This is a genomic window from Desulfovibrio gilichinskyi, from assembly GCF_900177375.1.
In the GTDB taxonomy this organism is placed as follows: Bacteria; Desulfobacterota; Desulfovibrionia; order Desulfovibrionales; family Desulfovibrionaceae; genus Maridesulfovibrio; species Maridesulfovibrio gilichinskyi.
This window is the reverse complement of sequence record NZ_FWZU01000001.1, coordinates 1-461373: the sequence shown is the minus strand read 5'-3', so window position 1 is coordinate 461373 and position 461373 is coordinate 1. Positions and strand designations below refer to the sequence as shown.

The window sequence follows — 461373 nt, the reverse complement described above, 5'->3', positions numbered from 1 at the left end:
CGGTTTTTACAACAACTCCGGATCAGTTGATTGAAAGTATGGAACTGGCGGAAAAACTTGATGTGCTGTGGCAGATTCACTGCGCTGAATCCGTTGCAGAGACAGAGCTGACTTCAAAAAAATTCGACAAAAGACCTCTTGAAGTTTTATGCGATAACGGCTTACTGACTCCACGAACCAGAATTCATCACTGCGTTGATGTGACGGAACAGGAAATTAAGCAGATAAGCGCAAGCGGAGCAATGATATCGCACAACCCTCAGAGCAATCTTAAACTTGGATCAGGTATTTGCCCTTTGACGAAGTTGCTCAGTTCCGGCATCACTGTCGGGCTCGGCACAGACGGAGCAGCCAGCAATAATGATCTGAACATGTTTGAAGAAATGCGAACAGCTTCATTGCTTCAAAAAGGTATCCTTCAAGATCCTACGGCAATACCGGCCCAGACGGCTCTTGATCTGGCAACTGTTAATGGAGCTAAATTTCTGGGATTAACCGACACCGGAATCATTAAAGCCGGAATGAGGGCGGATATTATAGCCATTGATATGGACAAATTGCACCTAAAACCAGTATACAATCCCCTTTCCCACATTGTATACTCCGCCGGAGCTCAGGATGTGAACCTCACAATCTGTGACGGAAAGGTCCTTTATCAAAACGGGAAACATTTTACGTGTGATGTCGAAACAATCTCTCATGAAGCTGAAAAGGCCGTGAAATGGGCCTTAAGCAGACTTAAAAAACATTAGTTGATGATGCTACAGCCAATTTTAAGCAGTTTTTTCCTTGACAACATAGGGTAACACTGCATAGGGAATTGTGCTTTTCAATATAAATATTACATAAAAACGCTTGTACGCAAGCGACTTGCCAAACAGGAGGCGCTACATGTCTAAAAAGAATGTTAAATTTCACGTGCTTGACGGTGCTGAAATGACTGCAGAAGGTCTGTTATTCAAAGGAACCATCTTGGAACCTGTTGTCGAACAGTGTGAAGGATGCGAACGTGCTGTTGATTTTGACAGCAAAAACTACTGCCCATGCTACGCTCAGCCTGCAAAAAAATGGGGACACGGCGTATGTAACTTCGCAACTCATGCTCGCGCAGGAGTTGACAAAGAAGGTAAAGTTAAGGTTAACCCACTTAAAGCTTCCAAGCGTGCAGCACGCGGCCGGTAGTAATCAGCCAGCTCTGCCTTTCTAGGCAAGTCGTTAATCTTACCTACCTAAGAAACAATCCCAAATTGTTTCTCACGATGGTATATTCGTGTATTAAGGGAGCCGGACTCGTTCCGGCTCTTTTTATTAGCATGTCCGTATAGAAATTATCCGGACTTTTTCACTTTTTAATAATAACCGTAAATTCAGATTAAAAACTGGAGAAACTAATGCCCGGTCAACTTCTATCTAAAATCGATTCATTGAAAGATGACGCTCTTGAACTCCACACAAAATTGGTTTCAATTCCTGCAATCGGCCCTGCAAATAACGGGAAGGGAGAAAAGGATAAAGCTGATTATCTCACCTCCTATCTCAAAGAGCACGGTTTTGACGAAGTTAAATCTTACAATTCTCCTGACGACAGGGTTGAATGCGGCTACAGGCCGAATCTTGTAACGATTATTCCCGGACAGAACAGCTCCAAAACACTCTGGATTATTTCGCACATGGACGTTGTTCCGGTCGGAGATTTAAGTCTTTGGAACACTGATCCGTTTACACTTGTTCAGGATGGAGATGCCATATATGGACGCGGAACCGAAGATAATCACCAAGGTTTAGTAAGCTCCATTATTGCAGCTCGAGCTTTAAAAGAATGCGGAGTGACTCCGGGTTGTAACGTCGGTTTAATCTTTGTTTCAGACGAAGAAACCGGAAGCGAACACGGTCTTGATTTCATGCTCAAAGAACATGAAAATTTGTTTAAGAAAAAAGACCTTTTCCTTGTTCCTGATTTCGGCGAACCGGATTCAAGCATGGTAGAAATTTCTGAAAAAAGTACTTTATGGCTGAAAGTTACCGTAGAAGGTAAACAGTGCCACGCATCTACACCTGAATATGGCGTAAACTCCCTTGTCGCAGCAGCTGCAATGATTGTTGAAATTCCTGAACTTCATTTCCAGTTTGATGATCAGGATGAACTTTTCTCTCCTCCATTCTCAACTTTCGTTCCTACGAAAAAAGAAGCAAACGTTGAAAATGTTAACACGCTGCCCGGAAAAGACGTTTTCTACATCGATTGCAGAGTGCTCCCGACCTACGACTTGGAAGATGTTATTGAACAGGTTGAAGGGATGGGTAACTATGTAGCAGAAGAATTCGGCGTGAAGGTCACTGTTGAAATAGACAACAAACACCAAGCAGTACCGCAGACCCCCGTCGACGCTGAAATTGTAGAAAAAACAATATTCGCAATCAAAGAAGTATATGGAGTCGACGCGACCCCTCGCGGAATCGGCGGCGGAACGGTTGCAGCACATTTACGTGAACGCGGTTATCAGGCCGTTGTATGGTCAACCCTTCTCAATCAGGCTCATCAGCCTAATGAAAAAGGATCTCTGTCCAATACTCTCGGCGACGCAAAAGTTATGGTTCTCCTCCCCTTTTAATTGCATTAAGCAGTAGAAATCAGAATGATTAGAAAACAGCCCACACCGGATGTATTCGACCTTATAGTAGCAGGAGCCGGTCATGCCGGTTGTGAAGCAGCCATGGCAGCTTCCACTCTCGGCCTCAAAACTCTTTTGCTCACTATCAACGTTGATAGAATCGGGCATCTATCCTGCAATCCGGCTATCGGCGGACTGGCCAAAGGACATATGGTCAAAGAAATCGATGCCCTCGGTGGATATATGGGGCTGTGGTCTGATAAAGCAGGTATTCAGTTTCGTACGCTTAACACACGCAAAGGTCCGGCAGTAAGAGCCAGCCGAGCCCAAATGGACCGCAATGAATATATGCGGGTTGTTCAAAAAGATATTTTTGCGCAAGAAAACTTATGGGTGAGACAGGACACTGCTGAAACCTTGATTATTGAAGACGGCAAAGCCGGCGGAGTCGTGACTAAAATCGGCGAAAGATTTAAATCAAAAGCTGTACTGCTGACCACCGGAACTTTTTTGCAAGGACTTATTCATATCGGCCTTGAACATTTCAGCGGCGGAAGAATGGGTGACCCAGCCGCCGAAGGCATGTCAGCATCACTTAAAGAAGCAGGTTTAACTCTGGGCCGTCTTAAAACCGGAACGACTCCAAGACTGCTCAAAGATTCAATCGACTTTGACAAACTTGAAGTTCAATACGGAGACAACCCGCCGCTTCCGTTCAGCTTTAGAACTGAAAAAATAAATCTTGCGCAGGTCCCCTGCCACATAACTTACACCAACGAGCAGACTCACGAAGCTATTCGCAGCGGTTTTGAAAGATCTCCCATGTTTACGGGTATAATCAAAGGAACCGGAGCTCGTTACTGCCCTTCAATTGAAGATAAAGTTGCCAGATTTCCCGAAAAAGGGAGACATCAGATTTTCCTTGAACCGGAAGGACTTGAAAGCCCGGAAATTTATCCGAGCGGTATTCCTACCAGCTTGCCTCTGGATATACAAAAAAGAATGATCAATTCTATTGTAGGTCTCGAGCAGGCTCAGATTGTCAGACCGGGGTATGCCATTGAATACGATTTTGTTCCGCCTACACAGCTTCTACCTACGCTTGAAACAAAAACTCTGCCCGGACTGTTTCTAGCCGGACAGATTAACGGTACATCCGGTTATGAAGAAGCTGCTGCACAGGGTATCTGGGCCGCCATTAACGCATTCTGTTCGCTGACAGGCCGTCCTCCTTTCGTGCTTTCACGCGATCAGGCATACATTGCGGTCCTTATTGATGATCTGGTCACAAAAGGGACTCAAGAACCATACCGCATGTTCACCTCCCGCGCTGAATACAGACTTCTCCTTAGAGAAGGAAATGCTGACCAAAGACTCACCGCAATCGGCAGAGAACTCGGACTTGTCGGCGATGCGCAGTGGGAAATGTACAGTTGTAAAAAGAAAGGTCTTGATGATGCGATAAAAGGTTTAAACTCCATCCGCATAAAACCGGACACAGCAACATGCGAGATAATTAATAAAATCGGCGGAACAGCTCCCGGGAAATCCGTTCCCCTCGCAACACTGCTTCGCCAGCCGGAACTGACTATTCATGACATAACAGAACTTTGGCCTGCGATAGAGACCTTCTCTGAAGAAATTCTTCTAGAAGCTGAAACACAGGTTAAATATGAAGGATACCTTGTCAGGCAGCAGGAACTTGTTGATAAATTCCGCAAAAAAGAGTCAATAACAATACCAAATAATGTAAATTATTCTGAAGTTGCAGGGCTGACGCGAGAAGGAGTAGAGAAACTTACTGCAATTCGTCCCCTAACCCTTGGGCAAGCCAGCAGAATTTCAGGGATAACTCCTGCGGCGATATCTTCTATAGAAATTCACCTGAAAAAAATCGGAGCAATCTAAAAAAGATTCAATCTTATACTGCCAGAAAATGAGTTCTCACTACTTTCCAAATGGTTTAAAAAAAAGTATAAGTAATAAAAATCTCTAGTCATCTTTAATCTAAAGGCCGAGAATGCAAGCCGCAGTCGATCAAGAATATCTATACAAAGTTCTCCGTGGATTCGGAGAAACAGGTCTTCCGCAGCAGACAATCAACACGCTCCTCTTTGTGAGTTTTTGCATGGCGTTGCTTGCCGGAGCTGTACTTTGGTATAATAATCAACAGCTGAAAAAAAGACTCAATCCGATTCCTCCAAGCTGGGTGATCGATAAAAAAAAGATATCCAAAATTTTTGAAACCGCACTGGTATACCGTTCTAAAATCGAAGTAAGCTTTCATTCAAAATCGGAAAAAAGAAAAACAATTCCATGCGCTATTTCTGAGATTACTAATGAACTTATGCTGGAATTGCCGAGTCATGATGGAATCGGTAAATCTTGGATAGGACGTCAAGTAGACGGCTTCTTTCACGTTCCTACCAAGCAAGCCGGTTTGGTTATTTTTTATCGATTTACTTCGGTTGTCACCGACATCAGCTCAAAAGGTTCTTCCTACACTTATATCCACCTTGAATATCCTAAGTTTCTTGAACAGACTCAAAAAAGAGAATTCTTAAGAGTCTCGCCTCCTTCCAGATATTATGACTATGTAAATATTATTCCCGACTCTACTCAGGGCATGAAAGCCGGACTTAAATTTATTCTCACCAGCGGTGAGTATTCCCCGGGTTACATGGGAGGAAAAAATTCCAGCACTAACCTTATAGATATTTCAGGTGGCGGAGTTTCTTTAGAAATCACTCATATGAATGCCAAAAGAGCCATCAATCTTAAGCTAGCCAAGGGACAAAGTTTTCTTTTACTTCTAGGAATTATAGACACCGGAAACAAAGGAATAATCCGTTACTTATTCACAACACGAATACGACGAATTTTCATTGACCCGACTCAAGGCAAAGCCCAGATCGGCCTTTCATTTGAAAGTCAGTTTACCGGATTCGATGAAAAAACTCATAACCCTAAGTGGGCCACACTCAAAAATAAGGGAAGCTCTGAAATTGATGACTGGGCTTACAACCTTTATCTGGAGCTGTATAGAGAAGGTAACGAACAATTGTAACAATTGCATATGATTGTTGACACAAACCCCACATAATAATTAGTTAAAGAAATAAACACTTATTTTAAACACTTTAACTCTGATTTTTAAACTGCAAACAGGAGAATTCACTTGGACGATGGTTCTGAGGGCCGATTATGGGCCAAATTAATTAATATCTTTAGAAAAGCAGACTCACCTCTCGAAGAACATATCCTCGAAGCTCGAGAAGACGGCGAAATAAAAAGCGAAGTTGTTTCGATGTTACTCAATGTTCTTGAACTCAAAGATACCACTGCAAGTGAAATAATGATTCCCCGCACTGATATAATCGGTGCTGAAATCAGTGGTGGTCTCACTGAAGTTGCTGAGCAAATAATAGAGCACTGTCATTCAAGAATCCCCGTGTATATGGACTCCAAAGATCATATTATCGGAATTGTTCACGCCAAAGACATTATTGCCCCGCTTTTAGCTTGCAAAAGAGATGAGTCACTGGAAAATTTATTACGCGAACCATTTATTGTTTCCGAAAATATCCAGATCAAAACTCTTCTTAAAGAATTTCAATCCGGCAGAGTTCACATGGCTATATTGCAAGATGAATATGGCGGAACATCAGGTCTTATAACAATGGAAGACATTCTGGAAGAAATTGTAGGCGATATTGCTGATGAGTATGACGCTGTGCGCCCCTCAGATTTCTATGAGCGCGATGATGGAAGTTTCATGATTTCCGGCAGAGTTTCTTTATATGAAGTCTCTGAAAAGTTGCATCTTGAACTTGACTCAGAACACGTGGATTCCATCGGAGGATATCTGTCTGAATTAATGGGCAGAATACCCAATGTCGGCGAATTTCTCGATTTCGCCGGATACAAATTTACTATCCATGAAAGTGATGCCAAGCAAATAATCTCTATTCTTGTTGAACCTCCAAAAGGCGTTTAGATGTATCTGATTCTCCCAATTTTAATTGCTACGTTTTGTGCAGGTATAGGATATGCGAACCCTTTTTTACATTTTCCTGCCGCCGCTTTAGGATTCCCGCTGGCTCTCGGAATAATTGCTTTTTCCAAGTGCTCACCGCGTGAAGCTCTTAAAAGAGGATGGATCACAGGAACCTTCGCCTGCCTTGCCTGCCTTTACTGGCTTGCCTATCCTATAGGCGTTTACGGCAACATTTCATGGTTCCTCGCAGTTCCATGCCCGATTCTTATGGCTATGGCTGTCGGTGCTTATTATGGAGTTTACACTCTCATATTGAACATTGCCTCCCGCAAACTGCCGCCTTTATTTCTTTGTATTTTCAGCGCAGTTTTATGGTCGACTATGGAGCTTGCGCAGGGATATTTTTTTACAGGTTTTCCGTGGATGACCTTTTCATCCGCATTTTCATACTGGCCGCAGTCAATTCAAGGTGCGGCTTTTGTCGGAGCTTACGGACTTTCAGGACTTCTGATCTCCGTCACAACCGGAATCTTGATATGGAAAACGTCCCACCTTGCAAAAGCATGGTCTGTAGGAATTCTGGCAATTCTTGTAATGCTGGGTGTTCTTAGGACAGTTCCTGAAACATTCTCAACTCTTCACAGTACCGGCAATGCTACTATTGGAATTGTTCAAGGAAATATTAATCAAGGCTTAAAGTGGGATGCAAAATATCAGGTTGCCACTCTTAATAAGTACATCAGGCTAAGCAAAAGCCTGCCTGCAAAGCCGGACTTAATTATCTGGCCTGAAACGGCTATGCCCTTCCAGATACAAGACCCAAACGAATTGCGGGCGACACTGGTTAATTTTACGAAAGAGTCGGATACACCCCTTTTAACAGGAGCTCCGGGCTATATTCTGCATCCAAAGACCAGATCTTTTTCGCTATATAACAGAGCTTTCCTTATTGATCCGCACAAAACAACTCTTGACTGGTATGATAAGTCACATCTGGTTCCATTCGGTGAGTACATACCGCTTAAAAAATATTTGCCGATTGATAAATTAGTTCAAGGTGTTGGTGACTTTATCCCTGGGGATGACACCAGCCCTCTTATAAGCAGAAACCTTGCTATGGGGATACTCATCTGCTATGAAGGAATCTTCCCTGAACTTGCTCAGGAAAGAGTTGCACAAGGTGCAAACCTGCTGATTAATATAAGTAATGACGCTTGGTACGGCAAAACTTCTGCCCCGTATCAACATTTGGGACTAGTCTCCCTTAGAGCTGTAGAACAAGGGCGATATCTCATCCGGTGTACTAACACTGGAATTTCAGCGTGTATCGACCCACTCGGAAATATTACCGATTCTACAGGATTGTTTGTTAATGCAGCAGTATTGACAAATCCTGAACTGATCACCGGAAAGACTTTTTTCAGTGCTAACTATGAATTGATTACATACGGACCGCTAGTCCTGACATTTTTATTCATTATTTGGATAGCTATCGCGCCTGTCAGTTCAACTAATAAAAAAAACCGCAAAAGGATTATACAGTAAGACCATGCTTCAATTTTCGGACTTAAAATCCATGGCAGTAAACTGCAACAGTAAATTCTCCAGCCTTTGGGGGAGACTTTGACCACGCTCAATGCAAAGAGCGACTTGAAGAAATTGAGCACGACCTGAGCAAGCCTGGAGCTTGGGACAAGCCTGATGACCTTACTCCTATTCTGCGAGAAAAAAGTATTCTCGAAGAAAAAGTAACCTCATACGAAAATCTTTCCTCGGTTCATAACGATGTAGAAGAATGGCTGACCCTTGCCAGTGAAGATCCTGATCAGGAAATTCTGGAAGCTTTGTCGGAAAATCTTATAAAACTTTCTAATATGGTCGAGCAGACAGAACTTGCCACACTTCTATCTGCACCTGAAGATAAAAGTACCGCCATCTTGGAAATTCATCCCGGAGCCGGAGGAACTGAAGCTCAGGACTGGGCTGAAATGCTTCTTAGAATGTACATGCGCTGGTGCGAAAAAAGGAATTGGGAAGTCAGTTATCTTGATCTTCAGCCCGGAGATGAGGCAGGAATTAAAAGCGTAACTCTGCAGGTAAAAGGACTTTACGCGTATGGCTTTCTCAAAGGGGAAGCAGGAATTCATCGCCTTATCCGCATATCTCCCTATGATTCATCCGGCAGAAGACATACCTCTTTCGCTTCAGTTGATGTATATCCTGAAATTTCTCACGATATTGAAATTGAAGTTAAAGACGAAGATATCCGTTTAGATGTCTTCCGCGCCAGCGGACCCGGCGGGCAGCATGTCAACAAAACGAACTCAGCTGTGCGTATAACACATCTGCCGACCAATATCGTTGTGCAATGCCAGAATGAAAAGTCTCAGCTCAAAAACAAAGAAACTGCTATGAAAGTTTTGAAATCCCGCCTTTACGAGCGAGAGCTTAAAAAGCAGGAAGAAAGTAAAAAAGCTGACTATTCCACCAAGGATTCAATTGCTTGGGGAAGTCAGATTAAAACTTATACAATGCAGCCTTATAGACTGGTTAAGGACCATCGTTGCGGCGCAGAAGACGGAAACGTTGAAGCTGTTCTGGACGGTGAACTTGATGATTTGGTCAGAAATTACCTGCTTCATGCATACGGCGGATAATATGAACGCTGAATATATAGCTGAAAACGAAGCTGAACTTTTAGAGGAACTCCTTTCAGTAAGAGAGCGATTCTGCAATGAGACCAACGTCTGCTTCGGTAAAAACTGTCTGGACGGGCTTGCCGTGCTCAGATTTTGCCCCGGCATGACTCTTAATGCTTGGAAAATTCTTGCAGAAACACATGATCTTAATGACTGGATGACAATTCCACTTGAAGAGAACAGTTTACCGCATCTTAAGCATATCCAAGGTGTATTACAGACTCTTTCGTATAAAACTGAACATGATCCCCTGACCGGTATTTCAAATCGAAGAGCATTTGAAAAAACTTTAGATCAGGAAATTGAACGGTCAAGCAGGGACAAGACTCCTGTCAGTCTGGCGATACTGGATCTTGATAACTTCAAAGCCGTCAATGATACCTACGGGCATCTTAAAGGAGATGAAGTTCTGATTGATCTGGCCGATATGATCTCCAGCAACTCTCGCAGATATGACCTAGTTGCCAGAATCGGAGGCGAAGAATTTGCTATTATTCTTTCAGGAGCCGGTCAGCATAAAGCTGAGCAGTTAGTTGAACGCTTGCTTGAAAAAACAAGAGAGTTGACCTTTAAAAAGCCTAACAGCACAGAAAAATTTTCTGTTACTTGTTCTGTGGGGTTAGCAACTTACAAAGGGTTGATGAATTTAAGAATGCATGAATTCATTGAGAAAGCTGATAAAGCTCTTTATAAAGCTAAAAATACGGGTAAAGACCGCATTTGCACTGCAGATATTTTAGATTATGAATCGGTGACCAGAGAAACTCTTGTTCATGCCGACGAAAAGAAATTCTTATTCACTGGAAAATAAAGGGACAGGACTAACAATGATCAACGCCAACAAAACATTAAGTATGGCAATAATGAGTGGAAAAGGCGGAGTTGGAAAAACCAACCTATCCCTTAATCTGTCTTATGCTCTAAATGCCGGTGGAAACAGCCTCCTTCTTATGGATTGCGATTTAGGTTTGGCAAACCTTGATGTTCTCTTAGGGATTTCTCCAGAAAACAACATGCAGGATCTGCTTCGCAGCAACGCAAAACCCTCAGAGATTGTTATCCCTATTGAAAAAGGCAAAAATTTTGACATTCTTCCCGCCGCTTCAGGCGTTCCGGAACTGGTCGAGATGGATGAGGATATGCAGGAAATACTTTTCAGCAAATTATCCAAATTAGTAGGACGTTATCAATATTTAGTCATGGACCTTGGCGCAGGAATAAGCGGTACAGTTCTTTCTTTTGCAACAATTGCGCAAATGAGATTTGTAGTGATTACACCTGAACCGACCTCTTTGACTGATAGTTACGCTTTGATTAAAGTTCTTCACACTCAGCATAAAGTTAGTGATTTCAATGTAATAGTTAATCAAGTAACAAGCGAAAAAGAAGCTAAAGATACTTTTGACAGATTAAATATGGCCTGTGAAAAATTTCTTAATATTAAGTTGAAAAATATAGGCTTTGTGCGCTATGATCCTTCAGTAACTGAAGCAGTTAGAAGGCAGATACCCTTTATCAAATATGCTCCGAAATCCGAAGCAAGCCGTGATATTTTAAATATCGCTGTCAAGATCCAAAAGATCAGGATGGAGAATATGGGTAAATTAGGTGACAGGCCAGTTATTAAAAAATTCCCGGCTCTATCAGCCTAATAAATAACTTGACGAAAAGGACAACTTTTCGGCATAGTTGTGTTAATAATTTTTTTAAACTGCTTGTCACACTCAACACGACTTGGGAGAGGACAATGAACAAAAGTGAATTGATCAAGAATCTGGCCGAAGAAAAAGGACTCCATGTAGACGAGTCCTCCGAAATTGTTGATGCATTTGTAGATGCTATCAAAGAAGCTCTTGTCCGTGGTGACAGAGTTGAAATCAGAGGCTTCGGTAGTTTTAAAATGAAAGAATATCAAGGCTATACCGGTAGAAATCCTAAAACCGGTTCTGTTGTCAGCGTTACACCTAAAAAACTACCGTTCTTCCGTCCAGGTAAAGAGCTTAAAGAATTTTTAAACGGATAATGCGCCCCTACATATTTGTGCTATTCCTCCTTGCCAGCATCGGGTTTCCTTTTCAAGCTCATGCTGGCAAGGATGCGGTATTGTCTATTGCATACACTGCCAACACTTTCGGAACAGTAAATCCCTGTCCGTCATGAGGCGGGAAAACACTTGGTGGACTGGCCCGGCGGGCTGGTTATTTACAAGATCTTCGAGACTCTAAGAGTCCCGAAAGTTTTCTTATTGGCGGTGCCTTCGAATTTTTACCGACATCCGGCGTTGCTATCCCCGACAATAAACGGGATGCTCTTTCTAAATCGTTCCAATTCATGAATTATGATTTGGGAATCCTCAGCCCCGCTGAGGCTGATTTATTAAAGGGATCAGCAAATGGTATCCCCAAAAACTGGATCAACTGTAAAAAAGCTTCTGTAAAAATTTTAACGTTAGCTCACGGTAAAAAAGCCGGATTCATAATATTGCCTTACCTTGAAAAAGGAACTAGTGATCTCTCAGGCGAATTAATTACCGAATTAGCAGAACTTTTTAAAAAATACAAAAGTCAAACTGATGTTCTTATCGGGCTTAGCCCATGGGGATATTTTAGAGAAAAAGCACTTCTTGCTTCACCGGTTTTTGCAGAGTCCCCTCTCGATATTCTTCTTGGAAGCGGAGATGGCCCTGGAATGACCGGAACTGTTGACAATAATGGTAAAACATTATGGGTCCGCAGCTACCCAACAGGAAAAGCTGTAAATAGAATTGATATTTTTCAGTGGCCGTCTCGGGATGCTGACTTCAAATGGACTTCTGGCCAGAATATTCGGTGGTTTCTACAAAGCCTACGCGATGACGTTCGTGAAGAACCAACTGTGCTGAAGCTAATTGAAGGTATTTCGGACGATAAATAGATGACCTTCAGGAGGCAACAATGACTTTCCAAGGAGCATTCACTGCTCTGGTGACTCCGTTCAAGGACGGAGCAATTGATCAGGACGCGTATCGCGAACTGATCGAATGGCAGATTGAACAAGGTATCGACGGTTTAGTTCCATGCGGAACAACCGGCGAAGCGGCAACTATGACTCACGACGAACAAGGTGAGGTTATAAGAATCTGTGTTGAGCAGACCAAGGGACGTGTCCCGGTCATAGCCGGCGCGGGTTCTAACAATACTAAAGAAGCTGTAAACCTTACAATCCTTGCCAAAAAAGCAGGAGCTGATGCCACCCTCCAGATCACTCCTTATTACAATAAACCTACTCCTCAGGGACTGGTTGAACACTTCAAAGCTCTTTCCAATGAGGCGTCAATGCCTTTTATTCTTTACAATGTACCGGGAAGAACAGGTCTTAACGCCATGCCCGAAACAATTGCAAGAATAGCTAAAGAAGTTCCCGATGTAATTGGTGTAAAAGAAGCTACCGGCAACCTGACACAGTGTTCGAATCTTATTGAACAATGCCCGGAAGGATTCATAGTTTTCTCAGGTGATGATTTTACTGTGCTCCCGCTGCTTGCCCTCGGCGGACATGGAGCAATTTCCGTTGTATCAAACATCGCTCCTAAGATGATGGCAGACATGTGCGCGGCCTATCGCGCCGGAGATACGGCAAAAGCAAAGGATCTTCATTATAAACTGCAACCCCTGAGCAGGGCCATGTTTATTGAAACGAACCCTATTCCGGTTAAAACATCTCTCGGTATGATGGGTAAGCTTAAAACTTCGTTCAGACTCCCTCTTGTTCCTCTACTTGCTGAACACGAACAGGAGCTTAGAACAGCTCTTAAAAAGAACAAAATTATCTAAGAAATTAGATTATTGTCTTATATTAAATAAATCCCCCGAATTGAGTACATCTCAATTCGGGGGATTTCACTTTTTAAAAGAACAAAAAAACTGATATTTATTCAGTCAAATTTTCTTTAAGCCAGTTATCAAACAATTCAATAGCTCTTTTCGCGTAGAGTTCTTTACGCGCTTTTTTGGGAGCACGTTTATTTAATGCCGGCATCAAGCCGAATTGCACATTTGAAGGCTGAAAGTTTTTCTTCTGCTCGCGCAAATGTCCGAGCAAGGCTCCCATAGATGTTTCAAGAGGAGGAGCAGGAACAGTATGCCCTTTCATCTGGTGAGCTAACAGAAGCCCCACCCAGAGCCCGCAAGCAGCAGATTCAAGATACCCTTCAACTCCGGTGATCTGTCCGGCGAGATAAACACGGGGATCACTCTTAAGGGCGAGATTCTCATCAAGCACTTCCGGCGCATTTACATATGTATTGCGGTGAATGCTGCCAAGTCTTAAAAATTCAACATCTTCAAGCCCGGGAATCATTTTAAAAATTCTTTTCTGCTCAGGATATTTGAGCTTGGTCTGAAAACCGACAAGGTTGAATGAAGTTTTTTCTTTGTTTTCAGCACGCAGCTGCACAACGGCATAAGCCATTTCTCCGGTACGCGGATCAATCAGTCCGACAGGTTTAAGAGGACCGAATGTCAAAGTTTTATCACCGCGGTCAGCCATTTCTTCTATAGGTAAACACCCTTCAAAGTGGATTTCTTTTTCAAAATCACGCGGAACAACTCTTTCACCCTTTTTAAGCTCATCTAAAAAGGCCGCATACTGTTCCTCACTCATAGGACAATTCAAATAATCGTCATCTTCCGGCTTGTACCTTGAACCGAAGAACGCAATATCCATATTAATGGAATCCTTGCTTACTATAGGCGCAATCGCATCATAAAAATAAAGTCGTCCGCCGCCGATCTTTGCAATTAAACTTTCAGTTAACGATTCGGAAGCCAGAGGCCCCGCCGCAATAACTATTTTAGAAAATTCTGCAAGTTCAGGGTCATCAAGTGAAGTTATTTCTTTGCGGACAATAGTAATAAATTTTTCGTCTTCAATGGCCTTGGTTACAAGACCGGAAAAGATATCACGGTCTACGGCAACAGCGGACCCTGCGGGGACTCTGGCCTGCATAGCCGCTTTCATTATTACTGAATCTAAAGATTCCATTTCTTTTTTAAGTATGCCGACAGCTGTGCTTAAATCACCGGAACGAAGTGAGTTTGAACAAACCAGTTCAGCTAAACTCGGAATATGATGAGCTTCGGAGTATTTATCCGGTTTCATTTCAAAAAGAACAACTGGAATTTCCGCTTTTGCAAGCTGCATTGCACACTCACATCCGGCCAAACCACCACCGATAACTGCTATTTTTTCCACGAAGTCTACTCCAAAGTCGATTGAATTTTTTAGATATCTCAATTAGTACTATGCTGAAAACCATAGATATCTTATTAAGAAAAGAATTTAAGACTGGCAAACAAATTTCACAAGCATATGGACTAGATTTGACTTATGACTGCACCAATTTTAAAAATCAAGAATTTAACAACATCTTTTGCTACTCCTAACGGAATCATCAGGGCTGTGGATAATGCCAGTCTGGAGTTAGGGCAAGGAGAAACTTTAGCAGTTGTAGGTGAATCAGGCTGTGGTAAAACAGTTCTATCACTTTCAATAATGGGGCTTATACCAGATCCTCCGGGCAGAATTACAGATGGACAGGTAATTTATAAAAATCAGGATTTAGTCCTGCTGACTGATAAACAGATGCAAAAGATTCGGGGAAATCATCTTTCTATGATTTTTCAAGAACCGATGACTTCGCTCAATCCGGTCTTCAAAATCGGTGATCAGATAGGTGAAGCTCTTAGACTTCATAAAGGGCTCGATCAGCAAGAGGCCGAGCAAGCCGCCATAGAAGCTCTGGCTCTTGTCGGCATGCCTAACCCGCAAACGCGAGTTAAAAGCTTTCCTCATGAATTAAGCGGCGGAATGAGACAACGCGTAATGATTGCCATGGCCCTTGCCTGTAATCCAGAAATACTCATTGCCGACGAACCGACTACAGCTTTAGACGTAACCATTCAAGCACAGATATTAAGGCTGCTTGATGACATGAAAAAGAAAATCAACGGCTCCATAATGCTCATAACGCATGACCTTGGAGTTGTAGCCAGAGTAGCTACCCGTGTTGCTGTCATGTACGCAGGACAATTGGTTGAATGCTCAAATATTAATGATTTATTTAAAGAACCGCTTCATCCATATACTAAGGGACTCCTTGCCTCTGTCCCTAAACTTGGCAGCCGCGCTGATCTCACGCCTATTCCCGGTAACGTCCCGCCGTTGAATGATCTACCCGACGGATGCAGATTTCACCCCAGATGCCAATATGCCTTTGATAAATGCAAAAAGCTGCCACCACAATTGACCGTCAAAGAAGGAAGAGAAATTCGCTGCTGGCTGCATGCGTAATTCTTATGGAACCCAAATGACATCTAATATACTTGAAATTAAAAATATCAAACGTCACTACCCCGTCAGCGGCGGAATACTTTCGTTATCAAAAGCGACTATAAAAGCAGTCAACGACATTTCACTTGAGGTAAAAAGCGGTGAAACGCTCGGCCTTGTCGGGGAATCAGGATGCGGAAAATCCACCCTTGCACGGTTGCTTACAGGTCTGGAAGCTCCGGATTCAGGCACGATTTTTTTTAACGGGAAGCCTTTTCAAGAATGGGATTCTTCCAAAATAGGCACAATGATCCAGATGGTTTTTCAAGATCCATATTCATCGCTTAACCCGAGACAGAAAGTTGGAAATATAATTTCAGAAGGAATGAGAATACATAAAACAGGCTCGCGTAAAGAAATTTCTATGAGGGTCGAAGAATTACTTGTGCAGGTCGGAATGCGCCCTGAACATGCCAAACGCTACCCTCACGAATTTTCAGGCGGACAAAGACAACGCATCGCCATAGCACGAGCCATTGCAATGAACCCCGACCTCATAGTCTGTGACGAACCTGTTTCCGCACTGGATGTTTCCGTTCAAGCTCAGGTTCTTAATTTACTTAAAAAAATTCAAAAAGAATTTTCGCTCAGCTATGTTTTCATTTCACACGATTTATCGGTTGTCAGTCATATAAGTGATCGCGTTGCTGTAATGTATTTAGGTAAACTTATGGAAATTGCACCTACTGAAGAACTTTACCACAATCCGCTTCATCCATATACTCAGATTTTGCTTGAAGCTGTTCCTATTCCGGACCCGACCATTCAGACAGCTGATATTGCAATTATGGGCGATATTCCAAGCCCCATAGCTCCACCCTCCGGTTGTCCTTTTCACACTCGCTGCCCGAAAGCTATGGATGTATGCAAAAACAATCAGCCTGTTCGTAACGAAGTTAAAGAAGGCCATACGGTCTTCTGTCACTTATATTAATTTTTTATTTTTTATTGTTTAATTTCAAACAAAAAGAGAAAGGAGACCTACATGATATCCAGAGATGACGCCTTTGACCTGCTGAATATAAACACCCACGAAGAGAATCTTATTCACCATGCGCTTGAATCTGAAGCTGTTCTGAAAGCGATTGCGGTTAAACTTGGTAAAAATCAGGATAAGTGGGCTCTTACCGGACTTCTGCATGATCTTGATTACAGCAAGACTTGCACAGATCCAGAAAATCACGGACTGATTTCAGCGCAAATCCTCGAAGACCATCTGCCACCAGATTCAATCAAAGCAATCAGAGCACACAATTCAGAAATGAACGGAGTAAAGCCTGATACCGACCTTGACTTCGCACTGCGCTGCGGGGAAACTGTTACTGGTCTCATACATGCGAATGCTCTGATCCGCCCTGAAAGGATGAAAGGAATGACTCCTAAAAGCCTTGTAAAGAAGATGAAAGCAAAAGCCTTTGCTGCCAGTGTTAACCGGGAAATTATAAAAGAATGTACACATATCGGTTTAGACCTGAACGACTTTCTGGCTCTTTCGATAGCTGCAATTGAAGAAATAGCTCCGGAAGTCGGCCTTGGATAACCATCCTCAAAAAAACTCATGAAAAAAGGGGAAGCATGACAGCTTCCCCTTTTATTTTAATATTAATATCTAGGCAAGTTAGCCTTTCAATTTTCTTTCTTCATCTTCATCAAAAGAAGCTATTTTCCATGGAAATGATTTCCGTGCAGTCATTACGGCAAAATTTTCAACTTCTTTTGTCCACTGGCGATATTCTTCAAGAACGCGTTCTCCAAGCGGCGTCAGACTGCATCCTCCACGCCCTCTGGTCTTAAGTACCAATGAATCTCCAAGAACCTCTTCTGTATTTTTAATTCTTCCCCACGCTGCCCTATATGACATACCAAGTTCTTTTGCAGCTTTATTAAGTGACCCCAACTCTTCAATTTTTTCAAGAAGCTGAGATCGTCCAAGACCGAACAGCATACCTTCATCCGTTTCCAGCCAAAGGTTCAACCTGACTCTCGGACAAAATTTATCATTATCTGACATGTAGTTTCCTCCTGAAAAACAAAACCATAGCACATATATATTTTTTTTAACATAAATTAACGCGTCTGAAAACAACCCCTTGCTTTTCCAAAAAGTATAACTAAGTTTATGGTCTTAGCAAAATGAATTCATCAACTAAATTAATGAAAATAATATTTTAATTGATATATCAGAATATTATGACACAACGGAGCTTAATCTCTCAATGAATATGACCACTGCGGATATGACCAACTCTCCATATAAGACTATATGGAACCTTTCCTGGCCTCAAATTCTGATGATGTTTTTCCATCTGACGATAGGACTTGTAGATGTCTGGGTGGCAGGAAAACTCGGCCGTGAAATACAGGCTTCAATGGGCATGGTCAGCCAATCACTTTTCTTTTTCCTCGTCATCGGTATGGCTGTTGCGAACGGATCTGTCGCAGCAATAAGCCAGTCAATCGGTGCAGGGAGAATGCTCAGAGCTAAAAGGTATATAGGGCTTTGCTTTCAACTCGGTGCGGTACTGGGAATTATCATTTTTGCAGTAGGCTACCCGCTTAGGGACGGAATGCTGACCATTTTGCGAGTCCCGCCTGAAATGCGCCATGTAATGCAATATTTTATAAAAATATTTCTCTACCTGCTTCCACTTTATTATCTCCTGATAATAACTAATGCTATTTTCAGAGCACAAAAAAAAGTTCTGCTGCCACTCTACAGCATGGTCATTGTAACTATTCTTAATACAATTTTAGACCTCGGGCTTGGACTTGGACTATGGGGCTTACCCGATATGGGGTATAGAGGAGTTGCCCTTGCAACCTTTTACTCCATTTCAGCCGGCGCAATATTCAATGTGTTTCTGCTCTATAAATTAGGCGCGCTTCGCAAAAAATCTTTTGCTCCGCTTAAGTGGTGCCGCAAGGCTTTTCCGTATTTATTTAAGGTTGCATGGCCGAGCGGACTTATGCAGCTTGTCTGGCACTCCGGATATCTGGTATTGTATTCCATTACAGCCAGCCTTTCGACTGATAATGTTATAGCTCTTGCAGGTATGGCGGCAGGTATTAAGATAGAATCTATTATCTTCCTCCCTGCGTTTGCCTTTAATATGACAGCTTCGATTATTATCGGACATTACCTGGGAGACGGTAAGCCGGAAGAAGCAAAAAAATTCGGTTACAGAATACTTGGTCTAGGAATCCTCTTCTTAAGCCTTCTGGCATTGGGAATATGGCCTTACATAAGGCCGATAACAGCTCTCATTGCACCTGATAAAGTTGTGCTTGATGAAGCTGTAAACTACTTGTTCTACAATGTACTGGCTATTCCGTTCACACTGACCTCCATGATTATGGCCGGTGCGCTTAACGGAGCCGGAGCTACTTTATACAACTTATTTATTTTTTCTTTTACAATATGGGGACTCAGACTCCCGCTTGCATATTATCTCGGCCACCAAGTCATGCATTCTGCAACAGGTATCTGGATAGCAATGCTTATTTCCCAGATTGTTCAAGCCTCAATAATATTTTACGTTTTTTCACGCTGTGACTGGCAGAGATTCAGTATGAGCAGCAATAAAAAAAGGATTAAACATGGATAACAAATTCAACCCGATAACTCTCTGTTGCCAAGAAAAATTTGATAAAGTTCTAAAAGAATGCGGTCAGCTTACATCTGATTATACTTTTGCCAACATCTGGGGATGGACAGATTACTACGGTCTTGAACTGAACTGCTCCGACGATCTTGTGTGGATCAGGCAGACTAAGCCGGAACTGATTCACTGGGCTCCTCTCGGTAACTGGGAAAGCGTTGACTGGGAGAAGTGCAAACTTATGAACACCCCCGGAACCAAGTTCACCCGAATCCCTGAAAAACTTGCTATGCACTTACAAGCAATATTCGGGGATAAAATCGTACTGGAAGAAAACCGCGACCACTTTGACTATGTATATTCAGTCGAAGAATTAATAGAACTTCGCGGCAAAAAATTTCATAAGAAAAAGAATCTGCTTCATCAATTTATTAAGAACTATAACTTCGAATATAGAGAAATTACTCCTGACTGCGTAGAAGAAGTACTTGAAATGCAATTCGACTGGTATCGCTGGCAGGAAGAGAACAACAGTTCCCCCGCACTTGTTGCTGAAAATGAAGCCATTTCAAAAGTCCTGAAAGAAATGGATACCATAACGCATCTCACAGGTGGAACTTTGCGCATTGATGGACGTATAATTGCCTACACGATAGCGGAACCATTAGGCGAAGATACAATCGTCATCCATTTTGAAAAAGGAAACACCTATTTTAAAGGTGTATATCAGGCTATCAACCAGATGTTCCTTGAAAATTCAGCAGGTAACAAAAAATTTGTCAACCGCGAACAGGATCTTGGAGAGCCAGGCTTGAGAAAAGCCAAACTTTCATACAATCAAGTTGATTTTATGAAAAAATACGAAATTACTGTCCGCTAGGTTTATAAATTCCAGCTTTTAATTGCAGCCTGATAAGGTAAATTAAATGATTCTGACATCAACAGAACGCAAGAGGTTCGTTGTTCTGGGTCTTGACGGACTTCCGGCATCTCTTGCTGTTAAAATGGCTGCCAAGCTGCCAAATCTTAGTAGAATTGCGGGTAAAAATACGCCTCTGACAGCAGAAGTGCCGGACCTGTCCCCTGTAAACTGGACTTCCTTCTTCACTGCGGATGGCCCTGAAGCTCACGGTATTTACGGTTTTACTAAATTAGATAGAAGCTCATACACGTTATCCATAAACAACTTCGATAACGTATACGGTGCTACTATTTTCGATCAGATCGGTAAAAAAGGGTTCGTCAGCAAAGTGATTAACCTTCCAAATACCTATCCTGCTCGTCCGCTGAGAGGAATGCTTATTTCAGGATTTGTGGCTGATTCACTTGAAAAAGCCGTTTACCCGCCGTTTCTGCTGGGGCCGCTTAAGAGTTCAGGGTTTATATTAGAAGCTGACACAACCAAAGGTTTAATGGCCCCAGAGTATCTGATTGATCAAGTTAGCAGAACACTCGAATGCCGACTGAAGGCATTCGAAATGCTCTGGAACGATCTTGCATGGGATCTGTTTGTGATTGTGTTTACCGAAACAGACAGGCTCTTCCATTTTCTATACCCTGCTTTTGAAGACGCAGCTCACCCCTTGCACTCCATTTGTATGGACTTCATGGTTAAATGGGACGCCGCAATCGGGCGTGTTCTTGATAGATTTGAAGCTCTACCCGGCAAGAAAAAACTTATCTCTTTTGCGGATCATGGATTCACATCACTGGAAACCGAGGTTGACCTCAACGCATTCCTCATTCAAAAAGGACTTCTAAGTTTTAGACATACTCCGGATGATCAATGGGACTCCACAGCTGTCAGTGACGAAAGCAAAGCTTTTGCGCTTGATCCGGGCAGAATTTATATTCACACTGCTGAGAACTTTGACAGAGGACAAGTAAACAAGTGCGATGCGGAGTCTATAGCCGAAACAATTGCTTCTGATCTAATGAAGCTTGAGTTTAACGGACAGCAAGTAATGGAATCCGTTCACACAGGAACAAAGCTATACGGTGACAATGCAATTGGTAATCCACCTGATTTGATTTGCACAGCAAAGCCCGGATTCGACCTTAAAGCCAAATTCGACCGAAATGATATTTACGGATTCTTCGGAAGAACAGGAACGCACACCCGCAAAGATGCTTTTTTCTATAGCTCTGACGGAGAACAGGCAGACTTGATGCGCGACACAGGGAAAATGGTCTTAAACTGGTTTGAAGACTAACCTTTGAACGGATTTCCGGTTCTTGCCGATATCAGCTGACAAAACGCTTTTTTAATAAATATCTTTACTAAAAACCCCTCCCCTTAACAGGGTTTTCTGAGGGGATTATCCCCTTTGACAGGGGAGCATAGGGCAAATCCCCATGCCCGCCGGAGACACACAAAATAATGATCGATTTCAAAAAAGAACTGAACCCGGCACAATATGAAGCCGCTACAAATCCACATGGTCCGGTACTTGTTATCGCCGGAGCCGGCAGTGGAAAAACCAGAACCATTGTTTACAGACTTGCATGGCTTGTTGAACAAGGCATCCCGCCGGAATCAATACTGTTGATGACCTTCACCCGTAAAGCCGCTCAGGAAATGTTAACTAGAACCGAACAGATTCTAGGCAGACCGCTGACCGGAACCAACGGCGGAACGTTCCATTCTTTTGCATTCTCTATCCTGCGCCAGAATGCCGCTGAAATAGGTTTTCCAAACGGTTTTACGCTTATGGACCGTGGCGATTGTGAAGATGTAATACGGGAAGTGAAAAGTAATTTCGGATTCGGACAGAAAGATCGTTCTTACCCCAAGAAAGCTACCCTTCTGGACATGGTCACCAAATCCAGAAACAAAGAGGTCTCCATCGATTTTCTGCTGAATTCTGAAGCTTTCCATCTAGCCTGTTACGGGCAGGAAATGCAGCAGATTGCTGAAGGGTATACCATCTACAAAAAGCAGCACGGCTTAATGGATTATGACGATCTTCTTTTTTATCTCGAAGAACTGTTGGCGAAAGACGAATTTTTAAGAAATTCATTACGCAGCCGTTTCCAATATATCATGGTGGACGAATATCAGGATACCAATCTTGTTCAGGCCCGCATTGTGCAGCATCTGGCAGGTAAAGACGGCAATATCATGGCTGTAGGTGATGATGCTCAGTCCATTTATTCATTCAGAGGAGCAGACGTAACTAATATCCTCAAGTTTCCTGATATTTTTGACAATGTAAAAATAGTTCGCCTTGAACAGAATTACCGCTCAACTCAGCCTATACTTGATATTACCAATGCAATTCTGGACGGGGCGGCGAATAAATTTGACAAGAAACTGTTCACTGAAAAGACTTGGGGTAAAAAACCGCAGTTAATGATCCCGTTAAGTGACTTCAGCCAGTCTACAAGAATTCTGGACCGCATTATAGAATTGCAGAAAAAACACGGACCTGAAGAAGTTGCGGTGCTTTTCAGAGCCGGATACCAAAGTTACGGACTGGAAGTTGCGCTTAAAAGACTGGGCGTAAGTTATAAAAAATATGGCGGACTTAAATTTAACGAAGCCGCGCATATTAAAGATGTGCTGTCATTTTTAAGACTTATCGAGAATCCTGCGGATATTATCGCATGGCAACGCTGCCTCGGGCATATCAAAGGAGTCGGCCCTAAAACGGCCCAGAAAATTGCAAACACTGTTATTTCCGGCGATATTAAAGCCATTGAAAAATATATAAAAAAATATTCTCTGCTGAAGGATATTCTTGCTGACATTGATGGATTGCGGGAAAAGAGATCATCCCCTTCGACATCACTTGAAGTTATTATACCTCTTTATACGCCTATACTTGTTGCGACGTATCCTGACGATTATCCCAGACGCGAAGCCGGGATTGACCAGCTTTTACAAATCGCGAACAACTACACAGATCTTGATAATTTCCTTGCAGATATGTGCCTTGATCCTGATCAGCATCAAGAAGAAAAAACACAGGAAAATCTCGTAACTCTTTCCACCATTCATTCGGCAAAAGGTCTTGAATGGAAAGCTGTAATAATTATCGATTTGGTGGAAGACAGATTCCCTTCGAGAAAATCAATGCACAAGCCTCTTGAATATGAAGAAGAACGCAGACTGCTTTACGTTGCCTGCACCAGAGCAAAAGAAGAGCTGATTCTTTCTGCTCCGGCATCACTTTACCGCAAAAACTCCGACTTTAATGAACCGGCAGTTCCAAGTCCGTTTATACGTGAACTTGATAATTATTTATTTGATGAGTTGCATGAATCGTATTCCGGAGGGATGAATAAACAACAGGTTGCGGCTGTTCCGTCTTTTGAAGCAGAACCAAGTTATACGGCTTCCTCTGGGCCGAGAAAAATCACCAATCCGCAGAAATTAGGACATTGCAATCATAAAATTTTCGGACGCGGCAAAATAATCGAAAAAGTTGACCCCAATAAACTTAAAATCAATTTCCCAGGATTTGGTGTTAAGGTAATTGTCGAAGACTTTGTTGAGCTTCTATAGGCTAAAAAAATGAAAAAATTAAACTCCGAACAAGATTTTCTAGCTATCATCGACAAATACTTTCCTGCTGTGAACGGGCATGTAACTTTGGGCCGCGGAGACGATTGCTCAATTTTGCAGACTAACGGTCAACTTTGTATGAGCAAAGATCTCTTTCTCGAAGATGTTCATTTCCGTCGTTCATACTTCTCACCGGCAGACATCGGATACAAAGCTCTGGCAGTGAACATAAGTGATATTGCTGCAATGGGCGGAGTTCCTGAAGGTTTTGCTTTGGGCCTAATTATCCCGCCGGAACTAGATGAAAATTATTGGGACGCGCTCCTGAAAGAAATGGCAACGCTGGCAAACACTCACGGGCTGATTCTTGTCGGCGGCGACCTGTGCAAAGGGTCTTCGCTCGGAATATCAGTCACGGTATGGGGCTCTCCATATCAGGACCGGAAACTTTCTTCAAAATCTAAAGGTAAATTTTTAACCCGCGGCAATGCTGAACCTGGCGATATTCTTTTCATACACGGCTCATTGGGCCTTGCACGCACTGGGATGCAACTTCTGGAGCGAAACGACGTGACTGCTGCCGGCAAAAGCCCCGCGAGCACACAGGCGCATTTACGGCCTAATGTAAAAATTAAAATCGGCAACGCACTTTCAACTTACTCTGCCGTAAAAGGTCTAATGGATTTATCTGATGGACTGGCTCGTGACCTGCCCCGCTTTATCGATTGCTGCGAAACATCCTTTGGAGCTGAAATTTCCTTAACGGGAGAGCTTCTGCATGAGGAAGTTATAAATTTTGCTAAGTCAGAAGGAATAGTTCCGGAAGAACAGGCTTTCTTAGGCGGAGAAGATTACGCCCTATTAGGAGCTGCATCAGCTGATAAATTTCAGGAAATAGCAGATAACATCGCAGGATTAATCCCCATAGGCGTGCTAACGGAGAAGGCTGAAATTTTACTGAACGGTAAAAAATATTCCCAAAAAGGATTTGACCATTTTTCTGATTAATTGTTAAAAATAAATTTTAAGATCAGCAGATATTTTGTTCTTCTAATCTTTTATCAGCTAAATCTTTGGGTGAATCTTAAATACTTTTAAATACATTTTAAATAAAAAATTTAAGCAACCACGGATTTGTAAGGATCAGATATGGATACTGAACTGAAAATAATCGGCTTTATAAAATCGGACTTTAAAGAAAGAAAAGAAACGCCTAAGCAGGGAAATGAAGGCGGGATTGAAGCTGTTATCCAGATTAAAGAAGAATTTTCTGACGCAATGGGCGGCCTGAAACCGGGTATGGAAATAGTTCTGCTTACATGGCTGCATAAAGCAGACAGAAATTGTTTAAAAGTCCACCCTCGCGGAAATACATCAAATCCAAAGCGCGGAGTTTTTTCTACACGCTCCCCGGATCGCCCAAATCCAATTGGAATTCATCCGGTGACAGTCAGCAGTATAAATGGACTAGAAATCAAAGTTCATCCGCTTGAGGCAATCGACGGAACGCCCCTGCTGGACATTAAAAATTCATAAGACAGGCTCACAGCTTTTCCCGCGGGGCCGATCTAACTGACCGACCCCGCGTGTGGAAAGATTTTAGCGAGATATTAACAGCTAAAACCTGCCGACTGGAATTTAGCGGGGACGATAAGTAATTCTGCCGCGAGTCAAGTCATATGGAGAAAGTTCAACTGTGACTTTATCGCCGGGCATAACTCTGATACGGAATTTGCGCATTTTCCCAGAAATATGTGCCAGAACGACATGACCATTTTCAAGCTCGACTTTAAACATAGCATTAGGGAGAGCTTCCTCAACGGTTCCATTAACTGCAATTCCTTCTTCTTTTGCCAAAATAATCTCTCGATTTTTAAAAATTGAATTAGAAAAGCCCGCTAACGCTTAAGCGACAGCAGGCTTTATTTGATATTCCCGATATCGGAAATTTATAACAAGACTGTCTTTAGGTATAATTTGAATTGATGAAACTCTAAAATCTCATCAGCCCAAAGGGGCTCTATACCAAATCGGAACGAATTACCAGCGTTTTGGACGCTCTTCCCGTGGGCGGGCCTCATTTACTTTAAGATTACGTCCACCAAAATCGGCTCCATCAAGAGATTCAATCGCTTTCAGTGCGCCCTGATCTTCCATTTCAACAAAACCGAATCCACGAGGCCGGCCTGTTTCACGATCAGTAATCAACTTAACAGAAATAACTTCACCAAACTCTTCAAAAGCAACTTTGACATCTTCTTCGGAAGAATTCCAAGGAAGATTACCCACGTAAATGTTTTTAGACATCTCTCAAAACTCCATAAAACGTTGCATCTTTAAACACTAGACCAGACAGCCTTCCCGATTCAGTTTGCTCGATCCGACCCACTGATTACAGCCTTTGGAACATCCCAAGACCTTAAATCAATTCAACTAAATACCTATAAAAACAATCTATGATATTATGCTGAAATCTGGCATCCTCATTAGCCCCTTTATACCCTTATAACAAAAAAAGCAATAGCCCGCATAAAAAAGACGAACAAGTCATCCTTTTCATGCGGGCTATATATATAATAATCTAAAAAGAACTAAGCTATTTTCTTGAGCCAGCTCATCATCTTACGAAGATCTGCACCGACTGTTTCGACCTGATGCTCTGCGTTTAGACGACGCATTGCATTGAAATGAGCTTTCCCAGACATATTTTCAACGATAAATTCTTTAGCGAATTCACCCTGCTGAATTTCAGAAAGGATTTTCTTCATTTCTTTACGGCTTTCAGCGTTGATAACTCTAGGTCCGCGAGTGAGATCACCATATTCAGCGGTATCACTGATTGAATAACGCATGTTGGAAAGACCACCTTCATAAATGAGGTCAACGGTCAATTTAAGTTCATGCAGACATTCAAAATATGCCATTTCAGGCTGATATCCAGCTTCAACCAGTGTTTCAAAACCGGCTTTGATAAGTTCACTTACACCACCGCAAAGCACAGCCTGCTCACCGAAAAGGTCAGTTTCTGTTTCTTCACGGAAGTTTGTTTCGATAACACCTGAACGTGTTGCTCCGATACCTTTTGCATAAGCAAGAGCGAGATCAAGAGCTTTACCGGAAACATTCTGATGAACTGCAACCAAAGATGGAACAGCTCCGCCTTCAGTAAAAGTACGACGAACGAGGTGACCCGGTCCTTTTGGAGCGATCATGATGACATCATTATCAGCATTAGGAACAATCTGGTCGAAATGGATATTGAAACCATGACCGAAAGCAAGAATATTTCCGGGCTTAAGGTTCGGAAGGATATCACTTTTGTAAACTGCTGCCTGAACCTGATCAGGTAGAAGAATCATGATTATGTCTGCAGCGGCTGCAGCTTCTGCTGCGCTTACAGGCTCAAAGCCGTGTTCTTTAGCGAGGTCGTAGTTACGGCCTCCGGGACGCTGTCCAACAACAACCTTAACACCGGAATCACGTAGATTCTGAGCATGAGCATGGCCCTGGCTACCATAACCGATGATGGCTACGGTTTTGTCTTTCAAAAGTCCCAAATCTGCATCTTTTTCATAATAAACTTTCATTATTTTCTCCTGATTTTCACTTTCATCGGACACGAAAACATTATATTTTTCCGACAGATTAAATACGTGTTAAAACTTGTCGGGAGGCTTTCTATGCCGAAAATTTGATTGAAATTTGATTAGTTTTGCAATGCCCGTTTCATGGCTACAGTACCTGTGCGGGCAATCTCCTTAATACCGAATCTGGCCAGCAGATTGATCAAAGCCTCTATTTTACCATGGTCACCGGTAACTTCAAGGGTCAGCTCGTCTACACTGACATCAATAACTTTACATCTGAAAATATCTACAATACGTAAAATTTCAGCACGCTTAGCATCTTCAGCATTAACCTTAAGAATGACCATCTCTCTCTCAACAGCTTTAAGTGCCGTGAGATCAACAACTTTAATGACCGTAACCAATTTTCGCAGTTGCTTAACAATCTGCTCAATTATCTGTTCATCACCTATAGTCGTTATGGTCATCAGCGATACGCCTTCTTCCAAAGTAGGAGCAACATTAAGGGATTCAATATTAAATCCGCGTCCGCTGAACAAACCTACAACTCTGGAAAGAACTCCGGGCTCATTTTCAACCATGACGGATAGAGTATGTCTCATTATTCCATCCTCCTAAACGAGCAACATGTCGGATAAAGACGCTCCGGCAGGAACCATAGGATAAACATTCTCCTCTGGATCAACCCGAACATCGATAATACAAACCTTAGGGAGAGCAAAAGCTTCCGTAAGTACCGGTACGACATCTTTCTCTTCGGTTACTCTGAACCCGACAGCACCGTATGCTTCAGCTAATTTTACAAAATCAGGCTGAGCATCCATACAGGTTTCACAATAATTACGGTTATAAAAAAGTTCCTGCCACTGACGAACCATACCGAGATAGCCGTTATTTAAAATAACAATCTTGACCGGAAGGTTATTGCAGACAGCCGTCATCAATTCCTGAATATTCATCTGAATAGAACCGTCACCGGCAATATCCACAACAAGTCTGTCCGGAAAAGCCATTTGTGCGCCGATGGCAGCAGGAAGTCCATACCCCATCGTACCCAAACCGCCTGATGACAGAAAAGATTTTGACTTTTTAAATTTATAAAACTGAGCGGCCCACATCTGATTCTGACCGACCTCAGTAGCTATAATCGCGTCCCCTTTGCTGATTTCGTAGACTTTTTCAACAACATATTGAGGCTTAATAAACTTTCCGCCTTTATTATAGCGCAAAGGATGAACCTCGGACCATTGTTGAACCTGCTGTACCCATACAGCGTGAGAATCTTCGGAATAAGTTTGTTCGAGGGTAGGTTCAATAACATCTTTCAGGGCTGACAATGCACTTTTGCAATCGGCAACAAGGGGCACGTGGACAGCTACATTCTTTTGGATTGAAGTTGGGTCTATATCGATATGGACGAGAGTGGCTTTAGCGGCAAATGTGTCTACTTTTCCAGTCACACGGTCATCGAACCTCGCTCCGATTGCCAGAACGAGGTCCGCATTGTTTATGGCCATGTTTGCGGCATAGGTGCCATGCATTCCAAGCATCCCAAGCCATAAGGGATCATTGCCGGGAAAGGCTCCTAGCCCCATGAGAGTGGCTGTCACCGGAATATTCAGGTTCTTGGCAAGCCAAGTAAGTTCTTCCTCAGCACCGGCACTAACAACCCCGCCGCCAGCATAAATGACAGGCCTTTCGGCATTGGCAATAAGCTTGGCAACTTTTTTAATCTGACGGATATGAGGCGACAGATTAGGTTGATAGCTTCGCAGGGACACATCTTCAGGCCAGATGAATTCAGTTTTGGCCTGCATAATATCTTTAGGCAGGTCAACAACTACAGGCCCCGGCCTTCCTGAGCGGGCAAGATAAAAAGCCTGCCTTACTGTAAAAGCTAAGGCTTTAATATCCTTGACCAGGTAGTTATGCTTCGTACACGGTCTGGTAATTCCGACGATATCAACTTCTTGAAAAGCGTCATTACCTATTAAAGGCGTCGGTACCTGTCCTGTAAAGATAACTACTGGAATTGAATCCATATATGCAGTTGCAATACCGGTAACAGCGTTTGTTGCTCCTGGGCCTGAGGTAACCAGACTTACGCCTACTTTACCTGTTGCCCGGGCATAACCGTCAGCAGAATGGACTGCCCCTTGCTCGTGCCTAACCAATATGTGCTTAAAAGGATAATTTGGAAGTTGATCATATATATCGATTATCGCGCCGCCGGGATATCCGAAAACAACTTCAACTCCCTCTTTTCTCAGACATTCAAGAAATATCTGAGCTCCGGTGAGCTCCATGGCTCTCTCCCTATTATTTGTATTTTTCAAGTAACAAATGCAATTTCGTTTTACCGGCCAATTTTTTCTTCTTAAGTTCTTTTAATTCAAGAGTTTCAGTTTCATTTAGGAAGCCTTTTTTCTCAAATTTATCAATAATTTTTTTTAGCTCTTTATGCTGATCCCAAAGCCCGCTAATTTCCGCATCCTGACCAACTAGGGTTTTAATCAAATCGATGTCTTTAGCTTCCATTTGAAACTCCTTTGCAGAGGTTTGCATTTTTCAAGCGTCAGTGGGGAATTCCATCTGACGCGGTACAACTTAGGACAAATACCAAAGTTCTATCACTCGAAATTTTATTTTGCTTTTTTGAAAAACTTAAGTTTGGCTTCAATCGCTTCAACTTTTTCAAGTTCAGGATTACTGATCTCCAGTGTCTTTAAATGAGACTCAAGAACAGCTTTAAGCTCTACTTCAAACCTTGTTCTCTGTCGTTTAAGTTCGTTGATATCTTCATGAATCTGAGCCAACCGATTATGGGCCTGCTGCAAAATAACTTCCGCTCTGGAATGGGCTTCGTTTATTATAAGTTCAGCTTCCTTTCTGGCAGTTGCTTTAAGATCATCAATCATTCTTTGAGTTGTCATCAAAGTATCACGAAGAGTTTCTTCGCGCTGACGAAATTCCCCGATCGAAGTATCACGTCGCTCAATCTTCTTCATAAGCTGTTTCTTGTCATCGGCGATTGTGCCGAGAACATCCGCAAGCTCGTTCATAAGCTGATCTACTTCACTTTTTGAATACCCGAAAAGAGATTTAGAAAACTTCTTATTTAGCAAATCAATCTTTGAAAGGGTCATCAGTTACCTCCGGAGACTACATTCCGAGTCCATATGCCAATCTTGTAAGATTGCCCACCAAGACAATATCAAGCATCTGAATAACCAGAATAACCACAATAGGTGACAGATCAATACCGCTGATATTGAGGAATGGGAGATACTGACGAACCTTTGCAAAAACAGGCTCAGTTACTCCGCGCAGAAAGCGCACAACGGGGTTGTAAGGATCCGGGTTCACCCAGGTGATAAGAGCGGAAATAATAACCACCCACATATAAAGATTAAGAACGATCGAAAGAACTTTAGCTACAGCAAGAATCACGTAATCCATTTATTGTACTCCTAACGGACATAGAACGGAAAAGTTAAGATATTGTTCCGTTCTTGATTACAAATTGTCACAGCAAGCCCTAAGAATCAACACTTTTTAGGGTTTAATAACAAAATGTATTTATTATTTAAATTCGAATTCACAAACGTGAACATATTCCTACTTGGACCAAACATTCCTCGTAACTTTTTCAAGTGAATTTCTAAGAACCCAGTAATCTGGAATATGCAACGAAGCATTAAGTTTCGGGCTGCAAAATGACCAGAATTCGACGCCAGATCTGGACGCACAGACTTCATCAACCCACGTATCGCCTATATAAACAACATCTTCCGCTTTCATTCCCCACTCGCCTAGAATATAAAATACTCCATCAGGATGCGGCTTTGCATTAGGTAAAAGCGTAGATGTAACCGTAGGTGAAAAGAATTCTTCAATATCCAGATTTTGCAAAACTGTAGATAACGAATCAGTTCTATTCGTATTAACGGCCATGCGGATATTATTATCTCTGAGCCATACAAGAAGTTCACGAAGACCGTCTTGTATTTTTATGTAAGACAAAGCTTCATTAAGTTCCGGCAAATCTCTAAGTTCAAGAGCTTCCTGATAATTTTCATTAGGCAAAATATGCTTCAACGATTCAAAAACAGTATGTGCGAAAACATATTGCTCTTCATCCTTATCCATATCAGGAAGCCCGAATCTGGTTTTGAACCAATTATAGTACCACATATTAGATTCGAATGAACTGATCAAAACACCGTCACAATCAAAAATAACTCCCTTAATTTTTTTAATAACGTTTGGTGGAGTTATGTCGCTTAAAAATATTCCCTGCATGTATAAAACCTCATTTATTCTGCATCCGGCACAGCAAGAACTACAAGGAGTTCCCGATCAAGCCACGGCTTTTCATCAGGCACACCTGAAAGTCCTAAAAGCTTCCAGACTTTGTCTCTTACAACTGTCGCTTTCTCAGGCAAAACATCTTCTTTTTCATAAAAATCAAGTTCCAAATCACGCCAGAATGAAACGGCATCGATATCACTTGTGACCAGTGCTGAATTTTCAGGTAAAAACGCAGCCATGCTTTCAAGGACCTTTTGCCACGGCAGAACGACTCTTGTACCGCTCTGAACAGGGGCATTAGAAATCAAGCCTCCAAGAGTTCTAATCTGATGATCCGTGCTCTCATCTTCATCCAGCCCCAGGCTTTCCCCGAATCCGGCCCACTTATCATTCAAGTTGCTCTCAATTTTAACAAGCTCAAGATGTTTTTCTTCGTAAGCGTACACCAGAGCCAGTATTAACTGGTTCTGAATAAGATGAGTATCCGTTTCCTTTTCAGCCGGAGTTTCACGAATAAGATTATTAAGCTCACTTTCAATAGCGGAAGATCTTTCACCGAATTGATCCTTTTGATTGGACACAGACGTAGACAGCATCTTCAACATTTTGCCGAGGCTCTCACCGTAACTGACAAAATCAACTATCATTTTACGGCAAACGTCAGTTGCAACCGGAAGATTCTCAGGCCGAAATGTAAGAATATCCTCTGTCTGCACCCTATCCACTCCTGGATCAAAAATAAGTGCGCCTTCAACCTTTTTAGCAATCAACTCTGCGTGCAACTGCGGAAAGTATATCAACATGGCAATTCTCCCTAGGTTAAAGATGAAACTTTAAAAAATTAAAACAAAAGTAAAAATTTTATTTAACCCTAAGATGAAGTTTTCCCTTCTAAATTCACAAAATTATGACAAACACCTTCACAGCAAGGAAGTTCCAGCAAACAGATATCTTCATAACCGTCAGAACACAAAGGATAAGTATCCACACCTTTAAAGGCAGCCTTATAGCATCCGCCTGTAGAAGCTCGGTGCTCAGCAATTCGCACATTCCATAATTCTGAAACGACTTCCGCGCTCAACTTAAAGGCTTCAGCCTGTCGCAACAGTTTATCATACTCATCCTCAAGACCGGAAAGCATTTTGCAGCGCCATTTATTATTGTAACCGGGGTTCAATAATTCTTCATAAAGACATCTGCCTTTTTTATAAAAACGGCACATATGTCCCGGCATTCTGGAGATAATTGCCAAAGAGAGACTCCTAAACAAAAATTATATTTTTAGCATAACATAATGCGCATGCTTCACTAAAGTACTATTTAGCCATTTTAACTTTGTAAAGTCTAATAAAGACTGTTTTTACAAGAGCTTTCAATAATAAAAGTCATTCTTGACCTTACTGCTTAGCAAGTGTAAAAGTTCAATACCGTCTAGCATTGGAGGAAAAAATGTTTGGATTAGGAATAACAGAAATTCTCTTGATTTTGGGTATTATTATCCTGATATTCGGTGCCAAAAAACTTCCTGAGGTGGGAAGTGGGCTAGGCCGTGCAATTCAAAATTTCAAAAAGGCCAGTAGTGAGTCTGAAGAAATTGACGTAACTCCGTCAAAAGACAAAGACAAGGATAAGGACGCTTAACAGCAACCTTTGATCTGCCTGAAAGAACCCCGGTTTACCTTGTGTAATCCGGGGTTTTTACTTTTTTTACCTATCTTATTTATCGCCGCTAAGACCATCAAGATTAAAGGATAACCCACGGGAAGGCAGATAATCATTCAGATAGCTTTTCAAAACCCACTGATCAGAAACTTCCAGAGACCAGCTTGCAGAGACTGCTGTCGGCTTCATTTCTACATCAAGCAGTTTTACTTCCTGCACGGCTGAATCCCATGACTTCAGCATTCTGTCGAATTCCTGAACGCCGTCAGGATTAAACCACCCGTTAACAACCAGAACAATCTTTGGATTCATAGTGCTTTGAACATTTTCAGAATTAAAATATTTAGCCCACAAACTATTCCAGACTGTTTCAACGGTACGACCGGATGCATTCCATTTTCCATGAGCGGAAACAAGGTCACCGTTCCACCTGTTCTTTGAAACTTGAGTGAGATTTAATTTAGGGATAGACGGTTCTGTTGAAACTACTTTTTGAATCCCGAATAAAACCATAAGCTTTTGCAGATCTGCATCAAGCCCAGCCTGCTCCGATTCACTAAGCTTAACTTTACCGCTTGAAACGGAGATATCCGCTTTAACGCTTTTGTTAGTATCTGAAAAAAGACCCATTCGTTTTAATGCAGCCCGCAGCTCGCTCCGGTTGACATTAACATCAATACGGACCGCAACTCCGTCCGATTGAAATTTTACGTCCATGTCGCGATATCCTGTGATAAATTCCTCATAATGCGTAGTAAACATATCTTTTAAAGCATTACTGCGTTCAGCAGACAAGGTCGCAGGGATCATACGCACTGATTCAGACATAAGAGCCTGAGCAAAAGCCTGTGAAACAGCTTCTGCACGCAGATCTTTGCTGGAAACTCCTTCTTCCAGAGCCTTAAAAATTTGAACATTGACGGCAAAAGCAGGAAGAGATGAAGCCGTTGTTATCATCAACACACACAAGACAAAAAAACTTTTTTTAATATATTCTGAAAAGATCAAGTGAATACTCCGATCTATAAATTATTACTGCAAAGCAGGGGATGAACCTTCATCAACTATCGGTGCTTCCTGTAATTTAGAACCGATTACAGGAGACTTTTTTTGTGCAGAAACAGTACCGACATCATATGCGCCTTCACTCTCTACACTTTGTTCTCTAATACCGCTTTCGGGTCTGTCCATGACAATAACCACAGCACAATTATCAATAACAGACTTTCTTTTGAGAGCAGCTCTGAATTTAATTGAATCATCAAGTGACAAGATAAGGTTTCCGCGAACAGTTCCTTGAGTGCTGACAGGCTTTACAATAAGAGGAAAGTTTCCTACCCGTTCCCTGAAACTTCCTAAAGAGGAATCAAATACATACGAAACCAGACCATTTTTTAAAACAGAGTCTCTGCTGACTTTGAAAGGTCCGTATATTCCCACCCCTTTACCGTCATAAATCACCGGCAACAACATAGGAATCAAATTAAGACCTCTGGCATCGATGACAACTCCACTGTATGAAGCAGCATCCAATCCGCTTTCGCCTGTCACAGCCTGCTCTATTTCCCCGCCTCTGCCCTCGGATAAAGTCGGCGCAATGCCGGAAAGAAATGGCAATGTAGGAGGAATAATTATAGAAGCAAGGTCACCTATAATATTCAAAGATGCTGTAACTTTGACTTTCCCGTCCGGAGTATCTTCTGTCCGCAAAAGTGAATTCTGAACAACCCCGCGAAGCGTTGTAGCTGTTTTAATGTCATCATTAAAAGCCTGTGCTACTGTTTCTGAACTGCTCAGTGATAGTCCAAGGATTGAATCCAGCAAATTTTTACGAGCTTTAACGCCGCTTTCCCTGACCGCAATAGCTTTTGTCCTCATTGAATCAAGAGTATCCTGCATAGGTAGAATTTCCGCTGAAGCAGAAATAAGCCCGCTGCCCCAGTTAATTGAACTACCTGAAGTTTCAACAACATAACCCTGCTCATTAGAAATTCCGCCTGCATAAAGAGCATGCGGAGCAAGAAGCAAAAAAAGAAAAGCTAAAAATGAATATAATCTCATAATTCTTCCAATTTAAATTTTACGGATCAATCGTTTCAGCCGTGCATACGGAACTTACCCTTCCGCATTACTTTCCGCAAGCCACGCTGCTGCAAACTCAACAATCTTGCCGGAATCATCTGGAGAAAACCAGTGAATATCTTTTTCCCGATTAAACCATGTTAACTGCCGTTTTGCGTAAGCTCTGGTATTCTTCGCCCACAATAGTCTGGCCTCATCAAGATCAATATCACCTTTGATAAAGGAAAGCAGTTCACTGCACCCTATTCCGGTCCACCCCGGTCCATTTTCATCAGGACAAATTTCCCATGCTCTGCGGGCTTCATCCACTGCTCCGTTTGCAATCATCTGATCAATCCGGCGGTTAAGCAGCGGCGTCAAAGTATCAAGATCAACTTTTATCCCGATCTTAAGAAAACGGTACGGCGAAGGAGGAACTTCCCGATTGTGCCACCATGTAAATTTTTTACCGGTCCCCTCATAAACTTCGATTGCGCGGGAATTGCGTTGTTTATTATTAGGATGCGTACACTTGGCATATTCCGGATCAACCTTTTCAAGTTCCGCAAACAGAGCTGCAGAACCTTCTTCTTCCACTCTTTTACGGACTCTTGTCCGTACTTCTTCCGGGATATCAGGAATAGGAGCAAGTCCTGAAGTAAGTGCTCTTAAATAAAGACCTGTACCACCGACGAGTATAGGCAAATCGCCAGCAGCCTGCTCAATTTTTTCATGAGCAAGTTCAACAAAATCTGCCACAGTAATCACATCTGTGGTCGGCATGAATCCATAAAGATCATGCGGGCAGACAGCTCTTTCACACGGGCTGGGCTGAGCGGTAATTACCGGAAAATCTCTATAAACCTGACGTGAATCAAAGTTAATAATGCGCGCGGGGAAACGTTTTGCCATGCCTAAAGATGTTGCGGTCTTACCTGCTCCTGTCGGTCCTAATATACAGACAACGGATTTACGATTATCCATAATTTATTTACCGGACGGCGCAAGTCTTTCCACAACTTCTTCATAAATTTGTTTTGGAATCAATCCCTTGATATCGCCGCCATTTACAGCGACATCTTTTATAATAGTAGAACTGAGATACATCCATTTATAATCGGTCATAAGAAAAACCGTCTGAATATCATTATCAAGGCGTCTGTTCATCAGAGCCATCTGGAATTCATACTCAAAATCAGAAACAGCGCGTAAACCGCGCATAATAACATTTGCCGGACTTTTTTGCACATAATGCACAAGTAAACCGTCAAACGACTGAACTTCTACGCGAGGTTCAGCCTCAAAAATTCTCGAAACCATATCCACACGTTCATCAAGTGAAAAACAGCATTTTTTGGAAGTACTTCCGGCAACTGCGACAATAACTTTATGAAAAGTTTTAAGTCCTCTTGTTACAAGACTGAAATGCCCGCGGGTAAACGGATCAAATGTTCCGGGAAAAACTGCTGTAAGTTGTTTTACTTCCGCCATAATAATATCCTCGTCTGACCATAGAGCTTGTCTGAAAGAAGACTAAGCTCATCAATTAATACTGAATGCGGCGGCTCAACTTGCGCCTCAACCTCTGCAAGAACAAATCCTCCGTCAGCCAGCCATCCGTTTTCCAAGGCAGAATCAAGAGCTTTAGGTAACAAATCATAACCATAAGGAGGATCTATAAAAATCAAATCAAACGGTTTCTCCGGCGGCCTTGAAAGCACATTAAATAAATCCGCCGTTAAAACTTTATACTCTGATGCGGGTACGCCTAGATCTTTTAAATTGGTTTTAATCAGAGCCGCAGCCCTTCCGTTTTTCTCAACAAAGAAAGAGAACTCACCGCCGCGGCTGAGTGCTTCTATAGCCAAACTACCGCTTCCGGCAAACATATCCGCAGCACGCAAGCCATCCCACTCAATGCCGCGAGATTCCAGCATTGAAAAAACAGCCTGCCTGACTTTTGATGTCGCCGGACGATATCCGGGACCGCTGGCGGTTTTGATAACTCTCCCGCCGTATTTACCGCTTACTAATCTCATTATCCTATAATTCCGATATCAGTTCAATGACCTGACGGTTAATTTCAAGTAATCTATCCCTAAGTTCAGTCTGACCGATAAATGTCTGAGACTTAACTTTATCAAGTCTCCCCCTGAACTCTCCAAACAATTTCTCTGAATCCTTGAGCAGGAATTCCCAATCAATTTCCTGAATAGCCTGTCCCTTAACAATCGGTTCCATTTCACCGCGCGGAGTAAGCATCAATTCTTCGCGGTACTCCGCAATGTGCACTTCATAACCAAGTTCCTTAGAAATTCTGTCTGACAGAACCTTCTGACTTTTTATTTCGCCGTGAGTCAAAATTATTTTCATGGACGGTTTATCGAAATGCTTAAGCCAATCAATCATTTCATCCTGACCGGCATGTCCTGAAAAACCGTTAATGGTGAAAATTTTAGCTTCAACTTTGAGTTTTTCGCCGAAAATAGTGATGTCTTCAGCACCGTTTACTATTCTACGCCCCGGTGTTCCAACTCCTTGATATCCTACAAAAACGATGCTTGCACCTTTTTTCCAGATATTATGCCTTAAGTGATGCTTAATGCGTCCGGCATTTGCCATGCCGCTTGCAGAAATTACAATAGCAGGTCCGGATGTATTGTTAATAGCCTGTGAAGATTCTGTATCAAGTGTAAATTTCAAATTCGGCAGCGAAAGAGGGTTTTCCCCGTTTTGCAGCAATTCCTTTGTATCAAGGTCAAAATATTCAGGGTGATTTCTAAAAATTTCAGTTGCTTTGATAGCAAGTGGGCTATCAAGGTACACCGGCATATCATCTGGAAGTTTTCCGGCTTTATACAGTAAAAAAAGTGAATAAATAAGCTGCTGAGAACGCTCAACCGCAAAAGCAGGGATAACCACTTTTTCACCGTTGGAATAACTCCATGCAATAGCCTCGGCAAGTTCATCCAAACTGTTTGAGGAATCCTTGTGATTACGATCTCCGTAAGTAGATTCCATCAAAAGGTAATCGGCTTTTTCAACAATGGACGGATTGCGGACAATCAGCTGATCTTTATGTCCAAGGTCGCCGGAGAAAACAACTTTTATAGTTTCACCATTCTCTTTTGCCCAAAGTTCAATAAAGGCAGAACCTAGGATATGTCCGGCATCTTTGAAATTAACTGTCAGCCCTTCAGCAGGCTCAAAAGTAGATCCATACTGAATGGTTCTCATCAGCGGAGTTGTCGCTATGGCGTCTTTCTGCTCATAAATAGGGCTTATCGGTGCAAGCCCCTTGCGAAGTCTCTTTCTATTCGCCCACTCGGCTTCCATTTCCTGAATATGGGCACTGTCGAGGAGCATAATATCCAGAAGGTCGCGCGTAGGCTGAGTCATATAAATAGGACCATTAAAACCGGCCCTGACAGCAGCAGGTAAAAGTCCGGTATGATCAATATGGGCATGAGTAATAAGTATAAAATCCAGATCTTTAACTCTGTAATCACTTATTCCGCGGTTCCGCTTTTCAATTTCCGCATTACCTTGATGCAACCCGCAATCAACTGCAAATCTGGCATTTTCAGTCTCAATAATGTAGCAGGAACCGGTTACAGTTCTAGCTGCGCCCATAAAAGTAATTTTCATAAATCCTCCAGTATGATCACACCGTTAATTTCGCCTTTTATACTATCATTATCATTCTTTTTTTGGTAGTTCGAATGCACTGCTACATGCACCAATATTGGATTTCAGGCAATAGTTAGCAACTATCTGATCATATTTTATAACATAGCTACGAGGTCAAAATGCATAAATCAAGACAATATGTTATCGACGATCTCTCCATGCAGGAGTCTTGGAGACTTTTTAAAATAATGGCTGAACTGGTCGACGGATTCGATACGATGAGTGACATCGGACCGGCTGTTTCAATATTCGGTTCCGCGCGCGTAGCACCGGATCAACCACTCTACGAGCAAACAGAACGCTTGGCAAAACTCCTTGCTGAATCTGGATATTCAGTCATAACAGGCGGTGGTCCTGGGCTTATGGAAGCAGGAAACAAAGGCTGTTTTGAAGCTGGCGGAGAATCAATAGGTCTGCACATTCACCTTCCTTTTGAACAGAAGTCAAACCCTTACCTGTCGTTAAAAAGTGACTATAATTACTTTTTTATCCGTAAATTAATGTTTGTAAAATATGCCTTAGCCTACATTGCCATGCCTGGCGGTTACGGAACACTTGATGAATTAAGTGAAGCTCTGGTCCTTATTCAGACAAAAAGGATTAAACCTTTCCCGATCATCCTTATGGGTACTAAATTCTGGGGCGGACTTATAGACTGGTTCAAAACAAGTTTAGTTGCTGACGGCTTCTGCAGTGAAGAAAACCTTGATCTTTTCATGGTGACAGATTCACCGGAAGAAGCTGTTGCACATATCAAGAAGCATGTAATAATTTAGCAAGCCGCAGTGAACTGGCAGATCATGGAAACAAAAGATCAGAAAAAGGCATATCTGTACGGACTGGCCGCAGTACTGATCTGGTCTACGGTTGCTTCTGCTTTTAAAATTGCACTTTCATATATGGAACCGCTGCAACTGCTTTTTTATGCAGTGGCCTTTTCTACATTGACCCTGCTGATTATTCTTATTGTTCAAAAAAAAATCGGGCAGATTGCACAAATGAGTATATCAAACATACTCAAATGTGCCCTGCCCGGAATATTAAATCCTTTTCTATACTATATAGTACTCTTCAAAGCTTACTCCCTGCTGCCTGCGCAAGAGGCGCAACCGCTCAACTACACATGGGCGATAACTCTGTCGCTACTTTCTATCCCATTATTAGGACAAAAACTAAGCACGCGCGAACTTGCAGCCATATTCACAAGCTATCTCGGCGTAGTAGTGATATCCACACATGGGAATCTGTTAAATATCCAGTTCAGCAACGGATTCGGGGTATTTCTTGCTCTCCTCAGCACCGTACTTTGGGCCTTATACTGGATTTACAATACCAAAAGTAAAAGTGACCCATTAATTGAGCTTTTCCTACACTTCTGTCTGGGATTACCTCTAGTCACGATTGCAATGCTTATTTTTACCGGCCCGCCGCCTATTGAACTGCCTGCCGTACTTTCGGCTGCTTATGTAGGGCTCTTTGAAATGGGAATTACTTTTGCGCTATGGCTTAAAGCTCTAAAGCTCACCGAAAAAACAGCCAGAATCAGTAATCTGATATTCCTTTCACCGTTCCTGTCTCTCGTACTTATTCACTTTATTTTAGGGGAAGAAATTTTGCCATCCACTTTAATAGGGCTTCTTTTCATAGTCGGCGGGAATATCATTCAGCAGACAGGCAGGAAATAATCATCACACGCCGTGTTCTTCATTTTTTTAAAATAAAGTGTAAAAAGCTCTAAACGCACGAAAGGCCGGGATGGAGGGGTCCCGACCTTACGTGCTTAAGGAGTGATGATAAGGAATGAAGACTGTATGTTTAACTGAGCTTTAGACAACCAACTTGGGGGGTGAAGTTTGTCTCACTCAGGTTACTAAGCATATAGCATCAAGCGTGCCAAAAAAATTATCCTTTAAATTAAGTATATTACATAAATGCAGTTTTATGTGCACATTTTTTGCACACAATAATTGCACTTTTGTGCAAAAGATTTCATCCAAAGCTGCACAAGCGTTCAACCTTCTTTCAAATATAAGCTTCAACTATGCAACATATGAGTTAAGATCGTGATATCTACTAGATTTTTTCCATATAAGGACTATATAAAAGCCATATGGAATATTTGCGTAGTTGAACAGTTATTCAGTATCATAAAAAATTTAAACAAATCAAAACTGATTAGGAGCAAAATGCACAAAACACTTTCAGAAGTTTACTTACATCCGGATATCATAGAAAAAGTAGAAACAGCATGTGCAAAACTGGATGTCAGCAAAAGCTTATTCTTTAATGTTCTTCTAAAAGAACTCTTTGCAAAGGCAACCCCTGAAGACTTATTCTATAACAGGGTCAACTTAACAGATTTAAACCAGCCGATAAATAAAGTGTCAAAGAAAGCTGATAGAATCACTCAATAGATAATCCTTAATTAAAAATTAGAATTCTTCGCTTACTTTGATGCAGCAGTTATCTGCTGCTTTTTTTTATTCCTCAAAGACCTTCATTAAATATTATACGGCTAAATTCTAAAACAATAATATACTTACTTCTTCCCACTAATCTAAACTATTTAAAAATAGAGTGTGGAGTAAGAGACCTGCTCCGGTTAAAACCGCTTGAAATAGAGAACCGTCAATTAAAAAATCAGGTTGTTGACAGACTTAAAATGGCTTCCTATTCTTTAAAGCCTAAAAGAGATGCGAATCCAAGTGGCTAACGACAGTGAATTTATTCCTAAACTCTTGATAAATGAACGTATGAAAATGAAATAACTCTGTTTTTTTCAAGACCGTAAAACCGACGGATAATCCATTCATCGAGTCCTTTAACGGATTTTTTTGGGATGAATGTTTGAATACGAACTGGTTTTTATTTGTTACAGGCGCAAGGAATATAACGAGTTCGTCCGCACTCCTCTCTGGGAGATCAGATGCCAAACGATTTCGTTCTTGCCTAACTCTAAAAGTCAGAAGGCCAAATTTATCTAGATTTGACCGGTACAGAATAAGGGAAGGCCTCAATATGCAGAATCTAAATCCCCAAAAATGCAAATACCCCCAAATATTACCTATATCCGCATTGGCAAAATTATTACTTCCAATTCTAAAGTTAGCAGGGATACTCACTCAAAGATATGGATACAGAGGAATCGGCAGGATATGTCTGATCTTTGAAAAAATATTCCCACCGTTAATAGTTAAGATAGTCTTATCTGCAAAACTCGTTTTTGAGATTGATCTGCGAGACTACTACTGGTCTAGAATGATTTTTAAAGATTTTAAGTACGAGCCTGAGATTTTATCATTTGTCAAAAGTGTCTTACCTAAAGATTTTGCGTGGATCGATTGTGGGGCCAACATGGGCTATTGGAGCGTGATTATTTCATCAATGTTGCCACCTGACCGCGTGTTTGCAGTTGAAGCATCACCAGATTCATTCAAAAAACTCAAGCGCAATTGGGAACTGAACGGTTCACGCTTTCAAATTTTTCACAATGCAATCTCAGACACTGATGAAAAAATTCTATTATTTGACCTCAGGCGTAGGCATGCCGCAGCGCGTATAATCAAATCAGAAAAAGAAGCTCAAGGACGGATAGTAGAAACAAAGTCTATAACAATAGATAAGTTAATCCGCGAAACCCCTTTAAATAATTATAACGGACCCATTGTCCTGAAACTTGACATTGAAGGCGCAGAATATGCTGCAATAAATGGAGCGGCTAAAACATTTGCTAAAAAAAATATAATTATAATTTATGAATGCCATGGATCAGATCAAGAATGTATATCAACATCTTTTCTATTAGCCCAAGGTCATCACAAAATATTTTCATTGACATCCGGATTTCCGGAAATTCATTCTATATCAGATGCACAGGCTATAAAATCCATTAAATGCAAAGGATATAATTTTGTGGCGGTACCAGCTCAGTTTAACTTTTCAAAAATTAAAACAGAATCATTTCTAAAAGATCTTCAAGAAATCAATTAAAAATAATGTAATCATTTAGGTAAATTATCTCCGGACAGCTTTGCCAACCAAGTTGAACGCACCACATTTGATACGAAATAAGCTCCGAGAATCATATAAAGTGAAACCAACGGACCACATTTAAAGAAAAACGGACCTACCAATAAGACGGCAAACAAAATGGACGCTCCGATATTTACCGTAAGCATTATTGTACTAAGCTCCCTGACCATTAATGAGTTAGCCTCGGGAATGACAACCTGATCAACAGCCAAAGCTAAAAGCATTACGTAAAAAACAATAGACGCTCCCGGCATATCGACTCTTGCCGCATAAGGTGTGTACCCTAGAACCGCCCAGGCTATGATAGAGAGAAGACATATTCCGCTAATAGAAAAATATATCTGCTTCCTAAATAACGAAAGATGAGCTCTAAAAGAGGCATAATCCGCGTTCTGAATAAAACGAGCTAAGTCTGGAAAATGATACTGTGAAAGCGTTCGAGGGAAAAGAACCATAATCCCGAGTAAACTGCTGAGCAATCCTAACAAACCGCCGTAATTTTCTCCTGCGAGATGGACCACTAAAGGTGTTAGAGCAAGAGTTTTACCACCACCTACAAAGTTGTTTAAACCAAATTCAAAACCTGTCCGAGCTATACCTTGCACGTGATTAGAAAACACTTTTCCACCTTTACGAACAATTACAAAAGCAACAATTCCACCCAAAAACGACATTACAAGACAAGGAATAGCAAAAGCAAGATACGGAACAATTTCTGGAATATTTTTAAAAACAATTAAAGTAACTACCGTGCAAGTCAGGAGAATAATTTCAGCAAGAAGTAAAAAATCGTATTTCTTAATTGCAATAAAAAATTTTCTGAAAAGCATAAAAAAGGTCCATCCAACAAGCAGAACTGAGGATAAAAGCGGATTATAAATAATATCCAATTTATCAAGCAGGAAAATGAGAGGAATTGAAGGAAGAAGCCACAGAAAACTAAAGCGGCCTATTGAAAAAAGTATTCTCAGCTTTGCAATTCCTGAATTTTGCGGAACTCTGATCATGACCATGCCAGCCCATCCGACAGCTGTAAAAAAACCAATCAAAGAAACTATTGAAACGTCATTTGCAAATCTGCCAAGTTCTGCCATTCCAAACAAATTTTCAACAACGACAAAGAGAATAAGACGATAAACTCCCGGCATTGCCACAGCTGCAAGAACAGTACATCCTTTTATGGCTGAAGAAACTTGTTTACAGTTCACTCCAGCCATCCTTCACTACTCCTGCCGATTTGCTCATGTCGCAACCGTCATAATAGTTACACATTAAATTTTCTCAACACTCAAAGTAGAAAAATTAATCCTATACTTACCTGACTTACAAACAATCACAGCACTGTCTTTTGCTCTATTAAAAGATTCTATCATTTTATTCTCCGCGCAGTTTCCAGTCGGTTTGCCTAGAATAGTAAGCATAGAAAACAGATTTGAAGTAGTTCGTGTAGAAGAATAGAGCATCCCGCCCCGGGGAATACTTTTGCCCATAGGCCTTGTCAGTATGGAATACCTTCTCAAAGACAATTCGCTATCGGCTCCATCAAAATTAAGTGCAAAACCCTGCCCGTAATCAAGGCAAATACCACCGCCCATCTGCCTTGCTTTGCGGGTTAAATGCAGTGGATAATAAACCTCGGTTTTACCTGATGGGATAACCTTGTCGCGAATAATCATATCTGTACCGTTTAAAACAATAATACATCTTTTCCATGACTTCGGCCGGATACTTACAGGGTAATAACCGGATAATTCTACTTCAACAGCTTGAAAATTCTTACCGAAATTTACGTTCGGTTTACTGACATTTACATTGCCCTTTTTATAATCGGCAAGTTGAAACCAAGTTCCACCCTCACCAAGCTGCCCCAATTTATCAAAAGTTAAAATATTATGACTCGTTGACAACTTTTTTAAAACATAACCATCATCCATGGCTAAAGGATTTCTTCCGGACCAAAAACCAAAATGCCCTTCATCTGGATGAATGTGAGAGCCTGAGTAAAAACCCTTTGAATGTGCAAGTAATCCTTGCGGGGGACCGGCTTTAAAAAAAGCAAGAGAAGCATCATCTTTCCATGAAGAACGCGAAAGTAAAATTCCCAGATTATCAAACCACTCAAAAGTGGGGAGAGTATCAGGAGATATAGGGGTTATATCAGGATTATTCCAAAGGTAATCCTGCCAAAGTATAGACCTCCCTCGCTTCTCTTCCTCCACTCTCTGTGCAAGCCACTGAGCATGCCCGTCGTTAAAAATAGACGCAAGGCAACGCAGAATAGCCCCAGGACCTTTATAGTCTACCAATGGAGAATCTGCGTAATCAATATTGTAATGAAAACCTGGCAAGGATGCGTAAAGCCTGAACTTTGCAGTATTTTTAAAAAATGGATTTAATTTAACTTTCTCAAGACCTTGAGCCGGCTCTAATGCCATATAATAATTCAGCAACCACAACGTTCCATAGCTCCAATACCCTACGCCTTCATGAGACGCTCCATCAGGAGACAACAACGAACTAACAGTATCAAAATTCTTTTCGGCAGTCTTAAGCCACTTTTCAGCTCTTGGATCTTGGCCGTACAGCGCAATACCGGCAATGGCGAGAGCGGCAGAGTTCACATAATTATGATTCTGCATAAACCCTCGAGGCTGTGCCCACCAGATATCTCTAGTGTTAAGGCATTTATAAAGAATCTCGGCATGTTCTGCTATGGAATCTTTGGCCATCAAGCGTAATGCAGAAGAAAGATCATCATACAACCAGTCATACGCAACGGAGAGTGCAAACAAAGTATGCGCCGCTCCAAGGTCATTATTACCTGCCCAATTTGAATCAGAACAAAAAGTCCTAATCAAATCAAAGGCTGTGCTTAAACTTATTTTATCTTCAGAAACGGTACAATAGAAGGCTAAATTCGTTAGCCCGTCGGCTGGCCGTCTAAGCGAGTTCATGTCAAAGCGTATCAAATTGTTTGGAACACGGGCTCCGACTAACGCTTTTGATCTGATTCTGACATTATTTAAAATTGTTGAATAAAGAGGGTCGTTTTTTAAAGCTCGAAGTGATGCCAACTTGGACTTGTTGAAATAAAGACGAGGGTGTCCCTTAAAAACAGTGTAGTCTGCCGCACTCGAAACAACAGGAAACAACAGTAAGGCAATAAAACAATAAGCAGCGACAATCAGAGACTTAGACCGCATACCCCCTCCTCATTTTATTTCGACAGGGTGAACCGCTTTATAGTCTTAATGATCCTGATTAAAGTACGTTTCACTATATCCTGAGATTTTTCAAGGCTTGCAACGCGTCGCTGAATATCTTCAATGTACTCAGCCGTAATATCACTGTCATATGTATCCACGGTTGAGGGCAGAATAAGAAGTCCCTCCTCAATCCGTTCCTTTGAAAAATTTTCAACGACTTCGGCTGTAATAGGCTTAATATCATCCGCAAAACCGTAAATCAGAGCCCCTTCACATATAACATTAATATTTCTTGGTACGCCATGAGAATATTCGTAAACTTTCTTTACGGCTTCATCTGTAAAAATTGTAGAGGGATCATCAACTCCGCCTTGACGCAGCCGGTAATAAATATATTCGTTTACTTCCTGTTCTCTAAGTCGTCCCAAGTGAGCACTGACTACGATTCTCTGTACGATTTGACTATAGCGGGCACGCCTGAGTCTAGAACGAAAACCGGATTGTCCGACCATCAAAATGGAAATCAGATTTTCCTTACCGGCCTGAAGATTTGAAATCATACGAACTTGTTCTAAAGCTTCATCACTAAGAGTCTGAGCTTCATCAAGCACCAGCAGAACTTTCTTTTCTTCCGCCGCATAAATACCCAATAAAAACTTCTGCAATGCAGCCATGCATGATGCAGGAGTTGGATTTTCAGGAATAGGACCTTGAAGTTCTCTTAAAATCATTTCAACAATAGCATCACCGGCGACAGCAGTGTTGAAAACAACACCGACAATAGTATCCTCGCTCATATCTACAATAAGCTTGTAAATAATAGAGGTTTTACCGGTACCGGCATCACCTGTAAGCAAAATAAGACTGTCACCGTTCATCAAACCATACTCAATATGAGTAATAGCCTGCTGATGCCACGGGCTTAAATAAAAGAAATCCGGGTCTGGAAGAATATTAAAGGGCTTTTCTTTCAAGCCGTAAAATTTACGATACATATAGACTACACCTACTTAACATCAAGACTTTCTTTGTCTGTTTTATTCAGGACAACACCGACTACATTACGACCTTCTAAAAGATTCATGGCCTTTTGAACATTCTCTCGTGAAGTTTTACCAGCTTCTACAACAAAAATAATCCCGTCAACATAACTTGAAAAGACAAGGGCATCCGGTGCATGCAATAGATCAGGACAATCAAAAATTACATATCGGTCAGGATACCTTTCTTTCATTTCAATAATTAAATCCTGCAGCTTAGGCGAACCGAGAATTTCAGTTGAACCTCTGATAGGATCTCCGGCAGGAAGAAATGATAATTTATTAATCCCCGGCTTTATCAAGAGATCAGGGACTGGAATATCGTGTAAAAGATGATCTGTCAGTCCACGCTCAACTTCAATACCAAGATATTTGTGAATTGAAGGATCTCGCATATCAGTATCGACCAGAAGAGCGAACTGATCAACTTCACGCGCTAAACTGATGGCAAGATTAATGGAAGTGATAGTTTTACCTTCGCCGGGCATAGCACTGGTAACCATAAGAACATTATGCCCTTTCTTCTTCGTCCTATGTAAAATCTGAGTCCTGAGAAGGTTGTAAATATCCGTAAACATAGGACTGCTGTTTCTTGTTAAAATTCTATTTTTAGCAAGATTAAGTTCATCAAGAACAAGGTCGTCTTTAAAAAAAGAACTTGGAACCATGCACGAGGTTCCATCTTTTTCGTTATCTTTAGTAACATTACAATATGGCCCAGCAACGCAAGTTTTAGCATTAGCCTTAGGCATTTGCTTGCTAACCGGAATTGCCTCTATGATTGAATCTTCCACTTCAAGAGGCTCTACATGAGAATCTCCCTTTGCAATCCAACTCTCATTTTCTTCAATTCTTTTATTCCGTTTGGCTTTCTCAACAGCTTTGAGCAACTTGCTCATGGCGACTCCATATTACTATTAAAAATTCAAAACAACCTTGCGAATTACCTTAACTGCAATAATATCAAGTGGCATATAAAAAAGATGAATACCCACAAGAACAAGTACAATTGCAGAAAAAACAGACAATATTATTAACCATTTTCGGTTGGTAATTGCCTTGGCTTCGGTATAACTCTCCCAATATGGAATAATTGCAAGAATTGGTAATTTAACAATATCTGACAGCTCTTCAGAACGTCTGATGGAACGATCCATAAACTCAAGAAAAGTTCCAACGCCGACCCCGATCCCGAGAGCAAGAACAAAACCCACCAGAACCAGCGCAATTCGATTAGGACGAATCGGTTTTTCAGGAACAATAGGTGGATCAATTAAAGTGAACCTTTCCGCAAGCTGACTTTGTTCAAGCCCTTTTGCTTCACGGGCGGACATCAACCTTGAATTGGTTTCCTGATACTTTCTCTGAGCATTATCATAATCACGTAAAAGGATTTTGTACCCCTGCTCAACCTGAGGAGTATCCACAACCCGCTTCTGATAACCTGAATAGTCATGAGCTAAACCGGCATAAACTCTTTCAGCTTCCGCAATCTCAAGTTCAGTTGAAGCTATCTGAGTTTGAATCTGAATATACCCGGGGTTATCCGGTACAGACCCTGCTGATTCAAAAAGATGGTCCTGCATAGATTCATCTTCAAGCCGTTCATTAAGTGCATCAATCTGTTTTCTTAGTATAATAATTTCTGGATGCTTATCGGAATATTTCTTACTCAACACACTAAGATCTTGTTCTTTATCTTTTATCTGACGCTGAATACCATCAAGATTTCCAACGGTATCCACTTTTTTCTCAAGTGAGGTAATTTGACGTTTGAGAGCAACAACATCTGGATAAAGTTCAGAATACTTAGAGGTAAGAGTAATATATTCCCTGCGAAGTCTCTCTAATTCTTCTTTAGATGTTGCAAACCGTTTACCTTCATTGGATATAATTCTTAAGTTCGGATCAATACTGGCTAACTGCCCCTGAAGATAAACTTTGCGGTTTTTAAGAGATGCAACCTGCTCCTGAACTTTATCCATATCACGCTGCAACCGCTCCATGCTGTTCATATTGTGAACAAGCAACTCTGGCAATTCATTAACGTGACTTTCTTTGAATTTAGCAATCTTAGATTCTAATTCAAGAATTTCAGAGCGCAGCTCTGCAAGCTGAAGCTCAAGAAAATCAAAAGTCGACTTTGCTTTCTTTTCACGCTCTTTGAGATTTTCTTTTAAAAAAAGTGAAGTAAGAATATTTGCAACCTGTGCAACTTTCTGAGGATGCCGCCCTTCATACGATAAAGTAAAAGCGACAGTGGCACTTGAAGGACGACCGGAATACTGATTTGTAACTTCAGCAGTAATCGGTTCAAGCTTAATATCATCACGCATTTTAAAAATAATCTCTTCAGTAGTATATTTACCTACTAAATCAGAATATAGATCAAATTCTTTAATAATATTAAGCAGATTACCATGGCTCAAAACAACCTGAGAAATTGACTGCAACCGTTCTTCTACAAAACCGGTAACTGTTGTCTGTACCAAGTCTTGTGGAATTTCCTGATCCTCAATAAGAATTGTAGCCGTTGATTTATAAACGGGTGCCAAAATAAAAGCTAAAAGAACAACCAGAGAAAAAACAATCGCTGCAGGAACAAGAAACTGTAATTTCCTACGTTTCACTACGTCTAAATAATATGCAATATCTGAACTTTGTTGCATTCTGACTATAACCCCTTAATTTATCTCTGTAGGAAAAGAATATGTAAATCCAATCCAGGACTTGAATCTATCATTTGTCTTGTGCGAAATTTCGTTTTGACCGAAGTTATAACTGAGCCCGCAAGTTGCTTTCCAATCTTCTTTAAACTCCCAGGTAAAAACTGATTGTGTAAAAAAACCGGTCGACTTGTGTTTACGTCCACCCTGCACCCCATCCGCGTCTATCTGCCATAAGGTGTTAACTATGTTGTAGTTCAAAGTTTCAGAAAAAAGATACCGATAGTAAAGTTCAAACTGATCTAATATTTCGTTCTCTCCATAACGCCCAGGCCTGACAACACGCTCCAAAGCCGGAACAATCGAAAACGTAGGTTCGCGGTACCCTAACTCCGCTCTGAACTGATACATAATGGCAGTCCCGTCATCATGTCCAGCATCATTGGAATAGTTAGATATAGTAACACCCGGTCCACCTTTCAAAGAAAGTTTAAGTGCCGGTGTAAATTGATGGTCTACACCTATAACATTCTGAAAAGTAACTTGATCACCATCCAGGTTGTCAATTTCCCGACTATAATGTGTATACGTTGTCATAGCTCCGAGAAAGAATGTAGTCAGTTCATCGTCTAAAGCATGTCCCCATACCAGATTAAGAACATTGCTTAAATAATCTGAATCAGCTTTTCGTTCGTAATCGGTCTTATCAATATTAAAGACTACATTGAGATTGTCTTTTTCACTTACTCTCCAGTTTAATTGCGGGGTAGCTGTGGTTGTGAGGATAATTGACGGATCTAATTCTACACCGCCTGAATCATAAGTATTCTGGTCAAGATTGTGGCGGCGGTTATGCATCAAATCAAGTGAAGCATCTAATTTAGGGCTGAATCTGTATTTTCCGGAAAGATTAAGATTGTAGTCATACCTGTTTAATTCGTCATGTTCTAAATAAGTACGGTAAATAAAATCTCCACGAAACTTAACAAGGGAATCCTGACCAATAATATCCAATGTTAACGCAGGCTTAATTCTCGTTACAAAATCGCTTATTTTTGCATAATCGACATTACTGTCATAAGTCTCAACAACAGTCACAGACGGTTTTACTTTTATGACCGTCCCTGACAACCCAAGAGCTCTTTTCGGTGTTGTATAAAAACTGACATCCTGAGCAATTCGCTGCTGTTTTACTGCGGCATTTCCATTCGGCAAAATAGATACTGATGGAGCAACAAGCGGATTTTCAGAAATACCAGTGGAAAATGCAGCTTTATTCTCAGCTGAAGTGTCATTCTCAGCATTATAAGTTGATTCTTTTTTACCTTCAACAGCAGCATCTGCCTGAGCGACTTGAGAATATCCATTTGCACTTCCGGTTGAATCTTTTTTGACTTTTTCTTTATAGAAAGCAACTCTGTAGAGAGGGCCATCGTCTACAACATAATCTAAAGATTCAGTGCGTAGCACAGCATGTGAAACAGGTCGTTTAAAATCAGAAATATGTTTATAATCAGAAGATTTAGCAACAACTTCTAGGGGCTGAATTACAGGCATCCTGACTCGCCAAGAAGATCCATACTGATCAGCAAGCACACAACATACCGGAATCAGCAAAATGCTGATGCCCAATACGCGTATTACTTGCCGAACAAAATTGATCATCTCCACCCCTATAAAAAGTTAAAAAAACAAAATTCATCGCATCAGATATGGTCATAACACTCCTGACTACGGCACTACTACTGTATCACCGGGTTTTAACAGCACATTCTGTGCAAGATTCGCACCATCTGCAAATTGATCATAATCAAAATTAACAACCTTTTGAGTTCCATCAGGAAATCTGCTGATAACTTTAATACTTCCGGAAGCTGCAAACGGACTCAAGCCGCCGGACATGGCTAAAGCCTGAACAACTGAAATATCCTGTCCTAAAATCAAAACTTTTGGGTTGTTAACTTTGCCCATAACATAAACTTTAGGGCTTTCAACTTTACGAAGAATAACTGTTACCGGAGCATCCGGAACAAACGCAATAATACGCTTTTGAACCTCCTTACGAAGTTCATCAACTGTCAACCCGCCGGCTTTAAGGTCGCCGGTCAGAGGAAACGACACTCCTCCATCAGGGCGGACAACAACTTCACGAACAAGCTCTTTATCGCCCCATACAGAAATTTCTATGACATCCTCCGGCCCTAACCGATAGCCGTCTTTAGCATAAGTTTGGGCAAAAGAATCATGACTACTTATCAGGACAAAAAACACGACCAGTAAAATGAGTAATAAATTTTTTACGTTTTTCACATATCCTCCTATGACAATTTAAATTAATCTTAACCGTTAAATATAATTATTTTCTTTAAGATAATCCATAACGATTGCTACCGATTCTTCGAGACTTTCATGATCGGTACGAACAACAACTTCCGGCTGTGTAGGGAGTTCATATGGGTCTGATATTCCGGTGAAATTCTTAATAAGTCCTTTTTCAGCTTTTCCATATAAACCCTTTGTATCTCTTTTTTTCAACACATCCAAAGGGCACTCAACAAAAACTTCTATATAGTTTCCTATTGTCTGGCGATTTTGCTCTCTGACCTCAGCATAAGGTGAAATCATGGCAACAATTGAAATAACACCGTGTTTATTGAGCAGCTTTGAAATAAAACCGATCCTTTTTACATTAATATCCCGGTGTTCTTTTGAAAAGGTAAGATCCTGAGCAAAATTAGTCCTGATTATATCACCATCAAGTAATTCCACTGCAAAATTACACTTTATCATTTCTTCGTACACGCGTGCCGAAATCGATGATTTCCCAGCTCCTGAAAGACCTGTAAACCATAAAGTAAAACTCATTTGAACCTCACCGGCTATTGCCGCCACGCAAACTTAAAAATTGTTTTAACAATAATTTCCAAATCTAAAAATACAGACCAGTTTTGCAAGTATTCAATATCATATGAAATTCTTTTCTTCATATCTTCATCATTATGAACTTCACCTTTGTATCCGTTTATCTGAGCAAGACCTGTAATCCCTGGCTTTGAAATATGCCGGAGCATATATCCGGAAACAAGTCTTCTGTATTCCTCATTCATTTTTACAGCATGAGGACGAGGCCCTACTACCGACATATTCCCTTTCAACACATTCAAAAACTGTGGCAATTCATCAAGGCTGTTTTTACGCAGAAATGAGCCGAAACGTGTAATACGCGCGTCATTTTCAGTTGCCGGAACAAAATCATAGCCATCTTCCAGAACTTTCATCGTTCTGAATTTAAAAATTTGAAAAGGCTCCCCTTCAAGGCCGTAACGCCATTGCTTGAAAAAAACAGGCCCCTTTGAAGTAAGTTTCAAACCAAGCGCAATCAGCAGCATAACCGGAAAGATTGCGAGCAGAATTAAAAAACCCAATATCAAATCTTCACTCCGCTTAAGAACCCCACTGACTCCTGCAAAAGGGGAAGATCTCAAGACAATGGCTGTTTGACCGGCAACGCGGGCAACATCACCACCCATAAGATGCTTAAACAGAGACATATCCGGGAAAAAAAAGACTTGTGCGGTAGAATCTTCAAGACCATGCAGAAGCTTATTTAAAAGAGGTTCTTCCCTCATTGGTAAAGCCAGATACACAAGTTGAATATTATTGTTTTTAACATATTTCGGCAGTTCATCTATACTTCCAAGGCAAAAAGAAGATCCTCCGCAATGACTGTCTTCTGGATCGAAAAAACCTTCAACACGCATTCCAGCCCAAGGATTATCTGAAATCCAATCTGCCAAAGACGCGCCTATTTTACCTGTTCCGGCAATAACAACACTCGTACTGCCGCCATTATCCAAAAGCCATTTAAAGAAAATTTTCTTAACTAAAAACCGTTCTGAACATATTACTGCCGGCCAAATGAACAGCCAGAGCAGTATGACACGTCGTGAATACAGGCTGGAAACTTTAAAGAAGTAACCAAGCATAAGCATGGTTGCAAAAACAAAGAAGACACCAAGGATTATCCGGTTGCATTCAGAAACAATATCTGAACTGGCCCAGTCTTTATAGACCCCAACCATCTGAAAATTTGATAATATCAGAACAGTCGTCGTAACAATAAGCAAAGCAATCTGAGGAGATTTACCGGCAAACGGCTGAGGCCAGAAATAAAAATATAAAACAAGCAGAACACCGACACCAAAAGCGGCATCCAAAATTCTATGAACAGGTTTCAACATCCCAGCAGGAACTCTGAATTTTCTATTCACATTTCCTCCTGAATACAAAAAATTCACTCGTTAAAGGTTGCAATCGAATTATTTGAGCCGAACTTACTGTATTCTTATGAAAATCATATTATTTTTAACAAAAAAAGGGAAGATCGTTTATAACGACCTTCCCTTGACATAACACAATAAAATAAACGCCTATAATCTTGCAAGAAGGCTCTTAACTTCTTCCTTTTCAGGAAAATCATCCTGAGTTTTAAGCAAGTTCGTTAATATTTTCTTAGCTTCATCTTTTTTACCATTCCGAGAAAAGACCAAAGCCTTATGATACAAGGCTGCAGAAAACTCAGGAGCAATTTGCAAAGCAGTATTTAATACATGGAGAGATTCTTCATATTCCCCTTTTAAGTACAGCACATATCCTAAAGTATCGAGAGATTCAGGATTTTGGCTGCTTGCTGCTATTTTAGCAAATTTTAATGCCTGCGCCATATCTGCACCATTATCTGAGAAATGCGCGGCCAACAGATAAGCAAGATTATTGGCAGCAAGTTTGAATCCAGGGAATTTAACTAATAAGCGCGAATAAGTCTCTTTCGCTTTTTTATAATTATCTTCCTGCTCATAAAGTAAACCGAGAATAAACAATGGAGCCGGATTTGTTTCATCTGTTTTTACAACATCCTCAAACTTTGCAAGTCCCTTCTTGATTTCATGCTGTGCGACATAAAGGTCGCCGATTCTCATGTAGGGAACTAACCAGTTCGGAGCAAATTCAACAGCTTTAGAATAACTTTCCTCAGCCTCATCAAAGTTGCCTCTGCGGCTCTGCACTTTTCCAAGCATCTCATATAATCTTGCGTTATCTGGATACTGCTTCAGCATTTTGTCACAAAACTGAATAGCAGCAGTATATTTATTCTGATCAAGTAAAATATCAATCTTGCCTTGGATTGCAGCCAGTGAATCAGGAGCGATATTAAGAGCATCGTTGTAGTATTGTTCAGCTAAGGATTTTTTCCCTTCTTTTTGTGCAAGTTCGGCTAACTTCAACGAACCAACTGATGACTTTGGGAAACGGGTTACAATGTCAGTAAATGACCTATGAGCAAGATTGTAATCTCCTTTTATTGTGTACACATCTCCTATAGCAGCGAGAATATTAATATCATCAGGACGTTTTTCTTTTAAGCGTTGAAGTTCCAAGATAGCCTGCTGCCAGTCCTTGCGATCAAGATACGCATTTATCAACGCTTCACGGGCCGGAGCGTATCCAGGATCAAGCGAGATAGCATCCTTTAAATTTTCAATTGCTATTCCTACGTCATCATTTGCAAGATGTGCTTTTGCAAGCAGAACAAAGGCCGGAGCACTTTGAGGATTATCCCTCAACACCTGCCTGAATTCTGAAACAGCCTCCTGCCCTTTCCCCTCAAGAAGATAGATCTGGCCTCTTAAGTAATGAGCTTCACCATCTTTAGGATTGCGTTCAACAACAAGGTTCAGCTGTTCCAAAGACTTTCCTGCTTCATTCATATCAAGATATAAAGTCGCAAGTTTTTTGCGATAAACAACATTATCCGCACTTTCCGGATCAATTACTGCTCCAGATTCAAGTACGGCTACAGCTTCAGTCTGATTTCCCTGATTCAAATAAACATTGGATAAAGCAGAACGAAGCTTTAAAGAGGCATTATTCAGGCTCAAACCGTCTTTAATAGTTGCTATAGCCAAATCATACTTTTTACCTGCAGACAGCAGTCGTGCATATAAGACTCTATAATCATCTTTTTCGGGATATTTACCGACAAGACCTGCCATCAACTCTTCAGCGTGTTTTGTCATACCTATCGACGAATAATACTCGGATGCGAAAAGAACCAAGCGCGGTTCTTCGTTCCCAGCTTTAAGCATTTGTTCCACAAATTTTTCAGATTTCTGCGGTTCTTTAATATCTCTGTAAAAAGCAGAAATATTCATAAGCAATGCAGTGCTGGAAGGAATTGTAGAAACGCCTTTAATTAAAACGGCTTCAGCCTTATCAAAATTATTCTGCTGGTAATAAAGTTTACTGAGCGCAAGATAGATATCAGCATTTCCAGGATCTTCATTTAAAACAACAGTCAACATTTTCTCAGCTTCATCATACTTTTTATACTCTGCAAGAACAGAAGATAAAACTAAACGTGCTTTAACATTAGACGAGTCAACATTCAGAACCTTACGGGCCATATCTTCGGCATTATCATAATCTTTCGCCAGCAGATAAAGACTGCTGAGCTCAACTTTCGCTTCAATCAAGTTGGGATCAAACTCCGTTGCATATTTGAAATTAATAAAGGCACTTTGAAAATCACCGTCTTCCAAAGCAAGCTTGCCAAAAAGCAGCCGGCACTCACCGCACTCCGGATCAATAGCTAATGCATTTTTTAATTCCAACCGGGCTTCGGTAAACTTTTTTTGTTGGTAATATTCTACGGCTTTATTATAAAATTCTTCACGTCGCTTCTCGCACCCGGCAAAAAGAGATAAAATTACAACCATTAAAATCCATAGAATTAAGTGTTTACGCATTTTAGCCTTCTGATTTAATTTTTCGTTAAGAATTAAGTATAAATAACTCAATTTATTTTGGGATATATTTGTCTAATATTACCGAGAAGTTACCAATAAATGAATTAAGCACCTGCTGCCCGTGCTGGACAGTTTCTCCATCTTTTAAAAGCAGTTCTATACGGATCAAAGCTCCGTCTGTGCGATGTTTTTGAATAGAATCAAGCGCAAGATATGCTTTGTTCAAATATTCATTTGTAATAATTCTACCTCGCTGCTGAAACCAATACAAGGCTAGCAGCCTTGACCCCGGCTTTTCAAGCAATAAACTCCTGACGCGGAACGGCCTTCCGTCTTCCGGGTCAGGTGGAAGATCTTTTGAAGATGACAACCCCCAACCGCCTCCGCCTAAGAGACAACTGACAGGATTATGTGCAGCCCGCTGAGGTTCTTGGAAATTGTAATAAGAGGCCAGAACAAGAATATTTCTACCTGTGATTTTATTTTGGTAAACCCCTGTGAAATAGTCATCTGCCCCTAATGACTCAAGTATTTCATCGCTGAAATACTGTCTTTCACCTGTGTATTTCCCGATATTCATTGGAAAATTATCGAACGACATGCGCTCAGGGATAACTCTTGCAGATAGCAGCGTTCCATTGAACATAAAAATTCCAGCTAAAAAAAGAGCCGTAACCGTAACATGTATTGTCGAGTTCGGTCTATCTTTGCGGTACAAGGAAGAAGCTTGAACCCGTTTTACAGGCTCATCCGAGCCGAAGAGATTCAAAACTAAACTGAGCATTACTAAAAAGGAAATTGAAAGAAGATAAATTATTATTCCGGAAGCTTCGTGAAAAAAGTTATCCGCAGTCTCAACTGATATATTGCGCGCTATGTATCCGACTATCGCAATGCGTAAAGCATTAGTGGCAATAGCAGTCGGAACCGTCGCAGCAAAAACAACAAATCGTTGCCAAGGTTTCTTGTTAAACCAATAACCCATAAGAATACCCAACAAAATAGTCGGGAAAACATAGCGAAGTCCACTGCAGGCGTCTACTACGTGGAGCTTTATCATACCTAAATCTATTACGTTGCCTTCCCTGTATACCGGAATATCAATAAACTGCATGATTCTTACTGACAGGTCAGAAGAAATGAGCCGCAATTTAAAAGTAAGCATTCTGTTGATAAAAGGCGGTGGCGGGATAAAAAAAGCAAGAACCACTAAAGGGAAAAACAATGCTTTCATTGATTTTAGGCCGAAAATAAAAAGCACCACAGCAACAATAGACAGCCACATTGAAACGAAGACTAACGCATCAACAGAGGCTGCTTTCCCTATCAAGTAAAAAAAAGCAACTGCAAGCAAAGCCCCATAGCCTGATTTTAATGAAGGAATTAAAATCCTAGGAAGCATGTCTCTTCGCTGCCACGCGAGATAAAGAGCCAGCGGAACAACAATCCAGCAATAGGAATAATCATCGTTGTTCCAACGCCTGATGAGGGCTGGAAATGAGTCAAAATAAAGCACAATCCATGCAGCAACGACACTTAAAAAAGCGAGAATAGCAGCCACGAATACTTTACTCCTCGGTTCCGGACCTTGTTATATAAATTTTTAAAGTTCAAAAAATGATGTTTCAAATACCTGAATAACGTATAACAAAAAAAAGTATAATCAGAAACAGTAAATACTTAGAATTTTTACCATCATTCTGAATAAAGTATTTTTGTAATTAAAGAAGAATCACCACCGATTTGCACTTCTGAAACAACTGTTACGCTTGGAACTTTCACTCCAAAACTACGCGAAACCCATCCTGAAGGAATTTCAGAATCTCCACAGACTATTCGCACTGCAGCTGATTCTCCGAAATGCAATTCCAGCTTTACACCATTATTTGAAGCAATAATTCTATGCGGTCCATCAAATACAACTTCACACTTTTCACTGAAATGCCAAAATGTTTCCACAAAATGAGCTTCTTTACAATGTATATGATCCTGAACAACAATTTGCTGACCAGCTTTATTAAGCGATACCACTCTTTCATGCGTCACAGAATCTTTTAACCGCTCATAACCGTTATGTCTGCCGCGAAAAGTCTCAATACCTTGATCAAAATGGATTTCACCTTCCGAACGGGCATGAGTTTTCCATAAAAAATCTCCTCCCTGCTCGCTTTGATCACACCTGTCTATCCGCACTGTATTATGCGCAGCGGTTCCGCGAAAATATTTGCGCCATGCTGGTTTCCCATTATAAACATATGTCCCGGGGTCAATTAAAAATTCGCGGTTTTTGTAGGTCAAATATATGGATAAAGCATCTGCATGTCCGTGCGCAGCAAGAGTTCCATAGCCAAGCGGACCGGAGTAAACAACAATAAAAAGTTCTGACTTTGAAGAAAAGTTGTCACCTAAAATATAATAACCGCCATTTTCAAAACTACGCTTAAGAGGAATATTTTCCGCAGAGATACAAGGTAAAACAGCATTACTGTCCACCCCTGTTAAACACACGGTTTTAAGATCATATTTCCCGGATCGACTTAAAAAATCATCACGTGAAAACAAATACCCAGCAGTTGCAAGGATGGATTCATACGTATCAAATTCAGAATATAATCCGAGACCGGTCACATTTCCATCGTCAGCATCCCCGATCATCGGCAACTGTCCGGTTCCATTCATCATAGACGCAATGAAACTGACCATCTTCTCTATAGTATTGATGTAAGACTCAGAAAATGATTTTTTGTCTGCCAGATAGGAAACCATGAAAAAATCAATAACAAATTGCTGATATGAAATGGCCTGTTCCCTATCAACTCCATCCGAAAAGACCTGATTGTCTGCTTCATGTTCAAGTATTTTTAATGCTCTGGATTTCCACTTTTTACAATTCTTCCAAAACGGCCAAGTTGTGCATGCTGCAAAAACTCCGGCAGCTTCACCTATCAGGTGATTATTGGCTGACGATCCTTTTGAATACCATGCGTCAATGAAATGTATATGCTGAAAAATAGAATCAAGCCATCGCGTGCGGAATTTCTGCCCCTCAACGCCTTCAAACAAAGGAGAATTAATCCCTCCGATATACTGCCATGCAATGCTCCAGTTTATGAGCCTGACTCCTATCTCCAGCGAACTGCTCCAATTTACTCCCAGCATATACGGGCACTGGTCAAGCCATGACTCAACCATCAAATGAACTGATTTAATGTATTTTTCATCACCCGTAACATGCCACGCTCGGGATAAAGGAACTATTTGAAGGAATCTAGAAATTTCCCAAAGATATTTGACGTCGCCGCAAAGTGATTGATTTTTAAAATCTAATTTCTTGCCAAATATAAGTGGACAAGTCACCCCCGTCAGCGGATCAGTGTTCCACTCAGGAGTAATGCAGGGGAATTTTTCATCAAGAGCAAAAAAAGACATCCCTTCATATAAAACCAAATCTGCCGAAGAGATAATGACTTGCTGAACAGACTTCAGCCCATTCATCGGAAGCCAGATTTTACCATCACTATTCAAATCAGTGTAAGGAATTTTAGAAGCCGTCAAGAAGCCTACAGATTCTAAGTACGCTCTGCCTTCATTGCGTAAGCGATATAAAATTTCCATAGGCCCCATAGCCTTAAGCCTGTTTACAAACCAGACAAACTTATCAAATTTCATCTGTACCTGTTGTAAAATAGTAAGCGTTAATAACGAATCTTTTTTTCCGTCTCTTTCTCGACAATATCCTTACTGTAATCATAAATCGGCAATTCAATATACGAAAGGACCGCATAAAAAAGCTGCCCTAGACCAAATCTTGTAATATAACTGTTACTCGCAAAATTCATAAAATTAACCGCGATAAAAAGAGCCAGAAAAACGTATCGTTCTTTATCCTTAAGTTGCCTGATTTTCTTGAGAATACATAACTGCATCCCTAAGTAAATCAACAGCCCTACTATACCCGTCTGCATCATAACTTCAAGAAAGTCATTATGACTGTTCCAAATATCTTCACTGGAAGAACTAACACCGATCCCTTTTCTGTTCCCTTCTCCTACTCCTGCTAATTGGCGGTCCAGTGACAGGTTGGAAAATTCTTCCAGGTTATGCATCCATATGCGAGGCCGACCGGAACCAAACGATTCAGCTTTGGATCGCCCGCTTGCAGAATCAACCATATCAAAGAAAATCGTGTACAGAATCGTTGCGAATATAACCCCTAAAATTGCCAATATACCTGTAAGAACAAGTAATAATTTTTTATTTTTCTTAAAAAGATAATAATAAACAAAAATCATCAATCCTATAAGGGCCGTACGCACATAACTCTTATATAAACAATATGTAGCAAGCGTTCCCAGCACCAGAAAAAACAAAAACAACATTTTTCTTTGACGTAAAGGCTTTATGTCAGGGTCTTTAGAGCAAACCACGGTGTATATGATCATAAGCATAATGACAAAAGCCATACAGTGACCGAAATTGTGAGAGTTGACATACACGCCTAGAAAACGACGCAGACCATTCCAGTATAAAACTCTATCAACACCTTTACCTTGTAAAACAAGAAATGCACTCAAAGAAACCGGAATAAAAAAACCATATATCATTAACAGTATTAGACGAGTATATTGCCTTCGCTCAGTAATAACGTTTTTCATTACTATGTATGTAAAAAAAGGAAGAGTAAATTTGGCTGTATCTTTTATGTTCGATTTATCAATATACAGCACGTATATAAAAAAACACCATATAATAAAAAACATAATAAAAAGATCAACTACAGAGATATTTAATTTTTTTGAAACAACAACACGAAGGATGAAAGCTCCTATGAGAATAAATGTCGCAAAAACGGCAAAAAATTCGGTTATATTCAAACCGAAAATCAGCCAACCGACATCGATAAACATTATGGGGCGGAAAAAGAAGAAGAGTGACAATAAAAAAGTCATAAATTCCTGCCAAGCTTTATCAAAATTACTGTAAGAGCAAAGATATCGTCTACCGGATCTAACAGAAACAGTGCACGGACTTCAGCAGAAGCTGTTTACTCCATACACCTACATTAAAAGGCATTAACACTCCAGCGGCTTATTCTATCTAAACAGCAGCATTTCTTAAACCAATTGTAACCCGTCGGTAACAAAATAATATATTATAGATGTAATGTCCTCTCATCCCGCGCGAGGGATAAGATTGCAAAGGTACTTAAAGTTTATATTTGAGACATTGATATATATAATGGAGCTTATGTTACCATGTTACAGCTTATCAAAAAAAAATCTAACTCGACAAACTTTCCATCAACCAAAAAAACGAGCTTCATTGATGGCCCGGGAATTGGAAGTTTAATTCAAAATGTATGCAGGCTTAATATTTTATACTTCGCAATTCAAGACTTTCCTATCTTAACTGAAATGTATGGAACGGAATGGGCTGAGAATCTTGAAATCCAAATCCGGACTGAAATTGAAAACGAAGGCTATAACCATTTACAACATGATGAGTTTCATATTTTTTCGTTCAACTCCGGAGAATTCTTTTTACTTGATCCAACTGAATGCAAAGCAGAGCTGTCCCTTGAAGAATTAGCTTATCAATTCAAGGTAAACATCGAAAACAAAGTAAAAAGTGAACAGATCGGGCGGACAGGGAATACTATCACCATAAACAGTGGACATTCTTTTTTTCATGCAGCCCATACTGATAATAAATCATGGTCCGATTTTCTATCGGCAATAGGTGAAGCCAGACTTGAGGCACAAAACTGTACAGACATTTCAAATATGGAATTAAGTAAAGAATTTTGTGAAATTATTTCTCTAGGCAAAGTTAGCAGCCATTATCAACCGATAATAAACTTGGCTGACAAAAAAATTCATGCGTGGGAAGCCCTTGCAAGAGGACCTTTAAACTCGCCCTTCCGCTCTCCTTTGACCTTGTTTGATATGGCTGAAAAACTCGGCAAACTCTTCCAGTTGGAAAAAATATGTCGAGAAGCCGCAATAAGCTCTTTCGGTACAATAAATCCTCAACAAAAACTATTCCTGAACATTCATCCCCGTACAATTGTCGACCCGAATTTTTCATCCGGTGAAACCAGAATTCTGCTTGATCGCTGGAATCTCAAGCCTGAAAATATAGTTTTTGAAATAACAGAACGACATAGTGTCAAAGATTTTAAAACATTTCGTAAAACGCTTGAGCACTACAGAAACCAAGGTTACATGGTCGCAATTGACGATGCGGGAACAGGATATTCCGGCCTTTCCTCCATTGCGGAGATCAAGCCTGATTATATCAAACTGGATCAGTCATTTGTTAATAACATTGAAACAAGCATGGTAAATCGCGCTATTGTAGAAACTTTTACAGATTTTGCTGAGAAAATCGGCGGCAAGTTAATTGTTGAAGGGATCGAAACACAATCTCAGGCAGTAGCGATGATAGACATGGGCGTTCACATGGGGCAGGGGTACTTCTTTGCGAAACCGGCAAAAATAAAACCGGAATTAACGATTGAAGCTCTTAACATCAAAAAATCTCCAGACTTAAAAATTGACCATAATATCTGCGGAACACCTGTAAAAAATCTGGCCATACCTGTTGATTCCGTTGAACTCGATACTCCTGTACCGGTCGTTCAAGGCTTTTTTGAGCAAGGCAGATCAATCAGCAGCGTTATTGTTGTAAAAAACAGTATCCCATGCGGATTGATCATGGAATATAATCTGAACAAACACCTTTCCGGGAAATTCGGAGTTGCACTTTATTGCAACAAACCGATTACCTCGGTCATGGATGATTCTCCGCTTTCAGTTGATTTAGAGACCCCCGTAGAAAACGTTTCAAAGCTGGCAATGGCGAGAGAAAGAAAGAAGGCATATGATGATATCATCGTAACGAAAAATGATAAATTATACGGGATTGTTTCCGTCCAGAGACTCTTGGATAACCTTGCTCATGCTCAGGTTGAAATGGCAAAAGGAACTAATCCGCTGACAGGTTTGCCCGGTAATCTCGGAATTGAAAGAGAAATTGAACGCCGCATGAAAGAAGGCAAACAATACAGTATAATTTATGCGGACCTAGACAATTTCAAAGTTTATAATGATACATACGGTTTTAAAAGCGGTGACAAAATAATTCTACTCATCAGCCGTGTAATTACCTGGGCTACAGCAAAACATGGATCAGATACGGATTTTATCGGTCATATCGGCGGTGACGACTTTGTTCAGATAATCTCACCGGAAAAAGCTGAAAGAATCTGTCTTGCTATTACCCGCTGCTTCAAAAGATTAGTTAAGACCAGCTACAATGCAAAAGACAGAACCAACGGCTGGATGGAAGGAAAAGGACGCGACGGAACCGTTTCAACATTCCCTCTGGTCTCTGTTTCGCTGGCGATTCTAGACTGCACTCCCGAACAATCACTTTTTGAAATAGGCGAACAAGCCGCATCACTCAAAAAATGGGCAAAATCCATCGAAGGAAATTGCTGGGTGCGCGAAAGACGCAAAATATAAGAGTGAATAAATCCCTGAACTTCAGCTGCTACAATAAATTTTCATCAAAGATCTGCTTGATCCGGTAACGCAGATTGGTGAATCTTTTCCCTGCGGTAATATTATTTAAACCGATGTGAAAAGCTCTTTTACTACCGACCAGCACTGCTAAAGTCCGTGCTCGCGTAAGTGCTGTATAAAGAAGATTGCGTTGCAACAAAAGGTAATGCTGTGAAACAATCGGCATAACTATGGCAGGATATTCACTGCCCTGAGATTTATGCACACTTACAGCGTACGCAAGAGACAGCTCATCAAGATCTGACATCTCATAATGAACGATGTTTCCGTCAAATTCAGCTGTAAGCTCGTTTGCATCGGTATCAATATACATTACCCGCCCTAGATCACCGTTAAAAACCTCTTTTTCATAATTATTTCGCAGTTGCAGAATTCGATCGCCGACTCTGTATTCAACAAATCCCCTTTTAAGAGATTTGCCTTTTGAAGGATTAAGTCGTTCCTGCAGCAACGCATTGAGTTTCTGAGTGCCGACATCCCCTTTATGCATAGGTGTAAGCACCTGAATATCTGTCATCGGGTCAAGATCATATCTCTCCGGAATCCTTTCGCAAACTGTCTGCGCTATCATTTCCTGCACTTTCAGCGGAGACTCCTGCGGAATCCAGAAAAAATCAGCTTCTGGCGCATCTGCCGGATGGTCCAGAGGAAATAATCCATCATTTATTCTATGCGCATTTACAACAATATAGCTTTCTTGCGCCTGCCTGAAAATATGACTTAGAACTGCGCTCGGAACTTCTCCGCTTTGCAGTAAATCGGAGAGGACATTACCGGGCCCAACTGAAGGGAGCTGATTAACGTCACCTACAAAGATAACCCTGCATGTCAAGGGAACAGCCCTAAGTACTGAAAGACACAGCTGTGAATCCAGCATAGAAGCTTCATCAACAACTAAAACATCAGCCTTCAGCTTCTGATCTTCATTGTAATAAAAACCGCCGTTATCCGGGGTATATTGCAACATTCTGTGAATAGTGGATGCAGAACGTCCTGTCGCTTCCGAAAGTCTCTTTGCGGCTCGACCGGTGGGTGCTGCAAGCTTAACTTTAAGACCCAGTTCACTAAGAGTCAGTACAACAGCGCGGGTTATTGTAGTCTTACCTGTCCCCGGTCCGCCGGTAATAATAAAAAATTTGTTCACGCAGGCATCAAAGACAGCTTCCCGTTGTTCTGCGGAAAGAGTGAACCCCAGTTCCTTTTCAACTTCCGGCAAAGCTTTTTCAACTTTTTCTTTGCTGACAGGTGACGGATGGCTGACAAGCCCGTGCAACCGTTTACATATTTCGCTTTCAAATCTGTAAAAGTGCATCAGAAAAACAGCCTGATCAATATCCTGCTCAGGAAGGTTTTCTACTCTGATCCGTTTCCTATCTTCAAGAGCACTGATTCCGTACGCAATCAGAGACGGATCTACTCCGCCTAGCATTTTGGAAACATCTTCCTCCAGCTTCTCACGCGGACTGAACATATGACCGCCCCGTTCACTGACGGAAAAAAGGGAATAAATGATTGCAGCTTCGATTCGCTGCGGAGAATCTTCTGCAAAGCCGAGTTTAAGGGCCATGGTATCGGCAGTTTTAAAACCAATACCGCGAATATCGTAAGCCAGTTCGTACGGATTTTCGCTGATTCGTTTGACTGATTGTGCGCCGTAAAGATTAAATATCCGCGTGGCATATGTCGGAGGAACTTCATGTGTATGAAGAAAAATAATCAGATTTTTTATTTCGCGCTGCGATTGCCATGACTCGACAATCCCATCAAGTTTCTTTTGGGAAATGCCTTTTATCTTCAAAAGTTTTTCAGGTTCTTCATCAAGAATATCAAGAACTCCAACTCCGAATTCGCTTACCATTTCAGTTGCAATGGCTTCCCCTATACCTTTAAGGGATGAAGACTTAAGGAATCTGATCACACCGGCTTCAGTCGCCGGACGAATGCGTTCATAAATGTCCGCTTCAAACTGACGTCCGAATTTAGCATGCTGTTTCCAATGCCCCTGAAATTCTGCGGAATCTCCGGGCGTAAGTTGTCCTAAACAGCCAACAACAGTAATCTGTGAAGGCTCATCTTTTGAAGAAATACGTGCTACAACATAACCGTTCTCTTCATTGTGATAGACAACTGTTCGCACTTCACCAATCAGAGTGTCCGACATCAGATTTCCTTATCAAAGTTATTCTTATAAAAAATTTTCATATTAAATTGATGCAGGTCACCTGATATTCTCAGGATGAAGAGTATCGAAACTGTTAATTCAGCAGTCAAGAAAATTAACTATCTATAATTTCTGACGATATTCAAGAGACTGCCGAAGAGTCTCTTTATCTGTGTGTTTCACTTCGGTACCAATAGGAATTCCCTGAGCAAGACGGCTCAGTTCTACCTGAGGAAAACGATTTTGAACCATATTTTTAATGTATGAAGCCGTTCCTTCAGCTTCCACCGTCGCACCGAGGGCTAGAATAAGCTCTTTTACTTCGCCTTTAGCAAGGCGTGCTTCAAGCTTATTAAACTCTAAATGCTGGGGAGAAATACCATCAAGTGGTGACAATAGTCCGCCGAGAACTAAATAGTACCCCCGGTAGAGTCCCATTTCTTCAATCGACAGCAGTGAATCCCATTCGGAAACTAAGCAAAGCTTATCACTTTCCCTACCTGGATCAGAACAAATGTGACAGGGACATGTTTCAGTAATACTTGCACATTGTTCGCATATGCAAAGCTTATCGCGTAGCTCAATTATACTCTGCCCGATTGCGGAAACCTTTTCCTTAGGCATTTTGAGCATAGTAAGGGCAATACGCAATGCTGATTTTGGACCGAGACCAGGAAGTTTGGCCAACTCTTGAGCCACAACCCGCAAAGGGGCCGGCAAATTATCCACAGGAACCTCTATATATCGTTATACATCAGTGGCATTAAAAACTTTTTGAAAAGGCCAGAGAGAAACTTTTAAAAATTTCTCTCTGACCGAAAAAGAAATCAAATTTTATTAAAACATACCCGGAATATTCATGCCGCCGGTGATCTTCGACATTTCTGTTTCCATCATGGCTTTAGCTTTTTTATTAGCATCGTTGACTGCGGATAAAACAAGATCCTGAATCATTTCTACATCACCTGATTCAACAACAGCAGGATCGATGGTAATAGCCAGAACTTCAGAAGAACCGTTAACTTTAACGGTTACCATTCCGCCGCCGGCAGAACTTTCAACTTCGCGGTCTTTAAGTTCTTCCTGAAGCTGAGTCATTTTACGCTGCATTATCTGAGCCTGACGCATTAAGTCATTCATACCTTTCATTATATTTCTCCTTATGAAATGAGATTTAATTTAAAACACTGCGCAGAGATTTAGACATCCCTGCGTGGTTCAACTGAAATAATTGATGCGCTAAACGCATCCACCACACGTATAACATCCGGATGTTCTTCAACTTCAGCGCGGAGTTGCTGTCTGCTTTTACGAACGCCCTTGCTGCTAACTACAATTTCAACTTCCGTAATCTCTCCATAATATTCAGCAGCCAGCTTACCGACAACAGCCTTACATTCACGGGAGCCCACTTGACTCTGATGAAACGGATTCGCACAGGTGAGCACAAGCTTGCCGTCAGCAACCTTCCCTTTACAATTAGAAAGCCCCGCAACGGTTCCGTTTACACCGCTTTCGCTCACGTACTTTAGAAATCCTTCAAAGTCACGCGGACCGTTTACAGCAGAAAAAGATGCAGATTCTGTCTCAAGATGAGGATCATAGACTGCTTCTGGCTGAGCTTCATATTCGGATTCATAAAAATCGTTAGTATCAGTCTTAGTATTTTGGAGATGAACATCGTCAGGAACAGATGAATCTTCCGATCCCGCTTCGCTTGAGCTGCTATGTCCTGCAGGGCTTCCAGACTCGCTGCGGCCCATAGGACGACCAGAAGCAGGAATATTGCTACTTTGCGACGCGGCTCTTCCCTGCATGCCATTATTATTATGGACAGACGGGCCACCCTGTAAAGACCCCTGAGATTGTCTGGGCGGAACTGATTTCGTCTGCTGTTGCGAAGAATTCTGCGGAGAGTTTTCCCACGGAGGTGTTTCACCCGAGCCGGACCCGGTGCGCACAGCCGTGTCTGCTGCTGGTGTTGAAGCCGAACTGGGAACTTGTGGTGCCTGACTTTGTATCGGATTTGAAGGTTGATTTGATACTGGAGCTGCCGAAAACAAAGCCCCAGCTCGTTCAACAGAAATAAGATCAGACAAACTCGCCATGTTGAGCAATAAAAGTTCAAGAGCCATTGCAGGTTCTAAACTGTTCATAACCTTACGCTGACCGTCAACGGTCATCTGCCAGCAGGCATGTACAAAAGAACGATCAAATGTCGTTGCCCAATACATAAATTCTTTTGCTTCCTCAGAAGAAAGATCAAGCAGCGGAATAGCTCTTTCACCGGACTGCCCGAGCAAAAACATATTTCGCCAGCAAGAACCCAGCTCACGGATGAAAAAGCCTAAATCCAGTCCACGATCAAGCACCTGCTTAACAACTTCGCCGACTGAAACAAGGTCATGTGAATGAATAGCCTGCATAAGCGAGAAAAAGACATCGCGTCCGGCAAGTCCAAGGATTGAACGGACATCCGATTCCAGCAGTTTTTCACTGCCGAGAGCTAGTACCTGCCCAAGCAGGGACATGGAATCACGGACACTGCCGGCCCCTCTTTTGGCTATGAGGTCAACCGCTCCGCTTTCAAATTCAATCTTTTCCTGCTGTAAAATCTTTGCTAGATGCGCTGTAAGCTCAGAGCTTGAAAGCATCTTAAAAGCATAATGCTGACAGCGGCTTATGATGGTTGCTGGAAACTTATGAGTCTCCGTTGTTGCCATGATAAACGTCGCGTGAGCCGGAGGCTCTTCCAAAGTTTTAAGAAGCGCATTGAATGCCTGAGTTGTCAGCATATGCGCTTCATCTATGATGAAAACTTTATACCGGAACTCAATCGGAGCATAACCGATATCTTCTTTAAGACGTCTGGCATCATCTACTTTACCATGGGAGGCAGCATCGATTTCAACAACATCAACACCTATGCCGGCGGTGATCTGACGGCAGTTTTCGCATACGTTGCAAGGCTCTGCTGTCGGTCCGTTGACACAGTTAAGTGCCTTGGCGAAAATTCTGGCAATAGTAGTCTTGCCGACCCCGCGCGTTCCGCTGAAAAGATAGGCAGGGGCAATCTTATCCTGCGCGGCAGCGCGGGAAAGAATAGTTTTGACTGCGTGCTGCCCTGCAACCTCCGCAAAGGTTTGAGGGCGATATTTTGCTGTCAGATTAGATGTACTCATTATGCAGGCAAGTCCGTATGTGGTCCCCATATATTATCAGATGTCCGGAGCTTGGAACCGACAGCTCCGGACATCAAAAAGACCCTAAATCTCGTAGTAATCAAGCCAGCCGGAATACTTTTCGTTTCCACCTTTGACTACATTAAAATAATCTTTTTGAAGCTTTTTAGTCACGAGGCCGCATTTGCCTTCGCCTATTATTCTATTATCCACTTCACGAATAGGTGTCACTTCCGCAGCTGTGCCGCAGAAGAAAGCTTCATCTGCAATATATAACTCGTCACGTGTGAATAGCTGTTCAACTACCTCATAACCGAGATCGCGGGCAACCTTCATCAGACTTGCACGGGTTATGCCGGGGAGAACAGATGTGAGCGGTGTTGTTTTAATAATATTATCTTTAACAATAAAAATATTTTCACCTGTAGCTTCGGAAACAAAGCCCTGAGTATCAAGCATAAGAGCTTCATCATACCCGTCAGTGACAGCTTCTACCTTGGCTAAAATAGAATTCACGTAGTTACCGCAGGCTTTCGCCTTGGTCATCATTGCATTTACATGGTGTCTATTAAATGAAGATGTTTTTACCCTGATTCCCTTTTCAAGAGCTTCTTCCCCTAGATAAGCACCCCACGGCCAAGTTGCAATAGCAACTCTAATAGGATTCGAACCGGGATGTACTCCCATGACGCCATCTCCGATAAAGACCAAAGGACGGATGTATCCTTCCTTAAGGCCGTTTACTTTCAAAGTCTCAATAATGGCGTCAACAATTTCATCTATGGTAAAAGGGATTTTAATACCGATAATTTTAGCAGAGTCAAAAAGTCTTACGACATGATCTTTTAATCTGAATACTGCGGATTTTCCATCAACGCAACAATATGCCCTGATGCCTTCAAAAACGCCTGCACCGTAATGCAAAGTATGAGTCAGCACATGTACCTGGGCATCATCCCAGTTGACAAGTTTACCATCAAACCAGATTTTCTCAGCTTTCTGTACCATATATCCCCCTCTTTTTTTTCTTCATTATGCTTCCCGACTATAAACCTTAACTCCCTGGAAGAAATAATTAATCACTTTAGGAGTAGCGGGAAGAATGAAGCTAAAAAAAAGAGGGTCCAAGGTCAAGGAGGATAAATCAATTAGTTGATTATGCGAACATATAACTTAATTGCATTTCCCCCCTTAAAAGAAAATCTGGAAATAAAGTTTAAACACTTAGTATTGAATTTTCACCATCACCGTAAGGGGTGGATTCAAAACCATCTGCTTCTGAATCATTAAACCAGATGTTCTCTCCCGCTAAGTAACGGAATTTATAATCACGCCCTACTTCCAAATCGACGGTAACAGCATAATTCCCGCTCTTAAGTTTCTTCATCGGTATTGAGCTTATATCCCAATCGTTGAAATCACCGACCAGATATATAGTCTCACCGTTTTCAATCTGAGTTTTAGGAACTTCAAAGCGGACCTTGCATACAGGCTTACTTTTCAAGAACTTTTTTGAGATAGCCACAGAAACCTCCCTGGATTTACCCAGACGCCAGTTAAAGTTAATAGTGTTAAAAATCATTTTTAAACTTAATAATAATTATAGTTTAATTAATCCTGATTTTTTTTCTATGTCAACACTCATAAAATAAAATTCATGTAAATATCACATTTTCCAACAGTCAAAAGTTCAGCAATAATAGAGATTAACACACAAATATTCGTCCACTTTTACTTTTTACGAAAAATATGCTCTTGATTTTTTGATAAAATCAACATTTAGTATGTTATCATTCCAATAAAAACCGGCACATATTAGCTTTGACAGCAGTAAGTGGCACGGTTACAAATACTTTTCGGGTTTTATATATCATTTTTAGGAGTAATGACCATGGATAAATTTCCAAGAGTTCACAGGCTGCCCCCTTACGTATTTGCCAAAGTGAACGAACTGAAGATGCAACTCCGCCACCAAGGCGAAGATATTATTGATCTGGGTATGGGTAACCCGGACCTTCCTACTCCCCAGCATATTGTCGACAAATTGGTTGAGGCGGCGCAGAAGCCTGTCAACCATAGATATAGCGCGTCAAAGGGAATTAAGGGTCTTCGCAATGAAATGGGCAAGTGGTACAAAAGAAGATACGATGTTGATCTTGATGTCGATCAGGAAATCGTAGTTACCATGGGCGCCAAAGAAGGGCTGGCGCATTTAGCACTGGTCATGCTTTCCCCTGGTGATGTCGTTTTCGCCCCGGACCCGTCATACCCGATTCATCCTTACGCCAGTATTATTGCAGGTGCGGATGTAAGAACAGTGCCTATGGCTCATGACAGGGACTTCTTTGAAGACCTTGAACTGGCAATGCGTCAGACTTGGCCTAAACCTAAAGTATTGATCATCAATTTCCCGCACAACCCTACAGGTATAACGGCAGAAATTCCTTTCTTTGAAAAGATCGTTGATTTTGCAAAAGAAAATGATCTGCTGGTTATACATGACTTGGCATATGCGGACTTTACTTTTGACGGATATAAAGCTCCAAGCTTTCTACAGGCACGCGGAGCAAAAGATATCGGCGTTGAATTTTTCTCATTATCTAAAAGCTACTCAATGCCAGGTTGGCGCGTAGGATTCTGCTGCGGTAACAGAGAAATGGTACAGGCTTTAACACGCATAAAAAGTTATCTGGATTACGGTCTTTTCCAGCCTATTCAAATTGCAGCATGCGCCGCGCTCAGCGGACCGCAGGAATGCGTTCGTGAAATGATGGATATCTATCAAGATCGCCGCGATGCTCTTTGTGAAGGTATGCAGCGCATCGGCTGGGACGTGACTCCCCCGAAAGCTACACAGTTCATTTGGGCTAAAATTCCTGAACAGTTCAGACATTTAGGCTCAGTTGAATTTTCAAAACTACTTCTGCGTGAATGTAAAGTTGCTGTGGCTCCCGGCCTTGGTTTCGGAAGTTATGGTGATGATCATGTGCGTATGGCCTTAGTAGAAAACAGACAGAGAATTAATCAGGCTATTCGCGGCATGAAAGATTTGTTCGGCTGTTCTTCCTAACTAAATAATTATTCAAAATATTTCCGGTTATTTTAATGAATAGCCGGAAATATTGTTTTAATTCCAGTGAACTTTTGAAGGGGTAGTAATGCAAACAGTCAAATTAGCCATCGCCGGTTTCGGCACCGTCGGAACAGGTCTTGCCCGTATTATCGAAGAAAACGGTGATGTTATTCTCGCGCGCTGTGGAAAAAAGTTTCAAATAGTATCCGTTTTAGTTCGCGATATTAAAAAACGCAGAGACTATCTCCCCGGACCCGGAGTAACACTTACAGATAATATTGAAGAATTCACTTCATGCCCTGATGTAGACATAGTTGTAGAGCTGATGGGCGGAACGACTGCGGCTTTTGACATTGTCAAAAAAGCACTTGAATCAGGCAAGCATGTTGTAACTGCAAACAAACACCTCTTAGCTGAACGCGGAATCGAATTATTTGAGATTGCAAAAGAAAACGGTGTCGGACTCTATTATGAAGCAAGTGTTGCCGGAGGAATTCCAATTGTTCAGGCTATAAAAGAAAGCCTTGCCGCCAACCGCATAAAATCAATAGTCGGAATTCTGAACGGAACTGCAAACTACATTCTTTCAGAAATGAGCACCAACGGCCTTGAATTCGAAACAGCCTTATCACAGGCGAAAGAACTGGGATACGCTGAAGCTGATCCTACTTTTGACATTGAAGGTATAGACACGGCTCACAAAATGGTCGTACTCATCCGCCTTGCGTATGGGAAAGACTACCCTCTTTCAAAGCTTCCGGTAGAAGGAATCAGCCGCGTCGAAGGGCAGGACATTCTTTTTGCCAGAGACTTAGGTTATCGAATCAAATTAATCGGACAGGTTCGCGATGTGGGCGGTAAACTTGAAGCCGGAGTATTCCCCGCACTGGTAAAATATACTCTGCTGCTTGCACGGGTCGGCGGAAACTATAACGCTGTAAGAGTTGAAGGTAACGCAGTAGGACCATCATTTTTTCACGGACAGGGAGCTGGCTCTCTTCCAACCGGAAGTGCTGTCATGGCGGACATTATGGCTCTGGCCGGTTCCAGAACTCCTGACAATACCGGATTTAATAACACTCCGATTACGAAAGCAGATATTCTGGACCCTGAACTGGCAACATCTGAATACTATTTCAGATTCACTGTTGCGGACAAAGCCGGAGTAATGGCTTCACTCTCTAAGATTCTAGCTGAACATAATATTTCAATTGCTCAGGCAGTGCAGAAAGGCGCAGCTTCTGAAACGAATGTCCCAATAGTTTTCACTACTCACAAAGCCAGCACAAAAGACGTAAATGCAGCGTTGAGAGAAATTGATAGCATGTCTTTCATTACCAGAGAAACAGTAAGTATGAGAATTCTTTAAAGTTAATGGTGGATAAAATGAAACTTGTTTTTCTGATTGCTGACGGCATGGGCGGATGGCCTCTCAAAGAACTCGGTAACAAAACAACTCTGGAAGCTGCACATACTCCGAATATGGATATGCTTGCAAACAAAGGAATTGTAGGATGTTGCAGGACTGTTCCACCAAGTATGCCTCCGGGATCAGATGTTGCAAACATGTCTCTGCTGGGGTTTGATCCATCCAAATATCATACCGGAAGAGGCCCGATTGAAGCGGCGGCTCAAGGGCTGAAACTTGACCCGGATGATTTAGTATGGCGCATGAATCTGGTTAATCTTTCTGAGTTATCAAGTGACGGAATCATGTATGATTATTCATCAGGACATATTTCTACTGATAAATCCGTACCTTTGGTTGAATTGCTTCAGAAAGAACTTGGAGATGATGAATTTACTTTCTACCCCGGTATTCAGTACAGACATCTGCTTGTACACAAAGGCGGCGGCAAAAAATTAGAAAACAAGCTTTCAATAAGACCGCCGCATGACATAACGGATCAATCAATTGCCCTGGACATTGAAGAATTCGGCAAAAGCCCTTTGATGAACAAACTTTTGCGCAGAGCAGCCGAAGTACTTAAAGACAACGGGACTAAAGCTGTCAGCATATGGCCGTGGGGGCAAGGTAATCCCCTTCTCCTGCCTGACTTCCACGAAAAGTATTCTATGAAAGGAGCAGTTGTTTCTGCGGTTGACCTGATCAAAGGGCTGGGCAGAGCCTCCGGACTGGAAGTAATTGATGTTGCAGGAGCTACGGGACTTGTAGACACAAATTACGCCGGAAAAGTTGAAGCGGCACTGAAGTTTCTGGAGCATGGCGATTTCGTATTTGTCCATCTGGAAGGAGCTGATGAGTCTGGACATATGGGATCCATCAAAGACAAAATTACTTCAATAGAAAGGTTTGATGCTCAAATTGTCGGACCGATACTTAAGAAATATCCTATAGGCACTGCATCCTACTTAGTAACATGCGACCATTTTACGCCAATTGAAATAAAGACTCATGACGCTGAGCCGGTTCCATTCATTTTAGTAAGTGACAAATGCGAAGCATCAGGCGTAAAATTATTTTCTGAAAAGAATGCTAAAGCGACAGGTTTGATGCTGGATAAAGGACATGAACTGATGCAATGGGTACTTAACCTTACCAATTAATTATTACAATGATCATAAATAAAGATTTTCCAACTCCTGACGCATGGCTTAATCACAGTGTTTCTTACGGCGAAACAGATGCAATGGGAGTCGTTTATTACGCTGAATATCTCCACTTTTTCGAAAGATCACGAAGCCATTATATTCGTGAACGGGGAATGAGTTATTCGGTAGTTGAAGAAAAAGGAATTTTCCTGCCTGTACGTGAAGCCTCGTGCAGATATCGCGCCCCTGCCCGTTATGACGACATGCTCAATATTCACGTCGGGATCAGCGAATGGAAAAAAGCCTCTATCAAGTTCATTTATGATATTTACAAAGCAGATCGTACCGTTCATATTGCCAGCGGGTTCACTGTTCATGCCTGTGTAAATACTGAAGGCCGCCCAGTTAAAATTCCGGAATGGCTTAGAGAGATTTTCTAAAAAAATCAAAAATAATAAAGTCTTTGACGAAAGCACTTATTCAGCATGGTAAGATTCTTAAACATGCTATGAATAATTTTTCAAAAAAACTTAAATAATACTGTTATAGATATAACAATAAGAAGATTCTAGAAATGTATTACGATGTTCACACTCATGCTTTTCATCCTAAAATATCTGAAAAAGTTCTATCACAACTAAACAGCCATTATGGAATAAAGCCTACAGGCACAGGTCTAATTGAAGATCTGCTCGCACGGGCCGATAAAGCAGGACTGGATAAAGTTATAGTTCATACCGCTGCAACAGACCCTGCGCAGGTTATTCCGGCCAACAATTGGTCAATCAGTCTGCAAAACAGCGATCCGCGCATTATTGCATTCGGCACTATGCACCCCGGCTATGAAGACCCTGAAAAAGAATTTGCACGTCTTGAACGGAACGGCATAAAAGGACTGAAATTCCATCCTGATTTTCAATCTTTTTTTATGGATGACCCCAAATTCTATGAAATACTTGAAATGTTCGAAGGCAGATTTATTGCGATGTTCCACATCGGCGATAAACTTCCACCGGAGCAAAATCCGTCATGCCCGATTAAACTTAAGAAAATTCTGCAGAATTTCCCTAAACTCACTGCCATAGCAGCCCACATGGGTGGATTATATCATTGGAAATGGGTGGTGGAATACTTAGCAGGAAGCAACGTATACATGGACACCTCAAGCGCACTCCCGTTCATGGACAGAAACCTGCTTGATGAAATTATGAAGAAACACCCGCGCGAAAAAATACTTTTCGGTAGCGACTACCCGCTTTATGACCCGGGTGAATCCATAAAAGAACTTCAGCGCAAACTTAAACTGACAGACAGTGAGCTTGAAGTTCACTTAAGCTCGGCTGATAATTTGTTAAACTGATAGGAAAAGTGTTGAACACACTCTCAAGTTTTTGCTGCATATTTGCCCATGCAATGCATAATAAGATGATGGAATGGACGAATTAGATTGAAATACAACGGCCCCATCCAGTTGCAGAAATTAACAATTGTAAACATATGGTACCTAGTTTCACCAGACTCAAGAGGCTCTGAAACAACGCCAATATACCCGCTTAAATGCTTATCACTTGCCGTACCTATCCAATATTGCTCCGATTTATAATCTACGGAGGTAAAGAAATCGACTTTGCCTCCGGCCTCAAAATCAAAATTCTCTATTTTAACATTTTTATTGCTAGTTACGTCATGCTGAAGCCCCATTATTTTTGCGAACACTCCCCTTACCTTATAAAGCACACCTAACCATGCAGGTTGGTATGTTAACATTCGCACCAAGAATTCATTCATGGTGCATTTACTGACAAATGACTTTGAATCAACATAGTCAGCACCATTAATAAGTTCATGCAAGACAGCTACAGCGTACAAATTATCCATAGGACTGCGATTTGCGTTCATCTTTCCTAACTCAACAGGTTCAACACGAATCACTTTGAATTCACGCACCATGCTCATATCTTTCCACAGCAGACTATGTCCTTTTAAATGGCGGAACATGCTAACTTTGGACAGCCAAGCTTCCACCTCTTCAAATGTAGCCTTACGCCTACCCCCGGCCTCACACACAAGGCGAATAGCAGGCTGACTTTGAAATTTTCCATGCCACAAAGCACCAAACCAGAAACCAAAACGGGGAGCCACTGCCATAATAGTCATCCGCGGATCACGATCCAAATTTGACCGCATACTTTTAGGAAATTTTTCAAAGTAATATCCACGTCCTTCTCCGCTGAAAAGGATTGATCCGATAGGAGTAATTCTTGGATAACCGTCAGCATCAACCGTCGCAACTGAAGCATATTGAACCTTATTGAATAGAGCGATTACTTCAGGCCAAGATATTTCAGATTTCATAATATCCTCGTTTAATCATTTTTAACGTTACCAATGCCGTACACCTCGTTTTTCATTAATTCAATTACTGCATCACGTTCATCACCTGTAATTGCCGGAGCAACCATTCTCGTCCCTACAAAAAGTGAATAGCTGATTCGTGACAAAAGCAATGCGCGATCGGGGTCACCAGACAACTCATTAAATATTTCAAACAAATATTTCATTCGAATCGAGTCAACTTTTTCAAGGTAAAGCTGCGCCAATGGATCGGTCAGTGCCCACGCCCGAATACTTGTTTCAGGACCATGAGGCAGATCATTCGACTTCTCTACAATTACATCAAAACGCTGCGCAGCACTTTTCCCAGCTAAAGAAGCAGAATTCATGCTTTTGATTGTCCATTTGGTCACCCAATGTTCAAGCATGCGTTCAAGATAATCTTCGCGACCATTAAAATGATGATAAAACGATCCCTTCGTTACGCACAATTGCTTGCATAAGGCATCAATAGTAAGTTGCTGAATGCTATGTTTTGCTAGTAAATGGAGCCCTGCATCAAGCAAATCAACTGCGCTACGCCGCACTTTTTTCTTCCCTTCAACTTCTGATAAGATCAATTTTGCACCTCTTGCTTTACAGTACCATACGGTATGGTATTGTAAATATATAAATAAAGTCAAACTTAAAATAGCTTACCACTAATAAAGAAAATGCCTGCCGGAATAACCGACAGGCATTTTCTTTTCAAAATCACATTCACAAAACCAAATCTACCGGAACTTACTTTTTAGCTTTAGTCCTTGGCTCAACTACGTGGCAGGCGTTGTTAGCACATGGAGCAAGTTTCAATTCTTTTTTACCGGCCTTATTCATAGTTGAATGGCAACCACGGCAACTGCGATCGCTATGCAAAGTATGGAACGCTCTGAAATAAGATTCTGTTTCACCTTTGGCTCTCAGCTCACTATGGCAACCTTCAGTTGCACAGCTCTGTATAGGACTTCTGCCGTCCCAAGTGTGATGGCACTTTACGCAGGCAACATCCTGATGTGCAAAGTGAGAAAATTTAACCTGTGAAAAACGGGTCTTGTTCAATTCTGCAGGACGTTTGAACTGAAAATTAATCGGAAAGCTGACAGTCAATGTAGGGTTAGTGACAACAACTTTATCGGTAGAAATGCTGGCGATCTCCTCACTAAGATGGCTTGTAGTTGTAGCATAAATAACAACCAGAATGGCAAAAACAGCTGCCACTCCCACATAAAAAAAATTACTCTTCATACTATTCCTCCTCAAGAAAGTCGTAACTTTCTACTCAAAATGAATTATTATTTCAATTAGAATAAGAAAATTAAGTCCTTATGCAACGCCGCAACACGACAAGAATACTGACTGCACAAAAACATTTGAGAAAAAATTCACATATTTTAAGAGGCAATGAATGAACAAGTTTAAAAGCAAAACAAACATCGTGAATAAAAAAAACATAATAATTATGTTATCAGTACTAAAATGTTATATAGTAACGTCGCATAATTTTGAATTATACATTAAATGTTATGTATAATAATTAGTTAATAACATTTAATTATATTTTTTTAATGTTTTTTGTTAATATTTTTTTTGCTAAAATATTTTTTAAAAAATAAATCAGTGAAATTATCCAACACAAAACTATTTTAAAGAATATAAATACATATTTGTAGTTAATACAAAACAAAAAGCCTCTTTTTACATTGTAAAAAGAGGCTTGGATATCATTCGTGTTACAATTTTATTCTCTGACACCCGCCATCAACAAGCCGATGTTATCAAGCTTATCCGTATCAGATACATGAAATTCATCCATAATCTGCCCGCAATACATTACGACGATACGATCCGCCAACTGAACAGCTTCGCCGAGATCTCCTGTTACAAGCAGTATTCCAGCCATCTTACGCGCTTCCAAAAGTTTATTCCAAACTTCCTCGGTAGCAGAAATATCAAGCCCCTGAGTAGGCTGTTCTGCGACAATAAGATGAGGCTGCCTGTAAAGCTCACGGGCCAAGACCATTTTTTGCAAATTACCGCCGGAAAGCTGCCAAGCCAGAGCCTGAAGTCTTCCGGGCCGCACATCATATTCTTTTACCAGTTCAGCTGCGATTGAGGCTGCTTTATCGCGCTTAAGAATAGAACCTGTAGTGAACCCCTGACGAGTTGTAAGAAGTAAATTATCAACCAGATCAAGATTTCTGGCTGTTGCCAGGTCAAGCCTGTCTTCAGGAATATAAGACATGGAATGATTCCAAGTCATTTCAGCAAAAAATTTACGCCACGGCTTATTCATTATAAAAATTGTATCTTCTGGAGGCTTGCGAAGTCCGCTGACCCCTTCTACAAGCTCCTGCTGGCCGTTACCCGCAACACCTACGATAGCGACAATCTCACCCTTATGTACATCAAGATTAATGCCCCGAAGTCCCATACCGGTCATGTTCTTAACTTCAAGAACCCTTTCACCGATCTCTACTTCTTCTTTGTCGACTTCAAGCAAAACTTCTTTACCTACCATCCGGCAGGCAAGATCAGCTTTAGATAAAATTTTATCTCTGGGAACTTCCGCGTCTATTTTACCGCGGCGTAAAATAGCTACTTCATCAGCAATTGCCAGAACTTCTTCAAGCTTGTGACTGATAAAGACAACGGACTTACCAAGTCTGGTCATAGCCCATAAGGCTTCAAAAAGACGAAATGCTTCACGAGGAGTAAGTACCGCAGTCGGTTCATCAAAAATAAGAACGCGACTTTCACGATAAAGCAGCTTTAAAATTTCAACACGCTGCTTCTCCCCCATAGAAAGATCAGAAATCCGTGCAGCAGGATCAATTTCAAGTTCATAATCTGAAGCCAGTTTACGAACCCTCTCATTCATTTCACGGCGATTAATAAAAAAAGAACCTTCCTGACCAAGCAGAACATTTTCCGCAACAGTCATGGTCTCTACCAGCATAAAATGCTGATAAACCATACCTATTCCGGCTTTAATCGCATCTTTGGATGAGTTAAAATCAGCTCGTACGCCGTCCACTTCAATATACCCTTCGTCAGGCTTAAAGCGTCCGGCAAGCATGCTCATCAAAGTACTTTTTCCGGCTCCGTTTTCACCAAGCAAAGCCTTGATACGACCCGGATACAGATCAAGAGAAATATTATTATTTGCTACAACTTTGCCGAATCGCTTAGTTATCCCTTTCAAAGAGATTAACGGAGGAGCTCCGGCAAAACCTGTTGCTTTCTGCGATTCAGGACGGGTTAAATCTTGTCCGTTCATGTCGATTATACCTATCCTTCAGGTTCAATATTGACTCCGAGATGGGCCGGAGCATTCCCTCCGTGTCCTCGGAGAGCGGAAAAAATCAACACTAAAATGGTCAGCGCGTACGGAAGCATCAACAGGAGGGAAGAAGGAATATTTGTACCGACGGCTTGGAGTCTAAGCTGAAAAGCCATAACGCCGCCGAAAAGATATGCTCCGAAAACGGCTCTGCCGGGTCTCCAGAATGCAAAAATAACCAATGCAACAGCAATCCAGCCGCGACCACCGGAAAGACCGTTGGCCCAGAGATGCGTGTATGCGAGTGAAAGATACGCCCCGCCTAGACCTATTAAGAAGCCACCGCCGAGAAGTGCGGTCCAGCGCAGTTTCAGGGCCTTAAGTCCGGCCGCAGCCGCCGCAGCAGGGTTTTCTCCGACAGCGGTTATAGCCAGTCCAAGACTTGTTCTATTAATGAAAAACATAAATAAAAATGGAATTAAATAAGAGACATATACCAGAGCATCCTGCTTAAAAAATATATCACCGATATACGGAATCGAAGAAAGAAGCGGAATAGTAAATTTATCGAACCCTGCTCCGGACATCCCTATATAAGGTGTTCCGAGAAAATGGCATAGTCCTGTGCCGAGTATGGTTAAAGCAAGACCGGATACAACTTGATTACCAAGACAGGTGATACAAACAAAACCATGCAGCATAGCCATTATGGTTCCGGCAAGCCCGCCGCATATAAATCCAATCCACGGATTTCCGGTTGCATAGCTGGCAACAAATGCAACAAACGCAGCCATACTCATCATCCCTTCAACCCCGAGATTAAGCACGCCGCCTTTCTCGGTAAGAATCTCACCCAGAGTTGCGTACAAAATAGGAGTACCGGACTGAACAGTCGCAGCCAGCAGCGGAACAATAAAACTTTCCAGCATTTATATCACCTGATTAGATTTCAAACTGAGTTAATGCTCAGCCATCTATTTCTTGCGTGTTATCTTATATGTAACCAGCATTTGCCCTGCGAGCACAGACATGAGAATGAGTCCTTCCATAATCGAACCGAACGCGGCAGGAACCTGAAGTTCAAGCTGCAAATTTTCTACTCCGACTCTTAGCGCAGCAAGAAGATATGCAGAAACAGCAATATAGAGAGGCTCCAGTCTGGCAAGCCACGCAACAACAATTGCAGTATAACCGTACCCGACCATGATACTTGGCTGAAGCCTGTTGACTACAGCGGAGGTTTCAATACATCCGGCCCATCCGGCAAGTCCGCCGGAAACAGCCATAGCAAGAATGGTAAGTTTACCGTACGGAAGACGTGAATACATTGAAACACGCTCACCTTCCCCTGCGATCTTTATTTCAAAGCCTAAGCGGGTAAAACGCATGAAAGCCCACATACCGATACCGGAAACAACACACACGACGAATCCCCAATGCAGGCGGGTGTCTCCGATCTGTCCGATAACAGCGTTTGAAGTAAATTCAGGGGTAATAGGAAAACCGAAACTTTTAGGATCTTTCCATACTCCGAAGACAAGATATTCCAAAAGAAGTATGGCGATATAGTTAAGCATCAGTGTTGAAATAATTTCATTAACCTTTAATCTGAGGCGCAAAATCGCTGGGATAAAGGCCCATAAGCCACCGCAAACGGCAGCCATGATGAACATTAAAGGCATGAGCAGGTAACCGGGGAGATCAGGAAAAGTCAGGGCCGCCCATGTTGCACCGATGGCCCCCAAAGCGAATTGACCTTCTGCTCCGATATTCCAGACCTGCATTCTGAACGCAGTGGCAACGCCAAGTGCGCAAAGAAAAATCGGAATAGATTTTAAAAGGGCATCTTCCAAAGCCCAAGACGCACCAAAAGACCCCTGCCAGAGCACTAGAAGTCCTTCCACAGCTGATTTACCCTGCAATTCCAGCAGGAGTGCACTTACCCCGAGAGAAAGAACCAGAGCGCCCACGACAATAAACGGGGCGCCCCAGTTCCAGGGTTCATCGCGCTTTTGTAACCGATAACCCAACATAAATTATATTACTCTGTGTTTCCGACTACGCCTTCGACAAACCAGGTCATGCCGAGAAGCTTAGAATCGTCAATGGTCTGGCCTGCAGGAACAACCACTTTACCGGACTGATCTTTAATAGGACCTGCAAAAACAATTAGTTTATCGGCAACAATCTCAGCTTTAACAGCGTTAACTTTGTCCTGAACATTTTTCGGAACAAGAGAAGAAAAAGGAGCGATGTCTACTACGCCTTTATCCATGCCCCACCACATCGATTCACCACCTTTCCACTTTCCGTCACGGACCTGTTCAACAACCTGTGTGAAGAGTGGTGTCCAGTTCCAGATTGCGGCAGTAAGGTGAGATTTAGGAGCAAGCTTACTCATATCGGAGTTGTAACCGATGGAGTATTTTCCGCGTTCCTGTGCAGCTTCCTGAGGTCCGGGGGAATCCTGATGCTGAGTAATAATATCAGCTCCCATATCAAGAAGACTGATAGCCGCATCTTTTTCAAGAGCAGGATCATACCATGTTTTAGTCCAGACGACACGAACAGTAGCTTCAGGATTCACAGACCGCGCACCGAGAGTGAATGCGTTAATTCCGCGGATAACTTCTGGAATCGGGAAAGCTGCAACGTAACCGATGATGTTGCTTTTGGTCATCATAGCGGCAACAATACCTGTCAGATAACGAGCCTGATACATGCGGCCGAAGTAGTTACTCATATTCGGAGTAGTCTTGAATCCTGAACAATGCATAAATGCTACTTTAGGGAACTTTTTGGAAACTTTGACCATAGGGTCCATGTAACCGAAACTTGTTCCGAAAATAACATCATAACCTTTACGGGCAAAGTTAAGAACTACACGTTCAGAGTCTGTTCCTTCAGGTACGGACTCAACAAAGGATGTTTCAACATAAGGAAGTTTATCAATAGCAAGACGTCCCTGATCCTGAGCGTATGAATAGCCAGCATCAGCAACAGGTGAAATGTAAACAAAACCGACTTTAACTTTTTTCTTGGCATCAGCAAAAGCAACAGTTGCCATCATTACAGACATTGCTGCAACAATGACCATGATCATTAATTTACGCATTCTCTACTCCTTAAAAAAGACAATACCATTTTTGATCCTGAAAGCCAGTTTTTAACGGCTCCATCCCTCCAACAACAAAAAAACATTTATGCACCATAGTGACACACAATAAAAACAAAAAGCCAAAACAAACAAAAAAGAAATACATAACGACTTCTAAGCATTTCATGCCCGGAAGCTGATAAGTATTATTTAATAGGCTTGTTACGACCTTTAAATATAATTAAGACTTATTAAAAACAAATCTTAATAAAATTATTCGCCCTTTTCACTCTTAACAATAGGCGGAACAAACTGAGTTTCACTATCCCAGGGAAACAAGATCCATGTATCCTGACTGACTTCAGTTATGAATGTATCAACAAGAGAGCGTCCTTCAGGTTTTGCATAAAGAGTGGCAAAATGAGCTTTAGGCACCATTTCCCGAACAATTTTAGCCGTCTTTCCGGTATCGACAAGGTCATCGACCAGAAGCCAGCCTTCGCCGTCCCCTTCAAAACTTTTAAGAATAGTGGTTTTCTTTTCCTGAATTTTCCAATCATAAGTGGAAATACAGATCGTGTCGATATGTCTTATATCCATTTCGCGGGCTAAAATTGCAGCCGGAACAAGTCCGCCACGAGTAATAGCTAAAATACCTTTGAATGGTCCAAGCTTAAGGAGCCGTCTCGACAATTCTCTGGAATCTCTTTGCAACTTGTCCCATGAAATCAGAAATGTTTTTTTATAATTGTCTGCCATGGCAGTTCACCCTTTAATTTACGATAAATAAATACTTGAATTAATACCTTTCAGTAGGCTCAATAGCTTTTACATCTGCCTCGCGGCTTTCCTAGCTCATGGAATGACTCAGGGCAACATAAAAAAATACGTTTTAATTTATTATATAAATCCTGCAACTAATCTACTATAATTTAAAAACTGCTATCGGGCCAAAAAAAATCATTTTAATTTTACATAATACCGATGCAAGGTTAAAAGAGACGATGACTGTTAAATAGATCATCCTGAAAAGCTACAACAAGGTAATACTAAAAAATGAAAAACAACCTCAATATAGGTTTACACCGGCTCATAATTCTCCCCATTCTTTTTATACTTGCGGTTTCTGCGGTATTTATGTTTCATACTATTGTAATCGAGAAGCAACGTTTAAGCGACATTAATCAATGCTTGGAAGACATCCGTGCGGACGCGCTTAGAATAGTAAGCAAACAAAGTTCAAAACAAACTTCTTACGAAACACAACGCTTATCAAACCTTATTACAAAACTTAAAAACATAAAAAAAGACAATTCATTTTACCAAGTTATTAATGGCAATGATGCAAACCTTACCAGCTTAGCCGAAAAATTACTGCAAACCTCAGAGTCGCAGGATACTGATACAACACAAGATATTTCTGAAATAGTTAACGCTTTAGATGAAACTGTAAGCAGCACACTGATTACAATTGATAAAACATTCAATTCATCTCTTCGCAATAAAATAAAGATTGAATACTGCCTGACAGTTCTAGTCTACGTTCTTATTATTCTTCAATATTTCATGGCTGATTCTTATATGAGAAAAAGATTAATACGGCAGGAATTGGAACATCAAGAATCCAAAAACATCATCAAGAAGTTATCTGAAAGAGATACGCTTACCAATCTGCCGGGCAGAAAAAAATTCTACGAGGAAGCTGACAGAGAAATTGCAACAGCAACCAGATACAGTTCCGAACTAACACTCATCAAAATGGATATTCACGACTTCAAAGGAATCAATCAAAAGTTCGGGCAACAAACAGGTGATAAAATTCTAGCCAGATTTTCGAGAATGGTACGCAAAAATTTAAGAAGACCTGACAGTTTTTTCCGCGTAGGCGGCGATAAATTTGTAATACTTGCGCCCCACACTACGGTAGAAAACGCTGAAAACCTTGCTTCAAAAATTAACCAACTGGTTAAAAATGATAAGACAACCAGCACTATTCCGCTTAAAATAAATACAGGAATTGCAACATGCGTCAAAGGTGATTCATCTGAAATACTGATGAAAAAGGTAGCAACTGCTTTAAATTTGTCTAAAAAACAAGGAGCCGGAGAGGTTGCTGTTTACAAAAATTCAGCGGACTAACCCTTCGAGATATTTTTTCATGACCAAATACAAATCATTATACACTTTCATTGTTGTCACGACCCTGCTTATATCTTTAGCAGCATGTGCTAAAACACAAGTTGAAGTCCGCTCTAAAGGTGAAGTCAGCGGTGGACGAGTCGATAAAACAGAACTTATTCCACTGCGAGATTTCTTTAAAAATCCTGCTGCCAGTGCGTTCAGCATTTCGCCGGACGGAAGTAAAGTTGCGTGGAAATCTCCATGGAAAGAGCGCATGAATATTTTCGTCAAGGACCTGTCGTCAGGCAAAGAAACCCGCATAACCGCGAGCACTGCTCGCGATATATCCGGATATTACTGGATTGGAAATGAACACATCATATATGGTCAGGACCTCGGAGGAGATGAAAATTTTCACACCTATTCAGCTCCTGTGGATGGAAGCGGTTCTGTCGATTTAACTCCTTTTGAAAACACCAGAACAGATCTGATTGACGATCTTGAAAATGATAACGAACATGTTTTGATTACCATGAACAAACGGGACCCTCGTTTTTTTGATGTATTCAAACTTAACGTCATTACCGGAGAACTTGAACTTGTAGCTGAAAACCCCGGGAATATTACAGGCTGGATGACAGATAACGCAGGAAATCTAAGGATCGCCATAGCTAGCCAAAGCGGTAAAAACATAATTCTCTACCGGAAAAATATTCAAGATAAATTTACCCCGCTCAAGACTCTAGACTTCCGCACAACTTTTTCTCCACTTTTTTTTGATTTCGATAATAATAAAATTTATGTCACCACAAATATCGGCCGCGACAAGGCCGCAGTTTATCTTTACAATCCTGAAAGCGACAACCTTGAACAACTAGTTTTCGAACACCCGGATGTGGACGCCGAAACTCTTATCAGATCCAAAAAACGCAAAATTATCACAGGCGCAGGATACTACTCTGATAAACCGCATTATGTGTTTTTTGATGACCAGAGAGAAGAAATTCAAAACGATCTAGAATCCAAACTACCCGGATATTCGGTAGTGGTTACCGGAATAAGTAAAGATGAAACGAAAATGATCATCAGAACATATTCTGACCGAAGCCTTGGAGCGGGATATATATATGATGTTCCCAATAAAAAGCTCGAGAAAGTAGCAGATGTCAGCCCGTGGATTAATGAATCCCAAATGGCCGAAACAAAACCGATTACATTTACCGCGCGCGATGGACTAACAATTCACGGATATCTCAGTTTGCCTGTCGGAATATCTCCTGTGAATCTTCCTTTGGTACTTAATCCGCACGGGGGTCCGTGGTCCAGAAACTATTGGGGATTTAATCCTGAAACACAATTTTTAAACAATAGAGGAATTGCAGTTCTGCAAGTTAATTATCGCGGTTCAACAGGATACGGAAAAGAATTCTGGGAAAAAGGATTCAAACAATGGGGACTTGCAATGCAGGACGATTTAACTGACGCTGTAAAATGGGCTGTGAATCAAGGCATTGCTGACCCGAAAAAGATAGCCATATACGGAGCATCTTACGGAGGATACGCAACACTTGCAGGACTGACTTTTACTCCGGATTTGTATTCGTGCGGCATTGATTATGTCGGACCGTCCAATCTTTTTACTTTACTGAACTCACTGCCACCATACTGGGAAGCTGAAAGAGACCGCTTCTATACAATGGTAGGTGATCCGATACGCGACAAAAAACTGCTTACAAAAGTTTCTCCTGTTTTCCATGTTGACCAAATAACCGCGCCGCTTTTTGTAGCACAGGGCGCAAATGATCCTCGCGTAAAAAAAGCTGAATCAGACCAGATAGTTGATGCCCTTAAGAAGCGCGGAGTTGCCGTGGAATACATGGTAAAAGATAATGAAGGGCACGGTTTTATGAATCAGGAAAACAGATTTGAATTCTATGAAGCAATGGAAAAGTTTCTGGATAAACATTTATTGCAGTAAACTTACCCCCTATATGAAAAAAACATCTTAAGAATTTTCCTGACTCTGTCGGAAAATATTTTTTCGCCTAGGAGTTTACCAGCAACTTTCTTATTTATTTCTATCAGTGTCGGATATGGATGAATTGCGCCGGCGAGCGTTGCCAGTCCGACACTGCCATTAACTGCCGCCACCCATTCTCCAAGCAGTTCTCCTCCATGTACTGCGGCAATTTGAACACCAAGCGGCTTACCTTTGTGATCAAGAAGTAATTTGATCCGCCCGCGCCCTTCTCCCTCAGCCAAGGCTCTATCGTTTCCTGAAAAGTCTTCCACAACTGTGCTGTATTTAATTCCAAGCCTCTTAGCTCTGGATTCGTTAAGCCCAACACTCGCAAGTTCAGGATCGGAATAAGTACACCACGGAAGCCATTTATAATTTGCTTTACGCGGCAGATGCAGCACCGCGTTGGTAACAATTATCCCGCCCTCGTAACCAGCGGCATGTGTAAAACGGTACTTTCCGGTAGCATCACCGGCCGCATAAATATTTTTAACCGAGGTCCGCATTCTGGAATCAACATCAATACCATTAGAGTTATGAATTATACCGATCTTATCAAGATTCAGAGTAGTAAGATTTGCTTTACGCCCTAACGCAACAAGAAGCTTCTGCCCGCTAACAATATTTCGACTGGATGCCCCTTTCTGATCGCTTTCTAAAATTACTTCGATCCCGCCGGCCCTTTCGCGAACCTGTTCCACCTTCGCACCTAATATAAATTTTACGCCATCCTGAATCATACCATCCATCACATATTGAGCCATATCAGGATCTTCCCTGCTCAAAATATGATCACCGCGCTGAATAACAGTAACTTCGCATCCTAACCTTTGAAAGGCTTGCGCCATCTCTATTGCAATGGGTCCGCCTCCCAATATTAAAAGAGAAGAAGGAAGATTCTGTAATGAAAAAATATCCATATTAGTTAGATAAGGGACATCTTTCAAACCTGGAATAGGTGGTACTGAAGGTGACGAACCAGTAGCAATCACCCATGAGCGGGCGGAAACAGCTTTGCAATCCATCAATACGGAATGATTATCTATAAACGATGGAGAACCGAATTTAACCTCTACTCCAAGAGAATTAAAACGTTCGACTGAATCATGTTTTTGAATTTCAGATATAACCGATGAAATGCGCTCCGCAACTTTGGAATAGTCGACAGGAAGAAGTTTCACTGGTGGCAGTCCAAAATTTTGAGCTTTACCCATTAAATGACGCACTCTGGCAGTTCGAATCAAAGTTTTACTCGGTACACATCCGTAATGAAGGCAGTCACCGCCTAGACGGTTTTCTTTTTCAATAAGTAAAACTTTTACTCCGAGCTGCCCAGCTCCGGCGGCAACAGTCAGGCCGGCAGCTCCACCGCCGATTATACCTAAATCGTAATCGTAAATCGGCATATCAAACCATCCTGTTAATCGTTACCATTACATGGCAAGCGCACCGAGCAAGGCCGCGCCATACAGCCCGCTATCTTGATTGTCGTTCAAAAATACAGGAATACGGCTAAGGAGCTCTTTCATTGAACTGGAATCTCTGAATTCATTCATAAAATCAGGATGTTCAACAATAAAAGGATTTTTAGCCACAATTCCTCCGGAAATATACAATCCGCCCGTGGCAAGAATACTTAAAGCGTAATTCCTGCAACATCTCGCGGTAAATTTTCTATACCACTCAAGCGTGAGTCCGCCCGAAGCCATACTTTTTGCAACTTCGCGAGGTGCTATATCCTCACCAGTTAAGTATAAATGCAGAATATTCAGTCCCCTACCCGTCATAATTTCATCGCCATAGCAATACGAAATTCCAATGCGTTCTTTAACAAAAGCGCAAAATTCCAATTCTTCTGAATTTTCAAAAGGAAATGTAATATGCCCAGCTTCCGAAGGAACAGGAACAAAACCAACAGATGGAACCGGAACCAACGCGCAATGTCCAAACCCTGTTCCCGCGCCGATTACCCCTATAGTTCCATGCGGGGATACGGTGCCCTGTTGCAAAACGGCGCAGTCTGCAACCACAGGGGTTCTACAGGCATATGCCTGAGCTACAAAATCATTAATGAGAGATGCTTTTTTAAATCCGTAAACGCTGGCTCCTTTCGTAATATCAACCGCCCACTTCAAATTGGTAGGTTTACAATAAACTCCTCCGACAATCGGCCCTGCCAGAGCCATAACCGCAACATCAAAATCCTGCGGAGAATATGGGAAGTCACTTTCCTGTAATAATTCGAGAAGATGGTCAAAACTATCCGCAGAATTACTTGGGATCCATACTTTCTCTTTCATAACAAGACTTCCGTCAGGCCGAACCTGAAAAGCAGCAAAGCGACTATTTGTTCCACCTATATCAACAGCAAGAATTAAACTCATTTTGAAGCACCCTCTTATAAATTTGAGCCTGTAAAAACATCATTATATGTAAACCCAATACCTGACTCTAATACACTCAATTGAAAAAAGTAAATCAAGATAATAGCTTTTTTAAGATTCTAAACAAAATGTGTCAAAATTCGGGCATTAAAAAGCCCGAATCATATACTCAATGTGAGTTACAATCCGGGCTTAAATTATTCAATAAAATATAATGTAATCAGGAAGCTTTTACTAAAGGAATTTCATGGAGAATTTTCTTTTTACCATCCTTCTCATCCTTGCGCATCTTAATGTACTTTCTGGTTATATTTCTAAGGGCTTCGGTCTTTCCTTCTCTATCATCAGGACAAAGGAACGCAACCAGCTTTCTTTCAAGTTTATAAGGATTCTGCTCATTCTTGATGGCAATAATCCCGTCCATAATCATTTTCTGATTAATCAACTCATTTCTAGTTCTGCACCGAACTGTTTCTGCCATAGGAGCAAAAATCATATTACTGAGTACTACTCCGTAAAGAGTTGAAATAAATGCTACCGGAATATGTTTTAGAATAACAGCCGGATTATCAATCCCCATTAAAAGCCCTATCAAACCTATTACAGACCCTGCAACTCCGAATGCAGGAGCAAAACGTGCCATAGATTGAAACACACGTTCCGATTCATTTCTGCGCATATTAAAAAATGACATTTCAGTCCTGAGGCAATCTTTAATTTCTGCTTCGTCAAAATTATCAACTAAAAGCATGAGTCCGTTTTTCAAAAAAGACATGGTTGTCTGCTCGCCGGCTTTTTCGAGCGAAAGCATGCCGTCCATGCGTGAACGGACGCTCAGATCAAGCAGAGTATCGACAATCTCTTCATGAGTAGTAAGCCTGTTTGAGTAAGTGGAACGAACAACCCTGAAAGCTTCAAGTAACTGTTCAACAGGATAACTGAGCATAACAGCTACAGCTAAACCGGAAATGACAATAGCAAAAGCGGCTGCATTCCAGTAAAGAGCTAACCCTCCACTAAACCAGAAGCTTGCTAAAAAAATTAATCCGGCTAACAAAACACCCACAAGATTCCTTCTGTTCATGACATTACCTCCCTTACTCTCCATTAAGATCAGTGTTGATGACAACGATTTCAACACGGCGATTGTTCCCTGATACCTTTTGCATGGAATCAGGAAGTTCAGGTACTGTTCCACCGCGTCCGCTGACAAGAATGCGAGCGGGATCGATAGACTTCTCACTGATAAAATATTGTGCAACCTGAGCAGCTCGATCGGCAGAAAGGGCAAAAGCGGATTCCTTTCCGGATTTAGAGGCATCGCTCTGGTCGGTATGACCGATAATATGTATGGCGTGATTATTAGTTTTCAAAACTTCAGCGACTTCAGCAAGATATTGTAGAGTCTTCGGTTCAAAACCGCTTTTACCGGCAGCAAAGAAGGCATCCCCGCGCATAACGATTTTTATCTGACCATTATCTTCATTATCCATACTTATTGCGCCGTCATCACTGCGATAAAGTTCATCTTGAGGTGTTAAAACAACTCTGGAGTTTCCGCTCATTGCGTCGCGATGAACTGAAAGCATATCAATCAATCCGTCCACGGGACTCAGAGCAACTTGCGATTTGGCATTTCCGCTGAAGATAACTTTAATATTCTCTTTGGATTGACTATAAATAAAGAGCACTACGAAAAGAACAAACATTACCATCATCAGATCAGACCACGCAACAGACCAACTGTTCATATCAGATGACTCAGAATCATGAGATCCGTAGTCCCCTAAATCTAAATCATATTTGAATTCGTCGTTTCTCATTTCATTGCTCCATGATCGAAAGATACGGGACAACCCCGATCGTTACATCAACCATACAGCAAAGCTTATGCCAAACCTATTAACGTTGTGTTTGCAGGAGATTAAGATCTATTAAAATTGGATTTGAAAATTGTAAGGGCAAGAAGTGTCAAAAAAGGAACAGTTATGAACTTATCATAAAATTTAAAGCTCAATGCAAAGACCATCTTGAGCCATTATGATCTTATCAGGTTTCCGCTCAACCAGTTCAGCATATGTTCTTGTATCTTCGAGGAATTTTTCCAATTCAAAATCATCAAGAACCGGCTCCTGATGAAACAGGCATAAAGTCTTAACTCCGGCAAACCCTGACATCTCAACAGCTATAATATTGTTTGAATGTCCCCAGTCTTCTTTAATTGAATTAGCCTCAGCAAAAGAGTACTGAGCATCCATAATCAACAGGTCTGCATTTTTAAAAAATTCAACAAATTTTTCATCTGATAAAGCTGTCGCACTTTTGTGCTCACAATCTGTGGAATATACGGCTATTTTCCCATCCTGCTCAAAACGATAACCGAATGACCCGCCAGGATGATACTGTGCTTTAACTTTAATTTTTATTCCTGCAATTTCAAATTCCTGCCCGCTTGAAAGACGTGTAAAATTAAATTCCGCTGAAAGGTCATCGAATTTTACAGGAAAAAAAGGTTCACTCTGCTGCGTGCGGAACACTTTTTCAATATCAGGATGCCCGCCATAAAAAGAGATTTTATTCCCCTTCAAATAGGCCGGGATGAAAAAAGGAAATCCTTGCAAGTGATCCCAATGGAGATGTGAAATAAGAAAATGAAAATGCGCACCCGGTTTTCCGAATCTCTCAGCCATGATAGCATTTCCCAAATCACGAAGCCCGGTACCGCAATCACATATCAGGTAGTCATCACCTGTTGTACCGATTTGAATACATGGAGTATTTGTACCGTAAGAACCGCGAACAGCGAAAGGAAGCTCGTTATCGATAAATGAATCTAAATCCGTAGTAGAATCAATACCGCGTGCTACCGCAATTTCCAAAGCTGCTTTAACTTTTGCCCTGGCTCTCTCTGCGTTATACGTTGCAGGCAAAGACCCTCTCGCTCCCCAGATGCATACTTTCATTCAACGACTCCTAATCTAATATTCCTTAATCCATTACCTTCAGACTTTAAAAAGAGCAACATACTTGGCTGACAAAACTTACTTCATTTTTTAATTATATCGTGTTGTGTTATTTCAATTAATATTTTTGTTATTATCCAACTAAAAAAACATCCACTTGACAGATATCTGTTATTCACTAACAGATTTGTTTCTGTTTTTAATATTATTTTTTAAAATATCCGAGTATAAAAATACAATTCATGAAAATATATAACACATTAAAATATCTAGTACTAGGTTCAGGTTCACCCAGACGAAAAGAGCTTCTATCCTCAGTCGGACTTCAATTTGAGACTAAGCCTGCGACCTGTGAGGAACCTCCTGCCCGCAAAGGACAATTGCCGGAAGATTACGCGATTGAAATGGCGTTAATGAAAGCAAGAAACGTTGCGTCCTTAACACCACAGGCAATAGTGATTGGAGCTGATACTATTGTCGCACGGGATATGGATATTTTAGGCAAACCACATAGTAATACAGATGCCTTTGAAACACTAAAAAGCCTATGCGGAAGATCACATAAAGTGATTACAGGCTGTGCTATCGTATCAGAAAACGGCAAAGAAATAAGCTTTGCGGTTACAACTGAGGTTGAGTTTATAAATTGCGATGAAGCGGCAATAAAAGCATATGTAGCAACCGGGGAACCGGATGATAAAGCCGGGTCCTACGCGATTCAAGGACAAGGAGCTTTTTTAGTTAAAGGAATATGCGGGTCATATACCAATGTTGTCGGTCTGCCTTTGGCGAGGGTAATAGAAGTGCTGATTAAGATGGGAGTTGTAGTGCCGATGGGCGGGCAAGACCTATCACGTAGTTAAAATTCAAAAACTGCACTTATCAGACTTGTTAAGTCGTCTGCCGAACAACAAAAGTTCATATGATTTTCCTTTCCGCCCTAAGCACCAATTACAGGTTCTTGGGAGGGGCACTTTCAAACAGTTTATTGCTGCAAAAGAATTACCATGCTAAAGTAAAGTGGAAAACTTCAAAAAGGCAAGCATGTTGCGATTACTTATACATTTCTTATCATCTCGAGAGACTTGCATTAATCAACTTAGTTTACTCAGGCCTTAAATTAAATAACATCGAGAACTGCTTATCAATTATACCATGTTTGTAGCGATGCTTGATCGAAGGGGGAAAAATGAGCTGTCAATGGAAGATAAAATCATTCAAAGTTTTAATAATCATTCTATTGCTAGGAATAGTGGGAAACGCCCAAGCTCATGAACTTACTATTTTTGTAGAGAACTGGCCTCCATATCATTTTGAACAGAATAATAAGATTGTTGGGATCAGCACGGAATTGATAGAAGCAGCGTTACAAAAGGCTAAAATTAGATACAAACTTGTGATATATCCTTTTAAAAGAGCCCTAATTACTGTGCAAAAAAAACCAAATACTATGCTCTTTACAGTGGCACGTATTCCGCAACGCGAAGATATGTTCGCATGGATTGGCCCTCTCCATCCCAGAAGAGTATATCTTTATAAATTAAAAAATAGAACTGATATACAAATTGATGATTTAGAAGATATTAAGAAATATTATACAGGAGTCCTCTCGGGGGGATCCATTGAACAGTTTTTTACAACCAATGGCTTTCATAAGTATAATTATCATTTAGTAAGTAAATCTGAGCAATTATTGAAAATGTTATTTAAACAACGAGTCGATCTTATCCCGGGAGACCCCTTGGATTTGGCCTATCAAATTAATAGGTTAGGATACAAGTATTCAGAGCTTGAAATTGCATACCTACTATCTGAGGAAGGCGGTTACTACATGATAGCAAACAAAGATACTCCTGATAAGATTATCGTAAAGATACAGGAATCTTTAGAAGAAGTCTTGGCAACAGGTGCCAGAGATCGAATTATAAAAAAATATGTGAAATAAGTCTGGTATCATCATGAACAGAGCCATAAGTACTTTTGAGTAAAGCATGACACCGAATGCTACCACACAAATCCCCACACAGGCTAAACTATGACAATAATTAAAGCCAGTTAAGGTGAAAATATGATTATAAGTGTTGTAGGATTACCACTGGCACGCATAATGGTATCATCAATTTCAATTAAGGCCGTATCACCTCTTAAGGCAGACTAATTCCACAACATTATTGCGGATGATTCATATCAATGTTATCCTGATTAAGACTTAATATATCAACTGAGATCACCATAAAAATAATGAAAAATAAAATTCACAAAGCTGCCGAGTGCATTAAAAACGAAACTGACGGTGATACTGCTAATCTTTTAGAGCAGTCTAACCTCATTCAGTTATTTTTGAACAGTGCAGACCATACTGCAATTATCAAAGACACATCCTTCAGATACATCGCTGTCAACAAAGCTTTTTTAGAACAATCCGGAATATTAAATGAAGACAAAATTATTGGAAAAACTATTTACGAAGTGTTTGCAGATAGGTCCACCAAAGAAGAACTTGATGAGATTACTAAATACGACCGAATCGCCCTTGCGCTTCCAAAGGGAGACAATCTCGCGATTGAATTGAATCTGCCCAATAAAGATGGGGATGAACGCATTTACAGTTCAAAACGATTTGCAATTTATGACGAGCAGGACCAAGTAATCGGCATCGGCAGTCTGTCGATGAACATCACTGACAGAAAAATAACCGAGCAAGATCTCGCCAAAGTTCGTAAAGAACTCAAAGAGCATATAGTAATCCAAGAACAGACATTACATGATGCCAACGAAAACCTTCAGTTTATGAGCCACCTTTTTGAAAATACACTGGACGGGGTTATAATCACAGATGCGAAAGGAATAGCACAGCAGATCAACCCAGCTTTCACTGAAATAACAGGGTACACGCTGGACGATATCAAAGGGAAAAATCCACGAATATTAAAATCTGACAATCATAACAAGAAATTCTACAAAGAAATGTGGGAGTCTTTGACTAAAACAGGGAAATGGGACGGCGAACTGTGGAACCGTCGTAAAAACGGTGAAATATACCCTCAACGGCTCAGCATCACTGCAATTTATGACTCAAACAACAAGATTACTCACTATCTGGGTATTAACAACGATGTGAGCGAACTTAAGCGTAAAGATGATAAAATTAATTTTTATGCCTATCATGATGCTCTCACCAATCTGCCGAACCGCAGGTTATTTTCCGATAGGTTGCGCACAGAAATCAACCGATCACTAAAAAGAAGCGCTCAAATTGCTCTCCTTTATATCGATTTTGACGATTTTAAAAAAGTAAATGACTCACTGGGATATCATGTAGGAGATGAACTACTAAAAAAATTTGCTGCCGGAATAAAAGGAATTATTAAAGAGACAGACATTTTTGCGCGAATCGGTAGTGATGAATTTGCCATAGCGGTGGTTGATTTCGGAAACATCAATTCACTCATGGTTTTTGCGAAAAAAATTAGAAAGTTACTTCAAGATCCATTTAAAATTGATGGGCATGACATTTTCATAACAGTGAGCATAGGAATTTCAACCTATCCGGATGATTCTGAAACGGCTGAAACGCTGTTGCAGCATGCAGATACGGCCATGCACCAAATGAAAGGTGAAAACGGAGCAGGAAGCGAAGTAAGATTCTATACTTCTCAGATGCTGACACGCGCTCAAAATAAAATAGACATGGAGTCGGCTATCAGAAAAGGCTTGGCTTCCAATGAATTTATTCCTTTCTATCAGGCTAAAGTAGATTCCGAAACCGGAAAAGTTGTTGGAATGGAAGCTCTTGCCCGTTGGGTAAAATCAAACGGAGAGATCATTCCTCCTGGAGAATTTATTGAATTTGCCGAGATTCTTAATCTTATCGGCGACATCGATAATCAAATCCTCAATATTTCCATAAAAGATATGGCTGAATGGAAAAAAACAGGCCATAACGACCTAATTGTTTCCGTAAACGTTTCCTCTAAAGAACTTGAAGATCCTCTTTTTTCGAACAAAGTTATCGAGACATTAGGCAGATACGAGCTGAATAATAATCAGCTTGAAATCGAAATTACCGAGTCTTTGATTATGAAAAATGTTGAAGAAAAAATTAAACTTCTGGAAACATTAAGCGCAACGGGCATCAGAATCTCTATTGATGATTTCGGAACAGGTTATTCGTCACTCAGCTACCTGAAAAAGCTCCCGATCAACACTCTTAAAATTGACAGATCGTTTGTTAATGACATTTTATCAGATCCGAACGACATGGCAATTGTGTCCGCTATAATAAGTATGGCCGGTAAAATGGGACTTAATGTCATTGCAGAAGGCGTTGAACATGCCGAACAGATTGAGCTGCTCCGAGCTGAAGGATGCACTATAATTCAAGGTTTTTATTATTCTAAACCATTGCCGAAGGCAGAATTTCTTAAATTTTTAAATAAGCGCAATTAAGAGTCTATTGTTTTACGTGTGTAAAAACCCCACTCACCCCCCTACCAATAACTGAAAACCCTACCATTAAATACTACCTTATCAATTAAAAATACATATTTTCACCCGTTTACAGTTTTTATACTTCATACAATAATACTTACAACAGCTTAATAATTTTGCTTTTGTATTATTATTTAATGGAGGAGAATCGCAATGCCTGAATCTATCACCAAGATGACACAAGACATAGTACTTGAAGGCAACAGTCCAGCTAAAGAAGTAGCGAAGAAAATAGGGAAACCATACTCTACATTACTTAGAGAAATTAACCCGTTTGATAATAATGCTAAACTCGGGGCTAGAACATTGCTTGATATACTAAAAGTGACAAACGATGTTAAACTCCTTGAGCAAATTGCAAACAGCGTTGGCTATACAATCAAGCCACGCGGTGAACAGACAGCCTAATTTATAACAACCAAAATGAGCCTGACCAGTAAATACTGATCAGGCTCTTCTCATTCTGGACTTTTGATCATTTTAAGCCGATAATTTACGAATGAAAAAACTTCACAGCCAAATACTCGTCAACATTGCCACCCTGGGTCCAGTAGGCTTTTTACCGAAAGCCCCTGGGACATGGGGCTCAGCGGCGGCGGCAATTGCTGCTCCGTTCTTATTTTATCCATTTTCTTTTTCAATCAAAATTTTTATCTTAATTCTACTTTTTATATTTGGTGCAATGGCCTGCTCCGAAGCGGAAATTCAATTAGGAAAAAAAGATCCGGGCTGTGTCGTAATTGATGAAGTACTCGGACAATGGATAACATTCCTTCCTTTTGGATTAATGACAGGATGGCAGTTTATCGCCGGATTTATTTTTTTCAGATTATTCGACATTTTAAAACCTTGGCCTGTCAGACAATCTGAAAATTGGTTAAAAGATGGATGGGGTGTAATGATTGATGATCTTTTAGCCGGACTATACGCAGCGACGGCGCTGTGGCTTTTCAGAATGATTTAATTTTTAAATTTATGAAGATAAGTATTAAAACTCCATTCCGGCTCTTACAATCCCAATTTCCATTAAAATATACTAATAAAAAAACCCCTTCGCTTTCAGATGAAAGCGAAGGGGTTTTTAATAGAATTATTTAAAAAACTGTAATTAATAAGCTGTCTTAAACTGAACTCTGCGGTTCATTTCCCACGCAGTTTCATTTTGAGCAGGGTCAATTGGATTTTCTTCTCCAAAACTTACAATGCTAAGCCTTTCTGGAGCCACTCCAAGCAAGATCAAAAATTCATAAGCAGCACGGGCACGACGTTCACCCAGTGCAAGGTTATATTCTTCAGTACCGCGGTCATCACAGAATCCTTCAATAACGATTGTTACATTAGGATATTTTTTAAGAAGTTCAGCCTTTGTCTGTAAAAGCGGACGATACTCAGGTTTGATTTCGAATGAATCGAAATCAAAATGAATTATATTCCCCAATTCAGCAACACTGGCTTCAAATTCTTTATTTACTTCAGAAGATCTGCGCTCTTCTTCAAGAGCCTGTTCCTGAAGTTCTTTTTCTCTTTGCTGTCTAGCAAGTTCTTCCTGTCTCGCTCTTTCGCTTTCCTGCTGATTATTCATTCTTTCTTCAACCGCAGGAGAAGCGGTAGAAGATTCAACACGTTTTTTAGAACAACCGACACTAAAACTGGCGATCAACATGAACATCACACATAAAATTATAGCTCTAGCTTTCATTTGCCCTCCTGAAAAGGAATTTTAAAGGACAGGAGTATTGCCCACATAAAGTGGAAAACGCTCAATTATTTTAACTTACAATGTTACTACATTAAAGTGTTTTACAAAAAAATCAAGTTATCACGAAACAGAACTGTTAAAATCTATAACAAAATTATAATTATTTCATCAAATAAAAAGCTCAATATCTAAAAAACTAATCTTGAGCTTTGCCCCATGCAGGTGCTGTGGCACTTCCAGCTCCTGTAGGTACGGCCATAGCAGCATCTCCATGCCGAGTTGTTAAATAAATTTTGTACTCTCCGCTTCTGCTTGATGAAAAAGCAATAAAGTACCCATCAGGCCCAAATGCCGGGTCTTCGTCACTTCCGGGTCCGAAAGTTAATTGCCGCTCAACGCCTGAACTCATATCATGAACAAAAATTCTGTGCCCAGCGGGAGTTTGACGGGAAAACGCTACAAATCGACCATCAGGACTTATTGTCGGGTTTGTATTATATTTACCATCATACGTCACGCGATCAACCTGCCCTGTCGCCATATTAAGAATAAAGATATGAGGATTACCAAATCTTCCTGAAGTAAAAACCATCTTACTGGCTGTACGGTCAAAATCAGGAGAAACTTCAATCGCCCAGCTTTTACCTAATGCTTTTACCGGCTTAAACTTGCTGTCAATCAAGAAAATATCCGAAGCACCATTCATGGTTAAAGTTGCGGCAATATTTCCGTCCGGTAAAAAAGCAGGCCCGATAACAGTATTTCCCGGGAAAGCTTTTTGCTCAATTTTCCCTGTATGTTTATCCCATATACAAAGTAGATGCTGTTTCACGCCGAGCCGTGTGAAAACGAGCTTACTGCCATCAGGAGACCAGTTAGGACTGAGATTTAAACCGGCTGACGAACTTACCTGATGTAAATTCCTACCTTGCGGACTTATCGTAAAAATTTCTTTGTTTTTCCCGTTCTTTCTTACGAAAGCTATTGATGATTCAAAGAAACCGTCACGCCCGGCTAAAGTTTTCATCAAATAGGAGCAAAATCTGTCCGCAATTAACGGAAGCATATCAGCCGTAACTCTCGAATATTGTTTTCCTAAAATTGTACGGCCGTTATATGTTCCAATGACGCGTAGTTTCAGAATTTTCTCGCCATTGGCCTGAATTTCCCATCCAGTTGTTAAAACTAGGTCCACCTTTGAAAGGCGTAAAGGTTTCAGGTCAACATCTTCCGGAGTTACTCCGCGCGATGGATCTCCGCCCAAGATGCTGGAAATAGGAACAAAATTTAAAAAAGGAAGATATAAAAGGTCCTGCTTAATCTCTTTTTCAAAGACATTAGCTTCATCAGGTAACGGTAAATCCTTATTTTGTGACCCCTTATATTTACCGTCAGGTAATGTCTTAGGAGTTAACAAAATAATATTAATTTTACGCTGTCCGGGGCCGTAGATATCAACAGCAAGTGTATCTGAGGCTTTGGAACTGCCCGCAGCAAGTGTAAAAATCATAACTGCCGCAATAAGAACTACAACACATTGCAATAAAGAGTATTTTTTTTTGCTCATAATATAAAACCGAACCTACTGATCAAGGTCATGCAGGTTAAAGTTAACAATAATTGTTCGAATTGAACTTCCGGGAGGTTCAGGCAGAACCTCTGTATCTTTTAAAGCCGACAGCACAGAATCATCAAAATCAACATTTCCAGATGATTCAAGAAGTTTTAGCTCAGTAATTTCACCGGATGCTTTAACAGAAACTTGTACGCGAGCAGCCAAATTATCTTTTTGTCCGAATACAGGATAACGCCAATGCTTTTTAACTTCCTGCATTACAATAGCCCCGTACACTTGAACAAGCCCGGAAGTACCCGAACCTTCAGCAGATCCCTGTACAGCAGTTGACTTTGCCGTTCCGGTAAGGGAAGCGAGGTCTTTGGCAACGTCACTCTGCTTAGCTTTTTCTTTATTCTCCACCAAATTACCAATTGAGGCAAGGTCTGCAGCCAAAGCTTCTTCAGCTGTCATTTCAGGTTTAGCAGGCTTTTTAGGAGCCTCTTTCTTTTGAGGAGCTTTTTTAGACTCGGGCTTTTTAATCTCTGCCTTTTTAACCTCTGATTTCTCAGGTTCTTTTTTAGGAGGGTGAGTTGTCTTTACTTTTTTAGGGGAAATTTTCTCAACCTCAGGTTCAGGTTTGGGCGCAGGCTTTGGTATAGGTTTAGCAACAGGTTTAACTTCAGGAGCTTTCACCGGATTTTCAGGAGCCTTAGGTATCTTTTTAGGCGCAGCGTCTTCAGGAAGAGGAATCGCGTCAGGTTTTGCCATCGGCGGTGAAGGAGTGCTGGCCGGAACAGTTGTTGCTTCAGGAGCCTGTGGAGATGGAGCGAGCGAAACTAAATCAACTTGGTATACAGGCATATCAAGCGAAATTTTCACAGGTGAAGAAACCGACCATGTCATAGCCAGTATAATTAAGCCTGCGTGTAGCAATAATGAGATTAAGAGACCGATAATTCTCATCAGTAAATACACCCTGCAAAAGAGTTCCCGATCATCTTAGATATATGTGACAAACCTTCAGTACCCGTTTATTTTATACTTTTCTGCTCTACAGGTTCAGCCACAACTCCCATCCTATCGATGCCCGCGGCTTTAATCTCACCCATAACGCGGACAACATCACCGTAAGGAACGCTTTTATCCGCTCTTAAAAAAAGCATTTTATTCTGCTTTTTAACCAGTTTTTCAAGGTGTCCCTGCAATTCGTTAAATTCTACTTTATACTCATCAAGATATATCTCGCCCTTATCATTAATTGATAAAACAAGATGCTCATTATCCTGCGGGAGTGAGCGGACAGTTCTGGTTTGCGGCAAATCAACTTCAACGCCCTGAGTCATGAGCGGAGCTGTAACCATAAAAATGATCAAAAGAACCAGCATGACATCAACAAATGGAGTAACGTTTATTTCCGCCAGCATTCCACGATTGTTAGTGGACATTCCCATGATTTACACCTCTGCGGAAGAATAGTCATCGCTATCGCCGCCGTTCTTGGATGCAGATTCCACCCAGGAGACTTCACGCTCTATCCTGTTAAGGAACACCCCTGCGAAATTAACCATTTCTGTTTCAATTCCACCGAGAACGCCTAAGAAAAAGTTGTAGGCGATTGTAGCCGGTATCGCCACGGAAAGACCTATCGCAGTTGCGACAAGAGCTTCAGAAATACCGGGAGCAACAGCGGAAAGAGCCGCAGATTTAGCCGTTCCGATAGCATGGAAGGAATTCATAATCCCCCACACAGTTCCGAAAAGGCCGATAAACGGAGCACCGTTTGCGCAAGTAGCCAGAAAAGAAAGTGAAGATGAAAGTTTTTTCATTTCTGAACTTACTCTCTGCCTTAGAATTCTACGCAAAGTATCCTTAATCAACCTGCGCTTGTGGCTCGGGCTGACAGCTGATTTTTCAAGGACACGATATTCTTTAACCGCAGCGGAACCGATGCGGTTCAGCGGAGAAGTTTTTGTTCTATTGATTGCAGTCAAACCGGCAGATAATGAATCCGCCTCTTCCATAATCTGGTTCCCTTTAAGGACAAGAGATCTAGCCTTGCCGAGCGAAATAAGTTTCCAAAAAATAATTGTCCAGCTTCCGATAGACATGGCTGCAAGTAAACACAGCACACCTTTTACCACTATAGTGGCAGACTCGAGCATGGAGAAAATTCCGCCGTTAGATAAAAAATCCATATAGCACCGAACCTTTTTTTTAGCGTCACCGTTTAGTTTAAGGAATCCGCATTAAAAGAAAAAATACCTTTATTTAATAATATTTCGCACTAACTCAGGCAAAATATCTTCAACAGCACCTTTAATAGAAACATCACTCATAGAAGAATAAGCCGACGAGACCTTATTAATCTCTATTATTTTCCCACCGTTATTTTTAACTCGCGGCGGAATCAAACTGGCCGGAACAACTTCACCGGAAGTTCCGATAACAAGCACAAGGTCAGCTTGATCAACTAATTCAAACGCATCTGTGTAAGCTTGCGCTGGAATCTGCTCACCGAAAAAAACAATATCAGGACGCACAATTCCTGAGCAACGGGAACATCTGACCGGAAGTTTCTTATCATCAAATATAATTACATCTTCAATTTCATATTCATCAAAACACTCGGAGCAGAAAAAACGGCTGCAATTGCCATGAAATTCTATAACATTATCAGACCCTGCGCGTTGATGCAGTCCATCTATATTTTGTGTAATAACGCCCTGAATCATTCCTGCGGCTTCAAGCTCAGATAGGGCAAAGTGTGCAGAGTTAGGTTCACACTTGTGAACCATGCGAACCAGTTCCAAAAGGAACTTCCAAACCGTAACAGAATCAGATTTCAAAGCCTTTACAGATGCAACTTTTTCAGGATCATACTTAGACCAAACTCCGCCGGGACTGCGAAAATCAGGTATTCCGCTTGCAACTGAAAAGCCTGCTCCGGTCATGACTACAGCGCATCTGGCATCTCTAATCAGCTTAGCAGCCTTATCCAACGCATCTCTGTCATATTTATTTCGGTCAGACGCCATATCGTTATATTACTTATTGTAAAAAATTTCCTTAACTTAAGCGTTTCATTATCTTCTGTGCAAGCTGTCGCGAATTTTCCTCAGACTGCTCATATTCCTTAGGAGTCATACCTGCTCCAAGTGCTATCTTGCGGCGCATTTCCCTGCTGACCAAATCCCCCGGCGCGTGAGCATCATTATTTATTACAAGCTTTGCACCGAACTTGCGAGCAAGCGATACAACGTGGCCATTAGTCAGGCTGTGCCCTTTGCGTGTAGTAATTTCAAGATGAACACCATACTCTGCCGCAAGTTTCACTTCAACCTCAGTAATCAAACCGGGATGAGCAAGAACGTCGACCTTGGCTTCAATCGCTGAAAGATTAGTTCCTTCTGCAACAGGCTCAACAATTGTTTCACCATGCACAACAACAATCTGCGCACCGAGTTCTCGTGCCTGCACAACCATTTCACCGATTAATCCCGGAGGAACGTGAGTAAGTTCCACACCGCTGAAGATATCAATATCAAAAAAATGACCGTGCTTCTTGGCAAAACGGTGAACATTTTCAAGAATGATTTCAATATTACTGGAATCAGCATGGTCAGTCATTGCCATGGCGCGATACCCGGCAATCCGTGCTCTGCGAGCCAACTCGGCCGGAATCAATTCACCGTCACTGAATACGGTATGTGTATGAAAATCTATCATTTAATATACTCGTGTATTATCGGAAAAACTACATTTTATATTTAAAGTCATCTGGTGAAAGCTCTTCAAACTCATCACTTATACCGTCACCTTCACGAATTTTTGCTTCACCGTCTGTTGTTGCAGCAATATCGATTACTTTCTGCGCTGCCCGTACAGGACACTTTGCCCTTACCGCCAGCGCGACAGCGTCGGATGGGCGGGAATCAATTGCTTTGACATCACCATTGCAATCAATAATGACTTCCGCATAAAAAGTGCCATTCTCAACATCTACTATATCAACAGAAAGGACCTTGCCACCAAGTGCTGTAATTGTATCCAAAAGCAAATCATGAGTCATAGGTCTGGGGAAAGCCACTTCATCAAGCACAAGAGAAATAGCCATAGCTTCAATTGCACCTATCCAGATAGGTAGAACGATTTCCAGTTCTTCATTCTTAAGAACCAGCACCGGAGCGTCGGAGTCATTATCAACCGCCAATCCGTAAATCTTCATTTCTACCATGGATCCCCCACTTTAGAACCGACAAGAGAGTGATTTTTAGATTGCGTAATCTTGACTTTAATCAGCTTGCCCCCAAGCTGAAGAGTTTCATCACTTCCTTCAAAAAAGATATTCACAACTCGTCCGCCGGAATCTTTTCCGCGCCATGAAACTCCGCCTGCTTCTTGTCTTTTGCTTGGTCTTTCCAGCAAAACGACCATATCTTTTCCTGTCAACTCTTCTAGACATTCTCTAGTAATCTGCTTTTGTCTTTCCTGCAAGTGAGTAAGTCTTTTTTGAGCAACTTCTTCAGAAACTTTAGGATTCATCTTAACAGCGGCTACGCCTGGACGGTCGGAATACTTGAAAGAAAAGCTGCTTTCGTACCGAACACGCTCCATAATATCCATTGTCTGCTCAAAGTCTTCATCCGTTTCACCGGGGAAACCGACAATGATATCAGTTGTCAAAACAATATCAGGACATGCTTCTTTCAGCCTTTCAACGATCCCTAAATAGCGGGCGCGATCATATTTACGGCCCATTTTCTTTAATATGTTATCGGAACCGGACTGTACAGGCAGGTGCAATTGCGGGCATAGGTTCGGCAGCTCTCCAAAAGCCTTAACCACTTCAGGGGCAATATCTTTAGGATGAGAAGTAGTAAATCTGATCCGTTCCATTCCTTCAATTTCAGAAATCTTATATAACAGCTGTGAAAAGCTTAAGTCACTGCCGTTTTTATCCAGTCCAAAACTGTTTACATTCTGCCCCAGCAAGGTAATTTCGCGGATTCCAGCTTTAACTAAAGCACGGCACTCATCAATAATTGCCGATGACAAACGCGATTTCTGACGCCCCCTAGTGTAAGGGACAATGCAATAAGCACAAAAATTATCACAGCCCTGCATAATGTTGACAAAAGCCTGTCCGGGAATTGTACCTATTCCGGGAGGCAGAAGTTCTTCATTCGGATCTGCAAGTCCGCCTTCACGCTCAGGATATTGCGCTAAGAAATCGTTTACAACCAGCCTTTTTTCATGATCAACAGCCAATTCCTCCAAGTATTGAGGAGCCTTGGCAATGCCGTCACTTCCAAAAACCAGTCTAACATAGGGAAACTTTTCTAAAAAACCTTCACCTATCTGCTGAGCAACACATCCGCCAACTGCTACAAAATCACCGGGAGATGTGCATAAATGCCCAAGCCGCCTTAGAATATTGTATACTTTCTGTTCAGGTTTATCCCTGACAGAGCAAGTATTCACAATAAATATATTTGCTTCCGATTCATCCACAGCCTTCCAACCTCGACTTTCCATAGCGCGGATAAGCCAATCGGAATCGTGAACGTTCATCTGACAACCGAATGTTAATACGTTAAACTTCATGAGCCGGACATACTCTATATGCTGATGAGGGTAAACATGTTAAAAATTCAAACAAAACAAATAGATAGATAAATTATTAAAAACAAGATGAATACTAAATCCTATCACATTAAAAAAAATCAATCTTTACAAATAGATAAAGCCGGAAAGGTTTAAAAAAACAATCCCGGCTTAACCTCAAAATTTTCTAAAAAAAGTTAAGAAGGATTACGCCCGTATACTTCTTTGGCAATTTTCCACTGCTTTCCCTGAAGTTCGAATTCGAAAGTCGGAGTAAATTTGCCGCGTTCACTGGTGTCGCCGTAATCCCATAAAACTCTGGCTGTACATTTTTTACCGGAGGATTCAAAAGAAGTAATTTTAAATAATCTAAGCTTGAATGCTTTCTCAATCCAATATGAAGAGCAACGTGGTAGAGATTCGCTAAACTGATTAAGAGACATATCTTCTTTATAATCACATGGAAAAGACATTATGGTAGCGTCTTTGGTATAAAGGGCTTTAATTGCAGAAAAATCTCTAAGATTATATGCGTCTTTGTATGCAAAAAGCACATCTTTAATTTTGTCCCGTACAGATTCATTCTGGTCTGCGGCAAAGGCTGAAGCAGCTACGGACACTATCAATAACACAGAAATAAATAGAAATGAAAGTTTCTTCACGTGATCACCTGTAGCTAATGTTTAATTAAAATTTAAATATCTATAGAACATATTAAATAAAAAATCAGCATATGCCGTTAAGGTTTCGCCATTTTTTTAGGCAGATAATAACTTCCCTTAAAACATCCTCCAGAGTTTTTTCTGCAGTATCAACGCAGCACTCTGCATCTGGATCAGCTTCAAACTTCACATCAACACCGATAACTTCCCCAAGATCCTTGAATACTTTCCCTGTCTTCTGACGTTCCAAAGCTTTTGCATAAAGACCGGACATAACAAGTCCCTGCTGCCTGCCGGACTCACGCTTCATAGCCATGTTGACCGGACATTTCAGATGGACCTCGGCAAAAAATTCTATTTTATCTCTGGCTTCCCTGCGAAAACACAGCTTATGCCCTGTGCCGTCCATAATAACGCTTCGACCTGATTGCATAATAGCAACAGCATCCTGCACAAACAGATGGTATACCCGTCTGCGCTCATCATGCGTATATTCTGGATTAGGAATATATAATTTACGCCTTTCATCGAGTCTCAGCAGAACAGGGTCAAGGCCGTCTTTGCGCATTTCATTTAATAAACCGTCCGCTATGGTGCTTTTTCCGCACCCCGGAAGCCCTGTGAACCATACCGCCCAATTTTTATTAACGCATATACCTTTCGAATCCGGCATAGTCAAAAACCTCCTCCTCAAGCACATTTTCAATAAACCTTAAAAGTGAAGATCGGACTGTTTCGGGATGATCGGGATACCACACAGGAGAAGCTATAACGAGTCCTCTGAAAACAAAGAAAGGTGCAATAACCTGTAAGATTTCCATATCTCCGGTTTTTTCGAGATATCGCTCAAAGTAAGTCATATACATCTTTCTAAAATACTCAGAAAAAGAGCCGCCTTTATACAAACCGAAAAGAATATAATTTGCGGCCATGCAACTTAAATCTCCGGCAGCTTCCCCCCATTCCCCGCGGCTTCTATCTAAAACACTGAAACCGCCCGGACTTCCGACAAGCACATTCCATGGATGGAAATCTCCATGCACAGCGCAAAGTCTGTGCGTATAATGTGCAAGCTTCCATCTCCAATCGATAAGACGCTTTTCAAGCTTTATAAATCTGTCCCGCGAAAAATGTTCACATGGATGACTGTATGCCTCATCGACCAGTCCCATAATACACTCACTGCTTCCGATGAGATCTCTTACTCTGCGCATATAAAGCGCTGGATCATCTTTTTTAAGGGAATGAATATCGGCCAGCCAGTCTGCAAGTTCTCCGGCACATTCATTATCAGTATCTAAAAATTCACCCTTACGGATACGATCGAGATCATTAAAGTAATCGTACCCTTCAAGCTTTTCATTTAAAATAAAAAACTCTTCCGGTTCGCTGAGCGGGATCATTTTTCCGGATTTATTGACGTACCCTAACCCCATAGGCTTTACATGCCGCTTGAGACTACCTGAAGTTTCGTACTGAAACATCAAAACAGCCGCGCGGTCCCAATAAAACTGATGCCCGTAATTATCCCCTTTCATAACGGAGATTACAGTTTCCCGAATTTTCCCCTTAACTTTAAAACGGACAAGAAGAGGCTTCCCGTAGCCGATTTTTTTCATCCCCTGTTTATCAAGTGATCCTATGTCACCATAATCAACAAGGGCTGTTTCGGTACCGAAAGCCTCTTTAAGATATTTTTCAATCATGCCGGCAGTTAATTCAACCACTTCAAAATCCTCCCACTTAATGAAATTAAGTAAGCCAGACGCAGAAAGTTGATAGCCGACAGATTATTCGCAATAAAAGTTATCCGTTCGCGCTATAATTCCCCGAAGCTGGATTTGTAACGGGCCCAGAATTCATCTTCCGTATAAGAATGTTCCTGAGTACCGAGCTTTTCAACACAATAAACAGCACTGACAGCTCCGATATGAGCAGATTCAACCAAAGTTTTTCCAAGAGAAATACCTTTAATAAGTCCGGCTCTGAAAGCGTCTCCGGCTCCGGTGGGGTCTTTAACAACGCTAGCTTTGGCAGCAGGCACGGCAGTTTCACCGTCTTTTTCAACAACAAGACAGCCGTTTTCACCCAGAGTAACGATAATAGAATCACAAATTCCCATTAACTCATCTCTGGTTTTTCCGGTAGATTTCATGATCATTTCAAGCTCATAGTCATTGGCTACAAGAATTTTACAACCTTTAATCATACCGAGTAGCTGTTCACCGCTGAATGCAGGAATATTCTGGCCCGGATCAAAAATGTAAGAAATACCTTTTTGTCTGTATATTTCAGGAAAATTCTGCATATCATCAAGGTTGCCGGGAGAAACAATTGCCAGAGTATTTTCAGGATCAACAGAGGAAAAATCGTAATCGCAGGAAAATTTCATGGCTCCAAGATTAAACCATGTGATCTGGTTATTGGACTTATCTGTAGTAATATAAGCACTTGCGGTAAAATCAGAATCAACGACTTTAAGACCGTCAAGGGCAATACCATGTTTGGTCAGCCACTGGTTATAAGCATCAAAATCTTTACCTACAGTTCCGAGGATCGAAGGCTTTTCACTGAACAGAGACAATGCATAAGCGATGTTCCCGGCTGTTCCTCCAAACCTTTCATCAAGTCCGTCTACGAGCAGGCTTATATTCAGCATGTGAATTTTATCTGGAATAATGTGGTCAGAAAAACTACCCGGAAAGCTCATAATTCTGTCATAGGCCATGGATCCTGAAACTAAAATCTGCATTAATAAATCTCCTTAACTGTTTTAAAAGAGGATAAGTTCATAAGTAGAACTGAGTTCTATATTTTTACAATCGGCTTTATCTATCAGGCAAGCCGTTCCAAAAGCATCAGGTGATATAAGCAACACGCTTTAAACGTTATGCAAAGCCGGACATTATGCTTTCTCATCCGATAAAGTCAATAAACAGCTCGCGCTGTCTGACTTTCCACCCATTCAAAGAACTCTGAATTCCCTTCTTTTGATTCAACAGCGACAATGCAGGGACAATCATAACTATGCATATTTTTAACAGTCTCAGTTACTTTGCCCACAAGAGACGGAACTGTTTTAACAAGCAATATTGCTTCCGTGGAACTCTCAAGCCGACCTTCCCACCAATACATAGATTCCATTTTATCAATAACATTCACACACGCGACAAAGTGACGCGTAAGAAGCTCGCAACCTATTTTGCGAGCTTCCTCTGCGTCACTTGCGGTAATATATATCAGTGTTATATGCAGGTTCTCATCCACGAACTCTTCCTACTGACACAGAACATCATTTCCAGGTTTTGCATCTACCAAATATTGGTTGATAGTAGCTAACTGTGCATCAGTTACGGTCATTCCTTTTTTAACCATTCTTTCATTCGTTTTCTGCCACGCAGCAAGATCCTTCTTACCGAGAGAACGGCATACTCTTTTGAGAGTATGACATGATGAACACTTTGTAACAGTCAAACCGGAACCGTCATTAGACTGAGCTGAAGCCATCAAAGCTCCGGATACCAAAAAAGTCCCTGCGACAAGTAAACTTACTAACAATTTCATATTTTCTCCTCCTACAATTTTATGATTTAATAATACATGATTTACCATACCCTGCAACTATTATAACTTTTGCATACCCCCTATGATGATTGTAAGTTATACAAAGAAATGGTAGCTCGTCCCGATATGAATATAAAGTATAATTCACCGAAAAAAGATGTCGCCAAAAGAGCGGAAGAAATATATTCACGCCTGCTTAAGCGATATCCTGACCCAAAACCGGAACTTGATTGGAAAAACGCATGGGAACTCTTAGTTTCGACCGTTCTTGCCGCGCAATGTACCGATGTCAGGGTCAACAAAGTAACTCCGGCGCTGTTTGCCAAATGGCCAGGGCCGGCAGAACTTTGCAAAGCGGATGTTAACGATATTGAAGAAGTAATCCGCTCAACAGGATTATTCAGAAATAAAGCCAAAAATCTAAAGGCTGCCGCAACCCTTTTGATGGAAGAATTTGACGGTGAACTGCCGCGCACCATGAAGGAAATGACAACCCTTCCCGGGGTGGCCCGTAAAACTGCTAACATAGTGCTCTCAAACGCAATGGACGTGCACGAAGGCGTAGCTGTTGATACTCATGTGAAACGCCTCTCATTTAGAATGGGATTTACAGTAAGCACGAACCCTATTGTGATAGAAAAAGATCTGATGCCTTTATTCAAAAGAGAAAACTGGGGAATTGCTAATCATCTGCTGGTACTGTTCGGGCGCGATATATGCCCAGCCAGAAGCCCTAAATGTGATATCTGCCCACTAAACGATATATGCCCAAAAAACGGAATAGAGAAAAAATAATGACTGAAAACACTAAAAAGCCCGGAACTTTTAAAATTCATGCAACCGACGGCAACGCCCGCCTCGGAACACTTACCACCGCGCACGGGGATATTGAAACTCCGGTTTACATGCCGGTTGGAACACAGGGAACCGTAAAAGGTGTATCGCCACGTGATTTAAAAGAAATTAAATCACAAATTATTTTAGGTAATACTTATCATCTTTACCTCAGACCGGGTGACGAACTCATTGCCCGCAGAGGCGGCCTGCATAAATTTGCAAACTGGGATCGCCCCATTCTTACAGACAGCGGAGGTTTTCAGGTTTTCAGCCTTGAATCAATCCGTAAAATATCCGAACAAGGAGTCGAATTCCGTTCGTACTTAGACGGATCAAAGCATTTCTTTTCGCCTGAAAAAGTTATTTCCATCCAAAATAATATCGGTTCAGATATTATGATGGTTCTTGACGAATGCGTAGGTTACGGAAATGACCGTGAATATACCGACCGCTCACTTGAAATGACAACCCGCTGGGCTAAGCGGTGCCGTGACGCTTACCCTGTAGGGTCTGGAGATCAGCTGATGTTCGGAATTGTGCAGGGCGGATTTCACAAAGATCTGCGCGAAAAAAGCCTCGAACAGCTCGCGGAAATTCCATTCGAAGGATATGCAATCGGCGGTTTAAGCGTCGGCGAACCTATTCCTGACATGTATGATATTCTCAGGCACATCGCACCTAAACTTCCGCAGGATAAGCCTAGATACCTGATGGGCGTGGGAACTCCGCTTGATATTCTTGAAGGAATTGCCAACGGAGTTGATATGTTCGACTGCGTATTGCCTACAAGAAATGCACGCAACGGAACCCTTTACACCAGTCAGGGCAAAGTCAACATCAAGCGCGCCCAGTACCGCGAAGATGATACTCCGCTTGATCCTAATTGTGATTGCTACACATGCAGAACTTTCAGCAAAGCATATCTGCGCCATATATACACATCAAAGGAACTGCTTTCCGCTCAGCTTAACTCAATTCACAACCTGAGATTTTTCTTAAATCTTACAGAGCAGGCACGCGAAGCTATTAAAAACGGTACTTTTGCCAACCTGCGTAAAAAATACGAGGCAGTATACGCTCCTGTGGAATAAGAGTATAAAAAATATGCCTCCGGCGGCTTAACCCCTTTTAGTAAAAGGGGTTAAGAATCCTAAAACTTTTTAGTTGGGTTGGTTATTGGTGTCTGGTTATTAGCTGGGAGTGATTAAACTTTTACGCAAAGGTTTGTATTTTGAAGCTGATACGCAACTTGCTTACTCTGCTTGGGGCAATCACCTTTTTAGGGATTATGGCTTCAGCAGTTCTTTTTTTCTATGCACCGGAAATTTTACACCGAGTTGATAATCTGGAAAAAGCTGATGCAATAGTTGTTTTGGGCGGACAGTATTTCCGCCCAATTTATGCAGCAGACCTTTATAACGAAGGTTACGCCCCTTTAGTTTTAGTCAGTAAACCTGTCGCATATGACGAAGTAAAAGCTATCCGCCGTTTAGGGATACCCCGCAAGCTTCAGTGGGAAATTTATCGGGAAATTTTACTTAAAAAGGGCGTGCCGGAAAGCAACATTAAATACTTCGGCGGCAAGAATATGAGCACGATTGATGAAGCCGAACAGCTAAAAAAAGAACTCACTGAACACAAGTTACCCACTGATATAAAAAAAATTATTCTTGTTACATCTCCGCTTCATACAGGACGTGCAGGCAAAATATTTCGTGATGCGCTTCCAGACAAAGACTTTATTGTTGTCGGAGATCCTTATGAGCCTGTTCTAAAAAAATGGTGGACCAACTTTCACACAGCTCCATATATAATTTTAGAAGCAACTAAAAATGTTTTTTATTATTTAGGTGGAGCTTTCAGAAGTTCTACGCAGAATTAAAAAAACGACCTTCCAAAAAATTGATTTATCTCAATATTTCGGAAGGTCGCAGTATAACGAATTAATTTATCCGGGATTATTTTTTCTAAAGTCCCAGTTGTTTCACAACCTGCTCAAGAATTCCATCAATCTCACCTGACTCAGGAAGATTTAACACATTACCGTCCGTCATTTGCCGTTCAATAAGCCCTTGCAAAGGTGGAATTGTTATATACCATTTGGGAAGATGCGGAAGGTCTGGAGGATTTCCGCCCGTAAAGCGATTTACAACCATAACCTGATTATCCAGTCCCAATTCCTTTCCCATGCGTGCTACATCAGATGCCGTCTGAAAACTGCGCATACTCGGCTCAGACACAATAACAAGGCCGTCAACATGCATTACTGTCCCTCTGCCCAAATGCTCGACTCCTGCTTCCAGATCAACAAGGACGCAATCCTGACTGTCCATCACAACATGTGCCAGAAGAGCCTTGAGTAAGGCATTAGCATCACACGCACATCCTCCGCCTGCATTGGTAAGTCCTCCCATAATAAGCATTCGCTTACGTCCGGGCGTTATACCGGGCAAAGGTGTAGATGTCAGCGGAACATCGACAGCAAGTTCATCCGGCAAATCGCCTACATCAGGATTAAGGTTCAGAAAACCTCCTTCATGAATACGATCATGCACGAGGTCTTTTCTGCTGATTATAGGCTGTGGCAAAGAATCAGGATCAAGCCCTGATGCCTGCCCCAGTGACAAAGCAGTATCCGCGTCAATCATCCAGACATTATGACCTTGTCTGGCCAGCCAATCCGCCATCCATGCTGTAACCGAAGTCTTCCCCACTCCGCCTTTTCCTGCAAATGCCAGTTTCATACCATACTCCGTCGATTTCTATTCGCTGAGTCCAAGTCCCTTGCGCTTAGCTTTGATACGTATATCAAAAAGCTCTGCAGCCTTAACAGGATCAGGTTCAATAACAAACGAAGCCCCGACAAGATCTTGAAGGCCGGAAACAGCAAGGTTGGTAACTGTTTCAGAACCGAGAATATTCGGTGGATGTCCAAGATGAGTATAAATGCCGCTGGCCACAGCGTAAAGACCGATCGCTGCGGCTTTTTCAGAATACCACTCGGGAGAAGAAGCTCCGACCGGAAGATCACTGATATCTACATTCAAAGCATTGGCAAGTGCTGCACAAAGCTGAAGGATGCGCGCGTTATCAACGCATGAACCGTAATGCAGCACAGGAGGAATTCCAAGCGCGCCGCAAACTTTTTTAAGACCGGGACCAGCCATTTCAATAGCTTCCGGCACTAGAAGTCCGGCTTTACCTGCAGCAGTTGTTACGCACCCTGTTACCAGAACAAGAATATCTTTCTTGATTAGCTCCTTAGCAAGACCAACATTCATAGAATCCTGTTTGAACTTTGGGTTGTTACAGCCGACAATCCCGACTGCGCCGCGTACATCTCCGGCAATAATCGCTTGAACCAGTGGATCAAGAGTTCCACCGAGTGCAGAAATTACTGCTTCGTTTGAAAAACCTGTCATAATTTTTACTGGTTCACAGGGAATATCAACACGTGAGGCATCACGTTCAGCGTAAGCTTTAACTGCAAGCCGTACTATTTCGCGAGCTTGCTCAAGTGCGTTGTGTGGATGAATATCAAAATGAATAGCTCCCGAGAATCTAGCTTTTTGCGCAGTATCAATGAATCTGGTGTGATAACAGCCGGAAACCTGAACAAGACTCGGCATAATACACTGATAATCGACAACCACTGCTTCAACAGCTCCGGTAATGATAGCCAGCTCAGTCATCAGATGATTTCCTGCCATAGGAATTCCCTGACGCATAAGCAATTCATTGCCAGTACAGCAAAGTCCCGCAACATTAATTCCGCTAGCACCGAGAGCCTTTGCTTCAGCAATGATCTCTGGATCACGGGCTGCGGCAAGGATCATTTCGGAAACAACCGGATTATGTCCATGAACAAGAATATTTACTTTGTCTTCTTTGATAACGCCTAAATTGGCCTCAGACATGGAAGGTGAAGGCGTTCCGAAAATAACATCTGAAAGCTCGGTTCCGATCATAGAACCGCCCCAACCGTCAGAAAGAGATGTCCTTGCCGCATGAATCATCGTATTCGGAGCATCATTGTCACATCCCATATGGGTGCGATGCATCATTTCTGCAATTTCTCGGTCGACACCGCGAGGAGTCATACCAAGCTTATTCCAGATATCTTTACGTTTTTGAGGAACGCGTGAGAGAAATGATATTTCTTTTTTGCGACTTCCGAAGTCACCGAAAAAGACTTCCAAAAGATCAGTAGCAACGTCTTTGATATCACGCTCTGTAACAGCGATTCCGACTTCTTCGGCTATTCGCCTGAGCTTAGGCTCGTCAGTGATCTTATAGTCAGTAGTTTCACCCTCTACAACAGCTTCAAGAACTTCAATCAAGTCTCGCCCATGGTCAGAATGTCCTGCGGAGCCACCTGCAATAAACCGCCCGAAATTTCTGGCAACAATAACATCTGCATCCGCCCCGCAAACTCCACGAGGAGCTTTGGGAGTAATTTTACACGGCCCCATAGTGCAGTTACGGCAGCTGACCCCAAGTTCACAAAATTTACAATGGGGAGTTTGTTGCTGAAGCCTTTCGTGAACAGTCTCTATCCCCTCAGCCCTCGCCTTGGTTATCATAGCCTGCGCATCATCCCAAATCGACAACTCTTCTACCGGAAGCGGTTGCTTTGCCATACTAGTACTCTCCCTGTTTTAAACGAACAAAAATGAACTGCTTGCCTTGAAAACACCCCTGTATTCAGGACCTCAACTACAAGATAAACAATTCATAATTATTTGTTTGTCGGATATCCGACAAAACAGGTATAAAATACATATATAAGTTAACAATTAACAATCAGCTAAGAAAGTATACACTCATAACGCTATGAATTAACAACATTTTCAAGAGATTTTAAATCTGGAATAAACCATTTTGAGCGTCCGCGTTTTACAACGAGACCTTCGCGAACCATGTTGTTAAGCAAGGTTGAGACAGTTTGACGGGTGGCACCGAGAATTTGAGAAAGTTGTTCAATTGTTAAATCAAGCTCCAGCTCAATTCCGCCATCAACAGGAACACCTGCGCTATGTGCTTCTTTATAAAGGTATCCACTCAAACGGGCATAAATATCTTTAAAAGCAAGCCCTCCGATAACTGAAAATGAATTCTGAAGAATTTTCCCAAGTACACGAACCATTGTCCTATTAAACAAAGGGACTTCGGTCATACAACGCTTCACAGACTGGACATCAGTTGTCAAAAGTGAGCCGTCTTCAAGTGCCTGCACAAAACATCCTGCATGAGTTGAATACAGATCACCAGGTTGTAAAATACCAAGTGTAAATTCTTTATCCTCATATCCAAGATAAATCCGCACCTTTCCGCTTTCAACAATAAAAACTAAATCCTCTTCCTGATCAGGACTGAAAACAATCGCACCTTTCTTAACTTGGCGTGAATTGAACACATCTCGAAGATCTGCAAGTTCTATCCGCTTCAATTCATCAAGAAGATTAATACCGGAGAATTTCATAAGGATCCTCTTTAATTACAAAACTAATTTAAAACTACATGGCAACTTAAAAGGATCGTTAAAACAAATCATAAGATTTTTTTATAAAATTAAATTTTCTAAGCGGGTTCAGACAATTTTTTCCCTCCATCCGCGCATGAAGTGGCCTGCACCATTTGGTCAGCGCACAGTGCAAGAGAAATATCCTTACCGCTATCTACAAGGACTTGCTCCATCTCATCAATAAGATCTGAAACATATACCATACAAGAGCTGTTAATCCGTTCTGTAACGCCATTACCATGACCTGAAAGAATTGATAGAATTTGTAGCAAAGTAATTTTTTCAGGAGATACTGCAAAAGTATAAATATCTTTTTCTGCTTCCTCGTCGCTTCCTTTTACCAAAAGGCCACTGACAACAAATTTATCAAGCATCGGGGTTAAAAAGCTGACAGGAACGCCCATATCATTTGCAAGGTCTTCAACATAATAGGCTTGCTGTGCACTATTAAACCGCACGCTCATTAAGCTCAAAGCCAGCAAAGATACTTTTTGTAAATCTTCCATACTGGCATCAGGCATAAAACGCTGCTGCCGATATAGCATTACATTTTGCACCGCATAACTGATTTCAGAACCAAGCAGAACTATAACCCAGCTCAGATAAAGCCACATTAAAAAGATCGGTAACTGTGCAAAGCTTCCATAAATTGCATTATATTTGCTAACCCCTATCTGCCAGTTAATGTATGCCCACTGCGCCAGTTGCCAAACTGTTCCGGCTACAATCCCGCCAACACCGGCACTGAAAAGGCGGACTCGCGTGTTCGGCATAAAGGCATAAATAAACGTAAATGCAACCCAGATTAAAACCATCGGAGCAAGTTTAATGAAAAAATTTTCCATAGTTGAGACTCCGTAAATGTCCTGCAAAGAAGCAAGAACCGCATGTTTCTGTATTGAAACACTAACGCTTGTTGCGGCAATAACGGCTACCGGGCAAATAAAGATGACTGAAAAAAAATCTGTAAATTTCCGCCAGAACGTCCTGCCTTTTTTAACTTTCCAAATTACATTAAAAGCTTTCTCGACAGTTCCGACTGTAGATAAAACAGTAAAAAGTAAGGTCGCAATACCTACTGTTCCTAACGTCTTAACGTTTGTATTATCTACATATTCAAGCATCTTAGCCACGACTTCTTCTTTTCCTGCCGAAACTTTAAGAAGCATTTCGTGAATATATGAAGAATCCTGAAAGCCGATTCCTTTTAAGATAGAAAAAGCAACAGCTATAAAGGGGACAATTGAAAGCATAGTTGTAAAAGTTAAAGCGGAAGCCCTGATCATACATTGATCTTTCCAAAATCCATAAAAAACAAGATATAGTACACGCGAACATGTGTAAAAAAGTCTGCGTAAAAAAATTGCATTATTAGAATCCCAGTTCCAAATTTCATTTGTAAAAAATTCTGAAATTATGTCTCCAATTTTTCCAACAGTCATCGAGAACCTCCTTAAAAACCTAAAATTGGAACAATGCTAAATTTCAATATCAGCTAACGTTAACACTTTTAAATCTTGTCAGAATAGCAATTTGCTAAAAAAGCTGAAAGACTGTTCCGGTAACCCCAATATATCGCTGAAAACTTCATTCCAACGTTGAAGACCTAAAACGTTCACCTGCGGATCACTAAGCCGGCCGGAAACATGGACATCTACGCCTGAAATAGCACCTAAAAAGGCATTTACAATTTTTAAATATAAATTCGGTAACTTAATAATATCGGCATTAACGTGCACATTAATAGAATCTGCGGGAATACTAAATCCGCCTTTAGCTGTAGCACGCATATAAGCAGTATTCAGTAAGAATTTTTTGACGGTGAAAACACCTTTATCACCATCAATTACGCCTTTTAAAACTGAAAAATAAGTCGGATTGAGTTTTTTCGAGTCATCACTTTTCGGATCTACTTTTTTAGCAAAAAGGTATGAACCGTTAACAACTTTAAATGCATAATGCCCGCTCAAAGTATCAATAAAATCTATATTGGCACTGGAATGACCGCTGAGTTTAACAGAGGAGTCCGCAATTCCCTTAACATATTCCCTGCCTGCATAATCAGCAAAAAACAACCCGGCTTGAAATCCCCGAGCTTCCAGGTCCGTTTTTAAAGCAACCGTACTGTTTTTAAAACCTATAGAAAGCTTACCGGCAATGTTCCCCTGATGGAAAATACCTTTAATATTTTTTATATTGATTACGGAGTGCGTCATATCAACATCTGCACTTAATTTCTCCCCTGCAAAATCATAAATACGGAATGCATCGCAATTCACTTTTCCTGTTGCATTTACAGACTCCAAGAAGGCTTCCGGAAACTGCCATTCAGCAACTTTAGGAGCTCCGACTTTTCTAAATCCAACAGGTCTTTCTTTGGCGGCAGGCTCATCAGGGGGCAAAAACTTATCCACATCAACATCGTCAGCTTCTAAAACAAAATTAAGAACAGGCTTCTTAAAATTACTAATCTCAAAAGTACCTTTTGCAGTTGAATTATCAAGACTGCAGCTATTAACACGCAAAATAAGATTATCGCCGTTAATCTGGTAAGCACTATCCAGAGCAAACGAGTTAAAAGCTTTGGGGTCTTGGGTAGCAGGTTTACTTATACCGAACACGTTGAATATATCTAAGCAATTTGTCTTATTCAGTAAAAGATGGCCAGTAACCGCGGCAGTTTCTTCAAATAACCTTTCAGAGCTCAGATCGCCCTTAATATTGACTTTGCCGCTGCTTACGACAAAATTATTAAGCTTGATGCTTTGATTTTTTAAAGCAGCTTCACCTTGGCAGGCAAACGTGACTTTTTGTTTAATAACAGGAAGCGATTTGCCATCAAGTGATAAAGACAATTCCCCGTTTTTAACCATCAAACTGTTTGTAGAATTTCGCGCGGCAATAACATTTCCTGAAAAAGCACCGTGAACGTTTGCCGTGGGATTGAGTAATTCACATGAAAGGTTTAATTTCAAATTACGCCCTGTCATTCCCTCTAATGAATCGATTGTAAGAGGAGCAACAGTCACGCCCATATGAACATTCCGTCCGCTTATCTGTCTAAATTCGGCTGGAATATCTTTAGAACTTAGAGAAGCTTTGACATTAGTCCCATCCATTGAGATCTCAGCTTTAAAATTCTTAATAATTTCGCTAAGAGTCCTGCCGCTTGATTCTAAAGACCCGAGAGCAACTCGCCCTTTTCCTGAAGTAAGTTTTAATCCGTCAATTTTAACAGGAAGTAAGGATAATGAAATAGGCGAAACTAAGCCATCTCCGGACAGGAACAACGTGTCTTTATCTTTTTGATTATCAAATGCAAGATTCGCTTTAACAGCAAAATTTCCATCCAGATAAGTACCGTTTTCCACACTGACGCTGGCAATTCTAGGTCCGGGAGAAAGAAATAAACGGCAATTATCCATACGTAAACCGCCATAAGCCAGTTTACCTATTTCAACTTTTCCATTGCATGGAATACGCCGCACCAAATCGGCAATAACAAGATTTTTAAATTTGCTCGTAGCAGTTGATTCAGAAGAACTGGTTGATTCAGATGACTTCTTCAGCGCAAAAAGTTTAGTATAATCATCGAGAATAAGACTATCGGCGGTAACATTAAACTCTACCCACGGATTTGCATAATCCTTTACAGAAAATTCACCTCGAAAAACAGTATCATCAATTGCCAGCACTAAATTCTTAAACTCTGTTTTTTCCAAGGTGGAATTAAACGCAACAGAAAAGGATGCGGAATTTAGCACCTTATCCATTTCAGGCGGGACCTTTTCGGGAATGAATCTGGAAAAAAGAGCTTTAGGCTCAAATTTGGTAGATTTTAATTCGCCTGCAAAATCAGGGGCTCCATAAATATTATTACATACAGCAGAACCTGTAAGGCGAACACCGAGACCTTGCAAAACAAGATTCAGGACATCAATCTTCCCTTTAACTAAATCAAAATCAAGTGACGCGATGCCTTCAATAGATCCGCCGGAACCTAAAAGTTTGTCACTCGCGACATGCAATGAAAGAGATGTGTCCGAAAGATCAACGTTTTCATCATTAAACGAAGCATTGAGCAATCCTTTAACTTCGGCTTCAGCGTCGATATTCAGTAAATCTGTATTTAGATTTGCACTGGCGGTGAAAGCAACAGGACTACCTTTTATGAGAGGTCCGGTCCTTATACTTACCCCGGAAACATTAAACTCGTTTCCGGTTAAAGCGTCACTGTATACACAAGTGGCATTCTCTACACTTACTCCGCGGACAGATATGGATTTAAATAGAACCGCACCAGCTCCGCTTGCGCCGTGCTGATCATTTGATGAAATATGTTCTAACGGTAAATTAAGTTTTCCGTCTTTTCCCCGGTAAATTCTGAGCACAGGTGAGTCGACTATTACAGTATCAAGTTCAATTTTACCTATAAGAAGAGGTAAAAGACGAACCTTAAAATCAATATCTTTAACAGTAGCCATGGGGAGTGAATTATCCGCAGAAATGTCGTTTACAGAAACAGCTCCTGTCTGAAACCCAAGCCATGGGTAAAATACAAAATCTAAATTTTCCTCAAAAACGACTTGGCGACCGGTTATTTTCCCGAGATAAGCTTCAAGTTCATTTCGCGGACTTTCCGATTCAATATAATAAATACCGCCCATTACCCCGGCAAGCAGGCATAGATCGAACAGTAGAAAAATAATCCAAAATATTTTTTTTACTCTGAGCAGCACACACAACACTCTATTTTTATTTAACAGAATTAATAATTTTTCAACTCAGATAAAGCAAAATCATAGACAAGGTAAAGAGTTCCTTAAAAAACGTACGGATACCGTAACCGACTAAAGATAATGATTCAATATATCCATCAAATAGATATGAAAACATATATTTTTATCGATTATAGCCACAATTAATTTTCTATGCAAAATAGGGATGTTTTCATGGGGTGCCCGGTAATATTAGCTACAACAGGGCATTTTACTTTAAAAGCGTAGTAAACATCATCCATTACGCCCCAAAGAGATTCAAAATTGCCCTGCCCTTTGCTTAAAACAACAGGCGATTTTTTTAACCTTTCTTTAAATTCCGGGCTGCATCTATCAAGCACTGTACCCGGTGTATCCACGCCGGAAGTAATAACTTCGCATATATCAGACATACCTACAATCTTTGCATCTTCAAAGGTAGCATCATTGAGAATATTAGTTCCTCTGACAGCGTAAGTCACTTTGACCCCATCTGCCTGCAATAATCCGGTAAGAATTGTATCTAAACCTATTTCTCCGGCATTATCACCAAGAATCAAAAGAGATTTTTGAACTTTGACCTTATCTATAAAAGATGCAAATAATGATTTGTCTAAGCCTTTTTCAAGATGTCCTAATTCAGCTTCCCAGTCGAATTGTTCTATCAAGGCGCAATCCATATAATTCCCGATAATTGAGACTCCCATTGCGGCAAGCAGCGGATCTGTGCTTCCATGTACAGTCGCGGTAATATTGGGAAGTAATTCCAGCACCCGTTTATTTGATGCGTCTTTCTGAGCTTTAAAAATATCCACATTACCGATATGTTTTGAAGTCATCCTAAATAATCTTCCGGCAATTGATGGAGGTGATTCATTAAAATCTGCCTCGGCAAACCCTTTCGCCCATTCACGTATAACGGCTTCATGAACATCTTCCTGCCCCGGGCAAGCCTTTCTGATTCCATTTAAAGCCATATTCAGAAAACACGGTAAACAGTCAAGCTGAGTTTTCATTTATAAAGACCTTTTACTATTTAGGACTATTTTTGATTCTTATATTATTAAAAACAGGCTAATAATGCGCCTATAAAATTTTAAACGCTCACGCAAACTTAAGCAACTGACTGTTTTTTAAGTTCTTTCAATAAAGGCACAACTGTTGCTATGCCTGAAGTATCAATAACCAAATTAAAGGAGCAAAACAATGCCCGCAATAAACAGAAATCAAAATGGCTCCAATTCAAGTGGACAGGGTCGTGGACCATGTAAAGCCGGAAATAGACAAGGTCAATCCGGCGGCAAAGGTTTAGGCCAAGGTCAAGGAATGGGTCAAGGTCGCGGAATGGGACGGGGACTCCGAGACGGGTCATGCCGTAACACAACCCAGAATAATCAAGATGCAGGACAGCAACCTGATACAAATCTGGAAAAACGCATTGCCGAACTTGAAGCCGAAAATGAAAAGCTGAAAGCAGCACAAGAAAAGTAGATTAGCTTTTAAGACAAGGCGCGAAAACATCGCGCCTTAAATTTATAAAAGTAAACAGGATATACATATATGCGGATAGCTATTGCAAGCGGAAAAGGCGGCACAGGAAAAACCACTGTTGCTGTTAACTTTGCCGCCTATCTGGATTCGATCGGAACTAAAGTAAGTTTTACTGATTGCGACGTAGAAGAGCCGAATGCTCATTTTTTTCTAAAACCGGAATTAGGTCCGGAGAAAGAAGAATTCATTCCCGTTCCGGTTGTTGATGAAGACAAGTGTATCGGTGAATCATGTAGAAAATGTATTCAGCTTTGCCGTTTCAAATCTCTGATTTGGATGGTGGACTCAGTTATGGTCTTCGCTGAACTGTGCCATGGTTGCGGACTATGCGATTTAGCCTGCCCGGCGGATGCAATAGGAGAAGGACGAAGAACGATCGGAACGACCTCCTTCGGAAAATCAGGAAACATTGATTTTACAAGCGGGCTGCTCCGTATAGGGGAAGCAATGTCCCCACCGCTTATTAAAGCTGTTAAAAAAATATCGCCAAAAGCTGAAATAAATATTTATGACTGCCCTCCCGGAACATCATGCCCTGTTGTTACGTCGATTGAAGACGCAGATTTTGTAGTACTTGTCACCGAACCAACACCTTTCGGACTTCATGATCTTGATCTGGCGGTACAGCTTCTGGACACTCTGAAACAACCATACGGTGTTATTATCAATCGCTCCGGCATGGGCGATGACAGAGTTGAGAAGTATTTGGCTGAAAAAGAAATACCGCTACTTGGAACATTACCGCACAGTCGTGAAGCAGCAGCGATATATTCAGGCGGAGGGCTTCTTTATGAAGCCATACCGGGATTCAAAGATGAATTCGCTAAGATTTGGTCATCTATTCAAATTCTTTCAAACGGGGCCAGATAAATGAAACAATTAGTTGTAATAAGCGGAAAAGGCGGCACAGGTAAAACCAGCGTTGTTTCAGCTCTAGCTTCAGTCGGTCCCAAAAAAGTTTTAGCTGACTGTGATGTGGATGCGGCAGACCTTCACTTAATTCTGAGCCCGACAATCCTTGAGACTCATGAATTTGTAAGCGGAGAACGTCCATCGATTAATCCTGAACTCTGCACACAGTGCGGCATGTGTATTGAAAACTGCAAATTCGGAGCTATTTCAAAAAATTTTTCTATTATTCCGGAAAAATGTGAGGGGTGCGGAGTCTGTTCCTTTATCTGTCCTGTCGGAGCGGTTACGGAACAGCCCCGCAATTGTGGTCAATGGTTCAAATCAGACACTAGATTCGGTACAATGATTCATGCGGCGTTAGGAATCGGTGAAGAAAACTCAGGTAAACTGGTAACAACCGTGCGTAACGCTTCCACAGCTGCGGCAGAAGAAAACGGAGCGGAATTAGTACTGGTTGACGGTTCGCCAGGAGTTGGCTGTCCTGTTATTGCATCACTGACAAATGCCGATCTGGCTGTTTTTGTAGCTGAACCGACAATATCAGCAGTGCATGACCTAAAAAGAGTCCATAAGCTGACGGAACATTTTAGAATTCCATCAATGACCATCATCAACAAGTGCGGTATCAACGCTGATCAGGAAAATGAAATCAAAAATTTCTGTTCTGAAAAAGAAATCCTTATTGTCGGTGAACTTGGGTATGATACAATATTTACAAAAGCACAGTTGGCAGGTCTTTCAGTTGTTGAATTCGACCCGAATGGAATGGGTAAGGAAATAAAGAAAATTTGGGAAAAAATGGAAAGAAACTTTTAAGGTTCGCTGAACATCTAAGTTATTAAAAGTTAACATCCTTTATTACCTTAATTTATTAGTTATTATCTGGTAATACGTTTGCGCAAGGAGACACAAAATGCCCATTTATGAATACATATGTCTAGAATGTGGAAAAATTTATGAGGAACTATCCGTCAATAGTGACGCAGAGGGAGAATGTCCTTCATGCGGTAAAAAAAGTAGAGAAAAGCTGATTTCCTCGCCTTCAACACTGACGGGAAAAGAAACTCCGACAACCACTCCGCATGGAGGAAGAGGTTGCTGCGGATCAAGTCCTTCATCAAAAGGATGCGTTCCGGGATCGTGCTGCGGAAAAGCTTAATCTGGAATCCTAATAAAAAAGCTCTGGCAAAACGGATCAATTCCATTTTGCCGGAGCTGAAATTTTTAAAATCTAAAAGCTGTTAGCTCTGTACCCAGTCAGAAGTTAAACCGACAATACATATCTTATTCTTATCAGCAAATTCTAATGATTTATCCAGATCAAAGAAAAGACTTTTTCCGGCTTCCACCCCTAAGCATGTAGCCCCAAGTTCTTTCATTTCTTGAACTGTTTTTAAGCCTATTGAGGGCATATCAACACGGTCTTCCTGCCCGGGCTTAAAGACCTTCACAATAGAACAACCTTTTCCGCCAAGAGTGCAACCACGCTTAACGGCTGCATCGGTACCTTCGATCGCTTCGACCGCCGTAATAACGCCTTCTCGTACAACAACACATTGTCCGATATCCATACGCCCTAACTCGTGAGCAATTTTCCATCCGAAAGCTAAATCTTTTTGCTCAATTTCAGAAGGTGCTCGTTTAGTCAGTAAACCAGCTGGAGTAAGAAGTTGCGGAACATAAACATGAGGACCTACAACCTTAAATCCTTCGGACTCAAACTCGTCAGTAGCAGCTCTGAGAAGAACATCGTCACCCTTGGTAGCGAGCTTAAAAAGCAACTTTGCAGCTCTAAAATCAGGACGAATATCAAAAGCTTTAGGCTTATTGATTGTCCCTGCCATGACAACTTTTGTAACCCCGTTTTCGTGAAAAAAATCAATCAGCTTCGAAAGCTGTCCCAGCTTGAGTTCCTTCCACGCATCAACGACACTATGAACGTCATCATTAGAATGCCCTTTAAAAGAAACAACCACAACATGGTTTCCCTGTGCTGCGGCTCCTTTAGCAACCAGGAGGGGGAACTGTCCCCCTCCTGCTATAAGTCCAATTGTTTCAGTTTCACTGACCATAAAATTATTCTGGCCCGCGGTCAGCAGGACAAACTCCACGCTCACTTTCTCTTACAAAAGTTATGAGCTTCATGACCTCAGGAAAATCTGACAATTCCTTTTCAGCCATTTCCAGAGATTCATCTTTGGTAAGTCCTGATCTGAAAATAATTCTATATGCTTTCTTAATCGCCATACAGGTTTTTGAATCAAATCCATGTCTTCTCAGTCCTATTGAGTTAGGACCATGCAATACTCCGCGAATACCGGTAGCAAGCATATAAGGAGGTAAATCCTTCGTAAAACCGGCCATGCCGCCGATAAAAGCATATTCACCAATGCGGACAAACTGATGAATTCCGGACATACCGCTTATTGTTACATGATCTCCAACGTGAACATGACCTGCTAAGTTAGATGAATTGGCAATGATTACATTATTTCCAAGCTGGCAGTCATGTGCAACATGTACATATGCCATAAGCATGCAATCATTTCCTATACAGGTACGTCCGCCGGCTTCAACAGTACCTCTGTTAACAGTGACGAATTCACGGAAAATATTATTATCGCCAATCTCTAATGTTGTCTCATCACCTTTGAAACCGAGGTACTGAGGCGCATCACCGAGAACAGCATTAGAATGAATAGAGTTACCTTTCCCCATACGGGTAAAAGACTTGATTTGAACGAATGAATCAAGTGAGCAATTGTCACCGATTACAGTATTACCTTCAACCACGCAAAATGGTCCGATGGTAACATTGGCACCTAAAACCGCACCTGGATCAACAATAGCGGTAGGATGAATGCCTGTCGACATTATAAAGACTCCTTGTCTACAATAGCGGCGGAAACTTCGCCTTGCGCAGCAATTTCACCATCAACGGTAGCTACGCATTTCATTTTCCAAATATTCATTTTATTACGAATTTTAGTAACATTCAATTCCAGTTTATCACCCGGAACAACAGGTCTACGAAATTTAACCTTATCGATACCAGTGAATAGAAAGACCTTGTTATCAACATCTATGCCGTCAACACTCAGGACGATCATCCCTCCGGCTTGCGCGAGAGCTTCTATAATCAAAACGCCCGGCATTACGGGCAAATCTGGAAAATGTCCCTGAAAAAAAGGTTCATTCATAGTGACATTTTTATATGCTTTGACATGCTCACCGGGTATCAATTCTTCCACTCTATCGACAAGAAGAAAAGGGTAACGGTGAGGAAGCATCAACATAATTTTCTGTATATTGAGATAACTAATTTCTGTTTTACTCATCTTATTTTCCTTTTGCCAGCTCAACCTCAAGGGCTTCAATACGCTTTTCAAGAGTGGAAAGTTTTCTTCCCATATCCGGCAACTTCTTAAGTGATATAGAACTTCTCAAATATTTATTTTTTTCGAGAAGCGGTGAACCAGCTCCGACAAAACCGTCCGGAACATCGTTCGTAACTCCGGATTGCGCTCCGATAATTGCACCGTTTCCGATTTTAATATTATCTACCAATCCAGCCTGAGCAGCCAAAATGACACTATTACCAAGTTTAGTGCTTCCAGCTATGCCGGATTGAGAAATAATTAAACAATCATCGCCGGTAATAACATTATGAGCAATCTGAACAAGGTTATCTATCTTAGTACCTGAACCGATTCTTGTTACATCAAGAGCAGCTCTATCAATAGTAGTATTAGACCCTATCTCAACATGATCACAGATTTTGACAGTACCGATTTGAGGAATTTTCATATGCTTTCCTGAAACCTGTGCATAACCGAATCCGTCACCGCCGATAACTGCTCCAGGCTGAATAATAACACCGGAACCGATAATTATGCCGGCCATGATAGAGCAATTGGGGTAAAGACAGCATCCTGATCCTATTTCACAATCTTCGCCGATGTAAACTCCGGCAAAAATCTTTGAGTTCGGACCGATCTTTGCCCCTTTGCCAACAAAAGCAAACGGATAAACCGTAGCTGTTTCATCAACTTCAGCATCTGGATGAATAAAGGCAAGTTCATGAATACCTTCGATACATCCCTGAGGCTTTGAAAAAACATGCATTGCTTTAGCTAAATCCATATACGGATTTTCGCTGAGTATAGCAGACTCAACCTGATCAGCATATTTTGCATCAAGTACTACGGCTGCAGCTTTTGATGTCGCAAGTTGAACTTCGTATTTAGGATTAGCTAAAAAAGAAAGCTCACTTGGTCCTGCATTTTCCAGAGTATTAACTCCGGTAATGTTAACATCTTTACCGGATATAGTTAGCCCGAGTAAGGCTGCAAGTTCTGATAAAAGCATAAATCCCTACTTTTTACCTGCTCTGAAAGCACGGTTCATTTCAAGAAGAACTTCATTTGTTACATCAACAGTATCGTCTACATAAAGAAATCCAGAAGATCTTTTATCAAATACAGCAGTTACTGTGTTTTTCTTGGCGTATGAATCGACAGCTTCTTTAACAGCTTCCATTACAGGAGTTCCAAGCTTTTGCTGTTCAGCTTGCATTTTTCTCTGGGTTGCTTGTGCAAGGTCCTGATAATCGCGAACTTTACGTTTGAATTCTAACTCTTTATCTTGCTTAGCTTCTAATGAAAGTACAAGGCTCTGCTTCTGCAAAGACTGTTTTAAACTTTCAAGTTCTTTTTGCTGAACTTCCATTTTAGCTTTAGCAGACTTAAATTTTTCTTCTAATTGCTTATAAGCAACCTGACCTATTTCAGAATCTTTAAGCAATTTGTCGAGAGAAACAACGGCCATTTTCTGAGTATCAGCGAAAGCCTGTGCCTGAAAAGCCAATACCAAAATCAAAACTAAAAATAGAATTTTACGCATTACTAAAAACTCCTTTATTGTCTAACGACTACATTCAGTGGAAAAGGCATGCCAGGTATTCCAGACATGCCCTTGCTAATCAATTAATTCTATCAAACTCTGTTAAAAGAACTGCCCCATTGAGAATTCAATCTTATGACGGTTGCTATCTTGAAGTTTATCAAGGCCGTAACCGTATTCAACTCTGATCGGTCCCATTGGGGAGAACCACCTTATACCAGCACCGATACTCTTGTACAGTCCGAGTGTGAGATCGCTTCCGTCAGCCTGTTTAGTATCAGAAAAGAAATCTTGTCCGTCATCCCATGAGTTACCTATATCAAAGAAAGCAACACCAACTAGACCGAATTCCTCATTAATCGGAAATAACAGCTCGAAGTTCATGAACATCATCTTATTACCACCGATACGATCACCGGAAGAACTGTCACGAGGAGAAATTCCTCTTGAAGAGTAACCACGGACATCATTAATTCCACCTAAATAGAATCTTTCAAAAACAGGGATATCACCGCTGCCGAAGTTATCATGAATAAATCCAACTTTACCTCTCCAATGGAAGATCAAATCCCAGAATACTGGAGTAAAGTAGTTGGAATCGAGTGTATATTTAACGTATGAGTCATCACCCATCAATATACCGCCGCCCATTTCAACCTTTGCAGTGTTCAAAGTACCGGTTGAAGGATTAAAGGCTTTGTTCGTTGTATCTCTTTTAAAACCTGCAGTTACAACACTGGACCAGTTAGTGCCTTCAATATCCTTAATTTCCTGAGCTGCATCATCTGAAATATCGTCAATATAATAGTTATCTAAACGATAATTACTGAAGAAGTTTGTATACTCGCCGAGCGGGTATGTAGCTTCAATAACTCCACCGATTGTCTGCTTATCGTAATCATCATAATCTTCATTACGCCAGTAAGTCTGAGCTCCTGAGCCCCACAAGGTATCGCCGACGCGTGGGTTATAGAAGTTAATACCATAACTGATACTCTTTGAACTCCATCCGCCATTAAGACCGAAATCCCAACCGCGACCGAACAAATTTCGTTCGGTAATTTTGGCTGAAACGAAAACACTGTCTGATGTTGAGTACCCGATACCACCACTGACCATACCGGTATTTTTATCTTTAACCTTAACCTTTAAATCCATTTCACTGGGATCACCGGTCGGAACCGGCTCAATATCCACTTCACTGAAAAAGTCTAACTTATTCAATCTGACAATTGAACGCTGCAACTTTGTTCCACTGAACAAATCGCCATCTGCAAGACGCATTTCACGTAATATTACGTTATTACGGGTTTTTGCGTTCCCTTCAATAATAACTCTGCGGATATGAACTTTCTGACGTTTAGTAATCATAAAAGTAATTCCGACAGTTTTATCCTCGGAGTTTTGATCAAACTGAATATTGGCTTCTGCGTATGCATAGCCGAAGTTGGCATAAAAATCTGAAATAGCTTTCATATCTTCACGAAGAACAGATCTGTCGAGGTATTCTCCACCGTCGGCCATGTCATCCGAAGCAATAATTTCTTTCAATTTTGCCTTGCTGACAATGAGGTCTCCTCTCAGTTCAACACTGCCAACCTTATAGCGATCACCTTCAGAAACTTGAAAAGTCACATATATACCGTCATCTTTTATTTCGACTTCAGGCTCACCGACTTTTGCATCAATAAATCCGCGGTTTCCATAATATGCTAAAATAGCTGAAGCATCACGCTCAAGAAGCTCTTCTTTAAGTACTCCGGTTTTAGTAAACCAGGAAAGCCACCCTCTCTCAGTTAATGCAAGCTGAGCTTTGACTTCATCAGCATTAAGCTGTTTAGCTCCCTGTATAATGATACCTTCAATGTAAAGTTTTTTACCTTCATCTATATTAAGATTAAGGCGGGCTTGGGCTCCCTCACCGTCTACGCTGTAATCGACTTTGGCTTTATAATAACCTTCCTTACGGTACATTTCACGTACAGTATTAAGGTCATCGGAAAGTACTTTCGGGTTGAGAACTGCGCCAGTTTTAGTATTAACGGCGGCAAGAATATCATCAGAACTGATTGCATCAGCACCCTGAACAGAAATAGCTTGAATTCGAGGTTTTTCAACAACTTCAAAAACAACTTTCTTTCCGCCTGGAACGTCACTTACTTTAACTTTGACGTCATCGAAATAACCGAGGGCGTAAATATTTTTAAGGTCCGCGTTAATTTTGTAAGGAGTATAAATATCACCGATTTTAATATTAGTACGCATCATGACAACGTCTTTATCAAGGACTCTGGTTCCCACGACTTCGACATCTGCAATTTTATCCTGACTCAGCAATTCAAGCTTAACCTTTGCGACAAGCTCATCAACAGCCGGCAAAAGATTAATCAACCCTTTTTTACTTACAAATAATGGAATGGCAGATTTCATGCCAAAAGCATCGACTAAACGGACATCAAGACTTAGGTCTTCGCCTATCTGGCTGAAACTACCATATATAGAATAGCCGGCCCCTGAAAGGAGCGCCATATCTTTTGCCGACTGCAAATTCAAAAATTCATAACCCTGCTCATCAACAAGTTGCATCACTTTTTTCTGATCAACGACTCTAAATCCAGCCGCACGCAATCTATCTGAAATAAGTGTAGGCAGACTATCCTTTAGATATTGAGTATCTGCATTGGCATTTACTTCAAAAGGAAGCACTGAAAGTACAATGCTGGAGGCTTCGTCGGCTTGCGCTTTTTCCGCTCCTGAATTGAGCAAAAAAGCTAGAGTTGCCGCTATCAGCAAAAACATGATTTTAATTCTGGACATAAAGTTCTCCGGAACGCAACTCAAGCCGGCGTTTCATAATACCGGCCAATTCTATATTATGGGTCACAACTATAAGAGTCATTCCTAATTCTTCATTGAGAGAAACCAGCATTTCACCAACCATCTTCCCTGTTTTCTCATCCAAATTACCGGTAGGTTCATCTGCAAGCAGAACTTTCGGCTTAAGCAGAACAGCCCTGGCAATTGCGGCCCGCTGCCTCTCGCCACCGGAAAGAGTGGTCACTCTATGATCCAGCCTGTTTTCCAATCCGACAAGTATCAGAGCCTCGCGCGCCATAGCAGAAGCATCTTTCCGACTTATACCTGCTATCATAGCAGGCAGGGCAACATTTTCCAAAGTAGTAAACTCCGGAAGCAAATGATGGAACTGGAAAATAAAACCTATCTCCCGATTCCTGACCTGCGCTCTCTTCTCAGCAGGCATATCATTAAAATTCATTCCTGCAAAATCAATATTACCCCGTGAGGCGGTATCAAGTGTCCCTAAAATATGGAGAAGAGTTGTTTTACCTGAACCGGATGACCCCATTATAGCAAGGGACTCACCTGACTCAACATCCAAATTAACATCGTTCAGAACCTGAACAATCTCAGTGGGGCCTTCAAATTCTTTCCCGATACCAGTAAGTTTATAAAGTAAACTACTCATATCTCAGAGCCTTCGCAGGTTCAAGCGCTGCAGCTTGTTTTGCCGGATACAGAGTAGCCAGAAAACAAAGCAAAAAGGCAGAAACACCTATTATTGTCAAATCCATCATATCCATTTTTATAGGTAAATAATCAACAGGATAAACATTACTTGGCAATTTGATAAACTGATATTTCTTAAGAAGCAACGCAATAGGCACACCTATCAGATACCCCATGCTTGTACCGATCAGTCCTATCAACGTTCCCTGCCACATAAAAATCCGCCGGATGCTGCCGGATGTTGCTCCCATGGACATAAGAACAGCAATATCTCTGGTTTTCTGCATAACAAGCATTACTAAAGTAGTTATTATGCTAAATGAACCGACAAGAATAATCATCGCCAAAATGATAAACATTGCCGTTTTTTCAAGTTTCAATGCTGCAAACAAGTTAGCATTCATCTGCTTCCAGGTTCTTATCTGCACCGGATATCCTTCAAGCAGCTTTTCTAAATGCTGAGCGATTTGATCAACGGCATAAACATCATCAACGTGAATTTCAAGACCGGATACGAAATCTCTTTTAAAACCGAGTAAATTCTGTGCAGCTTTGTTACTGATGTAGGCTAATGAAGAATCGTATTCAAACATTCCGGTTCTAAAAACACCGCCTACATTAAAGATACGGACTTTCGGAGTAAATCCGGCTGCACTCTTCTGCCCTGTAGGAGACAGCAGATTGACTGAGTCACCTATTACAAGTCCGAGTCTCTTAGCCAGCTGTGTACCTATAATAATTTCAGGGATTGTACTATTTGACGATAACGAATCAACACTGCCGGAAGTAATATCTCCGGGCAGACTCAAAACCCCTTTGGCAGAAGAAGCATCAAGACCACGCAAGACAACTCCTTTAACTCCACCACGACTGGAAAGCATTACTTCAGAATAGATAAAAGGCGTTACACCTGTAACGCCTTTTAATTTTTCAATTTTATCAACGATGTGATGGTAATTATCCAGAGCTCCATCATACGCCGATACTACGATATGCGCATTGACTCCAAGAATCTTGTCTCTCAAGTCAGTAGAAAACCCGTTCATAACACCCATAACAACAATCAGTGCCGCAACACCGATTGCTACACCGCAAACTGCAAAAAGAGAAATCACTGAGATGAAAGAATTCTTCCTCAGAGTAAATAAATATCTTAATGCAACGAATAATTCAAATTTCATGCGCCACCAGTGCCGGAAGGAGCTTCACTTTTCAGAAGCGGGAACAAAATAACTTCACGGATAGAAACACTGTCAGTAAGCAGCATTACAAGTCTATCTATACCTATACCCTGACCTGCGGCCGGAGGCATTCCGTACTCAAGAGCACGAACGTAATCCTCATCCATATTATGAGCTTCATCATCGCCTGCTTCTTTTTCCGCAACCTGCTCCATAAATCTGCAACGCTGATCAACAGGGTCGTTTAATTCAGAAAAAGCATTGGAAAGCTCACGGCCGCACACAAAAAGTTCAAAACGGTCAGTTAAATCGGGATTTTCTTCATTTCTTCTAGAAAGAGGAGAAATTTCCGTAGGATAATGATAAATAAAATGAGGCTGAATCAGCTTAGGTTCAACAAGCAGGTCGAACAGTTTAGCTTGAAGCTTACCGAGTTTTTCACCGTCAGTGGCTTTTTCGCCAAGGTTCTTAACCAGTTCCTTACATTTATCATAATCTGAATAGATTTCAGGAGAAACATCACCGATTTTCTCCAGAGAATCATGGAACGATACACGCTTCCATTCACCCGGGGTCAAATCAATAACTTCACCCTGATAGGTAACTTTAGTATCACCGTTAACGGCTTTACATATCTTCGAAATCATATCTTCAGTAAGGTCCATGAGGTCCACATAGTTTGCATATGCCCAGTAGAATTCAAGCATTGTGAATTCCGGGTTATGACGAGTGGAAATTCCCTCATTTCTGAAACTGCGGTTAATCTCATAAACTTTTTCAAAACCACCAACCAGCAAACGTTTAAGATAAAGCTCCGGTGCAATGCGCAAGTAAAGCTTCATATCGAGTGCATTATGATGTGTTTCAAATGGTTTTGCCGCAGCTCCGCCAGGAATTGACTGCATCATGGGAGTTTCCACTTCCATGAAGCCCAAATTATCAAGGTAATTCCTTATAGAGCGGACAATCAGCGTCCTCTTCTGGAAAATCTCACGAGCTTTAGGAGTAACGATCAGGTCAACATAACGCTGACGATATCTGGTCTCAACATCCTTAAGTCCGTGATACTTTTCAGGAAGCGGACGCATAGATTTAGTGATAAGAGTAACGGCAGTAGCTTTAAGAGTTAACTCATCAGTTTTAGTTCTGAAAAGTTCTCCTTCAACTCCGACAATGTCACCGATATCAAATTTTTTAAAAATTTTATACAGATCCGCACCAAGGTCGTCCTTTGCAGCATAAACCTGAATCCTACCGCTAGGATCCTGAAGGTGAAAAAATGCGACTTTACCGAAGGAACGCAGAGTTAAAACTCTACCTGCCATCTTAAACGTCTTGCCGAGATTATCAATCTCTTCAGCAGGAGTTTTGTCGTAATTGTCCCAAATAAATGAAACATCTGTATCTTTACTGAAGTCGTTAGGGTAAAGTTTCACACCCTCATCAAGAAGGGTACAAGCCTTTTCTACACGATTCTTCAGAACCTGATTAAGTTCATTCTGAGCTTGCAGAGCCTCAAGCAGGGGCATAAATGATGCCACATGCTCTGATTTGGTTGCCAGCTTTATTTGCTTCTTTTTGTTGCCGCTCAACTTATTAATTCTCCATAACCGAATAAAGTCTAGAAAAATACGAGATCCGTTGTCTGCCTAAGCTAATTACCCTTTGTCGTCAAGAAAGTACATGTTTTATACAGACCTACCCCTCACAAACTTTTTTTTAAAAAAAGTTTGACAAGTTTAAACCGAATGCGTAGAACCCATTCTCGTTGCTGCAGTGAACTGCACAGCACTTATATTCCTCGGTGGCTCAATCGGCAGAGCGGGTGACTGTTAATCACTAGGTTGGGGGTTCAAGTCCCTCCCGGGGAGCCAGATTATTACAAGGCTGTTTTCGAAAGAAAACAGCCTTTTCTGTTTGTGCTTACATTCATTTTTTTTATTCTTTCTATTTTTTAATTACTATCATTATATATAGATGTGCTAAAATAAATTTAACTTTTTTTAAATTAACTACAGATAATGTTTGACATCTTCGGCCCAAGTCCGTAGATATCTTTTCGTCGCGACGGGAAACGGTCGCAGTGAATATTCCTCGGTGGCTCAATCGGCAGAGCGGGTGACTGTTAATCACTAGGTTGGGGGTTCAAGTCCCTCCCGGGGAGCCAGATTATTACAAGGCTGTTTTCGAAAGAAAACAGCCTTTTCTGTTTTTTATTCCATACTTACAAGCTAAAATTACATAAAAAAAGCCGCCCCGAACAAAATATGCTCGGAGCGGCTTTGATTTCAATTTGTAATTACTGATTTTGATAAAATCTATTTGTAATACAATTTAATTTCATTTGTTTTTGACTCAGTCTGTCCAGGTGTCGGCTGACCTGAAACAAGAATATACCCTTCTCCTCTTGGAAAATCTTTATTTTCTTCAAGATATTTTTCGAGGCGGGCTCTATGCTCTGGAATTTTTGCATCGGTTAAGACGGGAATTGTGCCCCAGAAAAAATTCAAATATGCGGGAACACTTTTATCTGGAGTCAGACAGTGAATAGGCTGTCCGGGACGACGGCTGCAAAGCACTTTGGCAGACGCTCCACTGGTTGAGTGGCAAAGGATTGCAGGACTATTAATATTATCTGCAAGTAAACAGGCAGAGTAACTTAAGTATTTAATTGGATTAGTCTCTTTTGCCGGTAGATAAGGACCAGCTGCTCTTTCAAGATAATACGGCTCGGTTGCCTCTGCAATCTCACGGATAAAACCTACAGCCTCAGCAGGATAATCACCTACAGCGGTTTCTTCGGAAAGCATGCAGCAGTCAGCTCCGTCCATAATAGCGTTTGCCACATCATTAGCTTCTGCGCGGGTAGGAATCGGATTCTTAACCATCGAGAGAAGCATCTGAGTTGCAACAATAACGGGTTTCTGAGCATGGCGGCATGCCCTGATAAGCTTTTTCTGAATAACAGGTACAGACGACAACTTACATTCAAGACCTAAGTCTCCGCGTGCAACCATGATAACGTCAGCAACTTTTAAAATTTCTTCAATGTTATCGACAGCGTTCTGACGTTCAATTTTAGCAACAACAGGGAGCCATGCTCCATGCTTCTGCATTTCCGCTTTAACATCTTCAACATCTTTAGGAGTCTGAACAAATGACATCGCGATTGCATCAAGACCTATCTCAATTGCACCGATAAGATCGACTTTGTCTTTTTCCGTAAAGGCAGCTAATGCCAGATTTTTACCGGGAAATGCGATTCCCTTGCGAGAGGATAAAATACCTGCATTCTGAGCCTGAAGTTTATAAAGTTTATCTTTAATAATTGTTTCGGTAACGATAAACTGTAAAACTCCATCACTTAACGAAACAAGCATCCCATCTTCAAGGCCGTGAAGTAAAACAGGTTGATCAAGGGGGATGAACGGACAGTCAGTATATTTTTCACTTTCCTCGGGCAGTCCAAGATAGACACTTGCATCCTGTCCGATTTCAAGAGGCGCCCCTGCAATTACACCGACTCTGATTTTAGGTCCGCATAAATCGCCCATAATGGTAAGAGGTATTCCAAGCTCTGATTCCACTTCCCGGATCATTTTAACAACAGGCCGGAAACTTTCAGAGTCAGAATGAGAAAAATTTAAACGCAAAATTCTTACTCCGTTAAGAACCATTTTACGTATAACCTCAACGCTCCCAGAAGCCGGGCCTAATGTAGCGATAACTTTTGTTCTCATATTCCTACTCCTCACTGGTTTATATATTTCAAAAGAAAGCCTGCTTGTAGACAGATATATTTTATTTTTCCAAAACAGACAATAAGACATTGATTTAGTCAACACTAATACTTAGTATCTTAAACCATAATAAAAAAATGTCTACTATGTTAATTTATTGCTTCGATTTCTTGCCAAGGACACTTTCTTTAGTTTAAAGGAGCTCTTGCCTGTTCATGCAGAGCATAAAAATTAAAATCTAACAGTGGAGAATTTGATGTTTAAGAAAACACTAACATTTGTCGCACTTATTGTTATCTCAGCTTTTCTTGTCGGCTGTCAACAGCAGGACTCAAAAGGAGCTAAAGTAGGCTTCGTAGATACTGGAAAAGTATTCAAAGAATGCAAAGCCGGCGTTGAAGGAATGGCTTACCTCAAAAAAGAAAGCGAAGACTTCCAGTCCACTTTCAAAGATATGCAGAAAGAACTTGCAGGGAACCAGACTGAAGCTAATTCTGCAAAATTCCAGGCAGCTCTCAGCGAATATCAGACCAAAATGGGTGCTGAACAGAACCGCATAGTAGGCGCACTTAACGGCGCATTTACTAAAGCCGTTGACGAATATCGCAAAGAAAATGGCCTTGACGCAGTATTCTCCGTTGAATCAGCAGTAAGCTTTGATGAGAAATCTGAAATCAGCTCTGCAATTATTGACTCAATGAACAAAATGGACATTAAAATCAAAGCTGAGTAGTTTAATTGACTGCCTCCTTTATTTGATCAAAAAGAATCCTCTTCGCTTTTTTGGGCAAAGAGGATTCTTTTTTTTGAACTATTCTGTTACTTTTCAGGTCTACCACTTGCTTTTTAAACTGTCTCGGACAATTATCTTTCAGAATATAATTACTTAAAATCAATCTTATACAGCCGCAGCCCTATCAACCTCTCTTGCAAAGAGTAAAAAAAGATATTCAGCTTCACAGGTAAAAGACCGGAGAAATACTAATGAAAAATTTCAAACTTCCTATTATCATCTTCGCAATTGTGTTTGTCATTTCCACCGCAGCATTAATTTTTTTTATAAACCGGGACTCGGGGAAAAATATAACAGACAAGGTTGATGCCCCCTCATGGATCCATGAAAACGGATCAAGCGGCAGATTGCCCATTACTGCAAAAGTTGTAACCCCGCCTGTCTCGGCGGAACTGAATGCAACTGCAAACAATACCGGTTCAGCGTCTATTGCCGAAAAGAATTCCATTACCGGATCACAAAACGCTACAAAATCTGCGACATCTGACCTAGCTGAAAAGGCAACCCAAATTAAAGACAGCATAATCACAAATGTTTTTCTTGAAAATCTTGCCGGATATGTAGCTGACAACTACCAGCCTGCTAACTCCCTCCCTTATACTCCTGCACAGGGATATAGTTCCGCATCTTTCAAAGGAATCAACACCTATTTCGGCTTGAATTTAATGGGCCTCATGCCTGAAGCCGATAATATTATTTCTGCAAGAAAATCCATATGGGAAAATATCCTTTCTCAAGGAATGCTTTTAAAGGCATATGAGAACTACCAAGAATCTTTTCTGGATTTGATTGAAGAAAAAGGAATTACTGCTGAAAAAAAATTCGCTTTAGAAGGAGGAGGGTCTGAAATCCGCTCACTCACAGCTAAAGAACGGGCTGAGATGTTCAGTGTCAGCGCGGCTCCTTTGCGTCACGCAGCAGCAGTTCTCACTTCAATCGCCGAAAACCCTGATATTATTCAGGCTATGGACGGATACATTAAAGCAGAAAAAAGAGTCGAAAGTGCTAATGCTATATTTCAGGGTGAATTGGCAAAATCAAATAATTCGCAAACGGTTGTAGCAAAGAATAAAGCTTCCCACGCAGGTGAAATTTTAAAGGACGCTATTACTGTCAGAGAAAAAATTAAAAATGGTATTTCTAGCAAAATAAAGAGTTTCTGCAAAGGTCCATGTGACACTCCTGAGGATTCTTTCTATATTGCCAAGTGGGTTTTCAGAAGGGTAAAAGCGAATCAAAATAGGATTGAATCAATTTTATCAGGAAGCAAGCTGTTATCTAAACTTGCAAATCAAATGGAAGCCAGGGCTGAAGCAATCAAAAACAACATGTAAGAAACTAACCCAGCCCGAGACACTGATTGGCAACAGGAAATTTAATTATAATTTTTGTTCCCAACATCGGGCTGGTTTCAATAACAAAGCTGCCTTTATGTTTTTGGGTAATAATAAAGTACGAAACAAATAAACCGAGACCAGTTCCTTCTCCGATTCCTTTTGTTGTAAAAAAAGGTTCCAAGGCTTTCTTTTTGGTATCTGCATCCATACCGGGGCCGTTATCCTCAATCTCAAGCCTTACATGACTCCCTTCTCTTTTAATTCTTACATAAATTTTGCCTATTTTACTTTCGCTTTCTTTTACTGCGGAAGTTATTGCCTGTGCTGAATTTTTAACCAGATTGATTAGAACTTGCTCAATCTCAGACGGAGCACAGTAGATATCAGGAACAGATTCATCAAATTCACGAATTATCTGCACTCCCTTGTGCCCTTTTGTTTGGTATAACTCGTAACCGCTGGAAGAAAGTTCAATTGCTGTATTAACAATATCTGTAAGACTTGTGCAGTCCTGCTTGCCACCGGTCTGCCTGCTGAACTGAAGCATATTAGCAACTATCTTGGCTGAACGCTCGCCTAACTGCTGAATAGATTCAATTTTAGAGATAATTCCACGCTTATTACAATATGCATAAATAGCATCAAAAGTTGTACCGCATTCAAGAGCAACCTGCTGATTTATTTCCAGATCTGAAGAAAGTCGGCGTAATACATTCTGACTTGCCTGAAGAATTCCTCCCAAAGGATTGTTTATTTCATGAGCCATACCGGCAGCCAACCCGCCAACGGTCATCATTTTCTCAGTTTGAACCATAACTTCTTCCATTCTGGTTCTATCTGTAATGTTATCAATACGGATAACAGCTCCAGCCTCCCCTTCGCCTTTAAAAGGAAAAACTACTATCTCAAAAATGACCGTCCCGCCAATATGTTCAACTGTAAAAATTTCTGTTTCTCCAGTTTTCTCATTTTGAATTGTCCGAGAAATAAGCTGTTCAAATTTTCTCAGCTCAGGCATCAGATTAAAAATATAACTTCCTAAAGCATCTTTCTTTGCAACTCCTGTCTCTTCCACCGCTGAAGCATTCCAGAGAACAACCTTTAATTCTTCATTTATTCCAACAAGAATCGACTGCATAGAATCAATTACATTTCCAAGGTAATTACGAGTATTCTGCAACTCCCGTTGATCCGCAAGTTTACGCGTTACATCACGGGCAACCATTACAAGATAAGGAATACCGCCTACCAGATGAACCCGCACAGTTATCTCAACAGGGACACGGATACCGTTTTTACCCAAAAGTTCCGTCAGAGAAATATCTTCATTTCGATGAAATGCAGATGATTCACTGTCAGAACTGACAGCTCGCATAAGTTCACATGTTTCTTTTGGGAATATAGAGTCAGGCGATCTTGTTAACATTTCTTCACGGGAAAAATTAGTCTTTTTCAAAGCTGTTGCATTCACGTCGGCAAAACACCATGACGAAACATCCAAAACAAAAAAAGCATCGTTAGCATGCTCAACCAAAGCTCTGAATCGTTCAAGTTCATAAATCCGGTCCCGCAGTTCCGGATAATAACTTTTACGCATTGAATTCTCACCAAGCCCGATAAGCTTGTTGCGAACTATTTCAGCCCCCTCTGGATTAGAACGCCGCTTCATAAATATTCTCGAGGTCTTTTTGTGTTAAGGCTACAGGATTAGTGATCATACATGCATCTTTCAAAGCCAAACTGGCCAGCTTTGGTATATCTTCTTTTTTCAGGTCAAAATCTTTAAGGCTCTTCACCATACCGGCATCCTTTCTAAGTTTGATGACGGTTTCCACAAGAGCTTCACATATCTGATCATCAGTTTTGCCATCCACATCAACGGACATAGCTTTTGCTATGTCAATATATCGTTCTACAGCGAAAGGGAAATTAATCTTGATAACATAAGGCAGGAGTATTGCATTACATTCGCCGTGGGGAAGGTTTAAATGACCGCCAAGGCTGTGAGCCATAGCATGCACAGCTCCTAGTATGGCATTTGAAAAGGCAAGCCCGGCTTCCATACTCCCAAGCATTACAAAACCTCGCAATTTTACATTTTGAGGATCTTTAATGACTCCGACGATATTTTCACTGACTAATTTTATGGAATCAAGAGCAAGCAGATCCGTTAATGCGGAATTTGCGTTTGATACATAAGCCTCGATGCCATGAGTTAAAGCATCCAAACCGGTAGCAGCGGTTAATTGAGAATCCATTGTAGTTGTAAGCGTCGGGTCAACAAGAGCTGCATCCGGAACCATTGCCTTGCTGACAATACTGATTTTAACGTGACGCACCGTGTCAGTTATTATTGCAAACTGGGAAACATCCGCAGAACTACCGGCAGTTGTAGGAATACATATCAATGGCGGACCTGGAGCATGAACCATGTCCACTCCCTCAAATGAAAGGATATGAGCATTATTTGTTGTAACGATACCGATACCTTTGGCACAATCCATTGAGCTTCCCCCTCCAACAGCAACAATGCAATCGCAATTGTTTTTCTTGTAGAATTCAGCCCCTTTCATGACTTCAACATCTTGTGGATTTTCTGAAACATCACTGAAAACAAAAGTTTCAATATTAGCTTTGATCAGACTCTCTTTAACTGCAGTAGTCCAGCTACACTCCAAGACCCCTGGATCGCTAACGATCAAAACTCTTCTAGCTCCAAAATTTTCAGCATACTGTCCGACAAGTAATGAAGATCCAGCACCAAAAACCAGTTCAGGAGCTACAAATTTCCGCATTTCCATAACTTCTTTCATTGTGGACTCCACATAGGGTTAAACATAAATCACATAATAATATCTAAGATAACCCCGGTAATTAAAAAGATACCTCAACATTATCCATATTTTGCAACCCTGAAAACAATTATATTCATTTATTAAAACGAAAAGCCCATCAGGAACCTGACAGGCTTTTCTATTATAGATAGTACAAATGCTTTCTTGACTAAAATATCTACGAAACAGATATTGTCAGTCGCAAGTACGATCATAGCCATAAGCATTTGTACATTGACCATCCGGGCACAAATTATCAACTAAGCTTGATGCTCGTCCTTTAAAAGATCGTTAACAGCTTTTACAGGTGAAAAAGTGCTGAGCGGGACTTCAACAAAAATCGTCAACCAATCCGCCATTGATCCATTCCAAAGACCAGGTAATTCAAGAGCCTTAAGCGCACGCCCCTGTTCGGATTTATGAGAAATAAACCCAGTTTCGGGGTCAGTATAATTCATCAGATTAAACTGTTTGCCGCGGTAATCGCGCAGCCCGCAAACGATATCAACAGGATTAAAATGGGTAGAAGATTTAAGAATCTCAGCCTGTTTAGGGTTATTCATATCAACCTGATTTTTTTCAACAATCTGCGGTGAGATTGTCCCGTCTGAACCTACAACCCAAAATGGACCTCCCCCCGGGTCGCCCTGATTTTTCACCATACCGCAAACACGAATCGGTTTGTTAAGCTTAGTTATTAAGATATCCGCCTTTGCAGCCAGATCCATTATAAAAAAAGTTTTCGGCAAAGTCAGATGCAAACGAGTCACAACAAAAAGAGAAGTTACGGCTAATTCAAATTCTGTGAGCGAGGGCTTCTTAAGCATTTTAATACAATCAAACACCTGACTCTGAAGCAGAATTAAAAGCCCGCCAAGCAGTTTTTTATATTCAATTGTGTCATCTTTAAGCCTGTCTGGAACTACGTTATCAATATTTTTAAGGAAAACTATATCACCGTTTAATTCATTTAAATTAACAAGTAACGCTCCATGTCCAGCCGGCCTGAATAAAACTTTATTGTCATCCGTCCTGAAAATTTCATTCTTTAAATCAACCGCAATTGTATCTGTAGCGCGACTCTGTTCCGAATAAGAAATATCAAAATCATATTCAGGGAATTTCTTAATAACTTCCGAAAGATACGCTTTTGTCTGGTCTCTATGAGCCGGAGCGACAGTAAAATGCAGACGAACCTTACCTTCCTCATCTTTTGCATATTCAATCGCTTCTAAAACATGCTCTTCCAACGGTGTCCGCGGTCCATCTGCATGAACATGAAACGGGATCAACCCTTTAGGAAACTGCGAGTAGTTAAGCCCTTTCGGGGTAAGCAAATATTCCAGAATTGTGCGGCAATCATTTTCTGCAAGGCATTCATCTAAATCATCCCCGCCAATTTTCATTGCTGTTTTAAGGTCGTCATAAAAAGCAAACTTAGGGAGCGACGCAATAAATACACGAGCCATTTCAAGTGACGATTCCTCACTCTCTAAATCAGCATCAAAATTTTTATGACCTGTTTTCATGAATTCTAGCAAAAATTTAAACATGCGGGTAGCTGCGCCGGAAGCAGGCACAAACTTTGTTATACGCCCGAGCTCAAGAGCGGCATTAAAAACACTAAGTAAGCCTATTTTATCTTCTTGGGGGATAATTGAAATACCATCTTTTACGGTGCATGAACGATCAAGTTTTGTTGGCGTAAACCCTTTCTTAAGGCGCATAAACTGATCAGCCAGAACCTTAGCCGAAACGCTGTCACCAATAATATCCTGCAATTTGTTCTCCACTTCGCGGAAATCTTTTTCAGTTGACATATCCAGCTCCACTTAACTTTTTTAATAGGAAAGGCACCGTGCTTACACAGGTTGACCAGCCACGCAAAAATTTAACTCTTGCGACGAAGACGACTTTATCTTCCCATAACACACATTTTTGTCTGTGTTTAGATAAAAATGATAAATATGCAAAAAATAATAACCGGGTGAGGATAGAGGGAGAATCAGAAAACTTTACACACTAAAATTTCAGGCTTTATTAATAATCATTTTATATGTGGGAGGTTTTGATACATGCGCTAGAATCAGATATTTCTTTTTTTCAATTTAGGCCAAACCGAAGTAATCAGTTCTTGAGGATTAAACTTTGCTGAAACATTATTTGCAACTATTAAAATTTTAGCTGCGGAAAAATGAAATATGAATGAATATATAATAAATGAAATTTAACGGAGTCAGAAAGAGTTTTATTGGGAAAATTTTTTAGAGTGATTCTTTGAAAACAGACAACGAAGGGATGAAATGATCTATACGAGGTGAAGTCTATGCGCTACAATCATAAAAAATTATCTAAAAATTTTGTGCAAAAAAGAACAAAAATGAAGAGCAAAAAAAAAGAGGTCTAGACTATTAGTCTAAACCTCTGTACTTGCTGGTAGGCCACGAAGGACTTGAACCTTCAACCAACGGATTAAGAGTCTCTTGCGCCTAAAGTTAAACTGCTAAAAAGATTAGCATTAATAAGAATAAGCAAGGCTTATGTTTATTAAAAAGGTGAACAAAGGTGAACAAAATAACAAAAAACCCCCCACCTGAAACTATGCTCAGATAGGGGATAATTAACAACAAAGAACACGCTCGTTTTTTGTATCAGGTTATCTATTTTAGAATTGCATCAACGACTTTGCTTCGCATGATTGAATTAAAAACATGCCGGAAGTCTTCCTTTGTTGGGTTATCTGTCAGACATACCGCTTTCCATGCTGCTCTACTTTCAACACTCATCTGCGATACATCAAAGTCGCTAGTGTCACGCACTGCCGGAACTTCGCTGTGTACCGCCCCTGCTTTTTGCTGATTAACTTTATGATTAACCTCGCCCATTATGGTTTCTCCTGAATATAAATTTTACCGTCAGTAAAGCGCATATCTTCCGGTGACCGTACAGACATAGCCAATTGTTTTAATTCTGGATTATCTGGGAACTCTATTTTATCCACAGTTAGCTTAAGTTTACCGTCAGAGAGTTCAGAGATATAGCCTGCAGGTGTTAAGCTATAACAGTCTGGAATTGCGACTTTAGCTGGAACCTTGTCCAGTGGTGTTTCCAGATTAACGATTGTTTTAGTCATTTTTTTTGATTCAGTACCAAATAAACGAACTCGCCCAAGCCCTGAATATCCATGCTGTGCAGTATTACCGCAGTTAAGTTTGAAGTAGTTAGCCGTGTGCGACGCACCTAGATCAAAGTTTAGTGTCTGTGTCCCACCTCCAGTGGATGACCACGTAAAAGCAGCCGCCTGTTGATGTAACAAAGTCCACGGACCTGTTAAGGAAGCCCCTTTGTACAAAGCCCAAGTTTGCGAGTTTTGAACATATGAAAAGGCTGATATTAAGGAATATTTACTAATCGTTTTAGGTGAATCAAATGCAATAACTAGATCAGTTGGATATCCATTTGCCTGCCAATAATCTGAGTTTGAAGGTTGATTAGCTTTACCAACCTTCCAGCAGGCATAAGCTGGACCGTAATCAGATCTACTTGCGGTTATAGTACATCCGTCTGTGGTTTCACCCGTCATGTCTGGTATTATCTGCTTAACCGGGCTTATACCATCCACGATTTCTTCACTAACGCTTGCAACCGCAACATCCTGTCCATCACATAAAATATTATTATTCAGTCCGCCTTCAACAAATATTTTTGCGGCTATTGATCCGGCGGAAGTTAAAACGAGCTTAGATGCTGTAGACCCCTCACCCTGTTCCACCACAATTTCCGGGCCTATATACTCGTTGGCATTACCCACCCCAATTGCAAAAATATTTTCTATCTTTCGTGAGGCATATTGGGGGGGCGTGGTCAAGCCGAAAGAAGTTATATCTACCGAAAAGTTGCCTCTTTTCTTAAAAGCCAATTCAAGTACGTTCATGTAATAATCAAGTTTCGTATTGTTAGACACAGCCCAATGAGTGAATTTGTCGGTTGATGCTACAGGGTAGCTATGTTCTGCATAAACTGAATTGTCTGTTTGTATTGTTGTCCAAGTTACTCCGTCATTTGAAGCTCGTAGATTAATAGTAGCCCCTAAATTTCTAGGATCAGCTAATGGAGTTAAGCTATACTCTTCTAAAGAAATAGGTTCCTTAAACTTCCACCCAATCCATGAACCATTTATTGCAAGATCTGCGGCAGTGCTTAAACCTGCCCAACGATTGGCAATATCCCCATCAAAGGCATTAGCTGAAATCCAGCCTGTAACATTTGCGGACTCTATAGGAGTCCCTAACTCAGACGTATATGGTTTATTAGGATACTCCCCAAGTTCGCCACTGGTAGCTCCTGCAACACCCTCAACCCCGTCTAAGAAAAGACTTTCACCTTCTTTAACTAGCTGATTGGTTTCAAGACTCGTTGCGGTAGAACGTGTGCTGACAACTAAAGTCTCACCCTGTAATGGGTTTTTAAATACTTTTGCCGGAGCGGCAGGAAGATTAATTATGCAGGAATAAGCTTTTTGCCCTTCTTCATAAATCTTATCAACATCATCTTGAGTTAATGTTCTGTTAAATACTCTCAGTTGATCCATAGATTGAGCATCATTGGCTCCGTGTGCCAAATCAGTTAAAGCTCCTGATCCGGTAAGACTTATATTAGTGATTGTCTTTACGAGCGTTTTATCAATATATAAATATCCATTTTTACCGTCTGAAGTTATACATATATTGATAAACTTGTTTAGATTTTTCCATGCGGAGGTATCCAGAGCCACATTTTGACCAAAAATAGTTACAGAGCCACGACCAAAATCGACACCGCAAATTCCCCCCATCATCAACCACATGATTCGATAACTTCCGCTCGTATGACTATTTAAAGAAGGGTTAGTCCACACAGACACGCCAGCGTGTTGGATATCATCAACTGGTACATTACATGGAGCTGTTCCATTATTTATAGACACAGCTTGACCAACTTTTCCTGTAATGTAGCTAACCGAACTTTTTGGAACTATAGAACTTGCAGCCTCACCTGAACCATTTAATGACCCGTTAAAATTGTAAAGTGCAACGCATGATCCATCATCAAGAAGATCTACTATATCGGCTGAAGATACTGTTGACGACTCTACACTTTCAACGAACACATTGCCCTTGTCAGTGACTAAAAGCATACCTGCATAAAGCTCTTCAAGAACTTTAAGAAAAGTTGCAGTGGTTCCGTCTAAAACCGTTTTTTGTCCGCTCGTCACCTCAACTTCCATCTGTGCGGTTACAATCTGATTTTCATTAACAAGCCCACCTGAATAAGCTGGAGGCTGGATGCCGTCACCGTCAATTGTAGCACCGGGCCAACCGTCAACAGTGTTGGCAAATGCCATTGTCGGTCCTTCCTGAATCGGAACATATTTAACCAACACTGTATGAGTAGCTGCTTTCGATTCCTGATAACCATCCTTTGAAGCAAAAACAGTCATGTTGTAGCTGGTATCAATATCAACATTTGGCAAAATCCATGAAATAATACCGCCAACAATTGTAAACGTTCCACCTGAAACAGAAACCAAGTATTTATTTACTGCTTCATGGTTTGTAATCTCAACAGTTAGTGTTTCCCCTTCATTTTTAGTTGCCAAGCCTGAAAGAATTGGAGTGTCAGAGATTTTCAAGAATGCAGCAGCATCAACAGCAATGTCTCGTGCTGCAACGGCTTCATTTCTCGCAACCACCGCCTCATCCCTTGCAACACCTGCCTGAGTAACAGCAAGATTACTTTGCCCTTCCACATATGCCCTTGTGACAGGCGCATTTAATGCGGGTTCCCCTGCGTATGATACTATCGGGTCAGCCAGAGTCTTGTTGCTCAAAATCTGCGTGTCTTCTGTGCCTACAATTGCAGAAACAACGCCATGTGTTGCCGTCCTGTTCTTGTGAGTATTCAAGTGGGTTATTATCTGTTCAACTCTCGCCTGATTCTTTTCAAGAATAGAGCTTTTTACAGAATCACCGCCCGGTGACGCATCAATATTAGGTGCACTATATGTATAATCGTTTTCAGCCATAAGTTCACATCCTGTGAATTAGTTCACTTCTTGTGAACTATTTGAGAGAATTTAAATAATCGTTGATTTCTGTTTCAATTTCAGGATTCAACTTTGCAATAATGGGCAATTTTGCAAGCTGGCTCTGATAACTACCCGGCAATACTTTCGCCAGCTTTGCGCCATCGGTCAGCCATTTTACAAAATTCGGGTTGGTTATAAGCTTTGCTCCAGCGTAAGGAGATAGGGCAACGGCTGTTCCGGATACTGCCCCGCCAACGCCTCCAGAAGCAAAGCCCGTTAATGGCATCATGTAAGTTGCCATTGTACCGATAGCCTGACCTGTCCTTGAGGTATTCGCCATGGCTGCAACATCTTTCTGAGAACCGACAACCCGTAATAGCTTATCAAGTTCAGGCTCTAAAGAACTGTACCGGCTGCCCCCGAACAGGGCTTGTTTTGATTCAGGAGCTATTTTATTCCAATTAGTCAAAAACGAGTTAACGCTAAAAGCTTGCCCTGCAATGTCCTGTTGACCGGGGGATGATTTTCCAAGCCTTCCAAGCACTGTACCCGCTACCGTGTCCCACTCTTCCGGCTGAAAGTTTCTACGCAAAACCGCAAGCCGTGAACCGCCGTCCTGCGCTCCAGATATTGCCAGCTTAAAAGCCGCCTCATCTGTTTTAGTCTGCAAAACTTTTTCAAGTGTCGGAATATTATGCGCCATCTGTTGCTTGTAATATCTATTAGCCAACGCATAAGCCTTATGAGCATTGCCACCTTTTGCAACGGCTGCTGCCTCAAGGTCATTGGTCAAAGCTCCGTAAAGCTGCTTTAACTGCGCTCTGTTAACATCTTCTACAGCGTTAAACTTATCACCAAGGGCTGTACCAACTTCTGTACGCAGACGTTTAAGAGTTTGAAAATCAAGCACTCCGTCTGGAGCATCCTTTGCAACTCGGCTACCTATATCTTTCAACCCCTTCGTGAACCTTGCGCCAAGTTCAGGAGCATCAGAAAAGGCGTTTGTAGCCTCTTTTAAATATGATGTTGTATTTTCAATCGGAACGACTTCCCCTTTTGGGAAATACTCATCAACAGCATCATACAAATTCCTTGAGCGACTTTTAAACCGACCAACTGCGTTTTCTGCGGCCCCTTTAATTTGTTCCCCTGCGCCTTGAGGAGTAAGAATAGAGCCGTATTGATTAGCAAGCTGATTAGCGGCCTTGGCAGTATCGTCAACTGTCTGCGTTGCCGCCTCTTGCATAGTCCTTGCTGATGCTGGAAGTTGAGAAAATGCCTGTTCTGTTGCCTGAATCCCTTTATTGCCTGTAATCGCTCCTGCTGACGGTGTGACCCCTAAATCTGCATAATCCTGTGCAAGTTGTTTAGCTCCTGCCCCTGCAAGTTTGTTCTTTATCGGCCCCATCATGCCCTTGATAACAGGTCTTGCAACATCAATAGCCGTATCAAACGCTTTCGGGACAAGTGCGCCTGTTGTTGCATCAACTGCCGATTCTGTCATACGATCTTGAAAAGACTTGCCTTCGCCTCCGAAAAAGTATTCTTTTGCAAGATCATATCCTTGCCCGGCAATGGCATCACCAAGCCCCATACCAACATATGTACCACCGGGGAGCGGAGAGGCTAAACCAATAGCCCCGCCAACGGTTCCCCCGATCATCTGCGCCCCGACTCTACCCCAATCAGTACTTTTTTCTCTTGCCCCGATTGGATCGGAGTTAACACCTATTTTTTTTGCAAAGTCGTCAAAGGGCATATCTGAATAGAATTTCTTGTGAAAACCCTGTGCAAGTTCAAGGTCGCCTACGTCTTTATATTGTGGGAATTTCTCCCGGATTGAATTAATATCCATTATCTAATCCCCAAAGGATCGGCTTTCGAACTGGTTGCAGGGGTTGCTTGTGAATCTGTCACACCGAGATTAGCAAGATGTTGTTTCTTTTTCCTTTCTAGGAATTTACGAACTTCGGCATAAGATGATTTTATAGCTTTTTTACGGTCAGCCCACTTAAGCGGATTGGTGGGAACATCTGTAGGACTAATTAGCATCTGATCCATTAAATCTAAATCCGGCCCGTTAAGTACGCCAAGATTTAAAAGTTCTTTCATTTCCATCTGAACACTACGGTGTGCTGAATCTAATGTTGCAACGGTGTCAGTATTAAAACCTGTTGAAGGTTCCCAACCGTATTTATCAACTAGACTTTCTAAACGGTCTAAAGATTTGCTCACACCTTCTGCAGCATTTAAAGCTTTGCGATTGTCTCTAACCTCTGTTGCTGAAAGATTTACGCCACCGGGTCCAACAATTGCCCCTCCATTATTAATATTAACAGAAGCAGGTTTTGAAACTCTCCAACCGTTAGGAATTTGTGAGCCTTTAGTTATATACTTTTGAACCCCTTGAGCGTCTTCAATTACGTCATACTTTGGTTCTTTACCTAAAGCCTTATACCGTGCGTTAAGTTCAACAAGTGCGGCCTGTTTATTAAACGTTTGTTGCGGAGTCTGATAATTCAAAGCCCCCGGTGAAACATAATTCAGAGGGTTAAAGCCGTATTTGCTTTCTACTTCCTGCGGAGTCCTCCCAAACGCCCCCATATCACCTTGAAGCTGCCCACCAAATGCCAACCCGTTTGCTTGTCGGGTTAAATCCTGTATACCGTTCTGTCTGTTAATCTGGTCATGCTGGAAAGCTGTTTGCTGCTCTCTGAATGCTCTGTTCTCGTCCATTTCTTTTTCTCTCAAAGAACGGTTTTTCTGTGAGTTAAAAGCATCCATAAAGCCACGAGCGGCCCTATCCATTCCCACGCCTACGCCTTGGTCAAAGAATCCTGCCATAATTAACTCCACCAGCTTGAGATTGCATCACCGAACCAACTTCCAGCTGAGCTTAAGCCGGAACCGATTGCATTTGTGGCGTCCTTATTACCAAGCAGCCCACCAGCAATTGTTCCTGCTGCGCCAAGCCAACCGGAAGTGTTATCCGCACTTGCCTTTTTGTTGGCAGCATATACATCTGCACCTGCTTGCAACTGGCTAGAAGCAGTTGAGCCGGAACCAGCCGCAAGGTTCAAGGCATTATCAAACAACCTTTGCTGCCCTGCCATGTTCCATTGATTTTTTGCGTTATCGTAAGCAAACTTATTATCAATCTGGCTGTTATCCCATCCTCGTTGAGCTTCCTGCTGTCCGTAATCCCATGCCATTTTATTAGCGTTGTATTCATCCTGACGCTGAGCATCCATCATGCCGAACTTGTAGGTGTTCTCGTTTTCGGCCCTCATCCGGTCCATGTCTGTTTCCTGCATCTTGTAGCGTTGATCAACAGCATTAGATAATCCGGTATTAAGTTGCTGCTGATTGTAGCCCATTGCATCAGACATAAGATTATTGCCCACGCTGCCATACATGCCGTTATTGCCGTAGACATTTTGGGTGTTGGCTGTAGCCTTGCTATAGGCATCGTATGCGGGTTGCTCGTAAGCTTTTTGCAACGCATTATAATCAGCGTCCATCAATCCGCCTTGGGACTGGTAAGGATTGGTGGCGGTCTGGTTATAATAGTTCATCTGAGTAGGGCCAGTTTTTTGGTCGCCAGTATAGGCGGCATAGGCCGGAGTGGTCTGTCCATTAAGGGCCGTCTGAGCTTTAGTCAGCGCACCGTTAACAACATTTTGCGCAGTGGTATTGTTACTCCCGTAAGGAGTATAGGTAGTATCTGCCATTGTTCACATCCTGTGAGTTTTTGCACGTCCTGTGCATTTGGCGTTATTGATTGAATTAGAGAGTTAGGTTAATATTTAGGAAGACTATCAGTTGCCTTGTTGTTTTTATCAAAAGCGAAAATACTTCCTTTATAGGTGTGGTCGTCACCAGTGGCTGAAGTTGTCACTTCATTTGTCCCAAGTGTTAAACGGGATAATCCATTATACACAAAGCTCAAGCTAGGTTCCCGTTTATTAACACCCATAACAATCCGCCCATCCCCGTCTACGTCTTTTAAAGAAATTACACATCCCTCAGAGCCTGATCCAATTGCAAGCATTGTTTTAAATTGCTTTTGCTTCTTATCATGACTCCCTAAGAAAATAGATGCACCTCCTTGTCCATTGTCTTGGATCGTTCCAACCGAATTAAAATCTTTATCAAGAATATCCACAGAACTTGTAAAAATTTGATGAACAACCAACGCATCAGCTGTAAGTTGCCTAAAAACACCATCCTGATTTACATTCAATTCCTGCGCCTGCCCATCACTCAAATAAGTCTGCGAAAGGCCACCGCCCACGATTCCACCAAGGAATGAAAATAAAGCAATAACAACCACCGCACTAAATTTATTCAGCTTAGACATTTACAAAACTCCTCACTTTATTTGGAAGGCTCTATATATTCACCCAAAACAACATTATTAGAAGCCCTTTTCTTAAAATCTGCTCGGCGTTGCTCTATGGGTTTATTTAGCTCTTCTTTAGGTAACACCTCTGCATAAGTTATAATAATGGCTTTGTCAGAGTCGATAGTGCTTGCACAGAGCTGTCTAGCTGTCCCGTTGCCTGAATACATATCAATACCACAATTATACTCAAGTCCTCCAATATTAAAAGTATCAATATCATATGATCCTATTTCATTTCTTAGCTTTTCTTTCCCGTAACTAATATAGAGCAACTTGCTACTCTCTGAGAATACTTCAATTCTTACTATTTTATCGACAGACCTGAAATCATATATGTCAATACTATTAGCGCTGATCGATGTAAGATCACCAAAATAAGGAATACTTCTATCAACTTTCACAGTTAGACTAGGACGCCTTTTCATATAAAAAGTATTATCAACAACGAAGCCCTTGCAACACCCCGAAAAACACAGCATCGCCACCAATAATATCAGCATATTTATTCTTTTCATAACCCCTCCTTTTTATGCAGGGTTATCGTATGAAATAACAAATCTCAACAACTATTATAACCTTGACTTTTTGATTGACATTCCCCCCAATCTATGGCGTTTTAGACATACGGAGCGTCGAAACTCCATTCTAAGGCGGACACCGCCACCGACACTTGCGGCTTTTTTATGCCCTTTTTTTACTTGCTTCCTGTTTAGGGCATGATATTCTTGCATTCATAGTTGCCGGGAGTGGTGAAATGTCCAAGGCTTTGTCCTAAAATAGCCAGCCTCGCCTTAGAGAGGTTCGAACTCCCGGTTTCTTTTATATTGAGAGAGACCAATTCGAAAATTCTAAGGAGGTAGACCATGTCTACTGCAAAACTCTCACCCGTCCAATTCCACGGACACACGCTTTTCATTCTCTCCCACAATGACGAACCGTACACACCTATGAAGCCCATAGTTGAAAGCATGGGCATGGATTGGAAAACACAGTACAGAAAAATCCTAACCAACCAAGATCGTTGGACCGTGGTCAAAATGACCATGGTTGCCAAAGATGGAAGAAATAGGGACACCCTTTGTCTCCCCCTCCGTATGCTCCCCGCTTTCTTTGCCACGGTTCAGCCTAATAGAATCAAAGACCTTGCCACTCGTCAAAAGATCATCCTGTTTCAAAAAGAATGCGACAACGCCCTATGGGATTACTGGAACAACGGTATTGCTATCAATCCTCGTCTGGCTCTGACTCCTGCTCAAAAGAACGAGATACAGACTCTTGTTAAATCCAAAGTTGCCGCCCTGCCGGATACGGTGAACAGTCAAAAAACTTATATGGAAATATGGGGCCGGGTTAAGAACAAGTTCAAAGTTGGAACTTACAAGGAAATTGATTCTAATAAGTTTGACGAACTAGTTACCTACGTCAAAGCCATGCAATTAAACATTGCTGAAAATCTGCCCTTGCCAATTGAACCGGACCCGACAAGTTTGTTTATCGATTTTCTTTTACAATCTCAGGACAAACTTAGTACCCCCATCAATCAAACTGCCGAAAAGCTTCGTCAGGGCATTGTCCATAAACTCAAGTTTCCTACTTCGCTTAATCCTGCGCCTAATGAGCTTGCTATTTTCAACAACCTTGTTCACTCCGTTGACCGCAGTGTACGGGATGTTGAGGATGCCTTGTTGAATGTTCAAGCTGGATTACGAGACATGGAATCCTTTGTTCGCATGATTTCAAAGAGCTAATTAAACTATAAATATTTTGGAGTTACCATGCATATCATAATTGATAATGAAACATCGGCCTTGGATGATATTCACACCCTTGCAAGTGCGATTGAGGATATTTGTATATTTATTCCAGAAGCCCCTACCCCTGAACCTCTTTGCAGGATTGTTGCTTTGCTTGCCAGAGGCATAGACGATTTTGCGGCTGGTTTAAAAGAATAATTTAAATCATCTTCCTATTTAGGGTGTAGACATTGTTAACCACTTATGTCTGCACCCTTTTTTTATTTGCCAAACTTCCATTTTTGAGATTATTATTTACTTCATAGGGGAAACATTATGAAAAAGTTGTTAATATTATTAGTGTTCATGCTGTTAGTTGGTTGTGCGACTGGCAAACAGGCTGCACCGGGTTATACTATTGTTGAAACTACAAAAGAATATACTGTTTACAAGTCAGATAAAACCGGAGAACTTCATAAGGTTGATAACTCTGTTATGAATTGTAAGTATGAAGGAACCTCCGCTAGTCAAAAAAATCAAAACGGAATTAAAGCAGCCGCTAACCTTACGGGTGAAGCTCTATTTTGGGCTATAATTGAATCAACTCCAAAACCTTAACGAAAATAATTATTCCATTGTTCCCAACTCCAAGGCTGGTTTTGATATGGTTGTTGTTGGATATTTTCAAATGTAGGCCAATTAGAAGGAGTTGAAAAATTTGTATTAGTTGGATAACTTTCTGACAGTTCATTTGGAGTTGCCCGGTTCTCAGCTCTATCAAGCATCCCGTCTAGTACATCTTGATTTACACTTTCAACTCTGCCCGTGTACGGATCATGATTAGCATATTGACCGCCACCTCCGGGAGCCTCCCCTATAAAGTCCGCATCAACTGCAGTTGAATAAACATCCATCATTCCACCAACGGCAGGGGCAGCATTGTAAATAGCCTTAGCAAGGTTCAACCCTATTGAGGGAGCTGCTAACGCTGCAAATGGTTGTGCGGTTGCTCCTGCTCTAGTGTATGGTGCATCTACTTTGGTTTTTAAATTACCAAAGTCTAAATTAGCTAAATCAAAACCAGCATCAATAACTGATGGAGCATATCCCATCCCTGGCATAATACTAAAACCTTTCGCAACGTTTACCCATCCCCCCTTATTTGTGTATACTAATCCCTTATCCTTATCATACTCCATTAAACCTTGATCAATTTGATCCTGGATTACTCCTGCATATGTTTTTACTTTGTCAGGCTTTCCACCCATCCATGAGGAAATTGTATCCATGAAACCAGACGGGGAAAAAGATTTTTCCATATCATCTGTATTATATCCAAGTCCACGGAGCGACTCAAGATCGCCTGTCACAATAGATTTATGCTGAGACATATAATCGGTAGGATCGGTTAGCCCCTTGTTTACCCGATCAGTCAATTCCCCAAGCTTTCCAGCAATTACATCGGCTTGTTTATTCTGCCGTGCCATCCTTTGTTCATGATGAAACTGCCCCAACTCCCTTGCATACTGTCCGGGATGCCTCGCCCCCCATGCGGTAGCCATAAATCCACCATTATAACTTGGAGTCCCGGCTCTAGTTGATACATCATGCCAACCGTCAACAGCCGTCCATGTTTGGGGTTTGCCGTTAGGTCCGGTTCTATCTGGTCCTTCTCTGTAAGACGGTCCTTCACCTCCTATTCCATTTGATCCTCCAACATTATTATAGCTACCTCCTTTTCTTCCATTTACAGAAGTGCTTTTACTCCCTGAACTTCTCCCGCCAAGTCCTTGCCCCTCTGATCCGACACCATGCCCCATACTCATATTTATACCTCCCGAACCATTGCATTGATTGAGTTAATCGCTACCCGGCAACCGCTGTGTGTTCTAATCTGAAACATCAACCCTTTCCCTCTGAATTTTGAGCGGCAAACGTCCTGCCCGGTGGTTGAAGAATCAAGACCGTAAGTAGCATCAACAATATCAGTATCGGCATCGTATAGCTCTTGCTGTCCTGACCCTGAAACTGTGTTGAAGGTTTGCAGCAGCACTTTATTTTCTGCGTTCCCTGCGTACACTTCAAAGTTATATTGACCGCTTGTAACGTAATCGACATTCACTTTTGAACCGGACTCTAAAAACAAATCCTTCCCGGTAGCCGATTCGTAAAGTTTAAACCGGGCAACGCCCCATAATGGCAACACGTTATCCGGTTCAACTTCATCTGTTCCGGCTGTGTGCATTTCGTACAAATAGCCGGATACACCACCAAGATAGATTTTACCGTCAAGCTCACATACACAATTCAGAGCCTTGAAGTCTGAGGATTCCCATTGCGTAAAGCCATGTCGGGGATTAAACAGGTGAAACTCTTTTAATCCATTACCAGTGAAGATAATCGCCAAGGCTCCAAGCGAAGCAACCCAAGTCAGAGACACGTTGCTTGCATTCTTGCTGAACCTGCGAAAGTCTGAACCCATCATAAAGCCTACTTCGCTATCAACAGCAACGTCACCGTAGGTGTCAGTAGGATTAAGTTTTGCAAATCCGTCTGTGTCGATATAACAAACAGAACTCCCAAGGCTTTTAATAGCATGAGGCCCAAGGGCTGCATTTTCACTGGAAAGAGCAATTGTTGACCATGCAGACGCATCACCTTCCATGTTTACGCCATAAAGCCGCTTCTCATTGCTGGAAAGCTTGGAGACAACCAGCTTATTATGAAGTGATGCAAACCCGTTAACACTTAGTCCGTCACCGTATCCGGCAGGGATTTTATAGCCACCATCAGCGGCAGACCATTTATCAAACTGCTCTGCTGCTGAAAGAAAAATATAATCAGGGGTTGTGGTTGAATTAGCGACAAGTCTGTTGCTCACTTCTTTAACTGCGGTAGGATTTGCAGGAGATTCAAGGATAGTCGTGACAGCCGTACCGTCATAACTTTTTAAGCCGTCGTCTGCGCCATCAGCAATTATCAGCTTTGAATTAAATGTGACCATTTGCGGAATAATATCCGCACTGTTTAAGGTTGCCACTTCCTCCCAAGCAATGCCGTTTAATTTCCATAACTTCCCATAAGACACGCACATTAAAAAACTGAACGGTGTTGTGCCTATCATTCCACCAAAATGATGTAACGCATCAATTCCACCTGTCAGGGGTGTAGCCGTAGCGCATTTAAAGCCGGGTCTGGTTGTGAGCTTGGATGTTCCGGGGTCATAATATACGTTATATCCACGACTGAGGGCCGCATCAGCTATATTTGCAGCCGATGCAGATTTATCAACCCCTAATGTCGGGGTGAGAGTTAAAGAAACCGCCATTTGCCACCTCATTTTACTTGAAATCAGATTTCACTATGATATTATTAGTTCAAAGCTAACGGAGAGAATATGCAGTCAATACCAATTAAGACACCTTGGAAGAACCAGAAGAGAATCTTTTTTAGAAGATTCAAAAAGGGTGAGCCGTATTATTTTCTACACGAATGGTACAATTCTAAAGATGAAGCATGCAGCGCATATGAACGGACCGAAGCCCATTGTAACGAGTGGTACGCTGTCGTTTACTTAGGAATTAATGAACTTGATGAGCATGCATTTTACTCTGTTCTGGGTTGGAGACCTTACGGCTCGAAAAAAGATACTGCAAAAAAGATTGATGAATATAATGCTCTACAAAAGCACCTTGGAACAGAAAACGTTCCACCATATCACACGCCCGAAGAGTTTGAAAAAGCGATAAAAGCTAAGTTTGCCGCCTAAATCATCCCGAAAGGGTTGTACTGTTCATCATATTGCAAATCCTCCGGCTTAAGCGGAGTGGTATAAGGGTTTTCTTCTTGAAACATGGACGGCAATGCTGGAATTTCGCCTCTCATAAAATTACCAGTTTCCCCGTACTCTCCGCTATTCCAAATCGACTTAAATTGATTAGGGTTTTTGATTGCAATCACATTTCCCACATCGGTATTTCCGTACATTCCGTCCCTAACATTTTTCACAAATAGCGCATCATATTCCGGTTTTCTTGCCTCCGCTGCTATTTGGTCAAAGAGTCCTTTTTCATATTCCTTAAATCCAGCGTCATAAACAAAAGGATTTTCAGCCCTGACATGTCCCGGAATGACTCTTGGAAACATCCTCTCAGGAACCGTCCCGTCTCTAATCATCTTCTCAAACTGTACACGAGGCATTCCATTGGCATACGAACTTGACATCATGCCATGGTCACTGAGCCATGCAGCAAAATCCAAGGCATCAGCATTACCAGTATTAGAACCTGAAAACCGAACATCAAAAGCATCAAACAGTGGCTTATTCGTTCCACTCATAAAAAAGGACTGCAAATCTCCAGTTCCAGCACCGGGAACAACTGCCCCCCTGCCCCACTTCTCAAAATTAGCGGTTCTATCTGGATGGTCCAGTGGCAACCAGTAATCAAGTGGTCCAAACTCTGCATTTTTAGCCACTTTCCCTAATTTGCCGCCAAACATTCCAAGGCTTCCCGCTGGCATCAAAGCGGAGCTTGCCGGACTAGACAACATTCCAACATCCATCAATGCCGCTGTTACTTCGTCAGGATTATAACCCTTGCCGTCATATACTCCCTGCATAGAACTGCCGAGAGTTTGTAAGCTTTCAATCGGAGACATTGCGTAACGGCCCAGTATCCCCGCCAAACTTCCCGACACACCGCCAGCGGTAAATGGTGCGCCTCCTTCTATTTCATTATAACCAGCTTTTGCACCTGTTGCGGCATCGTCGAAATATCCCATTAAATCAACCACCCTCTTGACCTAACAACATTCACTGATTGAGAACCAAGAGTGTTGAGAATATTGTTTTCTAAGTCCTGCAACAGTTCAAAGTCAGCTTGTGTGCTGTCCCGGTCAACGTTTCTTGCTCTGAGTGCTGCATACCCTTCAATTATCGAATCAAGTTGACCAGACCACGGCATATCAGCAGCATCTAATAAAAGTGATGCCAGACTGCACCCTTTGAAGAAACGAAGCCTTAAGGTTGTATCTGCGGTAGGCACTCCCTGAATTACAAGGTTTGCGCCTTCAATCATGTATTGGCTGGCCTCATTGGGTGAGGTTGAATTTTCCCACGTTTCTTCATCTACTTTTGCCAATGATGTACCCGGCAAGCCGAGATTCCACACGCCTATATCAACCATAAAATCATTAGGGAGAGGCTTAGAACTTTCACCAGCCAGAAAAACAAAGTCCTCCTTATCCTTAAGGAACTGGAGGTTGTTGCGTCTGCCTACATGCTGCGATCTGGTAACGGCTTGCTGGATGAACCTGATTAACTGAGCATCAGACCAACGGGTTGACTGTTCGTCTGATAGCTCTTGCCTGATATTATCAATTACCTCTGCAACTTTGGACATATGACCTACTTGATAATAATTTTACCGGATGCGCCTGTATCAAGGCCGTTCACAGTCATGTAGCCGGGGTTCTGCCTGAGAAATTCTTTAAGCTGTGTACCTGTTAGCGGCTCGTCCCTTTCGTTTGCGACTCTCTGCATTTCCAGATATTCAGCGAGAGGAATCTCACCGATTACCCTTTGAGTCCGTCCCTTTGAAAATCCGTTGTTGCCGTTGATCTTTTCAAAGTGGGCTTCGGTCATTAACGGAACGGCATCATAAGTTGTGATCCGGGAAACGGTGCGTGTCTTCTCGTCAATCGAAATACGATCTTTAAACATATATGTACCTCAAAGGCAGGAGCCGAAGCCCCCGCCAGTAAATGAAGGAAGGTTATGCCGCTACTTTGGTGCGGGTCAGGTTTTCAATTACGCCAACAGCCTTTTTGCTGTGACATTTAAGGGTCTTTTCAGTGATGATATGGAATTTCTCACCGTCACCAGTTTTAGCAAGAGCTTCACGCTTAAGCCCACGGCCTTTCAACGTCTGGAGTTTAAACAGTGCTTTGTCGTAGATCAAAACACGGTCATAAAGGATTCCGGCTGCATCAGTAGGCTTAATTGTGCGGGTAGGGATAACCGCAACGACTCCGAAGTCAGTTTCAATCAAACGTACAGCCATTGTGAGTTTCTTTTCAGAAGCATTGGAATTGAAGGTCAGGCGACCGCCATCAGTAAAGTTACTGATCTTCCTTTTCTGAGCCGGAGGAGCAAGAACAGTTGTCGGCTCTGCGCCCTGTTCCCACATTGACTGCAACACATCAGTCATAATTTCTTCGGTAATGTGATTTGTTTCTGCGGTATTTCCCGCAAAATTGAAGTAGTTACCAGTTGCAGGATCAACCCACCCGAACGCCCCAAGCATTTTACGTGGTGTAACGGTATCCCCTGCAACCTTTGTTGCGTTATTTAAAGCAGCAAATTCGGTATCCTTTGCAAGCTCTTTTGTCTTCTTGCCAGTCTGGTACTCAAGTTCCTTTTTACGTCCATGAAGCTTGGAAGCCTTGAGAGTGCCGGAGACAAACAGAGTCTTTTTAAGAATCTGAGTTACGTTACTGAGTCGTTCAGGAGGGGTACAAGCTTCGGCTTCGGAATCGGACCCCTCAATGTGTGCGTTTTCCCCTGCATCATCAAGGGTATCTTCAAGCCAGTCAGGGGTTGTGGTTTCACAAGTTCCTTTACCGATTGAAGAAATAAACGCTGTCTGTGTCGGTGTAAGATTGGTAATTAATTCATCGACTTCATCAACAATAGATTTGTCGTAATTTGTGGAATAGGTAAGAGTTTTAATTTCAGCCATCTGTTTTTTACGTCCTGTAAGTACGTCTCACTTCCTGTGAAACGGTTTAGTTTATTAATCGTCAACAAGATCAAATAATTGACCTGCTGACCTTAAGTCTCCCCCGGCTGCTTTTTCCCGCAAAGCCCTTGCACGTTCCTTTTTAGTCGGACCGTTTGCAGGTGCTTCACTTCCGCCACTTTCAAGAATCGGGGCAACCCTTACGACCTTCGACCCGTTCGGCCCTCCTGCCGGAACAGCCGGAGCTTGCGGGGCTGGTCCCTTAGGAGCGTTTGCCAACCTCTGCCTTGTTTCCATATAGGTAGGGAAAAACAAGTCAGGGTCATTATTCAATCTTGCTCTAAGCGCAGAACCTGCCGGAGCAACCTTGCTCATTTCAGCCATTACATTCTCTCGCAGTTCATCTGCACTGATAGCATGCATTGCCCGGCTGATCTGAGTTGTACGTTCGGTGGCCTGCCTAGCCTGAACTTGTTCATGCTGTTGTGCTTCAATCCTTGCCATAGCTTCCCGCACAGCTTCCTCTTTCAAGGCTTCAATGGGGTCTTCCGGCAAAGGCTGAACTTTCTGCTGTTCCTGCTGCCTTTGATATTCCATGACATGCTGACGAAATGCAGGGTCATTTTGCCAAGCATTGGCAAGTGGCTGAACAGATTCAAGACGCAGACGCTCGTTATTAAGTCGCTGCATCTTAAGGCTGTAGTCCTCGCCCTGCTGAGCAAGCCTTGTCATTTCGTCTGCGGTTACTTCTCTTTCAACGCCCTGCACCTTTATTTTAAAAGTGGGTGCTGGCGTGACTTCCTGATTAACTTCCGGCTGTGCATCAACGTTGGTTTCCTCAGAATTGGCTTCCGGTGCTTCCAGCTTTCCGTCTGCGTCCTGTTCAACCTTGTCAAAGAGTGAGCCGATCTCGTTTTCAGGAGTTTCAAAAACTTCTACTTCCTGCACGTCCTGTGCTTCGTCATTTGATTCAGGGGCAGTGCCTTCAATCGGGTTGCCGTTTTCATCAAATTCCATATTCTACCTTCCTTGGTATACAGGCTTACTTGTTAGCAGTGGCCTTTTTTGTTTTGTCTGCTGCTTTGGGCTTCTTGCTGAGCATTCCTACTTTTGTTTTAAGACTGTGATTGTCCTTTTTGAGCTGGTCTATCTCAGCTTTCAAAGATTCACATTCACAAGGAGTGGATGGTTCAGCTTCTGCCGCTTCCTTAAATTCGTTGTGGTTCTCTAGTTCTTCTATTCGCTTCAAAGCTGCATCAAGCTGTTGCTTATAAACCCCCCGTTCATATTCAGCTTTGCTAAGCTTGGCCTTTAAACTTGTAATCACCCTGCAATCCTCCCTTTGGGTTTTGTTTCTTCCCCTGCAAGTTTAGCCAGAGCTTCCTTGCCTCTTTGAATATCAAGATCAATTGTGGCCCGGATATCTCCCAAGAGTTGCCGCTGTGACTGCCTGTAACTAAATTCGTCCTTATCCATTGGGCCGAGGTTGAGGACTTGGCCCTGCAACTCCCGGTCTACCCTGTCCCATAGGGCCGAAAGGTACGGGCTGTCCTTGACTCGCTCCGCCTGTTCCCCCGTTTCCACCAGTTGGCGCAATGCCTCGGCCTGTGACTGCGGCAAGTTGCTGTTTTGCACTCTGTAATTCTCCCGCCAATTGCTGGCATTGCTGTTTAATCTTTTTAAGTTCGTCAAACTCATCAACGGAACACTGGAGGCCATCAACCGGAGTATCAAGCAGTTTTCCTATTGCCTCCTCAATGGCGAGAAGGTGTTCAGGTTTAGCTAGTCCCTGCGGCAAGAATACTTGCACAACTTTCTGAAAGTGCTTTTCAAGAATAGCCGCTTGGTTCTGCCTGTCCTGTGGCCCGACTCCAATATTCACCGTAATGTCAAAGTCGTCTAAAATATCAAAGTCGTTCTGCTGAATCTGATCTTTTTCAGAAGCATGAGGATTGTGCATTTCCTGTGGAGGAAAGAGGTGGTTAATCTCAACAAAATCCCTGAAAACCTCTTCCATCGTATCGGCCAGAACATCAGCGTTAAATTTCTGGCGTTGCATCCCTGCGCTTTGCAGAGCCATAACACCCGTTGCGGTCTTGCCGTAGGAATTATCATCAATGCCCTGATTAACAGAACTCACGCCCGTCTTGCGTTCCGAACCAACACGAATAGTTTCTTTTGCATCAAGCAAAATGCCGCCCGGTTGTTTAGGCCGGACTTCTTTAAACTTGTCGAAAGCTTGGGAGAGAATCACGTCACCGATCTGACGATTTGCCCATTGCTTGGCAAATTCAGGATCACTTGTGATGATATTGCCGTAAGCTGAATCAGCCGCAGCATCCACAAGGATTCTCTGTAAGTTCGTCAGCTCCATTTGATCATCACGAAGGACCAAAGGCAGGGGCTTTGCTTCAAACCTATGCGCTATCTCGTAAAGCCTTCCGACTCTAAAAGGAGGCCGCTTATAAGGATTCTCTTCAAGCTGCAGCACAACATCACCGCAGATAGTAGCGATTACAGGCTCAAGCAATCCATCTTGGTCAATGTCCATTCTTAGATAGCATTCCCACACAAATACTTCTGAGTTCGGGGAAATGGCCTGATCTTCCTTGGAGGTTGAAATTTCAATACCACCAAGCTCATCAACATCTAAATTGTCAGCTTCATAAGTTGCCCGGTACTCGTCCATCACTTCGGGCGATTCATTACTTTCTAAGTGGTCCTGTAACTTTTTATGACTACCTTTAACGTACTGCCCGGTTAATTCGCCCCGCTTAATATCGTGCAAGGTTTTCTTTTTTCTGTGAGCAACAAAAGGACTTGAATCAAGGTCTTTACAACCCGGAGTAGTATAAAATTCCCAAGGCGGTATGCACTCCATTGAAGGGCCAGCGTACTTAACCTTGCGCCTGACAGCTTTCACTTTTTCATAATGAATTTCAGTTGTAACTTTATCCCCGCCATTCATCAGCCATTCAAGCGGAGGTACAGGAACCTCTGTCTCAACTTCGTCATATTTTGAAATTTGAATGTCAACTTCGTTTACAAGCTGTTCCATTTCTTCAAGACTGAGCTTGTCATGCTTAAGCGTTTCAAGGTCAAAATCAGTCTTATGAAATACTTTGATTACACCGTAGTGATACAGCAAAGTGTCATGCAGCCACGAACGGATTTCACGTTTACCTTTGTTCTTCCTGAACATCTGGTAACGGATTGCTTTTTTAATGCGCTTGGCTCTTGCCGTATCAACCATTTTAATCTCTGCAAAATCAGGGTGTGCAAAGATCGAAGACAGACCCGGCTTTAACCACTCGACAGCATCCCAAACCGTAGAGGCTACAGCTTGTGACCAACCTTTTTGCTCGTTGCCTAGCTTGTCCATATTGTAGAGGGCCAGACACGCCTTGCGCTCAGTAGATAGGTTTTCCTGCCAGCGTTCAGACTTGGCTTGATACGGAGCTATCATTCTGATTACTTCGGTATCTTTAATTTTAATATCTTTCGCCATTAGGAAGCCACCCTTGAATGTTTATTAATCTGTGTGAAGGACTGGTTCATTGCAGTAGCACTGCCGTAAATTGAGAGGCCGAGAGCATCCGCAAGGTTAGGAGACTTGCCGCCATTCTCTACCTTTTTCATTTCACGTTTCCCCATCACTTTAATTTTGCTGGACGGGGTAAAGTCATATTTTACGTTGGAAATTTCAGCACGCAGTTTGTCAGTTAATGCAAGGTTTGAAGGGATTGAGCATTGCTTTTCCTCAAACCATTCACGGACCTGCCACCAAACTTCATCACGGAGCCGGGCAAAGCGATCATCTGCAGAAGCCTTTTCCGCTACGTTGACGGACTGAACAGTCAGTGAAGGGTACAAACGCCGTAAGGATTGAAAAGCCCCTTGCCCCCAACCTATGCCATCAACAAGAACCGTGAAACATTTGTGAATCATAAGGTGACGGTATGCCCAACCTGCAATTTCGTCATAATCATCAAGCCTTACTTCTTCGATAGCGATTACCTTGCCGCCTTTTCTGATAACCAAAGCGGTAGGGTCGCCAGTCAGGGACAGACCAACATCAAGGCCGGCAACTGCCGGAGCATTTTTATATGAAATGTCACGGTCAATAGCTGAATCAATCAGCGATAAAGGTATTAATATGTCGTCAGAACTGGCCTGAAAATCAACAAAGTATTCTTGCTTAACAAGTGAAGGGGAACGCCCGTCCGACAGCTCTTTGTCTATCTGGTCAGGGGTCAAAACGCCTGTAGCACCCACGCCCCCGCCAACGGGATTGTATTCAGGATGATAACAAGCTGCTAATCGTTCACAGAACCAATCCGGTGACTTCATAGCCATCTGGAAAATGTCCCAACCGTGATTCATTCCACGAGGGGTAAAATTGAAAGCCGCCCAACCATCATTCTCAAGTAAGATCGGTGAGATATAATCCCAAGCTCTAGGGTCTTGGAGTGAGTATTCAGAGAAGATGCAACCAACGGGGTTGGTTCCCATAACGCTATCAATATTATCTGTACCGATGATCTGAATAATCGAGCCGTTGATAAGCTTGATTTTCATTTCGGTACTGTTCGGCTTTCCGTCTAAGACCTGTTTAGGGATGTATGAAAGGAAGGTTCGACCATTGCCGTCTATACCATCCCAAATAATTTTCTTACCCTGCTGATAATAAGGTAAAAAGTAATAGTATGCGCCAACCCGTTTGAAGGCTTCGCAAATTAAAAGGTTCCATTCTGTGAGGTCTTTACCAGCCCTGCGATGCCACACTGAAACGGCCCTTTTCCCGCCATTTGCAATATAGTTCCACTTAGGTATCTGGTAATCACGAGGAATGAACCCGTAAGGTATCGTGATTTCTTGTTTTGCCAAGGCTACAATTCCTTTGTATTAGGGACATACTGTCCCGCCCGGTTAAATATGGTTTAGATGTTTGAGAAATATGGAGGAAGGTAGAGGAATCGAACCCCTACGACTCATCACCGCAGCCCGGTTTTCAAGACCAGTTGTTCACCATTGAACGCTACCTTCCTTATGGCGGTGGATAAGGGAATTGAACCCCTGCTACTTTTTGAGTAGGCTACACTTTAGCAAAGTGACGCATTCCCGCTCTGCCAATCCACCTAATAAAATGGTTCCGAGAGGAGGATTCGAACCCCCGACAAACAGCTTAGAAGGCTGTTGCTCTATCCAGCTGAGCTATCCCGGAACATGGAGCCGGAAGCAGGACTTGAACCCGCAACCCTTTGAATACAAAACAGGTGCTCTACCATTGAGCTATTCCGGCTTAAAAACTATTCTACAGCTTCGTAAGTCTGTTCAAAAATATCAAGCTTGCAGGGGTAGAGTTCGCCCTGAACACCTTTAATAATGTAGTCACCGAAGGAACACCTCATGTGACCCTTAAGGGTGGTAATAAAAAGCTCATCTGTCCCGTCTGAATTTGAGAAATCTTGACCGCCAACAAATCCAATTTCACCGAGTTCTTTGTTCCAAGCTTTATTCAACCACTCGGGCCACTCGGAATTATCTTGTCTGCGCTCTTTGGTCATTTGAAAAGCTTCAATCACTACAGGCTTCTTTCTGAACTTCATGTTGTTCCCTCTCTGCTTATCTTCTTCTCTCATCAATTCTCGAACCACTTCAAAATCTGTTGCAAAATTTAAGAATCGCCAGATCCTTTTTATTTTTCTGAAAAATATTTTCAATCGGCCCACCCATAGGTCAAATCTCTTACCCGTTCAGGCGCATGCTCAATATCTGCCCTGATCAACTGGCGTCTAAGTTTAGCGATCTGACGCTTATGCCAACGCCTCGTTTTAGAGTTCCACTTAATATAGTGAACAGACTTGCAAGCACTTTTACATAGACCCAAAGAGACCCCCCTTTTGTTTATGCGAAAAATTTAGAGAACCCTTTTTGTTGAATAAGATGTGTGTGCAACAGGTATAGATAAACTTGGACGGCATGGGACCCTTGGGCGGTGGTCGGACTTATAACCAGCCCCCCCCCTACCTCCACCGCACCCCCTCGAATAAAACCTTCCCGCTCTGCCAATTGGTGTATAAAGTGGTGAACAGATTACTCGTCACTCTCGTAAACACCTGCCACCTTTACACTTTCAATAGCAACCGCACTGGACTGAGTATCCACTGGCATAGTATTACCTGCTATTTGAGCTGGCCCGAATGCTGCGATTGTAACAGATATACCGCCTGTATTCTCGACCTCGGTCTTATCTTTCCACCCGTAATTGTTCTTTAATGTGAATATCTTACCAATGGGATTAGACTTACCAAGTACAAGCTCTTCCTCCGTCTGCATCTCAACAAGGGACTTCGCTTTTTTGATCGTGTGTCGATACTCGGCTTTGATCTCGTCTGTCTCTTCAATCTCGCCTTTCTCATATCTCAACAAACCGTTTCTGGTGGCAAAGCCTAGAGCAAGAGCTAATCCTGTAACTGTATAGGGTTTCTTTCTCTCGTTGCAGTCGTCAAAGTAGGCATCAATAGCTACCTGCATATCTTCAACGTTGCTGTACTTAAGTGGTCTTCCCATCTTTGCCCCTATTCTCTCGTTTGTGTTGGTGTTACATCAGGTAAATAGCTTTCTATTCCATTCACTGACATTCAGGTCGCCTTTCATTGGATGAAGCTTATAGTCATGCTTCTTGTGTGTGCTGTTCTTAACTTCCGCAATCAGCTTTAATAAGTCGTCTGACCAGTGTGTAAAATTAGTGCCTTTCTTCTTATATGGTTCAGGTGACAAAATGGCACTATCTCGAAATTTGTTTGGAAATGGATATAATTCATACTGAGTGCTGACGTTTGGTTTTCCTGAGTATGAAATTATACTTACTTCCTTAAGGTCTGATAAAATCCTGAAAGCGTTCCTCTTTGAAAGTCCGGCTCTCTCTGAGATTGATTCTACTGAGGGATTACACTGGCCCGTATTGCTGTTTCTGAATGAGACTAAGGCATGTAATAAAGCTTTGTGCGGAGCTTTAAGCCTAGTGTCTAAGTTGATAGCATTGATCAATTTTATATTTGTATTCACAATGCGTATTTAATGGGGCGGTGAATATAGAGAATACCCACCAGCCCCGAGAGGAGGGAGGAGAAAAAACTATTTCTCTAATGCTTGTTTAATCCATGCAACGTTTGCTTTAATTGTAGCCAGCTCTTCGAGAACATGCTCATATCGGGCTTGCTCATTTTCGACTGATTCAAGTCTTGCTGAGAGATCACTAGCCCACCAAATGACCCCGCCAAATTGAATGAAAACGCCTAAAATTATTGCAAGACCTATTTTTTTATCAATCTGCCAACAACTGGCTCTGAATGCGTCTTTTGCTGCCATGTTGCCGCCTATGGTGCTGTAAGGTCCGGCAATCCTTCGATAGCTTTTGCTTTCTTCTGGAGTGCTGAAAGACCCTGAACCTTGTACCCTGCATTTGTCAGCTTAAGTCCCTGCGCTACAGCTAAGCCGATAAATGGGGCTAAAGGAGCAATAGGAGTTCCCGCAGCAATAAGCCCTGCGAGTGATCCAACAACATCACCGATAGCAACCGCTGATTCTTCTGAGATTTCTATATCTTCGATATTAAATTCAATCATTCTTCATCCCCGTTTAATTTAGCCCAAAGGTCCATAGCCTTGTCGAGAATGTCAGCGGCAATAAGTCTCTGTTGTCGGTAAACAAGTTCAGCCTTTGCCGAGTCGTCTACCGTTGCCGTTTTCCATGATTCAGCCGCATAAGAGAGGGCTAAAACGGCAGGTTTGGCATTATTCATAGCCTTCACAAAGGAGACGGCTGTGGCATTCTGTTCTGCGGGGATTGTATGCTTAATCTCGTTGTACTTATGATAAGTAGCGTTGTACGAGTCTAAAACGAAATTTGCATATTCAACGGCCTGATCTTCTGCAGGAAGGTCTGAAATTGTTTTGAATGCACAACCTGACGCAGCAAAAGCAACAATGAAAAATAGTAAGAGAATTTTACGCATTACTTGCCGCCTTTGTTTTTGGCCTGACCGACATTACAGCCAAGAATGTTAATAAGCGTTACGAGAGGCTTAAAGAATGCATCATCTTTAGGCGTTGGGGTAATAGCGGCAATTGCAGCGCATGCGCCAATCACCAGCCCCGCTGTTTGGATAATCTGAACTACATCCATGTTTGTTCATTCTCCGAGGTTTAAGGTTAGACGGTCACAAAACCGCCTTATAAATCTTTTCATACAACACACAAAAATAATTCACAGCATCATACAATCTACACTTTACATGCAGAGGGTTTAAATAATGCCGTAGTTTATCTTTGAGGGTAGGTTTCAATAGTCATACCTTCAAGGGAGTCTGCATCTTCTGTATATAAATTCTGTTCATCAGACCAACTACGGTATGCCTCTGAATCAAAGCCGCCTTCTATTGCGTCACAAACAGATATTGTTTTGTCGTTGCTCATGTAGTGTGTATAGTGATTGCTTGTAGAATTGGTGAAGTAAAAAATATTCACAACTTCACATTACGAGAAAAGCCCCACCTTCTACATTGAGAAAGCGGGGCTTTGTTTTAGTCACTACTACTAATTATATAGTTAATCCATCGTCTTGTTAACCCGTACCTTTTAGATATCACCGTTTGTGTTAATCCATCTTTAAAGTACAGGTCACGGATCGTCTTGTTGCGTACCTGCCTTGGCTTGGGTGGAGGTTCCGGCAAAATTTGCCCTTTGTATTCCTCACAAAGTTCACGAGCTTTCGGTTCCCCAATGAGCAAGGCTAAGTCGATGAACTCTACACCGATTTTATCACTATCCGAGCCTTGTCCGACCATCCTGTCATAGCCTCCATAAACTTATTAAAGGCTTGGGTGCTGCTTAGTACTGCCCTTTTACCGTTTAGTTTTCCGGGAAATGATCCAGTAAGTGGGCATCCCTCAGTATCATCAACGGTATTGCCGATATGAATACGGACATATGAACGGAGCGGGACTCCTTTAATTGTCCAGAGCTTCCGTCCCTTGCTTGGAGAATGTTCTAACTTAAACTCATACTCACCTGCAGGAATACAAGAAACGTCTTCTTGATTGTCTTTCCACGGCTCTTCAAGAGTCCAGCATATGACCTGACCTTCAACCTTAAGGACTCCAATCGTTGCCTTGTCGGTTTGTTCCACTCGAATAAGTTCAACTAATGGCATCTAACTTCCCTCCAGTCTTTGCCGTAACATTCAATAGCGAAACCACCATTCGCCATGATCATATCACCGCCCTCGACTTCAAGCGCAAGGTCATGCTTTTGGCAGTAAGCAATATCAGGATCAACTAAGCCGTGTTTACATTTCTTGCACCTGTCGACCTGAGTTTCAGGTTTTGGCGGTGGAGTGTATCCGGCTATTGCAAAAAGATCAGGCTGTGTATTCATCAAGAACCCCCTCAAGCCTTTTCAGCTTAAAAGCTTTCCGTTTAAAAACAGCTTCCTCAAAATCATCCCGACCTGTCGGATAGAGCATAGACAATCGTTCTGTTGTAATCTCAACATCTGCCATTTCGTCAACGACTCCTGCCCATTCGTCAGTGCAAGGCCCGTCAGCACATCCAAGCTTTGCGATAGCTGCCGCCAGCTCTGCAGATTCTTCACTTGCTTTGATGATAGTCTTTACAGGTCCGAACACTTCGTTTGCTCTTTTCAGTATTTTAGACATGGCTCATGTCTCCCGCTATCCCTGCGTACCCGGCAAGATCAACAAGGTTATCTAATTTTTCTTGTTGGGATTCTCTGCCAATCTTAAGCAGGACCATCAACATTGCTACGTCTTTAGGTGTTAGCTCCCTGTCTTCTTTCAACAATCCCCTTGACCGAAGGTAAGGAGTCCAAAAAGCAGCAATAGTTTTAAACGAATCTTCGGGGTTGCCGTATTGGTCTTGACGCTCCCCGTTAATAATTACTTTTGCTTTATCAAGAATGGAGCCACGGCCTATTTTTTTATCAAGGAATTCATCCAATTTTTGTTTAAAGTCCTGCTGAGTTTCAGGGCTTTCCTGTCTGACTGACTGGGCTGCAACCCTTCTATATGAATCGCTAAACCATCTTTCTATGACTTCACCTTCACAATAATCGTGTCCCCCTTCAATTTTTTGCCAGAGTTCACCACGTTTAAGCCAGAAAGGATGTTTTGAAAGAGTTTTATAGCCGACTTTTATTTGCCATCCATTATGTGCCCAAAATGGTAATTCGGAACATTGAATCACATATCCATTTCCGCTCATTGCAAGCCAAGAATATTTACTCACATTCACCCCCTACCCAATCCTCAAAGCATCCACCGTCATGAACGTAGTCGGGATTTTCTTCGATATAGTCATAATATGCTTTAATCATGCTCTTTGGATGAGTGTTGCCGTACAATTTGAACAACACTTCAAGTTTTGATGCACTCATTTTTTACCTTTACTTTTACGCTCTCGCCTTGTTATGCGAAAGGCATTGAGTTTTTACGAATAAGGTCCAGGAACATCCTTTGCTTGGCGGCTGTGGTGTTTCTGGCCTTTCTATTTTGTTGAGACATAACCTGCCCCAATCTGCCGAGTTTCTAACAGTGCTCCAATTAATGCATAGTAATCTGTGGGGATATGCAAGAAGTCGCCAGTATCATCAATGAATACAATTTCATCGTCTTGAACTTCTATGCAGCAAGCAACGGGGCTGATATAAGCACCGCCACCACCTTTACATATTGCGTCATACTCCCAGCCATTTGCTTTTAAGAACCGTTTACACCTTTTTTTACTGAATACGATTTGCCCCCGTCCGGGTTCTATTCCTCCGGCTTCTGCCATCGATATTCCCCCTTTTTATGCAAGTTAATTCCAAGCTCTTCCTCTGCCTCCCTGATCATTTCAGGCGTGATATCCTCATCGTTCATTATCTCTCCGCATGCTTCACGGCCTTGGCTTGACACTTGCCGCAGATATCAACTTTAGCCTCGACATACTGATTCTTATGTCCATCAAATGATGTTCCCGAAGCAATTACAGAGAGAACGCCAACATTATTTTCAATTGGCGACTCGCAAAAATCGCAACATCGGACTTCTTTAGTTATGGTTATTTCTTTCATAGACATGTTTGTTATTCCTCCGCTTTAGCGGCTTTTCTTTTGACTATTTTTAAAAGCCTGTACCTGTTTCCACATTCTGAGCATTTACCGATCATGGAGCCGGAACGAGTTTGTTTCAAATTGCCACCGCATTTACATTTAAATTTAACGACAGCTTGCAACATAGCTTCATTAATTTTTATTGAATTGTTATACCTCTTACGCTTGGGGACGATTCCTAGAGCTTTAACAATTTTACCGTATTCCTTTTCAATCCACTTACCGCCCGGTTCCAAATGCAACCCGTCTCCCATCATGTCGCCCAATCTAATTAATTGGTTATGAAGGAGGTCATTATTAGCCATTGTCCTCAACCTTTTGACTTACTGCCCCGCCCTTTAGGATCATATCCAACTGGCAATATACGCCTTCTGCGCTTTCAACTTCGGAGTCGATTGCAGCATTCCTTTCGTTAAGCCCGGCCACTTCTGCTTCGTTCTTTTGCTTTTCTTGTCTGAGGATATTCATACCTTCTTCAAGTTCTTTCATCATGCTTGAAAACTTACCAAGAACCCCACGAATTTTCTGCATTCCTTTGTCTCTTCCAATCATTTTAATTCCTTTTTTTATTTGTTTATAGAACAGTTAAATTAACCCTAACAGTCTAAATCAATTATCATTTGTTTCATTTACCAGTGCTTGAAATAAGCTTTCATCCCTGCCTAATAGTTCCCTTGCAGCTCCTACCAATTCCTTTGCAAGGTCTCGTTCGCTCCTTGGAGAGAAGCGGAACTCTGCCGTCACGGTGTCGGAATTGATTGCAAGGGCGTTGTTTTTTACTTCAATGATCAATTGACCTCCTCTGCTAAGAATTGTTTAATCAACCCACTTTTTTTGATTATCAGTCATTTTATTACTTCCTCATAAGCCTTGCTGTTTTTAACTTTCCACATTGCAACCCGAACAATGAGCCACAATTTATACGTTGATAGATTTATGCTGTAGTTGCATGTAGCTCTGTGAGCTAAAACGCTACCCTTTAGCCTTTCTTGCTTCCTTCAATCTGGCTGAACGTTTCTTTTTCTCTGCGTCTGACAGATTGCGCCCACCTTTCCCGAATCTCAGATGATAAAGCGGGCAGTTTTTCAACTTACAAAGCTTAATATCATTTGAGCTGTTCAGTTCTCCGCAACTCAAACAATAGGCTCGTATGGTTTTGAGTGGCGACTTGTCGTACCCTTCTTTCGGTCTTGTTCCAGCTCTAAATTTCCACAAAATGCAGTCCTGTGAAGGGCAAGACTTGATTTCAATTGCTTGATCTCCGCAGCAATCCCGGCACTTAGCCCTGATAGCCTTGAGCGGAGTTAACGGTTTTTCCATCTTTTCATTTACTCCTTGACTGTTATATGCAATGTCTTTTGTAATAGGTTTAATGTTTGCCATTGAAATAGCCATTTCGTGAAAGGATGCCCCAATGCGAAACATTTCTTCCATTAAGTCTGAATCAGTTGGATTCTCCATAAAGGTTCATATCTCCAACATAAGCAGGGACATTTGACGGACCTGCGGAACCACCTGTTTTATTTTCCCATGATGCGTAGATGTTCTGCATTTTAGTCAAATCGTTGTTCTTACTCTTTTTCCTTAAAGAACCTAATGAAAGAACATTTTTTGACCAGAAGTCATCAGTTACAGCCCATCTAAGGGAATCCCTAATTTGATCTAACTTGAAACCATCAAGTCTGATCAGTTTATCAACTACATCTTGACCGCTGTTCAAAAGGCTTTCAGTTATTTTAGGGGCTTTAATCCCATGAATAGAAAGAACATGCTTTTGAAACTTAGATACAAATTCCTTTATTTCAGGAGATATTTTTGTTTCTTTTTGATTCCCTTCTCCATTATCTGGTTTATCAACTGAGTAATGAACTGTGTTATTAACTGGTATAGGTTGGTGATTTCCGACACTTCCATTGGTGGAATTTGAACAATGCATTGGTGAATTTTGAACAATGGAACTTTCATTTTTCACAAATCCATTTGCGGTTACCGCATACCACTTAGTCCTATCGTATTTAACCTGGTTATAATTACCTGAAAGTATTAACTTTGCCTCCTCAAGAACCTCCATAGCCTTCCGAACCTTATGCCGGGTTAAATATGGAAACAATTCTTGAAAAGCTACGCTGCTGTTGTAAGTCCACGCCACGCCATCATGCATATGCTTTTCATTGGCCTGATTTTTCATACACCAGAAGCATAGGAAGTGCAGAATCACAGCAGCTTCGAAGCCGTGTTCTTTGGCAACCTCGACATTAAAACTATGAATCATCTTTATTCCTCCAGCGCAGTAAACTCAGGCAAGAAGTTGAGCGGAACGGTTCCAACTGGCCCGGCTCTGTGTTTCCTTGTTATAATATCAGTTACCGACTTAACCCCCGTTTTATATGTTTTATCGTTTGCGTAATAACTACCATTGTAGAGCATAATCACAACGTCAGCGTCCTGTTCCAGACTTCCTGAATCTCGGAGGTCGGACAAAACAGGTCTTTTGTCTGTTCGCTCTTCAACCTTCCGGTTCAACTGAGAGAGTAGAATCACGGGAACGTTAAGCTCTCTAGCTAATGCTTTAAGCTGCCACGAGATATGACCTATTTGCTGCTCTCGTGAATCTCTTAAAGAAGTCGGCTTGACTAATCCTACATGGTCAACGGCTATAATTTTACAACCATGTTTTTTAACAGCAACTCTTGCCCTGACCTTAATTTCTTCAACCGTAATAATGACAGAATCATCAATTTTGATACCGGACTCGTTAACAGCTTCACAGCCTTTTCCGAATCTACTGAACTGATCCTCATTAAGCCGGGCATCACGCAAAGCCAAAGTGTTGATGTGCTGATCTAAACAAATCAACCTCCCTACGAGTTCCTTATCATCCATTTCAATACTGAATATCTGACAAGGAATCCGGCTCCGATACATGGAATTTAGCATAAATGCTGTTTTGCCCATCCCCGGACGACCAGCCAAGATATACAGTTTTTTAGGCATCCAACCACCAAGAAGGCGGTCAAGTTGCTGGTAACCAGTTGGATAACCAGCGGTTGCCGTTGGTCCTTCCATCCGGCTTGTAGTTTCGTTCCAAACTTGCTGAATGACTTCCCCAATAGACCTTGATTCGTTTGACGTATCAGCTATTGCAATTTCAGATAATGCGGCCGTAGCCTGTTCAATCATCTGAGCTGTTTCAATTCCCGACTTTGCCGCCCTGATCAACTGTTCACCCTGCGCTGCAACAACACGCCGTATTGCCGAATCCTTAACTTGTCTGGCATGGTGCAAGGCACTCTGTTTGCTAGTCATGCCACCTGACAATTCAGCAAGTATACATACGTCAAACTTAGTTCCGGCTGCGGCATGTATAGTCACTACATCTGTAGGCTGACTTTTTTCATGTAATGTTTTTATTATTTCAAAGACCGTTTTATAAATCCCTACCGAAAAGTCAGACGGTTGGACTATCTCAAGAACGTCTTCAACCTCGGTTGTTCTGTTCAGGATACCTTCAAGAACAGTTCTTTCAGACTCAGGAACGGAAAGCATTGGTTGTCCTGCGTATATGTTCGGCAAGTAGTAAAGCGTCTGCCCTGCCGTCATGTTTTTTCAATTTAAGTGGTGCACTCGGGAACATCTGCCGGGCAACAGTCAATGAGGGTTTATCGTTTGGCCCTTTCTTGACGATTGAATAACTTTTCATCCAAGATTGCGGGGTGACAGTTTCAAAGGCCAACATATGAGCCAATAAAAGCCCCTGATATATTCCGAAGTTTTCCCCGAACTTAAAAGTCGATGCAACGCCCTGCTTCGGCATAGAGTGAACACGCTCAAGTCCAACGCCTTTGATTTGATAATCCTGAGTCCATCCCAACAGCTTACTTGCCACGATTGGCCCGTCCTCCCAATCCTGAATATCAACGGTTCCGTCTGCAGCTATCAAAGCCATTGCGCCAGATTTGCCGGGATCAATCCCAATTACTGCTACTGTTTTCATCGTTTACCCTCCATCAAGGCTTCTTTTGCAATCATTCTTGTGCTTAAATTATCAACGCTTAAAAGCCTGTTAAGTGCGCTTTTATAAATATTTACTTCACATTTAGCTTCTCGCAGCTCTTCCTCAATTGCAGCCAATTCATTCACTTCTGAATATTCCATAAGGTTTCCTTGTAGCGGGGCCACCGAAGCAGCCCCGATAATGGTTACTGAACAGGATTTACGTCAGTATCATCAGTCGGCAACGGGATATTAAGTTCATCCCCTTCCATTTTCCGGCTTTTGTAAATTTCATCCGTATCAGTTCGGATAAATTCAACCATACCGTTGTCGTAGTTCATGCGTTTGATACATGTGACATTCTTCATCATCCACTTGTCACGGTAATGCTTAGCCGCCAGATTTAGATCAGCGTCACATTTATCAATCTGAGCTTTAAAGTCAGACATAACCGCTTTTTTCTGATCCTCCAGTTCAGCCTTAAGCGTGGACTGTTCAGACATAATCTGTGCTTTTTCTGCCAACTCTTCCGCAGTGAAAGAATATTGCAGGTTGTCGAGGTATTTGCTTTCCTTCACATTCAGTGCTTTTTCGCTCATATATTTTACCTTCCCTTTACTGTTTTAAGACTGCGCCATCTTCGATAATTACGCTGCACTCTGCGCCCTTACTGACTCTTTCAATCCAAACCTGTGCATCTGCTTCTTTAGCGGCCTGAACAACCATTGCAAGGCTCTTATCATCAAGCAAAGAACCGTCACGAATAAGCAGCACCTTAAGCTTGGGATTCATTGCAATCCCCATATGAAGAGATACAAGCAACCGTTCTGCAGAAGAGCAACTTGAGAATGGAACCCCATTGAATAAGATTCCAGTTGCATCAAATGACAATCCTTTTACCGGGAACTTAGCTGCAGCCATTGCGTCAGCCTTGGACTTGTCAGCATCCTTGATCACGTCAGACAGTCGCTGGCTTTCTTCGCGGAGTTTTTCAAGCTGTAATTCTGTTTCTTTATAGGAAGCATTAGCCCGAACCATTGCGTTCAGAGTGTCAGCCTGTGCGATCTTGTCACGATATGCTGCAGTGTCAGCAATATTTTCAATTTTAGTGACGTTGGCCTGAATAGCTTGCAGCTCATCAAGTTCTTGCTGTGCTTTTTCAATCTCAATTATCTTACGGCTGATTTCATCAGCTCTTACATCTATTTCGTTGTTGTGACGCTCTGCTTCTGCGTTGCTTGCTTCGGCTTCATTCAGTTGGCCCATAAGTTCAGCAACAGAGATTGTTTCAGTTGGGGCTTCCGGATAAAACGACATAGTATTTAACTTTGCCGCAAGGCTTTTCCCATCACGATTTATATCAGTACGGTTGTTGTATGCCTCCTGCCGTTTCTGATCTATTTCCGTGAAGTCCAGACCGACAAGACCTTTCAAAGTTTCAAGCTGGCAACCGGGTTTTTCATTTGCAAACGCCAAAGGGTCAAAAGTAAGCTTAGAGGAAAGAGCATCCAGTATAGATTGCGGACTTGAGAAAGCTGCGCCTTCTGCATTCTGCACTTTCACCTTTGAACTTCCGTCAGGTGAAATGGTACGAGTTACAACCAGCTCACCAAGATCACATTTAATAACCGCTTTCGGTTCGCCATTCCTTACCGGATTTTGTCCTTGAGCGGTCTTGCCACCAAGAGCCATAAAGATGCTGTCTAAAACGCTAGACTTGCCCTGTGCATTGTCACCGCCAATGATAACGCTATTATCTTTAGGAGTGATTGAAACAGCCGTTAGACGTTTGACGTTTGCAGTATCGAGTTGAATTATGTGCATATATTCTCCTTAAAATGCTGGCCCGTTATATTCTTCCTGCTGTCCTGCATCATCCTGCTTATCAAGAGCCTGAACATTACTGGTCTGAATTTTAGTAGTGTACCGATCCTGCCCGTTCTTATCCTGCCATTTTTCAGTTTGCAGCTTACCTTCAACCATTACCAAGCGGCCCTTGCCAAGATACTTACTTACAAATTCTGCAGTACCACGCCATGCAACTACATTATGCCATTCAGTTTTTTCGACTTTCTGACCGCTATCCTTGTCTTTATATCCTTCGTCAGTAGCAACAGAGAAATTGGCTACAGCTTGACCGGAAGGAGTATATTTTATTTCAGGGTCTTGCCCGATTCGACCAATGATAATTACCTTGTTCATGCTTCCAGCCATTAAAAAGTACCTTCCATTTTTCTATACATTTCTCTCGCACTCTCAACATCATCACCACAATAACTGGCAATTTCACTGAGTTTACCTTGCTGCCAGAGTCCGAAAACTTTTGAGCCATCCATGCCCTCAGTTTTCCTTTTAACGCCCAAGAACTCGGCTATTTCGTCCGCAGTACCTTTTGCCTGATAGTCTGCCCCGTTCCATACTTCCCGAATGTCAACTATGCTGTCGCAATAACGTTTACGGGAAATTTGAGCGGCTAAGTCTTTCATACCGAACTTGACGGCACGATGATAAAGCCAGTTCATATCAAACGGTTTGATGTTAAAGCCGACCCATCTGATTTCATCCTGAAACTTGTTTTGCTCCTGAACCTTCGCCCACATAGTTTTGAGCAAATCTTCTTCATTTTCCCAACAAAGAGATTCAACAGGATTGTCACCAACTGCGAACCCGGTGCAAATGATACGGCCCTTCAGAGATATAAGGCTCTGCTTTTTCCAAAGCTCATCAAGTGCAGATTCTTTGTTTTCAGCAAGCCACGCTTTGATGGTTTCGGCCTTTTTCATCTGACCGGGTGCTTTTACTTCCGAGGCTTTAGGTTTTCCAGCTCCGGGAATAGTTTCAATGTCTATAAATAGTTCAATCATTATTAATTTTCTCCGAATGCTCTAATAAAGGTTAATGCCGCTTGTTCCGTTAGTTGCTTGGACGACTCAATGACTGCATGTTTCGGGAACATTGTTTTGAGCCAACCGTTCAACCTGTGGAGCTTTTCAGCACGGTCTTTAATTTTAAAGAGATTAGTACAAATGATGTTTACACCTTTGACCTGTTCCGCATTAGCCAACTGTTCAGAGCCTTGCTCTTTTGCGTCAAACTCCTTCTTGATCTTATCAACGGGGTTTGACTGTTGTTTAGATTCTGATGCGGACTTGTTAGAGTTGGATTTATCGCCTTCCGGCAAAGCCCATCCCGGCAAATCTGGCGGAGTCCATCTAAAAGCAGGGGTTCCCTTTTTGGAGTTGGCCCCTTGGTAGTTCTTGCCGTCTGCACTGATCTTGGCGAAATCCTCGCTTAAACCGTACAAATAGCGACCAATGCCCCACTGAACCCCTGCTCTTTTCATTGCCCCAGATAAGCCGCCCTTTACAGCTTCAACCTGTGTGTTTTCTGCTCCGTCCCATTTTGTGACCCATTCATCACCGACCTTGATAGATATGCCGCAAAGGATTCCCCCATCTGGAGCCGTGTGATATTCATTGCGCCAATTCTCAGGACCACAAACAGAATCAAGCCTGTCCATAATTGCCCGGTTAGTGACGTAAGCAAGAACCTTAGCCCAAGGATTGCCATTGCCAGCCTTGCCAACGCTTTGAACTCTCCACTCAATATCAGCCGCAGCAAATGGAGTTTTTAGTTTTGATAAATCCATCATGCCGCCCTTTCGCCCACTTCTGCCCACTGTTCATAAATTCCTGAAACGGGGTGTTTGAAGTTTTTTACTTTGTTCATACTTCCTGTTCCCTCCCAAAAAAATTGTTCTTGACACTTACCAACACTTTGATGTTGGTAATAAGTGACAGGTCCAAATAGTTTGGCGACCCTCTGGACCTGTCGATACCAATTTGTACAAAGTCGAATTCAGCCACTTCCCCGGTAGGGGTTTATGGTTTGGATCGATTTCGTGTTTCAAAGGCTAGATTGATTTGGACTAGCTGTCAATTCTAAAAATAGATTTAATTGGACTAGGAGAAAGACATCATGAAAGACGAAGAATTATTCCCATCAACAGACAGAGCAACAAACTTTGAAAGATGCCTCGTTACAATTATAGCCGAAGCAATAAACTCCAAAAATTTGAAACACGTTTTAGTAGCAGATCAGGCTTTCCCAGAGCGAAAAGGAGCTGGACCGGGCTGGAGAAGAGTTAGAAACGGAGCAAAAGAAGAAGCCCCAAGAAAAATGCCAGTGCGTGATATGTTCGCTATGGCAGAAGTCTTGGGGCTAAACTTTATCCAGCTTTGTGCGGAAGCTGAATTTAAAATAAAAAACGGTTGGCATTACACAAAAGATGACACTTCATTAAAGCACTAAGTCTCTATACTTTCAGCAGCTTCTCTTATTCCCTGTAGTACCATTCCCAGCAATTCTGCAAGTTCTTCTGGGTGCTTTGCTGTGGGCAAAATAGTACATATATCCTCTCCCGCTGCTGCTAAGGTTGCAATTACATCTGCCTGGTCTGCGCCATTAATATCTACCTGCAAGACTTTACTCCCGACATCTAAAAGTTAATAAAAACAAAACACCCCAACCAACACCTTAAAGTCGTTATTTTAAATAGATACAGTAGCAAAAGTCTTGAAGTGGCGAATCAAGACCCCAAAAAAATATCACCGTGTATATTAAAAGTAAACACAAATTATTAAAAAAATTACCTCTTCATTAGTATATATTCACATCTTCATCTTTCGTTAAAATCAACCACAAAAAACCATTTTTAACGTTGACAGCTAGTCCAAATCAATCTAGCATTTTTACAACGAGTCAGGGAAAAGCAGACCGAACAACCCCGGATACAATTTCCGAAAAGTAGGAAAGCCCCCATAAGACAAGTTACCCCGCAGTCGGCAGGGAGGTTTAGTACTCCAGCTTTCAATAATGGGACGGAACGCCACTCATAGAGAGGAACCCCCAAGAAAGTAACGGATGAACAACCTAGAACGAGGACATACGCAGGGTTTTAAAAGATTTTATTATACTCTCTCACTCCTTATCTGACCGAAAGCCTTCGGCAGTGCTAGTTGAGCCTCGAAACGAGAGAGTTATAGCATGGGACCATTTGGCAAGGCTCAGAAAGGCCGTGGAGGGGCGCACGTAAACAGCCCCTTAACGCAAACGTCATTAAAACAAAATTGGAGCCGCAATGCCGTACTTACTTATCGGAAAGGGTCACAAAGATATCACTTTATCAGAAGAAGAAGCAGCTTACCTTCTCAGGTCAAATGATATGAACAGCTCGAAACTTACAGCAATGCGGGAATTTGGAGAAAACGCACACCTCCACTCTGGCGCAGTCATGAAGTGGGGTAAAAATGTCGCTTGAGCTTAGAAGATTTAGAGATACTAAGTTTTCTGTGGACTCAAAGGGAAGACTTAAGAACACCGAAACAGGAAACTATATCCAACCTGCACGTGCAGGGAGGCATTTAGTTTACAACCAGCTTGGAGGGCTTGGGGTAAAAACTCTTATGTCTGAGGTTTGGAAAAATCATTTCTTTACCGCAAATAAAGCATGGCTTGCTGAAACGGTTCAGTTTGTAGCTGTCAAAGAAGTAGAGAAAAAAAAAGCTTTGAAGGAATCTATTGAGAAACGGAAACATAGTCTGGAATGGGTGATCATTGAAAAATGCCCCACTTATGAAATGTCTGAACGTGGGACCATTAGGAGAATTGGCGAACCTGCCACCGAAAGAGGTCCGCAGATCAACCAAAAGGGATATGCCTATTTCCACGTTAAAGCTAACAGGAAACGGATATTTATAGCTCAAAGCAAAGCATACTTAAAAGCGTTCGGGAAAGACTTACCGGGTACTGTTCAGATCGGTTACATAAACCCTAACGAGTTTAATTTTAAATGTCCCTATGAACGGGGAATAATAGAAACAGGCTATGGAAACGGTAAACCTGACGCACAGTTCAGCCCTTTAGATTGGTATCATCAGGAATTGCCAGAAGCCGTGATGATACAACAGGAGAAATAATGTCAGCAAAGCCTTGTGAAACCACATAGAACTACCGCCTAACAGCTTTAGCTATTGTTTGTTAGACATTGGCAAGGGACACGCTTATAATGTGTTTACGAGCGTGTTCTTTGACAACTGAGAGAGAAAATACCATGCCAGTGAAACGGAGAGGAAAATGGTACGGGAGAAAGTCCGTAAATGGGATGAGGAAGGAAAAGCAGTTCCCGACAAAGAAGGATGCCCTAGCTTGGGAACTTATGATGCAGAGCGCATTATCAACACAAAAAGAAGATGGCATTGTGCTGAGTGTGTTTTTGGGGAATTACCTGACTTCATGCGAGACTAGGGGCCAAAGTGAGAAACACGTAAAGGAAAAGGAAAGAGCCTATACAACCTTTATGAAAAACACGAAAACGGGCCTTACTCCAGTCACAGATATAACTTATGATTTAGTTGAAAGAGCTTTGAACCACATAGCTAAAACAGTATCACCGCATCGTGCTAATGTTCATAGAAAGTTACTTGTAGCGGCTTGGAATTGGGGCATTAAAGCTCACGATTTACCGCCCAAGAATCCCTTTTCAGTGGATAGCTACAAAGTTGATAAGACTGAAAAGTATATTCCACCGATAGATGATTTTTGGACACTTGTTGATTCTGTGAAGCCGCACGAACAAAGATTGCTTTTAACTTTCCTTTATACAGGAAGCAGAAGAAACGAAATTCTGTCTCTTAAGTGGAAAGATGTGGATTTCAATAAAAATATAGTTTGGCTTGAAACGAGAAAAAGACGTGGCGGCGGTGTTCATCGTGATGCCGTGCCGATGGTTGACGCATTGAAAGAAGCCTTGCAGGAACAAAGATTAGAAACAGGCTTACAGGGCTTTGTTTTTATCAACCCCTCAACTTCTCAGCCATATAGTCCATTTACCAAATTAATGAACGGGTGGTGTTCAGAGGCCCAAATAAAGCCTTTTAACTTCCATGCTATCCGGCACTTGTCAGCATCGATACTCGCTGATAAAGGCTACTCATTACCTGATATTCAAAAACTTCTACGACATAAAGCAGTCACGACAACAGCGCACTATTTGCACTCATTAGGAATGACAAGTCTTGATTTAGAAGGAGCTTTTGACAGGCCAGTAAAAAAACAAAAGGTGAGTGAAATGGTGAACAGAACAGAAAAAAGGGTGAACGAGATAGCCTGTGATTAGACTATTCTATCTCGTAACACCCTTATTTTATTCTGGTAGGCCACGAAGGACTTGAACCTTCAACCAACGGATTAAGAGTCCGGTGCTCTACCAATTGAGCCAGTGACCCGTGCGTGAAAAGTGGTTTAGAGTGGATCGCGTTACTTGTCAACAATATTTTTATATTTTTCATTAAAAAAGGTCAATTAATGAGTTTAAAGACATATTTAGCAATATTTATCAGTATATTATTCCTGACAGCCGCTGCCTTCCCCAATCAGGCTTACAGTGCTCAAAATCAAAATCAGAACCTCAGCACTAAGTGGAAACTGTATAAACTAAGCCCTGAAGACCAAGCGAAAACAGGACTTCAAACGGATATTTTAGCCGCCCTTATTCTTGAAACCAAGAACGGCTGGTACACATACTCTCATAACCCCGGGAAAATGGGGCAACCTACGACATTAAAGGTAACTCTGCTCCCGCGTAAAACAATGCTTTTACCTATTTACCTTGCCGGGAAGCTGAAAGACGACCCTTTCAATCCGGGTAGTAAAATAGAAGTCTACCCTTCCCCTACTCCCATACTTATACCAATTCCTTCCGGGTTGAAATCTTTCACCCTGCAGGCAAAGCTCTCTCTACTCATGTGCTCAAAAACTGCGTGCATGCCGTTCAAGACTGACTTAAGCTTCCTCGGCATGGGAGTTCTTCCTGAAAAGCTTTCTCCTGCCAGTTCACAGGAATGGTGGCCCCATTTTTTAGAAGCTTCTCAAAAAGCTGATAAGAGCAAAATTTCTCTTAAAAATATTTCTGCACAAATAAATAAAACTGAACAGATCTTAAAAACTGAAATCAAGCCGGTCCCTGCCGCTGCTGACAATAACACTGCAACGGAATCAGAACTGATCCCCGTTCCGCCTAAAGCGAAAACAACCGCTGCATTTTCACTTGAATCTTTAAAACCGCAATCTTTTACCCCCGGCCTTGAAGTTTCAAACCTTACGACAGCTGTTCTTTTCGGGATTCTGGCAGGATTACTGCTGAATTTTATGCCGTGCGTCCTTCCGGTTATCAGCTTGAAACTTTCCGCCCTGCTGGCAGGATCTCAGCACGAAGAGGAGAAAGAACGCAGAAGACGCTTTAGAGAACACAATCTGTTTTTTGCCATCGGTATAATACTTTACTTCGGAGTCCTGAGCGGGATTTTAGGATTTACAGGACTGGCATGGGGACAGATTTTTCAAAAGCCGCCAGTTGTCATCATACTGACCGGAATAGTCTTTGCGCTGAGTTTAAGTTTATTCGGAATTTACAATCTGCCGATAGTGGACCTTAAAATAAGTACCGCAAGTTCAGGACCGCGCAGACAGGCTTTGTTCACAGGCGTGCTTGCAACTCTTCTGGCAACACCTTGCAGCGGTCCGTTTTTAGGCGGGGTTCTCGGATGGGCCATGATTCAGCCTCCTTATGTAATCGGCAGTGTGTTTATAAGTGTCGGGGCGGGGATGGCTCTACCGTATATTGCAATGGCAATATTTCCGGGTCTCGTAAAAAAATTCCCGAAGCCCGGAGCATGGACTCTCTGGGTTGAACGCGCCGCAGGTTTTTTCCTTGCAGCAACGTGCATATATCTGATCAGCATTCTGCCTGAAAATATGCTCATACCCACACTTATTTTCTTATGGTTCACAGGAGTTGCGGCGTGGATGTGGGGACTTTCCTCCGGCTGTAACACCAAATCAAGTATGATAATTTTAAGAACTGCAGCACTTGCCATCTGTATTGCCGCCGGATTCTGGGCCAAGACTCCGCCTGTACATACTGCCCAGTGGATAAGTTTTAAGCAGGATGACTTTGCGGAGAGAATCGGCAAAGAAGCCATGCTTGTAGAATTCACGGCAGACTGGTGCCCATCCTGCAAAATTCTTGAGCAAACAGTTCTCACATCAGGCAACCTTAATCGCTGGCAGGAAAAATATAATCTCAGTTATATAAAAGTGGATCTCACCGCTCCTGACAAAACTGCTGACGCTTTTCTACGTGCTATGGGTAGCAGATCAATCCCGCTTGCTGCCATTTTTAAAAAAGGCAGTAACAGTACGGCTCCGACAGTTATTCGGGACCTATACACTACAGGTCAATTGGATGAAGCTTTAAGAGAAGCACTTAGCGGAGATTAAACTTATTTTTTTAACATGAATCGATTTTATTATTGCTCTCTGCCCCTTTACGGGAGGGACTGTGTCAGTTAAATACATTGGCTGAGCAAACAGGCTTATAATTTCAGAATGATAATAATTAAGGATCAATATGCTTAACTTTCAATTTTTCATCCCTACCAGACTTATTTTCGGCCCCGGCAAACTTGCGGAACTGGGTACTACTCCTAATCTTCCTAAAGGGAATAAGGCTCTCATCGTAATCGGTGAATCCGGCGCAATGATAACCAACGGCTACCTTGATAAAGTTCAGGCCGCACTCGGCAGGCAAAATATTGCGACAATAGTTTTTGATAATATTTCTCCAAATCCGAAGTCAGATCAGATTGACGAAGCAGCTAAATTCGCCCGCGAAAAAAATATCGATTTTATTGTTGCACTCGGCGGCGGCTCCACAATCGACGCAGCAAAAGCAATTGCCCTGCTGACCGCTAACGTCGGTAAATGCTGGGACTTCATTCAAGCCGGATCAGGCGGAGGAATTACTGCTGAAAATCCTTCCATCCCGCTGATTGCTATCCCGACCACAGCAGGAACAGGAACAGAAGCCGATCCTTGGGCGGTTATCAGCAAAAGCGGCGGCACTGAAAAAATCAGTCTCGGCAACGATTCAACTTTCCCGTACATGTCAATTGTCGACCCCGAATTGATGCTCAGCGTACCGCCGCGCACTACGGCATATACCGGAATTGATGCATTCTTCCACGCTGTCGAAACTTTTGTTTCAACAGAGCATCAGCCGATGAGTGATATGCTGGCCCTTGAGTCAGTTCATCTCATCACAAATTATCTGCCGATGGCGATTGAGCAGGGAGACAACATTGAAGCACGCACTGTTATGGCATGGGCCAGCACCGCGGCCGGTATGTGTGAAACTCTTTCCCGCTGTATCTCCCAGCATTCTCTGGAACACGCTTTAAGCGCAATGTATCCTGATCTTCCGCATGGACTGGGGCTTGCTAAACTTTCACTTCCATACTTTAAACGCCTTGTGCCCGGCAGCCCTGACCGCTTTGAAGATCTTGCTATGGCAATGGGGTACGACACTTCAGAATTTGATGAGAATCAGCGTGCATCAGTGTTTCTGGAAGGATTACGCGTCCTGCTCGACCGTACCGGTCTAGCTGAGGAATCACTTAAAACCTACGGCGCAAAAGAAGAAGATGTTCCTAAACTCGTTGAAATTGCAATGACCACAATGGGCAAACTTTTCGCATTCACTCCGACAGAAATGGATCAAGACGACCTTGAATGTATTATGTCTGAAGCTATTGCAGGGTAATAAATCTATTTCTGAATAATTCACCGATTCCGCTTGGCAAAAGGTGTTTATTTCGCATAGTCTTGAAGTTGTTTAAAGTAACCGAAACTATAGTGCAGTATGCCCGTCAAAAATAAAAAAATTATTCAGTGCCCGTTTTGCAACAGCAACCGTCTCTATCTTAGACGCGGATTGGTTTCTGATGCATTTATTTCGCTGCTGACATCAGTAAGATCATTTACATGCGGTTCGTGCAGTAGAAGTTTTCGAAAATATAACAACTATTTTACCAGCAAACAGGCTCTTGTTCACATTCTGATAATACTTGCAATAGTTGCCATTGCTAATCCTGACCTGATCAACCCTAAAAATTGGTTGATGCAGGAACAGGTGGCAGCAGTGCAGGAAACACCTGCAACAGGTCAGCTGAGCTCTGAAGCAGATCCTGAAGAATTACTCGTGAACAATGAAACCATCGCAATTGCCACGGCTGTAAACGGAACAAGTGAACTTAATGCCACTTCGACCTACCAGCCGGAAATAATAGACAATGCTACGGAAATTGAAGTTGTAAACGGAACAGCAAACGGAACGGCCGGCGCGAGTCAAGAAAACGCGACAGTTACGGAAGTAGGTTTCAATGCAACAGAAATAAATGTAGCGGCAGTAAAAAATCCTGTCAAAACAGGCCTTCAGGGTGGAAGGCTTAATTCCATATACTTTAAGAACATAGATAAGAAAACGAGGATAAACCTTGATATGGGAGGCTCGCCGCTTTCTTATACATCCTTTTTCCTGCGTAATCCTGACAGGCTTGTAGTAGATGTTATAGGTAAATGGGAATACTTCGGACCAACAACGTTGAGACCTGAAAATCCTATTTTTTCCAGGTTCAGAATCGGAATTTATGAAAACAAATTACGCATGGTTATGGACCTGAAGGGGAACACTCCTGCTCCTACAATTTCTAAGACTGACACAGGTCTGAATATTGATGTAAAGTAGCTGATAAAGTTGAAACACGATTTAATGAAAAATCCCCTGAAACGGACATAAACGTCTGTTTCAGGGGATTTTATTTGAATAGTAAAACTTAAGTTCACAAATCAATCTATAAAAATCATATCGAAATTATTTCCGGTGATGGATTTTGCGCCGTCCTTTGTAATTTCAAAAGTATTTTCCACTCCGACCATTCCGACACCGGGGATTCCAAGTTTAGGCTCCAGCGCGAAGACCATTCCTTCTTCAATAGGCACATCAAACCCTTTAGCTATTGGTGGATATCCATCAATAGTCAGTCCAATTCCATGTCCTAAAAAAGGCACTTTACTCTCACCAAGCCCCATGAACCCTTCGAGATATCCGCTCTTTTCAGCTTCGCTCATGACCAATGCGTAAATATCACTAGGCAGTGCGCCGGGTTTTAAATTCTCTGCGGCCAAATCCTGCATATCTTTACAAAATGACTGCGCGTTCATAACCTCGGATGGAACTGAGTCTTTTGAACCGGACCAGTAAACTTGTGTTTTATCGGTATGGTATCCTTCCATGACAAACCCTACGTCAGTGGAAAGCAAACTTCCTTTTTCCCACTTTTTTGTGGAGCTGCCCATAAAAGGAGATGCCGGATGCTCACCGCGCATCCCTAAAGGGCCATTAAATGAGTTCGGATATACACCTGATTCTCCGGCGGAAACCACCCCCAAAAATACTTCTTCCCCGAAAGCCTGCATCCGCATATGGCCTTGATGACCGAGCTCAAAAAAGATGTTCCAGATAAAGTGCGCTATTTCAAGTTCTGTCATTCCGGGCAGTAAAACTTCCGGCACAATATCAACAAGAGCCATGTTGTGAAGCTCTCCGGCCTTGCGCATTATTGCAAGTTCCCATTCAGATTTCAGCGAGCGTGAAAAAGCAAGAACTTCATCGCAAGGAACAAATTTAGTCTCGTATATTCTGGAAGTAAGCATCTCGCCGAGCTGCCATGTAAGTCCGGCAGTTTCAGCACCGATAACTCTCGATAAAGGCTGACATGCATTTTTTGCAAGTGGAGCAAGATCTTTAAAGGATTTGAATGCACATATATTTTTAATTGAACTTTCAATATGCGCCCTTTCAACAGACCTGCGAACGAAAAGAACAGGTTCACCTTCAATTGGCAGCCAAAGAACTCCGTTAACAATTGTTCCTGATAAATAAAAAATCTGTAATTTAGAAAATGCTAATAATCCGCCAGCTTCAGGAGCTGTTTGAGCTAAAAATTTTCTTGCCTTAGCCCAGCGCAATTCAAGTTCTTCTCTAGGAACGGCTATATTTTTTACAATATTGCTCACGTCTTTAGATCTCCTTATCAGGATTAAGTTAATTCTGAATTACTTATAAAATATATACTTTTTTAAGCTGAATGAGTAACCTGAATAAAATGTTAATCATATTTTAAGTTACCGTAAAAGTGCTCTTTGCAAGGCAGACCTCTTTACTGTAGCATGCACGAGCTTATCCTTCATAAGGAGAAAAGTTATATGTTGTTACTTGATGAAAAAAAGTTAGCCTCGCTTCTAAGTGAGGTCAAGGTCATAGCCGTGATCGGGGCAGTAGATAAACCTGGCAGACCTGTTGATATGGTTGGCCGCTACTTGATTGAATCCGGATATACAGTTATTCCCGTTCATCCTAAAAGACAGGATGTCTGGGGTTTAAAAACCTATAAATCCATTCTTGATATTCCGGAAAGAATTGATCTGGTAGACGTTTTCAGGGCACCGGACTTCTGCCCGGAACATGCTGAAGAATGTTTAAAACTAAATACGCTTCCAAAAGTTTTCTGGATGCAGCAAGGCATACACAGCCCGGCCGCACGGGAACTATTAAGCGCGAAAGATATTACTGTGATTGAAGACAGATGCATAATGGTTGACCATAAAAGGCTTGTAGGCAAGAAATTATGATTGAAGCGTTTGATTGCAAAAGATGCGGCCACTGCTGTCAGGGCGAAGGCGGTATCATCATGACCCCAAAAGACCGCTCAAGACTGGCTGATCACCTTGGTCTGTCAGAAGAAGAAATGGTTTTAAAATACAGCGAAACCGTAAACGGTAAAATCCGTCTGAAAAGCAAAGAAGACGGGTATTGCATTTTTTTTGCTGAAGGTTGCGGAATTCACCCCGGCAGACCGGATATTTGCAGAGCATGGCCTTTTTTCAGAGGAAATCTGATTGACAAAACAAGCTGGGAAATGATTCAGGATTACTGTCCGGGTGTTAATAAAGATGCAGGACATGAACAATTTGTTATTCAAGGCAAAGAATACATTCGCGCCGAAGGGTTACGCCAGCACGACCCTGAAGTAGCACCAAACGCACTTATTACTGAAGACGATTAATCATATGAATTTTCTGGAAGCACGGAGAATATTAGGAATTGATTCAGATGCAAAAATTGCAGACGTAAAAAAAGCGTTTCGCAAACTGGCATTTACAATGCATCCTGACCTTAATCCAAGCCCTGATGCGGCGCAAAAATTTCGAGAAGTTAACGAAGCTTACGTTTTTCTTAGAAACGAAATGCGCGGAGACTCCGAAAAGCCGTCTTCTGCCGGAAGAGCTTCACGCAACGAACAAAAGTCAACTTTCACATCCAGAGCTGATCAGAAAACAGCTTCACCCGGTGCAGGAGCAAAGGCTTACCAGCAACAGCAGCGAACCGCACGTGCTGATGCTCAAAACAATAACCGTTCAACTTCCGCCCAAAGAAGCAGATCTTTTTATCAGAAAGAAGAAGATGTTCTCAAAGACATCCTCAATGACCCGTTTGCGAAACAGGTTTTCGAGGATATTTACCGCCAGATAGGCAAAGACAAACCGTTTAGACATGGACCGGGCACAGCTAAAGAACGTAAGCTGAACATGAACTGGGGTGACAAATCTGTATCAGTTGATGTTTCGCGCGGTATTTTAGGCGGAATCAAGTCGTGGGTACGCGGACAAATGGATGATGAACAAACAGTTTTCTTTCCCGCATCAACTCTTATCCCCGGCCGAAGTATCCGTATAACCATTCAGCAGGGTTTCCGGAAGACACCGAAAACTCTTGAAATAACACTGCCGCGAGATTTCATCATCGGCAGGCCCATCCGTCTGAAAGGCCAAGGCAGGCAACTCGGCCCTGTTAAGGGTGACCTTTATTTACGTATTCTTGCAAAATAAAACTCACGTAAAATCAAACTTACAGCTTAACACCCCTTCTCCGTTTAAAATAAATATATTCTATTCATCTTTTCTCTTGTTTTCCTCCGTTTTTTTTACTAGCCCCTTATAAAGAGAAGGACCAAATCCTTACTTTATGATGTTTTCGCAATCAGCTATTTTGACTGTGATTTTTTAGCGGACCAATAGATACATAAAAAAATGGGAGTCCAACTCATGCTGGCCATTCTTGACTACAAGGCTGGAAATCAAACCAGTGTTCAGCGCGCTCTGAACAAATTAGGCATTCCAAACGTAATTACTTCCGATCCGGACGTTCTCTCCAATGCTACCGGAATAATCTTTCCGGGAGTCGGAGCAGCCGGTCAGGCGATGGACGAACTTACCTCCGGCGGCCTAGATGAACGTTTGAAAGATTTAGTTGCGCAGAACAAGCCGCTCCTCGGCATCTGCGTTGGATGTCAGATTCTGCTGGACTACAGCGAAGAAAACGACACCAAAGCTCTTTCAGTAATCCCCGGAGAATGCAGACTCTTCAACCCTTCATGGGTGGATTACGAAGGAATTCCCATCCGTGTACCGCATATGGGCTGGAACCAGATTGAACTGAAGCAGGATTGCATTCTTTTTAAGGATATCGACCCTGATGCATATTTTTACTTTGTTCACAGCTATTATCCGGCTCCTGAAGAAAAATTTATTATCGGCGAAACAACTTACGGACGCCCTTTCTGTTCCCTGCACGGACGCGAAGGATTATGGGCTGTGCAGTTCCATCCTGAAAAAAGCGGAACACCCGGCCTGAAACTTCTTTCCAATTTCTACGAATACTGCAAGGAGGCTTCCGATGCTTAGCAAAAGAGTCATACCCTGTCTGGACGTGCGCAACGGAATCCTTACCAAGGGCGTTAAGTTCAAAGATAATGTTGATATCGGCGATCCAGTTGCAACAGCTAAAATGTATTATGAGCAGGGAGCTGACGAAATCGTATTTTACGACATCACCGCTTCTTCTGAAGGACGCGGAATATTCCTTGATGTTGTAGAACGCGTTGCCTCTGAAATATTCATTCCCTTCTCTGTCGGCGGCGGAATTAACTCTGTCGAAGATATGCGAGCAGTACTTTTGGCCGGAGCAGAAAAAGTATCAGTTAACTCCGGCGCTGTAAAAAACCCCGACATTATCAGTCAGGGCGCAGCCGCTTTCGGATCACAATGCATCGTTTTGGGAATGGATGTTAAAAGAGTTCCTAAATCAGAACTTATTCCTTCAGGATTTGAAATCGTCATCAACGGCGGACGTAAATTCATGGGCATAGATGCTCTTGACTGGGCCAAGACCTGCGAAGCTCTCGGAGCCGGAGAAATCTGCCTGAACTCAATTGACGCGGATGGAACAAAAGACGGATACGATCTTGAACTTACCAAACTTATATCTGAAAGTGTAACGGTTCCAGTAATCGCATCAGGCGGCGCAGGACACCCCCAGCATATGGTCGACGCCGTGACTGAAGGCCGCGCATCAGCTGCCCTGATCGCTTCCATCGTCCATTACGGTGAGTACACTCTGCCTCAGCTGAAAGAATACATGGCCTCAAAAGGTGTTAAGACTCGCAGCACTTGGTAGCAGTTTATAAAATTTGATAATAAAAATGCCCCCTGCCAAACGACTTAGTTTGATAGGGGGCATAATTTTTGAGAAATATAAAATCAATTTATACACCGTTTATGAAGGCATTATTTTTTAAGCATTTCCTTCACCATTTTCAAATAAGGCTCAATTCCGCATGGAATTTCTTCGGGCCATTCAAACGGAACATCATCCCTTTCTGCTACAGCCGTTACGATCATATCTTTAATTTTGATAAAATCTGACGGATCATCAAAAACTCTATCAGGCGGTAAAAAATAACTGCTGCCGTTGTCACGAGAGCTTAAAACAGGAAGTCCGCAGGCAAGAGCTTCAAGGACAGAATTTGAGCAGGCATCATAATATGAAGGAAGAACAAAAATATCTGAACTTCCGTAGAATTTCGGCATATCAGTGATTTTACCTAAAAACCTGACACGCTTTGCAACTCCGAGAGTTTCGGCAAGCGTCTGATACTTTGCAGGATTACGCCCGCCCGCCACGTGCAGATAATAATTTTCAGGTAACTGCGCCAATGCTTTAATCAAACTGGATACGCCTTTAAGCGCAAAATTTGTGGTGGCAGTTGATATTACAATCTCTTTATCAGTCAAAGAAAATTCAGCTCTGCTCTCTGCTCTAGCCTTCTTGCTCGGTCTGGAGAAAAGCGAAAGGTCAGGCTTGTTGTAAACAACCTCTATTTCACGCTCCATAAGGTCTGGGTGCGATTGGATCATCCAATCCTTAACTCTATGCGAAACACAGACCATGCGACAACCTGAGCCAATCTGACGCTTTTCAATATATTTAATAAGCAGGTTTACAAGAGCAGTGCGTCTGCGAAACATTTTAAATGAACGGGCAAGTCCTGACGGCCATGCGCGACGTGAAAGCTTCCAGAAAGATTCAAGAGGACCGCCGCCTATGCGAAGAATATCCTGATTAAGTGATTTGCCAAGGCTAATGCAAAGATCATAGTTTCCTTTTTTACGAGCCACTTCAGCCGCTACAACAAACCACAACAACTTTCCTGCGCGGCATAAACCGTAACGTCCGACATTAATAACCTGTACACTCTGCGGAGGATTTTCCTCAGCTCTGGAACAAATAAAATCAACACTGTACCCTTGCTCAGCCAGAGCCTTACTGAGATTATATCCAAAACGTTCTACTCCGCCATAGCGGCTGAAGCGCGGAAGCATGATCGCAATTTTATTCATTTTTAATTTTTAACCTTATAGAATATCAGAAAAAAAATTTAATTTATCAACATCATGCTTGGTCAGCAATACAATTGCACCCTTGCGGGCTGTCATTTAAATTGATACCTGCCAATTGAAGAAATTATCGCGACTACTGTACCGCGCGCGAATGTTAGTCGGAAACTGCCGACTTGCCAAGAGGAACAGTAAATCAGGAGAAATACGTGATTTTTATAACACAGCCTTGGGATATGAAACTATTAGTTATCGTCAACCAGATAATGAGAAAAAACTGGCTTGATATTGTAATGCCGCTGATTTCATCCGCCGCTCTTTTATGGGTGATAATTATTGCAGCTACGGCTTACGGTTTTCAAAAAAAAGGACCAAAATTTCTGGTTATAATGCTGGTTATTATCAGCTCCATGGGAATAGCCGATTTTTCAACAGGAATAATTAAAAGCACAATAGGTAGAGTTCGTCCTGTTAATTCTGTTCCGCTCACATATTTTCGGGAAGATGGAAAGTGGCAACGCAGACCGCTTGATTTTAAACCGCTGAAAGAAAAAGGTAATTCCTACCCTTCAGCTCACGCCGCCAATTCGATGGCTTTTGCGCTGATGTGCATGTTCTTTTTCCGCAAGCTGAGGCCCTGGATGATTTTTCTGCCGCTGGCTGTAGGCTACTCCCGGCTGTATTTAGGAAAACACTTTCCGACTGACGTGCTGGCTGGATGGGTTGTTGGAACATGTGTCGCAATTTCAGTCTGGCTAGTCTGGAAATATCTTATTAAAAATAAAATCCCTGACAAACTGCGACCCTAAATTTTACAACAAACTACAACAGCACTACAAAAATAAACCCCGCCAGCAATTGACGGGGTTTATTTTTTTTATTCAAAATCAATCTCTACTCAACCACAGCTTCAGCCTGATTGCGATATTTCCTGTAAATTTTAAATCCTAATAAAGTTGAAGCAATAAATAAAATTACAGCCACAGCCATTTGCGAAGTTGAAGAAACGTTCACTCCGCTTCCGAAAAGGGCAAAAACAATATTTTGCGGCAGATATCCTACTGCCGAACCGAGAATAAACGGCATAGCCGGAATGCTGGTAACTCCGGCAAGAAGGCTGGATATAAGGTTGCTTCCAAGCGGAAAAAACCGAATAGTCAACGCCATATTAAACGGACTTCTACTCAAAAAATTATCAACTTTTTGAATACGGGCACCGAATTTATTTTGAATAAACGAACGTCCGACCAGCCGTGCATAGGTAAAGGCAAGCGCACAGCCGATACCGGTCCCGATAGAACCGAGCAAAGACCCCAGTGCGACGCCATAGGCATAACCGCCCATGAAGCAAATTATCTGCCGTGGAAATCCGATAGCGGAAAAAAACGATGCAAGCCCGACATAGGTTAATACGCCGATTATTCCGCGCGAACGCACATGTGCGTCTATCCACTTTGTATCAAGAGCATCGCCAAGTCCCGCGTATCTTATCAGATAAACAGATAATGCCAGCACTCCGAGCATCACAAGCCCTTTAACAAGGGCTTTGATACTTACTTTTGAATCACTTCGGGAAGATGTCATGAATTTTCTTTTTCGCTGCTGCGCTCTTTAACAGAGTAAGAGAAATGGCGACTCTGCAACCAGCGCACGCCTAAAAGATCATATCCTCCGGCAATGGCCCGATCCAAAGTTCCATACTTGGACTCACCTAAATGACGCGAACGATGATTCACTTTAATCTCGGCAACACCTGCTCCCTGCATCTTCATTAGAGTAGGCAGAAAACGGTGCATTCCGTTAAAACGGGGAATATTGCGGACCATATCGGTACGCATTATTTTAAGAGAACAACCGGTATCTTTAACCGATTCGTGGGTTAATTTGTTTCTTATTGCATTGGCAATCTTGGAGCCGATCCGTTTAATCCACACATCCTTACGCTTTCTGCGCCATCCTATAACCATGTCATACCCCTCATCATAAAGGGAGAGCATAGCTGGAAGATCTGCGGGATCATTTTGAAGATCTGCATCCATAGTGGCGACTCTAGGTGCAAGGGCTTCATCGAAACCTGCACAAAAAGCAGCTGACTGACCTCTGTTCTCTGCAAATGAAATGTATCTGGCTTTAGGATAAGTAGTACAGATTTCATTCAAAACAGAGAGACTTGCGTCTTTACTGCCGTCATCCACAAACACAACTTCATATTGGATATTAACAGGCTCGAGGGCCGAGTCAATTTCCTGCATTAGTTTTCGTAAATTATCCTGCTCATTATAAACAGGGATTACGAGGGAGAGGTCATAGTTTTTTATCATAACGAAAGAGGAGATAAGAAAATTTAATAATTTTGTAAATAGCTGTTGACAATGAAGGGGTCGAACTGTAGACATGCTTTCAGTGACGCGGGGTGGAGCAGCTTGGTAGCTCGTCGGGCTCATAACCCGAAGGTCGTTGGTTCAAATCCGGCCCCCGCAACCACTAAATTTTGATGAACCTCTCTTCTGACGGGTTCTTTTTTTTCGGGGTTATGTCCATCCATGAAATGGACGTTATTATTTAAGGCCCTGATAATATTTGAAATATTTTTGCAAAAATCATTTTTTTGGTTGACAGCAAATACCAGAATGTGTAGAAACATTCTCAGTGACGCGGGGTGGAGCAGCTTGGTAGCTCGTCGGGCTCATAACCCGAAGGTCGTTGGTTCAAATCCGGCCCCCGCAACCACATCGCTCTAAATAAAAGGCTTAATCGAAAGATTAAGCCTTTTTTGTTATCCTGCAATATTCCTTCAAACAATCTTATTGTCTTAAAACATTGCTCAAAGCTTCTACTACTTCTTCATTTTCATGACTGTCGCAATTCTAGATCTAACCGGAATATTGCTGGAATTCAGTCCCGGAACCTGACCATGCAAATCGAACTCAAGCTTTACACCAGGCCTGAAAATAAGAGTATGGGTGGAACCTCCGAAATGAAACATTCCTAACTGGTCGCCCTTATTAACGTGCTGTCCTTCGTAAACGGTTATTTCATTTGATGAAACTTCCGCCATACCGATAAACATTATTCCCATCAAACCGATGTCCGGATTATCAGCTTGTATTAGAATCAATCCTCTTGCTGCGACTTGCGTGATATATCCCTGTGAATTATTAGGACCGGACGGATCAAACCCCATACTTTGAGCCTCGGCGTAATATGAACCGTCTATAATTTTAGTTTTCACAATAGTTCCGCTCACCGGACTGTGCCAGCGATGATAGCTGAGAGCACTTAAGAAAGCCTGATAAACTGTTCCTCCTTCAAAAACTTTAGCCAACTCTTCATCATCTAACATATGCGCAAGTGAATAAGGCTGCGCTTTAATCCAGAACTTATCCCGCAGCTTCACATTTTGAGCCAGCCTAAACGGTGCAGATTCACAGGCATTGCTAATGACGGAATCATCTTCAGGAGAAGCTACAGGACGACGACCTTCACGGAAAACACGGGTAAAAAAATCGTCCCATGAAGTAAATCCGTAATATTTTTTCTTCGGATAGCAGACAAAATCCTTTGCAAAAGTCGGCATTGCTTCTTTTGCGTCATGTCCGAACCAGCCGTGTTTCGGATCATCACTCAAAACATAACGGGAGTCCGGTGAATCTAGATAAACGGCCCACTGAGTTAAAATTTTCTTAAGCTGCCTGTTCACCTTTTCATTTAAAAAAGCACTGACTCCGGCAGGAGTACCCATAGGCCAATCTAAAATAGCATTAATAGGAAACCCTACCAGCCCTGTTTTATTGAATTCAGGAGCACGTGTCATAAGGGTATTCATAAGTTGCAGCATATGCTTGTAATTTCTTACCTGCGGTTTACCTGTTGGATCTTTATCATAAGGCGGTTTGCGCGGAACCTGATTAAACATTTCCGTGAAAAGCATAAAAAGCTCAGGGTCACTCTCGATCAAGTCTTTAAATTCCTGAATAACCGGAAGCAAAGGAACATTACCGGACGCATCCGTCTCTTTAATCAGATCAGTGCGCCAATCATTTAAAACCTGCTGATCCGACGGCAGCCACTTCCCTACTTTATAAGGCGTGGTTTGCGTTGTTGCATCAGCAGATGCAGGCTGCTGTGCTGCAAGGAAGAAAAAAACAGCAATAAAAACCGCAAAAAATCCGACTTTTGACAAGTATTTTTTCATACGCACTCCTTTTTCAGTTAACCATCAATAACAGGGTAACCCCCTACTGTTAACACAATTTTGTTTTAACTTATTTTGATAAACTGGGAAACGAAAGATTTCTAGTTTGCATAGTAAATTACGTATTACAGATATAACCGTTCGCAATTTTACTTTTTATAGACGGATTCTGAATTTAATATTAAACTAATGAAGATTTGATTTTAGGTTTGAAACTGTCAAAATCCGTTCAATTATTTTTCGTAAATGAAAATTTATTCGAAATTATTGAATACATAAAAACACATTTAATAACATTCCGGTTCACATATCGACATTTTTATTTTTTTATTTTATTTTAGGTCATGTATGGACAACCATAACCAAGGGGATATTAGATGAAAAAACTGATCAATGATGTGGAAAATGTGGTTAAGGAACAGTTAGAAGGGATGGCTCTTGCTCACCCTGAACTGACCGTTAAGTTTGAACCCTACTACGTTTACAGATCTGACGCTCCGGTTAAAGGGAAAGTTGCTATCATATCCGGAGGAGGCTCCGGCCATGAACCTATGCATGGCGGCTTTGTCGGAAAAGGGATGCTGGACGGAGCCTGTCCCGGTGAAGTCTTCACTTCTCCTACCCCGGACCAAATGTACGAATGCGCTAAAGCAGTCGACAGCGGCGAAGGAGTTCTCTTCATAGTAAAGAACTATACCGGCGATGTAATGAATTTTGAGGCTGCAGCTGAACTGGTTGCAAGCGAAGGTATTAAAGTCCAAAACATTTTGATTGATGATGACGTTGCAGTTAAAGACAGTTTATACACTGCCGGCAGACGCGGAGTCGGAACCACTGTTCTTGCTGAAAAAATTGTCGGCGCTGCAGCTGAAGCCGGATACAATCTGGAAAAATGCTCAGACCTTTGCCGCAAGGTAAACCAGTATGGACGCTCTTTCGGCGTAGCTCTCACCTCCTGCACCGTTCCGGCAGCAGGCAAGCCGACTTTTGAACTCGCTGAAGATGAAGTTGAAATGGGAATCGGTATCCACGGCGAACCGGGAACTCATCGCATGCCCATCAAACCGATTGATGAAATGACTGAATACTCAGCTTTACAGATTATTGATGACCCTGCCTATACCCGCACAGTTCGCGAATGGGATGGAAGTGACTGGGCTGAAAAAAAACTTGTCGATGTTCCTTTTGCTAAAGGGGACAAAGTTATCGCATTTGTAAACAGCATGGGCGGAACTCCTGTTTCCGAGCTTTACACAATTTACAAAAAACTTGATGAAGTATGTAAAGACAAAGGGATCACCATTGTCCGCAACCTTATCGGACCTTACATCACCTCACTTGAAATGCAGGGTTTTTCAATCACCCTGCTCAAAGCTGATGATGAAATCCTGAAATTCTGGGACGCTCCGGTTAAAACCCCCGGTTTAACCTGGTAAACGACCATACTTGAATAATAAAAAAGCAGGCGTGGATTTTTTCTGCGCCTGCTCCTTACTTTTGGAGAATAAAAAATGCCCATAAATAAAACTCAACTGATTTCCTGGCTTAAGAAGCTGAATACAGTTTACACTGACAAAAAAGAATACCTTACCGAACTGGATGCTGCAATCGGTGACGCGGACCACGGCATTAACATGAACCGCGGATTCTCAAAAGTAATTGAAAAACTCCCTGCTGTGGAATCGAAAGATATCGGGACCATCCTTAAAACTGTCGGCATGACGCTTATGTCCAGCGTCGGCGGTGCCAGCGGTCCTCTTTACGGCACATTCTGGATGAAAGGCGGCATGGTACTTGCCGATAAAGAAGAAATAAACTCTGAAGATTTTTTTAAATTTATTGAAGCCGGAGTCGGCGGAATTCTACTGCGCGGCAGACCGAATTTAGGCGACAAAACTATGTATGACCTATGGGCTCCAGTGCTGGAAAAAATTAAAGAATGCGCCGATAACGGTGATGATGTTTCTGCCATTGTAGATACCATTCTCCCTGTTGGTGAAAAAGCTTTAGCCGACACCATCCCGTTGCAGGCCAAAAAAGGACGCGCAAGCTACCTTGGAGAAAGAAGCATAGGTCATCAGGACCCGGGCGCGACTTCATCTTTTTACATGCTTGAAACCCTGAAAGAAGTACTTGCCAGCTAGAAATTAAGGTTTACGCTTCTGGAATTTACCGGAAGTTGATTGCCTTGAGCTACTTTGGAGCTTGATTGAAATGATCGGAATAGTAATAGTTTCTCACAGTCAGAAATTGGCTGAAGGTGTGCTTGAACTGGCCTCGCAGATGGTTCAGGGGTCCGTGGTGATTAAAGCCACCGGCGGAATTGATGACCCTGATAATCCTATAGGTACAGACCCCATGAAGGTTATGGAAGCCATTGAATCTGTAGCTGCGTCTGCAAAAGACGGAGTACTGGTTCTCATGGATCTTGGAAGTGCGCTTATGAGTGCGGAAACTGCGCTGGACTTTTTACCAGATGAGATAAGAGAAAAAGTTCTGCTATGCTCTGCCCCCATTGTGGAAGGAACTATGGCTGCGGCGGTTCAAGCTTCTGTAGGAGCCTCATTGCAGGAAGCAAGCGCGGAAGCGGCTACGGCCTTAGATGTTAAAATCCAGCAGCTAGCTCCGATCACAGGAGAAACTCTCACAACTCGTGATTGTGTACCGGAAATCGAACCTTCTGAAAATGAACTGAGCACTGAGCTGGTTATCATAAATAAAATGGGATTACATGCCCGCCCGGCAGCCAATCTTGTTTCAACTGCCGGTAAATTTAAATCCAGCATCAAGGTTCGCAAAGGCGAAAAAACTGCGTCTGCAAAAAGCATTAACCAAGTAGCTCTGCTCTCTGTCAAAAACGGTGATACTATTGAAATAACCGCATCCGGCCCGGATGCGCAAGAAGCTCTTGAAGCTCTTATTAAATTACATGCAGATAATTTCGGTGAAAGAGATGAAGATGTCACCGAGATCGTTCAAGAAACACGGCCCAGTGTTCAGCATACAGACGGAACTATCTGCGGAGCCCCCGCTTCCGCCGGATACGCTGTCGGCGTTGCTTATGTGCATCAGGCCAGTCTGCCGGATGTTGAACGCACAACCGTTACGGACAGCGCGGCAGAAATTAAAAGACTTGATCAGGCTATTTCTTCAGCTCTTTCTGATCTGAAACAATTACAGCTCGAAACCGAAAAAACAGCCGGAAAATCCAGTGCGGCTATTTTCAAAGTTCATGCACTGATTCTTAGCGATCAGGACATGCGCGATAAAGCTGCATCTGCAATTTCAGAACAAAATATTAACGCAGACTTTGCATGGTTTGAAGTCATGGACAGCATGGCGGCTGATTTTCGCAGTCTTGATGATCCATATATGCAGGCCCGCGCGGCAGATGTTATTGACTGCGGAGGGAGAGTTTTGCGTATTCTGACAGGTGTAACCGAACAGGCGATTCACCTTAAAGAAGAATCCATCATAGTGGCTGAAGACCTTTCTCCTTCTGATGTTGCAGGTCTTGATCTTAAAAAAGTTTTAGGGGTGATCACTGCAATCGGAGGTATAACCTCCCATGCGGCTATTTTATCCCGTTCCATGGGTATTCCTGCTGTAATCGGCGCAGGAGAATCCATTCAGCAGATTACAAACGGAAAAATCATCGCTCTTGATGGTTTTGAAGGTAAAGTCTGGATTGATCCGGACCAGTCTGTTAAAGATGAAACTGCAAAGAAAAGAGCTACATGGCTGGCAGAATGTGAAGAAGCCAAGACCAAAGGAGCCGCTCCGGCAAAAACTTTGGATGGAACTGAGATTATGGTTATGGGGAACATTGGAATCCCTTCCGACGCTCCCCGAGTTCTGGAATACGGAGCTGAAGGTGTCGGTCTTTTCCGTACCGAGTTTCTATTTCAAGACAGAACAGCTGCTCCTGACGAAGAAGAACAGTTTGCAGCATATGTTGAAGCTGCCAAAGCCATGCAGGACCGCCCCGTTATTATCCGCACACTGGACATCGGCGGGGACAAACCTGTTAAATATCTAGATACTCCGAAAGAAGACAACCCGTTCCTTGGTGAACGCGGCGTACGTTTTTGTATGGCACGCCCTGAACTGTTCCGCACCCAGCTACGCGCCCTTCTTAGAGCCGCAACCACCGAAAATATCTGGATTATGTATCCTATGATTTCAGATGTGGACGAGCTTACATCTGTTCTGGATTTTCAAGCGAAGGTCCGTGATGAACTTATCAGCGAAGGATTGACGATTGCTGATAAAGTTAAGACAGGAATCATGATTGAAGTTCCATCTGCCGTTGCAATGGCTGACAAGCTGGCTGCCATTTGCGACTTTTTCAGCATAGGAACAAATGACCTGACTCAGTATGTAATGGCTGCGGATCGCGGTAACGGTTCAGTTTCGAAACTGTGTGACAATCTTAATCCGGCGGTGCTGCGCATGGTAGCAATGACCTGCAACGCCGCTAAAGCTGCCGGAATTGAAGTAGGCATGTGCGGAGAGCTGGCAGGAAACAGCAAGGCTGCGCCGTTACTGTTAGGACTCGGCCTTGATGAACTTAGCATGAACGGTCCGGCTATCCCCAGTGTGAAAGAAGCTATCCGCAACGTTCACATGAATGATTGCCGTGCTCTGGCTGAAAAAGCTCTTACAGCTAAATCAAGCGATGAAGTAAAAGCTCTTTTGGTTTAATTCATCGCGGGCTTTACATGATCATATACTCATAGCTTTATGGGCAAGATTGAAGGCGATAAGCCACATGGTTACGCCAACAATGCTATCCAGTACTCGCCATGTAACAGGCTTTTTAAATAGGGGCGCCAATGCGCGCCCCCCGAAGCCCAGAGTATAAAACCAGATAAATGATGCTGTAATAGCTCCGAATCCGAAGAAATAACGACCATCACCTGAATACTGTCCGCTCATAGAGCCAAGCATTACGACTGTGTCCAAATACACATGCGGGTTCAGCAAAGTCATGGCAAGAGTCAATAAAAGAATTGAGCGTAGCCCTGAAACTGCTCCTTCTTCAGTTTCAAGCTTACCGCCTTTAATTGCAGACCTGAAAGAACCGATCCCATACCAAGCAAGAAATACAGCTCCACCCCATGCGGCAGGTTTGAGAAGCATTGGATTTGATGCCACAAGATCTCCTACGCCAAACACGCCAAGCATAATAAGCACAGCATCACACAGCGCGCACACCAAACATATTTTTAAGTGATGATTCTTTTTAATGCTCTGCGTCAACACAAAGGCATTCTGAGAACCGATCGCAACAATCAACCCTGCCCCGGTTCCGAATCCCTGCATATATGGAAGTATCATAGACATATGTAATCTCCTTTGTTCAAGTTAAGAAGACCTTATGCATCAGGTCTAAATTAGTAAAATTAAATATTTTCATTTATTATTAATTTTGCTTATACTCAGTACATGCTCGATTACAAATTTTTAGAAGCACTCACCGCGGTAATAGAAGAAGGCGGATTCGATAAAGCGTCTGCCAAGCTGAATCTCACTCAATCGGCAGTATCTCAGCGCATACGGGCTCTTGAGGAACAAACTGGCCAAATACTGATAGTTCGCTCTGTACCGCCGGAACCTACGCAGGCCGGACGCAAACTTATTAAACATCTGCGGCAAGTACGGCTCATGGAAGATAGTCTGGCGGAAGAAACGGGGCTTAATGATCCAGATGATTTTATCAGCATACCGCTTGGGGTGAACGCTGATACTCTGGCAACTTGGCTGTTTGATGCACTAGGTGATTTTCTACGGGAAAACAGTGTCCTGCTTGATCTCTATGTTGACGATGAAACACAGACACATGAACTGCTTAAACGCGGGGAAGTTGTCGGATGCATTGGAACAAGTTCCAAGACATTAAAAAGCTGTAAAAAAGAATACCTCGCAACCATAGATTATTTATGCGTTTGTACGCCGAATTTTCGGGATAAATGGTTTAAAAGCGGCTTTACGCAGGAGGCCGCCTCAAAAGCTCCAGCCGTCATATTCAATCGTAAAGATGTAGCCCATAAACGGATGCTAAATATTGTTTTCCCTAGAAAAACAATCACACATCCAATGTTTTACGTTCCTTCATCAGAGCCATTTGTAGAAGTTATTCGCCGTGAATTTGCCTATGGAATGGTAGCAGAATCTCAAATCGGCGATGATTTTGAAACCGGAAAACTCATTGATCTTCTTCCAGAAGTGCGGGTTTCTGTTCCGATGTATTGGCAGTCTTGGAGTGTGGATACGCCATTGTTAAATGGGCTTAGCAAGGCTTTGGTCGGGTATTTTAAGGGGTAAAATATAAATAATTTTTGATCACAAAGTTTAAACAATCTTAAAGCTTTACAGTTCTACCCAGATAATATTTCACGCCAAATTAAGCATATTTAAAGTTTATTATTATCTTTATTTTGACACCTTTTTAAAATTCGTATACACATATTCTTAATTTGAAAGCAATATTTCAGTTCTCACTTAAAAACAATCATTCATGGTAATTTATATATTTCTAAAAAAGGGTCCCACCTTTTATGAAAACCGAAGAAACTAGTTCTACCTCCCCCGGCAATGTACATTATTGCTGCAGACTTGGTCTCTTCCTCCCCCTGTAAAAGAGAATCTGGAGACGCACCCCGCTGACAAGCGTCTCCTTCTTCTCTTTGCTTCCACCTAGGGCATAAACAAATCTCACCGCAAAAATAAAATTTATTCCTCTTGTAAAGCAACCCTATTTTAAATAGTGTTCAGACCTGTTGGCTATCCGGTAAAAGCGTAAGAAATCGCACTTGCTTTACCCCCTCAGTCTTAATGAATATTTACTCATCACATAAATTTTAAAAAAAATAAAACTAACGCTTAGTTAGTAGAAGGGATTTATCATGGCAAAAGATTACCAGCCAAGAATGCACTCGGCAGAACATATGCTAAACGCAGCAATGGATCGCAAATTCAAATGTGGACGTTGTTTCAGCGCGCACATCAACAAGAAAAAATCTAAATGCGATTACAAATACAAACGCGGCATGACCGACGAAGAAGCGCGTGAAATTGAAATGACTCTTAACGCTGCAATTTCCGCAAATCTTGCAGTAACCGAAGATCTCATCACTCTGGAAGAAGCTGAAGAAAGATTCAATCTGGAAAGACTTCCTGAAGAAGTGGACAGCGTAAGAATCATTAAAATAGGTGATTTTGATGCATGTCCCTGCATAGGCGAACACGTTGATAGCACCAGCGAAATAGGTGAATTCAATATGGTTTCACATAGTTATGAAGATGGCATTTTACGCATTAGATATAAATTAGGCGCAGTCTAAAAATTTGCAGGCCTAAAAACTGTTTACAAGAATAATTTCTGTTGATAGTTCTTAGGCCTGCTGTTTTAAAAAATCATTCCGTGCAACTGGCGAACTTAAGTGGATAACCACGAGGAAACACGGAATCAGCTTCCTGCCGCTCGCCTGGGCCGCGTCATACGACGTGCATCCTTTCCTCTTAACAAGGGGAACAAACAAGGAGTTGCCCATGAATTCATATCGCGACCTTCTCCAAAAATCAGACCCCGACATTTTTGCTGCTCTCGAAGGCGAAGAGCACAGACAGCGCGCCGGCATCGAACTTATCCCGTCCGAAAATTATACCTACCCTGAAGTACTTGGCGTGCTAGGCAGTGTTTTCACCAATAAATATTCTGAAGGTTATCCCGGCAGACGCTACTATGGCGGTCAAAAATACACTGATATAGTCGAAGAAATTGCCCGCGAAAGAGCCAAAGAAGTATTTAGATGTGAACACGCAAACGTTCAGCCGCTCTCAGGTTCACCAATGAATCAGGCTGTATACCTCGGCCTGCTTGAACCGGGTGATACAATTTTAGCAATGGACCTTTCACATGGCGGTCATCTCACCCACGGCGCGCCTGTTTCCTTTATGGGCAAGCTATTTAATTTCATCCGCTATAAAACTGATCCCGTAGACGGCAGCATAAATTTTGATGAACTTCGCAAAACAGCACTTGAGCATAAACCAAAAATGATTCTGTGCGGTTACACATCGTATCCACGTGATCTGGATTATGCTGCATTTAAAAAAATTGCAGATGAAGTCGGAGCTATAACCATGACAGATGCCTCGCACTATGGCGGGCTTGTTGCCGCCGACGTAATGCTGAATCCTTTTGACTTCGGGTTTGATATTGTTACCACAACTTCGCATAAATCGCTCCGGGGACCGCGCGGCGGTATGATTCTATGTAAAAAAGAATTTTCGCAAAAAATTGACAAAGCAGTCTTCCCCGGTTTGCAAGGCGGTCCGCACATGAATACTATTGCAGGTATCGCCATCACTTTAAAAAAAGCAGCTGAACTTGATTTCCACAAATACGGATTGCAGGTTCTGAACAATGCAAAAACACTTGCCGCCGAATTAACTAAATCAGGTGCCAGTCTCGTGACCGGCGGAACTGATAATCACATGATGGTTGTTGATACACAAAAAAGTTTCGGTATTGACGGGAAACTGGCAGAAGAGCTGCTGGATTCAGTCTCTATCACTACTAATAAACAGATTATTCCAGATGATCCTAACCCGCCGCTGAAACCTAGCGGAATCAGAATCGGAACTCCGGCAGCAACAACACGCGGCATGAAAGAAGAAGACATGTCTCAACTTGCCGGATGGATAATTAAGACTCTGAAAAATCCGGACAAGTCTGATCTTGCAAAACAGACTAAGCACGAAATTGAATCTTTCTGTTCAAAATTTCCTGTCCCTGGGATTTAATTAACAGCTTGCAATCAGCCCGGAACAAGATATTTTAACCTTGTTCCGGGCTTTTTTTAAATTTATTTCCAGTTTTTTCCATTAGTTTTTACTTAACAAAACAGCATATGCCGGATAGATATCCCTGCTCTTGATAAATCAACTCGAATGAATAAACTTAGGAAAAAGTCAGCATGTCTTTTTATGAAATAATTATCATATCCATAGCTCTTGCAATGGATGCTTTTACAATTGCCGTTGCATGCGGACTTTGCATGCCGGAAGTCAGCAAACGACAGACTTTCAGGCTCGCGTTTCACTTCGGACTTTTTCAAGCACTCATGCCGCTGATAGGCTGGGCCGCCGGACTTGCTGTAAAAACATTAGTCGAGACATACGCGCCGTGGATTTCATTTATTCTGCTTTCCTTTATAGGCGGGAAAATGATTCTTGAGTCTTTTCAACATGAAGACTCGTGCGATGTAAAAAAAGATCCGACCAAAGGATTATCATTAATTTTTCTATCTGTTGCTACAAGCCTTGACGCTCTTGCGGTTGGTCTCTCCTTTTCCATCATGGACTATCCCATTGTAATACCGTCTGTTTTAATTGGTATTACCGCATTGGTATTAACCGCAACAGGTATTCAGTTAGGAAAGAAATTTTCCAAAGCTTCGCGGTACAGCCATGCGGCAGAACTCGTCGGTGGTATTGTCCTGATACTCATCGGGCTGAAATTGCTGTTTCTGTAAAATAGTACATGACAAATAATCAAAATTTCTTCATTTCTACTTTTGACAGCGACCAATCCTAGGTATAGTCTTTATACATAGATTCCGTTTTCACTTTACCTAACATTAAAATCAGGTTTGCAGCGGCAAGCCAAGGATGGATATTTTTACCAAATGCCCTTATTGCAGCCCCCTCCCTTTAAACCTAAATTTCCTCTCCAGTCAGGCCACCTTCAAACTATTTTTCCGCGACTTTTCAGAAAAGTAAGCCTGCCACCTGTTATAAGAAGAAGAATCGACACTCCCGACGGGGATTTTTTAGACATAGACTGGCATTTGGCAGGCAGCACCAGACTGGCAGTAATAGCCCATGGACTCGAAGGCAACTCACGTAGACACTACGTGCTTGGAATGGCCAGGGCCATGGTTCTCTCCGGCTGGGATTGCATTACCTACAATTTTCGCGGGTGCAGTTACGAAATGAACAGAAAGCCGCAGATGTATCACAGTGGTGATACAAAGGATCTTCACACTGTTCTTGAGTACGGGCTTAATCACGGAATCTATGATGATGCAGCTCTTATCGGGTTTAGCATGGGCGGAAATCAGGTGTTAAAATACTTAGGTGAAAACCCTGATCTGATCCCTGAAAATGTTACACGTGCAATCGGAATATCTGTTCCTTGTGACCTGCTTACAGCTGCCAGGCAGCTTTGCAAGAAATCGAACTTTATTTACAGCCAATACTTTTTGCGATCACTCAAAAAAAAGGTCCTTAGTAAACACAGACAATTTCCAGATCTTTTCCCGCTCAATGCATTGCCTTCCGTTAAAAACCTCATTGATTTCGACAATAGTTACACAGCTCCGCTTAATGGATTTAAAGACGCTGCCGACTACTATAATAAATCGTCATGCAAACAGTTTTTAAATAAAATTAAAGTCCCTACTCTTATTTTAAACGCACAGGACGACCCGTTTCTTTCTCCTGAATGCTACCCGATTTCGGAAGCCAGAAACAACAACTATCTGTCGCTTCAAATTCCTCAATATGGAGGACATGTAGGTTTTACGGACCTGCCGCAGGAAAAACAGCTATGGTCTGAAAGCCGCGTTGTAAGATTTTTGAACGCATAATAAATAAATGCCCTGCCGAAATATCAGCAGGGCATTTATTTATTAATATAACCCATTCTGAAATAAGCATAACAGTTCTTTTCTAAGCCACATAAAATGGCAACCCAGATATACCGGAGCCGTGCCTTTAGCGTCTTTCTCAATACAATCTGCAAGCATACTCATCTCTATAAGTCCTAAATTACCGAGACTTTCCTTAAGGGTATGAGCATGGACAATTATAGATTCAAAATCTCCATCATCAATTGCTTCATCAAGACTATCCAGCTGCAAGTGTAAAGAATCAACAATTTCTTTCATGAAATCATCTAAATTTTCCGATTGCAAATTCAACTCCTTTGAAAGGAACTCCCGAGCGATTAATAATTGGTCACAACTCATAAGCACCTCCTTCGGGGTAGGTTGAATTTATAAAAAATTTCGATCAAATTATAGACTGAGCAATTAATCAGAGCGTGCTAATCCCCACGCTTTAATTCTTCAACAAGGTCAAGTAATTCTCTAACATCTTCAGACAGATGTTGTGTTCCTGACGATGCAACTTGACTGTTTTTCGCATTCTCTTCAGTCATCGCGTCAATTTCTCCGACACTTCGATTTATTTCTTCAGACGTTGCGGATTGTTCTTCAGCTGCGGTTGCAATTGACCGAATCTGGTCAGCAGAGTTTTTCGCGAGCTCAACAATTTCAGCAAGCATAGTTCCTGAATTTCTTGAAAGCTCCGTAGCTTCTTCTACAGCAGTAACTGTTTCATCTATACCCTTAACATTTTCACGCGCTAATCGCTGAATAGAATTTATACTGCTCTCAACTTCATCTGTTGCACCGATTGTCTTTTCAGCTAGTTTACGGACTTCATCGGCAACAACTGCAAACCCTCTTCCAGCATCCCCTGCTCGCGCCGCTTCAATAGCAGCATTAAGTGCGAGAAGATTTGTCTGGTCGGCAATATCATTGATAACACCAAGCACATTTCCTATTTCTACAGATTGCTTGTCTAGTTGCTCCATTGTTTCCTTCAGTCTTGAAGTTCTGCCCTGAATATCTGTCATAGCAACAATGGTATCTTGAACCATTCCAGCACCTTCACTTGCTCTTTTCATTGATTTCTCAGAGCTCTGACTTGTCTCGGAAGCATTTCTGGCAACTTCAAGAACTGTCGCATTCATTTCTTCCATTGCGGTGGCAGTCTCGGCGACTCTCTGCTTTTGAAACTCACTCCCGCGCAAAATTTCGTCTGCGCTACAGGTGACTTCATCAGTAATTGTTGAAACACGATCAATAACAGCCTGCAATTTTTCTGCGGCGGCCAGCATCCCTTCCTTCTTTGCTCCTTCGGCCCGTTTAGTGGCTTCCTGAGCTTCAGCCGCGGCCTTTTGTGCAATCGCAGTCTGCTCCTGCGCCTCAGCTTCCTTAAATTTAATGCTGTTAATATTCTCTGACAAAGTTAAAACCATCGAATTTAATGCCAGTTGCAAAGTTGATATTTCATTTCTACCCTGCGGATTTAGACTTACTTCAAGATTACCGTCTGCTACTGCAGTTGCCGCATCTGTTGATTCACGCAGCGGTGCAACGATAGTTCTGATAAGGTAGAGACTTAATGGTAATATTAATAATAAAAAAACCACGCTGGCCCCTATTACGATTTTCATGGTAATAGAATTAGCGCTTTCATTCATCACGCCGCTAATGCGCGCCTTTTCAATATCAATGTTATCTAAGTACACTCCTGTCCCGATCCACATGTCTGTTCCTGGAATCATCTGTGCATAACTGATCTTCGGTTGAACTCCAGATCCCGGCTTTTCAAAATAATAAGTAACAAAGCCTCCTCCATTTTGAGCAGCATCGGCTAACTCCCGAATAAGGAAAAGTCCGTTCTGATCCTTTAATCCGCTTAAATCCTTACCTTGCAAGGATTTATTGGGGGGCATTGCCATATTTACAGTACCCTTATATACAAAAAAGTAGCCGGAATTATCTTTTTCATACCTGACAGGATCTACTGCGGAACGGATGAACTCCAACTGTTCATCTTCACTCTTAAGAACCTTTAATTCTTGCCCCATTGATAAGGCCATACTTTCAATTGCAACGTGAAGCTTCTCTTTCTGGTCTTCAAGCATGACATTTTGAGTCTCACTTACTCCGTATGCTGTGATCTCGCGGATAGCTCCTAGAAAAAGAACTCCGGTGACAATCACAAACACTACCATCAATGAAAGCAATAGAAAAAACCGGGATCCGATAGAAAGATTTTTCAGCATAGGATCCTCCCCTATAAAAAATTACATTACCATAACCAATCTGATTAAATTACAGACCTTACACCAATACGTACTATAACTATACACGACAGTATTGCTTTGTCATAGTTATTTAAAAAAAATATACAAAAAAAAGAGCTGGAAGTTATTTAACTCCCAGCTCTTAAAAATCAAATTTATAATTACTTAAATCACATAATCTATAACATTTCTTGATGCGACAACCTGCTTTATGAAAGCAACACATGCCTGATGAAGCGGATGTACCTGATAAGCATCAAGATCATCTTTTGTTTCAAATTCTGAATAAAGAACTACGTTGCAGTCAGGAATCGCTGCAAAAACATCTACACTAACTTCAATATGTTTTAATTCATCTATTTTGCCAGACAGATTTTCAAGAATTTGTTTCATCTTGATTCCATTTTCAGCGGAAGTTCCGCCTTCAGCCTCATCCTTCAAGGTCCACATAACAATATGCTTAATCACTGAATTCTCCCTTAATTGATTACTACGTCAGTACTAAAAACAACCGCTCACCTATTTGCCCTTGCTCTTTTGAGTGCCAATACACTCAAAAAAAATATTTCATAATTACTTACGTAATTCTTCAACAAGAGCAACTAGTGCGTCAACTTCACCGGAAAGATCCTTTGCGGCCTCTGCTGCACGCATACTGTTTTTAGCATTATCCTCAGTCATAGAGTCAATCTCAGCTATACTTCGGTTAATTTCTTCGGACGTTGCAGACTGCTCTTCCGCTGCTGTGGCTATAGACTGGACCTGTCCAGCAGCGTTACCGGCAAGTTTAACAATTTCTGCAAGAACGGTCCCTGAAGCCCTTGAATGGTCTGTGGCTCCGCTGATTGCTTCAACTGCGCTTTGCATACCTAAAATATTCTGCTTAGCCAGTTGCTGAATCAAAGCGATACTTTTCTCAACTTCGTCTGTTGCGCCAATAGTTTTTTCCGCCAGCTTACGAACTTCGTCAGCTACGACCGCGAAACCGCGCCCGGCTTCTCCGGCTCTTGCAGCCTCAATTGCAGCATTGAGAGCCAGCAAATTGGTCTGGTCGGCAATATCGTTAATTACACCGATAACATTTCCAATATCAGTTGATTGAGTATTAAGTTTATCCATCAACTCACCAAGGTCATTTGTCTGCTGTTGAATACCGACCATGGACTCGATGGTCCCTTGAACAACCTGCTGTCCTTCAGATGCTTTATTTTTTGTATCTTCAGTGTCTTTATTCGTTTCAGAAGCATTTCTGGCAACTTCAAGAACAGTAGCTGTCATCTCTTCCATTGCTGCGGCTGTTTCCGCAATACACTGCTTTTGAAAATCACTTCCGGTCATTATTTCATGAGTGCTCTTTTCAACATTTTTTGAAATATCTACAATATTATGCAAAACAGATTCAAGCTTGGTAGCAGCGGCAAGCATCCCTTCTTTCTTCGCACCTTCAGCTGCAGCACGAGCTTCGTTCGCTTCCTTGGCTGCCAACTTGGCGACACGGGTCTGCTCTGCAGCTTCTGCGCTCTTCGCTTCAATATCTTTAAGATTAGATGAAAGAGTAACAACCATAGAATTTAACGCATTCTGTAAAGTAGAAATTTCATTTCTACCTTTAGGACTCAGTTTTACGCCAAGATCACCGGAAGCAACTTTAGTTGCGGCATCGGTTGCTTCATTAAGCGGGTGAACAACAGAACGAGTCATGAACAAACAAAGTGGTAAAACAAAAAAGACTAAAACAGCCCCGATGACAAGCGCAATTCTAATAGTACCAGATTCAGCCTGGCTTATCATCACACCACTGATACTGGCTTTAGCTTCTTCAATGTTATCAATGTAGACACCTGTTCCAATCCACATATCAGTGCCCGGAATCATTTCTGCATAGCCTAATTTAGGCTGAATACCTTTTCCTGGTTTATCAAAAACATATGTTACAAACCCGCCTCCGCCCTGAGCGGCACGGTTTAATTCCTGAACAAATAATACTCCGTTTTTGTCTTTAACTTTTCCTAAATCCTTTCCTTGCGCTTCCTTTTTTGTTGGCAAAGCGACATTAACTGTTCCTTTGTAAACAAAGAAATATCCTGATTTATCTTTTTCAAATCTTATTTTATCAATTGCTTTTCTTATAAATTCTATTTTTTCATCAAGAGAGGGAACACCTTGCAACTCTTCTCCAAGCGATAATGCAATGGTTTTAGTTGCAACCTCAATTTTAGCTTTCTCCTCAGTGAGCATAACCTTTTGAATCTCATCAACTCCGTATTCAGAAATATCCTGAGTCTGAATAAAAAACATTGCACCACTCAAGATTATAAATAAAAACATAATTACTAGCAGTACAAGAAATCTGCCACCGATTGATAAATTTTTTAACATGTCATTCTCCTTATACTATCTAACTTTAGAACAGAGCCATATTAAATTGAAAATGTAGATAATACGTTAGCTAATTTTATAGTAATAATCCAAAAAAAAATAGTTCTTAAAAAGATTATGGAGTAGCAAAATAAATCTTAAAATAATGTCCATAATATAATTACAATTATATAATAAATATTCCCTAGTTTTTATTTAAAAAAAGGCTTTTCCATCGGGCGAGCGAATGGAAAAGCCTGAGCAGTGCGACAGGTAACCGATTTATTTCAGTTGCGAGGTGAAAGTACCGGATAAGGAGGCAATGTTATTTACATGCCGCAACTATAAAATTTTTATAAAATCAGCTGCCACGCTTTTAGCGTGGCAGCTGATTTGTTGTATTAACTATTTTCTACGTTCAGATATCAGTTCAGATATGTGGTGAACTTCAACATTAAGTCCATTCTTCTTAGCACCACCACGAAGCTGCATAACGCAACCTGGACAGTCAGTAAGCAGAATATCTGCGCCGGTTTCTTTGATATTATTCATTTTCTTAGCAAGCAGCTGTGCAGAAACTTTAGGGAACTTAACTGAATATGTTCCGCCAAATCCACAACAGACTTCTTCTTCAGCACATTCGATGTAGTCTAGTCCGGCTTTAACCATCAACTCACGAGGAGCGTCTTTTACTTCAAGCCCTCTGCAAAGGTGACAAGGTGCATGATAAGTGACTTTTTTACCTTTTGAATCAAGGAAGTCATCTTCACTGACACCGACAACATCATTCATAAAGGAACTGTAATCGATAACTTTATCAGCAAATTCCTGAACGCGAATCGCGTATTTAGGATCATGTCCAAGCATTTTAGGATAGTTGTGCTTGAGGTGCGATGCACAGGAAGCACACATGGTCAAAATGTATTCACAGTCAGAATTTTCGAAAGCTTCCATATTCTGAATTGCGACATCTTTACATGCTTCTTTTTCACCCATCATCTGCAAAGGAAGTCCACAGCAGGATTGATCCATAGGGAACTCAAGAGCGATATCCTTTCCTCTCATACTTTCAACTGTGGCTACAGACTGCTCAGGATAAACGAAATCCTGCACACAGCCGGAGAAGATAGCTACTTTATGCTTAGGATTAGCAACCTTTGCAGGTTTAACTTTATCCCACATATCGCGGAAAGGAACCTTAGCAACGGTCGGGAGAGCTCTGAAGTCATGATTAGGAGCAAATATCATTGGAAGGTGACGGATGAATCCATCTTTACCTGCCACAGGTTTCTGAGCATGTTTTGCAATGCGCAGGAATTTGTGGAACAGTTTACGATTTTTCATCATCTTACCGAGCAATGCAGAAGTAAGAGGATGGCCTTCTTCGTCCTGAATTCTAGCGTGAATTTCTTTGATCAGGCCTGGAAGATCTATTCCGCCTGCGCAAATTTCTTTACAGGCTCCGCAGTTAATACAGTTCTGAACAAGGTTTTTAGCTTTATCAGTTCCATGGAAGAAGTACGTGAGAATGAGGCCGATAGCTCCGATATAGATATGACCCATCTTATGTCCACCGACCATGCGATAAACCGGACAGACATTGGCACATGCACCGCAACGTACGCAGCGCAGAACCTGAGAAAATAGAGGATCTTTTGCAAGAGCGCGTCTGCCATTGTCAAGGAAGACAAAGTGAACTTTCTTTGTGCTGTCTTCAGCAGTTGCACACTCGTTAGCACCGGTTACCCAGGTAACATAAGATGTGATAGCCTGACCTGTTGCATTACGAGGCAGAGCTTTCAGAACACGCAAAGCGTCATGCAAATTAGGTGTGAGTTTATCAAGTCCCATCAGAGCAACATGAACACGAGGTAATGTTGTAACGAGCCTTGCGTTACCTTCATTAGTAACGATACCTACTGTTCCTGATTTGGCAATTGCGAAGTTACCGCCGGAAATACCCATATCAGCTTCCGTGAATTTCTGGCGAAGTTCACGGCGAGCAACTTTTACAAGCTTCTGAATGTCGTCATCCTGTTTTTTACCGGTAACATCAGTAAATAAATCACTTACTTGATGGCGGGAAAGATGAATAGCAGGCATAACCATGTGGCTTGGGCCTTCATGACGAAGCTGAATAATCCATTCACCAAGGTCAGTCTCAATAACCTGAAGATTGAGATCTTCCAGATGATGGTTGAGAAGAGTTTCCTCAGCAGTCATAGATTTAGACTTAACTATAGTCTTACATTTTTCTGCAAGAGCAATACGTCCGATTATTTCATTTGCTTCTTGGGCATCTTTAGCTAAATGAACGACAGCACCTTTCTTTTCAGCTTCTTCTTTGAACTGAGCATAAAGTGCATCAATATTCTGAGCAGCACAATCCTTTGCATCAGCGATTTCTTTTATTAATGCCTTATCGTCGATACTTGCAAAAGCATTGGCTCTGCCGGTGCGGTAAGCAATGGCAAATTTATCCATTGCGGTGCGCAAAAAGTCATTCCCTAAAGCCTCATCGATCTGATCTTTGTACTCTTTAAAGCTAGTCGCGTCCTGCATTATACGCCCTCCAGAAGAAGAATATGAAGTTCCAGCGGTCCATGTACACCTATAGCAAGAACACGTTCAATATCCGCTGTACGGCTTGGTCCGGTAATAAAAGATGTGTAATCAGCCTTTTTCATGCATTCTTCCATAAAAGATTCCAAGTCATAAGAATCAGCTACAATCTTAGATTTAGGAAGAACGACAACATGAATTTCACTGACCATAGTTGCAATTCTCAATTCTTCACTGCGGCAGTTAAGCACAAGAGTACCTGTTTCAGCGATACCGTGATCGACAAAGGAAAAACCGATGTCAATTCCACCAAGGTGTTTACGCATTCCGTCTTTTAATAGAACAAAACCATTCTCTGAACAGAGTTTTTCCAGAGAAGAAAACTGTTTTTTGCTTAAAGCAGGCGCGGCTATGGTTTTTCCGATTTTTGCTTCGCAAAGTTCACCGGCTTTAGAAGAAAGACCTTCTTCGCAGCCTGAGACAAGAAGTTTACAAGCTTCTTTCTTGCCACAAAGATCAATTGTATACTGAAACGCCTCTTCAAGAGAGGACACTTCTGAAACAACGGCAGACGCTATTCCAGCTTTTTCAGTGAAAAGTTTGACATTTCCATTATCGACTGTCATTTTTTCTCCACGGTCAAAGGGTACACTACTTTGTAATATCCATTGGCAATCCCAGAGTAATACAGCGTCGATTCCACTCGATTGCAGCACTCAGCCCTTCCACAGTCTGATCTGGGGTATGTTAATCGGGTCGTTCCACAAGCGGAACGGCCCGAACCTTACAACTACTCCGGTGCGCAGATTCACTCCACACACCGGATTTATTCTAATATTATCTGCTACAATCCAAGAACTGCAACAGTATCGTTAGCAATTTCGAGCTCTTCATTTGTTGCAATGACTAAAACTTTAACAGGACTGCTATCGGCACTGATTGCAGATGGGGTTCTATCCCAGTTCAAGTTTTTGTCAGAATCCATGACAATTCCGAAGTTTTCGAGATCTGAACAGGATTTAGCTCTGTAAACAGGATCATTTTCACCGATTCCGGCTGTGAAGATGATTGCATCTACTTTGCCGAGTTCGAAGAAGTAAGAGCCTATGAACTGACGAACTCTATGAGTTGCCATATCAAGAGCCAATTCTGCGCGTTCGTCACCCTTTTCAATGCGGGCATGAATATCGCGAAGATCGTTAGAACCGCAAATACCTTTAAGTCCGCTTTCGTTGGTAAGCATTTTAACAACGTCAGCCGCACTCATGCCTTTTTTCTCAGAGATAAAACCGACAACGGCTGGGTCGATATCGCCGCAGCGTGTTCCCATGATGATACCGCCAAGAGGAGTGAGTCCCATGGAAGTATCTATGCATTTTCCGTTTTTAACAGCGGAAAGCGAAGCTCCGTTACCAAGGTGAACAGTAACAAGATTGCACTCTTCAAGAGGTTTACCGAGAACTTTAGCGGCTTCACGAGCAACATATTTATGAGAAGTTCCATGTGCGCCGTAACGACGAAGACCGAACTCTTCGTAATATTCGTAAGGAATACCGTACATGAATGCTTTAGGTTCCATTGTCTGATGGAAAGCAGTGTCAAAAACGACAACCTGTCTTACACCTGGAAAAAGTTCCGTTGCAACTTCAATCCCGATAACATGACCGGGGTTGTGCAATGGAGCCAAAGGAATAACATCTCTGATTCCCTGAAGAACTTCTGCAGTAACTTCAACAGGAGTTGAGAAAAGTTCGCCACCGTGAACGATTCTATGACCGATTCCGGCAATTTCAGAACTATCTTTGATAACACCTTTTTCAGGGTCGGTAAGAAGTCTGACAACTTCGTGCATTCCTTCTTTATGAGTAGGGAATGGGCATTCAATAGATTCTTTGAACTCTTTAGGAGTTCCCATAAATGCTTTGTGAGTAAGGCTACCCATATCGTCGCCGATACGTTCTACAATACCTGAAGCAAGAGGTTTTCCAGCTTCCATATCAAGAAGCTGATATTTGATGGATGAACTGCCTGCGTTAATTACTAATATCTTCATTAAATAAGTCCTTTTTCTGCCTGAGCTTGAATTGCGGTGATAGCAACAGTGTTAACGATATCAGGGACAGTACATCCTCTGGAAAGATCGTTAACCGGCTTGTTAAGCCCCTGTAAAATAGGCCCGATTGCTACCGACTGTTCAGCTGAACGCTGTACAGCTTTGTATGTGTTGTTTCCGGTGTTAAGATCAGGGAAGATGAACACTGTTGCGCGTCCTGCTACCTGACTGTCCGGAAGTTTTGTTTTTGCAACAGTTGGATCAATTGCGGCGTCGTACTGTAAAGGTCCTTCAATCAGAAGTTCAGGAGCACGTTCTTTCGCAATGCGTACGGCTTCTTTAACTTTATCAACATCAGCACCTTTACCGGACTGACCTGTTGAGTATGAAAGCAGAGCAACTCTAGGTTCAACACCGAAAATACGTGCAGTCTGAGCGGAACTGAGAGCGATCTCAGCCAGCTGTTCAGCATTAGGATTGGGGTTGACAGCGCAGTCTCCGAAAACAAGAACGCGGTCTTTCAAACACATCAGGAAAACACTGGAGACAATGGATGCTCCCGGTTTTGTTTTGATGAACTCAAAAGCAGGACGGATTGTCTGCGCAGTTGTTGTGATAGAACCTGAAACCATTCCGTCTGCATCACCCATATGGACCATCATGGAACCGAAATAGGTAGGATCAAGCATTCTGTCTTTAGCATCCGACATACGGATACCTTTATGCTCGCGAAGTTTAAAATAAGTTTCGCAATAACTTGCAAACTGAGGAGAAGATTCAGGGTCAAGGATTCTGACATTATTCATATCAAGACCGAGAGCAGAAATCTTAGAACCGACTTCATCAGCTTTACCGATAAGAACGATATCAGCTACGCCGCGACGGGTAAGAATATCCGCTGCGCGCAGAACCCTTTCAGCAGTACCTTCAGGTAGAACAATACACTGCTTGTGTGCTTTTGCTTTCTGAACCAGTTTGTACTCGAACATTTTAGGAGTAACTTTATCTGATTTTGTAGAAACAAGGCGATGTCTGAGTTCATTTGAATCAACATGTGCTTCAAATGTTCCAAGTGCAGAAGCTGTTTTACGCTGGTCTTCAGGATCAATACGTCCGTAAAGTTCGCTCAGAATCTGAGTAGTGCGGTAAGTATTAGAATTTACGGAAAGGATAGGAATCGGTACTCCGGTCCACCCTTCAATCAACCTGTGCACGCTAGGGCTGGGCTGCAAACCTCCGGTAAGAAGAATACCGGAAATATCTGGAAATGAAGTAGAAAGTCTTGATGCAAGACTGCTCAAAATGATATCGGAACGGTCACCGGGTGTAATAATCAGGCTTCCGGCTTCGATATATTCCAGAAAGTTACCGATACGCATAGCAGCGATAACGTAGTCGTCTACGAGAGTATCAAGTCTGCCGTGACCGTAAAGAACAGAAGCGTCGAGCCATTTACGGACATCATTCATGCTCGGGTTACCGAGACTTTCGTCTTCAGCAATACCGTAAACAAGCAGGTCCTGAGCACATCTTGTATTACTCTTGATGCCGGAAACGATTTCAGTCATTTCTGTCGTAGTTGCTGAAATTCTGTTGATTATAGCAGCAACGGTATCTACGCCCTTGTCTTCCAAAGCATCAATAACAAGCTGGGTTGAAGCAATGATATCTTCTGTGGTTTTTCCTCTGCCGTTTGCAACAAGCAAAACCGGACAACTGAGGTTAGCGGCTATTTCCGCGTTGATATCAAACTCAAAGTTCTGGTCTTTTCCCTGAAAATCGGTTCCTTCACAAAGGACAAAATCGAATTTTTCTTCAAGCTTACTGTATTTATTCAGAATGTTTTCGAGCAACAGTGAATGTTTACCACTGTTTATCAGCTCTCTAGCCTCTTTAAGAGTGTAAGCGTAGGTGTCCTCATAATTGATATCAAGATTAAAATAACTCATCAAAAGATTGATATCATGGTCGCGAGAGCCAGTCTGATTATCATTGATAATAGGCCTGAAAATAGCGACATTTTGTATGTCTCTAAGTAGCAATTGCATTACGCCCAAAGCGATAGCAGATTTACCGCTTTTCTCTTCGGTGGCAGTAATATACAAATTATTAGACACTGGAAAACTCCTGTGTGTCGTGCGGGGGGTTGGGTATCTGTTTTCCGGATCAGACAATACCCGCACTGTTCAACATGATAGCCAAACGGGCCGGAAGTAACTTTACTTTCCTACATACCCGATAAAATCCAACCACTCCATAAAAGCGGTTTTTTGTTAAGTAGTCCAGACCGTTTTTCAGATCTGGACTACTTTAAACTATTTTTTCAATGCATCTGCATAAATTTCAATAACATGCTTAACTTCAATTCCACCACCGGACTGCGACAGCATATCACCGAGCTGCATCATACATGCAGGACATGAAGTTGTGACAACGTCTGCGCCGACAGCTCTTACATTTGCAGCTTTACGCTGACCAATGCTTTTAGACAGGTCGTAATGATAAAGAGTAAAACTACCACCGCTACCACAACAGCGATTGGCTTCGTTCATTTCTTTAAACTCATATTTGCCGTTCGTTTTAAGCAGTGAACGTGGCTGAGCAGTAACTTTAAGAGATTTGGCAAGATGACAAGGGTCATGATATGTCACGACTTTATCACCACTGCCCTGCTCTGCTGTTAAGCTTACTCCGACAACATCAACTAAAAACGCACTTATATCCATAGCTTTATCAGCAAGATCCTTAACTTTTTCTTTGAAAATAGGATCTTCATCGTCTACCATTTTAAGCCATGTTTCTTTTATAGTCGAAGTACAAGTTGCGCATGGAGTAACGAGATAATCAAATGTGCCGTCTTCAAAAGCTTGAACATTCTGCTTCATCAGCGTCACAAAAGATTCCTGATCTCCGGAAGCCAAAGTAGGAATTCCGCAGCAGGACTGTCCTTTAGGCAGGAAAACTCCAACGCCATGATATTTGAGGACGTCCATTACTGCATGTCCCACATGAGGGAACATTTTATCAACAACACATCCGGGGAAGAAAGCAACCTTAAGGCCGCTGGCTCCGCGTGGTGTATCAACACTTGGGTAATCTTTTCTGAAAGGACGCTTGGAAAGCGGCATAAAATGACGCTCACCGATAATAGGGTTTAAAAGAGCACAGCTCGAGGTTCCGGCTGCTTTGTCAGCAACTTTTTCAAATGGTCCCTGAAACTTCGCGCTCATATCGGTCAGGAAATTGAACAACTTAGGACGGGTCAAGAGTCCTTTAAATATCAACTTTTTAGTTGAGGACAAACCTTTATAAGTTGTTACAATAACGCGTGCTTTAATAAAGATGTCCATGATCTTAACACCGCTTGGACAGTTCGCAGCGCATGATCCGCAAAGCAGACATCTGTTAAGTTTTTCATTAACCTGATCAGGGTCAGTAATCAATTCATGTGCAAGTTTCTCTAGAAGAGCAATCTTACCACGTGTTACGTCAGCTTCCTGCATGGTTTCGGCAAAAACAGGGCAAACAGCCTGACACATACCACACTTCATACAGGCGACCATCTGGTCGTCCAACTCCATGAGTTGTTTAGCTAATTTTTGAACGTCAGACATTTAGCTAACCTCGATGATTTTGCCGGGATTAAGAATTCCCTTAGGATCGATGGCTCTCTTCATACGCAAAGAGTAATCAAGAGTAGCCTGTGAAGTTTCCTTCACCATCCATTTGGATTTAGCCATTCCGATTCCGTGCTCACCTGAGAGGGTTCCTTTAAGTGAAAGTGCTACTTCGAAGATTTCATTAACAGCTTCTTCTACGCGATGGAATTCTTCCTTATCTCTCTTATCACAAAGGATTGTAGGATGAAGATTACCGTCACCGGCATGACCGAAGGTTCCGATAGCAATATTATATTTTTCAGCAATTTTGTTCACGCCGCGGATCATTGCAGGGATCTGGCTGCGTGGAACAGTTGCATCTTCAAGTACAGTTGTAGGCCGTGCACGTGCAAGAGCAGGAAGTGCATTACGACGAGCAAACCAGAGGCTTTCACGTTCTTCTGCGGTTTCAGCAGCATGAACTGAAGTAGCTCCGATTTTATTACAGATATTAACAACCTTTTCAGCATCATCAGCAACTTCAGCAGGATGACCGTCAACTTCAATCAAAAGAATGGCCTGAGCTTCAGTTGGAAGACCTGCTTTAGTGAAAGCTTCAACATATTTGATACTTACGTGGTCAAGAAGTTCAAGAGTACAAGGAACAATATGGTTTGCAATAATTGCTGCAACAGTTTCGGAAGCTTTATCAATATCGTCGAAAACAGCCATCATAGCTTTAGAAGCTTTTGGAGGAGGAACTAGTTTAAAGATAATGTTGCTGAAAACTCCGAGAGTTCCTTCAGAAGCGACCATAAGTCCGCCGAGATTGTAACCTGTTACGCATTTGACTGTGCGTGATCCTGATTTAATGAGGTCACCGTTAACATCGAAGAAATCAATTCCCATAACGTAATCTTTAGTAACGCCGTATTTAAGGCCGCGAAGACCGCCAGCATTTTCTGCAACGTTACCACCGAGAGTTGAAACAGCCTGACTACCTGGATCTGGAGGGTAAAAAAGACCGCGTTTTGCGACTTCTGCTGCAAATTGTGCAGTAACAACACCTGGTTCAACAACTGCGTATAGATCTTCTTCGTTGATTTCCAGAATTTTATTAAGGCCGTTGGTAAGAACTACTACTCCGCCAGGGTGAGGAATAGTTCCACCGGAAAGATTGGTTCCAGCGCCGCGAACAGTCATAGGAAGGCCATGTTCGTTACAAAGTCTCGTAACTGGTCCAAGCTGTGCTGTTGTAGTCGGCTTAATAACAAGTGAAGGAACAGCAGGATTAAGGACCGCTGAATCGTAAGAATATGAATGCAGGTCTGATTCTGTATGCAGAACGCCTCCAGCTCCGACTATTTTTTCAAATTCTTTTGCCAGTTTTGCATTGGACATTAAGTTAGCTCCTGTCTTAAAATCTTTATAAGTATATAATTAACCTTTTCTATTTGTTTTTTTAACCCGGCCGGAGATATCTCCGGCCGGGTATTAAAACAAATTAGAACAGGTGAGGTAAGAAGACGAAGGTCATGAGAGATGCGACAACACCTACAATCAGACCATAAAGAAGGAAAGGCCATACAGTACGCTTGAGGATAGCACCTTCCATACCTGAAAGTCCAACAACAGCACAACCTGCAACAATGTTGTGAATACAGATCATGTTACCCATAGCTCCACCAACGGCCTGAGCAGAAACAATAATCTGATGAGACATATTAAGGCTTGAAGCTACGCCCCACTGGAATTCAGCAAACAGAAGGTCGGAAACAGTGTTTGAACCAGTGATAAATGAACCGAGTCCACCGACAAATGATGCGAACATAGGCCATGTCTGACCGGCAAGACCGGAAACAGCGTCTGCCAATGCAAGAGGCATAGACAAGTAGTTGTGAGGGTTAAGTGCTGCATCAGCAATACCGGAACCACGGAAAATGGAAACCAGAGCAACGGAGAAGAACAACGCAATTGTTGGGTTCTTCATCTTTGCGATAGCTTCTTTCCATGCTTTTGCGGCTTTGTCGCTAGGCATCTTGTGAATGAAGATAGTAAGAATAGCAACAAGAGCAAAAGGAATAGTACCTGGAAGGTAAAGATACTGAATGGAAGCATTAACACTTGAAAAACCGAGAATGTTTTTGAAAGGAATAGATACACCTGCAAGCAGACCTTTAAGTCCGAGGTCAGGAATACGAGTAATAACGAGAATGATACCGATAAGGATATAAGGAGCCCAAGCACGAGCCTGACTCATATGAGCCTTGAATTCAGTAGAGTTTTCAGCTGAAACAGTACCAGTCCATTCGGCATCCCAAGTGGAGGAAGGACCGAAATCCCATATTTTTTCAGGAACACAGAAACCTTTTTTAGCACCTACAATCGCAAGACCGAGACCTACAAGACCACCGATGAGTGATGGGAATTCAGGTCCGACAAACCATGCGGTGAAAAGGTAAGGAACTGCGAAAACAGTTGAAACGAATAATGAAAATTTCCAAGCTGCAAAGCCTTCGCTCCAGCTCTTGTTCTGACCGAAGAAACGAGTCATGAAACCGAGCATGAACAAAGGAAGAATGTAAATCATAGGAAGATGCATGATAGTTGACCACTGACCAACGATTTTATCAAACATCTCCATTGAATGGAAGTTTACACCAGGAGCAGAAGCAAGAACAGCTGCGTCAACAAGTGTGGTCAGATATTTCATACCCAGAATAACAGGAGTACCAACAGCACCGAATGTTACCGGGAATGAGTTGAAAACCAGACACATAACAACTGCAGCAAGAGGAGGGAAACCTAGGCTTAAGAGCAAAGGAGCTGCCAAAGCTGCTGGTGTACCGAAACCAGCGGCACCTTCAATAAATGCAGCGAACAAGTAACCGATAATCAAAACCTGAATACGACGGTCACGGCTGATGTTTTGAAAACCGTGCTGAATGGTTTCCATACCGCCACTGTACTGAAGTGTGTACAAAATAAGAATTGCACCGAATACGATAATAAGAATACCGATAGCGGTAATAAGGCCCTGAACAGTAAGTGCTGCGACATAAGCGGCAGGCAGATTCCATACAGCAACAGCACCGACAACAGCAGACAACCAAGCAACTGGCATTGCTTTAGTCGCAGGCCAGCGCATTCCTACCATCAAGATCAAAGCGAGAGCAATCGGGACGAGTGCTACGAGAGCGAGAATTCCTACAGACATGTTTTCTCCTTAAGCAGAAAAAATCCAAGTTTGTTATTACGCTTCGATGAAACAATTTCATCGGACCACATTTGCGCAATAAGATTTCAATTTTTAAAGTCTTTTGACTGACTCCTCCCTTATAATCCTGCGAAGCACCTTCAACTTCACAGAAAAAAAGGAGCTTGCGGGCGGACTGAGGTCCACCCGCAAGCAATGAGGCTTTTATTTGCTTTCGCTGGAACCAGCGGCAGCCATATATTTAAAATATTCGTAGCGATCATTGTAATCTTTTTCAATTTTCGCACGATATTTTTTTGAGACTTCTGGGTTAGTACGTTCAAGCAAGCCATAGCGGTTTTCGCCGGCCATGAATTCCTGAATTGTTCCGTCAGGGTCCTTGGATTCAAGGATGAACGGATTTTTACCTTCTTCAGCAAGAAGTGGGTTGTAGCGATAGAGAGGCCAGTAGCCGCTGTCTACAGCCAACTTCATTTCGAGCTGAGTTTTGCCCATACCCTTTTTGATTCCCTGGTTGATACATGGAGCGTAAGCGATGATCAAAGAAGGACCGGGATATGCTTCAGCTTCCTGAATTGCTTTCAGGAACTGCTGTTTGTTAGCACCCATGGAAACACTGGCAACATAAACATAACCGTAGGTCATTGCGATACGACCGAGGTCTTTTTTACCTGTGCTTTTACCGGAAGCTGCAAACTTAGCGATAGATCCGAGTGGTGTTGCTTTAGAAGCCTGACCACCGGTATTTGAGTATACTTCGGTATCCATTACGAAGACATTGATGTCTTCACCGGAAGCAAGAACGTGGTCTACGCCGCCGAAACCGATGTCGTATGCCCAACCGTCACCACCGAAGACCCAGAAGGACTTCTTAGTGAACAGATCTTCCATTTCAGCAATTTCATAAAGAAGATCAGTCTGAGGTGCAGAATAAAGACCCTGCATAACCTTCTGACCGAATTCTTCGGAAAGAGCAGCATTATTGCGGTTTTCAAGCCAGCCTTTCATTGCTTCTTCCAGCTCGGCAGGAACGCCTTCACTGATAGCTTCAGTTACGAGGTCAGCAAGTTTTGCACGACGATGGGAAATACCCATTTCAATACCGAAACCGAACTCAGCAGCATCTTCGAACAGTGAGTTGCCCCATGAAGGACCATGACCGTTCTTGTTTGTGCAGTAAGGAGTGGTAGGAGCAGAAGCACCCCAGATTGAAGAACAACCTGTTGCGTTTGCAATGATCATGCGTTCGCCGAACAGCTGGGTGAGGGTTTTGACGTAGGGAGTCTCACCACAACCGGCACATGCACCGGAGAACTCTAAGAGAGGACGCTGGAACTGGCTGCCTTTGACAGAAGTTCTAGCTGCAAGGTCATCTTTTTCAGGAAGAGTCTGTGCAAAAGTCAGGTTAGGAATTTCAGTAGGAGTCTGAGTTGCAATAGGTTTCATAACAAGAGCTGTTTCCTTTGCAGGACAGATATCAGCACAGTTACCGCAACCCATACAATCCTGAGAGTAAACCTGCATGCGATATTTAAGACCGCTGAATTCTTTACCCTTAGCATCGACAGTTACGAAGCTTTCAGGTGCGTCTTTCAGTTCTTCATCATCTACGAGAACAGGACGGATAGCAGCGTGAGGACATACAAATGCACACTGGTTACACTGAATACAGTTTTCTGGAAGCCACTCAGGAACATTCACAGCTACGCCGCGTTTTTCAAACTGAGAAGTAGCCAGAGGGAATATTCCGTCAGGTTCAAAAGCGGAAACCGGAAGTTTATCACCTTTCTGAGCCAAGATAGGGCGAACGACATCTGATACGAATTCTGGATCGTCATTGAGAGCGACTTCAGCATCAGCAAGGTCTTTCCAAGACTCTGGGTAATTAACTGCAACGAGGTTTGCAACAGCCTGATCAACTGCAGCAGTATTCATATTGACGATTTTGTCGCCTTTTTTACCGTAAGCTTTTTTGATGGAATCCTTAAGCAATGCAACAGCCTGCTCAAAAGGAATTACGCTGGAAAGCTTAAAGAATGCAGTCTGCATGATCATATTAATACGACCACCAAGACCTACACCTGCTGCAATTTTGATAGCATCAATGGTGTAAAATTTAAGTTTCTTTTCAGCGATAGTGCGGCGCATGGAAGCAGGAAGTTCTTTTTCCATGTCTTCTGCTGACCAAGGTGAGTTGATCAGGAAGGTTCCGCCTTCTTTGATTCCGTCCAACAGGTCATAAAGATGAACGTAGCTTGGGTTGTGACAAGCAATAAAGTCAGCACTTGTTACCAAGTATGTGGACTGAATAGGTTTGTGACCGAAGCGCAGGTGAGACATGGTGATACCACCGGACTTCTTAGAGTCGTAAGCGAAGTATCCCTGTGCGTACATATCAGTGTTATCACCGATAATTTTAATAGCCTGCTTGTTAGCACCGACGGTTCCGTCAGCTCCAAGGCCCCAGAATTTACACTGAACAGTTCCTTCAGGAGTTGTATCGATATGAGCACTAACTTCAAGTGAAGTATTTGTTACATCGTCGTCAATACCAACATTGAAATGATTTTTAGGACCGGTTGCTTTCATGTTGTCGAAAACAGCCTTGACCATGCTAGGAGTAAATTCTTTAGAACCTAGACCGTAGCGACCTGAAGTAATAACAGGGGCTTCGCCGCGTTCCATGAATGCAGTACAAATATCCTGGTACAAAGGATCACCAAGAGCACCAGGCTCTTTTGTGCGATCAAGAACAGTAATATTTGTAGTAGTAGCAGGAAGAACCTGCATGAAGTATTCAGTGATGAAAGGACGATACAAACGAACTTTGATAAGTCCGACTCTTTCGCCCTGAGCGATCAGGAGGTTTACAACTTCTTCGATTGCTTCACAACCGGAACCCATTGCAACGATAACTCTTTCAGCTTCAGGATGTCCAACATAGTCAAAAGGTTTGTATTTACGGCCGGTAAGATCTCCGACTTTCTTCATACATTTAATGACAACCGAAGGAACCTGATCGTAGAAAGGATTACATGCTTCACGAGTCTGATAGTAAATATCAGGGTTCTGAGCAGTACCACGAATAGAAGGATTTTCAGGATTCATGCCTCTTGCACGGAAATTTGCAACAGCATCCCAATCAAGCAAAGAAGCCATGTCATCATAATCAATAACTTCAATTTTCTGAATTTCGTGAGAAGTACGGAATCCGTCAAAGAAGTGCATGAAAGGAACACTGGATTCAATTGCTGCGAGATGAGTAATCAATGCGATATCCATACATTCCTGAACGGAACTGGATGCGAGCATTGCAAAACCTGTCTGACGACAAGCCATAACGTCCTGATGATCACCAAAAATAGAAAGAGCCTGCGCTGCAAGAGCACGAGCAGAAACATGAAAAACACCGGGGAGAAGTTCACCGGAGATTTTGTACATGTTAGGGATCATGAGCAGGAGGCCCTGCGATGCAGTGTAAGTTGAAGTAAGAGCTCCGGCTGCAAGTGCTCCATGGACTGCTCCGGCTGCACCTGCTTCAGACTGAAGCTGTTTAACATTCAAAACCTGACCGAAAATGTTCTTGCGACCCTGCGCAGCCCATTCTTCAGCAACTTCACCCATAGTGGATGAAGGGGTAATGGGGTAAATAGCTGCAGTATCACTCATAGCATATGCTACATGTGCAGTCGCTGTATTACCGTCCATTGTTTTCATAATTTTAGCCATTAATTTCGCTCCTTAGAGATTTAATTAAACAACCTCATCGAGTTTAGACTTTGTTTTGAGCCTGAATGCAGGCATAAGATTGAATACTCAACCAAAGCTATACTCAAGTTTTGTGCCAAACCTGTAACATCTATTAAAAGTGTTACAAATCAAATAGTTACATACAATTTACTCTTAAAACAGTAATAACTCATCAACAACTGTCCTAAAAAACAGACTGAGAGCTGATTTTCACAAAATAAAACTCCCCGAATAATGCAGAAATGACATAAAACATTATTATTTGATTTTGTAAACAGCTATAAAAAAACATAAAAACCCCTGTCCTAAAAACAAGACAGGGGCAAATCCTAAAAAACAGACAGCTAAGAATCTAATTATATTTCACAATTAACAATTAATAACTGATTTCATATTTTTTGAGCAAAGCATAGAAATGTGAGCGCGAAAGCCCTGAAACATCCAAGATTACAGAAATTTCACCATGATACCTGCGTAACAGTTCTTCAAGGTATTTCTTTTCCGCAAGACCTTTAAATATTTTCAGTGAGGGCAATTCACTTGAAAAAAGATCTGAAGCCGCTGCTGAAACTGTGGATTCAATAGATCCATCATTTTTTCCAGCCTCTTGTGCTAGATTCTCGTCAAGACTATCAGAACCTGCACTTAGAGAGGATTCAGTTTTTTTAAGGTTAGATTTTGCCATTTTGATTCGCAAATTATCTGATAGATGCATAGCATAAATGGTATTCCCGCTACCGCTTGCAACAAAAGCCTGCTCTACGACATTGAACAGCTGGCGAACGTTACCCGGCCATTCATAATTATCTAAAACATCATAAAAATCAGAATTTGCAACTTTAGGCGGTACTCCATACTGAGTGCGAAGCCTCCGCAGATAAAAATCAGTAAGCTCACGGATATCTCCGCTTCTTGATCTAAGCGGCGGTAAAATTATATGAATAGTCTGAATGCGGTATAAAAGATCCTGACGAAATTCTCCTTTGGCAACCATTGCTTCGAGATCTCTATTCGTAGCAGCTATTAATCTGAAATCACTTTTGAATTCTTTATTTTCACCGACCGGACGATAAGTTCTTTCCTGTAACACACGCAAAAAAGATTTTTGCACCGAAAGGGACATCTCCCCTACTTCATCAAGTACCAGCGTGCCCTTATCCGCTAAATGAATAAGCCCCTTGTGATCCGCCTGCGCACCTGTAAATGATCCTTTCTTATGCCCGAATAAAGTACTTTCGACCAGATTTTCAGTTAGAGAGGCACAATCCACCACAACAAAATTATTTTTGGCACGTCTTGAATTATCATGAATTGTACGTGCAAAAAGTTCCTTACCTGTCCCGGTTTCGCCCGTGATCAACACGTTTGCATCAGATCCGGACGCATGGGCTATAAGATCATAACAGCTTTTTATTTCGGGGCTTTTACCGACAATATCATCTAAATTAAGCGCAACTAACTGAGCTCTGTTTTTCTTTTCAGCATGAAAAGCCAGTGCCCTGCTCATAGAAAGCGATATCTGTTTAATAGAAGACGGCTTTACAAGAAAATCCCATGCTCCGCCCTGAATCGCGAGCTCTGCTCCATCATCATCCCCCTTACCGGTAAGAATAATGACTTCAGGCTGCCCGGACGATTCCTTTATGCGTGACAGAAAATCTAAACCATTACCGTCAGGCAAAGATATATCTAAAAAAACGAGATCAAAAATTCCGGTTTCAACTTTATCCATTCCGCGAGATAATGTTTGCGCGTAATCTCCTTCATGGCCCGACCTAACGATAAGACTTTGAATTGTTTCACAAACCTGTACATCATCGTCTATTATAAGAATTCTACCCATCAATTTTCTCCGTGGACAACAGAACTTCTCTAATAGCGTCTGCAATTATATTTTTACTATATGGTTTCATCAGAACTTTCCTGACATTTTTAACTTCAGAAGCAACATTTAAAAAATTTCGTCTACCTGATACAATGAGAACAGGTATTGTCGGTGCAATATTTTGAATATCTTTGGCAAGATCCAAACCGTTTGTTTCCGGCATATCATAGTCAGTTATAATTAAATCAAATTTATCAGGGGCGACACTAACCTGCCTGAATGCCTCAGCAGGTGATGAAAGTGCAGTAACAGTATATCCGAGACTTTCTAAGATTCTAGGAGTTGTTTCAAGCTGATCTTCATCATCCTCAACAAAAAGTATACTTTCCTGACCAAGATGCAAGGGACCATAGCTCGTATTATCCACATTTCTAAGCTGTCCCGTAACAGGCAGATATATTTCAAAACTTGTTTTAACGTCTGGCAGACTGTTTACAGTCACACCGCCGCCATGTCCTTTGATTAAACCATGCACAACAGCAAGTCCAAGACCGGTTCCCTCTGCTTTACCCTTGGTTGTAAAAAATGGATCAAAAATCTTATCCAATATTTCAACAGGAATTCCAGGCCCGTTATCAGAAATTTCTAACTCTATATATTTCCCGGGCTTAACACGCATAAACTGACCTTGTTCATCTTCAACATCTACGGTTCTAAGAGAAACTTCAATTTGCCCGCCGCTATCCCTCAACGATTGAAAGGAGTTGGTGCACAGATTCATTATGACCTGATGAATCTGAGTAGGGTCAGCCATGATCAAAGGTGCATCTTCAGGTATATTCGCAGTGACCATGATATTTCTTGGTAATGAAGCCTTAATAAAATCGACCGTTTCACGAACAACATCACTAATATCAGTTGGCTTGATACCTTCCTGTGAAGGACGGCTGAAGGTCAGAATCTGTTTAACGACACGGCTTCCGCGTTGAGCGGCTTTTACCGCGCGGTCCAGATCCTTCCACGTTAGGGTTCCTTCTTTCACGTCATTCATCGCAAGTTCAATGGAATTGATGATGGAAGTAAGAATATTGTTGAAATCATGCGCAATACCACCCGCAAGTGTTCCTATTGCTTCCATTTTTTGCGACTGAAGAAGCTGCTTTTCAAGGTTGACTCTGCGTGTGACATCCTGAGCGGTAGAAAGAGTACCGACAACATCACCTTTTTCGTTATAAAGCGGAACTCTATTGATTTCCAGCCAGACAGGGTCACCACCTTCACGAGACATTGCCCAGCTGATACGCAACCGCTGATTGCCAGTTTCGATAACTTGTTGATCCCATTTGGCTGATTCCTTTGCAAATTCCTCGTCAGGCTTAAGTATAAAATCATCCAATCCGATAATTGCCGACGGCGAACCCATTTCAAAGAAATCTGTAAATGATCTGTTTGCTCCTAAATACCGCTGCTTTTTGTCTTTCCAGCAAATTTGCAGAGGTATGGTATCCATAAGAATTTCCTGAAAAGACAATTGAGCCGTTATTCTTTTTTCAACTTTTCTGCGCTGCAAAATAGAAATAACTAAAAAGATTAGAGTAATACTAAGTGCAAACAACGAAACAATGATAGTCCAAAAAACCTGTTTGTTCAGCTTATAAAAGTAATCCGGGCCATTTATAAGAACACTGTCTTCAGGCAACAGACTTTCTTTAATGTGAAATTTTTTTAGTACCTTATAATCAAACATAAAGTACTCACTTGTGCCCATAATTACTCTTTCTTTTGGTATCTTACCTGTTTTTAAAACTTCAACAGCCATTTTAGCTGCCTGCCGTCCCTGATCTTGGCCGGAAAGAAGCTTACCTCCAACTATCCCATGCCCGAGAAGAAACTCCCATACGCTGAAAACCATGACAGGAGAATTGTCCGATATTATCTGAAGTACTTCTTCTGCGGAATAAAGTTCGCCGTGAGCTCCTTTGTAAAAAGGCGTAAAGAGGAGGATATTATCACGGCCCATTGCCCTAGATTTTCTAAGCAGTTCAGACAACGTAAGATCATTCCAATATTCAAAAGTCAGCCGCCCGGCAAATAATGGTGCAGCGTTTTCAATCTGATGAACGATTGCTCGCGAAGTAACAGAATTATCTCCGACAACAGTAATCTTTTTAACATCTGGATTAAATTTAAGTGCAAGATTGACATTGGCAGCAATATCAGGATTTTCAAGAACTCCGCCGTAATTGTCTAAGCCAGCAATAAGTTCCGGCTTAAAATCATTAATACCACAGAAAATCACCGGAACTTCAGGGAAAAAACTATCCTTATATTTCAGCATAAAATTCAGCGCAGCGTTATCTGAAACAACAATGGCTGACAACTTGTAATTTTTATACTTAAATGCGTAATACGAATGAAGAATTTCCGTAAATTCGTCCCCTTTAAAACGTTTCGTATCCATATATTCAATATGCAGATCGATATTAATATTACTATCGCGAAAAACTTCTCTGATTCCGGCTAAAATATCATCTGACCATGCGTAGCCGTTTTGATATGAATTAAGAAAAAGGACATTTTTCTTCTCGATTTCCGCCATAGAAAATGTTGACGAAAATATTATGATTATTAGTGCAAATGCAGAGACGAAATATCTCACTTGTTTTGCTCTCCAGTTTATCTGTATATTAAAAACAGCTATTTTTGGTTTAAAATTAAAATTTAAAGCATCAAACCCAACTTTTCCTACTATACAAGAACTATACCGCAATTACCATCCTATACATTCGCATCATTTGCATGATAACGATTGAGCCATCTCAATTACAGGAGAACCAATGAAGAAAACAATAATATTTCTAATAATAACAGCCTGCATGCTAATATCACTGACTTTTGGAGTTTCTGCAAAACTTAATAAGCCGGAGCAGCCAAAGAGCAATCCGATTGATATAAAACTCACTTCAAAGCAAGTTGGCCCCCATGAGACAGATCATGTCGATTTAAACGTTGCAGGCTTAAAATATAAAGGGGCAATAATTCTGGAATGCGTTCACCCTGCTTTTGGAGGGCTGTCCGATATGCTGGTCAGCAAAGATCGAAAATCTTTTTTAGCTGTTTCAGATATGGGATTTTGGGTGAAAGGGGAAATGATATACAATAATAATGAATTTTTAATCGGGATTAAACCTGAGGCACAACTTGGGCAACTTTTAAGCATCGAAGGAAAAACTCTCAGCTCAAAATATAATGCCGACGCAGAAGCATTAAGCAGAGCCCCGGGATCCGGATTTCTGGTAGCTTTTGAACGCAGGCACAGGATCAACAAATACAAATCTTCAAATCTATTTGAGCTTTCAGGCACACCTTCCAGAATGAGTCAGCCTGAACATATGAAAGAACTGCCTAAAAATGGTGGGATTGAATCCATAACATTACTACCTGACGGCAGAATTTTATTAATAGCTGAAGGTGAAACAGACTATGAAAAACCATCATATGCGGCTGTGGGAATTGATAAGGACTGGATAGAAATGGAGTACCAGAGACAACCGGACTATAGACCGACTTCAGTTGCGACTCTTCCTGGAGGCGACATTCTTACACTTGAACGCAGCTTTATAAAACCTGTTTCATTAAAAATAAGGCTTTGTATTATTAAAAAACCAGAATTTAAATCCGGAACAAAGCTCCTCCCGAAACAACTTATTGAGCTTCACGGCTTGCTGCCATTGGACAACTTTGAAGGTTTGGACACCATAACAACAGACGATGGCAGGACTTTTATCTATATAATTTCAGATGACAACTACTCACCGATGCAACGTACAATTCTGATGATGTTTGAGATGGGAAAAAGTAATAAAAAGTAATAGTTAAAACTGACTGTAATTATTAATTTTTATTTTACTTTATACTTTGTATAGTTATTTTATCCAGTTATACAAAATATGATTATTTACTTATATATTACAATCAGATCCTGATTTCATTCAAATTTAAATAAAATAGATGTTGTTCTGCCCTCTCTGAAGAGTTATATTGTAACTGCATCTAACTAACCATCCAACAAATGAGGGTAGTATGAAAAAGAGCAAAACAACCTCGTATCCAAAACCCAAAATCATCATTAAAAAGGATCAGAAGATCAAAGAAGTACCAAAAAATTGTGAACTATTTACACTTAACAGTGAAAACTGGAATGTTCATCAAGATGACCGTGCAAATATTATGGGAGCTGATTTTCATCAAATGGAATCAGCAAGGAGCAGTAAATAGATATGGATGAAATTCGACAACAAATTACCTGTGAACTATCTCAATTAAGAGAAAATCCCCCCTTTTGACAATTAAATTCAAAAGGGGGGATTTTTTTAATCTTTGTTGTATTTATAAAAATTCAGAGAAGCTAAAAATTACTGTTTATTGCAGATAGAATTTTAGCTGAAGCCTGTTCATCTCCCAGCATACCATACCTGACTGAAACATTCGTAGTCTTGGATGAGACACTTTCCAAACTTATGTATACAGTTGTATCAACATCACGGGCCTTGATCGAGGCATCACTTAACCTTTTTTTATTACTTTCAATCTTTAAACCAAGTCCCTTGCACGCTTTAATTGTTGCGGTATAAGTAGAGCTTAAGCTTGAATTATATTGACGTTTAGCCTGACCGGCCACATATACGTATGTTCCTCCCGCTGCTGCTCCGCCGAGTAAAACGGCGGCACATCCTGAAAGTGACAAAACCATTACTGCACATATAAAGAACGTGGTAATCTTTTTTGCTGACATTACTAATCTCCTAATCAGAAAAACACATTTTAGCTCAATCAATAATGGGAATGAACATGTACCCATTACTGCTTCAATTGACAGCTCACACAAAGCGAACTGACCATCTTAATAAATCGATATATTCAGCACAAAAAAAGTGCACACGTAATATCCGGATGCACTTTCAAAATCTTAATACTCTTTCAAGCTATAGAATATTATTTTCGCGAAGTTCATTTAGCACCCTGACCTTGCTGAAAGGCTTCACTATATAACAGCTTGCGTAACCTCTAAAAAAAGCCTGACTCACGTTTTTAGTATCATTCAGAGAAGTGATCATGACTAGCTTAAACTCATCAGGACCTTGAATCCCCAATTCATTTTCAAGGTCACGAAGCTTTTTCGTAGCAGCGTGTCCATCCATTTCCGGCATCAGGATATCCATAAAAACAGTATCAAAAGGATCATTGTCCTTAACAGCCTTCTTAAAAGCTTCTATAGCCTCTGTACCGTTAAAAACAGTTTCACAGCGAGCATATGGTTCTAACAGCTGCGTCAGGTACATGTGGACGGTTTCGTCGTCATCAATAATTAGAAACCTCATAATCCCTCTCTTCAACCGTTCATGATTAAAACTAAATTAGAAAAAACTAAACCAGCAGTATTGTTTATACATTATACCAAATAGAAATGCATAGCAATAATGAATGCATAATAAACAGCTACTAAGTGTCATCAAATTACTGATAATGAAAACGCATAAATTATAGCAAAAAAAGGTTCAAGATCTAAACTTTTTTTGCAAATCAGATCTTGAACCTTAATAGTAACTGAGGGATGATCTCATCCTGAAATTAACACATCCGCAATGCGGATATTGCTAAATATCAACACCCCAAGCTTTAATTACAGCCATTCCGCCCTGAGTGTTGAGCACCTGATCAAAGCCTAAACCGTCAAGCATTACCTGCGCTTCATAAGAGCGTCCACCTGTATTGCAGACAAGAACAATTTTTTTATCTTTAGGAAGTTCTTCAAAACGAGCAGGTATTTCACCCTGCGGAATGTTATGCCAATGCTCAGGATATTTTTCCAGGAACGGCTCAGCATCAGCATGTTCGCGGACATCAAGGAAGCAATAATCACCGCATTCACGGTCCGCCCAGTACTGCGCAAAAGTATCAGGACCATGCCCGTGATTCAGCCCTGCGAGGGCATTATCAGCCATATTTGCTATAGCATTTAGAACGTCCATTGCGGAAGCAAACGGTGGTGAGTATGCAACCTCAAGATTACTGATATCTTCAACTGTAGGTTTAAATTTCATCAAACCGGCTACGGCATTGATACGGCCGACCATTGCATCGCCGCTTGAAGCAAAACCTTGCAGTCCGAGCACACGACGGGTGGCTTTATCAACGATCATTTCAAGAGTCATCATATCCTTAACAGGATAAAAGTGTGCTCTGTCTGCCATAATAAGCATTACGCTGATAGCATCAAATCCGGCCTGTTTAGCAGAGCCGAGACTGAAACCGGTTCCTGCAATAGACTTTTCAAATAATTTAACGACAAATGAACCTGCTGCGGCTGGGAATTTATCATTACGCCCGGCAAGATTGCTGCCGATAATGCGGCCCTGCCTATTTGCCATAGACCCCATGGGCAGGAAGAACGGAGAATCATCTACAGCATTTTTGATTACAACGCAGTCACCGCCTGAAAAAATATCAGGATCAGAAGTGCGCATGGTTTCATCAACAAGAATTCCACCGCGTTCACTGCAATCAAGTCCGCATTCGCGTGCAAGCTTGTCATTAGGAATAACACCTGCTGAAATGATTACTAGATCAGCTTCTATTGTGCCGTCAGAGGTTACAACCCGTTCAACTTTACCGTTACCTTCAATACGGGTAACCGTCTGACCGAGTTTAAATGCAACACCCTGCTCTGTCATATGATTCTGCCCCATCTTCGCAATTACGGGGCTTACTACGCGGGGTAAAATCTGATTAAATATTTCAACAACAGTTGTTTCAATTCCCCACATATCAGAAAAAGCTTCCGCCATTTCAAGGCCGATAAACCCGGCTCCCACAACGACTGCTTTATTAAACTTGCCTTCGGTGATGCCTTGTTTAATTTTTTCAGCATCATGCATATTGCCTACACAATACACATTTTCCAGTTCTTCGCCGGGAAGGTTTAATTTTCGTGGGGTAGCTCCGGTTCCGATTACGAGTTTATCGTAATCAAGCACACTCTTTTCGCCGGTCTTCAAGTTCGTAATATGAACCTGTTTTTTATCACGGTCTATTTTGGTGGCTTCCGTGCTGGAAAGGACATCAACACCTTTGATATCTTTAAAAAATGGTTCATCCCTTACCATGTGAAAAGCGGTGGTACGAAGAGCACTTGATTCAGAAACATCACCGGAAACAAAATAAGGTATTCCGCAACCGCCGTAAGAAAATACATCATCTCTATCGATGAGAATGACCTTAGCATCCTGTCTGAGTCGTTTAAAACGGCAAGCCGCTTTAGGCCCAAGCGCAACAGCACCTATGACAACTACATGTTCTGACATGATCGATCCTCTGGTTTATGATTAACATAACTTCTAAAACGATATTATTAGAAGGGGTTTGTCTTTGGCTTAGGAATTAATCACTTTAAGACATAAATGCAAGAGGAGGTGCAGATTAAGTAACCTGCACCTCCTCAAAAAAAAACATTATCACCTGAATATTAAGCCTTGGCGATGAAGTTCTTTAAGCCTGTTCCCAAGCGTTTAATCCCTTCGACAATGCGTTCTTCGTCTGAGTTTGAAAAATTGAGACGAAGAGTATTTTCACCGCTTCCATCAACATAGAAAGGACGTCCGGGAACAAAAGCAACTTTATTTTTTATTGCTTCATCGAAAAAGTCCATGGCAGATGAAGATTCCGGAAGAGTCACCCACAAAAACATTCCGCCTTCAGGTTCAGTAACTTTAACTTCGGCCGGGAAATATTTTTTAATACTCTCAACCATAACATCTCTTTGTTTACCATAACGAGCCCTGATTTTTTCGATATGATCATCCAGAACATTATCCGTAACATATCTGTAAACGAGATGCTGATTAAAAGTACTTGTATGAAGGTCTGAAGCCTGCTTGGCTATAATAAGTTTATCGCGGGTTTCGCCGCCGCAAACTATCCAGCCGAGCCTGAACCCCGGGGCCGCAACCTTGGAGAATGAACCCAGCAGAATACCTCCTTCATCAAGATATCCTCTGACTACAGGAGGATGAGATTCACCCTTAAAGCGAAGTTCTCCATAAGGATCATCTTCAACAAAAATTGTATCACGTCCCTTCATAAGTTTAGCTACAGCAGCTCTCTTTGCATCGCTATAGGTAAGACCTGAAGGATTTTGGAAATTTGTAACAGCATAAAACATTTTAACATTGTCTTGGTCTAAAGCGGCTTCAAGCTCTTTAAGATCAGGACCGTCATCTTCAAGACCTACAGTTATAAATTCAGCCTGAAACATTGAAAAAGATTGAATTGCTCCAAGATAGCCTGGGCGTTCAATTATAACTTTATCTCCGGCATCAATGAAAACTTTACCCAGCAGATCAAGGCACTGCTGTGATCCGGTAGTAATGATGATTTCATCAGCATCAACTTCAATTCCTTTCTTTTCCTTATAGCGGGCAGCAATGTACTTACGCAAAGGAAGATAACCTTCTGTAGTTGAATACTGTAAAGACTGAGGACCTGCTTCTTGTAAAACAGCCACAGCCGCAGCTTCTAATTCTGAAACAGGGAACAGTTCAGGATTCGGCAAACCGCCAGCAAAAGAAATAATAGATGTATCTTCTGTTACTTTAAGTATTTCGCGAATGAAAGATCTGTGGACAGTAGACATCCGATCGGCAAATTTAACAGGCATCCGAGCCTCCTTAAAAATCATAACGCCGCAATCTAAAGCATGTATTCCAGAACCCCAGCTCATGCCTTTCAGAAACTGCTCCCGAAAGAATTGTCAGCAATTTTATGTAGTTAAATAAATATTTAGATTCAATAATCAATCGAATAAATATCCTACTTATTTTTTTTAGGAACACAAGCGACAAAATGCACCTATATATAAAATACAGGTGCATTTTGCTTTTCTATTACTGACTATAAGTAGTTTAAACTGCTAAATACGTTTCTTGCTAATCGTGTTCGGTAATAAATTAACCCTGATACGGAAGTGATGAATGGTGCAGAACAATTTTCAAAGCACCGTTGGCATCCTTTATATATCCGAATGTATATTCAACCTTTGCCATATTACCTTTTGCATCGGTAAAAAAGTATTCACCCATCGCTATAGCCATATCGCCGTGCATATACATTTCATCATTTTTAAACTTTATATCAACCCATGGAGCTAAAGCGAAACCTGTGTCTTCACTGAATTCTGGATTTTCACCTACGAAATAAGAAAGAGCTCCTTCAACTGTCTTACGATATGGATGAATTTTTGCCTTGGTCGGCTTGAATAAAACTACACCTTTTTCATAATTATATGCATAAAGTTGATTGATCAGATTTTGAGCGGCAGCTTTATAATCTCCCTTTTCAGAATGAATCTTTCCAACTTCAATAAGCATATCAGCCCACTGTTTCTGCGCATTTTCTACTTCAGCAACTGTAATTGTAGCTTTAAGCGGAACATTTTTTTTAGCGCAGCCGGAAACAAAAAAAGCAAACAAAATAACAGTAACTAAAATAAACCTGCTGCAATACTTGGTTCTTTCACATTTCATAAGGTTTCTCCTTTAAGTAAAAAGTATTTTTTAGTTTATAAAGTCCACTATTAAAGTATTAGCACATAGAGAAGATGTTTTGCCAGACAATTCTAAGAATATATATGCCATTTTAAGTGAAAGGGAGAGCGGCGTAACCGCTCTCCCTTTCTGAGGCGAGGTAATAAGGAGATGGGAGCTAATTATTCATTTGATTTTCAATCCATTCTCTGACTTCTGCATTAATAGGATAATTACCCTTTAGTCCGCTGACAGACTTTCTGAATCTTTCTGCAATATCCTTAGGCAGATCAATACTTAAAAGCTCGCGGGCTTCTTCCGAATTTCTGCGGACAAAAAGGACTCTCGGCCTGTCATCCCACATATAAACGGTGAAATAGTTTGTATAGTCATTCTTAGACGTTACCGGGGTAAACTTACTATCCCAAGGATGGTTACCCCACTCCAAATATAACATCACGGCATCTTCCGGAGTCATTTCCCAATCTATGTCCCAGTTTCTATATTCGCTTAGGCTTCCCATGACTTTCTCCTTATTATCAATTTAGCTCGTTTTCCATCTACCTTGATTAAATAGTAACTATTACTATTAATAAGTCAAGTCAAAAATAGCTTTAAATTAAAAGAGTCTTAAAGTATCAGCGAAGAATCAGTTAAAACTTAGTTTTATTCATACACTAAATAAATCAATATTATATTACGCCATGGAAAATAAAGCTTACCCTGTGCCTGAAGCTCCTCAGCGCACAGAAGAAATAATTAAAAAAAGCAGATTTATTTGCGACATCCGCCGCGTGCAAAGCCGTGATGAAGCTAAAGAATTTATTGCATTGATTAAAAAAGAATTTCCTGATGCACGGCACCACTGCTCCGCGTTTATTGCCGGACCTTCGCAAACAGGTGATATGGGAATGAGTGATGACGGAGAACCGCAAGGAACGGCAGGAAAGCCGATGCTGCAAGTGCTGCAAGGAAGCGGAATCGGGGATATTGCAGCGGTTGTAACAAGATATTTCGGAGGGATACTGCTTGGCACAGGTGGATTGGTCCGGGCGTATTCAGGGGCGGTACAGCAAGGGCTAGAGTCTCTTAAAGTTGTAATGAAAGTACCGATGCGCATTGTAACACTTGATATAAGCTACGCGCAGGAAGGATTGCTCCGCCGTATGCTTGATGAATTTTCCGCCGAAATTGAAGATCAAACCTTCGGTAGCGGCATTACTTTTACACTGGTCATGCCATCTGATCAGGTGGAAAACTTTACAAAGACTGTGATTGAAGAAACTAACGGTACAGCAGAAATCATGATCGATGAAAATGATATCTGGCTTTGAGCTATACAGAAAGAGTTATAAAATGAAATCAAAAAACAATACTGCTTATTGTGGAATATTTTGTCCTGACTGTATTCACTACAAAAACAAATATAGTGTATATGCTAAATCGTTGAAAGATCATCTTACAAGTATTGAGTTTGACAAGTACGCAAAGATCAAAAGTCCATTTGGTGAACAGTTCAAGAAGTATGAAGAATTTGAAACAGTATTAACGGCCTTAGCTGAAACTGAGTGTAATCAGACTTGTCGCACAGGCGGTGGCTGTTCGGGCGTACCCTGCAAAATCATGGAATGCTGTATTTCTAAAAATTATGAAGGGTGCTGGGATTGCTCCGAGGTAGACGAATGCGATAAATTTGCTCTTTTGGAACCGCGTTGCGGTGAAATGCCGAAAAATAATATCAGAAAAATCAAAAAGAACGGAATTGATAAGGCAATGGAGAAACGGGGCAATTTTTACATCTGGCAGAAATAGTCATTTAATTATTATGACCTCTTAAATAATACTCAGTTTTCCAAATAAAAATCCCGACAGGAGCAACCTGTCGGGATTTTTACTATTCAAGTTGTAGCACTTACTTTTACTTAGTGAACATCTGCTTAATTGCTACAATTCCCATCTTGCGACGTAAGTAGCTAAGCTGATTCATGAGCGGCAGATTTTTCGGGCAGACATCTTCACAGGCAAGCAGCCCCATGCATCCGAAAATTCCTTCGTCAGAACCGATAACCTCAAAATACTCTCTATCCGAACGTTTATCGCGAGGATCGATTATAAACCGACCTAAACGGTTAAGAGCTGTAGCCCCCATAAAGTCATCCCGCAAACGCGCTGTTCCGCAAGCAGCAACGCAGCATCCGCACTCAATGCAACGGTCAAGTTCATAAATACTTTCCGCAACATCATTTTCCATAGGATCTTCAATTGCGCCTTGATCAAACTCTTTATCTGTATGAATCCATGACTCGACTTTGTTGTACATTGCTCTGAACCATGTTCCGGTATCAACCGACAAATCCCCTACCAGCTTAAAAACAGGAAGAGGAGTTAAGGTAATCTCAGGATCAAGATCTTTAGTCTTTGTATGACAGGCAAGCCCGGGCCTACCGTTAATCACCATTGCGCAGGAACCGCAAATTCCCGCGCGGCAACAGAAGTCAAACTGCAATGAGCCGTCCTGTTCTTCACGGATACGGTTCAAAGCAATAAAAAGCGTCATGCTGTCAGTCTCATCCAAAGAAAAAGATTCCATATGAGGTACAGATTCAGGATTCTGAGGATTAAATCTGAATATATTAAACTTGAGTTGTCTTCCCACGGCTAACTGTCCTCCTTACTGTCTGCACTGATAATCTGCATCTTACCGTAGCCGCGGTCTCCCGGAGGGATTTCGTAGCTTGGTGTTGCATCTTCATATTTAAGAGTAGGAAGATCATCATCAGGGTTCTTCCAGTAAGCAAGAGTTCTGGTAAGCCAATCACGGTCATTACGGGCCGGATAATCTTCGCGGTTGTGACTTCCGCGTGATTCCTTCCGCTGTAAAGCTCCGTAAGCAACACACAGAGCAAGTTTAACCTGCCCTTCTATTTTCAGCGCAGCAGAAAGTTCAGGACTTGCGCCGCATCCATCGGTTTGAAGACCGACTTTTCTGGCACGCTGCAAGGTTTCCTGAAGCGTAGTTACGCATTTTGTAAGACCTTCTTCAGTGCGGAAGACGTGCGCGCCTTTATCAAGTGCGTCCTGCATTGCTTCACGAATTCTGTATACGTTTTCGTTGCCGTTTTTACCGCTGATTATATCACTTATGCGCTGCTGCTGTTTAGCGGCAGTCTGCGAGATTGCGGCAGTAGGGATGGAACATTCATAAGTTTCTAAGAATTCAACAATTTTACGTCCGACAATTCCTCCGGCAACAACGGTTTCAGCAAGAGAATTACCGCCAAGGCGGTTAAACCCGTGCATATCCCAACAGGAAGCTTCCCCCGCCGCGAACAGACCTTTAAGTCCGTATGCCGCTCCATCTTTATTGGTACGCACTCCGCCCATGCTGTAATGCTGAGTAGGACGAACCGGAATAAGCTGATGAATCGGATCAACTCCCAGAAACGAGGTACATATTTCGTACACTTCGCGGAGTTTACCTGTGATATGCTTTTCACCGAGATGACGGATATCAAGCCAGAGATGTTCACCGTAAGGCGACTTAACACCCTTACCTTCGCGCATGTGATAAGTCATCCAGCGGGCGACAACATCACGTGAAGCAAGTTCCGCCTTATCAGGTTCATAAATGTGCATGAACCTTTCTTCGTTAACATCAAGCAGAGTTCCGCCGTCACCGCGACACCCTTCGGTAACAAGGATATCAGTCGGCACAATCCCTGTAGGATGAAACTGTACCGCTTCCATATTTCCAAGAGGTACAACGCCGGTATCCAGCACCGCGCCATGTACCCCTCCATCACAGATGACAGCATTTGTGGAAGCTTTATATATTTTACCGAAGCCGCCTGACGCAACCATGGTAGCTTTAGAAACATAAGCTATAAGTTCACCGGTACGAAGAGAACGGGCAATTGCGCCGTAACAGGTTTCGCCGTCCTGAATCAGTGCGATGGCTTCAACCTTATCATGAACTTCCACGCCGAGCTGGGCGCAGCGATTGTCCATAGTGTAAAGAACAGAATGACCTGTCCCGTCAGAAACGTAGCAGGTGCGCCATTTGGCAGTACCTCCGAAGTTTCTGGCTGTAATCAGGCCGCGCTTTTCTTCTTTCTCTTCTTTATCAAACTGTTTACCGCCCTTAAAATATTTGGATTTACCGGGAACAACTCGGTTCCACGGCACACCCCAATCACACAGGCGGCGCATTTCAACAGGAGCAGTATCAGCAAACAGACGGGCTACTTCCTGATCACATCCCCAGTCAGAACCTTTAACAGTATCTGCAAAGTGGACATCAGTGCTGTCACCCTCACCCATTACGCTATTAGCAAGAGCCGCCTGCATGCCGCCCATTGCCGCTGCGGAGTGAGAACGTCTGGCAGGGACGATGCTAAGGCATACCGCAGTAAGTCCGGCTCCCGCGGCTTCCGCAGCAGCACGTTCACCCGCAAGACCTGCCCCAATAATCAGTACATCTTTATAGATAGTCTGCATCAAGCCCCCTTACGCATTCAGGGTCATGAAACGGACAATCGTAGCCAGACCTATACAGATAAAAAATACCGCAAGACCTGTCGCAAACCTGTTGAGCTTACCGCGCTGAGCATTTCTGATAAATCCCCACTTTACAGCTATGCGGTAAAGTCCGGCAACAACATGCACAATAACCAGCGGTGCAAGCACCAGATAAAAATACAACCAGGGACCGGACTGAACTCTGGCGGCAGAACGAGCCGCGGTGATAGGAAGATCACTTAAAACAGCCCACATATGAATTGAACCCATAACAAGGATAAGCATTGCGGAAACAACCTGAACAATCCAAAGCCATGTGTCCCTGTGCTTCATCATTTTTGCATGAGCCCATATTGTTTTCTGGCCGTCGAGCCTGAAAGGGATTTTACGGGCAGCTAAATAAAAATGAAAAAGGAAAAGCAGGAAAAGAATCGGACCGCCGATCTGAGCCATATAATTTTTTTCGTAAGTGCTTGCAATCTTATCCATAACATCAGGATTAATGATTACACTTGAAACAAGACTCATATGCATAAAAACAAAAATTATCAGAGCCACACCGGAAAACATCTGGAGCCAATCCAAAATGGCATCGCTTTTGCCACCCTTCCTCATTGATCCATTAGAATTTAAAGACATCAGTACCTCCGTTTAAGTGGGTAAAAAACACCTCGCAACTGGTATTTTAGGAGCGCGATGATGTCTCTCATCGATTGTTTTGTCAATCAGTCCGACCTGACAACCTATGGACTTTCGGACATTTTTTAATTTTATGAACCATATATTTTTTTGCGTTTATCGAAAACATACGGCAGAACGTCCATTCATTACTCAGAAACAAACTTCTCAAATGCTAAATAAGTAATAACTGCATTTTATTAAATTATATGATTAAAATGAAAATATGTTAAAACTCAATAAATTCATGATCAGGCGTATTAATTTTTTACATTTAAGATATCACTCAAAGAAACTTCCGTTGACCTATCTCACTCTCATGCTTACTTACTGTTTCACAAATTACTACAAAACAGGGCTGCCCCGATATCAGGACACCTTGCACTGCTAAACGAATTGACACACGGGAGTTTAAGAGACATGTTCCCACATCAAAAAAAAGCGGTGAAAACAACCGCAAAAGGATTCAGATTTGACAAGCTACCCATCATTCTCCTTCTTCTCGGAGCACTGCTAATGGTTGCCGGATGCAAGATTGAGAAAACCGACAGAAGCTCTAAACAAGAAGCTTTACAGGCACCCGCTGCCGTAAAGATGTCTCAGGAAACGTCTTCATCACCAAAATCGGCTGAAGATTCCGCTGTTAAAGAACTTAAAAAAGAAATTTCTGACGCTTTGTCATCAGGTGAAGGTCCGCACGTTATCAAACTCAAAAACGGAATGACTCTCCTTATTAAAGAAGACACCAGATTTCCTTTGGTGAATGTCCGTTTGTTTGTACATGCAGGTTCTTCATATGAAACTCCGGATCAGGCAGGTATAAGCCATCTTCTGGAACATATGGTTTTTAAAGGAACCGACAAACGCGCGCCGGGGCAGACAGCCCTTGAAATCGAATCTGTCGGCGGAGACATGAACGCCGCTACAAGCTTCGATTACACAGTTTTCTACGTTGAAGTGCCTGAGAAAGAGTGGAAACTCGGCATGGATATCGTAACGGACATGGCGTTCAACGCGAAAATAGACCCCAACGAACTTAAGTCTGAACGCGAAGTAGTCCTTTCCGAGCTTGAAAGAGGCGAAGACAATCCGGGAAGCAGAATATTCAAAACGCTGCAATCAATTGTCTGGCAAGGCAACAGCTATCAGTGGCCTATCATAGGTTACCGTAAAACGGTTGAAAAGATTACTTCCAAAGATATTCATGCTTACATAGACAGACTCTATCAGCCTCAGTCAATGTTACTTAGTGTAGTCGGTAAAATTGATCCGCAAAAGGTAGCAATTGAAGCTGAAAGACTTTGCGGTTCTTTAAAATCGACACAACAGGTAGTGCCTCCTGTAGAATTTGCAATTCCTGCAACAGGAAAAACTACTGTTAAGCTGATCCCCGGCAAATGGAACAAAGCGTACATCGGCGTAGCATTCCCTATTCCCGGTCTGAGTTCAGCTAAAGTTGCAGGACTCGAAACTCTTTGTGAACTGCTTGGCGGCGGAGAAACTTCTAAACTCTACCGCGAATTTAAATATGAAAAAAGAATGGTCGACAACATTTCCGTATCTTCTCTGACTCTTGAGCGGTCCGGTATGCTGTATATTTTTGCAACACTTGATGCCGATAAAGTAGAAGAGTTCTGGAAAGAGCTCATGACCGAAATGTCAACTATGGATTTCAGCCAGTTTACTGACCGCGAAATGGAACGTGTTTCCTTAAATCTTGAAGACTCGCTATTCCTGACCAAAGAGACCCTTTCCGGACTTGCTTCAAAGCTTGGCTACTTCCAATTCTTTGAAGGCGGACAGCAGGCAGAAGAAAACTACCTTTATGACGCAAAAAATATTACCAGATCTCAGCTTCAAAAACTTTATACTGAATACTTTGTTCCTGAAAATATGGCCGCATGTATGCTTTTGCCGGAAGGATTCAAAGCAACAGAAAAAGATTTTGAAAAAGTAGTAGCTAAAAGCTGGCCGAAAAAGAAAGAAGCGGCAAGTATAAGTACTAGTTCAGGCCCGGGTGAAGCCTCTACCATTGAACTTTCAAACGGTAGCAAACTGGTATTCATTCCGGATACGACATTGCCCTACACGGCTATGTCCATATATTGGAATGGCGGTGATGCCGATCTGACAGCTGAAGATCAGGGTTTATCCGCACTGGTTTCTCAAAGTTTGACCCGCGGAACCGAAAGCATGAATGCAACAGAACTTGAAGATTACATTTCTGACAGAGCCGCTTCGGTCGGGGCTGCCGCCGGACGCGATGTTTTCTCCATAACTTCCAAGTTCCCTTCACGCTTCACGGCGGACATGCTGCCGCTTATCAAAGAAATTATGACTGCGCCAAGATTTGCAGCTATAGAAATCGACCGTGCAAAACAGGATCAGGTTTCCTCAATTAAACGCAAAGAAGACCGCCCTGTAAGCTTAGCTTTCAGAAATATCTTCCCGTTCCTGTTTAAGAAAGGAAACTACTCATATTACCATCTCGGTGTACCTGCGAAAATAATGAGTTTTACCGAGCAGAATATACGCGACTTCTGGGCTAAGCAATCGTCCCGCCCATTCGTCATTGCAATATGCGGAGATTATGACCGAGACGCTCTCATGGCTTTTGCTCATGAGCTTGACGCAACGCTTGTTCATAAAAACAAGTTGGTAACTGTCCCGGTTCCGGAATGGGGAAGTGAATACAAACTTGAACTGACTCTGCCGGACCGTAATCAGGCGCATCTTATGGCCATCTTCCCGATTCCGGGAATGGAAGATGAAGACGCAACAGCAGGACTATCTCTACTGAGAGCTGCGCTTGCAGGGCAAAGCGGCTTGTTATTCCGTGATCTGCGTGACAAACAAGGGCTCGGCTATACTGTGACAGCTTTCCTCTGGCAGGCACCCAAAACCGGATTCATGGCCTTCTATATCGGGACCAAGCCGGAACAGGTAAAACAGGCAATGGACGGATTCGAAAAGACCGTTACGATGCTGCGCAAGGAAGATCTGCCGGAAAAAGAAATTCAAAGGGCTAAGAATATCCTTAACGGTGAATATTATCAGGAGCACCAGAGTCTGCTTTCACGAAGCAGTGAATCTGCGAGCCTGATAGTTAAAGGATTCGCACCTGATCTTGATATTAAAATCATTGAAAAAGCTAAAAAAATGAACGCGGCTGATATCAGATTGCTTATCAATAAGTATCTGGACTGGAGCAAGAAATATATTCTTACTGTTCAACCATAGTTTAAGTACTGTTTATCAGCGACTAAGTTAATCTTAAATCCCCCGCAGATTTTTTTCTGCGGGGGATTTTTTTACGTACAGCTTCATCCGATTACTATAATATTTTTTATTTATAATGCTTATTCAAATAAAACATGCTATATTATAAAACAGTAAAAGGACCTTCAGATCTCAGTAGTCTCTAATGATTGGATTACTTCGCATCCCCACTCCTTTTCGCGCATCTATACCGCGCCCACCAGGACCCTACTCTGTTACTTTCCCCTCTGTAACTCTCTAATACGAGATCAACGACAGAAAATTTATATTGTTTTGTAAGAAAATTGTTTTTGAGGTCTCGCGCCGTCAAAGAGCCATCAACTCTGGATGTGCGAAGAACGTTAGACCACAATGGATCAAAGTTTCGTATGGATTTTCTAACCAGTAAGGATTTATTATGAAAAAAGCACTGTATCTTCTAAGCCTGATCGTGATGGTTTTGATGTTTTTTGTCACCGCAAACCTCTATGCCTCCACAACGGATGACCGTATCGAGTCTTCCGCCAAACAGACCTATGTGTTTAAAACCTTTCTCAAGAATGACAACATTAAAGTGTCATCCAGTGATGGTGACGTTAAACTGACAGGAACAGTTGTAGAAAAATCACACATGTCTCTGGCCAAAGATACTGTTGAGGGACTGCCAGGAGTGAAAAGCGTAGATAACCAACTGACAACGAAAGAGGAAAAATCCTCAGCCGGCATGGACGCATGGCTCATCACAAAGGTCAAGCTCACTCTTTTATTCCACGAGAGCGTGAACACCGTCGAGACTAATGTAACTGCTGACCGTGGGGTCATCACCTTGCGCGGCGAAGCAAAAAGCCTCGCCCAGAAGGACCTGACGGGAGAGTATGCCAAAGATGTCGAAGGTGTCAAAAGTGTCAACAATATGATGACGGTTCCGGCTTCCTCACAGAACAAGGACTCATCCATAATTGAGTCTGTCGGCGAAGCCGTTGACGATGCATCCATCACTGCCATGGCCAAGGGGACTCTATTATATAACCGCTCGACTAGCGGACTGAAAACAAACGTCGTGACCAAGGACGGAGTCGTTACTCTGAACGGCGAAGCTAAAAACAATGCAGAGAAGGATCTGGCTGAAAAACTCGTTAATGACGTGCATGGCGTAAAAAAGGTGATCAACAACATCACCATTAGTTAAAACATTTCACAAAACGGAATCAGATCGAAAGCTCGCACTCTGTTTGCAGCAACTCTTTAACAACGGAGAATAATAATGTCTCTTGGCGCAATCATAATAATCGTTTTAGTGCTTATGTTTCTGGGAGTTATTCCAGTCTGGCCGCACAGCCGCGCGTGGGGTTATGCTCCGGGAAGTATCTTGGGGATAATCACAATTGTCCTCGTTATCATGCTTCTTACCGGCCGATTGTGACCGATTAGAAAATCGTAACCTCTAACACCAAGGAGTGACGTTATGAAATCGAGCACAGTTAATAAGGTCAAAGGGAAACTGCATCAGGCTTCAGGAAAGGTAAAGGAAGTTATTGGCGCAGCTATTGATAACAGCGAAATGCAGGCCAAAGGAAAAGCCGAGATTCTTGAAGGAAAGGTTCAGGAGAAAACCGGCGAGATCGAACAAGTCGCAGGAAAATAAATTAAGGTCCACATAAAAATAGTTTCCTCACAACGCGATTACACAAGTGTACGTTATGAGGAAACTATAATAAGTTACTGTTTAAAAGATATTAATGTTATAATTAAATAACACTACACATTCAGCCTTATTAAAAGGAGAGATCATTATGAGTAATTTAACACGCCGTAACTTTTTAAAAAGTAGTTTAGGTGCAAGCGGAGCCTTGTTGCTTTCTTCTACTGCATTTGCCGGGAATAAAGAAAAAAATGAGGAAAATAAAAAAGTAGGTAAAAATCAGGTCAAAGCTTTAAAAGAGATCGATGACCTTATAAATAAGCTGGAAAAAGAAGGCATTAAATTTAAAGCTGATCAATTGGATGCGGACAATGAAGCTCAATGGGATCGACTGGTTGAATATTACTTTGATCGCGATGACTATAGCTGTCTTTCAGTCAATGCAGCAAACCTTTGCCCCTCTATGAAACCGGTTAGTCAAATGGAAGATCTTGTCCGCGATATGTTAAAAAAGGACATTTCCTTTCCTATGAGAGGAGAGCTTGCAGAAGCGAGCCTCAGCAAGGGGCTTGATGGTATCAAAAATTGGCTTGGGCTGGGTAAACAGGAATATGAAGCAGATTATCTGATGGCTTTGGTTGCAAATTCTACTCAGGGTAATAACTTTGTTAATAATGGTTTAATGGCTTCAAAATTTTTTAATCCTGAAAAAGATAATGTAGTTGTCTGGGATGTAAATCATCCTACCAACTATCAAGCATGGGAATACCGCAAAGCTACCAAGGGCTGGAGTGATGATTCAATTCGAATCATGAGAACTAAAATGTTCACCAACTCCGTATCAGCTGAAGAACTTAAAAAAGGAATATTGCCATCCGATCCGAAATCAGAAGATGATATTATAAGTGCATTAAAACAGACGGTAGATAAAAATACAAAAATTGTTACTTTATCATGGCAGTCAAATGAATGTGGTATGCTTTTGCCTATGGAACGCATCGTTCATGAACTTAGAGCCATTAATAAAAATATGCATATTCATGCAGATTGTGCACAAACATTTGGAGTATTAGATCTAAAGCTGGGAGACTTAGACGTGGACAGCATAACCGGAAGTTTCCATAAATGGCCCTGTGGCCCTAAAATGGTCGGCCTGCTGTACATGAACAATAAGTCAAATGCCGCTGAGCGTTTCACTCCGAGTGAATGGGGATATGATGAACATATCAAAACTCCGGAAGAGTATGGATTTATGGCAAAAGATGGAGTTATTGACCCTAATGCCAAGCGTTTTTCATACTTAGGACAGCAAAATGATGCTACTCTTGTGGCTACATGGATGACAGCTTTATTTCACACCGGAAAGCTGCACCCTAATGTTACCCCAGCCAAAATTGAAAAAAGAATTCATTACTTGGGAACTAAAACCAAAGAAGCTCTGTTCAAAAATCTACCTAAAATTTATCCAGATTTTACTGAAAAAGAAGCTTACAAATGGATTAGCACACCTACGACAGATGATAATTTGCGTAGCTCTGTCTTTTTATTTAAATGTCCACAGGGTGTACAGGCTGGAAATGTGATCAACAATGTATATGAAAAGCATCAACTGGCCATTGCGAACTTGAAAGTGCTAGGACATGATTTAATCAGAATATCTCCAACATTTTGCAATACAGCTAATGACGTAACTCAAGTCGTTGAAGCTACAATTGATGTTATTTCCAACATGCAAAAAGGTAAATTAGCAAATAATACTATTTATCGCACTTATGCATAACAATATTTAAAATAATGAATCTCATTCTAATAAGAATTTCCTCATATTTATTTATGAGGAAATTCTTTTTTCATATTTTTTCTGAATATGTTCGTGGTCTGGTCACCTAACTGCGAGAATATTTGACAATATCCTCCTTGAATTCTTTTATCATGCTTTCAGTCAAAGAGGGTTTAAATGTTGCAATGGTCTGAACTATAAAATCCGTTGTTACCAGAAAATTACTTCTGGTATCGCACTCTTCTTCAAAGGCATGCTGAGCTACAATCTGGAAAAGGTATTCGATATCAGCAGGAGTATATTTCTCCGTCAAGGCTATGATTTGCTTCAAATCGATAACCCCCGGGTTCATCTTTGCCAAATAATATTTCAAAATAGTTTCTCGTCCACTCTCATCAAGAGCTCCAACCGGAATGACACAATCAAAACGTCCGGGCCGCAACAAAGCGGTATCCAGTTGACGGATGTAATTAGTAGCGCATACCAGCAAGACCTTATTGGTATTGCTCTTAATGAGTGGAACCTGCTTGAGAAACTCATTGGTAATCGACCTGTCAATCCGACTTGCATCATCTCGCTCTGTGGCAAGCTCTTCGAATTCGTCAATAAAAATTACAACTTCTTCCAAATTACGGGCCTTTTCCATAACGTCACGCAAATGCGCTCCGATTTTGTCAATACCGGCTATCATGAGCATGCTCGGCACTATTTCCAAGTACTTCCACGCCAGCCTTCCGGCAATCGCCTTGGCAAAATATGTTTTACCAGTGCCCGGGGGGCCAAAGAAAATGATGGTTTTAGGCGGAATGACACCATGTTTCTGAGATAATTCCTCCTCAACCAAAGGGAGAATGACTTTCCTTTGTATTAATTTCTTAGGCGGCTGGGTGTCAGATATGGTGTCCCAGATGTCTGGAGCGATGGTGCGCGCGCCCAGCTGCAATAAAAGTTTTTCATGATTATGCGTGGCGATCTCGTCGCCCGTCCCTATATTATCGAGAAAATCGTTGCATGCAATCTTGAATCCAACATCACGGTTAAGTTTTTCGGACATAATCCACTGATGTCGCATGATTTTTTGCCAGAGATCAAGAACTACATCTTCATCAAATTTTGCGCCGCTGACTTCAAAAATTTTACTTGCGCAAACCTCAGGTGCTGGCGATTCGAATGTTCTATCTTCCATTTTGGGGCTCCTATTACAATAACTCTCTATAATTTTTTAAAATTTACGAGCATATCATATTTGATGTGCTCCTCTTATGGATGCCGGGACTTCTATCGCTCCGAACTTAATGAACTGTATTAGATTTCACAGACGTCAACAGCAACGCTGTATCTAAGAAAAATAATCTGCTGCCGCTTCAGGGTAAAAGTGTTCAAATTGTTTTATGAATGGAGTAGCAACAGTGAATTCTTCAAGCATCAAGGATTTGATAAATGATCCATTAATAGCGTGATTAGTTAGTCCTTACGTGTGGCGAGAATTCCTATTTACTTAGCACAAATACCCTTTTGTAAAAAGAAATATCTCAATTGTGATTTTCTCATTTTTTTCAGACTTCGCATATTGATTGATTATCGAAACAATGTTATTGGTCTGACCAATTGACAAACACTTAAATTGGTAGGACCGCTTATGGAGAATAAACATGCAAAATCCGGTTTATGAATCTGTGGCAAAACAGATCATGGAATTGATTAAGTCCGGTGAATTGCAGCAAGGGGACAAGCTTCCTTCTGAAAGAAGCTTGGCTGAAAAGTTCAAAGTTTCGCGCAGTTCAGTTCGTGAAGCTATAAAAGTTCTGACGCATAAGAACTTAGTTGAAAGTAAGCGCGGCGATGGAACATATATTTGCGACCGGATCGACGCGGATATTATTGAAGCCTTTACTGAAGTGTTTGCAGATCAAAAAAAACGACTGAGTGATATTTTTGAGTTCAGAAAAGTAATTGAACCTCAAATTGCGGCTTTAGCGGCCATTTCGATTGATGATGAAACACTGAACCGGATGAAAGTGATTGTCTGCAATCAGGAAATACTTATCAGATCCGGCAAGGATACCAGTAAACTGGATGAACAGTTCCATCACGAGATTGCAGTAGCAAGTGGCAACAGCATTTTCCCGGATATGATGGAAGCTTTAAGTAAAATAATGAAAGAAAGCCGCTCGCAGCCTTTGCAAAACAAAAAACGAGTGAAAAAATCCATGACAGCACATTTTGATCTTTTAAAAGCGTTCGAAAGGCATGATTCAGAATCAGCAGCTAAAATAATGAGACAACATATTAAAGATGTTGAATCTGCTGCGACAGACTCTGACTCATTCAAAGAAGACTAAAAAGAGGAATTAAACATGATTACAACATTATTGGTTTTTGTAATTCTTGGCGCTATTGCCGGAATACTTGCCGGACTTCTGGGTATTGGCGGTGGACTTGTCATCGTTCCGATTTTATATTTTGCCCTTCCGCCACTTGGTGTACCGGAAGCTCAGCTTATGCATGTAGCTCTTGGAACATCTCTTGCGACGATTATCTTTACATCCATCTCAAGCATGCGTGCACACAACGCACGCGGAGCCATCCGCTGGGATATTTTTAAAACAATCACCCCCGGCATTTTAATCGGTACTTTTCTAGGCTCATGTTTCGCTTCATATTTGAATACAAACGTTCTTAAGGTGATCTTTGTTATCTTTCTTTATTACGTGGCTTCACAGATGCTTTTAGGTCTCAAACCAAAAGCTTCACGCCAAGTTCCTGAAAAATGGGGAATGCTAGGAGCCGGAAGTGCAATCGGAGCAATGTCCAGCCTTGTAGGAATCGGCGGTGGAACACTTTCAGTACCGTTTCTGACCATGTGCAATATCCAGATTCACACTGCAATCGGAACCGCGGCGGCAATAGGACTTCCGCTTGCACTGGCAGGAACCGCCGGATATATTTGGACAGGAATCGGAGCGCAGGGATTACCAGGCTGGTCCATAGGATACGTATACCTTCCAGCCCTGATCGGAATTGTATCTACAAGCATGCTCACCGCTCCTTATGGCGCAAAGCTTGCACACAGCCTGCCTGTTGCAAAACTTAAAATGATCTTTGCCATTCTTCTTTTATTAGTTGCAACCAAAATGTTGATAAGTCTTTTTTAAATTTTATTAATCAATCCAGCACACTTAAACTCAGGAGAAAGTACTATGAAATCAGTTCGCGATAATGCCAGAGAATTAATGAAAGGGTTTTGCAAGGTCTGTCCGGTATGCAACGGTAATGCCTGCGTAGGCGAAGTGCCCGGAATGGGCGGATTAGGTACAGCTTCAAGCTTTAAAAACAATGTTAAAGCCCTTGCTGATCTTAAACTTAACATGCGCACCATTCACGATGCCAGTGAACCTGATACCAGCGTTACAGTTATGGGAATGAAGCTTGATATTCCTGTAATCGCTGCGCCTATCGGCGGAATTTCATTCAATATGGGTGGAAAAATAGAAGAACTCGATTACATTTCTGCAAAGCTGAAAGCTTGCGCAGCCAAAGGAATCATCGGCTGTACTGGCGACGGCGTACCGGACTTCATTCACCAAAGCGGATTCGCTGCTATTGAAGCAGTTAAAGGACATGGAATTCCTTTCATTAAACCTTGGGAAGATGAAGAACTGTTTATGAAGCTTGAAAAAGCTGAAAAGACCGGTGCTAAAATCATCGGTATGGATATCGATGCAGCCGGACTCATCACTCTGAGAAAAATGGGCCGCCCTGTTACTCCTAAATCTGTTAAAAAACTTCGTACTATAATTGAATCCGTCAATGCTGATTTCATTCTTAAAGGAATAATGACTCCTGATGAAGCTAAAATGGCTATTGATGCCGGAGCAAAAGGAATCGTCGTATCCAATCACGGTGGACGCGTCCTTGACTGCTGCCCCGGATCTGCCGAAGTTTTACATGAAATATCAAAAGCTGTTGCCGGCCAGTGCTGCGTTTTGGCAGACGGCGGAGTAAGAACAGGAATCGATGTATTCAAAATGCTCGCACTCGGCGCAGATGCCGTCATGATAGGCCGCCCTTTCTCAATAGCGACTATTGGCGGATTACAGGAAGGAGCAGAAAAATATATTGATCAATTAAAGTCAGAACTGACTCAGGCTATGGTGCTTACCGGAACGCAGAAAGCTGATTCCGTAGCATTTTCAGCATTATATTGTTAACAACTACATCGCTTAAATCATTAAAAAAAAGTGCATAACAAAACAGTAGAATATATTGACGCAGCTTTTTACGAAGTGTATATTTGAATCAAAGGTAAAGGTAGCCACTAAAAATGGCTTTTATCTAACCCCAACGGGAGTGAACTTAGCGTTGATATCAAATTCCCATAACGAGCCTGACGTAGAGGCTCAACTTGAGGGGTAAGCCAAACGCGAGAGTTCTATTAGTCTCTCCTTTGTGGGCCCTAGGAGAGATGAGAACAGCCGGGATATCCGGCCGGCAAAAGACGGAACCCCTCTAAAACGGTTAAAACGTGTCTTTTTAAGTCAACTCGAAAAATCAGTTTTAAACACCCCGATCAGAATGAAATATTCTGGTCGGGGTTTATTTTTTGAATTATTTTTTGTTTTTTAAAGTTAAAAATTAACTCAGATAGATTCTTCTTAAGCATCACACAGCATAACTCTGTAATATTATTAATTTTTAAATTTAATTTAAAAATGTTATAAAATTTTGCAAAATTCCAGTTAATTGATTGACAACTCGCCTCAACATGTGTATTTTAAAGTCAACGATGGAAGTCTACCTTAAAGAAGGAGTTGTCATTTAACCCCAACGGGAGTGAACCTAGCGTTGAAATCACATTCCCAAAACGAGCTTCAAGAAGCTCAAGCCGAGGGGTAATCCTACTGCGAGAGTTCTGTTAGAATCTCCTCTTCGGGCCCACGGAGAGACTGGAAACGGCCGGGCAATCCGGCAAAGCTATTGAGATGGAACCCCTCAAAGCGGTTGATGCGCGTATCTGGATAACTTGCTAACATCAGATTTAAACAGTTTAAGTGGTGAAAATCGGATTCGGATTCTGAATTAACTCGGAAAACAACAGATTTTAACCGATTTAAGAGTTTAAAGCGCGTAACTAAGTAACTCGAAAAAAAATTATATTTACCCCCGGTCAGACCCATTCGTCTGATCGGGGTTTCTTTTTTGCTTAAAGAAACCCGGTCCCTAAAACTATTATTTTCTGCGAGGCATTGCGGCGGTGCAAACCCAGTCGAGAACTAATGCCGGATTTACATTGTAATTCAGATTTTCCTGAGCCTTGCCGAGAACCAGATCAAGTCTTCGTAACCCTTTGGGATCGAAAAGTCCGGAAAGGGCATTGGCGGCAGGCGTCAATTGAGGATCTTTGAGGGCATTGCGGAGCTCACGCTGACAGCCGATGATGACTTTGAGAGCCTGCTCTTTATCAAGAGCCCCCTTTGCGGAAGTTCGTGCAAACCAACCTTGACCGGAACGCCAGAATCCTAGCATGCCGTTTACCCAGTCGGAAACTTCGGGGCTGTTCTGAGTTTCAGTAGGCCACGCAAGAGTAATGACCCAACTGCGCGAGACTAAAGTTCCAAGCAGTCTCTCCCGCTGAGGAGCGGTAAGTACAAAGACATTTCCGGGGCGTGGTTCTTCGAGAGTTTTGAGAAGAGCATTGGCGGAATTACCGTTTAAGTGCTGAGCTTCCTCAACTACGGTAACGCGAGTTCCCCGGCCGTGGGGCGGTTGGCCCCAGACCGGGAAATACTTGCGAACATTATCTACTGGAATATCCTGCTTTTCAACACCGTCTTCATCGAAGCGGTCAATAAGCAGAAAATCATTAAAAGCGTTATCAGCTATTTGCAGACATGGTTTGCAATTGCCGCAGGGAGTTCCCCCGCTTTCACAATTTAACAGACAGGCCCAATAACGAGCCATATCATGCCTGTCTTCAGCTGAACCGCCTTCAATAAGCAGGCATTGAGGAGGCTGCAAAGCCAACTTGGCAAATCTTGGCAGAACTATTTTCTGCCGTGAAGCAGTCTCTTGAATACCTGTAAACATAATTATCGTACTATAGTCTGTTCTCTGTCCGGACCGACAGAAACGATTCCGACTTTAACGCCGGAAATTTCTTCAATACGTCCAATATATTTTTTAGCAGCTTCAGGAAGTTCATCATAAGTGCGTGCACCTGTGATATCTTCATCCCAGCCGGGCATGGTTTCGTAAACGGGTTTGACATATGCCATTCCGTTCTGTTCCTGAGGAGGATAAGAAATCACTTCACCGCGATATTCATAACCTACACATATTTTAATTTCTTTAAGACCGGACAAAACATCCAGTTTAGTAAGAGCAAATTCAGTTAGATCACAGAGACGCGCTGTTTCACGGATGATGACAAGATCAATCCAACCGCAACGACGTTTTCTACCGGTGGTTGCACCGAATTCATGTCCGTTTGTCTGCAAAGTGTTGCCGGTTTCATCAAGAAGTTCTGTAGCAAAAGGACCGCTGCCGACTCTTGTTGTGTAAGCTTTGAGAATACCTACGATGCGCTCAAGGCAGCGAGGCCCGCAACCGGAACCGGCGGCAGCATTACCTGCAACAGTGTTGGATGAAGTAACAAAAGGATATGTTCCGTGATCGATATCCAGATGAATTCCCTGCGCGCCTTCAAAAAGAACAGTTCCACCGTCTTTGTTGACTTCCTGAATAACGGAGGAAACATCTCCAAGGTAAGGTTTGATTCTTTCTGCGACTGGGAGAATTTCCTGAAATACTTTTTCAGGATCAAGAGGTTCTGCATTGAAAAGTTTTTCGAATAAAACATTCTTTTCAACAAGACCGTCTACAATTTTCGAACGCAGAAGTTCTGGATCGGCCAAATCAGCAGCGCGAATACCTATACGATTCATTTTGTCTTCGTAGCAAGGACCGATACCACGACCTGTCGTTCCGATTTTGCTTTCATCAGACTTGAAAGATTCTCTGCAATTATCAATCTGCTTATGGTAAGACATGATAATCTGAGTTTTTTTACTGATCATCAAACGATCAGGAGAAACATCAATACCCTTAGCGCTAAGGCCGTCGATTTCTTCAAGGAAAACTTCGGGGTCTAAAACGACTCCGTTCCCGATGAGACATTTCTTTCCGGGATGTAAAATTCCGGAAGGGATAAGATGCAGGATACATTGTTCGCCGGCGACTACGAGAGTGTGCCCCGCGTTGTTTCCGCCCTGAAAGCGAACAATCGCGCCAGCTTCTTTTGCAAGCATGTCAACGATTTTACCCTTGCCTTCATCGCCCCATTGGGTTCCAATAATTACCGTGTTCGACATTCCTAAAGTACTCCTTGGGCAGTTTTCTCAAACGGAAATCCGACCCGTGAGAATTTTTCTGCAATTTGATGACTTGATAGTAACACTGTGTCTGACGTATAGATAAAAAAACGATTCGTTTTGCCGTCTTTTTATTTCCCCCTGAAAGAGAGAATAAAATATTTTGCACGGCAGACGGGTTTTTTGCGTAAAAAATCTTTTAGGATAATGTCAATACACTTAAGCAAATTAAATCGCCTCAAAAAAGGCACACGCACTCTCTATTTACAACATATATTCAATATTGTTGCGTATTTAGCGTGCTTTTTAATCGTAGCAACTTTATATTTATTTAAATATGACATTTCTCTTCCAACCTTCATCCGCGTTGCTGCAGTAGACATTGAACGAAACTTCCCACAGCTTTCGCCTTGGGGACCGGGGTTTGACCGGGAGCTCCTTGACGGATTCAGTGATTATGCCAATGTAACGCTTTTAATAACACCCTACCCCACGCACAACAAGGCTTTTGAAGCTCTAGAAAACGGAAAAGCTGATCTGATGCTTGCAAGCGGTTTTAATCCCGAAGATTTCGACAAATATAATCCGATTAAAGCCGGACCTGTCTATGAATCCAGCCCTGCATTACTGTTGCACAATATCCGAAGATTCGAACTCAGAACACCTTTCGAATTATGCGATCAAGCGGTTTTTGCCCCTAACAATCCTGATCTTATAAAAACTTTCAAAAGACTTTCAAAAGATATTCTCTGCGCACCGACCCTTGTTACCAGCGACACATCCAATCACCTAACACCGCTGCTTGAACTGGCAAATGATAAAAGTTTCAGATTTCATCTGGTTGAAGCAGGAGCGTTTAAACCTCTGCAACCGTTTTTACATCAACTCAGAGTGACTGACAGCTTCGGAGACGACCTTGAATACAGATGGTATTGGCGTGACGATGTTGAAGGTTTAACCGATAAATGTGAAGATTATTGGAATCTTATTACAACAAATGGAACTCTTGAAAATAAGCGGGAACTCTACTTCGGCTTTATTCCTGATGAAACGGACTTTTATACCCTTTACTCATTACGCAATGACATCAAAGAAAGGCTCCCTTACTATCAAAAATATATAATCGCTGCCGCAAAACAATATGAAATGGACCCACTGCTGTTAGCGGCAGTAATGTATCAGGAATCACGATTTAATCCGCTTGCCAGAAGCAGAACAGGTGTTGAAGGATTAATGCAGTTAACTCAAGATACGGTTAGTCTCATGGGGATAAGCAGTAGGCTTGACCCCAAACAGTCAATTACTGCCGGGGCCAAGTACTTAAAATACCTGTGGGATAAACTGGACAACCGCAATGTTCATGGATGGGACCGCTGGTTCTTCGCGCTCGCAGCTTATAATCAGGGCTTAGGGCACGTTTATGATGCGATTGATATCGCCGGTTATGTGGGAAAACAGCCCGGGACATGGAGATCTTTAAAACAGATATTCCCGCTGCTGACCATGCCGAAGTATAATTCCCTGACCCGTTATGGTTACACCCGCGGGTACGAGGCCGTCGATTATGTAGACAGCATCCGCTACTATTATTATATAATGAAAGGGCTAGCTGTCCTTTCTGGGCCCGAAGCTAAGTACCTTGCGCCTTTTACTGTCGGAGTCTCTGGCGTCAACCCCTGATTCAGGCTTTTGTCCTTTGTTGCTCATAAGATCGTCTTCCTGCTTCATAGGGATAAAGTCAGGTCTTGGAGACATGGCTTCAGGACCGCACGAATCTGCCCAGTGGTAATTAAAAAGCTGATTTTTGAGCCTGATAGCCTGTATCATGCCGAAAACAACTGCTGATTCCTCCCATTTTTTAGTGGGTTCAAATTCAGCAACAATGGCTTCATATTTGTTCCAAAGCTCGGTTAACGAAGCTTCATCATAAGCGTTAAGCTGCTTTGCAAGCTTCAGCAGAGCTTTTTCCATATAACCTTCAGACATATTTTCTCCAGATTAAAGTAGTAAGCTAAATTATTAAAAATATATAAAATTTTAATCCCTTGCAACGGGATCAGTCTAACAAAAAGCGGGGTAGTACCGCAATTCAAAATTGCCCGTCGGTTAAGGCTGTGCTATTAGCGTTCATCCACAAGGCAATTACTTAGGAGAATACCCATGAGCGATCTTAAAAAAATGTACAATACCCTCTCACAGGACCCTTTTCCAGCGGACATGACTGTTCGTTTAGGCAAACAGGAATTGACCTTCAAAAAAAGGACCTGGGAAATCGAAGGGGAAACGAAAGGACTGCGTTACGGTGAAAACCCCGACCAGCCTGCAGCGTTATATGAACTGGTTTCCGGCGGATTAGAATTCGACGGTGTTAAATTTCGCGGCGAAGGACAGGGACTCGTTTCTGCTCTGACCGAAGAACACATGCTACAGGCCGGCAAGCATCCGGGAAAAACAAATCTTACAGACGTTGATAATGCACTGAATATTCTTCAATATCTTACTGCTAAGCCTGCAGCGATTATTTTAAAACATAATAATCCCTGCGGCGCATCTTGGTCTGAAAAAGGCGTAGGAACCGCGCTTAGAAATGCATTTCAGTCTGACCGCATCGCAGCTTTCGGCGGAGCAATTATTGTTAACCGCCCACTTACAATGGAAGCTGTAGAAATAATCGACGGCGCATATTTTGAAGTTGTCGCCGCTCCGGCTTTTGAAGAAGGTACTCTCGAAATTTTAAAGAAGCGCAAGAACCTGCGCATCCTGCAAATTCCAGGAATCATGGACCTTGACAAGCTAGTCGGCCAGCCATTCCTAGACATCAAATCTCTGATGGACGGCGGTATGGTTTTACAATTCTCATTCCGCAACAGAATCCTAAGTGCAGAAGACTTCATTCCTGCTGTGGCAGAAAAAGACGGTTCAAGTTACACAGCTCGTACTCCCACAAAAGGAGAAGCTGACGATCTGCTTTTCGCATGGGCTGTTGAGTCAGGCGTAACTTCAAACTCTGTTATTTTTGCACGCGACGGCGTTACAACCGCCATCGGCACAGGCGAGCAGGATCGCGTTGGCTGCGTTGAACTGGCTGTAAACAAAGCACGCACAAAATATGCTGACCTTTTAGCATTTGAAAAATTCAAAATGTCTATTTTTGAACTTAAATTAAAAGCTATGAAAGACGAACAGGCAGCAGCAGATCTTGCAGAAATAGAAAAGAAAGCAGCTGAAGCGAAAGGCGGACTAATAGGATCTGTACTCGTTTCCGACGGCTTCTTCCCCTTCCGCGACGGTGTGGACCTCTGCATGGCACAGGGCATAACCGCAATAGCTCAGCCAGGCGGTTCCATTAGAGACCATGAAGTGATTCAGGCTGTTAACGAATCCACCCCTCAGGTTGCAATGGTATTTACCGGACAACGCTCCTTCAAACACTAAAAAACAGACTTTACTAAATATCCCGGATACCTTTCTACATGTATCCGGGATATTCAATTTAATTTATAAATTACAACAAAGATGTCACATTCCAAGACCGCTGAAATCTGGCTGAGACGGGAATTTTAAAGAAGGAATTACATGTCCCTATTCACTGACGGGCGTTATGTCGCACCCGGAAATATTGTAGAGTTTATGCACGGCAACCAGCCCCAGCTTGCATTTGTAATGGAAGAACAGTCCGGCAAACTGAAACTCTACACTATTAATAAAAGAGAAACTAAAATGCCTGCGGCCCGGGTTCTGCCATGGACCGGACCTCAGTATTCTGCCGACTCAACTCGTCAGGAAATGCTTGATTTGATGCTCAGCCATCAAGAAAAACGCGGCGAAATCCAAGCCGGACTTGATGTTATGGAGATCTGGGACCTTGCGCAAGGCGAGCTTGAAAAAGCACCTCTTTCATGGTTTGCGGGTTTATTATGGGAAGCACCTGATTCTGATCAAATTTCCGCTATAGGGCGCGCAATGCTTGCGGCAAAAACTCATTTCAAATTTCAACCGCCTGAATTTATTATTTATACTGAAGAAAAAGTTGAAAACCGTTTGCAGCAACAGTCAGAAGAGCAGCGATACGAAGAAGCCATGACGGCCGGACAGGAGCTTTTCAAAAAAATCTGGACTGCACGTGAATCCGGCAGCACTGTCAGCAAAGACCAAATTCCGGATATGTCTGATGAAACAGCTGAATATTTAAAGAATTTTCTTCATGAGCGCATAGCCGGAATTGACGACGAAAAATCTCACAAAATGTGGATTGCATTAAAAAAAGGACTCCCTGACCATCCTCATTTGGCCTTAGTACTGGCCCAAGGCTGGGGAATTGTATATCCACATCATAACTTCCTGTTTGATGAAGCAGACTATACTCCTGATGACAGCTGGTCAGCCAACCATACTGAAGAAATAGCCAGACTGGTCAAAGCTGTAGAAACAAAAGCCGCAGAGCCATACCCTATGCTTATGCGCAGCATTGATTCTGCAACAACGCGCGACATTGACGATGCTTTTAATCTTAAGAAGAATTGCGACGGCGGATACACTCTGACAATAGCTCTGGCCCGCCCGTGCATGGACTGGGATTTCGGAGGTAAACTCGATCTGGCCGTTCTTAACAGAGGCACCAGTATATATCTTCCTGAAGGAACCAGTCACATGCTCCCTGAGGAGCTTGGTATCGGTGCTTTCAGCCTGTTTTCAGGCGAAGTACGCCCTGCTCTGATTACAACTTTTGAACTGGACTCCACGGGGGATTTAATATCCGTTTCTCCTAAAACAGGATGGATAAAAATAGCTGACAACAGCACGTATGTTGCTGTGGAGCAAATGCTTGAAGACGGCACAGATGAAGAAATGGCCTTGGCTTTTGAGCTGTCTGAAAAACTTATTACCCGCAGAATTAAAAACGGCGCAGTGGTAATCCGTAAACCTGAGCCTGACATTTCACTCACAGGCTGGCCTGAAAAAGTTTCTGTAAACATAAGCTCAAAGGATGATACTCCGAAAGCAGATCAGATCATCAGCGAATTCATGATTCTGGCAAACTCAGGCCTTGGAAGATTTGCAGAAGAAAATGAATTCCCGCTTCTCTATAGAACTCAAGACATAGTGCTCCCTTCTGATTTAAGCGGAATTGTAACGCAGCCGCACGAAATTTTTCAAAGAGTCAGACACATGGCCCCTCCGCAGATGGAGACTACACCCAAAAAACATGCTACGCTTGCTGTCAAAGGATACAGTCCCATTTCATCACCGCTCAGAAGATATGCTGACTTCATAAATATGGCGCAGCTGTGCACTTATTTACAGACAGAACACCCTCTTTGGACCGGTGATGAGCTGACGGCTCTGGCTGATACGCTGCAAAACAGACTGCAGGCCGTGGTCAAAATTCAGAGATTCAGACCAAGGTACTGGAAACTTCTTTACCTCGCACAAAACAAAAAGAAATGGCAGTCAGCCGCTGTTGTTGATGATAACGGTCCCCTGACATCTCTTGCTATGCCTGAAATTCAGATTAATGTAAGAGTTCCGCGGCCCATGCTTGGTGATAAGCTCTATCCCGGACAATTATTTCAAATCAGATTCAACAAGATTGATCCGCTTACAAATGAGATCAGAGTAGTTGAAGCTTTGGAAGAATAGTTTTTAATGAACAACTAAAACTAAAGGAGTTTGTACATGCTCTGGATATTCTGGTTAGTCTTCGCTTATTTTCTGGGTTCTCTCCCCTTCGGACTTTTGGTTGCAAAAATAAGCTGCGGCATCGACCCCCGCACGCACGGCAGCAAAAATACAGGGGCGACAAACGTAGCTCGTTTATGCGGATTTAAATACGGGGTCGCTGCTCTGATATTAGATATTTCTAAAGGATTTATCCCTGTTCTCATGGCATCGCAGTACAGCCACAACTGGATGTTTTTATCTCTGGTTGCCTTGTCAGCAGTTATCGGTCACGTTTTCTCTATCTTTTTGGATATGCGTGGCGGTAAAGCAGTTGCTACAACAATCGGCGCCTTCTTAGTTCTTGCTCCGGCAGCAACGCTTTGGTCAGTAGTTTTCTGCATAATCGTAATTATGCTTTCCGGCTACGTTTCAATGGGATCATTGACCCTTGCAGTCTCATTACCTGTTATGGCCTTACTTACCGGAAACTTCGGCGCAATCCTGCTGGGATGTATTCTTACAGTGCTCCTGTTCTGGACTCACAGAGAAAACATTCGCCGCCTTGCTACAGGTGAAGAAAATTCATGGAAGAAAAAATAGCCTGACGAACGAACGTTAGTCTATATCTGAAAAAACTAAAGCCCGAAGTCATGAACTATATTTGTACATGATTTCGGGCTTTCTCTTTGATTTAATTTCAGTAGGGTCTAATATAAATACTTAATCCTGATATTTCTTCTGCACTTCCAAAACGGCATCAATATTTTCAAAGAACAAATCAACCAATGCCGGATCAAACATCTTTCCCCGATTCTTTTTTAAAAAATCGGTAGCTTTTTCTATATCCCATGCATCCTTATAAACACGCTTACTGCAGAGAGCATCATACACATCGGTTATGCAGGTAATTCTTCCGGCAATATCTATCTCTTCACCTTTAAGCCCTCTTGGATACCCGGAACCGTCCCAGTATTCATGATGCTCATATGCTATAATAGCTGCTGTTTTCAAAAGTTTTCGTTTGCTTGATTTAAGTATGCTGTATCCGATTTCTGTATGAGTTTTCATAATCTTTATTTCATCAGGAGTGAGACTTCCCGGCTTCAATAAAATTGAATCAGGTATCCCGATTTTACCGACATCATGCATAGGCGAAGCGTAATACAATTCATCGACGCATGTTGGATCAAGCCCCAAAGCCGTTGCTAGAATGCGGGTAACTTCCGACACCCTGATAACATGATATGCTGTCTCTTTAGAACGAAATTCAACAACTTCACCAAGCACACGAACAATTTCTTTCTGGGTATCTAACACCTCTTGATTCAGATAGATATTGTCAAAAGCAACTCCCACATTGTCAGAATAGATTCTCAATAAATCTTCATCCTGTTCACTACGCTCTTTCCCGCAACCTTCAACAAACAGTAAGTGGGATCCCTGTTGTGACGTAGGAAGATAACCTACATAATCTTCTCCGATAAATTTCCCATGGCCGATTTTACATATATTATCAAATTTTTGTCTGGTTTCTTCAGTTATTTCCTGACAATTTTCAACAGAATCGCGGCATACGGCGTACCGTCCAGTTGAAGCGATAATGCGCATATTCCCAGAGTCGGAATCGGAACTGGAAACCGCCATACCACTTCCATCCATGTAGACAGAATCATGAAGCCCTAAAAGCGAAATAACCTGCGTAAGAACGCCCTGTGCAAGGCGTCCTATGGATTGCTGTTTAAAAAGACTTCCAGAAGCTTCAATTATATACTTTAAGCCTTTTCTGTTCTGGTCAATTACAAGAATATCTCTATACGAACGCAGGGCTGCGAGAACAGAAGTAAACAGCCGTTGCGCTGTCAACTCTCCTTTATGCTTATAATCATTGATGTCGTATTCAATAATAACTTTACGCTCTGGAGCTTGACCTGGTTGACCTGTCCGCAGAATAATCCGGACCATTTTATTCTGCATTTCTTCACGTATGATACGGACAACATCAAGCCCCGCATGACTTGTTTCCATCACAACATCAAGTAGAATAACCGCAATATCAGAGTGCTCACGCATTATCTCAAGGGCTTCATCACCGGTATAAGCACTAATAAACTCTAAGCGTCCACCTTCGAATATAACATCATCTAATACAAGACGAGTGGTACTGTGCACATCTTTTTCATCATCAACTATAAGTATCTTCCATTTTCTATCCAGTTTAAAAACAGGGTCCTTATGCTCTTCAGTTGATTCATCCGCAAAGAAGATTTCATCATCCTTTACGGGATCCTTACCTGCACCCATTTTACCCTCTCTTATGAATTATAGTATAAGTCAAATAGGTATTATCAAAGAAAAAACGGTCTGCTGATCATCAGTCTTCGAAAATTCGAGAGTCCAATTATAACCGTCTATAATCCTGCGAACAATGCTTAAGCCCATCCCCACAGAGTCAGGTCGTTTAGTAAAAAAAGGATCATAAATATATGGAAGGTCCACATCCGCAATTCCTGACCCGTTGTCGGTAATTTTGATATGACACAATTCTGAATCAACCTGAATAACAAGTTCCACTTGAGGTGAAGATTCATCACTGAATGAAACCGCATTCTTAAGCAATTCTTTAATCGCTTTTTTAAACAGATCTGGGCGACCGTCTATTACAGCATGTTTAAGTATGATATTAAATTCTATATTTTTATTAAGGCTGGCTGCATATTTTTTAATATCAACGACAACCTCTTCCAGAAGCGGAAAAATTTCAGAATTCTGATGGTCACAATTATTAATGGAAGCATAGTCGGAGACACTATCCACAACTTCTTCAAGTCTTCCTGACTCCTCAGAGATAGTGTCTAAATATTTTATGATTTCAGACCCTTGCTCAAGTTTACGTGTAGCCAGATTAGCAAAACCGGTGATGGTCATTGTTCTGTTTCTGATCTGATGCGCTACAGACATTGCAAGTTGTGCAAGGCTTACACGGTTTTGCTCAATCTTACATAAATCGCGATATGATCTCAAAGCAGTTGTAACCGAAGTTGTTAAACGCTGCGAGGTAAGTTCTGCTTTCTGCCAGTAGTCATTGATATCAAGTTCAGTAATAACCTTATGCTCAGGTGCGACACCAGGTTGCCCGGTTCTTAAAATTATTCTTACAAAAGGATTGTTTACAAAAGTCCGTATACGTCTGGCTACGTCCAACCCGGCGGTACTTGTTTCCATTACAACATCTAAAAGAACAACTGCTATTTCGAAATCTTTTTTTAAGATATTTAAAGAGTCTTCCCCGGTAAAAGCACTGATGAATTCAAGCTTGCGACTCTCAAAGGAAAAATCCCCAAGGACCATTTGGGTCATCGTATGTATATCCGGTTCATCATCAACAATCAGGACGCGCCACGGCTTCACCTTTTTAACAGGACGTTCTTCAACTTCTTCCCCTGTGAAAAGAAGTTCGTCATCAGTAAATAGCTCTGTGTCCGTCATCCTAAACCTCATAAACAACAATGATATTTTTAGTCTTTCATATTTTATAACTCACTTCATACAAAATTTAAATGGTTTGTTGCAAAATATCAGGATTTACTATTAAAAAAACTATTTAATATGGCCTGTATTCTGACAAGTTAAAAACAATTAATCCTTGTAAATTTAAGGCATATGTTCTATCCTTCACAAAGTTTATTACCTGTAAGGATACACCGAATGGAACTGCTTATAATTCTTATTGCCACCATAATTTATGCTTTCACTTGCTACTCTGTATATGCTGGACGTACAGCGAAATATGATCAACGGAAAAAGGCTTTCGAATTAAAAAAAGCTCACATGACCAGATCCATGGATCGTTTAAAATATGAAATATCCTTACTTGAAGATGAAATTAACAAAACTGAATCTTCCATAACAGAACCCAAGTATATAATTGACGATAAAGCTGATATTAAAGATGAAAAACCGCTTACACCAAGCGATTATAAGATGTCATTTTGATGATTATTACCACCGTATTTCTCATATTCGCAACTCTGATTACAATATCATTATGTAAAAAAATTTCCGGCAACTTTGATATAAAAAATGAATTACTGGTTGAAAAAGAGAAATTACTTTATTCTGAGCAAGAAGATCTTAGAACACAAAGACGCGATCTTAAACGAAAACTTGAAGAATTAAAGAGAGATGCAATAGAGCAATCTCCAGAAATAGAAGAACCGACAAAAAAATCAGCTACACAAGATTTAAAAACATGGCTTGAGAAAAAACAAAACATAGACCCTAACCAGTATTCAGCAGCTTCACAATTTGCAAATGAAAAGAACATGAACCTATTATCAGCACTGCTGACCTTAAATATGATAAATGTGCAAACCTATGAAGAAGCTCAAAAATTAAAATTAAAATTGTAATTTTTTCAGTTCATACTCGTATACTAAAAAAACTATTTTATCTGCATAACGGTAATCATCTGTAGATTATGTAGAAAAGTTCACTTGTTTTATCATAAAACTACCCATCAAAGCAGATTACCAATAAGTCTTTTTTCCCAGTATTATAAAAAACAAAGCCGACCTTAGGAAAGATCGGCTTTGCAAAAAACTTTAAACATAAAACATTAAAACTCAATTTTAAATGTCTCACCTTTATGCACGTAGTATCTTAAATCATACGTTTTTTTCAAATGCACAACTAAAGAATCTACTGTCGCATCGTCAAGTCGCTGAACCCAGATAAAGACCTGCCTGCGCCCGTGCTCAACCCCTTCATAAGAGGTAATAACAGTCGAAAGCCTGACACCTCTTGCCCACAAGTCACTCAAAACGTCTTCCAGAGCTAAAGCTGAATCTTCCAGCAAAAAAGCAAATTGAGAACTACCGCGATTAACGCCGGTTACTGTTGTCAAAAATTTATAGATATCAACTTCGGTGATAATCCCGACAAGTCCGAACTCATCAACAACCGGAAGCCCTCCAATTTTATTATCAAGCAGAATACCGGCTGCAACTTCCATGCACGTATCAGGAGCAACAACAAAAGGATCATGAGTCATAATATCTTTAATCTTAAGCCCCTTCAACCCTTCACCTTCAATAGAAGCTCTATCTCCGGCTAAATACTTTGAAGGCATCGCATCACGGATATCCCTGTCTGAAACTATTCCAACAACAAGGCCGGAGGCTTCAGTAACCGGAATCTGCCTGATTCCGACTTCTCTCATCATTTCAACGGCGCTCTCTATGGGCGCACCAGGAACGAGGGTTAAAACCTCTTTGGTCATCCAATCCCCTACTAGCATATATAACTCCTAAAAATTCATTAATCCAAAACTTGATGAATACTCATCCGAAGCAGTCTAAAAGTCAAAAAGAAACAACATACGACTCGTTACTGCTAAAAAGCTTCCCCCGAAGCAAATAGAACTTCGTATGAAGCTCTTATCCCCTGCTCTCCACCGTAAAATTTTTCATATTCTTCAATAAAATGTAAATATTTCGATTTTCCCCATGAAATACTCCCGCTTGAGGCGACTGCGCCAGTTCGTTTATGATTCCGTAAAAAATCTACAACTGAAGGAAAATATACTTCGTGCCGAGCTCTACTAAAACTGACCCTGATATTTGAAATGCCGGAAATAACATCCATATAAAATTCAGCATCTTTTAAATTCTTTACAGACCCGAACCCCGTTTTTAAACTGATATCTGCAAGCTCGCAAAGCGTTCCTTTGACAAAAATAGCGATGGCAAACCGTCCGCCCCGCTTCAACATTTTAAAACTTTCAGGGATGGATTCTTCTGGATTTGAATACCATTGCATAGCAGAAGAACTAACAAGCAAATCAAATTGTTCTTCTCGTAAAGGGATATTTTCACCATCCGCCGCGACTAATAACGGTACTGATAATTTTTTCTGTTCCATGAGCATTGAGTGTACCAGATCCAGCGATACATAAGAATCAAATACAATTCGATCTTTCAGCTCACTAAAGAGAAACCCCACACCTGAGCCCACATCTAAAACTTTTTTAAACTGTCCTTCAGGGCAATACTGAGCGCATTGAAAAGCCACTTTCTTTTGAACAGATGCCGCGTCACCATAGCAGGCTGCGGCCTTGCTGAAACATTGCTTAATCCTCTTTTTCACGCTCTTAAAGCCCCTTAATCAAATTTATTATTTCACTTTCAGGTATTTTATGCCCACTTTCAGATTTATAAATCTTCGCTTGTGGAAGAATCTTCACAACAGAATCAAAAGCTGACTCTTTGACAATTTTATCATTATTCCCATGGACAAGTATTAAATTCGCTGAAAAAGGACCTTCTGCAAAGTCGATTCGAGAACAGATAAGATATTCAAGTCCTTCTATAAGCGCATTGACATTCTCTCTGACCAAAGAAAGATCTGATTCCTCACCACAATTATTATGAAAAGAATTTACAACTGTAGTCGGATTCTTATGTAAGCCTGCAATCATACGCCTTAAGATTCTTTCCGGAAAGGAATCGATAAAAGACAAAAACGGAGCTATTAAAATCACCTGATCATACATAGAAAATAAATGGGAACATTCTTTCAATAAAATATGCGCCCCTGTGGACCATCCTACAATGATTTTACCCCCGGTAAGATAATCAGGCAGCTCTTCCGGACTGAAACCTACGAAAGGAATTAAGAAATCACCCGATTCGGCTAAAGCAGGATATTGCTCTTTTGCTGTTGCCCATCCGCCGATAAAAGTTAAACTCACGATAAAATCTCTTTTCTAAGGGCGACAAAAGCATACTTAACTTTTTCAATGTCGGCTTTGGTTAAATCTGCGCGGAGTGAAAGTCTGAGGCGTGCAGTATTCATAGGAACCGTCGGAGGGCGGATTGCCGCAGTATAAATACCCTCTTCCAGAAGAAAAGCCTGAGCCTGCAATGCCAGTGCATTTGACCCTAAAATAACCGGAACAATCTGGCTTTCAGAGTTCCCGCAATCAAAACCTTCGCTTTCAAGAAATTTTTTCAAATCACGACTATTCTCAAGAACTCTTTCCCCCATAGAAGGATCTGCCGAAACCAATCGAAGTGAAGCGAGATTGGCCCCGACAACAGCAGGGGGAAGAGCTGTTGAAAAAACAAACGAACGCCCTTTATTTCTGAGAAAAGATATTAAATCAGAATTCCCTGAAACCATCCCGCCATGCGAGCCGAATGCTTTTGAAAAAGCTCCCATATGTAAATCAACAAGAGCTGAAACCTTGCGTTCAAAGCAAAGTCCTTTCCCCTCACCGAATACACCCTCAGCGTGGGCTTCATCAACTACAAGCATCACGTTATAGAATTTGCAAATTTGAGCGATTTCCTCAATATGGGCAAGGTCACCGTCCATGCTGAAAATGGTATCAGTAATTAAAATTTTAGCTAATGAATCTTTAAACGATTCAAGACGTTTTTTTAAATGTTCAATATCATTATGCTGATAACGAGCGTGCTTGGCTCCTGACATTTTAATCCCGTCTAGAATGCTGGCATGATTAAGCTTATCTGAGAAGACGACTGTTTGACGGTCAGCAAATGAGTCTATGATCGCCAGATTCGCGGCATACCCAGAGGAAAAAAGCATAGCCTCATCCTGCTCCTTGAACTGTGCGAATTCCTGCTCCAAAGTTTCGTACAATTTAAAATTACCGGTTACCAAACGTGAAGCGGCAGCCCCCGTTCCATAATCACGTATTGCTTGAATAGAAGCAGATTTGAGACGATCATCACAGGCAAGTCCGAGATAATCGTTAGAGGCAAGGTTCAAAAGTTTACGTCCTTTAAAGGAAAGCTCTTTCTCCGCTCCGTTATCAACGGAAGGAATCTTCCTGAGAAGAGAAGCTTCTTCAAGTTCAGCAAGCTTTGTCTCAATAGATAAGTTAAACCATTTTGATATCATATAAAACCGAACTCCGCTTACTCGGATGAGTGGTATGAAATATGTTGACTCACTTAAAAAAAACGAACCGGGAAAAGAAAAATATATTTCATAGCGCAGAATGGCAACCCCGTTTTTATCATAAAAAAACGGGACACTTAAATAAGTGTCCCGTAATCTGAAGTTATTGTATTATTTCAAAATATTTTCGACGACGCTGCTGCCCATAATGGAAGCAAACACATGCTTGTAATCTTCAACAGTCGCGTTTCCATCAACGCAGACTTTTTTCCATGCAGCACGAGTCCTTTCGCTTATTTGGCTGGTATCAAAATCTTTTGAACCTCGCATTTCCGGAATTTCGCGGTGAATTGAAACACCGCTCTGTTGTTCAACTTTATGTACTACTTTGCTCATTATGGTTTCTCCTGAATATAAATTTTACCGTCAGTAAAGCGCATATCTTCCGGTGACCGTACAGACATTGCAAGCTGCTTGAGATTAGCATTATTAGGGAACTCTATTTTATCCACAGTTAGCTTAAGTTTACCGTCAGAGAGTTCAGAGATATAGCCTGCAGGTGTTAAGCTATAACAGTCTGGAATTGCGACTTTAGCTGGAACCTTGTCCAGTGGTGTTTCCAGATTAACGATTGTTTTAGTCATTTTTTTTGATTCAGTACCAAATAAACGAACTCGCCCAAGCCCTGAATATCCATGCTGTGCAGTATTACCGCAGTTAAGTTTGAAGTAGTTAGCCGTGTGTGACGCACCTAGATCAAAGTTTAGTGTCTGTGTCCCACCTCCAGTGGATGACCACGTAAAAGCAGCCGCCTGTTGATGTAACAAAGTCCACGGACCTGTTAAGGAAGCCCCTTTGTACAAAGCCCAAGTTTGCGAGTTTTGAACATATGAAAAGGCTGATATTAAGGAATATTTACTAATCGTTTTAGGTGAATCAAATGCAATAACTAGATCAGTTGGATATCCATTTGCCTGCCAATAATCTGAGTTTGAAGGTTGATTAGCTTTACCAACCTTCCAGCAGGCATAAGCTGGACCGTAATCAGATCTACTTGCGGTTATAGTACATCCGTCTGTGGTTTCACCCGTCATGTCTGGTATTATCTGCTTAACCGGGCTTATACCATCCACGATTTCTTCACTAACGCTTGCAACCGCAACATCCTGTCCATCACATAAAATATTATTATTCAGTCCGCCTTCAACAAATATTTTTGCGGCTATTGATCCGGCGGAAGTTAAAACGAGCTTAGATGCTGTAGACCCCTCACCCTGTTCCACCACAATTTCCGGGCCTATATACTCGTTGGCATTACCCACCCCAATTGCAAAAATATTTTCTATCTTTCGTGAGGCATATTGGGGGGGCGTGGTCAAGCCGAAAGAAGTTATATCTACCGAAAAGTTGCCTCTTTTCTTAAAAGCCAATTCAAGTACGTTCATGTAATAATCAAGTTTCGTATTGTTAGACACAGCCCAATGAGTGAATTTGTCGGTTGATGCTACAGGGTAGCTATGTTCTGCATAAACTGAATTGTCTGTTTGTATTGTTGTCCAAGTTACTCCGTCATTTGAAGCTCGTAGATTAATAGTAGCCCCTAAATTTCTAGGATCAGCTAATGGAGTTAAGCTATACTCTTCTAAAGAAATAGGTTCCTTAAACTTCCACCCAATCCATGAACCATTTATTGCAAGATCTGCGGCAGTGCTTAAACCTGCCCAACGATTGGCAATATCCCCATCAAAGGCATTAGCTGAAATCCAGCCTGTAACATTTGCGGACTCTATAGGAGTCCCTAACTCAGACGTATATGGTTTATTAGGATACTCCCCAAGTTCGCCACTGGTAGCTCCTGCAACACCCTCAACCCCGTCTAAGAAAAGACTTTCACCTTCTTTAACTAGCTGATTGGTTTCAAGACTCGTTGCGGTAGAACGTGTGCTGACAACTAAAGTCTCACCCTGTAATGGGTTTTTAAATACTTTTGCCGGAGCGGCAGGAAGATTAATTATGCAGGAATAAGCTTTTTGCCCTTCTTCATAAATCTTATCAACATCATCTTGAGTTAATGTTCTGTTAAATACTCTCAGTTGATCCATAGATTGAGCATCATTGGCTCCGTGTGCCAAATCAGTTAAAGCTCCTGATCCGGTAAGACTTATATTAGTGATTGTCTTTACGAGCGTTTTATCAATATATAAATATCCATTTTTACCGTCTGAAGTTATACATATATTGATAAACTTGTTTAGATTTTTCCATGCGGAGGTATCCAGAGCCACATTTTGACCAAAAATAGTTACAGAGCCACGACCAAAATCGACACCGCAAATTCCCCCCATCATCAACCACATGATTCGATAACTTCCGCTCGTATGACTATTTAAAGAAGGGTTAGTCCACACAGACACGCCAGCGTGTTGGATATCATCAACTGGTACATTACATGGAGCTGTTCCATTATTTATAGACACAGCTTGACCAACTTTTCCTGTAATGTAGCTAACAGAACTTTTTGGAACTATAGAACTTGCAGCCTTCCCCGAACCGTTTAATGCCCCGTTAAAATTGTAAAGGGCAATGCATGATCCATCATCAAGAAGATCTACTATATCGGCTGAAGATACTGTTGACGACTCTACACTTTCAACGAACACATTGCCCTTGTCAGTGACTAAAAGCATACCTGCATAAAGCTCTTCAAGAACTTTAAGAAAAGTACCAGTTGTTCCGTCTAAAACCGTTTTTTGTCCGCTCGTCACCTCAACTTCCATTTTACCGCTGACAATCTGTTTTTCATTAACTGCACCGACAGAAAAGGCTGGAGGTTGTATATTCTCAGCGTCAATAGCCGCGCCGGGCCACCCCTTAGAATCATTCGCAAAAACCATTGTCGGGCCGTCATTAATCAAAACATTCTTAACTAAAATACGATAATTAGCAGTTTCAGAATAAATTTCCCCGCGCCTGCGCTTCACTACTTTCAGAGAATGTTCGGTATCTACATCCACGTTTCCTAAAGTCCATTTAATAACAGACCCAACAAGCACAGCCGATCCGAACTCCGAAACATCAAGATCATAACTGGCTAAAGAATCCTCCACGTAACCAACGATACCTACTTCTACGGTAGTTCCTTCATTCGCACTTTGCGGTCCGGAAAGGACCGGCGTACGACTGCGAAGATGTTCAATACCGTCCCATGCTATAGCTTCTGCTTCACTTTTAGCATATTCGGCTGCGGCCTGCGCGTTTTCGGCTCCTGATTTTGCGTATTCAGCTGCAAGTTGTGCGACCTCGGATTTGCTACAAGCCGATTCTGCGCCAGCACGGGAAGTGGCGGAAGCATCACGAGCCGCAATTATATTACGCATAAATTCTTGCGGCATAAGCTGATCTTCTTGCGGAGTTGAAATATCGTATTTTAATGCTCGTGCAACCTGTTCCTGTAACTGCTGATCACGCATAACACCTCGATCAAAAGCTTCGTTGAGCAATCCTGCAGAAAAAGGATCATTATCTACAAGTTCAAGTTCTTGAGAATAAGCAATTTCCCTGTAAAAAGTTATGCTGTCACCTTGTTGCAATGGAAATCCGGAAACAGGGTACATAACCCTGCCGCCTGAGTCATTTCCAGTTTCTGATATGAGTTTGAAGTCACTGCTTACAGCCAGTTCTCTTTCAACCCCGGAACTGTCGCGAACAACTGCCGCAAGATCCTCTTCTTTGAAAATCTTGAAATTAAAATCAAACAACGTTTGAACACCGTCACCAGCAAAAGTGATGTTGTTACTGCTTGAAACCACTGTCATAAAGTTTCTCCTCAAAAAGTTACTGATATATAAAACCACTGCCTTATACTTTCAGTCTATTTTGAAGTCCGGACATGAAACAGCCGACTCAGGTCCGGGGGCAAAAAAATGCGGACAAACTCATTAGAATTTGTCCGCATTTTAAAACCTACGAAAATTAATAAAATTATCAGCCAATCAAGGTGGTAATATGATCGGTTGCTTTATCTAGAAGCGAAGCCCCGATACTATCAACTTTATTCCCATACTCATGATCAGATTGATTTTTATCAAGGGCAGCATTGTTGGTTGCAGACCACACTGACATATTTCCTTGATCACCATATCTACTTGCCGAAATGTCCGCCTGGTATTTCACGATTTCAGCATCATATCGTGCTTGTCTGATTGTATCTTCTTTGACATCCACAATTGATCCTGAATCAAGCCGCACACCTTTATATCCGCTTAGCGAATGTTCACGACGGTATAACTCACGACGCAAAGTCGCTAATTTTATTTCTGCATCCTGCCTGACAAGCTGTGCTTCCTTATAATTACTGTCGCGGCTATACACTCCACGCTGAATATTATTAGTTCTTTGCAATTCAGCCATCTGTGAATTATATGCTGCTTCGCTTTGAGCATTACTACTGTTAAAAACCGATTTTCCGAAATCAGTCATCATGCCTATTCCGGCGCTTGCATCAAACCCTCCCCAAGTTCCAGAGCCTGCACTTTGAGCAGCAGCTGTTCCCCCGCCACCTCCGCCACTACCGCTAAGAGCTCCACCGACAACACTTGCCGCCATAGAGCCGACAGCTATCATTGTTCCTGTTGCCATTATTTATCTCCCTGTTTATTTAATTTCACGTTTGCAATTCTAGTTGCCCGGTAATAAAAATCACGACCAATTTTCAGCTTTTCATCATTAAATTTAAACCCGCACCATTTATGCCAATGAATACTTTTAGAGTTTTGAGTGCATACAAATGTATCAAAGACGGGAAAAAATTTTTGCAACATTTCTATAAGAGGTAATGATGCCCTTACAAACGGCAACGCATTCCTATCAACACTCTTTGCTCCTACTACCCATGGAGTTCCGACTCCTGAGACAGCTGCGGGAACTACGCCGAATACAGCATAGGGAACATCTTCAAGATAAAGACCGTAAACAAGTTTTGATTTCTCAACGTCCCTCATTATAACCTCAAAAATAGCCATATCCGGCCATAGACCTGAAATATCCTGCCTGTCGCTCTGCCGAATATTCTCTGCTACAAATTCAATATCTTGTACCGTAGGAACTCCGAGAGCTAATTTTGAGGCTGTAGATTTTCTACTCATGAATACACCGAGACTTGAGGAATAAGAGCCAATACGCTAAGTGGCAATGGTTGATCCTGTCTGATATAAATCTGCCCGTCACGATCATAACCACGGTTGAATTTAACTTCATAATCACCATTAAACAGTGATGGGGGACCGCCTACTTTATCAGCAGAAGTTCGGAAAGGCGCACGTTCAAGATTGTCTTTATCGTAACCGACCTGCAATCCGAGAGACTGAAATAAACGCACAGTTACGTGAGAAATCCTTTTCATACTCCCCTGTGCTGTTCCGTTCATAGATCCGCCCTCGATACGCAAGGTTTTCAAATTTGATGTATATTGAAGCCCCGCGTGGACGACCTTTGCCGGAGAAGCCAGCGTAATACACCCGTTTTTAACCACAACATCAGGGCGAACAGCCCCATCAGCCAAGATAGAAACTTTCATCCCTTCAAGGTGCTCAAGCCCCGTAAACACAGTATCAAGAGCATCCTGATTGTAGCTTAAACCTGAATCTACAAAGAATGCTCCCACAGAATCGTCACCATTAAACTGCTCTTCCATTCGTTCCACGTAGCTGCGTGTTACACCGTTAATCTCACGCGTAACCACGCACCACAATTCCTCCTGCGAAATACCGGGAATTACGCACGCTGAGCGAAACTTTCCTGCGGTTACATGCCTGTGGAACCCCACAACTTCCTGCTCGCGTTGATATGTGAGTCCTAAAAGGACACCGTCATCACGAATCATCCAGATTATGGAATCAGGTGATTGTTGGTATGCCCACTCGGTAATTGTGTTGGAACGGGTCATATGCTCAGCCAGAATTGTCAGATCCGGCGCGACGTAACCGTCAGCTTCAAATGAATATGAAAGTTCACGGATTGTTTTTCCTTCTCTCTGCAGAAAAACCATGATGCCGCCGACAACTACCGGGGGAATAGATGCTGAACCGTGAGTCGTTTCACGCCGGACAATTACAGAATTCGGAGTTACAGAATCCGAACTTCCACCTCCTGCAAGCCACCATTCTCCGCCAGATGTTCCCATAATAAGTTTCTTGGAACTGACCATCCAGCGAATCGCATTAACCTGATCCGCGGAGAGTGTGTAAGTACAGGCATCATCATCCACAATCGGAGATGACACGCCGAAATCCTCATATGAACCGCTCTTACTCATCCAGATAGTTTGCGGATTCGCAGGACTTGCGGCAAAGCACAGACGTTCTTCAAAAAACGTAACGCATGAAGGAAAACCTTTAGTACTATTCCACTCAGATGGAGGGGAAGAGAAAGGAACAAGTTTTACAGTCCAGTCGACATGAGATGTTCTGGATAGTTTATAAGGTTGCACCTCAGGGTGTACCAAATACATAACGTCAGCAGACTGGGTAAAACGAATCTTCGCTAAATCATTCTCAGTGTATGGAGTCGGAACCTCAACAGGTTCACCATCTGCACCTACAACAATACCGCCGTCTTTATAAATTCTGATATTTTTATCGGTAAACTCAAGAACATATGCCTGCTCTGTGGAGAATTCGAAGGGAATTAATCGAGCTTTCGGCCCTATTTGCCGCACATAAACAGAATCAATTTGCCCTTTGAAATCGGCATCTGCGCTAATACTGATTAGTCCAGAATCTCCAGCTTCAAGACGAGATACAAATTCCCCGCTAGCAGAAGCGGACTCGCTAACTCCAGCACCAGCAGAAACAATTTGCACGGAGCCACCAGTATAATTTGAAATTTTAAATCCAAATTCATACGTGCGCCCTGCGATTAACCCTACTTCCCGACTTAGAACAGACGCTCCTTTTTGGGTTCCACCGCAAGTTGCAGAACCGCCTGCAACAGTCCACCCGGCACCGACAGTCCAGCCTGTTGCGGAATTCAAACTGTTTTTCGGCATTAAATCACGCCCGACAATTTCTCGAATAAAACGAAATCCGGTTCGACGCGATGCTCCTCCATGCGGATGAGTGTACATATTTTCAAGAACAGAAAGTCCGTTTGAATATTTTGCGAGATCAACCCTACCACCGAGACGAGGTGAAAGTTCACCTGCGCTGAAGTTGGTCATTATTAATGAAACTGACACAACTAAGCCCTCCACACCGGCGAATCAATACCGCTTATTCCGCGGGCCTCAAGCCACGGGTCATTCAAAATTTCATCCTCACGCCCTTCGGCAGAATCTGCCAATCTGGCGGACTGCATTGCATTAAGATAAAGCGTCCACATTTCTCTGGCCTTAGTAGATGAACCTGTAATGTCATCAGCTATTTCTGCCGCGAGACGTGCGGCAAAAGCCATTACAAACGATGAATCAAATAAGACCGGATTAGTCACTTTGCCGGTGTAAATGGCAAAAGCACTATCCACATTAGTGAGGATTTTATCACCTTCAACAACAAATTCGTCATCAGAACGATTAAGCTGGCGCAAGTGAATACAATCCACCGGAACCTGATATTGAAATGAAAAACCAAATGCCGGAGCTTGCGCAAGCTTTGCAAGCCTGCACCGGGATGCCGCAAAATTCCACGGGTGATCACGAAGAACCGCGTCACGCACCTGCTCATAAAAAAGATTGCAAGTGACCGCTTCCTGCGAGCTGTCACTAAGCGACTCAATGAGCCTTGCACCAAGTTTTCTAAGCGCAAGGTTACAAATCTTAACTTCTGAAATTGCCACGTAAATTCTCCTGTCTTTGTTATGGTTACAATTCAAATGAATGAATCCCTTACAAAGTCAGGATAAAAGGCAGGCCGGACATGAATAAGCCGAGTCATGTCCGGAGGTGAAATTTTAATAAAAAAAAGCCCCGACCGAAGTCGGGGCTGATAATAAATTACTATTTGGTCTCTTTTATTGAGGTATCAATTTCAGCTTCTTTTAATTCTGGATGCCTTTTATAAAATCCTTCAAGTTGTTCAAGAGAACAGTTGCACTTGTGGCACATTTGGTCTTCAGGTGCTTTTTTAGGCATAAACACTTGTTGGCATTTAGGACAAATAGATTCTTCAAGTTTAGTGAAATGCTTTCCCCCCCATAGGGCGTTTGTAAAAAATACCGCACCAAAAAATTAGTAGCCCAAAGGCAAACATCGCCCACTTCCCCCAAAGGCCTATTTCATGCCCTTTATAATAGTAAGGTAGTTCATTTGGCCATGCCCCACACATAGTAAATAAACCGTAGGCAACTGCAATTATCCTCATTACTAAAGGATAGTCCCCTTTATTTCCCTTTAATATTCTTTTTTGTTTTTGATTCATCAATTTTGTTTTTTATTTCTTTATAAGCTTCTTTAGCATTTTTAACGGCTAGCTTCGTACCAAAAAAAGCGGTAACTGGACCATTTATTGGTCCATTTGATGGAGGTAATCCGTCAACAAAACTTGTTGCTCCATCTGTAATATCATTTAGATTTACTTCATATTTTTTATTTGATGTAAAATTACGTACTGTTACATCAGCTTCGTTATAAGCGTCTTTAGCTGTAGCTATTCCTCGCTTAGCAATCTTACTAACCTTATCCAACCCTTTTTCTACATATGGAGCGGATCGTCGTGCTGTGGCAAGCCCCGTCCGATCATGAAAATTAATAGGATCATCCAAACAATCCCCGTAAACATCTACGTCTCCGCCAGCGAATCCTAACGGATCGGGTGTGATGAATCTTCCGATTGCGGGATCGTAAACGTTTTAGTCTGATATGCTTCCATGACTGAAACATCGACAGCATCTCTTTGCTGTTCATCATGAATATTCGCACCCGTGCCAGTTTCCGACTGTCGCGGCTGATCTTTAGTAACTTCGGCAAGCAATTCTTGCCCATATTGTGTTTTAATCAAGTCTTTAACAAGAGGCAGATCTGGATTTTCAATAATAAATTTTGCGTGAAGTTTGCGCTGTGTTTCCTTTAAATATTTCTTTTCGTATTCTATTTCCCTTAATTTACGTTCAAATAAAGCCTTGCGTTCTGGGGACATCATGCTTGGATACATGCGTTCATGGGCAGGAAAATCATTAAGAGCATAATAGGGGCTGTCCATTTCTTCCGGCCCTTCGAGAATGGAATTCGGTACCACATCGTACATCATTTCCAGAATATCTTCCGGTGGTATTGAGTTTTTATACAACCGAACGTTAATGGGGATGTCCTTGCCTTCTTTTTCTCGTAATTTGTATCCGCCTGGATAAATCATAAAGACCTCTGCTTATTTTCTGATAGCCGGATTAAACACAGACCTGTTCTGAATTTAATTAAGCTATCCTTAACTGAATAAGCATAGGATATAGGGCAGGGCGGACATGAATAAGCCGAGTCAGGTCCGGGTGGTGAAATTATAAAAAAAAAACTATAAAATATACATACAACCACATAACCATTGGAACAAACAGACAAAATTACACAAATAATCACAAAGCTTTACATGATAATAATATAGCAGTATGTAACAAAACACGAAAAAATATCGTGCTATGTATTCTATAATGAGAGGTTTTTATGAATATGATTAAAAAGGGGCACTTAATCCTCTTTATCGGTACAGGACTTATTATTCTAATGACGGCTTTGGCATTGATCTTAGATATTGGGAATATGTTCTGTATGACAGGGATTGCGCTTGTCGCCGTTATAGTTATGCTTTCAGTCGCCTTTATTCTGCAAAAACAAATAATATATATTGATTCTGTAGCAGACTTTGCAAATGCTCTGGCAGATGACAATAAGTTGACATCTCCAGTAGAACCAATTTCAGATGACAATATTTTATGGCCGGCAATAAAAAATCTCTCAGAAGCTTTTCTGCGCGAAGCCGGCATGAAAAAAGGTATTATTGAAGGGTTGCCTACTCCGTTTCTGCTTGTTGACACCAAAGAACGCACCATGTTCACCAACCAGGCTTGTATGGACATGGTTGAAATTAATAGCACGCCAAAAAGTCAATATGGGAAAACCCTTTCAGAAATATTCTACAACGACCCTACACGTAAATCAGCAGTCGGGCAGTCCATCCAAACAGGCAAAATATTCAAAAACCTTGAAGTAAGTATCACCGGTCACAAAGGTGGAGTTCGCCACGTTCTGGCAAATGTATATCCACTGTACGATATAAACCAAAAATGTATAGGTGGTTTCTGTCTGTACATTGACATGACAGACCTGAAAGAAAAAGAAGCACAACTTAGTGCACATAATGAAAAAGTAGCCAAATCAGCAATGCATGCAACTGAAATATCCGACAGACTCGCATCTGCTACTGAAGAACTTTCAGCACAGATAGAACAATCCTCTGCAACTTCAACTGCTCAGCGAAACAGCACCCGTGAAGTTTCAGTTGCCATTGAACAAATGAATGAAACTGTTATTGAAGTAGCAAGAGGAGCCGGAAATGCGGCCGAACTAGCAGATTCTGCTAAGAAGAAAGCTCTTGAAGGTGAAAATGCCGTAGGCCAATCAACTCTTTTGATTTCAAATGTATATGAAAATGCTTTGCACCTTAAAAATGAAATGCATGTTTTGGGTGAACAAGTGGAGAGTATCGGAAGCGTCATAAATGTAATTAATGACATCGCAGATCAAACTAATCTTCTAGCACTTAATGCTGCCATTGAAGCAGCCCGTGCAGGTGAAGCAGGTAGAGGTTTTGCTGTTGTCGCTGACGAAGTTCGCAAATTAGCGGAAAAGACAATGCAAGCAACCAATGAAGTAACTTCCGCCATTAACAACATTCAGCAGAGTACTCAAAAAAGTATGACCTCATCAGAAAAAACTGCGCTGGAAATTAATGAGAATAAAAAACTGGCAGAAATATCTGAAAAAATACTTAAAGAAATTGTTAAACTTGTTGATCAAACAGCCGACAATGTCCGCAGTATAGCCGCGGCTGCGGAAGAACAATCGGCAGCAAGTGATGAAATTTCTTCATCAACAGAACATATTGCAAATTCTGCTGAGGAAAATGCCAACTCCATGCAGGAATCAGCTATTGCTGTCAGTGACCTTGCAAAAATGGCAGATGAACTGAAAACAATCATTAACGACATGCAATAATAAAGTAAATGAAGCCCCCCGGAATTAATTCCGGGGGGCAGGTCAGATATGAATTAGCCGTGGTTACAAATAAGTTATTTAGTTTTAATTTTACTCAGATTCAGCCTCCTTTAAAATTTTACGTAATTTAGGCATACTGTCTTTAGGCGAAAAAGCCGCTCCGAGATTTTTAAGAGTATCAAGAAGATCCTCTCTTTCACTCTTAATCTTACCTTCACCAGATTCATTGAAACCGCAATCTGCTTCTTCAAAATGCTCAACCACCGCAACATTTTCCTCAAAATCAGCACTATCTCCACGGTTAAAACGTTGAAACACGCCTTGCGAGTTCCGTACATAACAATTCTGTTTACAAATATATTTCAAAATAATTCCTTACAGCTAAACGTTGGTCTGATCATCAATGATCACATAACCGCTTATTTTTCCGGCAGTTGCATCACTTCCGCCAACGGTCAAAGACAATCTTACAAACGCTTTGTGCTTCACAGGCAGAGACGGCAACGGGAAATTATACCCTTTAGTCAGGCTGGCAACAGGAATTGCGCCTGATTCAAAAATGGTATCATACAATCCGAAAGAATCATCCTCAGAACCCTGCAACGCCACTCTTAGATCTGTGAGTCCCGCACAAGCTTCACCGTCCACAAAAACTTTAAGTTTAACAGTATTTCCGCTACCGCAATCTTCACCGACATAGATAACATTTTCAGAAATTGCGTTTCCGACAATTGATTGCTTTTCACAAAAACAAAGCTCTTTATCCAAATACATATTAGTCTCCTTTAAATTAGATCTGTTTAAAACATGGCCGAATCAATAATTAAGCAGTGATTGCAGACTCAGTATTGAGAATGGAATCAACCCTGCGAATCGGGCATCCCCAGAAGGTTGTTACAGGCTTACCTTCCCAGTTTTCAGTTTTAAGCATGACGTTATTTTTGTCGGAGGCTTCAATATCAAGCTGAGTTTTGATGGTTTGATTACAATAAATTACCGTTTTACCCATGTTTGTGTTGGGTATTTTGTTCAAAGCCTGAATCAGGGCATGACGCAAAGATTCTGTGCCGAAATTGGTGGTATCGATGGAAGCAATACGCATTACATAACGCCAATCACGGACAACAAGACCTGGCGTCCATTTAAAATGGGTACGAAGTCCCTGATATTTACCGCCGTTTGCGTCTTCCAAAGTAACTTCACCAAGATCTTTATGAGTCAAGCCGCCAGTGCTTCCTTTAGGGAAAGTGAAATGCACAGTCTGATCTGACCAGCAGACAATCCAAATAGATGTACAATTATTCCCAGTTCCACCGAAATTGACTACATTCTCATGTTCGAGGCTGCTGAAACGAGGCGAAAGACCCAAATATTTTTCAGGTTCAAGTGCAGTATCACCGTAAACAAAAGTATCAGCAAATTCCTGATTCATTGCTTCAAGGAACGCACGCTCTTCTGAAACACGGAAGGTTGAAGTATGCCCGTTAAGCTCAGACAACGCTTTATCCATTTCCGCATAAGATTCCAGCATTCCGCAGGTATCATCAACCTGCTTTGTGCGCGATTTACTGGGCTTGATACCGTAGTTGAGTTTACGCCAGCTTACTGTCGGCAAATCAGTGCGGACGGTGGTTCTATGACCTGTCGGCAGGTTACCTTCAACCCATGCGGCATCTTCAAGAATCTCGTTTGTCTGTGAAAGTGTTTCAACAACAGCAGCGACATCACCGCTAGGATCGACACGTTTAGACCATTCTGCAAGAGTAAGAGCGTTGTTACCAAGAGTTCCCATAAAAAATCTCCTTGAATTTCGGCCTTCTTGCGGCTCTAATTTAAGGACGCTTTAAGCGTTCATAATATATAACTAATCGCTTCAAACGAAAAATTATCAATAAAAGTTAAACAGGCTGATTAGGGTAAAGGATTTCTCCGATTGTTTTCTTCCTTCCAGTCGGTCTAGGGCTGTCCACATAAGAATCTTCAGACATACGCATCCCTATTCCATGAAAAGCTTTAACCACCTCAGGATGATTGTTATAGCCTGAATCTTTGATCAGCTTTACCAGCTCAGGTGAAGCAAAAGCTTTCATAGCCTTATTGGCTATGCTTACATTTTGTCTGAAAGCAGCACCATGCCAGCCGGGTAAGGAACTTATTTCATCCGCCCACTTATTGACCTGCTGTTCATGATCCTGATGTCTTGCACTTTCAAGTTTGTTATTAAAATCAACCAATTTCTGTGCAAGCTCGGCCGTTACACCGTTTTCACGAGCAAAATCTCTGAAATGCTGATCAATATGAGATGGAACTTCTATTCCTTCTCCATAATTTATTTCATAGTCTGCCGGATCAACCTGCGAGGCAGAGCGAAGGTCAGGCTTAACATCACTTTCCCCACCTGCTCCACGAAGCTGATTCCCAGCCGACTTTTGATGATCTTCTTGGTCTGAACCATGTTCATACTCCCCGTCATCATTGCCTAGAATAGACAGTCGCCCGTTCGGTTGTTCGATACCACCGGCAGCTGTTACCCCCGCCTGCGTATCTTCAGGAGCAACGTAATCACTCATTTTTTATCCTCCTCTTTCCTAAGTTTTTCAGCGCGCTCACGAATAATTGAAAGGTAGATTTCCTCATCTGCCGTAACAACAGGCGCAAGAACATTTTCTACTACAAAATCATGAACAGCCACATTCCGGTAAATATCTGTTTCTTTGGAATACAGAACCGCATTAACTCCTCCCTGCTCAAGCAGAAATGTAAAGATCCGCCTGCCGTGAGGAGAACCGAAAGTAGCTTTCACATCTGCCAGAAACAGCTCTGTTAATCTGCGATGTTCTTTTTTAATACTTTCAGCTTCCAACTGTTCATCTTCCAAAAATTCAGCATCCATTGTCATTAGCGTTATTCCTCCTTTGAGGGTAAACTTGTTGTTCCTCCCCCCTACAAGACATAGAATATGTAATAGCCCGGACATGAAACAGCCGACTCATGTCCGGGGGACAACTTTTTTTAAATTATTGTAATGAAAAATGACTTGAATAAATTAAGAATCTGTACAACGAGGAGGTTAAACTAGAGGAAAAGACATAACGTAAAGCAGCAAGTACAATCTATCATATAAGATGATTTACTGTTTAATTACACATAGTAAAGAGATATTTGTGAATACGCAGAAATAATGAACGGAGGAGGAAAACTATAAGTTAACCGGTAAAATTCAGGAAGGTAATCTAAACATTAAGTCAAATTTTAAAACTTTAAAAAGATGTGTGAAAAGGATTATTACAACAAAGAAAAAGAACAAACCATATTGCGCCCACTTTCTTTTGCCTTATAAAGGGCTTTATCGGCATTGCACACAACCTGATCTACATCCTTATCACATAGCTTAGCCGTTTGCCCTTGACCTTTATACTCATAAACACCGATACTTATTGCAATATTAACTTCGCAAGGACCGATAGGAATCTTAGTATTGCTGAGCGATTCACGCATTCTCTCAGCAACATGAACAGCCTCTTTTTCAGAAGTATCAGGAAGAATCACCACAAACTCCTCGCCGCCGTAACGAGCCAAAAGATCCTCTTCACGAATAGAATCTGAAATAAAAAGCCCTAAAGCACGCAATACAATGTCTCCACAGGCATGACCGTGAGCATCATTAATATTTTTAAAATGATCTGCATCGATCATAAGAAAGGAAACACTCCCTCCCCTGCGCTCTGTTCGGTTCAATTCTTTTCTTGCGGAATCAAAAAACGATCTTCGGTTAAAAAGACCGGTAAGCGGGTCAGTCACCGCCAGTAAACGATATTTTTGTTCACTCTCAAGAAGCTTAGTTCTCGTTTCTTCGAGTTGGACCACCATCGCATTAAACGCTTCAGAAAATTCACCCAAGAAATCCATTTGTTGACTGTAATCACCTTCAGTCACCTGCTTTGTCTGCCAAGTCATATGACGCAAATGAGAACGAAGCGTCTTTAACGCTCCGGCCATAAATCCTTTGACTCTGAGTTCCTTTGAGGTATCTCCGTTTGCAAGAGACAATGCAAAAAGACTGATATCTTTAAGGTCATTTAGCAAAGAAGTCAGATCCGCATTTTCTCTAAGTGAGGATGGAAGAATAATATCTTTGTCAGGATATGTTAAAGCATGACGGAAAATATCGGCAATTTCAGAAACTATAGCATAATTTCCATTATTTCCAGCTGATTCTAAGGGAGCAGTTTCTTTATTCTCCGTGTATAATCCGTGCTCAAACGGAAACTGGTGATGCATAGTCTAATCCTTCACGGCTTCTGCTAAAAATCTACAGGTTCTATCTCCTGTACACCAGCAATCTACTTCTTTTACCTTAAATTTAATCCCTGTAAAGCTCTCCATCAAACCAGCTATAAATCCTTCATCATAAGCACAAATCTCATAATCAAGTTCCGGTAAACCTGAGCAATCCAGATCTTCAGAAACGGTTAACACAAACCTCCCAACTTCAAGATCAGCTTCTTCCACTTTAAGAATTCCTACACCCATTTCACGCAAAGCAGTTTGCAAAACTTTTACGTACTCATTAAAATTAGTCAATTCTGAAAAAAACTTCTTAAACATTTCTTCGCCGGCAAGTTTACCGGATTCATAAAACAATGCATCAGCTTTTTCAGTACCGTAATTCTTTTCCAAAATATCTCGAAAGGAAAATTGCATTAAACGATAAACTTCAAGTCTGGCATAAGGACCTAAATTAGGACGCCCCAGTTCAAGATCACCTATAAGATCCCACGTAAATTTATACTTCCTGTCTTTCATACTATCCCTACTCAATTGTTTCTCTCACTAAAATGATTCAAAAAATATCGTTTACAAACCATTTTTTTGCTGACCGCAAATAATTAATATTTAGCAAAAAATTTTAACCTATCATTATAACAAGTACAAGAGCAGTTAAACAGATTTCTACGATTAAACAGCTTACATGATAACTGAAATATACTTATAAATAGCCCAAAAGTGGCAAAAGCTACCAGCCATTACAAATATATGAAAAATTTCATGAAAACCAAGAAATCCAGGCCAAGGGTCTGGACGTTTAAGAGCATAAATTACAGCACCGATAGAATAGAAAATGCCCCCGGCTAAAAGCCAGAGTAATGCTCCGATCTGCAAAGCTTCTACAAGAGGCCAAATAGCGACAATAGCCGCCCAGCCCATTGCGAGATAAAAACCTGTCGAAAGCCAGCGCGGTGCATCCATCCAGAAAAATTTAGTGATAATTCCGCCGACAGCCATCGCCCACACGCATCCGAAGATTGACCAACCCCAGACACCCTTCAACCCGACAAGACAAATAGGAGTGTAAGTTGCCGCAATAAAAATAAAAATCATGGTGTGATCAATTTTACGTAAGAACCGTGTCCCTTTTTCTGAAAGAGGAAGCCAGTGATAAAGAGTACTTGTTAAATACAATAGAATCATACCAATTCCGAAAACTGAAAAAGTAACAACATGCATTATATTGGTAGGATTGATTGAAATATTGATAAGCATTCTGAGGCCGACAATAGCAAGGCAAAACCCGATAAAATGAGTTAAGCCGTTCATAGGATCGCGAATATATTGAAGCATAAATTACCTGCTGACTTTCTTTAAAAACTCTCAAACATAGCTCATGTTATGAATATACACTTTAAAATAACAAGCAATATTAATTGCACAAGATTAAAAATAGATCATATATATGACAAATTGCTGAATTCATTTTTTATTATCACAAAATTTTATATTTAAAAATAAGACTTTTTTGTAGCAAGATTGCCTTTGCAACAAATATCTTGTAATTACTACTCCGCTGTTTTTACGAAATAGCAATAAATTTCACAGGGGAAATCTTGTATGCGTTATTTTAGAACTGTTTTTTTAGTTTTTGCCTTTATTCTGATATTTTGTAATCCCGCACTTGCCGCGGACTCCAGTTTAGCTCCTATCAATGCCGCAAAATTCGGAATACTCACCCTAATCCCACCTTTGGTTGCTATTGTTCTTGCTTTCATTACTAAAAATGTCGTCCTTTCACTTCTTTTGGGTGTTTTTTCGGGAGCATTTATGCTCGAATTAAAAGGATTTCATATCTACGATGCTTTTATTGCCGGCTTCCTACGGCTATCCAATGAAATACTTACTTCACTTGCCAGCCCTTGGAATGCAGGTATCATTCTACAATGCCTTGCCATAGGCGGCCTTATTGCCCTTGTTTCCAAAATGGGCGGTGCGAAAGCAATTGCGGATGCTCTTGCTAAAAAAGCAAGAAGTCCTAAAAGTTCTCAGCTTGTAACATGGTTTCTCGGTCTGCTTATTTTCTTTGATGACTATGCAAACTCGCTGACGATCGGCCCGATAATGCGCCCGGTCACCGATAAAATGAAAGTATCCAGAGAAAAACTCGCTTTCATCATTGATGCAACAGCCGCTCCTATCGCCGGAATAGCTCTGATTTCAACATGGGTTGCATATGAAGTCGGACTGATTCGCGATGGTCTTCAGGGTATCGGTTACACTATGAATGCTTACGGTGTGTTTGTAGAAACTATCCCCTACAGATTCTACAATATTTTAATTCTGGTCTTCATTCTCGGAACGATCTGGTTCATGAGAGAATTCGGTCCCATGTACACAGCTGAGCAGCGTGCCCGTACAACAGGGAAAGTACTAAGTGACACAGCTAAACCTATGATCTCAGATGAAGCTACTGAATTGCAACCTAATCCAGACATTACTCCAAGTATTTGGTATGCAATTATCCCTATCGGAACTCTTATCGCTGCCGCTTTTTTAGGTTTCTATTTCAACGGCTACAATGCAATCATGGGCGGCGACAACGCTCAACTGATTAAATTATTCAACGATTCTCCAATGTCTTTCAGGGCCATCCGCGAGGCTTTCGGAGCATCGGATGCATCTGTTGTTTTATTTCAGGCAGCTCTGATCGCCGGAATTGTGGCTCTTGCAATTGCTATCGGTAAAAGAATTCTAAAAGTTGATGAAGCAATTTCCACATGGATTCAAGGTGTAAAGTCTCTAAATATAACAGCAGTTATTTTACTTCTGGCATGGTCCCTTTCCGGAATCATTAAAGAACTCGGAACAGCTGCATATTTGGTAAATATTTTATCTGATACTATCCCCATATTCCTGTTACCTTCAATCATTTTCATAATGGGTTCCATCATCTCATTTGCAACAGGAACTTCTTACGGAACAATGGGAATCCTGATGCCGCTGTGTATTCCACTTGCATTCGCACTTAACCCCGACCAAGGATACGTGATCTTAAACATAGGTTCTGTTCTCACCGGAGCTATCTTCGGAGACCATTGCTCTCCTATTTCAGATACAACTATCCTGTCATCAATGGGAGCTGCTTGCGACCATATAGATCACACCAAAACCCAGTTGTTTTATGCACTTCCGGTCGCACTTATATCTATCCTGTTCGGTTATATTCCAGCAGGACTCGGAATGCCGGTAGCCATAATACTTCCTGTAGCTATTTTGGCCGTGCTCGCAACAATACGCTTTTTAGGTAAGCCGGTAGCAAACTGATCTCCCACCTAAAATTTAAGCTTAAACGCCCCTTGCTCTTCTGAGCAAGGGGCGTTTTTATTTGAACCAATATAATACATTTCAATTGACGAATTTTATTTTCTAATGTTAAAGTGAATTCACTTTCACATATTAGGAGAATATTTTGAAAAAAAGAATGGACCGTGATTCACGTCGTGAACAAATCGCCGAAGCTGCTCTGAAACTTGCAGCTAAAAACATTTCCGCCATCACTGTAGAAAATGTTGCAAAGGCGTGTAAAATTGTTCCATCCGCTTTATATCGACACTATAAAAATAAAGATGAAATATTCGACGGGTTACGAGATCTTGTAAACAACAAACTAAGAGAAAATGCTACTATTGCAGCAAAAGAAGAAACTAGTCCTCTTGCTATTCTAAAGAACCTTGCGCTCAAACATGGAGATTTGATTTATAAATATCCCGGAATTCCAAGGCTTCTTTTCTCAGACCAGGTAGCAAACAGCGACTCTTTAAAGCGCAAAGGATTTCTCGCTATCATGGATGAATATCGTAAGGTTCTGGCAATGATTGCAAAAAAAGGTCAACAAACTGATGAAATAAGAACGGACATAAAATCTGAGGATGTGGTTTTTATGTTTTTAGGAACAGTGGTCCCTCCTTCGTTTCTGTTTCACCTTTCCGACGGAGAGTTCGACCCACGTCCTCAAATACAACGGAATCTTATTTTGTTTGAAGATGCAGTGAAAAATAGAAACATTTCGGAGGAATCCTGAAATGAAAAAAACTGAAACCCGCGTTCTGCTACTAATCTTTACCATAACAATATGCCTGCTACTTTCAGCTTGTACTGATGATGAAAATTTCCTTTGGCAAGGTTATGTTGAGGGTGATTTTGTTTATGTATCATCCCCTCTCGGCGGACAGCTTGAGGAAGTGAATGTAAAAAAGGGACAACAAGTAACCGCAAATCAAACCCTGTTCACACTTGAAAGAAAGTATGAAAAAGCCGGAGTTGATGAAGCCTCTGAAAATTTGGATAAATCGCTAAGCGATCTTGCGAACAAACGCAAAGGAAGCAGACCTTCTGAAATTGCTTCAATCAAAGCTAGGCTTAAAAAAGCAAAAGCGGCAGAGTCCCTAGCCGCCACCGATTACAAACGTAGAGCAGACCTTTATAGATCAAGGACAATATCCGAAGAAGAACGTGATACATCACTATCAACTTATCAGCAGGCAACTCAGCAGGTAAATCAAATTACATCAGAACTTGTTACCGCTACTCTCGGGTCGCGCTCTGACGAAATAAATGCTGCAGAATCAGCAGTTGATGCAGCAAAAGCGAGACTTGTCCAAGCCCGTTGGAATTACGATCAAAAGGAACAGACCGCTCCGCGCTCAGGTTTAGTCTTCGACACCATCCGGTATAAAGGTGAATGGGTTCCGGCTGGAAATCCGGTTCTTTCCATATTGCCTCCTGAAAACCGCAAGGTAAAATTCTATGTTCCTGAACCGATTGTAGGAGAATTTAGAATCGGAGAAGAATTATTTCTTAACTATGACGGATTAAACGAACCCGTAAAAATTAAACTGACTTATATTTCACCTAAATCAGAATACACTCCGCCGGTTATTTATTCCAGCCAGAGCAGAGCAAAACTGGTCTTCATGCTGGAAGCTTACCCAGAGTTAAAGGATGCGCTGTGCCTTAAACCGGGACAACCTGTAGATGTCAGCAGGAATATAAAATATTTTGATCATAAAGTAGGGATCATCGACACCGTAAAGTCTTTCTTCCGAGGTAGAAATGGATGATCAGACTGTCATAAATGTAACGGGCGTGACCAAAATTTTCGGGGAAAAAACTGTTGTGAATGCGCTGGATATGAACGTCAAAAAAGGCGAGATATTCGGTTTCCTAGGCCCGAACGGATCAGGTAAAACAACGTTTATTCGCATGCTTTGCGGCCTGCTTCAGCCTGATGCAGGTTCCGGCACATGCCTTGGGTATGACATTTTAACAGAGTCCGATCTTATAAAGCCCAAGGTCGGATACATGGCTCAAAAATTCAGCCTGTACGGCGATCTGACTGTACGTGAAAACCTTGATTTTCTGGCAAGAGCTTATCAACTACCAAACCGCAGGAAACTGATTGATGAAGCGATAGAACGCATGGGACTCGGCAGATTCGCAGGTCAACTTGCGGACAGTCTATCCGGTGGCTGGAAACAGCGACTTGCTTTAACCGGATGCACATTGCACAGCCCACAGCTGTTACTTCTTGACGAACCAACCGCTGGAGTCGACCCTTCTGCGCGGCGGGATTTCTGGGATGAAGTCCACAACTTGGCCGCGCATGGAATCACAGCTTTGATAAGCACTCATTATATGGACGAAGCTGAACGTTGCCACAGACTTGCCTACATTGCGTATGGAAACCTCTTAGTTAAAGGCACGCTTGAAGAACTCATTGCCAATTCCGGCCTGCATACTTGGACGCTCAAAGGTCCGCGGCTTGCCGAAATGACTCCCCTTCTGCGAGCTACAGACGGGATAGATCAGGTTGTCGCCTTCGGGAACACCCTGCACATAAGCGGAAGGGATAAAGCAAAAATAGAAAACGGTATTAAAACTGTAGCAGGACCGGATAACAGTTTCAGCTCGTCTGAAACAAGCTTAGAAGAAGTCTTCATAGATCTTATGAAAGGAAAAATGCCATGAGCACCCTAAAATTGTTTTCTTTCAAAAGGTTCATGGCAATTACGGGAAAAGAATTCATACAAATGCGTCGTGACAGGCTGACCTTTGCCATGATGATCGGCATTCCGATCATTCAATTGATTCTTTTCGGATACGCAATAAATTCTGATCCGAGGCATTTGCCTTTAGCCATACTCTCCGGTGATAACTCTCAATATTCACGCGCCATAGTCTCCGACATGCAGACAAGTACATATTTTGATGTTGATCGGTTCATAAGCTCCAGAGCCGAAGCAAATAAATTACTTGAGCTTGGCGAAGTGCAATTCGTGCTGACCATCCCTGAACAATTCGGACAGAAAATTGAACGGGGGGAACGACCGACACTCCTGCTTGAAGCCGATGCAACAGACCCGATGGCCACGGGTAATGCGGTAAATTCCATGAAAGAAATAGTAAATCGGGCGATGGAACAAGAGCTGAAAGGTTCACTGAGCTATCTTCTGCCCAAAGATCCGCCCGTAAACATGCTGATTCATGCGGACTACAACCCCGAAGCCATCAGCCAATATAACATTGTCCCGGGCCTCATGGGAGTAATTCTTACCATGACTCTTTCTATGATAACATCACTTGCAATAACAAGAGAACGGGAACGCGGAACAATGGAAAATCTGCTGACGACCCCCGTCCGCCCGCTTGAAGTAATGCTTGGAAAAATTATTCCATATGTTTTAGTCGGGTATATTCAGGTAATGCTGATTATGCTTGCTTCGATCTTTCTGTTTAATGTCCCGATCAACGGCAATCCTGTGATCATTTTTTTGTATTCATCATTCTTCATTGCCGCGAACCTGACGGTAGGTGTTACAATATCAACTATTGCTAAAAATCAGCTTCAAGCCGTGCAGATGTCCATATTCTTTTTTCTGCCGTCACTATTGCTGTCAGGATTTATGTTTCCGTTCAGGGGTATGCCGCAATGGGCGCAGACACTGGGATCATTTCTACCGCTCACACACTATTTAAGATTAGTACGCGGGGTTCTGCTTAAAGGCAGTGGATGGATGGAATCAACACACCACCTGTGGCCTATAATCATTTTCTGGCTGGTAATTCTTGCGGTGGGACTTAAGAGGTATAAAAAGACTCTTGATTAAATGCAGCACCCTTCAACCCAAAAACAGCCCGGAAAACAGTATATTCCGTTTGCCTGCATCCAGTATCCCTGTTTGCCGTTTTTGCCTGTATAAGCTCTGCTTAAACCTACACGCATGAACACTTCTTCGCCGCCGGCAAGAGCTGTATTAAAGTCTTCAAGCCTATCCTGTTGAACATATTTCAAAGCACAGGAATGAAAATTTAAATCCGCAATAGGGGTATGCCGAAAAGTTTCGCCGGTTTTATCCGTAAAACTGAGTCGCAATTTTTTTTCATCAGTTCCGACCACAGAAAGTGACAACGACAAAGGGGCTATTCTTACGGTTCTAATCGAAAAATCAGTAGGCGAATCCAAAGGAACATATCTGTTTTTAGGCGTAATCATGCCGCTGAAAGCTTCTTTAACAGAATCTACAGCGCTTCGCTCCAGTAAATCTTTAAAAGAAACTTCGCCCATCCTTTCGAACCATAAATCATTAACAAAAAGACAATCTTCAACATGAGGGCGGACTGCGGCTTCATTCGGAATAACAGTAGCATCAACAATCATGCCCGGAGAAATCCCTTTCTGATCAATAATAGCCTTAGTTGCATAGGGCAAAGGCCGATGGCATTTGCACGATTCAACATCAAGTAAGGCCATGCAAACATTATCATTATCTTTAAATCTAGTTATATCCGTCACAACCAGCTTCATAAAACCCTCTTTATTCTCTGGATAAGAACCGCCCATCCCTGCAATTAAGCAGATGTTATAATATACATCTTTATAACTAATATATCAATATACAAGATACAACAACCTAATATAACATATGAAATAAGATAGAATGTGCACATTAAAAAAAGCGGAGCCTTTTATAAAGACTCCGCATAAGAACTCTCCCATGAAATTTTACATTGAACTCATAATCTGCTCTGCTTTTCCGGCAAATCCCGCAACTTCGTTGCGAGTAAATCCTGCCTGCGATAAATCTTTAATCATACTTGTGCCTGCAGAAGCCGCGGCCATGCCCTGTTGCATTTTCTGCTGCTGAAGCTGCATCTCTCTTCGTTGAGTCCTGAACTTTTCAACCTCATCACCGGATCGTACAATACCTGTCGGCACCCCTATCAATTCAGCATATTCATCAACCGCGCGATCCATATCAACCTTATCTAAAATCTCAGGGTTTGCTCCGGCGAGTCTTCCCACAAATTCAGATAGCGACTGAATTGACTGAGTCCCGACCATTTTCTGAGCCTGAGCAAGAATTGAAATATAATCGATTCGGATATCCATACCGTCAAGGCAGGACGGAGGCTCCGGCAATTTACCTGCGCGCGTTAAGATCCCGAAAACTCTGTCAATAAGCGGATCGAGAAGTTCTGTATGCTGACGATCAATCACCGGCCCTAACTGGATCAGTTTTTCTTCGTGCCGCTCGGCAACTTCAGAAGCTGTAATAACTTTACGGGTTGAACCGGCCATCATCATGAAAACATCATTATAGAACCCTTCACGAATTGCAGACCGGACTTCCTGAATTTTACCACTCACTCCGGCAAGATCCGGCCGGACCTGATAAAGCGGAGCAATAGCATCCTGTTGATTCTGTTCAACCGGATTCTGCCCTCCGGGAAGAAGATTAAGCCTGCGCGAGTACATGGAAGGCACTTTCATAGGCGGACGCAGAGTCAAATGCACAGCCTGAATTTGACTTTTACTCATTTCCATCAACATTTTAACATCTGACAAAACATCCATCCCCGGCGATCTGCCATACACATCCATTGCCGAGGTATCCCAGCGCGGTGCCATGTAGGGATTTTCCATGAATCCGCTTTCCGAAAGGATTTCATTTCCCATACCGTTAAGAATAAATACTGATTCAAAAGGCATATTCTGCTTATCAAGTTTTCTGGGATTGAATTCATCACGGGGCTGAACCGCATGCAGAATATCAAACCAATGATCCCGATTACTGGCCAAACTGGTTCTTACAGTTGCAGGAAGAGCGTCAATACCGAATCTTTTTTCAAGCTGGCGCGCTGTCATTTTGAATTCACGGTAAACGGTATCAACTCGACCCTGCGCATCGGTTGCAAGACAATATTCTCCGGCTGTCAAAGTACGAAATCTTATGCCTTGATCAACATCCGGTTCACAATAAAGTATCCCTGTTCCGAACCCCGCAAGCTCCGTATAAAGTGAATGTATGCACGAATAAAAATTACTACGAGCAAGTGCCCTATACATGACCGCTTCAACATTAGAAATCCAGTCGCGAACAGATTTATGCTTGGACATATCCCGATCAGCAAGTCCCAGCCGGAACCAAGGACGCGCCGGGGAAGTAAGCCCGCCTTGTAAACCTGCTGCAAGAATCCTTAAAGCCCTTGTTGCAGTGGAATCAATAATACGATTATTTTTTCTGCTCCCGTCATTGGGAATAATGCCATCATACACACCTTTTCGCGGCAGAATATAATCACTTATTTCCCGCCAATGCCCCTCCCACGAACTACGCTCCTGCCTGAGCGTTTTCAGCCTGGATTCGTACTTATTTTTATTACTTACATTCATATTTTATCCTTTGGTCTATCTATATAAAAAGGGGGGGCCGCCAATCTTGAAACTACAAACATTAAGCCTGTAACGGCAAGACCTGCCCCCCTTAATGTATAGAAAATCAGTTACTCTTTATTACAGGAAAGTTTAACCAGCTTTTTACACTTCGGACACTTAACCTGAACCTCAACAATCTGCCCTTTCATAAGCAACCTGCCGCATACAGGACAACGAAGATCAATCACTGCATCACTCCTTTTGAATTTTGTAAAAACTGTTTCTCTACTTTAGCCACACCGGAAACACCTACAGGTCCAGTAAGTATCGTCTTTTTTCTGCCCAAAGCATGAACCTGCCGCATCTTTTCTTCGTTGGCGTTTCTGGCAGATATTCTGGCTTCGATATCAGCATTTTCCTTATCGATTTCACGCTTTCTAATGTCATTTGGATGAAGCCATTCACCATCAATCAGATTAAAACCGGCATTTTTCATTTCACCTGGAGTGTACCAATGCCCAGTAGCATCGGAAAAAGTCCATTCATCAGGCATCTGCCAATTGGACGGAGCTGATAACCCGCTGGCATTAAATGATGGATTCGTTCCATAGGTAGTTTTATGCCATTTAAAATAACCGTTAAACCCCGGAGATCCATAGTCAAACCAGACGGAAGATCTGCCTGATTTAGGCAGGTCAGGTCTGTAATAACTGCTCATGATTTCACCTTACTGCCCGAGTTTAGTCTTCTGTCCCAGAAGAGTTGCATTCTCTGTAGTAGTCTCCCCGAGAACACCCTGCCCGCTTGTAAGAACAGTCGCACTTCTACCTTTTTGAAGACGGGATAATTCCCGCATCTTTTTGGCCTTCAGCTCCTCTTCACTCTTTTGCAGATCGGTATCCATAATCGGCGGTGCCGGAGCCGGTGCTACAGGCGGCGGCGGAGCCGGTGCTACAGGTGCTGATGGTGATTTTGATCCAGATCCTCCCATGATCATTCTCCTTTCGTTTAAAATTTTAACCTTAAAACTTCCTTAAACAATGAAGCTTCACATCAACTATTTCTGACCGCACAAAAAATTACGGCGTCCACACTTTTATCTTCCGCAGCAAGGTATGCTGACTGCGGAAGTATTCCCACTTTGGTAAATCCACTTTTTTCTGCTATGCGGCAGGCAAGTGGATTTGTTACCGGTGTGAGACCTTTGACGCAGTCAAGAATATAACGACCTGACACGTCACGGACTGTCAACAAATGGCGCAACGCACCTTTTCCAATACGTAAAGCCTCTTTTCCGAAAAAATCAGGCATCACGGCAAAATGAACAAAGCAAGAATACTGACTAAAACCGTTCAGCCAAAAGAGCACTGAAGGTTTCTCATTTTTAAAACCAAAAAAGAAATGTTGATCTTTCAAATCCACCAAACGCTTAAAATCCTCAAAACATTCAACAGAACCATCGTAAAAAACAACCGGAATTTGCCCTGCTCTTTCCATCACATCCCAAAACCATTTTAAATGTCCTTCGGTAAGACTTTCCGTTCCGTCAAAATCACGATACTTATAAAACGTAAAACCTCCTTCAAGTTCAAACCCGTACATTATTGTCCTCCTGTAAAAATATCGTAATCCATGATTCCCTGAACGGACTCCTGCGGCTGAACGCAGTTACCAGCTCTGGGAAAAACAGCTCCAAGTGCCGGATCTAAAATCCTAGCCATGCAATCCAGCATGTCGTCATGGGGAGCAACAGGAAAAGCCAGATACTCGTCATCAATAAATTCCCGTACTAAATCCCGCTCCCGTCCCTGATGATCCATAAATCTGCTCCTCCACGGCAGCCAGAAACGCCCCTGTTCAAAAATAGGTACAAGCTTTCTGATGCGATCTGTTTTCGGAACATGACCGCCAAGCGGTTCAATGGAAAAACGATAATTCTGTTCTCCCATCACGTACTGCATGTGCTCAACATCCGCCTGCTGACCGTACTTTTCGTATCCGACAACTTGCGGCCCGTAAGCTCTGTGCAATCTAAAAAGAGCACGGGCCCGCTCTGTTAAGTTGAGGCGGTCGCGAATACCGTCTATCAGATAATAATTCCTGTCCGGACCGAGTCCTATGACCAGCATTACCGTATAATCGCTACCGACTTTCTTCTCGCTTGCAGGGTCCACAAGCAGATAGCGGTTAAATTCGCGCCACTTAGGTTTGCCGCTTTGAGAATGCTGCTCCCAGCGATTGATCCAGTCTTCTTTAAACCCCTGAACATCGTCCGCTCTGGGGTCCTGCATCATCTGGCAACCGAAAACATACGGCCCCATTTCACGCCGCTTGGTTGCAAGCTGTTCTCTGGTGAGCAGTACCGGATCACCTTCAAGAGTTCCGTCAGCAGTTGCCGGAAAAATTCTCGGAACAGCCGCCTTCCTTTTCAAAATATCGCGACAAGTATCATTAAAATGATAGCGGGTTCCAATATACCTTTTGATCCCTTCACGAGTTCCGAGATTGATAGACAAGGCCCACGCTTCAGTCGTTTTAAAGATCATATCCGGCGAGGAAACCGATTCACGCGTAACCACATCATCATAAATCAATCGTGAGAAATGCTTACCGGTCGGCTGTCCGTCCACCAGCCCCCATGCTTCCACAGTGGCTTCTTTGGGATTGGATTTTCTTTTGACTATGATTCCGTCTTCCTCAGACCACTTAGGAGAATCCTTTTTAGGATTAGCCCACAACACATCACGGTAACACTGCTTAAGGAGTTCATTACGTTCAAACTCCATCTTTATCTGACGTAAAAATCCCTTTGCAATCGGGCGCGTGTGGCTGAAAATTCCAATGGTAACTTCCGGGTCACGCAAAATATCCTGAACTGTCAGCGCAAAAGTTATGATAGTGGATTTGTAATGCTCACGACTCCACAAATCGAGACGCCCGTCAGAACTATTCTGTACGTCCTGACACCTTGCAAAAACCCATTCATTGTTTGCATCGCCTCGGCCGAGTAAACGAGTCAGCAGAAAAAACAGATCACTGCGCCCAAGTTCAGCAAGAACCTGCAAAACCTCTTTGCTTTGCTCAGCCTTACGAAGCAAATCAGCATACCACTTGTTCGCGCTGCTAAGATCTGTAAATTTCATCCAGCTTCTCCCTCAGTTCAGGACTTATTGCAGAACTTTTCTTGTTTTTTTGTTCAGTTGATACTTCTTTTTTAGTGTCGCCGATGCACCATGCTTTACGCTCCATGTCATGCCGCTTTTGCATTATGTCGAGCTTGGTTTTTAAATCTTTAACCATGTCGGAATCACTTCCATCCACGGCAAGCGCGAAAACTTCCCGAAATCGTTCGAGCTCCTCCTTCTGACGTTTAACAACTTCTGTTTTATTCACTTTTCAATCTCCAAAGTTTACTTCACTCCGCTAAACAGATTAGAAAAACACAAGACCTACTGGACAATGTTTTTACCCAGACTTTCGTAGACACCGGCTTCTGTTTTTCTCATGCACTTGCGGCATAAACGGGCTTCACGGAAAACAATTTTTCCGCCGTAACGTGTCTCCATCCTGAAATATTCAAGCTTATCAACACACCCGCAACAATCGCATCTGTCCCCTTCAAATGATCCGCCTAACCATGACGCCGCGTCCGCAAAAACTGCTGAAACTATCATCGAAATGCCTCATAAAAAGCCCGGGCAGTTACTCCGGCTACAACAGTGACAGTGCCCCATACAGCCCGTTCAAGACTGCGAATTTTTTCTGTATGGGTATGGCACCGTCTGTCCCTGTTAATTCCAGCAATGTCCTCCTGAATAGATTTTACCCGTTCATCTATACGAATGAGCAGGTCATGCAATTCGCTCCTTTCTTCAACCACCATTTTCCCTCCATGTTTTAACAACTTTTTCCGCGCTTCGACCCACAACGTAACCGCTAAGCCCCAGCTGCATCAGTGACCAGAGTTGCGGCGGAAGTTCCAACTTCGGTGCTTCTGCCCAAAACAAACTCATGTACGGATACAAAAGGTAATTATTAGCCACTATGGTAATTATGGTCAGCATAAGAATAGGCCGCCATGAACGCTGAAGCCAGTTACCTGACATTTCCGCCAGCATGATTTTCAGACGGGATTCAATCTCAACAAGCTCCCCCTTACTTTGCAATTCCACGAGCTTAAGTTTCGCTTTTTCCCTGTCACCAGCATCAGGCCAGATTTTGTCGATAATCGTTGATCCCAGATCCAGAATAGAACCGATCATATACGCACCACCGGGGTTTCAATGCTTTGTGGATGTTCCCATCCTCCGAGTTCAGGAACAGTTTTGTTCCTTTTGTAATCAGCCAATGCAAATCCGAACTCATGCCAATCCGGATTATCCTCAACAAACTTTGCGTAGGTCTTTATGAGTCCTCTATTTTCAAGAGGGTACAAACCCGCAAGAGTTTCAACTGAACTTTCTTTCATTTCTTCCTCCCTTTTATTAAAGAATATCGGTGAGGGCGGACATGAAACAGCCGGTTCATGTCCGGAAGGCAAATAATTGTAAAAAAAATCCGCTGAAAAAAAGAAAACCCCCGCAATTAATTTGCGGGGGCTTCAACAGTATTCCTAACTTATTTAATTATAAAACTTTATTATCTTAAAACTAAATAAATGATGATAAAAACAATCTACATCCTTACAAGTATCTTTTTTGAACCTTTGCGGCACGCATGCTCAAACGCTGATAGAAACTGATCAAAATTATACTCAGCTTCTATCAACCCTGAAACATCAATAAGGCCATGCTCAAGAGTCGAAAGAGCAAGTCCGATATCACCGCAGCGGGAACCTACAATCGAAATTTCATCTACAACCACTTTAGCAAGATTTATTAATGTCGGCTTATGAGATGTTGTTTTAGCTACGACAGTTCCTTCAGGTCGTACAAAATCTATGGCATACGCTAACCCGCTCTCACTTCCTGTTGCCTCAACAACCAGATCATATCGGCCATGCTTAACCGCTAATTCAGAAAGAGCTTCCACACTTTCAATACAATAAGTTGCTACTCCCTGATCTGCGGCAATCGCAAGTTTATCAGCGTGCTTTCCGATCAAAAGTACATTCGGATTATATATCCTTAATGCTAATGCCGTCAGTATGCCGAGCTTTCCATCCCCAAGCACCATAACCCGCATATCGGCTGTTATATGGATCTGCTGGCTTACTTCAAGGGCGGCGGCAAGAGGCTCAGCGAAAACAGCCGCCTGAGTAGCAACACTATCTTCAACAACATAAAGATTGCTAACCGGAGCCTTGAGATACTCGGCAAAAGCACCATCATGATTCGCTATTCCTATAACATTCCTACCAGGTGCGTGCCGCGGATCACCGGAATAGGAACTGTCCGCAATATTAATATCTGCAACAACCCTTTTCCCGATGAATTCAGGGTTATCAGGACACTCTTCAACTATTGCGACAAATTCATGCCCCGGAACACCTTCAAAACCGTAATAACCTTTATGAAGCTCAATATCCGTATTGCAAATTCCGGCAATAATGACTTTTAAGAGGGCTTCACCTTCTGATAATTGAGGCTTTTCAGTCTCAATTAATTCAATATTTCTATCTTTAAAATATACTGCTCGCAAAGATTTTTCCCCATTAATAAATTATACAGAGCAAAAATGATTAATCAAAAATGATTAATCAAAAATTATGTTCCTTCGACAGTATCAACCTTTGCAAATAGCGGCTCATGGAGCGGAATGATTATATCTGCAAGCGATTTCACTTCGAGCATGATATCATACGCTTTGTAGGTGTTAACACTTGTACCCGGAGGTATCACTTCCATTTCCATACCGGTTACTTCAAGCGGCGGATAAAAATTCTCCATAATTACACAAAAACCGGTAATTGCAGCTAATCCGCCTTTGGTATCTACAAGTACGGTAAGCCCGCCTTCCGTATGTACCGGTGTATGCTTTACTCTGATTCCGGGAACTATTTCACAATCACTATCAATTATTTCAATTTGCCCGTTATCTTCAACATCTTCTATATAATCTTCCAGATATCTGAAATCTAAAGGATGAGGATTATGTATGTGTTCAAGCTCCTTACGGTGAGCATAAATCTTAGCATTCACGCATTTATAATCATTTTCACAATGGTCGTTATGTAAATGAGTATGAATAACAATATCTATGTCTTCAGGTTTTAAACCGTATTTGGCTAAACCATCCTCAAAAGTATAAATTCTACCCCCGAGCCCCTTCTCGCGATCATCGGAGATAACAGGTTTCATTTCGCCGGTATCAACAATAACAGTCTTATCTCCACCTTCCAAATACCAGCAATAAATAGGTATAATATATGGAGTTCCATAGTCATGCTGATATGTCATCATCCCCTTATCAAATCTCTTTGTTCCCATTACAATAGGATGTATTTTATATGTATTCATTTTTCCTCCGACATAAAAATTTGACGAGTGACTATTTTTTTCTAGTATGCTAACTCTACGCTATCTAGCTATAAGAAGAAAGAATCTGGTTTAAGACCGACCTGGAAACAAAGTGAAAATTAACACAATTCGACCTTTTAACCTTATTAATAATCTAAAAACAACTTAAAGAATTTTATAACAATCAATAAATAAAACTCAACTTGCTTATTTTATTATCAAAAAATAAATATTGTTACTTTTTTCACAATCACAGGTTCCAAAACAGCTATTTTAAAGACATGTTTATGTGAAAAAGTTATTTTTTTCTCTATTTCATTTTTACTTGAGAATTATATCACAGACTTATAAATAACCTTTAACTTAACAAGCTATCGGCCTTCACGGCCGGGTAAATATTAATTAACGGACGAGGAGGAAGTTATGACTTACAAGGAAATTCAAGAATTGCTGATGAAGGAAATGAGACTTTATCATTATCCAGTCGCTGTTAAATTTTTCTTTAAACAAGAAGAAGTCGACCAGTTCAAAAAAACTGCCGAATTCTTTACTCCAGTCAAGCCTATGACTTATTGCCAGTGGGAAATTGCTGCCCGCATGAAAGGGCAGACCGTTTACTCAGACATCGACGGCCTCATGTGTGGAAACGCAAAGTACAGCTTCGGCTGGAAAGACCTTGATGATGCTGAAATCAAAGGACACGCAAAATACACCCGCGACCTCGCACAGGCTGAAAAATTTGTTAAGACTAAATCTCAGCTCCCTAAAGGCCTTATCGGAATAGCTGTTGCGCCTCTGGGAGATATTGACGGTGTATTCGAACCTGATGTTGTCCACTTTTATGTAGATAATATGCAGTCCTACCACCTTGCAGTAGATTACATGGCTGCAACTGACACTCACCCGCTTCGTCCTAATGTAACAATGAACTCATCCGCATGCGGTGGTACTGTTTATTCTTATATTGAAGACGAATTCAATATGTGCCCAGCATGCTCCGGTAGCTATAATGCAGGTAAAACCGAACGCGGTGAAATCAACGTAATGATTCCAGGCACAAAATTTAAAGCCGTTGTGGACAGACTCGTTGAGCGCATTAATGAAAAAGGCAGCGGCGCAATCACACGCCCCGGCGATGGATTCCCCGGTGCTGATGTTTGTAAGAACTGTCCTTTGATCATCTTCAAGAAAAACGAAGAACCGAAATAGCTGTTCTGTCTACAGAACATCGAAATAAAGAGGAGCGTATACCGTAACGGCATACGCTCCGAGCAACAAATGAAGACGCTGGCTATTTTAACGCTTAATTTCCTGAATCCGCTGCAACGGAAACAGGTAATAAAATATCTGGCAAAACCAACTTTCACTTAAGGAGATACACTATGTTTAAATCCCGCAAAAGCCTTTTGATTATGGCTCTGGCGGCGCTGGCAGTGGTGGTTTTTTTCGAGCCGGCCTTCGCAGGCAAACTGCAAGCTGCTATCGATGCCACCCCTAAAGGTACAGGTCCAGGCGAAATCAACACCGAACTGGCTACCGGATTCTTAGGAATCAACGGAGCTCCATCCCCTAACCTTATTCTCGGATTTGCATGGGCAATCTGGGTTGGTTGGATTTTCTCAACTGTCGGCGCATTCGGCGGAATCATGGCTGGTGTAGGTCACATCACCATCTACGGATTCGGTAACTTTGCTTCTACATTCAAGAAAACTTCTCCTGTAATGAACAAGCTCGTTACAGACTCTATCCGTGTATCCAACCAGTGGCTTGTAGGTACATCCGCAGCGATGTCTTCTTACAACTACTTCAAGATGGGTCGTCTTGTTCTTCCTTTGGGACTTTCACTTGCAGCCGGTTCAATCGCAGGTTCATACCTTGTGCCTTGGCTCACAGCAGGTAAAATTTCTCTGAAAGACTACATCGGATACTTTGGTCTTTTCGTTCTTTTCCTCGGTTGTTACCTCCTTTACGAAACATCTCCTAGAGGACAGGCAAACAAGAAAGAAGCTAAAGAAGCAGCAAAAGCTTTCGAAGCATCAATCAAAAAAGAAAAAGAAGGCGGAGCCGTTGATACCCAGTCTTTGGGTGTTAAAGTTATCAGCTTTTCTCTCACCAAGTGTATTTTCACTTTCTACGGTGTAGAATTCTCTTTCAACCCTCTGATTCCAGTTGTCGGTGGTTTCTGCATCGCATCACTCGCTTCCTTCCTCGGAGTCGGCGGCGGATTCTTGCTTGTTCCTTTCCTGACAAGTGTTGCCGGGCTTCCTATGTACCTCGTAGCAGGAACATCAGCTCTGGCTGTTCTGGTCGGTATGACAACTTCTATCTTCACCTACATGGTTGTTAAAGATACTCCTGTATTCTGGCCTCTGATCGGTGTTGAACTTGTCGGTATCCTTGTCGGTTCCTTTATTGGACCACGCACTTCCAAGTACATCCCTGACGTATGGCTCAAGAGACTCTTTATTGTTCTCGCACTTTACGTTGGTATCCGTTACGCAACCAAGGGCTTCCTCGGTTACAGCTTCTTGCCTCCGTTCTAGACGGTACGTTTATAGATTATAAGCACCACCATATACAGGTCGTTCCCTGCCACCACTCTTTGCAGGGGACGGCCTTACTAAACGGAGTTTTTTGATGATTGATACAAATACGATTTTATCTGTTCTTGATACTATATTAATTACCCCTTACCGTATTCCCGTCCCTGAAGTTATTGCATTCTGGTTCGGTACAGCGGTTGTGGCCTTATGGTGTACAGTAGCAGGCGAAGTAAGTATGTCGTTGATATATCTGTGGAACAGAAAATATTATACAGACCTCAATCAAAAAATGACCCGCATGCACAATATTTCTATTGAAGCTATCCGTCGTAAAAACAAAAAAGTTTATAAATCGGCCAACCATTGGGCCAATGAATATTTCGGAAAAGTCTTTTTCTCTCACGCAGCTCTTTTTGCAGTATCACTTTGGCCAGTTGCTTTCGCACTGGCATGGCTTCAAGGAAGATTCGGCACTATTTCTATCCACACTATTCCATATATAAATTTCGGGCTTGGATATCCTTTTGTTTTCATTTTAACTTATATAGTTCTAAGATTTTGTTTTTCCAGAATCAGAAAATTCATTCCATTTCTTGGCAAAATCGATAAACTGAAAGAAGAAGACGCTCTTGAAGCCGGCGAAATGACATCATGGACAGATCTTGCTCCTGAATTTAAAAAAAATAATTCTTCAAAGCAAGAAAACCTGACTTCACACCGCCCGCTTAAAAGCAACTTGTAAAGCTTCCGCCCTGCTCAGCATGCGTTAGGGGGAAGATAGCTTCTCTCGCATAGGAAACTAAATGCTGAAACTTAAGTTTTTAATCCCTACAGTCCTGTTGCTTATCGGCATAGCTCTATATCTTCGCGGACATGGTCTGGATGAGAATATAGTTAAAGTAGACATGTCTATCCGGGAAGAAATAAGCGTTCCCGAGCCTGAAACAGCCATTACTTACGCATATCTTCCGCAATATTCACATAAAGTTTCATATCAAAGACATAACAAACTAATCGAATATATCGCTAAAGAAACCGGCCTGACTCTCAGGCAGGTTTTCCCTGATACATTTGAAGAACACCGCCGAATGGTTGAAAACGGAGATATTGATATTTCCTTTTCAAACCCGATGACCTACATAAAAATAGCGAATTCCGGAGCGCAAGCATTCGCCCGCATAATAGAGCCCTCAGGCAGCCCTACTTTCAGGGGACAGATAATAGCAAGACGTGACAACCGTTTCATTCGCAAAATTAAAGACTGCAGAGGAAAAAGCTGGATTGCTGTCGACCCCCTTTCTGCCGGAGGCTATCTTTTTGCTCTGGGGCTGTTTCTCGACCAAGGTATTACTGCCGATGATTTTAAAGAGATCGCATTTGCTGCCGGACCTGGAGGAAAACAGGAAAAAGCGGTTCTCGCTGTCTATGCCGGAAAATACGATTTTGCTTCAATTCGCGAAGGGACACTTGATATAGTAAAAGACAAAGTTAATATTTCTAAGCTCAAAATTGTAGCAGAAACTGAACCATATCCGAGCTGGGTATATGCAGCTCGCAAAGGGCTTGACCCTAAAATAAAAAATCTCATCGCAAACGCTATGTTTAAACTTTCCATGGACAACCCAAAGCAGGCGGAAATTTTAAAACAAGCCGGAATGCGTGGAATTATTCCGGCACAAGACAGTGACTATGATTCTATCAGACAACTCATGGCTAAATTAGGGCTTACCACTATACATAGCAAAGAATGGGGAGGTAAGAAATGACCTTCCTTTCACGGTTGCGCTTTCGCACAAAGATCAATCTTGGATTAACGCTGATTGTCGTTTTCACAGCCTTGATTATTGCTTTTTTCGTTACCAGCATGGCGTCAGAAGCTCTAGTGGATCAGACACGCAAACGCGGTGAAGTATTAGCCGGAAATTTAGCACTCAGAGCTCAAGATCCCATGCTTTCTACTGACCTTCTTCAGCTTGGATCAATGGTTAACGAAGTAAAAAAAGCCGATGACGAAATAGTTTATGCGTTTATTCTCGATGATAAAGATAGAGTTCTTGCAAGCACCTTCAATGAAGGATTCCCAGTACAACTGCGCGAAGCTAATTCTCCAGGCAAATTAATCAATATAGTCATGGTCGATACAGGGTTATTAAAAATTTATGACTTTGCTGCGCCCATCTTTATCAGTGGGAAAAAACTTGGAACTGTCCGCATCGGATTATCGAGAGCAGGCATTCAAAGCGTTGTCCAAAACCTGATGTTTGCAATCTTTGTTTTAACAGGAGCAGTCCTGCTTATAGCTGTTCTGGTTTCAACACATTTTGCAAGACGCATGACTGTCAGGTTAGGTAAACTTCAAAAGCATGCTGTTGATATTGTCCGCACACACTTGGGACCGGAAATATACAAAGATTCAACTCCGGATAAGAACCGTAAGTTTTATAAGAAATTTTTAAAAGGTGATGAGATTCAAGAATTGACGGATACTTTTGATGCAATGGCAATGAATCTAGAAAGTCATATTGAAGACCTTGAAATAACAGAAACAAACCTGACCAGACAAAAAGAACTTCTCAAAACTATAATTAATGTTTCGCCGGATTATATATCTCTGTTAGGACCGACTTATACATATCTGGCTATGAACAAACCACTTGCTAAACATTTAGGTAAAACCGAAGAAGAGATAATCGGGCTCAAAGATCAAGATCTGTTTCCTGCTCATGAAGCTGAAATCAGAGTGGAAGAAAGCCGAAAAGTTTTAACGAGCGGACTGATCATTAATAAAGAGACGCGCGAACAGGATGAACATGATTCAACGGTTCGCTGGTTTCACACCATAAGGGTCCCTGTCTATTCTGAAAACGACAGAATTATCGGAGTTCTCTCAACTGCCCGCGAAATAACAGAACTTAAAAGCTATCAGGCTCAACTTATTCAATCGCAGAAGATGGAATCGGTAGGAAAGCTCGCGGGCGGCGTTGCTCATGAAATCAATACCCCTCTCGGGATTATTCTTGGATACGCTCAGCTTTTACAAGACGATCTCTCACCGGAAGATCAAATTTCACAAGATCTTAAAATTATTGAAAAGCAGGCTCGTGTCTGCCGTAAAATTGTTTCGGATTTGCTTGGGTTTTCCAGACAAACTGAGAGCGAAAAGACCGAAATGTGTTTTAACAATTCAATTCTTGAAGTCCTACAGCTCGTCAGTCACACATTCAAACTTGAGCAAATTGAAATCGAAACAGTGCTTGATGAGCGATTCCCGATTATTCACGGTGATCCTGAAAAACTTAAGCAAGTCTGGCTGAATCTGCTTTCAAATGCGATGGAAGCTGTTAACGAACAGGGAACTATCCAGATTACAACACTTTTAGACATATCAACTATGACCATAACAGCTCTGTTTGCTGACTCAGGACACGGCGTAGACCCGCAAAAGTTAGGTACAATTTTCGACCCGTTCTACTCAACCAAACCTGTCGGTAAAGGGACAGGACTCGGCCTTTCAGTATCATTTGGAATTATAAAAGATCACGGCGGAACAATTGAAGCAATCAGCCCTCTTCCACGATCTATTTCAAAAGGAATGAACCTCCCTGAAAACTCCGGTCCCGGAACTCTCTTTAAAGTTGTCTTACCGCTTGATGCAATATCCGCCGAAGAACAAGTTCTGAGCACAGGTTCAGTTTAATCTATAACATTAATATACCACATGAAATTTAATAAGCTTTTTAATCATTGGACTTACGAAACATTCCCCCCCGGTAGACTGCTTAGAAGAAGATATAATTCATTTAAAATGCTGATGGACCTTGAAGAAGAATGTCTGCACATAATCTCACGTATTGAAGACATCGGATTCGGTCTAAGCGAAGTGGATTGGGCCAATGTAGAAAAACTGTCCATAGACCTCGGCAATAAAGTTCATTTAATGCTCGAGCAATTGCAATCTATGAACCCGATACGTTTTATGGATTTAATGGATTATTATAACAAAATAAATTTCTATGTTCGTATGGCTGTGACCGTGCCGGACCCTGATATTTCAATGCCGTTCACACTTGCTCTGTCAGAATCTGCAAAACACACCGCGCATGCCGGAGCAAATGCCGTGGTCCTTGCACGCATTATTTCTGAGACAGACATAAATGTTTTGGATGGTATGGTTATAAGCTCCGGAGTTTACAATTACTTCATTGAAGCTAATGACCTCAGAGTACATATTGATCATATTTTAGAGTCGGTGACGTCTACTGATCCTGAGCAGCTAAAGAATACTTCCGAAGCTCTGATTTCTGTTTTTGTGAAAGCGCAAATGCCGGAAGCAATCACTAACGAACTCGAAATTGCAGCGCTCGAAACAGCCAAGGGCGGTAATTTACTGATACTTTCAGCCAGTGTGACTCCTGAAGACGAGTCCTGTATACTTCCTGAAAACAGCACAATAATTCACAATGTCAATCCGCAAGACATTGTAAGTGCGTGGAAAAAAGCTGTACTCTGCAAATTTTCGCCGGAATCTATAAAAGCACGCATCAAGCTCGGCTATTCCAATAGAGAAACTCCTGTTGCGGTTATCATTCAGCCGGAAATAAAAACACAGGATTCAGGTTCACTTGAAACTCTGCACAATCCTGAAACAGATCTTCCGCCGGCAGATCAGGAAACAGGATGTTCTGCTGTTTTAAGTGACAATGACTCAGACCCGTTTATATTTTCAAGACGGAAAAAACAGCGCAGACTTTCAAATCCTGAAAAACAGTCTCTATCACTTCACTCTGCCAAAACAATAAATGCAAATGGATGTGAAATTGAAAAGATGCTTGGTGTCCCCCAAAAATGCAAATGGATTACCGACCTTCGCAACCGAGTATTCATAACCTCGGCAGAGCCTTACCCAAACAAAGGCGTAAGAGCTGTCGACCGCATGAAAAGGACTTTGCAATATATTGCGAACCTTAAAATTTCTGCTCAAAATACGGAAATGTTTTTACCTGAAAAAAGTAAATCCATGTATGATCTTGTCCGCTTTGCCAATGAAAAAGCAATTTCAGAAATGTTTTCTCTAATCAGCAAAGAAGGACTCGGTTTAGACGGGGCTAAACATCTAACGGCCAGACAGCCTATATCGCTGACAGTGCTGAATCTCCAAGAGGGTCTTTTCACAACTGCTGCGGGGAAAATGGAAATATCTCCGGATGACATCAAATCAGTTCCCATGTGGGCTCTATGGTTCGGACTCGGGGCAAAACGTCCCGGATGGTCTGAAGAAAACTCTATTGAAGGTTACGCTATCCTCTCAAAAACATATCTGAATATAAAACTTAAATCTGAAAAAGATTTATCTGAAATTGATACTGTGTGTGATCAGGATTATAGCAAAAACCATATTCATTTCAGATTTAAAGGCGGAGACGGTTCTGCCGACGAACGCATAGCAAGAATTGAATTCATAAAGAAAGTTTTAATTCCTGTAGGCTTTGAAATTGAAAATCAGGGCGATTTGATTGAAGCTGTGCATAAAGAATCTACTGAAGCGGAAATCCAGAAAAAACTGGCAACAATCGGTCACATAATTGCCCATATCGCTATAAGCAAACCTGTCGCGCAAAATAAACAGCAAGCCGCAAGCGAAGCTGCAATATTCATTGCAAACTTGAATTAATTTTAATATTCCATGAACCTTCTATAATCATAAACAAAAACCCGCCTGAAATTTGCTTTTTATCAGCAAATTTCAGGCGGGTTTAAAATGTACTCAGCTTTAAATTAACTAGCTTTTCATATTCACAAACTGAAAAGGCATCTCCAGATCACATTCTCTGACCAGTCCCATAACTTCCTGAAGATCGTCAATTTTCTTTCCGGTTACACGGACCTGCTCATCCTGAATAGCAGCCTGAACTTTTATCTTACTGGCTTTGATCATTTTTACCAGATTCTTAGCTGTATCCTTATCAATACCTTCTTTAAGCTTAATAGCCTGTTTAAGCTGTCCTTTCGAGGTAGGCTCAACTTCACCGTAATCAATAACTCTGGAATCAACTTTACGTCTGGTAAAATGGGTAATCAGCATATCTCTTACGGCTTTAACTTTCATATCGTCGCCGGTTACCAGATTAATAACTTTATCTTTTTTGTTAAAAGAAAGTTCTGTTTTAACTCCGCGAAAATCATAACGGGTTTCAATTTCTTTGACCACATTGTTTACGGCATTATCAACTTCCTGCAAATCAACTTCGCTGACAATATCAAAAGACGGCATAAGATATATCCTCCATATCATTAAAATACTATTTCATATTATTTATTTGAATACAGCCCTGTTCTTTACCAATCCATTTCAGAGAGTCAAGTGGATTAAAAACAGAAATAACTGATTTCAGGACACTACCAAATAATCACGTTTGAAACAATATACAGTCTGTCGCCCTATACAAAAATTTAAAAGCCTTGAATAATTTCTATATTCAAGGCTTTTAAATTAATGGCAAATGCACTAATTTGGAAAAATGTATGATCTGCAAAAATCAACTGTTTAATGCATCTTCAACAGACGGATAAATATCAAAAATCCTGTCTAACTTGCCAAGATTAAAAAGCTGCATAACAGTTGCAGTAAGCCCGACTAAAAGGAGACGGCCGGTTCCGGCAAGGGACCGTACACTGGGAAGAAGCCCTGCAATCCCACTTGAATCCATAAAACCGACTTGAGACAGATTAATTATTAATCTTTTTTCGCCCTGCTTTATAATATCATCCAGTGAAGATTTAAGAAGAATAAAATTTGAAGAATCGAGACGTGATTCTTTAATCTCAATAATTAAATAATTCCCTGCTCTTTCCTTAGATAATTTCATCACCTTCTCCTAAAAAATAAAGATTCCTGCAGCCGATCATTGACAAACTTAGACAAAAAAATAATCTTTTCAGTAAAATACTGACAATTAGAAAATGTCTAGATTTCATAAGATTAGTCTACTTATCATTTCTAAAAAAAGAGAGCAATAAACAATGTATATTTTAAGCCTAAATTACGTAAAACCTGTGAGTGAAATAGAAAAGTTCATTGATGACACATCAAATATTTAAAAATATTATAAAGCAGGTGTTTCAGATATGTCTTGAAGGAGAGTTCCTAACTATTCAATGATGCGAAGCTGACAAGCTTTTGCTGATTCTCATCCCACAAGTTCAATTTCAACGACTTCAAACTTTTAAAGAAGCTCAATGCCTGTACTTTCTGCATCTCCGGGCTGGAGTCATAGCACTCCTGAAGTCTGTAATTCGGGATTCTCGGCAAGACATGATGCACGTGATGCAGGCCGATACTACACGTGAACCATTGAAAGACCTTGGGAAGTTTGTAATAGGAACTCCCGTTCATGGCAGCCATTGCAGGGTCCCACTCATCCTGATGCGCCCAATAAACACCCTCGAATTGGTGCTGTATGTAGAACAACCACACCCCTACCGCACCGGCAATAAGCATTATCGGGATCTGAATCATCAGATAACTTTTGATGCCGATGGTCAGACTTGCTATGGCAACAATCATCACAATAGCCACATTTGTGACCATGGCGCTCAAACGCTCATGTATCCCTTCCCATTTGTGTAAAAAGCGCTGGGTAATCAGAAAAGTGTATCCCGGGCCAATCCCCAAAAAGATGATCGGATTGCGATAAAGGCGATAGGCCAGACGCTGGGCTGGAGCGAGTTCACGGTACTCTTTTACGGTCAACGTCCACAGGTCGCCCACCCCTCTTTTGTCCAGATTCGCATATGTGCCATGATGAACGAGATGGTTGTGCTGCCAGTAAGTAAAAGGAGTGAATGTCAAAAATCCTGAGACATACCCCAGTATAGTATTGGCTCGGCGCGAGGCGAAGAACGAGCCATGCGTGCAGTCGTGGAAAATGATGAAAATACGAACCAAAAACAGAGCTGCTAGAATAATAAGCGGAAAGATTACGAAAAATGGAGCTGCGTTCTTTAGCAGGTATATAAGAAGTCCCCAAAGACCAAAATATGGCACATAAGTATCCACAATCTGCCATACAGCCCGTCGAAGTTCATGTTTTGCGTATGGTTTAAGCGGGATACGCAAATCATCAATTGAAAGTTTATTGGTATCATTCATATCACTTCCCCTTGGCAGCTTAGACAAAAAATAACATTGCAGTAATATACCTGATAATTTAAAAATGTCTAAATTCCAAAGAGTAGTCTACTTATCATTTCTAAAAAAAGAGAGCAATAAACAATGTATATTTTAAGCCTAAATTACGTAAAACCTGTGAGTGAAATAGAAAAGTTCATTGATGAACACATCAAATATTTAAAAAAATATTATAAAGCAGGTGTTTTCGTTATGTCAGGAAGAAAGGTCCCACGCACTGGCGGAATCATTTTAGCAAAAAGAGTTTCACTTGAAGAACTTGATACTATTATACATGAAGATCCTTTTCACATAAACGAAGTAGCTCAGTATACTGTAACCGAGTTTATTCCGACCATGACCATGGATGAAATTTCGATACTGAAAGAAACTTTATCAGATTAATTTGCTTTTATAATATATTCTTAAGTTTGAACTGTGGACAGCATTTTGAAACAATAAATGCTGTCCTCAAAAATTCAACGCACAGCTGAGATCGCAACAAATCTTACGGGAAAAAATAAATTGTCTTGCTACTGAGCATATAGAGAATTAAAGTTAGAATTGATTTCTTCTACAATAACTTCTCTTAAAAAATTGCATAAAAGAAGCACCCCAAATGTTCACAATCAGACCTATTTACGACACGCAGCTCCCGATAGACCGCTTAGCCATTGCTAAAGTTCAAGAAATTCTAAGCGAACGCTTTCCCCTTCTTAATAACAGTGAAATAGAACAGCTGCCGGATATGCTGGCAAATCCGTTTCTTAAACAATATCGCTCAATCCTTTTCGTTGCAGAAAAACGCCGCTCTGAAGTTCGAGGTTTTGCTCTGCTCTGCCATTTTCCAGATCTCAATTTTTGTCTTCTAGACTTCATCTCTGTCAGTCTGCGCCACGGCGGAGGCGGAGTAGGATCTGCTCTATACGAAAGAATCAGAGAAGAAGCTCTGGCTCTTGGCGACACAGCCCTGTTTTTTGAATGTTTACCGGATGATAAAAGTCTCTGTTCGTCGCCGGAGATTCTCAAAGAAAATAAAATGCGACTGGCGTTTTACGAACGGTACGGAGCGCGCCCGATAATAGGAACAGCTTACGAAACGCCTCTGACTTCAAGTGATGATTGTCCTCCGTATCTGGTAGTTGACCCTCTCGGCAGAACTCTCAAACTATCCCGTACACGCATACAGGCCATAGTGCGCGCAATCTTAACTCGTAAATATAAAGATGTCTGCCCTCCTGAATATACTGACATGGTCGTAAATTCATTTAAGACAGGAAATTTGGAACTCAGACAACCTGTCTATATCCCCCAAACAGAAGCAAATAGCCCTGCTGTCCAAAAAATAAGTAACGATAAACGAATAGCTCTTATCTTAAATGATCGACATGATATCCACCATATACGCGAACGCGGCTATGTAGAAGCTCCCGTTCGTATTTCACGGATCAAGAAAGATCTGGACAAAAGTGGACTCTTTGAAGAAACGCCTGTCCGGCATTACTCTGAATCATTCATCACTGCAGTACATGACGAGAATTATGTTAAATATTTTAAAAAAGTCTGCTCAACACTTCCTGAAAATAAATCAGTCTACCCTTATGTATTTCCTATAAGAAACGCATCAAGACCGCCGCGTGAACTGCCTGTTCGCGCCGGATACTATTGCATGGACACATTTACACCGCTGAACGCAAACGCGTGGAAAGCTGCCAAACGAGCAGTTGATTGCGGTCTTACTGCCGCGGATACAATTCTTGAAGGACGCAGAATAGCATACGCATTGGTACGCCCTCCCGGACATCATGCAGAGCGTAAAGCTTTCGGAGGTTTTTGCTATTTTAATACAGCTTCTATTGCCGCAAACTATCTTTCAGGTTTCGGATCAGTAGCGGTACTCGATATCGATTACCATCACGGCAATGGAACACAGAATATTTTCTACAAACGTAATGACGTACTGACAGTGTCAATTCACGGTCACCCAAGATTTGCCTACCCGTATTTCAGCGGATTTACAGAAGAAACCGGAAAAGATGCGGGACTTGGTTTCAATCGCAATTTCCCTTTGCTGGAACATGTTGACGGCAAGATGTTTCATAACACCTTGCGTAGAGCCTTAGACGTTATTCGTAATTTCAAGCCGTCATTTCTAGTTGTTTCACTGGGGCTCGATCCTGCCAAAGGTGACCCGACAGGAACATGGTCCCTGATTGCAAAAGATTTCACCACCAATGGACTTCTTATCGGTGAACTGGGACTGCGCACTTTGGTTGTTCAAGAAGGTGGATATCTCATCCGCTCTCTCGGAATAAATGCACGCAGCTTTTTTCAGGGACTTCACAAAGGAATAGCAAAAGCTATCCAAAGATGAGTAAACTATAAAATAGACAGCTTTTCTTAAAATCCGGCACACTCAAATAATAAAGCCAATAGTTTTCAATATTAATGAAAACTATTGGCTTTACTTGTCTCTCAGCAGAGATACAACTTTATAATAATAATTGTTGATCTGTGTTACCATTTTGAATTATGTATACTCGAGTTCAAACAAATTGAACATCAGTTTAACCAAGGAGGATATCCTATGTCAGGATGTACACCCAAGTCAGGACCGGTGATGGCCCCGGCGGACCTATCTGCAATTCACCCGGATGCGGAGGGAAGTATGAGACTTATCGAAGGTGTCATGTATCGGAATTACGCTCCTAAAGACGGCACAGACCCGGATAGAATTACTTTTATCCAGGTCGATGCAGACAAATGTCAGGCTTGCGGAGCGTGTGAAGAGGTCTGTGCTACCGGTGCAATTCAGTCTATAAACAGTGACGGAATTCATCAGGTAGTCGACCCCGCAGCATGTATGAACTGCGGACAATGCTTAACCAACTGTCCTTATGGAGCAATCTACGAAGGTGTCTCTTTTGTTGATGAGTTGTTTGAAAAACTCAAAGACCCTGACACTATTGTTGTCTCCATGCCCGCCCCTTCTGTTCGTTACGGTCTCGGGGAATGTTTCGGTGCTGCTACCGGAACATACGTTGGCGGTAAGATGCACGCAGCTCTCAGAAAACTGGGATTCAACTACATCTGGGATACTGAATTCGCTGCCGACGTTACCATCATGGAAGAAGGTACGGAGCTGATCCAGCGTGTAAAGGAACAGGGACAAACGAATGCACGACCTTTGCCGCAGTTTACCTCCTGTTGCCCGGGCTGGATAAAGTTTGCTGAAACATTCTATCCGGATCTGATGCCTAATCTTTCAAGCTGTAAATCTCCGATAGGAATGCTTGGCCCCTTAGCCAAAACATACGGTGCAAAAGAAACAGGCACTAATCCCAAAAAGATTTATACTGTTTCAATTATGCCGTGTATTGCCAAGAAATATGAAGGCATACGCCCGGAACTGAATGACAGCGGTTTCAGTGACATCGACGCCACAATCAACACCAGAGAACTGGCGTACATGATTAAAGCAGCTGGTATAGATTTTAATAATCTGCCGGATCAGGAGCCTGATCCCGTATTAGGCGAATCAACCGGTGCTGCCACTATTTTCGGTAATAGCGGCGGTGTTATGGAAGCGGCCCTCAGACTTGCTTATGAAGTCCTATCAGGTGAAAAGCTGAACGATCCAAACATAAAAGTTGTTCGCACGCACGAAGGCATCAAAACAGCTGATATCAATGTTCCGAATTTCGGAGTTGTTAAAGTTGCTATTGCCAGCGGGCTGAAAAATGCTGCAAAAATATGTGATGAAGTAAGAGCAGGAAAATCTCCTTATCACTTCATCGAGATCATGACTTGCCCCGGTGGCTGCGTGAACGGCGGTGGTCAACCCCTTGATCCTGAAATTCAGGCTTCACTCTTCAGAAGTACTGTTGCTCAGATTAATAGACGGTTCAGAGCCCGTAAAATCAAGGCTTAAGGAGAACTGAGATATGAAAATGAAAAGACGCAGTTTCTTAAAAGCTTGTGGAGTACTTACCGGTTACGCGATGCTCAGTGTGAACATTGCTTCCGAAGCTTTTGCCGCAGCAATGAGTTTTGTAGCTTTGAGGCAGAAATCTGTTTACGCAACAGATGCAAACCCCAAAATATACAAATTCAGAAAATCACAGAATAACCCGATGATCACCAAAATATATAATAAAGATAGCGGTTTTCTGCATGACGGACCTTGCGGACATAAGTCCCATGAGTTGCTTCATACGGAATACATTGATCGCAGTGCTAAGCTAAGTGCCCTTAAAGCCAAAGGGTATAAGTTTAACTTCTAGTTCATAATAAAAACAGCGTTTACCTGCGGCTAGGGTGGATCTGATCCAAGGGTCGGCGCTTGATTGTAATCTTTATATACCCTGCACAAAGTTGTATTCAGTAAAATATCAGCCGAAGAGTCTGCCTACGGAAAGGGTTTGTCCTGATCCCGGGGTCGAGTCTTCCGGAACTGCCAGCTGAAAGTTGGTTGCCGCCCGGAATACCCGCCTTCATAACCATTGCAGATTACTACCTGAATATTTTTCTGCCTGCGACTCATCAGTAGATCGGAGTAACTGCATGGATAAACGGTTAGGAATCATTGGCATAACGATTAAAAATCGATTTCAATCTGCACCGAAAGTCAATCAGACACTCAGTGAACACGGTGATATAATCGTCGGACGTATGGGCCTTCCTTTCCGCGAAAAAGGTGTAAACGTTATCGGTATCATTATAGAAGCTACTACCGATGAAGTTGGAGCTTTGACGGGAAAACTCGGGATGCTTGACGGTGTTAAAGTTAAATCACTTCTAGTTTAAAAAATCAGGACAAAATCATGAAAAATATTAATAATTCTGGGCACAATCTTAAATCATTTATAGATGAAGATCTTATCTGGTCTGAAATGGAAAAAGCAACCAACCCTGAACCTGCTCAGGTTAGGGATATTCTTACCAAAGCAAAAGAAAGAAAAGGTCTTACCCCATTTGAAGCCGCTGTGCTTCTTAAAAATACCGATAAAGATCTGGATAACGAAATTTTTGAAACAGCTATGGAAGTCAAACGAGGAATCTACGGAAACAGATTAGTCCTTTTTGCTCCTCTGTATATTTCCAACGAATGCGTCAACCAATGCGCATACTGCGGATTCAACGCAGAAAACAAAGATTTAAATCGCAGAACACTAAGTTCAGAAGAAATCCGCAAAGAAGTAGAAGTTCTGGAAAAGATCGGTCACAAAAGACTTTTGCTGGTTTACGGAGAACATCCTAAATATAATGCAGACTGGATTGCTCAAACAGTACGCGATGTTTATTCAGTAACCTCAGATAAAAGCGGCGAAATTCGCCGGGTAAATATTAACTGTGCTCCTCTGGATGTTGACGGTTTCAAAAAACTTCATGATGTCGGCATCGGTACTTACCAGTGTTTTCATGAGTCATACCATCAGGAAACATATAAAAAAGTTCATCTGGCTGGCAAAAAAACTGATTATTTATGGAGACTCTATGCCATGCATCGTGCACAGGAAGCAGGGATAGATGACGTAGGAATGGGTGCACTCTTCGGCTTATTTGATCCTATCTTTGAGGTTATGGGACTTCTTTACCATGCTAAACAGCTCGAAAAAGACTGCGGAGTCGGCCCTCATACTATTTCATTCCCCAGAATTGAACCGGCTCAGGGATCAGAGCTTGCTTTCAATCCTCCTTACCTGTCATCCAACCATAATTTCAAAAAGGTTGTAGCGGTACTCCGCCTTGCTGTTCCGTACACAGGGCTTATTCTGACAACCCGTGAAAATGCCGATTTCCGCACAGAGCTGCTTGAAGTCGGAGTTTCACAGATCTCTGCCGGTTCAAGAACCTATCCCGGAGCATACAGTGATCCTCAATATGATCGTCCAGATGTCCAGCAGTTCTGTATAGGTGACAGCCGCAGTCTTGATGAAGTTATCCGCAGCCTTATCGAGGGTGAACAAAGCTATGTCCCGTCATGGTGTACGGCGTGTTACCGTCTCGGCCGTACTGGTGAACATTTTATGGAACTTGCCAAAACAGGATTTATACAAAAATTCTGTCTGCCGAACGGTCTTTTGACCTTTAAAGAATATCTGGAAGATTACGGTTCAGAAGAAACTAAAAAACTTGGTAATGAACTTATCCGCAAAGAACTTGATAGTTATGCCGACCCTGATCGAAGAAAGTTGCTAACTGACAGAGTTACTCGTATGGAAGCAGGTGAGAGAGATCTTTACCTGTAAAATATAATCGGAGCAGCTATGTCGGATACCGAAAAAAGAAAAATGCGGATCGAAAGAGACGCACTTGGCGAAATGAATATCCCGGTTGAGGGTTATTACGGTATTCATACTTTAAGAGCCGTGCATAATTTCCCGTTTTCGGGTTATCAAATGCATCCGGAATTCGTTCGCGCCTTTGCCATGGTTAAACAAGCTTGCGCAGTTGCAAATGTTGAACTTGGGCACATGGATGAAAAAATAGGTAACGCTGTTATCACAGCGTGCAAAGACATAGCTTCCGGCAATCTCCATAATGAAATCATTGTTGATCCTTTTCAAGGCGGAGCCGGAACTTCGACCAATATGAACTTCAACGAAGTTATCGCCAATCGCGCGATTGAACTTCTAAATGGTGAGCGTGGCGATTATTTGCTGGTACATCCTCTAAGACATGTGAATATGCATCAGTCCACCAATGACGTGTACCCCACGGCTTTAAAGGTGGCCACGCTCAACCTTTTAATAAAACTTGAAGCTGAAGTGGCAGAACTCCAACAGTCACTTCAGCTTAAAGAACAAGAATTCCGAAATGTTGTAAAAGTCGGGCGAACTGAATTAAATGATGCTGTGCCCATGACTTTAGGCATGACCTTCGGAGCTTTTGCGGAAGCTGTAGCACGGGACAGATGGAGAATTTTCAAGTGCCGAGAAAGGATCAAAAAAGTTAATCTAGGTGGAACCGCTATCGGAACCGGGCTTGGAGCTTCGCGCGATTACATCCTATGCGCAGCAGGAAAACTAAAGCAGATAACGGGCCTGCCTGTTTCGCGTGCTGAGAATTTAATCGACGTTACACAAAATATGGATTCCTTTGTTGAGGTTTCAGGATTCCTTAAAGCATACGCTGTAAATCTGGTTAAAATATCATCTGATTTGCGTTTGCTTGCCAGCGGACCTGCAACCGGCCTTGGTGAAATTAAGCTCCCGACTCTTCAGGCCGGATCTTCAATCATGGCAGGTAAAGTTAACCCTGTCATGCCGGAAGCGGCAACACAGATCTCGTTAAAGGTTATGGGAAATGATCAAACCATTACCCTAGCCGCCTCGATGGGACAGTTAGAGTTAAACCACTTGCTTCCGCTTATTGCACATTCTTTGCTCGAATCCCTGACGCTTTTAGTTAATGTAACTAAAGGGCTTTCAGAAAATTGTATTGCGGGAATAACCGCTGACCATGACAGGTGTAAAAAGCACGTTGAAAAAAGCTATGCCCTCGCAACAGTTCTGGTTCCGGTGCTGGGATATGAACGGGTTGAAAATATTCTGACAGATGCAAAAAATGCAGGAAGAACAATCCGCGAAGAATTGATACATCAAGATATTGCTTCACCAGAAGAAATTGATGAAATTTTATCCCCGAACAGACTTTGCAAACTCGGTTACGTAGCTGCTGACCTCCGCTGGATTAAATAAAGATGAAACTTTTTGCAGGTACCGAAGAACTGAATATTCCAGAACTTTTTTCCGCAGCATCCCGCCGGATAATTCTTAACGGCGCGGTTTACGGACCCTTCGCAAAATCTGCGCGGCACATGGCAGGACTTGAGACGGCTCTTACCAAAAAGGAGTTCAGACAACTTGATATTATTGCAATAAATCCGGCACTTGATTTAAATTGGAAAAAATATTTTCTTGAAATTCTCAGGTTCGGAATTTCCAGACAATCAATTGAAGATGAAGTCGAAATTTCATATTCATTTATAGCTGGCATTGCAGAAAAATATCCCGCAAAAGTTAAGTTGCATCCGGTCCGCAAGTGGCCGAACCTCCCCCTTGTTATTGTAGATGACACTCTCTGTTTCGGTCAGTATGCATACGCTGCGCAACATGCGCCGCAAGGTTTCTGGGGTATGGTTGAAGCTGATGTTGAAAAAATGTTTGAATGGACGAAATCCGGCCGACCTCCGGCAAACTCCACAAAAGAGGAAATTGCCGCATTCCGGCTGATAAATGAATGCGCCAAGTTAATGAATATTTCAAAATTATAAGTAATAAATCGCAATTTAATTTCAGGATCATAATTATATGTACGAACTCAGTAAACTGGAAATTCTGAACTACTTAAACGGTCACAATGATGATGAACTTTTTGAACTTGCCGATCAGACAAGAAAATATATATTTGGAAATGAAATTTTCATTCGTGCAATTGTTGAATTTTCAAATGTTTGCAACAAAAAATGTTTTTATTGCGGGCTTAGAGCTCCGAATTCTAAAATAAATCGTTACCGCCTTGATCTACCTACAATTTTGGAAGCAGCCGAAACGGCAGCGTCAAACGGAGCACGGACAATTGTTTTACAGTCAGGAGACGATTTCAGCTACACAAAAAAGCAGATTGGTGAATTGGTTACGGAACTTAAGAATCGTTACGACGTTGCAGTCACCTTATCCGTTGGGGACCGCGGACTTGATGAATATGCTTATTGGGCGCAGTGCGGCGCAGACCGCTGTCTAATTAAGCTTGAAACTTCAAACCCTGAGTTATATGAAAAAATCAGGAGCGGCGAATCGTTCGAAGCAAGGCTTCATCGCATAAAATCACTGCGTGATATGGGCTACGAAATAGGTTCAGGCATCATTGTCGGCTTACCAGGTTCAAACATAAAAGATATTTTGCAGGACCTTCTGTTTTTGACTGATCTTAAGCTGGATATGATTGCAGCAGGCCCTTTTATTCCACACCCTGATACTCCCTTTGCAGAGTGTGCTGCCGGAGATTTATTACTCTCGTACCGGGTAACCGCCCTGCTCCGCATTTTAAATCCCGGAGCCAATATTCCGGCTACATCTGCTCTTGATTCTTTTGATTCAAGAGGCAGAGAACTCGGACTCGGCAGAGGGTGCAACGTAATAATGCCTTCTGTCACCCCATCTGCACATCGCGCTGATTACAACATTTATCCCGGTAAAAATTCTGTTGCAATTGATGTTTCAGATTCTCTATTTCAAACTGAAAATATGATCAGAAATTTAAACTTCATCCCCTCATCTTCGAAAGGATTTTCAAGAAGGAGCAAGAATGTCCAATAAAGCACCACGCGGAGTCAGACTGGTTATAACTCTGGCAGGAAGACGAAATGCCGGAAAATCCTCTCTGATAAATGCAATTGTAGACCAAGATATCTCTATTGTTTCAGACCAGCCGGGAACGACTACCGACGCAGTTGCCAAACATTATGAACTGCTTCCGCTCGGCCCGGTAACTTTTTACGATACAGCAGGACTTGATGATACAGGCGAACTTGGAGAACTTCGGATAAAAGCCACCCAGAAAGTTTTATGGAGATCTGATGTTGCCCTTGTTGTGATCGGAGAAGAAGGCATCACCGATTATGAAAAAAATATTATCAGCAACATATGTGAACTTAAAATTCCATTCGTTATCCTGTTTAATAAAAACGATCTGCGTACTCCTTCAGCGGAAGAACTCAATTACTGCCGTGAAAACAATTTTCCATTCTTAGAAGTTTCCGCAACAACGGGCTTAAACATTAAGGAAATAAAAAAAGCCATCATTGAATTGTCACCGGATGAAATGAAACAAACACCTGTTCTAGCCGGAGACCTTTTCGGAGAAGGAGACTGGGTTGTCTGTGTTGTTCCGATTGATCTGGCTGCGCCTAAAGGAAGACTTATTTTACCTCAAGTTCAAGTCATACGGGAAATTCTGGACTGTGACGCGGTAGCCGTCACTGTTAAAGACCGCGAAATTGAAGAAACTCTATCAAACATGAAACGTAAGCCTGCTCTGGTCATTACAGATTCACAAGTAGTGCTGACCGTTGCGGGTGATGTTCCGGACGACATTCCGTTAACCACTTTTTCAACTCTTTTTGCCCGCTTTAAAGGTGATTTACCAAGCCTTGTCAAAGGCGCGGAAGCTATTGATACTCTTGAAAACGGAGACATTGTGCTTGTGGGAGAAGCCTGCTCACATCACGACGTTGCGGATGACATCGGACGGGTGAAAATACCGCGCTGGGTCACCCAATATACAGGGAAGAACGTCAAATTTGAAACATATGCAGGACACGATTTCCCGGAAGATCTTGAAAAGTACAAACTGGTAATTCATTGCGGCGCATGTATGCTGAATCGCACCGAAATGCTGCGAAGAGTTACAGAATGTAATCGCAGAGGAGTACCCATAACCAATTACGGAGTTGCAATTTCAAAAGTGCAGGGAGTGCTTGAAAGGATTATTGCACCGTTTAATTTATAGCAAAAAACCTCTTACACTTAAAACAGTGTAAGAGGTTTTCATTTACGCATTTTAAAAAATATTAGCTAACTGATCATTTTAATCTCATTAAACGGCAAGTAATTAGCTGGCATCTTGTCCTTAAGTTCTACGCCTGATTTCTTTGTAATCAAAGCCTGCTCAACTAAGTAAGCCAACTTTTGAACGCCGTCTGCGATACTTAAACCGCCGTCACGTACATTTGAAATACAGTTGCGAGCTTCGTCAGTGGTGCCGGGCTTAGGATTGTAGGTCAGATAAATTCCCATTGAATTAGGTGAACTAAGCCCCGGTCTTTCTCCAATAAGTATCACTGAAAGCTTTGCCGAAAGAATACTTCCAATCTCATCTGCAATTGCAACGCGGCTGTTTTCAATCAAACAGACAGGAGTCGCTTTAATTCCTGCCTGCTCAAGCAAAGGCATAAATGCATGAATAAAATTATATCCGTTTTCATGAATTGCGCGAGATGAGAGTCCATCCCCTACAGCCACACACACGTCATATCCTGTTTCCTGTTTTTCAAGTAATTCACGTGATTCAGCACTTAAAACTCTGCCTTTATCTGGCCGAGTTAAATATTCCATTCTGTCATCAGCGCTGCTCTTAAGCGTAAGGCAGGGGTGTCCGCTTTCTTCAAGTTCCGACTTAAGTTCATCAATTTTAAATGACAAATGAACAGCGTCACGCGCTTTTGCATGAGCAAGTTTGAATGAAAGAGATTCTTTGAGAGGCAGACTGATTCCGCATCTTCCAAGTGAAATACGGGCATCAGTAAATTTTTTAAGCTCGGACCAAGGGTCAACAGTTATAATTTCAGGTCTGTTTTCTTTCATTATAATCCCTGTGTTATGGCCATCAATGAATTAGAACCGGAGGCGGGCAATAACTTTCCTTTTTCATCATGAATGCCTATTTTTTCAAGCCATGCCTCAAATTCAGGTGCAGGTTTTAAATTCAGTAATTTACGCAGATAACAGGCATCGTGAAATGAAGTGGATTGATAGTTGAGCATAATATCATCCGCACCGGGAACCCCCATGATAAAGTTGCATCTGGCATTCCCGAGCAAAGTCAAAAGCACATCCATATCATCCTGATCAGCTTCCGCATGGTTGGTGTAGCAAACATCCACTCCCATCGGTAATCCGAGCAGTTTACCGCAAAAGAGATCTTCCAAACCGGCGCGCTGAATCTGCTTTCCGTTATACAAATATTCAGGACCGATAAACCCGACTACTGTGTTTACAAGTAACGGTTTAAATTTACGGGCAACAGCGTAAGCTCTGGCTTCAAGCGTCTGCTGATCAACACCGTGGTGAGCATTCGCAGACAAAGCACTTCCCTGCCCTGTCTCAAAATACATAACATTGTTTCCAACTGTTCCGCGCCCAAGTGAAAGCGTTGCTTCATATGCCTCCTGAAGCAAACTCAAACTGACACCGAAACTGGCGTTAGCACCTTCAGTTCCTGCAATGGATTGAAAGCAAAGATCAACCGGAGCTCCGGCCTTAATCGCTTCCATTGTTGTTGTAACGTGGGTCAGAACACATGTCTGCGTGGGGATGGAATGTTTTTCAACTATATCATCCAGCATACACATCAAGCGGGTAATATTTTCAACATTATCCGTAGCTGGATTGATGCCGATAACAGCGTCACCTGCGCCATAACACAGCCCGTCTAAAGTTGAAGCGGCTATTCCTTTCAAATCATCAGTCGGGTGATTAGGCTGCAAGCGCACAGAAAATCTGCCGGGCAACCCCAAGGTATTGCGAAATTTTGTAATGACCTGACATTTAGATGCGACAAGAATCAAATCCTGCATACGCATAAGCTTTGAAACCGCGGCCGCCATTTCAGGAGTGATGCCCGGTGCAAGTTTTGTAAGCACATCAGTTGAAACTGCGTCTGTAAGAAGCCAGTCGCGGAATTCTCCAACAGTGAAACTGCTTACAGGTGCAAAGGCTTCTTTGTCGTGATCGTCGATAATAAGACGTGTAACTTCATCTTTTTCATAAGCAATAACAGGTTCATTTAGAAACCTTGTTAAAGGAACTTCAGAGAGTTCTATCTGTGCTAAAATTCGTTCTTCTTCTGTTCCTGCTGCAACGCCTGCCAAGACATCGCCGGAACGAAGCGGTGAAGCCAAAGCCAGTAGTGTTCTTAAACTTTTTTTATCTTTCTTTAGTGTACTCATTTTGCAGGCTTCCGTTAGTTAGGACAGTCAGACTTATATTTAAGCCTAACTGTCCGCTAATTTTATGTAAGGTTACTCAGCTTAAGCAGACACTAACTGCTAAAGTACATATCTGGCAAGTATAGAGCGATCTGAGGGAAAGCCATAATCAGGCAGAGGCCGATGACCATCAATATTACAAACGGAACAATAGAACTATAAATATCCACCAGAGTAACTTCCTTCGGAGCCATAGCCTTCATAAGGAAAAGGTTGTAACCGAAAGGCGGAGTCATATATGCAATCTGACATGTTACTGTGTAAAGTACGCCATACCAAATCGGATTGAAACCGAGTGTGATAATAAGCGGAATGTAAAGCGGCGCAACAATAACCAGCATTGCGGTATCATCAAGAAACATTCCCATAACGATGTAGGAAACCTGCATCATGATGAGAACGCCCCAAGGACTAAGTCCCCATTCTTGAATAAAGAGTCGCTCGATGGCATGAACTGCGCCGAGACCATCGAACACAGCTCCGAAACAAAGAGCTGCAAGAATAATCCACATAAACATACAGCTGACACTGAGAGTCTGATGCAGAGTATTATCCATGACTTTTTTAGTTAAGCGACCTTTACCCCATGCTGCTAAAGTTGCGGCAACTGCGCCGACAGCTGAGCTTTCAACAAGGCTTGTTACGCCCATCATAAAAAGTCCGGTTACGGAGAATATAATTGCGAGAGGCAAAATTCCTGCGCCGAGCAGTTTAAATTTTTCAGCCTTGCTGACATTGCGTTCTTCAAGTGAAAGTGCAGGTCCGAGTTCCGGCTGAATTTTACAACGAACAACAATGTAGATAATAAACATTACGGCAAATAGAAGCCCCGGAAAAACCCCAGCCAACCACAAACGGCTTACTGGCTGACGGGCGATCATACCATACAGAACAAGTACGATACTTGGCGGAACCATAATCCCGAGTGAGGACCCCGCCTGAATAACCCCTGTGACCATTCGCTTGTCATAATTTCGCTTCAGCATCTCCGGCAAGGCTATACTGCTTCCGATTGCCATTCCGGCAACACTGAGTCCGTTCATGGCGGAAATAGCAACCATCAAAACGATTGTTCCTATGGCAAGACCGCCGTTTAAAGATCCCATCCAGACATGCAGCATTTTATACAGATCGTTCGCAATACTGGATTCAGAAAGCATATACCCCATGTAAATAAACAGAGGCAATGTTAAAAGCGGATACCAGTTAAGAAGTGAAATACTGGCATTAAAAGGCATCTCTGCTCCGCCGTTCCCCCAAAGGAACAGTGATGACGCCGCGCCGATAAATCCGATTGCTCCGAACACTCGCTGCCCGGTCATTAACATGACCATGAGTGTTGAGAACATCATGAGGGCTATCATTTCATGACTCATTTAATTTCTCTCCCTGTGGCTTTTGCTACGTCCTTAAAGAAATTAGAGAAGGACTGAAGCAGCATCAGGGTTATACCGATGACCATAATTATTTTGATCGGCGACATAGGCGGTGCCCAAGCAGAATAGTTTCTCTGTCCGTACTCAAGTGAATAGGCAGTACTTGAAAGGCCGCCGTAAAGCAGGACTCCCAAATAGAAAATCAGGAAGAATGAAGTAATCGTGTCTGTGACAGCTCTTCTTTTTTCCGACCATTGACTGTAAAAAACGTCCATGCGAACGTGTGCTCTGAGGATCATAGAAAATCCTCCGCCGAGCAGATAATATGCTGCCATGGTAAACTGAGCCATCTCCACCGCCCAGATCAGCGGTGTGTTGAATATAGCTCTCGCAATGGATGACAAAAGCAGAATGCCCATCATCACAAATACGAGATACAACGATAGATGCCCGACACGGCAATTTATCGCGTCTATATATTTGACGTAGATTTTAATTGCTTTAGGCATGATTCATTCTCTTTATTTAATACAATTTAAATTAGTAATTTAAGTGCTTTACAGATATCAGCTACTTAAATTAGTTAAATAAAATCCTCGCGCACAAAGCGCACGCGAGGATCACTTTTACAACTTTTCGTCTGCTTTTAACGAATTATGAGCGGTATGGATTTCCGGCTTTCTTCATTACTTCGTTGTATTCTTTAAGAATTTTAACAACTTTAGCACATCTTGGGCTCTTAAGCGCAATTTCATCCCAGTACTTGATCGCTTCATTTTCAACAGTCTGCCATTCGCTCTCTGGAATAGTGGTAAGTTTGAGCTTTCCTCCGGTTACGCGGTAGTGAGCTTCTCCCCACCAGTACCAGTACAAACGGTGATAATGTGAGCTGTCCATGGACATTCTGAAAAGAGTTTTAAGGTGTTCAGGAAGAGCGTCCCATTTGTCTGAGTTGGCAAAATAAGAACCGGCCCATGCACCTGAAATATTATTTGTGAGGTAGTATTTGGTTACATCCGCCCAGCCGACAGTGTAATCTTCGGTAATTCCGGACCATGCAATACCGTCAAGCTCACCAGTTTGAAGTGCAACTTCAACATCTTCCCATGGGAGAGTTACCGGAACAACTCCGAAACGTTTCAGGAAACGACCTCCGGTAGGGAATGTGAAAACACGTTTACCTTTAAGATCTGCAAGTGAGTTGATAGGCTCTTTAGTTGCAAAGTTACATGGGTCCCATGCTCCTGCGCTGAGCCAGGTTACACCTTTAATTTCTGAATAAGCTTCTTCCCAGATTTCTTTTAAGCCGTAGTGATTGAAAAGAGTCGGTACATCTAGTGAGTAACGGGAGGCACATGGAAAATATGCTCCGAAAATTGCAACATCAACCGGAGCTGCAATTGAATCATCATCACTTTGAACTGCATCAATAGTCCCGCGCTGCATAGCTCTGAATAGTTCACCTGTCGGGACAAGCTGGTCAGCATTGTAAAGCTCAATAACCATGTCACCGTTGGCGATTTTATTAAATGCTTCAATCTGCGGCTTAATTACATGTTCAGCAAGAGCTGGCCCTGCGTATGTCTGAAGTCTCCATTTAATCGTTGATTTCTGGCTCGCGTGTACAAATGGTGCATTTACTGTTGCCCCCGCAACAGCGCATGCACTGGCAATTCCGGCTTTTGTGAGAAATTCTCTTCGTTTCATAGTCTCGCTCCATTCTTATAAAGTTTCATCACACCTTAAAACAATTGGTTGCAACATACTGCACCACAACCACCTAAATTACTTAAATAAAATATTATTATTCAAAGCTTTGAGGCTAATAAGCAACTAGTGTTCCAAAAGTGTATTTTTATAATTTATCTTTGTATTTTGAATAGATATATGTTTTACATTTCGATTATTTTTAAAATAAAATATTATTTATATAACAAATTTGTTGTTTAGCTAATCAACAATAACAAAAACGTAATCAATAGCTAAAAAATATGAATTTTATATATTATTAATAACAAAATTTAGTAATTATTTCTTATAGAGCTTCATTAACAGTATATTATACGCCTAACTAAGAGATAAAATTTAATTTTAAAAGACTCTAAGACTGGAAATACTTTTTTGTATTTTTAAGCATATATTTTTAAATTTTAACACTCGATTAGCAACATATAAACAGTAACTACTCACACAGTTTGCCATTTTTGCAAATTTAAATTCATTAACGTAGGTATGTAAAAGTGTGTAAGCAGATCTAATACAGGACGTAATTGTTTTCGGTGAAGAATTACTCCAGCGAGCGCAATAATAATGAAGGCAATTGAAGAATTTAAAGCAGATAAATTGAATCTTGCAGGATTAACTCTTTATGGTAAAAGAGCTCACTTGATAAAGTCATAACGTAGTTTCTTTACATCAATAATGAAGAGAATGAAAAGCCAAAATAAACTAAAAAAGCGTGGCAAACAAAACAGTCTGCCACGCTTTTAACACTATTTCTAAAGCAACTTAGCCAAATCTGCCGGAGCATCCAAAACAATCTTAGCTCCGGCCTCTTTAAGTTCGTCAGCACCGCGGAAACCCCACCCTGCGCCAACGGCTATCATCCCGGCGTTAAGACCGGTTTGAATATCCACATCAGAATCACCGACAAAAACAGTCCTTTCAGGAGTTGTGCCCATTAGCTCAGCAAGCTTCAACGCCCTGTCCGGCTCAGGCTTTAACGGAACATTCTGAAGCGCGCCATAAACAGCCTCAAAATTCACGCCCGGCAAAAGTTTTTCTACGGCTATTTTAGAAAACTCCTCAGGCTTGTTAGAAAGCACCGCAAGTTTTTTGCCAGCTGAAGATAGAACCGCAAGTACTTCCAAAACGCCATCATAAGGACGAGCAATAGTATTTAGAGACAGCTCGAATTCTTCAAGAAGTACGGGAAGCAGTTTATCATAATTTTCTTGGTTTCTCCCATCCTGCGGCAGAATCCGCCACGCCAGTTTTTTAGCTCCTCCGCCCAAAAAAGTACGATATGCACTGACGGAATGTGTAGCATGTCCAAGTCTGCTAAGTGCTGCATTACCGGTGGCTGCGATTTCTTCCAAAGTATAAAGTAACGTTCCGTCAAGGTCAAAAATGACTGCGGAAAAATCCAGTGAATAATTCATATTTTTTAAACCTTAATCAAAATGGTGGTTGCCTATTAATAATTCAGTGCAGACAATCCAGCCTGCTAACGAGTGGCCTCTTCTACTAGGTATAAGATGTTACGATAATTTTTACCGCCATGCAAAGTCAAACCGATCTCGCAAGTTCTGGAGACACTGTATCCTTCATCACAATGCTCAATCTGTCCTTTCAAATTTTCAAGAGCCGATTCATTCAGTTCCGGTTTATGAAAACCTTTGTCACCTGAAAAACCGCAACAATTCACACCCTTCGGGACGACTACAGTTTCAGCACATTTCGATGCAAGTTCGCTGAACATTCCGTCTAATCCCATTGTCCTTGTTGAACATGTCGGATGCAGAGCAACTGTCTTAGGCAGCTTCTTGAAATTGAGACGATCCGCAACATACTTCATGGCAAATTCGATAGGGTCCATCAGGACAAGCCGCTTATCCAAAGTTTTTTTCATACGCGCCAGACATGGACTGGTATCACACAGCACAACACATTCGCCATTTCCGCTTGCTTCGAGTAAAGCAGTACCGAGTTTTTGTGCAAGTTCATCAGCTTGCGCCATAAATCCTTTAGTTTCAAAAGATTTGCCACAGCACAGGCTATCCATGCCCTTCGGGAAAACAACTTCATACCCTGCCCGTTCAAGAAGCAGGACAGTTACATCCATCAGAGGCTCAGATTTATCATCCTTACCGGTCCCCATTGTTCTCACAGCGCAGGAAGGGAAATAAACGACCCGCTGATTTCCGGTTCCGGACTTAACTGCCGGAACTTTACTTCCGCCCTTCGGCATGGCTTTATTCCAGAGCGGTAACCGTTCACCGGAGAGGTTACGGGCCGAACCTGCAAGACGTGACATCATAGTATCCCCGATAATCCGCTGAGCAAGTGACATACCGCTCAGAGTGATTGAAGCAGCCTTAAGAACGCCCCCAAGGTGATCAGTTACGTAATCAGCAATTTTAGTGGCATTAGCAGAAGCTTTTTTGCCTCTGATGCTCCTGATAAGGCTGGCCACATCAACACCGAGCGGACACTTCATGCTACACAATCCATCAGTAGCACAAAGCTGTTCCCCGTACTTACGAAAGATTTTTCCCCACTCATCCGCAGCCTCACTCTTTCCTTCAAGACGCAGTTTGGTAACTGCTCTGAAAAGGCTGATCCGTTGCCGCGGGGTAAATCCAATATTCTTAGACGGACAGACGTGTTCACAAAAACCGCATTCAACGCATAGATCCACATCCGGCGATACGGTCAAAGGGCTTTTAAGCCCGTCAGTATGTCCGCTTGAATCTTCATTGATCAATACGCCGGGATTTAAAATTGATTCCGGGTCAAAAACTTTTTTTACGCCACAAATCACTTCATACAATAAGTCTCCCCACTCTTTACGGACAAATGGAGCCATTGCACGCCCTGTTCCATGCTCTGCCTTGAGTGAACCGTCAAAACGCTCCGTAATAAGATTAACCAGATCAACCATAAATCCCTGTAATCTAGCAACTTCTTTAGAATCAGCGATCTTTAACGGAATTGAAAAATGGAGATTTCCATGAAATGCATGCCCCATAATACCAACGGTAAACCCGTGACGCGTAAACAGTTCTTGGAAAGCTTCACAACCTTCAGCCAACCTTGAAACAGGAATATTGATATCTTCTGTAAGAACATACTCATCCGCTTCACGATAGTTGGCGATAGCCGGATAAATAGCTCTTCTTATGTTCCATAATTTCTCACACTCCGTTTCAACGGAGGTAAAAGAATGTTCGCATAGTGCCGGAAACCGATTTAATACTTCAAAAATTCCGTCAACGTTTTGCTCAAGTTCTTCAAAGCTCCACGCTTTAGTTTCGATGAGCATAGCGCAGGCACCCTCTTGAAGATTCCTCATAATATCGGGAATTTCTTTGAGGTTGTTCTGCAAAGCGATAAGACAGTTGTAATCAAGCACTTCAGCCGCATCTATGTTACATGTACCCTTCATAGTCAGCACAATATCCGTGACTACATTTAAAGAAGGGAAAAACATAAGTGCCACAGATCTCATGGGCGGGGTAGGGATAGTTTCCATAAGAACTTCATGGATAAAGCCAAGTGTTCCCTCTGACCCGACCATAAGATGCATCAGAATATCAACAGGATCTTCGTAATCGACGAATGAATTGAGAGTGTAACCGATAGTGTTCTTGATTGAATACTTACGCTTGATACGCTCAACAACACCATTATCGGCGATAACTTTAAGTCGCAGTTCACTGAGTTCATCAAGCATACCTTTATGGGAATTTCTAAACGAAGCGACGCTATTCTTATCAGTGGTATCCAGATACGTTCCATCAGCAAGAATCAGGCGCATCCCTTTGATTGCATGGTAACTGTTTTCTTCAACCATGCAGCACATTCCCGCAGAGTTATCGGCAATTATGCCGCCCATTGTCGCAGAAGTGATGGAAGCAGGGTCTGCCCCCATTTTACGCTGATACGGAGCCAGCGCGATATTCACATCAATACCTACAACCCCACTCCCGGACCAGAACATTTTACCTTCATCAAGGACCGTTATCTTTTTCCAATACGGCCCCATAAGACGAACAAGAACACCTTCTCCGCACGCCTGCCCGCTTACAGCAGTTCCGGCTCCGCGAAAAGTTACTCCCATATTGTTCTGTGAGCAGACTTTAAGCACTCCGGACACTTCATCAAGATTCATGACATCAACTATCAGCTTAGCCTTGGGAGCAAAATAACTCGCATCAACAGCATATGTAGCTACAAGTGCAGGGTGATCGTATATACGCTCAGCAGGGACAACTCCCTGCATATCTTTAATTAACTTTTTCAACGTAAACTCCATCTTCTGACAAATCATCCGTAAAACGCCACAGACCAAGCCCGCGCAGGATGATAGGAATCGTAATCAAAACCATTGAGACCCAGCCCATGCTTCCATATCCCTTACCGATGAGCGGAATCAACCCAAACTGAGCAACCATCCAGCACGCTGCAACCAAAATGGTTGAAGCTATCATAGAATGAACACGCTGCTTACTGACTTTTCCGGCTTCATCAAGCTTACGCCCGAAGAAGGTCACCAACCGATTGGTGGTTCCATATACAAGGGCAACGCCTGTTGAAACAGCGCCGACAACTATACAAACGGAGATAAGGGAGGTCATCCACGAACTGCCGACACCATGCATAACAACAAACAAAGCCGGAACCGCTTCTTTGAAAATACCTTGATCCGCAAAAGCCAAAATACCGAAATAGGACAGGTACATAATCAAACTGTTGATGATAATACCGATTGTAATTGCTTTTTTAAGACACGCTTTATCAGGACAGACCTGTGCATGAACAATATAAGCTCCGATAGCACAACAGTGCAGTGTTCCGTACTTAATTCCCCACCACAAAGCATCCCATGAAGAGTTGGGACCGCTTATCGCAATCTCCCCGCTCTTAATAGCTGCGATGTTCTGAAGTATTTTGGGGAAGTAATGAATAATATTCGGGAGATAAATAATGAACATACTCGCAATAAGCAAAAAGGAAACGACGACTGCCGACCTTCTGACAAGCTCTGAACCGTAAATTGTAAACACAAAAATAACGGCGGCGATGAAGAAAGTATTCATCATATACGAAGTGCCGAACAATTTGGATAAAACAGTCCCTCCTGTGGCAAAAGCCACTGCTGTTGCGAGCAAAAGCACACCGTTAACCAGAATTTCATACACCGGCACTGCAAAAAAACCGATTCCGCCATACAGTTTCTTCGACCATGTACTATAATCATAAGCCTTAAATTTAACGGCGATGACCATTGAATAGTACATGCAGATACCCATTATGAGCATCGAAACAGCAGGCATGAACATGGATGTCCAGTGATGATTCAAGTAAAAAGCGACAATCTGCCTACCGGAGGCAAAACCGCCTCCAAAATGCGAACTGAACCACACCAGAGCTATAGCCAAATAGCCGGGAATTATTTTTTTCATTATCTTAAGGTGTTAAATTATCAAGTAGTATAGTTTTATAATCAGCTATTTAGCAGGAGCGGTCTCAGCAACATCTTCAGCAAAACGCCAAATTCCAAGACCACGGAAAAGAACAGGAACAGTTAGTACTAACAAAGATACCCAGCCGATATTCCCATACCCTTTACCGATAAGCGGAATCAGACCGAACTGTGCGACAAACCAGCAGGCAACCACAAGCACGGCTGAGGAAAAGACTGCATGGATTCCGCGTTTACGGGTTCTTTCATCCTCAGTCATACGACGGCCTAAGAAAGTAACAATACGATTTGTAGTTCCATAGACCAGAGCGACTCCGGTAGAAACAGCACCGATTACAATGCAAAGTGTGATAAGCCCGGTCATCCATGTTCCGCCGACACCGTGCATAACTACAAATAAAGCCGGGACAGCTTCCTTAAGTACGCCCTGTCCGGCAAAAGCAAGAATTCCAAAATAGGTAAAATACATAATTACAGTGTTGATTAAGAACCCGACAATAGTGGCTTTTTTAATACTGGCCTTGTCAGGACAAGCCTTGGTATGAACAATATAAGCTCCTATGGCACAACACTGCAAAGCTCCATACTTAGCGGCCCACCAAATCGAATCCAGTAAGGTATCGGGACTGCCTGTTACTATTTCCCCGCTCTTAATCGCAGCGAGATTATGAATAATATCCGGATAGAAATGTATAATATTAGGGATATAAATCAGGAAAATACAGGCAATCAAAATTAATGAAACAATGGTAGCCGATTTTCTTACAAGGTCTGCCCCGAAAATTGTCAACGTAAAAATAATCGCTGCAATCGCAACAGTGTTGAGTGCATAAGAAGTGCCGAATGCCTTGGTAATGGTTGCGCCGCCGGTGGCAAACGCCACAGCGGTAACCAGTACAAGAAGAGTATTAAAAAGGAGCTCGAACACAGGAGCCATGATCGGAGCGGCTCCGCCGTAAAGTTTCTTTGACCAACTGCTGTAGTCATAAACTTCATACTTCGCAGCGATAAGCATTGAAAAATAAAAAGTGAAAGCCATAATCAACATTGATACGGCAGGCATGAACAGGGAAGTCCATTGATGGTTGAGATAGAATGCTACGATTTGGCGTCCTGAGGCAAAGCCTCCGCCAAAGTGGGCACTGAACCAGACAAACGCAATAGCGAGATAAGCGGGGAATACTTTTTTCATTTTTTTTCACAGGGTAAAAGTTTAGCAGCAAATTTATGTCGTTTAAGATTTAAGCAACAACGGCTGACTGGGGAGCATGCAATGCACACTTGTGACCAGCGGTCATTTTTAAATTCTTATAAAACGACAAATTTGCTTATAAAATAGGACTGCCGCGTCTTCTGTGAGCACAAAAGATGGGGATACACGGGTGCAGAAATTCTTCCGAGCCCACGGGGTACGCAGAAAAAATCTGCGGACAATCGTCCGTAAGGACATTGTGAGCACGGATTGGTTCATGAAGTGAATAATTAGACTGAATAAATTTCATTTGATCTATTCTCTCCTGTTTTTTACCTTACGTAAGAACGGATATGTGCCACTCAGCTAAGCTTAATAATACTCCGACTCCGTATGGACAGCTGTGACGTTAGGGTATTACTTCTACGATTTCAACGTTAATTTAGTGCAACCCGCTATTTTAATACTGTTATTACTGTGAGGGATTCTATCTCGGTCAGAATTATTTATCTGAATGATTAAGTGGTAAAATCCCCGCAAATCTTGAAAAGATTTAGAAAAAACGTTAGGGCATAAAAAAAGAAGATTGTTAATGTGTTAAGCTAAGCATACTACCCTCAAGCTTAAACATTTTAAAAGGATGAAAATTATGAATATCCGCTTAATATTAATTTTTCTTGTTACACTGCTATGCTGTAACCCGGTCTATGCACAGCTCTCGCCGACCATCTCCAAGGTAAAATTAAATACTAAGCAGCAGACTGAAGTTAGATTTGATAGGACAGCGGTTGAAGCAGATCAATATTTAGTTGCAGTGAATTCGAAGACTAAACAGGAAAAACAGGTTCAAAAGAACAATGCGTTGCAAGTAGTGAAAATGTCCAAATCCGGCATCTGCCATGACACATCATCTCAGTACTACTCGCGTACCAAACACTACACTCCGTTTAATTCACTTGAGGATTGCCTCAAAGCCGGGGGGCGGTTACCGAAACGGTAAATAGATATTCAAAGTTAACCTAACGACCAAGGCGAGGTTTATTCTTCAGCGACAGAATATGCTCTATTACAAACTCCTTACCGTTCGGTATGTAACCGTCCACCCAATTAACTGCGGCAGTTTCATCGCCGTTTAAAACCATCTCCGTCAATTTTTTATGATTGGCAATCTCGTTGTGTAAATCGTCCCTGTCATTTTCAATACAGGCAATAATGACCTGAAGATCCCGCATAAGACTTTCTTCAAGCTCTGCCAGCTTAAGACTTCCCGTGAGCCCGACAAAAGCCTTATGAAAATTAATATGAGCGGTGGCGATAGTTACGGGGTCGTCTACATACGCAACAGCTTCATACTCTTTAATACTATCCACAAGAGCCTGCTTAAATTCATCCGAAGCTGTAGGAATGCTTTGAGCTGCCCGTATTTCAAGTATGTGGCGGGTTAAAAAAATATCATCTATTTCTTCAAGGCTTAACATGCGTACAGAAGCCCCTTTATTAGGCAGATGTGCCACAAGCCCTTCTGTAGTTAAAATGCGCAAAGCTTCCCGCACAGAACCACGCGAAACTCCCATCGACTTTGAAAGGGCAACTCCCTTAAGCTGCTCGCCAGGCAAAAAATACCCTTCAAATATAGCTCTGCGCAACGTTGCAGCTATTTTTTCTACGCTGCTTATTTCAGTAATTTCCATACAGTTGATTTTCATCAATTTCTCTAAATTTATTGTTTATTTTCCCAAATAACAGATCCCGAAGAAATCGCCGCATCTACAATAGGGGCACCGATAGAAGTGCCAAGCTGGTTTGGATGCTCACAATTAAAAATTGTTAAATCACCCTTTTTGCCGATGTCCAGAGAACCTCTATCGTGATTTTTACCTAAAGCATACGCAGCATTAAGCGTTGCCCCGACAATGGCCTGAGCAGGTGTAAACTTAAACCATGAACACGCGGCGGCAATGGTTAAAGGAAGTGAAGTTGCCTGAAACGATGAACAGTAATCTGTTGCAACAGCAACCGGCACATTGTTTTCTATAAACAATTTCCCGTTTGCCTTGCGCTCATCAAGATAAAATTGTTCTGCAACAGGCAATAAAACTGCCACAGTATCTGTAGCTCCTACCGATACGATTTCCGAATCAGGAGTATATGTAAGATGGTCAGCCGAAAGAACGCCGCCTTCTACGGCAGTCCGCCAACCTTTGGAATCGGAAGAGGCATCTGCGTGGACATGCACGGGAAAACCCAGCTCATTTGAATAATCTATAAGCATCTTAGCCTGCTGAGCAGAAAAATCTCCGTTTTCGCATGAAAGATCATGTGCCACGGCTATATTCTGTTCCAAAACAGCAGGAATCATTTCATTCTTAACACTCAAAACGAAATCATCAGTACTGCGCCCGTCTTGAGGTGCGATATGCGCACCCAAAAAAGTAATTACTATATCCATTTTTGTCTGTTTCGCCGCTTCATTTAGCAAGCGCAGCAAACGCAGTTCGCCGTCTCTATCCAGACCGTAACCGGACTTTACTTCAAGAGTGGTAACGCCGCCTGCCGCGATTAATTCAAAGGCTCTGACAGCATTATAAATAAGTTCATCATCGCCGGCTTTACGGGTATTAACAATGGTCGACCAAATACCGCCGCCTTCGGCTCTTATTTCTTTACCGGTAGCCCCTTCCAGCCTGCGCACATATTCCCAGTGTCTGTTTCCTGCAAAAATAGGATGGGAATGACATTCCACAAGTCCGGGTATAATCGTTTTGCCGGATGCATCCAAAACAGTTCCGCCGTCGCTGTAATCACGCAAAATCATATCTGTAGAGCCGACAGCAACAATTTTACCATTGCGTATGGCTATTCCGCCATCGTGAATAATATCAAGCTCACTTTGTGCTTTGCCCGCTCTGGGCTTATTGTGGTCAAAGATACAGGCTAAACTGCTTGCATGCACAATTGTAAGATCATCACTCATTTTAATCTCGTCAGTATTCGTTGAAATATCCATATATTACGACACGCAAACCATTTTACACATCACTTGCGACCAGTCAAACAATACGTCAGCTTAAATTATTTCCGCTAAAATCCGCGCTGTAATTGTTGTTGCATTAAGCGTCGGTCTGCCCGAAATTTGCCGTACATATTGCCGCTGTTCTTCGGTAAATCCCATATCATCTAAAAATATATATTCTGCGCCGGAATCTTTCGCGCTCATTGCGGCCTTTTCCAAACATTCCATACCGCCGTACGGGGAAGCTGCTGCGGTCACAACTGAAGCAGCATACGGTTGCCACTGCTTAGGCGCAGATCCCATATCAGATTGCGGACCGATAATACAAAGACGCGACTGCCCTGCCAGTTCTGCAATTACAGAACGGATAAAAACAATCGGTTCGATAAGCTTCGGAACAGCCTGTTTAAGGGCCGGGAATTGACCGGAACAAAGTAAAAAGAAAGCATTGCATTCATTTTCAAGTTTCTGCGCTGCCAGAATCAGTTTCGGGAGCAACTGTTCTTTAGAAACAAACACGCCTTTAATTTTATCTTCCTGCGTAGAGATACATGTTTCAATGCCTGGATCACCTTCAGTTGGGGCAAGAGCCTCAACGTCTTTTTCCGATAAGCCGTCCAGCCCCCCTCGTTGACGGAGAATGACACACTCGCCAAGCATGCTTCGCAGTGTGGATTCAACATCAGTGCGTGGCGACTGTCCGAGGGTAAGCAATCCTAAAGTAAAGTTATTTTGCATAATTTTTTACGAAACCTGAACATATTCCTATGCAAATAAGCCACTCTCACAAGATTTAAGCTGAAAATACAACTGAATCTTCATATAAATATATTACTGAGAGTGGCTTACGAATGTCTTACGTAATTAAATTAGTTTACAGCCTGACCGTTAACAAGCGGCTGAGCAAGAGCTCCTGTGCCGATATTCCACTTATCAAGAATCTGCTTGTAAGTACCGTTATCAAAAAGAACTTTCAAAGCTGTGTAAACCGCATCACGGAGCTGGCTGTTAGTTTTGCTGAAGCAAATACCGTATGGGTCCGGAGCTAAAACAGGACCGACTGGGATGAATGCTCCCTTCTGCTGAACGTTAGCCCAGCCCAGAGCTTCAGGACTTAAAGCTGAAGCCTGCGCACGGCCTTGCACCATCTGCATACGGGCAGTAGCTGCGGAATCAACTGCCATAATGTTGATAGCCGGTTTACCCTTTGCTTCAAGGTTGTCAGCACTCCATTTTTGCATGGTAGTCAGATAATCTGTTGCAGCAGAAACTGCGAGAGTCTGTCCGCTTAATGCATTAAGAGTGGTAATTTTTTTAGCAAAATTTTTAGTAGTGAAACACTGGGTTCCGGAATTAAAGTAATCAATAAAATCCAGACTTTCTCTGCGGATAGCAGTATCAGACATACCGGAGATGACCATATCAACACGGTTAGTATTAATAGAGTTAATAAGCTGGTCAAACTTTTGATCGTCAAAAACGATTTTAATGTTCAGCTCTTTACCAAGAGCATTAGCTAACTCAACGTCAAAACCGATAAGATCATCAGAACCGGGAGTTTTAAATTCCATGGGAGGGAAAATGCCATTGATTCCAATGATAATTTCACCTTTTGTTTTGATATTTTCAGGAAGCATATCATGACTTTTTGAAGCAAAAGCTGTTGCTGCCAAGCTTAAAGACAACAGACATAACATTGTAAATACAGATAATTTTTTAAACAAAATCCTTCTCCTCTAAGCACATGCCTTAGCATGGGGTAAAAACATTCACACAACATACGGCATATGCCTCACACCAGATCAAACAAAATAATATATACACGTTTTATTGCTTATCCGTACAAGAGCGTTCATGCCTAACACATTGCCTTAACTATATTTAAATCAACTTGCGTTGTAATCTCTATTCTAAAACTGACAGGCTAAATTGAACCCAGAAAAGCTTTAGTACGCGGGCTTTGCGGGTTATCAAACACTTCGGAAGGAGTTCCTTCCTCCACCACGTACCCGTTATCCATAAACACAACTTTACTGGCCACATTTTTTGCAAACTCCATTTCATGAGTTACAACGACCATGGTCATTCCGCTTTCAGCAAGGTCACGCATAACAGTTAAAACTTCACCTACCAGCTCTGGATCAAGAGCACTTGTCGGCTCATCAAAAAGCATAAGTTCAGGATTCATTGCAAGGGAACGGGCAATGGCGACACGCTGCTGCTGTCCGCCGGAAAGTTGTTTCGGAAAACGCTCTGCCCAGTCACTCAAACCTACTTTTTGTAATAATTCCTGAGCATGTTTTCTCGCTTTATCAGGATTTTCCTTTTTTACAGTAACCGGACCTTCAATAAGATTTTCTAGTACTGTCATATGCGGAAACAGATTAAAATTTTGAAAAACCATCCCGATCTTAACCCGCATCTTGCAAATGTCTTTCTCATTTTTTTCATATAATAAGCCGTTCCGCTCACGGGCACCGACAAGCTTATCGCCGATATAAATTCTGCCGGAATTAATTTTTTCCAAGTGATTTATACAACGCAAAAGCGTGCTTTTACCGGAACCTGAAGGTCCGAGAAGACACAGAACTTCACCTTTATTCACTTCTAAATTAATGCCCTTCAAAATCTCATTTTCACCATATGACTTATGAACGTTATTAACTCTGAGCATCGGTATGGTTTGGGACATGACTAAACTCTCACCTGTTGTCTTTTAAAAAAGGTAATCGATTTGAAAATATCTAAGATACCACGCTTTGCAGTAATATTCTGACCACGGTCAAAGTACCGCTCAATACCGACCTGAATAATGCTGAGTATGGTTACAACAATAAGATACCAACCGGTGGCAACCAGCAATAATTCCATAACTTTTGCATTTACAAAATAAATAAGCTGCGCCCTGTGCAGCAGTTCGGTAAAGGCAATAGCACTGGCCATAGATGAAGTTTTAAGAAGACCTATAAATTCATTTCCAACAGGCGGAACAATCACGCGCATAGCTTGAGGCAAAACAATGCGACGCATGGCAACAAGGCGCGTCATGCCTAAAGTTGTGGCGGCATCGACCTGCCCTTTATCAACAGACAAAATGCCGCCGCGCACGATCTCTGTCATATATGCGCCTTCATTAAGACCGAGACCCAGCAGAGCGGCAATAAACGGAGTCATCAGATCTACCATTCTGTATTCCGCAAACCCCAGATGAACTACCGGAAAAATCAGCGCCAGATTAAACCATATAAGCAGTTGCAAATAGACCGGAGCTCCACGGAACAGCCAGATATACAGACCGGCCACCATCCGAGCCACAGGATTTTGCGACAAACGCATAACGGCAAAAACTACTCCCAGAATCAAACCGATAATCATAGAGCAGAATGTTATCAGCAGGGTATTCCCCAAACCTTTTATAAGCGCAGGCGAAAAGAAAAACTCACCGACCACGGGCCAGTCAATCTGCCCTACAATGAAAGCCTGTATGATCAGCCCCATCAGGACGATCAGTACAGCTCCTGAAAACCAGCGGCCGTAATGACGGAGAGGGATAATTCTATCTTGTGTTTCCATATCTGTTCCGAAAATTCAGGGTTATATTTCTCGCTGAACATCATATTTCCGACTTTCAGAAATGCCCGGCAGCGTTCTATTATTGTTGAACAAAGATTGTAATACAAAAATTGTTGAACAATAATTGCCCTACAAAAATATGCGCGTCAAGCAGAATAATGACGGAGACCTCACCCATTCACCCAGCCGTCTATCAAATGACTGCGTAGCAAATCCACTGCCAATCAACTTGACAACCATGACACCAAAATTTATTGCCCAGTCAAGGAGTTGGAAAGTGTAAAAGACAGGCTGCGGCTTATGGGTATACTTAATAAAATCGTAGACAATTTATCTTGTCATATATCTAACAACGAACTCAAAGGCATTTAAGCCTATGCTTTTATTAAGGTAAATACGTGCCAAAAATTAATATAATTAAAAGATTTTTTTTAGTAATTTTAGGGCTTTTTATAATGGCGCTAGGCGTAGCCCTGTCAGTTAAGGCAAATTTAGGTGTTTCGCCTATATCGTGCATTCCATATATTTACAGCCTGAAATTTAATCTATCTATCGGCGAACTGACCATACTCATGAATATTCTGTTTGTGATCGGTCAATTTTTAATTTTACGGAAAAAATACACTCTTCTTCATTTATCACAACTATTGGCAATAACTGTATTTGGGTTTTGTATCGACTTTGCCATGTATCTTATTGCAGAACTAAATGCTCCTACTTATATATGGCAGGTATTTTGGTGTCTTCTCAGCTGCGTGGTTATTGCATTCGGCATATTCCTACTTGTTAAAGCCAACCTTACATATCTCCCCGGTGACGGCTTAGCTGTTGTTATTACAGACACTTATAAGAAAGAATTCGGCAAAATTAAAGTCGGATTTGACAGCTCAATGGTCACCATCGGTATAATCAGTTCTTTCATCTTATTGCACCGACTGGAAGGAGTACGCGAAGGAACAGTCGTGGCGGCACTGTTGGTAGGCTCTCTGGTTAAATTCTATAACAACAAAATTCATATACTTGATTCATGGCTTGGATACGAGGCAGATGCAGAAATACTTGAGAAACTGCCGGAAACATCCGGCGACTTTCGAGTTATCACAATTTCTCGTGAGTACGGTAGCTGCGGGCATAAAATAGGTCAGGAAATCGCCAAAAAACTGGGAATCCCTTTTTATGATAAAGAACTGATTAATATCACCGCAGAAGAAAGTGGGTTTACAGCAGAATATATTCAAGAAAATGAACAGAAACTTGCAGGATCTTTGCTTGAAGAACTTTACATGCAAAACTATGCATATGTAAAAGACGAAATGCCTCCGTCAGATGTTCTGTTCTTGGTACAAAGTAAAATCATCCGAAACATCAGTTCCAAAGGTCCATGTGTAATTGTAGGACGCTGTGCGAACTATATTTTGAAGGACAACCCGAACTGTTTCAACGTATTCATCCATGCTGGTAAAGAGTACCGTAAATCGAAAATTATTAATGAATATGGCGTTGACTCGGTAATTTCAAATGAAGAAATAGAAAAACTGGACCGCGAACGCGCGAACTACTGTAAAAAGTATACCGGTGAAAACTGGAAAGATTCCACAAATTACCATGTTGCAATAGACAGTTCGTTTTATGGTTCGGAACAAATAGCAGATAAACTTATTGAACTGCTTCCGGAAACAGTTTCGCAGTATTAATCCTGCCTTTGGAATATACTGAGAAAACTTTTTCTATTTTTCAAATTCGCAAATAATTTATGAATCGTCATCCTCTTCATCTAAAAGCATCTGCGCCATTTGCAAGGCACTCCCCTGACTTTTAAAAACATTCTCTTCGCCCACAACTTGAATAAGCCCAAGTTCCCTCATGCGCTTACACATGCCGTCCTGCAGGGCAATAACAACTCTGATATCCACATCACGAAGTTTTTCAACCATTTCGCTTAAAGCAAAAACAGCGGAGATATCAATAAAAGGAACGGACATACAGTCAACCACCACAATACGCGTACCCAGCAGACGCTCAACCTTATCCGTCATCTGAGAAGTTGTGCCGAAAAAGAACGGCCCATTTATAGTAACAACACGGATGCGGAAATTGCTGTCTTCTTGGATCTCACGTTCAGAAACGGAATTTTCCTTACCTGCTCCGGCATCCAAAATACTTATGCTGGTATGGCTGGCTATGCGCCATGTAGTCATAATCGCCGCAAGCGTTACTCCGAGAGCCACCGCTACAATCAGGTCTACAAAAACCGTGACCCCGAAGACTGTAACCATCACCATTAAATCCTCACGCGGAATTTTACGCACGAGGCGCAGCAGCCGATAATCAAGAATATCAACACCGACTTTGACTAAAATTCCGGACAGAACCGCAAGTGGAATATGTGAAGCTAACGGCCCCGCTCCTACAAGTATCAACAAAAGGACCAGAGAATGAATAACTCCGGACAATCTGGTCCGCCCCCCGGCCTTGATGTTGACGACAGTACGCATGGTCGCCCCGGCCCCGGGAAGACCTCCCATAAAACCGCACAAAGCATTACCTATTCCCTGCCCTATGAGTTCTCTGTTTGAATCGTGGTGATCCTTGGTTACGGAATCCGCAACTATTGAAGTCAGCAAAGAATCGATTGTACCAAGCAAGGCAAGAGCAAACGCTGTTCCTGCAATACTGCTCCACTGTGCTAGATTTATGGACGGAAAATGAAATTCCGGCAATCCTGAGGGAATTTCCCCTATGGTATGTACCGGAAGATTAAATATCCCAGCGATAGCGGTCATACCTACCAGCGCAATAAGCGGCGAAGGCACCACCCGCGTGATGCGTGGAGGAATCTTAAATACAATAACCATGGTTGCAACAGCCAGAGAAAGACTTGGAAGAGAAACATTCGCAATAGCTTCAGGCATATGCACTATTGCCATTAACGGAGAACCGATGCCTGCACTGCCCAAAATAGGTTCAATTTGCAGCAGTATAATAATTACGCCGATGCCTGTCATAAACCCTGAAATAACCGGATAGGGTATAAACCTGACAAATCCACCCAAACGGCACACGCCGAAAATAATCTGAATAATTCCGGCCAGAACAACTACCATACAGACAGATTGAAAATCCCCTGCAAAGGCGGCTATTGCCGTAGCAGTCACCACCGTCATCGGACCGGTCGGGCCTGACACCTGAGTAGGAGTTCCGCCCAGTATGGCTGCGAAAAATCCAAGAATAATCGCACCGTAAAGACCGGCGGCAGCCCCCGCCCCGCTTGCCACACCAAAAGCAAGGGCAAGAGGCAAAGCGATAATACCCGCAGTAAGACCACCGAAAACATCACCCATCAAAGCAGTAGGTTTAAAACCGACTTTTAATACGTTGCTCATTTAGGCTTGGTCCTTCTGCAAATCTTTTGCACTCATTCTCTGGCGATGCAAACGCCCTGTTTCAGCAGCTCCATCGATAGTTTTAATCAGCTCATCTAGCTCGACAGGCTTAATCAAAAACTTATATGCACCCCAGCGAATACTTTCCATAGTACATAGCGGCGTACCGTGAGCACTCAACATGATAACTTCCACAGCAGGATACTTCTTTTTTATTAAATGAAGTGTGTCCAAGCCGTTAGGCTCAGGCATTCTAACATCAAGTACAACAACCTCTATACTGAAATCTGCGGCAAGGACCTCTACAGCAGCTTTTCCGCTATTTACATGTTGCACTCTATAACCGCGTTTTGTCAGACGCTTAGCCAGCGCATCGACAAAACCGGTCTCATCATCTGCTAAAAGTACATTCACAGACATTTTCTTAACCTCTCAGTAACAAGTTTTATCTTAATTTTTAATAACGGCGGGAAACAGCTTGAAATCTTCAAAAAACTTCTTTTTATATTTCTCAACTTCACAACTGTTAGTCATAATCATATCAAGCTGACGGGTATGAGTGATGAGATACCCTAAAATTTTGAGACGTCTTTCCATACTTAACCGTTCAAGACCTTCAAGGCGGGCATTTAGATTATCTTCCCTGATCCTTACTCTAAAATCGAACTCATCAAGAATTTCACCTACAAATTTTGCCCGCAGGATTCTACGCTCCAGATTCGCGGCTCCACCCTTGAATTGAAAACTTGCATAATTTTCGCTCACTCGATCACTGATAAGAGCTTCCACTCCGCAAAAATGAAAACCGAAGCGGGATTGCAAACAGCAATACCTGTCTGAAATCATAAAATAATTTTTCTGAGAAAATCTGGACGAACTTGTTGTATTTAAATCAGGGTTAACCGTTGCCTCAAACATTACAGAAAGAAGCCCTTGTGTATGAACAGCCGGAGGGCCGTCCCACGGAACAGCCTGCATGCCTTCCCATAATGCACGCATGGGAACCGAGTTTATATCTTCAAGAAGAACACACCTGTCTGTTCTTTTTCGTCCTTCAGGAGAAATACCGTTTCCAAGATTAAGAACCCAGAACTGCTTCGGCACATTGCAAATAAGCTGACGTGACGCAGACTGCACAAATTCTTTTTTAGTTCCGAATTCAAACATTTCGCGAACTGCCATCTCATGGCAATAACGCATGATGTCATGCAAAGTTTTACAATTTGAAGGCTTGAATTTAGGAGAATCAGGATCAGTCAGATTAAGCCGCACAATATGTCTTGCCGCTTTTGTAAGCGTTGCCTGAACAGAGCTGCCGCGCATAAGCCGATGCCTTGGTTTTTCTTTAAGCAGTTCATCAACTTTTCCGACGTATACAGCACGCCCGTCCGCATCTACAGTAACAATCTGCCCTTCTTCAAAACTGCTCAACGCCCCTTTTACTCCAAACAATGCAGGCACTCCGAATTCTCTGGCGACGTTGGCTAAATGTCCGGCAATACCGCCCTGTTCAGTTATTACGGCGCAGCATCTGCTGAGAAGAACCGCGCGGCTGGGTAAAGCCTGTCTTAAAATGAGCACAGCCCCATCCGGAAAACGAAGCGCATCAGCATCCTTACGGAAAATAAAAACAGGACCGACTCCTACACCGGGGTTAGCTGTACGCCCTCCTGAAAGTATAGGGATAGATACGGAGCTGGTTTGCAGAACAACTTCAGAAGGATCTTCCAGTTGCATCAAAGGTCTGCATTGCAGAATATAAAGATCACCGTCTTCTGTAATTGCCCATTCAATATCCTGCGGCAAACCGAAGTGATCTTCTATACGAACGGAATTTTCAGCTACGTTTACAACCTGATCATCACTTAAAGAAGGTTCACCCCTGAGACGTTCAATCTGGCTGACTCGGCATACGCCTTCACCTGTATCGCAAACATATTTATCTTCCTTATCTGCAATATGGCGACCTATCACCTGCATTGGCTTAGTACGGCTGACCATAAACTCATCGGACTCAGCAGCCCCGTCAACAACACCTTTCGGTAAACCCCAAACTGAATAGACAGAAATATTTTCATCACGGATATTCATAGGGTTCCGCGAATACGCAACGCCTCCGGCGGTTGCATCAATCATCATTATGCACCCGACACTCATGGCGACATCCTCATCACGAATGCCGCGATTAATGCGGTAAGCCATTGCCTGCAAAGAATACTTGGAAGCCATTACCTCTTTACAGGCTAAAAGTAATGAACTGCGATCTACATTTAAAATGGAGCGGTACTGTCCGGCGAAAGCAGCACCTTCGCTGTCTTCACCTAAAGCACTGGAGCGGACCGCAACATTTACTGCCCGTCCCTTACCGGCACTTAATGAATCATATGCTTTCAAAATTTCTGCGGCTACATCGTCCGGCAGATCAGAATGTATTATCAACTGCATTATTTTTGACGAAAGTTGAAACATTGCTTCCCGATCTTCAGGATCAACAGTCTGAATAATTCTATCGACTTCTTCTTCAAGGCCGTCCTTTTTCATAAATTTACGAAAAGCCCCGGTGGTTACAACAAAACCGTCAGGAATTTTAAGCCCGAGCTTGTTCCCAGCTTCGCCGAGGGTTGCCATCTTAGGTCCGCATAAGTCGGCCTGATCACGCCCGACATCAGACAAAGCAAGAACAAGATCTCCGTCTTCATTATGCTGCTTGGATTCAAGATGCGGTGAAATCTTATTTTGAATAGCGGAAAACTGATCGTAAAGTTTTTTATAAGAATCCTGATCAAGTTCATTAAGATGTCTTATCATCTGAAAAACTGAAGTTGAAATTCGAGTGCATAAAGCCCGCACATAGTGCATCCCATACGGCTGAAAACCGCGAAGAGCCTCTTCCAGTTCCGCCATAAGCTCATGGGTCGCAGTGTTGGCCTGAATGAGCAGCCTGAAATGATCATAGCGAGTCGCGAACGTCCGGCGTATTTCAGCCAGATCTTCTTGTGTTTTTTCGGCTTGTTTTTTCCTGAAAGGAAGCCAATCAAATAAACTCATATGTCCGCGACCCGCTTATAATTATTAGTTTTCAATCAGTTAAATTACATTTCTTTTTTTCTACTGGACTTCATCTCAAGGCCGACCCCTTCGAACATGAAGAAGATCGCATAGCCCCACCACATGGTATAAATGACATAGAAGACAAGTGAAAAAAGAATAATCCCCCACCGCTCAGAAGCATGCTGTCCCTCAATGCCGTAATAGTTGTAACCAACTTCTATGGCCCGGTTAATAACGTTTTTACTTATAAACGTTGCAGGTGGAAATTTCTTCTGCTGATCCAGAGAACTTTTCACTTCTTTCATTGTCTGCCACCATACGTACAGAGCCTGCTTTGCGTCCATACCATACTTTGCTTCAAGGACATTCCCGTTGTTATTAAACATAACATCCGAGTCTTCCGTTGCGCGCATCATGAGCGCACCTATATCGCCGGAAACGGTTATTCCCTGCCCGGATTTGGTCACTGCAAAACCATTCGCTTCCAAGATTGTAGTAGCATATGGAATGAACTTAATTTTATCTTCAAAAATAGTTGTTTCAAAATTCTTGCCATCAAACTTTTTGATCCCTTCCTTGACCTGAGGAATATAGTAAGTTGACCCTTTGGATATAGAATTAAACAAACCATCTGAAGCATGGAAAGCATTCATACCGTTAAAACTCGGGGTAAACATATAATAAAGAATCCCCAGAAAACCTAAAGCAAGGGTCAGCCCCGTATAAAAATGTTTTTTATCGCGTATCAACATAATCTAACCCTCCCTCAATTCCTTGATTTTAGACAGGAATGTACCGATAACCCACACTGCAAACACCCCGATAGTCAAGAAAAACAACCAATTACCTACATTTGTTAAAAAGGCGCATAAATCCAGGTTTATCGACAGGATCTTCATATCATTAAGCTTTGACGGCATAGCAAACAATCTGTTTACAAATCCTGCAAGAATTGCCAAAGCGTAAAAACCACGGATATATAATCCGGGAACAAGCTTAGTTACGAGAGCTCCTATCTGAATACCGAGAAGCGATCCCAAAAGCATTCCCATTGCCAAAGTGTAAAAGATAAAACCGTAAATTGCGTACTGAGTAATTGCAGCAAATCCAGCTGTGAAAATGATCTGCAAAATATCAGTTCCGACAGTTGTAAACGAACTTACACCTAGAACATATACGAACATAGGAAAGGTCAAAAAACCTCCGCCAACGCCCATAATAGCTGCCATAAAACCAACTATAACCCCGCAGAGAGCAACAAACAGACCGGAGATTTTCTTACCGCCGGGAATTAAATCTTCATCAAAAGAAATCATCGGCGGTATATGAGCAGATTGAAGCTTGGCAGGAAGACCGCCTGAACTGCTACCTCCGCCTCCGTGCGCGTCACCGCCGTTTCCGGCTTTGCGTAAGCGCAGAAAGTCGAGCATTGCATACATACCCAGGAAGCCAAGCAGAACAACATAAATGACGGAAATAAAAGCATCAGACGCAACAGGATTCGCCTCGTAAATCATACGGTTCAAAACCCCGCCTCCGAGTACGCCTGCACCTGATCCAACTAAGAAAGCAACAGCAAGTCCAACCGAAACGTTTCCGAGTTTCTTATGCACAGCCGTTCCCATGATTGCTTTAGCAAAAATATGGAACAAGTCAGTACCTACTGCCAAAATACCCTTAATTCCGGCCGACATCAACGCAGGAGTAATAATAAACCCGCCGCCTGCTCCGATACATCCGGTAATTAAACCGGCGCAAACACCGATGGCGATAGAAGCCACAAAAATACCTGTTGTATAAAAAGCCGGAGTATAGGCTTTGCTGCCGCCGAGCATTGCCGGTAAATTAAGATCATCAGCAAAAGCGAGTGAAACCATCAGCCCTAAAGCGGTCAGTATAGCAAGAAGCCATACTTTACGCTTATCCCTGATAATACTGGTGGAGACCTCCAGATCCCACCTTGCATGGGCCATCGCTGCCTGCTGCAACGCAGTATAAAATTTACGTGCAAAATTCATAAGATTATCCTTATTTTAATTTTTATGTCCTCATTCTTGACCATTGCCACTATTCTCACCTTCTGATGCGCTTCACGCCTGAAGGATTTTTCAAATTTAGCGATTAACAGCCTGATGAATTTTTCCGAGCAACTCTTCCAGATCACAAGGCTTTAACAGATAATCAAAAGCACCATGCTCCATACCTTCTTTGGCTGCTTTTCCGGAACCGTGTCCGGTAAGCATAATCACAGGCATGTCCGGAGCCATTTTTTTGAATATTTTAAGAACCTCAATCCCATCCATGTCCTCCATTTTAAGATCCAGAATTGCGACATCAAAATCATTCTTCCTTAAACTCTGAATTGCGACGGTTCCGCCGACGGCAGTCACAATTTTCAAACCGCGCTTACCGAGGCGTTTTTGCAAAACCTCGGTGAACCCACGTTCATCATCTACAATCAAGACCCTGATCATCTGAACGGACATGACAACTCCCTTTAATCGCCTCTGCGCAATTCAATATGCCTCGCTCTAGCCTCATATATTTTATTTTCCTGAGACTGCTTTTTCAGATAGGCATCTTTAATCTTTGCAAGAAGCTCTTCCATCTCACACGGCTTAAGCATGTAATCAAACGCGCCGTTCTTCATGCCATCAATGGCACTTTCAACAGTCGCATGTCCTGTAAGCATTATTACTTCCACCAGCGGGTGCTCTGTCTTGATCATTTTAAGAACATCTATTCCGCCGATACCCGGCATTTTGACATCTAAGACAACCACATCGATGGAATGATTATTTGCAAGGATCTCAAGTCCGTCCTGCCCGTTATAAGCGGTGTGAACAGTCAGACTCCGTTTGCTGAGCCGCTTTGACATGGTGTCCACAAATCCATGCTCGTCATCGATAAGAAGAATAGTAGCTAACATGGCATAACCTCCTGTTTTATTGTAATTTACAAACAACGAATAATTATCAAATCACACCTATGAAATTCGTTTATTACCCATCACACTCCAAATCCGGACGGCCGGATTCATCTTTGGCTGCAGGTAGTTTCAGAGTGAAAACAGTTCCTTTATCAAGAGCTGATTTCACAGTGATTTCACCATTCATTTTACTTATAATTCCGTATATTATGGACAACCCGAGACCTGTCCCTTTGCCTACAGGCTTAGTTGTAAAAAATGGATCAAATATTCTGGAAAGATTGGACTTCGGAATACCGCATCCGGTATCGGAAATTGAGACAACTACAACACCGTCTTCAAAGCGTGTTGAGATATCAAGCTCCCCTCCTTTGGGGTCCATTGAATCGATGGCATTATTGATGAGATTCAAAAAAACCTGCTGCAGCTCTGACGGACTGGCAGCAACTCCAGGCAGATTATCTGCAAGACTGGTTTCAATATTAACATTGGCATACTTCGCGCGCTGTTCGCACAGATCAGCCATTTCATGAATTAAATCATTTAAACAGACACGTATAATTGTAGGATCTATTTTATGTGCAAAACTCAGCAGTTTATGAGTGATATCCTTACAACGTGTTCCCTGACTGCGAATCTGGGTCAAAGCGCGCGAAACCTCACGCTCATTGTCCTCAACATACAGCCCTTCCTCGAGCAGATCCTGAATCCATCCGGCTTCTTCAACCATAATCGCTACCGGATTATTAATCTCGTGAGCGATTCCCGCTGCAAGTTCCCCGACAGAGGCAAGCTTTCCAGCTTCAATGACCTGCTCATTCATCATGTCCTTTTCAAGATCAGACATTTCAACTTTGCGGGCCATCCTTTTAGACATGAGATATGCCATTGCAATAATGGCTACTCCGCCTAGCAACAAGACGACAGTCGCCAGATTTCTGGCCTGATTAAGATCGGAAAAAGCATCGCTTACATCCTGCTGATATATCATCAACCAATTGCCGTTCTTAATAGGGCTGATTACAAAAATTGTCTCATGTCCGGTGGCTGGATTTGTTTTGATGCTGATAGAGGCTCTGCGTCTCAGCAATCCTGAGAATTCATTCTTTCCTGCAGCCAGTTCTTTCAAATAAGGAACTTCTTTAATAAGGTCTTCGCGGGGTGTGGTTTGGAATTCACCTTTACGGTTGATAATAAAAGCCAGCCCTGTTTCACCAATGCGGATATCTTCCACCAGTTTATTAAATGCGATGAAATCGAGAGTAGTCCGCAGAACCCACTTCTCTCCGCCTGACTCAAGAAGAACGGCTATAATAAAATGCGGCACACCTCTGAGACCGAGAAAAACATCACTGACATATATCTGTCGTTCCTGAATATTCTTGAACCAGTCTGCGTTTGCATAGTCAGCACCCCTAAGATTGAAAGGTCCTGCGTAAGCGACCTGAACCCCCTTACTGTTCACAAGTCCAAGGTCGACAAAATCTCCTCTATGATGACGAAGTAATGAAATATGCAAAGCTTTGAGGCGGTCTTCATTTTTCAAATTATCGATGCCTTCCAGATCAGCTAAAACCTGTATCTCTGCTATTCTTTCTTTTAGATAGGAATCAACATTTTGATCGTGCTTGAGAACAAGTTCCCGCAAGTGAGCTATAACCTTAGCCTTATAAGCGACGCTGTACTGATAGCCGGCTAGAAGCGTGATAATAAGCAGCGGAGTAAACGACACGAGAATAATCGTGAACATCATACTCTTAGCCAGACCGTGATAGTAACGGTTAGACATTATTATTCTCCGGCTCATCATTTTCAATTAAATCAGGATAATATCGATTTAAAACAATTGACACCATTCTGGTCAGGTTCTCGGGATTACCGCTTTTTTCAACCATGCCCGCAACCTTCTGGAGGAAAGGATCCTCGGACAGTTCTTCAAGATAGCTATGCAGGATAACCGGGACATTCGGATAATTGGTTACAAGCTGTTGCAGCAACCCTCCATCCAAACCCTCAGGAGTGTTCACAGCGAGCACAACGAGGTGAGTAGTGATATCTGAATCGAGTTTTAAAAATAACTCATTCCCGTTACCTGCATCTTCAACAAGAAAATTACGCCTAGAAAATTCGCGCCGCAGAAAATCCCGCATCCGACGGTTACGTTCCACGATAAGAATTCTGACTTCAGTCCTTTGCATCCATTCCTCCAGCAGGGTTACTTGTAAAAGGATATTGGCAATAGTTGTGCCAAGAATACACGCAAAGATATTAACATATAATATACTTAATTAATTGAATATTTGTTTAAGAAAAGAGATGGTGAAAGAGAAAAAAAGCAGTATAGGTGTCTGCTTTTTTTACAACACGAAAAAGAAGCCGTCGCCCATATACATGGACGACGGCTTTTATTAAGCAGATTGAATTTGGTTTATTAATTAACTTTAACTTGAGTTCTCAAACCGTATTTATCAATACGGGCATTCAAAGTAGGACGAGTCATGCCAAGCAGTTTGGCTGCGCGGGTCCGGTTGCCTCCGGTAATTTCCAGAGCTTCGCCGACAACAAGACGTCCGGCGTAATCCATAAGCATCTCGAACCCGTTTTCACCGGCATGTTTTGTAAGCACGCGTCTTATTTCTGCCTTGAAAGCATCCTCTGAAATATCAGATGGCGTATGCCTGTCAGAGCTGAGCCCGACGACCTGCGTAAGCTCACCACGTGTTATAGGTGCGCCGCGACTGAAAATTAAAGCTTTCTGAATCGCATTTGAAAGTTCACGGACATTGCCGGGCCATTCATGCGTAACTAGAAACTCTTTACCATCTTCAGAAAGTCCGGGGTTATGCATTTCCATTTCGGCACTGAGATGGTCTAAAAAATGATTTGCAAGTTCAAATACATCTTCACCACGTTCACAGAGCTTAGGAAGTCTGATGGTAACAACATTAAGCCTGTAATATAAATCTTCGCGAAATTCACCGTCTGCCACCGCTTTTTCAAGATCGCGATTCGTCGCTGCCAGAATGCGGACATCAACCGGAATGGAACTTCCTCCACCCAGACGTTCCAACTGCTTCTCCTGCAGCAAACGGAGAATTTTAGCCTGAATATTAAGCGGCATATCTCCGATTTCATCTAAAAAAACAGTCCCGCCCGCGGCTTGTTCAATCCGCCCTGCACGGCTCCGGTTTGCTCCGGTAAACGCTCCTTTCTCATATCCGAATAATTCAGATTCAAGTAAAGTGTCAGGAATTGCAACACAGTTGATAATCAGAAAAGGTTTATCCTGCCGCAAGCTATGTTTATAAATGGCCTGAGCAACTAACTCTTTTCCGGTTCCTGATTCACCGCGGATAAGTACTAGAGCGTCTGTTGCGGCAACACGGCCTATGGATTTATAAACCTTCTGCATAGCACGACTGCTGCCAAGTAACTGGTTAGTTGCCGAAGCGACTTGTTCCCGTGTGTCTGTATGTTCCCTGCTCCGTTTCGATGTTTCCAAAGCCTGACGGATCAGGGCCAGCATTTCAGGAATATCAAACGGTTTTAAAATATAATCGTAGGCCCCCATTTTAGTGGCTTCGATCGCGGTTTCAGTTGTCCCGAAAGCTGTCATGATAATAACAGCCATGCGCGGCGCACTTTCCCGCATCAGCCGGAATGCTTCAAGGCCGGTCATTCCGGACATACGCATATCCATAATAACCAGATCCGGCACAGACTCAGTCACGGCCGCGACCCCGGTTTCACCGGAAGAAGCGATACGCACAATATGTCCTTCCTGCGTCAAAAGCTTTTCAAAGCTTTGCCGCAGTTGAAAATCGTCATCTACAATCAGGATCTCAGCCATGTACTTGCATCCTTCAGTGGTAAAGCCATTACAAATGATGTCCCCTGCGGTCCTGAATCTTTAAGATGCAACCATCCGCCATGTTCAATCATAATGCGATTGGAAATAGATAGCCCCAGCCCCGTGCCTTCTTCTTTGGTAGAATAAAAAGGCTTAAAAATATCATCTCTGAATAAAGCCGGAATGCCCGGACCATTATCAACAATAGTCAGAGTTGCCATTTTACCGTAGGGAGCGATGGTCATAGAATCTTCCGTAATTGAGATTTTACCTCCATCAACCATGGCTTCACAGGAATTTAAAATTAAATTCATAAGAGCTTCTTTGAACTGCTCGGGATCAGCATTAACAACCGGTAAATTTTCGTTGCGGCAGACAGTTACAACCACGCCGCAAGATTCAAGACGATGGCTGAGTAAATTCAGAGTACTGTCTACAAGTTCAGACGGAGATACCAACTGAGGCCGCAGCTTTGGTGGACGGGAAAATTCCAGGAAATTTCTTATGATGGTATCCAGATGTCTGATTTCCTCGGAAATAACCTCAAAATCTTCCTTCTGAACAGCATCAAGATCAAGACTGCGTTCAAGCGAGAATAAACGCATTTTCACCGAGGTCAGCGGATTGCGGATTGAGTGCGCCATTCCTGCGGCGAGCTTGCCGACTGTGGCCATTTTCTCGGACTGCGCAACTTGGTCACGACTATGTTGAAGCATCTCGTAAGCATTTTCAACATCATCAAGCAGATTCTGCATGCGCTCGGACAATGCACCGACTTCACCGGAAAGAAAATCCGGTACACCTTTTTCTTCCAGCAGGGCCAAATGGCGAATAGGATCAAGTATACGTTTGATGAGAATAAAACCGATCCACACAGCAAGGAACGCGGACAGCGGAACTGAAGCAAGAGACAAACCGGTCAAAACCTTTGCCTGCTTTTTGTAATTTACAGCGGCAGACCTGATCTGTTCCTGATGCAACTGCTTGTATTGCTCGCAAAGGTCATAAATTGACTGAAAACGTGCACGAATCTTCCGATGCAGTTCAACTCCTTCTTTGTTGAGATTTTTACTATACAAACTGATGACTTCATTTCGAGAAAAAATATAATGAAGATAATCCGACTCAATGTTGTTTAGAATAGTCCGTCCCTGATCTAAATAATTTGTCTCTCTGGCTTTATTTAACAAAGCTTCAAACTGTTTATTGTGATTTTCAAGGCGGACAAGCCATTTGTCATCATGATCCAGTGAATAGTATGTTGTAAGCCCCTGCTGTGCCATCAACTCTTTTTCAAGTCCCTGTGCGGAAAGTAATGCTCCGATATCGGATTTTTCCATATGCTGAAAAAGGTGCTGAGTGGCATAAACATACCATAGCGTCACCCCTGCAACCGCTAAAGTCGCTACAACAAGGCCTATCAACAAACATAGTAATTTGGCGCGCAATGAAATGTGCTTAGACCCCAACTTTATTTTATCTGGCATGACTATAAACTTTATCGCTTAATTATTACTGGTTTATTGAATTGCAATTAACGCACGAATTCAGCTTGAAGCTGTTTTATAACTTTAATATTTGCATTACTTCAAGAGGTTAATCTGAGTTTGCTTTTAATAAGAGTTCAGCAATCGTCCACTGCTTCATACAAAGAAATATGCCTGAAAAGACTGGAATGCCACTGCTAAGCAAAACTTTTGTGAGTATCATAAATGAATTTAAGAGGCTTGTTAATCTGCGCAACTATGAATTTTTTTTCAACAGCTTCATAATAGTTTTTAAAAGGCTGTCAATCTCAACAGGCTTAGACAGATAATCGTTCATGCCTGCTCTCAAAAAATCATTTTTACTGTTTGCTGTTGCATAAGCGGTTAAAGCCACAATCGGGATCTCAATATTATCATCCCCTGCGCGCCCGTTTCTTATAGCAACGGTCGCCTCAATCCCGTCCATAAGCGGCATACGGATATCCATCAGAATCAGATCATATCTTTTTTTCTCCAATTCTTTTAATGCTTCAAGCCCGTTTTCAGCGGTACCGACATTAAAGCCTGACTTCTTTAAAATTGCTTTAATAGCAATCATATTTATTCTTTCATCTTCGACCACAAGTATTGAATAATTGCATGATTCTGAAATATTCATTGTTGAACATGCTTCGGCAGGAAGCGGTTTGCTGCTGCCTTTTTTGAATGGGATGGACACATAAAAAGAAGACCCTTCTCCAACTTTACTTGTGACAGAAAGATTTCCACCCATCAGCAACACAAGTTGTCTGACAATTGCCAATCCCAGACCGGCCCCTTGATATAAACGTTGATATCCTTCATCCGCCTGAATAAACATACCGAACAAATTTTCAATATTTGCTTCTTCCATACCGATGCCGGTATCCGACACAGAAAAGAGAATTCTAGAAACATCAGGAGCGGTATCCGGGAGCAAATGGACCGCAACGCTGACCTTTCCTCGCTCGGTAAACTTAACAGCATTCCCCACAAGGTTATTTAGAATCTGACTGATCCTTAAAGAATCACCTACAAGAGTTGCAGGAACGGAGCTGTCCATATGCAATTTTAATTTTAGACCGCGCTGCTTACATGCCGGACCGAAAAGCGGCTCTATTGCTTCAAATAATCTTGCAGATTCAAATTGTTTCTCTACCAGCTTAACCTCACCGGATTCTACCTTGGTTAAATCAAGAATATTCCCAAGCAAATCTGTCAGCCTTTTTGCAGATTGAATAGTAAGCTTAACGTAATTAGCCTGCTCCTCATCAAGTTCAGTTTCTTTGATAAGATAGAGCATACTTACAATCCCGTTTAACGGAGTCCTGAGCTCATGACTCATATTTGCCAAAAAAGACGATTTTGCCTTATTTGCGGCATCGGCTTTCTTTTTCTGTTTTATAAGTTCAAGATTTTTGTTCAAAATCTGTTTGCGCATTTTATCCAGACTATGGGCCATCTCATTATATGAATGTGCCATCTCCAGCATTTCATCAGGGAAATTATCCGTTTCTATAAGCGGTTCTGAATCACCTTTTTTAAGGCTGACGAATGCTTTTTGGAAAAGACCTTTGGCGGTAGTGATTAATTCATGAACCGAGAGAACTGTGATACACATCCAGTCCATGGAATTTATTCTCTGCCAGTGAACCTGAAATGATCCGCTAGCGGAATTAAAATTTCTATATCCATTTTTTGATTCAAAAAATTTTTGCAGGTTTATATTTTCAAAGCATTCATGAATATCATTAAAATTAATAAGAGCTATTTCTCCTTTATCCATTTCTTTTGTGAATATGCCTCTGCTGTCGGCAATTAATGACCCGCTTTTATTAACAATGCAGGTCAGCTGACTCTTCCGGCTTGCCGCCAGAATCTCATGGCGCACCAGCCCTTCCACCTTTATATCAATACTCCACAGGCCGACAAAATCATGCTCCATATACACAGGAATCGACGCGGCAACTATCAATCCCCGTCCTGCGTAATCCACATGTGGCACCGACCAGCGAACTTCTCTTTCCGGGTTTACTTCAGGATTGACTGAGGCGAAAGTATGGTATTTAGACCAGTCAAAATCTGGAGTAATAGCTTGTATCTGATCAATGTAGGGGAATTGCAAAGCGGTGTTTGTGACATCCTGATAATATATCCAGACGGCACTAGGAATTCTCTCATGCATGGATGCAAGAATATCACCGATATTGTGAAGGCAATACAGATGGAACCTGGCAATTTCATCATCAATTTTATCAGGGGGCCACGAAAAACTTACAGCATCACCGACCAGTTTTCTCTTTCTGAAATCTGCAAGCTGGGAGATACTTAAAAAGAAGCCGTCTTCCCCCACTGCAAAATCATTTTCACTGAGCCAGTGAGCTATTACGGTGCGATCATGCTCCGTTTCAATAAAAAGCTTGGACGTCAGAGAATCTAAAAAATAAAGGAAATCCTCTACCCTTTCCAGTTCACAAGACACAACCTGAGTAATAGACCTGAGTTGAGTCTGAATATGTTTAAATTCCGGCATAAAAACCCCGCTCTTTTTAAAACACCTCTCTTTTAAGATACTACGTATAAAATATCTTCACAAGGAGGAGATTAAAAAACAGCGCGAGTGGGTAATATATTAAATAAAAAACTCACACAGATACTTACCGGCGGTAAAAAGAATGACGCCGCAAAGCATCCACTTAATTAAACTTGCAGAAAAGAACTTCTGGCATCGTGCTCCGAAATACATACCGAATAAACCGCCTATTCCGAAAAGAAAGCCTAACCCCCAGTCAGGCGCGATAACCTGTTCTGGATAAAGCGGGGCTATAATCTGGTAAAAGGCAACGCCTGCAACCGAGGTAACAAAAGTTCCCATAAGAGCTGCTCCCGCAACAGTATAAACAGGCAATCCGAAAACAGCTACAAAGAACGGAGCGATGATTGATCCGCCGCCGATTCCATAGATTCCGCCAACCACTCCGACCACAAGAGAAAGAGACAGAATCCCCACGGTAGAGAAATCATATATTTCCCCATAGAATTCATAAACAATGCGCTTCATGGAAAAAGTGCGGACCTGTACAGCGGAAGTATTCTCATCACGGTCAGTCCTTTCGCGATACTGAAGAAGCAATTTCTGAAAACGTTTCTCAGCTTCTTTTTTATCATTGGTATTTCCTTTGCCTACCAACCCCATCAGCAACTTGTAACCTATCCATAGCATTACCACTGCGGCAAAAATCTTAAAATTACCGGGATCAGGAAGATACTTAACGCGGATAATTGCGCCGATAAGCACCCCGGGCAACGTTCCAACAATAACTACAAAAGTAAGAGGCCAAACCATACGCCCTTCCCGGACATAACGGATTACACCTGAAGGGATAGCCACAATATTAAATAACTGATTTGTTGCACTTACCGAAGGTGTCGTGAACCCTAAAAAAGAAACTTGAAAAGGCAGCAATAAAAATGCTCCAGAAACTCCCCCCATTGAGGTAAAAAAGGATACTACGAACGCAACCAGAGGTGGTATGAAAGGATTAACTTCGATTCCGGCTGTGGCAAAATACATATTTTCTCCTTAAATACTAGGTTGCGGCAACTTCGTTTGCTTCTGTGACCGCAACATCAAGGGCCGGAGGTAAAAACAACGAAACAGTTGTTCCGATACCGGGTTTACTTGCAAGCTTAACTCGGCCGCCAAGTTCCTCAACGATCTTCTTAATCATTGCCAGTCCAAGCCCGCTTCCGTCTTCTTTTGTGGAATAGAAAGGATTAAAAACACGGTCCTGCTCATGCTCATTCATACCTACCCCGGTATCAGTCACTTGCAAAACAACATCGCCACCGTTCAAATCAAGCTTAAGCGTAATCACCCCGCCTTCAGGCATAGCCTCAACTGCATTTTTTATAAGATTAACAGTGCATTGCTTCAAAGCATCTTCGTCTCCTAGAACATTTGGAAGAGGAGAAACGGAGCAGACCTCAATTTTATACCCGCGCTGACCGTAACCGATGGACATTAATTCCGCGGCGTTCTTAACGACGGCCAATATATTCAGTTCCTTCCTTGATGTATGAGAGGATCGCACAAAATTAAGCATATTCGTGAGTAATCTGTCCAGCCGCTTTGTCTCTTCAACAATTATCTGTACCTTCTCACGATCCTTTTCATTAAGGGTCGAAGACTTAAATAATGAATTGGCAAATCCACCGATTGCAAAGAGCGGGTTGCGGATTTCATGAGCCAGATACGTGGACATTTCGCCGATTACAGCTAACCTGTCCCGCTGATTCTGGTGCTTTTCACGATTGGTACGTTCAGTAATATCTCGGTGCATGACCATAATATGAGACATTTCACCCCTTATATCAAAAACAGGATACGCATAGAGTCTGTAATATTGCAGCAGGCCGTCTTTATTCACTTTTGTAACAAGTGATTCTTCTTTTTGCCCGCTCCTTAAAGTTTTATGGAAGGGACATTCAGAATCAAACTTATCACAGAAAACAGATCCGTCACGCTGGCGTGCGGCGTTCCAACAGGTTTTACCTATCAAATCACTTTTTGGAATTTCAGCCCTGCGCCAGACAACACTGTTTAAATCCACAACACTTCCGTTTTTATCCATAAGAAATATATCTTCCCGTATTTCATCAATAATCGACTGAATCAGAACCTGCTGCTGAGCAAGATTATTCTTATAGTTACCCTTCACAAGGGCCATGTCATGCAGACCGCAAAAGAACACGATTTCGCGATGATCCATTAATGATACTGATTCAGGTAGATATTTTCTAATACTTGAAAACATATCATTGTTACCGGTCATTTCGATAACAAGATTAATATCAGGATGAATCTCAAGCATCTCAGCATAGGAGCTGTATATAGGAATACCAAGTTCACCAAGCGCAAGAGTGTCCTTCTTTTGGTGAACATCACTAATTGCTACCAATGTCATCTCAGGAAGAAACTCTCTAAATACTTCATTGTTGATAATATCCAAAAGGACTTTCAAACCCGGGCCGACTCCGACAATTCCTATAATAAACGGATTCATTGAACCGTTCCAATAACAGAGCCTCATATTATCTTGAGAAAATTCAGTCATGAGATGTCTCCATGATTACACATGGTTATTCAGGGTTATTCAAAAGATCGTGGATGCCTATCTTATCGTTGCGGAGCATTTTCTGGTCATATGCCTGATTAATTTTTTTAACTATATCCTGAAATGAAGCAGGTTTAAGGAGGTAATCGAATGCTCCGTGCTGAATTAAATCTACAGCCCTGTTAAGGGAAACATGTCCTGAAAGAAAAACAGTCTCCACATCAAAGCAATTCTCATGAATTCTCTGAAAAGTTTCCTCACCGGAGAGCCCGGGCATTTTAATATCAAGCAGAACAACATCAAAATCACCTTCCGCAAGTTTTTCAAGAGCTGCAGCCCCGTCAGCAGCTTCATCCGCCATCAAACCTTTTTCATTAAGCATCCGCACGGTTGTTTTCCGGAAACGTTCCTCGTCATCAACAACCAGAACCTTAACAATAGCTTTTGGAGATTGTTCCATTATATCCTCCTGATATTAAACGGGAACATGAACAGTAAAGGATGCGCCCATACCCTGTTCCGATTCTACAGTAATATAACCGCCAAGCTGATTTACAATCCGAAGGCTGACCGACAGCCCCAGCCCTGTGCCTTTTCCTGGCGGCTTGGTCGTATAAAAAGGATTAAATATTTGCTTAAGTTGCGCTTCAGGAATCCCGGGGCCGGTATCACTGATCTGCGCGAATGCCATATCGTCACAACTCCAAGTGGTTACAACAATCTCGCCGTTACCTTCTACAGCCTGAACCGCGTTGTTAAGAAGATTAAGAAAAACCTGCCGCAACAAAGGAGGATCTGTTTTAATTTTCGGGATATCAGAGCTGAATTTTTTTACGACCTTGATATTCTTAGCATCAGTCTCCGTTTGAACTAAGGTCAACATATCCAGCAGCAGCCTGTTAATATCCGCGGTTTGTGTAACCGGCCGCCTCTTTCGTGCAAAATCAAGCAATTTATGGGTAATATCTGAGCAGCGTTCGACCTGTTTAAAAACAACTTCCAGACTTTCACGAAGTTCATCCATTTCCTCATGGGTAGGATCTGAATAAAGGTTTATCCGCATTAATTCTGCTTCCTGCATGATTACATTCAGCGGATTATTAATCTCATGTGCTATACCTGCTGAAATTTCGCCGAGCGCAGATATTTTTTGAGATTGTACAAGCTGATTTTTAAGATCTGCCTGTTCATCGCAGGCACGCACCAGCGAACTGAATGAAGACCTGAGAATCATCCACAAACCGATGGAGGCTAAAACCGCGGCAACACTTCCGACAAAGGGCCATTCATAAGCAACAATCAATATTACCAAATACGACAAGGGGTATGCGTATTGTCCCAATTGGATAATTCTTCTAGTTTTGTTCAGATTCATGAAACACTCCGGCTCTGCCGCTTAAGCTCCGCGTGTTCGTTCGCTGCGCGTATTCTTTCAAGCAGATCATCAATTAAAAACGGCTTGAGGATATAGTCGTATGCACCATGACTGATGCCTTCTATTCCGGACTGAACAGACCCATGGCCGGTAAGCATAATAACCGAAGTATCCCGATATCTGCGTCTAATTTCCTTAAGAGTTTCAATGCCGCTAAGCCCCGGCATTCTGACATCCAGAATTACGACATTGACTGGATTTTTAGACATAAACTGCAAAGCCTCCTGTCCGTTATTTGCCACATCAACATCCACATTCCGCTTCGTTAGTCTTCGGCTTATCAACTTTAAAAAATCAGGTTCGTCATCCACTACAAGCACTCTTATTCTGGACACAGTTCCTCCTAGCTATCGCTGACAGCACCTGATAGCGGTAGAAAAAAAGTAAATACAGCTCCCTGCCCATGTTCACTTTGCACTGTGATTTTACCACCAAGTTTATTCAGTGCGCTGTATATGATAGATAAGCCCAATCCTGTGCCCTCTCCTGCCGGTTTTGTTGTAAAGAAAGGATCAAACACCTTGGAAAGCTGATCCGGAGGAATGCCGGTCCCCGTATCCTGAACTCCCATAGCAATGAATGATCCTTCCACACGGCTTTCCAGTGTGATACGCCCATTCTCGCCGACAGCATCAATTGCATTTTCCAACAGGTTAAGAATTATCTGCTGCACCTGATTCGAATCTGTTGTTATCAGCGGAAGCGCTGGGTCAAGATCGAAAACGACGTCAATACTACGATGTTTGATTTCATTTTCCAGAAAGGTAACTGTCTGTTTAGCTAGAATATTAAGGTCGACATCTTCCTGAACAGGTTCCATTCTGCGGGCGAACCCAAGCATTCTGTGGGTAACAGTGCGAGCTCTTTCAACATGTCTGTCAATATCACTGACAGCTTCATTCAGATCGTCCAAAAGTTCGAATCCGTCCAATTCTCCGTCATTGATAAGATCACGAATCCATCCGGCACTTTCTCTTATTATGGACAAAGGATTGTTTATTTCATGAGCTACACCGGCAGCCATTTTGCCGAGAGAGGCCATTTTGCTCGATTGCATAACAGTCGCATCCATGGCAGCACGTTCATCATTCGCCGCCTTTAATTTTCCGACAACAGAACCAATCGTCAGATATGTACCCGCAAAAATCATGCATGCACAAATCAGAAACAGAATATATACCATTGATTGAGCTCTCAGCAGCGGAGACAGCTCTTCACCGGGACTTTCAGTGACAACAAGTTTCCAATCTGTAAGTGACAAAGAGGTTATGCCTGCAACATGCGTTGTTCCGTTTTCAGTCCATTCGCAAATATTCACAGTTTTAACATCGGAATATTCAGGAAGTCGCGCACGGGATAAAACCTTACCCCCGAACCGTGATGGTGTTTGAAGATCCCAATTACGATTGACCAGATAAGCATCACCCAGTTTACCGCTGCGAACGTTTCTGACAAGAGCTTTAAAGACATCGGAATCAATAGTAGCCCTTAGTATCCATGTTTTACCGGCTTCTCTTCTTTTCACAGCAATAATGAAATGCGGAAAATTCCTGAACCCCATAAAAACATCACTTATATAAAGTCCTTTGAGCATAACCTGATTAAACCATGCTTCATCTTTGTAATTTACATCTCTAAGATCAAAAGGACCGCTGTAAGCCTCATGATTCCCGTCAGGACCGATAACGCCGAGATCGATAAAAGACCGTGATGTATTATGAATTATATCAAAGAGAGAATTAAGATACGCTTGGTCCGTCATCTGCGCGAGCGTGTGCGTATTGGCAAGATTCTGCAATTGCACGACACGTTCAGTTAAAAACATGTCAATTGTGTCCCGCTTATTATTCACAACCAGCATCAAATTACTGGTCAGTTTTTCTTCATAAGATTTACTGAACTGGTCATGAATAACGTAACCAAGCACAAAAAGAGGTATAAGAGAGAAGCATAAAGTTATTGCAATCAGCTTCCATCTGAGCTTCGTGTAGGAAGTAGTCGTCATAGAGCTCTCCTATACTCTGAAGAAAGGATGCTATAACTTGATAAGACAGCTTTTATATCCTGCTCGAATTTTACCTGATAGTTCCGGTAAGCCTCGGGATCAGACATAACCATATCAATCTGTCTGGTGTGGACAAGCAGGTATCCGGCAACGGCGAGAGCCCGCTCGACAACTTCTTCCGCAACTCCTTCAATTCTGGCAAAAAGAGAGTCTTCCTTCACATCAACAATAAATCCATACTTTTCAAGAATTCCGGCAATAAGCCATGAACGAATCATGCGACGCGATTTGTCCGCTCCACCTCCGGTAAATTGGAAAAATGCATAATTTTCATCAGGATCTTCCCCTGCGTACCCTTCAACCGTACAAAAATGAAAACCGAACCGGGACTGAAGGTTGCAGTAATTTCTGGAAATGATAAAATAGTTGCGATCACCCATATTATTCGACATTCCCGGAGCCAGAGCAGGATTACAGGCCGCTTCGGCGATAACCGACATCAACCCGGAAATTTGAACAGGGGGAGGACCGTCCCACTTGATGTGAGTCATACCGATCCATAACGCTTTCATGGCATTTGAGCGGATGTCGGACAAATTTATATATTTATCATCTGCTGAAGAAGAGGTTCCGCCTCCAAGATCTATCAACCAGTACTGAAGCAGGTTTTCATCCTTCAACCTCTTGGCATTTGCCGCAGGGGCAACGTTGTCACGGAACATCTCAGCCACAGCCTTTTCATGACAAAATCTGGTAATATCGTGCAGTGATACACAATTTTCAGGAGCAAATTCAGGTGAATCCGGGTCCGTTAACGATAGCGGAACTATGAATGGCAGAATATTACGTAATGCAGTAACTACAGAATTATTCTGCGCCGGAATCGGCTTGTGATCTTGAGCCGTGCGCTTATCTTCGATACAACCCCGATAAATTTTGCCGGTAGCGGTATTTACGGTAACAACTCCGGCTCCGGCCAACTTATCCACCACACCCGCAATGCCTATAAAAGCCGGAATTCTGAATTCTCTGGCAACATTCGCAAGGTGTCCGGTGGCACTGCCGTGTTCTGAAATCAGCGCAGAAGCTCTAGGCAGCAATGCTGCAAGGCGGGGTTTGGCATTATGAGTAAGTAAAATCGCGCCGTCAGGAAAATTCAACATGTCTTCATCTGTTTCGACCATGACAACTTCACCGCATGCAAAACCATGACTGGCCGGAATGCAATCGCTCAAAATTGCAAGAGATTCATGTTCATCCTCTTCAGAAATGCGGCTGACTTGGGCCAGTGATTCGGCAACTGACAATGGACGGCATTGAAGTATATAAATACGACCGTCTTTCGATTTAACCCATTCAATATCTTGCGGACAATTGAAATGATCATCAATACGCAAAGCTATTTCAGTCAGTTCAATAATTATTGAATATGAGATTGAAGGAGCTATGCGACCACATTCAGACATTTTAACTTTAGTGAGTTCACCTTTTGCTGAACTCAGGCTTTGCCATTCTTTATCTGCAATAAAAACATCACGGATAGTAAGATCTGTCCGGTCCATAATCCACGTATCCGCAAGCGCACTTCCGTCAACAATTGAACTGGGGTGCCCCGGAACTCCGCTTATTATCAAAACATTCTCATGTATTCCCATGGGATCGCGAGTATATATGACGCCGCCGGCTACGGCATCAATCATTTCAAGGCACCCTACACACATAACAAGCTCATCTTCACGAAGACCTTTATTGAGCAGATAAGTCATTGCGGTTGCCGAATACATGCTTGCAATAACAGAGCGATATGAATCTGTTATATTTTCGGGATAAACTCCAAGGACAGAAAGAAATTGCCCCGCAAAACTAGCCTCTCCGGAATCTTCACCCAGCGCGCTGCTGCGAACTGCCAGCCGGAAATCGTGTCGGCCTTCTGAAAAATTAGAACTTGAAGAATCAATAGCTTCTTCAAGTTCTGGCGGCATAGCCGCAAGATCTATTGCATGCTTTATGTTTTCTTCCAGAGTATAAAGGTCATTCAAATCGTTACCGTCAGCTATCTGGATTAGACGGTCTATCTCGTCATCCAGACCGGAATTCTCCATAAAAAACGAAAAGGCGGACGCTGTTATGGAAAACCCTTCAGGAACTCTTATACCCAGCTTGGAGCTGATTTCTCCGAGCATAGCCATTTTAGATCCTGTTTCTGAAATTGAATCCGCATTGATTTCATCCATAGTTAAAATCAACGGCCCCTGGGCCTGACCTGCGCGGCAATCAGAGGCTTTATCCATCTTCATAACAATATTATTAAAAATATCTTTTAAGATGTCATATTTACCTGGGTTCATGCGGCATAGACGTTCGACCATCTGGCGGACATTTGCTGAAGCCTTAAGGCTTTGTGATTTGACATGTGACATCCCGAACAGGCCGCTGGAATCGGCTTCTTCGGTCATCTCCGCCATAATTTCCAGAGCCTTGCTGTTTGCGGCAAGCAGAAGCCTGAAATTTTCACAGCGCGCAATGAAATGCTTTGATCCATCATCCTTCCCATTTGAAGGATTTCTTACAACTCTTGATATAACCTCAAAAATAGAGCGCATAATGATATCTCCGGCAGATCAAACGAGATCAAGTGTCCGGGACCGGACAGCATCCAGCATTTTGTAATACAAGTCCTCGGTCCCGACAGGCTTCAGCAGATAATCAAAAGCCCCGCAATCCATACCTTCGACAAGAGCTTCAGATTTCGCGTGCCCTGTTAAGATGATGACTGGAAGAGCTGGCGAATAAGCCTTAATCTGTCTGAGAGTTTCAATGCCGCTCATCCCGGGCATCATTACGTCTAAAACAACAACATCAAAGTCTGCGGCTTTAATCGCTTCAACCGCATCCCGCCCGCTGCACGCCACACTTACATCAACATTACGACGAACCAGTCTCCGTACATAGGCGTTGAGGAAATCGTTTTCGTCATCTACCAGCAGTAATCTAATTTTTTTCACTTCCTGACTCCTTTATTACCTTTCTTACCAGTTGGACCGGGGACTCTTTGCCCCCGGTCCTGGCGGGTGAGGGGGTAGTGCAGGTCATGTTGCGGTGAGATCAAAATATTTATCAGTTATAATTCTACAAAAAAGCTGAACGCAGTTCTAAAATAACCGGAGCAGCCGTCCAAAAAAATATCAAAAGCAAAACGGCTGTCAGTAGGACTAAAAGAGCCGCTTGCATTTTTCCAAGTCCGCATGCTTTCACCAGACCGATTCCGACAAGCACGGCGCGAACAGGTTCCATAACCATCGCCAGTCCGGGGATCCATGAAATGACCATGAGAGCCCCCCCGGCATAAGCATAGACATTAAAAACTTTACCGTATGGCACTCTGCTACATGTCGACATGCTGATAATGCAAAAGGTGAAAGCAGCTGCGAGCGCAGGCATAAAAATGGCGTTAATCATCATAATCACGCCCATAATAAGAGAATTTTCAAAGAAATATGTCATGCTCACAGAGCAATAAAAAATTCCTGAAATCATTAAAAAGAAGAGCGCGCGTCTAGATCCGCTCTCATCTGCAACACTTTCAAAATATTTAACAGGGGAACGCATAATCGCGAACAGAGTATCCATGTACTCTCTGACTCCCATCTTTTCAGCATGCGCGCATGTAGCTTCCATGACCTTCCCTCCTAGCCTAAAAATCTATTTAAACCTTCAACCATGCCCCAACCGAGCATGATAAGCGTCATTATAAAAAGGATGCGTCTTTCAGTTCTCTTTGAAAAATATGTAGTTCCATTTTCAAACACAAAGAGACTTTCTTTTTTTTCGTTACTTTCCATGAAGTTTCTCCCCTTTATAGCCCGGCGGTCGGACTTTCCATCCGACCGCCGGGAATAATTTATTTTACCCTATTTAAAATCCGGGCAGACTTCCGAAACCGATATTACACCAGTACAATGAGGTAAGAAGGACTATCATAATGTTGGCAATAAACCACATCGGCACACCGACTCTCAAGTAATCCTTAGGCTCCAAATAACCGGAAGCGTAAACAATTGCGTTAGGAGGAGTTCCTATAATGAGACAATATGCGAACGATGAAGCTACTGCTGTTGCCATTGCCATGAACGGTAGGAACGTGGTTCCGGGATGGACAATACTTGCCATATTCAATGTGATTGGACCGACTGCTGCTGCGGCAGGACCGTCAGCCATTAAGTTTGTTAATACAGCTGTCAAACCGTTAGATGTCAGCATCAGCGGAATACCCTTGTCCATACCGAGCGGAGCAAGCATGTCGATTACGGACTGAGCAAGCCAATATGCCGCGCCGGTCTTATCCAAGGTGCGTCCGAAGATAATTGCACCGGCATATAACCAGACTACACCCCAGTCGACCTTCTCCTGATAATCACGCCAGTTAACAACACCGGCCAGCAGATAAGCTACAGCTCCGGCAACTGCTATTACACCGATACCAAGGCGGATAGGATAGATACCGAGATTGTAGAATTCCTTTTCAGTGAACCATCCGAAAACCATAACTACGAAGATAATCATGGCCCAGATCTGATGCTTGTTCCACTTACCCATCTTGACTATTTCGCCTTCAAGATGGCGCATAGCAGGAGCAAGCGACCTGATTTTCGGCTTGAAAACCATATTGGTTACAATCCAAGTGAAAGGAATCATGACTATAACGAAAGGCATACAGTACATAATCCACTGAGCGTAACCGATATCCATGCCGAACATGTCGGTAAGATAGGTCATCATGATAACGTTTCGTGCGCCGCCCGAAGGTGCGCCAGGACCGCCGATGTTACATGCCATGGCAATCGTTATCATCAGCATCTTTGCTAATTCCTTGTCTTCAGGAATTTCGTCAGTAAGGCTGTTCTGATAAAGCAACATACCGATAGGCAGAAACATTGCTGCAAGCGCATGGTCAGAAATAAATGCCGCAAGCGGGCTGATTACAAGGAAGAAAATCATCGTAATCCAGCGGACATTCGGCACAGCCAGTTTCCTGAACATGATCAGGCACATTCTCTTATCCACTCCCGTTTTGACGAAAGCAGCTGCGAACATGAGCGAACCCATAATAAACCAGCAGGCATCATCCCAATAAAGTCCTGCCACTTCACTTCGGGAAACAACTCCTGTGAAAACAAGAATCAGTCCTATACAGAAAGCAACACCTGGAAGCGGCATACATTCTGTCATAAAACAGAAGACCACAAAGATGACCATCGCGATGGAAACTTTAATCTTCCATGCGCCTGTGTCAGCACTCTTCTGATCAGATGACGAAAGATCTGCGTACGAAAGATTCTTATTCCTTTGATCGAACGCACCTTTCATCACTGTCAGGAAAGCAGCATCAGTAAAATTGGTATTTACGTATTCAAGTGCTTTTTTAAGGTTGGCGGAATCACCGGGGATTTTATACTGCTTCAACCACTTAGCATCACGCTTCATAAATCTGGCCTTTGATAAGGCTCCCATGCGCATGCTTTGTTCCATCATTTGAGCGGTCAGCTTCTGCCACTGCTCAACATTAGAACTTTTTTTGTTAAACAACTGCTCACAGATATAATTAGTGACAGCCTTGGGGCCTACCGAATACTGCATACCGACCTTCTTCATTCCTGAAGAAGTAGGAAGCATAATGACGATACAAAATAATACTACCGGGATTATTAACAGCTTCCAGTTGACATACTTGTCATACCCGGTCGCTTTCTTTTTTTCTTGAGCCATGTTTCACCTCTATCGCTGAACTTCAGTATTATTAGCTCGATGAAATTATCCGGGCGATCTCATAAAAGAGTTCCTGTTCCCGGACGATGCCGATGTCCCTGCCGTCTTTCTGAACAACCATGCGCCTTGCAGGAATAGTCACCATGTTGTTGGCAACATCCATGAGGTTTGCATCAAAACTGATGACCGGAAGAGTTTCAGACATCAGTTCATGCACAGGTTTGTTCATGATTTCTTTTACGCGGGAAGTGAAAAGCCCTTCCCAGAACATGGCTGAATATTGAAGACTGTCCGCCATTGAAGGTTTAGGAGCCGTCAGATAAGCCGGCCTGATTGCATTGATAAGATTCAAAGGATTAAGTATGCCTGCAACGCTACCGTCAGGATTGGTAACAACAACCGAACGATGCCCTGTATCCATCAGCTTGTTAGTGGCCACAAATTCACTCATGGCTTTTTTCAAGGCTGCAATGGCGTCAGACACGGTGCTGTCAACAGAAATCATGGTATAATCATCCAGAGGAATCATTACCTCCCCTGCCAATTTTTCACGATAAGGCTTTTTAGATGCAGAAGCGTAAGCGTCCTGAATCTTATCAGCCAGCAGATCGATGTCACATGGCTTTGCAAGAAAATCGAACGCGCCTGTTTTATGAGCTTTCATAGCTCCGGAAAGGTCCCCATGACCTGTGAGCATGATAATAGGAAGATCCGGCACAATTGCCTTGATCCGTTCCAATGTCTGATGCCCGTCCATCCCGCTCATTTTAACATCCAGAATGACCACATCCGGATTTTCCCCAAGTTTTTCCAAGGCTTCTTCGCCACTAGCAGCAAGGATTGTCTCAAATCCTTTGCGAGACAGTATCTTAGCTGTCGTGGTGCGGAAGCGTTCCTCATCGTCGACCATGAGGACCGTAATTTTACTCATTATCAACCTCCTTGAAGTTCAATCAATTCTTACTTTCTACCTTCGGCTGCATCAGCCATCTTAGCGGAAAGAATTTTTTGCTTGTGTCGTGAAACTTTTTCAAAAGCCTCCTCAACCTTCCCGAGAATGTCCTTCATGCTTACAGGTTTAACTAGAAAATCCATCGCACCGAGCTTCAGACCTTCCACTGCAGACTCCATAGTTGCGTGCCCCGTTAGAATGATCACTTCAATAAGCGGGTAATCTTTCTTGATACGTTGCAAAGTCTCCATGCCGTCCATTCCGGGCATTTTAATATCGAGAAAAATCACTTTTACTTTTTCAATCTTGAGCAGTTCCAGGGCATCTTTTCCGGACGTTGATGTAACAACATCAATCCCCATCTTCTCGAAAAGTTTTTTTGTTGTGCTGAGCAGACGCTCTTCGTCATCTACAAGCATGATTTTCATCTGTTCCATAGCTGTCTCGCATTGTGTCTGACTTCTTTTAAGGTGAAGCCAAACACCTTAATCTGGTTGCTTGTGACTTCTCCGTGCCTTTTCCCAACTTGTTTTTACAAATTTCTTACGATCCCTTTTGCAACCCGCGTGCCAAGCGTAACTATATGTAATAAAAAGGTTAAATCACGCAAAACACTATTGCGTGATTTATTAATAGAGCAAAAAAATCCTTCTTGCTCAGCACGCGTGTGCGGATCAAGAAGGATTTTCAAAAGAATCAATATTGTAATCAGCGTAAGTTTATGAACTTTAAACTCATAAATATTTATACGAACTGTTTAGAGTTAAGAATTAGTTTTAAGTCCGGGTAGAGTAATAGTAAAAACAGTACCTTCATTCTTAACACTTTCAACAGCAAGGTCGCCGCCAAGCGTGCTTATTATTGTATGGCAGACAGACAGACCAAGCCCAGTCCCCTGCCCCGGTGCTTTTGTTGAAAAGAAAGGAACAAAAATTTTAGTCAGATTGTCAGGACTTATGCCCGTTCCGTTATCAGCAACTTTTATTACAGCACTTCCGTCAGCACCGAGAGTAGCATCAACCTTTACTTTTCCGCCTTCAGAACCATGACGGTCAATCACTGCATAAATTGCATTGTTCAGCAGATTAACCATTACCTGTTGTAATTGTCTGGGGTCAGCCTCAATCTGAGGGGTTTCAGGACTGATTTCGCACCCCATTTCTACTCCATGAACGGTGGCTTTCTTTTCAACCATGGCCCCCACTCCCGGTAAATAAACGGAAAGATCAATCTTCTGTAATTCCGGCTTACTGCTCCGTCCGAAATTTAAGATTTCACGTGTTATGCCGGCGCAACGGTCTATCTGCAATTTTAGCTGATCCGAAATATCCTTAACCTCATCACGTACTGCAGGTTCACAGTTACTTGGTAATGCATCCTCAAGAACCAATTCCAATAATGCCAGATCGCTCTTCATTATCTGAAGCGGGTTATTTATTTCATGCGCAAATCCTGCCGACATTTCACCGAGCTCTGCAAGCCTTGCAGCACGCATAAGCTGATTTTCTAAAGTACAGACAGCTTCAGCCTGCCGCTCAAGAGTTTCATAAATTTTACGGCTGGTAAAAAGAGCCAGAACAACAATCACAGCCCCGCCGCAAAGCAGAACAAGAAGAATTGTATATCCTGCAATATTTGTTGACCGGAAAGCATCTGCTCTCTTTTGCCGCACAATAAGCCGCCACTTGCCGTCATTCATGAGGGCGGACGCAAGCAAATAGTCAACCCCGTCATCATTTCCAAGAAACGTAATTATATTTTTTTTCTGATAAGGATAATTAAATAAATCATTCTCGAGAAGTCCGCCGCCGGATCTGCGCGCAGTCTGAAACTTACCGTCCTGACTGACAATATATGCCTCACCGGTATCTCCAAGCTTTACGCCATCAACAAGCTTTCTAAAAATATCCGAATTAATCGTACCGCGCAGCACCCACGGCTTCCCATCGATAATCCGCGTAACCGCAACAACAAAATGCGGAACGTTGCGGTATCCCAAAAAAACATCGCTTACATGATAACCGTTTTTTATTGTATCTTGATACCAAGGTGCATCAAGATAGTTTTTTTCAGTCAATTCATATGCTCCTGAATATGAGATCTGTACCCCATCAGGGGCAATCAAACCTAAATCCTGAAAGACACCTCCTGCATTTTTAAACATCAAAGCGATGTCGCCATGATCCATTCCCCATTGCAAATGATCAGCAGGGATTAAATTCAGATATGACTGCAGATCAGTCTGCCGTTCTTTCAGGAATGCCGAAATTATATCCCGGTGATCTATCGCAGATTGTCGAATAGCACTTACAACCAGCTTTTCCGTTGTTTTTGAGTATGAATAATATCCGATAAACATCGCCAGAAGAAGTGGTATTGCCGGAACAACAATCATGGAAATGAGAAGGAGCTTATGAACTCTGCAGTCAATCAGTTTTTTCATTACTTTGTCCTTTTGCACGAAATTGCCGTATTTTTTTATTACTACCAAAAAATTACAAGGTACTATATTATCAAATAAAAAACATGCTTACACCACACGCATAATAGACATATTAAGCAAGGCTTATGCCAAAAAGTTATTGACAAAATAAAGTAAAGAGACATATCGCAAAAGATAGTGAAATTTTGAACTATCTACCGTAAAATGATCAGAACTCTAGGAGAGCGGCATGGCTGAATCCTTTTCAGATAAAAATTCCAAGAAGGAAGGCTTGCGAAACATCACAAGCAAAATATCTAGGAAACTAGGGCTCAGGGGCAAGTTATTGCTCACTCTCCTTCCCTCCATTCTAGCAATTCTTCTATTCGCGGGATATACATCTTATCGTGTTGCTGATGAGTATATTCACATTGCCCTGACTCGAACAGTCAAAGTTCACACTTTAGGCATTGTTCATGAAGTCGAGCAATACATGGAAAGATGCAAAACAGATCTGCTTTTCATTGCGCAAGGCGATATGCAGCCAAAATCCTTGCGGGATATGATGAAAAGACACATGCGGGCTGGCGGTAACAACTATTTTGAGCTTGCTTATCTCCCCGCCTCAGGAGGACAGCCTGTCGTCCTTGTGCAGAAAAACGGTATAGTTAATGAAATGGGCTTAACTGAATTATCCCAGATACAGCCAAACCCTCTTTTAGAACTAGGTAAAATCAATTCCCTGAAACAAGGAGAAGTTCAGCCTTCGCAAGTGATGGAAGTGGTATATCCTTTGCCGGATGCCAAGGCTTCGAACATGCATGTCCGCACTCATGTTATCCGTTTTTACACATATTTTCCCGGTGACAATGCTAACCCTCCAGGAATTTTATTTCTTTCAGTAGAAGCTTCTCAGATTCGTAATATTCTTTCACTTTATAACTCGGAACAATCCCCCTTGTGGGCGTTTCCCAGAAGCCAGGAACTGCGCTTCAGTTACCTTTTAAATACTGAAGGCTGGATTCTTTTTCAGTCTGCTTCGACTGCTGAAAAAGATAAAGAACTCACCACATTTCTTGCCAGAGAAAACTTTGAAGGAACACTTGGCAAACAAGGGCAAGCCTCTGCATTCAGGCCAAATAAAAATCACGCAATATTCTGGCAAGCACTCGAAAAAATCAAAAACAATGAAAACGGTCTGTTCCAAATTGCCGAAAAAAATAATGCCAATTCAAACGTTAAATCATTCTACTTTTCCTACGCTCCTGTAAAATTTAAAACTGCAAGTAACACGTCGCCTGTGATTTACGGCGGCGTTGTTTTTATAGATCGAAGCCAGCTTCCAATCATCGCGGGATATAAGCATTTTGATATAATGCTCATGGTCACAATAGTTTCAATTGCGATCATATCAATCCTTATCTTCTGCATCGGACGGATACTGACAACCCCGGTTCTCAAGCTGGCTACTAAAATGAACGAACTTAGTTCACTGGAAACCTTGGAAGAAATTAATCTCCCGTACTGCGGATTTGATGTGGAGATGCTGCAACGATCTATTAATAACATCATCCGGCGAGTTAAACAGCAAGTTACTGAGTTGCAGGCAAAAGACGAAGCCATTTTCAATGTAAACAAGCGTGAACCGGCAGACCTTAAACGGGAACTGGATACTCTGGTGGACGTAGAACTGAGCATCATGCCTGAAATTATTGGTCATGGACCAATAATTTCGCGTCTTAAGTCAGATATATTAAAAGCCGCTCACGTTGATGTTGATGTTCTCATTTCCGGTGAAACAGGAACAGGTAAACAACTCGTAGCAGAGGCAATTCATAATCAAAGCAACCGCAAAAAAATGCCCTTTATTTCTATCAACTGCGGCGCACTTGATGAAAATCTTTTATTGGACGTATTATTCGGGCACGTTAAAGGAGCGTTTTCAGACGCGAAGACGGACCGCAGCGGGGCCTTTAATGAAGCGAATGAAGGAACATTGTTTCTGGATGAAATTCAATCAGCCTCACCGAAAGTTCAGCAGTCCCTGCTTAGAGCTATTGCATCAAGAAAAATCAAGCCGCTCGGCAGCGACAAAGAACTCGATTTCAACGTAAGAATAATTGCCGCAACGAACGTTGATCTGCCTTCGCTGATTGAACAGAAAATTTTCAGGGAAGATTTATATTACAGATTAAAGGTTGTCTCAATTGCAACACCGGCCCTGCGTGAACACCCTGAAAATATACCTTTGTTGAGTATTTTTTATCTCAAGCAGGCCGAACAGCTTACAAGTCGTACTGATATGGGCATAAGCAAAGGCGCATTAAGCAAACTGATATCTTACCAATGGTCAGGCAACGTTCGCGAGTTGGTAAACTGCATTACAAGAGCAACCGTCATGGCTGAAGGAAAGATTATCCAGCCGGAAGAAATAAGACTTGAGGGTGAAATTGAATCAAAAGTATCATTTTCCGATGCAGAAATGCCCACTTTTTCAGGAGTAGACGCAACTGTCAGCACAGTGAAAGAAAAACCTTCTGAAAATAGTAACTACAAAGAAAAGAATCAGGTTGAAGATCCAGCTCCTTTGAACGAGCGGCAAAACTTGGCATGGCCTAAGATCAGAACTAAAAAAACAGTCACCCGCAAAGAATATCAGGACATAGTAGGAGGACATCTTCCAACGCGCACAGCAATTTACGATCTGCAAGATTTTGTAAGACGGGAAATGCTCACGAAACAAGGCCGCGGACCTTCTACCAGATACATCGTCTCAGCCAAATAACGATTTAATTAATCAGTACATTAACAGTTTTCAAACAAAGAAATGCCGCGCAAAATCGCGCGGCATTTCTTTGTTTGAAGAAAGCAGTCTTTATATATTAAAGTGATTCAACTAAAATTTTAGGAGCAGGAAACGGATCTCCCTTATGCTCTAATGATCCTTGAGAAAGTTCCATCCGGACCTCATCCAGATCTATTACCTTCGGCGGAACAAGTGTAAAACCGGAAGCTTCACACCAGTCATGCCGACTGGCAAACTCACCATCATATCTTACTTCATCCAGAATAAAGTAATTATCTTCCCCCATAATCCTATCCCATTGATGCACCATGAACTCAAACTTGCTAGGATCGAAAGCGCTTATATTATCCCATGTCCATGAGAACTTACACATTTCATTATCGTACCCGAGAACGCACAAATACTTGGCCTTGCTGTCCAAGTACATTCTGCGCCTGATCTTTACTGGAGTGGCTGTAATTAAATTCCGGTCAAATTCACATTTTTTACCCCCCAGTGAAGCCTGAATTACACATTCATCATCGATACGCATTCCCCATGTGGTAGTATTACCCTTGCGCCACCAATCCATAGGTTTCATAGAATATACTTCAGATCCGTATTGACTGATTGTGCGAACAGTTTTCTCTGACACTGGATGCAGCGCAAGATCACAAGAATGGCCATGCGTGGAAAAAACGAGTTTCATTATAATTCCTCCTAGTTGTTTGTTGTATCCCCATCAATTAATTTTAATTTAGTTTGCATAGCCCATGCCACATGTTCTATTTTTCACTATCATAGCAACGTATTTAATTTAACAATTAATTACAGCTTGTTATTTTAAAAAAAATAATATTTAATCGCGCAAAAAAAGATGATTGCGCAATAAATTGTGCAATCATCTTTTTAAATATTAGAAACACTGCTCTGAAAGAAGTTATGTATTCGGAAATTAAATCAGGGCTGATCTTTATACAATTTTTCAGGAATATTTCAGACTTCCGGCTCTTAAACTAGTTTTAAGGCTCCATCGCCCCCTTGCGCTTAGCGCCTGTTATAGAGTTCTGCGTCATCAGAATTATTGCTGAACTATATTCTAAACGGTGATACATCTTAGAAGGAAAATATTTAAATCTTAAAACCAGTTCTAAAAACACAGCCAATCATAAAAGACTGAAGGTGGTAATATGAAATTATCAATACGTGACAAAATAGTACTGATGGCAGTCGGGACAACAATCATAACAGGAATAGCAATATTCTTAACAGTTACCCACTACGTTGCTAAGGGGTTCGCCACTGAAGCAGTTCGCAGTGTTTCAACTATGAACAAAGTCGTTGAACATGACATTGAAAACCGTTCGAAAGCATTTCTTGAAAAAGCAATACTTATCGCTCAAGAGGCAGAATTGACTGATGCCATAAAGGCTGGAGATAAAGATAATTTATCACAAGTACTTAAAAGAATGATGACCGAAACAGAGTCTGACTTCGTAACCGTTACTGATGCAAATGGAAAAGTTATTGCACGTGGACATTCAGATAATTTCGGAGATTCTGCAACAAATCAAGAAACTGTCATCAAAGCGTTAAACGGACAAAGCTGCTTCGGAATAGTGAAAGGAAAAGAAGTAGTATTTACGTTACGTGCCACCGCTCCTATTAAAAATAACAATGAGATCATTGGCACAATTTCAATTGGAATTTCTTTATCTGATGCAAAATTTGTTGATAGCATCAAAGGCTATACCGACCTTGAAGTAACAGTCTTCAACGGTAACACTCGCGAAATGACAACTATCATAAACTCCGGAAAGCGAGCCGTTGGAACCAAAATTAAAAATCCTGAGGTTATTCAAACAGTAATTGATGAAGGAAAAATTTTCCTCGCCCGTAATAACATTCTCGGCGTTGAATATCAGACTGCTTATTGGCCTATAAAAAATTTAAACGGTAAAAATATAGGTATGTGGTTTATTGGAATGCCGGTTGAAACCATGATTAAATCCCAAAATGCTGTGCGCAATTCTTCACTGATAATAATTTCAATAGTTCTTCCTTTTATCATCCTAATAGCGTGGTTAATAGCCAGAACAATGGCCAAACCTATTGTTGTAGCAACCAACTATGCAACCAGTGTCGCTGAAGGCGATCTGAATAATGTGCTTAAAATTAAAACTAATGATGAAGTAAGCCTTCTTGCCGATGCTCTTAATACCATGGTCGTCAACCTGAAAAATAAAATTAACGAAGCCGAAAAGCAAACAAGTCTTGCAGCTGAAGAAACTAAAAAAGCACAACAGGCTACCAAAGAAGCGGAAGTAGCACGTCGTCAGGCTGAAACCGCTAAAAAAGAAGGAATGCTGCAGGCCGCACGGGAACTTGAAGATGTTGTTGAAATCATCTCTGCTGCTTCAGAAGAATTATCCGCGCAAATAGAGCAATCTTCCGCGGGCACAGACGTGCAAAGCCAGCGTGTCAACGAAACAGCGACAGCAATGGAAGAAATGAACGCAACAGTCCTTGAAGTGGCAAAAAGTTCTGGAGAAGCTTCTGAAACGGCTAACAAAGCCATGCAAACAGCAAAAAAAGGATCAGATGTCGTCACAACTATGATCACTGGAATCGGTACAGTGCTTGGCTATTCTGCAATCTTGGAAAAAGAAATGGAAAAACTCGGAATAAGTGCAGAGAAAATTGGTCAGATTATTGATGTCATTTCTGATATAGCAGATCAAACCAATCTGTTAGCTTTAAATGCTGCCATTGAGGCTGCCCGTGCGGGTGAAGCAGGACGAGGATTCGCAGTGGTTGCTGATGAAGTACGCAAACTTGCAGAAAAAACAACTACAGCAACAAATGAAGTCGCAAAGGCCATTTCAGAAATACAAAACGGAACGAAAGTAAGTATCAGCCAGTGTGCCAACACTGTTCAAGGAATTAATAATGTTTCCGGCATGGCCGAAGATGCAGGTAATTCTCTAACTGAAATTCTTTCTCTAAATGACCAAGCTTCAGATCAAATTCGCGGAATTGCTACAGCTTGTGAAGAACAATCTGCAACTTCAGAAGAAATTAATCGCGCCGTAGATGAAATCAACCACATTGCATCTGAAACCGGCGATGCAATGCATCAATCATCTGAGGCCGTCATGGATCTTGCGGCTCAGGCACAAAAATTAAAATCTATTATTGATAATATGAAAAACGATAATTAGATTTTGAATCATGGGAGCGTGTATAATATAATGCACGCTCCCATAGTGATTTTTTTAGGAACTGACTCGTTTAGAATTTCTCAAAATCATTATCAGCTTCCATATCCATATCCAGACTTAATCCTGAATTCCCAGATAACGGAAGACTCTTGACCGGTTTAGATCTCACTCTCGAGGCTTGGGGCAAGGCTTTCATAGAGCCTTTTCTTCTTATATTGTGAACTTCCCCGTTAATCTGAAAAAAACTCGATGTTGACTGAAGTTGTTCCGTCGCACCCTGGGACATGTTCTGAGCCGAAGAGGAAAGCTCTTCGCTGCCGGAAGCAACATTGTCGGCAGCGGCTTGAATCTCGCTGACAACATTTTGCAAATGTCCGACCATACCTTTGATAGCACCGTAAACATAAATACGAAGCAAATATTTCATAAATATATATATATCGTATAATTCATAACACTATTATGTTAATATCGCATATTAATATTACTCTTATAAGATAAGAGTAAATAATTAAATACTATACGTGGAGATTATATCATGAACCTGAAAGATGTGAAGCTAGGCAAAAAATTAGGACTTGGATTTGCGGCAATTTTAACCATAATGACAGTACTCGGGGTTACAACCATTATCAATATGAATATAGCCGGTGCTGGAAGCAACGATCTTGCTAGAATGTACATTCCGGAGATGTCTAACGCCATCGAAGTGCAAAAAACATCTCTGCTAACTATGCATGCTATGCGCGGGTTTACTATGTCTGAGGACGAAGCCTACTGGACAGAAAGCCAAAAACTACTGTCTGAACTAAATACTCATTTAAATGACGCTAAGGCGTTATCTGACAAATTCCCACAACTGGTTGAGCTTCGTAAAAATGTTGAAAAAGCCACAGCTGCGGTAGATCAATACGCCAGTTTGGCAACCACGACCCGTGAGATTCACGACGAATTGAAAAAAGCACGTGTGATTATGGATGAATCAGCCAAAAAATTCATGAAAAGTGCATCTGAATACCTACAAGGTCAGAATATAAAAACATCCGCACAAATTACAGCCCAAGCCTCTCCTGAAAAGTTGAACTTGAGACTTTTTAAAATCACATCTCTCAATAATGTCATCAACATCGGAAACAATATTCAGATAAATAATTTTAAAGCACAGGCAGAACGTGACCTGACAACACTAGCTGAAACCATCAAAGAATTCCCTAAAATAGATAACATACTGGAGGAAATAAAGAAAGTTACAACACAGGAAGTAGACATTAATTCACTTAACAGTATTAAAGAAGAGTCTGGCAAATATCACAATGCCATGATTTCCTTCTACGACAACATGCAAAAATCCCGACAACTGGACCTTAACCGCGAAGAAGCCGCCAACCAAATAATTGTCGCTGCTCAGGCAACTACTGATACTAGCCTGGGCCAAACCCAAAAAGTCGCAAGCAAAAGTGCTCACGATCTGGAAATAGCCACATGGGTAATATCTATAGGACTTATAGTTGCAGCTCTTATAGGAATTCTGGTGGCGATATGGCTCACCAAATCCATCACAGGCCCCATGACTAAAGGTGTGATTTTCGCCACCAAAGTGGCTGATGGTGACTTGAACCAGACTTTAGATATCCACCAAAAAGATGAAGCAGGACAGCTTGCGCTGGCTATGTCAAAAATGGTGGCCAATCTAAAACTGAAAATTTCCGAAGCTGAACAGAAAAGTAAAGAAGCAGATCATGAGTCGAAGCGGGCCACGATAGCCATGACCGAAGCCGAAGCAGCAAAAAGCAAAGCGGAGTCCGGCCGCAAGGTCATTATAGACGCAGCAAAACGTCTGGATATAGTGGTGGAACGTATGACTACCGCCTCCGAGGAACTTGCCGCACAGGTTGAACAAGCCAGCCGTGGAGCAAAACTTCAGACTGAACGTGTCAGCGAAACAGCAACAGCCATGGAAGAAATGAATGCAACCGTGATGGAAGTATCCATGAACGCAAGCAACGCCGCTAAAGAATCTGACAAAGCCCGTGGCAAAGCACAGGAAGGCTCAGCGGTGGTCGGGAAGGCAGTTAATTCCATCCAGAACGTACAGATTCAGATTGGTGACCTAAAAGGACATATGTCTTCCTTAGGCAAGCAAACAGATGATATCGGCAGCATTATGCATGTTATTTCTGACATTGCTGACCAGACCAATCTGCTGGCTTTAAACGCAGCCATTGAAGCAGCTAGAGCCGGTGATGCCGGTCGTGGTTTTGCGGTAGTCGCAGATGAAGTACGCAAACTAGCTGAAAAAACCATGGATGCGACTCACGAAGTAGGTGAAGCCATCAAGAACATTCAGACAGGTTCACACAGCAGTATAACCAGCATGGACAAAGCCGTGCAAATGATCGAAGAAAGTACAGAACTGTCCAAACTTTCAGGAGAATCTCTCACTGAAATAGTAGCACTGGTAAACCTAACAACCGATCAGGTACAAGCCATCGCCACCGCCGCCGAGCAGCAGTCTGCGACCAGCGAAGAAATAAACCGGGCCGTAGACGAAATAAACAGTATTTCGAGCGAAACATCAACAAGCATGGGCCAGTCAGCTATTGCCGTAGAAGAATTAGTAAGGCAGTCACAAGAACTCAAAATCCTTGTTGAGGAAATGGTACATAGCGAAGATTAATCGTAAGGTATTAACATCTGCTTTCCCATGTGCGGTCAACTTCACGAATGATGAATCAGATGATCAGATTTCATCATTCGTGAAGGATAAAGCCGCCAACTGTTCAAAAAAAATAGACTTTCGAGTTATATAGGATATTTTATTGCCTAAAAATAAAACTAATTTGATCACTAATGTTTTTTCGATTCAGCAGGAAATGTACAATAAAATTAATCTATACCTACACATTGCAATAGTCCCACAATGATAATAAGTAGAAATATAATAATACTAAAAATTAAAAGCGACATTAAGAAGTAACAATAAATGATACTGATACTGATACTGATTAAAAAATTCTAAAATATTTTTTTATACAATTTAAGCATTATTTATATTATTATAGTATTAAATACTATCCACGCACGGGTTCTAATATCACAATATAATAACAATTAATATAATTTATCATATCCTGGGGAGGATTTTATCGTGAACTTAAAAGATGTGAAGCTCGGCAAAAAGCTTGGACTTGGATTTGCAATTATTTTAGCAATAATGATAATACTTGGTGGCACTGCTATTATTAACATGAATTTATCCAGCGATGGTAGCAACAAACTTGCTAAAATGTATGTACCCGAGGTAGCCGAAGCCATTGATGTGCAAAAAGCCTCTATGCTAACAATGCATGCCATGCGTGGATTTACCATGTCTGAGGATGAAGCCTACTGGACAGAAAGCCAAAAATTGCTGTCTGAACTCAGAAACAGCCACTTAAAAGATGCTAAAAAATTGGCTGACAAGTTCCCGCAACTGGAACAACTTCGCGAAAATGTTGTAAAGGCCACAACTGCGGTGGAACAATATGCCGATTTGGCAGCCAAGACCCGAGAAATTCATGAAGAACTGCAAAATAACCGGTCAATCATGGATGAATCCGCTCAGCAGTTCATGAAAAATGCCTATCTGTATCTCGGAGACCAAAATAAAAAACTATCTGCGCAAATTGCCTCACAAGGCTCGCCGTTAACAATGAACGACAGATTGATTAAGATTACAGGTATCAATGACGTCATAGATCTTGGCAATAATATCCGGGTAATGAATTTCAAAGCACAGGCAGGAAGTGATCTGACAATACTTGCTGAAGCCATTAAAAAGTTCCCGGAAATAGATGAAATATTAAATAAATTAAAGGCCATGACAACACAGAAAGAAGACCTGCATGCCCTCGACCTTGTTAAAAAAGAAGCTGATGACTATCATAAAGCTATAACTTCTTCCTACAATGATATGGATCAACTTCAAAAACTGAACAATCGTTTAGATGCTGCCGCCAATCAAGTCATTGCCGCGGCTGATGCAACTGCTGAAGCTGGCATGTCTCAAACACAGCGCATCGCAAACGAGAGTGCGGACACTCTGAACATGGCCACGTGGATAATAATTTTCGGCCTCACTGCTGCAATTCTTTTGGGAATATTAGTAGCGATATGGCTTACCAAAGCCATAACCGGCCCCATGACCAAAGGTGTAATTTTCGCAACCAAAGTGGCCGATGGAGATCTGAACCAGACTTTAGATATCCACCAAAAAGATGAAGCAGGACAGCTCGCTCGGGCCATGTCAAAAATGGTGAACAATCTAAAACTGAAAATTTCTGAAGCTGAACAGAAGAGCAACGAAGCAGACCATGAATCGGAACGTGCCAGAAAAGCCATGATCGAAGCCGAAACAGCGCAAAATAAAGCTGAATCAGGCAGACAACTCATTTTAGACGCAGCTAAACGTTTGGAAAAAGTGGTTGGAAAGATATCTACCGCTTCCGAAGAACTGGCCGCGCAGGTAGAGCAATCCAGCCATGGCGCCGCGATTCAGACTGAACGAGTCAGCGAAACAGCAACAGCCATGGAAGAAATGAACGCAACCGTGCTTGAAGTCTCCAGAAACGCAAGCAATGCTGCCTCAGAATCCGACAAAGCCCGTGATAAAGCACAGGAAGGTTCAAACGTCGTCGCCAAGGCTGTAAATTCCATTCAGGATGTACAGAATCAGATTGGCGACCTGAAAAAACACATGTCCTCATTAGGTAAACAGACAGATGACATCGACAGTATCATGCATGTTATTTCTGACATTGCGGACCAAACAAACCTGCTGGCATTAAACGCAGCCATTGAAGCTGCCAGAGCAGGTGATGCAGGTCGCGGCTTTGCGGTGGTAGCGGATGAAGTTCGCAAGCTTGCTGAAAAAACTATGACGGCTACTCAGGAAGTAGGGGAAGCCATCAAAAACATACAGACAGGTTCACGCAACAGCATGGACAGTATGGACAAAGCAGTACAGATGATTGATGAAAGTACTGAACTGGCTAAACTTTCAGGAGAATCGCTTAATGAAATAGTGACGCTGGTAAACGTAACAACCGATCAGGTACAAGCCATCGCCGCCGCCGCTGAGCAGCAGTCTGCAACCAGCGAAGAAATCAACCGGGCAGTAGAGGAAATAAATAATATCTCTACCGAAACATCAACAAGCATGCGCCAGTCAGCTACTGCCGTAGAAGAACTTGCAAAACAGTCGCATGAACTCAAAAACCTTGTTGATGAAATGGTACATAACTAAGATTAACCAACCGGAACAATCCCCGGCATCCACTGGGTAACATTTCCGGAAGTCGAACAATTTAAAGGGTTAACTCAAAAACTGAGTTAACCCTTTTTTTATATGATGAATAAGTTTGCTGGCTATGTCTGATAATCTTGTACTATTTTTTGCCTACTTTGCAGTAATTTTGTACAAGAGTAGATCTGTTGCTGTTTATTCTATTTTTTGAGGACAATATTTATGTCTATGCTTGCTAACTAAAGGAGATTTCCCTCATGCCCAAATTTTTTTATACTTTATTGATTTGTGCTTTAGTACTTATCCCCGCTCTGAACTGTCAGGCCCGCAGCTTTGATGAAATTGTTACCAGCGGAACACTACGTGTTGGAACAACTGGGGACTACAAGCCGTTTTCATTTAACAATGCAGGCAAATACGAAGGGTTTGATATTGCGGTAGCAGATAGTTTTGCCCACAGCCTGGGTCTTAAACTTGAACTGGTGGAAACAACCTGGAGCACCCTTATGGGTGATTTGAAGGCAGACAAATATGATATAGGTATGAGCGGAATAACCAGAACTATAGCTCGTCAGAAGGAAGCACGATTTTCACAGGGTTACGTAATGTTTGGCAAAACTATTCTGGTTAACAAGGTTAACGAATCCCGCTTTAAATCTCTTGCCGATGTTGACCAAAAAGGAGTTCGCATCGGAGTTAATCCCGGCGGAACAAATGAAAAGTTTGTTAAAGCAAATATTAAAAATGCTGAAATTGTAATGTTTAAATCAAATCTGGATATCCCTCTGGCTGTTGCCGATAAGAAGGTTGATGTAATGATTACTGACAGCGTTGAAGCACTTTATTACGCAGCAACCAATAAAAAATTGTCAGCTCCCATAGCAAATGATCCTTTCACTCGTTCTGAATTAGGATACCTGATGCCAGCTGATGCTGAACGTCTTCAAGATACTATTAATTTCATGATGGACCAGATGATTCTTAAAGGTGAAATGGCTTCTCTTAAAAAGCAGTATCTCCATATTGGAAAATAAACAGGCTGTCAGCAACAGCTCCCACCTACCACGTTAATAACAAAAAAGGGTTAACTCATAAACGGAGTTAATCCTTTTCCAACTTGCCTGTTTCCATAAACGGCCTTACAACTTATTCTTCACTGATTCCAAAATCAACATCAACCCCCTAACCTCCAATTCATGATCAACAATGTTCACTACCTTACAAAAATCTACTGGATGGTTAATCCTCACCACCTTGATACTTTTTCTTGCCAGCGGATTCACACCTTCTTTCGTTATCGGCGTTGCCATAATGGCCTGGCTGGTAGTCATCATAGAATGGAACAGACTTCCAGCAACTTCTCGTAAACAGGCGTGTTTTCTTCTTGTCGTCGGTATCGCTGCGTTGTTATTCTCAGCTCAAAACGGAATATTTCTTGGCTGGCAAAAGATCATGACCCAGAATTTGCAATTACTGCCGATGTTTATAGCCGTATCCTTTCTGGCATTAGCCAATCCCGCCGCCAAAGATGATAACCTGCCGACGGGAAAACGGGCCATGGTAATCACCGCATTCGGCACCAATCTGCTTGGCGCGGTTATCAATCTCTCAATTCTTTTTGTTTTCGGGGATAGATTGGAGCGCAATAATACTTTGACCAAAGCGCAGGCTATTCTTCTCGCCCGCTCTTTCTGTGCGGCGTCATGGTGGTCGCCGTTTTTTATCGCCGCAGGCGTTGCCCTCACCTACGCGCCGGAGATGCAATATCACCGGATACTCCTACCGGGTCTCATCCTCTGCGTGATTTCAATTTGCTATTCGATTGTGGAGGTTGGATTTATTCGCAAAAGCGAATTTACAGGTTATCCGGTGCGGGTAGAAAGTATGACCGTACCTCTAATACTGGCGGTAGCAGTAATCGCCGGACATTATTTTTTCCCCGAACTGGGCATGATTATGCTGATCTGTATAGTTGCGCCTCCGGCTGCGATTCTGCTGATGCGCGGCAGACCTCGTTTGCCATATCTCCATGAGTTTATTACCTATCGAATCAACTCCACGGTCAGCCAGTTCGTACTATTTATCACTGCCGGAGTTTTTTCCGTCGGTATCACATCGGTGATTCAGGTTTATCCTGAACTGTTCAACTTCGCAGGAAATACATTCAGCCACGGGATGTTTGCAATCATCTCAGCGCTGCTCATCGTTCTTGGGCTTATCGGCGTACATCCGCTGGTAGGGATCTCCATCGTCAGCCCTCTGCTATTACCGCTGCATCCTGACAATTCAAGGCTCGCATTCTTATTTCTTACAAGCTGGTCAATCTCAACCGGCAGCAGTCCGTTATCCGGAGTAGGTTTAGTCTTGACCAGTCGATATCATATATCACCTCGCTCGATACTGACGAGCAACTTTCACTATGTCGTAGCCATGTGGCTTATCTCCAACGCAGCGAACATACTTTACTTCGGTTAAGTGACATCACCAGACCCAGCACCACTCATCCACAAAAAAAGGGAAGCTGTATAAACAGCCTCCCTTTATAAAAATCAATAAACCTTCGTACTACTTAGCAGCCTTAACTTCACGCCGTTTGGCATGCAAAATAGGCTCGGTATAGCCGCTAGGCTGTTTGCAGCCTTTAAAAATAAGGTCGCAGGCGGCCTTAAAAGCAATGCTCTTTTCATAGTCAGGAGCCATATTATGGTAATGAGGATCGCCTTCATTCTGGCGGTCAACCACAGCGGCCATCTGTTGCAAAGCCTTCATAACCTGAGCTTCGGTGCAGAGCCCATGGTGCAACCAGTTAGCCAGATACTGACTCGAAATTCGCAGAGTTGCCCGGTCTTCCATGAGTCCCACATCATTGATATCCGGAACCTTGGAGCAACCGATGCCCTGCTCGACCCAGCGGACCACATAACCAAGAATACCCTGACAATTGTTTTCAACCTCACGCTGCACGACTTCCGGAGTCAAAACACCTTCCAAAAGAGGTATAGTCAGCAGATCGTCAAGAGTCGCTCTGGGTGATCCGGAAAGTTTAGCTTGTTGCTTGAATACATCCACGGCATGGTAATGCATGGCATGCAATACCGCAGCAGTAGGCGAAGGAACCCATGCACAATTGGCTCCGGCAAGCGGATGCCCTTGTTTGGTTTCCACCATTTCGCGCATGCGATCCGGCATGGCCCACATGCCCTTGCCTATTTGCGCTTTGCCGGAAAAACCGCAGGCAAGCCCAACATCAACATTCCAGTCTTCATAGTTGGTCATCCAGCGTGCATTTTTCATGTCCGCTTTACAAACCATGGGACCGGCTTCCATGCTGGTATGGATTTCATCACCTGTGCGGTCAAGGAATCCGGTATTGATAAAAATAATCCGATCTTTTGCCGCACGGATACATTCTTTAAGATTAACAGTAGTACGCCGCTCTTCGTCCATAACCCCGATTTTCATAGCCCCTGCAGCCATGCCCAGAGCTCTCTCAACTCTTGCAAAAAGTTCGCAGGTAAAGGCGACTTCTTCCGGTCCATGCTGCTTGGGCTTAACGATATAAACACTTCCGGTTTTACTGTTTTGAAAACGGCCCAGTTTTTTTATATCGTGCAGAGCAATAAGCCCGGTCATCATAGCATCAAGTATACCTTCAGGAATTTCAGTTCCGTCGGCAAGCATCACTGCATCGGTTGTCATGAGCAGCCCTACATTACGAATCAGTAACATAGACCGACCGGGCAATGAAAAAGTAGATCCATTCAGTCCGGTATACTCACGGTCCGCAGCCATACGGCGTGCAACCTCTTTACCGCCTTTTAAAAAAGTTGTTTCAAGATCACCGCGGATAAGTCCCAGCCAGTTACTGTACGCCAGAGCTTTATCTTCACCATCCACAGCGGCAACGGAATCCTCGCAATCCTGAATGGTGGTAACTGCGGCTTCCATAACAACATCTTTTACTCCGGCAGGATGATCGCGCCCGATAATATTTTCCGCATCAATATGAATTTCAATATGCAGCCCGTTATTACGGAAAAGGAGTAAAGAACCATTCTGCGCGTACCCTATAAACTGCTCAGAATCAGCAAGCACGGCTTCAGATCCGTCTTTCAGCACTACACTGAACTCAGTCTTTCCATTCAAAGCGACTTTGTATTCCACAACATCAGCATGTTTAGCATCAGCAAGCGGTATTGCTTTATCCAAAAAACCAGAAGCGTATTCCATAACCTTATGACCACGAACGGGATTGTAACTCTTACCTTTTTCTGCGCCGCCATCTTCAGGTATCACGTCGGTCCCGTAAAGAGCGTCATAAAGACTACCCCAGCGGGAATTGACAGCGTTCAGCGCGTAGCGGGCATTGGTAATCGGCACCACAAGCTGCGGTCCGGCAATGGTTGCCAGTTCAGGGTCCACCCCTTCTGTTTCTATGCTGAAAGGCTCACCTTCAGGAAGAATGTACCCGATATCATAAAGAAATTTTTTATACGCAGCAGCATCATGAGCCTGCCCTTTGCGGGATAAATGCCACTTATCAATACGGGCTTGCAGCTCTTCGCGCTTCTCCAGCAATTCCCTGTTCCGAGGCATCATATCAGTCAGAATATATTGCAACTCTTTCCAAAAAACAGTGCATGAAGAAATTCCTGTCCCCGGTATAATTTTATTTTCAACCAGCTCATACAAAGGTTTGGCAACCCTGAGTCCGTCAACTGTAATATGCTCCACAATCCTTCCCTCACTATTTTCTAATTATTAGCGCATCAAAACATTTTCCATTGGTCAGACCAATTAAACATCTGGGTATTTCTCTGTCAATGCGAATGGGTTCGGACGCTTCGCCTTGCATAATTATTGTAATTACAAGCAATTTAACTGAGTTGCTTTACAGCATACGAGTGATCTACTCCAAAGAACAGACAAAACATGCTTTTTGCTTATGACTCAGAAAAAATAAAGTATGATTCATTCTGCTCGTTAACCATTATTAATTTACTTGTGAGTGTTTTTAAAATAAACTCAACCCGCTTTACACTGATATGCTTTTGACTGCACTCTTCCTGCCCTGCTTTAGCTTATATATTCAGATTTAGATAAGTTGCCGGTGATGTAATCATTTTTTACAATACATATTGCGGAGTATACGATAGATAGTATGCCATATTTTCATAGTAAAAAATAAATAGATCGCTTAGTTTATTACGAATTATATCACCCAGGAGCTTCGATATGAAAAAAATATATATACCCGCACTGACTATTATTATTTTCCTCGTTACCTCCATAATTCCTTCTCAAATAACGTCATTACTGTCTGTCAGCACAGCTCAAGCCGAACAGCAAGCTTACCAAGATGATCCTAAAGACGGATTAAGAGATTGTTTTCTTAGCTTTCAAGAAGATATGATCAACTACGAAAAAGGTCAGCTTGAAAGTAAGGAAAATATCTTCGATCGCTTACAGCTTCCCGAACATATTAATACAGGTCGAGCATATAGCTATTTGCTAAAGAATGCGAAGCAGATCTTTCTTGTCGTTCAAAGTCTCATTTTAGATTACGAAACCGACATTCCAGATGCTCCTTTGGACAAGGACACTGCAGAAATTACAATGTATACTGAAGATCAAGACCCAGTTACTTTTGAGCTGATCAAGAACGCACAAGGAACATGGATCTTCAGTGCCAAGACCATTGAATCTCCGGAAATATATGCATTGTACACACGCATTCATGACAGATTTCTAAAACTTACCCGAGCGAATATGGAGGGCGAAACTTTCGACATTAATTTAATGTCACCATATAAAACAATGATCAGACTTCGCTCCGGCGTTATGGGAAGATACGGACTGACTTTAGATGACGCGGCTCAGACCCTTGATTTGTCGGAAATTGAACCGGCACTTCGTGAGGACCTAGGTAAAACTCTTGCTGTTCGTCTGTACCGTATCCTTCATTTTGAATCGCCTCTTAACATCGAACAACTTTCAGTTCAGCCAAATACTGAGACCATCCCGGTATTCCTTGTTGACCCCGGTTTCGGCGTAATTTCCATGCATCTGATTACTGATACAATGGGTATTAAATCATGGAAGTTTACGCCTAAAAGTCTTGAGGTTGTCAGAAACACCTATGATGATTATATTAAAAGCATTATTGATAAAGGCAATCATCCATTTATCGGCAAAAATCTAACAATAGACGTAAAGTTCGATGACCTTATTCAGAGTAGATTCAGATACCTGAAAAAAGAATTACTCGGAATCGATATATGGAAATTCATAAGCCTGTTTATTCTCATTATTCTTACTCCAATTGTTAGCTGGGTTATCTCATGGATTTCTAATGGAATCATGAACGTACTGCGCAGAAAATCTCCTAATAACAGCCTTGCAGCTTTTACCAATCAACGTGTCTCCAGACCTCTAACAGTCATATCCATAGGCTATCTATGGACATCCGGATTGCTCTTTATGATAACCAGCGAGGATGGCGCCGCCTTCCTTTTAGTTATCATGAATATCATAATGATTATAGCCGAAGTCTGGCTCGCAACAACCGTTATTTTGGTGGGTGCCCAGTTGGTAGCAGGAAGTTCCAAATCCCAGACAGGCGGAACCGTGGTATTGGTGATTGGGCAGGTTTTAAAAATTATTGTCATTATCATTGGAATAACAAAGATAGCTGGCATATTTGGACAGGATTCAACCAGAGTAATTGCAGCTCTTGGTATCAGTGGTGTGGCAATCGCTCTTGCTGGGAAAAATACGGTGGAAAACATCTTTGGCACGATGATGATTGTCACAACTCGACCGTTCGCCATCGGCCATTTCATTATCATTGAAAAAATCGAAGGTGAAGTTGAACATGTCGGACTGCGTTCCACCACTATCCGTACTTTTTATAATTCCTTGGTAACCGTACCAAACTCTCACTTCATAACTTCGCCTGTAGATAATATGAGCAAGCGTGACTACCGGCTCTTCAAAACATCAATCGGAGTCGCCTACGATACTCCGCCGGAAAAAATGATTGCTTTCACTGAAGGGCTCCGCGAAATTGTTATGAATTCTAGCAAAATAGATAGCAAAAGACCTCATATCAGAGTAAACGATTTTGGATCGTCCTCCATCGATATTATTGTCTACTTGCACCTCCATGTTTCGAATAGAGAAGAAGAGCTTATACTTCGTGAAAAGTTCATTCTGGATGCAATCAATCTGGCGAAAAGGCTTGAGATCGAATTCGCATTCCCAAGTCGCACGGTATATATGCGAAACGAAGAAATGCCCAGCCATCAACCGATGGGCGGGGAGCAGCGTGCCGCGAGCCTGGGCAGAGAGGCAGCCAGCTTGCTGCTCAAAGAACAGAAAGATGCGACAGAAAATGAAAAGGATTAACTAATGTTATCTACGTCAAAAAAAACAGCATTCATCTCAATAACAGCTATATTTATTTTTGCGTATTTTGTTCCAATAGCCCACACACAAGAGCTTTTAATATCCATAGTAATCAGATTAACTTCATGTATCTTAGCTATTTATATTTCTATTAAATATAGAGAATGGAAAATTATTTTTCTTGCAGTAATGTTTTTTCTAATGACTGCAAGGCAACTGCTTACTTTTTTAATATGGAACAATTTTATTGCACAAACTTCAAATACAAAAATGATAAGCGAACTACCTGGATTTATAGTAACTTTGCTATCACTAATTTCAATCATTTATATAGGAAAAATCTTATCTAAAAATAAAAAATTAATTGAAGAGCAGCAGCAAAACATAAACACTTTACAAGCCCTATTACCTATATGTTCTCTTTGCAAAAAAATTAAAGACGACGAAGGCAACTGGAGAAAGCTTGAAACATATATTGAAGCTCGAACAAATTCTCAATTTAGTCATTGCCTCTGCAATGACTGTGCAGATGAACTATACGGCGATCAGGAATGGTATAAAAAAAGCAAAAAAAGTAATTAGTATACTCATGGATTCGACCTGTAGTGCTCTTCCCTTCGCCTTCGCTTGAGCTGTCACATCAATCAGATTGCTATCTTCGACAGCTTGTTTCCGTGTATATGCGTAGATAAGATTAAACAATGGATCGCTATTATTAACCATCAGAATCTCCTTCAAATTTAGTATGTTGTTAAATTTGGAGGTTATCCTGTGGTGTGGGAGGTGGTGGTCACGCCTAACACTCTCCTGCATGTCTTTCCGTATCCCTCAAACATTTACTGAAACTACCTGTCCAGTTTAACACTTCTGTATGGAATTCAAAGTTATTCAAAATCATGATCAAGAATATTTATATTAAAGTGCGACTTCAGTTCTTGATAAGCTCTCAGTTCATTTTGAAAATACAAATCCTTGCTAAACATCGCGCTATGTCCACCTATATGTATAAATTCTGATTGCGAAAGAGTAATATTTTTACATGTGAAGCCACGTAAATGCACATCATGAAACCAATTACACCCTATATCTAACAAGTATCCTCCACATGATCCATACGCTCCGAAAGGATGACAGTCACCATACGGAGTTGTAGTGCTTCTATATTTATCTAAGTCAATTAAACACGAAAATTCATTGACCCGACAACATGGTAATGGCCATGGATTCTCTCTGAATTCTTCACAAAAATCTTCAAGATGATACATAAACCCTTTCCAGCCGCTAGGAGGATCAGCTTCATTGTATATTTTACGCAACTCATCAATTCTAGGCTGATACGACATATATTTGTCTTTCGAGCACTTTTTTGACCAAAATGCAGGACAATTATGGCACATCCCAATATTACCAACAGCTATATGCCCTTTGATAGCACTATGATAGATTTGTAAAACATCTGTATAATGAACAACATCATTATGCATTACATAAATGAGTTTTGAGTCTGAATTTTCGAATGCGAATTGATATCTTAATCCATCACGTATGTCTTCCTGCTTAAAACCTCGCCTATCAAGAGGATAGACCCAGTACCAATTTTTCGGAGTATAATACACAATATCAACTTTTAAATGATCTAATAATGACTTAATCTGCTTTACATGGCTAGCTTTGTTGTTTTTTTCTAATATGATATATATTTTAGAAATATGTGTCGCGGAGTATTTTAACAACGACAAAATGCTTAGTGCGGTTTGATACGGTTTTCCCAAAACGTTCACACAAACATCTACACTGAAATGTTGACTCGATTTCATTAATTTACTTCCCCGTACATCGTTTATGCTTCAGCCCATATCTTTCAATCTTACGAGTGGTTATTTTAAGATTTTCAATTCCCTATCATATTTGAAACTAAAAATTATTGAAGCGAGACTATGTATTATATATCATCTGTCTTCCAACGGAATTGTCACTAATATTTTTCACACTGCTTTCCATACCTCAACTAATCGACTTTCAAAAATAGAAATCTAAAAGAACAATGTACACTATTTAAATCATATAAATACATTCGGTCAACCGATCCCACCCATCATAAGTCAACACATCAAAAAAACTATACAAACAATCATAACAATACTCATCTAAACAGGTTGGCATATCCGGTTGGCAGCACCCCGAAAACAACCCCATAAAACGCAGAAAAGGGTCAACTCAAAACATGAGTTAACCCTTTAATATAATTCAATATGGTGACCCCGACAAGAATCGAACTTGTGACACCAAGATTAGGAATCCGATGCTTTACATTTAACTACTTGAAATAATTATATTTATTTTGTGAAAAAAGTAACAATATCAACCTTTATTTCTAAGTTGGTTGGCATTTGGTTGACATGAATGTACTTTTTTATTGCGGGTGACAACATTTAAAATTTAGTATCCAAATGACACATTCAACAACCTAACTAGGATCGCGGTTCAAAACCATCTCTGAGGACCATTGACCAAGTTTACGATCTTTATCGTCATAAAGCTTATACTGCAAGGTATACTGAATTTGCAACTTTCCTCCCTCTCCTCTCTGAGGAGGATTAGCATACAACGTTGGTCGAATAATGTAATCAAAAGGTGGAGATGTTGTTATTATAGCCATTTCTCGTTGCAGAAGCCTTTCATCGATCTTATCTTGCAAAGCATCCATTTCAAAATTTTCATCATCGGTTTTATTTATAGGAGTAGCTACACATAAAACGAGGTTCTTAGGCTTATCGTTTGCATCAAACCACTGTATACGTTTTGAATCAACCATCTTATTTGTTACATCTTTAGCAAGCTTCGAAAAATCAGAAAATGTAAGCTTAGCTTCCAAATGCCTAGTCGTACCAACCTCACCTATAGAGACATTACCCTGAGTGTAGTTCCTCTTACCAATACATCCAGGCAAAACTATTAATCCAATAAGCACTAACCCAAAAATACGATTAAACATGAGAGCTCCTAATTGTTTTCGGGATATCTAATCTTAATTATTACACTATACGCTTCAGCATCGTCACCAACACTTGCTAACGTCGCAATACTTGCAGGAGCAATATGTACAATATCCCATGCATCCGTAATTCTCATAGGAAACCCGGACTCCTTTTTCCACTCGACACGATATTCAAGAACTATATTACCATCTGTCAAGTTCTGCAAAACAAAAACGGCCTTGGTTAAGGCTCCTGATTTTTCAAACGCTGGAACACTAACAGTAATGTCTTCTGGCAAATATTTACCAGCATATATAACCGTTGCCCGTGGAGAGAGTTTGTATACGTTAGAATTAGTATTAACATCTGAACTGTGCGTCTTCCCCTCAATCACGCAACCTGTCATACAGACCATCAAGACGCTCAAAAGCAAAAATACCGCTATTCCTCTCAAAGTAACCATAATTCCTCTACTTGTTAAAAGCTGAAGCATAAAGCTGAACACCATCATCATTTGCTCGACCATAAATAATTACAGGAGCATTGCCCTTAGGAAGCTTAACCGAAGATCGTGTCAAAATTTTTCCATTCGGCTTTGTAATGGTGATCGTTGCACTTGAAGTATCATTTTTTACAAAAATCCTAGTCGCATAAACCTTTTTTGGCAAGGAAAGCCAAGCTCTACTATCAGGCTCTGCTAAAAGTTCTTTTGCAAAACTAAGACCTGAAACCAAAATATTCATCTGTTTCTCAACATAGGATTGACCAATCTTCCACACAAGATTTGATGTTCTCACAAATGAGCAATCTTCATCATACCTAAATGAGATAGCTTCGATGTTGGAGATTTCAGACAGAGAACGAGTTGGTGAACCTTTAAATGAGACTTTCGGTGTACCAGCTACACACGAAACAGTCCTCAACTCAGTAGTTTTCACCTGCATAGGTGGAATTGTAACAGGAAGCATTATATTTTTTGTCCACTTTTGGGGGGCAAAACCCTCGGACACTATTACATGCACCAATCGCTTGTTTGAATAAGCCTTCGCAGGTTTACCCATATCACTTTTTGCCTGCAACAGCATTTTCTTTGCTTTAGGCTGAAGCTTAGCTGCTTTACGGTAAGCGATAGCTGCATTGCTTCTTAACGATGGCTTATAGTAGCTTTCACACTCAAGAATAAGACCATGGAGATAATCACCAAATGGGTTGATAAATGCATTTGACGTCTGACGTAAGACAGCAGATCTTTCTTTTTTGTTTTTGGGTTCAAATAAAGTCATGTCGACTTTAGAATAGAACTCTTTCAAAGGATCGTTTGCACCTATCTTATTCTTCTTCTCTCTTTCCTTTATCTCCAAATCCCTGATCATCGATTCAAACTCATCACGTTCTCTGTTCTGGAGAGCAATAGAACGTTTAGCAATATTATAAGCACCTTTCTTACCTGATAAAATTTCAGCAAGAGCCTTATAATTCAAAGAAAGGACTCTTTCATATCCTAGGATTTCATATTCACCAATCCCTTCCTGTCCAGAAACAGTTCCCAAGAAAGACAATCCTGTTTGTAATGCGTCTGCATCCCCAGTTCGAACATCTCTTTCATCTGCAAGCTTTTCAGATGCGCCAAAGAGCTTGCTGGCTTTATCAAAATCACCATTATCCAGAGCAAGAGTTGCTCGCTCAACTGTTCTCAACCAACCAATTTCATGAGCAAAATCTATTGCTTTTTTATAATCCTTGTAAGACTCGCCATCGTAATCATTACTGAGCTCACAAATTGCCCTATAATCCTTGGCCATACATGCTCTACGAACAGGCGCAAATTCGTCAGCATAACCTGTCAGGCTTGGCCGAACAATATCAAGCATCTCTTCTGGATCGACTTCCTTTTCTTCTCGATATTTATCTGAATATCTAGGCTCGTCATCACCCCACAAGCTCGAAAGACTAAAAGAACTCTCTTTTGATTCCTCTGATGAATCTACGACAGATTTCTTAGTCTCTTTCTTTTTAGCTACAGTCTTTTTGGGTTTGCCCTTAGGTTTTGACTTTACAGCAACAGGTGCAGCCGGCGCGTCAACATAAACAACATGAAACGGGGGAGTCACTTTCTCCAAGTCCAAAATAGAACTCTTAACTGGAACAAAACTGTTTTTCCCGTCGAGCTTAATTGTGTAGAAAGCTCCCTGCTTAGCAAGAGCTGTTATCTTTTTCCCAGGTCGAAAAGAAACCTTTGTTGCATTTTTTAAATTGGGTTGTGCGTATACTTTTGTAGACTTAATAATTTGTCCAGTAATCGAATCCACTCCAGAAAACTGAACATCAATATAAGGATAATAAACGTACCCAATCTTTCCGCTAGATTGCTGATTAACCTTATACCAATTCCCTTTTCGTCCTAAAACAACGACCTTTTCGCCTTTACGAAGGGCAGCGAGCTTCTTCCCCGATTTCCCGGGATTCTGCCTCATATTGACATCAGATACAGCAATTCCAGCAACTTGAGTCGAAACTTTTTTTTCTACTTTCTTTGCTGAACCATATGCTCCAGAATCTTTAGATTTATGAGGAATACATCCCCCTACAACAAAAAGAATTAATACCCCAACAAACAATAAGTTACGCATTTTCCCCGACAACATCCTAAAAACTCCTATTCTTTAATTTCTATATTGCTACGGTAAAGCATTATTTTGTTGAAACTCTTTTAAGGCCTTAGCACGTTTTTCCTTCTTCCTCTGAATGGCGGCATTACGTTGATTAATAGCAGTCTTCATTTTCTTAGCAATTGTCGAAGAAATATTATCAGCTACCTTTCTGAACTGGGATACCGGCACAGGAGGATTTATTCCTTTCAATCTTTTTGTCCACTCAGAACTATTGATAGCTGACACACGCAGCTGAACAGACTTACCACGTTCATCTGTAAGCTGAGTTTCAACGTTAAGAGTCAGACTTGTAGTACAATCATAAATATTTTCTGTATTTGGGATTCTTCTACAATCATTTTCAGCACTATTCAGGAGGACCACATTTTTGAAGGACATTGCCTTGCCGCCATTCAAGCCATTGAGTTTAGAACTCAATAACCCTTCAAATATTCCTTGCTGTGTTGCAGTAAACGGATGGACTCCCTTTTGTGTTTCTGTTCTCATTGATACTTCTGCGGCAAAGACAGATGAACAGAAACAGATGCAACACAACGTTAACCCCATTATAATCTTCAGAAAAAAAATTTTCATTACATTCATTTATCCATTTTTTTTACATTCTCATTCAGAGCATCCAAAACCTCTTTGAAAATTTGCAATGAATCTGACAATAAAATTATTGTCTTAGTATATTGCTTAACCATAGTTTTTAATTCAGTATGCCCTGAATCACGCCAGCCTAGTGCAGTAGATGAGAGTATACTTTCCATTTCCGACTTTGTTTGGGAAAATTCGTCAATTATGATAGATAATCTAGTTGTAAATTTTTCAACATCAATGCTATGGACATATATCTTCGGATCAATTTCTTTGATAATATTTCGAAGAGAATTTGTAATAGCGTCCTCGATTGTGTCCCCTAATGCTCTAAGCTCAAAACCAAATTTTACATTGCTCATTTTCTCTGACAGAACCTTTTCACCTAACAAAGCACTATCTTTCGCTGGCGGATAATTAGGGTTTATCCCTTTAAATGGTGCTTCTGGATTCTTTGAGCGCTCATTCATACTATCAAAAGCTTGTTTCCCTTCATTGATTCCGCTAAAAGAAGAATCTCCATGTGGGTCAACATCAAAAGTTCTATTCTTAGCTTTTTTTATAAAATTTATAAATCGCATACCCTACACCTTTACCATTTTCATCATTTTGCGATACAGGCTACTCACTTCATCAGTATAACTTAAAATACTCACATCAATTCCATCCCTTGCGTTAAGCAATAAAGACTTATGCTTACCAATTGTATCCAGTAAAAGATCACTAAATTGAATAGAAAAGGCCCCTAAATTAATATTCTCTAAATCTTTAGTCGCATTTTCTAACTGATCAAGTTTTGCAACAAGTTCTTCATGCTTTTCCCTAAATTTTGCATACCCTTTTTCTATTGCCCTCAGATTTGCATCGACTTCAGCCATAACATTCCTCCATATACTATTTATCAAAATAGGCTACTGTCATTTTCTTATTTGTTTCTATTCTCTTCCCAAGATTATGTATACACTCTCCGATATCCAAACCCACAGCAGAATAATTGTATCGCCCTAACACAGCAGAACTATCCTCATCTTCTGTTGCGCTAAAAGAAATTCTAACCCCACTATTTTGTTCAACAGCTTCAGGAAGAGTAAACCCTCTACTAATATCAAAAGATTGCGTCGAAAGAATAAAATGAAATCCGGCAGCTCTTCCTTCGGCAAACAATCTTCTGAGTAAACCTGCACATTTTAAAAGACTATCTCTCGTATTATCTTTATCAAAAAGAATTTGCACTTCATCAATAATTATCAAAATCCTCGGTAAATTACGACCAACTTCATTTACTATATATCCCTCACGAAAATCTTGGTAATTATCGAATGAATATTTAGTAAACAATCTAATTCTTTCTTCAAATTCAATATGCAAATTTGAAAAAATATCCAATACAGACAAAATCTCATGACTTGAAATATCTTCACCAACTGTTTCGGTCATTCCTTCTTTATAATTTTTCTCAAAGGAAGTTAAAACTTTATCCAATATAGATGATAAATCTTCGCCAGAAATTATCTTATCATTAGTCGGTGTATCCTTTTCATCAGCACCAACCGGAGGAATATTGCACTCTTCATTTATTACTATATTCTCGTCGTTAAAAAGAACTGATTCTGGATTCGTATCACAATACATCCATATATTCTCTTCTAGCTTAAAAGGATTAAACGCAGCACCTTGCTTCAAATCAATTAGAACAAGTTGCAGTTCATCAGGAGAATATGAATGTATACAGCTACTCACTAGCGTTTTAAAAAAATTACTTTTACCTGCCCCTGTTGTGCCAGAAACCATTGTGTGAATCTTAGGATGCTTATCTAATTCAAAATAACAAGTCTCTCCATCCTCATCACGTCCAATAGGGACCTTAATCCCTGTTACTGCAGACTTATGACGTTCTGCATCCTTAAGTAGATTTGTTAGCGTATTCGACGCCTTATACTTCTCTCTTTCTTCCAAAATTTTATCAGTAAAGAATTTTAATATTTCCTTATCTGAATCTAGATCAATCTGCCCGAGAGCAACTGGCTTCTCACCAAAACGCTTAAAATCACGCTTAGCAGACCAAAGCGTATCCCAATGGACACTGTCCTGCTGGTAAAACACATCGCCGTACTGATTATATACATGAAACAACTGCACATCAGAAAAGACCATAACAATAAAAATTCCCACCTCGCGACCATAGCGCAAGAGATGGGAAAATTCAGTTGTTCCTAATATCGAACAGCAATCGCCAGATAAAAACAGAAATGTATTCTTTAGAGTAAAGCTGAAAGTCTTTTCCTTTTGGACATCATCTTCCCTGAATCGACGATCGCATACATTAACAAGCTCTTGCACTTTATCTTGCAACAAGCTTTCGTCAGTTATTATCTTTGAGATAGCAGGTAGTATTTCAGCGAAATGTCGACCACGATCATAGTAGTCAGCAACAACTATCTCCAATTTACTATATTCAACAAAATTATCAGAAATAAATTGAACAACCAATTGCTGAGCAAACCTAGTATAAGCGGGGGTTCTCTCGCGACTGCAAAAAAAACCTATATGACCATTGCTTAAAATTGAGCTTAAACGAGAACAATCTGTTGACGGATGACAATTCATAACAATTACTCTTCCAATCCCAGTGCCAGCGGCTCAATTACGCCATATATTCCTGGAAGATTATGCCTAACCACCTGTCTATGCTGACTATAGTATTTCAACATTTGGTCAAATTCCATTTCATTCCCAGGAATTTTTGCAAGATAGAACATAGCCTCCATTGTATTGCATATATATATGTCCTTCTTGCTAGCTGGCGCATTCTTATAGGATTCAATCGCGCCCCTTAAAGAATTTTCAGCTTTGTCATATTCACCTTTTTTCATATATATTTTACCTTGCTCAAGAGAAGACAGCTGTGGCTTGGCAGGTATATTAATTTGTTGCTGCGAAACAACGGACGGACTTTCCACAACTTTTGCTTGCTCTTTCGGTTCTCTATTTTCAACATTCTTTACAGATGGTTGCTTCACATCTTTTGCAGAAATCTCTGTTTGCCTATTGGATCTTTGATTATTAGCTCTTTGAAACCTAGCTTCTTGATCAAGGTAAAGTTTTATCCCGCCCCCTATACATACTAAGAATAAGACAGTAACAACGGAAAAAATTACAACTATTTTTCTACGGTATTTTTCTTTATCCTCTAACAGTTTTTGCAACTCGTTTAACTGTATGTTGCAGCTAATAATTTTATTTTTTGCAGTCTCGCAAAAATATAAAACATTATTTTTATTACTTTGAACATCTTCAAGTTTTTTATTCAAGTCTATTTGTATCGCATCAAATCCACGTACACCGGGACTGATTGATGAAGCACTAGATTTTAAGTCCATAAACGCACGAAAGTCATGTGTAGCTTTCTGAATATCCCTCATTGTCTCATCAACAGATATCTGTACGGAGCCGGTCAACGGAATCTTCCCTGCGGCTTTCTGCATTTCTGTACATAGTGATTCAAGATTTAAGCCCTCAAACCTATCCTGAGCCTCTTCAAAGACTCTCTCAATACCCAATAACTTTGCTTTAATTATTTGCTCCAATTTATCATAATCATTCTCAACCAAACCACTCTTTGTCTCAGCATCCTGAGCCAATGAGAAAAAAACGCTTTTCTTTCTCTCCCATTTCTCTATTCGTTCATCAATTTCAGCACATATTTTTTTATAGTCATGGCCAGTTATATTTTCTGGTAAGATCAAAACATGATCAAGAGCAGGCTCCATAGCAGAATATGCATTTAAAGCACTATCAACAGCTGAAATAGCTAAATTTACTCTCGACTCAAGGGTTAAATATAAAATCCGGTCCTGAGCAACTAATCTAAGACGACTCATAAGTTTCTGAAGTTTTGCTACCGAATATCTACCTTTAATACTTCCAACAAGATCCTTTAACTTCATTACGTAAAATTGTAGCTGTTCTCGAATACGTTTTTGAACAACTAAATCAAGCTTAGAATCAACAAATTCTTGGCCAATGTCTTTCAAATTTAATTCAATGGATTCTGAGACATTTTCAAGATGAACAGAGACAAACTTAAATCTATTTTTCCCAACAGGCAGAGCAAAATGCTCAGAGACACCTTTTTCAAAATTTCCAACATCAACACCATTGAGTTCAAGAGAACAATCTTCTGTAAAATTAATGCTTACAGGAACACCTTTTTCAACAAAAAGTCCCGGCATCTGTTTCTTCAAAAAAAACTCACAAACGAGCTTACCTTCAGGGGCAACGCTTATGACTCTACTATCATACTTGGGAGGATCATACGATTTGACTTCAACAAAATGCTCACCAACAGGAAGTTTGTGAGTGAATGCTCTTTCCACAGAATTTGCGACTAATTCTTTATCCACAAAGTAATCAGCCTTTATATCGCAAACAAAGGTTACAGAACAAAAGTCTTTATTTGAAAATTTGAATTCACAGACATGACCACTTTCTTGGGTCAAATTGACAATAGCACTTTCATACTGATCTGGATCAGAAGTCTTAACCTCAACAAAATGCTCACCGAGAGAAACTTCATGAGTAACTAAAGATTTAGATATAGCTATCGGCTTTTTATCTACGTAAAAATCGGCAACTGTATCGCAAACAATAGTTAATTTAGCATACTTCTTATCAGAAAGTTTTAATTCACAAACATGAGTCCCTTCTTGAGACAAAGTAACGACAGCGCTGTCATATCGATTTGGAACATCAGTCTTAGCCTCAACAAAATACTGACCAAACGGCAAAGCCACTGTCTTGTAATGGTCAACTTTTTTTTTTTGAATTTTTTTGTCTACATAGATGTCAGCTTCGACATCACAAACAACAGAGATAACAGCTTTCTGCTGCTCACCCAAAATATCTTTTATATGCTGATCGTATTCGTACATTTGAAATTTATAATAAGAAACATCAATTTGAGCAATAACTGATTGTTAAATTTTTAGATATTCGCCACAAATTTCGATAAATTCTACTCAATACAATAGTAACACTTCGTCTTCATAAAGGAATATTTATTCACTTAGATCAACCGAACGTCACCATCACAGGAGAAATCAAATGAGAATCATAAAATCAATAATTCTAATAGCATTAGTCTTGAGCTGTATCCTTATAGCCATCACCGCAGGAGCAACAACCATCGAAGAAGTAATCCATAACACGATCAGAGAACAGTTTCTGGAGTTAGCAGTAACAACCGCAGCTGAATCCCAAACCATAGAGGTACTCCCCAATGACAACGAAATCAAAATCAGTACAGGAAAAGGATTCCAGAAGATCATATACTCCCCTGCGACCAGAACGATCTCAATAACCAGTGAAATTCCTGATTCATCGAATTATGTGGAAACCTTTCTGGTGAAACTAAAGAACGGGCGCAGCCTGAAACTATCTACAGAATATGAATTCGAGGATAACCAGATACTGAATATGGAAGTGGCTGGGTAATCCCCCAAAAACAACCCCGTAAAACGCAGAAAAGGGTTTACATCAATATTGACGTAAACCCTTAATATTCTTGGTGACCCCGACAAGAATCGAACTTGTGACACCAAGATTAGGAATCTTGTGCTCTATCCGACTGAGCTACGGGGCCACTTTATATAAAAACAAGCTGGATAATGAATTACCCGCCTGAGCTGAGAACATATATACAAGTCGGTTTTCTATTGCAAGATTTTTCTGCTGATAATTCAAATATGCTCTGCACAGCTTCAATTCCGTTGATTAGCTCATAATTTTTACGCAGTTCTCGCATAAAAAAAGTAATTCTTTAGGTTACAATTTGTTGACAGTCGTATACTTTCATGCAAAAGAAAGCCACAGCTTAACACTGTTAAGTGGTGGAGATTAATTACATGATTACACAAGCTACAATATTAGACAGCCCTCAGCTTCCATTAAAGATGCTGATACTTGATGCTGCGCGCAAATTATTTGCCGAGCACGGCTATGCGCAGGTATCAATGCGCAAGTTAGCGACGACCATCGGTTACTCGCCGACTACTATATATCACCATTTCAAAGATAAGAAGGAATTATTTCTTTGCCTGACAGAAGAAACATATCGGGACTTTCTGCAAGCAATTAACGAAATTCTTTCTGTCTCCAAATCTCCAAAAGGTGCTTTAAAAGATATTTTATATACTTTTGTAACCATGGGACTTGAAAACCCCAATGCTTACAGAGTCGGATTTATGATGGAAACAGACATGTGGAATGCCGGCAACTCACATTTTGAGCAGAATCCACTTGGCAAAACCATGTATGAACGCATCAAATCATGCGTAAAAAAATGTATGCCGCCGAACTCATCTGATGAAGATATTCTTGTAACATCAAATTCAGTCATAGCAGCGGCGCACGGGCTTACTTCCCTGCTTGTAACCTATCCTCACTTTGAGTGGGGCCCAGTTGCTAAACTGAAAAAACAAGTCATCGACTCAGCAGTAGACGCAATAGTCTAAAGAATTAAAAGGATTTATTAAATGAACAATACAAAGACTGCAAAAACCAACGCTAACAAGAAAAAAGATAGAAACAGCAACTCAGTTGTAGCGTTATTACAGCCTAAAGATGCGCTCAAAAAGGTTGTCAGCCGCTTCCGCACACTACAGAGTCCTGAAGGCTACTGGGTTTTTGCTCTTGAAGCTGATGTAACTATTCCATCAGAATATATAATGTTTCAGCGGTTCTTAAACCGTGAAATGGACCCGAAGGTTGCTGAAAGACTCGGCAACTATATTCGTTCCAAACAGATGCCTGACGGCGGCTGGCCTCTCCATGACCACGACGGCCCTGTAAATATCAGCGCATCAGTTAAAGCCTACATGGCTCTTAAAATACTGGGCGATGACAAAAATGATGAACACATGGTGCGTGCCCGTCAGATAATTCTGGCAAAAGGCGGAGCAGAATCCGCAAATGTTTTCACACGCATATGCCTTGCGACTTTCGGCCAGATTCCGTGGCACTGCCCTCCAGCAATGCCTATTGAAATAGTGCTGTTGCCGAAATGGTTTTTCTTCCATTTAGATAAGGTTTCATACTGGTCAAGATCAGTTATCTATCCGCTGCTGCTTATTTATGAAAAGAAACCTGTCTGCTCATTGCGCGTGGACGAGTCTATTCCTGAACTTTTCTGTAAACCGCAAGAAGAACTGGTTCATATAGACAGGTATAGAGACAAAGCACTTCGCAAAAATTTATTCATCCTATTGGATAGAGTGCTGAAAAGGACAATACATCTGATACCGGACTCCATTCATAAAAAAGCGGTTAACTTCGCTGAAAAGTGGACCCGTGACCATATGGCCGGACGCGGCGGAATCGGTGCGATTTTCCCTGCTATGGCAAATGCAGTCACAGCTCTCAGCCTGTCCGGTTATGACGAGTCAGACCCGGATTACGCGCGAGGCTTGCAGGCGGTTGATGACCTTATAGTAGACAGATTTCAGGTCAGTGAAAAATCTCCTTCTGAATTCACTGTCGTAACCGGAGGGCGTGAGCTTTCCGCAGCACCGGAACTGGATATTTCAGCGGAAAAAGGGACTGCTGAAAACATGGAACAGTGCATGTGCCAGCCCTGCAACTCCCCTATCTGGGATACATGCTTGGCCCTTTCCGCAATACTTGAAGCCGGAGAAGACAAAGACAGCGGCTTGGTAAAAAAAGCTGTCGACTGGCTATTCGAGCAACAGATATTTGTTCAGGGGGACTGGGCTTCCAAAGCACCGACCCTTCAAGGTGCAGGCTGGGCTTTCCAGTTTGAGAACACTTTCTACCCAGACCTTGATGACACTGCTATGGTGCTCATGGCTATGGCCCGTGCCGGCGTTCTGGAAATGGAAGAACACCGCGAGAATTTCGTCAAAGCTGTAAACTGGCTTATCGGTATGCAATGCACAGGCGGAGGCTACGCGGCCTTTGATATTGATAACGACGCCTTATATTTAAATGATATTCCATTTGCGGATCATGGAGCATTGCTTGATCCTCCTACGTCAGACCTTACAGCCCGCGTAATCGAATTACTCGGTGTTATCGGGTATAATAAAAGTTTCCGCCCGATCAAAGAAGGAATTGAATTCCTTAAAAAAGAACAGGAAGACGACGGATCATGGTTCGGTCGCTGGGGCGTAAACTATATTTACGGAACGTGGTCGGTTCTCTGCGGACTGCGTCAGGTCGGCGAAGACATGAACTCTTCATATGTCTGCAAAGCTGTTGAATGGTTTGAAAATCATCAAAATAGAGATGGTGGCTGGGGCGAATCATGCCTGAGCTATAATGATAAATACTACGCAGGAAAAGGAGAATCCACTCCGTCGCAGACGGCATGGGCTTTACTCGGGTTGATGGCGGCAAAAAGAGTAAACAGCAAAGCCGTAAGCAGAGGTATCCGTTACCTGTTAGAGAATCAGAAAAAAGACGGAAGCTGGGATGAAAAATATTTCACTGGAACCGGATTTCCAAAAGTATTCTACCTTCGCTACCACGGATACAGCCAGTATTTCCCCATGTGGGCACTGGGCGTGTACGAAAGGTTTTCAGCAGGCGAAGATTCTCAGCAAATACTGATGCGCCGCCCTTCTCCGCTGGACCTGGGTAAGAAGTGGTAGGCATATTATGAATGATACCATGAATGTAAGCTCTGTGGTCCCGGCATATGAAACAGGACCGAACGATAGAATGCACTATCATTGGCTGATGTGGAGATTGCAGGAAGCTGCAACCATGCACGCCAATCGTGAAGGATTCGGAGCTGAGCAGTTAGACGCCAAAAACTGTTTCTGGATACTGACTTCCATGTGCATAGAAATTAGCGAACTTCCTAAACGTAATGATATATTTTCTCTTACCACATGGTCACGGGGAGCTAAAAAATTAAGAGCTCTTCGTGAATTTGAAGGCTGTGATGAAAGCGGAAACATAATTGTCCGTGCAAGCTCGGAATGGATGGTGCTTGATTCTGAATCAGGAAAACCGCTGAACATAGAATCATTAGGGATAGACCTGCTGCCGAAGACAAAATCGCTATTTTCAGAAAAAATTAAAAGAATCCGTCCCGGCAAACCGGAAGATGAGATCAGAACTTTCCGTGTCCCTTACAGTTCACTGGATGCAAGCGGACACGTAAATAATACCGAATACCTGCGCTGGGGCATGGACGCGCTCAGAATGCAAGCAGCAGTGCCGGAAGATATAAGCTCGATTCGCATAGCTTTTCTATCGGAAGTGTTTGAGGGTAATACAATCAGGCTTATGAATTGCGAAAAAACTCCACAAGGTTTTGAATTACTGGGCCATAACGAATCAAATAATAAAAATTCGTTTGCTCTTCAGGTTCAATGAAAACCTTATAATGTACCGCTTACGGCTTGACTTATAAGATTTTATTAGATAAAAAAACTGCCTTCTATGTAATATAAAATAGAAATATTTATGATTAACACAGAGAATATTTCTACTTTTTCTTATACTGAACTCAATGAAAACAGTGTGTTGCAAAATGCAGAACATTTTGGGTTTAGAATTAAGATTTTGTCCCCGCCAAACGGGATCAATATAAAACGTCTTCCGTTAGAGAGAGAGTTGTTATGCTAGTAGCAGGAAATGAGCTTGAAGTAGAGCAAGGCGCCATTGTCGGCGAGGTGCTTAAAGAAGCCCTGTCGAAAAAACAATTCAAGAGTGCAGTTGCTGCCAAATGCGGCGATACATTCATTGACCTTTCATCCACCGTTCCTGCGGACTGCACAACGCTCGAACCTGTCATGGAAACATCTGATGAAGGATTAGAAATAATCCGCCATTCCACAGCTCACCTTATGGCTGAAGCTGTAAAAAAACTTTTTCCGACAGCAAAAGTGACCATCGGGCCTTCTATTGCTAACGGTTTTTACTACGACTTCGAATACGAACGTCCTTTTACACCTGAAGACTTAGAAGCAATTGAAGCAGAAATGCTCAGTCGCGTAGGTGCTAACGAAGAATTTTCACGAATGGAACTTACCAGCGCAGAAGCCAGAGAAAAATTTGACAAAATGGGCGAAGCCTACAAAGTCGAACTTATTGACGACCTCGGAGCTGAAACAGTTTCTATCTATACAAACGGCGACTTCTGTGACCTTTGCCGTGGACCTCACGTTGCCCGTACAGGCATGCTTAAAGCTTTCAAGCTTCTGTCTGTAGCAGGTGCTTACTGGCGCGGTGATGAAAAACGTGCTCAACTTCAGCGTATTTACGGGACCGCTTTTGCGGATGCCAAAGAGCTGAAAAAGCATCTTAATCGACTTGAAGAAGCCAAGAAACGTGACCACCGCAAGCTCGGAACTCAGCTGGATCTTTTTTCAATCAGCAATGAAGTCGGCGCCGGCATGATCATCTGGCATCCAAAAGGTGCTCTCGTCAGAGCAATCCTTGAAGACTTCGAACGCAAAGAACATCTGAAACGTGGTTATAACTTTGTTCAGGGACCGCTTATTCTCAAAAGAGAACTTTGGGAACGGTCAGGACATTATGATAACTATCGTGAAAATATGTATTTTACTGAGATTGATGATCAGGCATACGGCATCAAACCGATGAACTGCCTGTCTCACATGCTGGTATTTAAATCCAGAATTCGCAGCTACCGTGACCTTCCACAGCGTTATTTTGAGCTTGGAGTCGTTCACCGCCACGAAAAATCAGGTGTTCTGCACGGTCTCATGAGAGTGCGCTCCTTTACTCAGGATGATGCACATATTCTTTGCCGTCAGGATCAACTCAGAGATGAAATTATCGGCGTAGCAAAATTCGTCGGTGATATAATGAATCTTTTCGGATTCAGCTATGAAGCTGAAATCAGCACCAAGCCTGAAAAGGCTATCGGTTCCGAAGCAGATTGGGAAAAAGCAACTTTTGCACTGAAAGATGCGCTAGAAACCATGGGCATGGAGTATTCTATTAATGAAGGTGATGGAGCTTTTTACGGCCCCAAAATCGACATTATTATCAAAGATGCACTTGACCGTCGCTGGCAGTGTGCTACTATTCAGTGTGATTTTACCTTGCCAGACAGGTTCGACTTAGTATATGTGGGCGATGACGGTGAACGACACAGACCAGTAATGCTGCATCGCGTCATCCTCGGCTCCATTGAAAGGTTCATTGGAGTACTGCTCGAACACACAGGTGGAGCGCTGCCCGCCTGGTTATCTCCTGTTCAGGCAAAAATTCTTACTGTTACTGACACTCAGAACGAATACGCTGAAAAAGTCTTGCGATTTTTGCAAGAAAAGGGCATTCGTGCTGAGGTTGATATACGCAACGAAAAATTGGGCTACAAAGTACGGGAAGCTCAATTGGAGAAGGTCCCGTACATGTTGATAATCGGCGACAACGAAGTCGCAGCGGAGTCGGTCAATGTAAGGGCCCGCGACGGGGAAGACCCGGGACTCAAGCCTCTTGATGAAGCGGCTGAGCTTATTTCGACCGCCATCAACGAACCATTCAAACGCGGAGGCATGAGCTATAGCTTTTAATAAAGACGGCAGGCGTCCCTTTCGTAGGGAAGACGGAGCCAGACGAAACGAACGTATTCGAGTTCCTCAGGTTAGAGTTATCGATGATCAAGGCGAACAGTTGGGAGTAATTTCAACTACTGATGCGCTTGAACTAGCTATGAGCAGAGGACTTGATTTGGTAGAAGTTGCAGAAAAGGAAGATCCACCTGTATGCAAGATTATGGACTATGGTAAGTTCAAATATCAGCAGCAGAAGCGCAAGCAGGAAGCCAAAAAGAAGCAAACTGTCATCCAGATCAAGGAAGTAAAGTTTCGACCAAAAACCGATGAGCACGATTACCAGACAAAGCTCAAGCATATTCGTCGCTTCCTTGATGACGGCGACAGATGCAAGGTCACCATATTTTTCCGGGGACGAGAAATCGTCCACAAGGACAGAGGGTTGATTGTTTTGGAACGCGTCAAAGAAGATACTAAGGATTTGGCCAAAATGGACCAGGCCCCTAGATCTGAAGGACGTACCATGAACATGATGCTAGCTCCCATAAAAAAATAAGGTTTTGTCCGACGCTCTAAGTAGTCGGTTATATCCCGAAGGAGGATAGAAATGCCAAAAATGAAAACTAGAAGAGGCGCTGCAAAGCGTTTCACTAAAACTGGTAGCGGAAAATTCAAACGCCGTAAGCAAGGTCTTCGTCATATTCTGACAAAGAAAAGCGCAAAGCGTAAGAGCAGACTAGGTCAGAGCGCACTCGTTGATTCAGCCAATTTAGGCCAAGTCAAACGCATGCTCCCTTATTCCTAAGGCTCTTTTTTAATTAATAGTATTCCTGCCCGTGCTTAGATGCATACGGGTGGCTTCGGAGGATTTCGGATGAGAGTAAAACGTGGTATTGCCGCTAATAAGCGTCACAAAAAATATTTGAAGATGGCCAAAGGTTTTCGTGGTTCCGGTAGCTCATTGTACCGCACCGCCAGAGAACGTGTAGAACGTTCACTTTGCATGGCCTATGTAGGACGTAAAGTTCGCAAACGTGAAATGCGTAAACTTTGGATTCAGCGTATTAACGCTGCAGCCCGTCTAAATGACATGTCTTACAGCCGCTTCATTAACGGTCTTTCTAAGGCCGGTATTGAACTCAACCGTAAGATCCTGGCTGACCTGGCCGTTTGCGACACTGTCGCTTTCGCCAAGCTCGCTGAGACAGCTAGAGCTCAGGTAAGCTAAAATGTCGGACGCAAAGTCCCTGTTACAGGAACTTGAAGGCCTGGTCCCAGAGTGTGAAGCTCGTTTGGACCAGGCTTCTTCTTTATCTGAACTGGAAGAACTCAGGATTGAATATCTTGGTCGCAAGGGTCGCCTTGCCAAGATTATGTCCGGCCTCCCCTCCCTTTCCAATGAAGATAAACCTGTCGCAGGAAAAAAAGCCAACGAAGTCAAGACAGCTCTCACAGAACTGATCGAGGGAAGGCAGTCCCAGCTTGAAAGAGCTGCCATAACCGAGAGCTTATCCCGTTTCGACCCGACAATGCCAGGCCGCACTCCCCACAAAGGCTCACTCCACCCTGTTTCACTGGTGATGGATGAGATTTGTGATGTTTTTGTAGGGCTCGGCTTTGAAGTCGTAACAGGTCCGGAAGTCGAAAACGACTGGTATAACTTTGAAGCCTTGAATATGCCTCCTGATCACCCCGCAAGGGACATGCAGGATACTCTGTATATTTCAGAATCTTTTCTGCTGCGTACACATACCTCACCTTTGCAGATTCGCTCAATGCAGGAAAAAACTCCTCCAATCGCAGTAATCGCACCGGGTAAAGTATACCGCCGGGATTCAGACATTACCCATACACCGATGTTCCATCAGATCGAAGGCGTTCTGATTGATGAGAATGTCAGTATGGCAGACCTTAGAGGCACACTTACCGCATTCGTCCATCAGCTGTTTGGACCGAAAACCGAAGTTCGCTTCCGTCCAAGTTTCTTCCCGTTCACAGAACCAAGCGCGGAAGTAGATATTTCCTGCGTTATGTGCGGCGGCAAAGGACATATAGACGGACAGCCTTGCCGAGTCTGCAAACAGACCGGCTGGGTGGAAATTCTGGGTTGTGGAATGATGGACCCTAACGTCATGAAATCCGTCGACTACGACACCGAGAAATATTCCGGTTTCGCATTCGGGCTAGGTATCGAACGCGTAGCTATGCTGAAATACGGCATCGGCGATCTGCGTATGTTTTTTGAAAACGATATCCGGTTTTTAGAACAGTTTTCCTAACCCTTGATAAGGGGTTGCAGGGCAGGATATTTATTCTGCCCTGCAATATTATTTTTTAAGGCTGTTCCCCTTTCACGAACACATTCATAAAAGTTTTCTGGTCCGAACACCTTAATCAGGCAAAATCGGACCGCCGGAGGCCCCCAATGCTTTTAAGCATGCAATGGCTACGCGATTTCGTACCTTACGAAGGCGAAATTCAGGAGCTTGGCGACAGGCTGACTATGCTCGGTCTTGAGCTGGAAGAAATTTATAATCCCTTTGAAGCAATCGCTCCCATAGTTGTCGGACACGTAGTTGAATGTGGACGCCATCCGGAAGCAGAAAAGCTATCCATATGCAAAGTAGACGTTGGCGAAAGCGAACTGCTGGACATCGTTTGCGGAGCACCTAATATTGCCAAAGGACTAAACGTCCCCGTAGCAAAAGTCGGTGCAACTATGCCCGATGGCCTTAAGATTAAAAAGGCCAAGCTTCGCGGCGTAAAATCACTCGGTATGATCTGCTCAGAAAGAGAGCTGAAGCTTTCTGACGCCCATGAAGGCATCATGGTCCTGCCTGAAACATTGAAACCCGGTCAGAATTTTGTTGAGGCTATGAACCTTGAAACAACAATTCTTGATCTCGGCGTTACTCCTAACAGAGCTGACTGCCTTTCAATGTTAGGAATTGCCCGTGAAACAGCCCTAGGTTTTAACTTACCACTGACACTGCCTACACTGAATCTTATTGAATCCGGCGGCAATGCAGCAGATATGCTGAAGATTAACATTGATTCTCCTGAGATCTGCCCTCTTTACCAGGCCAGAATTCTCGAAGGAGCTGTAATCAAACCGTCCCCTGATTGGATGCGCTACCGTCTTCTTTCTGTCGGGGTCCGCCCTATCAGCAACATTGTCGATGTTACAAACTATATTCTTTTTGAACTTGGCCAGCCCTTGCACGCATTTGACCGTGATCAGCTGAAAGGTGATTCCATCAGAGTCGGATTTGCTTCCGACAACATGAAGTTCACAACTCTTGATGAACAGGAACGCACACTTAAAGATTCCGATCTGCTTATATGGGATGCACAGCGTCCAGTTGCTCTTGCCGGAGTTATGGGCGGCATGAATTCTGAAATCAGCGATGAATCCAAGAACATTGTTCTTGAAAGCGCAGTTTTCAAACCGGGCCTTATCCGCAAAACTGCTCGCAGATTGTCTCTGCCTTCTGAAGCTTCATACAGATTTGAACGCGGCGTAGATCAGCAGCTTAATACTTATGCCATGGACAGAGCCGCTCAGCTTATGAGCGAACTTTCCGGCGCAAAAGTTATTTCAGGTATTTCTAAAAACGAACCTGCTCCTTGGCAGACTCGTACTCACACATACCGTCATGCTCGCTGCAATGCACGTCTCGGCCTTGCCCTTGAACCGGAATTCAGCAAAAACGCTTTCACTCTTATGGGGCTGGAAGTTAATGACGCTGACGCAAACTCGTGGAAAGTCACTACTCCTTCATTCAGACTCGATCTCGAACGTGAAGCCGACCTTTACGAAGAAGTGGCACGCTACTTCGGAATGGATAAAATCCCTTCTGTACTTCCACGTATTTCCAAAAATTTTGAATCAGCAGTTACCGCCGATACTCCATACGGTTTCTACCGTCGCCTCAAATACTGGGGATGCGGCGTAGGATTACACGAAGCTATCAACTACAGCTTTGTAGGTGATGAAGATCTTGATCTTCTAGGACTGCCCACTGAAGGACGTGTTCACATAGCAAATCCTCTCAGCGAAGATCAGAACGTTATGCGTACTGCGCTCGCTCCTGGAATGCTGAACACAGTACGTCACAACTTGGCACAGGGTAACACTCACATCAGAATTTTTGAAATTGCTAAAAATTTTGTTGAAGACACAACCTCAGCCACAAATACCTTTGAACAGACCAGAATAGGCTTTATGCTCACCGGTCAGCGAAACGATGCCGAATGGCCTCATGAGCACGGAGATGCGGACTACCTTGATGTTAAAGGTCTTGTTGAACACCTTCTAAATGAACTGAAGCTTGAGAAACCGGAAGTATCTCTTGTCGAAGGTCATACATATCTTGAACCTTGCATCAAGATTGAGTGCGGCACTGACGAAGTTGGATTCATGGGTATGATCAAACCGGAAATTGCAAACAAATATCACGCAAGAAAAGATATTTGGATGGCCGACCTTAATGCCGACCTCCTGCGTGAAAAAGTTATGAATCATAAAATTCAGTTTGCGCAGTTGCCTGTATTTCCTCCATCAAGAAGAGATATAACTGCAATAGCACCTGTCTCCTTGCATGCTGAAACCATCAAGAAGACAATTTACGCACTGAAACTGCCACTGCTTGAATCAATCGAGCTGGTGACAGTCTTTACCCCGGAAGGACAGGAAAAAGAACGCAATATTTCTTTCCGCCTGACCTACCGTCATGCCAATAAGACTCTTAAAGATAAAGAAGTCGATAAAGAACATGCAAAAGTTCTTGCCGCGCTGGAAGCAACTCTTCCTATCCGCTTCTAAGACGACAACATAAATCTGAAATTAATGCCCGTGTGGAATTTTCCATACGGGCATTTTTAGTTAAAAAAAGCTGTAAAGAAACTTAACACCCCTTCAGTGCTATTACAATATTCTGCATGATGACAAAACCATTCAAATTTGTAATAATTAGTAATAATTATATCAATAGCGAATTTTATTTTACATACAAACGAGAGTAATTATGGCACGTAAAACTAAAGAAGAAGCAGAAAAAACCAGACAAGCTCTGCTGGCATCTGCTTTTAAAGTATTCAGCACCAAAGGATATGCTAAAACGACCCTGCAGGATATTGCCGAGGATTCCGGAGTAACCCGCGGAGCAGTATACTGGCATTTCAAAAATAAAATCGATCTGTTTGAAAAACTTCTCGATCATGCGTTTCTTCCCGTTCGGAATATTCTTTTTTCAAAATTTGAGGAAACATCCTCGCCTCAAGAGATTCTTGTAACTTTGATGAAAATATGGCTTCACCATGTAACTTCAGATCAGAACTTTCGTACAGCTTTTGAAATAATTTTCAATAAAACTGAGTGGTCCGAAGAACTGATGCCCTGTAAACTTAAATATAAAGACGAAGAATTAAGATTTATTAAAAAAGTTGAACTGATTTTTGAGAATGGAATCAAGGAAGGAGCATTCCGCAAAGATTTAAAGCCTGCGGTGGCCTCGTCTTTTTACTACTCAAGCCTTTTCGGACTGGCGCAGTATTCCCTATTTTTTAAAAACGAACTTGATATCAATAAAGAAATTGATTCGTTCATAAACATGTTTTTACACTCATGCATATGCGAAAATTAATACTATTTTTTTCTCTTTTCATCCTGTTAATCGCAACTTCCGCAAGTTGCGAAGATAAACAGTTGTTCCCTGCAAGCGAATTCAAACTAGGCTATCAGGGAATGTACATGTACTACGATGAACCTGATTTAATGCATGAAAAAGGCATTATGAACGGGGGATTCGGTTCATGGACCGGGTATTTTACTCAGTACAACATTATGACCAATGTCGAAGCTGAAGGAGTTATCGGCTCACTACGCTATGACGGGCAGTACAGTGACGGAACCAAAGTAAAATGTGATAACGACGATTACTTCATCAGCGCCAGAGCAACTATAGGGAAAGGATTCGATTTCGGAAATATCGGCCTGACACCATATACAGGAATCGGCGGCAGATACTGGTACGACAAAATTAAAACCAGCGGCGGTTACGAAAGAGAAATTAAACAGCTCTATATGCCTCTTGGACTGAATGTTGTAGCAAAAATGGATGACAATTGGTCTGTCGGAGGAACTTTAGAAGGCGATTTATTCCTAGGCGGAGAAGTTAAAAGCAAACTTTCTCAAGCCGGTTCAGGATACTCAGACGCCAAGAACACTCAAGAGTTCATGAATGGCGGAGGTGGAAGAGTTTCCATGTTCATGGAGTATGATTTCAATTCTTACTCCGTCGGTATTGAACCGTATTTACGCTATTGGCAGTTCGCTAAATCAGAAAGCGACAATGTTCTTTACGGCGGATCAATGCGAAACGTGGTTGAACCTAAAAATAAATTTTATATGTCAGGCCTGAGAGTTTACTTAAAATTTTAAGCAGACTTCGAAATATTTACTTCAATCACTGTTTAAAACATACTCATAAACTCAAAAGTCCCTTGCAAATAAAAACTTTGCAAGGGACTTTCTGCATACAAAAACTATAAGTTATCTCTAAAGCTGAAATTCACCTTTAGCATAGATAATTACTTCGCGTCCGTCTTTAAGCTTGGCGTATACTGTTTTATCAAGAGTATTTACTAAATCCCAATGCAACGCAGATGTATTGTAACCCAGTTTTTCTTTAAGCTCGGCGTTAAGCTTAGTCTGATCACCTGCATAAGTGTCCGCATATGACGCGCCGACGGCAACATGGCTGTTCCCGAACTCTCCGCCATAGTTTTCGTCATAAAGAGTGTTAGCCATAAACTTGTCAATTCTGGAGAAGCGACGATCAGTCAGTGAAAATTCTCCAAGGCGTGATGCGCCGGGGTCCATTGCAAGCTGTTTTTTAACGAACTCTTCACCCTGTTTGGCTGAAATATCGGTTACAATACCATTTTCAAAAGTAAGCTTAACCCCTTCAACATAATTACCTGATCTAAATGATGGCTGATCGGCGTAAAAAACTCCGGTTGTTCCGCGCCAGTCCGGAGAAATAAACAGTTCAAAGCTCGGGATATTATGCCCGGAAACACCTATCCACTGTCTCATTTCACCATGCAGAACTGTCAGATCCATTCCATCGGAAACAATGTGATAGGATTCAATATCAAGGCCGTTAAGCCAATCTTTAACTTCAGTAGCCTTATTAAAAACATCATTCCAACGGGCCGCAGGATCTTCATCATCAAGATAGCAAGCCTTCACTATCTGCGCTGAAAATTCTTCGATCGAAAGCCCGGCAGATTCGGCCATTGCTTTAGTAGGATAAGAACAAAGCGTCCAGCCAAGCTCGCCTTCCTGCTCACGCACTTCCATAATATCGCGAATAAACTTTCTTGCCACGGCAGACTTACCGATGCGCGAAGGGTCTACGTCCGCAAGGTGAGTAAGCGAAGAAGGAGCGAGAAGCGCAATAAGCCCGTTAAGTTTTTTATTTAATTCTTCATCACCCGGAGTGATGAAAGTAATCTGGTCATCATTTCCGGACCCGTAAAAACTTTTCTCCATGGAAGGAGTAAGACTCAGCCGGGGAACAGGATTCATCCCTTCGTCTATAAGCTTTTTAAAAACAAGTTCAGCTAAAGGCAGAGCCTCAGCCTCATAGCGGATCATAATAACGTCACCCTTTTCATAGGGTTTGGTTCTGGCGGTAGTTAGCCCCCACCACAAAGCTTCCACATATTTTTCAAGTTGCTTTTCAGTCAGCATAATATCTCCTGATTATTTTACTAAATATTTTATGTCGGCAGCAAATCAAATCCCTGTGTTTAATCACACTTAAGGGCACTTCTTCAATGGTAATTACATTAAATAAAAAAGCAATAACATTTAAATTTTTATCAAGCGAAACAGAATTAAATTGAATCAATAACAATGTTTCTTCCGTTTTTCCTCACTGGCTCCTTGACACAGGAGTTGCTTGTGGATATCCAAATTTCACAAGCCCTGTCTCGGGGTGTAAGTTGAATGTTTACATTCAGCTCGACCATAATGTAAAAGCATGCACAGCCTTTCAGGCTTTTTTGTGCAGGCTATCAGTGGCTAAAAATCAATCTTTTGGAGGGTAACACCATGGGTTATACTATCACTGTTGATACAGACAAATGTAATGGCGACGGCGAATGCGTTGATGTATGTCCTACCGAAGTTTACGAACTTCAGGACGGCAAAGCTGTAGCAGTAAACGAAGAAGAATGTCTCGGTTGCGAATCCTGCATCGAAGTTTGCGAACAGGGCGCTCTCACTGTTGAAGAACAGTAGACATTTATCTGTTTAGAGAAGTCTTTAAGGCGGGAGTCTAGGTTTACCCAGATTCCCGCCTGCTTTTTAGATAGTCCTGCATTTACGGCGCGCCCAGTTTATATCCTCTCGACGGGGCTTAAATTTCTTTTTTGCTCCTTCTAATTTCACCGCACACGGATTATCGATACATTTTTTCAGCCAAAAGATTGACTGCATGAATTAAAGACTTAGTTAATACGAGTTTACACGAAATTAACTTCGTAACTCTTTGATTAATATATTCTACGGAGGTTTAGCTTTGGACTTCACCAATATTTTCGAAAAATATGAAGCTCTTGTTGCAGAAGTGGACAAGGCTTTTAAAACAGTATCCGAACAGACAGATGACGGCATCAAATGTGGAAAAGGCTGCAGTGACTGCTGCCATGCTCTTTTTGATCTTACTCTGGTAGAAGCTATTTACCTGAACCGCAAATTTAATGAAACCTTCCGTGGAATGCCGCGCTCAATAATTATGCAGCGCGCAGATGTTTCTGACAGAGAGATCAATAAAATAAAAAGAAGAGCTTTCAAAGCCAGTCAGGCAGGAACATCTGCTCAGGAAATTATTAGAGAAATTTCACTTGCCCGCGTCAGGTGCCCTCTTCTCGGCGATGACAATCTCTGCGGACTTTATGAATTCAGACCTCTCACCTGCCGCATTTACGGAGTACCGATGAATATCGGCGGTGAAGCACATTCATGTACAAAATCCGGGTTCTCATCCGGCAAGTCCTACCCTACAATCAATATGGATACTCTTCAGACTAAACTCATTAAATTGAGTAATGAACTGACAGAAAGTATCAATTCCAAGCTCATAGAACTTCCGGAAATGATAATACCTGTATCGACGGCTCTTATCACCGACTATACTCCTGAATATTTGGGAGAAAATACAGGCAAAGCCAAAGAAGAAATTGAAGTCCCTGTTGCAGCCCCATCCGAAGCATGTTCCACATGTTCTGAAGATAAAAGTGCCTGTGCCAACTGTAATTATACAGTTTCGCTGGGCGGCACACCAGACTCTGAATAATTCATTTACGATTACGAGGAGGCTAGACAGTGAGCAACATGACGCTTGAAGAAGTAGAAGTACAAAAAAAAATGATGTACGACAAACTTTCGCCGCGCAGACGCAGATTTGTCGACAAGATCGGATATAATGAATGGGACCCTTTTCAACTCCCGCTTGACCCGATAGACTTACGCAAAGACATCACCGGCAGAACTTCTCAGCAACTTTGCGAAGAGTTCCTGCAGAATGTTATGGCCAGCAGAAACTCCGAATACGCGCAGGCGGCTTCTGAATTCGGCGTAACTCTGGTTATGAACTTCGAACGAGTCAGACCTATTTTTGACTTTTGTGTTTGGTACAACGAACTTCTTGAAAAAGAAGGAAAAAAGGCCTGATTTCCCCAATTTCAAACCTTTTTCTCAACTAAGAGGATACTCCTGTGCAGAAATTTGATAATCTTGATGACTATATTGCCGACCTTGAATCTCAAAAGGCCAAAAGCCCCAATTGCAGTAACACACGCTACAACCTCGGAGTTGCTTACCTTTCCAAAAGAGACTTCATGGAAGCTGAGCGTGAATTTTTAGCCGCAATTGATGAATCCCCCAAAATGGCTGAAGCATATGTCCAGCTCGGCGGAATTGCTCTTCAACGTGATGACCTTAAAGGCTGCCTGAGCTATAACATCGCAGCAACACAGCAGCGTCCTTTCTTTGCAGTTCCTTGGGGTAACATCGGATTCGTATACATGCAGCAGGGTGATGTTGAAAAAGCTATTTCTGCTCTGAAACGCGCTATCAAATACGATCACAATTTTGTACAGGCTCTTGCGACACTCGGAAGTGCATACTACCATCAGGGTGAAATTGAAGATTGCATCGAAGTTTGCGAAAAAGCAGTAAAGCTTGCCGACACTTTCGGACCAGCATGGAACAATCTTGCTCTTTGCGCCGCAGATAAAGGCGATTACGCTAAAGCGATTGAATACACTGATAAAGCTATCGCAACCGGATTCGAGGTCCCTGCCGATTTTCTGGCTGAAGTGAATTCGCACCGTTAATTACGGCTTATAAAATATTCATAAAATGCCTTCTGCCCTTAATTGGGCGGAAGGTTTTTTATTTGCAGAACTTTTTTTTTAGAAGTAGAGTCAAACTCGAAAATCAGAACAATCTGTGCTATAGAATTTATGAAGAGATTGGTACCAATCATATTTTGACTGTAACCGCTAGAAAATACATCAAATGCAATCAAAAAAATCACTGGATTTTAAAACACAAGATAACGTTAGTAATCAGACTATACAAAAAAATCTTATGGCTCCATGCGGTCTTGATTGCTCACGATGCCTGAATTGCACAGGAGGAAGCGTGGCAATACATGCCCGCGCTATTGCAAAAACAATGGGTGATAATTTTCAAACTTATGCCGACCGTTTGAAAGATTTTAATCCTGCCATGAATGAGTATCCGGCATTCCGTTCTTTACTGGATTCTCTTGCAAGCCCGAAATGTGATGGCTGCCGTTCCGATAATAGAACATGCCTACCGTCATGCAAAGTTGCCGAGTGCGTACAGAAACAACACATTGAATTCTGTTTTGAATGCGATAAATTTCCTGACTGCGAAAAAACAGGACTGACAGGTGCTCTATTGGAACGATGGGAGAAAAATAATAAACTCATGAAAAGTATCGGCATCGATAAATATATTACAATGTCAGCAGAAAAACCAAGGTATCCTTAAATGCTGATTACATTTTTTTTACCATTACAATCTAGTAAAGATATTTAAAAATAATTCTTAACGGTTGTTTTTTTATATTTCTTTGATATTCTTCAGCTACATATAAAAACTTGGAGGACGAAATGTCACTCAGTAATCTTGCCGGACAACTAGCTCCACCTGAAATACTTGAAAATATACCTAAACTTGTATCAGCTTACTATACTATCAGACCGGACACGTCCGTCCATTCACAGCTGGTAGCTTTCGGTACATCCGGCCATCGCGGTTCTTCACTTGACGGTTCTTTTAATCAGGAACACATTTGGGCCATTGCGCAAGCTATATGCGAGTACAGAGCGTCAATGGGATACACGGGCCCCCTTTTCATAGGAAAAGACCCGCACGCACTCTCTGAGCCTGCACAGAGCTCCGCTCTTGAAGTATTTGCCGCCAACGGCGTCACCGTCTTTGTAAACGACAAAGGGTACACGCCGACTCCTGCAATTTCTCACGCTATTCTTGCTTATAACAAAGGCAGAAAAGACGGCTGGGCAGACGGAGTTGTAATCACACCGTCTCATAATCCTCCACGTGATGGCGGATTCAAATATAATCCACCGAACGGCGGCCCTGCCGGTACAACATCTACCAGCACTATTCAGAACAGAGCTAATGAAATTCTGAAAAACGGCCTTAAGGATATTAAACGTATCCCTCTGAACCGTGCATTTGCAGCAGATACAACCCATGAATATGATTTCGCAACTCCATATATTAACGATCTCGGTAATATCGTGGACATGGAAGCTATCGCAGCGGCAGGACTGAGCATCGGTGTTGACCCGCTTGGCGGAGCTGCTGTGGAATTCTGGGAACCTATCGCAGAAAGATACGGACTGAACCTCAGCGTAGTTAATAAAAAAATTGATCCGGCCTTCGCATTTATGCATGTGGATAAAGATGGAAAGATCCGTATGGACTGCTCTTCACCCTACGCAATGGCAGGGCTGATCGAACTTAAAGATAAATACGATATTTCCTTCGCCAACGATCCTGATACAGACAGACACGGCATTGTAACCAAAAGCCGCGGTCTTATGAATCCGAATCATTATCTGGCCGTGGCAATTGAGTACCTCTACACCAACAGACCGTTATGGAAAAAAGACCTGCTTGTCGGGAAAACTCTTGTTTCAAGCTCCATGATCGACCGGATTGCAAAATCAATAGACCGCAAGCTGATGGAAGTTCCAGTCGGGTTTAAATGGTTTGTTGAACCTCTTCTTTCAGGAGCATGCGGATTTGGCGGCGAAGAAAGTGCAGGAGCCTCTTTCCTCAGAAAAGACGGAACTGTCTGGACTACAGATAAAGATGGTATCATCATGAATCTTCTCGCAGCGGAAATTACTGCCAAGACTAATAAAGATCCAGGCGAACACTATACAGATCTTGAAAGTCAATTCGGACATCCTGTTTATAAAAGGGTTGATGCGCCGGCAACCTTGGAACAGAAAAAAGCTTTCAGCATACTGACTCCGGAAATGGTTAAGGCAAAAACTCTCGCAGGAGAACCCATTGAAGCCAGACTCACCACTGCCCCCGGCAACGGCGAATCTATCGGCGGTCTCAAAATTGTTACAAAAAACGGCTGGTTTGCTGCTCGCCCTTCCGGAACAGAATCAATATACAAAATCTACGCGGAATCATTTAAAGGATTGGCTCATCTCGTAGCTATTCAGGAAGAGGCCGGAAGAATTGTTAATGAAGCTTTTGAACAGGCTCTTAAATAAAAATAAACTTAAAATACAGTTCATAAAAAAAGGAGCATCCTTATTAATAAGGATGCTCCTTTTTCATTTATTTTTTTTAAAATTTACACAGCAGTTTCATTGCTCGTAATTGCTAATCCCTTAGCTCTGCCCTTACTTTTTCAATCTCAGCTGAAATTTGTTCCATGAGATTGTAGACAGCCTCGGAATCTTTACCAAGCACAGCTTTTTCCAATTGTACAGCAACTTCATATGCGCGCGTTGCACAGATAGCGGCGCAACTGCTTTTAAGAGTGTGAGCAATTCTTTTAACTATTTCAAAATCATTTTGGGTAAAAGCTTCTGAAATTTTCTTAATATCCTGCGGTGCTTCAATTATAAACATATCACAAAGCTCATGATAGAGATCTTCATCACCATGATACATTTTAACAGCCTTATCACTGTCAAGAACGGAACTGACATGGTCGTCCGACTGTGCTTGGGCGGGGAAACTATTTACATTAACAGTTTGAAAAATAACTTCTTTTAAATCTGAAAACTGAACAGGCTTGGCAATATAGTTATCCATTCCTACCTGCTCACACCGTTCTCTCACACCGGCCATAGCATGCGCGGACATTGCAATAATTGGAATATTTTTCTTTAATTCACCGGATTCACCGCTGCGAATGTGTTTTGCAGCTTCAAAACCGTCCATTTCGGGCATCTCAAGATCCATCAAAACAAGATCAACATTCATTACAGAAAGTCGTCTGACAGCGTCTAATCCGTTAGAAGCGACATACACACTATGCCCCATTTTTTTCAGAAGGCTTGAAGCAACCCTTACGTTGATCGGATTATCCTCAACAACTAAAATCCTATACGATTTTCTTAAATTATCTGAAGTCTTTCCACCTTCGTCTGAATTATCCAAAGTAATATTCGCAGGGTCACCACGTTTTAAAACTACATCAAAAGTAAATACGCTACCGTATCCTTCAGAACTTCTGACAGTGATGAAACCACCCATCATTTCCACAAGCTCGCGCGATATAGCCAGTCCCAAACCTGATCCACCGAACTTTCTTGTAGTGGAATCATCCGCCTGCCTGAAACTTTCAAAGATGAGAGCCTGCTTATCGTCAGGGATACCTATTCCAGTATCCCGTACAGAAATCTGCAGAGTAACGTTTTCTTTATCAGCAGTGCCGTCAAGGGCTGAAACTTGAACAAAAACTCCGCCCTGTTCAGTAAACTTTACAGAATTACCAACAAGGTTATAGAGAATCTGCTTAAGTCTGGCTTCATCCCCGCACACAATCTCAGGAACTTCTTCGTCAATATCAATATTAAGGATCAAACCGCGACCGAAGGCCTGAGGTTCCATACTTTTGACAATTCCGCGCAACGAATCATGAAGACGAAATTCTTTCATTTCAAGAGTAAGCATACGGGCCTCAACCTTTGAAAGATCCAGAATATCGTTTATCAATGTCAGTAACTGATTAGCAGAAAGCCGTACAATTTCTAAATTTTCAGCCTGTAGCTCTGTCAAGTCGGACCACAAAGTCAAATCAGTCATTCCGACTATGCCGTTTAACGGAGTTCTGATTTCATGACTCATCGAGGCAAGAAAACGTGATTTAAAACGGCTTGCTTCTTCAGCCGCATCGCGGGTTTTAATGAGTTCACGTTCCATTTCCTTGCGTGCGGTAATATCAATAAAAGAGGCCACAGCTCCACCGGATCTGCCACGCATGGGGGTCACTTCCAGCATATGCCAGAAACTTTCTCCATTTCCTTTACCCTCAATTGCAAACTCAAGTGAAAAACGCTCGGTATTGCCGCTTACAACCGCACCTACACCTTCAAATAATATATCGAGTTCGTTAACAAGACACCCTGATGAAGTTACGGCTTCACGAAAATCAAGTCCCTCAATCTCCGCTTCCGAGCGTCCCGGCGCAAACAAATCGCGCCACGAATCATTAGCGACAATCAACTTTTCATCCGTATCAAGAACCGCTATTTTAGCTGACATGGATGCCAAGACGGAACTGAGCTGTTCTTCTCTGGCAATTAATTTTTGATTAGCAACATCAAGTTGACGGGATTGGAGCAGTGTATTTTCATAAGTAGCAAGAAGTAGGTGAAAAACCTGCCCGAAATCGGCCTTAAGCGAATGTTTTTCACCGTGAAATTCAAAATCAACTTCCTGCATTATTCCACTATCAGAATCAAACGAACTCTGCTTGATAACAGATTCTATTCGAGAAAACAGAAAAGCTTCGTCATACGGTTTTGTTACAAAATTTGTTGCGCCGCTTTTAAGCCCCCTGACAATGTCACCAGGGTCGGAAAGACTTGTCAGCAATATAACCGGAACCGTTTTATGCTCCCTGTTACTGCGGATTTTTTCACACAGCTCATATCCGTCCATACCGGGCATAACAACGTCACTTATAACCAAATCTATTTTTTTATCACCAAGAATACGGAGAGCCTTCTCCCCGTCAGAAGCAAGAGATACACGAAAACCTTTTCCAAAAAGGAAATATTCAAGTTTTACGGCCTGAGTAAGGCTGTCTTCAACCACTAGAATATGATAATTACTCAAAGATTTTCTCCATAACTGTCGAGAATGTAACGGTTGATATCCTGTCCTATTTTTTCAAGAGGAAGTACAGACACGGCTGCACCTAACTTTACAGCTTCACCAGGCATTCCGAAAATGATTGAAGTTTCTTTATCCTGCGCAATCGTATACCCGCCATTGCGTCTGATTTCCAGCAACCCGTCCGCACCGTCACGCCCCATACCGGTAAGCAGAACTCCGACACCACCTTCTCCGAAATTTGCGGCAATGGAACTGAACAATTTAGCAATTGTAGGACGGATACCATTTACAGCAGGGTTTTGTAAAAGAATAACCCGTCTCTTAGATGACACCTGTATATGACTATCTTCGGGTGCGAAATAAATTACCCCTGCTTCTAAAATTTCATTTTGGGCAGCAATTTTTATATTATGCCCGGTCTTCTCGTGCAGCCAATTAACAAGACCTTCCAAAAAACCACTGGAAATGTGCTGCACAATCAGAACAGGCACAGGCAAGCTCTTTGGCAAATCAATCAGAACCTGCTTGAGAGCCTGCGGCCCTCCGGTCGAAGCACCTATACAGACAATTTTCGCCTTTGCATTTTTCATATTCTGCCGAAAATTTTTCATAGTTTCAGTATCTAGGTGTTCAACATTTTTCTGCACTCTATTCCGGCGACGGACAACCCTTACTTCGGACATCAAACGCACTGACATAATAATTTCATTCATCCGCTCACGAAAGAATTTATCATTTATAGACGGCTTGTTATGAAAAGCAAGTGCGCCGGTATCAAGCATTCTGAAACCTATTTCCGCATCGGAAGCACTGTACACAGCACTGATAATTACTATGGGAACAGGATTCTCTTCCATAATGCGTCTGGTTACCGCAAACCCGTCATGATCAGGAAGATTCACATCCATTGTCACAACATCAGGGTTTAATTCTTTAACCATCCTAAAAGCGGCTTCTCCGTCTTCAGCACACCCGACAACTTCTAAATCCGGCTCATTAGAAAAAAATTCCGAAAAAAAATTCCGGACAGAAGCTGAATCGTCAACAATTAAAATTTTAATCACTGCAACTCCACCTTAAAATTAAACAAATCAACGTACTGGATAATATATTGCATTTTAATAAATGCTTTGAAGTCACAATAAAAAGTAAACACTTGTCCAAAAAACTAAAAGCAAACTAAGCTAAACGTTGAATAACCTCAAGCAGATTACCTTGGTCAAAACTGGACTTAACTATATAAGCGTCCGCGCCAGCTTCAACACCTTTTTCGCGATGCTCGGCTGAACCTAACGACGTTACCAAAACTATGGGCAAATTCACACTGCCGGGCATTTTTCTAACCTCAGCAGTAAGAATAAAACCATCCATATGCGGCATTTCAACATCCGAGACAAGAATATCCGGCAGATCAGCTTTAATTTTATTAAGTGCATCAATACCGTTTACGGCAGTAACAACTCTATACCCGGCAGCCTCTAAAACATTTTTAAGAAGAGTCCGCGAAGTAATAGAATCTTCAGCAACAAGAACTGTTTTGACTTCCTTTTCTCCTTTCTGATGTGAAAAGGATTGAGCCTTTACGCCGGAACTTACACCGAAAGCAGTGCGAATCATATCAGGAGCATGCAAAATAGGCACTAATTTCCCTGAATCCAGCATACTGAATCCGGAAACATTGCGAACTCTTTTTAAAAGAGGGCCCATAGCTTTGGCCATGACATCATGTTCGCCATGCAGTTCATCCATACTGACTGCTACTGTATTTGATCCCTCTCCCATTATAAAAACCGGAAAGGTTTTTTTCTCAGATTTTCCAGAATCGAGTTCCAGAACATCAGAAAGATTAATGATGGGAATCGGCCTGTCTAAATAAAAAATAGTCTCTCTGCTGTTAACAGATTGAATATCTTCCTGCCTGACCAGTAAAACCTTTTTCACCCCCGATTTGGGAACAACAAACTTTTGCCCGCATGATTCAACAACAATCCCCCTAAAAGACGTTAAGGCAACGGGGATATTCAGAACAAAGGTTGTACCCTGCCCACAAACACTTGAAATGGTGATGCTTCCGCCTAAAGATTCAACCGTGTCACGAACTATTGCCATACCAAGACCTCTTCCTGAAAGGTCGGTAATTATCGCACTGGTAGACATTCCGGAAAGAAAAATCAACTCTGAAACAGATTGAGGATCCAGCTCAGAAGCCTCTTCTTTACTGATAATGCTCTGTTTTAATGCAAATTCTATTATTTTTTCTGAATTGATCCCCTGCCCGTCATCACCGATTACGACTTTAACAATATCGCGGTCACTTTGCGTAATATCAAACGAAATTTTACCGACAGCTGTTTTTCCTATCGCCAATCTATCCCTAGGAGATTCAATGCCGTGAGCAAGCGAATTTCGAACCATATGCATAAGAGGGTCATGAAGCATATCAAGAATTCTGCGGTCAATTCTAACATTTTCACCGCTGACACAAAATTCACATTGTCTACCTGTTTCCGCGCTGAGATTTCTGACAATTCGAGGGTAGTCTTCCAGTAAAGATGAAAATGGAAGCAGCATTGAATTTTTGAATTCACTTAAAAGAGTGTCTACTTTTGATGCCAGTTCCCACTGGGCTTTATGAGTTGCGGAGACCAGCAGGCTTAATCGCTTTGAAAAAGATTCAAGTTTCTGTTCCATCTTTACATAAAAATCAGCTTTGCTTTCATCAGCGCAGCTTTTAGCTTCGGCAATAATCACATTAATATTTTTTGAAAAATCTAAAAATTCACTGTTTAAAAAGGCAGCTTCCTGCGAACGCATTTTTTGAGAATTCCGCGAAAAAAGAAGCTCCTCAGTCTGCAATAGCAGCCCTGTAAGAAACGAAGAACTTATCCTGACAGTTTCAGACATGGACATTCTAGCCGTCGCGGCATGAGATTCAGTTGATCCTTCAGCAAACCTCCCCTCGTCCTTTACGCTATGATTTGGATCGGAACTATCACTTACACAACTGCCGGATTTTACTTTCGTCTCATCCGTACCATCTTCAGATGCGGGTGCATCAGTTGCAAAATCTGAAATTTGAGAATCAACAGAAATGGAAATAAGATCAGGAGATACAGTAAATTCCTTCATCTTTGCAATGGCTACAACCACAGGAGCGGAGGAAAGAGAAGCTTCTGAAGAGTCTTCCTTGTGAATAAGATTTTCAAGGATATCAAGCCAGCCTATCATCTGTCCGACCACATCCTTTGACGGGACAAGACTGTTCTTTTTGAGAACTGAAAAAAACGATTCTAAAGTCTGACAGAAAATCTCAACCGCTCCAAGTCCGACAGCTCTTGCCGCCCCTTTTAAACTATGGACTTCACGATATGACGACTCGACCAAGAGAGCCAAATCATTTGATTCTGCTCCTTTTTCCAATGCCATAAAATCTGAAGAAAGAACCTGAAGCCGTTCTCTACACTCACCTCTGAACGCACCAAGAAGTCTTTCGCGTAAATCTCCGTTTATCTGGGGCATCTATTATCCGAATAATTTGTAGATCTTACTATAGATCTGATTAAAAAATGCAAAAAATCATCTGAGGCTCATGGATCCGTTGACAACCTCGTTTACGATGAGTTCAGAGGCGTCCAAAAGCTTTACACCGTCAAGCACAACAACTTTCGCATTGATTGTTCCTACAGAAAACCTGTCAGAACCGGAATTTCCTGCTGCGCGCGGCTTGATATCATCATTTTGAACAGAAAAAACATCCGTAACTTCATCAATCAAAACAGCTAATTTCATTTCAGAAGAAGATAAAACAAGTACCTTTTTTACGGCGGCTAAAAAAGGTCGCTCAGGCCCGCCGGATAATCCAAGAAAAGCCCGTAGATCAATAACCGGACAGATATGACCGCGAACGCTTATCACTCCGGTAATAAAATCTGGAGTACACGGAACAGATACAATATCTTCTGTCTCCAATACTTCCTTCACTACGGATGTATCAAAAGCATAAGCATCCAGCCCCAGACTGAACTGAACATAGTCTTTGGAACGCCCTATCCTGGCAGCTTCAGCCCCAGCTTCATCCGAAGTTATCTTACGGGCAAGTTTTACAGCTCTTTCTTTAAGCAGTTCTTTGTCATTTTCTTGCCGGATATATTGCGCAGTATCATTCTTTTTCATAATTTTGCCATTGTTCAAATCATATTATTTTTTACGAGCTTTATCATTTCAGCAAGTCTTCCGGCGGTGGTTCCATCAGAATGCGGAACAGTAATATCCTTGTCAATTTTCCCGATTTCTTGCAAGGAAATGCTGAAATGACGCGCAGCAGCAGAATTATTCTTTTGAGACAAATAAATATTACCCAGAACAAAATGTGCCATAACAAACCTACTGTCCAAAAAAATTGCTTTACGCATCTCAGCTTGAGCTCCATCTAAATCGCCGTCAGACATTTTGATTTGCCCCAAAAGAAAATGAGGTGAAGGAGCAACACGGTCAGCTTCAATAGCTTTTTTGCACCAGTTCACAGCCTCATCCAGCAAACCGGAATCTGCCTTTATTTCCGCAACGGCAAGAAGGACCTCCGCGGCAACACTGCGCGGCAAATTACTATCAAGAGCTTTTTGCAGGCAAGACAAAGCCGCGGCGGAATTACCGCGTTTTCTAAGAGCTTGAGCCTCGTCAACAGGATTAAAAATCTTTGAATGTGAAGAATTCTCAAATGGAATCTCTACAGAATCAGATGAAACAAAAGGCTCCGCGAAATTAGGATAAGATAAATCAGGATCAGGGTGGCAAAAGGTAAAGTCATCACTTTCAATACTCAAATCATCTTCAAATTCAATCTCTTCTTCGATATCACTGTCTGGAAATTGATTTAATTTGTTATTGTAAAAATTATTCAGAGTTTCATTGTACTTTTTGGGACTGTATTTTTCATTCTTCCTGAAAATCAGGGTCGACCCTATATTTACAGGTTCAAATTTACCATAGGCCGTAATTAACGCTGATTCACTGGGAGTGACAACTAACCAGCCATCCCAATTAAGACTTCCCCAAATTTTATCCAGAACAAGCCGGACACCCTCTTCTGAAAAATAGATTAAGACATTCCGGCACAGAACTACATCCATGCCCCACAAATAAGAAGGTAGATTTTCGCCGATAAGGTTCAATCTGGAAAAACTGACCATGTCTTTAATTGTTTTATCTAACTGGAAAAAATTGGGATTGTAAGATTTGAAATAAGTTTCTTTAAAATTATTGGATTCTATCCGGAAAGACCATTTGCGATAATTTCCTTCAGCCGCTTTATATAAAGCTTCACTGTCAACATCGGTTCCGAATATTTCGGAGCGCACATTAGACCGGTGGCACATTATTGCAATAGAATAGGGTTCCTCCCCTGTAGCACAGGCCACAGACCAGACGCGGACGGCGCCAAATCTTCCGCTGCCCTTACCGTTTTTTTTAGGTAGAACATCCTGTTCTAAGGCATTAAGAGTTCCGGGATCACGAAAAAAATATGTTTCGCCGATGGTCAGTTGATTGACAAAAAGCTCAAAATCTTTTTCATCAACATGAGGCGACAGAAGATGATCGAGGCACTCTTCGGCTGATTTAAATTTACCTGTCGCATTTGTTACTTTTACAATTGCGGATTTCAAATCCTCCCACCTGTCGTGAGAAAATTTCAGACCGTAAATTCTTCTGACAAGCTGGGACAGAAGATCAATCTTATTATCAGCAAGAAAATCATTCATCCGAATCAATTTTTTCCTGTTCGTTCAGTGCGTCAAGAACTTCAAATAAAGTCTTTTCCTGTTCGTTGCTGAAAATGGAATTAAGATCCTGCATCAAGACAACATCATCCCCCAGCCCAGAAAAAGATTTCAAATAAAAAACACCGGGCCATATCTGATTTGAATCCTGCGACATTGCAGGAGGAATCTCAATAACATCATTTACTTCGTCTGCAAGAATGGCGATTTTCCTGTGGCCGAGCCTGCTGAAAATTAAACGGTCAGAAAGAATAACATCTCGTTCATCACTGCCTATCTTTCTGCGCACTCCGACAACCGGAACAATTGTTCCACCATCGTTTACAACTCCTAAAACAGGGTAAGGTGCATCAGGTACAGGCGTGAGTGAAACAGCCAACTCAACTTTATCTACAAGAAAAGAAGGAACAGCGAACTTGCAGGAGTCAACTTTAAATATAACGTAATCATTTTTGTTCATAGCCTATACCTCCACAACGATTCTAAGCAGCAACTTATAGTTGTCGTCAAAAAAGCTAATATAAACTCACTTTTCTTTTGAATGAGTTTTATCAAGTAATTTTTTATACTTTTGCATAACCCTGACAGCATATTCTTTTGATCGATCAGGAAGCTTATCCGGAGAGCCTGTATGATATGCACCGATTGCGCGCCAGTTATACCCGTACCGATCCAGACAATACCGCAAAATCCAGGCGCCGAGTCTGACATTTTCTTCAGGCTCAAGAGCTTTAGAAACATTCAGATCAAATTTTCTAAGCCAGAAAGAATTAACCTGCATCAAACCTATATCAAAACTTTTAATCTTATTTTTTTCCAGAATATCAAGGGCTTCTTCTTTTGATTCAGGATAAATGCTACGCCCTTCTATATTTAAAGCCCACGGGTTATAGCCGCTTTCATAATCAGCGATCGCGCGAAGTATTTCGGGTTGAAGGGCAAATTCCTGCGCTACCTGATTAAAAAGAGGAGGCACGGAGACATGCTCGCTGCTTCCTAATTTCACGCGTTGCTGAACATCATGCCTGAAAGTCTGAGAAAATTCTCTTTCTTTATTAATAGGAATAAACAAAAGGAACGTAATAGTACCGCATACAATAAGATATAATGCGATTAAAAATCTTGACACGGTCTTAAATTCTTGAGCGGACCTGCTCAGCCTCTGTATCTTTACCTTGAACTTCAAGAGCAGTGGCAAGAGTTTCCCAGAATTCCTCTTTACCCGGTTTAAGGGCTGCACTCTGACGGGCTAAAACCTCGGCAATCTGCGGATCTTCACCGCTTTCCAGATAAAGGCGGGCCAGCAGATTCATTGCATATGCATCATTATGATTGGCGTTAAGAGCCAGATGCAAATACTCGCGGGCTTTTTCCATATCCTGACGTGCGTAAGAAATTCTCGCCAGATGTCTCATGGTAAGAGAGTCACCTCCCTTAAGTTCAGAAGCCTTAAGATAAAACTGTTCCGCCTCATCAAGTCCGAGGTCATGCTCTGCAAGCACTCCGAGCCTTACAAGACTGAAAACATTGTCCGGTTCAAGCTTAAGACAACGTTCATAAGCATTTCTTGCTTCTTCACGATTCCCCAGCATCTGGCAGACCCACCCCAGATTATAAAGTGCCATTATATTACTGGGAGTTATTTCCAGAACCTGTTCAAACTGCTTACGGGCCTGCTCCGGCTTGCCAAGCTGTGCATAGCAGATCCCTAGAGAATTACGCGCTAAAATATTATCGGAATCAGCCAGAAGAGCCAATCTGAATTCTTCGACTGCTCCGTAAATATCACCATCGACGTAAAGCCTGTCCGCGGCGATATTGAGTGAAACAGAGTCAAACTGCGCGACCATAGGTTTTTCCATCATCATAGCATGATCGAGCCCCTTACGGCAGTTATCAAGTATTTCACTGCGCCTGTAATTCAGAAACGGGAAAGAAGCGACTCCAGCAGACAGAGCAATGTCAAAATCAGCTTCGCACTCTCTGACAAGTTTCAAAATCATTTCCATGACAGAATCAGAATCCTGCTTCGGGAAAAAATAAATCAGACTGTTCAGACTGTACCTTCCGCCGGTATGATCAACTTCAAAAATATTCTCAGCTCTTGATGCTATTTTTTGAACTTCCGCGTCGGTGATTTTTTGAAAATTTCCACCCTGATCAGTGACACCTGCTGCAAGCCTTAGCACGGCAACAGAAAACTTATCCATGTTTTGACGCAGGCGGCTGTATCGTCCGATAAATTCCTTATAACGGAAAAGACCTGTCACCATATCACGCTGAGGAGTTGCCGAAGTTTCAGGACCTGCCTGTGCATCAAAAAAGCTGTCTTTCTCGTCAAGCAGAGTCAGTCTGTCACCGGCCGTTACTGGCCACGCCGTATCACTTAAATGAAGAATTTCAGCAAACGCAATCTCTTCCTGAACTTCAATGATTACAACTTCGGCCTTATACATAGTAGGATAAGAACCGGAAATTCTTTCATCTTCAGTAAGTTTGGCCTGAGTACCGGACTGATAATCCGGAGACCATACGAGAAATCTTCCGCCCTCTCTGGCATCAACGCTCTGCCCGATGCTCAGCGCAATACGCTGCAGCGGAAGAACTTCAAGAACCTTCCCGCCCTTTTGTAAAATATCTGAATACGCGAAAACGCAATTTCGACCGAAATCTTTCGCAGTGGCAATGGCTTTAGCCGCCTTGCGCATTAGGATTCTACCCTGTTCTGCCGCGCTGCGCTTAAAATGGGGACCGGACAGACTTTGAGGATAATTTGCAAATCCTGCGCTGGTGCTTATTTTTAAGGTATCACCTGTCACAGGGTCCTCGACATGAAGCCGCTCGACAATTACCCGCATTTTTTCTGCAAGCTGTGCACAGACTTTGGGTCTGCCGTCAGGAATGAGAAATGCGAATTTATCTTCAAAAAGACGAGCACAGACAACTGATTCGAACGCAGCTTCGCTGACAGCTCTGCCGACTTCTGCTACGATAGAATCACCTAAAGTATAACCGTACCTATCATTGATTCGCTGGAAGTTATCAAGATCAAGAACAACTACTCCGACAGAACCGCTGAAAGTAGGAATTCCAGGATCTTTGCACCCCCTCGGGGCAGGCATCATGCAGTTTTGAATAAGATCCAACTCTTTAACAAGCTTAACCATGAAATGTTCACGGGTAGCCATTCCGGTAAGACCGTCTGTAATGGAGGTTTTATAGAGTAATATTTTTTCAAGCGCGCTTGTTGCCAACGCTTCCAGATATTGAGGCACAGTCTTAGGAGCTTTCAGGTTAATGCCTCTGGCGATGAAGTAGCAGAGATCACGACCTTGGAGCTTCAAAGGCAGCATCAGATGCTTTTCTTCCTGATTATAGCGCGTAACAAGGGGTTGCGGCGCGGCTCCACCTGCAGGCTTAGGAAAGTATAGACTGTAAGAGTCAAAAGGCAGAAACTCATTAATCAGATCCTTAAGCGTATGCTCATACCGGATCAGATCTTGCGGAGTCAGACATATTCCATCTTTAAAGAGGCTATCCTTGTTCATGGGAAATGCAATAACCCGCAAAGGGCTTCAATACAAGCAGCTATTTAAACAGTAAGGCAAAATATTTTTAAAATGTTATTTTTAGTCAAATAAAATGGTACTCAAACTCTGGACAGCTTAAACTGATGGTAGTAACTCGATTTTTCCGCATTTTAGTGTTTAGAAATTAATTTTAGTTTAAGCAACCTGCAAAAGGTAACCGAATATGATGATAATTATTACTGACCCTAAAGAACTGCAAAAAATGAGCATGGACCTGCGCCGGCAGGGAAAGACCATCGCATTGGTCCCTTCAATGGGATATTTTCATGAAGGCCATCTGACTTTGATGGAAGCGGCTAAAAAACGAGCTGACAAAGTTATCGTTTCGCTTTTCGTAAACCCCACACAGTTCGGCCCTGGTGAAGATTTAGACAATTATCCGCAAGACCTGAAAAGAGATGCAGACCTTGCCCGCGAAAAAGGTGTTGATATCCTTTTTACACCTCAAAAGAGCCAAATGTACTACCCTGACCATTCCACATGGGTGGAAGTGCCGGAACTGTCCGAAAATCTATGTGCAAAATCACGCCCGGTACACTTTCGCGGAGTGGCTACAGTTGTAACAAAACTTCTTATGACTGCACTGCCTGACATAGCTGTTTTCGGAGAAAAAGACTGGCAGCAGCTAGCTATAATTAAACGAATGGTAAGAGATTTAAACATTCCGGTCGAAATTGTCGGACATCCTATTGTCCGCAACGCAGACGGTCTGGCTTTAAGCTCCCGCAACATATACCTGACTGACGATGAAAAAAAACTTGCCCCTATGCTCCAGAAAGGACTAAGGACAATCAAAGAATCAGTCGATAAGGGTGAAAACGATGCCAAGGTACTCATAGGTAAACTTACGAAGTTCTATAATGAGATGATACCCGGCAGCGAAATAGACTATATACAGATAGTCCACCCAGAAAATATCTCAATAATTGATAAAGTTAACGGTCCGGCATTATGCGCTGTGGCTGTCCGCTTAGGAAAAGCAAGATTAATAGACAACTTGCTAATTAAAATGTAAGATTGAAGGCCTATTTGTTCATATTAATAAAAAATGAACCTAAAGCCTTATATTACGAAGAGTGTTAACGGAAAACGGTTCCGTTGAACTCGTTTTATTCACCTCAGGAGGAACTTTAATGATCAGCAGCAAAGGCAAGTACTTTTTTACCTCTGAATCCGTAACAGAAGGTCACCCGGATAAAGTGGCCGACCAGATTTCAGACTCAATCCTTGACGCCCTGTTAACACAGGACCCAAATGCACGAGTAGCATGTGAAACTCTGGTAACCACCGGTATGGCTTTTATCGCCGGTGAAATTACTACAAGCGGATATGCCGACTTTCAGGCAATAGTTCGCGATACTATCCGCGAAATCGGATACGTAAATTCAAACATGGGTTTTGACGCTGACACTTGCGCAGTTATATCTTCTATCGATAAACAGTCTGTAGACATCGCTCAGGGCGTTGACCGCAATTCCCCTGAAAGTCAGGGTGCCGGCGATCAGGGCATGATGTTCGGTTTCGCATGTAAAGAAACCGAAACTCTTATGCCTGCACCTATTTACTGGTCTCACCAACTTTCCCGCAAACTTGCTGAAGTCCGTAAAACCAAGGTTCTTGACTACCTTCGTCCTGACGGAAAAACAGAAGTATCCTTCGAATACTTTAACGGCAAACCTGTCCGCATTGCAGACGTTGTTATCGCAGCACAGCATGATGACGGAATCGAGCAGCAGCAGATTTACGACGACATCAAAAAACAAGTCGTCCTCGCAACTCTTCCTGCTGAAATGATTGATGAAAAAACCCACATTTACATCAACACCACAGGCCGTTTCGTAATCGGCGGTCCTATGGGCGACTGCGGCCTTACCGGTCGTAAAATCATCAATGACACATACGGCGGAATGGGTAACCACGGCGGTGGTGCTTTCTCAGGAAAAGACCCGTCCAAAGTTGACCGCTCCGGTGCATACATGGCCCGCTACATTGCCAAAAACATCGTAGCTGCAGGACTTGCAGAACGTGCTGAAGTTCAGGTTGCTTACGCTATCGGTGTAGCAGAACCAGTATCCGTTCTTGCAACATCTCACGGAACCGGCGAAGTTTCCGATGAAGTTTTGACTAAAGCAGTCAAAGACGTATTCGACCTGCGCCCATGGTACATTTCACAGAGACTTGATCTCAGACGTCCTATTTATAAAGATACCGCTTGTTACGGTCACTTCGGCCGCAACAACCCTAACTTTACCTGGGAAAAAACCGATGCAATAGCTGACCTCAGAACCGCCTGCAAAATCTAGCAGCAATCTGAATTCACTTTGTTTTGAAGATCCCCGGAAACCGTTTTGGTTTTCGGGGATTTTTTACACTTGAGGGTCTGGCTCGAACCATGTAAAGGACTCCTTACAAATTGAAAAATAAGCGAGGAATAACATATGAGTGCTCTTAAAGTTTCAGAAGTCACAGCAACTCCGGAATTTAACATATTCTATTTTGCAGAATTAAACGGTTCCACCCGCATTGAACAATCCCTCATGGAAAGCCTTGAAAAATATTGGAACCAGTGGCTGCCCCACCTTAAAGCTTACAAACTTGAAAAACCTGCAGGCGGAAAAGGAACTGATTTTCTGCTGTTATATCTTGAAAAAGAAGTTGAAGACGCAGTCGAAGAAATCTGGCAGGAAACTCCTACCGAAGGACTTGCTCATCACAACCTTGCAATAACACTGATCATGTCCGCGGCGCAGAGTCTGCTTCCAGAACTGGAAGAAGGTAAATGTGCTCCGCTTCCTAAACCTGGAGAAGCAGTGCTCGACACATTCAAATCACTTGGACTGGAATGGAATCAGGAAGGAACTGTAAACAGGCAGTACGCTGTATTCACTCCTCACCCTTATTCCGGCGGATGTGAAGTGTGTTACCTTGAAGAACATTGCCCGAAGAGCAAACTACGCAAATAATAGATCTTTAAGCAGCATATTTTCAAAAAAGAACCCCGCCGGAACAATTGTTCCGGCGGGGTCTTCTTTAACAATATAACGATAGACTAATCTGTAAAAGCGACTGATTGCAGGAGAGTTCTTTCGCCGAAAAACTCATTGATCTTTTCACGTTCCGAAGAAAGAATCTGCATTTCCGAAAGCCCGATATCACCGGCCACTCCGCCATACATTTTAAGAGCCTGATCAATAAACTCGGCTTCGACGAAACAACCGTTCAGTGCATAAGTACGCCCATCCCACCTAAGCTTAATCTTTATCAGAGGATTACGTGTACCCGGTTCTGAAACAAGATTCCCTGTACGGACCAGAGTATCCCGAACATTTTGCTTAAGCATTACACTGAATCTGCTTAAATGTTCTGTAAATGAAGGCTCGAAAGCCACATAATAATAGGGGTCGACCTTTAACGCGATTGACTTGCCGGGAATATTAAAAATAAAAGGACTTTCAGCAAAAGCCTTGCCAAGTCCCTTTTGCAGCCTGTCTATGCGAGTCTGATAATCTTGTAAGGACATTGAACAATCCCCCTTTGAAAATCCTAATACATCAAATTAACCAGTATTTCAAAGTATTTTACTCTCTGAAAGCCTGTTTCATCAGATGATTTCCAAGTCCGCCCAGATCTTTCGGAGTGTAGCCGAACACATCCTGCCAATTTTCGGTCGATTCCATGCAGAAATATATCTGCTTATCCATCCCATGTTTACGAAGTCTATCAACTATAAACTTAAATTGACGCACTCGCAGCGGCCTGAGCAAACGCATCTTATTATCATTGCCGATAATAAATTCATCAAAAATATAAGTTGTTTCAGGGAAATTACGTTCAATTATGGGTTTTAAATGGGGCATATGCCTGAAAGACCCCATGCTCAAATAAGCAATGTTTTCAGGTTTCAGATAATCAAATATCATATCAACAATTTCAGCATACCCTTCACGCCAACCGTCAAAACGAATAATCGGATCGAAATGCAGACACACTTTAAATCCTGCGTCAGCGCAGACTTTTGCGGCTTCAAGCCTTTCCTTCAGCGTTGATACGCCGAATTCTTCATGCTCATTAATAAAAGGTGCATTGAGTGACCACGCAGGCAGAACTCTGTCAGTTCTTTTAACGCTGTCCATCCACGAAAGGTCAATCACCTTAGATTTTAGTTCAAGGCAGACATTGGGATAATCACCCAGAAATTTAACAAGATCGCGGCTATATCCGGTGACAGCTTCAAGGGCCAGCGAGTCTGTGAATTCTCCGGTTCCGACACGGAATCTGGCCCCGGTATCAGCGGAAAAAGCTTTACCCAGTTCAGCAAAAAGATCTTCCTGATTAGCCCATACTTTCAAAACTTTGTCCTGAAAATATGCCTGCAAAATGCAATAGGAACAGGCCATCGGGCAGTTTTCGCCGATATGAATAATGCGATATCCGCAACAATGATAATAACTTGTGCCGGGGCAAAAACGCAGAAATTTCCCTTTGTACTCTTTAAGGTAAAGTGACTGCCCTTCGCCGAGTGATCCATGAGGAAAGTTTTCAGGATCGACAATTTCAATCGGGAGATCAGGAAGACGTCCCGTAACTCTCTCTGTCAAAGGAGCGTCTGCCATAGTCCGGTCTACATAAATTTTTTCAATTCCCGCAAGGTGTGATGGAATATGTATTTTATTCTCCATTACTTTTCCCTGCCGATTTCAAAAAGCTTACCCCAACCGTCTGACTTCTGAATAGAATTCAAATCTTCAACAGCCTTTTGCAGAACTTCCCGCGACTTGAAACGGGTTTGAAGCAGAACTTCACCTGTTTCAAAATTACCGACGGATTCAACCCGCCATTTTGTACCGGCGCAAATTTCAGAGACAATTGTTTCCTGAGTTTTAAGAAGCTTACTATATTCTGGAGAACGAAGCTGTTTTGCCGCCTTACAAAGACGCGCAACACCATCTTTAGGAGATTCGTTTTCCTTTGCAGGAGAAAGCTCATGCTCTGAAATTAGAACCGCTACAGATTTTTTATCTCTTCTGGATGTTTCATAAAGCCATGTTAAGAAATTTACAGCATTTGAACGGGACCAGCCTAATTTTTCAAAATAAGGCAGAACCGCTTTTTTATCATCAGCTGAAAGTTTTGATAAGATTGACACCGCCGCAAGAGGGAAATTACCGGACTTAAGGATATCATCAAACTCCTGCGGCAAAGACAGCCATTCGAGCCAGAGTTTCAGATCTCTATCCTTGAATTTTATACCTAATAGAGGTGCGACTCGTTTGGACAGTTCTTCTTCGGATACACGATTATGAAAAAATCTGAAAACAGTCAGTTTAAGAGCATCATCTATGACCCGTGTCCGGTTCTCTTCCATATGAACAAATGCCCGTGAAATATCTTCTCTGGCGTCCACAAAAACACCCGACACGTTCAGGCCCAGCCTTTCAGCTGCAAGAACCCTTGATCGTCCGGCAACAAGAACAACTTTATTTCCATTCTTTGCGAGAAGAACAGGTGCAAGCTGTCCCACTGTTTTTATAGAACTGATAAACTCTTCATCAAATAGAGAAGGATAAAGCAGCCAGCTACCGGAACAGTCTATTTCGTCCGGGTCAAAACTGTATATTTGAGCATCAGTCACTATAAGAACCTCCGAATAAAATCATTATTTTTTTTCTTGTTTAACGGGCATCTGCAAAACAACATTCATTAATTCTCTGTGCTTGACATGTTGGCAATGGTGTCACAATATGTGCTAACCATTGTAAAAGTATAAGTTGCACAATCGTACTGGGAGCAGGGACTTTTATCCCGGCTAATTGAACATTCAGAGAAACGGAGTTGTGAATGTCTGAAGCCTTGAAGAACCAACGGACTTATGCACTTGTAGGCCATAGCGGTTGTGGTAAAACATCGACCGCAGAAATGCTACTTTTTAACACAGGCGTAATTGATCGTCTCGGCAAAATCGAAGAAGGAACAACATCCCTCGATAACGAGCCTGAAGAAACTAAACGCCGCGGATCAATTCAACCGGGATTTGCCGGTTACAAATGGAAGAAAAACAACCACTACCTTATTGATACTCCGGGTGATCCAAATTTTTGCGGAGATCTTCCATACACTTTGACAGCATCTGACGGTGTTATCTTTACCATCGACGCAGTGGACGGAGTCAAGCCTCTTTCCCGCAAAATATGGGCGGCAGTTGAAAAAGCTGCACTTCCTGCAATAATTTTTATCAATAAAATGGACCGTGATCGAGCAGATTTTGACGCCGCGTTCAACAGCCTGAACTCTTCGCTCGGTATCAGCCCCGTACTGCTCCAGTATCCAATAGGAAGCAAGGAAAATTTTAAAGGGTTTGTGGATATGCTTTCCGGCACAGCATATATGTTCGAAGAAAACGGTAAGGTCGCCAAAAGCGATATTCCTGACGACCTTGCAGAAGAAATTGAAATTCTACGCGAAACCATGATTGAAAACATCGCCGAAAGTGATGAAAACCTCATGGAAAAATATCTTGAAATAGGCGAACTGACCGCTGAAGAAGTTACTGAAGGGCTCTCTTCAGGTGTAAAAAACCGTACAATCTTCCCTGTTTGTTTAGGTTCAGCTCTTGAAAACAAAGGGGGATCTTTCTTACTGGATATGGTTCAAACCTATCTGCCCTCTCCGCTTGAACACGCTGACTGGCAAGCAGAAGACGGTTCAACCAGAGCGTCTTCGCCTGATGCACCTGTTGCATGCTTTGTTTTCAAAACTCTGGCAGACCCGTTTGCCGGACAACTCACAGTCTGCCGCGTTTTATCAGGAACTGTAACCGGAGACCTGACCCTGACAAATCCCGGAAGAGATTCCAAAGAAAGACTCGGAACAATTCAATTGCTTAACGGAAAAGAACAGCGTGCTGTTAAAGAACCTGTCGGACCTGGAGCAATCATAACCCTTGCCAAGTTAAAAGAAACTTTCACCGGAGACACTCTTTGTGACGAGAAAAACCGGTTTGAACTTAAAAAGCCTAAAGTAGCTCCGCAACTTATAACCTTTGCACTTGCTCCTGCAGAAAAAGGTGACGAAGATAAGGTTTTCCAAGCCATTATGAAGCTTCTCGTTGAAGATATCAATTTAACACTTTCCCGTGACGGTGAGTCTGGAGACATTCTCCTTTCCGGCATGGGGCAGAATCATATTGAAATTTCAGTTGAAAAGGCAAAACGTCGCTATAAGACTGACATAATTTTAAAAACACCGAAAGTTCCTTACCGCGAGACAATTAAAGGATCAGCGGAAGTTCAAGGGCGTTATAAAAAACAGTCAGGTGGTCGCGGACAGTTCGGAGACTGCTGGATAAAACTTGAACCGCTACCTAAGGGTACAGGATATAAATTTGTTAATGCAATTGTCGGCGGCGTAATCCCTAAGCAATACATTCCTGCGGTTGATAAAGGCGTTCAGGAAGCTGCAACAAGAGGAGTACTGGCAGGTGCGCCGATTATCGATTTTCAGGTCACCCTTTACGACGGATCATACCACGCTGTTGATTCGTCTGAAATGGCATTCAAAGTTGCGGGGTCCATGGCTTTCAAAAAAGCATGTGAAGCTGCCGGGGTAACCCTGCTTGAACCGATTATGAATATTCTTGTTGAAGCTCCGGATGAATTCATGGGAGATATCATAGGAGATCTTTCAAGTCGCAGAGGGAAAGTCCTAGGATCAGGGTCAACTGCCGGAATAACTGAAGTTAAAGCCCATGTGCCGATGTCGGAAATTCTACAATATGCACCGGACCTGCGCTCTATGACCGGAGGACAGGGGACATTCACCATGGAGTTTTCTCATTATGAAGAATGCCCATCCCAGATAGCTGAAAAAATTATATCTGAATATGATTCTCCTGTTGAGGATTAACGAAGATCAAAATTGATTCTAATAGCCTTTATGAACCCTCTTAAAACGGGTTGACGGTTTCAAATTGTTATTGTCAGGCTGTGAGGTTAACCTCACAGCCTTTTTTATGAGCACCCTTTATTTCATTATACGGCAAGGGCTTTACACTCCTAACTTTTTCTTTTTAAGATCTGCTCTTGTTTCCCGTGCTAAATTACACTATCAAGTTAGTGGTTAAAGAACGCAAAGCTCCAAAACGTAGTTTTTTGAATTTAATAAACTTTTAACACTAAATATTTAACGATAACAAAATGCTAAGACTTATATATTTCTACTTACTATTTTTCCCGCTGACTATTTTTTACTCCCTCGTAATCATTTTTTCTAAAACTCAAAAAAATTTCCACTGGTGCGAACGCTCTTGGGGAAAGGCTATGATTAAAAACAGTGGATGCGAATTTGATGTAGACCTCAGTGCCCTTGATGAAAAGCAAACTTACATTTTCATGGTCAACCACCAAAGCTTTTTCGACATCCCTTTGCTGTTCCATTTTTTAAGTCCATGGCAGTTTAAATTCGTAGCTAAAAAATCCTTATTTAAATTCCCGATATTCGGTCATGCAATGGCTGCGGCGAAACATATTTCAATAGATAGAGAGAACAGCAGAAAAGGGATGAAAGACATTCAGCATGCTGTCGATGTCGCAAACAGTGGACATTCTCCATTAATCTTTCCTGAAGGAACACGGAATCCAAATCCGAACAAACTTTTGCCTTTTAAGATCGGCGGAATGATTCTGGCTTTAAAATGTCAAAAACCGATAGCTCCTATATTAATGGTCGGACCGGAAAAAGTTCTATATAAAGGCAAGCTTATAATGAACCCCTGTCAAAAAATTAAAATCAAAGCTCTCCCTCCCATCGATACAAGCAAGTACTCCTTAAAGGAAAGAGAGAAAGTAAAAGAAGATTTACAGGATATTATGGACAAAGCTTATGCGGAGATGAGGAATGAGTGAGCACCAGCTAACGGTATGCCCACTTGGTGGACTTGGAGAAATCGGCCTTAACTGCATGATGTTCAGTACTGAAGAGAATGTCGTTATTGTAGACTGCGGACTGCTCTTTCCAGATAATGCTCTTTTCGGTGTAGATGTTGCCATTCCACGCTTTGACCATATTCTGGCTCTGAAAGATCGCCTTAAAGCGATTGTTTTAACTCATGGTCATGAAGATCATATCGGAGCGTTGCCGTGGCTTCTTCCTTATATTAATGTACCTGTTTACGGGTCTAAATTTACTCTGGGGCTGGTTGAAAATAAACTGCAGGAACATAATCTCATTGATTATGTCGATCTGCGCGAAGTTAAAGCCTATGACAGAGTTCAGTTCGGTGATTTATTTTTTAACTTCTTTCCAGTCTGTCACTCGATAATAGACGGTTTTGCGCTCGGGATTGAAACGCCTGTAGGAAGGGTCATACATACAGGTGATTTTAAAATAGACCGCAACCCTCTTGACGGACATGGAACTGACTTAAATGCCATCAAAGAGTTTTCACGCCAAGGGATAACCCTGCTTCTTTCAGATTCAACCAATATTGAACAGGACGGATACGCCCTGACTGAAAGAGATATCAAAGGGGCCATGCGCAATATTTTTGAAGAAGCTGAAGGACGCATTTTAGTAACTCTTTTTTCAAGTCACATTCAGCGGATGCAGGAAATATTCGACCTTGCAGCTGAAACAGGCAGAAAAGTAGGAATCAGCGGCAGAAGCCTTGCCAGAAATATTGATCTGGCAAGAGATCTTGGGCAAATGCGCATTCCATCTTCTGCAATTGTCGAAATAGAAGACCTGCCCTACTATGATGATCACGAAATAGTTATACTGGTAACAGGTTCACAGGGAGAAGCTCTTGCCGCACTTTCACGGCTTTCAACCGAAGAACACCGCCAACTCAAGATACATAAGGGTGACCTTATCCTCATGTCTTCCCGCTTTATACCGGGCAATACGAAAGCTATAACGCGAGTCATCAACAGACTTTATAAGCTCGGTGCGGAAGTTCTTCATGAAAAGAAACATGGTATCCATGCATCAGGTCACGCTCACAAAGAAGAGCTGCGAACAATGCTTGAAACGGTTAAGCCCAAATATTTTATCCCGGTTCACGGTGAATACAGACATCTGGTCAAACATTCCAGACTCGCAGTTGAAACAGGAGTAGCTCCGGAAAAAGCTTTAGTTATTGAAGACGGCGAACCTATCACCTTTCTGACTCATGGAATCCGTGTTGAAGAAGTAATCCCTGTTCAATGCACACTCGTAGACGGCAAAGGTGTCGGCGATGTCGGGCAGTCTGTTATTAAAGAACGGCAGCTTTTAGCCGGAGAAGGACTCGTCATCGTAACCATAGTAATTGACGTTAACACCGGAGAAATTATTCGCGGACCGGAAGTAACTTCTAAAGGATTTGTTTTTGAGCAGCAGTATTCGCATGTCCTTGAAGACGCGAAATGTATAATTTTAGATGTTTTTGAAAACATTCCGCCGGGCCAGACGGTTAAACTCAAAGAAAGAATCCGCTCTGCATTACGAAGATTTTTCCGCAAGGTTTTAGGGCGCGATCCGGTGGTCATCCCGCTCATTATTTCTCTGACCGGAAACGAAGCTCAGGAAATAGAGTCCAAATGCGAAATTTAGATCTGCAACTACCTGTAATTTAGCCATAAAGAATACATGATATTTTTAAAAAATTGTGATATGTTGTCCCAATTATAATAAAAAAACTTAAAGGTTAAAATGAAAGTCTTCAGAATTAAACACAACGAGTCCATCTTTTACGCAACGATCGAGGATAATATTTTTTTCAAGCCGCTGCTGTCAAAAAATAACAAGAAGAATCTTATTCCGGTTGCGGAATGCACAATACTTCCTATAGCAGTTCCTTCAAAAATAATATGCGCCGGGCTTAACTATCACGAGCATGCCCGTGAACTGAATATGGAAATCCCCGAAGAACCGATGATTTTCTTTAAACCTCCGTCCGCTATCATCGGTAACGGTGATAAAATTGTTATTCCCGCTATGTCCGAGCATGTTGATTTTGAAGGTGAGTTGGCAATTATAATAGGTCAGACCGGGAAAAATATACTGCCGGAAAATGTGGCAAAACATATCTTCGGATATACCTGTGCCAACGATGTGACAGCCAGAGATCTTCAAAAAAAAGATAAAGTTTTCGCGAGAGCTAAAGGATTTGATACTTTCGCCCCGATTGGACCATGCATTGAAACCGGAATTACCGATCCCAATTCTCTGTCACTCAGAACAATTGTCAACGGTAAAGTCAGGCAGGAAGGTAATACCTCCGACATGATATACTCTCCGGCGCAGCTTATCAGTTTTATCTCACATGTCATGACTCTCACCCCGGGTGATGTTATATTGACCGGCACTCCTCCCGGAATCGGACCTTTATCACCGGGAGACGAGGTTGAGGTGGAAATAGAAGGCATAGGTATTTTATCCAATACAGTAATAAATTATGAATCTATCCGCACACCTGTGCAATAGAAGCATGGCTCTGCCGAAAGTTGGATTTACGGCACTTTCAAAGTATTTTATTTTTGCTCGCATCCGGGGTTGATTTCAAATCAATTTTCCCGTAGTTGTGCGTAGCTAAATTCGCACACCTCGGTCGAATAAGGGTGCTTCACAATTGTTGTGGAGTCTGTTGATGCCGAGGTGGAAGATAAAACCCAGGAGAATTATTATGGCTTATGTAACTATGAAACAAATGCTGGAAACAGGCGTTCATTTCGGTCACCAGACTCGCAGATGGAATCCTAAAATGCGTCCTTACATCTTTGGCGCACGTAACGGAATCCATATCATGGACCTCCAGCAGACTGTTAAACTTTTCCGTAAAGCTCACGATTTCATTTCTGACTCTGTTGCAAAAGGCGGAAAAGTCCTTTTCATCGGAACCAAACGTCAGGCTCAGGAAGCTGTTGCAACTGAAGCTGCACGCGCAGGAATGTTTCATGTAACACATCGTTGGATGGGTGGAACTCTCACCAACTTCCAGACAATCAAACGTCGTATTGATCGCCTTAAAAACCTTGAAGAAATGTTCGAAGACGGTTCCATCAAACGCTTCCCTAAAAAGGAAATCGTAATGATGGGCCGCGAGGTTAAAAAACTTACCCTCGCACTCGGCGGTATTAAAGATCTCAACGGATCTCCAGCTGTCGCATTCGTCATTGACCCCAAGCGTGAACATATTGCTATTCTTGAATGCCGCAAACTCGGTATCCCGGTAGTTGCTGTTGTTGACTCTAATTGTGACCCTGACCTGGTTGATTACATCATCCCAGGTAACGATGACGCTATCCGCGCTATCAAGCTGTTCGCAGCTCACATGGCTGACGCTTGCATCGAAGGCGCAGCTCGTCGCAAAGAAGACACAACTATGGTTGAAGAAAAAGTCAAAGCAACTGAAAAAGCTGTTGCTCCTGAAGTTGAAGCTGAAGAAACCGCTCAAGGGGAAGATTAATCATGGCTGCTATTACTGCCCAGATGGTAAAAGCCCTGCGTGAACTTACCGGCGTAGGTATGATGGATTGTAAGAAAGCTCTCGCTGAATGTGATGGTGATCAAGAAAAAGCTATCACTTACCTTCGCGAAAAAGGACTTTCTAAAGCTGCTAAAAAAGCCGGACGTGCTACAAGTGAAGGACTTATCGGTTCTTACATGCACAGCAACGGTAAGCTTTCTGCTATAGTTGAAGTTAAATGTGAAACTGACTTTGTTGCTAAATCCGACCAGTTCATTCAGCTTGCTAAAGACGTTGCTATGCAGATTGCTGCTACCAACCCTATCTGTGTAAGCCCTGAAGAACTTCCTCAGGACATTCTTGAAAAAGAAAAAGCAATTTATCTTCAGCAGTCTATTGAAGAAGGTAAACCTGCTAATATTGCTGAAAAGATCGTTGTTGGACGTATTCAGAAATATTACAAAGAAGTATGTCTTCTTGAACAGCCTTTTATTAAAGACGACAAGAAAACAATTAAAGATCTCGTTAACGAAACCATCGCTATTCTCGGTGAGAATATGCAGATCGGTCGATTCGCACGCATCAACCTTGCTGAAGCAGCAAGTGGTGCAGAAGAAGCCGAAGAAGAATAAGACGGATTATGAAACGGGCCGCAAGGCCCGTTTTTTTTGCCCGATTTTTTAGATACTTGGCAGCTCTCCTGCCGAAGGACGAGATAAGTAAAAAAAATTCCCTATATTGCCTTAAACCCACGCAGTAAACACCCGAGCCGGAAGAGAACAACATCCGGATTTAAGGAGACATCGCGATGGAAAATATTTCAGCTCAGATTCAATACGGAGTAACGACTCGTAAGAATTTGAGTTTTTTTAGGGAAGGATTTTACTATGCCGAGTTCATTGAAGCAGACTCTCTGTTATCAAAAAACTCACATATATTTTAAAAAATAGTTAATGCTTACCGGAAACTTAAGCGTGGAGAATCCCCCACGACTCAAGGCTAATCTTTTCCGGATCTGCTTCTACTCATAACCGGACAATGTCCGCGGAAAAACGGGGTAAACTATGGACAAATTGCACTATTCACGAGTAATGATCAAACTCAGCGGTGAAGCTCTCGCCGGGGATCAGCAGTTCGGTATTGAACCTGCGGCAATCAACAAGTTCTGTAGAGAAATTGCAGCTGTAGCCAAAACCGGAGTACAGGTTGCTTTAGTTATCGGCGGCGGAAATATTTTTAGAGGTTTATCCGCTTCTGCTAAAGGAATGGACAGATCTTCAGCCGACTACATGGGAATGCTCGCAACTGTGATGAATGCCCTTGCTGTTCAGGACGCACTTGAAAAACTTGACTGCGACACACGAGTTTTATCAGCTATCCCGATGCAGGCTGTTGCGGAACCATACATACGCCGCAGAGCTATCCGCCATCTTGAAAAAGGACGCGTAGTCATTTGTGCTGCCGGAACAGGTAATCCCTTTTTCACAACAGATACAGCCGCAGCTCTCAGAGCAATGGAACTTAAGGCCGAAGCTATTATTAAAGCTACCAAAGTCGACGGTGTCTATGATAAAGACCCAATGAAACATTCAGATGCAGTTAAATTTGAATCTATCACTTATATTGAAACCCTTGAAAAACGGATCGGGGTTATGGACTCCACAGCTATTTCATTAGCCATGGATAACAACCTGCCCATAATTGTCTTCAACCTTTTTGAAGAAGGTAACATCTCAAGGGTTGTCAGAGGTGAAAAGATCGGAACAATTGTTCATGGAGGAAAGAATGATTAATGAAGTTATGTCAGATGGCATTAAAAGAATGGAAGGAGCTCTAACCAGTCTTAGCGGTGACTTTGTAAGACTGCGCACAGGAAGAGCTTCAACCGGCCTGATAGATCATGTTAAGGTTGATTACTATGGAACTCCCACTCCGATAAACCAGCTGGCTTCAGTTGCTGTGCCGGATTCCCGCACAATTACTATACAGCCATGGGATAAAGGAGCATTCGCTCTGATTGATAAGGCACTCCTTAAATCCGACTTAGGACTTAACCCGGTTAACGACGGAAAACTTATTCGTATCAGCATTCCGCCTTTAACTGAAGAGCGTCGTAAAGATCTCGTAAAAGTTGCTAAAAAATTCACTGAAGATTCTAAAGTGGCTATCCGCAACGTCCGCCGCGACATGAATGATACATTTAAGAAACTTGAAAAAGATAAAGATATCAACGAAGATGAAATGCATAAATCACAAGATGATGTGCAAAAGCTTACTGACGACTTTATCAAAAAATGTGATGACCTCTTTTTAGCAAAAGAAAAGGAAATTCTGGAAATATAACATAATGATGCCCCGACACGTAGCCATCATTATGGATGGTAATGGTAGATGGGCAAAGGCTAGAGACCTTTCGCGCAGCGAAGGTCATAAAGCCGGCACTGAAGCAGCTAAAGCTATTGTAGAAAAAAGCCGTGAACTCGGTATTAAACATTTGACCCTGTACACTTTCTCCAAGGAGAACTGGGCAAGGCCAAAAGACGAAATAGCGCAGCTCTTCAATCTGCTGACAGTTTTTTTAAAAAAAGAACTGCTAAACCTGTGTGAGCAGGACATACGCTTAAAAGTTTTGGGAGAGCTTTCTGACTTCCCATTCGGCGTAAAGCAGGTTGTTGCCCATACCATAAAGAAGACTCAGCATTGCAGCTCAATGACATTAAACCTTGCACTGAATTATTCAGGCAGGGATGAATTGGTGCGAGCTTGTAAAAAACTAATATCTTCGGGACTGCGGGAAGATCAGATCACCCAGAAAGCTATTTCCGAAAATTTGTATACAGCCGGACAGCCGGACCCTGATTTAATTATCCGCACCAGCGGAGAGCAGCGGCTTTCAAATTATTTACTGTTTCAGGCTGCATATTCTGAGTTATACTTTACTGATGTGTATTGGCCGGACTTTACTCCAGATGAATTGGAAAAAGCTTTAGCCGACTTTACTAAAAGACAGCGTCGTTTCGGAAAAACCGGCGACCAGCTCTAAATATTACTTGAATTTATTTTTAACAACCCCTCGCAGTTAGCTGTTGAGGGGTTTTTTAGTGTGAAAATATCGAACATTTTTATGGGAAAAATTTCAAAATGCCGCCTGCGCTCAGAGCATTTAATGTGATGGCAATTCCTGCAATCATAACAAGCCCTCCGCTGGCGACAGGTAAATTTTCAATCCAGCGGTGTGAGCCTGAAAATTTTTCTGTTAATTTTGAAGCCCGAACAGTTAAAATACCGATTAAAATTAAAACCGCTGCAAGGCCGAAACTGAATGCAAGGATCAGCATAAACCCGAAAAAAATTCTTCCGAGTGCAACCGCCGCCAGCAAAACCACAAGAGCAGTAGGACAGGGAACCATTCCTCCCGCAATCCCCAGACTGAGCATAGACCACCAAGAGACCGCACCACTTTCCTCACTTGGATCATGATCATGTGTATGATTATGATGATGTCCATGCAAAGCACGTTTAGCGAGCATAATATATCCCACCAAAAAAACCAGCACTCCGGAAAAAGCACCGAGCCAAGGGTAAAGAGCTCCAGGCAGAAAATATCTCGATAGTAACAAAGCTACAACACCCAGCACAATAACACTTGATACATGCGTTATCGTAACAATTATTCCGAGCGTACATGCATCTTTAATCTTTCCGCTGCGTCCGATCAGATACGCCGCAACCATAGCTTTACCATGCCCCGGACTCAAAGCGTGCCCCATTCCAAGGATAAAGGCCATTCCCAAAGCAAACAAAACTGTTCCGGTTCCTAAATTTTCTCTTGAAAGGTATTCCCTTAAAGTGGCCTGACTTGAATTTTCCTTAGGTTCAGGTGCCAGCGCGTTGTTTGAGTCAATACCGCCGACACCTCTCAAAGTTGATTGAGAATTATTCGCTCCTGCAGCAAGATTTGTAAAAGCATAATCCAAAGTTCTGGAATTTCCTGTAGTCACAACTTTGCTTACGCCAGGCTCTGCCTGAACAAACCATTTTAACCATTTCAATTCTCCAGCTCTAAAATTATGATCAGTAATTTTAAGATTGTGGCTTACTGAATCCGGCGCAATACTGACGGAATAAATCAGATTCAAACGTAAACCATTATTATAACCGCCAACGGCCGGAGCTACAGAGTCGTAATAAAGATCAATCACGACGGGTTTACCATCTAAAACGACTTCAATATTGGGGTACAGAATTTTATGTATCGCCAAGGCCAGATCTGCTTCTTCCACTGATGTAACCTTGCCATCACGATTCGCATCCGGGACAAGAGTTGCAGTTATGGATGGACCTATAGCCGTTTTGTAAATAATAAGAATTCGCGCACCTTCATTTTGAACAGTTGTCTCTTGTACAACCTCACCAAGCGGATGTGCTGAAACTGGAAAAGAAGCAAAACAGACTGCAAGCAATATTAAACTAAGCCAAATAAATCTCATTTGATTTGAGCCTCTTTTTTTCAAAATTTATGAACTGAGCATTGCAAACAAAAGTACGAAAATCAAATTATCGAAACCTGTTAAAAAGACTATGGCAACCTTTTTAATTTGTAATTTATAATCCTAACCATCTTTCACATTACTATTTAGAATGATCTTGACAGTATTATACCTCAAAGTTATATCTCTGCAAAGATGACCGGCGGTCATTTTGTGACCATAGGCCGCAACATTGTTTAGGAGAAAGCCAAATGGCTAGAAAACAACAGGAAAAATCCAAACAAACTAAAGAAGAATTGATAAATTCTGCAGAAGAACTTTTCGGCATAAATGGGTACATGGCAACCACTGTCGCCGAAATAACAACTCATGCAGGTTATTCAAAGGGAAGTTTTTATCGGCACTGGGTGAGCAAGGACAAACTTTTTTTAGAAATAGTTGAAAATAAACTTACAGCATACCGCAACTCCAGAGATCAGCGGCTAGATAAAGCAAAAAGTCTTGCAGAAGTTATGCATATTATCTGGGATTTTCTGGAAGTAATTGTGGAAGACGATAACTGGGCAAAAGTTTTTTTAGAATTTACAGTTTATGCATCACGCATTCAGGAATTGCGCGATGATCTCAGTCTCAGTCAATACAGATTGTCCGAAAAAGTCTTTGCAAACTTAGTCCGCAAATTCATTGAAACAGACTACCCGCCTGAAAAATTAGGTGCATTCAATACCGTTCTTTTTGAAGGTTTCATGGTTCAAAATGCTCTTAAAACAGGTTTTGTAAGCTTAAAAGATGTTCGCGAAACGGCGATCTCCCTTGCTTTGGCAAATGGACTGAAAAAAATTAACAGCTAAAACTTAATTACAAACGTTTTAATGGAGAGAAAATGAAAAAGCTACTTCTTACCGTCATTGCCTTCGTAATCGGATTTTCCGCAATGCCTCTTTCAGCTGAAGCAGAAACCATTACACTCACCTACTCCAATTTTTTCCCGCCTACACATGTTCAGTCAAAGCTTGCTGAAGCATGGTGCAAAGAAGTAGAAAAACGCACAGATGGTAAAATCAAAATTTCCTACTTCCCCGGCGGCACTCTCACCAAAGCAAAACAATGCTATGACGGAGTTGTTGAAGGTCTCTCGGATATAGGGCTTTCCGCTCTTGCGTATTCACGCGGGCGTTTTCCAACAATGGCTGCACTTGACCTTCCATTAGGTTATAAATCCGGCGCAGCGGCTACAAAGGTCGCAAATGAAGTATTTGAAAAATTTAAACCCGAAGAATTTGATGATGTTGCTCCAATGTACTTCCACGCACACGGGCCGGGTCTCCTTTTCACAGCTAAAACGCCTGTAAAAACTTTAGAAGATATACAGGGATTAAAATTACGCGGCACAGGAAACTGCGCAAAGTTAATTCAAATTCTTGGTGCTGCGCCAGTCGCAATGTCCATGCCAGATTCATATCAAGCCATTCGTAAAGGCGTTGTAAACGGCGGAATGTACCCTATGGAAACTAATAAAGGCTGGAAAATGGCTGAAGTTGTAGACTATTGCACACTCGATTTTCCAGTTGGATATACTACCACTTTTTTTGTTGTAATGAACAAGAACAAATGGAAATCAATCCCTGCCGACCTCCAGAAAATTATCTTAGATATCAATAAAGAATGGGCTGTAAAACACGGTCAGGCTTGGGATGAAAGCGACGCCGTCGGCAGAGAGTATTTTGAGAGCAAGGGTGGAAAATTCATCACCTTAAGTGAAGCTGAAGGTCTCCGCTGGAAAGAAAAAGCCGCCCCTATGATGGATGAATATGTAAAAATGACAAACGATAAAGGATTAAACGGCAAGGAAATCCTAGACTTCACTGTCGAGTCACTCGCAAAGTACAACGACAAATAACGCACTGATATTATAAATAAATATTATTTACTGAGCTATAAGTTCAAGGCCGCAGACAATAGATATGCGGTCTTGAACTTTTTTAAGAATAAAATCAGACTTACGTTTCTATAATGGAGAAACCTGTGAGTGAACTAAAAATTTCAACCCTGATAAACAAACTTGAAAGCGTACTGAAAAATATTGCAGCATTTTGCCTTATCAGTATGGCCCTGCTGACGGGAGCAGATATCATATCCCGCGGTGCATTCGGTTCTCCGATCTTCGGAGTTGAAGAAATGATTGCGGTACTTGCGGTATTAACGACCGGGCTTGCACTCGGTTACACCCACTCGCAAAAAAGCAACATCGGAGTGGAATTCCTTGTCAGCAAATTTACGCGGAGAACTCGTCACAATATAAAATGCGTAACTAATATTATAAGCGCGGCTCTTTTCGCTGTGGTTGCATGGAGGCTTGTTCTATACGGGCAAAGCCTGAAAGAAGCTGGTGAAGTCACCATGACACTAGCACTGCCGACTTATATGATAATCTACACACTTGGTTTCGGGTTCGGATGTTTCACACTGACTCTGCTTAAAGAAGTAGCCGAGCATTTTTTGGGGGATAAGTAATATGGAACCGAGTACTGCCGGAATCCTCGGCGTTTTAGTAATGCTGGCTCTTTTCCTGACCCGCATGCCTGTTGCATATGTAATGACACTTGTAGGTTTCAGCGGATTTTCATTTCTAATATCTATGAAAGGCGGCCTGAACTTACTATCCAGAAGTTTTTACGATTCATTTTCATCGTACAGTCTGGCAACCGTTCCTCTTTTTATTTTAATGGGACAGCTCGCTTTTAACAGCGGTATAAGTCGTAAACTTTATAACACTGCGTACCACTTCTTTGGAAATATTCAAGGAGGACTGGCAATGGCGACTGTTGCGGCATGTACAGCATTCGGATCTGTATGTGGTTCAAGCCCTGCCACAGCTGCTACGATGGCTACTGTAGGCATTCCTGAAATGAAACGGTATGGATATTCAAATTCGCTTGCAGCAGGATCTGTAGCCTCAGGCGGCGGACTAGGGATGATAATGCCGCCCAGTGTAGTTCTGATTGTTTACGGAGTGCTAACCGAGCAGTCAATCGGTGAGTTATTCATGGCTGGAATAATCCCATCAATTGTTCTTACACTTCTTTTTATTGCGGCAATTGCTATCCAGTGCCACAGAAACCCTAATCTCGGCCCTAAAGGTGAGACCTTCACTTTTGCCGAGAAAATGCATTCACTGATCGGGCTTGCTGATACATTTATAATTTTCGCCCTGGTAATAGGCGGAATGTTTTTCGGTTTTTTCACTCCGAACGAATCTGCAGCAGTCGGAGTTCTCGGAATACTTGTTTTAGCAATCATCAAAAGGCAACTTACATGGCAGGCTTTTTTAAATTCACTTTATGAAACACTTCGTACATCCTGCATGGTTCTGTTACTCGTTGCCGGTGCGGTAATATTCGGAAAATTTCTAGCAGTGACAAGAATCCCGTTTAATGTAGCAGAATGGACTGCTTCTTTCGATCTTCATCCGCTTATCATTATGGCCATGATCCTCACCATATATTTTATAGGCGGCTGTTTCATGGATGCTTTAGCTCTGATAATGCTTACAATCCCTGTATTCTATCCTGTAGTGATGTCACTTGGATTCGACCCGATATGGTTTGGAATAATTATAGTATTGGTCACACAAATCGGAGTTATAACTCCGCCGGTAGGAATCAACGTCTACGTGGTCTACGGAATGGCTAAAAAGTTTGAACCATCCATAACTTTAGAAGAGATATTCAAGGGAACTATTCCATTTCTTCTGGCAATTATCGTAGGGTTAATTTTGTTTGCAATATTCCCTGATATCATTTTATTCCTGCCGCAGGCTATGTATTAAGCTTAAACACATATACAAACGTAGAAAATCCGCATCTCAATTTATATGGGATGCGGATTTTTTTAGGAGAAATAAAATATTAAAATGTAATTCCGAAGAGATTAGCAATGGCCAGAGTTCCAAGTAAGCATGGCAGATAGATTAATGTAGTAATTAATAAAAAAGTAGAAGTTTCCATTTCGAGTGTATTATATTCCTGCGCCAATACGCAGGTTAAGGCAGCCGCGGGCATTCCTGCTAACACAACTCCCATAAGAAACATATTTTCAGGAACCTTAAATAACAGCAATAAAATTGCCGCTATGACTGGCTGTAAAACCATTTTAGAAAAATTAACCGATAATATATTTACCCATTTAAGCTCAATTTTCTGCTTACAAAGAACAATTCCAACTGCAAAAAGTGCGCACGGAATAGAAGTCATTCCGAAACTATGCAAACTTTTACTTAGAAATTCCGGTAGCTGGATCTGCAGCACAGAAAACATAATGCCGACTAATGCAGATGCAATCAGCGGAGTTTTCAACATCGAAATCATTATTGAACATAGTATTGCGAATACAGATTTATCTTTATCTGCTCTATGCAAAGAAAACGTAGCTACCACAATAATAATTAGTACAGTAGGCAAGAGAATAGCGAGAGTAGTGGCAATAAGCACATCCTTACCACTACCGAACAAGGAAAGCATCACAGGCAGTCCTAGAAATGCACAATTCGGGAAACTTCCTGACAGGGCGCGCATAGAACTTTCTGTGTAATGAGATTTAAATACATACTTTGAAAATATAAACATCAGCAGATAGGACACAACCATTGAGCCGGTAAAGGCTGAGATAAATCCTAGCTGAGCTATTTCGTGTACCGGTGTTGTGGCAAGAGTTCCGAAAATAAGTGCAGGAAGTGTGAAGTAGCAAACAAATCCATTTAATACAGCAGCACTGTTTTCAGGCAAAATTTCGCGTCTATAGGCAAAACCGCCGCCGATTATCATTAAAAAGATCGGAATAAGTGCGCAAATAACCAAAGTAACCATAATTTCCTCGGAATCGATAAGTTAAATCGACATACTTAATCTAGCCTTAGTTAATTCTATAACTTCACTTAGACGAGAAAACCCCTATACATTTAACATGTACAGGGGTTTTTAGAAATAAAGTCCTTGCGACGACCTACTTTCCCACTAGCTACCTAGCAGTATCATCGGCGATGGAGGTCTTAACTTCCGAGTTCGGAAAGGGATCGGGTGTGGCCCCTCCTCAATGGTCGCAAGGACAAATATCAAAAATATCTTTATTCGCTCAGAGCGTAATTCTTAATGAACAATCCATGCCGAAGCAGGAGAAAAAGGTCTATAGAAAGAACTTCGCGCTGTCAACAGCTATTAACATATATAATCTGGCAGTTCCGATTTTAAAAAACTTGGGCTCTACCTCAACGAAAGGGGAGATGAAAATCCCCCCGCCAACGCAAGAAACCCCGTACATATATTATGTACGGGGTTTCTTTAAAAATAAAGTCCTTGCGACGACCTACTTTCCCACTAGCTACCTAGCAGTATCATCGGCGATGGAGGTCTTAAC

The 461373-nt window shown here is 42.0% G+C and carries 433 protein-coding genes, 9 tRNA genes, 1 rRNA gene, 1 pseudogene and 1 riboswitch (1 of these 445 only partly in view); of the genes and pseudogenes, 165 read left to right on the top strand and 279 right to left on the bottom strand.

The window, feature by feature from the left end; translation table 11 throughout:
- The 13 genes from B9N78_RS02175 to dapA all read left to right on the top strand — a co-directional run.
- A protein-coding gene (locus tag B9N78_RS02175) for an amidohydrolase family protein (protein ID WP_085097659.1) crosses the window boundary here: on the top strand, nucleotides 1–752 show its 3' portion. It extends 577 nt beyond the left edge of the window; the window shows 752 of its 1329 coding nt (coding positions 578–1329); the start codon falls outside the window, past its left edge; the stop codon is at nucleotides 750–752.
- Between the two features lie 139 nt (nucleotides 753–891).
- Complete coding sequence (locus B9N78_RS02170; protein WP_085097656.1) at nucleotides 892–1182, top strand: PxxKW family cysteine-rich protein; 291 nt, start codon at nucleotides 892–894, stop codon at nucleotides 1180–1182.
- 209 nt (nucleotides 1183–1391) lie between these two features.
- The gene (locus tag B9N78_RS02165; protein WP_085097654.1) at nucleotides 1392–2612 is read left to right on the top strand and encodes a M20 family metallo-hydrolase; all 1221 of its coding nucleotides are present in this window, start codon (nucleotides 1392–1394) and stop codon (nucleotides 2610–2612) included.
- Nucleotides 2613–2636: 24 nt separating this feature from the next.
- Nucleotides 2637–4520: a tRNA uridine-5-carboxymethylaminomethyl(34) synthesis enzyme MnmG gene (mnmG, locus tag B9N78_RS02160; protein ID WP_085097651.1), complete on the top strand. Its 1884-nt coding sequence runs from the start codon at nucleotides 2637–2639 to the stop codon at nucleotides 4518–4520.
- A gap of 112 nt (nucleotides 4521–4632) precedes the next feature.
- On the top strand, nucleotides 4633–5679 hold the full coding sequence (locus tag B9N78_RS02155; RefSeq protein ID WP_085097648.1) for a PilZ domain-containing protein: 1047 nt from the start codon (nucleotides 4633–4635) through the stop codon (nucleotides 5677–5679).
- A gap of 111 nt (nucleotides 5680–5790) precedes the next feature.
- A complete protein-coding gene (locus tag B9N78_RS02150; RefSeq protein WP_085097645.1) occupies nucleotides 5791–6609 on the top strand; it encodes a hemolysin family protein in 819 nt (272 codons plus the stop codon).
- Nucleotides 6610–8154, top strand: coding sequence for an apolipoprotein N-acyltransferase (lnt, locus tag B9N78_RS02145; protein WP_085097642.1), 1545 nt, complete (start codon nucleotides 6610–6612; stop codon nucleotides 8152–8154).
- A gap of 4 nt (nucleotides 8155–8158) precedes the next feature.
- Nucleotides 8159–9266, top strand: a protein-coding gene (gene prfB / locus B9N78_RS02140) for a peptide chain release factor 2 (RefSeq protein ID WP_137982472.1) whose coding sequence is annotated in 2 segments (ribosomal slippage) — nucleotides 8159–8233 and nucleotides 8235–9266 — 1107 coding nt in all. Because the reading frame shifts where the segments join, the coding sequence is not laid out codon by codon here.
- A gap of 1 nt (nucleotide 9267) precedes the next feature.
- Nucleotides 9268–10119 carry a GGDEF domain-containing protein gene (locus tag B9N78_RS02135; RefSeq protein WP_085097640.1) on the top strand — a complete coding sequence of 284 codons (852 nt, stop codon included), beginning with the start codon at nucleotides 9268–9270 and terminating at the stop codon, nucleotides 10117–10119.
- A 16-nt stretch (nucleotides 10120–10135) separates the two neighbouring features.
- Complete coding sequence (locus B9N78_RS02130) at nucleotides 10136–10960, top strand: MinD/ParA family protein (protein WP_085099246.1); 825 nt, start codon at nucleotides 10136–10138, stop codon at nucleotides 10958–10960.
- A 95-nt stretch (nucleotides 10961–11055) separates the two neighbouring features.
- Nucleotides 11056–11331, top strand: a complete 276-nt coding sequence (locus B9N78_RS02125; protein ID WP_031483609.1) for an HU family DNA-binding protein — start codon at nucleotides 11056–11058, stop codon at nucleotides 11329–11331.
- A complete protein-coding gene (locus B9N78_RS02120) occupies nucleotides 11331–12221 on the top strand; it encodes a UshA-like (seleno)protein family 2 (protein ID WP_420705247.1) in 891 nt (296 codons plus the stop codon). Before B9N78_RS02125 ends, B9N78_RS02120 begins: the two co-directional genes overlap by 1 nt.
- 20 nt (nucleotides 12222–12241) lie before the next feature.
- Entirely contained in the window at nucleotides 12242–13120 is an 879-nt protein-coding gene (gene dapA / locus B9N78_RS02115) for a 4-hydroxy-tetrahydrodipicolinate synthase (protein WP_085097634.1), read from the top strand.
- Between the two features lie 97 nt (nucleotides 13121–13217).
- Here dapA and trmFO read toward each other — a convergent pair whose 3' ends face one another.
- On the bottom strand, nucleotides 13218–14540 hold the full coding sequence (trmFO, locus tag B9N78_RS02110) for a methylenetetrahydrofolate--tRNA-(uracil(54)-C(5))-methyltransferase (FADH(2)-oxidizing) TrmFO (RefSeq protein ID WP_085097631.1): 1323 nt from the start codon (nucleotides 14538–14540) through the stop codon (nucleotides 13218–13220).
- 135 nt (nucleotides 14541–14675) lie between these two features.
- On the opposite strand from trmFO, the gene B9N78_RS02105 reads away from it, so the two are divergent.
- The 3 genes from B9N78_RS02105 to B9N78_RS02095 are packed head-to-tail and all read left to right on the top strand — an operon-like array spanning nucleotide 14676 to nucleotide 17217.
- On the top strand, nucleotides 14676–15638 hold the full coding sequence (locus B9N78_RS02105) for an ABC transporter ATP-binding protein (protein ID WP_085097628.1): 963 nt from the start codon (nucleotides 14676–14678) through the stop codon (nucleotides 15636–15638).
- A gap of 16 nt (nucleotides 15639–15654) precedes the next feature.
- A complete protein-coding gene (locus B9N78_RS02100) occupies nucleotides 15655–16611 on the top strand; it encodes an ABC transporter ATP-binding protein (protein ID WP_085097625.1) in 957 nt (318 codons plus the stop codon).
- A gap of 51 nt (nucleotides 16612–16662) precedes the next feature.
- Complete coding sequence (locus B9N78_RS02095) at nucleotides 16663–17217, top strand: HDIG domain-containing metalloprotein (protein WP_085097622.1); 555 nt, start codon at nucleotides 16663–16665, stop codon at nucleotides 17215–17217.
- 78 nt (nucleotides 17218–17295) lie between these two features.
- On the opposite strand, the gene B9N78_RS02090 is transcribed toward B9N78_RS02095, so the two are convergent.
- Nucleotides 17296–17688 (bottom strand): winged helix-turn-helix domain-containing protein, encoded by a 393-nt coding sequence (locus tag B9N78_RS02090; protein WP_085097620.1) that lies wholly within the window; start codon nucleotides 17686–17688, stop codon nucleotides 17296–17298.
- Between the two features lie 205 nt (nucleotides 17689–17893).
- Between B9N78_RS02090 and B9N78_RS02085 the strand changes: the two genes are divergently transcribed.
- From B9N78_RS02085 to tsaA, 6 genes are all read left to right on the top strand, one after another.
- Nucleotides 17894–19282 (top strand): MATE family efflux transporter, encoded by a 1389-nt coding sequence (locus B9N78_RS02085; protein ID WP_085097617.1) that lies wholly within the window; start codon nucleotides 17894–17896, stop codon nucleotides 19280–19282.
- Nucleotides 19275–20156 (top strand): DUF2156 domain-containing protein, encoded by an 882-nt coding sequence (locus B9N78_RS02080; RefSeq protein ID WP_085097614.1) that lies wholly within the window; start codon nucleotides 19275–19277, stop codon nucleotides 20154–20156. The genes B9N78_RS02085 and B9N78_RS02080 overlap by 8 nt, the downstream gene beginning before the upstream one ends.
- A gap of 46 nt (nucleotides 20157–20202) precedes the next feature.
- A complete protein-coding gene (locus B9N78_RS02075) occupies nucleotides 20203–21489 on the top strand; it encodes an alkaline phosphatase family protein (protein ID WP_085097611.1) in 1287 nt (428 codons plus the stop codon).
- 167 nt (nucleotides 21490–21656) lie between these two features.
- Nucleotides 21657–23783, top strand: a complete 2127-nt coding sequence (locus tag B9N78_RS02070; RefSeq protein ID WP_085097608.1) for an ATP-dependent helicase — start codon at nucleotides 21657–21659, stop codon at nucleotides 23781–23783.
- 9 nt (nucleotides 23784–23792) lie between these two features.
- A complete protein-coding gene (gene thiL / locus B9N78_RS02065; RefSeq protein WP_085097606.1) occupies nucleotides 23793–24791 on the top strand; it encodes a thiamine-phosphate kinase in 999 nt (332 codons plus the stop codon).
- Nucleotides 24792–24932: 141 nt separating this feature from the next.
- Complete coding sequence (gene tsaA, locus B9N78_RS02060; protein ID WP_085097604.1) at nucleotides 24933–25319, top strand: tRNA (N6-threonylcarbamoyladenosine(37)-N6)-methyltransferase TrmO; 387 nt, start codon at nucleotides 24933–24935, stop codon at nucleotides 25317–25319.
- A 102-nt stretch (nucleotides 25320–25421) separates the two neighbouring features.
- On the opposite strand, the gene infA is transcribed toward tsaA, so the two are convergent.
- The 11 genes from infA to B9N78_RS02005 form a co-directional block, all read right to left on the bottom strand.
- A complete protein-coding gene (gene infA, locus B9N78_RS02055; RefSeq protein WP_085097601.1) occupies nucleotides 25422–25640 on the bottom strand; it encodes a translation initiation factor IF-1 in 219 nt (72 codons plus the stop codon).
- 183 nt (nucleotides 25641–25823) lie between these two features.
- Entirely contained in the window at nucleotides 25824–26090 is a 267-nt protein-coding gene (locus B9N78_RS02050; protein ID WP_085097598.1) for an RNA recognition motif domain-containing protein, read from the bottom strand.
- 284 nt (nucleotides 26091–26374) lie between these two features.
- On the bottom strand, nucleotides 26375–27370 hold the full coding sequence (ilvC, locus tag B9N78_RS02045) for a ketol-acid reductoisomerase (protein WP_085097595.1): 996 nt from the start codon (nucleotides 27368–27370) through the stop codon (nucleotides 26375–26377).
- A gap of 119 nt (nucleotides 27371–27489) precedes the next feature.
- Nucleotides 27490–27972, bottom strand: coding sequence for an acetolactate synthase small subunit (gene ilvN / locus B9N78_RS02040; RefSeq protein ID WP_085097592.1), 483 nt, complete (start codon nucleotides 27970–27972; stop codon nucleotides 27490–27492).
- Nucleotides 27973–27984: 12 nt separating this feature from the next.
- Entirely contained in the window at nucleotides 27985–29676 is a 1692-nt protein-coding gene (gene ilvB / locus B9N78_RS02035) for a biosynthetic-type acetolactate synthase large subunit (protein WP_085097589.1), read from the bottom strand.
- 13 nt (nucleotides 29677–29689) lie between these two features.
- On the bottom strand, nucleotides 29690–29908 hold the full coding sequence (locus B9N78_RS02030) for a DUF465 domain-containing protein (protein WP_085097586.1): 219 nt from the start codon (nucleotides 29906–29908) through the stop codon (nucleotides 29690–29692).
- Nucleotides 29909–30012: 104 nt separating this feature from the next.
- Nucleotides 30013–30516, bottom strand: a complete 504-nt coding sequence (locus tag B9N78_RS02025; protein ID WP_085097583.1) for a DivIVA domain-containing protein — start codon at nucleotides 30514–30516, stop codon at nucleotides 30013–30015.
- Between the two features lie 16 nt (nucleotides 30517–30532).
- Nucleotides 30533–30829: a YggT family protein gene (locus B9N78_RS02020; protein ID WP_085097580.1), complete on the bottom strand. Its 297-nt coding sequence runs from the start codon at nucleotides 30827–30829 to the stop codon at nucleotides 30533–30535.
- Nucleotides 30830–30988: 159 nt separating this feature from the next.
- Nucleotides 30989–31672, bottom strand: coding sequence for an HAD family hydrolase (locus tag B9N78_RS02015; protein ID WP_085097577.1), 684 nt, complete (start codon nucleotides 31670–31672; stop codon nucleotides 30989–30991).
- A 14-nt stretch (nucleotides 31673–31686) separates the two neighbouring features.
- On the bottom strand, nucleotides 31687–32484 hold the full coding sequence (locus tag B9N78_RS02010) for a hypothetical protein (RefSeq protein WP_085097574.1): 798 nt from the start codon (nucleotides 32482–32484) through the stop codon (nucleotides 31687–31689).
- A 68-nt stretch (nucleotides 32485–32552) separates the two neighbouring features.
- A complete protein-coding gene (locus B9N78_RS02005; protein WP_085097571.1) occupies nucleotides 32553–32933 on the bottom strand; it encodes a hypothetical protein in 381 nt (126 codons plus the stop codon).
- A 197-nt stretch (nucleotides 32934–33130) separates the two neighbouring features.
- Between B9N78_RS02005 and B9N78_RS02000 the strand changes: the two genes are divergently transcribed.
- Nucleotides 33131–33322: a twin-arginine translocase TatA/TatE family subunit gene (locus B9N78_RS02000; RefSeq protein ID WP_085097568.1), complete on the top strand. Its 192-nt coding sequence runs from the start codon at nucleotides 33131–33133 to the stop codon at nucleotides 33320–33322.
- Between the two features lie 75 nt (nucleotides 33323–33397).
- Here the strand turns inward: B9N78_RS02000 and B9N78_RS01995 are convergent, their stop codons facing one another.
- The 6 genes from B9N78_RS01995 to B9N78_RS01970 are packed head-to-tail and all read right to left on the bottom strand — an operon-like array spanning nucleotide 33398 to nucleotide 39052.
- Nucleotides 33398–34351: a hypothetical protein gene (locus B9N78_RS01995; protein WP_085097565.1), complete on the bottom strand. Its 954-nt coding sequence runs from the start codon at nucleotides 34349–34351 to the stop codon at nucleotides 33398–33400.
- Nucleotides 34352–34375: 24 nt separating this feature from the next.
- The gene (locus tag B9N78_RS01990; RefSeq protein WP_085097562.1) at nucleotides 34376–35404 is read right to left on the bottom strand and encodes a hypothetical protein; all 1029 of its coding nucleotides are present in this window, start codon (nucleotides 35402–35404) and stop codon (nucleotides 34376–34378) included.
- Nucleotides 35405–35458: 54 nt separating this feature from the next.
- The gene (gene miaA, locus B9N78_RS01985) at nucleotides 35459–36388 is read right to left on the bottom strand and encodes a tRNA (adenosine(37)-N6)-dimethylallyltransferase MiaA (RefSeq protein ID WP_085097559.1); all 930 of its coding nucleotides are present in this window, start codon (nucleotides 36386–36388) and stop codon (nucleotides 35459–35461) included.
- 3 nt (nucleotides 36389–36391) lie between these two features.
- Entirely contained in the window at nucleotides 36392–36895 is a 504-nt protein-coding gene (coaD, locus tag B9N78_RS01980) for a pantetheine-phosphate adenylyltransferase (RefSeq protein ID WP_085097556.1), read from the bottom strand.
- On the bottom strand, nucleotides 36883–37443 hold the full coding sequence (gene rsmD, locus B9N78_RS01975) for a 16S rRNA (guanine(966)-N(2))-methyltransferase RsmD (RefSeq protein ID WP_085097554.1): 561 nt from the start codon (nucleotides 37441–37443) through the stop codon (nucleotides 36883–36885). The genes coaD and rsmD overlap by 13 nt, the downstream gene beginning before the upstream one ends.
- A 4-nt stretch (nucleotides 37444–37447) precedes the next feature.
- Nucleotides 37448–39052 (bottom strand): MBL fold metallo-hydrolase RNA specificity domain-containing protein, encoded by a 1605-nt coding sequence (locus B9N78_RS01970; RefSeq protein ID WP_085097551.1) that lies wholly within the window; start codon nucleotides 39050–39052, stop codon nucleotides 37448–37450.
- Between the two features lie 161 nt (nucleotides 39053–39213).
- Between B9N78_RS01970 and B9N78_RS01965 the strand changes: the two genes are divergently transcribed.
- The 5 genes and pseudogenes from B9N78_RS01965 to B9N78_RS01950 all read left to right on the top strand — a co-directional run bounded on the left by B9N78_RS01965 (nucleotide 39214) and on the right by B9N78_RS01950 (nucleotide 43084).
- Nucleotides 39214–39870, top strand: a complete 657-nt coding sequence (locus B9N78_RS01965; RefSeq protein WP_085097548.1) for an LOG family protein — start codon at nucleotides 39214–39216, stop codon at nucleotides 39868–39870.
- A gap of 24 nt (nucleotides 39871–39894) precedes the next feature.
- Nucleotides 39895–40779, top strand: a complete 885-nt coding sequence (locus B9N78_RS01960; protein ID WP_085099243.1) for a DMT family transporter — start codon at nucleotides 39895–39897, stop codon at nucleotides 40777–40779.
- 378 nt (nucleotides 40780–41157) lie between these two features.
- The gene (locus B9N78_RS18280; RefSeq protein ID WP_245805436.1) at nucleotides 41158–41508 is read left to right on the top strand and encodes a hypothetical protein; all 351 of its coding nucleotides are present in this window, start codon (nucleotides 41158–41160) and stop codon (nucleotides 41506–41508) included.
- A gap of 359 nt (nucleotides 41509–41867) precedes the next feature.
- Nucleotides 41868–41960, top strand: a pseudogene (locus B9N78_RS18535) (integrase core domain-containing protein); the annotation flags it as partial.
- A 152-nt stretch (nucleotides 41961–42112) separates the two neighbouring features.
- A complete protein-coding gene (locus B9N78_RS01950; protein ID WP_085097542.1) occupies nucleotides 42113–43084 on the top strand; it encodes an FkbM family methyltransferase in 972 nt (323 codons plus the stop codon).
- A gap of 11 nt (nucleotides 43085–43095) precedes the next feature.
- Here B9N78_RS01950 and B9N78_RS01945 read toward each other — a convergent pair whose 3' ends face one another.
- The 13 genes from B9N78_RS01945 to B9N78_RS01885 form a co-directional block, all read right to left on the bottom strand.
- A complete protein-coding gene (locus tag B9N78_RS01945) occupies nucleotides 43096–44343 on the bottom strand; it encodes a hypothetical protein (RefSeq protein WP_085097539.1) in 1248 nt (415 codons plus the stop codon).
- A 54-nt stretch (nucleotides 44344–44397) separates the two neighbouring features.
- On the bottom strand, nucleotides 44398–46329 hold the full coding sequence (locus tag B9N78_RS01940) for a DUF4962 domain-containing protein (protein ID WP_085097536.1): 1932 nt from the start codon (nucleotides 46327–46329) through the stop codon (nucleotides 44398–44400).
- Between the two features lie 14 nt (nucleotides 46330–46343).
- Nucleotides 46344–47327, bottom strand: coding sequence for an ExeA family protein (locus B9N78_RS01935; protein ID WP_085097533.1), 984 nt, complete (start codon nucleotides 47325–47327; stop codon nucleotides 46344–46346).
- Nucleotides 47328–47338: 11 nt separating this feature from the next.
- A complete protein-coding gene (locus B9N78_RS01930; protein WP_085097530.1) occupies nucleotides 47339–48271 on the bottom strand; it encodes a polysaccharide biosynthesis tyrosine autokinase in 933 nt (310 codons plus the stop codon).
- An 18-nt stretch (nucleotides 48272–48289) separates the two neighbouring features.
- Complete coding sequence (locus B9N78_RS01925; protein ID WP_085097527.1) at nucleotides 48290–50041, bottom strand: GumC family protein; 1752 nt, start codon at nucleotides 50039–50041, stop codon at nucleotides 48290–48292.
- A gap of 15 nt (nucleotides 50042–50056) precedes the next feature.
- Nucleotides 50057–51703, bottom strand: a complete 1647-nt coding sequence (locus B9N78_RS01920; RefSeq protein WP_085097524.1) for a porin family protein — start codon at nucleotides 51701–51703, stop codon at nucleotides 50057–50059.
- A gap of 66 nt (nucleotides 51704–51769) precedes the next feature.
- Complete coding sequence (locus tag B9N78_RS01915) at nucleotides 51770–52348, bottom strand: polysaccharide biosynthesis/export family protein (protein WP_085097521.1); 579 nt, start codon at nucleotides 52346–52348, stop codon at nucleotides 51770–51772.
- 36 nt (nucleotides 52349–52384) lie between these two features.
- The gene (gene cysC / locus B9N78_RS01910) at nucleotides 52385–52903 is read right to left on the bottom strand and encodes an adenylyl-sulfate kinase (RefSeq protein ID WP_085097518.1); all 519 of its coding nucleotides are present in this window, start codon (nucleotides 52901–52903) and stop codon (nucleotides 52385–52387) included.
- A 14-nt stretch (nucleotides 52904–52917) separates the two neighbouring features.
- The gene (locus B9N78_RS01905; RefSeq protein WP_245805435.1) at nucleotides 52918–54309 is read right to left on the bottom strand and encodes an undecaprenyl-phosphate glucose phosphotransferase; all 1392 of its coding nucleotides are present in this window, start codon (nucleotides 54307–54309) and stop codon (nucleotides 52918–52920) included.
- Nucleotides 54310–54468: 159 nt separating this feature from the next.
- Nucleotides 54469–56844, bottom strand: a complete 2376-nt coding sequence (locus B9N78_RS01900) for a tetratricopeptide repeat protein (RefSeq protein ID WP_085097515.1) — start codon at nucleotides 56842–56844, stop codon at nucleotides 54469–54471.
- 52 nt (nucleotides 56845–56896) lie between these two features.
- A complete protein-coding gene (gene xrtD / locus B9N78_RS01895) occupies nucleotides 56897–58405 on the bottom strand; it encodes a VPLPA-CTERM-specific exosortase XrtD (RefSeq protein ID WP_085097512.1) in 1509 nt (502 codons plus the stop codon).
- 134 nt (nucleotides 58406–58539) lie between these two features.
- Nucleotides 58540–60513 carry an alginate lyase family protein gene (locus B9N78_RS01890; RefSeq protein ID WP_085097509.1) on the bottom strand — a complete coding sequence of 658 codons (1974 nt, stop codon included), beginning with the start codon at nucleotides 60511–60513 and terminating at the stop codon, nucleotides 58540–58542.
- 26 nt (nucleotides 60514–60539) lie between these two features.
- Entirely contained in the window at nucleotides 60540–61793 is a 1254-nt protein-coding gene (locus B9N78_RS01885; RefSeq protein WP_085097506.1) for an O-antigen ligase family protein, read from the bottom strand.
- A 306-nt stretch (nucleotides 61794–62099) separates the two neighbouring features.
- On the opposite strand from B9N78_RS01885, the gene B9N78_RS01880 reads away from it, so the two are divergent.
- Nucleotides 62100–64370, top strand: a complete 2271-nt coding sequence (locus B9N78_RS01880; RefSeq protein ID WP_085097503.1) for a GGDEF domain-containing protein — start codon at nucleotides 62100–62102, stop codon at nucleotides 64368–64370.
- A 28-nt stretch (nucleotides 64371–64398) separates the two neighbouring features.
- Here B9N78_RS01880 and recD2 read toward each other — a convergent pair whose 3' ends face one another.
- The 6 genes from recD2 to B9N78_RS01850 form a co-directional block, all read right to left on the bottom strand.
- Nucleotides 64399–66591: an SF1B family DNA helicase RecD2 gene (recD2, locus tag B9N78_RS01875; RefSeq protein ID WP_085097500.1), complete on the bottom strand. Its 2193-nt coding sequence runs from the start codon at nucleotides 66589–66591 to the stop codon at nucleotides 64399–64401.
- 123 nt (nucleotides 66592–66714) lie between these two features.
- Nucleotides 66715–67320 (bottom strand): recombination mediator RecR, encoded by a 606-nt coding sequence (gene recR, locus B9N78_RS01870; protein ID WP_085097497.1) that lies wholly within the window; start codon nucleotides 67318–67320, stop codon nucleotides 66715–66717.
- Between the two features lie 108 nt (nucleotides 67321–67428).
- On the bottom strand, nucleotides 67429–67740 hold the full coding sequence (locus B9N78_RS01865; RefSeq protein WP_212637005.1) for a YbaB/EbfC family nucleoid-associated protein: 312 nt from the start codon (nucleotides 67738–67740) through the stop codon (nucleotides 67429–67431).
- A gap of 50 nt (nucleotides 67741–67790) precedes the next feature.
- The gene (dnaX, locus tag B9N78_RS01860; RefSeq protein WP_085099237.1) at nucleotides 67791–69773 is read right to left on the bottom strand and encodes a DNA polymerase III subunit gamma/tau; all 1983 of its coding nucleotides are present in this window, start codon (nucleotides 69771–69773) and stop codon (nucleotides 67791–67793) included.
- A gap of 84 nt (nucleotides 69774–69857) precedes the next feature.
- Nucleotides 69858–70781 (bottom strand): branched-chain amino acid transaminase, encoded by a 924-nt coding sequence (locus tag B9N78_RS01855; protein ID WP_085097492.1) that lies wholly within the window; start codon nucleotides 70779–70781, stop codon nucleotides 69858–69860.
- Between the two features lie 208 nt (nucleotides 70782–70989).
- Entirely contained in the window at nucleotides 70990–71298 is a 309-nt protein-coding gene (locus B9N78_RS01850) for an isoamylase early set domain-containing protein (protein WP_085099234.1), read from the bottom strand.
- 366 nt (nucleotides 71299–71664) lie between these two features.
- Here B9N78_RS01850 and B9N78_RS01845 point away from each other — a divergent pair, with 366 nt between their 5' ends.
- From B9N78_RS01845 to B9N78_RS01825, 5 genes are all read left to right on the top strand, one after another.
- Nucleotides 71665–72843, top strand: a complete 1179-nt coding sequence (locus tag B9N78_RS01845; protein ID WP_085097489.1) for an aminotransferase class I/II-fold pyridoxal phosphate-dependent enzyme — start codon at nucleotides 71665–71667, stop codon at nucleotides 72841–72843.
- An 88-nt stretch (nucleotides 72844–72931) separates the two neighbouring features.
- A complete protein-coding gene (locus B9N78_RS01840; protein ID WP_085097486.1) occupies nucleotides 72932–74215 on the top strand; it encodes a homoserine dehydrogenase in 1284 nt (427 codons plus the stop codon).
- 17 nt (nucleotides 74216–74232) lie between these two features.
- Nucleotides 74233–75414: a cofactor-independent phosphoglycerate mutase gene (locus tag B9N78_RS01835; protein WP_085097483.1), complete on the top strand. Its 1182-nt coding sequence runs from the start codon at nucleotides 74233–74235 to the stop codon at nucleotides 75412–75414.
- 8 nt (nucleotides 75415–75422) lie between these two features.
- Complete coding sequence (locus B9N78_RS01830) at nucleotides 75423–75839, top strand: acyl-CoA thioesterase (RefSeq protein WP_085097479.1); 417 nt, start codon at nucleotides 75423–75425, stop codon at nucleotides 75837–75839.
- A gap of 134 nt (nucleotides 75840–75973) precedes the next feature.
- On the top strand, nucleotides 75974–76759 hold the full coding sequence (locus B9N78_RS01825) for an amidohydrolase family protein (protein ID WP_085097475.1): 786 nt from the start codon (nucleotides 75974–75976) through the stop codon (nucleotides 76757–76759).
- 23 nt (nucleotides 76760–76782) lie between these two features.
- Here the strand turns inward: B9N78_RS01825 and B9N78_RS18270 are convergent, their stop codons facing one another.
- The 8 genes from B9N78_RS18270 to gpt form a co-directional block, all read right to left on the bottom strand.
- Complete coding sequence (locus B9N78_RS18270; RefSeq protein WP_245805434.1) at nucleotides 76783–77754, bottom strand: DUF2867 domain-containing protein; 972 nt, start codon at nucleotides 77752–77754, stop codon at nucleotides 76783–76785.
- Between the two features lie 11 nt (nucleotides 77755–77765).
- The gene (locus B9N78_RS01810) at nucleotides 77766–78353 is read right to left on the bottom strand and encodes a TetR/AcrR family transcriptional regulator (RefSeq protein WP_170921358.1); all 588 of its coding nucleotides are present in this window, start codon (nucleotides 78351–78353) and stop codon (nucleotides 77766–77768) included.
- 163 nt (nucleotides 78354–78516) lie between these two features.
- Entirely contained in the window at nucleotides 78517–79017 is a 501-nt protein-coding gene (locus tag B9N78_RS01805; protein ID WP_085097469.1) for a cytochrome c3 family protein, read from the bottom strand.
- A gap of 493 nt (nucleotides 79018–79510) precedes the next feature.
- Nucleotides 79511–81049: an ABC transporter ATP-binding protein gene (locus B9N78_RS01800; protein ID WP_085097466.1), complete on the bottom strand. Its 1539-nt coding sequence runs from the start codon at nucleotides 81047–81049 to the stop codon at nucleotides 79511–79513.
- 11 nt (nucleotides 81050–81060) lie between these two features.
- Nucleotides 81061–81981 carry an ABC transporter permease gene (locus tag B9N78_RS01795; protein ID WP_085097463.1) on the bottom strand — a complete coding sequence of 307 codons (921 nt, stop codon included), beginning with the start codon at nucleotides 81979–81981 and terminating at the stop codon, nucleotides 81061–81063.
- Between the two features lie 45 nt (nucleotides 81982–82026).
- Nucleotides 82027–83085, bottom strand: coding sequence for an ABC transporter permease (locus B9N78_RS01790; protein WP_085097460.1), 1059 nt, complete (start codon nucleotides 83083–83085; stop codon nucleotides 82027–82029).
- An 8-nt stretch (nucleotides 83086–83093) separates the two neighbouring features.
- Complete coding sequence (locus B9N78_RS01785) at nucleotides 83094–84167, bottom strand: BMP family ABC transporter substrate-binding protein (RefSeq protein ID WP_085097457.1); 1074 nt, start codon at nucleotides 84165–84167, stop codon at nucleotides 83094–83096.
- Between the two features lie 255 nt (nucleotides 84168–84422).
- Nucleotides 84423–84908 (bottom strand): xanthine phosphoribosyltransferase, encoded by a 486-nt coding sequence (gene gpt / locus B9N78_RS01780; protein WP_085097454.1) that lies wholly within the window; start codon nucleotides 84906–84908, stop codon nucleotides 84423–84425.
- Nucleotides 84909–85286: 378 nt separating this feature from the next.
- Between gpt and B9N78_RS01775 the strand changes: the two genes are divergently transcribed.
- Both B9N78_RS01775 and B9N78_RS01770 read left to right on the top strand, forming a co-directional pair.
- Nucleotides 85287–86288, top strand: coding sequence for a GGDEF domain-containing protein (locus tag B9N78_RS01775; RefSeq protein ID WP_170921357.1), 1002 nt, complete (start codon nucleotides 85287–85289; stop codon nucleotides 86286–86288).
- 19 nt (nucleotides 86289–86307) lie between these two features.
- The gene (locus B9N78_RS01770; protein WP_085099228.1) at nucleotides 86308–88248 is read left to right on the top strand and encodes a S9 family peptidase; all 1941 of its coding nucleotides are present in this window, start codon (nucleotides 86308–86310) and stop codon (nucleotides 88246–88248) included.
- Nucleotides 88249–88250: 2 nt separating this feature from the next.
- On the opposite strand, the gene B9N78_RS01765 is transcribed toward B9N78_RS01770, so the two are convergent.
- The 5 genes from B9N78_RS01765 to B9N78_RS01745 all read right to left on the bottom strand — a co-directional run bounded on the left by B9N78_RS01765 (nucleotide 88251) and on the right by B9N78_RS01745 (nucleotide 93637).
- A complete protein-coding gene (locus B9N78_RS01765) occupies nucleotides 88251–89696 on the bottom strand; it encodes a dihydrolipoyl dehydrogenase family protein (protein WP_085097448.1) in 1446 nt (481 codons plus the stop codon).
- A 27-nt stretch (nucleotides 89697–89723) separates the two neighbouring features.
- Nucleotides 89724–90674 (bottom strand): glucokinase, encoded by a 951-nt coding sequence (locus B9N78_RS01760; protein WP_085097444.1) that lies wholly within the window; start codon nucleotides 90672–90674, stop codon nucleotides 89724–89726.
- Nucleotides 90675–90894: 220 nt separating this feature from the next.
- A complete protein-coding gene (locus tag B9N78_RS01755; RefSeq protein WP_085097441.1) occupies nucleotides 90895–91758 on the bottom strand; it encodes a motility protein A in 864 nt (287 codons plus the stop codon).
- Nucleotides 91759–91771: 13 nt separating this feature from the next.
- Complete coding sequence (locus B9N78_RS01750) at nucleotides 91772–92497, bottom strand: OmpA/MotB family protein (RefSeq protein ID WP_085097438.1); 726 nt, start codon at nucleotides 92495–92497, stop codon at nucleotides 91772–91774.
- A 183-nt stretch (nucleotides 92498–92680) separates the two neighbouring features.
- The gene (locus B9N78_RS01745; protein WP_085097435.1) at nucleotides 92681–93637 is read right to left on the bottom strand and encodes an MBL fold metallo-hydrolase; all 957 of its coding nucleotides are present in this window, start codon (nucleotides 93635–93637) and stop codon (nucleotides 92681–92683) included.
- 242 nt (nucleotides 93638–93879) lie between these two features.
- On the opposite strand from B9N78_RS01745, the gene B9N78_RS01740 reads away from it, so the two are divergent.
- The 5 genes from B9N78_RS01740 to B9N78_RS01720 all read left to right on the top strand — a co-directional run bounded on the left by B9N78_RS01740 (nucleotide 93880) and on the right by B9N78_RS01720 (nucleotide 99092).
- Complete coding sequence (locus B9N78_RS01740) at nucleotides 93880–94500, top strand: Maf family protein (RefSeq protein ID WP_085097432.1); 621 nt, start codon at nucleotides 93880–93882, stop codon at nucleotides 94498–94500.
- Nucleotides 94501–94826: 326 nt separating this feature from the next.
- Complete coding sequence (locus tag B9N78_RS01735; RefSeq protein WP_085097429.1) at nucleotides 94827–95582, top strand: substrate-binding periplasmic protein; 756 nt, start codon at nucleotides 94827–94829, stop codon at nucleotides 95580–95582.
- Nucleotides 95583–95878: 296 nt separating this feature from the next.
- Nucleotides 95879–98086 (top strand): sensor domain-containing protein, encoded by a 2208-nt coding sequence (locus tag B9N78_RS01730; RefSeq protein WP_085097426.1) that lies wholly within the window; start codon nucleotides 95879–95881, stop codon nucleotides 98084–98086.
- A 195-nt stretch (nucleotides 98087–98281) separates the two neighbouring features.
- Nucleotides 98282–98536 (top strand): phage regulatory CII family protein, encoded by a 255-nt coding sequence (locus B9N78_RS01725; RefSeq protein WP_085097423.1) that lies wholly within the window; start codon nucleotides 98282–98284, stop codon nucleotides 98534–98536.
- Between the two features lie 91 nt (nucleotides 98537–98627).
- The gene (locus tag B9N78_RS01720) at nucleotides 98628–99092 is read left to right on the top strand and encodes a phosphatidylglycerophosphatase A family protein (RefSeq protein WP_085097420.1); all 465 of its coding nucleotides are present in this window, start codon (nucleotides 98628–98630) and stop codon (nucleotides 99090–99092) included.
- A 144-nt stretch (nucleotides 99093–99236) separates the two neighbouring features.
- On the opposite strand, the gene pal is transcribed toward B9N78_RS01720, so the two are convergent.
- The 15 genes from pal to B9N78_RS01645 form a co-directional block, all read right to left on the bottom strand.
- Nucleotides 99237–99827, bottom strand: a complete 591-nt coding sequence (gene pal, locus B9N78_RS01715; RefSeq protein ID WP_085097417.1) for a peptidoglycan-associated lipoprotein Pal — start codon at nucleotides 99825–99827, stop codon at nucleotides 99237–99239.
- Between the two features lie 196 nt (nucleotides 99828–100023).
- Nucleotides 100024–101394, bottom strand: a complete 1371-nt coding sequence (locus tag B9N78_RS01710; RefSeq protein WP_085097414.1) for a PD40 domain-containing protein — start codon at nucleotides 101392–101394, stop codon at nucleotides 100024–100026.
- 15 nt (nucleotides 101395–101409) lie between these two features.
- Complete coding sequence (locus tag B9N78_RS01705) at nucleotides 101410–102348, bottom strand: TonB family protein (protein WP_085097411.1); 939 nt, start codon at nucleotides 102346–102348, stop codon at nucleotides 101410–101412.
- A gap of 68 nt (nucleotides 102349–102416) precedes the next feature.
- The gene (tolR, locus tag B9N78_RS01700) at nucleotides 102417–102836 is read right to left on the bottom strand and encodes a protein TolR (RefSeq protein ID WP_085097409.1); all 420 of its coding nucleotides are present in this window, start codon (nucleotides 102834–102836) and stop codon (nucleotides 102417–102419) included.
- A gap of 3 nt (nucleotides 102837–102839) precedes the next feature.
- A complete protein-coding gene (locus B9N78_RS01695; protein ID WP_085097406.1) occupies nucleotides 102840–103580 on the bottom strand; it encodes a MotA/TolQ/ExbB proton channel family protein in 741 nt (246 codons plus the stop codon).
- A 69-nt stretch (nucleotides 103581–103649) separates the two neighbouring features.
- Entirely contained in the window at nucleotides 103650–104420 is a 771-nt protein-coding gene (locus B9N78_RS01690) for an SIR2 family NAD-dependent protein deacylase (RefSeq protein WP_085097403.1), read from the bottom strand.
- Nucleotides 104421–104451: 31 nt separating this feature from the next.
- Nucleotides 104452–105111: a histidinol phosphate phosphatase domain-containing protein gene (locus tag B9N78_RS01685; RefSeq protein ID WP_085097400.1), complete on the bottom strand. Its 660-nt coding sequence runs from the start codon at nucleotides 105109–105111 to the stop codon at nucleotides 104452–104454.
- A gap of 28 nt (nucleotides 105112–105139) precedes the next feature.
- Nucleotides 105140–105619, bottom strand: a complete 480-nt coding sequence (locus tag B9N78_RS01680) for a bifunctional nuclease family protein (protein ID WP_085097397.1) — start codon at nucleotides 105617–105619, stop codon at nucleotides 105140–105142.
- Nucleotides 105613–106989, bottom strand: a complete 1377-nt coding sequence (miaB, locus tag B9N78_RS01675; protein WP_085097395.1) for a tRNA (N6-isopentenyl adenosine(37)-C2)-methylthiotransferase MiaB — start codon at nucleotides 106987–106989, stop codon at nucleotides 105613–105615. Before miaB ends, B9N78_RS01680 begins: the two co-directional genes overlap by 7 nt.
- Before the next feature lie 197 nt (nucleotides 106990–107186).
- Nucleotides 107187–107651, bottom strand: coding sequence for a Cif family virulence factor (locus B9N78_RS01670; RefSeq protein WP_085097392.1), 465 nt, complete (start codon nucleotides 107649–107651; stop codon nucleotides 107187–107189).
- A 64-nt stretch (nucleotides 107652–107715) separates the two neighbouring features.
- Complete coding sequence (locus B9N78_RS01665) at nucleotides 107716–108324, bottom strand: adenylyl-sulfate kinase (protein WP_085097389.1); 609 nt, start codon at nucleotides 108322–108324, stop codon at nucleotides 107716–107718.
- The gene (locus tag B9N78_RS01660; RefSeq protein WP_085097386.1) at nucleotides 108296–109378 is read right to left on the bottom strand and encodes a phosphotransferase family protein; all 1083 of its coding nucleotides are present in this window, start codon (nucleotides 109376–109378) and stop codon (nucleotides 108296–108298) included. The genes B9N78_RS01665 and B9N78_RS01660 overlap by 29 nt, the downstream gene beginning before the upstream one ends.
- 92 nt (nucleotides 109379–109470) lie before the next feature.
- Nucleotides 109471–110403: a carbohydrate kinase family protein gene (locus B9N78_RS01655; protein ID WP_085097383.1), complete on the bottom strand. Its 933-nt coding sequence runs from the start codon at nucleotides 110401–110403 to the stop codon at nucleotides 109471–109473.
- Between the two features lie 176 nt (nucleotides 110404–110579).
- Nucleotides 110580–110918 carry a divalent-cation tolerance protein CutA gene (gene cutA, locus B9N78_RS01650; RefSeq protein WP_245805433.1) on the bottom strand — a complete coding sequence of 113 codons (339 nt, stop codon included), beginning with the start codon at nucleotides 110916–110918 and terminating at the stop codon, nucleotides 110580–110582.
- Nucleotides 110919–110927: 9 nt separating this feature from the next.
- The gene (locus B9N78_RS01645; RefSeq protein ID WP_085097381.1) at nucleotides 110928–111215 is read right to left on the bottom strand and encodes a hypothetical protein; all 288 of its coding nucleotides are present in this window, start codon (nucleotides 111213–111215) and stop codon (nucleotides 110928–110930) included.
- Nucleotides 111216–111341: 126 nt separating this feature from the next.
- On the opposite strand from B9N78_RS01645, the gene nth reads away from it, so the two are divergent.
- The 3 genes from nth (at nucleotide 111342) to B9N78_RS01630 (ending at nucleotide 113934) form a co-directional block, all read left to right on the top strand.
- A complete protein-coding gene (nth, locus tag B9N78_RS01640) occupies nucleotides 111342–112010 on the top strand; it encodes an endonuclease III (RefSeq protein WP_085097378.1) in 669 nt (222 codons plus the stop codon).
- Entirely contained in the window at nucleotides 112010–113143 is a 1134-nt protein-coding gene (gene tgt, locus B9N78_RS01635; RefSeq protein WP_085097375.1) for a tRNA guanosine(34) transglycosylase Tgt, read from the top strand. Before nth ends, tgt begins: the two co-directional genes overlap by 1 nt.
- Nucleotides 113144–113283: 140 nt before the next feature.
- Nucleotides 113284–113934 (top strand): YdcF family protein, encoded by a 651-nt coding sequence (locus B9N78_RS01630; RefSeq protein WP_085097372.1) that lies wholly within the window; start codon nucleotides 113284–113286, stop codon nucleotides 113932–113934.
- An 85-nt stretch (nucleotides 113935–114019) separates the two neighbouring features.
- On the opposite strand, the gene B9N78_RS01625 is transcribed toward B9N78_RS01630, so the two are convergent.
- The 6 genes from B9N78_RS01625 to B9N78_RS01600 all read right to left on the bottom strand — a co-directional run bounded on the left by B9N78_RS01625 (nucleotide 114020) and on the right by B9N78_RS01600 (nucleotide 123349).
- Complete coding sequence (locus B9N78_RS01625; RefSeq protein ID WP_085097369.1) at nucleotides 114020–114796, bottom strand: ATP-binding protein; 777 nt, start codon at nucleotides 114794–114796, stop codon at nucleotides 114020–114022.
- Between the two features lie 18 nt (nucleotides 114797–114814).
- On the bottom strand, nucleotides 114815–116692 hold the full coding sequence (gene cooS / locus B9N78_RS01620) for an anaerobic carbon-monoxide dehydrogenase catalytic subunit (protein ID WP_085097366.1): 1878 nt from the start codon (nucleotides 116690–116692) through the stop codon (nucleotides 114815–114817).
- Nucleotides 116693–116883: 191 nt separating this feature from the next.
- Entirely contained in the window at nucleotides 116884–117534 is a 651-nt protein-coding gene (locus tag B9N78_RS01615) for a Crp/Fnr family transcriptional regulator (RefSeq protein WP_085097363.1), read from the bottom strand.
- 98 nt (nucleotides 117535–117632) lie between these two features.
- A complete protein-coding gene (locus B9N78_RS01610; protein ID WP_085097361.1) occupies nucleotides 117633–119018 on the bottom strand; it encodes a YihY/virulence factor BrkB family protein in 1386 nt (461 codons plus the stop codon).
- A 78-nt stretch (nucleotides 119019–119096) separates the two neighbouring features.
- Nucleotides 119097–122315 (bottom strand): AsmA family protein, encoded by a 3219-nt coding sequence (locus tag B9N78_RS01605; RefSeq protein ID WP_085097358.1) that lies wholly within the window; start codon nucleotides 122313–122315, stop codon nucleotides 119097–119099.
- A 182-nt stretch (nucleotides 122316–122497) separates the two neighbouring features.
- Nucleotides 122498–123349: a damage-control phosphatase ARMT1 family protein gene (locus tag B9N78_RS01600; RefSeq protein ID WP_085097355.1), complete on the bottom strand. Its 852-nt coding sequence runs from the start codon at nucleotides 123347–123349 to the stop codon at nucleotides 122498–122500.
- A gap of 190 nt (nucleotides 123350–123539) precedes the next feature.
- Between B9N78_RS01600 and B9N78_RS01595 the strand changes: the two genes are divergently transcribed.
- The 4 genes from B9N78_RS01595 to B9N78_RS01580 all read left to right on the top strand — a co-directional run bounded on the left by B9N78_RS01595 (nucleotide 123540) and on the right by B9N78_RS01580 (nucleotide 125955).
- Nucleotides 123540–123824, top strand: coding sequence for a DUF5320 family protein (locus B9N78_RS01595; RefSeq protein WP_085097352.1), 285 nt, complete (start codon nucleotides 123540–123542; stop codon nucleotides 123822–123824).
- Between the two features lie 69 nt (nucleotides 123825–123893).
- Nucleotides 123894–124754, top strand: a complete 861-nt coding sequence (locus B9N78_RS01590) for a nucleotide-binding protein (protein ID WP_085097349.1) — start codon at nucleotides 123894–123896, stop codon at nucleotides 124752–124754.
- On the top strand, nucleotides 124755–125612 hold the full coding sequence (locus B9N78_RS01585; RefSeq protein WP_085097346.1) for an ATP-binding protein: 858 nt from the start codon (nucleotides 124755–124757) through the stop codon (nucleotides 125610–125612).
- 97 nt (nucleotides 125613–125709) lie between these two features.
- Nucleotides 125710–125955: an FmdB family zinc ribbon protein gene (locus B9N78_RS01580; protein WP_085097343.1), complete on the top strand. Its 246-nt coding sequence runs from the start codon at nucleotides 125710–125712 to the stop codon at nucleotides 125953–125955.
- 82 nt (nucleotides 125956–126037) lie between these two features.
- Here B9N78_RS01580 and B9N78_RS01575 read toward each other — a convergent pair whose 3' ends face one another.
- The 9 genes from B9N78_RS01575 to lysS all read right to left on the bottom strand — a co-directional run bounded on the left by B9N78_RS01575 (nucleotide 126038) and on the right by lysS (nucleotide 135936).
- Nucleotides 126038–126868 (bottom strand): LpxI family protein, encoded by an 831-nt coding sequence (locus B9N78_RS01575; protein ID WP_085097340.1) that lies wholly within the window; start codon nucleotides 126866–126868, stop codon nucleotides 126038–126040.
- 4 nt (nucleotides 126869–126872) lie between these two features.
- On the bottom strand, nucleotides 126873–127670 hold the full coding sequence (gene lpxA / locus B9N78_RS01570) for an acyl-ACP--UDP-N-acetylglucosamine O-acyltransferase (RefSeq protein ID WP_085097337.1): 798 nt from the start codon (nucleotides 127668–127670) through the stop codon (nucleotides 126873–126875).
- Nucleotides 127670–128134: a 3-hydroxyacyl-ACP dehydratase FabZ gene (gene fabZ / locus B9N78_RS01565; protein ID WP_085097334.1), complete on the bottom strand. Its 465-nt coding sequence runs from the start codon at nucleotides 128132–128134 to the stop codon at nucleotides 127670–127672. Before fabZ ends, lpxA begins: the two co-directional genes overlap by 1 nt.
- A 1-nt stretch (nucleotide 128135) precedes the next feature.
- Nucleotides 128136–129164 carry a UDP-3-O-(3-hydroxymyristoyl)glucosamine N-acyltransferase gene (gene lpxD / locus B9N78_RS01560; RefSeq protein WP_085097331.1) on the bottom strand — a complete coding sequence of 343 codons (1029 nt, stop codon included), beginning with the start codon at nucleotides 129162–129164 and terminating at the stop codon, nucleotides 128136–128138.
- 6 nt (nucleotides 129165–129170) lie between these two features.
- The gene (locus B9N78_RS01555) at nucleotides 129171–129698 is read right to left on the bottom strand and encodes an OmpH/Skp family outer membrane protein (protein WP_085097329.1); all 528 of its coding nucleotides are present in this window, start codon (nucleotides 129696–129698) and stop codon (nucleotides 129171–129173) included.
- 102 nt (nucleotides 129699–129800) lie between these two features.
- Nucleotides 129801–132515 (bottom strand): outer membrane protein assembly factor BamA, encoded by a 2715-nt coding sequence (gene bamA, locus B9N78_RS01550; RefSeq protein WP_085097326.1) that lies wholly within the window; start codon nucleotides 132513–132515, stop codon nucleotides 129801–129803.
- Entirely contained in the window at nucleotides 132502–133185 is a 684-nt protein-coding gene (locus B9N78_RS01545) for an ABC transporter ATP-binding protein (protein WP_085097323.1), read from the bottom strand. The genes bamA and B9N78_RS01545 overlap by 14 nt, the downstream gene beginning before the upstream one ends.
- Nucleotides 133178–134407, bottom strand: a complete 1230-nt coding sequence (locus B9N78_RS01540) for a lipoprotein-releasing ABC transporter permease subunit (RefSeq protein ID WP_085097320.1) — start codon at nucleotides 134405–134407, stop codon at nucleotides 133178–133180. The genes B9N78_RS01545 and B9N78_RS01540 overlap by 8 nt, the downstream gene beginning before the upstream one ends.
- Nucleotides 134404–135936 carry a lysine--tRNA ligase gene (gene lysS, locus B9N78_RS01535; protein WP_085099222.1) on the bottom strand — a complete coding sequence of 511 codons (1533 nt, stop codon included), beginning with the start codon at nucleotides 135934–135936 and terminating at the stop codon, nucleotides 134404–134406. The genes B9N78_RS01540 and lysS overlap by 4 nt, the downstream gene beginning before the upstream one ends.
- A gap of 269 nt (nucleotides 135937–136205) precedes the next feature.
- On the opposite strand from lysS, the gene B9N78_RS01530 reads away from it, so the two are divergent.
- Nucleotides 136206–136281: transfer RNA gene (locus B9N78_RS01530), tRNA-Asn, on the top strand.
- Nucleotides 136282–136498: 217 nt separating this feature from the next.
- A tRNA-Asn gene (locus tag B9N78_RS01525) sits at nucleotides 136499–136574 on the top strand.
- A gap of 151 nt (nucleotides 136575–136725) precedes the next feature.
- On the opposite strand, the gene pyk is transcribed toward B9N78_RS01525, so the two are convergent.
- Entirely contained in the window at nucleotides 136726–138147 is a 1422-nt protein-coding gene (gene pyk / locus B9N78_RS01520) for a pyruvate kinase (protein ID WP_085097317.1), read from the bottom strand.
- Nucleotides 138148–138403: 256 nt separating this feature from the next.
- Here pyk and B9N78_RS01515 point away from each other — a divergent pair, with 256 nt between their 5' ends.
- Both B9N78_RS01515 and B9N78_RS01510 read left to right on the top strand, forming a co-directional pair.
- Nucleotides 138404–138880: an OmpH/Skp family outer membrane protein gene (locus B9N78_RS01515; RefSeq protein ID WP_085097314.1), complete on the top strand. Its 477-nt coding sequence runs from the start codon at nucleotides 138404–138406 to the stop codon at nucleotides 138878–138880.
- A gap of 251 nt (nucleotides 138881–139131) precedes the next feature.
- The gene (locus tag B9N78_RS01510; protein ID WP_085097311.1) at nucleotides 139132–140274 is read left to right on the top strand and encodes a hypothetical protein; all 1143 of its coding nucleotides are present in this window, start codon (nucleotides 139132–139134) and stop codon (nucleotides 140272–140274) included.
- 4 nt (nucleotides 140275–140278) lie between these two features.
- Here B9N78_RS01510 and B9N78_RS01505 read toward each other — a convergent pair whose 3' ends face one another.
- The 10 genes from B9N78_RS01505 to B9N78_RS01460 all read right to left on the bottom strand — a co-directional run bounded on the left by B9N78_RS01505 (nucleotide 140279) and on the right by B9N78_RS01460 (nucleotide 154098).
- On the bottom strand, nucleotides 140279–141946 hold the full coding sequence (locus B9N78_RS01505) for a PAS domain-containing sensor histidine kinase (RefSeq protein ID WP_085097308.1): 1668 nt from the start codon (nucleotides 141944–141946) through the stop codon (nucleotides 140279–140281).
- Nucleotides 141930–143090, bottom strand: coding sequence for an alcohol dehydrogenase-like regulatory protein ErcA (gene ercA, locus B9N78_RS01500; protein WP_085097305.1), 1161 nt, complete (start codon nucleotides 143088–143090; stop codon nucleotides 141930–141932). Before ercA ends, B9N78_RS01505 begins: the two co-directional genes overlap by 17 nt.
- A 281-nt stretch (nucleotides 143091–143371) precedes the next feature.
- Nucleotides 143372–144931: a DUF4301 family protein gene (locus B9N78_RS01495; protein ID WP_085097302.1), complete on the bottom strand. Its 1560-nt coding sequence runs from the start codon at nucleotides 144929–144931 to the stop codon at nucleotides 143372–143374.
- 840 nt (nucleotides 144932–145771) lie between these two features.
- Complete coding sequence (locus tag B9N78_RS01490) at nucleotides 145772–145996, bottom strand: hypothetical protein (protein WP_085097300.1); 225 nt, start codon at nucleotides 145994–145996, stop codon at nucleotides 145772–145774.
- Nucleotides 145996–149175: a LamG-like jellyroll fold domain-containing protein gene (locus tag B9N78_RS01485; RefSeq protein ID WP_085097297.1), complete on the bottom strand. Its 3180-nt coding sequence runs from the start codon at nucleotides 149173–149175 to the stop codon at nucleotides 145996–145998. Before B9N78_RS01485 ends, B9N78_RS01490 begins: the two co-directional genes overlap by 1 nt.
- Nucleotides 149176–149212: 37 nt before the next feature.
- Nucleotides 149213–151033 carry a hypothetical protein gene (locus B9N78_RS01480; RefSeq protein ID WP_085097294.1) on the bottom strand — a complete coding sequence of 607 codons (1821 nt, stop codon included), beginning with the start codon at nucleotides 151031–151033 and terminating at the stop codon, nucleotides 149213–149215.
- Nucleotides 151033–152022, bottom strand: a complete 990-nt coding sequence (locus B9N78_RS01475) for a hypothetical protein (protein WP_085097291.1) — start codon at nucleotides 152020–152022, stop codon at nucleotides 151033–151035. The genes B9N78_RS01480 and B9N78_RS01475 overlap by 1 nt, the downstream gene beginning before the upstream one ends.
- Nucleotides 152023–152024: 2 nt before the next feature.
- Nucleotides 152025–152909 carry a hypothetical protein gene (locus B9N78_RS01470; RefSeq protein WP_085097288.1) on the bottom strand — a complete coding sequence of 295 codons (885 nt, stop codon included), beginning with the start codon at nucleotides 152907–152909 and terminating at the stop codon, nucleotides 152025–152027.
- Nucleotides 152910–152977: 68 nt separating this feature from the next.
- Nucleotides 152978–153538, bottom strand: coding sequence for a hypothetical protein (locus tag B9N78_RS01465; RefSeq protein ID WP_085097285.1), 561 nt, complete (start codon nucleotides 153536–153538; stop codon nucleotides 152978–152980).
- Nucleotides 153539–153555: 17 nt separating this feature from the next.
- A complete protein-coding gene (locus B9N78_RS01460; RefSeq protein WP_085097282.1) occupies nucleotides 153556–154098 on the bottom strand; it encodes a hypothetical protein in 543 nt (180 codons plus the stop codon).
- 348 nt (nucleotides 154099–154446) lie between these two features.
- On the opposite strand from B9N78_RS01460, the gene B9N78_RS01455 reads away from it, so the two are divergent.
- From B9N78_RS01455 to B9N78_RS01450, 3 genes are all read left to right on the top strand, one after another.
- Entirely contained in the window at nucleotides 154447–155331 is an 885-nt protein-coding gene (locus B9N78_RS01455; RefSeq protein ID WP_085097279.1) for a phage antirepressor N-terminal domain-containing protein, read from the top strand.
- Nucleotides 155332–155358: 27 nt separating this feature from the next.
- Nucleotides 155359–155535: a hypothetical protein gene (locus B9N78_RS18090; protein ID WP_170921356.1), complete on the top strand. Its 177-nt coding sequence runs from the start codon at nucleotides 155359–155361 to the stop codon at nucleotides 155533–155535.
- Between the two features lie 117 nt (nucleotides 155536–155652).
- The gene (locus tag B9N78_RS01450; protein ID WP_085097276.1) at nucleotides 155653–155934 is read left to right on the top strand and encodes a hypothetical protein; all 282 of its coding nucleotides are present in this window, start codon (nucleotides 155653–155655) and stop codon (nucleotides 155932–155934) included.
- Here B9N78_RS01450 and B9N78_RS01445 read toward each other — a convergent pair.
- Nucleotides 155931–157142, bottom strand: a complete 1212-nt coding sequence (locus B9N78_RS01445; RefSeq protein WP_085097273.1) for a hypothetical protein — start codon at nucleotides 157140–157142, stop codon at nucleotides 155931–155933. The genes B9N78_RS01450 and B9N78_RS01445 overlap by 4 nt on opposite strands.
- Nucleotides 157143–157144: 2 nt before the next feature.
- Nucleotides 157145–158644, bottom strand: coding sequence for a hypothetical protein (locus B9N78_RS01440; protein WP_085097270.1), 1500 nt, complete (start codon nucleotides 158642–158644; stop codon nucleotides 157145–157147).
- Between the two features lie 69 nt (nucleotides 158645–158713).
- On the opposite strand from B9N78_RS01440, the gene B9N78_RS01435 reads away from it, so the two are divergent.
- Entirely contained in the window at nucleotides 158714–159085 is a 372-nt protein-coding gene (locus B9N78_RS01435) for a hypothetical protein (protein ID WP_085097267.1), read from the top strand.
- On the opposite strand, the gene B9N78_RS01430 is transcribed toward B9N78_RS01435, so the two are convergent.
- The 40 genes from B9N78_RS01430 to B9N78_RS01250 all read right to left on the bottom strand — a co-directional run bounded on the left by B9N78_RS01430 (nucleotide 159082) and on the right by B9N78_RS01250 (nucleotide 180875).
- Complete coding sequence (locus B9N78_RS01430; RefSeq protein WP_085097264.1) at nucleotides 159082–160098, bottom strand: hypothetical protein; 1017 nt, start codon at nucleotides 160096–160098, stop codon at nucleotides 159082–159084. The genes B9N78_RS01435 and B9N78_RS01430 overlap by 4 nt on opposite strands.
- On the bottom strand, nucleotides 160098–160718 hold the full coding sequence (locus B9N78_RS01425; RefSeq protein ID WP_085097261.1) for a phage adaptor protein: 621 nt from the start codon (nucleotides 160716–160718) through the stop codon (nucleotides 160098–160100). Before B9N78_RS01425 ends, B9N78_RS01430 begins: the two co-directional genes overlap by 1 nt.
- Before the next feature lie 5 nt (nucleotides 160719–160723).
- Complete coding sequence (locus tag B9N78_RS01420; protein WP_085097258.1) at nucleotides 160724–161038, bottom strand: hypothetical protein; 315 nt, start codon at nucleotides 161036–161038, stop codon at nucleotides 160724–160726.
- Between the two features lie 52 nt (nucleotides 161039–161090).
- Nucleotides 161091–162056 (bottom strand): SU10 major capsid protein, encoded by a 966-nt coding sequence (locus B9N78_RS01415; RefSeq protein ID WP_085097255.1) that lies wholly within the window; start codon nucleotides 162054–162056, stop codon nucleotides 161091–161093.
- A 54-nt stretch (nucleotides 162057–162110) separates the two neighbouring features.
- Nucleotides 162111–163073, bottom strand: a complete 963-nt coding sequence (locus B9N78_RS01410) for a hypothetical protein (protein WP_085097251.1) — start codon at nucleotides 163071–163073, stop codon at nucleotides 162111–162113.
- Between the two features lie 25 nt (nucleotides 163074–163098).
- Nucleotides 163099–163383 (bottom strand): hypothetical protein, encoded by a 285-nt coding sequence (locus B9N78_RS01405; protein ID WP_085097248.1) that lies wholly within the window; start codon nucleotides 163381–163383, stop codon nucleotides 163099–163101.
- A 141-nt stretch (nucleotides 163384–163524) separates the two neighbouring features.
- The gene (locus tag B9N78_RS01400; RefSeq protein WP_085097245.1) at nucleotides 163525–165564 is read right to left on the bottom strand and encodes a portal protein; all 2040 of its coding nucleotides are present in this window, start codon (nucleotides 165562–165564) and stop codon (nucleotides 163525–163527) included.
- Nucleotides 165564–166943: a hypothetical protein gene (locus tag B9N78_RS01395; RefSeq protein WP_085097242.1), complete on the bottom strand. Its 1380-nt coding sequence runs from the start codon at nucleotides 166941–166943 to the stop codon at nucleotides 165564–165566. Before B9N78_RS01395 ends, B9N78_RS01400 begins: the two co-directional genes overlap by 1 nt.
- Nucleotides 166944–167106: 163 nt before the next feature.
- Nucleotides 167107–167195: transfer RNA gene (locus tag B9N78_RS01385), tRNA-Ser, on the bottom strand.
- 8 nt (nucleotides 167196–167203) lie between these two features.
- Nucleotides 167204–167280: transfer RNA gene (locus tag B9N78_RS01380), tRNA-Arg, on the bottom strand.
- 3 nt (nucleotides 167281–167283) lie between these two features.
- Nucleotides 167284–167358 (bottom strand) — tRNA-Thr (locus B9N78_RS01375).
- A gap of 7 nt (nucleotides 167359–167365) precedes the next feature.
- A complete protein-coding gene (locus B9N78_RS01370; RefSeq protein ID WP_085099219.1) occupies nucleotides 167366–167665 on the bottom strand; it encodes a hypothetical protein in 300 nt (99 codons plus the stop codon).
- 110 nt (nucleotides 167666–167775) lie between these two features.
- Nucleotides 167776–167946, bottom strand: a complete 171-nt coding sequence (locus B9N78_RS18085) for a hypothetical protein (RefSeq protein WP_170921355.1) — start codon at nucleotides 167944–167946, stop codon at nucleotides 167776–167778.
- Nucleotides 167947–168152: 206 nt separating this feature from the next.
- Nucleotides 168153–168629: a terminase small subunit gene (locus B9N78_RS01365; RefSeq protein WP_085097239.1), complete on the bottom strand. Its 477-nt coding sequence runs from the start codon at nucleotides 168627–168629 to the stop codon at nucleotides 168153–168155.
- 36 nt (nucleotides 168630–168665) lie between these two features.
- Nucleotides 168666–169127, bottom strand: a complete 462-nt coding sequence (locus B9N78_RS18530; protein ID WP_170921354.1) for a helix-turn-helix domain-containing protein — start codon at nucleotides 169125–169127, stop codon at nucleotides 168666–168668.
- A gap of 69 nt (nucleotides 169128–169196) precedes the next feature.
- The gene (locus B9N78_RS01355) at nucleotides 169197–169430 is read right to left on the bottom strand and encodes a hypothetical protein (protein WP_085097233.1); all 234 of its coding nucleotides are present in this window, start codon (nucleotides 169428–169430) and stop codon (nucleotides 169197–169199) included.
- Nucleotides 169431–169438: 8 nt separating this feature from the next.
- The gene (locus B9N78_RS01350; protein WP_085097230.1) at nucleotides 169439–169687 is read right to left on the bottom strand and encodes a hypothetical protein; all 249 of its coding nucleotides are present in this window, start codon (nucleotides 169685–169687) and stop codon (nucleotides 169439–169441) included.
- On the bottom strand, nucleotides 169684–170076 hold the full coding sequence (locus B9N78_RS01345) for a hypothetical protein (RefSeq protein ID WP_085097227.1): 393 nt from the start codon (nucleotides 170074–170076) through the stop codon (nucleotides 169684–169686). The genes B9N78_RS01350 and B9N78_RS01345 overlap by 4 nt, the downstream gene beginning before the upstream one ends.
- Nucleotides 170076–170246: a hypothetical protein gene (locus tag B9N78_RS18080; RefSeq protein WP_170921353.1), complete on the bottom strand. Its 171-nt coding sequence runs from the start codon at nucleotides 170244–170246 to the stop codon at nucleotides 170076–170078. Before B9N78_RS18080 ends, B9N78_RS01345 begins: the two co-directional genes overlap by 1 nt.
- 137 nt (nucleotides 170247–170383) lie before the next feature.
- On the bottom strand, nucleotides 170384–170587 hold the full coding sequence (locus B9N78_RS17970; RefSeq protein ID WP_137982471.1) for a hypothetical protein: 204 nt from the start codon (nucleotides 170585–170587) through the stop codon (nucleotides 170384–170386).
- Nucleotides 170588–170867: 280 nt separating this feature from the next.
- Nucleotides 170868–171272 (bottom strand): DUF5675 family protein, encoded by a 405-nt coding sequence (locus B9N78_RS01335; protein ID WP_085097222.1) that lies wholly within the window; start codon nucleotides 171270–171272, stop codon nucleotides 170868–170870.
- Nucleotides 171263–171496: a hypothetical protein gene (locus tag B9N78_RS01330; RefSeq protein WP_085097219.1), complete on the bottom strand. Its 234-nt coding sequence runs from the start codon at nucleotides 171494–171496 to the stop codon at nucleotides 171263–171265. Before B9N78_RS01330 ends, B9N78_RS01335 begins: the two co-directional genes overlap by 10 nt.
- On the bottom strand, nucleotides 171480–171776 hold the full coding sequence (locus tag B9N78_RS01325; RefSeq protein ID WP_085097216.1) for a nucleoside triphosphate pyrophosphohydrolase family protein: 297 nt from the start codon (nucleotides 171774–171776) through the stop codon (nucleotides 171480–171482). Before B9N78_RS01325 ends, B9N78_RS01330 begins: the two co-directional genes overlap by 17 nt.
- A complete protein-coding gene (locus B9N78_RS18240) occupies nucleotides 171769–172365 on the bottom strand; it encodes a DUF6378 domain-containing protein (RefSeq protein ID WP_212637004.1) in 597 nt (198 codons plus the stop codon). The genes B9N78_RS01325 and B9N78_RS18240 overlap by 8 nt, the downstream gene beginning before the upstream one ends.
- The gene (locus B9N78_RS18075) at nucleotides 172358–172513 is read right to left on the bottom strand and encodes a hypothetical protein (RefSeq protein ID WP_170921352.1); all 156 of its coding nucleotides are present in this window, start codon (nucleotides 172511–172513) and stop codon (nucleotides 172358–172360) included. The genes B9N78_RS18240 and B9N78_RS18075 overlap by 8 nt, the downstream gene beginning before the upstream one ends.
- Nucleotides 172514–172623: 110 nt before the next feature.
- Nucleotides 172624–172911, bottom strand: a complete 288-nt coding sequence (locus B9N78_RS01315; protein ID WP_085097213.1) for a hypothetical protein — start codon at nucleotides 172909–172911, stop codon at nucleotides 172624–172626.
- An 85-nt stretch (nucleotides 172912–172996) separates the two neighbouring features.
- The gene (locus B9N78_RS01310) at nucleotides 172997–173197 is read right to left on the bottom strand and encodes a hypothetical protein (protein ID WP_085097210.1); all 201 of its coding nucleotides are present in this window, start codon (nucleotides 173195–173197) and stop codon (nucleotides 172997–172999) included.
- A 5-nt stretch (nucleotides 173198–173202) separates the two neighbouring features.
- Nucleotides 173203–173535: a hypothetical protein gene (locus B9N78_RS01305; RefSeq protein WP_085097207.1), complete on the bottom strand. Its 333-nt coding sequence runs from the start codon at nucleotides 173533–173535 to the stop codon at nucleotides 173203–173205.
- Nucleotides 173528–173782 (bottom strand): hypothetical protein, encoded by a 255-nt coding sequence (locus B9N78_RS01300; protein ID WP_085097204.1) that lies wholly within the window; start codon nucleotides 173780–173782, stop codon nucleotides 173528–173530. The genes B9N78_RS01305 and B9N78_RS01300 overlap by 8 nt, the downstream gene beginning before the upstream one ends.
- Nucleotides 173783–173839: 57 nt before the next feature.
- Nucleotides 173840–174022: a hypothetical protein gene (locus tag B9N78_RS01295; RefSeq protein WP_085097201.1), complete on the bottom strand. Its 183-nt coding sequence runs from the start codon at nucleotides 174020–174022 to the stop codon at nucleotides 173840–173842.
- Nucleotides 174023–174202: 180 nt separating this feature from the next.
- The gene (locus B9N78_RS01290; RefSeq protein ID WP_085097199.1) at nucleotides 174203–174691 is read right to left on the bottom strand and encodes a hypothetical protein; all 489 of its coding nucleotides are present in this window, start codon (nucleotides 174689–174691) and stop codon (nucleotides 174203–174205) included.
- On the bottom strand, nucleotides 174675–175502 hold the full coding sequence (locus B9N78_RS01285; protein WP_085097196.1) for a hypothetical protein: 828 nt from the start codon (nucleotides 175500–175502) through the stop codon (nucleotides 174675–174677). Before B9N78_RS01285 ends, B9N78_RS01290 begins: the two co-directional genes overlap by 17 nt.
- Before the next feature lie 2 nt (nucleotides 175503–175504).
- Complete coding sequence (locus B9N78_RS01280) at nucleotides 175505–176776, bottom strand: replicative DNA helicase (RefSeq protein ID WP_170921351.1); 1272 nt, start codon at nucleotides 176774–176776, stop codon at nucleotides 175505–175507.
- On the bottom strand, nucleotides 176760–177224 hold the full coding sequence (locus B9N78_RS01275; RefSeq protein WP_085097190.1) for a RuvC family protein: 465 nt from the start codon (nucleotides 177222–177224) through the stop codon (nucleotides 176760–176762). The genes B9N78_RS01280 and B9N78_RS01275 overlap by 17 nt, the downstream gene beginning before the upstream one ends.
- A complete protein-coding gene (locus B9N78_RS18070) occupies nucleotides 177221–177385 on the bottom strand; it encodes a hypothetical protein (protein ID WP_170921350.1) in 165 nt (54 codons plus the stop codon). The genes B9N78_RS01275 and B9N78_RS18070 overlap by 4 nt, the downstream gene beginning before the upstream one ends.
- 44 nt (nucleotides 177386–177429) lie before the next feature.
- Nucleotides 177430–177822 (bottom strand): hypothetical protein, encoded by a 393-nt coding sequence (locus B9N78_RS01270; protein WP_085097187.1) that lies wholly within the window; start codon nucleotides 177820–177822, stop codon nucleotides 177430–177432.
- Between the two features lie 16 nt (nucleotides 177823–177838).
- Nucleotides 177839–179047, bottom strand: coding sequence for an AAA family ATPase (locus B9N78_RS01265; protein WP_085097184.1), 1209 nt, complete (start codon nucleotides 179045–179047; stop codon nucleotides 177839–177841).
- A gap of 9 nt (nucleotides 179048–179056) precedes the next feature.
- Nucleotides 179057–179437, bottom strand: a complete 381-nt coding sequence (locus tag B9N78_RS01260) for a single-stranded DNA-binding protein (protein ID WP_085097182.1) — start codon at nucleotides 179435–179437, stop codon at nucleotides 179057–179059.
- Nucleotides 179437–180087 (bottom strand): ribonuclease H-like domain-containing protein, encoded by a 651-nt coding sequence (locus B9N78_RS01255; protein WP_085097179.1) that lies wholly within the window; start codon nucleotides 180085–180087, stop codon nucleotides 179437–179439. The genes B9N78_RS01260 and B9N78_RS01255 overlap by 1 nt, the downstream gene beginning before the upstream one ends.
- Nucleotides 180088–180089: 2 nt before the next feature.
- Nucleotides 180090–180875, bottom strand: a complete 786-nt coding sequence (locus tag B9N78_RS01250; protein ID WP_212637003.1) for a Rad52/Rad22 family DNA repair protein — start codon at nucleotides 180873–180875, stop codon at nucleotides 180090–180092.
- Nucleotides 180876–181201: 326 nt separating this feature from the next.
- Here B9N78_RS01250 and B9N78_RS01245 point away from each other — a divergent pair, with 326 nt between their 5' ends.
- Nucleotides 181202–181534, top strand: a complete 333-nt coding sequence (locus B9N78_RS01245; protein ID WP_085097173.1) for a hypothetical protein — start codon at nucleotides 181202–181204, stop codon at nucleotides 181532–181534.
- Here the strand turns inward: B9N78_RS01245 and B9N78_RS18065 are convergent.
- Nucleotides 181531–181704: a hypothetical protein gene (locus B9N78_RS18065; protein ID WP_170921349.1), complete on the bottom strand. Its 174-nt coding sequence runs from the start codon at nucleotides 181702–181704 to the stop codon at nucleotides 181531–181533. The genes B9N78_RS01245 and B9N78_RS18065 overlap by 4 nt on opposite strands.
- 659 nt (nucleotides 181705–182363) lie before the next feature.
- Between B9N78_RS18065 and B9N78_RS01240 the strand changes: the two genes are divergently transcribed.
- The 4 genes from B9N78_RS01240 to B9N78_RS01230 all read left to right on the top strand — a co-directional run bounded on the left by B9N78_RS01240 (nucleotide 182364) and on the right by B9N78_RS01230 (nucleotide 184400).
- Nucleotides 182364–182543, top strand: a complete 180-nt coding sequence (locus B9N78_RS01240; RefSeq protein ID WP_085097170.1) for a hypothetical protein — start codon at nucleotides 182364–182366, stop codon at nucleotides 182541–182543.
- Nucleotides 182533–183201, top strand: a complete 669-nt coding sequence (locus tag B9N78_RS01235) for a hypothetical protein (RefSeq protein WP_085097167.1) — start codon at nucleotides 182533–182535, stop codon at nucleotides 183199–183201. The genes B9N78_RS01240 and B9N78_RS01235 overlap by 11 nt, the downstream gene beginning before the upstream one ends.
- Nucleotides 183202–183358: 157 nt before the next feature.
- Nucleotides 183359–183529, top strand: coding sequence for a hypothetical protein (locus B9N78_RS18060; protein ID WP_170921348.1), 171 nt, complete (start codon nucleotides 183359–183361; stop codon nucleotides 183527–183529).
- A gap of 52 nt (nucleotides 183530–183581) precedes the next feature.
- Nucleotides 183582–184400, top strand: coding sequence for a tyrosine-type recombinase/integrase (locus B9N78_RS01230; protein WP_170921347.1), 819 nt, complete (start codon nucleotides 183582–183584; stop codon nucleotides 184398–184400).
- A gap of 33 nt (nucleotides 184401–184433) precedes the next feature.
- On the opposite strand, the gene B9N78_RS01225 is transcribed toward B9N78_RS01230, so the two are convergent.
- Nucleotides 184434–184509, bottom strand: a tRNA-Lys gene (locus tag B9N78_RS01225).
- A gap of 79 nt (nucleotides 184510–184588) precedes the next feature.
- Between B9N78_RS01225 and B9N78_RS01220 the strand changes: the two genes are divergently transcribed.
- From B9N78_RS01220 to B9N78_RS01210, 3 genes are all read left to right on the top strand, one after another.
- Nucleotides 184589–186562 (top strand): protein-disulfide reductase DsbD family protein, encoded by a 1974-nt coding sequence (locus B9N78_RS01220; RefSeq protein WP_085097161.1) that lies wholly within the window; start codon nucleotides 184589–184591, stop codon nucleotides 186560–186562.
- Between the two features lie 130 nt (nucleotides 186563–186692).
- Nucleotides 186693–187883, top strand: coding sequence for an iron-containing alcohol dehydrogenase (locus tag B9N78_RS01215; protein ID WP_085097158.1), 1191 nt, complete (start codon nucleotides 186693–186695; stop codon nucleotides 187881–187883).
- A 99-nt stretch (nucleotides 187884–187982) separates the two neighbouring features.
- A complete protein-coding gene (locus B9N78_RS01210; RefSeq protein ID WP_085097155.1) occupies nucleotides 187983–188867 on the top strand; it encodes an AMIN domain-containing protein in 885 nt (294 codons plus the stop codon).
- A 101-nt stretch (nucleotides 188868–188968) separates the two neighbouring features.
- On the opposite strand, the gene B9N78_RS01205 is transcribed toward B9N78_RS01210, so the two are convergent.
- Complete coding sequence (locus tag B9N78_RS01205; RefSeq protein WP_085097152.1) at nucleotides 188969–190198, bottom strand: M24 family metallopeptidase; 1230 nt, start codon at nucleotides 190196–190198, stop codon at nucleotides 188969–188971.
- Nucleotides 190199–190387: 189 nt separating this feature from the next.
- On the opposite strand from B9N78_RS01205, the gene B9N78_RS01200 reads away from it, so the two are divergent.
- The 5 genes from B9N78_RS01200 to hisF all read left to right on the top strand — a co-directional run bounded on the left by B9N78_RS01200 (nucleotide 190388) and on the right by hisF (nucleotide 193697).
- Nucleotides 190388–190813: a CoA-binding protein gene (locus tag B9N78_RS01200; RefSeq protein WP_085097149.1), complete on the top strand. Its 426-nt coding sequence runs from the start codon at nucleotides 190388–190390 to the stop codon at nucleotides 190811–190813.
- On the top strand, nucleotides 190810–191247 hold the full coding sequence (locus B9N78_RS01195; protein WP_085097147.1) for a YkgJ family cysteine cluster protein: 438 nt from the start codon (nucleotides 190810–190812) through the stop codon (nucleotides 191245–191247). Before B9N78_RS01200 ends, B9N78_RS01195 begins: the two co-directional genes overlap by 4 nt.
- A 4-nt stretch (nucleotides 191248–191251) precedes the next feature.
- Nucleotides 191252–192070 (top strand): J domain-containing protein, encoded by an 819-nt coding sequence (locus B9N78_RS01190; RefSeq protein WP_085097144.1) that lies wholly within the window; start codon nucleotides 191252–191254, stop codon nucleotides 192068–192070.
- Between the two features lie 216 nt (nucleotides 192071–192286).
- Nucleotides 192287–192925 (top strand): imidazole glycerol phosphate synthase subunit HisH, encoded by a 639-nt coding sequence (gene hisH, locus B9N78_RS01185; protein WP_085097141.1) that lies wholly within the window; start codon nucleotides 192287–192289, stop codon nucleotides 192923–192925.
- Complete coding sequence (gene hisF / locus B9N78_RS01180) at nucleotides 192918–193697, top strand: imidazole glycerol phosphate synthase subunit HisF (protein ID WP_085097138.1); 780 nt, start codon at nucleotides 192918–192920, stop codon at nucleotides 193695–193697. Before hisH ends, hisF begins: the two co-directional genes overlap by 8 nt.
- Before the next feature lie 110 nt (nucleotides 193698–193807).
- Here hisF and B9N78_RS01175 read toward each other — a convergent pair whose 3' ends face one another.
- Nucleotides 193808–194920, bottom strand: a complete 1113-nt coding sequence (locus B9N78_RS01175; RefSeq protein ID WP_085097135.1) for a glycosyltransferase family 4 protein — start codon at nucleotides 194918–194920, stop codon at nucleotides 193808–193810.
- Nucleotides 194921–195126: 206 nt separating this feature from the next.
- Between B9N78_RS01175 and B9N78_RS01170 the strand changes: the two genes are divergently transcribed.
- Nucleotides 195127–195726, top strand: a complete 600-nt coding sequence (locus B9N78_RS01170; RefSeq protein ID WP_085097132.1) for a phosphatase PAP2 family protein — start codon at nucleotides 195127–195129, stop codon at nucleotides 195724–195726.
- A gap of 85 nt (nucleotides 195727–195811) precedes the next feature.
- On the opposite strand, the gene B9N78_RS01165 is transcribed toward B9N78_RS01170, so the two are convergent.
- Both B9N78_RS01165 and B9N78_RS01160 read right to left on the bottom strand, forming a co-directional pair.
- A complete protein-coding gene (locus B9N78_RS01165) occupies nucleotides 195812–196501 on the bottom strand; it encodes a TVP38/TMEM64 family protein (RefSeq protein ID WP_085097130.1) in 690 nt (229 codons plus the stop codon).
- Nucleotides 196498–197238, bottom strand: a complete 741-nt coding sequence (locus B9N78_RS01160) for a glycosyltransferase family 2 protein (protein WP_085099213.1) — start codon at nucleotides 197236–197238, stop codon at nucleotides 196498–196500. The genes B9N78_RS01165 and B9N78_RS01160 overlap by 4 nt, the downstream gene beginning before the upstream one ends.
- Before the next feature lie 86 nt (nucleotides 197239–197324).
- Between B9N78_RS01160 and B9N78_RS01155 the strand changes: the two genes are divergently transcribed.
- Nucleotides 197325–197401: transfer RNA gene (locus tag B9N78_RS01155), tRNA-Met, on the top strand.
- Nucleotides 197402–197570: 169 nt separating this feature from the next.
- A tRNA-Met gene (locus tag B9N78_RS01150) sits at nucleotides 197571–197647 on the top strand.
- Nucleotides 197648–197753: 106 nt separating this feature from the next.
- Here B9N78_RS01150 and B9N78_RS01145 read toward each other — a convergent pair.
- Nucleotides 197754–199112, bottom strand: coding sequence for a phosphatidylserine decarboxylase family protein (locus B9N78_RS01145; protein WP_085097127.1), 1359 nt, complete (start codon nucleotides 199110–199112; stop codon nucleotides 197754–197756).
- A gap of 377 nt (nucleotides 199113–199489) precedes the next feature.
- Here B9N78_RS01145 and dhaK point away from each other — a divergent pair, with 377 nt between their 5' ends.
- The 3 genes from dhaK to ptsP all read left to right on the top strand — a co-directional run bounded on the left by dhaK (nucleotide 199490) and on the right by ptsP (nucleotide 203816).
- Entirely contained in the window at nucleotides 199490–200548 is a 1059-nt protein-coding gene (gene dhaK / locus B9N78_RS01140; protein ID WP_085097124.1) for a dihydroxyacetone kinase subunit DhaK, read from the top strand.
- 75 nt (nucleotides 200549–200623) lie between these two features.
- Nucleotides 200624–201256 (top strand): dihydroxyacetone kinase subunit DhaL, encoded by a 633-nt coding sequence (dhaL, locus tag B9N78_RS01135; RefSeq protein WP_085097121.1) that lies wholly within the window; start codon nucleotides 200624–200626, stop codon nucleotides 201254–201256.
- A 70-nt stretch (nucleotides 201257–201326) separates the two neighbouring features.
- The gene (ptsP, locus tag B9N78_RS01130; protein ID WP_085097118.1) at nucleotides 201327–203816 is read left to right on the top strand and encodes a phosphoenolpyruvate--protein phosphotransferase; all 2490 of its coding nucleotides are present in this window, start codon (nucleotides 201327–201329) and stop codon (nucleotides 203814–203816) included.
- 21 nt (nucleotides 203817–203837) lie between these two features.
- Here ptsP and B9N78_RS01125 read toward each other — a convergent pair whose 3' ends face one another.
- Entirely contained in the window at nucleotides 203838–204458 is a 621-nt protein-coding gene (locus B9N78_RS01125; protein WP_085097116.1) for a LysE/ArgO family amino acid transporter, read from the bottom strand.
- A gap of 102 nt (nucleotides 204459–204560) precedes the next feature.
- On the opposite strand from B9N78_RS01125, the gene B9N78_RS01120 reads away from it, so the two are divergent.
- The 5 genes from B9N78_RS01120 (at nucleotide 204561) to B9N78_RS01100 (ending at nucleotide 209770) form a co-directional block, all read left to right on the top strand.
- On the top strand, nucleotides 204561–205439 hold the full coding sequence (locus tag B9N78_RS01120; RefSeq protein WP_085097113.1) for a LysR family transcriptional regulator ArgP: 879 nt from the start codon (nucleotides 204561–204563) through the stop codon (nucleotides 205437–205439).
- A gap of 581 nt (nucleotides 205440–206020) precedes the next feature.
- Nucleotides 206021–206458 carry an alanyl-tRNA editing protein gene (locus B9N78_RS01115; protein ID WP_085097110.1) on the top strand — a complete coding sequence of 146 codons (438 nt, stop codon included), beginning with the start codon at nucleotides 206021–206023 and terminating at the stop codon, nucleotides 206456–206458.
- Nucleotides 206459–206530: 72 nt separating this feature from the next.
- Nucleotides 206531–206615, top strand: a riboswitch (ZMP/ZTP riboswitch).
- 51 nt (nucleotides 206616–206666) lie between these two features.
- Nucleotides 206667–207923 (top strand): serine hydroxymethyltransferase, encoded by a 1257-nt coding sequence (locus tag B9N78_RS01110; RefSeq protein WP_085097107.1) that lies wholly within the window; start codon nucleotides 206667–206669, stop codon nucleotides 207921–207923.
- Nucleotides 207924–208096: 173 nt separating this feature from the next.
- Complete coding sequence (locus B9N78_RS01105; protein ID WP_085097104.1) at nucleotides 208097–208654, top strand: manganese efflux pump MntP; 558 nt, start codon at nucleotides 208097–208099, stop codon at nucleotides 208652–208654.
- Nucleotides 208655–208807: 153 nt separating this feature from the next.
- The gene (locus tag B9N78_RS01100) at nucleotides 208808–209770 is read left to right on the top strand and encodes a YheT family hydrolase (protein WP_085097101.1); all 963 of its coding nucleotides are present in this window, start codon (nucleotides 208808–208810) and stop codon (nucleotides 209768–209770) included.
- A 42-nt stretch (nucleotides 209771–209812) separates the two neighbouring features.
- Here B9N78_RS01100 and B9N78_RS01095 read toward each other — a convergent pair whose 3' ends face one another.
- The 14 genes from B9N78_RS01095 to B9N78_RS01030 form a co-directional block, all read right to left on the bottom strand.
- On the bottom strand, nucleotides 209813–210151 hold the full coding sequence (locus B9N78_RS01095) for an Hpt domain-containing protein (RefSeq protein WP_085097098.1): 339 nt from the start codon (nucleotides 210149–210151) through the stop codon (nucleotides 209813–209815).
- A gap of 77 nt (nucleotides 210152–210228) precedes the next feature.
- Nucleotides 210229–212040 (bottom strand): methyl-accepting chemotaxis protein, encoded by a 1812-nt coding sequence (locus tag B9N78_RS01090; RefSeq protein ID WP_085097095.1) that lies wholly within the window; start codon nucleotides 212038–212040, stop codon nucleotides 210229–210231.
- 186 nt (nucleotides 212041–212226) lie between these two features.
- On the bottom strand, nucleotides 212227–212529 hold the full coding sequence (locus B9N78_RS01085; protein ID WP_085097092.1) for a Dabb family protein: 303 nt from the start codon (nucleotides 212527–212529) through the stop codon (nucleotides 212227–212229).
- Nucleotides 212530–212634: 105 nt separating this feature from the next.
- Nucleotides 212635–214440: a methyl-accepting chemotaxis protein gene (locus B9N78_RS01080; RefSeq protein ID WP_085097089.1), complete on the bottom strand. Its 1806-nt coding sequence runs from the start codon at nucleotides 214438–214440 to the stop codon at nucleotides 212635–212637.
- A gap of 384 nt (nucleotides 214441–214824) precedes the next feature.
- Nucleotides 214825–216981 (bottom strand): L-lactate dehydrogenase (quinone) large subunit LdhH, encoded by a 2157-nt coding sequence (gene ldhH, locus B9N78_RS01075; RefSeq protein ID WP_085097086.1) that lies wholly within the window; start codon nucleotides 216979–216981, stop codon nucleotides 214825–214827.
- Complete coding sequence (locus B9N78_RS01070) at nucleotides 216981–217607, bottom strand: lactate utilization protein (protein ID WP_085097083.1); 627 nt, start codon at nucleotides 217605–217607, stop codon at nucleotides 216981–216983. Before B9N78_RS01070 ends, ldhH begins: the two co-directional genes overlap by 1 nt.
- 218 nt (nucleotides 217608–217825) lie before the next feature.
- Nucleotides 217826–219034 carry an acetate kinase gene (locus B9N78_RS01065; RefSeq protein ID WP_085097080.1) on the bottom strand — a complete coding sequence of 403 codons (1209 nt, stop codon included), beginning with the start codon at nucleotides 219032–219034 and terminating at the stop codon, nucleotides 217826–217828.
- Complete coding sequence (pta, locus tag B9N78_RS01060; protein WP_085097077.1) at nucleotides 219034–221151, bottom strand: phosphate acetyltransferase; 2118 nt, start codon at nucleotides 221149–221151, stop codon at nucleotides 219034–219036. Before pta ends, B9N78_RS01065 begins: the two co-directional genes overlap by 1 nt.
- 198 nt (nucleotides 221152–221349) lie before the next feature.
- Nucleotides 221350–222648: a (Fe-S)-binding protein gene (locus tag B9N78_RS01055; protein ID WP_085097074.1), complete on the bottom strand. Its 1299-nt coding sequence runs from the start codon at nucleotides 222646–222648 to the stop codon at nucleotides 221350–221352.
- Complete coding sequence (locus tag B9N78_RS01050; protein WP_085097071.1) at nucleotides 222649–224034, bottom strand: FAD-binding oxidoreductase; 1386 nt, start codon at nucleotides 224032–224034, stop codon at nucleotides 222649–222651. It lies immediately after the preceding gene.
- A gap of 103 nt (nucleotides 224035–224137) precedes the next feature.
- Nucleotides 224138–225850, bottom strand: a complete 1713-nt coding sequence (locus B9N78_RS01045) for an L-lactate permease (protein ID WP_085097068.1) — start codon at nucleotides 225848–225850, stop codon at nucleotides 224138–224140.
- Nucleotides 225851–226054: 204 nt separating this feature from the next.
- Complete coding sequence (gene nifJ / locus B9N78_RS01040) at nucleotides 226055–229579, bottom strand: pyruvate:ferredoxin (flavodoxin) oxidoreductase (RefSeq protein WP_085097065.1); 3525 nt, start codon at nucleotides 229577–229579, stop codon at nucleotides 226055–226057.
- 397 nt (nucleotides 229580–229976) lie between these two features.
- Nucleotides 229977–231443, bottom strand: a complete 1467-nt coding sequence (locus B9N78_RS01035; RefSeq protein WP_085097062.1) for a sigma-54-dependent transcriptional regulator — start codon at nucleotides 231441–231443, stop codon at nucleotides 229977–229979.
- A complete protein-coding gene (locus tag B9N78_RS01030; protein ID WP_245805432.1) occupies nucleotides 231436–234084 on the bottom strand; it encodes a hybrid sensor histidine kinase/response regulator in 2649 nt (882 codons plus the stop codon). Before B9N78_RS01030 ends, B9N78_RS01035 begins: the two co-directional genes overlap by 8 nt.
- A gap of 178 nt (nucleotides 234085–234262) precedes the next feature.
- Here B9N78_RS01030 and B9N78_RS01025 point away from each other — a divergent pair, with 178 nt between their 5' ends.
- On the top strand, nucleotides 234263–235297 hold the full coding sequence (locus B9N78_RS01025) for an esterase-like activity of phytase family protein (protein WP_085097059.1): 1035 nt from the start codon (nucleotides 234263–234265) through the stop codon (nucleotides 235295–235297).
- Nucleotides 235298–235508: 211 nt separating this feature from the next.
- Nucleotides 235509–235703, top strand: coding sequence for a hypothetical protein (locus B9N78_RS01020; RefSeq protein WP_085097056.1), 195 nt, complete (start codon nucleotides 235509–235511; stop codon nucleotides 235701–235703).
- Between the two features lie 130 nt (nucleotides 235704–235833).
- On the opposite strand, the gene B9N78_RS01015 is transcribed toward B9N78_RS01020, so the two are convergent.
- The 6 genes from B9N78_RS01015 to B9N78_RS00990 all read right to left on the bottom strand — a co-directional run bounded on the left by B9N78_RS01015 (nucleotide 235834) and on the right by B9N78_RS00990 (nucleotide 241529).
- On the bottom strand, nucleotides 235834–236220 hold the full coding sequence (locus B9N78_RS01015) for a DUF3568 family protein (protein ID WP_085097053.1): 387 nt from the start codon (nucleotides 236218–236220) through the stop codon (nucleotides 235834–235836).
- Between the two features lie 190 nt (nucleotides 236221–236410).
- Nucleotides 236411–236806, bottom strand: a complete 396-nt coding sequence (locus B9N78_RS01010) for a response regulator (RefSeq protein WP_085097050.1) — start codon at nucleotides 236804–236806, stop codon at nucleotides 236411–236413.
- A gap of 276 nt (nucleotides 236807–237082) precedes the next feature.
- Nucleotides 237083–238789: an FAD-dependent oxidoreductase gene (locus B9N78_RS01005; protein WP_085097047.1), complete on the bottom strand. Its 1707-nt coding sequence runs from the start codon at nucleotides 238787–238789 to the stop codon at nucleotides 237083–237085.
- 161 nt (nucleotides 238790–238950) lie between these two features.
- On the bottom strand, nucleotides 238951–240141 hold the full coding sequence (locus B9N78_RS01000) for an aminotransferase-like domain-containing protein (protein ID WP_085097044.1): 1191 nt from the start codon (nucleotides 240139–240141) through the stop codon (nucleotides 238951–238953).
- 289 nt (nucleotides 240142–240430) lie between these two features.
- Nucleotides 240431–241006, bottom strand: coding sequence for a hypothetical protein (locus B9N78_RS00995; RefSeq protein WP_137982470.1), 576 nt, complete (start codon nucleotides 241004–241006; stop codon nucleotides 240431–240433).
- A 178-nt stretch (nucleotides 241007–241184) separates the two neighbouring features.
- Nucleotides 241185–241529, bottom strand: a complete 345-nt coding sequence (locus tag B9N78_RS00990; RefSeq protein ID WP_085097041.1) for a DVU0772 family protein — start codon at nucleotides 241527–241529, stop codon at nucleotides 241185–241187.
- 181 nt (nucleotides 241530–241710) lie between these two features.
- Here B9N78_RS00990 and B9N78_RS00985 point away from each other — a divergent pair, with 181 nt between their 5' ends.
- Both B9N78_RS00985 and B9N78_RS00980 read left to right on the top strand, forming a co-directional pair.
- Nucleotides 241711–242340 (top strand): YigZ family protein, encoded by a 630-nt coding sequence (locus B9N78_RS00985; RefSeq protein WP_085097038.1) that lies wholly within the window; start codon nucleotides 241711–241713, stop codon nucleotides 242338–242340.
- A 22-nt stretch (nucleotides 242341–242362) separates the two neighbouring features.
- Nucleotides 242363–242818, top strand: a complete 456-nt coding sequence (locus B9N78_RS00980) for a DUF3795 domain-containing protein (protein ID WP_170921346.1) — start codon at nucleotides 242363–242365, stop codon at nucleotides 242816–242818.
- Between the two features lie 106 nt (nucleotides 242819–242924).
- Here the strand turns inward: B9N78_RS00980 and B9N78_RS00975 are convergent, their stop codons facing one another.
- From B9N78_RS00975 to B9N78_RS00965, 3 genes are read right to left on the bottom strand one after another with little or no spacing between them, the layout of a single operon-like run.
- The gene (locus B9N78_RS00975; RefSeq protein ID WP_085097032.1) at nucleotides 242925–243662 is read right to left on the bottom strand and encodes a fumarate reductase iron-sulfur subunit; all 738 of its coding nucleotides are present in this window, start codon (nucleotides 243660–243662) and stop codon (nucleotides 242925–242927) included.
- Nucleotides 243663–243664: 2 nt separating this feature from the next.
- Nucleotides 243665–245503, bottom strand: a complete 1839-nt coding sequence (locus B9N78_RS00970) for a fumarate reductase flavoprotein subunit (RefSeq protein WP_085097028.1) — start codon at nucleotides 245501–245503, stop codon at nucleotides 243665–243667.
- Between the two features lie 9 nt (nucleotides 245504–245512).
- On the bottom strand, nucleotides 245513–246163 hold the full coding sequence (locus B9N78_RS00965; RefSeq protein ID WP_085097025.1) for a succinate dehydrogenase/fumarate reductase transmembrane subunit: 651 nt from the start codon (nucleotides 246161–246163) through the stop codon (nucleotides 245513–245515).
- Between the two features lie 459 nt (nucleotides 246164–246622).
- On the opposite strand from B9N78_RS00965, the gene B9N78_RS00960 reads away from it, so the two are divergent.
- From B9N78_RS00960 to B9N78_RS00940, 5 genes are all read left to right on the top strand, one after another.
- Nucleotides 246623–249442, top strand: a complete 2820-nt coding sequence (locus B9N78_RS00960; protein WP_085097022.1) for a M16 family metallopeptidase — start codon at nucleotides 246623–246625, stop codon at nucleotides 249440–249442.
- Nucleotides 249443–249878: 436 nt separating this feature from the next.
- The gene (locus B9N78_RS00955; protein ID WP_085097020.1) at nucleotides 249879–250649 is read left to right on the top strand and encodes a BON domain-containing protein; all 771 of its coding nucleotides are present in this window, start codon (nucleotides 249879–249881) and stop codon (nucleotides 250647–250649) included.
- Nucleotides 250650–250724: 75 nt separating this feature from the next.
- Nucleotides 250725–250883 (top strand): DUF3309 domain-containing protein, encoded by a 159-nt coding sequence (locus tag B9N78_RS00950; RefSeq protein WP_085097017.1) that lies wholly within the window; start codon nucleotides 250725–250727, stop codon nucleotides 250881–250883.
- A gap of 42 nt (nucleotides 250884–250925) precedes the next feature.
- Nucleotides 250926–251105: a CsbD family protein gene (locus tag B9N78_RS00945; RefSeq protein ID WP_085097014.1), complete on the top strand. Its 180-nt coding sequence runs from the start codon at nucleotides 250926–250928 to the stop codon at nucleotides 251103–251105.
- Nucleotides 251106–251253: 148 nt separating this feature from the next.
- On the top strand, nucleotides 251254–252882 hold the full coding sequence (locus B9N78_RS00940; protein ID WP_085097012.1) for an aminotransferase class V-fold PLP-dependent enzyme: 1629 nt from the start codon (nucleotides 251254–251256) through the stop codon (nucleotides 252880–252882).
- A 106-nt stretch (nucleotides 252883–252988) separates the two neighbouring features.
- On the opposite strand, the gene B9N78_RS00935 is transcribed toward B9N78_RS00940, so the two are convergent.
- Nucleotides 252989–254068 (bottom strand): ATP-binding protein, encoded by a 1080-nt coding sequence (locus B9N78_RS00935; RefSeq protein ID WP_085097009.1) that lies wholly within the window; start codon nucleotides 254066–254068, stop codon nucleotides 252989–252991.
- Nucleotides 254069–254534: 466 nt separating this feature from the next.
- Here B9N78_RS00935 and B9N78_RS00930 point away from each other — a divergent pair, with 466 nt between their 5' ends.
- From B9N78_RS00930 to B9N78_RS00920, 3 genes are read left to right on the top strand one after another with little or no spacing between them, the layout of a single operon-like run.
- Complete coding sequence (locus B9N78_RS00930) at nucleotides 254535–255224, top strand: FadR/GntR family transcriptional regulator (protein ID WP_245805431.1); 690 nt, start codon at nucleotides 254535–254537, stop codon at nucleotides 255222–255224.
- A gap of 15 nt (nucleotides 255225–255239) precedes the next feature.
- Complete coding sequence (locus B9N78_RS00925; RefSeq protein WP_085097003.1) at nucleotides 255240–256037, top strand: sulfite exporter TauE/SafE family protein; 798 nt, start codon at nucleotides 255240–255242, stop codon at nucleotides 256035–256037.
- A gap of 45 nt (nucleotides 256038–256082) precedes the next feature.
- On the top strand, nucleotides 256083–257093 hold the full coding sequence (locus B9N78_RS00920; protein WP_085097000.1) for an alpha-hydroxy-acid oxidizing protein: 1011 nt from the start codon (nucleotides 256083–256085) through the stop codon (nucleotides 257091–257093).
- A gap of 1018 nt (nucleotides 257094–258111) precedes the next feature.
- Here the strand turns inward: B9N78_RS00920 and B9N78_RS00915 are convergent.
- Together B9N78_RS00915 and B9N78_RS00910 are read right to left on the bottom strand one after the other, a co-directional pair.
- Nucleotides 258112–258969 (bottom strand): DNA polymerase III subunit delta', encoded by an 858-nt coding sequence (locus B9N78_RS00915; RefSeq protein ID WP_085096997.1) that lies wholly within the window; start codon nucleotides 258967–258969, stop codon nucleotides 258112–258114.
- 2 nt (nucleotides 258970–258971) lie between these two features.
- Complete coding sequence (locus B9N78_RS00910) at nucleotides 258972–260252, bottom strand: adenylosuccinate synthase (RefSeq protein WP_085096994.1); 1281 nt, start codon at nucleotides 260250–260252, stop codon at nucleotides 258972–258974.
- A 207-nt stretch (nucleotides 260253–260459) separates the two neighbouring features.
- Between B9N78_RS00910 and B9N78_RS00905 the strand changes: the two genes are divergently transcribed.
- Complete coding sequence (locus B9N78_RS00905; RefSeq protein ID WP_085096991.1) at nucleotides 260460–261932, top strand: MltF family protein; 1473 nt, start codon at nucleotides 260460–260462, stop codon at nucleotides 261930–261932.
- Here the strand turns inward: B9N78_RS00905 and B9N78_RS00900 are convergent.
- Nucleotides 261858–262238 carry a hypothetical protein gene (locus B9N78_RS00900; RefSeq protein WP_137982469.1) on the bottom strand — a complete coding sequence of 127 codons (381 nt, stop codon included), beginning with the start codon at nucleotides 262236–262238 and terminating at the stop codon, nucleotides 261858–261860. The two genes, B9N78_RS00905 and B9N78_RS00900, sit on opposite strands and share 75 nt — an antisense overlap.
- A 174-nt stretch (nucleotides 262239–262412) precedes the next feature.
- Here B9N78_RS00900 and B9N78_RS00895 point away from each other — a divergent pair, with 174 nt between their 5' ends.
- The 3 genes from B9N78_RS00895 to plsY all read left to right on the top strand — a co-directional run bounded on the left by B9N78_RS00895 (nucleotide 262413) and on the right by plsY (nucleotide 266513).
- Nucleotides 262413–263687, top strand: coding sequence for an IMP cyclohydrolase (locus B9N78_RS00895; protein WP_085096988.1), 1275 nt, complete (start codon nucleotides 262413–262415; stop codon nucleotides 263685–263687).
- A 141-nt stretch (nucleotides 263688–263828) separates the two neighbouring features.
- A complete protein-coding gene (locus B9N78_RS00890; RefSeq protein WP_085096984.1) occupies nucleotides 263829–265892 on the top strand; it encodes an RNB domain-containing ribonuclease in 2064 nt (687 codons plus the stop codon).
- 36 nt (nucleotides 265893–265928) lie between these two features.
- Complete coding sequence (gene plsY, locus B9N78_RS00885) at nucleotides 265929–266513, top strand: glycerol-3-phosphate 1-O-acyltransferase PlsY (RefSeq protein WP_085096981.1); 585 nt, start codon at nucleotides 265929–265931, stop codon at nucleotides 266511–266513.
- Between the two features lie 120 nt (nucleotides 266514–266633).
- Here the strand turns inward: plsY and B9N78_RS00880 are convergent, their stop codons facing one another.
- Both B9N78_RS00880 and B9N78_RS00875 read right to left on the bottom strand, forming a co-directional pair.
- Nucleotides 266634–268214, bottom strand: a complete 1581-nt coding sequence (locus B9N78_RS00880) for a response regulator (RefSeq protein WP_085096978.1) — start codon at nucleotides 268212–268214, stop codon at nucleotides 266634–266636.
- Nucleotides 268215–268244: 30 nt separating this feature from the next.
- Nucleotides 268245–269399, bottom strand: a complete 1155-nt coding sequence (locus B9N78_RS00875) for an ATP-binding response regulator (RefSeq protein WP_085096975.1) — start codon at nucleotides 269397–269399, stop codon at nucleotides 268245–268247.
- A gap of 219 nt (nucleotides 269400–269618) precedes the next feature.
- Here B9N78_RS00875 and B9N78_RS00870 point away from each other — a divergent pair, with 219 nt between their 5' ends.
- Both B9N78_RS00870 and B9N78_RS00865 read left to right on the top strand, forming a co-directional pair.
- The gene (locus B9N78_RS00870; protein WP_085096973.1) at nucleotides 269619–269906 is read left to right on the top strand and encodes a hypothetical protein; all 288 of its coding nucleotides are present in this window, start codon (nucleotides 269619–269621) and stop codon (nucleotides 269904–269906) included.
- Complete coding sequence (locus B9N78_RS00865) at nucleotides 269906–270322, top strand: hypothetical protein (RefSeq protein WP_085096970.1); 417 nt, start codon at nucleotides 269906–269908, stop codon at nucleotides 270320–270322. The genes B9N78_RS00870 and B9N78_RS00865 overlap by 1 nt, the downstream gene beginning before the upstream one ends.
- Nucleotides 270323–270528: 206 nt before the next feature.
- On the opposite strand, the gene B9N78_RS00860 is transcribed toward B9N78_RS00865, so the two are convergent.
- The 13 genes from B9N78_RS00860 to B9N78_RS00800 form a co-directional block, all read right to left on the bottom strand.
- Nucleotides 270529–271209: a CBS and ACT domain-containing protein gene (locus B9N78_RS00860; protein WP_085096967.1), complete on the bottom strand. Its 681-nt coding sequence runs from the start codon at nucleotides 271207–271209 to the stop codon at nucleotides 270529–270531.
- Nucleotides 271210–271304: 95 nt separating this feature from the next.
- A complete protein-coding gene (locus B9N78_RS00855) occupies nucleotides 271305–272057 on the bottom strand; it encodes a methyltransferase domain-containing protein (RefSeq protein WP_085096964.1) in 753 nt (250 codons plus the stop codon).
- Between the two features lie 4 nt (nucleotides 272058–272061).
- Nucleotides 272062–272661: a hypothetical protein gene (locus B9N78_RS00850; protein ID WP_085096961.1), complete on the bottom strand. Its 600-nt coding sequence runs from the start codon at nucleotides 272659–272661 to the stop codon at nucleotides 272062–272064.
- Complete coding sequence (locus B9N78_RS00845) at nucleotides 272658–273836, bottom strand: aminotransferase class I/II-fold pyridoxal phosphate-dependent enzyme (RefSeq protein ID WP_085096958.1); 1179 nt, start codon at nucleotides 273834–273836, stop codon at nucleotides 272658–272660. Before B9N78_RS00845 ends, B9N78_RS00850 begins: the two co-directional genes overlap by 4 nt.
- A 171-nt stretch (nucleotides 273837–274007) precedes the next feature.
- Nucleotides 274008–274232, bottom strand: coding sequence for a hypothetical protein (locus tag B9N78_RS00840; protein ID WP_085096955.1), 225 nt, complete (start codon nucleotides 274230–274232; stop codon nucleotides 274008–274010).
- Nucleotides 274232–277651, bottom strand: a complete 3420-nt coding sequence (locus tag B9N78_RS00835) for a LamG-like jellyroll fold domain-containing protein (RefSeq protein WP_085096953.1) — start codon at nucleotides 277649–277651, stop codon at nucleotides 274232–274234. The genes B9N78_RS00840 and B9N78_RS00835 overlap by 1 nt, the downstream gene beginning before the upstream one ends.
- Nucleotides 277652–277820: 169 nt before the next feature.
- Nucleotides 277821–278474: a hypothetical protein gene (locus B9N78_RS00830; RefSeq protein ID WP_085096951.1), complete on the bottom strand. Its 654-nt coding sequence runs from the start codon at nucleotides 278472–278474 to the stop codon at nucleotides 277821–277823.
- Complete coding sequence (locus B9N78_RS00825; RefSeq protein WP_085096948.1) at nucleotides 278474–278980, bottom strand: hypothetical protein; 507 nt, start codon at nucleotides 278978–278980, stop codon at nucleotides 278474–278476. The genes B9N78_RS00830 and B9N78_RS00825 overlap by 1 nt, the downstream gene beginning before the upstream one ends.
- Nucleotides 278977–281070, bottom strand: a complete 2094-nt coding sequence (locus B9N78_RS00820; protein WP_085096946.1) for a phage tail protein — start codon at nucleotides 281068–281070, stop codon at nucleotides 278977–278979. Before B9N78_RS00820 ends, B9N78_RS00825 begins: the two co-directional genes overlap by 4 nt.
- Nucleotides 281071–281072: 2 nt before the next feature.
- Nucleotides 281073–281666 carry a phage connector family protein gene (locus tag B9N78_RS00815; RefSeq protein WP_085096944.1) on the bottom strand — a complete coding sequence of 198 codons (594 nt, stop codon included), beginning with the start codon at nucleotides 281664–281666 and terminating at the stop codon, nucleotides 281073–281075.
- A 160-nt stretch (nucleotides 281667–281826) separates the two neighbouring features.
- Nucleotides 281827–281961: a hypothetical protein gene (locus tag B9N78_RS18420; RefSeq protein WP_281248158.1), complete on the bottom strand. Its 135-nt coding sequence runs from the start codon at nucleotides 281959–281961 to the stop codon at nucleotides 281827–281829.
- A gap of 248 nt (nucleotides 281962–282209) precedes the next feature.
- Nucleotides 282210–282590: a hypothetical protein gene (locus B9N78_RS00805; RefSeq protein WP_245805430.1), complete on the bottom strand. Its 381-nt coding sequence runs from the start codon at nucleotides 282588–282590 to the stop codon at nucleotides 282210–282212.
- A 38-nt stretch (nucleotides 282591–282628) separates the two neighbouring features.
- Nucleotides 282629–283180, bottom strand: coding sequence for a hypothetical protein (locus tag B9N78_RS00800; RefSeq protein ID WP_085096937.1), 552 nt, complete (start codon nucleotides 283178–283180; stop codon nucleotides 282629–282631).
- A 302-nt stretch (nucleotides 283181–283482) separates the two neighbouring features.
- On the opposite strand from B9N78_RS00800, the gene B9N78_RS00795 reads away from it, so the two are divergent.
- The gene (locus B9N78_RS00795) at nucleotides 283483–285033 is read left to right on the top strand and encodes a methyl-accepting chemotaxis protein (RefSeq protein ID WP_085096934.1); all 1551 of its coding nucleotides are present in this window, start codon (nucleotides 283483–283485) and stop codon (nucleotides 285031–285033) included.
- 90 nt (nucleotides 285034–285123) lie between these two features.
- On the opposite strand, the gene B9N78_RS00790 is transcribed toward B9N78_RS00795, so the two are convergent.
- From B9N78_RS00790 to trhA, 8 genes are all read right to left on the bottom strand, one after another.
- A complete protein-coding gene (locus B9N78_RS00790) occupies nucleotides 285124–285351 on the bottom strand; it encodes a hypothetical protein (RefSeq protein WP_085096931.1) in 228 nt (75 codons plus the stop codon).
- A 63-nt stretch (nucleotides 285352–285414) separates the two neighbouring features.
- Nucleotides 285415–285807, bottom strand: a complete 393-nt coding sequence (locus B9N78_RS00785) for a Bbp16 family capsid cement protein (protein WP_085096928.1) — start codon at nucleotides 285805–285807, stop codon at nucleotides 285415–285417.
- A 49-nt stretch (nucleotides 285808–285856) separates the two neighbouring features.
- On the bottom strand, nucleotides 285857–286825 hold the full coding sequence (locus B9N78_RS00780; protein ID WP_085096925.1) for a major capsid protein: 969 nt from the start codon (nucleotides 286823–286825) through the stop codon (nucleotides 285857–285859).
- A 106-nt stretch (nucleotides 286826–286931) separates the two neighbouring features.
- Nucleotides 286932–287603, bottom strand: coding sequence for a hypothetical protein (locus B9N78_RS00775; RefSeq protein WP_085096922.1), 672 nt, complete (start codon nucleotides 287601–287603; stop codon nucleotides 286932–286934).
- On the bottom strand, nucleotides 287600–287932 hold the full coding sequence (locus B9N78_RS00770) for a hypothetical protein (RefSeq protein ID WP_085096919.1): 333 nt from the start codon (nucleotides 287930–287932) through the stop codon (nucleotides 287600–287602). The genes B9N78_RS00775 and B9N78_RS00770 overlap by 4 nt, the downstream gene beginning before the upstream one ends.
- A gap of 386 nt (nucleotides 287933–288318) precedes the next feature.
- Entirely contained in the window at nucleotides 288319–289314 is a 996-nt protein-coding gene (locus B9N78_RS00765) for a GGDEF domain-containing protein (protein WP_085096916.1), read from the bottom strand.
- Between the two features lie 3 nt (nucleotides 289315–289317).
- Entirely contained in the window at nucleotides 289318–289839 is a 522-nt protein-coding gene (locus B9N78_RS00760) for a V4R domain-containing protein (protein WP_085096913.1), read from the bottom strand.
- Nucleotides 289840–290001: 162 nt separating this feature from the next.
- A complete protein-coding gene (trhA, locus tag B9N78_RS00755) occupies nucleotides 290002–290655 on the bottom strand; it encodes a PAQR family membrane homeostasis protein TrhA (protein WP_085096911.1) in 654 nt (217 codons plus the stop codon).
- Nucleotides 290656–290922: 267 nt separating this feature from the next.
- On the opposite strand from trhA, the gene B9N78_RS00750 reads away from it, so the two are divergent.
- The 5 genes from B9N78_RS00750 to B9N78_RS00730 all read left to right on the top strand — a co-directional run bounded on the left by B9N78_RS00750 (nucleotide 290923) and on the right by B9N78_RS00730 (nucleotide 296471).
- Entirely contained in the window at nucleotides 290923–292629 is a 1707-nt protein-coding gene (locus tag B9N78_RS00750; RefSeq protein ID WP_085096908.1) for a Na+/H+ antiporter NhaC family protein, read from the top strand.
- Nucleotides 292630–292774: 145 nt separating this feature from the next.
- Nucleotides 292775–293386 (top strand): TetR/AcrR family transcriptional regulator, encoded by a 612-nt coding sequence (locus B9N78_RS00745; protein ID WP_085096905.1) that lies wholly within the window; start codon nucleotides 292775–292777, stop codon nucleotides 293384–293386.
- A gap of 1 nt (nucleotide 293387) precedes the next feature.
- Nucleotides 293388–294425, top strand: coding sequence for an HlyD family secretion protein (locus B9N78_RS00740; RefSeq protein ID WP_085096902.1), 1038 nt, complete (start codon nucleotides 293388–293390; stop codon nucleotides 294423–294425).
- Nucleotides 294418–295332: an ABC transporter ATP-binding protein gene (locus B9N78_RS00735; protein WP_085096899.1), complete on the top strand. Its 915-nt coding sequence runs from the start codon at nucleotides 294418–294420 to the stop codon at nucleotides 295330–295332. The genes B9N78_RS00740 and B9N78_RS00735 overlap by 8 nt, the downstream gene beginning before the upstream one ends.
- The gene (locus B9N78_RS00730) at nucleotides 295329–296471 is read left to right on the top strand and encodes an ABC transporter permease (protein WP_085096896.1); all 1143 of its coding nucleotides are present in this window, start codon (nucleotides 295329–295331) and stop codon (nucleotides 296469–296471) included. The genes B9N78_RS00735 and B9N78_RS00730 overlap by 4 nt, the downstream gene beginning before the upstream one ends.
- Here the strand turns inward: B9N78_RS00730 and B9N78_RS00725 are convergent.
- From B9N78_RS00725 to B9N78_RS00660, 14 genes are all read right to left on the bottom strand, one after another.
- On the bottom strand, nucleotides 296468–297169 hold the full coding sequence (locus tag B9N78_RS00725) for a hypothetical protein (protein ID WP_085096893.1): 702 nt from the start codon (nucleotides 297167–297169) through the stop codon (nucleotides 296468–296470). The genes B9N78_RS00730 and B9N78_RS00725 overlap by 4 nt on opposite strands.
- A gap of 198 nt (nucleotides 297170–297367) precedes the next feature.
- Nucleotides 297368–299038 (bottom strand): portal protein, encoded by a 1671-nt coding sequence (locus tag B9N78_RS00720; RefSeq protein ID WP_085096890.1) that lies wholly within the window; start codon nucleotides 299036–299038, stop codon nucleotides 297368–297370.
- A 110-nt stretch (nucleotides 299039–299148) separates the two neighbouring features.
- The gene (locus tag B9N78_RS00715) at nucleotides 299149–299268 is read right to left on the bottom strand and encodes a Com family DNA-binding transcriptional regulator (RefSeq protein ID WP_085096887.1); all 120 of its coding nucleotides are present in this window, start codon (nucleotides 299266–299268) and stop codon (nucleotides 299149–299151) included.
- On the bottom strand, nucleotides 299265–299738 hold the full coding sequence (locus B9N78_RS00710; protein ID WP_085096884.1) for an aminobutyrate aminotransferase: 474 nt from the start codon (nucleotides 299736–299738) through the stop codon (nucleotides 299265–299267). The genes B9N78_RS00715 and B9N78_RS00710 overlap by 4 nt, the downstream gene beginning before the upstream one ends.
- 9 nt (nucleotides 299739–299747) lie before the next feature.
- Entirely contained in the window at nucleotides 299748–300011 is a 264-nt protein-coding gene (locus B9N78_RS00705; protein ID WP_085096881.1) for a hypothetical protein, read from the bottom strand.
- 62 nt (nucleotides 300012–300073) lie between these two features.
- Nucleotides 300074–300622 carry a GNAT family N-acetyltransferase gene (locus B9N78_RS00700; RefSeq protein WP_085096879.1) on the bottom strand — a complete coding sequence of 183 codons (549 nt, stop codon included), beginning with the start codon at nucleotides 300620–300622 and terminating at the stop codon, nucleotides 300074–300076.
- Nucleotides 300622–302163: a hypothetical protein gene (locus tag B9N78_RS00695; RefSeq protein WP_085096876.1), complete on the bottom strand. Its 1542-nt coding sequence runs from the start codon at nucleotides 302161–302163 to the stop codon at nucleotides 300622–300624. Before B9N78_RS00695 ends, B9N78_RS00700 begins: the two co-directional genes overlap by 1 nt.
- Nucleotides 302144–302413: a hypothetical protein gene (locus B9N78_RS00690; RefSeq protein ID WP_085096873.1), complete on the bottom strand. Its 270-nt coding sequence runs from the start codon at nucleotides 302411–302413 to the stop codon at nucleotides 302144–302146. The genes B9N78_RS00695 and B9N78_RS00690 overlap by 20 nt, the downstream gene beginning before the upstream one ends.
- Before the next feature lie 56 nt (nucleotides 302414–302469).
- Nucleotides 302470–302694 (bottom strand): hypothetical protein, encoded by a 225-nt coding sequence (locus B9N78_RS00685; RefSeq protein ID WP_085096870.1) that lies wholly within the window; start codon nucleotides 302692–302694, stop codon nucleotides 302470–302472.
- Entirely contained in the window at nucleotides 302691–302903 is a 213-nt protein-coding gene (locus tag B9N78_RS00680) for a hypothetical protein (protein ID WP_170921345.1), read from the bottom strand. The genes B9N78_RS00685 and B9N78_RS00680 overlap by 4 nt, the downstream gene beginning before the upstream one ends.
- The gene (locus B9N78_RS00675; RefSeq protein WP_085096867.1) at nucleotides 302893–303282 is read right to left on the bottom strand and encodes a holin family protein; all 390 of its coding nucleotides are present in this window, start codon (nucleotides 303280–303282) and stop codon (nucleotides 302893–302895) included. Before B9N78_RS00675 ends, B9N78_RS00680 begins: the two co-directional genes overlap by 11 nt.
- Nucleotides 303279–303488: a hypothetical protein gene (locus B9N78_RS00670; protein WP_085096864.1), complete on the bottom strand. Its 210-nt coding sequence runs from the start codon at nucleotides 303486–303488 to the stop codon at nucleotides 303279–303281. Before B9N78_RS00670 ends, B9N78_RS00675 begins: the two co-directional genes overlap by 4 nt.
- Before the next feature lie 206 nt (nucleotides 303489–303694).
- Nucleotides 303695–304660, bottom strand: a complete 966-nt coding sequence (locus tag B9N78_RS00665; protein ID WP_085096861.1) for an MDR/zinc-dependent alcohol dehydrogenase-like family protein — start codon at nucleotides 304658–304660, stop codon at nucleotides 303695–303697.
- A 65-nt stretch (nucleotides 304661–304725) separates the two neighbouring features.
- Nucleotides 304726–305478, bottom strand: a complete 753-nt coding sequence (locus tag B9N78_RS00660) for an N-acyl homoserine lactonase family protein (RefSeq protein ID WP_085096858.1) — start codon at nucleotides 305476–305478, stop codon at nucleotides 304726–304728.
- Nucleotides 305479–305901: 423 nt separating this feature from the next.
- Between B9N78_RS00660 and B9N78_RS00655 the strand changes: the two genes are divergently transcribed.
- The 6 genes from B9N78_RS00655 to B9N78_RS00630 all read left to right on the top strand — a co-directional run bounded on the left by B9N78_RS00655 (nucleotide 305902) and on the right by B9N78_RS00630 (nucleotide 313692).
- Nucleotides 305902–306687, top strand: a complete 786-nt coding sequence (locus B9N78_RS00655; RefSeq protein ID WP_085096855.1) for a DUF169 domain-containing protein — start codon at nucleotides 305902–305904, stop codon at nucleotides 306685–306687.
- A 173-nt stretch (nucleotides 306688–306860) separates the two neighbouring features.
- Nucleotides 306861–308021, top strand: a complete 1161-nt coding sequence (locus B9N78_RS00650) for a sulfite exporter TauE/SafE family protein (RefSeq protein WP_085096852.1) — start codon at nucleotides 306861–306863, stop codon at nucleotides 308019–308021.
- A gap of 94 nt (nucleotides 308022–308115) precedes the next feature.
- Entirely contained in the window at nucleotides 308116–308763 is a 648-nt protein-coding gene (locus B9N78_RS00645; protein ID WP_085096849.1) for a hypothetical protein, read from the top strand.
- Nucleotides 308764–308824: 61 nt separating this feature from the next.
- Nucleotides 308825–309787 carry a phosphate/phosphite/phosphonate ABC transporter substrate-binding protein gene (locus B9N78_RS00640; protein ID WP_085096846.1) on the top strand — a complete coding sequence of 321 codons (963 nt, stop codon included), beginning with the start codon at nucleotides 308825–308827 and terminating at the stop codon, nucleotides 309785–309787.
- Nucleotides 309784–311718, top strand: a complete 1935-nt coding sequence (locus B9N78_RS00635) for an ATP-binding protein (protein ID WP_085096844.1) — start codon at nucleotides 309784–309786, stop codon at nucleotides 311716–311718. The genes B9N78_RS00640 and B9N78_RS00635 overlap by 4 nt, the downstream gene beginning before the upstream one ends.
- A 21-nt stretch (nucleotides 311719–311739) precedes the next feature.
- On the top strand, nucleotides 311740–313692 hold the full coding sequence (locus B9N78_RS00630; protein WP_085096841.1) for a PEP/pyruvate-binding domain-containing protein: 1953 nt from the start codon (nucleotides 311740–311742) through the stop codon (nucleotides 313690–313692).
- A 108-nt stretch (nucleotides 313693–313800) separates the two neighbouring features.
- Here the strand turns inward: B9N78_RS00630 and B9N78_RS00625 are convergent, their stop codons facing one another.
- From B9N78_RS00625 to B9N78_RS00615, 3 genes are all read right to left on the bottom strand, one after another.
- Nucleotides 313801–314292, bottom strand: a complete 492-nt coding sequence (locus B9N78_RS00625; protein WP_085096838.1) for a YajQ family cyclic di-GMP-binding protein — start codon at nucleotides 314290–314292, stop codon at nucleotides 313801–313803.
- 265 nt (nucleotides 314293–314557) lie between these two features.
- Nucleotides 314558–314887: an STAS domain-containing protein gene (locus B9N78_RS00620; protein ID WP_085096835.1), complete on the bottom strand. Its 330-nt coding sequence runs from the start codon at nucleotides 314885–314887 to the stop codon at nucleotides 314558–314560.
- A 278-nt stretch (nucleotides 314888–315165) separates the two neighbouring features.
- Complete coding sequence (locus B9N78_RS00615) at nucleotides 315166–316170, bottom strand: fatty acid desaturase (RefSeq protein ID WP_085096832.1); 1005 nt, start codon at nucleotides 316168–316170, stop codon at nucleotides 315166–315168.
- Between the two features lie 123 nt (nucleotides 316171–316293).
- Between B9N78_RS00615 and B9N78_RS00610 the strand changes: the two genes are divergently transcribed.
- The 10 genes from B9N78_RS00610 (at nucleotide 316294) to hydF (ending at nucleotide 326703) form a co-directional block, all read left to right on the top strand.
- Entirely contained in the window at nucleotides 316294–316593 is a 300-nt protein-coding gene (locus B9N78_RS00610; protein ID WP_085096829.1) for a YciI family protein, read from the top strand.
- Between the two features lie 214 nt (nucleotides 316594–316807).
- Complete coding sequence (locus B9N78_RS00605; RefSeq protein ID WP_085096826.1) at nucleotides 316808–318562, top strand: GNAT family N-acetyltransferase; 1755 nt, start codon at nucleotides 316808–316810, stop codon at nucleotides 318560–318562.
- Nucleotides 318563–318808: 246 nt separating this feature from the next.
- On the top strand, nucleotides 318809–320119 hold the full coding sequence (locus B9N78_RS00600) for a [FeFe] hydrogenase, group A (RefSeq protein WP_425429854.1): 1311 nt from the start codon (nucleotides 318809–318811) through the stop codon (nucleotides 320117–320119).
- 13 nt (nucleotides 320120–320132) lie between these two features.
- Nucleotides 320133–320471, top strand: a complete 339-nt coding sequence (locus B9N78_RS00595) for an iron hydrogenase small subunit (protein WP_085096821.1) — start codon at nucleotides 320133–320135, stop codon at nucleotides 320469–320471.
- Between the two features lie 280 nt (nucleotides 320472–320751).
- Nucleotides 320752–320994, top strand: coding sequence for a TM1266 family iron-only hydrogenase system putative regulator (locus B9N78_RS00590; protein ID WP_085096818.1), 243 nt, complete (start codon nucleotides 320752–320754; stop codon nucleotides 320992–320994).
- Nucleotides 320995–321011: 17 nt separating this feature from the next.
- Nucleotides 321012–322439, top strand: coding sequence for a [FeFe] hydrogenase H-cluster radical SAM maturase HydG (gene hydG, locus B9N78_RS00585; protein WP_085096815.1), 1428 nt, complete (start codon nucleotides 321012–321014; stop codon nucleotides 322437–322439).
- Nucleotides 322440–322457: 18 nt separating this feature from the next.
- Nucleotides 322458–323891 carry an aspartate ammonia-lyase gene (locus B9N78_RS00580; protein WP_245805429.1) on the top strand — a complete coding sequence of 478 codons (1434 nt, stop codon included), beginning with the start codon at nucleotides 322458–322460 and terminating at the stop codon, nucleotides 323889–323891.
- Between the two features lie 2 nt (nucleotides 323892–323893).
- On the top strand, nucleotides 323894–324466 hold the full coding sequence (locus B9N78_RS00575; protein WP_085096812.1) for a hypothetical protein: 573 nt from the start codon (nucleotides 323894–323896) through the stop codon (nucleotides 324464–324466).
- 37 nt (nucleotides 324467–324503) lie between these two features.
- Nucleotides 324504–325511: a [FeFe] hydrogenase H-cluster radical SAM maturase HydE gene (gene hydE / locus B9N78_RS00570; RefSeq protein WP_085096809.1), complete on the top strand. Its 1008-nt coding sequence runs from the start codon at nucleotides 324504–324506 to the stop codon at nucleotides 325509–325511.
- The gene (gene hydF / locus B9N78_RS00565; protein WP_085096806.1) at nucleotides 325501–326703 is read left to right on the top strand and encodes a [FeFe] hydrogenase H-cluster maturation GTPase HydF; all 1203 of its coding nucleotides are present in this window, start codon (nucleotides 325501–325503) and stop codon (nucleotides 326701–326703) included. The genes hydE and hydF overlap by 11 nt, the downstream gene beginning before the upstream one ends.
- 65 nt (nucleotides 326704–326768) lie before the next feature.
- Here the strand turns inward: hydF and eutC are convergent, their stop codons facing one another.
- The 10 genes from eutC to B9N78_RS18055 all read right to left on the bottom strand — a co-directional run bounded on the left by eutC (nucleotide 326769) and on the right by B9N78_RS18055 (nucleotide 339045).
- Entirely contained in the window at nucleotides 326769–327557 is a 789-nt protein-coding gene (gene eutC / locus B9N78_RS00560) for an ethanolamine ammonia-lyase subunit EutC (RefSeq protein ID WP_085096803.1), read from the bottom strand.
- Nucleotides 327557–328921, bottom strand: coding sequence for an ethanolamine ammonia-lyase subunit EutB (locus B9N78_RS00555; RefSeq protein ID WP_085096800.1), 1365 nt, complete (start codon nucleotides 328919–328921; stop codon nucleotides 327557–327559). Before B9N78_RS00555 ends, eutC begins: the two co-directional genes overlap by 1 nt.
- A 92-nt stretch (nucleotides 328922–329013) precedes the next feature.
- Nucleotides 329014–330336, bottom strand: a complete 1323-nt coding sequence (locus tag B9N78_RS00550; protein WP_085096797.1) for a TRAP transporter large permease — start codon at nucleotides 330334–330336, stop codon at nucleotides 329014–329016.
- Entirely contained in the window at nucleotides 330333–330845 is a 513-nt protein-coding gene (locus B9N78_RS00545; protein WP_085096794.1) for a TRAP transporter small permease subunit, read from the bottom strand. The genes B9N78_RS00550 and B9N78_RS00545 overlap by 4 nt, the downstream gene beginning before the upstream one ends.
- Nucleotides 330846–330990: 145 nt before the next feature.
- Nucleotides 330991–332043: a TRAP transporter substrate-binding protein gene (locus tag B9N78_RS00540; protein ID WP_085096791.1), complete on the bottom strand. Its 1053-nt coding sequence runs from the start codon at nucleotides 332041–332043 to the stop codon at nucleotides 330991–330993.
- Between the two features lie 791 nt (nucleotides 332044–332834).
- On the bottom strand, nucleotides 332835–333497 hold the full coding sequence (locus B9N78_RS00535; protein WP_085096789.1) for an HAD family hydrolase: 663 nt from the start codon (nucleotides 333495–333497) through the stop codon (nucleotides 332835–332837).
- A gap of 65 nt (nucleotides 333498–333562) precedes the next feature.
- Nucleotides 333563–336361 carry an FAD-binding and (Fe-S)-binding domain-containing protein gene (locus tag B9N78_RS00530; RefSeq protein ID WP_170921344.1) on the bottom strand — a complete coding sequence of 933 codons (2799 nt, stop codon included), beginning with the start codon at nucleotides 336359–336361 and terminating at the stop codon, nucleotides 333563–333565.
- Nucleotides 336345–337523 carry a YkvI family membrane protein gene (locus B9N78_RS00525; protein WP_085096783.1) on the bottom strand — a complete coding sequence of 393 codons (1179 nt, stop codon included), beginning with the start codon at nucleotides 337521–337523 and terminating at the stop codon, nucleotides 336345–336347. The genes B9N78_RS00530 and B9N78_RS00525 overlap by 17 nt, the downstream gene beginning before the upstream one ends.
- Nucleotides 337524–337568: 45 nt before the next feature.
- Complete coding sequence (locus B9N78_RS00520; RefSeq protein ID WP_085096780.1) at nucleotides 337569–338735, bottom strand: YkvI family membrane protein; 1167 nt, start codon at nucleotides 338733–338735, stop codon at nucleotides 337569–337571.
- A 136-nt stretch (nucleotides 338736–338871) separates the two neighbouring features.
- Nucleotides 338872–339045, bottom strand: a complete 174-nt coding sequence (locus B9N78_RS18055) for a hypothetical protein (RefSeq protein WP_170921343.1) — start codon at nucleotides 339043–339045, stop codon at nucleotides 338872–338874.
- 339 nt (nucleotides 339046–339384) lie between these two features.
- On the opposite strand from B9N78_RS18055, the gene B9N78_RS00515 reads away from it, so the two are divergent.
- Nucleotides 339385–339735, top strand: coding sequence for a hypothetical protein (locus B9N78_RS00515; protein WP_085096777.1), 351 nt, complete (start codon nucleotides 339385–339387; stop codon nucleotides 339733–339735).
- 19 nt (nucleotides 339736–339754) lie between these two features.
- Here the strand turns inward: B9N78_RS00515 and B9N78_RS00510 are convergent, their stop codons facing one another.
- The 6 genes from B9N78_RS00510 to B9N78_RS00485 form a co-directional block, all read right to left on the bottom strand.
- Nucleotides 339755–340441, bottom strand: coding sequence for a GntR family transcriptional regulator (locus tag B9N78_RS00510; RefSeq protein ID WP_085096774.1), 687 nt, complete (start codon nucleotides 340439–340441; stop codon nucleotides 339755–339757).
- 14 nt (nucleotides 340442–340455) lie between these two features.
- Nucleotides 340456–341709, bottom strand: a complete 1254-nt coding sequence (gene hutI, locus B9N78_RS00505; protein WP_085096772.1) for an imidazolonepropionase — start codon at nucleotides 341707–341709, stop codon at nucleotides 340456–340458.
- Between the two features lie 93 nt (nucleotides 341710–341802).
- Nucleotides 341803–342486, bottom strand: a complete 684-nt coding sequence (locus B9N78_RS00500; RefSeq protein ID WP_085096769.1) for an AroM family protein — start codon at nucleotides 342484–342486, stop codon at nucleotides 341803–341805.
- 131 nt (nucleotides 342487–342617) lie between these two features.
- Nucleotides 342618–343472, bottom strand: a complete 855-nt coding sequence (locus B9N78_RS00495; RefSeq protein WP_245805428.1) for a transporter substrate-binding domain-containing protein — start codon at nucleotides 343470–343472, stop codon at nucleotides 342618–342620.
- Nucleotides 343473–343672: 200 nt separating this feature from the next.
- A complete protein-coding gene (locus tag B9N78_RS00490) occupies nucleotides 343673–344440 on the bottom strand; it encodes an amino acid ABC transporter ATP-binding protein (RefSeq protein WP_085096767.1) in 768 nt (255 codons plus the stop codon).
- A 2-nt stretch (nucleotides 344441–344442) separates the two neighbouring features.
- Nucleotides 344443–345321 carry an amino acid ABC transporter permease gene (locus tag B9N78_RS00485; protein ID WP_085096764.1) on the bottom strand — a complete coding sequence of 293 codons (879 nt, stop codon included), beginning with the start codon at nucleotides 345319–345321 and terminating at the stop codon, nucleotides 344443–344445.
- 398 nt (nucleotides 345322–345719) lie between these two features.
- Here B9N78_RS00485 and B9N78_RS00480 point away from each other — a divergent pair, with 398 nt between their 5' ends.
- The gene (locus tag B9N78_RS00480; protein ID WP_281248157.1) at nucleotides 345720–347015 is read left to right on the top strand and encodes a cytidylate kinase family protein; all 1296 of its coding nucleotides are present in this window, start codon (nucleotides 345720–345722) and stop codon (nucleotides 347013–347015) included.
- A 57-nt stretch (nucleotides 347016–347072) separates the two neighbouring features.
- Here the strand turns inward: B9N78_RS00480 and B9N78_RS00475 are convergent, their stop codons facing one another.
- From B9N78_RS00475 to B9N78_RS00355, 26 genes are all read right to left on the bottom strand, one after another.
- Complete coding sequence (locus tag B9N78_RS00475; RefSeq protein WP_085096761.1) at nucleotides 347073–348704, bottom strand: SulP family inorganic anion transporter; 1632 nt, start codon at nucleotides 348702–348704, stop codon at nucleotides 347073–347075.
- Nucleotides 348705–349124, bottom strand: a complete 420-nt coding sequence (locus B9N78_RS00470) for a response regulator (protein ID WP_085096758.1) — start codon at nucleotides 349122–349124, stop codon at nucleotides 348705–348707.
- Between the two features lie 30 nt (nucleotides 349125–349154).
- Nucleotides 349155–351752 carry a PEP/pyruvate-binding domain-containing protein gene (locus B9N78_RS00465; protein ID WP_085096755.1) on the bottom strand — a complete coding sequence of 866 codons (2598 nt, stop codon included), beginning with the start codon at nucleotides 351750–351752 and terminating at the stop codon, nucleotides 349155–349157.
- Nucleotides 351753–351796: 44 nt separating this feature from the next.
- Nucleotides 351797–352507 carry a hypothetical protein gene (locus B9N78_RS00460; RefSeq protein ID WP_085096752.1) on the bottom strand — a complete coding sequence of 237 codons (711 nt, stop codon included), beginning with the start codon at nucleotides 352505–352507 and terminating at the stop codon, nucleotides 351797–351799.
- Between the two features lie 3 nt (nucleotides 352508–352510).
- Complete coding sequence (locus B9N78_RS00455) at nucleotides 352511–353773, bottom strand: sulfite exporter TauE/SafE family protein (RefSeq protein ID WP_085096749.1); 1263 nt, start codon at nucleotides 353771–353773, stop codon at nucleotides 352511–352513.
- A gap of 96 nt (nucleotides 353774–353869) precedes the next feature.
- Complete coding sequence (locus tag B9N78_RS00450; protein WP_085096744.1) at nucleotides 353870–354241, bottom strand: response regulator; 372 nt, start codon at nucleotides 354239–354241, stop codon at nucleotides 353870–353872.
- Nucleotides 354242–354252: 11 nt separating this feature from the next.
- On the bottom strand, nucleotides 354253–354684 hold the full coding sequence (locus B9N78_RS00445) for a response regulator (protein WP_085096741.1): 432 nt from the start codon (nucleotides 354682–354684) through the stop codon (nucleotides 354253–354255).
- A 73-nt stretch (nucleotides 354685–354757) separates the two neighbouring features.
- Nucleotides 354758–356473 (bottom strand): sensor histidine kinase, encoded by a 1716-nt coding sequence (locus tag B9N78_RS00440; RefSeq protein ID WP_085096738.1) that lies wholly within the window; start codon nucleotides 356471–356473, stop codon nucleotides 354758–354760.
- Nucleotides 356466–356882 carry a response regulator gene (locus tag B9N78_RS00435; protein ID WP_085096735.1) on the bottom strand — a complete coding sequence of 139 codons (417 nt, stop codon included), beginning with the start codon at nucleotides 356880–356882 and terminating at the stop codon, nucleotides 356466–356468. The genes B9N78_RS00440 and B9N78_RS00435 overlap by 8 nt, the downstream gene beginning before the upstream one ends.
- 233 nt (nucleotides 356883–357115) lie before the next feature.
- The gene (locus B9N78_RS00430; protein ID WP_085096732.1) at nucleotides 357116–358534 is read right to left on the bottom strand and encodes a sigma-54-dependent transcriptional regulator; all 1419 of its coding nucleotides are present in this window, start codon (nucleotides 358532–358534) and stop codon (nucleotides 357116–357118) included.
- Complete coding sequence (locus tag B9N78_RS00425; protein ID WP_085096730.1) at nucleotides 358519–360021, bottom strand: ATP-binding protein; 1503 nt, start codon at nucleotides 360019–360021, stop codon at nucleotides 358519–358521. Before B9N78_RS00425 ends, B9N78_RS00430 begins: the two co-directional genes overlap by 16 nt.
- Before the next feature lie 256 nt (nucleotides 360022–360277).
- The gene (locus B9N78_RS00420) at nucleotides 360278–362572 is read right to left on the bottom strand and encodes a hybrid sensor histidine kinase/response regulator (RefSeq protein ID WP_085096727.1); all 2295 of its coding nucleotides are present in this window, start codon (nucleotides 362570–362572) and stop codon (nucleotides 360278–360280) included.
- A 99-nt stretch (nucleotides 362573–362671) separates the two neighbouring features.
- Nucleotides 362672–363613: a sulfite exporter TauE/SafE family protein gene (locus B9N78_RS00415; protein ID WP_085096724.1), complete on the bottom strand. Its 942-nt coding sequence runs from the start codon at nucleotides 363611–363613 to the stop codon at nucleotides 362672–362674.
- A 16-nt stretch (nucleotides 363614–363629) separates the two neighbouring features.
- Nucleotides 363630–365156 carry an ATP-binding protein gene (locus tag B9N78_RS00410; RefSeq protein WP_085096721.1) on the bottom strand — a complete coding sequence of 509 codons (1527 nt, stop codon included), beginning with the start codon at nucleotides 365154–365156 and terminating at the stop codon, nucleotides 363630–363632.
- Between the two features lie 25 nt (nucleotides 365157–365181).
- The gene (locus B9N78_RS00405) at nucleotides 365182–365616 is read right to left on the bottom strand and encodes a response regulator (protein WP_085096718.1); all 435 of its coding nucleotides are present in this window, start codon (nucleotides 365614–365616) and stop codon (nucleotides 365182–365184) included.
- A gap of 15 nt (nucleotides 365617–365631) precedes the next feature.
- Entirely contained in the window at nucleotides 365632–366531 is a 900-nt protein-coding gene (locus tag B9N78_RS00400; RefSeq protein ID WP_085096715.1) for a sensor histidine kinase, read from the bottom strand.
- Nucleotides 366528–366926 (bottom strand): response regulator, encoded by a 399-nt coding sequence (locus tag B9N78_RS00395; RefSeq protein WP_085096712.1) that lies wholly within the window; start codon nucleotides 366924–366926, stop codon nucleotides 366528–366530. Before B9N78_RS00395 ends, B9N78_RS00400 begins: the two co-directional genes overlap by 4 nt.
- A gap of 8 nt (nucleotides 366927–366934) precedes the next feature.
- Entirely contained in the window at nucleotides 366935–368596 is a 1662-nt protein-coding gene (locus B9N78_RS00390; RefSeq protein WP_085096709.1) for a sensor histidine kinase, read from the bottom strand.
- The gene (locus B9N78_RS00385; protein ID WP_085096706.1) at nucleotides 368593–371199 is read right to left on the bottom strand and encodes a PEP/pyruvate-binding domain-containing protein; all 2607 of its coding nucleotides are present in this window, start codon (nucleotides 371197–371199) and stop codon (nucleotides 368593–368595) included. The genes B9N78_RS00390 and B9N78_RS00385 overlap by 4 nt, the downstream gene beginning before the upstream one ends.
- An 18-nt stretch (nucleotides 371200–371217) precedes the next feature.
- Nucleotides 371218–371601 carry a response regulator gene (locus tag B9N78_RS00380; protein ID WP_170921342.1) on the bottom strand — a complete coding sequence of 128 codons (384 nt, stop codon included), beginning with the start codon at nucleotides 371599–371601 and terminating at the stop codon, nucleotides 371218–371220.
- Nucleotides 371602–371725: 124 nt separating this feature from the next.
- On the bottom strand, nucleotides 371726–372274 hold the full coding sequence (locus tag B9N78_RS00375) for a YIP1 family protein (RefSeq protein WP_085096703.1): 549 nt from the start codon (nucleotides 372272–372274) through the stop codon (nucleotides 371726–371728).
- Nucleotides 372275–372285: 11 nt separating this feature from the next.
- On the bottom strand, nucleotides 372286–372438 hold the full coding sequence (locus B9N78_RS18050; RefSeq protein WP_170921341.1) for a hypothetical protein: 153 nt from the start codon (nucleotides 372436–372438) through the stop codon (nucleotides 372286–372288).
- Nucleotides 372439–372511: 73 nt separating this feature from the next.
- A complete protein-coding gene (locus B9N78_RS00370) occupies nucleotides 372512–374362 on the bottom strand; it encodes an SLC13 family permease (protein ID WP_085096700.1) in 1851 nt (616 codons plus the stop codon).
- Between the two features lie 31 nt (nucleotides 374363–374393).
- Complete coding sequence (locus B9N78_RS00365; protein WP_085096697.1) at nucleotides 374394–375293, bottom strand: response regulator; 900 nt, start codon at nucleotides 375291–375293, stop codon at nucleotides 374394–374396.
- A gap of 29 nt (nucleotides 375294–375322) precedes the next feature.
- Nucleotides 375323–375751, bottom strand: a complete 429-nt coding sequence (locus tag B9N78_RS00360) for a response regulator (RefSeq protein WP_170921340.1) — start codon at nucleotides 375749–375751, stop codon at nucleotides 375323–375325.
- 326 nt (nucleotides 375752–376077) lie between these two features.
- Complete coding sequence (locus B9N78_RS00355) at nucleotides 376078–377757, bottom strand: sensor histidine kinase (protein WP_085096694.1); 1680 nt, start codon at nucleotides 377755–377757, stop codon at nucleotides 376078–376080.
- A 229-nt stretch (nucleotides 377758–377986) separates the two neighbouring features.
- Between B9N78_RS00355 and B9N78_RS00350 the strand changes: the two genes are divergently transcribed.
- The gene (locus B9N78_RS00350; RefSeq protein WP_085096691.1) at nucleotides 377987–380521 is read left to right on the top strand and encodes a sigma 54-interacting transcriptional regulator; all 2535 of its coding nucleotides are present in this window, start codon (nucleotides 377987–377989) and stop codon (nucleotides 380519–380521) included.
- 97 nt (nucleotides 380522–380618) lie between these two features.
- On the opposite strand, the gene B9N78_RS00345 is transcribed toward B9N78_RS00350, so the two are convergent.
- On the bottom strand, nucleotides 380619–381230 hold the full coding sequence (locus tag B9N78_RS00345; RefSeq protein WP_085096688.1) for a hypothetical protein: 612 nt from the start codon (nucleotides 381228–381230) through the stop codon (nucleotides 380619–380621).
- A 481-nt stretch (nucleotides 381231–381711) separates the two neighbouring features.
- Here B9N78_RS00345 and B9N78_RS00340 point away from each other — a divergent pair, with 481 nt between their 5' ends.
- A complete protein-coding gene (locus B9N78_RS00340; protein ID WP_085096685.1) occupies nucleotides 381712–383742 on the top strand; it encodes a methyl-accepting chemotaxis protein in 2031 nt (676 codons plus the stop codon).
- A gap of 70 nt (nucleotides 383743–383812) precedes the next feature.
- Here B9N78_RS00340 and B9N78_RS00335 read toward each other — a convergent pair whose 3' ends face one another.
- The gene (locus B9N78_RS00335) at nucleotides 383813–384169 is read right to left on the bottom strand and encodes a methyl-accepting chemotaxis protein (RefSeq protein ID WP_085096682.1); all 357 of its coding nucleotides are present in this window, start codon (nucleotides 384167–384169) and stop codon (nucleotides 383813–383815) included.
- 111 nt (nucleotides 384170–384280) lie between these two features.
- On the opposite strand from B9N78_RS00335, the gene B9N78_RS00330 reads away from it, so the two are divergent.
- The 4 genes from B9N78_RS00330 (at nucleotide 384281) to B9N78_RS00315 (ending at nucleotide 391501) form a co-directional block, all read left to right on the top strand.
- Entirely contained in the window at nucleotides 384281–386419 is a 2139-nt protein-coding gene (locus B9N78_RS00330) for a methyl-accepting chemotaxis protein (protein ID WP_085096679.1), read from the top strand.
- 471 nt (nucleotides 386420–386890) lie between these two features.
- Entirely contained in the window at nucleotides 386891–389026 is a 2136-nt protein-coding gene (locus B9N78_RS00325; RefSeq protein WP_085096676.1) for a methyl-accepting chemotaxis protein, read from the top strand.
- 257 nt (nucleotides 389027–389283) lie between these two features.
- Nucleotides 389284–390060: a transporter substrate-binding domain-containing protein gene (locus B9N78_RS00320; RefSeq protein WP_085096673.1), complete on the top strand. Its 777-nt coding sequence runs from the start codon at nucleotides 389284–389286 to the stop codon at nucleotides 390058–390060.
- A 172-nt stretch (nucleotides 390061–390232) separates the two neighbouring features.
- A complete protein-coding gene (locus B9N78_RS00315) occupies nucleotides 390233–391501 on the top strand; it encodes a hypothetical protein (RefSeq protein WP_085096670.1) in 1269 nt (422 codons plus the stop codon).
- A 90-nt stretch (nucleotides 391502–391591) separates the two neighbouring features.
- Here B9N78_RS00315 and B9N78_RS00310 read toward each other — a convergent pair whose 3' ends face one another.
- Nucleotides 391592–393763 carry a malate synthase G gene (locus B9N78_RS00310; RefSeq protein ID WP_170921375.1) on the bottom strand — a complete coding sequence of 724 codons (2172 nt, stop codon included), beginning with the start codon at nucleotides 393761–393763 and terminating at the stop codon, nucleotides 391592–391594.
- 498 nt (nucleotides 393764–394261) lie between these two features.
- Between B9N78_RS00310 and B9N78_RS00305 the strand changes: the two genes are divergently transcribed.
- Together B9N78_RS00305 and B9N78_RS00300 are read left to right on the top strand one after the other, a co-directional pair.
- Nucleotides 394262–396433, top strand: a complete 2172-nt coding sequence (locus tag B9N78_RS00305) for a mechanosensitive ion channel family protein (RefSeq protein WP_085096664.1) — start codon at nucleotides 394262–394264, stop codon at nucleotides 396431–396433.
- A gap of 3 nt (nucleotides 396434–396436) precedes the next feature.
- Nucleotides 396437–397015, top strand: a complete 579-nt coding sequence (locus B9N78_RS00300; protein ID WP_085096661.1) for a hypothetical protein — start codon at nucleotides 396437–396439, stop codon at nucleotides 397013–397015.
- Nucleotides 397016–397317: 302 nt separating this feature from the next.
- Here B9N78_RS00300 and B9N78_RS00295 read toward each other — a convergent pair whose 3' ends face one another.
- The 9 genes from B9N78_RS00295 to B9N78_RS00255 all read right to left on the bottom strand — a co-directional run bounded on the left by B9N78_RS00295 (nucleotide 397318) and on the right by B9N78_RS00255 (nucleotide 407593).
- Nucleotides 397318–398250, bottom strand: a complete 933-nt coding sequence (locus B9N78_RS00295) for a hypothetical protein (RefSeq protein WP_085096658.1) — start codon at nucleotides 398248–398250, stop codon at nucleotides 397318–397320.
- Between the two features lie 650 nt (nucleotides 398251–398900).
- On the bottom strand, nucleotides 398901–399428 hold the full coding sequence (locus tag B9N78_RS00290; RefSeq protein ID WP_085096655.1) for a hypothetical protein: 528 nt from the start codon (nucleotides 399426–399428) through the stop codon (nucleotides 398901–398903).
- An 8-nt stretch (nucleotides 399429–399436) separates the two neighbouring features.
- A complete protein-coding gene (locus B9N78_RS00285; protein ID WP_170921339.1) occupies nucleotides 399437–399874 on the bottom strand; it encodes a DUF1425 domain-containing protein in 438 nt (145 codons plus the stop codon).
- Between the two features lie 7 nt (nucleotides 399875–399881).
- Nucleotides 399882–402041: an SH3 domain-containing protein gene (locus B9N78_RS00280; RefSeq protein ID WP_170921338.1), complete on the bottom strand. Its 2160-nt coding sequence runs from the start codon at nucleotides 402039–402041 to the stop codon at nucleotides 399882–399884.
- A 48-nt stretch (nucleotides 402042–402089) separates the two neighbouring features.
- On the bottom strand, nucleotides 402090–402569 hold the full coding sequence (locus tag B9N78_RS00275; RefSeq protein WP_137982467.1) for a hypothetical protein: 480 nt from the start codon (nucleotides 402567–402569) through the stop codon (nucleotides 402090–402092).
- Between the two features lie 92 nt (nucleotides 402570–402661).
- Nucleotides 402662–403243: a hypothetical protein gene (locus tag B9N78_RS00270; protein ID WP_085096644.1), complete on the bottom strand. Its 582-nt coding sequence runs from the start codon at nucleotides 403241–403243 to the stop codon at nucleotides 402662–402664.
- 3 nt (nucleotides 403244–403246) lie between these two features.
- Nucleotides 403247–403540, bottom strand: coding sequence for a hypothetical protein (locus tag B9N78_RS00265; RefSeq protein WP_085096641.1), 294 nt, complete (start codon nucleotides 403538–403540; stop codon nucleotides 403247–403249).
- 16 nt (nucleotides 403541–403556) lie between these two features.
- The gene (locus tag B9N78_RS00260; RefSeq protein ID WP_085096638.1) at nucleotides 403557–405269 is read right to left on the bottom strand and encodes an FtsK/SpoIIIE domain-containing protein; all 1713 of its coding nucleotides are present in this window, start codon (nucleotides 405267–405269) and stop codon (nucleotides 403557–403559) included.
- A 5-nt stretch (nucleotides 405270–405274) separates the two neighbouring features.
- Nucleotides 405275–407593 carry a hypothetical protein gene (locus B9N78_RS00255; RefSeq protein ID WP_085096635.1) on the bottom strand — a complete coding sequence of 773 codons (2319 nt, stop codon included), beginning with the start codon at nucleotides 407591–407593 and terminating at the stop codon, nucleotides 405275–405277.
- A gap of 172 nt (nucleotides 407594–407765) precedes the next feature.
- Here B9N78_RS00255 and B9N78_RS00250 point away from each other — a divergent pair, with 172 nt between their 5' ends.
- Entirely contained in the window at nucleotides 407766–408155 is a 390-nt protein-coding gene (locus B9N78_RS00250; RefSeq protein WP_085096632.1) for a hypothetical protein, read from the top strand.
- A 71-nt stretch (nucleotides 408156–408226) separates the two neighbouring features.
- On the opposite strand, the gene B9N78_RS00245 is transcribed toward B9N78_RS00250, so the two are convergent.
- Nucleotides 408227–408303, bottom strand: a tRNA-Arg gene (locus tag B9N78_RS00245).
- Between the two features lie 262 nt (nucleotides 408304–408565).
- Here B9N78_RS00245 and B9N78_RS00240 point away from each other — a divergent pair.
- The 11 genes from B9N78_RS00240 to B9N78_RS00190 all read left to right on the top strand — a co-directional run bounded on the left by B9N78_RS00240 (nucleotide 408566) and on the right by B9N78_RS00190 (nucleotide 420656).
- On the top strand, nucleotides 408566–409174 hold the full coding sequence (locus B9N78_RS00240; RefSeq protein WP_085096629.1) for a TetR/AcrR family transcriptional regulator: 609 nt from the start codon (nucleotides 408566–408568) through the stop codon (nucleotides 409172–409174).
- A gap of 21 nt (nucleotides 409175–409195) precedes the next feature.
- Entirely contained in the window at nucleotides 409196–411328 is a 2133-nt protein-coding gene (shc, locus tag B9N78_RS00235) for a squalene--hopene cyclase (protein WP_085096626.1), read from the top strand.
- Nucleotides 411329–411335: 7 nt separating this feature from the next.
- Complete coding sequence (locus B9N78_RS00230) at nucleotides 411336–412061, top strand: acyl-[acyl-carrier-protein] thioesterase (protein ID WP_085096624.1); 726 nt, start codon at nucleotides 411336–411338, stop codon at nucleotides 412059–412061.
- 245 nt (nucleotides 412062–412306) lie between these two features.
- Nucleotides 412307–414232 carry a threonine--tRNA ligase gene (gene thrS / locus B9N78_RS00225; protein ID WP_085096621.1) on the top strand — a complete coding sequence of 642 codons (1926 nt, stop codon included), beginning with the start codon at nucleotides 412307–412309 and terminating at the stop codon, nucleotides 414230–414232.
- The gene (gene infC, locus B9N78_RS00220) at nucleotides 414222–414770 is read left to right on the top strand and encodes a translation initiation factor IF-3 (protein ID WP_085096618.1); all 549 of its coding nucleotides are present in this window, start codon (nucleotides 414222–414224) and stop codon (nucleotides 414768–414770) included. Before thrS ends, infC begins: the two co-directional genes overlap by 11 nt.
- A gap of 51 nt (nucleotides 414771–414821) precedes the next feature.
- Complete coding sequence (gene rpmI, locus B9N78_RS00215) at nucleotides 414822–415019, top strand: 50S ribosomal protein L35 (protein ID WP_085096615.1); 198 nt, start codon at nucleotides 414822–414824, stop codon at nucleotides 415017–415019.
- 69 nt (nucleotides 415020–415088) lie between these two features.
- Nucleotides 415089–415442 (top strand): 50S ribosomal protein L20, encoded by a 354-nt coding sequence (rplT, locus tag B9N78_RS00210; protein WP_085096612.1) that lies wholly within the window; start codon nucleotides 415089–415091, stop codon nucleotides 415440–415442.
- Between the two features lies 1 nt (nucleotide 415443).
- The gene (gene pheS / locus B9N78_RS00205; protein ID WP_085096609.1) at nucleotides 415444–416493 is read left to right on the top strand and encodes a phenylalanine--tRNA ligase subunit alpha; all 1050 of its coding nucleotides are present in this window, start codon (nucleotides 415444–415446) and stop codon (nucleotides 416491–416493) included.
- Between the two features lie 146 nt (nucleotides 416494–416639).
- Nucleotides 416640–419039: a phenylalanine--tRNA ligase subunit beta gene (gene pheT, locus B9N78_RS00200; protein ID WP_085096606.1), complete on the top strand. Its 2400-nt coding sequence runs from the start codon at nucleotides 416640–416642 to the stop codon at nucleotides 419037–419039.
- 202 nt (nucleotides 419040–419241) lie between these two features.
- A complete protein-coding gene (locus tag B9N78_RS00195; protein WP_085096605.1) occupies nucleotides 419242–419859 on the top strand; it encodes a TetR family transcriptional regulator in 618 nt (205 codons plus the stop codon).
- 62 nt (nucleotides 419860–419921) lie between these two features.
- Complete coding sequence (locus B9N78_RS00190) at nucleotides 419922–420656, top strand: hypothetical protein (protein ID WP_170921337.1); 735 nt, start codon at nucleotides 419922–419924, stop codon at nucleotides 420654–420656.
- Nucleotides 420657–420773: 117 nt separating this feature from the next.
- On the opposite strand, the gene B9N78_RS00185 is transcribed toward B9N78_RS00190, so the two are convergent.
- Nucleotides 420774–421973 (bottom strand): aminopeptidase, encoded by a 1200-nt coding sequence (locus B9N78_RS00185; protein ID WP_085096600.1) that lies wholly within the window; start codon nucleotides 421971–421973, stop codon nucleotides 420774–420776.
- 363 nt (nucleotides 421974–422336) lie between these two features.
- Here B9N78_RS00185 and B9N78_RS00180 point away from each other — a divergent pair, with 363 nt between their 5' ends.
- The 6 genes from B9N78_RS00180 to pgm all read left to right on the top strand — a co-directional run bounded on the left by B9N78_RS00180 (nucleotide 422337) and on the right by pgm (nucleotide 427081).
- Nucleotides 422337–422525: a ferredoxin gene (locus B9N78_RS00180; RefSeq protein WP_085096597.1), complete on the top strand. Its 189-nt coding sequence runs from the start codon at nucleotides 422337–422339 to the stop codon at nucleotides 422523–422525.
- Between the two features lie 280 nt (nucleotides 422526–422805).
- Nucleotides 422806–423582 (top strand): YkgJ family cysteine cluster protein, encoded by a 777-nt coding sequence (locus tag B9N78_RS00175; RefSeq protein ID WP_085096595.1) that lies wholly within the window; start codon nucleotides 422806–422808, stop codon nucleotides 423580–423582.
- A gap of 38 nt (nucleotides 423583–423620) precedes the next feature.
- A complete protein-coding gene (locus B9N78_RS00170; RefSeq protein ID WP_085099184.1) occupies nucleotides 423621–423959 on the top strand; it encodes a hypothetical protein in 339 nt (112 codons plus the stop codon).
- A 44-nt stretch (nucleotides 423960–424003) separates the two neighbouring features.
- Nucleotides 424004–424624: a tetratricopeptide repeat protein gene (locus tag B9N78_RS00165; RefSeq protein WP_085096592.1), complete on the top strand. Its 621-nt coding sequence runs from the start codon at nucleotides 424004–424006 to the stop codon at nucleotides 424622–424624.
- A gap of 184 nt (nucleotides 424625–424808) precedes the next feature.
- Nucleotides 424809–425309 (top strand): DUF3795 domain-containing protein, encoded by a 501-nt coding sequence (locus B9N78_RS00160; RefSeq protein ID WP_085096589.1) that lies wholly within the window; start codon nucleotides 424809–424811, stop codon nucleotides 425307–425309.
- 122 nt (nucleotides 425310–425431) lie between these two features.
- Nucleotides 425432–427081 (top strand): phosphoglucomutase (alpha-D-glucose-1,6-bisphosphate-dependent), encoded by a 1650-nt coding sequence (pgm, locus tag B9N78_RS00155; protein WP_085096586.1) that lies wholly within the window; start codon nucleotides 425432–425434, stop codon nucleotides 427079–427081.
- A 112-nt stretch (nucleotides 427082–427193) separates the two neighbouring features.
- Here pgm and B9N78_RS00150 read toward each other — a convergent pair whose 3' ends face one another.
- From B9N78_RS00150 to B9N78_RS00115, 8 genes are all read right to left on the bottom strand, one after another.
- Entirely contained in the window at nucleotides 427194–429662 is a 2469-nt protein-coding gene (locus B9N78_RS00150) for a response regulator (RefSeq protein WP_085096583.1), read from the bottom strand.
- Nucleotides 429659–430726 carry a chemotaxis-specific protein-glutamate methyltransferase CheB gene (cheB, locus tag B9N78_RS00145; protein ID WP_085096580.1) on the bottom strand — a complete coding sequence of 356 codons (1068 nt, stop codon included), beginning with the start codon at nucleotides 430724–430726 and terminating at the stop codon, nucleotides 429659–429661. The genes B9N78_RS00150 and cheB overlap by 4 nt, the downstream gene beginning before the upstream one ends.
- Nucleotides 430727–430841: 115 nt before the next feature.
- Nucleotides 430842–433181, bottom strand: coding sequence for a hybrid sensor histidine kinase/response regulator (locus tag B9N78_RS00140; protein ID WP_085096577.1), 2340 nt, complete (start codon nucleotides 433179–433181; stop codon nucleotides 430842–430844).
- Nucleotides 433182–433238: 57 nt separating this feature from the next.
- Nucleotides 433239–433835: a chemotaxis protein CheW gene (locus B9N78_RS00135; RefSeq protein ID WP_085096574.1), complete on the bottom strand. Its 597-nt coding sequence runs from the start codon at nucleotides 433833–433835 to the stop codon at nucleotides 433239–433241.
- A gap of 14 nt (nucleotides 433836–433849) precedes the next feature.
- Nucleotides 433850–435421 carry a CheR family methyltransferase gene (locus B9N78_RS00130; RefSeq protein WP_085096572.1) on the bottom strand — a complete coding sequence of 524 codons (1572 nt, stop codon included), beginning with the start codon at nucleotides 435419–435421 and terminating at the stop codon, nucleotides 433850–433852.
- Nucleotides 435414–435899, bottom strand: coding sequence for a chemotaxis protein CheW (locus B9N78_RS00125; protein WP_085096569.1), 486 nt, complete (start codon nucleotides 435897–435899; stop codon nucleotides 435414–435416). Before B9N78_RS00125 ends, B9N78_RS00130 begins: the two co-directional genes overlap by 8 nt.
- A 66-nt stretch (nucleotides 435900–435965) precedes the next feature.
- On the bottom strand, nucleotides 435966–436568 hold the full coding sequence (locus B9N78_RS00120) for a lytic transglycosylase domain-containing protein (protein WP_085096566.1): 603 nt from the start codon (nucleotides 436566–436568) through the stop codon (nucleotides 435966–435968).
- A gap of 4 nt (nucleotides 436569–436572) precedes the next feature.
- Nucleotides 436573–438987: a GGDEF domain-containing protein gene (locus tag B9N78_RS00115; RefSeq protein WP_245805426.1), complete on the bottom strand. Its 2415-nt coding sequence runs from the start codon at nucleotides 438985–438987 to the stop codon at nucleotides 436573–436575.
- A gap of 208 nt (nucleotides 438988–439195) precedes the next feature.
- On the opposite strand from B9N78_RS00115, the gene panC reads away from it, so the two are divergent.
- From panC to B9N78_RS00100, 3 genes are all read left to right on the top strand, one after another.
- Nucleotides 439196–440044 (top strand): pantoate--beta-alanine ligase, encoded by an 849-nt coding sequence (gene panC / locus B9N78_RS00110; protein ID WP_085099181.1) that lies wholly within the window; start codon nucleotides 439196–439198, stop codon nucleotides 440042–440044.
- A 118-nt stretch (nucleotides 440045–440162) separates the two neighbouring features.
- Nucleotides 440163–441332 carry a methionine adenosyltransferase gene (metK, locus tag B9N78_RS00105; RefSeq protein ID WP_085096560.1) on the top strand — a complete coding sequence of 390 codons (1170 nt, stop codon included), beginning with the start codon at nucleotides 440163–440165 and terminating at the stop codon, nucleotides 441330–441332.
- A 135-nt stretch (nucleotides 441333–441467) separates the two neighbouring features.
- Nucleotides 441468–441992 (top strand): hypothetical protein, encoded by a 525-nt coding sequence (locus B9N78_RS00100; protein WP_085096557.1) that lies wholly within the window; start codon nucleotides 441468–441470, stop codon nucleotides 441990–441992.
- 86 nt (nucleotides 441993–442078) lie between these two features.
- On the opposite strand, the gene B9N78_RS00095 is transcribed toward B9N78_RS00100, so the two are convergent.
- From B9N78_RS00095 to B9N78_RS00085, 3 genes are read right to left on the bottom strand one after another with little or no spacing between them, the layout of a single operon-like run.
- Nucleotides 442079–442549 carry a hypothetical protein gene (locus B9N78_RS00095; RefSeq protein WP_085096554.1) on the bottom strand — a complete coding sequence of 157 codons (471 nt, stop codon included), beginning with the start codon at nucleotides 442547–442549 and terminating at the stop codon, nucleotides 442079–442081.
- Nucleotides 442550–442607: 58 nt separating this feature from the next.
- On the bottom strand, nucleotides 442608–443708 hold the full coding sequence (locus tag B9N78_RS00090) for an SPL family radical SAM protein (RefSeq protein ID WP_085096552.1): 1101 nt from the start codon (nucleotides 443706–443708) through the stop codon (nucleotides 442608–442610).
- Nucleotides 443708–444661, bottom strand: a complete 954-nt coding sequence (locus B9N78_RS00085) for a ParB N-terminal domain-containing protein (RefSeq protein WP_085096549.1) — start codon at nucleotides 444659–444661, stop codon at nucleotides 443708–443710. Before B9N78_RS00085 ends, B9N78_RS00090 begins: the two co-directional genes overlap by 1 nt.
- Nucleotides 444662–444867: 206 nt before the next feature.
- Here B9N78_RS00085 and fusA point away from each other — a divergent pair, with 206 nt between their 5' ends.
- From fusA to uppS, 9 genes are all read left to right on the top strand, one after another.
- Complete coding sequence (gene fusA, locus B9N78_RS00080; RefSeq protein ID WP_085096546.1) at nucleotides 444868–446931, top strand: elongation factor G; 2064 nt, start codon at nucleotides 444868–444870, stop codon at nucleotides 446929–446931.
- A 413-nt stretch (nucleotides 446932–447344) separates the two neighbouring features.
- Complete coding sequence (locus B9N78_RS00075) at nucleotides 447345–447929, top strand: lysophospholipid acyltransferase family protein (RefSeq protein WP_245805425.1); 585 nt, start codon at nucleotides 447345–447347, stop codon at nucleotides 447927–447929.
- Entirely contained in the window at nucleotides 447922–449616 is a 1695-nt protein-coding gene (locus B9N78_RS00070) for a ribonuclease J (protein WP_085096540.1), read from the top strand. The genes B9N78_RS00075 and B9N78_RS00070 overlap by 8 nt, the downstream gene beginning before the upstream one ends.
- Nucleotides 449617–449715: 99 nt before the next feature.
- Nucleotides 449716–450489 carry a fumarylacetoacetate hydrolase family protein gene (locus B9N78_RS00065; protein WP_085096537.1) on the top strand — a complete coding sequence of 258 codons (774 nt, stop codon included), beginning with the start codon at nucleotides 449716–449718 and terminating at the stop codon, nucleotides 450487–450489.
- 199 nt (nucleotides 450490–450688) lie between these two features.
- Nucleotides 450689–451471 (top strand): 30S ribosomal protein S2, encoded by a 783-nt coding sequence (rpsB, locus tag B9N78_RS00060; RefSeq protein WP_085096534.1) that lies wholly within the window; start codon nucleotides 450689–450691, stop codon nucleotides 451469–451471.
- Nucleotides 451472–451473: 2 nt separating this feature from the next.
- Entirely contained in the window at nucleotides 451474–452103 is a 630-nt protein-coding gene (tsf, locus tag B9N78_RS00055) for a translation elongation factor Ts (protein WP_085096531.1), read from the top strand.
- A 432-nt stretch (nucleotides 452104–452535) separates the two neighbouring features.
- Entirely contained in the window at nucleotides 452536–453264 is a 729-nt protein-coding gene (gene pyrH / locus B9N78_RS00050; RefSeq protein WP_085096528.1) for a UMP kinase, read from the top strand.
- Nucleotides 453257–453814 (top strand): ribosome recycling factor, encoded by a 558-nt coding sequence (frr, locus tag B9N78_RS00045; protein WP_085096525.1) that lies wholly within the window; start codon nucleotides 453257–453259, stop codon nucleotides 453812–453814. Before pyrH ends, frr begins: the two co-directional genes overlap by 8 nt.
- 4 nt (nucleotides 453815–453818) lie before the next feature.
- Nucleotides 453819–454514 carry a polyprenyl diphosphate synthase gene (gene uppS, locus B9N78_RS00040; RefSeq protein WP_085096522.1) on the top strand — a complete coding sequence of 232 codons (696 nt, stop codon included), beginning with the start codon at nucleotides 453819–453821 and terminating at the stop codon, nucleotides 454512–454514.
- Between the two features lie 79 nt (nucleotides 454515–454593).
- On the opposite strand, the gene B9N78_RS00035 is transcribed toward uppS, so the two are convergent.
- On the bottom strand, nucleotides 454594–455961 hold the full coding sequence (locus B9N78_RS00035; RefSeq protein ID WP_085096519.1) for a nickel/cobalt transporter: 1368 nt from the start codon (nucleotides 455959–455961) through the stop codon (nucleotides 454594–454596).
- 251 nt (nucleotides 455962–456212) lie between these two features.
- Here B9N78_RS00035 and B9N78_RS00030 point away from each other — a divergent pair, with 251 nt between their 5' ends.
- The 4 genes from B9N78_RS00030 (at nucleotide 456213) to B9N78_RS00015 (ending at nucleotide 459790) form a co-directional block, all read left to right on the top strand.
- A complete protein-coding gene (locus B9N78_RS00030) occupies nucleotides 456213–456812 on the top strand; it encodes a TetR/AcrR family transcriptional regulator (RefSeq protein ID WP_085096516.1) in 600 nt (199 codons plus the stop codon).
- A 32-nt stretch (nucleotides 456813–456844) separates the two neighbouring features.
- Complete coding sequence (locus B9N78_RS00025; protein WP_085096513.1) at nucleotides 456845–457861, top strand: TRAP transporter substrate-binding protein; 1017 nt, start codon at nucleotides 456845–456847, stop codon at nucleotides 457859–457861.
- 125 nt (nucleotides 457862–457986) lie between these two features.
- Entirely contained in the window at nucleotides 457987–458475 is a 489-nt protein-coding gene (locus B9N78_RS00020; protein WP_245805424.1) for a TRAP transporter small permease, read from the top strand.
- 1 nt (nucleotide 458476) lies between these two features.
- Nucleotides 458477–459790, top strand: coding sequence for a TRAP transporter large permease (locus B9N78_RS00015; RefSeq protein WP_085096509.1), 1314 nt, complete (start codon nucleotides 458477–458479; stop codon nucleotides 459788–459790).
- A 79-nt stretch (nucleotides 459791–459869) separates the two neighbouring features.
- On the opposite strand, the gene B9N78_RS00010 is transcribed toward B9N78_RS00015, so the two are convergent.
- Nucleotides 459870–460826, bottom strand: a complete 957-nt coding sequence (locus B9N78_RS00010) for an AEC family transporter (protein ID WP_085096507.1) — start codon at nucleotides 460824–460826, stop codon at nucleotides 459870–459872.
- Between the two features lie 123 nt (nucleotides 460827–460949).
- Nucleotides 460950–461064: ribosomal RNA gene (rrf, locus tag B9N78_RS00005) — 5S ribosomal RNA — on the bottom strand.
- 55 nt (nucleotides 461065–461119) lie between these two features.
- On the opposite strand from rrf, the gene B9N78_RS18235 reads away from it, so the two are divergent.
- Nucleotides 461120–461373, top strand: a 254-nt coding sequence (locus tag B9N78_RS18235; RefSeq protein WP_212637002.1) for a hypothetical protein, incomplete at its 3' end; no start/stop codon positions are given.

Excerpts from the sequence above, each read along its gene's own strand:
- B9N78_RS02170 (WP_085097656.1), top strand. The coding sequence starts at position 892 with ATGTCTAAAAAGAATGTTAAATTTCACGTGCTTGACGGTGCTGAAATG.
- B9N78_RS02165 (WP_085097654.1), top strand. The coding sequence starts at position 1,392 with ATGCCCGGTCAACTTCTATCTAAAATCGATTCATTGAAAGATGACGCT.
- mnmG (WP_085097651.1), top strand. The coding sequence starts at position 2,637 with ATGATTAGAAAACAGCCCACACCGGATGTATTCGACCTTATAGTAGCA.
- B9N78_RS02155 (WP_085097648.1), top strand. The coding sequence starts at position 4,633 with ATGCAAGCCGCAGTCGATCAAGAATATCTATACAAAGTTCTCCGTGGA.
- lnt (WP_085097642.1), top strand. The coding sequence starts at position 6,610 with ATGTATCTGATTCTCCCAATTTTAATTGCTACGTTTTGTGCAGGTATA.
- B9N78_RS02135 (WP_085097640.1), top strand. The coding sequence starts at position 9,268 with ATGAACGCTGAATATATAGCTGAAAACGAAGCTGAACTTTTAGAGGAA.
- B9N78_RS02130 (WP_085099246.1), top strand. The coding sequence starts at position 10,136 with ATGATCAACGCCAACAAAACATTAAGTATGGCAATAATGAGTGGAAAA.
- B9N78_RS02125 (WP_031483609.1), top strand. The coding sequence starts at position 11,056 with ATGAACAAAAGTGAATTGATCAAGAATCTGGCCGAAGAAAAAGGACTC.
- dapA (WP_085097634.1), top strand. The coding sequence starts at position 12,242 with ATGACTTTCCAAGGAGCATTCACTGCTCTGGTGACTCCGTTCAAGGAC.
- B9N78_RS02105 (WP_085097628.1), top strand. The coding sequence starts at position 14,676 with ATGACTGCACCAATTTTAAAAATCAAGAATTTAACAACATCTTTTGCT.
- B9N78_RS02100 (WP_085097625.1), top strand. The coding sequence starts at position 15,655 with ATGACATCTAATATACTTGAAATTAAAAATATCAAACGTCACTACCCC.
- B9N78_RS02095 (WP_085097622.1), top strand. The coding sequence starts at position 16,663 with ATGATATCCAGAGATGACGCCTTTGACCTGCTGAATATAAACACCCAC.
- B9N78_RS02090 (WP_085097620.1), bottom strand. The coding sequence starts at position 17,688 with ATGTCAGATAATGATAAATTTTGTCCGAGAGTCAGGTTGAACCTTTGG.
- B9N78_RS02085 (WP_085097617.1), top strand. The coding sequence starts at position 17,894 with ATGAATATGACCACTGCGGATATGACCAACTCTCCATATAAGACTATA.
- B9N78_RS02080 (WP_085097614.1), top strand. The coding sequence starts at position 19,275 with ATGGATAACAAATTCAACCCGATAACTCTCTGTTGCCAAGAAAAATTT.
- B9N78_RS02075 (WP_085097611.1), top strand. The coding sequence starts at position 20,203 with ATGATTCTGACATCAACAGAACGCAAGAGGTTCGTTGTTCTGGGTCTT.
- B9N78_RS02070 (WP_085097608.1), top strand. The coding sequence starts at position 21,657 with ATGATCGATTTCAAAAAAGAACTGAACCCGGCACAATATGAAGCCGCT.
- thiL (WP_085097606.1), top strand. The coding sequence starts at position 23,793 with ATGAAAAAATTAAACTCCGAACAAGATTTTCTAGCTATCATCGACAAA.
- tsaA (WP_085097604.1), top strand. The coding sequence starts at position 24,933 with ATGGATACTGAACTGAAAATAATCGGCTTTATAAAATCGGACTTTAAA.
- B9N78_RS02050 (WP_085097598.1), bottom strand. The coding sequence starts at position 26,090 with ATGTCTAAAAACATTTACGTGGGTAATCTTCCTTGGAATTCTTCCGAA.
- ilvC (WP_085097595.1), bottom strand. The coding sequence starts at position 27,370 with ATGAAAGTTTATTATGAAAAAGATGCAGATTTGGGACTTTTGAAAGAC.
- ilvN (WP_085097592.1), bottom strand. The coding sequence starts at position 27,972 with ATGAGACATACTCTATCCGTCATGGTTGAAAATGAGCCCGGAGTTCTT.
- ilvB (WP_085097589.1), bottom strand. The coding sequence starts at position 29,676 with ATGGAGCTCACCGGAGCTCAGATATTTCTTGAATGTCTGAGAAAAGAG.
- B9N78_RS02030 (WP_085097586.1), bottom strand. The coding sequence starts at position 29,908 with ATGGAAGCTAAAGACATCGATTTGATTAAAACCCTAGTTGGTCAGGAT.
- B9N78_RS02025 (WP_085097583.1), bottom strand. The coding sequence starts at position 30,516 with ATGACCCTTTCAAAGATTGATTTGCTAAATAAGAAGTTTTCTAAATCT.
- B9N78_RS02020 (WP_085097580.1), bottom strand. The coding sequence starts at position 30,829 with ATGGATTACGTGATTCTTGCTGTAGCTAAAGTTCTTTCGATCGTTCTT.
- B9N78_RS02015 (WP_085097577.1), bottom strand. The coding sequence starts at position 31,672 with ATGCAGGGAATATTTTTAAGCGACATAACTCCACCAAACGTTATTAAA.
- B9N78_RS02010 (WP_085097574.1), bottom strand. The coding sequence starts at position 32,484 with ATGTTGATATACTTTCCGCAGTTGCACGCAGAGTTGATTGCTAAAAAG.
- B9N78_RS02000 (WP_085097568.1), top strand. The coding sequence starts at position 33,131 with ATGTTTGGATTAGGAATAACAGAAATTCTCTTGATTTTGGGTATTATT.
- B9N78_RS01990 (WP_085097562.1), bottom strand. The coding sequence starts at position 35,404 with ATGAGATTATATTCATTTTTAGCTTTTCTTTTTTTGCTTCTTGCTCCG.
- miaA (WP_085097559.1), bottom strand. The coding sequence starts at position 36,388 with ATGGATAATCGTAAATCCGTTGTCTGTATATTAGGACCGACAGGAGCA.
- coaD (WP_085097556.1), bottom strand. The coding sequence starts at position 36,895 with ATGGCGGAAGTAAAACAACTTACAGCAGTTTTTCCCGGAACATTTGAT.
- rsmD (WP_085097554.1), bottom strand. The coding sequence starts at position 37,443 with ATGAGATTAGTAAGCGGTAAATACGGCGGGAGAGTTATCAAAACCGCC.
- B9N78_RS01970 (WP_085097551.1), bottom strand. The coding sequence starts at position 39,052 with ATGAAAATTACTTTTATGGGCGCAGCTAGAACTGTAACCGGTTCCTGC.
- B9N78_RS01965 (WP_085097548.1), top strand. The coding sequence starts at position 39,214 with ATGCATAAATCAAGACAATATGTTATCGACGATCTCTCCATGCAGGAG.
- B9N78_RS01960 (WP_085099243.1), top strand. The coding sequence starts at position 39,895 with ATGGAAACAAAAGATCAGAAAAAGGCATATCTGTACGGACTGGCCGCA.
- B9N78_RS01950 (WP_085097542.1), top strand. The coding sequence starts at position 42,113 with ATGCAGAATCTAAATCCCCAAAAATGCAAATACCCCCAAATATTACCT.
- B9N78_RS01945 (WP_085097539.1), bottom strand. The coding sequence starts at position 44,343 with ATGGCTGGAGTGAACTGTAAACAAGTTTCTTCAGCCATAAAAGGATGT.
- B9N78_RS01940 (WP_085097536.1), bottom strand. The coding sequence starts at position 46,329 with ATGCGGTCTAAGTCTCTGATTGTCGCTGCTTATTGTTTTATTGCCTTA.
- B9N78_RS01935 (WP_085097533.1), bottom strand. The coding sequence starts at position 47,327 with ATGTATCGTAAATTTTACGGCTTGAAAGAAAAGCCCTTTAATATTCTT.
- B9N78_RS01930 (WP_085097530.1), bottom strand. The coding sequence starts at position 48,271 with ATGAGCAAGTTGCTCAAAGCTGTTGAGAAAGCCAAACGGAATAAAAGA.
- B9N78_RS01925 (WP_085097527.1), bottom strand. The coding sequence starts at position 50,041 with ATGCAACAAAGTTCAGATATTGCATATTATTTAGACGTAGTGAAACGT.
- B9N78_RS01920 (WP_085097524.1), bottom strand. The coding sequence starts at position 51,703 with ATGATCAATTTTGTTCGGCAAGTAATACGCGTATTGGGCATCAGCATT.
- cysC (WP_085097518.1), bottom strand. The coding sequence starts at position 52,903 with ATGAGTTTTACTTTATGGTTTACAGGTCTTTCAGGAGCTGGGAAATCA.
- B9N78_RS01900 (WP_085097515.1), bottom strand. The coding sequence starts at position 56,844 with ATGCGTAAACACTTAATTCTATGGATTTTAATGGTTGTAATTTTATCT.
- B9N78_RS01890 (WP_085097509.1), bottom strand. The coding sequence starts at position 60,513 with ATGAAATTTGATAAGTTTGTCTGGTTTGTAAACAGGCTTAAGGCTATG.
- B9N78_RS01885 (WP_085097506.1), bottom strand. The coding sequence starts at position 61,793 with ATGACTTTTTTATTGTCACTCTTCTTCTTTTTCCGCCCCATAATGTTT.
- B9N78_RS01880 (WP_085097503.1), top strand. The coding sequence starts at position 62,100 with ATGTTACAGCTTATCAAAAAAAAATCTAACTCGACAAACTTTCCATCA.
- recD2 (WP_085097500.1), bottom strand. The coding sequence starts at position 66,591 with ATGTCGGACACTCTGATTGGTGAAGTGCGAACAGTTGTCTATCACAAT.
- B9N78_RS01865 (WP_212637005.1), bottom strand. The coding sequence starts at position 67,740 with ATGAAAGGTATGAATGACTTAATGCGTCAGGCTCAGATAATGCAGCGT.
- dnaX (WP_085099237.1), bottom strand. The coding sequence starts at position 69,773 with ATGAGTACATCTAATCTGACAGCAAAATATCGCCCTCAAACCTTTGCG.
- B9N78_RS01855 (WP_085097492.1), bottom strand. The coding sequence starts at position 70,781 with ATGGTACAGAAAGCTGAGAAAATCTGGTTTGATGGTAAACTTGTCAAC.
- B9N78_RS01845 (WP_085097489.1), top strand. The coding sequence starts at position 71,665 with ATGGATAAATTTCCAAGAGTTCACAGGCTGCCCCCTTACGTATTTGCC.
- B9N78_RS01840 (WP_085097486.1), top strand. The coding sequence starts at position 72,932 with ATGCAAACAGTCAAATTAGCCATCGCCGGTTTCGGCACCGTCGGAACA.
- B9N78_RS01835 (WP_085097483.1), top strand. The coding sequence starts at position 74,233 with ATGAAACTTGTTTTTCTGATTGCTGACGGCATGGGCGGATGGCCTCTC.
- B9N78_RS01830 (WP_085097479.1), top strand. The coding sequence starts at position 75,423 with ATGATCATAAATAAAGATTTTCCAACTCCTGACGCATGGCTTAATCAC.
- B9N78_RS01825 (WP_085097475.1), top strand. The coding sequence starts at position 75,974 with ATGTATTACGATGTTCACACTCATGCTTTTCATCCTAAAATATCTGAA.
- B9N78_RS18270 (WP_245805434.1), bottom strand. The coding sequence starts at position 77,754 with ATGAAATCTGAAATATCTTGGCCTGAAGTAATCGCTCTATTCAATAAG.
- B9N78_RS01805 (WP_085097469.1), bottom strand. The coding sequence starts at position 79,017 with ATGAAGAGTAATTTTTTTTATGTGGGAGTGGCAGCTGTTTTTGCCATT.
- B9N78_RS01800 (WP_085097466.1), bottom strand. The coding sequence starts at position 81,049 with ATGAACGGACAAGATTTAACCCGTCCTGAATCGCAGAAAGCAACAGGT.
- B9N78_RS01795 (WP_085097463.1), bottom strand. The coding sequence starts at position 81,981 with ATGCTGGAAAGTTTTATTGTTCCGCTGCTGGCTGCGACTGTTCAGTCC.
- B9N78_RS01790 (WP_085097460.1), bottom strand. The coding sequence starts at position 83,085 with ATGTTGGGTTATCGGTTACAAAAGCGCGATGAACCCTGGAACTGGGGC.
- B9N78_RS01785 (WP_085097457.1), bottom strand. The coding sequence starts at position 84,167 with ATGCGTAAATTAATGATCATGGTCATTGTTGCAGCAATGTCTGTAATG.
- gpt (WP_085097454.1), bottom strand. The coding sequence starts at position 84,908 with ATGGCAGACAATTATAAAAAAACATTTCTGATTTCATGGGACAAGTTG.
- B9N78_RS01775 (WP_170921357.1), top strand. The coding sequence starts at position 85,287 with ATGTTTCATACTATTGTAATCGAGAAGCAACGTTTAAGCGACATTAAT.
- B9N78_RS01770 (WP_085099228.1), top strand. The coding sequence starts at position 86,308 with ATGACCAAATACAAATCATTATACACTTTCATTGTTGTCACGACCCTG.
- B9N78_RS01765 (WP_085097448.1), bottom strand. The coding sequence starts at position 89,696 with ATGCCGATTTACGATTACGATTTAGGTATAATCGGCGGTGGAGCTGCC.
- B9N78_RS01760 (WP_085097444.1), bottom strand. The coding sequence starts at position 90,674 with ATGAGTTTAATTCTTGCTGTTGATATAGGTGGAACAAATAGTCGCTTT.
- B9N78_RS01755 (WP_085097441.1), bottom strand. The coding sequence starts at position 91,758 with ATGAACAGAAGGAATCTTGTGGGTGTTTTGTTAGCCGGATTAATTTTT.
- B9N78_RS01750 (WP_085097438.1), bottom strand. The coding sequence starts at position 92,497 with ATGAGAAACGACGAATTCAAATATGATTTAGATTTAGGGGACTACGGA.
- B9N78_RS01745 (WP_085097435.1), bottom strand. The coding sequence starts at position 93,637 with ATGAAAGTATGCATCTGGGGAGCGAGAGGGTCTTTGCCTGCAACGTAT.
- B9N78_RS01740 (WP_085097432.1), top strand. The coding sequence starts at position 93,880 with ATGAAAATATATAACACATTAAAATATCTAGTACTAGGTTCAGGTTCA.
- B9N78_RS01735 (WP_085097429.1), top strand. The coding sequence starts at position 94,827 with ATGAGCTGTCAATGGAAGATAAAATCATTCAAAGTTTTAATAATCATT.
- B9N78_RS01730 (WP_085097426.1), top strand. The coding sequence starts at position 95,879 with ATGAAAAATAAAATTCACAAAGCTGCCGAGTGCATTAAAAACGAAACT.
- B9N78_RS01725 (WP_085097423.1), top strand. The coding sequence starts at position 98,282 with ATGCCTGAATCTATCACCAAGATGACACAAGACATAGTACTTGAAGGC.
- B9N78_RS01720 (WP_085097420.1), top strand. The coding sequence starts at position 98,628 with ATGAAAAAACTTCACAGCCAAATACTCGTCAACATTGCCACCCTGGGT.
- pal (WP_085097417.1), bottom strand. The coding sequence starts at position 99,827 with ATGAAAGCTAGAGCTATAATTTTATGTGTGATGTTCATGTTGATCGCC.
- B9N78_RS01710 (WP_085097414.1), bottom strand. The coding sequence starts at position 101,394 with ATGAGCAAAAAAAAATACTCTTTATTGCAATGTGTTGTAGTTCTTATT.
- B9N78_RS01705 (WP_085097411.1), bottom strand. The coding sequence starts at position 102,348 with ATGAGAATTATCGGTCTCTTAATCTCATTATTGCTACACGCAGGCTTA.
- tolR (WP_085097409.1), bottom strand. The coding sequence starts at position 102,836 with ATGGGAATGTCCACTAACAATCGTGGAATGCTGGCGGAAATAAACGTT.
- B9N78_RS01695 (WP_085097406.1), bottom strand. The coding sequence starts at position 103,580 with ATGGATTTTTTATCTAACGGCGGAATTTTCTCCATGCTCGAGTCTGCC.
- B9N78_RS01690 (WP_085097403.1), bottom strand. The coding sequence starts at position 104,420 with ATGGCGTCTGACCGAAATAAATATGACAGAGATGCGTTGGATAAGGCT.
- B9N78_RS01685 (WP_085097400.1), bottom strand. The coding sequence starts at position 105,111 with ATGATAGATTTTCATACACATACCGTATTCAGTGACGGTGAATTGATT.
- B9N78_RS01680 (WP_085097397.1), bottom strand. The coding sequence starts at position 105,619 with ATGGTAGAAATGAAGATTTACGGATTGGCGGTTGATAATGACTCCGAC.
- miaB (WP_085097395.1), bottom strand. The coding sequence starts at position 106,989 with ATGAAGTTTAACGTATTAACATTCGGTTGTCAGATGAACGTTCACGAT.
- B9N78_RS01665 (WP_085097389.1), bottom strand. The coding sequence starts at position 108,324 with ATGCCGGATTCGAAAGGTATATGCGTTAATAAAAATTGGGCGGTATGG.
- B9N78_RS01655 (WP_085097383.1), bottom strand. The coding sequence starts at position 110,403 with ATGCAGATTTTAGTTTCAGGATCCATGGCCTATGACAGAATTATGAGC.
- B9N78_RS01645 (WP_085097381.1), bottom strand. The coding sequence starts at position 111,215 with ATGAAATTGTTAGTAAGTTTACTTGTCGCAGGGACTTTTTTGGTATCC.
- nth (WP_085097378.1), top strand. The coding sequence starts at position 111,342 with ATGAATATAAAGTATAATTCACCGAAAAAAGATGTCGCCAAAAGAGCG.
- tgt (WP_085097375.1), top strand. The coding sequence starts at position 112,010 with ATGACTGAAAACACTAAAAAGCCCGGAACTTTTAAAATTCATGCAACC.
- B9N78_RS01625 (WP_085097369.1), bottom strand. The coding sequence starts at position 114,796 with ATGAAACTGGCATTTGCAGGAAAAGGCGGAGTGGGGAAGACTTCGGTT.
- cooS (WP_085097366.1), bottom strand. The coding sequence starts at position 116,692 with ATGGCAAAGCAACCGCTTCCGGTAGAAGAGTTGTCGATTTGGGATGAT.
- B9N78_RS01615 (WP_085097363.1), bottom strand. The coding sequence starts at position 117,534 with ATGAAATTCTCCGGTATTAATCTTCTTGATGAATTGAAGCGGATAGAA.
- B9N78_RS01610 (WP_085097361.1), bottom strand. The coding sequence starts at position 119,018 with ATGACTGTTGGAAAAATTGGAGACATAATTTCAGAATTTTTTACAAAT.
- B9N78_RS01600 (WP_085097355.1), bottom strand. The coding sequence starts at position 123,349 with ATGAAAACTCAGCTTGACTGTTTACCGTGTTTTCTGAATATGGCTTTA.
- B9N78_RS01595 (WP_085097352.1), top strand. The coding sequence starts at position 123,540 with ATGCCCGCAATAAACAGAAATCAAAATGGCTCCAATTCAAGTGGACAG.
- B9N78_RS01590 (WP_085097349.1), top strand. The coding sequence starts at position 123,894 with ATGCGGATAGCTATTGCAAGCGGAAAAGGCGGCACAGGAAAAACCACT.
- B9N78_RS01585 (WP_085097346.1), top strand. The coding sequence starts at position 124,755 with ATGAAACAATTAGTTGTAATAAGCGGAAAAGGCGGCACAGGTAAAACC.
- B9N78_RS01580 (WP_085097343.1), top strand. The coding sequence starts at position 125,710 with ATGCCCATTTATGAATACATATGTCTAGAATGTGGAAAAATTTATGAG.
- B9N78_RS01575 (WP_085097340.1), bottom strand. The coding sequence starts at position 126,868 with ATGGTCAGTGAAACTGAAACAATTGGACTTATAGCAGGAGGGGGACAG.
- lpxA (WP_085097337.1), bottom strand. The coding sequence starts at position 127,670 with ATGTCGACAGGCATTCATCCTACCGCTATTGTTGATCCAGGTGCGGTT.
- fabZ (WP_085097334.1), bottom strand. The coding sequence starts at position 128,134 with ATGAGTAAAACAGAAATTAGTTATCTCAATATACAGAAAATTATGTTG.
- lpxD (WP_085097331.1), bottom strand. The coding sequence starts at position 129,164 with ATGCTTTTATCAGAACTTGCAGCCTTACTCGGGCTAACTATATCCGGT.
- B9N78_RS01555 (WP_085097329.1), bottom strand. The coding sequence starts at position 129,698 with ATGCGTAAAATTCTATTTTTAGTTTTGATTTTGGTATTGGCTTTTCAG.
- bamA (WP_085097326.1), bottom strand. The coding sequence starts at position 132,515 with ATGTCCAGAATTAAAATCATGTTTTTGCTGATAGCGGCAACTCTAGCT.
- B9N78_RS01545 (WP_085097323.1), bottom strand. The coding sequence starts at position 133,185 with ATGAGTAGTTTACTTTATAAACTTACTGGTATCGGGAAAGAATTTGAA.
- B9N78_RS01540 (WP_085097320.1), bottom strand. The coding sequence starts at position 134,407 with ATGAAATTTGAATTATTCGTTGCATTAAGATATTTATTTACTCTGAGG.
- lysS (WP_085099222.1), bottom strand. The coding sequence starts at position 135,936 with ATGCCCCTGCTTGAGGCTCTGCAAGCTCAGAATGAACTTAATCAGGTT.
- pyk (WP_085097317.1), bottom strand. The coding sequence starts at position 138,147 with ATGAGAACAAAAGTTATCGCTACATTAGGCCCGGCTTCTGGGAGCGTT.
- B9N78_RS01515 (WP_085097314.1), top strand. The coding sequence starts at position 138,404 with ATGTTTAAGAAAACACTAACATTTGTCGCACTTATTGTTATCTCAGCT.
- B9N78_RS01510 (WP_085097311.1), top strand. The coding sequence starts at position 139,132 with ATGAAAAATTTCAAACTTCCTATTATCATCTTCGCAATTGTGTTTGTC.
- B9N78_RS01505 (WP_085097308.1), bottom strand. The coding sequence starts at position 141,946 with ATGAAGCGGCGTTCTAATCCAGAGGGGGCTGAAATAGTTCGCAACAAG.
- ercA (WP_085097305.1), bottom strand. The coding sequence starts at position 143,090 with ATGAAAGAAGTTATGGAAATGCGGAAATTTGTAGCTCCTGAACTGGTT.
- B9N78_RS01495 (WP_085097302.1), bottom strand. The coding sequence starts at position 144,931 with ATGTCAACTGAAAAAGATTTCCGCGAAGTGGAGAACAAATTGCAGGAT.
- B9N78_RS01490 (WP_085097300.1), bottom strand. The coding sequence starts at position 145,996 with ATGGGCGAGGTTAATCATAAAGTTAATCAGCAAAAAGCAGGGGCGGTA.
- B9N78_RS01485 (WP_085097297.1), bottom strand. The coding sequence starts at position 149,175 with ATGGCTGAAAACGATTATACATATAGTGCACCTAATATTGATGCGTCA.
- B9N78_RS01480 (WP_085097294.1), bottom strand. The coding sequence starts at position 151,033 with ATGGATATTAATTCAATCCGGGAGAAATTCCCACAATATAAAGACGTA.
- B9N78_RS01475 (WP_085097291.1), bottom strand. The coding sequence starts at position 152,022 with ATGGCAGGATTCTTTGACCAAGGCGTAGGCGTGGGAATGGATAGGGCC.
- B9N78_RS01470 (WP_085097288.1), bottom strand. The coding sequence starts at position 152,909 with ATGGCAGATACTACCTATACTCCTTACGGGAGTAACAATACCACTGCG.
- B9N78_RS01465 (WP_085097285.1), bottom strand. The coding sequence starts at position 153,538 with ATGTCTAAGCTGAATAAATTTAGTGCGGTGGTTGTTATTGCTTTATTT.
- B9N78_RS01460 (WP_085097282.1), bottom strand. The coding sequence starts at position 154,098 with ATGAAAAGAATAAATATGCTGATATTATTGGTGGCGATGCTGTGTTTT.
- B9N78_RS01455 (WP_085097279.1), top strand. The coding sequence starts at position 154,447 with ATGTCTACTGCAAAACTCTCACCCGTCCAATTCCACGGACACACGCTT.
- B9N78_RS18090 (WP_170921356.1), top strand. The coding sequence starts at position 155,359 with ATGCATATCATAATTGATAATGAAACATCGGCCTTGGATGATATTCAC.
- B9N78_RS01450 (WP_085097276.1), top strand. The coding sequence starts at position 155,653 with ATGAAAAAGTTGTTAATATTATTAGTGTTCATGCTGTTAGTTGGTTGT.
- B9N78_RS01445 (WP_085097273.1), bottom strand. The coding sequence starts at position 157,142 with ATGAGTATGGGGCATGGTGTCGGATCAGAGGGGCAAGGACTTGGCGGG.
- B9N78_RS01440 (WP_085097270.1), bottom strand. The coding sequence starts at position 158,644 with ATGGCGGTTTCTTTAACTCTCACCCCGACATTAGGGGTTGATAAATCT.
- B9N78_RS01435 (WP_085097267.1), top strand. The coding sequence starts at position 158,714 with ATGCAGTCAATACCAATTAAGACACCTTGGAAGAACCAGAAGAGAATC.
- B9N78_RS01430 (WP_085097264.1), bottom strand. The coding sequence starts at position 160,098 with ATGGGATATTTCGACGATGCCGCAACAGGTGCAAAAGCTGGTTATAAT.
- B9N78_RS01425 (WP_085097261.1), bottom strand. The coding sequence starts at position 160,718 with ATGTCCAAAGTTGCAGAGGTAATTGATAATATCAGGCAAGAGCTATCA.
- B9N78_RS01420 (WP_085097258.1), bottom strand. The coding sequence starts at position 161,038 with ATGTTTAAAGATCGTATTTCGATTGACGAGAAGACACGCACCGTTTCC.
- B9N78_RS01415 (WP_085097255.1), bottom strand. The coding sequence starts at position 162,056 with ATGGCTGAAATTAAAACTCTTACCTATTCCACAAATTACGACAAATCT.
- B9N78_RS01410 (WP_085097251.1), bottom strand. The coding sequence starts at position 163,073 with ATGGAATTTGATGAAAACGGCAACCCGATTGAAGGCACTGCCCCTGAA.
- B9N78_RS01400 (WP_085097245.1), bottom strand. The coding sequence starts at position 165,564 with ATGGCGAAAGATATTAAAATTAAAGATACCGAAGTAATCAGAATGATA.
- B9N78_RS01370 (WP_085099219.1), bottom strand. The coding sequence starts at position 167,665 with ATGAAGTTCAGAAAGAAGCCTGTAGTGATTGAAGCTTTTCAAATGACC.
- B9N78_RS01365 (WP_085097239.1), bottom strand. The coding sequence starts at position 168,629 with ATGGGAAGACCACTTAAGTACAGCAACGTTGAAGATATGCAGGTAGCT.
- B9N78_RS01355 (WP_085097233.1), bottom strand. The coding sequence starts at position 169,430 with ATGGCAGCAAAAGACGCATTCAGAGCCAGTTGTTGGCAGATTGATAAA.
- B9N78_RS01350 (WP_085097230.1), bottom strand. The coding sequence starts at position 169,687 with ATGATTGAATTTAATATCGAAGATATAGAAATCTCAGAAGAATCAGCG.
- B9N78_RS01345 (WP_085097227.1), bottom strand. The coding sequence starts at position 170,076 with ATGCGTAAAATTCTCTTACTATTTTTCATTGTTGCTTTTGCTGCGTCA.
- B9N78_RS18080 (WP_170921353.1), bottom strand. The coding sequence starts at position 170,246 with ATGGATGTAGTTCAGATTATCCAAACAGCGGGGCTGGTGATTGGCGCA.
- B9N78_RS01335 (WP_085097222.1), bottom strand. The coding sequence starts at position 171,272 with ATGCCATTAGTTGAACTTATTCGAGTGGAACAAACCGACAAGGCAACG.
- B9N78_RS01330 (WP_085097219.1), bottom strand. The coding sequence starts at position 171,496 with ATGAATACACAGCCTGATCTTTTTGCAATAGCCGGATACACTCCACCG.
- B9N78_RS01325 (WP_085097216.1), bottom strand. The coding sequence starts at position 171,776 with ATGTCTAAAATACTGAAAAGAGCAAACGAAGTGTTCGGACCTGTAAAG.
- B9N78_RS18075 (WP_170921352.1), bottom strand. The coding sequence starts at position 172,513 with ATGAGTGCATCAAAACTTGAAGTGTTGTTCAAATTGTACGGCAACACT.
- B9N78_RS01315 (WP_085097213.1), bottom strand. The coding sequence starts at position 172,911 with ATGGCAGAAGCCGGAGGAATAGAACCCGGACGGGGGCAAATCGTATTC.
- B9N78_RS01310 (WP_085097210.1), bottom strand. The coding sequence starts at position 173,197 with ATGTCTATGAAAGAAATAACCATAACTAAAGAAGTCCGATGTTGCGAT.
- B9N78_RS01305 (WP_085097207.1), bottom strand. The coding sequence starts at position 173,535 with ATGGCTAATAATGACCTCCTTCATAACCAATTAATTAGATTGGGCGAC.
- B9N78_RS01300 (WP_085097204.1), bottom strand. The coding sequence starts at position 173,782 with ATGATTGGAAGAGACAAAGGAATGCAGAAAATTCGTGGGGTTCTTGGT.
- B9N78_RS01290 (WP_085097199.1), bottom strand. The coding sequence starts at position 174,691 with ATGGAGAATCCAACTGATTCAGACTTAATGGAAGAAATGTTTCGCATT.
- B9N78_RS01285 (WP_085097196.1), bottom strand. The coding sequence starts at position 175,502 with ATGATTCATAGTTTTAATGTCGAGGTTGCCAAAGAACACGGCTTCGAA.
- B9N78_RS01280 (WP_170921351.1), bottom strand. The coding sequence starts at position 176,776 with ATGCTTTCCGTTCCTGAGTCTGAAAGAACTGTTCTTGAAGGTATCCTG.
- B9N78_RS01275 (WP_085097190.1), bottom strand. The coding sequence starts at position 177,224 with ATGAAAACAGTAGCAGTAATTGGGATTGATCCCGGCAAATCTGGCGCA.
- B9N78_RS18070 (WP_170921350.1), bottom strand. The coding sequence starts at position 177,385 with ATGGAATATTCAGAAGTGAATGAATTGGCTGCAATTGAGGAAGAGCTG.
- B9N78_RS01270 (WP_085097187.1), bottom strand. The coding sequence starts at position 177,822 with ATGAGCGAAAAAGCACTGAATGTGAAGGAAAGCAAATACCTCGACAAC.
- B9N78_RS01265 (WP_085097184.1), bottom strand. The coding sequence starts at position 179,047 with ATGCACATAATTCAACTCGATACTGCAAACGTCAAACGTCTAACGGCT.
- B9N78_RS01260 (WP_085097182.1), bottom strand. The coding sequence starts at position 179,437 with ATGGCTGGAAGCATGAACAAGGTAATTATCATTGGTCGAATCGGGCAA.
- B9N78_RS01255 (WP_085097179.1), bottom strand. The coding sequence starts at position 180,087 with ATGATTGAACTATTTATAGACATTGAAACTATTCCCGGAGCTGGAAAA.
- B9N78_RS01250 (WP_212637003.1), bottom strand. The coding sequence starts at position 180,875 with ATGATGGATTTATCAAAACTAAAAACTCCATTTGCTGCGGCTGATATT.
- B9N78_RS01245 (WP_085097173.1), top strand. The coding sequence starts at position 181,202 with ATGAAAGACGAAGAATTATTCCCATCAACAGACAGAGCAACAAACTTT.
- B9N78_RS01240 (WP_085097170.1), top strand. The coding sequence starts at position 182,364 with ATGCCGTACTTACTTATCGGAAAGGGTCACAAAGATATCACTTTATCA.
- B9N78_RS01235 (WP_085097167.1), top strand. The coding sequence starts at position 182,533 with ATGTCGCTTGAGCTTAGAAGATTTAGAGATACTAAGTTTTCTGTGGAC.
- B9N78_RS18060 (WP_170921348.1), top strand. The coding sequence starts at position 183,359 with ATGGTACGGGAGAAAGTCCGTAAATGGGATGAGGAAGGAAAAGCAGTT.
- B9N78_RS01230 (WP_170921347.1), top strand. The coding sequence starts at position 183,582 with ATGAAAAACACGAAAACGGGCCTTACTCCAGTCACAGATATAACTTAT.
- B9N78_RS01220 (WP_085097161.1), top strand. The coding sequence starts at position 184,589 with ATGAGTTTAAAGACATATTTAGCAATATTTATCAGTATATTATTCCTG.
- B9N78_RS01215 (WP_085097158.1), top strand. The coding sequence starts at position 186,693 with ATGCTTAACTTTCAATTTTTCATCCCTACCAGACTTATTTTCGGCCCC.
- B9N78_RS01210 (WP_085097155.1), top strand. The coding sequence starts at position 187,983 with ATGCCCGTCAAAAATAAAAAAATTATTCAGTGCCCGTTTTGCAACAGC.
- B9N78_RS01200 (WP_085097149.1), top strand. The coding sequence starts at position 190,388 with ATGTTGTTACTTGATGAAAAAAAGTTAGCCTCGCTTCTAAGTGAGGTC.
- B9N78_RS01195 (WP_085097147.1), top strand. The coding sequence starts at position 190,810 with ATGATTGAAGCGTTTGATTGCAAAAGATGCGGCCACTGCTGTCAGGGC.
- B9N78_RS01190 (WP_085097144.1), top strand. The coding sequence starts at position 191,252 with ATGAATTTTCTGGAAGCACGGAGAATATTAGGAATTGATTCAGATGCA.
- hisH (WP_085097141.1), top strand. The coding sequence starts at position 192,287 with ATGCTGGCCATTCTTGACTACAAGGCTGGAAATCAAACCAGTGTTCAG.
- hisF (WP_085097138.1), top strand. The coding sequence starts at position 192,918 with ATGCTTAGCAAAAGAGTCATACCCTGTCTGGACGTGCGCAACGGAATC.
- B9N78_RS01175 (WP_085097135.1), bottom strand. The coding sequence starts at position 194,920 with ATGAATAAAATTGCGATCATGCTTCCGCGCTTCAGCCGCTATGGCGGA.
- B9N78_RS01165 (WP_085097130.1), bottom strand. The coding sequence starts at position 196,501 with ATGACATCTTCCCGAAGTGATTCAAAAGTAAGTATCAAAGCCCTTGTT.
- B9N78_RS01160 (WP_085099213.1), bottom strand. The coding sequence starts at position 197,238 with ATGATAAAAAACTATGACCTCTCCCTCGTAATCCCTGTTTATAATGAG.
- B9N78_RS01145 (WP_085097127.1), bottom strand. The coding sequence starts at position 199,112 with ATGAAAAAATACTTGTCAAAAGTCGGATTTTTTGCGGTTTTTATTGCT.
- dhaK (WP_085097124.1), top strand. The coding sequence starts at position 199,490 with ATGAAAAAACTGATCAATGATGTGGAAAATGTGGTTAAGGAACAGTTA.
- dhaL (WP_085097121.1), top strand. The coding sequence starts at position 200,624 with ATGCCCATAAATAAAACTCAACTGATTTCCTGGCTTAAGAAGCTGAAT.
- ptsP (WP_085097118.1), top strand. The coding sequence starts at position 201,327 with ATGATCGGAATAGTAATAGTTTCTCACAGTCAGAAATTGGCTGAAGGT.
- B9N78_RS01125 (WP_085097116.1), bottom strand. The coding sequence starts at position 204,458 with ATGTCTATGATACTTCCATATATGCAGGGATTCGGAACCGGGGCAGGG.
- B9N78_RS01120 (WP_085097113.1), top strand. The coding sequence starts at position 204,561 with ATGCTCGATTACAAATTTTTAGAAGCACTCACCGCGGTAATAGAAGAA.
- B9N78_RS01115 (WP_085097110.1), top strand. The coding sequence starts at position 206,021 with ATGGCAAAAGATTACCAGCCAAGAATGCACTCGGCAGAACATATGCTA.
- B9N78_RS01110 (WP_085097107.1), top strand. The coding sequence starts at position 206,667 with ATGAATTCATATCGCGACCTTCTCCAAAAATCAGACCCCGACATTTTT.
- B9N78_RS01105 (WP_085097104.1), top strand. The coding sequence starts at position 208,097 with ATGTCTTTTTATGAAATAATTATCATATCCATAGCTCTTGCAATGGAT.
- B9N78_RS01100 (WP_085097101.1), top strand. The coding sequence starts at position 208,808 with ATGCCCTTATTGCAGCCCCCTCCCTTTAAACCTAAATTTCCTCTCCAG.
- B9N78_RS01095 (WP_085097098.1), bottom strand. The coding sequence starts at position 210,151 with ATGAGTTGTGACCAATTATTAATCGCTCGGGAGTTCCTTTCAAAGGAG.
- B9N78_RS01090 (WP_085097095.1), bottom strand. The coding sequence starts at position 212,040 with ATGCTGAAAAATCTTTCTATCGGATCCCGGTTTTTTCTATTGCTTTCA.
- B9N78_RS01080 (WP_085097089.1), bottom strand. The coding sequence starts at position 214,440 with ATGTTAAAAAATTTATCAATCGGTGGCAGATTTCTTGTACTGCTAGTA.
- ldhH (WP_085097086.1), bottom strand. The coding sequence starts at position 216,981 with ATGCAGGACGCGACTAGCTTTAAAGAGTACAAAGATCAGATCGATGAG.
- B9N78_RS01070 (WP_085097083.1), bottom strand. The coding sequence starts at position 217,607 with ATGACAGTCGATAATGGAAATGTCAAACTTTTCACTGAAAAAGCTGGA.
- B9N78_RS01065 (WP_085097080.1), bottom strand. The coding sequence starts at position 219,034 with ATGAAGATATTAGTAATTAACGCAGGCAGTTCATCCATCAAATATCAG.
- B9N78_RS01055 (WP_085097074.1), bottom strand. The coding sequence starts at position 222,648 with ATGTCTGACGTTCAAAAATTAGCTAAACAACTCATGGAGTTGGACGAC.
- B9N78_RS01050 (WP_085097071.1), bottom strand. The coding sequence starts at position 224,034 with ATGTCCAATGCAAAACTGGCAAAAGAATTTGAAAAAATAGTCGGAGCT.
- B9N78_RS01045 (WP_085097068.1), bottom strand. The coding sequence starts at position 225,850 with ATGTCTGTAGGAATTCTCGCTCTCGTAGCACTCGTCCCGATTGCTCTC.
- nifJ (WP_085097065.1), bottom strand. The coding sequence starts at position 229,579 with ATGGCTAAAATTATGAAAACAATGGACGGTAATACAGCGACTGCACAT.
- B9N78_RS01035 (WP_085097062.1), bottom strand. The coding sequence starts at position 231,443 with ATGGGTAGAATTCTTATAATAGACGATGATGTACAGGTTTGTGAAACA.
- B9N78_RS01025 (WP_085097059.1), top strand. The coding sequence starts at position 234,263 with ATGAAGAAAACAATAATATTTCTAATAATAACAGCCTGCATGCTAATA.
- B9N78_RS01020 (WP_085097056.1), top strand. The coding sequence starts at position 235,509 with ATGAAAAAGAGCAAAACAACCTCGTATCCAAAACCCAAAATCATCATT.
- B9N78_RS01015 (WP_085097053.1), bottom strand. The coding sequence starts at position 236,220 with ATGTCAGCAAAAAAGATTACCACGTTCTTTATATGTGCAGTAATGGTT.
- B9N78_RS01010 (WP_085097050.1), bottom strand. The coding sequence starts at position 236,806 with ATGAGGTTTCTAATTATTGATGACGACGAAACCGTCCACATGTACCTG.
- B9N78_RS01005 (WP_085097047.1), bottom strand. The coding sequence starts at position 238,789 with ATGTCAGAACATGTAGTTGTCATAGGTGCTGTTGCGCTTGGGCCTAAA.
- B9N78_RS01000 (WP_085097044.1), bottom strand. The coding sequence starts at position 240,141 with ATGCCTGTTAAATTTGCCGATCGGATGTCTACTGTCCACAGATCTTTC.
- B9N78_RS00995 (WP_137982470.1), bottom strand. The coding sequence starts at position 241,006 with ATGAAATGTGAAAGAACCAAGTATTGCAGCAGGTTTATTTTAGTTACT.
- B9N78_RS00990 (WP_085097041.1), bottom strand. The coding sequence starts at position 241,529 with ATGGGAAGCCTAAGCGAATATAGAAACTGGGACATAGATTGGGAAATG.
- B9N78_RS00985 (WP_085097038.1), top strand. The coding sequence starts at position 241,711 with ATGGAAAATAAAGCTTACCCTGTGCCTGAAGCTCCTCAGCGCACAGAA.
- B9N78_RS00980 (WP_170921346.1), top strand. The coding sequence starts at position 242,363 with ATGAAATCAAAAAACAATACTGCTTATTGTGGAATATTTTGTCCTGAC.
- B9N78_RS00970 (WP_085097028.1), bottom strand. The coding sequence starts at position 245,503 with ATGCAGACTATCTATAAAGATGTACTGATTATTGGGGCAGGTCTTGCG.
- B9N78_RS00965 (WP_085097025.1), bottom strand. The coding sequence starts at position 246,163 with ATGTCTTTAAATTCTAATGGATCAATGAGGAAGGGTGGCAAAAGCGAT.
- B9N78_RS00960 (WP_085097022.1), top strand. The coding sequence starts at position 246,623 with ATGTTCCCACATCAAAAAAAAGCGGTGAAAACAACCGCAAAAGGATTC.
- B9N78_RS00955 (WP_085097020.1), top strand. The coding sequence starts at position 249,879 with ATGAAAAAAGCACTGTATCTTCTAAGCCTGATCGTGATGGTTTTGATG.
- B9N78_RS00950 (WP_085097017.1), top strand. The coding sequence starts at position 250,725 with ATGTCTCTTGGCGCAATCATAATAATCGTTTTAGTGCTTATGTTTCTG.
- B9N78_RS00945 (WP_085097014.1), top strand. The coding sequence starts at position 250,926 with ATGAAATCGAGCACAGTTAATAAGGTCAAAGGGAAACTGCATCAGGCT.
- B9N78_RS00940 (WP_085097012.1), top strand. The coding sequence starts at position 251,254 with ATGAGTAATTTAACACGCCGTAACTTTTTAAAAAGTAGTTTAGGTGCA.
- B9N78_RS00935 (WP_085097009.1), bottom strand. The coding sequence starts at position 254,068 with ATGGAAGATAGAACATTCGAATCGCCAGCACCTGAGGTTTGCGCAAGT.
- B9N78_RS00930 (WP_245805431.1), top strand. The coding sequence starts at position 254,535 with ATGCAAAATCCGGTTTATGAATCTGTGGCAAAACAGATCATGGAATTG.
- B9N78_RS00925 (WP_085097003.1), top strand. The coding sequence starts at position 255,240 with ATGATTACAACATTATTGGTTTTTGTAATTCTTGGCGCTATTGCCGGA.
- B9N78_RS00920 (WP_085097000.1), top strand. The coding sequence starts at position 256,083 with ATGAAATCAGTTCGCGATAATGCCAGAGAATTAATGAAAGGGTTTTGC.
- B9N78_RS00915 (WP_085096997.1), bottom strand. The coding sequence starts at position 258,969 with ATGTTTACAGGTATTCAAGAGACTGCTTCACGGCAGAAAATAGTTCTG.
- B9N78_RS00910 (WP_085096994.1), bottom strand. The coding sequence starts at position 260,252 with ATGTCGAACACGGTAATTATTGGAACCCAATGGGGCGATGAAGGCAAG.
- B9N78_RS00905 (WP_085096991.1), top strand. The coding sequence starts at position 260,460 with ATGTCAATACACTTAAGCAAATTAAATCGCCTCAAAAAAGGCACACGC.
- B9N78_RS00900 (WP_137982469.1), bottom strand. The coding sequence starts at position 262,238 with ATGTCTGAAGGTTATATGGAAAAAGCTCTGCTGAAGCTTGCAAAGCAG.
- B9N78_RS00895 (WP_085096988.1), top strand. The coding sequence starts at position 262,413 with ATGAGCGATCTTAAAAAAATGTACAATACCCTCTCACAGGACCCTTTT.
- B9N78_RS00890 (WP_085096984.1), top strand. The coding sequence starts at position 263,829 with ATGTCCCTATTCACTGACGGGCGTTATGTCGCACCCGGAAATATTGTA.
- plsY (WP_085096981.1), top strand. The coding sequence starts at position 265,929 with ATGCTCTGGATATTCTGGTTAGTCTTCGCTTATTTTCTGGGTTCTCTC.
- B9N78_RS00880 (WP_085096978.1), bottom strand. The coding sequence starts at position 268,214 with ATGGGTGCAGGTAAGGATCCCGTAAAGGATGATGAAATCTTCTTTGCG.
- B9N78_RS00875 (WP_085096975.1), bottom strand. The coding sequence starts at position 269,399 with ATGACGGACACAGAGCTATTTACTGATGACGAACTTCTTTTCACAGGG.
- B9N78_RS00870 (WP_085096973.1), top strand. The coding sequence starts at position 269,619 with ATGGAACTGCTTATAATTCTTATTGCCACCATAATTTATGCTTTCACT.
- B9N78_RS00865 (WP_085096970.1), top strand. The coding sequence starts at position 269,906 with ATGATTATTACCACCGTATTTCTCATATTCGCAACTCTGATTACAATA.
- B9N78_RS00860 (WP_085096967.1), bottom strand. The coding sequence starts at position 271,209 with ATGCTAGTAGGGGATTGGATGACCAAAGAGGTTTTAACCCTCGTTCCT.
- B9N78_RS00845 (WP_085096958.1), bottom strand. The coding sequence starts at position 273,836 with ATGATATCAAAATGGTTTAACTTATCTATTGAGACAAAGCTTGCTGAA.
- B9N78_RS00840 (WP_085096955.1), bottom strand. The coding sequence starts at position 274,232 with ATGAGCAAAGTAGTACATAAAGTTGAACAACAGAGCGGTGTTTCAATT.
- B9N78_RS00835 (WP_085096953.1), bottom strand. The coding sequence starts at position 277,651 with ATGACAGTGGTTTCAAGCAGTAACAACATCACTTTTGCTGGTGACGGT.
- B9N78_RS00830 (WP_085096951.1), bottom strand. The coding sequence starts at position 278,474 with ATGGCAACAGGAACAATGATAGCTGTCGGCTCTATGGCGGCAAGTGTT.
- B9N78_RS00825 (WP_085096948.1), bottom strand. The coding sequence starts at position 278,980 with ATGAGTAGAAAATCTACAGCCTCAAAATTAGCTCTCGGAGTTCCTACG.
- B9N78_RS18420 (WP_281248158.1), bottom strand. The coding sequence starts at position 281,961 with ATGCCTAAAAAAGCACCTGAAGACCAAATGTGCCACAAGTGCAACTGT.
- B9N78_RS00800 (WP_085096937.1), bottom strand. The coding sequence starts at position 283,180 with ATGATTTATCCAGGCGGATACAAATTACGAGAAAAAGAAGGCAAGGAC.
- B9N78_RS00795 (WP_085096934.1), top strand. The coding sequence starts at position 283,483 with ATGAATATGATTAAAAAGGGGCACTTAATCCTCTTTATCGGTACAGGA.
- B9N78_RS00785 (WP_085096928.1), bottom strand. The coding sequence starts at position 285,807 with ATGTATTTGGATAAAGAGCTTTGTTTTTGTGAAAAGCAATCAATTGTC.
- B9N78_RS00780 (WP_085096925.1), bottom strand. The coding sequence starts at position 286,825 with ATGGGAACTCTTGGTAACAACGCTCTTACTCTTGCAGAATGGTCTAAA.
- B9N78_RS00775 (WP_085096922.1), bottom strand. The coding sequence starts at position 287,603 with ATGAGTGATTACGTTGCTCCTGAAGATACGCAGGCGGGGGTAACAGCT.
- B9N78_RS00770 (WP_085096919.1), bottom strand. The coding sequence starts at position 287,932 with ATGACAATGGATGCTGAATTTTTGGAAGATGAACAGTTGGAAGCTGAA.
- B9N78_RS00765 (WP_085096916.1), bottom strand. The coding sequence starts at position 289,314 with ATGCATCACCAGTTTCCGTTTGAGCACGGATTATACACGGAGAATAAA.
- B9N78_RS00760 (WP_085096913.1), bottom strand. The coding sequence starts at position 289,839 with ATGAAAGACAGGAAGTATAAATTTACGTGGGATCTTATAGGTGATCTT.
- trhA (WP_085096911.1), bottom strand. The coding sequence starts at position 290,655 with ATGCTTCAATATATTCGCGATCCTATGAACGGCTTAACTCATTTTATC.
- B9N78_RS00750 (WP_085096908.1), top strand. The coding sequence starts at position 290,923 with ATGCGTTATTTTAGAACTGTTTTTTTAGTTTTTGCCTTTATTCTGATA.
- B9N78_RS00740 (WP_085096902.1), top strand. The coding sequence starts at position 293,388 with ATGAAAAAAACTGAAACCCGCGTTCTGCTACTAATCTTTACCATAACA.
- B9N78_RS00735 (WP_085096899.1), top strand. The coding sequence starts at position 294,418 with ATGGATGATCAGACTGTCATAAATGTAACGGGCGTGACCAAAATTTTC.
- B9N78_RS00730 (WP_085096896.1), top strand. The coding sequence starts at position 295,329 with ATGAGCACCCTAAAATTGTTTTCTTTCAAAAGGTTCATGGCAATTACG.
- B9N78_RS00725 (WP_085096893.1), bottom strand. The coding sequence starts at position 297,169 with ATGAAGCTGGTTGTGACGGATATAACTAGATTTAAAGATAATGATAAT.
- B9N78_RS00720 (WP_085096890.1), bottom strand. The coding sequence starts at position 299,038 with ATGAATGTAAGTAATAAAAATAAGTACGAATCCAGGCTGAAAACGCTC.
- B9N78_RS00710 (WP_085096884.1), bottom strand. The coding sequence starts at position 299,738 with ATGAGCAGTTATTACAGACCTGACCTGCCTAAATCAGGCAGATCTTCC.
- B9N78_RS00705 (WP_085096881.1), bottom strand. The coding sequence starts at position 300,011 with ATGGGAGGATCTGGATCAAAATCACCATCAGCACCTGTAGCACCGGCT.
- B9N78_RS00700 (WP_085096879.1), bottom strand. The coding sequence starts at position 300,622 with ATGTACGGGTTTGAACTTGAAGGAGGTTTTACGTTTTATAAGTATCGT.
- B9N78_RS00695 (WP_085096876.1), bottom strand. The coding sequence starts at position 302,163 with ATGAAATTTACAGATCTTAGCAGCGCGAACAAGTGGTATGCTGATTTG.
- B9N78_RS00685 (WP_085096870.1), bottom strand. The coding sequence starts at position 302,694 with ATGATAGTTTCAGCAGTTTTTGCGGACGCGGCGTCATGGTTAGGCGGA.
- B9N78_RS00680 (WP_170921345.1), bottom strand. The coding sequence starts at position 302,903 with ATGGTGGTTGAAGAAAGGAGCGAATTGCATGACCTGCTCATTCGTATA.
- B9N78_RS00675 (WP_085096867.1), bottom strand. The coding sequence starts at position 303,282 with ATGATCGGTTCTATTCTGGATCTGGGATCAACGATTATCGACAAAATC.
- B9N78_RS00670 (WP_085096864.1), bottom strand. The coding sequence starts at position 303,488 with ATGAAAGAAAGTTCAGTTGAAACTCTTGCGGGTTTGTACCCTCTTGAA.
- B9N78_RS00660 (WP_085096858.1), bottom strand. The coding sequence starts at position 305,478 with ATGAATACATATAAAATACATCCTATTGTAATGGGAACAAAGAGATTT.
- B9N78_RS00655 (WP_085096855.1), top strand. The coding sequence starts at position 305,902 with ATGACTTACAAGGAAATTCAAGAATTGCTGATGAAGGAAATGAGACTT.
- B9N78_RS00650 (WP_085096852.1), top strand. The coding sequence starts at position 306,861 with ATGTTTAAATCCCGCAAAAGCCTTTTGATTATGGCTCTGGCGGCGCTG.
- B9N78_RS00645 (WP_085096849.1), top strand. The coding sequence starts at position 308,116 with ATGATTGATACAAATACGATTTTATCTGTTCTTGATACTATATTAATT.
- B9N78_RS00640 (WP_085096846.1), top strand. The coding sequence starts at position 308,825 with ATGCTGAAACTTAAGTTTTTAATCCCTACAGTCCTGTTGCTTATCGGC.
- B9N78_RS00635 (WP_085096844.1), top strand. The coding sequence starts at position 309,784 with ATGACCTTCCTTTCACGGTTGCGCTTTCGCACAAAGATCAATCTTGGA.
- B9N78_RS00630 (WP_085096841.1), top strand. The coding sequence starts at position 311,740 with ATGAAATTTAATAAGCTTTTTAATCATTGGACTTACGAAACATTCCCC.
- B9N78_RS00625 (WP_085096838.1), bottom strand. The coding sequence starts at position 314,292 with ATGCCGTCTTTTGATATTGTCAGCGAAGTTGATTTGCAGGAAGTTGAT.
- B9N78_RS00620 (WP_085096835.1), bottom strand. The coding sequence starts at position 314,887 with ATGAAATTATCTAAGGAAAGAGCAGGGAATTATTTAATTATTGAGATT.
- B9N78_RS00615 (WP_085096832.1), bottom strand. The coding sequence starts at position 316,170 with ATGAATGATACCAATAAACTTTCAATTGATGATTTGCGTATCCCGCTT.
- B9N78_RS00610 (WP_085096829.1), top strand. The coding sequence starts at position 316,294 with ATGTATATTTTAAGCCTAAATTACGTAAAACCTGTGAGTGAAATAGAA.
- B9N78_RS00605 (WP_085096826.1), top strand. The coding sequence starts at position 316,808 with ATGTTCACAATCAGACCTATTTACGACACGCAGCTCCCGATAGACCGC.
- B9N78_RS00600 (WP_425429854.1), top strand. The coding sequence starts at position 318,809 with ATGGCCCCGGCGGACCTATCTGCAATTCACCCGGATGCGGAGGGAAGT.
- B9N78_RS00595 (WP_085096821.1), top strand. The coding sequence starts at position 320,133 with ATGAAAATGAAAAGACGCAGTTTCTTAAAAGCTTGTGGAGTACTTACC.
- B9N78_RS00590 (WP_085096818.1), top strand. The coding sequence starts at position 320,752 with ATGGATAAACGGTTAGGAATCATTGGCATAACGATTAAAAATCGATTT.
- hydG (WP_085096815.1), top strand. The coding sequence starts at position 321,012 with ATGAAAAATATTAATAATTCTGGGCACAATCTTAAATCATTTATAGAT.
- B9N78_RS00580 (WP_245805429.1), top strand. The coding sequence starts at position 322,458 with ATGTCGGATACCGAAAAAAGAAAAATGCGGATCGAAAGAGACGCACTT.
- B9N78_RS00575 (WP_085096812.1), top strand. The coding sequence starts at position 323,894 with ATGAAACTTTTTGCAGGTACCGAAGAACTGAATATTCCAGAACTTTTT.
- hydE (WP_085096809.1), top strand. The coding sequence starts at position 324,504 with ATGTACGAACTCAGTAAACTGGAAATTCTGAACTACTTAAACGGTCAC.
- hydF (WP_085096806.1), top strand. The coding sequence starts at position 325,501 with ATGTCCAATAAAGCACCACGCGGAGTCAGACTGGTTATAACTCTGGCA.
- eutC (WP_085096803.1), bottom strand. The coding sequence starts at position 327,557 with ATGAAAGAAAACAGACCTGAAATTATAACTGTTGACCCTTGGTCCGAG.
- B9N78_RS00555 (WP_085096800.1), bottom strand. The coding sequence starts at position 328,921 with ATGAGTACACTAAAGAAAGATAAAAAAAGTTTAAGAACACTACTGGCT.
- B9N78_RS00550 (WP_085096797.1), bottom strand. The coding sequence starts at position 330,336 with ATGAGTCATGAAATGATAGCCCTCATGATGTTCTCAACACTCATGGTC.
- B9N78_RS00545 (WP_085096794.1), bottom strand. The coding sequence starts at position 330,845 with ATGCCTAAAGCAATTAAAATCTACGTCAAATATATAGACGCGATAAAT.
- B9N78_RS00540 (WP_085096791.1), bottom strand. The coding sequence starts at position 332,043 with ATGAAACGAAGAGAATTTCTCACAAAAGCCGGAATTGCCAGTGCATGC.
- B9N78_RS00535 (WP_085096789.1), bottom strand. The coding sequence starts at position 333,497 with ATGAATTATTCACTGGATTTTTCCGCAGTCATTTTTGACCTTGACGGA.
- B9N78_RS00525 (WP_085096783.1), bottom strand. The coding sequence starts at position 337,523 with ATGAAAAAAATAATTCCCGGCTATTTGGCTATAGCTCTGGTGTGGTTC.
- B9N78_RS00520 (WP_085096780.1), bottom strand. The coding sequence starts at position 338,735 with ATGAAAAAAGTATTCCCCGCTTATCTCGCTATTGCGTTTGTCTGGTTC.
- B9N78_RS18055 (WP_170921343.1), bottom strand. The coding sequence starts at position 339,045 with ATGAAATTTATTCAGTCTAATTATTCACTTCATGAACCAATCCGTGCT.
- B9N78_RS00515 (WP_085096777.1), top strand. The coding sequence starts at position 339,385 with ATGAATATCCGCTTAATATTAATTTTTCTTGTTACACTGCTATGCTGT.
- B9N78_RS00510 (WP_085096774.1), bottom strand. The coding sequence starts at position 340,441 with ATGAAAATCAACTGTATGGAAATTACTGAAATAAGCAGCGTAGAAAAA.
- hutI (WP_085096772.1), bottom strand. The coding sequence starts at position 341,709 with ATGAGTGATGATCTTACAATTGTGCATGCAAGCAGTTTAGCCTGTATC.
- B9N78_RS00500 (WP_085096769.1), bottom strand. The coding sequence starts at position 342,486 with ATGCAAAATAACTTTACTTTAGGATTGCTTACCCTCGGACAGTCGCCA.
- B9N78_RS00490 (WP_085096767.1), bottom strand. The coding sequence starts at position 344,440 with ATGTCCCAAACCATACCGATGCTCAGAGTTAATAACGTTCATAAGTCA.
- B9N78_RS00485 (WP_085096764.1), bottom strand. The coding sequence starts at position 345,321 with ATGGAAACACAAGATAGAATTATCCCTCTCCGTCATTACGGCCGCTGG.
- B9N78_RS00475 (WP_085096761.1), bottom strand. The coding sequence starts at position 348,704 with ATGAGCAACGTATTAAAAGTCGGTTTTAAACCTACTGCTTTGATGGGT.
- B9N78_RS00470 (WP_085096758.1), bottom strand. The coding sequence starts at position 349,124 with ATGTCTGTGAATGTACTTTTAGCAGATGATGAGACCGGTTTTGTCGAT.
- B9N78_RS00465 (WP_085096755.1), bottom strand. The coding sequence starts at position 351,752 with ATGAGTTTATTTGATTGGCTTCCTTTCAGGAAAAAACAAGCCGAAAAA.
- B9N78_RS00460 (WP_085096752.1), bottom strand. The coding sequence starts at position 352,507 with ATGTTGATACGCGATAAAAAACATTTTTATACGGGGCTGACCCTTGCT.
- B9N78_RS00455 (WP_085096749.1), bottom strand. The coding sequence starts at position 353,773 with ATGAATTTTGCACGTAAATTTTATACTGCGTTGCAGCAGGCAGCGATG.
- B9N78_RS00450 (WP_085096744.1), bottom strand. The coding sequence starts at position 354,241 with ATGTCCGTTCAGATGATCAGGGTCTTGATTGTAGATGATGAACGTGGG.
- B9N78_RS00445 (WP_085096741.1), bottom strand. The coding sequence starts at position 354,684 with ATGTTAGCTACTATTCTTCTTATCGATGACGAGCATGGATTTGTGGAC.
- B9N78_RS00440 (WP_085096738.1), bottom strand. The coding sequence starts at position 356,473 with ATGTCTAACCGTTACTATCACGGTCTGGCTAAGAGTATGATGTTCACG.
- B9N78_RS00435 (WP_085096735.1), bottom strand. The coding sequence starts at position 356,882 with ATGCAAAGGACTGAAGTCAGAATTCTTATCGTGGAACGTAACCGTCGG.
- B9N78_RS00430 (WP_085096732.1), bottom strand. The coding sequence starts at position 358,534 with ATGGCTGAGATCCTGATTGTAGATGACGATTTTCAACTGCGGCAAAGC.
- B9N78_RS00425 (WP_085096730.1), bottom strand. The coding sequence starts at position 360,021 with ATGCCAGATAAAATAAAGTTGGGGTCTAAGCACATTTCATTGCGCGCC.
- B9N78_RS00420 (WP_085096727.1), bottom strand. The coding sequence starts at position 362,572 with ATGCCGGAATTTAAACATATTCAGACTCAACTCAGGTCTATTACTCAG.
- B9N78_RS00415 (WP_085096724.1), bottom strand. The coding sequence starts at position 363,613 with ATGTATTTTGCCACAGCCGGAATCGAAGTTAATCCTTTCATACCACCT.
- B9N78_RS00410 (WP_085096721.1), bottom strand. The coding sequence starts at position 365,156 with ATGACTGAATTTTCTCAAGATAATATGAGGCTCTGTTATTGGAACGGT.
- B9N78_RS00405 (WP_085096718.1), bottom strand. The coding sequence starts at position 365,616 with ATGGAACAATCTCCAAAAGCTATTGTTAAGGTTCTGGTTGTTGATGAC.
- B9N78_RS00400 (WP_085096715.1), bottom strand. The coding sequence starts at position 366,531 with ATGAATCTGAACAAAACTAGAAGAATTATCCAATTGGGACAATACGCA.
- B9N78_RS00390 (WP_085096709.1), bottom strand. The coding sequence starts at position 368,596 with ATGACGACTACTTCCTACACGAAGCTCAGATGGAAGCTGATTGCAATA.
- B9N78_RS00385 (WP_085096706.1), bottom strand. The coding sequence starts at position 371,199 with ATGCGCTCTATTTTTGAGGTTATATCAAGAGTTGTAAGAAATCCTTCA.
- B9N78_RS00375 (WP_085096703.1), bottom strand. The coding sequence starts at position 372,274 with ATGGAAGCTACATGCGCGCATGCTGAAAAGATGGGAGTCAGAGAGTAC.
- B9N78_RS18050 (WP_170921341.1), bottom strand. The coding sequence starts at position 372,438 with ATGGAAAGTAACGAAAAAAAAGAAAGTCTCTTTGTGTTTGAAAATGGA.
- B9N78_RS00370 (WP_085096700.1), bottom strand. The coding sequence starts at position 374,362 with ATGGCTCAAGAAAAAAAGAAAGCGACCGGGTATGACAAGTATGTCAAC.
- B9N78_RS00365 (WP_085096697.1), bottom strand. The coding sequence starts at position 375,293 with ATGAGTAAAATTACGGTCCTCATGGTCGACGATGAGGAACGCTTCCGC.
- B9N78_RS00360 (WP_170921340.1), bottom strand. The coding sequence starts at position 375,751 with ATGGAACAGATGAAAATCATGCTTGTAGATGACGAAGAGCGTCTGCTC.
- B9N78_RS00355 (WP_085096694.1), bottom strand. The coding sequence starts at position 377,757 with ATGAAAAAACTGATTGACTGCAGAGTTCATAAGCTCCTTCTCATTTCC.
- B9N78_RS00350 (WP_085096691.1), top strand. The coding sequence starts at position 377,987 with ATGGCTGAATCCTTTTCAGATAAAAATTCCAAGAAGGAAGGCTTGCGA.
- B9N78_RS00345 (WP_085096688.1), bottom strand. The coding sequence starts at position 381,230 with ATGAAACTCGTTTTTTCCACGCATGGCCATTCTTGTGATCTTGCGCTG.
- B9N78_RS00340 (WP_085096685.1), top strand. The coding sequence starts at position 381,712 with ATGAAATTATCAATACGTGACAAAATAGTACTGATGGCAGTCGGGACA.
- B9N78_RS00335 (WP_085096682.1), bottom strand. The coding sequence starts at position 384,169 with ATGAAATATTTGCTTCGTATTTATGTTTACGGTGCTATCAAAGGTATG.
- B9N78_RS00330 (WP_085096679.1), top strand. The coding sequence starts at position 384,281 with ATGAACCTGAAAGATGTGAAGCTAGGCAAAAAATTAGGACTTGGATTT.
- B9N78_RS00320 (WP_085096673.1), top strand. The coding sequence starts at position 389,284 with ATGCCCAAATTTTTTTATACTTTATTGATTTGTGCTTTAGTACTTATC.
- B9N78_RS00315 (WP_085096670.1), top strand. The coding sequence starts at position 390,233 with ATGTTCACTACCTTACAAAAATCTACTGGATGGTTAATCCTCACCACC.
- B9N78_RS00305 (WP_085096664.1), top strand. The coding sequence starts at position 394,262 with ATGAAAAAAATATATATACCCGCACTGACTATTATTATTTTCCTCGTT.
- B9N78_RS00300 (WP_085096661.1), top strand. The coding sequence starts at position 396,437 with ATGTTATCTACGTCAAAAAAAACAGCATTCATCTCAATAACAGCTATA.
- B9N78_RS00295 (WP_085096658.1), bottom strand. The coding sequence starts at position 398,250 with ATGAAATCGAGTCAACATTTCAGTGTAGATGTTTGTGTGAACGTTTTG.
- B9N78_RS00290 (WP_085096655.1), bottom strand. The coding sequence starts at position 399,428 with ATGTTTAATCGTATTTTTGGGTTAGTGCTTATTGGATTAATAGTTTTG.
- B9N78_RS00285 (WP_170921339.1), bottom strand. The coding sequence starts at position 399,874 with ATGGTTACTTTGAGAGGAATAGCGGTATTTTTGCTTTTGAGCGTCTTG.
- B9N78_RS00280 (WP_170921338.1), bottom strand. The coding sequence starts at position 402,041 with ATGCGTAACTTATTGTTTGTTGGGGTATTAATTCTTTTTGTTGTAGGG.
- B9N78_RS00275 (WP_137982467.1), bottom strand. The coding sequence starts at position 402,569 with ATGAGAACAGAAACACAAAAGGGAGTCCATCCGTTTACTGCAACACAG.
- B9N78_RS00270 (WP_085096644.1), bottom strand. The coding sequence starts at position 403,243 with ATGCGATTTATAAATTTTATAAAAAAAGCTAAGAATAGAACTTTTGAT.
- B9N78_RS00265 (WP_085096641.1), bottom strand. The coding sequence starts at position 403,540 with ATGGCTGAAGTCGATGCAAATCTGAGGGCAATAGAAAAAGGGTATGCA.
- B9N78_RS00260 (WP_085096638.1), bottom strand. The coding sequence starts at position 405,269 with ATGAATTGTCATCCGTCAACAGATTGTTCTCGTTTAAGCTCAATTTTA.
- B9N78_RS00255 (WP_085096635.1), bottom strand. The coding sequence starts at position 407,593 with ATGTACGAATACGATCAGCATATAAAAGATATTTTGGGTGAGCAGCAG.
- B9N78_RS00250 (WP_085096632.1), top strand. The coding sequence starts at position 407,766 with ATGAGAATCATAAAATCAATAATTCTAATAGCATTAGTCTTGAGCTGT.
- B9N78_RS00240 (WP_085096629.1), top strand. The coding sequence starts at position 408,566 with ATGATTACACAAGCTACAATATTAGACAGCCCTCAGCTTCCATTAAAG.
- shc (WP_085096626.1), top strand. The coding sequence starts at position 409,196 with ATGAACAATACAAAGACTGCAAAAACCAACGCTAACAAGAAAAAAGAT.
- B9N78_RS00230 (WP_085096624.1), top strand. The coding sequence starts at position 411,336 with ATGAATGATACCATGAATGTAAGCTCTGTGGTCCCGGCATATGAAACA.
- thrS (WP_085096621.1), top strand. The coding sequence starts at position 412,307 with ATGCTAGTAGCAGGAAATGAGCTTGAAGTAGAGCAAGGCGCCATTGTC.
- rpmI (WP_085096615.1), top strand. The coding sequence starts at position 414,822 with ATGCCAAAAATGAAAACTAGAAGAGGCGCTGCAAAGCGTTTCACTAAA.
- rplT (WP_085096612.1), top strand. The coding sequence starts at position 415,089 with ATGAGAGTAAAACGTGGTATTGCCGCTAATAAGCGTCACAAAAAATAT.
- pheS (WP_085096609.1), top strand. The coding sequence starts at position 415,444 with ATGTCGGACGCAAAGTCCCTGTTACAGGAACTTGAAGGCCTGGTCCCA.
- pheT (WP_085096606.1), top strand. The coding sequence starts at position 416,640 with ATGCTTTTAAGCATGCAATGGCTACGCGATTTCGTACCTTACGAAGGC.
- B9N78_RS00195 (WP_085096605.1), top strand. The coding sequence starts at position 419,242 with ATGGCACGTAAAACTAAAGAAGAAGCAGAAAAAACCAGACAAGCTCTG.
- B9N78_RS00185 (WP_085096600.1), bottom strand. The coding sequence starts at position 421,973 with ATGCTGACTGAAAAGCAACTTGAAAAATATGTGGAAGCTTTGTGGTGG.
- B9N78_RS00180 (WP_085096597.1), top strand. The coding sequence starts at position 422,337 with ATGGGTTATACTATCACTGTTGATACAGACAAATGTAATGGCGACGGC.
- B9N78_RS00170 (WP_085099184.1), top strand. The coding sequence starts at position 423,621 with ATGACGCTTGAAGAAGTAGAAGTACAAAAAAAAATGATGTACGACAAA.
- B9N78_RS00160 (WP_085096589.1), top strand. The coding sequence starts at position 424,809 with ATGCAATCAAAAAAATCACTGGATTTTAAAACACAAGATAACGTTAGT.
- pgm (WP_085096586.1), top strand. The coding sequence starts at position 425,432 with ATGTCACTCAGTAATCTTGCCGGACAACTAGCTCCACCTGAAATACTT.
- B9N78_RS00140 (WP_085096577.1), bottom strand. The coding sequence starts at position 433,181 with ATGCCCCAGATAAACGGAGATTTACGCGAAAGACTTCTTGGTGCGTTC.
- B9N78_RS00135 (WP_085096574.1), bottom strand. The coding sequence starts at position 433,835 with ATGAAAAAGAATGATACTGCGCAATATATCCGGCAAGAAAATGACAAA.
- B9N78_RS00130 (WP_085096572.1), bottom strand. The coding sequence starts at position 435,421 with ATGAATGATTTTCTTGCTGATAATAAGATTGATCTTCTGTCCCAGCTT.
- B9N78_RS00125 (WP_085096569.1), bottom strand. The coding sequence starts at position 435,899 with ATGAACAAAAATGATTACGTTATATTTAAAGTTGACTCCTGCAAGTTC.
- B9N78_RS00115 (WP_245805426.1), bottom strand. The coding sequence starts at position 438,987 with ATGAACAAGGATAGCCTCTTTAAAGATGGAATATGTCTGACTCCGCAA.
- panC (WP_085099181.1), top strand. The coding sequence starts at position 439,196 with ATGATAATTATTACTGACCCTAAAGAACTGCAAAAAATGAGCATGGAC.
- metK (WP_085096560.1), top strand. The coding sequence starts at position 440,163 with ATGATCAGCAGCAAAGGCAAGTACTTTTTTACCTCTGAATCCGTAACA.
- B9N78_RS00100 (WP_085096557.1), top strand. The coding sequence starts at position 441,468 with ATGAGTGCTCTTAAAGTTTCAGAAGTCACAGCAACTCCGGAATTTAAC.
- B9N78_RS00095 (WP_085096554.1), bottom strand. The coding sequence starts at position 442,549 with ATGTCCTTACAAGATTATCAGACTCGCATAGACAGGCTGCAAAAGGGA.
- B9N78_RS00090 (WP_085096552.1), bottom strand. The coding sequence starts at position 443,708 with ATGGAGAATAAAATACATATTCCATCACACCTTGCGGGAATTGAAAAA.
- fusA (WP_085096546.1), top strand. The coding sequence starts at position 444,868 with ATGTCTGAAGCCTTGAAGAACCAACGGACTTATGCACTTGTAGGCCAT.
- B9N78_RS00075 (WP_245805425.1), top strand. The coding sequence starts at position 447,345 with ATGATTAAAAACAGTGGATGCGAATTTGATGTAGACCTCAGTGCCCTT.
- B9N78_RS00070 (WP_085096540.1), top strand. The coding sequence starts at position 447,922 with ATGAGTGAGCACCAGCTAACGGTATGCCCACTTGGTGGACTTGGAGAA.
- B9N78_RS00065 (WP_085096537.1), top strand. The coding sequence starts at position 449,716 with ATGAAAGTCTTCAGAATTAAACACAACGAGTCCATCTTTTACGCAACG.
- rpsB (WP_085096534.1), top strand. The coding sequence starts at position 450,689 with ATGGCTTATGTAACTATGAAACAAATGCTGGAAACAGGCGTTCATTTC.
- tsf (WP_085096531.1), top strand. The coding sequence starts at position 451,474 with ATGGCTGCTATTACTGCCCAGATGGTAAAAGCCCTGCGTGAACTTACC.
- pyrH (WP_085096528.1), top strand. The coding sequence starts at position 452,536 with ATGGACAAATTGCACTATTCACGAGTAATGATCAAACTCAGCGGTGAA.
- frr (WP_085096525.1), top strand. The coding sequence starts at position 453,257 with ATGATTAATGAAGTTATGTCAGATGGCATTAAAAGAATGGAAGGAGCT.
- uppS (WP_085096522.1), top strand. The coding sequence starts at position 453,819 with ATGATGCCCCGACACGTAGCCATCATTATGGATGGTAATGGTAGATGG.
- B9N78_RS00035 (WP_085096519.1), bottom strand. The coding sequence starts at position 455,961 with ATGAGATTTATTTGGCTTAGTTTAATATTGCTTGCAGTCTGTTTTGCT.
- B9N78_RS00030 (WP_085096516.1), top strand. The coding sequence starts at position 456,213 with ATGGCTAGAAAACAACAGGAAAAATCCAAACAAACTAAAGAAGAATTG.
- B9N78_RS00025 (WP_085096513.1), top strand. The coding sequence starts at position 456,845 with ATGAAAAAGCTACTTCTTACCGTCATTGCCTTCGTAATCGGATTTTCC.
- B9N78_RS00015 (WP_085096509.1), top strand. The coding sequence starts at position 458,477 with ATGGAACCGAGTACTGCCGGAATCCTCGGCGTTTTAGTAATGCTGGCT.
- B9N78_RS00010 (WP_085096507.1), bottom strand. The coding sequence starts at position 460,826 with ATGGTTACTTTGGTTATTTGCGCACTTATTCCGATCTTTTTAATGATA.